Here is a 458421-nt window from a genome sequence, read left to right as displayed (position 1 = left end):
GCCGGTGCGGGTCGGCAACGCGGCGGCCGACCAGATTCAGCTCGACATCTACGGCGAGGCTGCCGACGCCATGGCGCAGTCCTCGGACATCGGCGGCATCTGGGGCTGGCGGACGTTCGCGAATCTCCTCGACTGGCTGACCGAGCACTGGGACCGTGCCGACGAGGGCATCTGGGAAACCCGCGGCGGCCAACAGGAATTCACCTACAGCCGGCTGATGACCTGGGTCGCGTTCGATCGAGGTATCCGCTTGGCCAGGGACTACTCCCGGCCCGCGGATGTGGCGAACTGGACGCGGGCGCGGGACGCGGTCTTCGCCCAGATCGTCGATCGGGGCTGGAGCTCGAAACGGCAGGCGTTCGTGCAGCACTACGCCACGGACGTGCTCGACGCGTCGCTGCTGCTGATGCCGCGGATGGGTTTCCTGTCGCCTCGGGATCCGGCATGGCTGAGCACCCTCGACGCCATGGACGACGAACTGGTCAGCGACAGCCTGGTCTATCGCTACGACCCGGAGGCGTCTCCGGACGGACTGCGCGGCGTCGAGGGCACCTTCAACCTGTGCAGCTTCCTGTATGTCGAGGCGCTCGCCCGCTCGGGCCGGTTGACCCATGCCCGCTACGCGTTCGACAAGATGCTCACCTACGCCAACCACGTCGGGCTCTTCGCCGAGGAGATCGGTCCCTCCGGCGAGCAACTCGGCAACTTCCCGCAGGCGTTCACTCACCTCGCCCTCGTCGCGGCAGCCATGGCCCTCGACGAACAACTCGACCGCGCCGAAGCCGGGTCGGCCACAACCGACGGATAGGCGAGCAGCGCGATGGCGGATACCGGTTCGCTCAGCCCACCCCGCGGTGTGCTGGTTCCGCTGGCACTCGCGCAGTTCATCTGCAGCTTCGCCGGTTCCAACATGAACGTGATGATCAACGACATCAGCGCCGATCTGAACACCACGGTGCACGGTGTGCAGATGGTCATCACGATCTTTCTGCTGGTGATGGCCGCCCTGATGATTCCCGGCGGGAAGATCACCGACCGGTACGGCCGCAAACGCTGTTTCATGGCGGGACTGATCATCTACGGCGTCGGCGCGGTGCTGAGCGCGCTCGCACCTGGGCTCGGCGTGCTGATCCTCGGCAATTCGATCCTGGAAGGCGTCGGCACCGCGATGCTCATCCCGCCCGTCTACATCCTGACCACCCTGTTCTTCACCGAAACGACCTCTCGCGCAAGGGCCTTCGGCGCGATCATGGCGATGGGCGGGATCGGCGCCGCGGCCGGACCGCTCCTCGGCGGACTCATCACCTCGGGGATCGGCTGGCGCGCGGCGTTCGCGTTCCAAGCGCTGGTGGTCGCGTCGATCGTGCTGCTCGGCCGCCGCATCGTCGATCCGGTGCGCCCGGACCCGACCGTGCCGTTCGACGTCACGGGCGCCGTGCTGTCGGCGGTCGGGCTGGTGCTGCTCGTCATGGGAATCCTCGCCGCCGACAACGACCTCCGGCTCATGCTCGTACTGATCGCGGCGAGCGCGGTGGTGCTGGTGTTGTTCTTCCTCTCGATCCGCGCGAAGGAGAAGGCGGGCCGCGTGCCGTTGATTTCGACGAACCTTTTCCGCAACCGCACCTCCAACCTCGGTCTCGTCACACAGAACATCCAGTGGCTGGTGCTGATGGGAACCTCGTTCGTGGTCGCCGCCTATCTGCAAGTAGTCCGGGGCTACAACGCCATTCAGACCGGCGTGATCTTCACCGCGGCCACAGTAGGGCTGCTGGTGACGTCGCTCGGCGCGGCGCGGCTGGCGCGGAGACGCACCGAGCGCACCCTGATCATCGCCGGGTTCCTGGTGACCGTCGTCGGCATCGGCGCGCTACTCGCACTCGCGGGCCGCTTCGAAAACCCCTGGGCGTTGGCGCCCGGGTTGCTGTTGATCGGAATCGGTCTCGGCGTGATGTTGACACCGTCGGTCGACATCGTCCAGTCCAGCTTCGGCGAGGACCAGCAGGGCGAGATATCCGGATTGTCGCGCTGCGTCTCGAATCTGGGTTCCTCGCTCGGCACCGCCATCGCGGGCACCATCCTGGTCGCGGGTCTGTCGAGTCACGCCTACGCCGCCGCGATGACCACCCTCGCGATCATCGCCATCGCCGGATTCCTCGCCGCCACAGCGCTGCCGCGACACGACTCGGCACGTCCCGCCGGAGCGTCCCGTGCGGGCTGACGACAACGTGTCATCGAGTCCGCACGCGCTGCTGCACCGGCCGTTGTTCTCGCGCTCCAGGCCGCTGGATCGCGAGAACGCGGCGAGCCGCATCAGCGCCTACATCTACGGCAATGTCCTGGTTCTCGCGGCGCTGGTGCCGATCACCACGGGCGAGAAGGACGTCGGAATCCTTGTGGTTCTCGGGACGGCGTTGTCCACCTTCGTCGCGCACGCCTTCGCCGAAGCGGTCGGACACAGCGTGCGCCATCGGAGCCCATCGACGCGGGCCGAGACACTCCACGAATTGCGCAATTCCGTCCCGATTCTGAGTTCGGCCGTACTGCCGTGCGTGGTTCTCGCGACCGGCTGGCTCGGATGGGTCGAGCCGAGGACCGCGCAGATCGTCGCGGAATTGGCCGTGCTGGTCCGCATCGGGGGCATCGTGTTCGTCATCGGCCGACTCAACGGCGAGCGCCCGAATAGGGCATCCGTGCTGGCCGCGGTCTTGATTACGGTGGTCGCCACGACCGTCGTGATCGTCAAGATCCTGCTCACCCACTGAGGATTCGCGCCTTCTCCGCTTCGAACTCCGCTTCGGTGAGCACGCCCTGCGCTTTGAGCTGGGCGAGTTCTTTCAGTGCCGTGATCCGGTCCATGTCGCTGCCGCCGCTCGGTGGCGGTGCGGGTGCGGCCGTTGGTGGCGCGTATTGCTGCGCGTAGGGGTCGGGCTGCGCCTGCTCCTGCGCCGCCCACCGCTCGCCCTGACGGCGGGAGACCCGATTGGACACAGCGGTCGCGGTCCCGGAGATCACGGCTGTGCGGGCTACGCCGCGAAGCAATCCTGGCATGACAACCTCCCTATCGACTTTCCGGCTCGAGAAGTTCGAGCGACGACAGCAGGCTTTGCATCGGAATGCGCCCCGAAGCGACGAGCTGGGCGCCCTTGCGGCGCAAGGCCGATGCGAAGGGCGCTGCCCACCTGTTCTCGTAGACCAGGATCGCGGCCGAGCACCCCGGTTCGAGCACCCCGGCCGCTTCGCTGCGGTCGGCCTCGTCGAGCAGGCCCGATCCCGCCTCGGCGAACAGGGTGATGTCCAGGTCCCCTTCGAGGCCCATGTCGGCGATATCGATTCCGGCGAGGGAACCGTCGGCGTCCTTACGGACGAACGCCAGATCCAGCACTCGAATGATGCCGCGCTCGACGAGGTCACGTAGGAGGGGAAGCGCCGAACCGTCCGGAGGCCGATCGGCGGGGAATTCGATCACGAGATAATCGACCGGGCCTAACGCGTCGATATCGGTTTCGGTCACGGTAATCCTCTTTCCGTCACGAGAAAGAGCCGTATCAGCCTGGCTCGCTTACAGATCGCTCTCGATGTGGCAGCAGTTTCGGCTGGTTGTGCCGGGTGAAGATCGTTCTCGAACGCACGGTGTGCGCGGTGCTACTCTCAGGCATAGCGTACGCCGCTGATCAGCCCAGGTCACTGCATCGCGGAGGCAGACCGGACCGTCCAGGGCGCGCCCCCATTTTCACGTGGGGGTGAACAGCGCATGCTTTCTGTATACGAGTTCTTCGAAGAATTGCGGCGGCTGCCGTCCACGACGCTGCCGCGTTTGCCCGAACCCATTCCAGGAGTTGGGGATATCGATGGATGCCAACGCGCCCGACGAACGGCTGAGCACCGAGGAACGCGCCGAACTCGACCGGCTGCGCGCGGAGGTGACCGCGTTGCGGGCGGAGGTTCGCGGCGGCGCACGTCCGCGACGGCACGCATGGCGGTGGACCGCCGTAGCGGTCTTGGTCGTGTTGGTCGCCGTGCTGGCGATCACGACGGTGCTGGCCCGGTACGTGCGAAGCCAGGTCCTCGACACGGATCGGTACGTGACCACGATGGCGCCGCTGGCCTCCGACCCGGTCCTGCAGAACGAGGTCGCGAACACCATCACCGCCGAGATCTTCGCCCGCGTCGACATCGAAGGCATGACCGCGGACGCGCTGGCCGCCCTGACCGAGGCGGTTCCGGCGGTCGGGGACCGGCCGCGCGTCGATCGCGCGGTCGAAGGGCTCGCGCCGGTGATCACTCAGCAGGCGCGGGACTTCGTCCACGAGACGGTGCTGTCGTACGTGCGCAGCGACGAGTTCGAGGATTTGTGGCTACAAGCCAACCGCGCGGCGCATACCAGGTTGGTGGCGGTGCTGACCGGTCACGTCGGCCCCGAGTCGGTCACCGTCGACGAGAACGGCACGGTGAGCATCTCGCTGGGAACGGCGATCGAGAACGTGAAGGCTCGGCTGCTCGATCGCGGCTTCGCGTTCGCCGAGAAGATCCCGGCGGTCGACAAACAGTTCGTGTTGTTCCGTTCCCCGGAGCTGGTCCGGGCGCAGCGTGCGGTCGACAATCTCGACAAAGCCTCGGCGGTGCTGCCGTGGGTGACGATCGCGGCCGCCCTGGCCACGATCGCCGCCGCGCCCGCGGGCAGCCGCAGACGCGCCTTGGCCTTCGTCGGCCTCGCGCTGGCCGTGGGCATGCTGATCCTTGCCCTCGCGCTGATCGTCGCCCGGGCACTGTATCTGGAGCGGATGCCGGCCGACGTGCTGTCACCGGACGCGGCCACCGCGATCATCGGCACCGCGCTCGTGCCGCTGCGGACCGCGCTGCGCGGCGTCGCCGTGCTGGGCCTGGCGATCGCGCTCGGCGCTTACCTCGCCGGAGATTCGGCCTCGGCCACCGCGATGCGCCGCCGGTTCGGGCGCGGCATGGACGCGGTGCGGCACGTGCGCGGATCGCGGCCGCCGAACGCGGTGGAGCGCTGGGCTTTCGGAGCTCGCACGGCGCTGCGCTGGACGATCGTCGGCATCGCCGCTCTCTTGCTGGTGTTCTGGCACTATCCCACCGGACTCGTGGTCGTGTGGGTCGTCCTCGGCGCGCTGCTGGCCCTGCTCGCAGTGGAACTGTTGATTCGTCCGGCTGTCGCCCGGCAGCATGCGGAGGCCACGGCGCGTGCCGACGCGTCGGCTCCTCCTGGGTGATGGTCAGTGGATCGCGGGGGAGCCGGTCGGCTGCGGCTATCGCCGATCATCGGTGACCGGTCCGCGAAGATAGCGACCGAGCGGGGTCTCGTCGAGTGCGAGCGCCTTGGTGATCGTCGCGGCGCCGACGACCACCGCGGACAGCACGAACAGCCAGCTGATCGACGTGAACACCGGCCCGAGGAGCCCGAACCTCGTGTACGCGGTATCCGTGATCCGTGGCAGCACGAGCCTTCCCGCGGCTCGGACAACCGTCAGACCGGAAGCTGTGAGCGCCCCGGTCATCCACAGGACTCGGCCGGACAGCTTCCCCATCGTGAGCAGGTATGGGCTGATGGTCCAGACGATCATCCAGATCACCAGCTCGCCGGCGATCGCGAGAGGCACACCGACGTAGCGCAACCCCGTCAGTTCCCGGATCGCGCCGATGAGTACTGCCGAGAAGGCGACGAGCAGGAGGACGACGAGCCATCGCCACGCGTGGCGCACACCGATCGACGGGACGTTCCAGATCTTCGCGTAGATCCGCGCGAGCGCTTTGGCGAACGAGGTGCCGCTGATGACGACCATGAGCAATCCGACGACACCGAATGCCGCGAAGGTGGGATCGGTGACCGTGAAGGTGCCCACCCCCGACACGAGCATGTTCGTGTCGAAGCCGAGCTGATCGTTGATCGCCTGGGCCGCGAGATCCCAATAGGGGAGGAAGGACCCGGCGATCAGCACGGGCAATACCGAAGTGAAGATCTGGGCCGCGAGGGTCATCGATCGGTCGACGATCTCGATTTCGACCAACCCGTCGACAATGCGTCGGACGGTGCGGGACCAGCCACTCGCCGATTCCGTGCGCGCGGCGAGGGCCTTCGCCAGCGTGCCGAACAAATTCGTCGACCGCATACCTCGACTCAACCGCACCGCCGGTGGGTTGTCATCACTTCGCGGCGGTTCGGTCTGAGCGATGCCGGCTTCGAAGCGGTGTCACTTCATGAGTGCGACGTTGCGCCAGAGATTGGCGAGGCTTTCGGTTCCGCCGAACAGGGTGGTGAAGTTGGTGGAGTCGATCATGACGATGTCGCCGGCGCGGCGGTCGGTGGGCGGCAACCAGATCAGGGTGTTGAATTCGGTGTTGCCTTCGGCGGTGAAGGGGTGGGGTCGGCCGAGATCGATGGGCTGGCGGGCGAGCAGCCGCACGGAGTCGCTCGCGGGCGCGGTGAGATGGTAATGCGGGAGGTGGGGATGGAAGTTGAACGTGGTGACGTCGTCGAGCAGATTCAGAGCGTCGAGATCGCGGAAAGCATTCAGCGGCGCAATGGATTTCGTGCCTTCGACGACGGCGGGACGGAGTCCATACATGTTGCGCACCGGAACGTCGAGTGCGTCCATCAGTGAGCGGGTGTAGGCGCTGAACCTTTGTTGCCGCGGCACCAGCGGGTCGCCGTGGTGCTCGTGTTCGATCTGGCGTTGCCCGAGGTCGTCGGTGCCGCCGACGTCGTGGTGCGGCGCCAGGATCAGACAGGTGCCTTCCCGGCGCAACCACTCCTCGATGGCCGCGATCTCGTCGGGCTTGGCCGCGGCCTGACCGAGTACGTGGTCGAGACCGAAGACCATGAGGGTGTCGGTGTCGGCGAGGACGCGTTCATCGATGGGTAGTTCGAACCCGGCCTGATCGATGCGCTGGAAGACCGCGACGGGGTGGCCGGTGGCTTCTTCCGCGAGCTCCTGGAAGGTGAGCGTGGAGCGGTGGAACAGCTCCAACGTGCCCGCGATGCCTTGCAGGAAGTGGGCGGCGTCGTACTCGGGTGTCTCGTAGGCGGGCCAAGCCGCCTGGCGCACTTCGGTCATGGTGGAGAAGCGATTGTCCAGCGCGGCGGGGTCGCGCTGGGCCTCCCACGGGTAGCTCCAGGTCCAATAGATGCTCAGTCGGCGTCTGCCGGGGGTGTAGGGGCGTGGCAGCTGGGATTGGTTGTAGGTGCGCGCCGGGGTCATGGTGCTACCTCGCTGTCGGTTCGGGTGCAGAGGTAACGCAGGCCGCGAAGTCCTGGCATGAAGAAGTACGCGCCACCTCTGAGAGTCGTGAACGCCGGTAATCCCTTGATGGTCCGGCGAATCGGGCGTTTGGGGATCTTGTACTCCAGGGTGCCGTCTTGATTGCCGATGATCGGGTCGCGCTCGTTGCCGAGTTCACGGAAGGTCTTGTCGTTGACCCACACGTTCTGGACGAACTCGAACTGGCGCACCAGGCTCGCGCAGAGCACGAAGGCCGCGATACCGCGCTCGGCGCCGTCCTCGGGCGCGCCTTCCGGTAGGTGCGGTCCGTAGGTGGCGCCGCGGCGGATCAGGCGCCTGCGTCGCACGTTCACCGCGGTGTCGCGGGGATTCATCCTGCGGATGTGCGAACCCAGTGGCGCCGCATAGCCATAGGGGTCCATTCGTTTGTAGTCGAAGTCGTTGTTGCGCCGCATATCGGCGCCGAGGTCGGGATCGTCCTTCTCGGGGGCAAGCACCAACGGGGCGCCGCTGCGCCAGCGGCCCATCAGTTTCGCGGCCAGCAATTCCTGTTCCTCGGGGGTCTCGGTGTGGTCGGCCAGGAAGTCGCGGAACCGCCCGACGTGTTCTTCGAGGCGCCGGTAGGCCACGTAGCTCCCGTTGCGCGACAACACCTCCGGTTGCGGCAGTTCCACCGGCGGGCCCTCCTCGTCGGGATATCCCAGGATGAACTCCCCGGCTTTGATCGGGGCGTCCGAGCCGGGCGTCGGCTGTTCGCCAGAGCCCTCGATCACCGGCTGCGACAACCGGTCGCGGTAGCCGAAATGGTCGTGCGCGTACTCCAGCGGCGGGACCGCCCCCACGTCCAGCGAAGACAGCACCGTCACTCCGGCGCAGCCGGCGACCAGTCGATCGTGCGCCTGCACACAGCGAGCGCGTTCGGCGTCGTCGCGGGCGAAGAGGATCGCGATCGCGTGCAGGTCGTCGCCCGCCAATCCGCCGACCCAGTGGTCGGGGTGCTCGAGCCCGGTGTCACCGAGGATGCTCGCCCGTGCCGCCATGCCTTGCCGGAACTCCTCGGGAAACGTAGCCAGCGACCGCTCGGGCACACCGAGTGCGCGCAGCCCGGTCCAGGTGAACGCGAGTGTCACCCATCCGTGCTCGGTGCTCATGGACCGCCGTGCCTCGGCCGCCGAGGACACACGGTCGACCATTGCGGACAACCACGCCCGGCCACCGTCGCCACTGGCGAACGTCAGGAACTCGTAGCGTCCGGCCAGCGCCGGGACACGGGTGAGCGCAAGGTGCTGGATATCGTCGAGTTCGAGCATCAACGACCTCGTGGTTCTACTGCATTTGGTCGAGCATGCCGGAGAACGCCGCCTTGACGCGCAGTGCTTTCTTGATCTCGTCCGCGGTCACATACGGGTACTCGCCGTACTCCAGGAAGCTCGGGAATTGATGCTCACGGAAGAACTTCACGACCGCTTCGGTATCGGTCCTCCAGTCCTCCGGGAACCCTTCGAGGTTGACGAACACGGTCGTGATACCCGTCGAGAGGAACAGGGCGATCGCGTCCTCGACGTACTTGTCGAATTCGGTGTCGAAGATCCCCTGGTATTGGAAACACAAGCCGTCGCCGATGTCGAACAGCACCCACCGCAGGTAGTGCAGCCGCAGCGGCGCCAGAACGGTGGGGTCTTCCTGGACCGCGGCCTCGAGCTGCTTGCCGTACTCCCGGATCGCCGTCTCGCGCCCCGGTTTGACCTTCGCGATGATCGAGAAGCCGTAATTGGCCGGTGTGCGGGGGAATATCGGCCCGTACCGGCCCTGCTCGAGCTCGAAATAGCCTTCCTTCGGGATGGCCATCGCCGCCGGCGCGGACCAATCCCCGTCACCTTTGATCATGTCCGCCTCCGTCTCCAGCGGTGTGGGCGGGAAGAAGCGGACCGCTCTCCAGCGGCACGGTCGCGAAGAAGTGGTCCGCACAACGGCCGATCGGACCGCCCCGCGGCGGTATTCATTCGGCGATTTTAGCAGTCACGATCAGCCATGATCATCCTCTTCGCCGGTGACCGCTCCGCACGCTCGTATCTCGGCGGGAGCCGCTTCACACGTACCATTTCCTCGGCAATTTCGTCGAACCCTGGCGCCGACGTCACTGTGCGCCTATTTTCGAACCACACCCGAGCTGTCGCCGAAGCCAGGACAACTCGCAAAGAAAACACAAGTTTGTTTTCGACCGAGAGGCCGACCGCCAGTCCCATTCACTCCGCAGTCCGGATTCGATGGTCGGCAACGATACGGAAGAGATCCGCCCGAGGAGGTTCACAGCATGGATTCGTTCTGGGATTACGTGTGGTACACGATCCTCGTGTTCGCCTTCGTGGCGTACCTGATCGTGCTGTTCCAGATTCTCGTGGATCTGTTCCGCGACCACACCGTCTCCGGCATCGCCAAGGCCGTGTGGGTGATCGCCCTGATCTTCCTGCCGTACCTGTCGGCGCTCGTGTACCTGATCGTCCGCGGGCGGGGCATGGCGCTGCGCGCTCAACAAGCGCAGGCCGAGGCGAAGCAAGCCACCGATCAGTACATCCGGCAGGTCGCGGGTAAGTCGCCCGCCGAGAACATCGCCGACGCCAAGGCCCTGCGCGACTCCGGTGTGATCACCGACGTGGAATTCGAACAATTGAAGGCCCAGGCCTTGGGCGGTACCGCTTCGGCACCCAATACACCGACCGGCCTGTGACCCGCGGCGGTGGGATGCCGAACTGACTTGTCTTGCTGCGTCTTCCGACCCTGGTTGCAATTTCACGGAATACTGAAATATGTTGTGCGCAGGTGCTGAAACCGCATCGGCAGGCAATCGCGCGAGCTCATGGATGGGCAAGAGGGGGACGGCGGGACATGGCGGCACGAGGAGGAAGGGGTCCCCGTGGGGAACGTGGCGCGCAGGCGGACCGCATCCTGACGGCGGCCCGCAAGTCCTTCGCCGAGCGCGGTTACACCGGGACCTCGTTGCGGTCGGTGGCTCAGGCCGCCGAGGTGGATCCCACCCTGGTGAACTACTACTTCTCCAACAAAGCGGGATTGTTGAAGGCGGCGCTGGAGCCGCCGGCCGCCTTCGGTGAGCGCATTGCCGAGGCCGCCCAGGTGCCACTGGAGGAGCGCGGGCGGGCGTTCGTGGAGGCGGCGCTGCGCTTGTGGGACGACCCGGCCACCGCGGAGGTCCTGCGCTCGATCATCCTCGCGGCGAGTCACGAGCCCCTCGCCATGGAGCGGCTCCGCTCCGTCTTCTCCGCGCTCGTCCTGCAGATCGTGTCGGCGAGCCTCGACCGCGACGAGGCCGCGGTGCGCGCGAATCTGGTCTCCACGCAGATCGTGGGCCTTGCGATGACACGTTACGTCTGGGCGATCGCCCCTATCGCCGACATCCCCTCGGAGCAGGTCATCCGCCTGATCGCGCCGACTGTGCAGCACTATCTCACCGGCGCCCTCGGCGGGGACATCCCCGGGAATGCCTGACGGCACGCGGACGACGCATCCGTCCCGGCCCGGTCCCGGATCCCCTTGAGCACTCACGGCCCCGACCCGTACGACAGTGAGGCGCGGCGGCGTCATGCCCATGTCGCCGCGCTGACGCGCAGGCCGCGGCGAACTCCCGGCGACCGCCTGGTAGGCGAGCGAGCCCCCTGGTATCGCCAAGACTCTCCAATATTTTCACGGCATATGGAAATTGCCCTTGCTCGCGTGGAGGCGGCGCGCGTACGGTGAGGGCAGTTAATTTCCGTATATGTGGAAATGAGAGTGCAATGGCCCGATTCAAGGCCGCTGGAGTAGAGCCAGGTCAGCGTCTGCTCAACGGACCGCAGACCACTGGTCGTCAGTACCGCAATCTGTCCCCGGCCGGCCACAGGACGACACGCGAAGACAACGTGCCCATCCCGGTTCGCGATGGCATCCACCTGCTGGCCGACATTCACCGGCCCGACGCCGAGGGCAGGTTTCCCGCCCTGGTCGCGGCGGCTCCCTACCCCCGCCAGCTCCAGGACCTGGGTGCACCCGCCGCCATCATCGAGGCCGGTGCCAGCGATTTCTGGGTGCCGCGCGGCTACGCCCATGTCATCGCCAACCTCCGGGGCACGGTCGGCTCGGGCGGCGTCTACACCTTCTTCGACGAGCAGGAGCGCAAGGACCTGTTCGACCTGGTCGAGTGGGTCGCCGCGCAGCCATGGTGCGACGGGAAAGTAGGCATGATCGGCATCAGCTACTACGCCATGAGCCAGTTGGAGGCAGCCACCCAGCGCCCGCCACACCTCGAGGCGCTGTTCCCCTTCAACGTCACTGTCCAGGCCCGGGAGGCCGCCTACCACAACGGCCTGCTGAGCGAGGCCTTCATTACCCCGTGGATCCATGCGCTGGGTGTCCTCTCCGCCCACGGCGACCGCCTCTACCGCAAGGGCCTGTCCCGTCTCCTGCGCCGGTTCCTCGCCATCCCCGCCATCCACCGGCGGTTCAGCCAGAGCGACGCCGTCGAGGTGCACCGCAGACTGGAGCAGGTCAGCCGCTTCCGCCACGACGCCCACCCGTGGAACGCGCTGCTCGAGGCAGTGGCCACCGCTCACCCCACCCGCGATGCGTGGTGGGATGAGCGTGACCTGACCGGACGGCTCGCCGACGTCGACATCCCCGTCTACCTCGGTGGCGAGTGGTCCAACGTCCCCCTTCATCTGACCGGGCTCTTCGAAGCCTGGGATGCCCTCGCCCACAACCCGCACGTGCGCATGGCCATGCTCGGGGACTACGGTCTGCCATGGCCGTGGGAGAGCATGCACATCGAGGCCCTCGCCTGGTTCGACCACTGGCTCAAAGGACGAGACACCGGCATTCTCGAAGGCCCCGCCATTCGCTATTGGCTGCCCGGCGCCGAACAGTGGCGCACCGCCGGCTCCTGGCCGCCGCCGGCCACCCACGCCCCCTTGGCGCTCAACGCCGACGGCTCCCTTACACCCGGCGAGCGTTCCGGCGAGCGCAGCTACGCCACCGACGGCGCGAACGCGCTTCCCGCACAGCTGAATTGGACCAGCGACCCGCTTCCCGGCGACATCGACATGGTCGGCCACCCCGAACTACGGCTCACCGCCACCAGCAGCGCGACCGACACGGCATGGATCCTGCTCCTGCAAGACGTGGGCCCGGACGGCGGGGCCACCGACATCACTCAGGGCTGGCTGCGCGCCTCCATGCGCCATGTCGACGAGGACGCTAGCGAAACGGGCAGGCCCGTCCTCCCGGCGCGTGCGCAGGTCCCTATCCCTTCTGGCGAGCCGGTCGACTACCGAATCCCGCTGGTCGCCAATGCCCGCCGATTCCAGCGCGGGCACCGCATCCGGCTGATCCTCACCAGCGACGACACTCGCGACGACTTCCAGCCCATGCTGCTCTTCAGTCACGCCCCCGTCGACATCGCAGGCGTCAACACGGTGCACTCCAGCTCACGCCTGCTCCTGCCGATCCTGAACGGCGAATGAACCCTGAAACAGATTCCAACGGCCAACGGCCGGATATCACTGCGACCGAGGTAATGCGAATGCAATGCCATGTCACGGTTCAATTCCCGGGTTGGCCGCCGATGCACTACCACGCCGACTTCGTAGCAGCGCACACTTTTGCCAAGGCACTGTACGAATTGCGGGTGGCAACGATACAAATCGATCAGGATATGCGGGAAGCGATGCGGCCCATGCCTTATCAGCGACTCTGGCGGTGAAGAGGCTCGGTTGTACCGAGCGTTGGTGTACCAGTACCCAGAAACTCGAAATTGCTCGCTGCCACCCGTGTGGGTCAGCACTGGTGTCCGAAGGGGGACTTGAACCCCCACGCCCGATAAAGGGCACTAGCACCTCAAGCTAGCGCGTCTGCCATTCCGCCACCCGGACCGGTGTGTTCTGTTGTGTCCGTGGCGACTTGGCGTCGCCAGCGGATCATGATCATAAACGGGTGGCCGGGGGGATCACCAAATCGCCAGGTCAGGCGGGGACATGCACTCGGCCGGCACCGATGCGTTCGATGCGGTCGCGACCCCATGCGCCGAGCGGTTCGAGGGCGCGATTGAGGGCGGAACCGAGTTCGGTGAGCTCGTATTCCACGCGCGGCGGAATCTCCGGGAAGACCTCGCGAGTGACGATGCCGTCCTCCTCGAGCTCGCGCAGCTGCTGGATGAGCATCTTCTCGGAGACGCCGGGCAGGCCGCGGCGCAGTTCGCCGAAACGGCGCACCCCGTTCTCCTCGAGCTCCCAGAGAATGAGCGCCTTCCACTTGCCGCCGATCACGTCCATGGCCGCGTCGATGCCGCAGAAATATGGTCCTGATCTCTTCGCGCCCATTGCCGCACCTCGCTAGCTGCTCACATACGTGTGGGTAAGTACCCGACCGAATAGTAGGTACTTGTCGACCCAACGTCACTCGCGCACTGTTGATTCCAGCGCGCTGACCACAACGTTTGCAACCCAAGGAGTTGACCCGCGATGGCGGAGAACCAGCAGAACCCGGTCACGGTCCTCGGACTCGGCGCGATGGGCCAAGCCCTCGCGGCGGCCTTCCTGAAGACCGGACGACCCACCACCGTCTGGAACCGGACCCCGGGCAAGGACGCCGACCTGGTCGCGGCCGGAGCGGTCGGCGCGGCCACCGTGGAAGAAGCGGTGAACGCGGGCGAGGTGATCGTGGTCGTCCTGCTCGACCACGCCTCGGTGCACGCCGCGCTCGACCCGGTCGCCGAGCGGCTGTCGGGCAAGCAGGTGATCAACCTGACCAGCACCGCACCCGAGGAATCCCGTGAACTCGGCAGATGGGCCGAACGGCACGGCATCGACTACCTCGACGGCGGCATCATGGCGGTGCCTCCGATGATCGGCCAGCCCGGCGCGTCCATCCTGTACAGCGGGTCGCCCAAGGTCTTCGACGGCAACCGCGAGTTGCTCGAATCCGCGGCCGCCGCAGACTATTTCGGAGAGGACGCGGGCCTCGCCGCGACCTGGGACTTCGCCCTGCTCTCGAACATGTACGCCATGTTCGCCGGCTTCCTGCACGGCGCGGCGCTCGTGCGCTCCACGGGCGCCTCGGCCAGCGCGTTCGCCGAACGAGCGACCGCCTGGGTGACGGCGATGGCCCAGCTCATCCCGGAGTACGGCCGGATCATCGACGGCGGCGACTACACCACCGACGTCCAGCACCTGAACTTCCACAAGGCCGCGATGGACGCCATCGTGCGCGCCAGCCGCGACGCCGGCGTCGCGCTCGACGTGATCGGCCCGATCAAGACCCTCATCGACCGCCAGGTCGCCGACGGCCACGGTGCCCTCGCCTTCGAGCGCACCTTCGAAGAGCTGCGCTGACCCGCCTCCCATCCGCCCCCGAACCACCCGTTGACCAGCGATTCCTACCGCGATTTGGCCCCAGCCGCCACATCCGATAACCTTGCTGAGCACCACCGGTCCGGGTGGCGGAATGGCAGACGCGCTAGCTTGAGGTGCTAGTGCCCTTTATCGGGCGTGGGGGTTCAAGTCCCCCTCCGGACACAGTGCAGATAGGCCCCGGCAACACCAGTTGCCGGGGCCTTTTGTATGGGGAGGCGGAGAACCTGGCAGAGGTCCGCTTGTCGGCTCGGGCGCCTGCGGTGAGGACGGCTGATATATCGCCGAGGGAGCCGATGAGTTTGCGGATCTCGGTCTCGGTCAGAGCGGGCAGGTTTTGTAGCTCTGTTTGTGCTGCCGCTTTGTCGGCTTGGGCGGTGTTCATCGCGGTGACGAGGACTTGGGGGGTCTACTCCTGCTTCGATGGCGGCGAGATGGCGTTCGAGTTTGGCGTCGGCATCGGCGATACGGCGGCGCAGTAGTGCGCGGTGTGTGTCGTGGTCGTTGTCGTCTTGAGCCGTGAGCAGGCTGGCGATGGTGTGGTCGCGATGGGTCCGATGGAACAGGGTGGCCAGCCAGCGGTCGATCGGTGCGACGAGGTGGTCCTCGCGCAATTTGACCGTGACGGGATGCTCGGCGAGAACGGGGCTGGCGGGGGCCAGGGTCTTGGCTCGGCAGCGGTAGTAGACGATTCCGCTGACCACTTCGGCCTGCATCTTGCGGCCGCAGGCGTCGCAGCGAAGCAGGCGCCCGCGAGCTTGACCGGATCGCGTTTGGTCTGCAACGCCCCCGTCGCCGCAGTGCTCGAATAGGCAGACCCCTTGCTGCGGCGTCCCTTTCACGCAGTCACGACAATATCGACGACGCGGCCCTGGCCGCTGGCCGCTACCTGTGCGCGTCGGGCGGCGACCTGGCCACCGCCACCGTCTGGGCGGCGGGCCATCTTGGCCTACACCCACTCGGGCGTCTATGTCGATCAGGTCCGCGCCGCCGCCAGCCGGCTCCTGCCGTCAGTCGCGAAGCGACGCGGGCACCTGGAATCGGTCGCCGTACTTCGCGGCGAGTTCATCGGCACGCCGCACGAACGCGGCCTTGCCGCCGTTGGCGTAGCCGACGATGAACTGGTGCACACCACCGGTCCACGCCGGATAGCCGATCCCGAAGAGCGAGCCGATATTGGCGTCGGCCGACGTGGTGAGCACGCCCTCGTCGAAGCATTTCTGGGTTTCGATGGCCTCGACGAACAGCATGCGGTCGATGAGATCACGGATCGGCGCGGTCTCGCCCGGGGTCGTGTTGCTGCCGCTGCAATGGACGTCCAAGGCCACCCCGAGCGCTGCCGTCGTCACCTCGGAAGGCGGTGGCATCTATAAAGTGAGCGCCTTCCTCAACGTCACCACCACCAGCGCACAAACCCCGCAAGGCGGACAGTCCACCGTCACGTACGCGCTGACCATCGACAAGAACGCGGGCTGGAAGATCACCGACGTCGGCGGCATGGACAACGCGCTGCCGGTGAAATGAGACTGCTATCGCACCGGAACTCTCAGCGCGGATGGGAATACGCTTGGCAGCGCATCACTCGACCTGACGTTTTCGCTTCGATGCTGTGTGGCGTGGCTTGCCGTCACTGTCCTGCTTGCTTCGAAGCGTTGCGGAGGCGGTTGAGGGTGGTCTCGTCGGGCCAATGCCGGGCCTCGAAGCGTGTTGGGCTGAGCCCAGGAAGCGGGATCAATCCCATGAGCTCCACCACAACGTCGAACGGCACTGTGCATATGAGTTCGATGTCTTCGACAGTGTCGCCTCGAACGAAATGGACGTAATCGGTCTGGGGGAGTAGGTATTCCACGCCTTCGCCCCAGACCGTGGTGGTGATCGGTCCCTCGGGTGAGGTCTCGAATTTCACCGCGGCGACGTAGGCGGGGTCCACGTCACTCCACGGCAGGATGTCGAGATCGGAATCGAATTTGTCTGTCAGGATTCGGGTTTGGATGGCGTACTCGGTGACCGCCAGTCCGCATCGGGCGCGCAACGCCAGCGGCCGCGCGGGGTGAGCGCCGATCTGATCGAACGGCACGACCCGCCCTGCTTCGTCAATGGTGTAACCCTGCGGAGAGATGGGCCGGACAGCATCGATGTACTGCTGCTCGACCATCTCGAAGACTTGCTCCAACAGTGCCGGATCATCGGGCACCACGAGCAGGGTGTCGTTGTCTGGGATGAAGGCAACCGGCCGATGTCCGCCCGTTGAGTAACCAGCCAACCAGCCTGGCACCAGCAGGCACGACCCGAAATATGAATCGCCTGTGTCGCGGAACTGGATGATTTCTCGATCGCGGAGCCGACCCTCCTGCGTCAGTCGGTTGAGGTTTGCTCGCGCTGTGTCGAATACGAGCGCGGGCTCGACGTCCCACTCGCGAGCCATATCCGAGCTCACGAAAGCCCGGTTGAACGGCATATCCACCACGACTGCCTCGTCCACGAATGGGAAGGCCGGCCGAGCGAGCATCTGCGCATTCGGTATCGACTCGCCCATTCCGCGGGTGACTGGGCGAAGCACCGGCCGCAGCAGTGGAGACGCAGCTGCCCAGTGTCGAGGCACCGAATGTGTGCTGATCATGGAGGCGACGAACTGGGCGATCCTGGCCTCGCGCTCCTGGTCCGATACCCTGCAACACTCCTGATAGACGTTGCCCAAGTAGGAGACCCATCCGTCGGATCGACGAAACGAGAACTTGTCGGCCAGGTACTCGACATCGGTCACGCCATGGGCGACCAGCTTCCAGAACACAGCCTGCGCGAACTGTTCCCGCTCCATCGGTACACCCCACCTCTCGAATCACCTCGACGCCTATTACTTTGCCGCCACCCACTGACAAGCGCACCGTTTCCGAATGGTGAAGCCAAAGGCCGGTAGTGCCCGACACTCCCGTGCGGACCGATCCGCACCGCGCGTGCACGGCATGAGCGGTGCAGAGCATCGCGGAATCGGAGATTGAAGGACATGTGGTCCGCCGGCGATCACGTGGCTTGTTTGTGTTCAGCCGCCGCGCCGTTTGTCGTCCGGTTTCGGCTATAGCGCCGACCGGTCGCCCGAGCCGCATGCTTCGAGCCGACGCGGCCCACCGGGGTTGACCCTCGTGGCGGAATCTCGGAATGTCTGGCGGTGACGTGGCGGACCCGTCACGATTTTGAGATTCCGCTCCTTCCGCTGGCCCGTTGGAGGGTGGGTGATTGTTGCCAGTTGGGTTCCAGTGCAGGGGGATTCGGGTTGGCGAGTGTTGCTGGACTTGCCTTCTTGGCGAACTCAGCGAGCCCCGTGGGGTCGTGTCAGGCGTCGGCTCGCATGTGCCGCTGGGTCCATTCTTCGAAGCTGGTGAGCGGGATGCCGAGGTCCCTGGCGTACTGCGGGCGGCCCGGTTGGCCAGCCACGTTCAGCCATTCGAGCGCGGCGGCGAAGGAGGGCATTCCCGCGGCTAGGGCCTGCTCCTCGGTCATGTCTGGTGCGGCAAGACGCATGTTCAGCGCGCGGGAGAGGGTCTCGGCGATTTCTGTCATCGAGAGGTAGTCGCTCGCCAACTCCAGCTCGACCCTGTCGAATCGCTCTGGCTCGGTGATGGCCGCGGCGGCCGCGCGGCCTATGTCGTCGACCGCGACCAGAGACAGCCGGGTCTCGGGGTTGATGACGCTCACCAGGCCGCCCGCGATACCGCGCGGGAACATGTAGGCCGTGGACGGCAGGAAGTTCTCCATGAACGTGCCCGGCTTGAGCAGAGTCCAGTGCGGGAAACCGGCCGCGCGGACCCGGTCCTGGATCGCACTCTTCGCGCTCAGGGTGGGTTCCATCGCCGCCCAGCGCCCGTCGGCCCAGCCGGGAGTTTCGGTGTGCTGACCGGCGCCGGCCACGGACGTGTGCACGAATTGTGGCACTCCGGCGGCCTTCGCACCCTCGATGAGGTTGATGCCCTGCGTAACCTCCCCTTCGAAATCGAAGCCTTCAGCGGTGACGGCGGGCATCTGCACGGAGAACACGGCGCGGGCGCCCTCCGCCGCCCGGATCACCGAATCGCGGTCGTGCAGATCGCCGATGACCAGTTCGGCGCCGAGCGCCTCGACGGCCTTGGCCCGGTCGGTGGCCGGGTCGCGCACCAAGGCGCGGACCCGAACGCCTGCCGCGAGCAGGGCGCGGGCCGTAGCGCCACCCTGTTTGCCGGTGGCGCCGGTGACCAGAACAGGTGCGGAAGCTGTGGACATGGTGCTCCTCTGGTGCTCATCCATTAAACGGCGGGGCCCGCCGTTTTCGCTTCGCTACGATATGGCGGGGCCCGCCGTTTTGGCAAGACAGGAGGCTACGCGATGCCCGAACGACAGCGTGCGGACGCGCGCCGCAACTACGCGCGAGTTCTCGCCGTCGCCGAGGCGGAAGTCGCTGCCCACGGCGCCGGTGCCTCCTTGGAGCAGATCGCCCGTATCGCGGGGGTTGGCTCGGCGACCGTGCGCCGGCACTTTCCCACCCGCCAGGCGTTGCTGGAGGCGGTCTCCCGGAAACGGATAGCGGCTCTGTGCGCCCGTGCCCACGACCTGGCCGGGAGAGACGATAGCCGCGACGCGCTGCTGGAATGGCTGGCCGATGTCCTCGCCTACTGCGTCAACGCCCGCGGCCTGGCGGTCGCGCTGGCCTACGACGCTGCCGCCTCCGATCAAGTGCACGACAACGCTTGTTCGGCGGCGCTGGAAGAGGCGGGAAACCCATTGCTGTGCCGTGCGATTCAGGACGGCGCGGTGGCGAAGGATGTCGCTGTCGCCGACCTGATCGCGCTGATCGTCGGAATCGTCCTGGCCACCGAGCACCACCCCGAGCCCGCCGCCCGGGCGGAGCGACTGTTCCGACTGGCCGTGACCGGGCTGAGCCCGCACGGCTGAACCAGGCGCACGACCGGACTGAAAGAAATGCCACCGATGGCCGACTTCGGATCCGCGACGGAATCCGACCGGCTGTTCGACACCGTGCTCCCCGGAACCCGGGACCGGGATCGAGGATCCGCGACCGCCGACTAGAGGGTTCACGGACTCTTCGGAAAACACGGACCGTTTACCGACACCGTCGGTGCCGCTACTGAGCCGGATCGGTGTCGCTTCTTCGGTCCAGATTGTCGCCGAGCCGGGTGAGCAGCTGTTTCAAGGTGGCGATTTCCTCGGCGGTGAATCCCGCGACGGCCCGGTTGTCGAGGGCGGTGAGGAGTTGGCGTGCCGCCGTCGGTGGTCCCACGACTGGCAACGTGGTGGTCCCATAACGGAGGCAGACGACAGAGGAATTCAGCTAGAACGACGGTCGGGGATAGGCACTGACGTCCTGCCCCTGAGGACAATCGGCTCAACCGGCCTCTTCCACGCATACCGGCGGGGCAAGTGCGAAGCTGCGTCGATGCTGCGGGTCACGGCCGGTGTTCGAGGGTGCTCAGGAAGCTTTCGGCGGCACCATCGACCCGGTCCCGGTCGCCGGTGGCGAGAAGGTCGAGTAGCAGTCCGCGAATCGTCGCGATCACCAATGTTGCTGTGCGGGTTGCTGTCTCGGGGTCGGTGTCGGGTACTTGGGCCTCGCGCAGGGAGGTCATCCAATCGGTGACGACGTGGTCGAGGAAGTCCGCGAACTGCTGGGGTGCTTGCAGGGCGCGTCCGTAGACGGCGAAGAACAACCGGAACTCCGCCTGCCGCCGCGGGTCGGAGGTTCGGACCCAGACCGCGCGCGCTGCCGTCGCCAGGTCGGGATGCGCACCCGCCGCATCGCGAGTGGCGGCGAACATGCGCTGCCGCAACCGCTCTAGGACGATCTGGAGCATTTTCTCCTTGGTGCCGAAGTGGTGCACCAGCGTGGTCGGCGAGACCCCGACACCGGCGGCGACCGGCCGCCACGACAGCTCGCTGAGCCCGTGCTCGACCGTGTAATCGACCACCGCGTCGAGCAACTCGTCCCTGCGCTGATGGTCGACCGGACGCCCCGCCATCGCTTGCCTCCTCATGCACTGCGATTGACATTCTTAGAACGACTGTACTATCTATATTTATAGAACGACTGTACGAGAAATAGAGCGGTCAGGAGTCCCCATGTCACGAGTCGTCGTCTTCGATGAGACCGGCGCCCCCGAAGTCCTGCGTATCGTCGACGAACCGGTCGGCGACCCAGGCGCAGGCGAGGTGCGAATCGAGATCGAAGCCGTCGGTATCAATCGGCTCGACCAGATGATGCGCGCGGGTATGCCTCCGAGACCGATCCGTTTGCCACACGCCCGCCTCGGCATCGAAGCGACCGGCACGATCGACGCGCTCGGCTCCGGAGTCGAAGGATGGGCCATCGGTGATGCGGTCATCGTCACGGCCGTGCCCGACATGGACTCCAACGGCACCTACGCCGAACGCATCGTCCTTCCTGTCGACCGGATCGTCGCCCGGCCCGACGGGCTGGACGTCACCAGTGCGGCAGCGTTGTGGGTGGCGTACTCGACCGCCTACGGCGCGCTCGTCGAAAAGGCTGCGATGCGACCCGGCGACCATGTCTTGATCACCGCCGCCTCCAGCGCTGTCGGGCTGGCCGCCATTCAGATCGCCAATCAGATCGGTGCCATCCCCCTCGCCGTCACCCGGAGTGCCGCGAAGAAGGACGCCTTGCTGGCAGCCGGCGCCGCTGCGGTCATCGTCACCGACCACGACGATGTCGTCGAGGCCACGCACCGATACACCAACGGCGCCGGTGCCGACATCGTCCTGGATTCCGTCATGGGTCCCGGCCTGGCCGAGCTGGCCAACGCGGCCAAACCATTCAGTGGCACCCTGGTCACCGTCGGCTGGCTGGATCCCCGGCCCGCACCGTATCCCGCCAGCCCGATCACGATGATTCGGTACATGAGCTTCGAACACACCCTCGACCCGACGGTCGTGCACCGCATCGCCGCGTTCCTGACCGCCGGAATCCGCACCGGCGCAGTGCATCCCATCATCGATACCGTGTTCACCCTCGATGACATCGTCGCCGCCCACCACTACCTGGAACAGGGACACCACACCGGCAAAATCGTCGCCACCATCTGACACCGACCCGGCCGGGTGCGCTCCGAGGCGGTCGTCAGCCTGAAGGTTGGACCACAACCATTTCTTCGGTGACCATTACCTCCACCGAATTCATGTCGATGAACTTGCTCTCGTCCGGGTTCACCAGCGCCTTGTAATTAGCGGATGCGAAGAAGGCGTTGTGGTCCGCCCAGCTTTCGAACCAGATTTCAGTGAGGCCGTCGTAGGCGGGACTCGGATACCCATCGGCGGGTATCGGGTGGGAGACGGTGTACTTCTTCACATACTGTCGCGCTTCCGGAATGGAGGCGAACAGCGGGGCGTGCCGGTTTCGGTGATGTTCAACGAACTCCTCGAAGGTCATTCCATCGATACGGTTGATCATGAAAACGAATTTGATCACTTACTTCTCCTTTCGTGCTCGCGAACGCGAGAGGTCCACAAACCGGACACTCTGGCGGCGGACCGCGAGCGATAGGGTTAACCTAAACGCTCACATCGATGTCAGGGGCAAGTGCTGTGACCTGATGCATACGAGGAGTCGAGGATGCGGATCGGTGAACTGTCTGCCCGGACAGGAGCAAGCCGTCGATCGCTGCGCTACTACGAGCAGCAGGGCTTGCTGGTCAGCACAAGGTCCCCCAGCGGCCAGCGGTCCTACGACGATGAGCACGTCCAGCGGGTGGCGCTGGTTCAGGCATTCCTGGCGGCCGGAATGTCGAGCAGAGCCATCGCTCAGATGGTCCCCTGCATGACGGAGCCCAATATGGATAGGGCCCGGCAAGCCTTGACCGCTATGAATCAGGAGCGAGATCGCCTTTCGGCCACAATAGACAGCCTTGCCGCCGCTAGAGCGGCACTTGATCACCTGATCGACGTGAATCGGAACTTCCTGGCGACCGTGGCGGACGACTAGCAGCGTCGAGCCGCCGGGCTCGGCGAGAACCTGGACGGAGATCGAACGTCGAGCGGGCGGGGAGGCGATCCGGTCTGTTGGTCGAGCGCCTCGACGACTCCATTGCCGGCGAACGGAACAACTTGCGGGGCAGGCAGATGGAGGATCACTTCGCCGTTGCACGGCCAGATCGGCATGGTTTCCAGATCGCCGCGAGTAGAGGACAGTTCCTGTCCTCTACCGGTGACAGTGTGGAATTCGTCGCCCACCGGCGGCGAAACCACTCGAAGGGACACCAATCACCATGACGCTCAACACTGTTGCCCACCTGAACTTCCGCGGTCAGGCCCGCGCGGCCCTCGAGTTCTACCAGTCGGTGTTCGGGGGCCAGCTCACTCTCGCCACCTATGGAGACTTCGGGATGCCGACCGAACTACCCGACGCCACCAAAGTGGTGTTCGGCCAGGTCGTCGCCGACAACGGGTTCCGGGTCATGGCGTATGACGTGCCTGGCCAGGACACCCCTGCGACCCCAGCCGCGCCCACCACCCGCCGCGAAAACGGCACCACCATCACCGAGGAACGGTTCTTCCTTTCGGTGCGCGGCGAAACTCTCGAGGAGGTCGGCGCACTGTGGGAACGCCTCGCCGAAGGCGCGACGATCATCGAGGCATTCGGCCCAGCTCAGTGGGCGCCCGCTTTCGGGATGCTCAGTGATCGCTTCGGTGTCACCTGGATCCTCGACGTCGCGGCCGAATACGTCCCGGCCTAACGCTCTCTTCGGGGTGCGACCAGACCCGGTCGCACCCCGAAGGTCCAGTCGCGAACAACCACACAGGAGATATCGCATGCGCACTCGCCACATCGCACGGAAGACGTGACAGCCTCGGAGCCCACTATCCGGTTGGCCCCGGAATCGTCAGCGCCGCATGGGAGACCAGCTCGTCAGTGCGAGAGGTGTCCTTGAGGTCGACGCCGGATCTGCCCAGCCTCCGTGCGCCGGAGATCAAGCTGGCTACCACCCTCGCCGCTTGCTGGTAGCCGAGGCCTTCGGGCGGATGGATATTGGAGATGCAGTTGCGGTCGGCGTCGGTTCGCCCCGGTTTCGGCAGGTGGGTGAGGTAGATGCCGAGGCTGTCGGCCACCGAGAGTCCGGGGCGTTCGCCGATGAGGACGATCAGGGTCTGGACGCCCAGTGCGGCGGCGATATGATCGCCCAGCGCTACCCGGGCTTGGGTGGCGATTACCGGTGGCGCAATGGAATACGTGTCGGCGAGTTCCGTCGCCAGGGCGGCCAGTAGGGGTGCGCCGTGGTCCATGAGCGCGCGTGGGGAGAGTCCGTCGCCGAGTACGAAGCCGAGATCGGCCCCGGTCCGGGGGACGGCGGTCAGGTCGGCGGGGAGCCGGCCGAGGTCGGGGCGACGCAGGTATTCGGGTCGGCTGGTGGCCCGGCTGCGGACGGTCACGGGGCTGCCGAGGCCGACCGCTTCGACGCGAGTCGCCAAGGCCGACACGTCGAGTGGCAGGTGTACCGCGTCGCGGGCCGCGGCGTGCGCCGCGCGGAATTCGAGCACACTCGTGGTGGGCAGTGCGTCGCCTACGCGGCCGAGGCCGATCCTGGATTGGGTACTCGAGCGCAGGCTGTTCCAGAAGTCCTGTGGCGCTCGAGCTCTCCGGTCGATGCTCATAGAGCTCCCGTCAATTCGCGCAGCGGGGAGGAGGTGATCTCCACCGGCAGTATTCGGCCCGCCGCGTCGGCCATGCCCAGTCCTTGCAGCCATGTCTCGAATTCCGGTGCGGCGCGCAGGCCGAGGACGCGACGGGCGTAGAGGGCGTCGTGGAAGCTGAGGCTCTGGTAGCCGAGCATGACGTCGTCGGCGCCGGGGACCGCGATGACGAATGCGGCTCCGGCCGCTCCGAGGAGGGTGAGCAGGGTATCCATATCGTCTTGGTCGGCTTCGGCGTGGTTGGTGTAGCAGACGTCCACGCCCATGGGCAGGCCGAGTAGTTTGCCGCAGAAGTGGTCTTCGAGGCCCGCGCGGATGATCTGTTTGCCGTCGTAGAGGTATTCGGGGCCGATGAAGCCGACGACGGTGTTGACCAGTAGCGGGTCCAGGTCGCGGGCTACCGCGTAGGCCCGGGCTTCCAGGGTTTGCTGATCGACCGGTTTGCCGCCGGTGCCCAGGTGCGCGCCCGCCGAGAGCGCGGAACCTTGACCGGTTTCCAGGTACATCACATTGTTGCCGACGGTGCCCCGCTCGAGTGATCGGCCCGCTTCGTTGCCCTCGCGTAGCAGTGAGATATTCACGCCGAACCCGGCATTGGCCCCCTCGGTGCCCGCGATGGACTGGAACACCAGGTCCACCGGAACGCCCGCCTCGATCAGTCCGATGGTGGTGGTGACGTGGGAGAGCACACAGGACTGGGTGGGGATGTCGAAGCGCAGCCGGATCTCGTCGAGTAGGTGCAGCAGATCCGCAGTGGCCTGCGGTGAGTCGGTGGCCGGGTTGATGCCGATCACCGCGTCGCCGCAGCCGAGCAGCAGCCCGTCGAGGGTTGCCGCGGCGATACCGCGGGGGTCGTCGGTGGGGTGGTTGGGTTGCAGCCGGGTGCCCAAGCGACCGGGCAGCCCGATCGTCGTGCGGAAGCCCGCGGTCACCACGGCGGCACGTGCGACCGCGATGAGATCCTGATTGCGCATGATCTTGCTGACCGCCGCCACCATTTCCGGTGTCAGTCCGGGCGATACGGCACGCAGCCGTGCGGCGGCATCGTCGCGCGCCGCTGTTTCCATCAGCCAGTCCCGCAGTCCACCGACGGTGAGATGCGAGATGGCTTGGAAGGCAAGGCGATCGTGCGAATCGATGATCAGGCGGGTGACCTCGTCATCCTCATAGGGCACCAGCAGTTCCCGGAGGAACCAATCGAGCGGTACCTCGGCGAGCGCCCACTGCGCGGCCGCCCGCTCGGCGTCGGAGGCCGCCGCGCATCCGGCCAGTTCGTCGCCACCGCGCCGCGGCGTCGCCTTGGCCATCAGTTCGACGAGGCCGTCGAACGTGTAGTTGGTGCCGCCGATCTGCTGGTGGTAGACGGTCATTCGAGTTCCTCTTCCGCCTTGGCCAGGGCGGCGAATTCCTCGTCGGGCGAGTTGGCGACCAGGTGATGGCGGCTGTAGAGGCCGAAGTACGCCATGAACCCGGCGAAGGCGACCAGGGTCCAGGTCGCGGCCGTGCGGTCGACGAGGAAGGTGGCGATCACCGCGGCGCAGGCGATGACCAGGGCGAAGGCCGTGGTGAGGATTCCGCCCGGAGTGCGATAGGGCCTCGGCATCTGCGGCTCGCGGACGCGTAGCACGATGTGGCTGATCATCATGAGCACGTAGCTGAGGGCTGCGCCGAAGACCGCCATATTCAGTAGCATCGCGCCCTTGCCGGTCAGCGAAAGTGTGAATCCGATGACGCCCGGCACGATCAGCGCGAGCATCGGCGCCTTGCGAGCGTTGGTGACCGACAGGCTCGTCGGCAGGTATCCGGCCCGAGACAGGGCGAATGTCTGCCGCGAGTAGGCGTAGACGATCGAGAAGAAGCTCGCGACCAGTCCGGCCAGGCCGATGTAGTTGACGAGTTCGGCGGCGCTCGAATCACCGAGCGCTTCGACCAGCGGGTTGCCGGAGGTCGAAATCGCCTGGGCGCCGAGCGCACCGGTGGCCAGGAACAGCACCGCCGAGCCGGTGACGATCAGCACCAGCATGCTGATGATGATCCCCTTGGGCACGTTCTTCTCCGGCTCCCGCGCTTCTTCGGCGGCCAGCGGTACGCCTTCCACCGCAAGGAAGAACCAGATCGCGAACGGCACCGCGGCCCAGATTCCCAAGTACCCGAACGGCAGGAACGACGAACTGCCCACGGCCGCAGGGTCGGCCGGGATATCGGTCAGTTTTCCGGCGTCGAACGAATCCCACGCCGAGACAGCGAAGACGACCAGTCCGACCAACGCGATGACGGTGATGACGAACATCGCCTTGAGCGCTTCGCCGGCCCCGGTGAGATGAATGCCGATGAACAGCGCGTAGACGGCGAGGTAGACCCACCAGCCGTCCGTGATGCCGAACAGATGCAGCGATTCGACATACGCGCCGATGAACGTCGCGATGGCGGCGGGGGCGATGGCGTACTCGATGAGAACGGCCGCGCCGGTCGCGAATCCGCCCCAGGGGCCGAGTGCGCGCCGGGCGAAGGTATAACCACCGCCCGCCGCGGGCAGCGCCGAGGACATCTCGGCCATGCCGAGCACCATCGCGAGATACATTCCCGCGATCACTACGGTGGCGATGAGCAATCCGCCGAAACCACCCTGCGCCAAGCCGTTGTTCCACCCGGCGTAGTCACCGGAGATCACATAGCTGACGCCGAGACCGGCGAGGAGTAGCCACCCCGCGGACCCCGACTTCAGGGTTCGCTTCGCGAGGTACGCGTCGTCCTCGTTGTGGAAGTCCTCGTGTGCGGACTTGTCGGTGGGGATCGCCATCGCGACCTCCTTCTAGCTGAATGAATCACATAGAGTTCTGAGATGTCCCGCGACCGGGGACAGGGCAGGCATCGGCCGCCTCGGCGACGACCTGCGGTTCGGTGGAAACAGCGGGACGCTCGCCGCGCGCCCAGCCTTCGCCGGTTACGACCTCGGCCGTGGCCAGAGCCGTTAGTTCGGCATGGTCGAAAACCCTTCCGCGACTGAGGAACCGCCACCCCTCGGGCGATTCCAGACTGAAGCCGGAGCCGCGTCCGGGCACGACATCGAGTACCAGCTGGGTGTGCTGCCACGCGGCGAACTGCGGACCCGAGATCCACACCGGCGCGACATCCGCCGGCTCGGGAGCGGATTCGGGTTGTTTGCCGACCCGCAACCGCAGGTCGAGCAGGCCGAGCAGCACATCGTGATCACCGATCACGAATTCGTCCGCGGGGTAACACATCGGGGCCGAACCGTCACAGCAGCCGCCGGACTGGTGCAGCATCAGCGGCCCGTGCAGACCACGGAGGCGACGGAGCAGATCCATCGCCGCCGCGGTAGCACGCACTCGCCGGGGGAGCGCCGAGGTGGCATCGACCATCAGAAGAAGCCTTGCGCCTTCGACGCGTAGCCGACCAGCAGGTTCTTCGTCTGCTGGTAGTGGTCGAGCATCATGTGGTGGTTCTCGCGGCCGATCCCGGACTGCTTGTAGCCGCCGAACGCCGCGTGCGCGGGGTACTGGTGGTAGGTGTTGGTCCACACCCGGCCGGCCTGAATGTCACGACCGGCCCGGTAGGCCACCGCGCCGTCGCGCGACCACACGCCCGCGCCGAGTCCGTAGAGAGTGTCGTTGGCGATCTTGATGGCGTCGTCGTAGTCCGCGAACGAGGTCACCGAGACGACGGGTCCGAAGATCTCCTCCTGGAAGATCCGCATGGCGTTGTTCCCCGCGAAGACCGTCGGCTCGACGTAGTAGCCGCCGGACAGGTCGCCGCCGAGGTCGGCACGCTCACCACCCGTGAGTAGCGTGGCGCCCTCACCCTTGCCGATCTCGATGTAGGACAGGATCTTTTCGAGCTGATCGTTGCTGGCCTGCGCGCCGATCATGGTCTCGGTATCGAGCGGATCGCCCTGCCGCACGGCCTTGGTGCGCACCACGGCCGCGGCAAGGAAGTCGTCGTAGATATCGGCCTGGATGAGCGCGCGCGACGGGCAGGTGCAGACCTCGCCCTGATTGAGCGCGAACATGGTGAAGCCTTCGAGCGCCTTGTCCCGGTAGTCGTCATTCGCGGCGAGTACATCGGAGAAGAAGATGTTGGGGCTCTTGCCGCCGAGTTCCAGCGTGACCGGAATCAGGTTCTGGGAGGCGTACTGCATGATCAGGCGGCCGGTGGTGGTCTCGCCGGTGAACGCGATCTTCCTGATCCGCGGGCTCGACGCGAGCGGCTTGCCCGCCTCGACGCCGAAGCCGTTGACGATATTGACCACACCGGGCGGCAGCAGATCGCCGATGATGCCGATCAGGAACAGGATCGACGCGGGGGTCTGCTCGGCGGGCTTGAGAACGACGGCATTGCCGGCGGCAAGGGCGGGCGCGAGCTTCCAGGTGGCCATCAGAATCGGGAAGTTCCACGGAATGATCTGGCCGACCACGCCGAGCGGCTCATGGAAGTGGTAGGCGACGGTATCGGCATCGATCTCCGACAGCGAACCCTCCTGGGCGCGGATGGCGCCGGCGAAGTACCGGAAGTGGTCGATCGCGAGCGGGATGTCGGCGGCGAGTGTCTCGCGGATCGGCTTGCCGTTGTCCCAGGTCTCCGCGAGGGCGATCGCGTCGAGGTGCTCCTCCATGCGGTCAGCGATCTTGTTGAGGATGACGGCTCGCTCGGCGACCGACGTCTTGCCCCAGGCCGGCGCGGCGGCGTGGGCGGCGTCGAGGGCGAGTTCGATGTCCTCCGCGGTGCCGCGCGCGACCTCGCAGAACGGCTGACCCGTGATCGGTGTCGGATTTTCGAAGTACTGGCCCTTGACGGGCGCCACCCATTCGCCGCCGATCCAGTTGTCGTACCGGGCCTGGAACGACATCGCTGCATCGGGTGTTCCGGGGCGGGCGAAGACGGTCATCGAATGCTCCTCGTTCTCCTGGCATTTCTGCATCGGGTGTGATCCGGAACACTAGGAGCATTCATGTTGCACGACAGTTGCAAGTAACTGGTCAGATGCCCAGTTTCCGATCGAGAAGCCTCAGCTGCGTTTCGACCTGGGCATACATCGAAGACTGCCGGTCGAGGGAGGCGAGGTACGCGGTCCATGCCGCGAGGTCTTCGCGGCCGTCGACCGAACGGGTCCAGCGGGCTAGCAGCCGACGGTCGCCCGCCCTCAGCAGTGCGGCGCGCAGGCGCCCGCGCAACTCGGCGCGGAGTTCGTCGATGCCGGGTGCGAGCGAACGCGGCAGGATCGGCCCCGGATAAGCGCGCAACGCTGCCGCCGTATCGCCGCGGGCGAGCGCGCGGCGGACCTCGTCCACATCGGTGTCGAGGTCCATCAGCAGTCGGTACGGGCGCGAACCCAGGCCGTTGGCGCCCAACATCTTTCGAACCCTGGACAGCTCGGCCCGGATCGTCACCGGATCCAGCTCGGATTCGTCGAGCAGCATGGCGAGATGGTCGGCGCTCAGTCCCTCCGGGTGCTCGGCCAGCAGCAGCAGGATCTCGGCATGTCGCTGCGACAGCCGGATTCGCTCGCCGTCGCGGGTCAGGGTCGGTCGGTTCGAGCCGAGTACCTGTAGACGCGGGGTCGTGAGGTCGAGTGGTTCGGGCGAGTTGAGCAGGTGTAGTCGCAGCTCGGACTCCGCGGCCAGCACCGTCGCCCGGATCAGTGCCAACGCCTCCATCGCGGCGACTCGCGGACCGCCCGTGATGTCGATGGCGCCGATGATCCGGCCGCTGAGTGGATCGTGTACGGGAGCGGCGGAGCAGCTCCACTCGTGCACCACCCGGCTGAAGTGCTCGGCTCCGAAGATCTGCACGTGGTGATCGAGGGCGAGTGCGGTGCCCGGCGCGTTTGTGCCGACACGGTCCTCGCTCCAGTCCGCGCCCTCGACGAAGTTCATCGCCAGGGCCCGGTCCTTGGCCTTCGAATCGCCTTCGATCCAGAGCAATCGTCCCTGGGCATCGCTGATCGCGACGAGCAGTCCGGCCTCGGCGGCGTCCTCGACGAGCAATTTCCGCACCACCGGACGGATCAGCGCCGTCGGATGTCCGGCCCGGTACCGCTGCAGTTCCACACCGTCGAGATCCACCGCATCGCCGAAGCCGTCCGGGTCGACGCCGTTACTTCGGCTGCGCCGCCAGGAATCGAGGACCACCGGGCGCAGCGTCGGCAGGCGGTCGACACCTTCGACAAAGGAGTGGTGCGCGGACGATATTCTCCGCGCCAACTGTGTGACATCGTCATCCGGTCGAACGGCGACCCAAGGGTTGGCGTGCGCTGCTGTGCTCAATCGGGTTCCTTCGCGTTTGCTCGGCAACCACTGTAACGCCGGTCACATGTCGTCTCGTGCAAGGGTGACAGAGAACGGCCGCGGGCGGTGCCGTCCGAAGCTGTCGTGTCTGTCCCGCCGCCGACACCGGCCATACGACGCCGCGGCCGGCGCGTTCCGCCTGTCCGCTAGCGCGGGGTGGGGCTCGCTCACGCACAATCGGTCGTTATCGGATGTGGTGAGTTCGTTCCAGGCACCGCGGGCATTCGACACCGCGCTTCCAGAACCCTCGCGATGTGCGAACCGCCGGATCCCACGTCCGGGTGGGAGCCTCTTGCCTACTCAGGGGAATTCGGGATCGAAGTATTCGGGAGAGTGACCCGGACAGTGTGGTTGCAGCAGGCCGGGGGACGCGGGGCCCGAGCCGGACACCGTGACACCGAAGACACCGGCCTGGATGAAGTTCCAGCCGAAGTGCAGGCCGATCGGCAGCCACAGTGAGCGGGTCGCGACGTAGGCGGCGGCGGTCAGGGTTCCGCCGGTCACGGCGATCGAGAGCGTCCCCAGCAGCGTGGCGTCGACATTGACCAGGTGTGCCGCGCAGCGGTCGCGAGGAACCCGCCGACCGAGCCCCAGGACAGGCCCTGCCAGCCACCGAACGCCGATTCGAATGCGGTCAGGGCACGCCAGCAGTGCGGGCGCGGTCGACGAGATCACCGATGAGCAGGTCGAGTTGGTCGATCACCGCGCGCATCGCGGTGATCGGTCGGACGCGTACCAGCCCGGGCCGCAGGAGGGGACGACTACGACCCGAGCTGCTCGCGGACGAATGCCGCCGCCTGGTCCCGGTAGTCGTTGACGAAGTATGCGAAATGCCCAGGACTCAAGGCATTTCCGAACCCAGCGGCCGGATCGCCGCCCTGGCAGACGCGGTCGGCGGCATGGCAGTAGGAGCGCACGCGGTCGGTGAATTCTCCGAGGGCGCCGACGGGCAGCGCGGCGACGCCCGACAGGGCGGGATCGTAGTTGCCGCGGTTGAAGGGGTCGGCGCCGTTGAACAGCGGACTGCCGAACAGGGCGATTGCGTCGATCTGCGCGGCGGCCTGGTCGCTCAACGCGGTTCGCGTGCGAAGGGTGTTGCCGATGACGCGGGCGCCCTGTGAGTAGCCGAGGAGGACGAGCTGCTGATTCGGGCATTCGGCTGCGGTCTCGTTCACCAGTGCCGTCAGGTTCTCGACGCCGCGCACGGAGCTGTCCGGGGCCATCGAGGCGGGATACTCGAGTTCGGTCACTGTGGTGCTGCGGCCGGATTCCCGGGCGATCCGCCCGGCCAGCGGGGTCAGCAGCAGACTGCCGATCTGCGGTTCGAGCGTGCCGCGCACGGTGACGACGCGGACCTCCGCGCAGCCAGTGGGACTGGGGGAGGGCGCAGCGGAGGCGATCGGGAGGACCGGCAGCGCCAGCGCCGCGGCGACGGTCGTGGTAGCGCACAGCAGGATTCGAGATCGTTCACGCATGCGCCCAAATGTATTGTGCCCAGCCACCACAGCGCCAGCGTGGCGATGGACTTCGCGATGCCCTGCGTGGTGCACGCCGTGGTGAGCATGGTCGCAGACGGGCCTTGCGACCGCGCCGTATACCCCTCAGGGGTTATACGGGGTGGATACTAGGCTTCATGCGTGACCGGAAGCGGTGAAGGAATGTGGTCGCGGCGGGGTTTTCTGGCCGCTGGGCTAGGGGCGGTGGCGGCGGGTTGCTCGCGGGGGCCGCGGCCCACGGTGGCGGTGGGCGCGGATTCGGAGGCGGTACGCGCGGCCGAGGCGCGGCGGCGCACCGGTTCGGCACCGATCCGGCAGTTCGCGTTGCGGGCCGAGCCGACGATCGTGGACCTGGGTGGAGTGCAGGTGCCGACCTGGACCTACGGCGGCCGACTCCCGGGTCAGGAGATCCGCCTGCGGCGTGGAGAGGTAGCCGCCGTCCGGGTCGAGAACGCCTTACCGCAAGCCACGACGACGGTGCACTGGCACGGGCTGGCGTTGCGCGCGGACATGGACGGTGTACCGGGCCTCACCCAGGCCCCGATCACGCCGGGAGCCGGATTCGACTACGAGTTCACCGTGGCCGATGCGGGCACCTACTGGCTGCACCCGCACGTCGGCGTGCAGTTGGACCGCGGGTTGTATGCGCCGCTGATCGTGGAGGACCCCGACGACGGCGCACGCTACGACCTGGAAGCCGTTGTCGTGCTGGACGACTGGCTCGACGGTATCGACCGCCGCGACCCCGACACGGAGCTGGCGCGGCTGCGGGCCGCCGGGATGCACGATATGAGCGCCCACCCCTCCGAGTCCGGCGGACACGGCGGGCACTCCGGGCCGCAGCAGGCGCCGCTGGGCGATCACGGTGGCGACGTCACGTACCCGCTGTATTTGATCAACGGGCGTACCCCGACCGATCCGGTGACCTTCACCGCCCGCCCTGGGCAGCGGATGCGGCTGCGGGTCGTCAACGCCGCCGCCGACACCGCTTTCCGCCTCGCCATCGGCCGCCATCAGCTGCAGGTCACCCACTCCGACGGTTTCCCGGTGTTTCCGGTGACGACCGAGTCGCTGCTGATCGGGATGGGGGAACGCTACGACGTGCTCGTCGATCTGCAAGAGGGCGTGTTCCCGCTCGTTGCATCGGCCGAGGGCAAGTCCGGGCGGGCGATGGCGCTGATCCGCACCGGCTCTGGCCAGCCACCGGACCCGCAGGTACGAGTCCGGGAACTGGCGACGGCGCCGCTGACGGTGACCGGTCTGCGGGCCGAGGCGGCGGTACGTCTGCCGGCACGCGCCCCCGATCAAGTGCTCGACGTAAGGCTGGTCGCCGACGCCTCGAAGTATGTGTGGACGATCAACGACCACGCGCCCCTCGACGGCGCCGTCCACGAGGACGGGCATGCGATGTTCGAGGTATTCGAGGGGCAGCGAGTGCGGTTGCGATTCGTCAACGCCACCACCATGTTTCATCCGATGCACCTGCACGGGCACACCTTCGCCGTGGCAGACGGCAGCGGCGGCGGCCCCCGCAAGGACACGGTCGTCGTCGCTGCCGGTGACACCGTCGAGGTCGACTTCGACGCGATCAACCCTGGGCAGTGGATGCTGCATTGCCACAACGCGTATCACGGTGAGGCGGGGATGATGAGCGTGTTGTCCTACCGGCACTGATCCAGCGGCCCCGGGGCGGTGTGGGCGGCTGATCGGCCGACGTTTCGGCGACGCCACGGTGCCGCCCTCTAGCTGGACGGTTGCTCAGTATTGTTCTGGTGCATCATGTTCGGGGGTAGCCGAAGAATTTTGTCCGGACGCTCGTGTCGGCAGTCTGTGACGAAATTTCTGTGGCATGGTGGTCGCCTGTGAAGACGATCTTGATCAGGGACTACGTCGCGCCTGGCCCGAGATGACGGGGTCGCACAGCGGCTGTGCGAGGTCAGCGCGAGGCCGATAGGACAGACCGGGTAGCCGCAGCGGCGTCACGTTTCCACGACCGACTCTGTCGCCCAGCGCGACACGTGATCTTTGTTGCCGAACTGAAGCGGAAAGCAGGGATGATGCTCCGTACGCGTTTCGAGTCGATCGGTGCCTACACACCGACAACTGTTCGCTCCACCGAGGATCTGACCGCCGAGCTGACCGTGCCGAAGTCGCTGGACCTCGAGCGGATCACGGGAATCCGGAATCGACGTGTCTATGACAGTCATCCGGACCGGTATGAGTCGTCCTTCGATTTGGCACTGCGTGCGATCGATGATTGTCTGCAGCACTCCGGCTACGCCGTCGACGAACTCGACGTCATCATCTCGGCCTCCATCACACGCACTCGCGGCGCGGGAATCTTTTGTTATGCGCCGTCTTTCGCGGTGATGTTGGGTCGTTCGATCGGCGCGGACGCGGCGCGGTGTTTCGATGTGTCGAACGCGTGTGCCGGAATGTTCACGGGGGTGATGGTGCTGGATCGGATGATCAGGGCCGGGGTTGTGCGTAATGGCTTGGTGGTCAGCGGTGAGCAGATCACCCCGATCGCGGAGACCGCGGCACGGGAGATCAGCCAGCCGTACGACCCGCAGTTCGCGTCGCTGACCGTCGGGGACGCCGCAGCCGCGGTCGTCTTGGACGGTCGCGGCGACGACGATGACGAGCTCCACTACGTCGAACTCATGACCGCCGCCGACGGCGCCGAGCATTGCCTGGGGATGCCCAGTGATCGAACCGGTGGAATGGCGATGTACACCGACAACCGGGCCATGCAGAACGAAGCCCGCTACCAGCAGGCCATCAACCGGCTGGCTGATTTCCTCGCCGATACCGGGCGCAGCTGGGAGAGCGAGAAATTCGACTACTGGATCCATCACCAGTTCAGCGGACCCGCGATCGGCTACATCTCGGACTTGACCGAGCGCCATTTCGGCACGCCGATGCCGCAAGCGCTCAACGTGCTGCACGACTACGGCAATACCGCCTCGACTTCGCATTTCCTGGTACTGCACGAGCATCTCGCGCAACAAAAGATCCCCAAAGGATCGAAGATCCTCATGTGCCCGGCGGCCTCGGGAATCGTCTCCGGATACCTCGCCGCGACCATCTCCCGCTTGGAGGCATGAGCATGGCAACGATGATCATCTCGGCCGCGACCGACTCCGACCCCGGCACCGGCAGCTACTTCGAACTGGCTGCACGCGCGGCGCGCACCTGCGTGCAGCGTGCGGATGTCGGCCTCGACGAGATCGGAATGCTGATCAACACGGGGGTGTTCCGGGACAGCAACCTCTGCGAGCCCGCGGTAGCGGCGCTCATTCAGAAACGGATCGGGCTGGGCCTCGCTTACGAAGCCGGGCAGACGCCGACATTCTCCTTCGATCTGATGCAAGGCGCCACCGGTCTGCTGCACGCCATCGTGACCGCCGACGCATTCCTGGCCACCGGCGGGGTGGAGTACGCGTTGCTCGTAGCGGGCGATGTCCACCCCTCCACCGAGCGCCACGTCAGCGATTTCCCGTACACCAGCGGTGGCGCCGCGCTACTGCTCGGAAGCTCGCCTGCCGCAGGCGGTTTCGGTCGCCTCCACACTTGTGAGGCCCCCGGCACGGTCGACCCGACGGCCTGGGTGGATCTGGGTGACGCCGGCACCGAAGGCCGTCGCGTCATCAGCATCCGTGCCGGTGCGCAGGACCCGGTCGATTTGGCCGTGGCGGTCGTGCGCTCCTGCGTCGACGAGGAGGGACTCGACGGAGGCGATTTCGCCGAGGGGCAGGCCCTGCTGCTGGCTCCAGCCCACGTGTCCGGATTCCGCACCCGCTTGGCGAACACACTCGCCATCCCGGCACGGTCGGTGATCGGTTTCGCTCCATCGATCGGCGTTCCCTATACCGCGGCCCCGGTGTACGCCTACCTGAACGCACTGGATGTGGGTCTGCTCGATACGGCGCGCACCGTGATCTTCCTGGCCGCGGACGGGGCCTCGGCAGCCTGCCTGGCCTACCACCCGCGGTCGGCATCGCGCACGCCCGGAATGCCCGCGACCTCTGGACGAACGCACAGCCGGGCCGCCACCGGAGTTCGTTGATACCAGAACGGTTCGGCTGGGTAAGAGTGGTGTCAGGCGTGTAGGGGTCGCGTCTTGTCCGGGCCGATGATGCCGTGCAGCACAAGGCCGAGAAGACGGTCGGTGGCCGCCGCGGTGATGTCGGACTGGTCACTGGTCCACGCGATGGCGCTGGCGATCTTGACGATGTCGTCGGTGGTGGCTTCGGGGTGCGCACGTCCGGCCCGTTGGGCACGGACCAGGACGGTCTCGGCCGCGGCCAGGGCTGCGGCGCAATGCGGCGCCAATGGGCTGTCGGGGACCTCGAGGGCACGCATGATCTCCTCGGACAGCCCGCGAACGCGACGAATGTGCGACACCAGCGCGGCAACCCATAACGACAGTGCGGCAGCGGGATCGGGCTCGGTGTCGAGGGTGCTCGCGAGTGTGGTGACCTCCTCGAGGCTCGTGCCGACCACGGCGGCGATGAGGTCTTCTCGCTGCGGGAAATGCCGATAGAGGGTGGCGGGGCCGACACCGGCGCGGCGGGCGATCTCGTTGAACGACACGTCGACGCCTTCGCCGGCGAACATCGTCCGGGCGGCCTCGAGCAGTCGTGCGCGGCTGCGGCGGGCATCGGCTCGCACACCGCCCGGTGGCGGTGATTCGGCTCGCTCCATGGGGCTCCTCGGCTAAGTGGAATGCCACTCCGTATATTTGGAGTGGCATTCCGAATTGTAGTGGACGGGAGTCGAACATGGTGTTGCCGACAAGCTTGCCGCGCACCGGCATCTGGGTGAACGGGCTCGATCTGCAAGCGCCGGCCGTAGCGACGGGGCTGGTGGCGGAGCTGGAGGAACTGGGTTTGGGCGCGATCTGGCTCAGCGAAGGACTCGCGCACGACCCGTTCGTCACTGCCGCCGGACTGCTCGCCGCGACCCACAGACTGCTGGTCGGCACGGGGATCGCGGTGACATACGGCCGCCATCCACACTGGATGCGAGCCTCGGCCCGGGCCGTCCTGGATTCCTATCCGGATCGGTTCGTATTCGGGACCGGCACATCCAATCCCCGAGTCGTCGAAGGAGTGCTCGGACTCGAATATCGCAGACCGCTGGCCACCTTGCGCGACTACCTCGACGATCTCGACACACCGGACACCCTGCGTGCCCAGCTCGGACTGCCCGACTCCGGTCGGTTACCTCGCATCCTGGCGGCGCTCGGTCCGCGCGCCCTGCAGCTGGCTCGGGACAGGGCCGACGGCGCTATCACCTATCTTGTGACGCCCGAACACACCGCGCAGGCCCGCGCCACCCTCGGACCGGACCGGACGCTCGTGGTCGAACAGGCCGTCGTGGTCGGGGCCGACGACGCGGACGCCCGGACACGCGCTCACGCACATGTGGGCGCCTACCTGCCCAACCCCGGTTACCGCGCGAGCTGGCAGCGACTCGGCTTCACCGACGCCGATCTCACCGCACCCGGCAGCGACCGGCTCGTCAACGCGTTGGTCGCGATCGGGGAAGACCAAGTGCGACAACGGATCGCCGCCCATATCGCCGCCGGCGCGGATCACGTCTGCCTTCAGGCGCTATCAGCCGAGCCGTTCACCATCCCGGCACAGCAATGGAAACTGCTGGCCACTATCGATGACAGCCTTCGCTGACCGATGCGTGTCCAGGGCCGTTCAAGGATCACCTGCGGCGGCAGGATTTCCTGATCTGCTCACCAACGCGTGATCCTCTTTCAGAAACCTCGGAACAACCGGAAGGCCAACGCGGCACCAAGACGCACCGAAATCCATGTCCGAGTAGATTTTTCCGAACGACCGGCTGCCGACGTGGTCTGCAAATGGTGGTGTGGCTTTCCTGGGCGCCGGGTGTTCGGGTCTATCTTTCGGATTCGGCGGCGTGTGTGACTGCGCGAGTCGCGGAGCCGCTCGATCGGCCCACGTTCCGATCCGGTGGTTGAACTGGCGGGTTCTTCTTTCGGAATTGGCCTGGTGGGTGGCCGAATTCGTTTTTGAACGCGTGGGCGAACGCGAACTCGGATGCATAGCCGGCGTCTCGGGCGATGACCGTCAGCGGAGTGTCGGTATCGCGCAGTTGCCGGGCCGCGAGGGTCATGCGCCACCAGGTGAGGTAGGCGATGGGTGGCCGGCCGATCAGTTCGGTGAATCGGCGGGCGAGGCCAGCTCGGGAAATCCCGGCGTGCGCGGCGAGTTCGGCCACGGTCCAGCCGTGCCCGGGCGAGCCGTGGATCGCCGAGAGCGCCGCGGCGATGGCCGGGTCGTGTAGCGCGGCCGACCACCCGGTGTCGGTTTGGCGGTCGAGCCAGCGGCGCAGGATGTGTAGCAGTAGCGCGTCGAGCAGCGAGCGGAGCATGGCATCGTGTCCGGGCCGGTCGGCGGCGAGTTCGCTGTCGAGGAGATCGATGATCGCCCCGACCGGGGTATGGCGAGTTTCCGGGGCGGGCAGGTGGATGACCTCGGGCAGATCGGCGAGCATCGGGTGTGACCGGCTTCGATCGAGAAGGTAGGCACCACACAGCAGCACGGCCTCCGGTCGCGGTTCGGATGCGGTGTCCGGTCGGGACGGTCGCGGGTTCACCCGGCGCAGCGAGGTGGCAGCTGGACGTAGTGGCGTGGCTGGATCGTCGGCCAGCCCGTGGGCGCATCCTCCCGGAAGCAGGACGATGTCGCCCGGCCGCAGCGCGATCGGATCGGCGGCCGGGGGCAGGAACCAGCAGGTGCCTGCCAGAACCACATGGAATCCTGCGGCATCGAAGGCCGGAAACTGCCAGCCGAACGGCGCATGGTGGCTGACCCGGCCCGAATGAGGCTCGCCGATCCGCATCGCGGTCACCACGTCAGAAAGAGGATCCACACCATCGAAAATATCAAATCACGACCTGATCGAGACGAATTCGTATAGATCTTGGATTCTGACGCATTGAGCGTCGCAGATCGTTGGCTTTAAGTTCGAATAGCTGCTGATCATGCAGCGAATCGTTCAGCCACAGGAGTTGACATGCTCATCACCGTCTACGGCGCCAACGGCTATCAGGGCAAGCTCACCCTTGCCGAGTCGTCCCGCCATGACGTAGAGGTCCGGCTCGTCGGTCGAGATCGAACGCGGCTGGAATCCGCAGCCGCCGAGGTCGGAATTCCCGACGCCGACCTCCGGGTAGCCGGTCTCGACGACCGCGCCGCTCTCGTTGCCGCTTTGGCGGGTAGCGATGTCGTCATCAACTGTGCGGGACCGTTCACCACCTCCGGCGCAGTGATGGTCGATGCCGCGATCGCAGCCGGCGCCCACTATGTCGACACCGCGGGCGAGCAACTGTATGTGAAGGGCGTTTTCGATTCCTTCGACGGCGACGCCGAGCGTGCGGGTGTCACGGTCGTGCCGGCAGTCAACGACGGCTGCTTGCCGGGCGACCTGCTCGCGCACCTGATCGCCGAGCGGACCGGGCCGCTGGCGGAGATCACTGTCAGCCACTTCATCACAGGTGCTGCCGGTCTCTCACGCGGATCGCTGCGCTCGGCGTTGGCGACGATGGACACGATGCGGTCCGGCGGGCTGATCTATGACGACGGCGCCTGGCGCAGCGGGATTCCGGCCCGGCGCGATCGAATCACCTTGCCCGGCGGGGAGTCCGTCGCGATGGCTGCGCTGCCGACGTGCGAGGTAGTCACCATCCCCCGGCACGTGCAGGTCGATCATGTCGAAAGCCTGCTGGAGGCGACCTTGAAGGCCAGCCTCGAAACACCCATCACGCCGGAATTGATCGCAGGGCTTCCCCCAGGCCCGAACGAGCACGACCGCGCCGCACAGCAATTCACCTATCTGCTCGACGCCGTGGACCACCGAGGTCAGCAGACACGGGGGGTCATCCGAGGCCGAGACACCTACGGAACCACCGCCGTCGCCGCGGTCGAAGCAGCCCGGCGATTGGCGGCAGGCGACACTGCCGCCGGAGTACGAACCCCCGCGCAAGCGTTCGATCCCGCTGACTTCCTCGAAACCCTCTCCGGCCACGACCTCAGCTGGACCATCGAGGCGATCCCGACAGTGAAGTGACACAGATGTCACGTCTGTCAGCCGAACTCGAAGTCGGATTCCGTTCGGATGCACCACTACCCGTCGGTGGTGGACCGACACGAGTCTGTCCACCACCGACGGTTCTGGCACGTACCTACGCGCTGAGCGTTCAAGGTCCGCGGCTTGGTCATCCGTGACTTCGCCGACCACACCGGCATCACGCGACAGCGGCCAGCACGCGAGGCGTCTATCCGGTGTGGACGTGAACGCGGGGCTCGGCGTCGACCTGGTTGGTGAGGGTGGCCCATTCGTCGAGTTCGGCGAGGCGGGCGGTGAGCGCGGTGCGCATGCTGGCGGCGCCGGCGATGCCCAGGGCGAGCCGGCGGGGCGGGGTGTCACCGGCCACGGCCGTGCGGATGGCGGCGGCCACGCGCTCGGCGCTGGAGAACGCCGATTCCGGCAGCGCTTGGATCGCCTGCAGTAGGGCGCGCACGGTCTGGTCGTAGTCGGCGTGGGTCGCTGTAGCCGTGTCGAGATTGGACAGGAAAGGTGTTGCGGTGAGGCCGGGCTGAACGAGGGTCACGTGGATTCCGAGTGGCGCCACTTCGGCTGCGAGCGCGTCGGAGAGCCCTTCGACGGCGTACTTGGTGGCTGCGAGCAGCCCGACGCCGGGATCTGCGGTCTGACCGTAGTAGGACGAGCCCTGCAGGATGTGCCCGGACCGCTGACCCCGCAGCACCGGCAGTGTCGAGCGCAGCACGTTGAGTACGCCGAAGACGTTGGTATCGAAGATCGCCCGTGCCTGCGCGTCGGCTGCTTCCTCGACCGCCCCGAAGAGTCCATAGCCGGCGAGGTTGGCGACGATGTCGATGCGACCGAAGCGGGCCACGCTCTGCTCGACCGCCTTCGCGACGGCTGTCTCGTCGCGCACGTCCGCCTCGATCGTGAGCAGCCGGTCGGATTCTCCCAAGTCACTGAGGGTTTCGGTGTGTCGAGCCACCGCGACCACGGTTTCTCCGGCCGTCAGCGCCTGAACTGCTAACTCTCGTCCGATACCCGAGGAGGCGCCGGTGATGAACCAGATCGGTGGGGTGTTTCCTGCATTCGTCATGTTGCGAGCGTATCCATTTAGCTCGCAACATTTCAAGTCGTTTCAGCGCGAGCGTTGTGATCGACTGGGTTAGCCGCTTGTCGTGTTGGTATCGTGGAGGAGTGGAGGCGACGCGTGAGGCAGGGAAGTGGAGCGAGGATGCCGCTGCTTTGGTGTTGCAGTTCGTCAACACCAGGGCCGACGGCGCGGGAGGTGTCGAGGTCTTCGGCACCGCTTCGGGATTCGCGGACTGGGCGATCGAGCATGGTCTGCTCGACGCCGCCACCGTGGTGACCGACTCCGACGCGGTGGCTGCGCGTGAGCTTCGCGACGCACTGGTCACGGTGCTGCTGACACACTCGGGTGATCCAGATATCGGTGACGCGCAGGTCGCCGAGGCGGAGCGGTATCTGCGGCAGGCGGGTGTGCGCTATCCGCTCACAACGGTCGTCACCGCGGAAACGGCGCAGCTCCTCGCCGGATCGACCGGTGTCCCCGGCGCTTTGGGCGCCGTTCTCGCCGCGGTGACCGAGACGGCGCAGCGCGGGGACTGGATGCGGATCAAGGCATGCTGCAATCCGCCGTGCCACTTCGGCTTCATCGATCGCACCCGCAACCGGGCGGCGCGCTACTGCAGCCCCGGATGCGGATCGCAGGTGTCGATGCGCGCTCTTCGGCAGCGCCGCAAGCAAGCCAGCTCCTGATACCGAGCCCGCCTCGACGCGCAGCAACTCGACCGAGCCGCCCAGGAAAGCCCGGAAACGGCTCGCGGCAAGCGTTCTCGCCGACGACGAGGCGTCGCGTGAAGCCAGAGGGCACGCCCGTCGCCGACCGGCCCGAGCGCGCAATGTGGACGAACCCGCCGTCCCGGATGATTCGCTTACGCCGGCTGCCGGGTCGGCATGATCGTGACCTGCTGCAGGTTCACGCGCGCGGGCTGGGACGCCAAGAAGTTGACGGCCTCGGCGATATCTTCCGGATCGAGCCAGGTCATCTCCTGTTTCGAACTCTCGAGCCATTCCTGCGCGCCGGCGTCGGTGACGTGGCTCTGCAGCTCCGTGCCGACGATGCCCGGCTCGATCGCGGAGACACGGACATCCTTGGCGCCGAGTTCGGCGCGCAGGGTCCGCGACAGGTGCGTCACGTAGGCCTTGGTACCCGAGTACACCGCGAAATTCGGGAACAGGTTCTGCGCGGCGATCGAGGATGTGTTGACCAGATCGGCCACGCCCTTTTCCGCGGCCGCGGCGATCAACTGGGGTAGGAACGCGCCGATGGCATTCATCAGGCCGGTCACGTTCAGATCGATCTGGCGCTGCCACTGCTCGACCGGCAGCTCGTCGACGGGTGCGGGCAGCATGACACCCGCATTGTTGAACAGCAGATCGGCGGTACCGAGTTCGGCGGCCACCCGCTCGGCCGCGGCGTGCAGGGCCTGCGCATCGGTGACGTCGACGGTCAGGGCCAGCGCCGTCCCGCCCGCCTGCGCGATCTCCTCGGCCAGGAGTTCGAGCCGATCGGCCCGGCGTGCGAGCACGGCCACCGTCGCCCCGGACGCGGCCAGCCGCTTGGCGGTCGCGGCGCCGATGCCGCTCGAGGCGCCCGTCACCACGGCGACGCGGCCGGCGAGCGGGGAGGTGTTGTGAGTAGTCATGGGTGTGATCTCTCCTGTGTGTCGTCCGCGGCGGGTGCGCCGCGCATTCGATACAACAGCGGGAGCAGGGCCCGCGGCCGCCCAAATCGCGCCCTGCTCGACCTAGGTCCGGCGAACCTGGGTCCAGCAGACCGACCTTGGTCGCGGTGTGTGGCCGCCGTGCCCGTCAGACTGGATGCATGGAGCACAATGCCGAGCTGAAGGAGTTCCTACGGACCCGCCGCGCGCGCCTGAACGTCGACGACATGCAGATCGGCGGAACGGGCGGGGTACGCCGGGTGCCGGGGCTGCGCCGCGAAGAAGTCGCCCAGCTCGCCGGGGTCAGCGTCGACTACTACAGCCGGCTCGAGCAAGGACGCAATATCAACGTCTCCGACGAGGTCCTCGACGCCGTGGCCCGCGCCCTGCGCCTGGACGAGGTCGAGCGCTCCTATCTGTTCCAGATCGCCCGGGCGAATCCGCGGCGCGCCCGGCGCCGGACTCCGGCGCGAGTGCAGCGGGTCCGTCCCGGGATCCGCCGCATCCTCGAGACGGTCGACGACGTGATGCCCGCCTTCGTCTTCGGCCGTCGCATGGACATCCTCGCCGCCAATCGTCTCGCCCGGGCTCTGATCACCGACTTCGAGGCGCTCCCGCCCCGGGACCGAAACATGTTGCGCTACACCTTCCTCGACGAGTCCGCCCGCGAGCTGTACCTCGATTGGGAAGAGGTCGCCCGAGACAACGTCGCGGTCCTGCGCCTGGACGCCGGCCGTCACCCCGACGACCCGCTGCTGGCCGAACTCGTCGGCGAACTCGCTGTCAAGAGCCCGCAATTCCGGCGCTGGTGGGCCGACCACAACGTCCGCGAACGCAGTCACGGCACCAAGCGTTACCACCACCCCCTCGTCGGTGATCTCACCATCGACTACGAAAGCGTCTCGCTACCAGGCGATCCCGACCAGACGCTGTGCATCTACACCGCCGAGGCAGGCTCGGCCTCGGAGACCGCACTGCGGCTGCTCGCCGCGTGGACCGGGTCGCAGACTCCGCCCGCGCACCCGGCGACTGGCGGTTCCGATGCGGAACACCCCGGTGCGCGGCATGCTGAACGGTTGGAGACCGAGGAACGCTGACATGTTCAGGGCTTGGATAGTCCGGAAGACCGGGGGCGGTCCCGGGTCCAAAGCCCTCATCTCACGCGCCCAGCAGCGAGGCCGCCCGCTTCGACGGCGAGGTCAGTGCGAATGAACCTGCGCGTGAGCCTCTTCGAGAGAATGTCCCGCCAGAAGCGCCGTGACCCCGCTCGCGAAGTTGGGGCACTCGACAATGTCCTGGTGCGGGCAGTCCAGACCGTGAGCGATGGCGGTGCGTGCCGCCAGTGCCTGGGCGATCCGTTGATCCAGCTCGGCGAGCTTGCGTTGGTACAGCTCCCGCCACCCGGCCTCGGCCGGGGAACGAGACGCCATGAACGCCTTGATCTCCCGCAACGTGAAACCGATGTTCTGAAGCGCCACGACCACACCGACCAGCCCGACCGCCGCCGGCGGATAACGCCGTTGGCCCGCGACGCGGGCGGGGGCCGGCAGCAGGCCCTGCTCCTCCCAGTAACGCAACGCGGAGGCGGCGACACCGGTGCGGCTCGCCAGCTCGCCGATCGTCAGCTGGTCACTCATTTGACTTCGAGCGTACTTGAAGCCGTTGACTGGCGATCATGCAGACAACAGCCAGAACTCTCCAGCAACGCGCGATCAGATACTTGGTGCGTCAGGCCGGTCACCCTCGGGGCGTCGTCGGGTGGATGAACGGCTGGATGTTCGCGCTACGCCCCTCCAACCGGCAGCGCAACATCTGGGCAGTGTCGTTGCTGGACGTGCAGCCCACCGACCGGGTACTCGAGATCGGCTTCGGTCCCGGCGTCGCCATCGCCGAGTTCGCCGGCCGCGCCACCCAGGGCCACGTCTTCGGCATCGACCACTCCCGAGCCATGGTCCGGCATGCCGCCCGCCGCAACGCCGTCGCCGTCCGTGCTGGACGCGTGCATCTCACGCACGCCTCGGTGGACCAGTTGCCGAGATTCGGCGATCCGCTCGATGCCATACTCGCCGTCAACTCCGTGGGATTCTGGCGCGACCCGGTGGAGCGGCTTCGTGAACTGCGCCGCCTGCTTCGCCCCGCTGGACGCATCGCGCTCGTCAGCCAGCCCCGCTGCCCGGGCGCCACCCGGGACACCACGGTCCAAGCAGCCGAAGAACTCCGGGACATGCTCACCGACGCCGGCTTCACCGACCTGCGGGTCGAAACCCTCGACCTCGACCCGCCCGTTGCCTGTGTGCTCGCCATCAACCCGACCTCATAACTGCCGACAGCACGGCCAGCAGCCCGAATAGTGCCGTGTGGAGGCTATGTCCGCTTGGGCGCTGGGCACCGCGGGCGGCGAGGGGCTGCGGGTGCCTCCCGCTTCTGTGGCGGTCGGATGATCGAGGCGGGAGGGGGCGCCATCCTCTGAAGGCTCGGCATCGGCGGATCGGTTGGGCCGAGATCGTCGTAGCTGTAACGGCTTTCGGTCCTGACCGATGAGATCGTCAACGGCGTCTTCTCCGGATGTTACAGTGATTTCACTAACGCCATGACTGTGTAACAGTGGTTGCAGAGCACCCGACAGACCGGTCATGACTCTCAATCGCACACAGCTGCAACAGTTTTCGGCGCGCGCCGGTGTCATCGCAGCGGTGACCGCCGCCGGGATGGTCGGGCTCGCAGGGCCGTCCACCGCCATTCCGCACGAGCCGGGTGCTCCGTTCACGCCGACACTGACGCGCCTGATTCCGACCAGCTGCTCGGCGATCATCGATGCGGTCACCGTGCCGCAGGAAACGCCCGGCACGTTCGGTGTGCGGGTGAAGGTCACCCAGACCGGAGAAGGCTGCTCGGACTGGAAGGTCGCTGTTCGCTTCAAGAACCTGGATACCGGGTACGCGGACGGGCAGAAGCACCGCGTCGTCAACGGTGTCGTCCAGCACACGGTGGACGGAGTGATCGTCGGTTTCGGCACGGCGCCGGGCGCCGGCCGGGTGGAGGCTCGGATCGTCGCGCTGGACTCGAACGACCGGGAGATGGAGCAGATCTCGGGCACGGCGGCGTTCACGCTGAGCTGAGCGAGTGTGCCGTGTCCGGTGATCGCCGGACACGGCACACTCGACGGCCGGTCACCGACCCCTGGAGTCGCGGATCAGGGCTTCGACCGATCGGTCGGGAGTGGGTCGGATGGGCGCCGTTGCGAGGGCAGCGCTTTCGTGACTTCCCCCCGTCGGGCAGCCCGCAGCCACCGCTGTCCGGAGTCGATGGCACGCCGGACCTTGCGCACAGGGGGTACCTGCGTGAGCAGGTGTAGCTGATATCGCCACGGCATTTGAAGCCCGTGCCGAGCCGCCATCGCATAGGCGAATTGCACGGCGCTGCGGTCGAGATACCGGTCGGCGTGTTCGAACCAGACCATGCTGCCACGGGCGGCGGCCTGTATCGGACGCAGCGCGGCGCGCCGCTGCGCATCGTAGTTCTCCAGCGCGTCGGCGACCTCGGCATGCTCGTACAGATTCTGCGCGAGCACGACGGCGTCGACGATTGCCAACCGGGTGCCCGAACCGATGGTGAAATGCGTTGTGTGCGCGGCGTCGCCGAGCAGTACCACGTTGTCGTGATACCAGCTTTTGTTTGTTACCTCGGGAAAGCGGCTCCACCTTGCGAACTCGCCTCGTGTCTTGCTGATCAACGAGTGACCGTCGAGATGGCGCGCGAATATTTTTTCCAGAACACGCAAGTTCTCGGAGTTGTCCAGGGAATCGAAACCCAGCCCCTGCCAGGTCTGCGGTTGGCACTCGACGATGCAGGTGCTGATCTTCCCGGCGACCGATGGATAGGCGTGGAACCAGATCCAGCCGGCCGAGGTGTGTTCGAAGGCGAAGGTGAATCGGGTGAAGACCTTGTCCGTACCGAGCCAGATATATCGATTCTCGCCGAGTGTGACGGACGTGCCGAAACGATCGTCACCCAGCTGCCGTACCCGGCTGTTCGCGCCGTCGGAGGCGACGATCAGATCGGCGTCGTCGAAGCCGGACAGATCGTGGACCTCTCGCCCGTGCTGGACATCGACGCCGAGGTCGCTCGCCCGCCGGGAAAGTACGTCGAGCAATGCGGCGCGCCCCATGCTGAACCCGTAGCCCCCGAAATGCGCCGTCTGGTCGTCGCCCACATGGATTGCCTGTTCCCGCCACACGACCGACCCGGCACGCACCGCCTGGGCGCTGTCGGGATCGTTCCGATACAGAAGGTCGAGCAGGTCGTCCCAGTACACGACGCCCCAGCCATAGGTGGACCCGGGAGGATCGCGGTCGATCACCGTGATGTCATGGGCCGGGTCGCGTCGCTTCATCGAAATAGCGAAGTACAACCCCGCCGGCCCGCCACCGATACACACAATCTTCATGTCGTCACCAGCTCCAGCCGGTCGGTCGAATCTGGCTTCATACGATCGGTACTCGATGCGACCGAGCCCGGACACGCACCGCGTGTCCGGGCTCGGTCACCGGCGCTAGAAGCTGCCCCAACCGCCCCAGCCACCCCAGCCAGGCGGGTTCCACCAATTCCACCAGCCGCCGGGATTCCATCCCCAGCCGCCGCCCCATCCCCAACCGCCACCGTGACCCCATCCCCAACCGCCACCGCCCCAGCCCCAGCCGCCGCCCCAACCGTGGCCACCACCCCAACCGGGGCTGTTGACGAGTTGGGTTGCGGAATCGGGTGTCGCTGCCTGCGCGGTAGGCGCTTGCGCTGCGGCTGTGGCTGTGGCGACCGGAATCGCAGCAACTGCTGCTATACCGGCAGCAGCCGCCAACCGTGCGAACTTCGTGTGTGATTTCTTTCTTTCGATCATGATAGGACTCCAAAAATGCTGTCCCGACCTGCTGGAATTCTACGCGGTTTCGCCGGACTGTGAAGTCGCCGCCATAATCAATTTAAAATTTCCACAATTTGCCCGCCCGTTGCCCAATCCGAGGGCGCCCGAGTGCTCCGCAGCGAAGTGAGCCGGTGGCGGCGGAGAGGTCGCAATCAGAGACGGATCAGCCCGCGCGACGGGCGCGGACCATCAGCAGCCCGCCGACAACGATGCTGATCAATCCGACGGCCAGTGCCACCAGAGCTCCGCCCAGTCCGTTTCCGGTGCCGAGACCACCGTCGGCGGTGGCGACGACCAGCCCGCCGATAACCACGGTGGTCAGGCCCGCCGCCAAAGCCACGAGGGCCGCGTTCCTACTGCTGCCGATTCGGGTGGATCGGGCCAGCGCCGACCCGCCGACGCTCACGCCGATCAGCCCCACAACCGTGGCCACGATCGCCCCGAGTCGCCCGGAGCTCATGGTGGACACGCTCGCTGCGCTCGACTGGATGGAGGCGTGCGCGACGGCCGGTGAGCTGAGCGCGAAGGCTCCCAGCAGGACGGCGGTGGCGCCGAGGATATGACGGACGGACATGAGGTGCTCCTTGTCGTGCGACGGGATGTCGTCCGATGATGTCGGCCGGAGGACCGCGCAACATCGTGCGGACGTAGGCACTTCGCGCTGCACCGGTCGCGGTAGCGACTGCCGCTGGAATCTCGTGAAGTACTGCGGGTGCGGTAGTCGGTTGACCGTCCGTCAGCAGGATTTGCTCGCGTGAGAATCCAGTTAGGGTGCACGCATGAACAGGGGACGGATCGTGGATTGGGCGATCGCGGTCGGGTTGGCGGCGATCTTGTTGGTCACCGGTCTGTCGAAACAGCACGCCCCGACGAATCTCGATCCGCTGGGCTACGCGTCGCTGATAGCCGGGGGATTGGCGCTCGCCGCGCGACGCCGGGCCCCGGTCGCCGTGCTAATTCTCACCGGGTTGTCCGCATTGGCGTACCAAGCCGTCGGATTCGACGTGCCCGCCGTCGCGTTCCTGTTCGCGGTATACGCCGCGGTACGGGCTGGACACCGCATGGTCACGGTGGCTGCGTCGGTGGCTCTGTTGGCCGCTCTGCCGCTCGCGGCCCTGGCTTCCCTGCACGAAACGAGTGCGGCCTTCGCGCAGGCCCGAGACGCACTCGAGATCGCGTGGCTGATCGCGGCCGGTGCCGCCGGGGAAGCGCTGCGGCAGGCCGAACGGCGCGCCGACGAAGCCGAGCGCACGCGAGAGGAGACCGCGCGGCGCCGCGCCGACGAGGAGCGACTACACATCGCGCGGGAGTTGCACGATTCACTGACGCACCAGATCTCGGTGATCAAGGTTCAGTCCGAGGCCGCCGTCCACGTAGCCCGCAAACGAGGCGAAGAGGTGCCCGAGGCCCTGCTGGCGATCCGAGATGCCGGCCGGGAGGCGGCACGGGAGCTGCGCGCGACCCTCGAGGCGCTGCGCGACGACGGGGTCACACCGCCGCACGGACTCGATCACGTCCCCGACCTGGTGGAGCGAGCTCGGACGGCCGGGTTGGACGCGACCCTGACAATCGAAGGGCAACGCCAGGAATTGCCAGTCGCCGTGGATCGGACCGTCTACCGGATAGTTCAGGAGTCGCTCACCAACATCACCCGTCACGCCGCCGCCGCGACCGCGTCGGTCCGGATCGACTATCGCCCCGACACTCTGGTCGTCCGAGTCGACGACGACGGCAAGGCCACCCCCGGCCGCGCGCCCGCGGACGGCGTCGGGCTGCTCGGGATGCGCGAACGAGTCACCGCCCTCGGCGGTCACCTGCGGGCCGCGCCACGCAGCCGAGGTGGCTTCTCCGTGCAGGCCGAACTTCCTGTGGACCGAACATGATCCGAGTCCTGCTCGTCGACGACCAGCCGCTCATTCGCAGCGGATTCCGTGCGCTGCTCGACCTCGAGGACGACATCGAAGTCGTAGCCGAAGCCAGCGACGGGAGCGAGGGCCTGGCCCTGGCCCGGCAACATCTGCCCGATATCGCGCTCATCGATATACAGATGCCGGTCGTCGACGGCATCGAGATGACCCGGCGCGTATCGGCCGACCCGGCCTTGGCCGGGGTGCACGTAGTCATCCTGACCAATTACGGCTTGGACGAATACGTCTTTCACGCGCTGCGCGCCGGTGCGGCCGGATTCCTCGTCAAAGACATTCAGCCGGAAGATTTCCTGCACTCCATCCGTGTGGCCGCGCGCGGCGACGCCCTGCTCGCTCCGTCGATCACCCGCCGGTTGATCAACCGGTTCGTCACCCAGCCGCTGGCCACCGGCACCGGTCTCGCCACAGGACTCGAGGAACTGACCAACCGCGAACGCGAGGCCGTGGCGCTGGTCGCGCAAGGCCTGTCCAACGACCAGGTCGCGGACCACATGGTCATCAGCCCGCTGACCGCCAAGACCCACATCAACCGAGCCATGACGAAGCTCCAGGTCCGCGACCGCGCCCAACTCGTGGTCGTCGCTTACGAGTCCGGCCTGGTGACGCCACACAACTCCGGACAGCCGCGGTCCCGCTGACTCCAGCAACGATTCCGCGCGACGGATTCACCTCGGCGCATGGCCGCGGGACCGGGAAGGCTTGTCCTGATCGGAGGCATTTACGGCCGGTGGAGAGGGGCGCAGGCGGCGTTGGCGGCCGAAACTGAATGCCGCACAGCAACACCTCGCAGTCGAAAGGACTCGCCTTGCCCCCACCGACCATCGTTCTCGTCCACGGCGCCTTCGCCGATGCCTCCAGTTGGAGTCCGGTCATCGAGCTTCTGCTCGAACGCGGACATCGGGTACTCGCGCCGCCGGTCTACAACCGCAGTCTCGCCGCCGACGCCGCCTCGGTCCGGTCGGTGGTCGAACAGATCGACGGACCGGTCCTGCTGGCGGGACACTCCTACGGCGGCGCCGTCATCACCGTCGCGGGGGCCGCCGACAATGTGGCCGGACTCGTCTTCGTCTCCGGCTACGCACTCGAGGAAGGGGAGAGCCTGGCCCAGCTACAGGGCCGATTCCCCGGCTCGAGCCTTGCCGACCATCTGGTCTACTCGCCCTACCCGACCTCCGACGGCGCCACCGGCACCGACGTGTCCGTCGAAATCGACGCGTTTCCTTCGGTATTCGCCGCCGGCCTCGACTCGACGAGAGCACGCGTGCTCGCGGTGTCGCAGCGGCCGCTGTCGGCCGACGCCTTCGGCGAGACAGCGTCGCTGGCGGCCTGGCGAACCACGCCGGGTTGGGGCATCGTCTCGGCCGCCGACCACACCATCAACCCCGATGTGCAGCGTTTCGGCTATCGCAGGGCCGGTCTGCGCTCCGTCACCGAACTCGACGCACCCCACCTCGTGATGCAGACCCACCCCGAGGAAGTCGCGTCGGTGATCACCGGCGCCCTCGCCGAAATCGGCTGACCGAAACCTGCGCGTCCGCGCCGCGCTCGGCCTGAACCGTCCGCGCCTATCCACAAGGAGACCTTCCCGTGAGCAACGAAAACAGCAGTCCCACCGTCGTCCTCGTCCACGGCGCCTTCGCCGACTCGTCGAGCTGGAACGGCGTCGCCGAAAGACTGCGCGCCGCAGGCACATCGGTGATCGCGGCCGCCAACCCGCTGCGTGGCCTCGACAGCGACGCGGCATACATCGCCTCGGTCCTGGACTCGATCGAAGGCGACTGTGTCCTGGTCGGCCATTCGTACGGCGGCAGCGTCATCACCGTGGCCGCTGCGGGCAAAGCGAACGTCTCCGCCCTGGTCTACATCGCGGCCTTCATCCCCGATCTCGGCGAGAGCGCCCTGGAACTCACCGACAAGTTCCCCGGCTCCACCCTCGGCCCGACCACCCGCCCGGCCACCTACCCCTTGCCCGACGGCTCGACCAGCACCGAGCTCTACATCCGCCAGGATGCGTTCCACACCCAGTTCGCCGCCGACACACCCGCCGCCACCGGCGAACTGATGGGCATCACCCAGCGCCCCGTCGCGCTCGCCGCCCTGCAGGAAGGCGCCTCGGCCACCGCCTGGCGCGACCTGCCGACCTACGCCTTGCTCACATCCGAGGACAAGAACATCCCGATCGAGGCGCAGCGGTACATGGCGGAGCGGGCGAACGCGACAACGGTCGAGGTCACCGCCTCGCATGCCGTCGCGGTCTCGCGTCCGGCAGACGTGGCCGAACTCGTCGTGCGGGCCACGACTCCGCGCTGAAGGCGGTCCGCCACCAGGTAGTTTTCCGGCCCGGCGCACGGGTAAGGCTGGGGCATGTCCGAACGTTTCGATGATCAATCGGTGCCTGCCGACCACGGTCGAGACGATGTCTCACCCGCCGATGCGCCGGCCACGCGCAGGGTGCCCGCACCCCACCTTGCCATCACGATCCTCGTCGTCATCGCCGTGGTGCTCGTCCTGATCTGGTTGGTGTAGAGGTGCATCGCAAGTTCGCCCGACCGGACTCGGGGGCTCGGGCGAACTCGCGGCATCGCGCCCTGTGCTGTCGGCGACCTGGGCGAGTCCCCACAGCACCAGCGCGACGAGCGAATAGGCCGCGCCCGTCCAGCAGGAGGCCGACCATCCCCAGGTGCTGTACGCCCACGTGGTCGTGATCGCGCCGAGGGCGGACCCGAGGGAATAGCAGGCCATGTAGGCGCCGATGACGCTGCTGGCGCGGTCCGGGTGGGCTGTGGTCAGCAGATGTTGGCTGCTGACGTGTACCGCCTGGACGGCGAAGTCGAGCACGATGATGCCGATGACAAGCGGCACCAGTGTTGTTTCGATCCGGGCGGTGAGCAGCCAGGAAGCGGTGAGCAACGCCAGTGCGGAGCCGGTGATCGCTTGTGCGCGACCGGAATCGGCCCATCGTCCCGCGCGCGCGGCGCCGAGCGCTCCGGCCAGGCCCGCCACTCCGAAGAGGCCGATCTGCGTGGTGCCGAAGTTCCAGGGCTCGGCGCCGAGGGGGAGGGCCAGCCCGCTCCAGAGCGTTCCGAAGGACGCGAATAGGAAGAAGGCGATCAGGCCTCGGCTCGTCAACAGACGATCCGTGCGCGCGAGCCGCCCCATCGACGCCAGCACGTGCCCGTACCGTGCGCCGGTAACCTCGCGGTCCGGGTCGAGCGTCGCGTGGACGGTGCGGGCCAGAGCCACACAGAGCACGGCGAGCAGCGCGTACACGGCACGCCAGCCAACCGTGTCGCCCAGCACCCCCGCGAGGACCCGGACGCCGAGGATGCCGATCACCACACCCGAGGTCACCGCGCCGATATTCCGGCCACGTTCGCTCGGCGCGGAGACCGCGGCGACATAGGCGACAGTCACCTGAACCACGACCGCGAACAAACCCGCGACCGCGAGCCCCGCCACCGCGACGGCGGCGTTCGGGGCGGCGGCCGCGACCGCAGCCCCTGCGGCGGTGAGTACTAGATGCACGGTGATGAGCCGCCGGCGATTCACCACGTCGCCGAGCGGAACCAGCAAGACCAAACCGGCGCAGTAGCCGATCTGCCCGGCTGCGACCAGCCAGCCCAGCGACTCACGCGCCAAGCCCAAACCGGCGCCCGCCGCCTCGAGCACCGGCTGGATCGCATAGATCGTCGACACCGCCACCGCGCACACCAGCGCCAGAACGAATCGCTGCGACCTCGTCACTCCTGTCGCCACCACGCCTCCCAATCAGTAGCAAAATGCAACCATTTGACGGTAGGGCACAATGGTTTCACATTGCAACTGATTGGGAGGGCTCATGACGGCGCTCGGCTCCGGCCGCGAGTGGACCGATCCGACCTGTCCGGTCGCCCGAACCGTCGACCTCGTGGGCGATCGGTGGAGCCTGCTGATCGTGCGTGACGCCATGGACGGCGCGGCGACCTTCACCGAATTCCAGCAGCGACTCGGGATCGCAAGGAACATCCTCACCGACCGCCTGCGCAGGCTCGTCGACCACGGAATCCTCACCATGAGCACCACCCCCGGCGGCAAGCGGCACAGCTACGTACTCACCGAAGCCGGGCAGGATCTCTTCACCGTCGTCGTGGCCTTGCGCCAATGGGGAGAACGGCACGCCTTCGCCACCGACGAACCGCACTCGACACTCGTCGACCGTCACGACAGCCCTATCGCCCCGCTGCACCCCGAAGACCGCGAGGGCGAGCGTGTCACCGCGGCGACCACCCGAGTCCGCAAGGTCGGTGAACACGCCTCGGCGACAGATGCGTGATCGCCGCGCTCGAGGCGACCGCGTGGCCGCCGACTACGGGATCGGCACGATCACGCCGGGGGTCGACGGTCCGCCGTGCAACTCCAAATGGCTCGGCACTTCCCGCTTCTTGTCGTCTTTCTTCTTGTCGTCCTCTTTCTTGTCGTCCTTTTTGGCGTCACCAGGGACGTCGAAGGCCAACCGGATCGTGCTGGTGCTTCCGGGGCCGAGGGGGATCGTGTTGCCGCCGGAGGGGTTGTCCGCGGCCTTGGGCGCGACCGACCGGCCTTCCGTGGTGATCAGGCGTTGCTCATCGATGCGGAAATCTTGTTGCTGGCCGGACACATTGGTGACCGTCAACGTCACGATGGTGTCCGCACCGTCCGGGCTCCCCGGACCGGTGCTGGGCAGGGCGTCCACCACGGTGAACGCGAAGTTGCCGTCGCGCGCGCCGTCGGCCGCATCGTAGGGCGGTCCCTCGGCTGTCTGCGGTGGAGCGGTCGCGGAAGTGGCGGCTTCGTTCGTCGTCGTGCTCGGACTCGGGCCGGAGCCGATGCCGCCGACCAGCAACCACAAAGCCAGCGCGGCAAGAGCGACCACTCCGGCGCCGAAAGATATCCACCCGCCGATAGACGGGTTCCCGCGCGGACCGGGAGGGCCGACGGGCGGGACCGCCGGGGACTCCCGCGCTCGCATCGACGGGGTCGCTGCCGCGGTCGCCGACGGGCCCGGGGCGGTGATGACGCGAGTCGCGGGGCGGGGTCCGGCGGCCCCGTGCGGAACCGGCGGCGGCTGAGCCGGTGCCCGCACGCCGAGGGCAGCGCGCGCCGCGGCGGCGAATTGCCCGGCGCTGGCGTACCGGTCGTCCGGGTCCTTGGCCATGCCGCGAGCGATGACGGCATCGAGCGCGGCGGGAACATCGGCGGCGATTTGTGAGGCGTGTGGCGGTGCGGACGTCAAGTGCGCGTGCATCTGACGTGCGGGATCACCGTCACCGTAAGGCACCTGCCCGGTGAGGGTTTCGTAGAGCACGCACGCCAGCGAATAGATATCGGAGCGGGCGTCGAGCGTTCCGGTGAACCGCTCCGGCGCCATGTATTGCAACGTGCCGACAACCTGGCCGCTGGCGGTGATCGCGGTGCCGTCGGCGGCGCGGGCGATACCGAAGTCGATCAGGTACACGAAACCGCTGGTGTGCTCGAGGATGTTGGCCGGTTTCACATCCCGATGGACGAGCCCGGCCGCGTGCGCGGTATCCAACGCCTCGGCGGCTTGCGCGACGACATCCACAGCGCGCGCCGGTGCGAGCGCGCCCGACCGCAGGCGGGTAGCCAGGTCGACGCCCTCGATGTAGGCCATCTCCAAGAACAGGTGGCCATCGACCTCGCCGAAGGCGTGGATGGGCACGATATGCGGGTTGCGCAGCCGCGAACCCAACCGTGCCTCTCGCTCGAAACGACGCCGATAGGCCGAATCCGCGGAATACGTCGTGGACAAGACCTTCAGCGCCACGGCGCTGCCGCTACGGTCGCGCGCCAGCCACACCTCGCCCATGCCGCCGCGCCCCAGCAAGCGTTCGAGGCGGTAGTTTCCAAACGAGCCGTCGCCGCGCTGCCCGGGCATATCCCGACCGTACCGCCCGGAACACGCCGACGCACGGCGCTCGAAATCACCCCATGGGAAGTGGGATCACCTGCGAACGGCCGGCGACCCACGGTGCTCGCGAACGCCTTGCCTGACCAGCCATGCGCCGCCGATCTCGGCGACGGCGGCCGAGGCGAACAGCAGTATCGAGCGCAGCACGGTCATGGGCAGAGCCTGAAATGCCGGAATTCAGGCGACCGTGGTCGTGGTGCAGCCGCAGCCCGAGCTCGCGCACGAATTCGTGCCGTCACCGATAGGGCAGCCGGTGCGGCCGGCGCGCAGCCGCGACCAGAGCAACCCGGCGACACCGATACCGATGAGTGCGAAGCCGAGCGGTTGCAGCCAGGACAGGCCGACCAGCAATGTGCCGCTGCCGAGGACGCCGGCCACGATGAGCAGCGGGGCGACGCAGCAGCCCAGGCACAGCAGGGCGCCCGCCCCGATCGGCGCCCACCAGCGTGTCTCAGCAGCCACAGCTGCCCCCTGCGCTCGTCGCGCGGTCGTCGACTTTCGTGTCGAAAGGCACCGGGCAGCAAGGTGATTCGCTACAGGCGAGCAGGTCGTCGCATCCAGCGGCCAGTGCCGCGCGCAGGGTGTCGCGCACGGCGGTGAGTTCGGCGAGCTCGGCGTCGACCTCGGCCAGCTTCGCCGCCGCCCGGGACTGTAGCCCGGCATCGGCGCGGCCGAATTGGGTGGCGGCGAGCAGGTCGGCGACCTCGTCGAGCGTGAACCCGAGCCGCTGGGCCGCCTTGATCACAGCACCGTGACGGACTGCTCCGGATAGAGGCGGTGCCCGCCGAGGGTGCGCTCCGGTTCGGCGAGCAGACCGCGGCGTTCGTAGTAGTGCAGCGTCTGGGTGTTCACCCCTGCCGCCGCGGCGAGTTCGCTGGTGCGCAGCGTGGTCACCGGGCGCCGCCGATCGCGCTGTCGGCACGGGCGGCGAAGGCGTCGAGCACGTCGACGTAGGTGCCGGGAACCCCGATGCCCATCACGAGACCGGCTTCGGTGGTGTCGAAGTCGAAGGTGAGGAACGAGCAGCAACTCGACTCCCGCGCGGCCAGATCACGGGCGGTCGGTTCCGCGGCCGGATCCAGCAAGAGTTCGAGCCGGGCCGGGCCAGTCCGGCGGGCGGTGTGCGCGAATTCGGCGAAGAAGCGGTCGAACTCGGCGATCCGCATCGGCTGCTCCGCGGTGGGCAGGGTGCAGGCGTCCGGTACCCCGCCCTCGTCTTCAGAGGAGATCGTCATGTTTCGACGGTAAGCCTGTACCCCGGTACAGGATGCAACCCCGAATCACGATCCAATATTTTCTGAATACAGATTTCGATGTACTGTTGCCTCATGGAGACTCTGCCGGTGCTGCACACCGACGCTCTCGCCCGGTTCGGGCATGCGCTGTCGGATCCGACCCGCACCCAGATCCTGCTGAACCTGCGCCGGCAGCCGGGATATCCGTCGGAGCTGGCCGAGCGGATCGGCGTTACGCGCCAGATCCTGTCCAACCATCTCGCGTGCCTGCGCGGGTGCGGACTGGTGGTCGCGATCCCGGAGGGTCGCCGCAGCCGCTACGAACTGGCCGATGCCCGCATCGGGGCCGCTCTCGACGACCTGCTCGGCCTGGTGCTGGCGGTCGACCCCGCCTGCTGCCCGGATTCCGACACCGCGGGATGCTGCTGATGGCCTCCCTCGGGATGCCCTCTCCGGTCTCGGCCGGGCCGAGCCCGGACCGTAAGGCGGTGCTGGCGCGGCGGATCCGGTGGTTCGTCGCCGCGACCATCTCCTACAACGTCGTCGAGGCGGTCATCGCGCTCACCGAGGGCGCTCGAGTGTCCTCGACCGCGCTGATCGGGTTCGGCCTCGACTCGGTGATCGAGGTGTCCTCGGCCGCGGCGGTGGCCTGGCAGTTCGCCGGCCGCGACCCGGAGCGACGAGAGAAGATCGCGCTGCGAATCATCGCGTTCTCCTTCTTCGCCCTCGCCGCCTACGTCACCGTCGAGTCGGTCCGCGGCCTGCTCGGTATCGGCGACGCGCGGCACTCGCCGATCGGGATCACCCTGGCCGCGGTCAGCCTGGTCGTCATGCCGGTGCTGTCGTGGGCGCAGCGCCGCGCCGGGCGCGAACTCGGATCCGCTTCCGCGGTAGCCGATTCCAAGCAGACCCTGCTGTGCACCTACCTCTCTGCGGTCCTGCTGTTCGGGCTGCTGCTCAACAGTCTCTTCGGCTGGTCCTGGGCCGACCCGATCGCCGCACTCGTCATCGCCGCGATCGCGGTGAAGGAAGGCCGCGACGCGTGGAAGGGCGACACCTGCTGCCCCACACCGACCGCACTGCTCGGTACCACCGGGACGGACGAGCACGGCTGCGACTGCTGCGACGGCTCCAGCGACAAGGACCGCTGACGCCCGGCCTCCCCGAGCGTCTGCAGACCTGCCGAGCACTGGCGCGGCCGCACTGCGACTACGGTTCGCGTGCTCCGGAGGTCGCGGTCAGGACCTGGAGCTACCCGGATTCCGGTGCGCCAGAGGCTTTTCGGAGGAGCGCGGCCGCCGCACCGGCGATGTGATCGGGTGCTCGATCGGCCGGGAGGATGGCGCCTTGTTCGCTGGGTTGCAGTGGTTCGAGCGCGTCCAGTTGGGAATCGAGCAGGGACAGCGGCATGTAGTGACCGTGGCGACCGGTCATCCGCTCGATCAATTGTTCGCGGCTGGCGGTCAGGAGCAGGAAGAACACCGACGGCGCGGAGGCGTGCAGTATGTCGCGGTAGCGACGTTTGAGTGCCGAGCAGGCGACCACGGCGCCCGTGCCGGCGGCGTAGTGGTCGTGCAGCCAGCGGCCGACCGCGGTGAGCCAGGGGCCGCGATCGCTGTCGTCCAACGGGGTGCCCGAGGCCATCTTCGCGACGTTCGCCGGCGGGTGGAAATCGTCCGCGTCGGCGAACGGGATGCCGAATTCGTCGGCCAGTAGGCGAGCGATCGTCGTTTTCCCGGTGCCGGAAACACCCATGACGACGATGCAGGGCGGCGGGGGACGACCGGGGGTATCCGATGTGTTCATCGACCGTTGCCGACACCGCTCGGCACGACCGAGCCCGCGGGATAGTGGTCGAGTGGCACGAGGTCCCGCGACCAGGCGGAAATGATCGGGGTGACGACCCGCCATGCCTGTTCGGCTTCGTCGCCGCGGATGGACAGGGCCGCGTTTCCGGTCAGGACGTCCAGCAGGAGCCGTCCGTAGGCGGGAAGTTCCGGTGGTTGAATCGGTGCGGTCATGGTGAGCGGAACCAAGGTGCCCGCGGTGGGTCCCACCACCGTGAGAGCGAGGGTGAGGCTTTCGGGGTCGAGCGCGAAACGCAGGATGTTCGGCGATGTCGACCCATCGTGGCCGAAGGGCACGTGGGGTACGGGACGAAAGTGGACCGCGACTTCCTTGCGGTCCGCGCCGAGGGCTTTGCCGGTGCGCAGCACGAAGGTCGTTCCCGACCATCGCCAATTGTCCAGTGCCAGTTCGATTTCAGCGTAGGTCTCGGTGCCACGTTGCGGGTCGACGCCGGGCTCGTCGGTGTAGGAGGGGACACTGCGATCGCCGATCGTGCCCGCGCTGTAGCGTGCCCGGCGCGTGCGGTGCGGTATGTCGTCGTCGGTGAGGGGGCGTATCGACCGCAGCACGTCGACCTTGCGGTCGCGCAGATCACGTTCGGACAGCGTGATCGGAGGTTCCATGGCCACCAGGCACAGCAATTGCAGGAGATGGTTCTGCACCATGTCCTCGAGCGCCCCGACGTTGTCGTAGTACCCGGCCCTGCCCTCGACGGTGAGCGTCTCGTCCCAGGTGATCTCGACTTTGGCGATATGCGCGCTGTTCCAAAGGGATTCGAGCACGCGGTTGGCCAGCCTGCTGCCGAGCAGGTTCTGCACGGTCGTCATGGCGAGGAAGTGGTCCACCCGGAAGACGGCCTGTTCCGGTACCAGGTCCGACAGCAGTTGGTTGAGGGTCTCGGCACTGGCGAGGTCCACGCCGAAAGGCTTCTCGAGCACGATCCGGCTGCCGTCGGGCAGGTGCGCTTCGTGCAGCGTTCGGATCGCCGTGGGGAACAGTGCGGGAGCCAACGCCAGGTAGACGGCCACCGGACCGGCACCGGCGATCGCTTCGGCCACCTCGAGCGGATTCTGAATGTCGGCTCGCCGATATCGTGCGGCGGCTGTGATCGCTCGTCTGCTGTCGCCTGCCGTACTCGCGGCATGCTGGTCGAGTTGGTCGGCGGCCCACGCCCGGAATTGCTTGTCGTCCCAGTCTTTCAGATCGACGCAGACGAGCTGGAAACCCGTATCGAGCTTTCCGGACTCGTGCAGTGCGGCCAGCCCCGGCAGGAGGTACCGTCCGGTCAGGTCGCCTGTGCCGCCGAAGATGACAAGCCGTTGGATCATTCTCGGTCCGCCTTCGCGCGTGCGAGGTTCACGCCACTGGCGATGACGCCGATGTGGCTGAACGCCTGAGGGAAGTTGCCCATGAACGCACCGGTGGAGGGGTCGATCTGTTCGGAGAACAACCCCAGCGTGCTGGCGCGATCGCACAGTGAGTCGTAGAGCTGCTCGGCTTCCTCGATGCGGCCTTGCATGGTCAGGTTGTCGACCAGCCAGAAGCTGCACAGGACGAAGGCGCCCTCGTCGCCCGGCAGGCCGTCGGGCGATTCGTCGTGCAGGTATCGGTACAGCAAACCGTTTCCCGCGCCGAGGCGATCGGCCACCGCGGCGGCTGTCGCCACCATGCGTGGATGATCGGCGGGGACGACATGCCGGAGTGGCAGCGCAAGCAGGCTGGCATCCACGGCGCCGCCGCCGTCGAGATGTGCGCTGAGCGTCCGCGCGCGATCGTCCCACGCGCGTTTCAGGATGGATTCGCGGATGTGCGTGGCGGTGGCGCGCCACGTGCCGACCGGCCCTGGCAGACGGAAGCGTTCGCCGATCGAGGCGGCGCGATCCAGCGCGACCTCGCACAGTGCGGCGCTGTAGGTGAACGCACGGCCTTGGCTCCGCACTTCCCAGATGCCTTGATCCGGTTCCTCCCATGATCGACCGGCCGCATCCGCCAGGCGAGCCAGGCTCGGCCACAGGTCTGGCTGAATCTCCCCGCCGGAGCGCAGCCACTGGTCGGCGCAATCCAGAATCTCGCCGTAGACGTCGTGCTGACGTTGGTCGGCAGCCCCGTTACCCCAGCGGACGGGAGCCGAGCGCCGGTAGCCTTCCAGATCGGCGGCCTCGGTCTCGTCGGGCACGGGCGCGCCGTCGATGTCGTACATGATGCGAAGTCCGTCGCTGCGTTCGAACGCGTCGAGAACCCATCCGAGGAACGCGTCGGCCTCACCCTGAAAGCCGATGCGGCGCAAGGCATATACGGCGTAGGCGGCGTCGCGGATCCAGACATAACGGTAGTCCCAGTTGCGGACGCCGCCGATCGGCGCCGGGAGTGAGGAGGTGGGCGCGGCGACGAGGGAGCCGTTGACCCAGTGGTCGCACAGTTTGAGGGTGATCGCGGCACGCCGGACCAGGGGTTTCCGCGGGCCGTCGTAGCTGCAATCCGTCAACCACGATCGCCAGGCGGTCGCGGTGTCGTGCAGCATCGACGAGGCGTCGAACTGGTGGTGGCGATGGAATCGTCCCCAGGACAACACCAGTTCGAGCCGTTCTCCCTGTTCCAGCTCGTAGGTGCTGCGCAGGCCGGTCAGCGGCCGGTTGCCGCGCAGATGCAGCCGCAGGCCCGGTTGCGATTTCGCGCGGATCTCGAGACCGCTGAACACTGGCCTCACCTCGCCGCCGCCGCGCGGCGAGACATCCACGTTCAAACGGACGTGTCCGTCGACGACGACCGCGGAGCGAACGAGTTCGGCGCGGTTGGCCGGAGCGTCGTCGCGCAGGTCGGCGCCGGAGCGCAGAACCATCGCATCGGTCAGCCGGACGACTCCGGTTTCGCAGCGCAACTCGGTTTCCAGCACGCCGGTGTCGGGTTGATAGCGCTGGCGGCCTTCGAGCAAGTTCTCCGGGGCGACGGTGAACGACCCGCCACGTGCGTGATCGAGCAGTCCGCAGAACAGCGGTTCGGCGTCGAACCGGGGAATACACAGCCAGGGGATCGTGCCGTCCACACCGGCGAGGGCGGCGGTCGCGCCGTCTCCGATCAGCCCGTAGTCCTCGAGCGGGAGGTATCCGTCTCGGCGGCGGATCGGCCTGAACGGTGGATCGGGATCGTGCATCTCAGCTCTTCCCGGAGAAGGCAAGCGAAGTGGCGGCGTTGTCAGCCGAAACGGATCAGCACTTTCACGACATCGTCGAGCTTCTTGTCCGAAACCTCGAACGCCTGCTCCATGTCGTCGAAAGCGAATTCGTGCGTCGTCATCGGCGTCGGGTCGACCTGGCGCGACTCCAGGATGCGCAGCAGACGCTCCATGCGGAGCCGCCCGCCAGGACACAGTCCGGTCGCGATCGTCTTGTCCGCCATGCCGACTCCCCATTCGACGCGGGGTATTCGGACGAATTCGCCGTCGCCGAAATATCCGACGTTGGAGATCGTTCCGCCCGGCTTCGTGATCTTCACCGCGGTCTGGAACGTGGCATCGGCGCCGAGCGCTTCGATCGCGGTATCGACGCCCTCACCGCCGGTCAGTTCGAGTACCCGCTCGACAACATCCTCGCTCGTGAAATCGATGATCTCGCCGGCGCCGTACCGGCGTGCCAACGCTTGCCGCGCCGGTACCGATTCCACACCGATGATCAGACCGGCGCCCCGCAATCTCGCTCCCGCCGTCGACATCAAGCCCACCGGTCCCTGCGCCAAGACCGCCACGGTGCCGCCGATCGGGATGTTGCCCTTCTCCGCGCCCATGAATCCGGTCGACAGCATGTCGGAGCAATACACCGCCCAATCGTCCGGAATCGCGTCCGGGATGACGGCGAGATTCGCGTCGGCATCGTTGACGTGAAAGTACTCGGCGAAGACGCCATCTTTGGAGTTCGCGAATTTGAAACCGCCCAGCGGGCCACCCGATTGCGAAGGAAACCCGTTCTGCGAGGCCGTATCGCCCCAATCCGGGGTGATGGCACCGGCCAGGACACGATCGTTCGGCCGGATGCGCCGTACCTCGCTGCCGACCGCGTGCACGACTCCCACGGCCTCGTGACCCAAGGTCAGGTTCTCCCGCGGGCCGATACCACCCTGGACGGTATGCGAGTCGGATGTGCAGATGAGGGCCGTGGTAGTCCGCACTACGGCGTCGAATGGGCCGGGCTCCGGGACGGGTTTCTCGGTGAACCCCACCGACCCGATCTCCTTCATGACGAACGCCTTCATCGTCCTGCCTCTCCCTAACGCTTACGATCGTAGAAACGGGCATGTCGACGGCGAATCTTCGCAAATTTAGCAGCTTCACCCCGGGCCACCAACGATTGTTACCACCACGCGATCTCCGCTACAGCAGCCTCCTGCGGCCGTGGCAACGCCGCGGCGCGGGAAATCTTCGGAATGCGCCACGTGATGCCCGCTCGCCCGGCACAATTTCGGTGAATCGCACCGCATCCGGTCGAAACGGCTCGGCTTCGAATCCCACATGTCGCGAGCGCGCCGAGCTCAGGCCGGTACACGCCGTCGATGAAGTCGTGTTCAGCGAATCCGAAGTGTTCGGCCAACGCTTGCCCGCCCTGATGATGATCGGTGTTCACCTGGGCTTCCGCACAGAAGACCTACGACTCGACCAGAAGGAGATGTCATGATCGCCAACCGGGGTCGAATTGCCCGCTCCGTTCTCGTCGCCGGGACAGTGGCCGCGGCCGTCGTGCTCACCGGCTGCGGTGACAACGGCGACGACACCGCGCAGGAAACCACCACCATGATGACCACACTGCCCGTCACTACGACACAGCCCACTACCACTCCCGCGGCCTCGCCGACGACGGGCGCCGAAATCGGCGCCGAAGCCAGTCAGCAGTTGTGCGACATGATCCAGCCCGAACTCGACAACTGGCGCGACCAAGGTTCGACGGTTGCCAAGACCAGTTTCAACGGCACCGTGCAGAACTGGGCGGCCCGCAACGAGCTGACCGACGACGTCGTTCAGGACAAGACCATCGTCGACACCGTCACCACGCAGACCTGCCCCGATGTGCGTCAGCAAGCACTGGAGGTGCTCGAGGTCCCCGACCTCGCCTCCGCCCTGGTGGGATTCGGCGGATAGAACGCTCGGCGTAGTAGCCGCCGTGAACCCGCCTCGCGGCATTCGTGCGTAGCGCGGTGGACAAGGGGTAGGCGGTGTAAAGCACCTACCCCGACGATTGGAGGCGTCATGAGGGACGTCGATGACACTGTTCCCGCCGGTCGCGGCCGCCCGCTCCGAATTCCGCGCAGCCGGGGAGCCATCGGCGGGCTCGCGGTGCTACTGCTGGGCGCCTGGGGTGCGCTGATCCCGTTCCTCGGGCCGTACTTCGACTTCGCGTTCACTCCGGACGAGCCGTGGGTGTGGACCGCGGCGCGTGGGTGGCTCCAAGTGCTGCCCGGCGTCGCCGCGGTCGTCGGCGGACTGCTCATGTTGGTCAGCCGCAACCGCCTGGTGGCGAGCTTCGGCGCGTGGCTGGGAGTGGCGGCGGGCTTCTGGTTCGTCATCGGACCGGTACTGGCGGACCCGCTGGGAATCGGGCATGTCGGCGACCCTGTCGCCACGTCCGACTGGAAAAGCGCTGTGCTGCAACTGACCTACTTCTACGGTCTCGGCGCGCTGATCCTCTTCTTCGCCGCGACCTCGCTCGGCCGATTGTCGGTGCGTAGCGCACGCGATATCGCCTTCGCGCGACGCGAGGTCGATGCGAGAGCAGTCGCCGACGCGGACAGACAGAGCCGTGTAGCCGACGCGCCAGGACCTGACGGACCCGCCTCGTGGGCCAATCCCGCGAAGGGGCCGCGGCCGAGTGATCCCGGGCTGCCCCGCGGCTGAAACCGGACACAGGAGATAGTGCCGCTCCGGAGTCGTCGTGGCGCCGCCCGTGGCGATCTACGGTGGAGATATGACGGCTCTGGAGTATCAGCATGTGCTGGTCGCGCGGGATGGCGAAACGGTGCGCATCACCATGAACCGGCCGGATCGGCGCAATGCGCTGTCGGGGGAGCACTTGGCCGAACTCCTCGCCTCGTTCCGGGCCGCGGGCGAGACCGATGCCACCGGGATAGTGCTCGGCGCGCACGGTCCGGTGTTCTCCGCGGGACACGACTTCGCCGATGTCGCCGCTCGCGACCTGCTCGGCGTGCGGGAACTCCTCAGCCTGTGCACCGAGCTGATGTCGACCGTTCAATCGGTGCCGCAGGTGGTGATCGCCCGGGTACACGGCCTGGCGACGGCCGCGGGCTGCCAGCTGGTGGCCTCCTGCGATCTGGCCGTCGCCGCCGAATCGGCCGGTTTCGCGCTCCCCGGCGGTAAGGGTGGCTGGTTCTGCCACACCCCCGCGGTTCCGGTGGCCCGCGCCGTCGGCCGCAAACGGCTGATGGAGCTGGCCCTCACCGGCGACCCGATCGATGCCCGCACCGCCGAACAGTGGGGCCTGATCAACCGTGCGGTGCCGGATGCCGAGCTGGACTCCGCCGTGGACGAGTTGCTCGCCCGCGCCACCCGGGGCAGCCGGGCCAACAAAGCACTCGGCAAACGCACCCTCTACGCCCAACTCGACCGCCCCGAAGCGGACGCCTACACCCTCGCCCTCGAAGTCATGGCCGCCGCCGCGCAACTACCCGGCGCCCGCGAAGGGATGGCCGCCTTCCTGGAGAAGCGCCCACCCGTCTGGCGCGACTAGCAACCCCGGCACAGGCCGATGGCATGCGAGATTCGAACCTCCTGGTCAAGGTGAAAGCCGAGTCCCGCAACGCATCCCACGGCTTCAGCGTTGCGACGGCGCAACGGGCTGCGATGCGAGCGCGGCCTGCATGGCGACGCCGTCGACGTAGGAGTGCTTCTCCTTGACGGCACCGCCCTCGACCAGGACGAAGTCCGCGAGGTCGACGCACACGCGATTGCCGGTCGCCGACGTCCCGGTCAGCTGCCATTGCACCACCCAGAAATCGTCTCCGACGCGCAACGAGATCAGGTGGAAGGTCAGGTCGGGAACCAGGGCGAAAGTGCCCGCCGCCGCCGCACGGATGGCGGCGCGGCCTCGGGCGGGTTCCTGGCCGGAGTGCAGGTGGAACACCGAGTCGGCGGTGTGGAGTTCGATGATCCGGTCCGGGTCGCGGTCCGCCCAGCACGCGTGGTAGCGCTCGAACAGTTCTCGCGTGGCAATGGTCATGAGGGTGGACTCCGATCGTTGTAGCAGTAGTTTCGTCGATCCGGCCTGAGAGGCGTTCTGCGAGAGCCACTCTGGAGGCTGTGACCGATCAGGGACTTCAGTGTCGCGGGGAGCCGTCCGTCGTGGCGACGGGCGAACGCCGCCACTTCGAACGCGTTCGTTGTGCGCGCGCACAACGAACGCTAGGTTGACGACAGTGACCCAGGACACGCACGCCGACCGCCCGCGCCTCCTCGACGAGCTGCGCGCGGATCTGGCCGCGATCTCCGAAATGGTCACCGCCAGAATCGAAAACGACGACCGCGACTACGGCGACGCCGCGCTCGATCATCACGAATTGGCCGTCCTGGTGGCCGACAGCCTCGAGGCATTGCTGGATTCCCTTGGCGGAGCGTCCTATTCACTCGAACCCGCACGCGGAGCCGGACGCCTCAAGGCCGAGCGAGGCATCCCGCTGGACAGTTTGCTGCACGCCTTCCGTGTCGCGGGCATGGCGTTCTGGGAGGTCATCGTCGAACGCGCCGACGATGACGACCGTCCCGCGCTACCTCGGCTGTCGACGTTGATGTGGGCGACCGTCGACGAGTATTCCGTCGCGGCGGCCGAGGCCTACCGGCGCGTGGTCGTCGCCGGGACCGAACAACCCGATCAACGGTTGCTGCGGGCGCTGCTCGATCCCGGCTTCCCGGCGACGCAGCGTGCGGGGTTGGGCAGAAGAATGCGCCTGCCGGCCCGAGCCACGTTCGTCGTTCTGGTCGGCGACGTGCACCTCGTCGCGAACGGACTAACCACCGTCCGCACCCGTCTCGCCGAGGACCGAGTCACCCTCGCCGCCGCGGTCTCGCCGGTCACCCTCGGCCGCGCGCTCCGAACCGTGCGGACGCGAGCCGGGGCGAGCAAGCCGTTCACCGACCTAGTGGCCACGCCTACCGCACTGGACCAGGCGCGCCTCGCCTTCCGCTGCCTGAGCGAGGCGGACATCGGAATCCACACCTATGCCTCGTCCCCGGCGCGTGCGTTGATCGCGGCGAACCCCGGACTCGCCGCGGATGTCCTCTCGGACGCGCTCGCCGCGTTCGATCGACTCCATCCCGACGACGCCGACGCGCTGGTGCGGACCGCCCTGGCCTGGTACGAACTCGGTGGCTCCACGTCGGCGGTCGGGGAGCGGCTGCACCTGCACCGCAACACGGTCCTGCATCGTCTCAAGCGAATCGAGCGACTCACCGGCGCGGCCTTCGCGGTACCCGCCGACGCGGCGCTGCTGTATCTGGCGCTGCAAACACTGCTGCTGCGGGCGCCCGGCGACAAATCGTGACATTCGGCCGCGATTGCCCTTGAATCGGAAACATTCGGCGTCGATTTCGCATCCTGGTTTCATATCGAGATCGAATTGCGCAGTCACACCGCGATTTCCATCTTCCATTGTGGTCGGTGCCGTGCAACATATTCGAATCGCATACCGATGATCGACTATTGCGGGCACCGTGTGGCACGGTCGTATACTCCGGTTATGGCGGATGAACCGTCCTCCACGGAATTTCCCGAGGCGCCGGTTCTGGTGGTGCAGACGAGGGAACGTGTCTATCGGCTACGCGCCGGTGGCGCATATAACGTCGGTCGCGATCCCGCCTCCGACATCGTGGTGACCGATCCCCGGGTATCCGCCGTGCACGCCGTTCTGGAACGGGGATCGAACGGGTGGGAAATCGAGGACGCGGGCAGCCGCAACGGCACTTACTTCGACGGTAAACGCGTCGAGCGCATGGTGATCGACCGAGACGAGACGTTCCAGCTCGGCCACGCCCGGGACGGCGAGCAGTTGACCTGTTCGGTCGAAGCGCCACCCGGCCACGAGACCGATGGCGATCCCGGCAGCGGCGACACGATGATCGTCCCCGATCCCGGCTACGACCTCGACGATGAAGCGACGGTCACGAAGTTCCGCACGGGCGATCGGCCGGTCGCGCGATCGTTGGCTCCGGCCGCCGACCCCAGCGCGGTAGTCCGGATCACCTCGAGCCCGCTTCGGATCGGCCGCGCCGCCGACAACGACATCGTCGTGTCCGACCTCATGGTCTCCCGCCATCACGCCGAACTGCGGATGCTCGGCGACGGCAAGTACCGGATCGTCGACCTCGGCAGCCACAACGGCACCTACGTCAACGGTTCCCGGGTCGATGCCGCCGACCTCTCCGAATCCGATCTGATCGGCATGGGGCACACCACGGCTCGGCTGGTCGGCGACGAACTGCGGGAGTTCGTCGACACCGGCGACGTGTCGGTCTCGGTGCAGAACCTCATCGTGCGGACGGGCGAGGGCAAGGTGCTGCTCGACGAGGTGAGCTTCCCCATCCCGCACCGCTCGCTCGTCGGCGTCATCGGGCCCAGCGGAGCGGGCAAGTCGACGCTGCTCGGCGCGGTCACCGGGTTGCGACCGGCGACGGAGGGAACGGTTCGCTACGACGGACGCGATCTGTACACCAACTACGACGAGCTCCGGCATCGGATCGGCCTGGTACCGCAGGAGGACATCCTGCACAACCAGCTCCAGACTCGGCGCGCGCTGCTCTACGCGGCCGAACTGCGCTTCCCCGGCGACACCCGTCGCGAGGAGCGGGAGCAGCGGGTCGACGAGGTCCTCGGGGAGCTCGGCTTGGCGAAGCACGCCGACACCCGCATCGATCGGCTCTCGGGCGGACAGCGCAAACGCGTGAACGTGGCGCTGGAGTTGCTGACCAAGCCGTCGCTGCTGTTCCTCGACGAACCGACCTCCGGCCTGGATCCCGGCCTGGACAAGACGGTGATGGAAATGCTGTCCGAGCTGGCGCACGATGGACGGACCGTCATCGTGGTGACGCACAGCGTGGCGAATCTCGATGCCTGCGACCGCCTGCTGGTCCTGGTGCCCGGCGGTCGGCTGGCCTACTACGGTCCGCCCGCGGAAGGGTTGCGGCACTTCGGGCAGCGCACCTGGGCCGAAGTGTTCCAGGCGTTCGAACGCGAGGCCGACCGCGACTGGGCGGGCGAGTTCCGTGATTCGCCGTACTTCCAGCAGTACGTGGCGGTCGGACTGACCGACGAGGTCGGCCCCACGGAGGTGCGCCCGCCGGAGCCGCCGCCCGCGCCCCAGTCCAAGCTCAGCCAGCTCAGTACGCTGTGCCGTCGCTACCTGGCCGTCATCGCCTCGGACCGAAGCTATCTCGCGCTGCTCGGCGTGATGCCCATTCTGCTCGGCGGCTTGATCGCCGCGGTGCCGCCGGGCGAAGGTTTCGCCGGGACGCCGGGAACCAACGTCGACGCACCGACCAAACTCATGATCCTGATGTTCGCCGCATGCTTCGTCGGCACCGGCAACTCGATCCGGGAGATCGTCAAGGAGCAGACGATCTACGGCAGAGAACGCGCGGCAGGCTTGTCCGCGGGCGTCTATCTGATGTCGAAGATGCTGGTACTGGGGGTGATCACCACCATTCAAGCGGTGATGTTGGTGCTGATCGGCACCATCGGCGTGGATATGCCGCCCAGCGGGCTGTTCACTTCGGTCGAGGTGGAGCTGATGCTGGCGATGGCGCTGCTCGGCATCACGTCGCTGGCATTGGGCCTACTGGTGTCGGTCTCGGTCAACACCTCCGAGAAGACACTGCCGCTGCTGATCGTGCTCTCGATGGCGCAACTGGTGCTCACCGGCGGCCTGGTGCGGCTGCCCGGCACCATCTTCCTGGAGCAGTTGTCCTATATTTCGCCCTCGCGGTGGGGTTTCGCCGCGGGAGCGGCCACCCTCGACCTCGACACCCTCTCGCCGCACGACGGCGCGGCCGACCCGCTGTGGAAACACAGCATCGGAACGTGGTTGGTCGACATGGGAGTCGTCGCGGCCCTGGGGATCGTCTTCCTCGCGCTGGCTTGGTACCGCCTGTACCAGCTGCGCCCACGGCGCCGCGGCGCCCGTCCCGCGCGGATCTGACGAGCGAGCCGCGTCCGGGGATGTTGGCGTTTCTCGAAGATTCCGCAATGCCTGCGCGGCGGTTCCCACACGATCGTTGTCGTGCTCGGCCTGCCGCGTAGCCGGGATTATCGAGTGAGTGACGTGGTGAGCAGTGTCGCGACATCGGGCAGGAGTCTGTCCGTCTGCCGCGGCGAGCCGGTGGCCAGCTCGGTGAGCGCCAGGTTCTGGGCTGCCCCGAGTAGCAGGACGGCTGCGGCGTCGGCGTCCAGATCGCCGCGGAGTCTGCCGAGCTCCTGTTCGGCACGCAGGTAGTCGGCAATACGGTCCACTGCCAGCTGTGGTCCAGTGCCTTGTTTCCCGGAGACTTGCTGATATTCGGCGCGGAGGGCGGGGTCGCTGAGTAGGACGGCCATCAAAGGCAGTGCGCTGCCTTGGAACTCGATCAGCGCGGACAGCAGGTCGCGCAGGTTCTTGTCCAGGTCGCCGCTGCCGACCGCGGCGACGCTGTCGGCGATGGCGATCCTGGGAAGTTCTTCGCACAGTGCAGTGGTGAGCAGGGCGGACTTGCTGCCGAACTGCTTGAAAATGTTGCCCTCCGAGCATCCTGCCTCCCGGGCGATCTGCGCGGTGGTGATCTGGCCTCCGTGCTCACGGGTGAGCTTGATGGTCGCGGCGACCAGTCGGTCCCGTGCGCTGGGTGGCATTTCTTCTCCCTTGTCAGTGAGTGCGTACGCACCTACCATTCTAGGGTGAGTGCGCACGCACTCACCAGCTATGGATGAGGAGAATCATGACCAGTGCCCGAGCCCACGAACCACATGGATCATCGGCGCCGCCCGCCCCCGCTCGGCCCACTCCAACCGTCCCGCCGGTCCTCGGATTCTCGGCGTTGCTCGGCGGCTTCTTCGCCGCGGCGTGGTTCGGCTATACCGCGGTCCGCGCCGAGGACGGCCGCAATCCGGTCACCGACTGGCTCGACCCGATGCTCGCCGCGGCGACTGTCACGCTGCTGGTCGTGCTGCACGCGGTGGTCATCCTGTTGTGGGCGCAGCTACCCGCCGTCCGGGCCACGGGCATCGCGGTCGCTGGTCTCGTCGCGGGGCAATGGATGTACATCACCGGTGAAGTACTGTCGAACACGATCACCATCGGAGAGCCGCCGCAGGATGTCGGTTCTCTGCTCGAAATCGCCGGCGGCGTCGCCACTCTCGCCGCCGCGCTCTGCCTGGGCATCGTCTGGGCCCGTCGGTCGATGAGCAGCCGCGCCATCCCGGCTGTCGGCGCGATCGCCGCTGTCGCTGTACTCGGAATGGCATGGTGGCTGACGCACCCCATCGACCAGAGCCTGCCCGGGGCACCCGAATGCGTACCGGGCAACCCCATCTACAACATCACACACGGCCGCAGCTGCTGACGACAGTTCCACCGGTATCTCATGGGTCGGCCTGGCCGCCGCCCGTGCTCGCGGACGCACCGGCGGCCGGCGAGGATGTCGATGACGCTGCCCGGCGAGCTTCGAGCGCGTCCAGTATCAGCTCCAGCCCGAAGTCGAACTCGGTGGTGTGGTCGTAGCCGGGTCGCAGGGCGTGGTCGACGATCATTTCCGTGAGGTACGGCAACTCCTGAGCCGGCAGCTGCTCGAGGAGGTCGCCCGCGACTTCCTCGACATCGGCCGGAGTCGTCATCGGCAGGTTCACCTCTTGGAGGACGTACCCGCTGACATAGCTGTCGATGAGCGAGATGGCGTGCGCGGACATGGCCAGCGAGAACCCCGCTTCCCGGAGGACGCCGAGGACGGCGTTGTGGTGGCGCAAGGTCGCCGGTCCCGGATTGCGCCGGGAATCCATGAGCCCGAGAGCCCAGCTGTGCCGCGACAGAACCGCACGCGCGGAGCGAGCGCGCGCCCGGATCGCATCGCGCCACTCGTCGCATTCGACCGCGGGTAGCTCGATCGCCGCGAACACCGCGTCGACCACGCCGTCGAGGAGGGCGTCCTTGTTCGGCACGTGGTTGTAGAGCGACATCGCCTCCACGCCCAGTTCCTGCGCTACCCGCCGCATCGAAATAGCCTCCGCCCCACCGCGATCGGCAACCGTGATCGCGGCGTCCAGCACGCGATCTCTGCTGAGGGGTCGGCGTGGGGGCATCACTTCTCCAGGGTGCGAAGGTGTTGACAAGCTTACAAGTGTAAGTCAGCCTTACAGGTGTAAGTTTCCGGGGTTGTCAGCAGCCGCGTTCCCGGCATACGACCAACCCGCGATGCCCTTTCGGGGCGAGAGAAGGAGATCACCAATGCCTATGCCGAGGTGGTGGGGGCACGTCAACAAGCGGGTGTTCAATCCCCGCGCGATCGCGGGAGGGAAGTGGCCCGTACTGATTCACGTCGGCCGAGTCTCCGGCGCGACCTACCGCACGCCGCTCGACGCGCATCCCGTCGACGGTGGCTACCTGTTCGTTCCGGTGTACGGATCGGGCTCGGACTGGGTGCGCAACATCCTGGCGGCGGGCACCGCGCGGCTCCGGGTCGACGGCACCGAGGTCGACCTCGCCGCCCCGCGTTTGATCGGAACGGAGGAGGCGTTCCAAGCCATGCCTGTCGACGTGGCGCGTCCGCCGAAGCTGCTGCGCATCAACGAGTTCCTTCGCATGGACTTGGTCACGGCCTGACCCGGACGACCTACGATGCCAGCGCTTGCACGAATTCCCGCATACCCGCCAGCGTGTGCGCGGGCATCATGATGTCGCAGAACGGCAGCGCCGCCGCCATCGCGCCGGTGGTGGGCTGGAATCGGGGATCGCCCGCGCGGGGGTTGAGCCAGATGACGCGCCAAGCGCGGCGCCGGATGCGAGCCATCGCACGGGCGACGACATCGGGGCTGTCGCTGTCCCAGCCGTCCGAGGCGATGACGACGACGGCGCCGCGCACCGCGTCACCGAACGGCGTCGCGAGCAGCGCGCCGAGGCATCGGCCGATGTGCGTGCCGCCGTAGCGGTCGGCCACCTTGTCGTTGGCCCGCGCCACCGCGACATCGGGGGAGCGGTGCGCCAGCACCGAGGTCAGCCTGGTCAGCGAGGTGGAGAAGGCGAAGACCTCGGGTCGATCGGGGGAGCGGCGCTGCATCGCGGCCCGCATCAGATGCAGGTAGATCGTCGCGTACGGCTGCATCGAGCGGCTGACGTCGCAGATCAAGACGATTCGGCGGCGTCGGCGGCGGGGACGAGTGCGGACCAGCACCGCCGACTCCCAGCCGGTGCGGCGGGAGTTGTTCATCGTCGCCCGGAAGTCGATCCGCTTGCCGTGTGGATGGCTTTCGTAGCGCCTGCTGCTGCGCTGGGGCCAGAGCGCCGACGCCTGTTCCAGCCAGGTCCCGATGGTGCGCAGATCGCCCGGATCGAAGCGGGCGAACGGTTCCTGTGCCCGCGCCGCGAACCGGCTCGGCAGCACCTCCGGCAGCGTCGCGCTCTGGTCGGTCGAGCGGTCGGAGCCGGCTACCGATCCCAGTGTCGCCCAAGGTACTTCACCACCTTGCCGAGGCTGTCCGCGACCGCCCGTGCCCGGCGCCGTCGCGCGTCCGGGCGGCGCTCCGTGCGTTCGGCTCGGCGGGTCCGTGCCCAGCACCGCGTCGGCGAACAGCGTCGCGAAGACCGCGTCGAAGGGCGCCAGATCCTGCATCCGATCGACGAGCGTGAGGCGCGTAGCCCAGTAGAGCTCGGTGCGCGTTCGCGGCGCCATGCGACGCAGGGCCTGCACGTACAGCGCGGGCCCGCTCGGCGCCACCGCGACCCCGCCACGCCGCAGTCGCGCGACGACCGCGACAGCGAACGCGGCCAGATCGACGCCGCGCAGCAGAACCGCTCGCGTCATCGCTGCCCGCGAATTCGCCTGAGTGCCAGAACGATTCCGAGCAGTGCCGCAAGCGCCAACGCGATCGCGGGCGCATACTTCCGGATCATCGCCGACCCGACGAGATCGGCCAAATCGAGCGGCGCCTGCTCGGGTTGCGCGACCGGTTGTGGCCGCGCAGCTCGGCTGTCCGCCTCGGCCACCGGCTCGGCTGAAGCCGAATCCCCCTCCGCGAGTTTCGCTTCCAGCGATGCGACGAATTGACCGATCATCTTCTCGGACACCTGCTGCAGCATCCCGCTGCCGAATTGCGCGAGCTTGCCGACGATCTTGAGGTCGGTGTCCACGGTGACACGGGTCTTGTCGCCGTCTTCGCGCAATCGTGTGGTGATGACCGCCGCGGCATTGCCGGATCCGCGCGAATCCCGGCCGCGGCCGTTGATGACGGCTCGATGGTCGAGTTCGTCGCGCTCGACGAAATTCGCCTTCCCGCTGAATTCGCTGATCACCGGACCGACTTTGACTTTCAGCTTGCCGAGGAAATCGTCTCCCTCCCAGCCCACCATCTGTGCGCCAGGCATGAGCGGCACCACCTGTTCGAGGTCGGTCAGCACCTCCCATGCCCGCTCGACGGGTGCGTTGACGGTGAACTCGTTGGCGATCTTCATCGGAGTTTCCTCTCATCCGGGAGCCAAGTCCTGGGTGTATTCGGCGAACGCCCCGAACACGGTGTCGCGGTCGTCGGGTGTCTTCGCCAGTGCGCTGAGCGCGGCGATCGCCTCCGGCGCGGTGAGATCGGCGACGTCGAGCGTCGCCAACGCGGCGATCCAGTCGATGGTCTCGGCGACGCCGGGCGGCTTGTCGAGATCGAGGGTCCGGGCGTGGGCGACGAATCGGGTGGCGTGCTCGATCAGCGCGTCGGTCGCCCCCGGCACGGTGCGTCGCACGATCGCCACCGCGCGGGCCGGTTCGGGGTAGTCGATCCAGTGATAGAGGCAGCGCCGCCGCAGCGCGTCGTGCAGGTCGCGACTGCGGTTCGAGGTCAGCACCCCCAGCGGCGGCTGTTCGGCGACGAAGGTCCCGAGCTCGGGAACGGTGACCGCCGCCTCACCGAGGAATTCCAGCAGCAACGCCTCGAATTCGTCGTCGGCACGGTCGATTTCGTCGACGAGCAGCACCGGCGGCGTCGGACCGCGATACCGCACACAGCGCAGGATCGGCCGGTCGACCAGGAATGCCTCGGTGAACAGGTCGGCTTCGGTGAGGTCGGCGCCGCGCGCCTCGGCGAGCCGGATGCTGAGCAGCTGGCGCTGGTAGTTCCAGTCGTACAGCGCTTCGCTCACGGTGAGGCCCTCGTAGCACTGCAGGCGGATCAGTGGCGCGCCGAGCACGGTGGCGAGGGTCTTCGCCGCCGTCGTCTTGCCCACGCCCGGTTCGCCTTCCAGCAGCAGCGGCCGCCCCAACGTGGTGGCCAGATAGAAGGCGGCGGCGGTCCCGGTGTCGAGCAGGTAGTCGTCGGCGTCGAAACGTCGCACCACGTCCTCGACATCGTCGAACGGCGACATCATGGCGGCGACGCGGCGCGCAGGCGCTCGTAGTCGTCCCAGGTGTCCACGTCCAAGGGCACCGGGGCGCCGATGTCGAGCCAGGACACCGGCACGCGGCCCGACTCGATGATCTTCCACACGGCCTTGTCGCCGTGCAATCGGGCCAGCTCGCCGAACATGCCGCGGCTCAACCAGAATGGATGACCGAGGCCGTCGCGGTAGCGGCAGACGGTGATGGCGCCGGTCGTTCCCTCGGCGATCAGCCGGTCGACGGTCGCCGCCGACAGACCCGGTTGATCACCGAGCACGAGCACGATTCCTTCGGCCCGGGGGTCCACCGAGCGCAGGGCCGAACGCAACGACGACGCGCAGCCCGAATCGAAGTCTTCGGCCATGACCACCTCCAGCCCGGCGAGATCGACCTGCTGCCGGATCGCCGCCGCGGATCCGCCCAGGGTGACGATCATCTGATCGAAAGCGCAGGATCGCACCACGTCGAGGGTGGCGCCCAGAACCGTCGTATTCCGGTACGGCAGCAGCTGTTTCGCGGTACCGAGTCGCCGTGAGGTACCCGCGGCGAGGACGACTCCGGTGACGAACCCGCTCGTCATGAGTCCGTCTTCGTCGCTGCGAAGGATTTGCGGCAGCCGGTGCTACAGAACCAATAGTCGACGCCGTCGACACTGAGATGTGGCGTGTCCGACCCGACCACGACGGTCATGCCGCACACCGGATCGAGTGCCTCGGATACGACGCCCACCGGGCTCGACGGGACAGTCAAGCCATCCTTGCGGATCGCCTGGATCAGTTCCGCGACGATCGAAACGGCTATCTCCTGGGAGGTCTTGGCACCGATCGGCAAACCCACCGGGGTATGGACGCGTGCGCGTTCGGCGTCGGTCAATCCGAGCTCGTCGAGGATCGACGCCCCGCGAATCCTGCTGGCCACCAAGCCGATATAGCCCACGCCCGCGTCGAGGGCGACGCGGATCAGTTCGGCTTCCGGCCCACCGTGGCTGGCGATGACCATCGCCGTCGTGTCCGTGGGCGAATCCAGCGGGTCGGCTTCGGCGACACTGCGTCGCACCCCGAATCCCACCAATTCGCACACGTCGGCCAGCGCGTCCGCGATGGGTGTCGCGCCGCAGATGCGCACCAGCGGCGCGGGGATCTGTGGCTCGAGGAAGATCTCCAGCGCTCCGCCGGACAGACACGGATTCACCACCACCGCGGCGCCGGGCGCCTCCGGAAATTGCAGATCGCCGTCCGGCAGCACGCGCAGCAGCACACTCTCGTTCGACTGCAGGGCGCCCAGCGCGGCCTTGCGGACCGAGTTCTGGGCGCATTGGCCGCCGACGAATCCCTCGATCGTCCCGTCCTGCAAGAGGATCGCCTCGTCCCCGGCGTGCGCCGAGGTCGGTTGCTGCGCGCGCACGACGGTCGCGTGTACGAACGGAGTCCGGGTGCGGACCAGCTGCTGCGCTCGTTCGCTGATCTTCATCGGTGATCTCATCGCTCGAATCCACTCAGATGGGCGGTCTCGGCCTGCCCTGCATCGCTTCCCACACCCGCGACGGCGTCAGCGGCATGTCGGCGTGCCGAACCCCGAACGGCGCCAACGCGTCCACCACCGCGTTGACCACCGCCGCGGGTGATCCGACCGTGGCCGATTCGCCGATGCCCTTCGCACCGATCGGATGCAGCGGCGAAGGGGTGACCGTGTAGCCGGTCTCGAGATGCGGGACCTCGAGCGCCGTCGGGATGAGGTAGTCCATCAGGGACCCACCGAGGCAGTTGCCGTCCTCGTCGAAGGCGATGATCTCCATCAGCGCCATGCCGATGCCGTCGACGATACCGCCGTGGATCTGGCCCTCGATGATCATCGGATTGATCCGGGTTCCGCAGTCGTCGACGGCGAGGAAGCGGCGGACCTTCACCACGGCCGTCCCCGGGTCGATGTCGACGACGCAGAAGTACGCACCGTAGGGGTAGGTGAGATTCTCCGGGTTGTAGCAGATCTGCGCGTCGAGTCCGCCCTCGATACCTTCGGGCAGATCACCGGCGCCGTGCGCGCGCATCGCGATCTGCTGGATCGTGACGGCCGCGGACGGATCGCCCTTGACGTGGAACGAGCCTTTCTCCCAGTCCAGGTCGGCGATGGAGACCTCGAGCATGCCGGAGGCGATGATCCGCGCCTTGTCGCGCACCTTCCGCGCCACCAGCGCGGCGGCCGCGCCCGAGACCGGTGTCGACCGGCTGCCGTAGGTGCCGAGGCCGAACGGCGTCTGATCGGTGTCGCCGTGCACCACGTCGATGTCGTCCGGCGGTATGCCGAGCTCCTCGGCGACGATCTGGGCGAACGTGGTCTCGTGTCCCTGGCCTTGGGTCTGAACCGACAGTCGCAGAACGGCTTTGCCGGTCGGGTGGACGCGCAGCTCGCATCCGTCGGCCATCCCGAGCCCGAGGATGTCCATGTCCTTGCGCGGACCCGCGCCCACGGCCTCGGTGAAGAAGGACATTCCGATGCCCATCAGCTCGCCGCGTGCTCGCCTGTCCCGCTGCTCTTCTCGCAACGCGTCGTAGCCGATCATGTCCATCGCGAGGCGCATGGTCTTCTCGTAGTCGCCGGAGTCGTAGACCCAGCCGGTCTTGCTTTTGTACGGGAACTGTTCGGGGCGAAGGAGATTGCGTAGCCGCAGCTCGGCCGGATCCATCTTCAGTTCGTGCGCGAGGCAGTCGACCAGCCGCTCGACGAAGTAGACGGCCTCGGTGATCCGGAACGAGCACGCGTAGGCGACGCCGCCGGGCGCCTTGTTCGTGTAGACCGCGGTCATCTTGCAGTAGGCGGCCTCGATGTCGTAGCTGCCGGTGAAGACGCCGAAGAAGCCGGCCGGATACTTCAACGGCGCGGCGGCTCCGTTGAAGGCGCCATGATCGGCGAGCACGGTCGATCGGATGGCGAGGATCTTGCCTTCGGCGGTGGCGGCGATCTCGCCCACCATGATGTAGTCGCGGGCGAACCCGGTGCTGGTGAGGTTCTCGCTGCGATCCTCCATCCACTTCACCGGTTTGCCCAGCAGCAGCGATCCGACGATGGCGCACACGTATCCCGGATAGATGGGCACCTTGTTGCCGAACCCGCCGCCGATATCGGGTGCGATGACCCGGATCTTGTGCTCGGGCAGTCCGGCCACCAACGCGTAGAGCGTGCGGTGGGCGTGCGGCGCCTGACTCGTCGACCACAGCGTGAGCTTTCCCGTCACGGGATCGAGATCCGCGACCGCGCCGCAGGTCTCCATCGGTGCGGGATGCACGCGCGGATAGATGATCTCCTGCTTCACGACGACGTCGGCGCGCGCGAACACCGCCTCGGTGGCGGCGGCGTCGCCGGTCTCCCAGTCGAAGCAGTGGTTGTCCCGCTTGCCCTCGAGATCGTCGCGGATCACCGGCGTGTCGGGCGCCAGTGCGGTCCTGGCATCGATCACCGGATCGAGCATCTCGTACTCGACATTGATCAGCTCCAGCGCGTCGCGCGCCGAGTAGCGATCCTCGGCGACCACGAAGGCCACTTCCTGGCCCTGGAATCGGACTTTGTCGGTCGCCAGCACCGCTTGCACGTCGTTGGACAGCGTCGGCATCCAGGCCAGGCCCTTCGACGCGAGATCCGCGCCCGTGACGACCGCCTTGACCTTCGGGTGCGCCTGTGCCGCCGAGACATCGACGCTGACGATGCGCGCGTGCGCGAACGGGGACCGCAGGATCGCCATGTGCAGCATGCCGGGCAGCGCCACGTCGTCGACGAAATTGCCGCGTCCGCGAATGAACCGCGGGTCCTCCTTGCGCAGCATCCTGCCGTGACCGCACGGCTTGCGGTCGTTGTCGACCCGGTCTTCGGGGCGGGGCTCGACGGCGGTCATGACGCGCTCCCCGCCGGCGTTGCCGTGGCGGCGGGTTCGGGTTCCGCGGCTTCGCCTCGTTGCTTCGACGCGGCCCACTGGATCGACCGCACGATCGTGGTGTATCCGGTGCAGCGGCAGATCTGGCCCGAGATCGCCTCCCGGATGGTCTGCTCGTCGGGATTCGGGTTGCGGTCGAGCAGTGCTCGGGCGGTGATCATCATGCCGGGCGTGCAGAATCCGCACTGGAGTCCGTGGCACTGCATGAAACCCTCTTGTACGGGATCGAGTTGGCCGTCCACTTCGAGTCCCTCGACGGTGCGCACCGCGCGACCACCCGCCATGACGGCCAGCATCGTGCACGACTTCACCGGTTCGCCGTCGACCTCCACCACGCAGGCGCCGCAGTTGCTGGTGTCACAGCCCCAGTGGGTTCCGGTGAGCCGCAATTGATCTCGCAGGAAATGCACGAGCAGGGTGCGCGGCTCGACTTCCGCGGTGACCGGCTCGCCGTTGACGGTCATGGTTACCTGCATGGCTAATTCCCTTTCAGGGCGGATTGGTTCGAGACGCGCTCGACCGACGTGCGCAGCGCGCGAATCGTCAGTTCGGACGCGAGATGGCGCTTGTAGTCCGCGCTGCCGCGCGCATCGGAGACCGGTGAGCACGCCGCGCTCGCCCGGCGGCCCGCCTCCGCGAAAACCTCTTCGGTGGGCGGCTTTCCGATGAGCTCGTCCGCCGCGGCGGCCAGCGCCGATGGATCCGGATCGACCGCCGTCAGGCCGATCCGTGCGGCCGCTATCGCGCCGTCGTTCAACGTCACCGTCGCGCCGGCCGCAGCGATCGCCCAGTCGCCGACACGGCGCTCCACCTTCTCGTAGGCGCTCGAGGTCCGGTGCCGCACGGGAATCCGGATCTCGATCAGGAGTTCGTTGTGCGACATGGCGGTTTCGTACGGCCCGGCCAAGAAGTCGTCCATCGCGATCTCCCGTTCGCCGGACGGTCCGCGCACCAGACAGGTGGCGCCGAGGACCGTGCAGACCGTGGTGAGATCTTCGGCTGGATCGGCCTGGCACAGCGACCCGCCGATCGTGCCGCGGTTGCGCACGACCGGATCGGCGATCACGCGCTCGGCGTCGCGGAAGATCGGGCACACCGCAGCGAGGCGGTCTGATTCCAGCAAATTCCGATGCCGGACCATCGCACCGATTCGCACCAGGGTTGGATCGGTGACGATATAGCCCAGCTCGGCGGCCAGGTCGTTGATGTCGACCAGATATTCCGGATTGGCCAGACGCAGCTTCATCATCGGCAGCAGGCTGTGCCCGCCCGCGATGATGCGCGCCTCTTCCCCCAGCCGGTCCAGTAGTCCGATGGCGTGATCCACGCCCGTCGCGCGCTCGTATTCGAATGGCCCGGGAACCTGCATGTGATCGACCTCACATCGATGGGAGAAGCTCAGCCTCTGCCCCGCTCATGCAGCCGTCAAGACCGATTTCAGTAATCGCTTAATCCGCTGTCCGCGCCGGGTGCGTGGTGGATCCGGCCGCCGGTTTCCGTCAGCGCGCGGCCGTGTCCGCCCCACCGTCGCGCGATGATCTCGGCCGCGATCGAGACCGCCGTCTCTTCGGGCGTCCGGCCGCCGAGGTCCAGTCCGATGGGGCTGGCGAGCCGGGCGAGTTGTTCGTCGGTGAGGCCGGCCTGGCGCAGGCGCGTCATCCGCTCGTCGTGCGTGCGGCGCGACCCCATGGCGCCGACATAACCGATCCTGGGCTCGCGCAGCGCCACCTCGAGCAGCGGGACGTCGAACTTGGGATCGTGGGTCAGCACGCAGACGACGGTCCGCGAGTCGATCGCGCCCGCCGCGATCTGGGCGGCCAGATAGCGGTGTGGCCAGTCGACGACGACCTCGTCGGCGGTCGGGAACCGGGCCGAGGTGGCGAAGATCGGCCGCGCGTCGCACACCGTCACCCGATATCCGAGGAACGACCCCTGCTTGGCGACCGCGGCGGCGAAATCGATCGCTCCGAACACCAGCATCCGCGGTTGCGGCGCGTAACTCGCGACGAAAACCGCCATACCTTCGCCGCGACGCTGCCCGTCCGGACCGTAGGTCAGCACCTCGTTGCGACCCGCCGCGAGCAGCCCGCGTCCGTCATCGATCACCGCGTCGTCGGCGCGCGCCGAACCCAGCGTGCCGTGTGCGGTGTCCGGCCGGATCAGCAGCCGTCGCCCTACCCGGGCGGCGTCGGGGTGTTCGATGATCGTCGCGATCGCGACCGGCCGGCGGTCGGCGATGTCCGTGGCGATCTCACCCAGTTCGGGGAACGTCTCCCGCGAGATCGCCTCGACGAAGATATCGATGATGCCGCCGCAGGTGAGGCCGACAGCGAACGCGTCGTCGTCGGAGAAGCCGTATTGCTGCAAGACCGGGCGACCGGTCCGGACGACCTCGGTGGCGAGGTCGTAGACCGCGCCTTCGACGCAACCACCGGAGACCGAACCGCCGACCGTCCCGTCCGGGGCGACGACCATGGCCGCGCCCGGCGGTCGCGGGGCCGAACGGAAGGTCCGCACGACCGTCGCGACCCCAGCCGTGGCCCCGGCGTTCCAGGTTGTCATCAGATCCGTGAGCACGTCCTGCACGATGTGTCCTCCGGGCACAATGCGGCGGTAGGCGCCGCGTCCATCTCCAAACTAGACTCGGAGCGTGACGCCCGCCCAGCTCAGGGCCTATTCGACCGTGGTGCGGCTCGGCTCCGTCCACGCGGCGGCCAGAGAGCTGGGGATGTCCGACGCCGGTGTCTCGATGCATATCGCGCAGCTGCGCAAGGAGCTCGACGACCCGCTGTTCACCCGCGCGGCGGCGGGACTGATCTTCACACCCGGCGGGCTGCGCTTGGCCAGCCGGGCGATCGAGATCCTCGGACTACAGCGCCAGACCGCCATCGAGGTGAGCGAAGCGGCGCACGGCCGACGGCTGCTCCACATCGCGGCGTCGAGCGCGTTCGCCGAACATGCCGCGCCGGGCCTCATCGATCTGTTCGCGGCGCGGGCGAAGGATCTGTCGGTCGAGCTGAGCGTGCATCCGACCAGCCAGTTCCGCAGGCTCATCGAGACCCGCGCGGTGGACATCGCGCTCGGGCCAGCACCGGAGGGCACCGACACGACCGTCACCGCCCGGCCGTTCCTGAAGTATCGGATCATTTCCGTCGCGCGCCCCGACAGCCCGCTGGCGGGCGCCGCGCCGCATCCGGCGCTGCTGCGCGAACAGCAGTGGATGCTCGGACCGAGCGCGGGCAGTGTCGACGGGCATATCGCGACGATGTTGCGCGAGTTGGCGATTCCCGAATCACAGCAGCGGATCTTCCAGAGCGACGCCGCCGCTCTCGAAGAGGTCCGCCGTGTCGGGGGCGTCACCCTGACGATCGGATTCGCCGTGTCCTCCGATCTCGCGGCCGGTCGTTTGACCCACATCAACGGCCCCGGCCTCCAGGTATCCGACGAGTGGTGCGCGACCACACTGCCACCCGATGCCCGCCAGCCCGCGGTGTCGGAACTACTCCGGTTCATCACCACTCCGCGCTGCACCCAGGCGATGATCCGCGGGTCCGGGGTCGGCGTCACCCGATTCCGTCCGAAAGTTCATGTGACACTGTGGAGTTGAACGCGGGCAAAGCCGAGCGCACCGGCCCGGCCGCCGCGTCCGGCCTGCGCGTCAACTGGGCGATCAGCCCGCGGACACCGTCTGGCCGGTCATGGCGAGGAGCATTTTCGCGGCCTCCGTCGCGCCATCGGTGCGGATAGTGGCGGCCACGGCGGTCGCTCGCTCTCGGGTCTCCGGGGCCAAGGCGAGTTCGAGTGCGGCCGACAGGGAGTCGACGGTCGGCGCGGGACCGTCGTGGGCCGCGCCGATGCCCAGCCCCGCCACCCGGTCTGCCCAGTACGGCTGGTCCGCGATCTGGGGGACCACCAGCTGTGGCGCACCGGCCCTGGCGGCTGTGGTCGTGGTGCCCGCGCCGCCGTGGTGCACGACCGCGGCCACGCGGCCGAACAGCGCCTGCTGGTTGACCTCCCCGACGGCGAAGCAGTCGTCGGCGTCGTCGATCGGGGCCAGCTCGGCCCAGCCGCGCGCGAGGACGACGCGGCGGCCCTGCGCGCGGACCGCTTCGATGGCCACCTGGGCGATGTCCTTCGGGACGTACGAGGCGATGCTGCCGAAGCCGACGTACACCGGCGGTTCCCCGGCATCCAAGAAAGCCTCCAGCCCTTTCGGGAGCGGGCGGTCGTCCGGGAGAATCCACGCCCCGGTCTGCACGAGGTCGAGGTCCGTCATGCCCTGCGACGGGCACAGCGTCGGGTCCGCCGCCAGCCACGGCCGGTCGGTGAAGACGTAGTCGCGGACGTTGTCCACCGGCGGCAGGCCGATCTCCGTGCGATGGGTGTTGAGCGCCTCGCGGTACAGCGCGTTCACCCGCTGGGCGTCCTGCTCCCACAGCACCCGGTTGTCGGTCTCGTTCTGCGGGGACTGCTTGCCCGGCCGCGCCCCGGGCGGGAAGTGCCGCGACGGCAATCCGTAGAGCTGGAAGCACGCGAACACGTAGCCGATGCCCTGCTTCTCGGCCACGTCTCGGGCGCCTGCGGGCATCAGGCCGGTCGCCAGCAGCGCGTCACATCCCTCGGCCGCCTCGGCGAGCGTGGCGAACCGCGCCGCGACCAGCTCGCGAGCGAACCGGAACGCGTCCTCCGCGGTCGGCGGCTTCGCACCGGCGACCACCGAGCGCACGGTCGGGCCGAGCGGCACGAACGGAACGCCGGCACGCGCCAGCAGTGCCGCGAACTCCTCGTCCGGCGGCGCGCACACCCGCGCCTGCGCACCGAGTTCCCGCAATGCCACCGCGAGACCCACCACGGGTTCGACATCGCCGCGCGATCCCACCGTCGTCAACAACACACGCACGTCCGCATCTCCCATTTCCGCAGGTCCTGGCTTCCGGCCGACAATGATGGGCCATGACCCGGGTCTTGCCGCAAGCCCCGGGGTGCGCTATATCTTGAAAAGGGGAGGGGAGCAGGCCCCGCTCACATTCGCGTTCTTCTCATCCGACACGGACGAACAGCTCGCTTCCGAAGCGACCCGCCTGCATGCGGCAGCCACTGGAATACCAGTGCTCCGTAACGCTTTCAAGCCGCTCCACCATTCTCGTCCCGTCCCGTCCCGCCCCGGCACGGCACGGCACGGCACGGCACGGCACGGCACGGCACGGAGGCAGCCTTCCGGCACGCCGAGCTAGTCCGACAAACTACGCGGATGGCTGTTGCGGGTCACCCGGGGGACAGATCCGCTCGAACATGGCGTGGTCGTGGCAGCACACGCCACGACCACGCACGCACCTCCCAAGGCCGACATCGACCGAGCCTGCCGCACGAGCTGTGTGGGCAATCCCGCTTACGCAGCCAAATCCGGTAGCGAACCAAGAGGCTGACGACGTGCGCCAGACGCGGAGCCGCGTCACTAGCCTCCCGTGTGACTCACCGGGTCACCCTGCCCGGCATGATCGACGGACACATCGGCCCGGTCGACCGGCGCGGCGGTATCGACTTGTGCCACAACAGAAGTCGTCTCGTAGTTCTCTACATCGAACTTCCGCAGCTGCCCTCGGAACCGGAAGCTGAAGTCGGGCCACAGCGTCGGATTGTTCCCGTGCCGGTCGAGGAACCAGCTGGTGCAGCCGCCGGTGAGCCACACGCTGCGGGCCATCTTCTGCTGCACGACGCGGTTGTACTCGTCCTGCACGTCCTCGCGGACCTCGAACGTCCGCAGACCCTGCTTGTCCATCGTCGCGAGAGCATCGAGCACATAAGCGATTTGGGATTCGATGACGTAGATCAGCGAGGTGTAGTTCAGGCCGGAGTTGGCGCCGAGCATGGTGAACAGGTTCGGGAAGCCCGCGACGGTCGTGCCTTTGTAGGCCTGTAGCCCATCGGTTTCGAACTCCTCGGACAGGGTCAGGCCGGCCCGGCCGGTGAACATGCTGTAGGTCGGTGAATCGGCGACGTGGAAGCCGGTGCACAACACGATGGCGTCGACCTCGCGTTCGGTGCCGTCCTCCGAGACGATCGAGCGTCCGCGGATCTCCTCGATGCCGTCGGTGACGAGTTCGACATTGTCCCGAGTGAGGGCCGGGTAGAACTTGTTCGAGATGAGCAGGCGCTTGCAGCCCGCGCGGAATTTCGGGGTGAGCCGCTTGCGCAATGCCGGATCGCGGACCTCCAACCACAGCTTCACACGCGCGATCAGCTCCAGGAACACGGCCGTGGCCGGGTACTTGGCCTGGCTGATCACGAACAGCTCACGGTTGGCGTAGATCAGCCCGCGGATCAACCGCTGAAGTCCCGGAACGTGCTTGAAGGCGAACCGCTCCGGGGCCAGATACCTGCGAGTGAGATGCGGGAACACCCATCCCGCGCTGCGCTGGTACACGTCGAGCCGCGCGACCTCCGGCGCGATGGACGGCACGATCTGCACGGCCGAGGCGCCCGTGCCGATGACCGCGACCCGCTTACCGGACAGCTCGGCGTCGTGATCCCACTGCGCCGAATGGAAGATCTCGCCCTCGAACGAGTGAATTCCCTTGATGTCGGGCAGGTTCGGCTCGGCGAGCACTCCGGCGGCCGAGACGACGATATCGGCGGTGAACTTCCCGCGCGTGGTCTCGACCTCCCACCGGGCGTCCGCGTCGTTCCACCGGGCGCCCGTCATCGCGCAGCCGAAGACGTGCTTGTCGCGCACACCGTACCGGTCGGCGATGCCCTGGATGTAGCGGTGGATCTCCGGCTGCGGCGAGAACGACCGCGACCACTCGGGATTCAGCGCGAACGAATACGAGTACAGCTGCGACGGAACATCGCAGCCCGCACCCGGATACGTGTTGACCCGCCAGGTGCCGCCCACGTCGTCGCCGCGCTCGACGACCAGGAAGTCGGTGTACCCCTCCTGCGTCAGCCGGACGGCCGTGCCGAGTCCGGAAAGCCCGCTACCGACGATGAGGACACGGGTGTGCCGAGGCACGTCGACGGCGTCCCCCTTGGTGATGCTCTGGCTCATACCGGACCTCATCGGGATTCGTAGATGCGCTTGTGACCGGAGATCGCGGCGAGCCGGAACGGGCGACCGGTCTCCTCGGGGATGGCGTGATACATGCCGTCCGAGGGCGATTCGGCTTCGTGCAGGACGCGGTAGCGGTCGTAGTCGAGCGCGATGCGGGTGGCGATGGCGTCCCGGTTGGCGTCGGTGCGCAGATGCGTGCGGTAGCCGGGTTGCACTGTGCCGCTGAAGAATTCGGCGACGCTGCCAGATCCGTAGCTGATGAAGGCGAGCGGCTTGCCGGTCAGGTCGCCGGTGTGGTCGAGCAGCGAGGCCAGACCGAGGTAGAGCGAGGCGGTGTAGCTGTTGCCGACCGTGCGGTTGTAGATGGTCGTGTTGCGGATGGCGGCGTCGATCTCCGCCGCGTCGGCGGTGTGCCCCTGGCTCTCCAGCAGGTGACGGTGCGCCTTGAAGGCCATCTTGGTGAACGGCTGGTGGTAGCAGAACGCGGCGAACTCGGTGAGCTCGCGCCCGCCGTTGCGGCGGTAGTCGGTCCAGGCTTCCTGGGTGGCCTTCTGGTAGGCGTTGACGGAGGTCTTGCCGTCGACCATGGCGGCGGTGCGGTAGTTCGGGCGCCAGAAGTCCATGATGTCGGCGCTGTAGATACCGGACTGCGAATCCAGTTGCAGGATGGCGGGATTCGCGCTGACGAGCATCGCGACCGCGGCGGCGCCCTGGGTCGGTTCACCGGGGGTGCCGAGCTCGTACTTGGCGATGTCGGTGGCGATGACCAGCACCCGCTGCGACGGGTCGCGCGCGATGAGCCCGGCGGCGAATTGCAGTCCGGCCGTGCCGCCGTAGCAGGCCTGCTTGAGCTCGACGACGCGAGCGGTGTTCGGCAGGCCGATCAGCGGGTGCAGATACAGGCCCGCCGCCTTGGACTGGTCGACACCGCTTTCCGTGGCCAGCAGCACCGTGCGGATGTTGTCGACGCCGTGGCGGTCGAGGATGGGCTTGGCGGCGGCCGCGGCGATGGTGACGATGTCCTCGTCGGCTGCGGCGACGCTCATGTTCTCCTGGCCGATGCCGAGGTAGAACTTGTCGGGATCGACGCCGAGGCGCTCGGCTAGCACCGCGTGGTCGAGCGCGTAGTGGGTGGTCGCGAAGGAAAGGTCGTGGATTCCGACCGGGGTGATGGTCATGGCTGTGCTCCGATGTTGGCGGTGGGGATGCTTGCGGTGGGCCGTTCGAATTGGGTGTGGGCGCGCATCAATTCGCCGCTGTTGGTCTGCGCCGCCATCAGCGACAGTTCGCCGCACAACACGGCGGCGGCGGCGATGACGGCGAGCCGGCGGGCGTTGTCGCCGGGATCGCGATCCGCGCGGCAGCCCAGGCGGGTCAGGTTCTCGTCGACGAAGCTCTGGTGCTTGCCGTTGCCCACCGTCCCGACGATGAGATTCGGCAACGTGCACGAGAAGTAGAGGTCGCCCCCGCGGTCCTCAGCGTGGGTGATGCCCTGGGAACCTTCCACGATATTCGCGGCGTCCTGCCCGGTGGCCAGGTAGAACGCGAGCAGCATGTTGGCGTAATGGGCGTTGGCGGAACGGATTCCGCCGGCCAGCAGGGTGCCGATGAGGTTCTTGCGGATGTTCAGCTCCACCACCTGGCGGGCGGTGGTGTGCAGTCGCTTCTCGACCACCTCGCGGGGGACGAGCAGTTCGGTGACGACGTTCTTGCCGCGGCCGAGGATCCCGTTGACCGCGGTCGCCTTCTTGTCCGTGCAGTAGTTCCCGGAGATCGAGACGTACCGCAGGCCGGGCATCGTGGCCAAGATGTGGTTCATCAGGTGGTCGCAGGCGAGGGTGGCCATGTTGTGGCCGGAGGCGTCGCCGGTGGTGAATTCGAAGCGCAGGAACAGCAGATTGCCGGTGATCTGGTGGTGCAGGTCGATGAGGCGGGCGAACCGGCTGCTGCCCGCGGCCACCTCCTGGAGTTCGGGGAATCGGTCGCGGAGCTGTCCGACGGTGGTGTGCGCGGTGTAGGCGTCGTCGGCCTCGAGCAGGATCGAGCGGGTCATGCGGTCGTCGACGACGGTGGCGACCACGCCCTTCTCGGTCAGCGTGGAGATCCGGGCGCCGCGACCGACCGAGGGCCACAGCGGCGATTCGTAAGTGGCCAGAGGGACGTCCACACTGTCGTCGACGGTGTTGCCCGTAATGCGCACGGGGCCGACCCACCGTAGCGGCACCGCCGCGAAAGTCTCGTCGTTCACGCGTGGCTCCTTCTTTCCGATTCGTTCCACCAGGGGCTCCGGTGGGCATAGGAGGCCGCGTCGATACCGCGCAGCCGGCAAAATGTGTCCACCTCGCCGGTGATCAGCAGATCGCTACCGGCCAGGTCGGCGGGCGTCGGTGCGCCGAGCACGGTGAGGATCTGCCGCAGCTGATCGAGCCAGGTGCGGATCATCTCGATCAACGCCTCGGTGCCCTGACTGACGAGCGTCTCGAGGAAACGACCAGCGACCCCGGTCGCGTTGGCGCCCAACGCCAATGCGCGGGCGATGTCGAGGGGCGAGCGGATACCGCCGGAGGCGAAGAGGTCGATGCCGGTGACGCCCGCGCAGTCCACCAGGCAGTTGGCCGTCGATTGGCCCCAGTCCACCAGGAAGGAGAAGTCCGCCGTGGTGCGCCGATCGTTCTCGATGCGCGCGAAATTGGTGCCGCCGCGCCCGCCGACATCGGCGACGGCCACGCCCGCGTCACGCAGCCAGGTGACGGTGGGCCTGCTGAGACCGAAACCGACTTCTTTGACGATCACCGGCACGGAGGTGTGCTCGGTGATGCGCTCGATCTGCTGCGGCCAGGACCCGAAAGACCGGTCGCCCTCGGGCATCACGATCTCCTGGACCGCGTTGAGGTGGATTTGCAGTGCGTCGGCTTCCAGGAGATCGATCGCCCGCCGCACCTCGTCCAGCGTCGCGGTCGCGTTGACGTTCGCCATGACGAAGCCGTGCGGATTCTCCTCGCGCAGCACACGGAAGGTGTCCGCGACGGAGGGGTCGCGGAAGAAGGCGCTCATCGATCCCGACGCGATGGGGATGCCGGTCTCGCGGGCGGCGATGGCCAGCTGCCGGTTGATGTCTCCGGTGTGCTGGCTGCCCCCGGTCATGCCGTTGATGAAAAGTGGTGTTTCCCAGCGCTTCCCGGCCACGTCGACGGCCAACGACACGTCGTCGCCGTCGATGCCCGCGAGAGCGTGGTGGATGAAGGTGACCGAGTCGAAGTCGTTGGGCCCGCCGTCGCGCTGCTGGCTCACGGCGTGGCGAACGTGATCGTCTTTACGGCTCGCGATCATCGGCGGTCCCCTTCGAATGGATGTGTCCGCAACGACAGCGGCCGGATGCCCGCGCTGACCCAGCGGTCGGTGAGCTCGGTGATCGCCGCGGTGCGAACGCGGTCGATGAGCGCGATGCCGCAATCGCCGCCGCCCGCGCCGGAGGGTTTCGCCGCGGCGCCGACCGCCGCGCCCGCCGCGCACAGCGCACGCAGCGACGGCGTCATGATGCCCAACCGGGCTCTCACATCGAGGTCGATGAGAAGCGCTCGGGCACAATCGATTTCAGTACGAATAGCTGGGGCGTCGTCGGCCTCCAGCGCGGCGACGAGTCGTTGGACGCACCGGTCGCTTTCGGCCACGAAGTCGGCAGGCGTGCCGACCTCGCGGAGCCCGGCCACCAATTGCGGTGTGGACGCGGGTTTTTCGGTCCAGCCGACCTGCATCGCGAGTCCCGTCGGCGTGGGCAGCGGGCGCACCGACAGACCCGGCCACGGCGCACGCAGCGCGGCGTCCACCCCGCTCTCGGCCACCACCTCGGCTACGCGCTGCCGGTCGGGGGAGCTGTAGGCGATCCAGCCGCCCCAGGTGCTCGCCGCCACGTCGCCGCCGGAGGCGCGCGGGTTGATCGAGACGGTGGCCAGCATCGCCAATCGGTAGCGGTCCATCAGGCTGGGATCGAGCTGATAGAACCGGCTCAGCGCCGCGACGGTGGCCACCGTGACGGCCGCGCTGGAACCGAGACCGAGCTTTCTGCCGTCCTCGTCGGCGAGGTCGGTGCTGATGCTCAGCCGGTAGGGGCGCGCCACGATACCGCGTTCGACGAGCAGCCGATCGATGATCGCGGCCGCCGCGAAGACGTAGGAGAAGTTCGGCGGCACGACGCCATCGGAGGGAACCAGTCCGTCGCCGATGCGCCCGCAGGTCAGGGTCACGCCGCCGTCGAGTTCCGAATGCAGCGACGTGAGCTCGTCATCGGCCTCGACGACCGTGGCGGTGGCATAGCGGTCGACCGCGGTGAGAACGGCATGATGTCCCGGCTCGACGACGGCGTATTCGCCCGCGATGAAAAGCTTTCCCGGAGCGCGACAGGTGATCATCGCTCGTCGTCTCGGACTAGCGCCGCACCGGGGCCGAGATGCGCCACCTGGATGTCGGCGGCGTCGCGCAGGGCGGTGGTCACTCGCTGCTCGTCCGCGCGGGCGCACAGCACCTTGACGTTCGGTCCGGCGTCCATGGTGGCGTACGCGGCGATGCCGTCCGCGCGCAGCGCGAGCACCCGATCCAGGATCGCGACCGACCGCGGCGACAGGTATCGGACCGACGGTCTGGCCAGCAGCATGGTGGCATGCATGCCGAGGGCGTTGCGCTCGGCGATCTCCCCGACGGCGGGCAGATCACGGCGCGCGATCGCCTTGCGCATCTCCTCGAGGTCGACCCGGGACGCGTCGGCCCACGGCCGGTAGAAGGGCGAGGTGTCGCAGGTCCGCCGCATCGCCTCGCGGCTCGATACCGCCTTGGCCCCGTCGTCGACGACGGCGACGATCAGCGCCGGATCCAGCGCGTCGCCGTCGATCGGTTCGGCGTAGGAACTCGCGTCTCCGGCCTCGCCGTCGCCTTCCCCCGCGTGCCACACCGCGAACCCGCCGAAGATGGAACGGCAGGCCGAGCCGGAGCCTCGCCGAGCCAGCCGCGACAGCGCGCGGGCATCCGCGTCGAGTCCGTAGGCGGCGGCCGCGGCGACGGCCAGCGCGGCGAAGCCGCTCGCCGAGGAGGCCAGGCCCGCGCCGGTCGGTCCGGCGTTGGTGGAGACGACCACGGCGTATTCGTCGCGGCCCGCCCGCGCGCGCACCAGATCCAGGAACCGCGCGACTCTGGCGTGCGCGTCGCCGACCGCCGGGCGGTCGTTGAGCACGACCGTGTCGCCCGGCTCCGAGCTCAATCGCACCGCGGTCGTGGTCGGGTAGATGTCGAGGGTCATCGAGAGGCTTCCCGTGACGGGAAGGAAGTACGTCTCGTCGCGCTTGCCCCAGTACTTCACCAAGGCGATGTTCGGGTGCGCGACGGCGACCGCCGCGTCACCGATCACGTTGTCGCCGAACCGATCCGCGAGCGGGTCGGCCAGCTCTGCTCCAGCTGTGAATGTCATTGGCGTGTCTCGAACTCCGGTAGCGAGGGGAATCGTGAATCGGTCATGGTTGTGCGCCTCGGGTCGGAACGATCCAGGTCCGCACGGCGCCCGCCCGGTGCAGTGCGGCGCGCACGCTCGCGGCGCCGTCGCCGGTCTCGGTGAGGGCGAGGACGCACCCACCGAGGCCGCCGCCGGTGAGTTTGGCGCCGTAGGCGCCCGCGTCGGATGCCGCGGTGACGAGGGTGTCGATCTCGGGTGTGCTGACGCCGAGTTCGGCCAGCAGGCTTTGGAATTCGAGCAGTGTCTTGCCGAGCGACTCGGCGTGACCGGCCGACAGATCGGCCGCGGCCGACTCGATCAGATTCGCCGCGCGTTCCAGCAGCCGGTCGGCCGCTGGTCGGTCGGCGTCCAGCTTGCGGCGGACGGCGGCCACCGCGTGCTGCGTGGCGCCCGCTGTTCCGGTGTCGGCGATTACCAGTGCGGCGTCCACGCCGACGGTCAGCTCGCGCGCCGCACCGGCCTGGAACCGGATCGGCCCGGTCGCGACCGCGGCGCTGGCGTCCACGCCGCTGGCGCGGCCGTGCGCGAACTGTTCACCGCACTGCACCAACTCGTAGAGCGCGTCGGAGCCGACGATCCGGCCGTAGAGGTCGGCGACCGCCCGCACCGCGGCCGCCGCGCACGCGGCGCTGGACCCCAGGCCGCGCGCGGGGGGGATCTCGCAGTCGAGCACGACCTCGACCGCCTCACCCACCGAACCCCACCGCCGCAACGCCTCCTCGACCGCGACGTGCGCACCGGACGACGCGGTGGCCCCATTGCCCGCGACGAACCGAAACTGCTGTCCTGCAAGGAAATCGCCTTCGTGCGCGTACTGCGATCGAGCCTGGCGGGCGACCGCGCGCACCGAGAGCGTCGGCAAGGGGAACGCGAGGGCGGGCGTGCCGTGCACCACCGTGTGCTCGCCGAGCAGGATCGCCTTGCCGTGGGCACGACCGGCGCCGTGCCCGTCGGCCGTTCCCGCCGTGGTTCCGCTGCCCTCGCGAACGCTGTTCACGTCGTTTCCTCTCCCAACTTCGAGCAGGGGCCACCGGGGCGTTCCCGTACTGGGGACGAACCGGTGGCGGACAATGCGCAGCCGATGACCAGGTCGATGTGCGGCGACACTGGCCACGGCTTCTGCGGTGGTGCGAAAGCCGTTCAGGCCGAACGACACTCGGCCGTCACAGCGGCTGATCCGAACGGCCGAAAAGAGCTTGGCGCAGACGTGCCCGCGCCGAGGGGCCGAGCGGTGACGGGAAGAAGGCGGGCACCTGCTCGGCGTAGGCGCGGTAGGCCGCACCGAAGCGAGCGACGAGGTCGCGCTCTTCCAGGAACGTGCCGAGCAGGATGTAGCCGGTCAACCCGACCGCCCACAGCAGGTGCCCGGCCGTCATGTCGCCGGCGCACCAGAACGACAGCAGCAGGCCGGTCATCAACGGATGACGCACCAAACGGTAGGGCCCGTGCACCTGCAGGCGGTCCATGGTCGCGTCCGGCACCTGGATCACGTAGTGGCGGTATGCCTGACTGATGCCGAGCAGGTGAAAGTGGTTGAGCAGCAACGTCGCCGCGTAGACCAGCACGAAGCCGAGCCAGAACCCGGCGTCGAGCGCGGTCCCGACGACGCCGTCCGCCGACCAGATCCGCTGGGGCAGCGGCTGCCACACCAGGCACATCACCCACACGACCACGCAGACCATGACGATGTAGACGGTGCGCTCCAAGGCTTCTGGCACCCAGCGGGTGATGAATGCCTTGAACGCGGGGCGTGACATACCCGAGTGCTGCAAGCCGAACAGCGCGAGCAGCAGCACGTCGATGGCGATGGCGGGACCGGTCGCCAGGTGGGGTCCCTCGTCGACGGTCTTCGGCAGCCACCAGCCCCCGGCGAACAACAGCAGCAGCGGGACGGTCACTCCGGCGACGCCGTAGACGCCGAAGGCCAGCAGGAACGGGACTAGCCGGCGGCGGTCCGCCAGCGCGCCCCGAACCTGTTGCTGCGTGGTGGTCAGATCCATGCGAACCAGGGCAGGAACCGCGGGCGGACCGTCCCCGTCTCCATCCGCTTGTCCAGCTTGGCCTTCCACCGCTCGCCGTAGCGCGCGTCGAGGAAGCCACCGGGCCGGACCAAGCGCCACGACGACTGGATCGTCATCCAGTAGGGCACGATGACGGCCGCGTCGACCTGGCGCATGAAGTCGAGCTTGTCGGGGATCTGCGACCAGTGCACACCCGGGTACCGGTGGTGCACGCTGTGGTAGCCCTGGTTGAAGATGAAGAAGTTCAGCCAGTTACCCGCGGTGTTCAGCGATTTGCTCGGGTCGTCCTCGAACACCCGCGCCGGCGCGTGGGTCAGCCAGGCGAAGTAACCGGAGTTCACCTGGGTGATGAGGAACGGCAGGCCCCAGAACAGCGCGAACCGTTCGAAGCCCGCGACGTACCAGATGCCGATCGGCAGGGCCAAGGCCAGCGTCAGGTCGAGAACGAACGTGTGGCGACGCTTGCGCCGGCCTTCGGAGGGGTTGGCGGCGAAGATCATTCGCATGGTGTGGTTCTTGACGATGGTGCCGTACCTGATCCAGTACCAGACGGCGCCGAGCCCGCGCTCCATGCCCTCGGTGGAGGTGACGTCGCCCGGTCCGTCGTTGAACCGGTGATGGTTGAGCACGTGCACCTCGCGCATCTCCGCCGAGGTCAGCGTGGCGGGCAGGCAGCACATGATGTCCACGAACCGGTTCATCCGCCGCGAGACGAACAGCGCCCGGTGCGTGTGCATGTGCATCACGCCGATGGTGAGGGAGAAATTCAGCAGGGTCAGCAGGAGGATCAGCGGCGCCGCCAGGTACCAGTTCGTGGCGATCGGCACGAACAGGCCGAAGGCGAGCAGCACGACCCACGCCAGGATGTGCAGCAGCGGGCCGACATTCGCCGGGTGCTCGAGCTTCAGCACCCGGCGGCTGAACGGTGGTCGGTCGGACGATGCCGGGGGCGTTCCGTCGCCGGGACGGGTTGGCACGGTGGTCATAGGTGATCTCCTCGGGTGTTGGTGTCGGGCGTTCCTATGCCGGGGTCGGATGACGAACTGATCACGGGCGGTCTCCTCCATGGGTTGTGCTGTCGAGGGCAGCCAGCTGGAAACTCGTTGCGAGGGCGCGCATCTCGTCGGCCCCGCGGGGTGGCAGCCGGTCCAGGGCGCCGAAGGCCAGGTGATCGGCGATCATCATGGTGCGGATGTCGGCGTCGGAGAGTTTGCCCGTCAGCGGTTCGTCCGGCAGTGCCCGCACGAGGGCGAAGGTCGTGTCGATGATCAGCGGAACCATCGCGGGCGACAGCGTGCTCGGGTCGATCACGCCGAGCAGCCGCGCCGCGGCGTCGGAACCGGTGCCGAGTTCCGGCGAGGTGTCGAGCACCCGGTGGATCGCCGCGTCGGCGCATCCCTGGACTCGCTCGACCATCTTGGCCCAGCGCTTGGGCGACAGGATCGCCAGCGCGGTCGCACCGATCGGTCGCCGGTAGGGGACCGGTGCCCCGACCGTGGTGCACAGGAAGCCGGTCGTCGTGATGGTCATGTACGCCATCGCCGCCCGTGCGCCCGGGTGGGGGGTGCGCGGGCCGAGCCGCGCCAACAGGGCGAACCCGCCCAGAGCCGGCGCCAGCAGTCGCAGCATCACCGCTCGGGTCAGTTCGGCGCGGTCGGCGACGCCGTAGAGTGCGAATTCGCCGTCGCGCAGGTCATTGGCCGCTTGGGCGATGACGCCGACGCACGCGGTGAGCTCGCGCAAATCGGCTTCGGCACAGGCCTCTTCGGCGACCAGCGTGCACGCGTAATGCGTCACGCGGCCGAGCACCCCCTCGCTGTACGCGACCCGCGGTAGCGGGGAATCGAGGTTGCGGGCCATCACATCGCCGATATCGAGCAGCAGGCTGCCCACGCGTTCCTGTCCCGCGACCGGCAACGCCGACACCAGCGCGCGCACGTCCGGGATGCGTTCGGCCAGCACCAGGTCGACGGCCTCGCTGTCGCGAACCGCGACCCGCTCCGGCGGTGGCGGCGGGGTGCCGGTGCCGCCGGTGAGGTACTCGGCGGCGGTCCGCACGGCGTCGCCCGCCAGCGGACGGTCGATCAGGTCCTCGTAGGCGTCGAGCACGCGGCAGGCGAGCAGCGCCGCGGTGGCCTCGGCCCGTAGGTCCTTACCGAGGAAACCGATGGCGATGCCCATGTTGCGTGCCGCCGGGATCAGCGCCAGCCTGGCCAGTTCCTCCGGCGAGCCCGCCGCTCGCAGCGCGGCGATGTCGGGTGCGCGGCGCAGGTTGCGCAGCCCGTTGGCGAGGATGCCGAGTCTTCCTCCGGTCATCGCGACACCACCTGTAGCGCCAGGTTGCGCAGGTCGTCCCGCGCGGGGGTCGGCGGGAACGTCTCCAGCGCCTCGCACGCCGTCTCGGCGGCGCGAACGGCGGCGTCGTGCGCGGCTTTGGTCGCCCCGCTGCGCACCAGGTCGGCCTGCAACTCGGCGCTGGAAGTCGTTGGCGAGAGCCACATTTCGCGAGCGTCCGGGCGTATCGCCAGCCATTCGATCACCGGCCAGGTCGGCACCCTGCGGTCCAGGTCGCCGCAGGCCTCCTTGCCGAGGGCGGGATCGCCCTCGACGTCGCGCACGTCGTCCATGATCTGGAAGGCCAGGGAGAACTGCTCCGCGTACCGCATCAAGTCGCGCAGCCGCTCGTGGTCGACTCCGCCCGCCGTGCCGCCGTACGAGCAGGCCAGCCGGAACAGGGTGCCGGTCTTCGCGCCCGCGACGACCTCGTAGTGCCTGCGCAGCGCGGCATCGTCGACGTCGGGGGTCATGGTCTCCACGAGCTGCCCCGCGGAAAGATCCGAGATGCTGTCCAGGTAGGTGACGCCCGGAGCCTCACCGAGCTGCCCGCAGACCACGGGGTTGTCCTCGAGCACCCGCGCCAAGACCTGTAATGCGGTGCCCGCCATGTGGAATCCGACCCGGGCGGCGGTTCGGATACCGAACAAGGCGGGCACCGAGGGGGAATCGCGCCGCAGCAGGGAGCTGTCGCAGATGTCGTCGTGGATCAGCGACGCTTCGTGGAGCATCTCCATCGCGCAGGCCAGGTCGACGGCGTCGGGAACGGAAGCCGATACGGCCGACGGCAGCAGGCGGTGGCAGTCCAGCACCAGCCTGGCGCGGACCCGTTTGCCTGGGGCGGTGAGGACGTGGCGGTAGATGTCGTCGAAATCACTTCCGGTGACCAGGATTTCGCGCATCCGCTCGGTCACGATCGCCGCTTGGTCGACCGGCGCGACGGGCTGGGCGTCGAGCTGCTCGACGGAGTCGGTGAGGGTATGTCCGTTCGACGCCGGGGCGCCGATGCGCACGCGGCCGTCCACGACCGTGTGCGCGGTGCTCGACCGTCCGGACATGGCCGCCACCAGGCGCCCATCCTCCTGATGTTCTGACGGTGACGTGGGATTGTCCATTGGCGGTGAGCTCCTTCGGTGTCATAGCGAGCGGAGTCGGGCATGCGGCGGCGACCACGGGCCTGGAAAGGGCGTTCGGTTTGCCGATGAATCGGCTGTTCGGCAGCAGGCGTCGATGCCGCCACCGCGACTTCGGTGAGCTAGTCGTCGCTGGTCTCGGTGGGGGCGGAACGCAGGTAGTCGGCGATTTCGTGGTCGCCCGCGGGAGTCGGCGTCGGTATGCGCCGAGCGAGGGGTCCGCGACTGGGTCCGGGGGAGGTGATCCGCGAGGCGGACGGCAGTGCGGCCGTCGCCTGTTCGGGAATCCACGGCTTTCCGGCTACGGAACCATCGCGTAGTCGGGTCGACTTCGCTGTCGACTGCCATGAAATGAGTTGTGCGCCACTATGTTTGGCGCGTAAGTCGGCCGCGGTGACCGGCAGTGTCCGGCGCCGCGACGCAGCGGGGACATGCCCGCTGCCGAGATCGTCGAGTCGGCAGCTCTCGACGACACCTCTCGGACGCGGGCATATGACTTGCGTCCGAAGGGTTTTCACGTTCTTGTGCAGAGATCCGGCGTCATCCACAACCAGCACACCGTCCGGATCGCCGGTGTGCTCGTCCGCGTAGGCGCGCGGATCGTCACGCACGCGGTAGTAGTCGTTCCACATGTTCTTGCCCGACGCCCGCCGCAACCCGTCCATCACCCAGCGCAACCACAAGCGCAACAAGTTCCTCAACCACGAACATAGCGAAAGAGGCTACCGCACAACACATCTAGTCGCGCGTCGAAACCGACCGGAATTCTTTGAGCAAACTTCTGTGAGGAATCACAGTGCAGGACAATGCAACTCAGACACGGTGTCCGAGCGGTCCAACCCACCGGCCGAGCTGGAGGGCAGTGGTGGAACATTCCGCAGCAGGAGGGCGTCGCAGACCTGAACAGACGGACATATTCCGGAAATTGGTTCCACACAAGACAATTCGATCGCTACTGGTTTGCCCTTACGCGCTCGTAGTGCATTCGGCAACGCGTCTGCTGCCAGTCTCTCGAGGTGTGGGAAGTGAGCCATGTCGGCGTGCGCGCGACGTTCGCGAACGCTATCGTTCGTTGACAGGCTCGTGATCCGAGCCGTCGAGCAGCGCAGCCGACCGGCTTGCCAATAGATTCAAACCAGTTGGAAATAAACGGATCTCAGCATCCCCTCGACATCGCCGTCTCCGGGGCGGCGTCTGGACAGGTATCGCATGCGAACCGGCCTACGGCTGGTCCGCTACATCAGGGTGCCCGCTCGACGGGTGTCGTGCACTCTCGGCTTAACGGGATACAGTCGGCTGCAACGATTTTCGGCCGATTACCAGCTTGGTCACGTCGCCGACGAATTGGACGGCATCCACCGCGCTGATCCTCATCACGCCGCCGCGCTCATCACCGTGCTGCCGTCGGAGGTCTATCGATCGCTGTCCACCACGGTGATCGCACTGCTGGTCAGGGCTGGCGCCGGGGACCGGAGCTGCTGGTCTCGCTGCTCGTTCCGTACGGATCACCGGTGCTGCCGCACGGGGCATTGCCCGACCGGGGTGCCGGACTGATCGCGTTTTCAACTGTCGCGGGTTGCCGATCTTCCAACGGCGGGCGCACCGAACCGGAGGCCACCTGAGTGTGATCGAACCACGATGAGGGTGCGTCGTCCCGCCCCCTGGGTGTCCTTTCGGCAGGTTCCGGCGTCTATGAGGCTGGACAGCGTCACAACGACAGCGGGACCGCCCCGCCAGAGGACACGAAGGAGCAACCTGTATGACGACCAACCAGCGCTCGACCCGCACCCACCGCATCGCACGCGCCCTGGCGATCGCCGCGGCACCCGCCCTGCTGGGTGCCGGCCTGGTGACGGCCGGCGTCGCCCATGCCGAACAGGACCCCAACCTGCCGACCTGTTCCTGGCCCAACCTGGTGTGTGGCGGCCAGCGAGATCTGACCCCAGGCGGCCAGACCAACCTCACCCCGGGCGGCCAGACCAACCTCACCCCGGGCGGCCAGACCAACCTCACGCCCGGCTCATCGACCACCGGCAACAGCGGCGGCTACTACCTCTACTACTGATCACGGGGCCGACCAGGCCGAATTCCCGGTGGCCGCGGCCTCGGCGACGAGGGTCGGGGTCGTGACGGGAACGACAACTGCTGCGGTGGCGCCGCCGAACGTCGGCAACCCTGCCAACCGCAGCAGGTCGGCTCAAAGGCTCGCGCCGAGCCAGGAGGCGAAGCCGACGAGGCTCTCGGTCTGGCGGCGCTGAGCGGCGGCGATGCCGAACAAAGTCTCGCGGACCGACGGGTGCAGGCGCGTCTGTTGAGGTGCCGCGGCACGGGCCTTGTTGAGCGCGGCAAGGGCTTGGTCGGGTTTCCCCGTCATCAGCCAGGCGCGGGCGTTGTCGTGCCAGTGGTGCCCCGCCCGTGGCGCGGCCATATCGGGCGGGAGGGCCAAGGCAGCACCGTCACGCGCCGCTTTGCCGGGGTCGCCGGCCTCGAGCTCGACCGCGCAAGCGTGCACCTCGACGTTTCCCGGGCCGAAATCCGTTGTGTACAGCGAGCTTTCCCCGGCCATCGGGCTCGCGATCCGCCGTGCCGCACCGATATGGGTTCGTGCGTCGTCGAGGCGTCGCGCACGGGCGGCGACGATCGCGCCGCGCAGGTGGCAGTACCCGCGAAGGACTTTTTCCGCCTCGCTGTCACCGGGCACCAGAGCCAGGCCACGATCGACCAGTGACATCGCCACGTCGGTCGCTCCATGTGCGATGAGGAGCCGCGACCGTTTGATCAGACTGCGGACGGCATAGGCGGGATCGTCGGCGTGCGCCGCGGCCCAATCCAGCCGATCCAGCACCAGCGCCGTCAACGACGAGTAGCCCAGTCGGCCGCACGCCCCCTCGGCGGCGATATACGCCGCGCACAGCATCTCGTACGCCTTCGCGCGGTCCCGGTCGTTCCGCGCGGCGTGGACCGCGCCGTACAACTGCCGGATCAGATCGGGGAGCAACACCAGGGCACGACGTGTGCGGTCGCTCCGCAGAGCCACCTGCACCGCCGTGAGGCCGGCAGTCAGCTCCTCGAAAGGGAGCGGCTCGACCGCTCGCACGTACGCGCCTTCCGCCAGCACCGTGCGCAGTTCGGCAAGCCCTTCGATCGGCCCCTCTTCGGCGAGAGTATCGACATAGGGATTGCCCTGAAGCCGCTCCGGTTCGACGCCGAGCGCGCCGGACACCGCCGCGATGAACCCAGGGGACGCCACCTCACGCCCTTGTTCGACCGCCTTGACCATGCTCAGGCTGTACTTGGCCCGACCCGCCAACTGCTGCTGGCTCAGTCCAGCGATCTTGCGTTCCGCGGCAATCCGCTCCCCAGCGTGCTGGCCCATGCCCCGAGGGTAGATCGATCCCCGCCACACCGCCCCTCACTACCCGAAACCTGTCCCTTCACTGGCCTTTCGAACACAACCGGACCAGCAAGCTGATATCCGGCTCCGCCGCCGGGTCGATGCGGTGCCCCTTATCGGTCCCCGGCGGCGGACGCTCCGCGTATGTCGAGCGAACAGGGAGGGTGTTCCAGCGATGGGGTTGTTCGATGCAGTGACCGGGAGGCTGTTGTGAGCAACACTCCGCCGCATACCGATCCGTTCGCGCGGGTCGGCGCCGATACACCCCGTTCCCGGGTCGCCTATTACCGCACGGTGTGCAACCTTCCCGCGGTGATCGAACCCGGCACCGGGCGAATCAGTTTTACCGCGGGCATGGTGTGGGCGATCGAGATGCCCTCCGAACTCGGGCAGTCGGTCAAGATCCATCTCGACACCACCAAGCAAGGCGGCGGGCCGATCGTCACCCACCCCCGCTCCCACACGTGGACATTCCTCGTACGCTCCGACATCCCGGCAACCATGGTCGCGGCCGAAGCGGCGTTGTATCGCAGCCGCCGAATCACGGTGCTGGGCAACGGCGATCAAGTCGCGCTGCCGTCACCGGCCGATCAGGGCTCGGAGTATCGCGGGTGGATCACCGCCGCGCATTCGGTGTTCCGCCCCTCCGGCCGGGCGGTGCTCTACGGAGTGCACGCGTGTCTTACCCCGCCCCATGAGCATTCGCGATGAGCACCGTCTCACCGCGACCGGAGGAGCCGGACGTGCACCTGTCGGTGTTCCTGCACGGCGTCCGCATGGACTTCGTCGCGTGCCTGACCGCCGCGCTGGTGTTCGTCGCCGACCACCGAGACCGCCACTACCTCGACGCGGTAACCGTCGACACCGCCGCGAACGGATTCCCCCGGCTCCCCAACGAACGGCTCTATCTCGAACCCTGACCCAAAGCGGTTGTGGGCATCGGAAACGAACGGCGGCGGACCGAGAAGCGATGGCGAGCCGCGGCACTGGCTTGGATGAAGACAGCGCCGCAGCCCGCTGTCGCGAGAGTCCAGTCACAAGCCGTCGCCGCCTGATTCGGCTCCGTCATCCGTTCGCTGGCCAGCGCGGCCGAGCAGGTGTCCCTTGGCCGAACAATCGGCACCGGCGATCTGCTCAATCGCGGCGAGCGCGCATGCGGGCTAGCTCGTCGGCCGTGTAGTCGGCGATCCACACCCTTTGCAGCATGTGCCAATCTGCCGGGTGCGCGGCAATGCCGGCGGCGAATCGATCGGCAAGCACTTGAGTGGTGTGCCGCACTCCGCCCGTCGTGTCGATCGGCGCACCGACGTGGAATCCCCAGCCTCCGGGAGTGAACCAGCAGTGCACCGGCAGCAGCGGTGCACCGGTGTCGATCGCCAGCCGGGCCGGACCGGCGGGCATGCGGGCAGGTTCACCGAAGAACGCGACCGGCACGCCCCTGCCGGACAGATCGCGCTCACCGAGCAGCCCGACTATGCGCCCCTGCCGGAGCCGCGCGGCGAGGTGCTCGAACGGTGGCGTCGCGGAGCCGGTGAGCGGGACGATCTCGAAACCCAAACGCTCACGGAACCGGACGAAGCGCCGGAACAAAGATTCCGGCGCGAGCCGCTCGGCCACGACCGTCGGTGAACCTACCCGCTGCACGATCCAGACCCCCGCCAAGTCCCAGTTCCCGCTGTGCGGCAAGGCCAGCACCGCGCCGCGTCCGCGCTCGACCGCCTCGTGGATGTGTTCGAGCCCGCTGGCCGAGGATTCGATGGTCTCGGCCAGCCGTACGGGATTCATCGACGGCAGCCGGAACGCTTCGCACCAGTAGCGAGCGTAGGAGCGCAAGCTCGCGTGCACCAGGTCGTCCGGCACTTCTTCCGGCGCGGTGGCCAATACCCGAGCCAGGTTGCGCCGCAACTGGTCTGGTCCACCGTTACGGGCGGAGCGGTCGGCCGCGATGTCGAACAGACGGCTCGCCCACCGCTGCGGCATGGCACGCACCAGCCGCCAGCCCGCCGCGTACCCGAGATCCCAGGCTAGTTCCTTCGGTTTCACTGATCACTGCCGGCCGGGACCGCGGCGTCGTCCGTCGCCGCGGGACCCGACACGGCGCTGCTGAACACCGGAGGACACACTTGGCCGTCACCGGCCGGTACGGAGGTGGCGGTGGGTTCATCGAGGTGACTGAACAGATTCGGCGGCCGAGATTTACGATTCATCCCTGAAGTGTCCTCTCGGAAACGAAAACAGCGGTGACCGGTACCGTCGACACCGCCGAAACTCCTTTCGCGACGGGCACTCGGACGCGGCAGCTACTGCTCATCCAATAAGCCCGGTCGAGCTTTCACCTTGCCACACTGTAGCGATAAGCCGGCTATCAGCGCTGAACCCCGCCGGTTTTTCCTGGACCAACGAATGTTCGGACGACTCGGTCGTCCACATCGTGTGCCGTGTAGAACCTCGCTGGCCAACTTCTCGCATGCGGGGGGCTGAACTGGCCGACGCCGATTTGCGCGGCGCGGATCCCACCGGCGCGGACCTGACCCGAGTCGACGCGACGGGAACCGACTTCTCCGGGGCCGAGATCCCGGGCATCGCAACGGCGAAAGACGTGACGTGGTCGGAAACGCCGCGTTGGGGGAGTACTCCGAGGAGGTCCGCTCCCGCTCGCGCTCCCTCGGCGGCGGCCGATACCGACTGAGTCCATAGGACGCGCGTAGTCCGGGACGAATTCCGCGTTGCCGAAGCCGATCTCCGCGGTTGAGGGCGCATGCCCACACAACCGTGCTAGATTCCGTCTGGACGTTAGTCCAATTCATACACGGCGTCGGGTAATTCGAGCGGAGAAGCAGTGCTTGGGGCCACGCGTACATTGCTGACGTCGGCCGCGGTGGCGATCCTGCCATTCGCGGCAACGGCGGGATCGCCCGCCGGACCGGCGACAGCCGATCCGGCGTACTCCGAGTATGTGGCGCTGGGGGACTCGTGGGCGGCCGATGCCACGGGCAGCCAGATCAGCACGCAGTTCGCGCCGGTGAATTGCCTGCAGAGCGCCCACAACTATCCGAAACAGGTGGCCGCCGCACTGTCGGTTCCGGTCTTCCGCGACGCCACCTGCGGCGGCGCCGAGACCCGGCACATGACGAGCCCGCAGGCCACGGCGCTGGGCAGCAACCCACCCCAGTTCGACAGCCTCACTCCCACCACGGATCTGGTGACGCTCGGCATCGGCGGCAACGACGCCGCCCTCGCCAAGTCCGTATTCACCTGTCTGACGCTCGATCCCGCCGCCACACCGTGCCGGGACACGATGATCACCGGGGACACCGACCTCATGACCGAGGCCATCGGCGTCGCCGCAACCCGGGTGACCGCGACCATCGCGGGCATCCGTCAACGCGCCCCGCATGCCCGCATCCTGCTGCTGGACTATTTCGATGCCGTCGGCACCACCGGCGGCTGCTTCCCGGAAATCCCGATATCCGACGCCGACGCGATCTGGCTGGGCGACAAGCTCGTCGAGCTCAACCGCATGCTGGCCCGCGTCGCCGCGGCCACCGGTGTGGAGTTCGTCGACACCCACACCGGCAGCACCGGCCACGACGCCTGCCAGCCACCCGGAATGCGGTGGGTGGAGGGGCTCGTCCCGTTCTCCAGCACGCCGGCCGGACTCGCCGTGCCGTTCCATCCCAATCAGCTCGGGGCGGACTACCAGGCGCGGCGGGTGCTGGAGACGCTGGGCGCGTAGCGGTGCGGAGCGCGGCTCAGCGACCGGAGCGGGCCGCCGCGGCGACGTCGTCGGTCGTTTTGACGAATCTCGCGATCAGCTCGGTGATCACCTCGGGCTGCTCGAGCGTGCTGGTGTGGCCGCAGTTGGGGACGATCTCGAGCGTGGCGCCCGCGATGTGGTCGGCGATCTGCCGGGCTTTGTCCGGCGGGGTGTCGATGTCGTCGGCGCCGACGACGACCAGAGTGGGCACGTCGATGCGGTCCAGTTCCGGCAGGATCGCGGAGCGGTCGGCGACGCCGACGATCGCGCGGTGGATGCCGGCGCGCTCGGATCGGCTCAGCCGCCGAGCCCATTCGGCGATCACCGGCTCACCCGCCGAGCTCGCCCGGAACACCGGACCGAACAGGAGATTCGCGGCGCGCTCGCGCACCAGGCCCACCCCGGCGAGCCGGTAGACCAACGCGAGCAGCTTGAATTTGGCGGCCTGTACGGCGCCTTCGGCCTCGGCGCTGGTGTCGAGCAGGGTCAGCGAGCGCAGCAACTCACCCCGGCGCGCGGCGATGCGTTGCCCGACGAACCCGCCCATCGATAGGCCGACGTAGTGCACCGGCGCCAGATCCAGATGGTCGATCAGGGCCACCACGTCGTCCGCGAGAGTGTCCATGTCGTAGCCGGACGGTGTCGGCGCGCTGTAACCCTGACCGCGGAAGTCGATCGCGACGCAGCGGTAACGCGAACGCAGGGCCTCGATTTGCGGTTCGAACATCCAGCCGCCGAACAGCAGCCCGTGTCCGAACACGATGGTCGGCGCGTGCGGTCTCCTGGGCGGGAGGCCGGTGTCGATGTAGGCGAGTTCGGCGCCATTGATGTGACTGGTCGGCATAGTGACTCCTGCCTGGTCAGCGGTCGACTCATCGTCGCGGGGCTACAGGCTAGCGTCAGGTTGAGCAACGCTCAATAGTGGCTGGAGCATTGCTTCACAGTGGTACCTTCGCCAGATGACCGCGTCCGGGAGCGCCCGCATCCGACTGAGGAGCGAGGATCGTCGGCGACAGCTCATCGGCATCGGGCTGCGCCTGCTCGTCACCCGCCCGATCCACGAGCTCGCCATCGACGAGGTGGCCGCGGAGGCCGGTATTTCGCGCGGTCTGCTGTTCCACTACTTTCCGACCAAGCGCGACTACTACATCGCCGTCGTCCGCGCGGCGGGGGACCGGATGCTCGGTCAGACCGAAGTTCCCGAAAGCGGAACGTCGCAAACGCGCGAGCACGCTGTCACCGATGGCTTCGTGAGCTTCATCCGGCGCCGCCGCGCCAACTACGTGGCACTGGTACGCGCGGCCAGCGGCGGCGACGACCGAGTCATGGAGGTGTTCCAGGACATTCGCGCGACCTTGACCGACCGCATCCTGCACGCGATGGGTCGTTCCGAGGCCGACGCGATGACGCGCCTGGCCGTGCGCGGCTGGCTCGCCATGGCCGAGGAGATGGCCGTGGAAGCCGACGACGACGTCGCCACCTCGGACCTGGTCGACTACCTCGTCGACGCCCTCGGCCGCCTGTTCGACTCACCCGCCGACTGACACCGCCGAACCACGCGGCGAGCCGTACGGGCGCGCCTTATTGAGCATTGCTTAGAAATGTTCTACTGTCGCCGTGTCGGGGGGAATCGAAAAGGAGCCATCGTGGACTTCACACATTCAGCGGTCGCCCGTGACTACATCGACCGAGTCGGCACGTTCATCGACAATGAGATCACGCCGCGCGAGGCGGACTATTTCGCCACGCTGCACAATCTTTCGGACCGATGGGTCGTTTCCCCCGTCGTCGAGGAACTCAAGGCCGCCGCGCGCGAGCAGGGGCTGTGGAACCTCTTTCTGCCCGACGACAAGTACGGGGCGGGGCTGTCGGTGGTGGAGTACGCGCCGCTGGCGGAGTTGATGGGTCGCTCGCTGCTGGCTCCGGAGGTGTTCAACTGCAACGCCCCCGACACCGGCAACGCCGAGGTGCTGGTGCACTACGGCAGCGACGCCCAGCGTGCCGAGTGGTTGACGCCGCTGCTGGAGGGCCGGATTCGTTCGGCGTTCTGCATGACCGAGCCGGACGCGGCGTCCTCGGACGCGACGAACATGAGCGCGACCGCGATCGTGGACGGCGACAGCGTCGTGCTCAACGGCCGCAAGTGGTGGAGCACCGGCATCGGCCACCCGAACTGTCGATTCGTCATCTTCATGGGCTTGACCGATCCCGACGCGCACCGGCACACACGGCACTCGATGGTCTTGGTGCCACTGGACACCGAAGGCGTTCGGGTGGAACGAATGCTGCCGGTCATGGGCTACTACGACGAGCCCTACGGCCACGGCGAAGTGTCGTTCACCGACGTTCGCCTGCCGCTGGACGCGATCATCGCCGGTCCGGGCCGCGGCTTCGAGATCGCCCAGGGCCGCCTCGGACCGGGCCGGATCCACCACTGCATGCGCCTGATCGGCATGGCCGAGCGCGCGCTCGAGCTGGCCTGCGAACGGGCGAGCAGCCGCCACGGTTTCGGCAAACCGTTGATCAATCTCGGTGGCAACCGCGAACGTATCGCGCAGGCGCGCATCGCGATCAACCAAGCACGCCTGCAAGTCCTGCACACGGCGTGGCTGCTCGACACCGGGGGAGCCGCGGCGGCGATCAGCGAGCTGTCGCAGGTCAAGGCCTCGGTTCCGAGCATGGCCTACTCGGTGATCGACATGGCGATCCAGCTGCACGGCGCGGCGGGACTGTCCGACGACACTCCGCTGGCGGGATTCCTCTCGGCGGCACGGGCACTGCGGCTGGCCGACGGCCCCGACGAAGTGCACCTCGGCGTCGTCGCCCGTGTCGAACTCGCCCGGTATCGGGACCGCGCGTGACCCTGCCGCACGCATTCCAACATCAGGAGGATCGTCGATGACCACCCGGAAGCGCATTCTGATCACCGGCGCCAGCAGCGGCCTCGGCGAGGAGATGGCCCGCGACTTCGCCTCGAAAGGACGCGATCTCGCGCTGTGCGCGCGCCGCGTAGATCGGCTGCACCAGCTGCGCGACGAATTGCTCGCCGCGCACCCGGGCATCCGGGTGAGCGTGCGCGAACTCGACGTCAACGACCACGACGCGGTCTTCGAGGTGTTTCACGCCTTCCGCGACGAGCTCGACGGCCTGGACCGGGTGATCGTCAACGCCGGTCTCGGCAAAGGCCAGCCGATCGGCACCGGACGTTTCCACGCCAACCGGCAGACCGCCGAGACCAATTTCATTGCGGCACTCGCCCAATGCGAGGCCGCGGTGGAGATCTTCCGCCATCAGCGGTCCGGTCACCTCGTGGTCGTCTCCTCGATCAGCGCGATGCGCGGCCTGCCGCGCAACCTCACCACCTACGCCGCGAGCAAAGCCGGTGTCGCGGCGCTCGCCGAGGGAATCCGAGCCGAGCTGCTCGACACTCCGATCGCGGTCACCACCTTGTACCCGGCGTACATCGAATCGGAGATGACCGCCGCCGCGGGCCGCACGCCGCTGATGGTCTCGACCCGAAAAGGCGTCCAGGCCATGGTCAAAGCCATCGAGGCCGAACGCGTTCAAGCCAAGGTCCCCGCGTGGCCGGGCCTGCCGTTGGCGGCCGTGATGCGCCTACTGCCGCTGCGCGTCGTCGCGAAAGTCAGCTGATGGGCGACAAACTCGGCGCGGTCCGCGCCGAAGACAGCTTCGACCTCGCGCGCGCCGACGACTGGCTCGAACAGCGCGTCGACGGGCTGACCGGCCAGCCGGAACTCACCCAATTCTCAGGCGGCGCATCGAATCTCACCTATCTGCTGCGCTACCCGGAAGCCGGCCTGATCCTGCGTCGCGCGCCCGTCGGCCACAAGCGAGCTCCGCGCACGACATGGTTCGCGAGTATCGGATCCAGCGGCGACTGGGACCTGCGTCATCCACAACGACTGGCGGCTGGACAATCTCGTCCTCGACGACAGCGACCCGGACGACCTGCGTGTCGCCGGTGTGCTGGACTGGGAACTGGCCACCCTCGGTGATCCGCTGATGGAGCTGGGCAGCGCGCTGGCGTACTGGGTGCAAGGCGACGACGACCCGATCGCGCGTCTCTCCCGTCGCCAGCCCAGCCACCTGCCCGGTATGCTCACCCGCGCCGAGATCGTCGAAAGATACTGCGAACGTGCTGGTTCGAGCACCGACAACTGGACGTCCTACGAGACCTTCGGACTGTTCCGGCTCGCGGTCACCGCCCAGCAGATCTACTACCGCTACCACCACAAGCAGACCCGCAACCCTGCCTTCCGGACGCTGTGGCTCAGCGTGAATTACCTGCATTGGCGCTGTCGCAAGATCATTAGCCAGGCACGCCGGTAACACCACCGAACCACCGCGCAGTCGAAAAGACGGCGCGGTGGTTTTTCCTTACATCCTCGCTTGATCGAGCAAGCGGGCGCCGGTCTCGGAATTCCTCGGCTTCGCGATCGCGAACGCGATCGGTCCCCGAGCATCCGGGCGCGGTGGGCATGGCTCACCCCGGCAGTCCGCCAGCGCGGGAGAGGGTCCGATGCGGGCTCGACCGAACGCGCTACGGAGTCGCGGTGTTCTCGGCCCGCGCGGGGTCGTCGCCCGGCCGGGCGTCGTCGGATTCGTCGAGGTGGAATCGACGCCGCACGTCCGGTCGGGTGAGCAATTTCGCGGGGTAGCCCGGGCCGGGACGCGGGACGACGTCGTCGACATCGATCGGTTCGCGGCAGTGGCCGCATACCACCTCGGCCGTGCTGTCGTGCCCACACAGCTCGTGGTGGAAGACCAGCGGCGGTCCATCGCTGTCGGCGAGCCACCGATCGCCCCACCGGGTCATCGCGGCGACGATGGTGTAGAAATCGCGCCCGGATTCGGTCAGCACGTACTCGTATCGCGGCGGCTGCGTTTCGTACAGGACCTTGTCGAGCAATCCGGCCTCGACCAGTCGGCGCAGCCGCTCGGACAGCGTGTTTCTGGCGATGCCGAGCTCCTGCTGGAACTCGTCGAATCGACGGAACCCGTAGAACGCCTCGCGCATGACCATCGGGGTCCACCAGTCGCCGAGCAGGTCGATGGTGCGCGCGAACGAGCAGGGCCAGTGTGCGAACGAGGTACGCCTCATTCGACCATGCTAGCGGATCTATTTATGAGACTCAGCAGCTAGAACCGGCATTCTGGATTTGCGTAGTGGGTCTATCTACGCAACTATGGAGGTAGAGAGGCTAGCGGGAAGGTTCGGAAATGGAGTGGACCGGTCAGGTCTACGCGGACGTGCCGGTGGTGGCCGAGGAGGTCTACATCGAGGCGGGCGCGGACGCGGTGTGGGAGCTGATCAGCGATATTCACCTGATGCCGAAGCTCAGCGCCGAGGTGCGGGATGTGGCGTGGCTGGACGAGGCCACCGGACCCGGCGTCGGGCACCGGTTCGTCGGCCGCAATGCCCATCCGTCCCTGGGCGAATGGGAGACGGTCAGCACGGTGGTGGAATACGACGAACGCCGTCGATTCGCTTGGGCGATAGGCGATCCCGCTCATCCGTCGTCGGTGTGGCGGTTCGCGCTCGAGCCCACCGGTTCGGGGACGACACTGCGCCAGGAAGCGCAGATGGGACCGGCGCCGTCCGGGCTCAGTCTCGCGATCGAGGCGATGCCCGACAAGGAGCAGAAGATCGTTTTCGTGCGACTGCGCGAATTCGAGAGCGGTATCCGAACCAACCTCGCCGCCATCAAGCGGCTCGCCGAACAGGAGAAGTGATGCGCACCGCGACGACCGTGGAAGGCACCGGCGGTGATTGGCACACGATCAGCGAGTTCGTCGTCGAAGCCGAGAAGCTCGGCCTCGATATGTGCTGGGTGGCCGAGGCGTGGGGGAGCGACGCGCCCTCGCCACTGGGTTATCTGGCCGCGCGCACGGAGCGAATCCTGTTGGGGTCGGGCGTCATTCAGCTCGGCACCCGGTCACCGGTCACCATCGCCCAGACCGCGATGACGTTGGCGCAGCTATCCGGTGGCCGGTTCCTGCTCGGCTTGGGCGCCTCGGGTCCGCAGGTCATCGAAGGGCTGCACGGCGTACCGTTCGCCCACCCGCTGCGGCGCATGCGTGAGACGGTCGAGATCGTCCGCCAAGTGTTCACCGGCGGCAAGATCGCTTATCGGGGAAGCGAATTCCAGATTCCGCTGCCCGATGGGCAGGGCAAGCCGATGCGGGTCAGCCTGGAGCCGGTGTCGGTGCCGATCTACCTCGCGACACTGTCGCCGAAGATGCTGGAACTGACCGGCGAGATCGCCGACGGCTGGCTGGGTACCAGCTTCGTCCCGGAAGGCGCGGACGAGGCGTACTTCTCCCATCTGGACGAAGGCCTGAGCCGCTCCGGTCGCACCCGGGCCGATCTGGACATCTGCCAAGGCGCGGAAGTGAACATCGTCGCCGACGAGGCCGAGCTGCCGAAGGTGCTCGGCAGCCGGAAACTGGAGCTGGCTTTCTCGCTGAGCGCGATGGGCACCAGCACGACGAACTTCTACAACAGCGCCTACAGCAGGCAGGGCTGGTCGGATATCGCCGCCCGGGTGAACGAGCGCTGGCACGCCGGCGACCGCGCCGGTGCGGCGGCGCTGATCAGCGACGAGATGGTGCTGGCCACCACCCTCATCGGAACGTACGACATGGTGCGCGACCGGTTGCGGGTCTGGCAGGAAGCCGGAGTCGACACCGTCCGCCTCTATCCCGCGGGCGACACCCTCACCGCTCGCCTGGACAACCTCGGCCAGGCCCTCGACATCATCCACGCCTTGCCGTCTCGGTGAAACAGCCCGAGGAACTGTTCGAGCTGGGCACCTTCCACCGCGGTACCGGCATGGCACGGCCGGGCGGCGCCCGTTTCTCGATGCATCTGGGCTACCGCCGCGCCGACAACGAGTGGGGCCAGCGCTTTGGCGCTACCGACCGTGACCGGGGTCGGGTTCGGCTTCGATCACCGAGACCGGTGATGCCGTGGGGAGAACCCGCCGCGGGCGGAATCCGGCGCGGGTGAGAAGTTCGCCGTACTCGGCGGCCGTCCGCTCCCGGCCTCCCACCGACACCAACATCTCCATGTCGAGCAGCTTGCCGAAGTGCGGCGAATCGTCTTGCGGGAGTACGGCTTCGATGAGCAACAGGCGGCCGTCCTGGGCGATTCGGCGGCGTACGTTCCGCAGGATGTGCAGGGCTCTGGCGTCGTCCCAGGTCTCGACGACGTGCTTGAGTACATAGGCGTCGGCGCCCGCGGGGACGGCATCGAAGAAGGACCCCGATTCGATCGTGACGCGGTCGGCGACCCCGTGCTCGCGCAGCAGCGGCGGCGCGCCCGCGGTCACCGAGGGCAGGTCGAACAGAATCCCGGTGCTGCGCGGCGCCTGCTTCAAGATCGCGGCAAGCAAGCGACCGTGGCCACCGCCCACGTCGGCGATCGTGCGAAACGCGGAAAAGTCGTACACCGCGAGAATTGGGGGTATCGACATGTCCGAGACGGTCGTCATGGCGTCGTTGAAGATCTCGGCGAGTTCACGGTTCGTCTCCATGTAGTCGAAGACGCCCATTCCGCGCAGCCTGGTCACGCTTTCCTCGCCCGTCTCGACCGAGCGGGCGAGCATGCTCCAGTGCTCCCAGTGTTCGGGGCAGCCCACGAGCAAGGCGAACGCGCGCATCGAGATGGGTGCGTCGGTGCGCAAGGTGTCGCCCAGCGAGGTGAGTTCGTACCGACCGTCCTTGCGGTGACGGAACAGCGATCGGCTCGAGAGCAGGCGAAGCAGCCGACGCAGTGCGTCCGGGTTCGCGCCGACCCTTTCCGCCAGTTCCTCGGCGTCGAGTGGACCGGCGCTGAGCTCGTCGGCGATGCCGAGCTTCGCGGCGGTGTAGACGGCTTGCGTCAGCCAGCTGGCGGTGATCATTTCGAGCATGCTGACAGGCGCCGGGATCAGCTTGTGATCGATCGACTGAAGACGCGAACGCGCGCCTTCGACGAGCCGGACTATGCGGGCGGGGGGAACTTTGGCGAGCGTGGTCGTCATCGTGATCTCCTTGGCGGGATCGGCCGACCTTCGGCGAAATCGCCGAGTCGGCTTGGTCTTCGGTGGATCGGGTCGATCTCCACTCGGGCGCCGCCGGCCATCGGGGTGAATGCTGCCTATCGCGACGGAGACAGATCGGTCGACGTGCTCGTGAAGAGCAGGCCCATCGGGACTCGCAAATTCGCTTCAATCGAGTTGTACTTAAAAGCATGGACCCCGGCTCCCACGGCGTCAAGAGGCGCTACGACGCTTCCAAGAGACGCGAGAGCGCACGCTCGCGGCGCCGCGCCGTCGTCGTCGCCGCGCAGCAACTGTTCGAGCGCGACGGCTTTCGCGCGACGACGCTCGCCGCGGTGGCCGAACGGGCGGGTGTCTCGGTGAAGGGGCTCTACAACTCCTTCGGAAGCAAGGCCGATCTCGCGAAGGCCGTGTTCGACTTCGTCATCGCCGGAGACGATCAGCCGATCCCGGTCGCCAAACGGCCGGAACAGCTTGCGATGCGCGCCGAATCCGAGATTCATCGCAAGATCGAGATGTTCACCCGGGGGCTCGCCCACCGTCAACGTCGAGCCGCGCAGGTGATCATCCTGATTCGGGACGGCAGGCACGTCGACGACTCCCTGGCGCCCGTCTGGGATCAGCTCGGCGCCGAGGCACTGGCCGGAGCCACGATCGTCGGCCGCGACTGGCTGGCGACGGGCGAACTGCGCGCGGGCATCGAACTCGACGAGGTGCGCGACGTTCTCGCCAACTACTTCCGGATCGACAACTACGAATGGCTGGTGCTCCAGCAGGGGTGGACGTTCGAGCGATACACGCGATGGCTGGGCCGGACGATCGTCGACGCGCTGTGCCGGTGAGAACCAGGCGCCGCGTTTCTGTCGTACCGGCGGTGTAGTTTCCGGCGCGTGGCATTGAACTGGAAACTCGTCATCGACAGCAAGAACGCGCCCGCCCTCGCGGACTTCTGGGCCGCGGCCCTGGAGTACGAGGTGGAAGACCCCAGCCCGCTCATCGAGCAGCTGCTCGCCGCGGGCCACCTCGGCGAGGACGCGGTTGTCGAGCATGGGGGCCGCAAGATCTTCCGCGGCATGGCCGGGATCCGGCACCCGGAGGATCCGTTCGATCCGCTCAGCGGCGTCGGGCGCGGCAGGCGACTGCTCTTCCAGGACGTACCCGAGGACAAGTCCGGCAAGAACCGCCTGCACATCGACGTGCACGGCGAGCAGGGCGACCTCGAGGGACTGGTTGCCAGGCTGGAAGGGCTCGGCGCGACCCGTGTCCGCGAGTTCGACAACGGACCCGCCGGGCACTGGTGGGTCATGCGCGACCCCGAAGGCAACGAGTTCTGCGCCGCGTAGATCCGATCCCACCAAGGTGGTGATCTGTTCACCCCTTGGGGAAGCGACCTCAGCTCTCGGGGCACTCACGACGGCGGCGGATCCGGCGGACAGTTGGACACGTAATCCCCAGCGAACCGGAGCCTCCGATGTCGATCACCAGCACAGTCGCCACCTCGGCGGGTCGTCGTGCCACGGTCTCGACCCGAGACGGCGTCGAACTCGCCCTTCGCGAATACGGCCCGGCAGACGCGGAGCTCACCGTGGTGCTCCTGCACGGACACTGCCTGCGCACCGCGTCTTGGGCCTACGTCCGCGACGCGCTGATGCGCAAGTATCCGGGCGGCCGGCTCGTCTGCTACGACCACCGTGGCCACGGCGACTCCGCCGTCGCGTCCCGCCAGACTTACAACCTCGAGCAGCTCGGCCACGACCTGCGCGATGTGCTCGACGCCGTCGCCCCCTCCGGGCCGGTCGTGCTGGTCGGCCATTCGATGGGTGGCATGACCGCGCTGACCTACGCCAGCCTGTACCCGCACGAGATCGGCACTCGCGTCGTCGGCGTCGCGCTCATCGCGACCGCCGCCAACGGGCTCGCCGACGCGGGCTTCGGCCGCCTCCTGCGCAACCCGGTCATTTCCTTGTTCCAGGCCGCCGTCCGGCGCGCGCCGAGCATGATGCAGCACGCGAAGCGCATGGCCTGCAAGGTTTTCGCACCCCTCATCCGCACCGCCGAGTTCGGCGATCGCAAGGTCAGCCCTCGGGTGCTGACCCTCGCCAACGCGATGCACAATCAGACGTCGATCGTGACGATGGCGAGCTTCCTGAGCGCGTTCATGGTCTACGACCAGACCGACGCGCTCGCCGTCCTCTCCAAGATCCCGACGCTGGTGCTGTGCGGCTCGGCCGACCTGATGACGCCGCCCTCGCACTCCGTGGCGATGGCCGCCACCATCGAGTACTCGGACCTGGTCATGGTCGAGGGCGCGGGCCACTCGGTGATCCTCGAGCAGCCCCGCCACGTCGCCGACGCCCTCGCCCGCCTGCTGGAACGAGCGGGCGGCACCCCCGTGGCCGAGGATCCAGACCTCCTGCTCGCCGCATAGTTGGTGATGAGCTGTCGCGAACGCTCGGCTATTCGCGCATGAAGCTGGGGAGGCGGGAGCGGACACCCGTCACTGTTCGGGCAAAAGCGTCCCCAGGGGTCCGAGGTCGATGTTCAGGTCCTCGGGTGTGAGACCGAAGTGGTCGCGCAGTTCGTCCATGCGCTGCTCGAGCAGCATGAGGGTGGTGCCGATGCGTTCGATCTGCGCCTCGCTCAGGTCACCGTCGTCCACGCGGCGCAGCGCCTGGCGCTCCATCAACTGCCGCAGCAGCTCCACCAGGGTGAGCACGAGCGTGACGAGTCCGCGTTCGACGGATTCGGGATCGGCGTCGATACGCGGTGACAGGCCGTCGAATTCAGTCATCCGGGGTCGGTTCCAGTGCACTGCGCGCCACCGGCGCGAGCGGGTTGACGGAGATGGTGCTGACGGAGGAGATCAGGGCGCGCAGCGAGATCTGGACCATGTCGACGTCCGCGATGGAGAGCCTGATGTCGCCGGTGACGACGACGCCACCCGCGAGCACCCGATCCAGCAGATCGATGAGCGCGACGCGTCGCTCGCTGTCGGTGCGCGTCATCACACCTCCCGTTCGGCACCGGCGAACGAATACGGCGGCCACGGCCCGGTGAGCTCGAGCCGGATGCCGGGGAACTGCTTCCCGAGATCCTCGACCACCGCGGCGAATTCGTCGGCGCGGTCGTCGTCGACGAGGTAGGTGCCGTTCAGCACCATCCAGTCCCGGCGGCCGTTGAGCACCGGATCGGTCAGCGGCTGACGCCGACCCGCCGCGGCCTGGCGGACCAGGCGCTCGTGAATCTGGTCGGCGCGCTCGGCCGCGTCGCGTTCGACGGTTTCGCGCGCGGACAACTGCGCGCGCCGCCGTAGCAGATAAGCCGTTCCCGCGCCGCCTCTTTCGGTCCTGGCCAGATCGGCCTCGGCCACCGCGGCGGTGAGCGCGGCCCGGTCGCCGTAGGCTTTGACGCCCCACTCGGTCCGCCCCCGGATCAGGTCCAGCGCCGACTCGAAGGCCGCGCGGCGTTCGTCGAGCATGCCGCGCACTCGGTCGTCGTCGAGGAACACGACGGCCAAGCGCAGCGGCACGGCCGCGCCCCGTCGCGCCAGCGCGGAGACCACGGCGTCGTGAGCCCGAGCCGTCGCCTCCAGCCACGTCAGATCCTCCAGATTCCGGCGCAGCGGCTCGTCACCGAAGACCGCGAGCGGCACCGATCCCACGACTGCCGCGAGATCGCCGGATACCACCGCCCGCACCGCCTCCCCGGCCACGCCGGTCAGGTCGCCCAGGTCTTCCCCGAGGTCCGCGGCGCTGGTCACCGCGTACAGCCAGACTCCGTCGGCGTCAGTCACGGCCTCGCTCTTCCTCCCGTTCGCGTGCGCGCTCGATGGGCTTGCCGCCGATCTCCTTTCGCGATTCCAGTTCGGCGATCCGATCGCGCAGCTTCTGGTTCTCGAGTTCGAGATCGTGGTCCTGCCGCTCGAGGGCGCGTGCCTTGCTGTTGAGCCAGGGATCGGTCTCCCACCAGTCGATGCCCACCGCCTTCGCGGTTTCCAGCGACGCGACCACCAGTCGCAGCTTGATCGTGAGGAGTTCGATATCGAGCAGATTGACTTGAATGTCGCCCGCGATGACCAGGCCCTTGTCGAGGACCCGCTCGAGGATGTCGCCGAGGTTCGTCGACCGGTGGCCGCCGCCGTACGGCTCCGGCGCCGGTGATCCGCTGTTCACGACGGTCATGGCGTACCCCTCGCGCCGATATCGGTGCTACCACGGCTGTAACGCCGGGTTCTGCGGTACGCCACCAGATTCCCGTCCGAATCGAGCTCGACCTCGTAGAGCGCGAGCATGTCCGCCGACGAGGGGATGCGACGGTCCTCGAGCACCTCGACCTCCACCAGCCAGCCCTCCTCGATGGGCTCGGCCGAGGTCGCTCCCTCGGCCTGCTTCGAAGTCAGCTCGGCCAGCGCCGCGATCGCCACCGCGGCCGCCTGCCCGGCGGTCCGGCAAGGCGATCGGCCGCCGCCGTCCTCGGTCTCGTCATCCGCTCTCCGGGCGCACACTCGGATCACTCCTTCCGGTCAGGCATTGCCGCGCGGGCGCATCATCCGGTCGAGAACGGCCTGCTGGGCCTGCGCGTGCTCTTCCTCGGACAGTTGACCGGCCGCCCTGGCCTCGTCGATCGCCTCGAGCTCACGCCGGATGGTCGCCGGATCGTTCAGCTGCCGTTCGACTTCGTCCTGGATGACCTGACCGAGCCAGATCACGCCGCGGACCGGAGCGAGCGGCAACGTGACGATCGCCGAGATCAACCCCACCGGTCAGCCCTCCCCTTCCGGTGCGCGCTTCATCACGAAGTCGTAAGCCGCCATCGGGCCGAGCAGCGAAAAGGTCACGCGGTCCTCCCACTCGTCGGCGAGCCTTGCCAACGCGTCCTCCAAGTCGCCCTGCCTGGCCACCTCCACGAGGATCGCGACGTGCACCGCGTCCTGCTCATGGGTCGGGGGCCGCTCGTTGACCAGGGGTTCCAGCTCGTCGAGCGCATCGAGCACCCGGCGGGTGTCCTGGGCTCGTTTCGATTCGATGCCCTGGTTGATGATCTCGCCGAGCGCCATCCTGGCGTCGCGCGTGGCATCCGCGTCCTTGTCACGGATCGCGTCACGCAACCGAGCCGCCTCGGCGTTCTCGTCGAGCAGTTCCCGCAGGATCGTCTTCTCGACGTAGCGACCCTTGACCACGAACTGCGCCCGACCTTCCAATTCCTCGAGCGCCGAGCGGAATTCGTCCTCGTGGGCCTCGAGCAGCTCCTTCTCCACCGCTTCCGTGGTGGACATGACGGCTCCGAACCGCAGCGGCAGCACCGGTACCACGGCGGCCGAGCCGTCCAGCAGCTCCGCGTGCGCGGTCATGTCGGCAGGGGTGCCGAGCGGGCGGTCGGTCGAGATCTCGCTGACCAACGCGGCGATCTCCCCGTGTCGCACCACACTGACGCCGCGCTCGCCGACACCGGAGGCCTGCTCCTCGGGTTCCACATCCGCGGGCACGATCCCGTAGACGTACACCGCGGTACTCCCAGCGCTTTCCTTCTCTCGCGCTTCGGTCGCTTGTTCGGTGGACATCAATCCTCCCTGCGTTTCGTCGACCGGCTCTGCTTCTCGCGCCTCGCCTCGACGTCGTCCATGAAGTTCAGGACTTTCTCGCCGGCGGCCTCGAGCGCGCCCTGGGTCTTGTGCTTGGCACCGCCGCTGGCGACCTCGCCGACCAGGTCAGGCAGGCCCTTCGGTTCGGTGTCGGAGATCTCCAGTCGATTGACGGCCTCGGCGAATCGCAGATAAGTGTCGACGCTGGCCACCACGACTCTGGCGTCGATGGTCACCAGTTCGATACCGACCAGCGACACGCGCACGAACGCGTCGATGACCAGGCCTTTGTCCAAAATCGTGTCGATGACGTCGGCCAAGCCCGAAGAGTTCGGGCGGGCCGCGACGCCGCCGCCACCCGCGGGTTCGATAGTCATGCTTCTTGCCTCCTGCGCGCGGTCGAACGGCGTTCCGGGGTGCCGCGCCTGCTCCCTGATGTGGTGCGACGCACCGCCGGTGTGGTGCGCCGGCGCGCCGCGGGCCGACGGGCGGGCCGCTCGTCTTCCTCGGCTTCCTCGTCTTCCTCGGCCTCGTCGCGTTCTTCGTCTTCGTCCTCGTCGGGTTCTTCTTCCTCGGCCTCGTCTCGTTCGCCCTCGTCCTCGTCAGGTTCTTCGTCTTCGTCGGGTTCTTCGTCCTCGTCCGTCTCCTCTTCCTCGGCTTCGTCGCGCTCCTCGCCTTCGCCGGCCTCGTCGCGTTCCTCGTCCTCGCCTTCTTCCTCCTCCTCACGACGGGCTGTCTCGTCGTCCTTGACCACCTTCTTGTCACGGATTTCGCCGTGCCAGCCCACGATGTCGTCGGGGTGCAGCACGCTCTCGGTCATGACGTGACGCTGGAAATGCTTGAGCTCCAGACGAACCCGGCGGCCGGCCGCACGCCAGAGGTTGGCGGTCTTCTCGAAGAACCCGGCGGGGTGGTACTCGAGCACCACGATGATCCGCGTCAGATCGGGGGTGAGTTCGTGGAAGGTCACCGCGCCGTCGATATAGCCTTTGTGGCCCTTCGAGCGCCACACGATCCGCTCGAACGGCACCTGCTCGACGATGGTGGAACTCCAGGTCCGCTTGGACCAGAAGACCTTGCCGGACCATTCGAGCTTCTCGTCGGAGACCTGCTCGACTTGCTCGACCTTCTTCATGAACTTCGGGAAGTCCGCGAACTGGGTCCACTGGTCGTAGGCGAGGTCGATCGGGACACCGACATCGATGTGCTCGACGATATTGGTCAGCTTGAGCTTCTTGCCGCCGCTGCCCTTGCCTTTGCCTCCGGTCAGGGACTCCTTGACATCCTGGAACTTCTCCGTGGCGGAGCTCTTGAGCTTCTCCACACCCGCGCTCATCGCCGCGGACATCGGTGATTTGCCTTCGGCGAGCTTCTCGACCCCGGTCAACGCCGACAACAGGTTGCCGCCGCCGCCCTCGGCCACTTGGGTGAGGCGATCGGCTGTTCCCGATACCCGGTCGGCGACACGCATGAGAGCACGCTCGGCGATGGTTCCCGTGAGATTCCGCAGCGAGTCCTGCAGCTGCTGCTGCGGTGTGCCGGACTCGGCCGTCTTCTTGGCCCTGCTCGCGGCTCCGGTCGCGGTCTCGCCGAGCTTGCGGGTGACCTCTTCGAGTGCTTTCGCAGCCATTGCGGTCACCTCCTCGTGCGTCGCACGGGCGCGCTGTCCGCGGTGTCGGCGCGGGCTCGACGCTGTCGGGCGCCTGTCGGCTTACGCTCCCCTGAGCTGGACGCCTTGGACCTGGAGCTGGACGCCGCGGCCCGACGGCGCGTGGGCGTCCGCGCGCGGGTGGATGACGACCTCTTGCCCTTCTCGGGTTCGGTGTCCTCCTCGTCTTCCTCTTCGTCCTCTCGGTCTTCGTCGGATTCGTAGTCCTCTTCGGCGTAGTCGTCCGCGTCTTCGGGCCGCTCTTCCTCGCCGGTGTCTTCCTCCGCCTCGGCGCTCTCGCCGCGCCCCTGGAGGCGTGCGTTCAACGCGTCGATGCGGTTGCTCGCGGCGGTGACCGCCGCGGCCCGCGCGGCGTCCATCAGCTCGCCGCGAATCGTGTCGGTGATCTTGGTCAGTTCCTTCGACGACCCGAGCACCGACGCACCGCGTTGCAGGAGCTCCTGCGGGCCCCCCGCCTGCCTGCTCAATCCCGCGCCCGCCAGCATCATCGCCAGCCGCATTTTGCGTGTGCGGCCCAGCGCGTATCCGATTGCCACCCCCGCCGCCAATCTCGCTCCACCCTTCATGGTCACTCCTGGTTTGCCATCCACTCGATATCAGCGCGTGTGCGAAACGGAGCCCTCTTATAGCCTCACTCGTTCAGAGGTGGGCTGAGTCACATCACGCCCCTAGTCTTCGACGCTACGCCGAATGTGAGTCGCGTGTAACCGCGTTCTTCCTGCGAAAAGCCGGAACGGTCCGATATGTGAAACGCACGACCACGCACAAGAGCGAGAGGACTACGGTGCGGGCGCGAGATCGAACGATCGAATGCCTCGAATGAGCTGCGAGATAGCCAGACGACCCGTTCGACCACAGCGCGGCAGGCATGACATGTCAAAGGAGTTGCGAACGAGCGGAATTCACTGTCGCGAGGCGAGCTGATCCCTCAAGGCACGAGCAGGACGGCGGCGCCGATCAGCACGTCGACCACCGCGCAGAACTCCGCGAACGAGCGGGCCACGGCGCGGTTGGCGCGGTGATGCGCGAAGTCCCAGAGTCCGTGGCCGATCCAGCCCGCAGCGACCAGGTAGCGCGCCGCGGTCGGGTCGGTGTGCTGGGCGGCCAGCGCGATCGCCACGAACACGAGCGTGCCCGCGATCTGCGTCCAGAACACGCGATCGAGCCTGTCGAACGCCCATGCCCAGCCGACCGCGCCCGCCGCGACGGCGGCGAGAACGAACGAGAACGGCACCCGGTCCTGAGTGCCGACGAGCGCGAAAGACGCGCCGAGCGCGGCCAATACGAGCCATACCACGCGGGGACGGCCGACGGCGGCGGTCAGCAGGTAGATCATCGGCAGTAGCACGAGCATTTCCGCGAGGACCCGGACGGTTTGTTCCGCGCCGCTCGGCCAGACGAGGACCGTCACCACCACCGCGACCGCGCTCGGCCAGCGATGGGCAGCGGCGACCACCGACGACGGTCCGCTCTCCCGCTTCGATTCCGTCCGGACATCCATCGCGCCACCCTCCGTCGATCGCTTCGTTCACGCTCCCTCGATGCGCGCACGCGGACGACCACGCGGCGCAAGGATGTCCGTTTTCTTGGGATACCGGTCCGAACCGCCACGAGCGCCCGTCTCCGGCCTACAGTGACGGAATGCGTAGCGTGGCGGTCATCGGCTATGACGGCGCCGAGCTGCTGGACATCGCGTGTGTCACCTCCACGCTCGACGGCGCCAACCGGCTCGGCGCCGACCCCGCCTACTCGGTGCACCTGGTTACGCCCGGCGGCCGGGCGATCACCTGCGACTCCGGTTTGCGCCTCGCGGGGGAGCGCTCGCTGGAACGGTCGACCGGTCCGCTGGACACCCTCGTCGTCTCCGGCGGCCTCGGCCATCGACGGGCCGCGGCGAACCAGCGGCTGGTGGCGCACGTCCGGCGCCTCGCCGCGGTCAGCAGGCGGGTGTCCTCGGTCTGCACGGGCGCGAGTGTGCTGGCCGCGGCGGGGCTGCTCGACGGGAAGCGGGCCACCACGCACTGGATAGCGGCCGACCAGTTGGCCGCCGCGCACCCGGCTGTCACGGTCGATCCTGATCCGATCTACATCCGAGACGGCCACATCGCGACAGCGGCGGGCATGACGAGCGCGCTCGATCTGATGCTCGCGTTCATCGAGGAGGACCACGACGCCGAACTCGCCCGCCACGTCGCCCGCGGGCTGGTCACCTATCTCCAGCGGCCCGGCAATCAGGCGCAGATGAGCATGTTCACCGCCGAGCCCATGGCGGAGCACGCACTGGTCCGACGGGTCGCGACGCACATCGCCGCGAACTTGTCCGGTGATCTGTCCACGGCCGCGCTCGCCGCACGCGAAGGGACCAGCGCGCGACACCTCACGCGGTTGTTCGTCGAGCATGCCGGGGTGACGCCGGGCCGGTACGTGCGCCGAGCCCGGGTGGAGGCGGCGGCACACCTGCTGGCGAGCACCGACGCGCCGATCGCCGCGGTGGCGGCGCGCTGCGGTTTCGGCTCCGCCGAGACGCTGCGTCAGTCCTTCGTGCGGCGCTACGGCGTGCCGCCCGCGCACTATCGCGCGACCGCGGTCAGGAACAGGCGAGCCGAGCGGGTCAGCGGCTGATCAGGCAGTGAGTTCGATACCGGCGCAATTGATAACACCGTCCCACGACACGAAACAAGAAATCACGTTTCAATCACGGGGCTTCGGGGTATCACAACGATATGAATTCACGGAACGACCGAGCTCGCCGGATAATCGGCATCGAGCGCGGTACGGCCGTGCTGTGCGCCCTCATCGCCACGGCTCTGGCCTGCGGCGTTGTGATATTGACCGGTTCGCTGACCTGGGCACTCGCCGCGGGCGCTTCGATCTGCGCGGGCATGGCGGTGAGCTTGCCGACGATAACTCGACAGGCGCCGCCAGCGCAGACAATTCGCGATTTCTGATCGCAATCGACATATTCCCGTCATCGATTCGCAAAACATCGCACGATCGCGTTTCGCGCCGAACGACTGTCAGCCGTGCGATCCCGCCGAGCCGGGGATCGGCACACCGAACCATCGTTGCGCGGCGGCATGGAGCGCCGCCAATTCCGGGGCGGCCGGTTTTCGCGAGGAGGAAGCCCACACGACGTAACCGTCGGGTCTGATCATCACGGCGGTAACAGCGGATTCGCTTGTGCCGGTGATCATCTCGATGCGATCGCGAGCCGACGGTTCCGCGGCGAGCGATGTCGCGGCCGAAGCGTCGTCCGTCAGGTCGAGCAGCAACGGGCGTGCGGATCTGGTCAGCTCCGCGAGGCGGAATGTTCCGCGCGGAGTGCGCACATCCATATCCGGCGCGAACCGGCCGACCAGCGGGTGCGCGTCGGGGACGCCCATGTCGTACTCGACATCCGCGCCCGCGATCAGATCCGCGAGACGCTGCACGGTGTTTCGGTCGCGGAGGAGTTCGGTGAACAGCTCGCGCAATCCCTCGACGTCCTGGCCGGGCGCGATGAGCGCGGATTGCGCTCGCGCGTTCATCACCATGCGGCGGGCGGCGTGCTTGCGTTCTATCTCGTAGCCGGCGAGCAGTTCGGGCGGGGCGTGGCCGTCGATCTCGGCGGCGAGTCTCCAGCCGAGGCCGACCGCGTCCTGCAGGCCGACGTTGAGGCCGGGACCGCCGCCGGACGCGTAGACGTGGGCGGCATCGCCGATCAGGAACACCCGGCCGTGCGCGAATCGCTCGGCCACCCGGGTGTTTCCACCGGTCAGCCGGCGCAACACGTGCGGGCCTCGGCCTTGCGGCGCGTCCAATGGAACCTCGGCGCCGAGCACACGATGGATGCTCGCTCGCATTTCGTCGAGGCTCATCGGCGCGTGGGTTTCGGCCTGATCCCATTCGGTGGTGCTGACCAGCGGTGGATGGCCGGGCAGCGGCGCGTAGGAGAACCCGCCGTGCTCGGTGCGGTGCGGTTGGAAGGGCCGGATGGCGCCGTATCCCGGAACCTGGAGTGCGCCTGTCTCGGGGTCGAGGGATGCCGCGGGAAGGGTGACGTGCGCGGATCGCACCGTCGTCCGGTCGTAGGTGACGCCGGGAAACCCGATGCCCGACAGCTTGCGCGTGACGCTGTGCGCACCGTCGGCACCGACGAGATAGCGGGCCCGCAGCCGATAGTTTCCGTCCGGGCCCGCGACGTCGACGGCGACATCGTCGTCTTGCTCGATGCCGAGAACCTCGTGGCCCCAGCGAATCTCGGCCCCGAGCTCGGCGGCCCGCTCGGCCAGTACCGCGAGGATGCGATGCTGTGGCACGGGCAGCGCGTAGATCGGGCTGTCGTCGAGCAGCGTCAGGTCCAGATCCATGGCGGCGAACATGAAGTACGCGGAGTTCGGCTGCGGCGGAGCCGGATTGCCGCCGAGACGCTCGAAAAGGCCGCGGCGGTCCATCATGCGCACCACTTGGCCGAGCAACCCGTTCGCCTTCGGCTCGACGCTCGGCTCCGGCAGGCGTTCCAGCACGATCGGCCGGACCCCGGCAAGGCTCAACTCACACGCCAGCATGAGCCCGGTCGGGCCGCTGCCGACGATGACGACATCGGTGGTCATCGAGATCTCCTGAATCGAGGACTATCGGAAAGCGTTACGGGACAGGAAGTCCGGCGGCGAGGCACTCGAACACATCGCGCAGCACCCGCGCGAGCGAGACCGGTTCCTCGGCGCGCAAGCAATGCTCGACGGCCACGGCGCTGCCCGCGCCGATCACCGCGGCCACCAGCTGCGGGTACACGTCTCGCGACGCGTCGGTGCCGGTCCGCTCCGCGACCGCCGCCGCCAGTGCGCTCTGCGCGACCGCGTTGGCCTTGGCCACCTCGCCCTGCAACGCGGGCTCGGCCAACATCAGCCGCAACGCGTCGCGCCAGCGTCGTTCGGCCTCGGAATCAGCACCGGCGCGCTCGCCCGCCGCGAACTGGGCCAGCACCGCGTCGACGATCGAATCCCACAGGGGCTCGTCACTCGGTCGCGCCCGCAGCTCGTCGGCGATGCGCAGCGCGCGCTCGGCGTGACTCGCCGCGATCGCTTCCGCCTTGTTGGCGAAGTAGTTGCGAAAGGTCCGCACGGAGACATTCGCTTCCGCCGCAATGGCTTCCACCGTCACGTTGTCCCAGCCGCGCTCGATCGACAGCCGAATCGCGGCCCGGCTCAGTGCGAGACGCGTCTCCCGCTTCTTGCGCTCCCGAAGGCCCGTGGCTTCCTCCACTGTCACGCCATTCACCGTAGCAAAACATGCCGTTTGTGCAACTTTGCTCATTCGGCAACTTAGCGGCCGGGTAGACGACTCACCGAGGCGCGGCGACCGCGCGGCGTGGAGACAGCAGGCAGCCTCAGCTGATTGGATCGGTGCGTGACAGTCGAAGGTTTTCAATTGATCGGACAGCGGCCGATGGTCGAGGCGATGCCGGCGTGGGCGCCGCACTTTCCGCAGTTCGATCTCGTTTTCGGATATTCGGATCTCGGGCACACGTTCCTGGTGAACAGCCAGTCGGGGGAGTGCGCGGTGTTGCATCCCTACCGAGCCGCCGCGAAGGGATACGGCGCGTTCGCCGATCCGGCCGAGTTCGCGGATCGGGTGCTGCGCGAGCAAGGCTTCGCCGACTACGTGCTGCGCACCGAGCATGTGGCGCGGATTCGCGAGCTGCTCGGGCCGCTCGCGCCGGAGCAGGTCTACATCGCGACGCCCTACCCGTTCCTTGGCGGCAGCGAGGCGCCCGAGACCTACGACACCGGCGAGCTGTGGACGTTTCTGGAGCTCGTCGCGCAAGCTCAGCAACTTTAGTAGCGGGGGGCATTCCGACCGGTCCGTAGACATGTCATGATGGGAACATGTGTTCGAATTGGCGGGCGGCCGGGTTGGGTGGTCGACGGTGAGCGAGGATGGCTGGTCGGCGGTCCGGCGCCTGCCGCGACCGCGTCCGGTCCTGGTCGATCCCAAGCGGATCTGGCTGCTGCCGAACCGGCCGGGACCGCAGCGTCCGTCGCTGGGCGTCGCGTCGAACAGCCTGGACCCGAGGTTCCAAGAACCGTGGGTCCAGGCGACCCAGTACGGCTGGGTCCGGCTGCACCTGGGGCACTACGTCGCCTGGTATGCCGAGGTCGCGGTCGACTACCGCACCCGCAACAAGCTCACCGAGACCACCCTGCGGCACTGGGTGCCCTGGGATGCGGTCCGGTTGCCATCGCCCGAGAAGAAGCGGTGATGGTTACCGCGACGAGGCCGGGCTACGTCCCAGCATCCGCCGCCCGGTCCTGATCACGTGGACTCGTCGGCTAACGCGGCGCGCGGCGACCTCGCCGATACGCCGGTGCGGCCGCGCGACGATCACGACGCGCAACCGCGCCAGTCGAATGCCGACGGGAACCCATGGTCGGTCGCCCGGCCGAGCCGTGCTTTCAGCGCCCAGGCATGGGCAAGGGGCCGAGTTGGTCGGGGGTTTCCGGCGCTCCGATGGTGAGGTCGGGTATGTGGTGGACGATGTCGAGGATTTCGCCGAGTTCCTCGACGGTGTCGAGCAGTTGGCGTTCGGTGTGTTCGCTGGTCAGGAAGAAGCGCAGTCGTTCGGTGCCCGCGGGCACGACGGGGGACAGGATGGCGCCGGCGTTGTAGCCGCGCTGCAGCAGCGCCGCCGCGGCGTATCCGGCGCGGATCTCACCGGGCACGATGACCGGCACGATAGGCGTCGATTCGGAGTCGGCGAGGTCCATGCCTCGCGCGCGCAGCGCGTCGGTGAACAGGCGCGCGTTCGACCACAGGCGGGCCAGCCGGTCGGGTTCGTCGGCGAGGACGTCGAGCCCGGCCAGGACGGCGGCGACATTGGCCGGGGACGGTCCCGCGGTGTAGAGCGCCATGCCGGGCGCGGCGTACTTGATCGCCCGCACCAGGTCGGCGTCGCCCGCGATGAACCCGCCGATGCTGCCGAGCGCTTTCGACAGGCTGCCCGCCCAGATGTCGACCAGGTCGCCGGGCAGATCGAAGTGTTCCCCGCTGCCGAGTCCGGTGGCGCCGAGCACGCCGATGGCGTGCGCCTCGTCGACGAGCACCGCGCAATCGAATGCCCGTGCCACCGCGGCGATCTCGGCGATCCGGCCGAGGTCACCATCCATGCTGTAGTGGCCCTCGATGATCACCAGCGCCCGATCGAACTGGTGGCGACAGGACCGCAGCAGCGCGGCCAGCGACTCGGGATCATTGTGCCGGAACGTGACCCGTCGACAACCCGCCCACTGGGTACCCGCGACCAGGCTGGCGTGCGCGAGCGAATCGCACACCGCGACATCGCCTTCGCCGAGCAGGAATCCGATCACGGCCGCGTTGGTGAGGAACCCGCTCGAGGTCACCAGCGCCGCGCCCGCGCGGTAGATGTCGGCGAGGCGGCGTTCGAGCACGCCGTAGAGCGGGATCTCGCCGGTGACGATGCGGGTGGCCGAGGCGGAGGTGCCGTAGCGTTCGGCGGCCTCGTTGGCGGCGCGGATGACGCGCGGGTGCCCGGCCAGCTCCAGATAGTTGTAGGAGCTGTAGTTCACCAATGCGTTTCCGCCGGAACGGATCACCGCGCCGTTGTGTCCTTCCGGCGACAGGAACAGCGGATGCGGCAGGCCGGTGGCATCGATCAGCCGCTGGATCGCCGCCTGCTTCTCCAGCGCCGCCACCACGGCCGGATGGTCGGCGAACTGACGTCCCGGCCCGCGCCGCACGCTGGTGCGCGGAGTGGTCTGCGCGGCCTTGGGCCGGTCCGGCGGCGCGGCGGTGTCGCGCCCGCGCGCACCGGCCAGCAGCCGCCGCGCGATGTCGCGCTCGTCGGTCATGCCGGAACCGCCCGCGCCCCTGTGGTTCCCACGATGATCTGGGCGATCCTGGCGCCGGCCTGCGCCAGGCTGAACGAACGACCCAGCTGCATGCTGTTCATCTCCACACCGAGGGTCTTGCCGACGAGCGCGCCGAACTCGACCGCCATCAGCGAATCCAGGCCGAGTTCGGGCAGCGGCACCGACAGGTCGATGGAATCCGGCGCCACACCCATCACCTCGGCGAGCTGTTCGGCGAGTACGTAACCGACGACGGCCGCGCGCTGCGCCTCGTCCAGCGCGACGATCTCGCCGCGCAGCCGCGCCGCGGCCGAATTGTCCTCCGAGGCCGCGGCGGTCAGATCGGCGACGCGCGCGGTGTAGGCGAGCTGCGGCGCGGCCAGCACCACCTTGCTCCAGTCGACCGGGATGATCGCGGCCTGCCGGACGCCGAGACGCAATGCCTCGCCGAGGTATTCGGTGCCGTCGTCCATATCGATCGCATCGAAGCCCGCGATCCGCAGGTAGCGCTGCACGTTCTCGTCGGCGTCGACCATGCCGCCCCCGGACATCGCGCCCCAGCCGATGCACAGCACCCGCTCGCCGCGGCGCGCCAGCCGATCGGCGAACGATTGGAGCGCGAGATTGGCCGCGGTGTAGGAGTATTGGCCGATTCCGCCCATGATGGCGCTGCCGGAGGAGTACAGCACGATCAGGTCGGGGCGCACCTGCGCGGCGGTCAGCGCGGCGTGCAACGCCACCGCCCCGTCGAGTTTCGGACGGAAGACGGCGGTCAGGCTGGCCCGGTCCATCGTCGAGATGCGCTGGTCGTCGAGAACGCCCGCCGCGTGGAAGACACCGCGCAGTGGATGCGCTTCGGTGTGGACCCGCGCCACGACCGCACGCATGGCATCGGCGTCGGTGACGTCGGCGCGCTCGACGAGCACTTCCACCCCTTCGGCGCGCCAGGTGTCCAGGTGCGCGCGGGCGGCGTCGGTGCCCGCGCCGCCGCGGCCGATCAGCACCAGGCGCCGCGCACCGCGGCGGACCAGCCAGCGGCCGGTGGCCAGGCCGAAAGCGCCGAAGCCGCCGGTGATCAGATACCGGCCGTCCGCATCGATGGGCACGTCGGCGGATCGTGGTCGCACCGGCGGTGTTTCGCCGGTGAGGTCGAGGGCGATGCGCCCGAGGCGGGTCGAGCGCAGGGCCTCCTCGAACGCGGCGCCGACCGCGTCGACACCGAAACTGTGATACGGCAGCGGACGGTAGGTGCCGTCGGCGAGTCTCTCGTTCACCGCCTGCACCCTGGCCACCACCTCGGCGCGGCGCAGTTTCAGCATGCGGTCGAGGTCGAAGGAGAAGTACGCGACGTTCTTGTCGAAGTTGCGCAGGTCCAGCACGCCGCCGGTGTAGATGTCGGCCTTGCCGACCTCGACGATGCGCCCGAATTCGGCGACGGCCTTGAAGTTCTGGTGCACGATCTCGCCCGGCGCGGTGCTGATGACGATGTCGGCGCCGCGGCCGTCGGTGAGGGCGAGGACGTCGTCGACGAAGTTCAGCGACCGCGAGTTCAACACCTCGTCCGCGCCCTGTTCCAGCGCGTAGGCGCGCCGCTCGTCGGTGCTCGCGGTGCCGATCACCCGCGCGCCGTGGCGCTTGGCGACCTGGATCGCGCAGGCCCCGACGCCGCCCGCCGCCCCGTGCACCAGCACCGTTTCCCCGGCGCGCAGCCGCGCCAGGTCGAGCAGCGAGTACTCGGCGGTGACGAAGGAGACCGTCGAGGTGCACAGTTCCGGGCGGATGCTCTCGGCCGCGGGCCCCACCACCTCGGTACTGGCGACGTGGAAGCGTTCGATCATGCCCGCCGAGGCCAGCCCGACGCGGTCGCCGACGCGCAACCGGGTCACGTCGGGGCCGACTCGCACGACGGTGCCCGCGCCCTCCATGCCCGGCGCGACACCGAAGTGGGTGTCGCCCAACTCGTCCGCGCCGAGGACGCCGAGAATCTTGAGCGGGTCCTTGAAGCCGAGTCCGATGGCGGCCATCCGCACCTCGACCTCGCCGGGGCCGGGCATACGGCGCGCGGCGCGGCGCCAGCCGAGCTGGGACAGCACGCGCGAACGCGGGATGTCGAGCACGAAATTGGCTTCCGGATCGGTCAACGGCTCCGGCTCGTCGAGGGCGGCGAGCCGGTCGGGCAGCGCGCGCGTCACGACGGTGCACCACCGTAATCCATTGCGCAGGAATACTTCATCGGTTCCGTCGGCGCTGAACGCGCCCGGCACGGACAGTTCGGCGAGCAACTCGGCTTCGGAGGTCTCCGGCTCGATGTCGACCAGCCGCCAACGCAGCGGCGGCTGCTCGTTGAGCAACACCCGGCGCGCGCCGGCGAGCGCGGCGTGGGCCGGGTCGGGCACGGCCGGGTCCTCGGGGTGCGCGAAGGCGCGTTCGGTCACGAGGGTCACGTGCAGGGAGCCGTCTCCGGTCAACGGCAGCGGCTCGGGATGCATGGCGTCGGCGACTTCTTCGACGACCAGCGCCAGCCTGCTCAGCAACCACAGGTCGGCGACCGGGTCCGCGCCCGTTCCGGCCACCACGCAGACGTGCACACGGTCGACGCCCTCGGTGGCGTGTGCGGCACCGATCCGCTCGGCCAGCGTTTGCTCGAAATCCGCTGCTGCTTCGATGATTTCAGATCGATCGGTGGAGCGCGCGATCTGTTCGACGCGGGCGTGGGCGGCGCCGGACATCGGGACGACGAGGGTGTACGCGGTGGCGGCGCGCGGCAGCGCGGCGCGGTCGAGCGGGTCGCGCAGGGTCCAGCGTTCCTCGTAGTAGAGGTCTTCGAGCCTGCGCAGCAGCCCGCCGCCGAACGGCACCGCCTGGAACTTCGCGCCGGCGATCTGCAGCACCAGGTTGTGCTCGGAGTCCAGCACCGCGATTTCGGCGCGCAGCGGTTCGGTCAGCCGGGCGACGACCACCGCGCGCGACGGCAGCGGCGCGAACATCCGCACGGCGGCCGCGCCGACGGGGATGACCGCCCCCGCAAGTTCGGGCCCGCCCGCGTCGCCGAGGGAGACCACCTGCCAGGCCGCGTCCAGCACGCACGGGTGCGCCAGATGCCCGGCGCCCGCGGCGATACTCGCGTCCAGCGTCGCGACGACGGTGTCGCCGTCCACCCACGCCTCCCTGACCAACCGGAAGGCCGGGCCGTGGGCGACGCCGGTCGCGGTCAGGTCGTCGTAGAGGGTCTCGGGCGCGACGGGCGTCATGGCGGTGGTGTCGGGGACCGCCACCTTGCCCGGTTCGAACGCGCCCTCGACCAGGCGGCCGGTGGCGTGCACGGTCCACGTCGTACCGACCGCGGTCCGGGAGCGGATGGTGAAGCGGCGGGTCGACTCCTCGACGCGCAACTGCATCACCGGAACGTCGCCGCTTTCGACGAGCAGCGGCGCGATGAACCGCACCTGCTCCACCGCGGCGATGCCGTGCTTGATCGTCGCGCCGTACTCGACGGCGGCCGCACTCAACGCCGCGTCCAAATACGCCGCCCCTGGCAGGATTCGGGAGCCGTCGACGACGTGGTCGTCGATCCAGGGCAGCACCTCGGCGGCGATCTGGATGGTCCAGTGCCGCTCTTCGTCCAAGCCGGGGTCGCCGAGCATGGTGTACAAGCCGGGGGTGCCGTACCGCTGCTGCGACGATTCCGGCAGGTCGGAGCGCAGCCGCTTGCGCTGCCACGGGTAGCGGGGGAGCGGCAGGTGCGCGACCGGTGTGGCGCCGACCAACGCGGGGATGTCGAGGGCGCCCGCGGCGTAGAGCCCCGCGATCGTCTCGCGCATGCTGACCGCGTCGGCCTGCTTGCGCCGCAGCGTCGCGACGGTGGCGCCCCTCTCGCCCGCGTGCAGCAGCAACTCGCGCAGGTTGGCGGCCAGCACGGGATGCGGCCCCACTTCGAGGAACACGCGTTCGCCCGCGGTGATCAGGCCGCGGATCGCCGCGGCGAAGCGCACCGGCCGGCGGACGTTCGCACACCAGTAGTCGGCGTCCCAGTCCGCGTCGGTCACCCGGTCGCCGGTCACGGTGGAGTAGATCGGGATCGACGGGGGCCGCGGGGTGAGGGTGGCGAGGGCGGCGCGCAGCGAGCCGAGGATCGGATCCATCAGCGCGCTGTGGTACGGCACCTCGACCTGGAGCCGCTTGGCGAAAATACCGTGCGCGGTGAGGGATTCGGCGAGCTCGTCGAGCCGGTCGACCGCGCCGGAGAGAGTGACGGCGGTGGGGCTGTTGATCGCGGCGATGTCGACGCCCGCGCCGAGCAGGTCGGCCGCCTCCTCGGCGGGCAGGCCGACCGCGAGCATGCCGCCGGTGCCCGCGGTCGTGGCCTGGAGACGAGCGCGGTGATAGGCCACCGCGACCGCGTCGGTCAGCGAGAGCATGCCGGTGACGTAGGCGGCCGACACCTCGCCGACACTGTGCCCCACCACCGCCGACGGCCGGATGCCCCGCGCCGCAAGGGTTTCGAAGAGCGCGACCTGGACGAGGAAGTTGGCGGGTTGAGCGATCTCGGTAGCGGTCACCCGGGACTCGCCTTCGGGGCGGGTCAGTTCCGCGCGGAGGGACCAACCGGCCAGCGCGGCGAACGCCGTGTCGACGCGCTGGGCCGCCGCGGCGAAGACCGGGTCGGCGGTGAGCAGGTCGCGCGCCATGCCCCACCACTGCGGTCCCATGCCGGTGAACACGAATACCGGCCCGGCGGAGGGGTTTCCGACGGTGCGCACCGGCGCGCGACCCTCGCCCGCGGCGAAGCCGCGTAGGTCCGCGATCAGCTCGGTGGAGTCGACGAACGGCACGCCGACGCGGAACGTGTGGTGGTGTCGCCTGGTCCAGGCCGCAGCGGCCAGGTGATCGAGATCGGCGCCCGCGGTGAGCAGGTCGGCGTAGCCGGCCGCGAGCTCGCGCACGGCCTGTTCGTTGCGCGCCGAGATGGGCAGCACGCCGCGGTGGCGGTGGGCGGATGCTGCGGACAGGTCGCCCGGCGCGGATGCCACGTCGGCCGCCGCGGCTGCTACGTCACCCGCTGCGGCTGCCGCATCGAACGCCGCCGGAGCATGGCCGACCAAGGCGAGCGCCCGGTCGACCGACGTGGGCACCGGGTCGACCGGCACCGGCGCTGCGCTGGAAGCCGCCGGTGCTGCGCCGGGACCGTGTGCGGGCCGGTACTCGCGCAGGATGGCGTGCGCATTGGTACCGCCGTAGCCGAATCCGTTGACCGCCACCGTCATCCACTCCTCCGGCTCGACCGGCCGCGCCTCGGTCTGAATCGTCAACCGCAGTTCGTCGAGCGCGAGGTCCGGATTGAGTTCGTCGTCGAGCCAGCCCTGCGGCGGCAGCGTGCGCCGGGAGATGGCCAGCGCCGCCTTGATCACGCTCGCGACGCCCGCGGCGGCTTCGGTGTGTCCGAGTGTCGCCTTCACCGACCCCACACCCAACGGCGCGGTGCGTCCCGCGACGGCTCCGTAAGCCCGCCCGATCGCGCGCAGTTCCAGCGGGTCGCCGACCGGCGTTCCGGTGCCGTGCGCCTCGACGTAGGTCACCTCGTGCGGTGCGATGCCCGCCCGCGCGCACACCGTTTTCGCCAGCGCCTCCTGGGCTTCGGCGTTGGGAACGGTGATGGCGGTGGTGCGGCCGTCCTGGTTGGAGCCGGTCGCCGCGAGCACCGCGTAGACGCGGTCGCCGTCGGCTTCGGCATCGGCCAGGGGCTTGAGCACGACCATGCCCGCGCCCTCACCGCGCCCGTACCCGTCGGCGGTGGCTCCGAAGGACTTGCTTCGTCCGTCCTCGGCGAGGAAACCGCCCTTGCACATGGAGATGAAGGTGCCCGGTTGCAGCATCAGGTTCACCCCGCCCGCCAGTGCGGTGCGGCAGTCGCCGTCGCGCAGGGCCTGGCAGGCCAGGTGCAGCGCGACCAGCGACGAGGAGCACGCGGTGTCGACTGTGACGCTGGGCCCACCGAGGTCGAGCGCGTAGGAGATTCGATTGGACAGCATCGTGTAGGACGCGCCCGCCGAGGAGTGCATGTCGATGTGCGGGACCGCCTCGCCGGTGAAGCCCACAGCGAGCTGGTCGAGGGTGAACGCGCCGAGGTAGACGCCGACCGGCGCCTCGCCGGTGCGGCCCGCGATGCCCGCGTCGTCGAGCGCTTCCCACGCGACCTCGAGCACCAGCCGCTGCTGCGGGTCCATCGCGGTGGCCTCGCGCGGGGAGATGCCGAAGAAGTCGGGGTCGAACGCCCACGGATCGGTGGTCAGGAACGCGGCGCGTTTGGTGTACATCCGGCCGGGCGCGCGGCGGTCGGGGTCGTAGTAGCGGCGGTAGTCCCAGCGGTCGGCCGGGATCTCGGTGACCGCGTCGCGCTTGTTCACCACGAAATCCCAGAACGTGTCCGGCGAGTCGATGCCACCGGCGTAGCGGCAGCCGATGCCGACGATCGCGATGTCGCTCACGAAAGGTGCTCCTTCACTCGGCAAGGCTGCTCGGCAGCCACATCATCACGTTGACGAGGGGACCGGTGCGTCCGATCCGCACCCGGCCCACGCGCAGCGCCCCCAGCGCCTGGTAGTAGGCGACGTTGCCGTCCTTGCAGACCCCGAACATCGGCGCGCCCACCCGTTCGACCTCCGCGAGCGCGTAGGCGAGGACCGCCCGGCCGACCCCGCCGCGCTGGTGCGCGGGATCGACGCCGAGGGTCACGCCGAAGAAGTGCGGCAGGCCCTTGGCCAGGTTGGTGATCGTGGCGTCCATCGCCAAGGCGCGTGGGCCGCCGGAACCCATGGCCCACACGAACTCCGGGATCGAGGCGAGGTAGCGCAGCGGCCCGAAGCGGTAGTCCGGGGTCTGCCACAGTCCGCCTCCGACGATGCGTCCGGCACTGGTCGCGACCAAGGCCCCGCCGGTGGGCAGGTATTGGTGGCGAATCATCGCCCTGGTCAGCCGAGGCTGGTTGCGGCGGCGCTGCGCGGGGTCGGGAAACATGTACTCGCCGAACGGATCGTCGGCGTCAAAGGCTCGATCCAGCACCGAGATCAGCTCGGGCACATCCTGTTTCGTAGCGGTTCGCACCACTACGTCGTCGAACGTCTGAGGCACCAGGAACTTTCGTGACGTGTTATGTGAAAACCCCTGCCCGAGCAGGAATTTCTATTTACAAACAGCAACGTACACCAATCATCCGCGGCGCGCAGCGGAAAGCTACCCGCCGGTAATCGAGGAAAAAAGTTCCCGCAAGCCGGTACTTTCGACGGGCCGCGAGGACCCGTCGCGCGCCGGACGCGTCGTCTACTCTTCGAGCGAGCCCGCACGGGCCGAACGCCCTCCGGCGCAGACGCATTCACACACGACGAGGACTGCCGCATGACGACATCGGCAACCGGGAAACCCGCCGACGACCGGGGCGACACCACCCTGCACCCGCCGCGCTGGCAGCCCGCGCCCATGCGCTGGCATCGCACCGAGGTCGGTTGGGCGCAGTCCTGGCGCTACGCCGCCGCGCTGATCCCACGCTGGCGCGACCGGACGCTGGTGCACTACCTGACCGTCGAGTTGCCCGGCGCCGACGACGTGCTCGTCGCGCGCATGCCGATGCTGCGCTACGTCGTGGTGCGCAACCCCGAACTGGCCCGGCGCATCCTGGTATCGAATCAGGAAAACTATTGCAAGAGCGCGGAATACGACATGATGGCGGTGACTTTCGGTCAGGGCCTCGTCACCGACATGGACGACCGGCGCTACCAGCGCAACCGCCGCCTCGTGCAGCCCATCTTCGCGCGCGGCAACATCGAACAGTTCGCCGGGCCGATCACCGAGGCGGCCGCCGACGCCGCGGACCGCATCCTGCGGGCCTGCGCCGCGGACGGCTCGGTCGACATCGGCACCGAGATGAACCGGCTGACCCTGGACATCGTCGCGCGCACCATGTTCGGCACCGAGCTGTCCGGGCCTATCTCCCAGATCCGGCTGACGAACCTGCTGAAGTTCTTCGGCGTCGGCTTCGCCACCAACATCAGCAGGCCGTTGCGCGCGCTGTCGACGTTCGTCGTCCGCTGCACGACACCCGAGGAGCGACGCGCCGGTTCCCGCATCCCCATTCGCGCCATGCGCTATCTGACCTGGTCGACCGCCCCGCACATCATGCTCGAGCTGCGCCGCATCGAGCGGGCGGTGGACGCCCTCGTCGCCGATCACCGCAGCGGCCGCATCGCGCGCAAGGACAACCTGCTCGGATTGCTGATGGAAGCGCGCGACCCGGAGACCGGCCACGCCTACAGCGACACCGAGATCCACGACGAATTGATGACTTTCATCGGCGCCGGAATGGAGACCTCGGCGACCGCACTGACCTGGACATGGAAACTGCTCGCCGAACATCCCGAGGCACGCGACAGAATGCGCGAGGAGCTGCGCGCCGTTCTCGGCGAACGCACTCCCGACGCCGCCGATGTGGACAAGCTGGTGTGGACGAAAGCCCTTCTCGCCGAGTCGATGCGACTGTATCCGCCGATCATCGGGCTGACCCGGGTGGCGAAGGGACCGGACGTGCTGGCCGGTTACCGGATCGAGCCGGGGACGACGGTCGTGATCAGCCTGCACGGTGTGCACCACAACGCGTCGGTCTGGGCGGATCCCGAGCGCTTCGACCCCGCGCGGCACCTGCCGGAGAACCTGACCACCGAACGCAGGCACGGATCGCTGGCCTTCAGCGCGGGCAAGCGCATCTGCATCGCGCAGAACTTCGCGATGATGGAAATGGTGCTGTCGCTGGCGGTTCTGGCGCAGCGGATGGATCTGGACCTGGCGACCCAGGAACCGATTCGGCGGGCGCTGTCGTTCACCGGCGGGCCGGACGGACCGGTTCCGATGACAGCGACACCGCGCGCCTGAGCTCAGACGCGCAGACCGGTGAAGGGCGCGAACGGGATATTGCGCAGCACCAGCCAGCCGAGAACCACGGCGAGCGTGATGTGCGGGGCGGTGCGGTACTGATACCAGCGCACCGAGTCACGGCCGCGGACACGATCGCGCGTCCAGAAGACGAACGTGCCGACCAGGGCGAGCAACGCGAGCAGGCCGAGAGCGTTGTAGTGCAGCGCCGCGGGCAGATCGCCGTGCAGCAGCGAATACAGCATGCGGGAACTGCCGCAGCCGGGACAGTTGATGCCGAACAGCGCCTTGGACGGGCAGACCGGGATGACGCCGCCCGGTGTGGTGGGATCGGCCCACAGCACGGCGGCGCAGACCAGTGCGCCCGCACCGGCGACCGCGACGGGCGCGGCCAGCCGGTGCGAGACCGAGACGGGCGTGCTCACACCCCGGAGGCTCCGATGAGCGCGATGTTGGCGACGAGGGCGATCACGAACACGATCACGCCGCACACCGCCGAGATCATCGTCCACTTCTTGGCGTCCTCCGCGGCACGGTAGGCCTCGGCGGCCTGCCCCTGCGCCCACAGGCTGTTGACGTTGGCCGCCTTCATGATCGCGACGATGCCGAACGGAAGACAGCAGAACACCGTCGCCAGGATCGCCCACACCATGTTGTTCTCCGGCGGCGTTCCCGGGTTGTAGCCGGGGCCGTAACCGGGAGCGGCCGGGTAGCCCGGGGCGGGCGGGTAGCCACCCGCGGCCGGATAACCCGGCGCCGCGGGGTAACCGGGCGCGGCAGGGTAACCCGGCGCCGCCGGATACCCCGGCGCGGCGGGGTATCCGGGCTGCTGCGCGTAGGGGTCGCTCGCCGGTTGCGGCTGCTGCTGCGCGTACGGGTCGGACTGCTTGTACGGGTCGAAGCCGGGTTGGGGCGGGGGGTACGTCATCAATTCCTCACTTGTCGTCGACGCTCGGCGAGCGCGGGTCTGTATTTCGGCGGAACTCCGAGCGCGCCCCCCGAACGACCTCGACAGTCTGTCGACCAGGTCTCCGGCAGTGTAGTGGGTCGGATCCGTCCGTTCCTGTCGGCCGCCCGCCACGGTTCCGCCCGCCGCGACAGGGGGTTTCGGCCCGGCGGGCACGGGTTTGCCGCACGCTGATCGCTAACACACGGCGCCGGGATCGCGCACGCCACGCCGCGTCGCGCACGGACTCGCGGCGCGGTGGCGGAGCGCCGCACCGGCGACGAGTGGTAGGAAAGGGGACGTGTCCGTTAACGGCGAAGGCTCCGGTCCGAACAGCAGATCTCGCGCGGTGGACGAGGTCGTCGAGTTGGTCAGTCGACTGATCAGGTTCGACACCTCGAACACGGGCGATCTGGCCACCACGAAGGGTGAGCGCGAATGCGCCCAGTGGGTGGCCGATCAACTGCACCAGGTCGGATACACCACCGAATACGTGGAATCCGGTGCGCCGTGCCGCGGCAACGTCTTCGCGCGACTGAAAGGTGCCGATTCCAGTCGCGGCGCGCTGCTGATGCACGGGCATCTGGACGTGGTGCCCGCCGAGGCGTCGGACTGGAGCGTGCACCCGTTCTCCGGCGCGGTGCGCGACGGCTACGTCTGGGGCCGCGGCGCCATCGACATGAAGGACATGGTCGGGATGATGCTGGCGGTGGCGCGCCAGTTCAAGGTCGAAGGCACGGTGCCGCCGCGTGACATCGTCTTCGCGTTCCTTGCCGACGAGGAGAACGGCGGCAAGTGGGGCTCGCAGTGGTTGGTGGACAACCGTCCCGACCTGTTCGACGGTGTCACCGAGGCGGTGGGGGAGGTCGGCGGTTTCTCGCTGACGGTGCCGCGCCGCGACGGCGGTGAGCGCAGGCTCTACCTGGTGGAGACCGCCGAGAAGGGGCTGGGCTGGATGCGCTTGCGCGCCAAGGCCCGCGCCGGGCACGGCTCGTTCCTGCACGAGGACAACGCGGTCACCATCCTGGCCGAGGCGGTGGCCCGGCTCGGCAAACACACCTTCCCGCTGGTGCTTTCGGATTCGGTGGCCGAGTTCCTCGCCGCGGTGTCGGAGGAGACCGGCATTCCCTTCGACCCGGAGAGCCCGGACATCGAGGGGCAGCTCGCCAAGCTCGGCACCATCTCCCGCATCATCGGCGCCACCCTGCGCGACACCGCCAATCCCACCATGCTGCAGGCCGGTTACAAGGCCAACGTCATTCCGCAGACCGCGGAGGCGGTGGTGGACTGCCGGGTGGTGCCGGGCCGCCAAGCCGCCTTCGAACGCGAGGTGGACGAGCTGATCGGCCCCGATGTCGAACGCGAGTGGATCACCAAGCTCGACTCCTACGAGACCACCTTCGACGGACACCTGGTCGACGCCATGAACGACGCGATCCTGGCGCACGACCCGCAGGGCCGCACGGTGCCCTACATGCTTTCCGGGGGCACGGACGCGAAAGCCTTCGCCCGCTTGGGAATTCGCTGTTTCGGTTTCGCACCGCTGCGGCTGCCGCCGGAACTGGACTTCAGCGCCCTGTTCCACGGCGTGGACGAACGTGTTCCGGTGGACGCTCTCGAATTCGGCACCCGCGTACTGGAACACTTCCTGTTGCACAGCTGATCCGCACACCACGGCTCCGAAAAGAGGAACCATGACCTACAACCCGTACGACGCACTACCGCAGGTCCCCGAGTTCACCCTCACCTCCGAAGACGTCACCGACCGAAGCCCGCTCGGCAACGACCAGGTCAGCGGCGTGTTCGGCGCCGGGGGCAAGGACATCTCCCCGCAGCTATCCTGGTCCGGATTCCCCGCCGAGACCAAGAGTTTCGCCGTCACCGTCTACGATCCCGACGCGCCGACGGCCTCGGGCTTCTGGCATTGGGCCGTCGCCGACATCCCGGCGTCGACCACCTCGCTGCCCAGCGGGGCCGGCAGTGCGGGCGGTTCGCTGCCCTCGGGCGCGGTGACCTTGCGCAACGACGGCGGCTTCGCCGGATTCGTCGGCGCCGCACCGCCGCCCGGCCACGGCCCACACCGCTACTTCATCGTGGTTCACGCGGTGGACGTGGAGAGCCTGGGCATCGACGCCGACGCGACGCCCGCCTACCTCGGGTTCAACCTGTTCTCGCACACCCTGGCCCGCGCCACCCTGATCGGCACCTACGAGCAGTAAAAGCGCGCGAAAACGGCCGTGGCCCCGAGCTTTCCGCTCGGGGCCACAGTTCTTCCGGCACGACTCAGGAGACGTTGACCACCGTCTCGGGCAGCGGGTTGACGTACAGCGTGGCGATCTCCTCGGCGTACTTCGCCGCGATCGGGTTGCGCTTGAGCTTCATGGTCGGGGTCAGCTCGTCGCCGCCCGGCTCCCACGCCTTGCCGACGATCGTGAAGCGCTTGATCTGCTCGACGCGCGAAAGCTTGCGGTTACCGGCCTCGACGGCCGCGAGCACCTCGTCGACGATCTCCTTGCGGGTGGCCAGCGCGGCCAGATCCTCGGCGGGCGCGCCGATTTCCTTGGCGCGGATGGCGGCCGTGTCGGGGTCGAGCACGATCAGCGCGGAGATGTAGGGCTTGGCCTCTCCGATCGCCACCACTTGACCCACCAGCGAGGACGCCGCCTTCACCGCGTTCTCGATGTTGGTGGGGGAGATGTTCTTGCCCGCCTCGTTGATGATGAGTTCTTTCTTGCGGTCCACGATCCGCACGTAGCCGTCGGCGTCGATGGTCGCCACGTCGCCGGTGGACAGCCAGCCGTCGGAGTCGAGCGCCTCCTTGGTCTTGTCGGGCTGCTTGCGGTAGCCCGGCGTGACGATCGGGCCGCGCACCAGCAGCTCGCCGTCCTCGCCGAGGCGCAGCTCGAGCCCGTCCACCGCGCGGCCGACCGAACCAGGGCGCGGCTTGTCCAATTCGGTGTAGGTCGCGACGCCGGTGGTCTCCGACATGCCCCACACCTCGGTGACGGTGAAGCCGAGGCCGAGGAAGTACTCGAGGGTCTCCGGCGGGATGGCGGCCGCGCCGGAGGCGGCGACCTTCAGGTTGTCCAAGCCGAGGGCGTGGCGCAGCTTCGACAGCACGAGCGCGTCGGCGAGCTTGTACTGCAACCCGAGCACCGGGCCGCGTCCCTTGCCCGCGAGGTCGGCGCGCGCGGCGGCGACACCGGTGCCGATGGCCCAGTTCGCCAAGGACCGCTTGACCGGGCTCGGTTCGGTGGCCAGCTTGCCGTCGATGCCCGCCTTGATCTTCTGCCACACCCGGGGGACGCCGAAGAAGACGGTCGGGCGGGCGTCGGGCAGCGCGGCGGCGATCTCGCGCGGATCCGGAACGCAGGTGATGAGGATGCCGGTGAGCAGGCTGATGGCGTGCCCGGAAATGCGGTCCGCGACGTGCGCGGCGGGCAGGTAGGAGATCGCCCGGTCGTCGAAGCCGACCGGCAGCGCGCCGTTCACCAGCGCGATGATCTGGGCGAGCACGTTGCGGTGGGTGATCTCCACACCCTTGGACGGACCGGTGGTGCCCGAGGTGTAGATCAGGGTGGCCAGATCGCCGGGCTCCACGGCCTGCCAGGCTGCGGCGAAATCGAAGTCGGCGGCCGGGTTGGCCTCGACCTCCTCCAGCGTGGTCGCGCCGGTGGCCGGGCCGTCAACGACGATGATGTGCGCGAGCTCGACGCCCGCGCTGTTGATCACGTCGAGGAACGCGCGTTCGGTGACCACCACCTTGTTCTCGGCGTTGGTGAACAGGTGGGTGATCTGTTCGGGGGAGCTGGTGTTGTAGATCGAGAACGGTGTCGCGCCCAAGTGCAGCGCGGCCGTGTCGACGAGGTTGAATTCGGGCCGGTTGGTGAGCATGATCCCGACGGTGTCGCCGCGGGTCACGCCCAGCGCCGCGAGTCCGGCCGCGATCGATTCGACCCGTCGGCCGTATTCCCGCCAGCTGATCTCCGTCGTCCCGCCGACGGTGCGCAACGCGACCGCCTCTGGCCGCAGCTTGATGGTCTCCTGGAACGCCTCGGGAACGGTGTAGACCGTCTTGCCTGATTCGTGCGCGAAACCGATTTCTGTAGTGCTCATTTTCCCTGTTCCCGATGATCCTGTCGGTGAACCGACCCGATGCGCTCGGCGCCAACCGCTGACGCAATGCGCCAGACTCTATGTCATCTTCTCGCCAGATGCGGCGTCAACGAGTGGCGCGGCTCACTCATGGTAGCCAGACCCGGGCAAAAGTGACGGGCTTTACAGCGCGAGCAGCCGACGCCACCAGCAGCCGGGCGTGAACCACCGGAAGCGCCCCACCGAACGGCCGAGCCCCGACCACGACACACTCTCGTCCGGGATCGTGTGACCGCGCCTGCGTCGCTTGGCTTCCAGATACCGGCGGGCACGCTCGCTGCGCGGCCGCGTCACCAACGGCACCACCGTGACCGCGATACCGAGATCGGTCAGCGCGCGCACCTTGTCCGGGTTGTTCGTCAGCAGCCGCACCGATCGCAGACCCAGGTGCAGCAGCGCGCGGGCCGCGTTCTCGTAGGAGCGGGTGTCGGCGCACAGCCCCAACCGCTCGTAGCTGTCGAAGGTGTCCAGGCCGAACACCTCGCTGGTGCGCAATCCCCGTGCCTTGTCCACCAATCCGGCGCCGCGGCCCTCCTGTTCGAGATAGACCAGCACCCCACATCCGGCGTCCTGGATCATGTCCATCGACAGATCGAGCTCGGGCCCGCAATCGCAATCGTCGGAGCGCAGCGCGTCGCCGTACAGGCAGCGCGAATGGATGCGGACCAAGCAGGCATCGGCGATCGGACCGAAGATCATGGCGTGCCCGCCGTCCTCGGCGCCGGGTATCGCCATGACTCGAACGCGGAGTTCGCGCCCCTTGCGAGTCAGCCGATGCCCGGTCTCGCGAAGCTGGAATGCCGCTTGGTCCATGCCCCTCCGATGCACGCTGCAGCGGTACGGCGAACTGCGGAATCCCCAGTCGCACAATCCATCTATGGTAGCCGCAGGCCGGGCATCGCAGCAGGGGCTAGACCAGAACCGGCGGCGCGCTTTCGAGTGGCGGCTCGGCGGCATCCGGCCTGGGCAGTATGGTCTGCTCGGCCGACCACGGCGATTCGCCGTTGGGAATCCAGTGCCTGCGCCTGCGGCGTTTGGCGTCGAGGTAGTCGATGGCGCGTTGGCTCAACGCCTCGGTCACCAGCGGCACGACTTGCACCGTGAGACCGGCCTCGCGCAGCGCGTGCATCTTGGCCGGATTGTTGGTCAGCAGTTGGACGCTGCGCAGATTCAGCACGTCGAACAGCGCGCGGGCCGCCTGCTCGTAGGAGCGCGCGTCCGGCGGATAGCCCAGCTTCTCGTAGCTGGTGAAGGTGTCCTCGCCGGACTGTTCGCTCTCCAGGTACCCGCGCGCCTTGGCGAGCAGGCCGGCGCCGCGGCCTTCCTGTTCGAGATAGACCAGCACGCCGGACCCGGCGTCCTGGATCATGTCCAGAGACTTGTCCAGTTCCGGGCCGCAGTCGCAGTCGTCCGACCGCAGCGCCTCGCCGTAGAGGCAGCGCGAATGCACCCGGACCAGACAACCATCGGTGATGTCCCCGAAGACGAGAATGTGGCCGCCTCCGTCGCCGCGATCGGGTAACTCGATCACGCGAACGCGAGTGTCACGCCCCTTGCGCGTGAACCGATGACCGGCTTCGGCAAGATCCGACGCAACCGTCGTCAACCGCTCCTCCGACTCAACAGGTGCGGCCACGGCCGCACATCCGAGATGACCTCGAGAATGTACCCCGCGCGTAGCGTAACGCGCATGTTTCTACCAGGTCTTTTGCGTTAAAATTCGCTGTCGGGCCGCGCTGGTCGTGAACCCCTGATCACGACCTACTGCCCTGCCGAACCACGTCGTCGATACGCTCCTTGTCCGGCATCGCGCGCGGCACCGCACCCAACTGCTGAGTGGGGATCATCGCCGCCGTAGCCCAGACGAAATCCTTCGCGGCCAGCTCGCCGTCGGTTTCGATCAGACGGCACGCCAACGCGGCCGAGAACGCGGCGGCGGCGCCCGGCGAATTCTTCAAGGCCCCGTGGAACTGGCCGACATCGAGATTCAAGCGCTCGGAGAGCACCGAGCAGCGGAAGCCCTCGATCGCGCACACCGCCCGAACCCCGAGCCCGCGCAGGATCTGCGCGCTGTCGGCGGTGGAGGCGGTCGAGACGACCGGCAGCATCGCCTGCAGTTCCGACGGCGATCCGACCAGGTAGTCCACGACGTCGAGATACTGGTAAAGGTCTTGTGGCACAGCGGGGCTCGGCGAGGGGCAGACGATCACCTTCGGCCGGGGCCGCATGCCTTGCACCATCGCGAGCACCTGTTCGGCGATGCCCTTGGGGTGCTCGAGGGTCAGCAGCACCACCTCCGAACTCGCCAACGCCGCATGCACGGCCCCGGTGTGCAGGTCGGCCACTTCGAGTTTGACCCGGTTGTCCTTGCACCCGATCAGCCTGGTCTCGCCGCTGGAATCCATGATCACGGCCGTGACCGGGGAGCGCCCGCCCGCAATGGTTTTCACCAGATCGCAGCTGACGTTCTCCTTGGTCAGGAAATCCAGGATCTCCGCGCCGTCCTCGTCGTCTCCGACCGCAGAGACCAGCGCGACATCCAAACCGAGGCGTGCGGCCGCCACCGCGCGATTGAGGCCCTTGCCCCCGGGCGGGCGGGTGAAGCTGCCATTGGCCGCTCGGTCGGCGGTTGGAAACCCGTCGACGCGATACAGATGATCGATGACGGCGTCGCCGACCACCGTCACCGACTTGGGCCGACGCACCGAATCAGGCAGCGATACAAGGATTTTGCCGCTCGGCATCGCCTTGGGGATGGTGTAGCCCTGGTCGGCGGTGAGCAGCTCGGCCAAGGCGGTGAACGTGTCGCCCTCCGACGAGGTCCGCAGCCGCTTGACCGTCGGCGCTTCGGGGATGCGGTCGGCGCCGAGCGCCCGGTGCAGTCGCACCCAGTGCTCGACGAGATACTCGCGGCGCGGGCCGAGCTTGTCGGCGTAGAGACGGGCGAGATCGACGCCGTCAGGGGGGTTGTCACGAAAAAGGCCGAGCGCCAACGACGAATCGGCGATCAGGCGATCGGTCGGCGGCAACCGCCGCGCCGTCTCGCGCACGACCGGCAGCAGGGACTCGCTCGCGGGCCGCCCGGTGCGCTGCGCGTGCTGGCGCACGACCGGCAGCTCGAGCAGGCTGGTGACGTCGATCTCGGTGCTGCCCAAGCGTTCCGGGCGCAGACCGTAGTAGGTGCACAAGCGGGTGAGGATGTCGCGAACCGCGATCGTGCGGGGATCCTGCGGAGCCATCGGCGAGTCCGCCCTCCATCGCGTCGTTGCCAATTCGTTGTGCATTTGCGGAGATTGCCCCGATACGGGTGTTTAGCGGGCAATGAGACCGGCAATCCCCAAGATACTCCGGCAATTGACCGGACAAAAGGCAAATGCCACACTGATTTTGGGCGATCTGTTCGTCCCACCAGCGGACTCGGGAGGGCCTTGGTGATCGCCGACAAATGTCCCAAGTCGTGGCGGCCGAGCCGGCTGCCCGACCGCCTGCTCACCAGCGAACAGGCACTGGCGGGGATGGATCTCGCCGAGATCGTCAGCACCCAGACCTATTGGCACGACCCGATCGCCCATCCGCGGGCGGTGCGCGACGCCGGACAACTCGGAATTCCCCTGGAGCAGATTCTGCTCGGGCTGTAGTACCGGAGGCAGCCATGACCATTCAAACCACCGAGTGGACCATGATCAGCGACCTGACCCCCGAATCGGCCTACCGCGAGGGCGCCGACACCTGGCGGCTGAGCTGGTTGCCTGGTCGCACACTCTCGCGCGCTCAGGCGTTCGCGGGCATGGAACTCGACGAATTGCTCAGCGACCCGGACATGGTGCACGACCGCATCGCGCAGGCCCACGCCGCCGAACGCGCCGACCGGCTGGGCATCCTGCTCGACCACGCGATCGTCCTGCTGCACAAGCGGATCGTGGCCCGGCTGCGCGACCGGCCGGACGAGTCAGCGCCGGGCCCGGTGGGCGCGTGCGATCCGCCGAGCGGCCCGCGCGCACGGTGCGTGTCGCAGCGCACGAGCGGACCGCCCCGCGTGTACGGATGACCGCGCCCCGAGGACGCGGCAGGAGTCAGGTTCGCGCGACGTTCTCCGCGCCGACCGCCTCGGCGATCGAGGTGTAGCCGTGTTCGCGCAGGCGCGCGGCGAGGCCGCGGTGGATCTTGCGGGTCCAGAACGGGCCGCCGTAGATGAAGCCGGTGTACCCCTGCAGCAGGCTGGCGCCGGCCAGGATGCGCTCGAAGGCCTGGTCGGGGGTTTCGATGCCGCCGACGGAGATCAGCACGAGCCGGTCGCCGACCCGCCGGTACAGGCGGCGCAGCACTTCGAGTGAGCGTTCGGCGACGGGGGCGCCGGACAGACCGCCCGCGCCCATGGCCGCGACCTCGGCGGCGTCGGTGCGCAGCCCGTCGCGGCGGATGGTGGTGTTGGTGGCGACGATGCCCGCGAGGCCGAGTTCCAGCGCGAGGTCGGCGACGGCGTCGATGTCGTCGTCGGACAGGTCGGGGGCGATCTTCACCAGGACCGGAACACGCACGGTGTCCAGCACGGCCCGCAGCAGCGGGCGCAGCGATTCGACGGCCTGCAGGTCGCGCAGACCGGGGGTGTTGGGGGAGCTGACGTTGACCACGACGAAGTCGGCCAGCGGGCCGAGCAGGGCCGCGCTGGTCGCGTAGTCGTCGGCGGCGTCGGCGGGTTCGACGACCTTGGTCTTGCCGATGTTGGCGCCGATCGGGACGGTGGCGGCCTTGGCGCGCAGCTGCTCGGCGGCGCGGGCGGCGCCGTGATTGTTGAAGCCCATCCGGTTGATCAGCGCGCGGTCGGCGGGCAGCCGGAACAGCCGCGGCGCGGGATTGCCCGGCTGCTCCTGCGCGGTGACGGTGCCGATCTCGGCGAAACCCCAGCCGAACGGACCCCAGATGTCGGCGCCCTCGGCGTTCTTGTCGAAACCGGCGGCCAAGCCGAGCGGCGCGCGGAACTGGACGCCGAAAACGGTGTTGCGCAAGATCGGATCGTCGACGACGGCGAGCCGCTTCAGCAGCAGCCTGGTCGGCGCGAACCGGGCGGCGACGCGCATCGCCGCGAAGGCCAGGTGGTGGATGCGTTCCGGCGGAACGAAGAACATCAGGCGAAGCAGCAGTCCGTACATCCGGTTCACATCCCCGGCTCGGGCTGGGGTAGTAGCGAGGTCTTGCGACGACGCAGCAACACCTTGCGGCTGCCGTCGGTGTAGGCGCGCACGCGCGAGAGCTCCCATCCGCCGAATTCGGCCTGAATCGCCAGGCGCATCGAGGCGGTCACCCTGGTCACGTCTTTCGGTAAGCGCAGCGGGACGTATTCGTAGTCGTCGCTGCTGGTCTCCCAGTTCGCCGGTAACGCTGCGCGGGAGCTTTTCGGCGCCATCACTGCCCTCTCTTCAGCTGGTCCGCGCGGATCCGCTGGACACCGTCACCGGTGGCGGATCCGACGAACAGGTCACCGGTGCGCTCGTCCACGGTCACCGATTCGGGCTGCCGGACGGTCGGATAGCGTCCCACTTCCTTCGGTATACCCGTCGACAGATCGAATCCGACGACTTCGTTGCTCTGGGTGCACGTCACCCACACGGTGTCGGACCGTCGATCGTAGGTGAGCGCGTAAGGCGACGATCCTACCGGGAAACGCTGGCGCAGGACGAGTGGTCCGGTGGTGTAGACGAGCAGTTCCTCGCCTGCGGTGTCGGTGACGATCACCCTGCCGAAGTGGTCGGAGATCATGTTGGTCGCGCCGTCGCCCGCGCGCAGCGCGAGCCCGAGGTGGTCCTCGGCGGGGTCGATCTCGGTGACGGAGGTCTGGCGGCGGTCGAGCACCGCGATGCGATCGCCGGTGACGGCGACGACGTCGGCCGAGACCAGGCCGGAGACGGTGTCGCGGACGTCGCCGCCGGGACCGAGAATGCGCACGGCGCCGTCGGCGGTGCCGACGACCAGCGTGCCGTCTTCGCGCTGCCGGACCGAGCGCGGGTCGCCCTCGACGGGTGTCTCGGTGACCGCGCCGGTGGCGACGTCGACGCGGAAGATCCAGCCGGTCGCGGTGACCAGGATCTCGCCGGGTTCGCCCGCGGACAGGCTGGTTCCGTGCGCGGGCAGCGTGACGGTGCGTCGACCGGCGGTCGCCGGGTCGATGAGGAAGAGGACGGCGGTGTCGTCGCTGCTCTTGTCGAGCGCCGCGAGCTGGCCGGTGCCGGGGTCTGCGAGCATCGCCCGGATCGGGGCGTTCACGCCGATCACGTCACCCGCGGGAGCGGCTTGCGGCGCGGGAGCCACCGCCGCGGTGGCGGGTTCGCGGGTCGGGACGTCGGGTTCGCCCTTGTCGGAGGAGCATCCGGCCAGCAGCGCGAGCACCGCCACGCCCACCAGCGCTGAGGGGACCGAGCCGCGAGGGCGCACCACCGAACTCCTCCTACCGACGAATCAACGCGACGTCACCATCTGACCATGATGGCGCAACACCTCTGCCGACCGGGGTGGCGGCAGCACCGAATTACCCGTGATGGGGGTTACGGTGTAATCAAACAGTGTCAGACTCAGGGAGATCCGGTTGAAAGCCGACCACGCATCGGGATTTGCCATCGATGACATAACCGTTGGTCCGTTTGCTCACGGGTTCGGCACCACCGCCGACGGCAGGCCGTACGCGTTCCGCACGGTGCGCTCGATCTTGACGCTGGAGATCTATCGAGCCGATCTCGGCAACGACGTGCCAGGCCCGGAGGATGTTGTCGCGGTCGCCGAAGTGCGGGTCACCGACGTCGATCTGGACGACGAACGCAGCGTGGTCGCGCTGGTGCGCGACATGATTCCCGACGCCGCCCCGGTCGAGACGGCCGCCGCTCGGGACGTCACGACCGTGCGCGCTCTGCTGGGACGGATCAGTTCCGTCATCGATGGTATGTAGGTAGTGATGCACTCCATACGAATCTCCCGAATCGCGCTGACCTTGGCCGCCGGTGTCACCGTGGCCGCGGCCGCCGCGTGCGATTCGGGGCCGGACGAGGCCTCGGTCGAGGCGGCCCGCTCCAAGGCCATCGCCGAACTGTCCTCCTCCGCCGCCGCCACCTCCAGCGAGATCGCCAACCGGCCGATACCGACCGCCGCCGAACTCGACGCCCAGATCAAGCGGGCGCTCGATCCCGCGCTGCCCGACACCGAACGCACCGCGCTGATCGAGGACGGCGACGCGTTCCGCGAAGCGATCCCCGACATGTACCGGGCGTTGCAGGACAACCCGCGTGCCATCTACGGCGTCACCGATCCCGTCTTCGACAATCGCGACGGCACCCTGACCGCCACCATGCGCCTGGACAAGGACGGCACCGGCACCGCCGTGCGCACCACGGTGGTGCACTTCGTCTATCTCGACGGCCGCTGGAAGATCTCGCGCACCGACCTGTGCGGCATCCTGCGCTCGGCCGACTACCGCACCCCGGCGTGCGGGTAGCGGCTCGGCGCATCGATGCTGCATTCGGGTTTCCTGGGGTGGGGCCGGTTCGTCCACCGCAACCGCTATCTCGTGCTCGCGGGGTTCGTGCTGGCCGTGCTGCTGTCGGGCTGGTACGGCCGCGATCTGATCGACCGGCTCAGCCAGGAGGGCTGGTTCGACGAGAGCAGCGAATCGGTGGCCGCGTCCGAACTCGCCGACGCCACCTTCGGCCGTGACACCGACAGCGACCTGATCCTGGTCTACACCGTGCCCGAGGGCAGCACCGTCGACTCACCGGAGGTCCGCGCCGCGGTCACCGCCCAGCTGCGCGGCCTGCTCGAACGCTATCCGGACCGGATACTGAAGATCGACAGCTATTGGGACAGCCCGTTCACGGCCAGCGCCAGCGACCCGACGAAGAAACACGCCTTCGCCAGCGTCGGGCTGCGCGGCGAGGGCACCGACACCGTCGAGAACTATCTCGCGATCAAGGACTCGCTCGGCGCGGGCAGCGCGGGCGGCGGACCGGGCGGAACCACGGTGCAGCTGGCGGGGTTGCAGCCGATCGTCGAGGGCATCAACACCGGGATGCAGAACGACATCCACCGCGCGGAGCTGATAGCGCTGCCGATCGTGGCGATCATGCTGTATTTCGTGTTCGGCGGGGTGATCGGTGCGCTGCTGCCGGTGATCATCGGCGGGATGACGATCATGGGCACGCAGGGCATGTTGCGCGTGCTCACCGACCACATCGAGGTCAACGTCTTCGCCAACGCGGTGATGACGCTGGTCAGCCTCGGCCTCGCCATCGACTACGGCCTGTTCACCGTCACCCGCTTCCGCGAGGAACTGGCCGCCGGGCGCAGCGTCGAGGAGGCCACCGCACGCACCGTGGCCACGGCGGGACGCACGGTGCTGTTCTCGGCCGCGATCATCGTGATCAGCCTCGCCGCGCTGTTCATCTTCCCCAACGGCGTGCTGCGCTCGGTGCCCTACGGCGGCATCAGCTCGGTGCTGCTCGCGGCGCTGCTCTCGGTGACGGCGCTGCCCGCCGCGCTGAGCATCGTCGGCAGGCACATCGACTTCCTCGGCTGGAAACGGTTCTCCCGCACCAAGACCGAAGCCCAGATCGACGCCGGATTCTTCTCCCGGCTCGCGCTGTTCGCCATGCGACGGCCGTGGGCGGTGGCGGTGCCGATCGTGCTGGCGCTGCTTGCGCTGAGCATCCCGCTGCGCAATATCGAGTTCGGCGGGATCAGCGAACGCTATCTGGCCGAGGACAATCCGGCCCGCGTCGCACAGGAAGACTTCGACGAGCTGTTTCCCAGCTTCCGCACCGAACCGTTGAAACTCGTGGTGGTCGGGGCGAATTCGCAACAACTCGGCGATATCCGCCACGAAGCCAACCAGGTGCCCGGACTGACCGGGCGCTTCGAACCGGCGGCGCCGACCAAGGACGGCGTCAACGTCCTCAACGCCGGGCTCACCGACAAACGCGACGCCGACGCCGTGATCGCGGCGCTGCGCGCCATCCCCGAACCGCCGGGGGTGGAGGTGATGGTGGCCGGGGTGCCCGCGTTGGAACGCGACAGCATCAACGGATTACTCGAGGGTTTGCCCGCGCTGCTGGCGATCCTGATCTGCACCGCGCTACTGGTCATCTACGTGGCGTTTCGTTCGATCGTGCTCGCGCTCAAGGCCGTCGCGATGAGCGCATTGAGCCTTGTCTCCACGCTGGGCATCCTCACCTGGATCTTCGTGGAGGGACACGGGTCGGAGGTCTTCCGCTTCACGCCGGGACCGTTGATGTTCGCGGTGCTGGCGTTGATCGTGACGGTGGTGTTCGGTTTGTCCACCGACTACGAGGTCTTCCTGCTCTCCAGGGTCGCCGAAGCACGCGAGGCCGGAGCCGACCCACCGGAAGCCATCCGGTACGGCATCGCCCACACCGGCGGCGTGATCACCTCGGCCGCCGCCATTCTCATCGTGGTGACCGGCGCGTTCGGCTTCTCCGATCTGGTGCTGATGAAATACATCGCCTACGGCATGATCGCGGCGTTGATCATCGACGCGACGGTCATCCGGATGCTGCTCACGCCCGCGGTGCTGAAACTGATCTGGAGATGAAGGTATGCGGCGGGCGCTGATCGGAGCGAATCTGTTTCTGATGTTCCTGTTGGAACTGGGAGTCCTCGCGGGCGCGGCGTTCTGGGGTTTCACGCTGTCCGGCGGTCTGTTGACCAGGCTCGCCGCCGGTGTGATCGCACCCGCCCTGTTCGTGCTCATGTGGGCGTTGTTCGGCGCGGCGGCCAACGCCCGGTTCCCGCTCACCGGGTGGTGGCGGGTGGGACTCGAGGTGATCTGGTTCGGCGGGGGAGCGGTGGCCTGGGCCGTCGCGGTGACGCCGGTGCTCGGGATCGGGTTCTTCGTGCTGTGGGGTGTGAACGCGACGGTCCGGATCGTCGCCGAGGGTGGATTGCGGGTTCCGGTCGGGGAGTGATCCCGCGGACCGGTTCGGCTGAGCCGGCAAAGGGCTCGTGGACTTTCAAAGGTCGTCCGAGATGGCGGCCCTCAGTTCGTCGAGCGTCTCGTTGATGAGCGGCACCAGGTCTCGCCGTCCGGCCTCGGCGATCCAGCGGTTGAAAGCGACTCTGAATACCGCGATTCCCGCTTCGGAGGTCAGGGTCGCCGTCCGGGCCGCGATGCCGCGCCCCTGCAACGCCTCGGCGATACCCTGCGCGAGCGTGGACAGTTTGACCAGCTCGCGCTCCTGCAACTCTGGGTTCGCGTCGATGACGGCCTGGCGTGCGCCGGCCTCCTCGCGGCGTTCCCGCAAAAGATCCGCGGCGGCCTCGAGGCCCACGATGACCGCGCCGATGGCGCTCGACGTCGGCGGCGCACTGTCGACGGCACGCACCACCAACTCTTGCAACACGCTCGCGCCCGCGAACAGGACATCGCGTTTGTCCGCGTAGTGGCGGAAGAAGGTCCGTTTGGTGAGCCCTGCCCGGACGGCGATGTCCTCCACCGTGGTCTGGTCGAACCCGCGCTCGGCATAGAGCGCCAGCGCCGCCCGTTCCAGGCGACCACGCGCGTCCGGCTCCCAACGACCCACTATCGACCTCCTCGTAGTTCCTTGTCTCCCCATCTTTCCTGATGACACCCGATGTCATCGTGGCGTACTCTGATGTCATCAGGTGTCATCACTAGCTAGGAGCTTCTTATGCGGGTATTCGTCACGGGCGCGTCCGGTTGGGTCGGTTCGGCCGTCGTCCCCGAACTCATCGGTGCGGGCCATCAAGTCCTCGGCCTGGCCCGATCGGACGCCTCGGCCGCCGCCCTCACCGGAGCGGGGGCCGAGGTGATTCGCGGCGATCTGGACGATTTCGAGGTCTTGCACGCAGGCGTCGCCGGATCCGACGGGGTGATCCACCTGGCGTTCATCCATGACTTCAGCAGATTCGCCGAATCGATCCAGGCCGACGCGCGGGCCATCGAGGCGATGGGCGCGGCGCTGGAGGGTTCCGGCAAACCGCTGGTGATCACCGCCGGGACGCCGGCCGTCCCCGGCCAGGTCGCGACCGAGCACGACCAGTCTGCCCCCGACGCCCCAACGGCAGGCCGGGACGCCAATGCCCGGATGGCCCTCGCGATGGCTGCGCGCGGCGTCCGCCCGTCGGTGGTGCGGCTACCCCGCTCGGTCCACGGCGACGGCGATCACGGCTTCATCGCCCAACTCATCGGCATCGCCCGCGACAAGGGCGTCTCCGGCTACGTCGGCGACGGAACCAGCCGCTGGCCCGCTGTACACGTCCAAGACGCCGCCCACCTGTTCCGCCTCGCGCTCGAGCAGGCTCCGGCGGGATCGGTCCTGCACGCTGTCGGCGACGAGGGAGTTCCGACTCGCGACATCGCCGCCGCGATCGGTCGGCATCTGACCCTTCCGACCGGGCCTGCACCGGCCGAGAATTTCGGCTTCCTGGGCCACCTCCTGGCCATCGACCAGCCCGCCTCCGGCGCGCTGACCCACGAACTCCTCGGATGGAAGCCGACCCGGCCGGGACTCCTTCTAGACCTCGATCAAGGCCACTACTTCGCCTGAGCACAGTCGGGAACGCTTCGGTGATCGGGCACCGCACACCGGCGTTCGGGCCGCACGGAGCAGAAGTTGTCGCGGCGGATGGTCAGCGGCGGACGGGGAGGACCAGTTGGGCTCCCGTGACCGGGTGGTCGAGGACTTCCACCGGATGCTGGTAGACGCGGCTCAGCAGTTCGGTGGTGAGGACCTCGCGGGGCGGGCCGTCGGCGGCGATGCGGCCGGATTCCAGCACGGCGACGCGATCGGCGTAGGCGGCGGCGATGCCCAGATCGTGCAAGACCACGACGACCGCCGCGCCCGCCGCCGCCCGCTCGGCCGCCAAACGCAGAACCGCTTCCTGATGGCCGAGATCCAATGCGGCGGTGGGTTCGTCGAGCAACAAGGTGGCGGTGTCCTGCGCCAGCACGCGGGCCAGCGCGACGCGCGCGCGTTCGCCTCCGGACAGCGTCGGGAACGACCGCGCGGCCAGATGGCCGACATCGGCCGAGGTCATCGCGGCGGCGATGAATTCCTCGTCGCGCTCGCCGCGCGCGGTGCGCACCCACGGCGCGCGGCCCATGGCGACGACCTCGCGCGCGGTGAACGGGAATCCGACGGTGTGGCTCTGCGGCAAGACCGCCCGTCTGCGCGCCATGTCCAGCGGGGTCCAGTGGTCGAGAGCGTGACCGTCCAGTTCGACGCTGCCCTCGCTCGGCGCGAGCTCACCGGCCAATGCGGCAAGAAGCGTGGACTTACCGGCCCCGTTCGGTCCCACCAGCGCGACGACTTCGCCCGCGGCGACCTCGAAGTCGACGGCTTCGAGTACTCGGCGCGCGTGGCCGCTCGCGCCGCCTCGCCGGTCCACGCTCAACCCGCGCGCCCGCAAGGTCACCGCTCCGCGCTCGGGTCGGGCCGGCTCCTCGTAGGTCCGTCCGAGCATCGCGCCCAGGCCTTGCCGCATTCCACTCACGAGATCACCACCTGCGGCTCGGTCTGTGTCGGCTTCTCGTGCGTCCACGCAAGCATCGCGCTCATCCCCACCCTCCGGCGCGGGCACGGGTGCGTCGGAGCAGCCAGAAGAAGAACGGTCCGCCGATGAGGGAGGTGAGCATGCCGAGGGGCAGGTCGGCGTTGTCGACCAGGGATCGCGCGGCGACGTCGGCGGCGAGCAGCACCACCGCGCCGACGATGGCGCTGAGCGGAATCAGCACGCGATGACCGGGGCCGACGATCATCCGCACCAGGTGCGGCACGATCAGGCCGACGAACAGGATGATTCCGGTGAACGCGACGCCCGCGGTGGCGAGCACCGCCACGATGACGATCACGTTGCGCCGCAGCCGTTCCACGTCGACGCCGAGGTGGCGGGCCGCGGACTCACCGAGCGCGAGCAGATCCAAGCGCGGCGCCACCACGATCGCCGCGAACACACCGAGCGCGGCGAGCGGCGCGACGACCGCCACCGAATCCCAGTTCGCGCCGTTGAGACTGCCCAACTGCCAGAACACGATCTGATCGCGGGCCGCGGGTGAGGCGACGAACAGCAGGAACGCGATCAGACCACCGGCGAAGGCGTTGATGGCGACGCCGGTGAGCACCAGGGTCACCACTTCGGTGCGGCCGTTGGATCGCGCGAGCAGATACACCAGCAGCGTGGTGAACAGCCCGGCGACGAACGCCGCGGCGGCCACCGACCAGGCGGCGACGAACGCCCCACCGACCACGATCACGGTGCCCGCGCCGACCGCGGCGCCCGCCGAGACGCCGATGACGCCCGGCTCGGCCAGCGGATTGGCGAACACACCCTGCAACAACGCACCCGCTGTCGCCAGCGCGGCGCCCACCAGCATGGCCAGCACGACGCGCGGGAAGCGCACTTCCCACAGCGTGACGTCACCGGACGGATGGGCGGGCAACGGTCCCAAGTCCAGACCGATCCGGTGCAGGACACTGCCCGCGACTTCGGCGGGCGATGTCGGCACCTGTCCGATGGCGGCCGAGGCGAGCGCCAGCACCACCAGCGCGGCGATGGCGACGGCGAAGGCGATGGTGATGCGGGAAACCGAACGCGTGCTCGTGGGAATCGGTGCGCCGTGAGGGGCGGCGTTCCCGGGTGGCCCCGCCGGTGCGGCGGTGACAACCTCCGGCCGCTGTCCACCGCGCGCACCGTTCGCGGGCGCGGGTCCGACGCCGTTGGCCGAAGTTCCGGAAGACGTGCGAGCCGGGTCGCTCATGCGGGCTTGGCGCCGTAGACGGCCTCGTTGAGCGCGGCGACCACGCGCCCGGTGTTCGGGCCGAAGCTGAGCAGCACCGCGTCGGACATGTCGACCACGCGCTTGTTCTTCCCGGCCGGTGTCTGCGCGATACCGGGGACCTTCAGCAGGCCGTCCACGCCGCCGACGGAGCTGAGTCCGTCGGTCATGACGAGCAGGACGTCGGGCGCGGCGCCGATCATCGCTTCGCTGGTGATGGCGGTGAACGGTTCGGTGAGTCCGGCGACGGTGCCCGCGTCCTCGCCGCCGATCGCGGTGATCAGCGAGTCGGCGCCGGAACCAGGCCCGGCCATCATGGTGATGGCGGTGCTGCGCAGGTACAGGAACGCGATGCGCAACGGCTTGTCCTGAGCGGGAACCGCGGCCGACGCAGCCGCGATCTCGTCGCGGGTGCGCTTGGCCAGCTCCTGCCCGCGCTGGGGGACGCCGAGCGCGGCGGCGACGGCCTCGATCTGCGGCGCCACCCCGTCCATGGTCCGCTGCGGATCGAAGTAGACGACCGTCACCCCGGCCGCGCGCAGTTGCTCGCGCACCGCGGGCGCGGCGCTGGTGGTGTCGGTGAGGAACACCGTGGGACGCAGCGCCAGAATGGATTCCACGTTCAGCGAGCCGCTGCCGCCGGTCACGTTCGGCAGGTTCTGCACCGCGGGGAACGCCGCCGACGTGCTGCGTCCGATGAGGTTGGGCCCGAGGCCGAGCGCCCAGACGGTCTGGGCGAGGGTGCCGTAGCGGTCGGCGGCGATGATGCGCTCGGCCGAGGTGACCGTCACCTCCGTGCCGTCGAAGGAGCGCACCGTCACCGGCAGCACCGGCGTCGGGGCGGGACCGATCGGGACCGGATCCAGGTTGCCCACCGTGGCCGTGCTCGGCCCGCGCTGTCCGGAACCGGTCGCTTCGCTGTCACTGCCACATGCCGCGGTACCGGCGATCAGTATCAGGGCGAGGGCGGCGAGGAGGGAGCGAACCACCCCGGGACGAGCACGGTCGACGAGCCTCATGAAGGCAAGCCTAATAGGCACTGTCGGGCCGCCTCATTCCGTGCGCGCGCTGACGTCGTCCAGTGCGGCCGCGATCGCGCGCGGCAATTCGAGCGTCTCGGCGGCCATCACGCCGGTGAGCTGTCCGATGTCGCGGGCACCGACGATCATGCTCGCGATGCCGGGCCGGTCCCTGATCCAGGCCAGCGCGACCGCCAGCGGCGAGGTGCCGAGCCCGTCGGCGGCGGTGACCAGCGCGTCCACCACCCGCGTCGCGCGTTCGTCGAGGCGGTGGCGGATCTCGGCGGCGGTCGCCTCGTCCGCGCCGCGCGAGTCAGCGGGAACACCGTCGCGGTACTTGCCCGTCAGGATGCCGCCCGCCAGCGGCGCGGACGCGATCACACCGACGCCGTGATGCTGTGCGGCGGGGACGAATTCGCTTTCGGCATGGCGCGCCAGCAGCGAATAGGGCGTGTGCGCGACGGAGATCGGCGCGATGGCGGCCAGACTGGCCAGTTGCCACGGATTGAACCCGCGCACGCCCGCGTAGCGGACCTTGCCGGAGCGCACCGCGTGTTCGAGGGTGGCCGCGATCTCGTCGAGCGGGGTGCCCGGATCCCAGGCCGCGACATGCCAGATGTCGAGGTAATCGGTGCCCAGTTCGAGCAACGTGCGGTCGAGCTGGCGCAGCAGACCGCGCCGTGACGCGTCGATCTCGGTGCGCGGCGCCGGACCCGGCACGGTGGTCTGGACCGGTTCGGTGCGCGGCAGCACGCCCGCGCAGCCGCTCAGCACCAGTTCGTCGCGCGAAACCAGGTCGCCGAGCAGATCGGCCAGGATCCGCTGCGCCGCGCCGCCCGCGTACGCGGGGGAGGTGTCGACCAGGGTGCCGCCCGCCTCGGCGAAGGCCACCAGCTGCCCCGCCGCGTCGTCGGCGTCCGTCTGCATGCCCCACGTGTGGGTCGCCAGTCCTATCCGGGACACCCGTAGGCCGCTGCGTCCGACCGTCCGCTGTTCCATCACCGGATCCGCGCTTTCATCACGGCGCCAAGCGTAAATGCTGCGGGCCGCTCACGGTGCCCGCCGCGCGGCGCAGGGCAGCGGCCGGAATCACCGCTTCACCGGGCGACATGTACTGTCGCTGCGGTATTGCGGCGCCGCTTTTCCGGCAGACGGTGTCGTCGCTGGACCAATTGCCCAGCCGGAACGGCGGTTTCGGGCAACAAAAGAGGAGGTTGCGTGGGCGAGTCGATGACCTGGTTTCAGGCGCTGGTACTCGGACTGGTGCAGGGCCTGACGGAATTCCTGCCGGTTTCCTCCTCGGCGCACTTGCGCATCGTGTCCTCGGTGTTCTTCGGCGAGGACGCGGGCGCCTCGTTCACCGCGGTCACCCAGCTGGGCACCGAGGCCGCCGTGCTGGTGTATTTCGCCAAGGACATCTGGCGCATCGTCGTCGCATGGTTCACCACTCTGGCCGAGAAGGTCAGCGCCAGGTCGAGGGAGACGGTGCCGATCACCGACCGGGTCACCACGAAACTCCCCGTCATCACCGGCGATGACCTTCCTCCGGGTCTCGCCGAGGACCGGCAGCGCGAACTCGACTACCGCATCGGCTGGTATGTGATCATCGCCACCATCCCGATCGGCGTCATCGGCTACCTGCTCAAGGACGAGATCCGCACCGGCGCGCGCAACCTCTGGCTCGTGTCGTTCATGCTGATCGCGTTCGCGCTGGTGATCGCCGCCGCCGAGTACTACGGCGCCAAGCGGCGACCGATCGAACAGCTCACCACCCGCGACGGACTTGTGATGGGTTTCGCCCAGTGCTTGGCGCTGATCCCCGGTGTATCTCGCTCCGGCGCCACGTCTTCGGCGGGCCTGTTCCTCGGGCTGGAGCGCGAGGCCGCGGTGCGGTTCTCGTTCCTGCTCGCCATTCCCGCGGTGACCGCGTCCGGCCTCTTCAGCCTGCCCGACGCGTTCGAGCCCGCGGGTGAGGGACTCAACGCCTCGGGTCCGCAGTTGCTGGTCGCCACCCTCTTGTCGTTCGTCGTCGGTTACGCCTCGGTGGCGTGGCTGTTGAAGTTCGTGTCGAAGCACTCGCTGAACTGGTTCGTCGGCTACCGCATCGCGCTCGGCCTGGTGATCATGGGCCTGCTCGCGGGCGGGGTGGTGTCGGCGACATGATGCGCGGGTTTTCGGACGGACTTCGTCCGGCTGTGCCGATTAGGCGTACCTCCGCCTTCGCTCCGGCCGTGCGCGGGTTCATGGACGGACTCCGTCCGGCTGCGCCCATTAGGCTGGCCGCATGACGGTGATCCTGCTGCGGCACGGCGTGTCGACCTCGAACACCGCCCGCACTCTCGCCGGCCGCAGCGCCGGAGTCGATCTCACCGAACACGGCGCCGATCAGGCGCGCGCGGTCGCCGAACGACTGGGCGGGCTGCCGATTCAGCACATCGTGCACTCGCCGCTGCTGCGCTGCCAGCGCACGGTCGGCCCGCTCGCCGACAAGCTCGGGCTGGAACCGGAGTACGACGACCAGCTCATCGAGGTCGACTATGGCGAATGGACCGGCAGGCCGATCGCCGAGCTGCTCACCGAACCGCTGTGGAAGGTCGTGCAGCGGCATGCCTCCGGCGCGGTGTTCCCCGGCGGCGAAGGACTCGCCCAGGTGCAGCACCGCGCGGTCGCCGCGATCCGCGAGCACGATCGCGTCTTCGCCGAGCGGCACGGCCAGGACGTGCTGTGGGTGGCGTGCACGCACGGTGACGTGATCAAGTCCGTGCTCGCCGACGCGCTCGGCATCCACCTGGACGGCTTCCAGCGAATCGTGGTGGAACCGGCGTCGATCAGCGTCGTCCGCTACACCCCGCACGCCCCCTACGTGTGGCGGCTCAACGACACCGGTTCGGACCTCAGCACATTGGAGGCGATCAGACCGCGACCGCGCGACAGCGACGCGGAGCCGGATCGCCCCGATACGTCCGGACCCGTTCCCGGCGGCGAGCTAGGTGGTACTGCTAGTGCGGATAATGGGAATGCGTAGCCTCGAGATTCCTTGTAAACGAGTAGATGGTGTTTCGGGAGTCCGGGCGCCGCGGGTAGTCGATCAGGGTCACGCATCAGGAGGTGCAGATGGCACGAGCAATCCATGTATTTCGCACCCCCGATCGTTTCGTCGCCGGGACCGTCGGTGAGCCGGGCGATCGCGCCTTCTACCTGCAGGCGGTGCAGCAGCCGCGCGTTGTGAGCGTGCTGTTGGAGAAGCAGCAGGTGAAGGTGCTCGCCGACCGCATGGGTCTGCTGCTGGACGAGGTGGCGCGCCGCTTCGGCGCCCAGGTGCCGCCGCAGGCCGACGACGTGACCGACACCGATCCGCTCGTGACACCGATCGACGCCGAATTCCGGGTCGGCACCATGGGTCTGGGCTGGGACGCCGACGCCGGCGCCGTCGTTGTCGAGTTGCTCGCCATCACCGAGACCGAGGTGGACGAGTCCGTCGTGCTCGACGACACCGAGGAGGGTCCCGACGCGGTCCGGGTGTTCCTGACACCGATCCAGGCCCGCGAGTTCGCGTTGCGTTCGGCGCGCGTGATCGCGGCGGGCCGCCCGCCGTGCCCGCTGTGCGGGGAGCCGCTCTCCTCGCGCGGGCACATGTGTGTGCGAACCAACGGCTACAAGCGCGGGGACATCTTCGGCGCGGCCGAGCTAGAGGAGTGATGTGGCGCGGGTCGACGAAGGGTTCGCCAGCGGTGAGCTGAGTGTGATCGGGCGGATACGCACCGCGAGCAATGTGACGCTGGTCTGCGATGTGGTCGACTCGGAGGTCGATGGTAGACCACTGCGCGTGGTGTACAAGCCGGTGCGCGGGGAGCGGCCGCTGTGGGATTTCCCCGACGGCACCCTCGCCGGGCGCGAGGTGGCGTCGTATCTGATCTCCGACGCCCTCGGCTGGGGCGTCATCCCGGAAACGATTCTGCGCGAGGGTCCGTACGGTCCCGGCATGGTGCAGCGCTGGGTGGACGCGATCGACAACCACACCGAACGCGGCAATCGCCTGGACTTGGTCGACCTGTGCCCGCCGGGCGCGGTGCCCGACGGTTTCTGCGAGGTGCTGCGCGCGCTGGACGGTGAGGGCAACGAGGTCTCCCTCATTCACGCCGACGACCCGCGTCTGCGGCGCATGGCGGTGCTCGACGTCCTGCTCAACAACGCCGACCGTAAGGGCGGACACGCGCTGGAAGGCGTCGACGGTCAGGTGTACGGCGTCGACCACGGTATCTGCCTGCACAGTGAGCACAAGTTGCGCACGGTGCTGTGGGGTTGGGCCGGTCGGCCGATCGGCGACGACCTGGTCGCCGACATCGCGGCCTTCGCGGCCGCCCTTCCCGGCGAGCTCGCCGACGCGCTCGCCGCGCACATCACCGACGCGGAGATCGATGCGCTCGCGGGCCGGACCAAGGAGTTGCTGGATCAGCCGGTGATGCCGGTGCCGCGGACGTCGCGGCCGATTCCGTGGCCGGCGTTCTGAGCTCGGTTTCCAGCGCCGAGATGCGGTCGCGGCATCGATCGCGGCGGATGCGGGTTTCACTCGACCAGCGGGCGCACCTGTTCGCCCGCGAAGCGGACGAAGGCCAGCGGATCCGGCTCGTCCGGTGTGGGTTCCAGGACGACGGTGTCGGCGCCCGCCGCCGACCATCGGTGGACCGCGTCGGCGATGGCCTGAGCGTCGCCCGCGACTCCGACGGCGTCGGGCAGACCGGTGCGTCGACGGGTGGCGGCGAGGCGTTCGGCCGCGTCGCGTCCGGTGGCGGCGAGCAGGTAGACGATCACGCGGTGCGGTTCGGTGCGTCCGGCTTTCGCGCGCCCTTCGTCGATGAGTTCGCGGGCGGCGCGGATGCCGTCGGGCGTGGTGGCGCTGGTGAGGACGGTGGCGTCGGCCAGCTCGCCGGACAGCCGTAGGGTTCGCGGCCCGCTCGCGCCCGCGGCGAGCGACGGGGGCGTGTGCGGCGGCCAGTCCAGCGCGACTCGATCCAGGTGGACGTAGGCGCCCGACGCGTCGACCGTTTCGCCGTGCAGCAAGGCGCGCAGAGCGGTGAGCTGTTCGCGCAGGAGGGTCAGCGGGGAGTCGACGCGGGCGCCGACCTGCCCCATCCAGTCCTGCACGCCGTGCCCGATGCCGGGGATCAACCGGCCTGGGTGCATCCGCAGCACCGCCGCGAGCTCCATCGCGGTGAGCGCCACGTTGCGCAGCGGCACCGGCAGCACCCCGATTCCGACACGTAGTCGTTCGGTGTTGGCGAGCACGGTGGCCGCGCACGCGCTGCCCGCGGCCCAGAAACAGTCCTCCCAGAGCCACAATTCGGCCAGGCCGCTCTGTTCGGCGGCCTCGGCGATCTCGGGCAGCCGTTCGGGCGGGAGCTGGGGCAGCGCGATGGCGCCGAGTACCGTCACCCCGGCCACGGTAGCGGTCGGCGCCGACAAGTTCGGCGGTTCGCGAGGGTGACCGTGCCGGGGCCTCCCTACCGCGCGCCGACCGCGCGAGACTCGTCCCATGCTTCGCTATCGACTGTTCGGCAACACCGGCCTTCGTGTCTCCGAAATCATCCTCGGCACAATGCTTTTCGACGAACCGGCGCGGGCGCGTGACATCGTCGACGCGTTTGCCGACGCGGGCGGCAACGCGCTCGACACGGCCTCCGCGTACGGCGACAGCGAGGACATCCTCGGCGAGATTCTCGACAAACGACGCGACCGTTTCGTGCTCGGCACCAAGTACACCCTCAGCCGCGACCGCGACGACGTGAACGGCGCGGGCAACCACCGCAAGAACCTGATGCTCTCGCTGGAGCGCAGCCTGCGGCGGTTGCGCACCGACTACGTCGACATCTTCTGGGTGCACGTGTGGGACAGGCACACCCCGCTGGAGGAAACCGTGCGCGCCCTCGACGACGCGGTGACCGCGGGCAAGGTGCGCTACCTCGGAATCTCGGACGCGCCCGCTTGGGTCGTCGCCCGCGCCAACACGCTCGCGCAGTGGCGGGATCGCACGCCGTTCGCGGGGCTCCAGGTGCCCTACAACCTGCTCGAGCGCGATATCGAACGGGAACTGCTGCCGATGGCGGAGGCGTTCGGGATGAGCGTCACCGTGTGGGCGCCGCTGGCCGCGGGCAAACTGTCCGGCGCGACCGGTAGACGCGTCGACCCTGCCGCGCTCACCGAACGCGAGCGTGCCGCCGCCGACGCGGTCGCCCAGGTGGCCGCCGAGCTCGGCGCGCGGCCCGCGCAGGTGGCGCTGGCGTGGACCAGGCACAAGTCGCGCGCGGTGCTGCCGCTGGTCGGCGCGAGCAGCGTCGAGCAACTCACCGAGAATCTCGCCGCCGCCGAGCTGACGTTGCCCAAGGACGCGGTGCACCGGTTGGAAGCCGCCGCGCCGTTCGCGCGCGGGTTCCCCGCCGACTTCATCGCCGAGTCCGAACCGCATCCGTTCGTCTTCGGCGCCGCGGCGACGCGGGTGGACGGGCGTGGCAGCGCAGTGCTGTAGGTCGCCCGGAGGTCGCGGTAACGAGCTGGCCGCTCGAGGGCCGCTGGTCGGAGCGCCTCGGGCGGCCAATCGCTTGCCTCGCTGAAGTTTGCTGGGAGGAACCGGAGCCGACGCGATTCGTCGGATGTTCACTTCCACGAGAGCGAGATCATTGACTTTCGGCAGGGGTCTCGTTTTGGCTGGTCCCGCCAGGGTCCGGTGGCGCTCGAAGTGCCCACGCAGCCGGGGCGAGCGGCGATGAACTCGGCCACACCTTTACCCTCGAATCATGCAGTCCTGGTCCGATACCGCCCTACCGACCGTCCCCGGAGCAGGGCCGCCGTTGCGGTTGTACGACACCGCCGACGCGCGGGTGCGGCCGGTCACCCCCGGCGCCACCGCCACCATGTACGTCTGCGGGATCACCCCCTACGACGCCACCCACCTCGGACACGCCGCCACCTACCTGACCTTCGACTTGGTCAACCGGCTGTGGCGCGACGCGGGCCACGACGTGCACTACGTGCAGAACGTCACCGACGTCGACGATCCGCTGTTCGAGCGCGCCGCCCGCGACGGCGTGGACTGGCGCGATCTCGGTACCCGCGAGATCGAACTGTTCCGCTCGGACATGCAGGCGCTGCGCATCGTGCCGCCGCGCGAGTACGTGGGCGCCATCGAGTCGGTGGACGAGGTCGTCGAGTTCGTCCAGAAATTGCTCGCCTCGGGCGCCGCGTACGTCGTCGACGACGCGGAGTACCCCGACATCTACTTCCGCGCGGACGCCAACGAACAGTTCGGCTACGAGTCCGGCTACGACCGCGCGACCATGGACCGGCTGTTCGCCGAACGCGGCGGCGATCCGGACCGCCCCGGCAAACGCGACACCATCGACGCGCTGCTGTGGCGCGCCGCCCGTCCCGGCGAGCCGTCCTGGCCCGCCCCGTTCGGTGCGGGCCGGCCGGGCTGGCACATCGAGTGTTCGGCGATCGCGCTCAACCGCCTCGGCCCGGAGTTCGACATCCAGGGCGGCGGCAGTGACCTGATCTACCCGCACCACGAGTACTCCGCCGCGCATGCCGAGTCGCTGATCGCGGGCCGCCGTTTCGCCCGCCACTACGTGCACGCCGGGCTGATCGGCCTGGACGGCGAGAAGATGTCGAAGTCCAAGGGCAACCTGGTGCTGGTCTCCAAGCTGCGCAACTCCGGTGTCGACCCGGCCGCCATCCGACTGGGTCTGTTCGCCGGACACTACCGGCAGGACCGCATGTGGACCGACGCGGTCCTCACCGACGCCCAGGCGCGCCTGGCCCGCTGGCGCAGCGCCACCGCCCTGGCTTCCGGCCCCGTCGCCGACGACACGATCGCCCGCCTGCGCCAGCATTTGGCCGACGACCTCGACACCCCCAAAGCCCTTGCCGCCGTGGACAACTGGGTCTCTCAGGCGCTCGAATACGGTGGCCCCGACACCGCGGCGCCGGGCTTGGTCAAGACGGCCGTCGACGCGCTGCTCGGCGTCGAGCTGTAGGACTGCGCGCAGCTGGTGCTCGCACCGCCTGGATGGGTCGGTACCACAGTGTCGCAGCGGGTCTCGCCGCTTCGGCCATGGCCTCACGCTAGGCCCGCCGCGTTCCCGGACGCGGCGCTTCCCGCAGGGTTCTGGGCGGACCCGAGGGGTTGCCAGATGCCGGGTTCCGTGATCTGGTGCACGGATGTGCAATCTGCATCCTGGTTCGCTGATCGCTGGTTTCCGCGGGGCATGGGGTCGGCCGATGCGGTTGGAACCGGTGGGCGACGCGGGGGACGCGCGGACAGTGGCGGCGCGTCGGCGTTTCTTCGGCGATGCGGCCGATCCCGAGACGGGCGCGGTGCGCGGCGATCGCGTGGTGCTGTCGTGGGTCGGTTGCACGACTTACGCGCTCGCGCTCGGCGGTTCGGTGTTCCTGCTCGACGCGTGGGTGCCCCGGGTGACCAGTTCGGGTTATGTACCCGCGACACCGCAGGAACTGGCGGACCTGCGGCCGACGGCGATCTTCATCGGGCACGGCCATTTCGACCACGCCGGTGACGCGGGCGCGATCGCCGAGGCCGGCGGCGCGACGGTCTACGGCACGGCCGAGCACTGCGCCGCCATCCGCGCCCAGGTCCCCGAATCCACGTTCCCGACGGAGGCGCTCGGTGACGCGCACACGCCCATCGGGCAGCGCCACGAGGTCACTGTCGGCGCCGTCGCGGTCACCGCGGTGCGGCACTTGCATTCGGCGCGAACCCCTGAGGACCCGGCCGACGAGGCACGGCGCTTCTTCCCGCGTCCGGAGCCGGGACCGATCCTGCGCCACCGTCCGACGCTCACCGATCTGCGCCAGACGTTGCCGCGCCTGCTGGATCCGGAGGGCGGTGTGCTGCTCTACCAATTCCGGATCCCCGGTTTCACGCTCACTTGGCACGATTCCGCGGGTCCGCTCACGGAGAAGGCGCCCGAGGTGTTCGACGTGCTGGCGGGATTGCCGTCCACGGATGTGCACATCGGCGCGGTGCAGGGCTACAACCAGATCACCAACGGTCTGCGCGATCCGCGCAAGTACGTCGAGGCGCTGGGCCCGTCGCTGTTCGTCCCGTCCCACCACGACAATTGGCTGCCGGGCCTGACGGCCAGCGCCGCCACCTACGACGCCCCGCTGCGCGCCGAACTCGCCCGCCTCGCTCCCGGCCGCCGTCCGGAACTGCGCACGATGCACGACCCCACCGACTACCTGAGCCCGGACCGCCTGACCTTCGCACTCTGAACCGACACCCGACGACGCTGCCCTGGCGAGTACCGACGCCCTGGATCAGGCCACCACCAACAACCCCGTCGCGTACATCACCGCCACCCCCACCGCGACGCCGAGCACCGCGGTCGTGTCCATCGCCGCCACCGGCCCCGGCTCGCGTTCCTCGCCGCCTCGCAACGCGGGCGCGATCTGCACGACGACCTGTCCGATCGCCCCCACCCCGAGTCCCAGCAAGAACAGCGACAACTCGGCGTTGTCGACCCCCGCGCCGAGCACCGCGCCCGCGATCGCCGGTGCGCCCGCGATGAGTCCGAGCCCGAGCAGCCGTAGCACCCCCGGCCGAGCCGACGCCAGCAGCGGGCTGACGATCGCCAACCCTTCGGTCGTGTTGTGCAACGCGAACCCGATGACCAGCGCCGCGCCGAGCGCGAGTTGGCCCAGCGCGTAGGCGGATCCGATGGCCAGGCCCTCGCCGAGGTTGTGCAGTCCGATGCCGATGGCGATCATCAGCGCCAGCCGCGTGCCGCCGCGTTCGCCCGCGGCGTGGGCGCGGTGGTGGAGCCAGCGGTCGACGAGGGTGAGCGCGAGGAAGGCGAGAATCGCGCCGAGTGCAAGCAGGCTGATCCCGCCGAACGCGCCGCCGGAACGCTCGCCGAGCTCGAGCCCTTCGAACACGGCGTCGACGGCGAGGAACAACAACAGCCCGACGGTGACCGCGAGCAGGAAACACATGGCGCCCTTGCCGATTCGCCGCAGTACGGGAAGCAGCAGCATGCCGAGCACGACCGGGATGATGCCCACGTAGGCGCCGAGCAGTGCCATCACCGCGAACAGGTCGCGCCCGCCGGTGGGCGTTTCGACGGCGGCGGCGATCTCGTGTTCGATGACGAGTCCTGTGGAGGTCAGCATGGAGACCAGATACGGCTGGCCTTCCTGCCAGGGATAGTCCAGGGTGAGCACGGTGCTGCGGCGCGGTGCGATCGGTTGCTCGCCGCCCCGGACGTCGACGAACGCGTCGTTGACGAACACCTGCGCCACCCGCACCGGATCGGGTCCGGCGTTGCGCACGGTGAGGTCGATGCGGCCCGGCGACATCCGAACCTGTTCGACCGCGATCTCTTCCACCGGTGGACCGATCCGCTCGGGCAACGAACGCCCGCCGACCACGGCCAGCGCCGCCAGCGCCAGCCCCAGCAGCAGAACCACCGCCACGGTCGAAACCCACCCGGTGCGGGCCTGGGACTTCTGCGGTGCGGGATTTTCGGTGCGCTCGCTCATCAGGTCACCTCGAAGAATCCCATCCACCCCAGTTCGGCGAACTCGGATTTGTGCGCGTGGAACATGAACTTCCCCGGGTAGGGGAACCGCAGTTCGCAGATGCCACGTTGGCCTTGGCCCTGGACGATGGTGTCGGTGTAGTCGGCGGGTTGCAGGCGGGTGCCGGTGGGGTAGTAGTCGAAGAAGTTGCCGTGGATGTGGAAGCTGTTGATCGGGTCGTACTCGAGTACGTTGATCAGGTAGATGCGCACGAGTTCACCGCGTTTCACGCGCACCGGTTCGTGCATGTAGTGGAACGGGATGCCGTTGACGGCGTAGAGCTGGTTGCCTTCGGCGTCGAAGGTGGTGTTGTAGCCGTGCTGCACCATGATCAGCTCGTCGGCGGCCGGACGCGGCTGTGGCGGGTCGACGATGAACGTCCCGTACATGCCGCGGGCGACGTGCTCGGCCAGCGGCCCGACGTGGCAGTGGTAGAGGTGCACCCCGAAGGGGATGGCGTCGAATTCGTACACCGCGGTCTGTCCGGGCGCGATGAGTCCGGCGCCGAGGCCGGGGGTGCCGTCCATCTCCGCGGGATGGATGCCGTGGAAATGCATGGTGTGCGGGTGTTGTGAACCGTTGGTGAAGGTGATGCGCAGCAGGTCGCCTTCGGTGCAGCGCAGGGTCGGTCCCGGGATGCGGCCGTTGAACACCCACGCCGGGAACTTCACGCCCGGCGCGACCTCGAGTTCCTTGTCGGTGGAGGCGATCTCCCATTCCCGCAGGGTGCGACCGTCGCCGGTCTTGGTGATCGTGCCGTAGTCGAAGTCGCGCAGGATGTCGGTCGGATCGAATCCGTTGGCGTGGTGGTCGACCACCGAGCCGATGCGGAAGGTGGGTCCGTTGGCCCCGCCGCCGTGGGAGGCCGCCCCATACATGCCGTGACCGGTCTGTTCCGTGCGCGGTTCGGCCTCGGACAGACCCGCTCGCGCTGCCACCGCCGCGCCACCCAGACCCAGGAGCGCGCCGCCGCCGGCCAGAAAGCCGCGGCGCGAAGGTTCCCCCATCAGGTCACGCCGCATCACCGCACGCCTTTCCCGCAGTTTTCGTATTACCTAAATTAGAACTGTGGGATCGCTGATACAACAGTGCGGGTAACCGGCCGAGGCGGGCGGTTCGGCGCTAGCTCACCGCGGTGTCCTGCGCCTCGATCGGCTCGTGCACCGAACCATCCGGTCGGTCCGCATAGAGCTCTTCGATCTCGGCCGCGTACTTCTCGGCGATGGGCTTGCGGCGCAGTTTCATCGTCAGGGTGATCTCGTCGCCGCCCGGCTCCCAGAAGACCGGCAGAATCGTGAACCGCTTGACCTGCTCGACACGCGACAGCGCCGCATTGCCCGCCGCGACACCGCGCGCGATCGCCGTGATCACACCGGGGTCGGCGGCGAGTGCGGCGGCCGAGGAATCCGGCAGGCCGTGCTGGGCGGCATAGGGTGCCGCGGATTCGGCGTCGAGCACGATGAGCGCGGTGGTGAACGGCCGCCGATCCCCGATCACCGCCAGCGATCCGACCAGCGGCGTGGCCGCCTTGATGGCGTTCTCGATATTGGCGGGCGACATGTTCTTGCCCGCCGAGTTGATGATCAATTCCTTCTTGCGGTCGACCACCTTCAGGTAGCCGTCCTCGTCGACGGTGATGATGTCGCCGGTGTGCAGCCAGCCGTCGTCGTCGAGCGCGGCGGTGGTCTTGTCGGGTTCCTTGCGATAGCCGCGCATCACCAGCGGTCCGCGCACCAGGAACTCACCATCGTCGGTGACGGAGCTTTCCAGCCCGGGCAGCAGCTTGCCGACGGTGCCCAAGCGCGCCTGGTCGGGCGGGCTCACGCTGGCCACGCAGGTCAGCTCCGACATCCCCCACACCTCGGAGATCGGGATACCGAGCCCGAAGAAGAACCCGAGCGTCTCCGGCGGCACCGGCGCGGCGCCCGACATCGCCCACTTCACCTGGTCCAGACCGAGTTTCGCGCGCAACTTCGACAACACCGCGGCATCGGCGCGCGCCCATTCCTCGGCGAGGGCGGGATCGAGCGGCTCCTCGCGCAGCCGGGCCTCGGCCTTGCGGCGGGCGGTGTCGAGCGCCCACTGCAAGGCGGCCTTGGTGGTGGGATCGGGCTCGTTGGCGACAGAGAACTCGATGGCCGCTTTGAACTTCTCCCACACCCGCGGAACCGCGCCCCAGATGGTGGGGCGCACGTCGAGCAGCGCGGCGGGCAGCTGCGCGCGGTCGGGGACGGCGGTGATCTGCGTGCCGAACACCTCCTGCAGATACAGCGCGGTGAACCGGTCGGCCATGTGCGCGGTCGGCAGGTAGGAGGTTTGGCGGTCGCCGAATTCGACCGGCAGCACCGAGGCGAACGCACGGGCTTCGAACAGCAGATTCTCGTGCGTGATCTCCACACCCTTGGGGTTGCCGGTGGTGCCGGAGGTGTAGCAGAGGGTGACGATGTCGTACGGGCGCACGGCACGCCAGGTCGCCTCGAAATCGAAATCCTCGGCGGCCGAGGCCATCAGCTCGTCGACACCGATGGTTCCCTCGGGCGCGCCGTCGACGCACACGATGGTCTCGATCGGCGCGCCGCAGCCGCGGACCCGTTCGACGTACTGCTCCTCGCAGATCACCACCCGGTTGCCCGCGTTGGTGAACACGTACCGCAGCTGGTCGGGCGCGAGGGTGTTGTACACCGAGAACGACGTGGCGCCGGTGTGCTGCGCGCCGACCTCGAGCGGATAGAACTCGACGCGATTGCCCATCATCAGGGCCACGGTGTCACCGCGCCCCACGCCGAGCGCGCTCAGCCCGCCCGCGACGGCCCGGACCTGTTCGGAATACGCACGCCACGTCAGACTTTGCTCCCCGCCGATCGAGCGGACGGCGACCGCGTCCGGATCGATCGCGGCGACACGCTGGAAGGCGGCACAGGAGGTGTTCGGTTCGGTCATTTCGGTCTCACTCACGACGCCCGGCACTGTGCTCTGACGGTAGGTCGGGCGGGGCGCTGCGCGCCGGCTTTCCCCGAAACCTGCTCGCAGCGCGAGAAACGTCGCTCGAACCGGTGGGTAGGCTGGACGGCATGACCGAGCGCAAACCGCCGGATCAGACCTTCGAATCGTGGATCGACAAGCAGGTCCGCGAGGCCACCGAGCGCGGGGAATTCGACAATTTGCGCGGGGCGGGTCGGCCGCTACCCGGGGTCGGCACCCAGGTGGACGAGAACTGGTGGTTGCGCAGTTACTTGCAGCGCGAGGGGATTCGGGCCGACGGCATGTTGCCGGAATCGCTCGTTTTGCGCCGCGATGTGGAGCGCATCCAGGAGACGGTCGCCGAACTGGACACCGAGCGTGAGGTGCGCGCCGCGATCGCCGAACTCAATCAGCGGGTGGTCCGGTATGTGCGGGTGCCGACGCCGCCGCATGTGCCGGTTGGCCCTGTCGATGCCGACACGGTGGTGCGGCGGTGGCGGGACGAGCGTGCGTCCGCGTCGGGTGCAGCCCTATCGCGACGCGGAGCCACGGAGTCGACGCGCCGCGCGCCCGAACCCGCGCCCACATCCTCGGCGCAATCCTTCGCGAAGCAGGCAGCGGAAACCTCGGGGCGAGGTGTCGAGGAATCGTCCACCGGCCCGAAGCGCCGTTGGTGGCAGCGTTTCCGCCGCTGACGCTGAACAGCTCCGCACGACCCGGCAGTGCCACTGCGCTTCGCCTGACCGATTAGTCCGATTTGTCTGCTTCTCTTGTACTACGTGCAGTAGTAAGCAAGAATGAGCTTGTGACGCGGAAGGCATTGCCTTCCATCGCCATTCATCGCCGAGGGAGGGCACATGACGGTCAACGGCGACCGCGGCCCGATCATCGTCTCTACCGCGGTGGGAATCACGGTTCTCGCCGCCGCCGGGATGCACGATCGGCTGCTGTTGGGTGTATTCATCGGGGCCGGAATCGGTTTGGGGTTGACCAACGCGTGGCTGACCCGCTTGGGCGTGGCCGCGCTCGTGAGTGAGAGCACCTCGGGCAAAGGGCCTTTGGCGGCCATCACCGGAGTGCGGCTGTTCGCCGTCACGGCGCTCGCGCTGGTCGCCGGTGTCCTGACGCGGCCGGACGGACTTGGCATCCTGTACGGCCTGGTGACATTTCAGATCGGCGCCGCGTTGTGGGCAGCCGCACCGGCCCTTCGGCGGGCACGATGACGAAAGTCGAAGTGGGACACCATGAAACCGCGCACCTGTTCGGCATGGACTTTCACGTCGACACGATCGTCGCGACCCTTGTCGCGGCCGTCGTCGTGCTCGGCCTGGCCTTCTATCTGCGCATCAGACTGACGTCCGGGGTCCCCGGCGGCGTGCAGTTGTTCTTCGAAGCGGTCACGGTGCAGATGCGCGCGCAGGTGGAAAGCGCTGTGGGACTTCGGCTCGCCCCGTTCGTCCTGCCGCTCGCGGTGACGCTGTTCGTCTTCGTGCTGCTGTCGAACTGGTTGTCGGTGCTGCCGGTGCAGTACGGCGCCGGTGAGCTGATCAAACCGCCCGCCGCCGATGTCAACTTCACCTACGCGCTGGCCCTGTTCGTGTTCGTCTGCTACCAGGCCGCGGGCATGGCGCGCCGCGGTCCGATCGGACATGTGAAGCAGCTGCTCAAGGGCCATATGGGTTGGGGACCGATGGTGCTGATCAACGTCATCGAGGAGATCGCCAAACCGTTGTCGTTGGCGCTGCGGTTGTTCGGCAACATGTTCGCGGGCGGGGTGATGATCTCGGTGATCGCACTGCTGCCCGCCTGGCTCAGCTGGGGTCCGAACGCGGCGTGGAAGCTGTTCGACCTGTTCGTAGGACTCATCCAGGCCTTCATCTTCGCTCTGCTGACCGTCCTCTATTTCGGCCAGGCCACCGCTGTCGACCACGAAAAGCACTGAGCGGCAACCACTTCCCGGACCGAATACAACTGTTCGATCATTCGAGGAAAGGAAAGACCCATGGCCGACATAACCCACGAGACGGTCGTCCAAGCGGCGGCGTTGGTCGCCGGTGGACTGATGATGGTCGGCGGCGCGATCGGCGCAGGCTACGGCAACGGCATGGCGGGCTCGGCCCTGATCAACGGTATCTCCCGGCAGCCGGAGGCCGAGGGCAAACTGCGCGGCAACTACCTGATGGCGGTCAGCCTCGTCGACGCCGTGTACTTCATCAACCTGACGTTCATGGCGCTGTTCGCGTTCGCGGCGCCGGGCAAGTGACGCCATGAGAGCCGAAAGCCTTGCGGCCGAGAACTTCTTGCTCCCCAACGGCACGTTCTTCGTCGAGCTGGCGATCTTTCTCCTCGTGTTCGCGGTCATCTGGTTGTTCGTGGTACCACCGATCCGCGAGGTCCTCGACCAACGCGAGGCCCGCGTCACCGAAGCCGCCGACCACCGGCGACAGGCGCGGGAAGCGTTCGCCGCGGCCGAGGACCGCTACCGGTCCGCGCTCGCCCGCGCCCACGCCGACGCGGCGCGGTTACGCGAACAGGCCAGGAACGAAGGCCGGGCGATCCTGGTCGCGAACCGCGATCACGCCCGAGACCGGACCGACGAGATGGTGGCCACGGCCACCGCGGAACTGCGAACCCAGGCCGCCGCGGCGGCGGCACGATTCGACACGCGTCTCGATCCCCTTGCCCACGACCTGGCGGATCGGGTGATCGGAGGTGGACGACGATGAACACCGGCGACGGCATCTACGACATCACCTGGGACTGGCCGGTATTCGTCAGCCAGCTGTTCGGCTTCGCCGTCATCCTCGGGGCACTGTCGAAATGGGTCGCCCCGCGAGTGCGGACGGTCATGCGGAAAGCGCAGCGCACGATCGACGACCAGATGACGGAAAGCGCGGACGCCGCGACCGAATTGGCCGCCGCCGAACGTGCTTTCGCCGAGGCGGTCGCGGCCGCCGAGATCGAGGTCGCGCGCATCGGCCGCCAGGCACGTGACGACGCCGACCGGATCGTCACCGCACTGCGCGACACCGCGGCGGCCGAAGTCGACCGGGTGCGCCGAGAAGGTCTACGCGATATCGCTCGAGCGCATCGACAACTGGAGGAAGAACTCACCCACGACCTCACCACCGCGGTGATCGACCGCGCCGAGTCCATAGCCCGTGACCTACTCGAATCACCGCTCGCCAGATCGAACAGCATCGATCGTTTCCTCGACGAACTGACAGCGCGAGCCAGAGCCACCGAGGAGCTCACCGGCCCGACCTGATCTCGGCTCGACCGCCTCCCCGCGCCCTGATCCGTCGATCCGGGCGCACTCGGCGTCTGCCACCGTGGCGCTAGCTCGGTGTAATGCAGACGGTGAGCCGGGGCTTTTCCCAGACGACGGCGTCGGTGTTCTGGTCGTGGCAGAGGGCAGCGTTCGAGACGCCTTCGTAAACCGCCGTGAGGCGGCTTGTTTCAGGTTCACGCGCGTCGCAGTCCACACGACGCCGTTCCCTGACATCGGTGAAGTTCCAGCAGTCACCGACCCGAAAGTTGTTGGCGAAGCAGTAGAGGGCCAAGCGGGTGCCGTCATCTGTGCGATGGTGATAGGAGACCGCGGCCATCGGATCACCGCATTCCATGCCCGCGGTTTCCGGCGCGAGCTGATACTTCTCCACCAGGCGATAATTCGCTTGTACAGAATCGCAATCGGCGGGTCCGCCGACCTGGTTCGTGCGATCGTAGGCGGCGCAGTCGCCGATCTCGAGGCCCTCGTAGATGTTCGGGTAAGCGACGGCGGTGCCCGAGCTCCCCAGGATCCCAATTGCCGCTGCGGTGACGACTGCGAATGCCCCTAGGTGACGACGCATGGTGATCTTTCCCCCTTGTTGTTTCGCAAGATCGGAGATGAGCCTACTCGGTCACGGCGAGGTGGGCCGCCGCTGTCACTCTTCGCCCTCGGTGGTGATGTCGAAGGCGTACTGCGCCCGCTGGAAGAGACCGACTCCCTCGAAGACGATCTACGCGCCTGGGCCGGCGAATTCCGCCGCATCACCATCGCCCATCCGCGGGCCGCGACATTGGTCCTGACACGCCAGCTCTCCTCGACCGCGGGCCTCGCCCCCGTCGAAGGCGCCCTCACGGTGCCGCGGCGGACGGGGTGCTACCCCGAGCACGCGGTCCACCTCACGCGCACTCTGCTGGCCACGTTGATCGGAACCCTGCTTCGCGAGGTTTCCGCCGGTCCGACGTTCGGAACCAGCGACCCAGAGAGAATCGCCGAGCGGCAGAACACGCTCGAGGCATCCGGTTTGCCACAGGTCTCCCTCGCCGCGCCGTACCTCGCGGGTATCGACCGCGATCGCGAGTTCGACTTCACCGTCTACATGCTCGCCCACCTGGTCGTTTCCCGCCTCGGCCACCGTCGAACAGGTGACACCGGACGCCCGATAGGGCGCGTGCTCGGCGATAGTCCCTCGACGCGGGCGAGCGGGTCGCCTCCGACGCCGTTACGGCACTTCGATCTCCGCGGGCGTCTTGTCGATCCGCAGACCCCGCCAACTCGGGTGCCGCAACCCTTCGGAGGTGACTTCTCGATATTCGATATCGGCGACCAACTCCGGCTCTACCCAGTGCGCCAGCACGGCGATCGCGCGCGGCGGCGGCACGTCGAAAGGTGTGTCGGGACGGGCGAGTTCGTCCAGGCGGGCGCGCAGACTGCGCCGTTCCGCGATTTTCCATCCGGTCCCGACATTGCCGATATGCACCAGCCGTCCCGCCGAATCGTGCGCGCCGAGAATCACCGACCCGAATGTATTGGCGAACGGGCCATTTCCGGGCAACCATCCGGCGATGACGGCTTCGGTGGTTTTCCGGAACGGCATCTTGATCCAGTTGCGCGACCGTTCACCCGGTTGATACGTGGAGTCGAGACGCTTGGCGACCAGACCCTCGAGCCCGTTCTCCGCCGCGGCCGCCGAGAGTGTCTCGGGCTCGATGTCGGTCCAGTAAGGCGACAACTGGATCGGCGGGCGGGCGATGTCGAGTTGGGCGAGCAGCTCCCGCCGCTGCCGGTACGACAGTGTGGTGGTGGCGTGGCCGTCTAGGGCGAGCAGATCGAAGATCATGTACAGCACCGGAACGTCCCTGATCAGCTGCGCGGAGGGCGCGCGCACGTGCATGCGGCGCTGGAGCCGGGAGAACGACGGCGTGCCGCCGGCGCCTTCCGGCGCCACGATCTCACCGTCGATGGTGGCCGGATGCTCGCCGACCGCCGCGGCGACGGCGGCGGCGATTTCGGGGAACGAGCCGGTGACGTGTTTGCGGTTGCGGCTGTAGAGCTGACAGTCGCCTTCGCCCGCCGCCGCGACGACGCGCATGCCGTCCCATTTCATCTCGAAGGCCCAACCGTCCGGATTCCCGGGCGGTCGTCCGGAGAGGGCCAGCATCGGCGACGGCGCGGACACCACCGACCCAGCATATCCCCAGCTTCCACCGCGCAATCTCCCAGCGACTCGCCGTGTGCTCTGGCGTTTTGCTATCCAACGCCTGGTTGCAGGATCGACATCGATGACCGTCGGCGACCGGCTAGCTATCCGACGTCCACGGTGACGGCCAAGCGCTCGCCGTCCGCGCGAGGCGATGCCCGCCTTCGAGCCCGGCGCCGATATCGACGACATCCTGCTCACCGCGATGACCAACCTGCTGCGCGCGGTCGCCACGCATTTGGGGTCGTGGCGGCTACTGATGCTGCCCGCCGTCGACGCCCCGCACCAGGTGCGCGAACGAGCCGACACCGGAAGGCGATTCGCTCTCGCGCGCCTTGCTGGAGTAGGGCCGCGCTCATCGCCCCGGCGTGGCGGAACTGGACCTCGAACCGACGGCGATCTCCTTGCTCGCCGCCGGTGAGCGCGCCGCCCAACTGGTGGTCTCGGAACCGGGTCGCTTCACCGCCGACCGCTACCGAAATTTCGCGGCCGCCCCGCTCGGCCCCTGATGGGACTTCGCGCCGAAGGTGGTCCAAGCGCGCCTCGACCGCGACCCGCACGGCGTACATTTCCGATCATGGACACCGTCGAGCTATCCGCACCGGATGGTCCGCTGCCCGCGCTGCTGGCCCGCCCGGCGGGTGCGGGTCCGTGGCCGGGCATTGTCGTCGTCCACGATGTGCTCGGCCTCGGCACCGACCTCGAGGGGCACGTCGCGATGCTCGCCGAGCACGGCTATCTCGCGATCGCCCCCGATCTGTTCTCGCGGGGTCGCGCGCGCTGTATGCGGGCGGTGATGCGGGCGTTGTGGTTCACCGGCGGTGAGTCCGATGCCGACGCGGTCCCGGTCCGCGACATCCTCGCCGCCCGCGATCGCCTGGTGTCCGATCCGGCGTGCACCGGGCGCACCGCCGTGGTCGGTTTCTGCATGGGCGGCGGGTTCGCCTTGCTCACCGCGCCGCGCGGTTTCGATGTCGCTGCCCCGTTCTATCCGGGCCTGTACGGCGACTACCGCACCTTGCTTGACGGCATCTGCCCGGTGGTGGCCAGCTACGCCCGCTTGGATCCGTCGCTGGTCGGCGCACCCGCCAAGCTCGAGCGCACGCTCACCGATTTCGGTGTCGCCCATGACATCAAGACCTATCCGGGCGTCACCCACGGCTTCGCCAACACCTTTCCCGGCGACCGGCTGCTGCGCGTCACCGGCCTTGGCCACAACGCCGACGCGGCCGCCGACGCCTGGCGACGCATCTTCGCCTTCTTCGAGACCCACTTGAACAAGCCCGAGAACACCCCGCCGCACTGACCGACGAAATCCGCGACCTCGCGGACCTTCCGCGCAGGCTGCGACCCTCTGCGAGGCGTGTGACAGGTCCGCGAGGAACCCCGGCGGGGACTACGGCGTGGTCAGCGCGGTGACGGCCGGGGCGAACATGGTGTTCTTGATCGCCCCGAGCGTGCCGGAGTCCTTGCCGCCCAAGGGCAGCAGCATTTCCAGCGCCGCGGCGGTGACCTGACCTTCCGGGGCGGTCGCGTCGACGATGTCGACGTCGGCCGCGGCCTGGCCGCCGTAGCGGCGGCCGGTGGTCATGGCCGCGACCGCGGTTTTGGGCGTCAGTTTGGCTTGGATGAGCGCGGCCATGCCCGGGGTGAAGGGGATGCGGATGTCGACTTCGGGGAAGCAGAAGTAGCCGCGATCGCCGCGCATGACGCGGTAGTCGTGGGCGATGGCGAGCATGGCGCCCGCGCCGAAGGCGTGTCCGGGCAGCGCGGCTGCGGTGGGCACGGGCAGGGTGAGCACTCGCGCGAACAACGCTTGCACGCGTGCGACGTACCACTGGGCGCGGTCGGCGTTGGCGCCGAGCCAGTCCAGGTCGAGTCCGTTGGAGTAGAACTTGCCGCTGGCGGTGGTGAGCAGGCCTTGGGCGCCTTCGGCGAGGGCGGTGTCGAGGTGGGCGTTCACCTCGTCGAGGAAGTCGGGGGAGAAGCGGTTCTCGTCGCCGCCGAGGTCGAGGACGGCGATCTTGTCGTGGTATTCCAGGGTGGGCATGGTGGATTCCTTCATCGAGAGTGGTCGGGGCAGGGGGATCAGGGGGGCGGTCCGACCGCGAGCACGGCACGGACGGCGGCCCGAAGTTGTTCGCGGGCAAAGGGTTCGGCGATTCGCTCGCGGCGGATCAGGATGGCGGTCGGTAGGTCGACCAGGCAGGTGGTGAGCACTTCGACCGCGCGACGGTCGCGGCGGCCCCATCGGCGCTGCGCGAGCCGCACCAGCAGGTCGATCAGGGCGCGTTCGGCGGCGCGGACTTCGGTGGCGACGTCTTCGGGCAGGTCCTCGCCGAGCAGCTGCTCGCGGGAGACGGTGAGCAGCAGGCGCGAGGAGTCGGGGAATCGCTCGGCGAACACGCTGGGTGCCTCGGCGGCGGCCACGATCGCCTCGTCCCGCACCGCCTCGGCTGCCGAATCCGATTCTTGGGCACCACCTTTCGATTCCTTACCGCCCGTACTCGAGTCCCCTTCGGACCCGGAGGCCGCCTCGATCAACTCGTTCTGCACCGCGAGAAACCGGCGCGCGGCCCGCAACCACGCGCGCCCCAGCACCCCGGATCGCGACCCGAAGGTGTGGTACAGCGCGCCGTTGGACACGCCCGTAACGGCGGCGACGGCACGGATGGTGACCGCGGCCGGGCCGCCGCGGACGGCCAGCGATTCCGTGGCGTCGAGCACGGCGTCGGGGTCGTGGGTGCGGGGTCGTGGCATGGCGCCGACTATAACAGAGCAATTGCTCTGTTATGCAACCCTGCGCCGGTTCGCCCACGCGCACTGCATATTTCGCCCGGTAACAGCTACCGCGAGTCACCTAGCGGATTCGGTTGTGCCCGCACGCGCGCGCGAACAGATGCGGTACTGTTCGGGCCCTCCCCCTTGCCCGCACGAGCAGAACGGCATCCGCATGTCACGAGTGGTCACCAAGGAGCAGTACTTCGACACCGCTCTGGAGGTGCTGGCCGAACTCGGGTTCAAGGGCCTCAACATCGGTCTGCTGTGCCGTCGGCTCGGGGTCACCAGCGGCTCGTTCTACCACCACTTCGGCAGCTGGCAGGGTTTCGTCGACGCGCTGCTCGAGCACTGGGAGAACCGGCAGGTACTGATCCTGCGCACGTTGAAGTTCAATCAGGGCGATCCCGACGACGACGTGCGCGCGATGTCGGATCTCGCGGCGGGCCTGCATCACCAGGCCGAGGCCGCGATAAGGGCGTGGGCCGCCAACGACGAGTCGGTGAATCTGGCGCTCAAGCGGGTCGACGAGTCGCGGCGGCGCACCGTGCACAAGGTGATCAACGGGGTGGTCGGCGACGACGAGACCGCCGCCGTGGTCACCTCGCTCGGTATGGCGATGTTGATCGGCTACCAGCAGATCGCGGCGGGCGGAGAGAACCTGTCACTGCGGCGGCTGCTCACCGAATACGCCCGCCTGATCTACTCGCACCGCCGTCCGGTGCCGGTGGGCGCTCAGCCCAGCAGCTCGTCGACGTAGCACCAGCGCCAGGCTTCGCCGGGTTCCACGCTGCGCATCACCGGGTGACCGGTGGACGTGTGATGTTTGGTGGCGTGATTGCCGGGCGAGGAGTCGCAGCAGGCGATGTGCCCGCACGACAGACACATTCGCAGGTGCACCCAGCTCTGGCCCTCGGCGACGCATTCGGCGCATTGGTCGGGTTCGGTGGGTTCACGCAGCAGTGGCGCGGCCCGCAGATGGTCGCAGTCGGCGGCCGCGGCGGGCGCGGCGAGAGGTTCGCGGCGTTCTTCCTCGGTCTCGTCGAACCGGTCGATCATCGATTCCTCGAGATCGAGCCGGGCCAGCACGTGCTGGAGGATCTCGTAGTCCGTGCCGCCCGAATCCCGCACCCGTAATACGGTTTCACGCTCGGCGCGCAACATCACGAGGCGCAGCCTGCGGTATTCGGCGGTGGGGGTCTGCTGTTCGGATTCGGCGCGGCCCAATCGTTCCCAGGCGGCGTTGGTGCGCCAGGTCAGCCGGTCGCGCAGCGACTGCACGACCTGCTGCGGGGTGTCGGGTCCGGCCGCGGCGTCCAGCGCCGCCATGCCGGCCGCGCCCGCCTGGGTGAGCAGGTTCGCTTTCTGCAGCGCGTCCTCCGAGCGGCTGGGGCCGCGCAGATGCAGGCGCCGCACCAGCCACGGCAGCGAGGTGCCTTGCAGCAGCAGCGTTCCGGCCACCACGACCAGCGCCAGCAGCTTGAGCACCGGCAGTTGCGGGGTGTCTTCGGGCAACAGCAGCACCGCGGCCAGAGTGACCACGCCGCGCATGCCCGCCCACGACACCACCGTCGGATAGCTCAGCGGGGTGGTCGAGCGTCCGAGCCGCTGGAACAGCAGCGACCACGGGAAGATCCACAGCGGCCGCGCCACCATCACCGCGAGCAGCACCGCGATCGCCGTGACCACCAGAGTGGCGTGGTCGAGGCCGCTGCTCCACGCGCCCTCCACGATCGCGCGCACCTGCAGACCGATGATGAGGAACACCGAACTCTCGAGGATGAACTGGATGGTGCGCCAGTTGGTGCGTTCGGCGATGCGCGAGGCCGCCGACTGCCACACCGGCGCGCCGTGGCCGAGGATCATCCCGCAGGTCACGACCGCGATCACTCCGGAGGCGTGTATCTCTTCGGCGGGCAGATACGCCACGAACGGCGCGAGGAACGACAGCGTGGTGTCGAGCACCGGATCGCTGATGCGCCGCCGCAGCATCGCGAGCAGGTAGGCGACGGCGATGCCGACCAGGGCGCCGCCGCCCGCGGCGAGCAGGAAGTCACCGCCCGCCTGCCACACCGACACCGTGCCCGCCGAGGCGGCGATCGCGGTCCGCAACGCCACCAGCGCGGTCGCGTCGTTGAACAACGACTCGTCCTCGAGGATGGTGACGATGCGCCGCGGCATCCCGATCCGGCGCGCCACCGCCGTCGCGGCCACCGCGTCGGGCGGGGCGACCACCGCACCCAGCGCGACCGCCACCGCGAAGGGCACGGGAAGCAGCCACCACACGACCGCGGCCACCGCGAACGTGCTGAACAGCACCAAACCCACCGACAGCGAGGCGATGGTGCCGATGTTGGCGCGGAAATCGACAAGCGAGGTCCGAATCGCCGCGGTGTAGAGCAGCGGTGGCAGCAAACCGAGCAGCACCACCTCCGGCTCCAGATGCACCGCGGGAACGAACGGGAGATAGGAGGCCGCCACCCCGGCCAGGGTCAGCACCAACGGTTCGGAGACGCCGAACCGGCGCGCCAGCGCCGCCAACGCGGCCGCCGACGCGACGAGAACCACCAGCCCGATCGCGACATGCACCGACGTATTCTCCCAAAACGCCACTATCGCCGCGTCCCCGCCGTAGCCGGCACGGTCGCGAGGCCGATTCCCCGGAATCGCTGCCGCGCGCCCGCGCACCGGCAATGCTTATCGGGTATGGAGGAGTTTGCGAATTGGCGTGCCAACGGACACCGGTTCACCCATCGCGGGCACCAGATCTTCTGGACCGAGGGCGGCGGCGGACCCGAAGGGGTCCTGCTGTGCATCCACGGTTTCCCGACCGCGTCCTGGGACTGGCATGCCGTGTGGCCCGGTCTGTGTGAACGGTTCGCGCGGGTCTTGGCCGCCGACATGATCGGCTTCGGCTGGTCGGCCAAGCCGCGCACCTACGACTACAGCATCGCCGACCAAGCCGACCTGCACGAACAACTGCTGCTCGAACAGGGCGTGCACCGCTTCCACGTGCTGGCCCACGACTACGGCGACACCGTCGCCCAGGAACTGCTGGCCCGCGACGCCGAACGCCGCGCCACCGGCGACGACTCGCTGACCATCGAATCGGTGTGCCTGCTCAACGGGGGACTGTTCCCCGAAACCCACCGCGCGCGCTGGGTGCAGCGACTGCTCGCCGGACCGCTGGGACCGATGGTCGGGGTCCTCGGCGGTGAGACCGCGTTCAAACGCAGCCTCGCGGCGGTTTTCGGACCCGACACCCGCCCCAGCGCAACCGAACTGCACCAATTCTGGCTGCTGTGGTCGTCGCGGCACGGTAAACGCAACGGCCACAAGATCATCGGCTACATCGCCGAGCGCCGCAAGCATCGGGAACGCTGGGTCGGCGCGCTGCAGCGGGCCGTGGTGCCGCTGCGGTTGATCGACGGTTTGCGCGACCCGGTCTCGGGGGCGCACATGGTCGAACGCTACCGCGAACTGATCGAGCATCCCGACGTGGTGGAGTTGCCCGACATCGGCCACTACCCGCAAATCGAGGCGCCGCAACGGACCTTGGACGCGTTCCTGGAATTCCACCGCACCCGGGTCCGCTGACCGCGCCATCCGCACTATGGGCAACCCCATAGAATGAGGGCGTGGCACGCCGATCCAGCACCGACGCCTCCCCTCGCACCCGCCTGCCCAACGCGCGGCAGCGGATGATCGAGGGCGCCATCGACTCGTTGCGCGTGCACGGCGCCAGCGCGACCAGCGTGGACCGGGTGCTGGCCAGCACCGGCGCGCCGCGCGGCTCGGTGTATCACCATTTTCCCGGCGGACGCACCCAGCTGGTCAGCGACGCCGTCACCACGGCCGGTGAGATCATGTCCGGCTACATCGAGCGCCTCACCCGCGACAGCGACCCCCTCGACGCGCTCGCGAGATTCGCCGAGATGTGGCGCACCACGCTGCGCGAGAGCCAGTTCCGCGCGGGGTGCCCGATCTTCGCGGTCGCCGTCGAAACCAACGACGAGGCGCCGGAATTCGCGCGTGCCGCGGCCGCCGTCTTCGATCGCTGGCATGCCGCGCTCACCGACGTGCTGATCCGCCACGACGTCCCCGCCGACCGGGCGCGGCGCCTAGCGGTGCTCACGGTCGCCGCCTTCGAGGGCGCCATCGCGCTGTGCCGGGTGCAGCGCAGCATCGAACCCCTCGACGACGCGGTCGCCGAGCTGCGCGCGCTCTACCCGGCCACCGCGCACTGACCCGGCAACCCCTACCACGGTCGGAGCCAGAGATCCGACCGCGCGCGGATGTGCTCGCCCGCTCGGCTCGTTACCGTGCTCCCAGAAGCGGGACTCGAATTTCCGCAAGGCGGCGACAGGGGACGGTACAGGCGATGAAGATCGAGGGTTCACGAGTTCTGATCACGGGCGCCACCGGCGGCATCGGGCACGCCATCGCCCACGCGTTCGCCGAACGCGGCGCCGAGCTGGTGCTCACCGGCCGCCGCGTCGACGTGCTGGCCCCGCTGGCCGAGCAGACCGGCGCGCGCGCCGTGCCCGCCGATCTGGCCGACCGCGACGGGGTCGCGGCGCTGCTCGCGGCGGCGGGGCCGCTCGACATCGTCGTCGCGAACGCGGCCGTGCCCGCCAGCGGACTGCTCACCGACTACTCCATCGAGCAGATCGACCGCGCACTCGATGTGAACCTGCGCGCCCCGATCATCACCGCCCGCCTGCTGGCCGAACCACTGATCGCCCAGGGGCACGGGCATCTGGTGTTCATCTCCTCGATCTCGGGCAAGATCGCCTCGCCCCGCGTCTCGCTCTACAACGCCACCAAATTCGGGCTGCGCGGCTTCGCCCAGGCACTGCGCCAAGACCTCGCCCCGCACGGGGTCGGCGTCTCGACGGTGTTCCCCGGTTTCGTCCGCGACGCGGGCATGTTCGCCGACGCGGGCGTTGCCCCGGCCTTCGGCACCGGCACCTCCTCGCCGGCTCAGGTGGCGGCCGCGGTGCGCCGCGCCGTGGAACGCAACGTCGGCGAGATCGATGTGGCCCCGCCCCAGGTGCGCCTCGGCGCCCTGCTGGCGGGCATCGCGCCCGGATTGTCCGCCCGGGTGCAGCGGCTCGCGGGCGCCGACAAGGTCGCGGCGACGCTGGCCGAGGCGCAGCGCGCCAAACGCTGAAGGTAATACGCGCTCAGCGCAGCGGCAACACCATGGTGATGCTGGTGGTGCCCGCCCGGTTGACGATGCGCGAGCCGTCGACATCGACGAAGCCCAGGCGCTGGTACAGCCGCCGCGCCGGATTCTCCTCGCGCACACTCAGACTCACCGCCGCATAGCGTCCCGCGGCGTCGGCGACGAGCCGTTCGAGCATCGCCGTGCCGAGCCCGGTGCCGCGCGCCGGCGCTGCGACGGCGATCGCGAGCTCGGGAGTCGTGTCGTCGACGTAGCCGTAACCGGCGTCCGCGCCGGTGAGCAAGCGCAACCACGCTGCGCCGCACGGGGATTCGGCTGGGCCGCCGATGACGCCGAGATCGCTGCCGGCGCCCCAGCCGTCGACGTAACGCGACAGCGCGGGAATGGTTTCGAGGTCGGCGACGGTCAGTCCCTGGTCGGCGGCGTGTGATGCCTCGTAGAGCATTTCCCAGAGGAAGGGTTCGTCGGCGGTCACGGCCGGGCGTAGCGAAGCGGAGATCACGAATCCGAACATAGGAGAACGGTGCGCCCACGGCCACGCAATTCCGAGGGCACACCGCGCCCGGAGGGCCGGCCCCGCGTCCCGCACCGACCGCCGACGCGCGCGCTCAGCGGCCGCGCAGCCGACCCAGGCCGGGCGTGCTGTCGCTGGTCGACGTGGCGTTACCGACCGGCGGACGCAACGTTTCGGGCATGCTCCGCGACCCAGACGCCGACACCGATCGCCGTGGCCACCGGCCACGACACCAGTCCGGTGGCGGCCGCCGCGCCGAGCCCGCCGTAGTAGAGCATCGACTCGCGGTCCGGCACTCTATGCAGCACCGCCGTGGTCACCGACGAGACACCGTCGGCCGCCGTGCGCGATCCGGGCGGAAGCGGGACCCGCGCCATGCGCACTCCGACCGTCGGAATCGGGACACGCAGTCCCGCGTGCTCGGCTGTCGCCGTCTTCGATCCGGTTGCCGGGGATGCTCCCGCCGGTCCGGGCACCGGATGGGCGGTCGCGGTGGGCTCGGTACCGGGTTTGCGGGCATGTTTGGTCTTCCCGGACATAACTGCTCCTTTCTCGACCTTGGACCTGCGCGTTGAGTATGCGAACAAGTCAACCCCTGCAGGGCCGACGCCGCTACATCCCTCGGTGGGAGGTGGAGGGATTTCGGTCGAAGGGCTGAGCCTTGACACACCGATTATGGTGTACTCCATAGTCGGGTATCGGGATCACGCGACCCCGAAGGGTGTTCACACACACGCCCTCTCGCGTTCCGACCGCAGCCGCGCACCGAAGGAGCCGCCGATGTCCGCCACCGACCTGCACCTGGAGACCATCGAACTCGAGCAAGACGGGCGGGTTCTCACCGCCCGCGCCGTCGCACCGCCACTGAACTTCGTGACCACCGAGTTCGTCCGCGACCTCGACCGCCTCACCGCCGCCGTCGACACCGACGACACGGTCGGCGCGGTGGTGCTCACCGGCGGAGTCCCCGGACGGTTCCTCACCCACGCCGACCCCAGCGCGCTGACCGGCATGATCGAACTGCCGCACCCGTTCGTACCCGCCCGAGTCGCCGCGCCACTGCTGCGCGCCGCGAGCGCCGCGCTGCACATTCCGGGCGCGACGGCGGCGGTGGAGCGGTTCGGTGGCGGCCTCGGCGTAGGACTGGTGTGGGGACACCGCTGGAAACGAACAACGTTGCGCATGAACCGCTCCCACGCGGTGTATCTGGCCGCCATCAACGGCCCGGCGCTGGGCGGCGGCCACGAGATCGCGCTGGCCTGCGACCTGCGCTACGCCGCCGACGCCGAACACGTCAAGCTCGGCCAGATCGAGACCATGGCCAACCTGGTCCCCGGCGGCGGCGGAACCCAACGCCTCACCCGGCTGCTCGGCGCGGCCGCCGCCCTCGAGGTCACCTTGGAGGGCGCGCCGCTGTCGGTCGCGGAAGCCCACCGGCTCGGACTGCTGCACCGCGTCGTCGCCGAAGATCAACTGCTGGCCGAAGCCCACGCCACCGCGGCCCGATTGGCGGCCCGCAACCCGGTCGTCGTCGCCGAACTCAAACGCGCCGTCTACTTCGGCACCGACACCCGTCTGGCTCGCGGCCTGGACCGCGAACAAGCCGGATTCGTCTCCGTCGGCACCACCGCCGCCGCGGCACGCACCACCCGCGCGTTCTTCGACGACCTCGCCCGCCTCGGCGACACACCGTTCCTCGCCGACCCGAAACCGTGGCTCGACGGCACCCGCGTGGATCAGGTGAGCCGATGAACGCCCCCGCCCGCGACACGACTCCCGCCCAGGACACCGCTTCGGCCCCCCAGGCAGCGCCGTGGCACAAGACCGCCTGCATCCTGTGCGAGAACAACTGCGGCCTGCTCGTCCAGCTCGACGGCCGCCGCTTCGCCAAGATCCGCGGCGACAAAGACCACGTCGCCTCCGCCGGGTACACCTGCAACAAAGCGCTGCGCCTGGACCACTACCAGAACGGCGGTACGCGCTTGACCAGCCCGCTGCGCCGCGAACCCGACGGCACCTTCACCGAAATCGACTGGGACACAGGCATATCCGAGATCGCTGCCCGGTTGAAAGAGGTACGCGACCGGCACGGCGGCGACAAGATCTTCTATTACGGCGGCGGCGGCCAAGGCAACCACCTCGGCGGCGCCTACAGCGGAGCCCTGCGCCGCGCCCTGGGCAGCCGCTACCGCTCCACCGCACTCGCCCAGGAGAAGACCGGCGAAGGCTGGGTCGACGCCCACCTCACCGGCGGCCACACCACCGGCGACTTCGAACACGCCGAAGTGTCGGTCTTCCTCGGCAAGAACCCCTGGCAGTCCCACGGCGTGCCGCGCGCCCGCACCATCCTGCAGCAGATCGCCAAGGATCCCGCCCGCAGCATGATCGTCATCGACCCGGTGCGCACCGAAACCGCCGACCTCGCCGACATCCACCTCAAGGTCCGCCCCGGAACCGACGCGTGGTGCCTGGCGGCGCTGTTGGCCATCCTGGTCCGCGACGATCTGCTCGATCACGACTTCCTCACCGCGCACACCAGCCAGGCCGAGAATGTCGTCGCCACCCTGCGTGAAATCGACATCGCCGACTACGCCGACCGCTGCGGCGTTCCGGTCGAGCTGCTGCGCACCGCCGCCCACCGCATCGGCACCGCCGCAAGCGTCGCCACCTACGAAGACCTCGGCGTGCAGCAGAGCCCCAACAGCACCCTCATCTCGTATCTGAACAAACTGCTGTGGCTGCTCACCGGCAATTTCGCCGCGCCGGGCGCGATGCAACCGCACTCGTGGCTGGTCCCGCTGGCCAGCTACAGCCGCGACATCCGCCGCAGCCCCGTCACCGGCGCACCCGTCCTGGGCGGCATGCTGCCCTGCAACTCCATCGCGGAGGAGATACTCACCGACCATCCCGACCGGTTCCGCGCGATGATCGTCGAATCGGCCAATCCCGCGCACTCCCTTGCCGATTCGAACTCCTTCCGCGCCGCGCTCGACGCACTGGATCTGGTGGTCGTCATCGATGTCGCGCTCACCGAGACCGCCCGCCACGCCGACTACGTGCTGCCCGCGGCCAGCCAGTTCGAGAAGTGGGAAGCCACCTTCTTCACCCTGGAATTCCCGCACAACACCTTCCATCTGCGCGCGCCGCTGCTCGACCCGCTGCCGGGCACGCTGCCCGAACCCGAGATCTACGCGCGGCTGCTGCGCGAACTCGGCGCGGTCTCCCGCACCCGGCTCGCGCTGTTGCGCACCGCCGCCCGCCTCGGCCGCCGCCCCTACGCGCTGGCCTTCGCGGCACTGTTGGCCATCGACAAGAACACCGCGGGCCTGGCGCCCTATCTGCTCTACGAAACCCTCGGCCCCACCCTGCCCGACGGGGCGCGCGCCGCCGCGGTGCTGTGGGCGCTGGCCCAGCGCGTCGCCCGCACCCATCCCGCCGCCATGCGCCGCGCCGGACACCGCGACGCCGACGCCCTCTTCGACGCCATCCTCGCCGGACGCTCCGGTGTCACCTTCACCGTCGACGACTACGCCGACGCCTGGGACTACGTCCCGCACCCCGGCAAACGCATCCCGCTGGCCATCCCCGAACTGCTGCACGCCCTGCGCGCACTCGACACCACGCCCGCCACCCACACCAGCGCCGACTATCCGTTCGTGCTGGCGGCGGGAGAGCGGCGCTCCTTCACCGCCAACACCATCTTCCGAGACGACACCTGGCGTCGCCGCGACCCCGACGGCGCACTGCGCATGAACCCCGACGACGCTGCCCGCCTCGGCCTCGGCGCCGGCGACCGCGCCCGCGTCACCACCCGCCGCGGCAGCGCCGTCACCACCGTCGAACTCACCGACCGCATGCAACCCGGCCACGTCTCCCTGCCCAACGGTTTCGGCCTCGACCTACCCGACAGCCCCCGCACCGGCATCGCGCTCAACGAACTCACCGACGTCACCCTCCGCGACGCCATCGCGGGCACACCCTGGCACAAACACGTCCCCGCCCGCATCGAACCCGCCTGAGCGGCACGGGTTCCCACCGCGCTGGCCCCGCGTCTGCGGCGGGTGTCGCTTTTCGGGGGAGCCGGAAGTCACCTTGTCGATGTGATCAGATCACGGATCGCTGCGGTGACGGCGACTGGCTGAGCTTCCGGGAGGAAGTGGCCGCCTGGCAGCACCGGGCAGGTCCGGGCAGACGACGTGGAACCGGTCCGTCAGCGCTGGAGCGACGTGCCGCCATGCCAGATGGGTTTGCGGGAACCCGTGCAGCAACAACACCGCGGGTCCGTGCCCGCCCGAGGCGACGTGAACGTCGATTTCGCCAACTCGGACGGTCTGTTCGCCGAAGCCGGGAATGCTTGTGCGCACTGTCGGTCACCGCCCGGAAGAGGTTGCCAGAGCGAATCGTTCGGCGAACGCCGACATCTGGTCGTGCTGTTCGTCGGCGGTCGCGGCGGTCACGTTGACGACGATTCGAGTGACACCGTGTTCCGCGAGTTGCCCGACCTGCTCGACCGTCAGTTCCACCGAGCCCCAGCGGGTGTACTCGAGGGCGGCCGGGTCGCGGCCCGCTTCGACAGCGGCCTTGCGCGCCAAGTCGATCTGTAGGTCGCGCTCGTCCTCGTCGAGCATGCCGCCGGCGAAGTAGCCGTCGCCGCGGAGCCCGGCGCGGCGGGCGGCGGCACGGCTGGACCCGCCCACGTGAATCGGAAGTTCGTTTGTACTAAAGGGTTTCGGATAGCTGCACAGCTTGTCGAAGGCGAAGAACTCACCGTGATGGTCGACGCCTTCCGGCCCGCCGGACCACAGCAGGCGAAGCACGTCGATCGCCTCGTCGGCGCGGCGGCCGCGGGTGCGGAAGTCCACGCCCATGGCCTGTGCCTCGCCAGGGAGGGCGCCGAGGCCGACGGTGAGCAGGCGCATGCGGCCCTTGGACAGCGCGTCGATGGTGGCCAGGCGTTTGGCGAGGACCACGGGATGGCGGTACGGCAGCAGCAGGACGCCGGTGCCGAGCAGCAGGCGTTCGGTGGCGGCGGCGACGAAGCTCAGGGTGTCCAGGGGATCGAAGTAGGGCAGCGTCGGGGGTAGTTCTCCGGCGCCGTAGTTCGCGCCCGGATACAGCGCGATGTGGTCCTGGACGTACAGGGCCTCGAAACCGCACCGCTCGGCATGCCGGGCGAACGAGACGAGCCGGTCGGGATCGGTCCCGTTGAACGGCGTCGGGTAGCTGATCGCGAATTTCATTGGTATCCCTTCGATTCGGCGGTGGCGAGCTGCCGGTGCAGGAGCTCCCGGATCGCGAGGAGCTCGTCGATCGCGTCGTTCACCTCGGTGAGCCGGCGCCGCAGGGTGTCCATCGACTCCGGGCATTCGTCGCCGGACGGGTTCCCGGCCCGCATGCACGTGACGAACGGGCTCAACTCGTCGAGTTCGAAGCCCAGTTCTTGCATGGACCGGATCTTGTGGACGATCGGCAACTCGCCCTCGTCGTACACCCGGTAGCCGTTCGCCGACCGACGTGCCCGCACCAAGCCCTGCTGTTCGTAGTACCGCAGCATGCGGGCGCTCGTACCGGAACGATCGGCGAACTCCCCGATCAGCATTCGACCTCCTCACCACACCAGCGCCGAAACGCTAAACCTTGTCATCGATGTCAAGGCAAGACGGACCAACGGTGTTCCGGCCCGCGCTCACACGGTGTATCCGCCGTCCACGGCGAGGGCGGTGCCGGTCACGTAGCGGCCGCCGGGGCCCGCCAGGTACGCCACGGCGGCGGCGATGTCCTCGGCCGCGCCGTACCGGCCGAGGGCGGTGAGGGAGCGTTGGAATTCCGCGGTCTCGCCGTCGGCTGGGTTCATGTCGGTGTCGATCGGGCCCGGGTCCACGACGGTGGCGGTGATTCCCAGCGGGCCGAGCTCGCGAGCGAGTCCCTTGGTCAGCCCGATGAGCGCGGATTTCGCCATGGCCTGCAAGACGAAGTTCGAACCGGGAACGCGCCCGTTGAAGCACGACCCGATGCTGATGATCCGCCCACCGTCACCCATGTGCCGGGCAGCGGCCTGGGTGGCCAGGAACACCGACTGAATGTCCACGGCGAGTACACGATCCAGTTCGGCGACCGACACCTCCGCCAGTGGGCCGTAGGCGAGGAAGCCCGCGTTGTTCACCAGGATGTCGATGCGGCCCAACTCCCGCACCGTCTGCTCGACCGCTTCGGCCGCGGTCTCGGGACGGGTCAGATCGGCCTGGATGATCGTGGCCTTGCCGCCCTTGTTCTCGATCTGCTTGGCGACCGCGCGCGCTTGGTCTGCTGCCTGGACGTAGGTCAGGCCGATCGCCGCCCCGGCGTCGGCCAGCCGCTGCGCTATCGCGGCGCCGATTCCTCGGCTGCCGCCGGTCACCAGCGCTACCTTGCCGGTCAGCTCGGTCATCGATGTCTCCTCGGTCGAAGGGGTGTTCGCTGCACCGGCATGGTAGAAGTTGACATTAGTGTCAGATTCAAGGTTTTTGTCCTGCGAGGTGCGGAATGCGGATCGGTGAGCTGGCTGATCGCAGCGGGGTGAGCGAGCGCTCCCTTCGCTACTACGAGGCGCAAGGTCTGCTGACCGCTCAGCGCACCTCCGGCGGCCACCGGCACTACGGCGAATGGGCGGTCGACCGCGTCATACGCATCCAAACCCTCTATGCCGCAGGCCTGAACAGCAGGAAGATCGCGCAACTGCTGCCCTGCATGAGAGATTCCGACGGTCGCCCGAACGAGATCGCCACACCGAAACTGGTCGCCGAACTCACCGCTGAGCGCGATCGAATCGACCGCACGATCGCCGATCTGATTCGCTCGCGGGATGTTCTGGACGAAGTGATCGATTCGGCGTCGAAGCGCGTGACCACCGGCCAACCGGGCTAGACGCACCCGCACCGAGCGCGCGCCCCTGATCCTGATGGCGCACGGCGGCGCCCGGCAAGACATCGCCCAACGCGGGCGGTCGACCACCTGCCGTGCCATGGTCACACTGTCGTCCTCGCCCAGGCGCAGGGCCAGGTTGACGGCATTCAGCAGGGCATTGACCTGGAACGCGGCTGCCTCGGGATCGATGTCGGCGATATCACCGGCGGCGACGGCTCGACGGCATAGTCGAGCCATCTGTCGACGAGGGCGGGGATGCGTGCGACGCCGGCGGGGGATTGCTGGGCGGGCCGGATGACCGCGTCGACGAATGCCTCCTGCGCCGCTTCCGCCGTCGCGAGCTGCAGTCTCCGTGGTCCGGAACAACGTCTGAATGCCGCTTCGCTGATGCCGAGTTCGTCGGCCAGACGTCCGAAGCTGAGCCCTTCGAGTCCCGTTGGTGCAGTTGATGTTGCGGTATGCATACGGTCGACCGTATTCTTTGAGCGCACCGGTGGAGAGCGGCGCGTGCTGAGGGACCGGTGTCGACAAACGAAGGGATTCCTCATGGATGGCGTAGCGGCCGAAGACACCGTGGCCACGGACATATCGACGACACGAAGGCCGGTCCGGGACCATTCGACGGCGATCGTGTGGATTCTCTGTTCGGCCGCGTTCATCGCGATGCTCGACGTATTCGTCGTGAACGTCGCGTTCACGAATATCGCCGAGTCGTACCGTGGTTCGTCGCTGGCGGACGTGAGCTGGGTCCTCAACGGATACGCCATCGTCTATGCGGCACTGCTGATTCCAGCGGGGCGCGTCTCGGACCGGTTCGGCCGAAAGGCGGGATTCCTGGTCGGTCTCGGCATTTTCACGCTGGCGAGCCTGGCCTGCGCGGTGGCTCCCTCGCTATGGACGCTGGTGGCGTTCCGGGTCCTGCAGGCGGTCGGCGCGGCCGCCCTGACGCCCGCCAGCCTAGGGCTGCTCCTCACCGTACTGCCGCCGACGCGGGTGCCGGGCGCGGTGAAGGTTTGGGCCACAACGAGTTCCGCCGCCGCAGCGTTCGGCCCGGTGGTCGGCGGGGCGCTGGTCGAGGCGTCCTGGCGCTGGGTCTTCCTGATCAATCTGCCGGTGAGCTTGGTGGCCGGGGTTGCGGCCATGCGCTTGGTACCGAATCATCACCGGCGGACACCGAGCCGGATGCCCGACCTGCTCGGGGTGGCACTGCTGATCGTGGCGATCGGGGCACTGTCGCTGGGCCTGGTACAGAGCGGCGAATGGCGGTGGTCCAGTGCGGCGACACTCGGCACACTGGCCGTCGCGGCAGTCGGCGTGGCGGGGTTCGTGGCGCGAATGACGCGACATCGGAATCCGGTGGTGTCGCCCGACCTGTTCCGGGTGCCGACGTTCGTGTGGGCCAACGTCACCGTATTCGCGTTCTGCACCGCGTTCGGGGCATGGTTCCTCAGCATGGCCATGTGGCTGGAGAACGCGGCCGGGTTCGACACCATGGGAACCGGACTCGCCATCGTCCCCGGACCGCTCATGGTGCCGATCTTCGCCGCCGTCAGCCAGCGACTGATCAGCCGGATCCCAGTGGGTATCGTTGTGGCACTGGGGAACCTGCTGTTCGCCAGTGGTGTGGCGCTCGTGCTGGCCACCGCGTCCACACCCGTGCGGTACGCCGCCGATGTCCTGCCGGGCTGGCTGATCTCCGGCGTTGGCATCGGCCTCGCGCTGCCCAGCATGATCGCCTCCGCGGCCGTCGATCTGCCGCCGGACCAGTCCGCCACCGGCAGTGCCGTGGTGAATACGGCCCGCCAGCTCGGCTATGTGCTGGGCGTCGCCGTGCTGATCGCCATTCTCGGATCGCTCGATGCCCCGGCCGACCGGATGCTGACCGCGTTTCAACACGGCTGGCTGTTCATCGCCATCGTCGCCATCGCAAGCGCCGCAACGGCCTTCGGCCTCACGCCCCGCACTCGTCAGTCGTGATCGGGACAACTTCAATTCAGCATCGGCCCAGCCATCCGGCACATCCGTGCTGCGGCCAGCTGTACCGCGACCCAGCAGCTGGATGCCGTTGGTGATGGGGCGGGCCGTGGCCGTGGGCGACCTGGAAGGCCTGCAAGCCGCTGACGGCCGGCCCGAATGCCTCTGTCAATAGTCGAGGGCGTGTTCTGGTTGGCAGACATCCATGGGGGAGGGCAGGTAGCGGGCGATGGCGTCCAAGAGTGTGGCGATGTCCTCGCTGGGGGGCGCTGCACCGCATAGGACGGGTACGACGTCACCGATGCGGGTGAGGTAGCGGATGCGATGATGCAGCTGGTCGAGCGGGATGTCGCACCGGGCGGGGGAGGCGTTCGAATCCGAGGGGGCCTGTTCCATGACCGTTTTCACGAGGTTGCCGTACCACCGCTCGACGACTTCCCAATGGCTGCCGTAAAGTTCGGCGGCCAGCGATTCGAGCGCCCACAGCGGGAGCAGGTCGATGACGCCTTCGAACGTGGGGTGGGCGCCGAGGGGGATCTGTAGCGCCAGTGGGACCGCGCCGCGGGTGTCGGCGATCGTGCGGACACAGCGGCCGAAATCTGCTGCGGAGTGGTCGACTCCGGTGATCAGGCACAGGCGGGCGACCTGGTGGTCGTCGGCGACCCGCAACATCGTCTCGACGTGCGGGGTGGGGTTCGCGGCGGCGTTCACGACCGCGACCACACCGTCGGCGACGCGGATGGCCCGCTCGAGATCCGCGATGGGCGCGTGGCTCGTCAGCGCGGCGATACGGATCGTGTGCTCGACGCGGCCCGTCTTCCAGTCGACCGTGGCCCGGGTGCCGGGGCCGGGCTGGCCGGAGCGGCGGCGGAGGAGGTGGGCCACTCGGGTGGTCTCGTCGGGGTCGCCGATGATGGTGACGTTGCGGATTGTCTGGGGATCAATGGCTTTGGCGCCCATCGCGTTGTGGTACTCCAGATCGACTCGAGGGGTCGGGACGTCCTCGATCCGGACTCACCGTACCTCCGCCCGCGGATCGCCGGAGCGGAATTCGACCCCAAAGTAGAACGTGTTCCTATACGGTCGGGGCTGTGCAGAAAGAACAACGGCCCGCCGTGGCAGACTGGTTCACCGCGGACGACGGCGTGGCGCGTCTGAAGGGAAGTCGCTGCAAGGATTGCGCCACACCGTATTTCCCGCGGAACACGCTGGCCTGCCGGAATCCGCAGTGTTCCGGTCCGAGGGACGGTTCGGAGCTCGTCGAGCATCTGTTTTCCCGACGTGGGCGGATCTGGTCGTATGCCGACGCACGGTACAAACCTCCGGCGCCCTATGTGTCGCCCGATCCGTTCGAGCCGTATGTCGTTGCGGCAGTGGAGCTCGAGGTCGAGCAGATGGTGATTCTCGGGCAGGTCGTGCGCGGCCTCACGGTGGACGACCTGGCCGTCGGCATGCCGGTCGAAGTGACTCTCGGCACGTTGTACGCCGACGAGGAAGCCGAGTACACGGTGTGGATGTGGAGGCCGGTCAATGACTGACACGAACGATCGCGACATCGCCGTCCTCGGTGCGGGCATGCACCAGTGGGGCAAGTGGGGGCGCAATTTCGTCGAATACGGGCTGGTCGCAGCCCGCGCGGCGCTGGCCGATGCCGGGGTGAACCACCTCGACGTCGGCTATATCGCCGGCGCGGACACCATCCGCAATGGATACCCCGGTTTCGTCTCGGGCGCGACGTTCGCTCAGGCGCTGGGTTGGTCGGGTGCGCGGATCTCGAGCAGCTATGCCGCCTGTGCCTCGGGTGCGCAGGCCATCGCCAACGCACGCGCCCAGATCCTGGCGGGGTTGTGCGACGTGGCGCTGGTGGTGGGCGCGGATGCCGCCCCGAAGGGCTTCTTCCAGCCGGTCGGCGGTGAGCGACGCGACGACCCGGACTGGTTGCGTTTCCACCTGCTCGGCGCTACCAATCCCATCTATTTCGCGCTGTATGCCCGCCGCCGGATGGCGCTGCACGGTGCCACACTCGACGATTTCGCCGCGGTCAAGGTGAAGAATGCCAGGCACGGCCTGAACAACCCGTATGCCCGCTATCGCAAGGAGGTTTCGGTCGAGGAGGTCGCCGCCTCGGCGATCGTCTCGGACCCGTTGCGGCTGCTCGACATCTGCGCGACCAGCGACGGCGGGGCAGCACTGGTGTTGACGTCGATGGAGTACGCGCGTCGGCACGGCGTCGCCGACCCGGTCCGCATCCGGGCGCTGTCGACGGTCACGCCGACGTTCCCGAAAACCGTTCTCGACCTGCCGGATTTCGCGACGGACTCCGCTGTGGCCGTCGAGGCCCCGCCCCGCGCGTTCCGTTCCGACCTCGCGCACGCCGCGTACGAGGAGGCCGGACTCGGTCCGGCCGACCTGTCCCTCGCGGAGGTCTACGACCTGTCCACCGCGCTGGAGCTGGACTGGTACGAGGACATCGGGCTCTGCGAGACGGGCGGCGCGGAGGCACTGTTGCGCAGTGGCGCAACAACATTGGGCGGACGCGTGCCGGTGAACCCCAGCGGCGGCCTGGCCTGTTTCGGTGAGGCGATCCCCGCCCAGGCCATCGCCCAGATCTGCGAGCTCACCTGGCAGCTGCGCGGCCAGGCCGACGGCCGCCAGGTGGACAACGCCCGCGCGGGTATCGCGGTGAACCAGGGCCTTTTCGGCCACGGCTCGGCCATCATCGCCATCCGCTGACACCGCGCCTCTCTCGGGTCGCTCTCCGAAAACCCGGGCCATGCCCGGGTCCCGATCAATGTCCGCAGCCGCTATCGAGAGGGCGCGCGGGTGGCTCGCCCTTCTCGCCGTGATCCTCGAGCCCGCCCCCTGGGTGCTCGCCTGGATCGCGGTCGGGCTGCTGGCGGTCGCCGCTCGGCGAGCGCGCTTCGCCGAATCCACGCCCCAGCTCGGCGGCGTGTGAGCCGGTCATCGACGGTCTGCGCCGGGTAGTGCGGGGACGGCGATGCCCGTGAGTTGTTCTCGCGGGCATCGACCACTCCGACCGGGTGCGCTGCCCTCCCGACCGGCTCAAATCGTGCTGACCACCTCGTCGTAGGCCAATCGCGGCGAGCGCGGGAACCAGGCGTTCGCGCCCGGCTTGCCGATATTGACCACGACGAGACCGGTGTGATCGCCGTCCGGGAAGAAGTCCTTGTCCAGCCCCGCGCCGTCGAACCCGTTCATCGGGCCCGCCGCCAGCCCCGCCGCGCGGATACCCAGGATGAGGTAGCCGATCTGGATCAGGGCATTGAACCGCGCCGACTCGGTCCGGTAGTCCGTATCGGCGAAGTAGTCCTTGGCCTCGGGCGCGTGCGGGAACACTGTTGGCAAGTTGTCGTGGAAATTCAGGTCCGCGGCAAGGATCGCCGAGAGCGGCGCCGCGGCCGTCTTCGGCTTGTTGTTGTCGATCATGTGGGTGACCAGCCGGTCTCGCGCCTCTTGGCTGCGCACCAGCACGATCCGCAGCGGTTGCTGGTTCATCGACGTCGGCGCGTATTTCACCAATTCGTAGATCGCGCGGATCTGCTCGTCGGTGACCGGCTCGTCGGTGAAGGTATTCGCCGTGCGGGCCTCCCGGAAGAGCAGATCCTGCGCCTCGGCGGCGAGCGTGAGCAAGGCTGGCTGAACGGAGTTCACGTATTTCTCCTCGAAAAGGTGTCCGGGGACGGTCAGTCGTGGACGACGCGCCGCGATCGGGTCAGCAGCGCTCCGTCGACGCGGACGAGCACGTCGTGCACGACGCAGCTCGGCGCGATCTCGGGCTTGCTGTTCGGGCGGATCTTCACCACCAGGCAGTAGGTGGTGGACACGATGGTCCCGTCGTCCTGGGGTTGCAGGTTGATCATGTTGAACCAGTGCCTGCGCTGCATCGGGTCGGTGTCGAAGCGCTTGTGGAACTCGACCAGGTCCGCGATGATGCCCGCTCTGGTCCGGGCGGGTGGAATGCCCGGCGAGTGCTCGAATTCCGCGTCCTCGGTGAAGGTATCGGCGTAGCCGGGGATGTCGCGGTTGTCCAGTCGCTGCATCTGCTCGGCGTAGAACTGCTGGACCTCGGCGTACAACTCGGTGCGGCTTGCGACAGTGGTCATGGTTGCTCCCTAAGGTTGCGGCGGGGCGCGGCTGCACGCCACGGTGGCCGACGCCGCTAGAGCTTCGGTCGAGCCGCCGCATGTGACCGTCGGTTGACCGGATCTATAGGACGCGCGACGACGCTGGTGGTCGAAAAGCCCGGCGAGTTCGGAAGATCGACCGATGGAGGAGTCATGGCGGAAAATCGGCGCGTCGCGCTGGTCACCGGAGCGACCAGCGGAATGGGCCTGGAGATCACCAAAAGCCTGGCGGCCCAGGGCATTGCGGTGTTCCTCTGCGCTCGCGACCAGCAGCGGGTGACCGACACAGTGAAGAGCCTGCAGGACGAGGGTCACGAGGTGGACGGCACCGTCTGCGACGTGGCCGACGCCGCGCAGGTCCGCGAGTACGTCGACGCGGGCGTGCGGCGCTACGGCCCGATCGACATCCTGATCAACAATGCCGGCCGCAGCGGCGGCGGCGTCACCGCTCAGGTGACCGACGAACTGTGGTTCGACGTGATGAACACCAATCTCAACAGCGTGTTCCTGATGACGAAGGCGGTGCTGAACGCGGGCGGCATGCTGGAGCGCGGCAGCGGCCGCATCGTCAACATCGCCTCCACCGGCGGCAAGCAGGGTGTGGTGCACGGCGCCCCGTACTCCGCGTCCAAGCACGGCGTGGTCGGTTTCACCAAGGCGCTCGGCCTCGAGCTGGCCAAGACCGGGATCACCGTGAACGCGGTGTGCCCCGGATTCGTGGAGACACCGATGGCCGAGCGGGTACGCGAGGTGTATTCGGGTCTGTGGGGTGTCGACACCGACGAGGTGCACGCCAGGGTCAGCGCGCGGGTGCCCATCGGTCGTTACGTCCAGCCGTTCGAGGTGGCGGCGATGGTCGACTACCTGATCGGGCCCGGGGCGGGCGCGGTGACCGCCCAGGCGCTGAATGTCTGTGGCGGACTCGGCAATTACTGAGCTGAAGGAGTCACGGCAATGACCGCAGTCGACGACAATCCCGCCGACGCCCGCGCCACCGGGCACGATGATTATCTCCGGGTCCTGGACGCCATACAGACGGGTGCGCTGCACCTGCTCGCGGGCTTCCCGCGCCAGCCGAGCGCACTGCGCTTCCAGGTCGGGGAGGTGACCGTGGAGGCCGAGTGGCAGACCGTCGCGCCGCCGTCCACAGCTATGCCAGTCACCGAAGCTCCGGTGGAATCCATTGCGGCGCCGGAGAGCCCGGCGATCGGACCGGTGGTGCGCGCACCCAGTGTGGGCGTGTTCTATCGCCGCCCCGAGCCGGGCTCGGATCCCTTCGTCGAGGTCGGAGACCGGGTGCAGGCCGGACAGCAGATCGCCATCGTGGAGGCGATGAAACTGATGATCCCGGTGACCGCTCAGACCGGCGGAGTGATCACCGCGATCCTCAAGGAAGACAACGAACCGGTGCAATTCGACGAGCCCTTGTTCTCGTATTCTCCGGAATGACAGCGGATTTCAGGCAGGCGGGCGGCTGCGTCGCCAGGTGAGCACCCGGCGTTGGGTCCGCCCGCCGACCTGTGCGGAGCCGATCAGGGTGAGCACGTCACCGGTCAGCGACATCTGGCGCACCTGCTCGGTGTCCGCCCACGCCGGGTTGGAACACACGCTGATCGCGTGCACCATCTCGGTGCCGGATCGCCGCCAGGTGCCCGCGTAGCCCATGAACGGGGTCGCGCCCGCGGCGCCGTCGGTGCGCATCATGCTCACCGACATATAGCCGTGCGCGCCGTAGATCAGCAGGCCGCGCGGCGCGTCGCCCAATGGCCCCTGGCTGGTCGCATCGTTTTCGTCGATGTCGAAATAGGACACGAGTTCCCATGTCCCGACGAGGTCGGTCGCGTTCATGGGCCCAACGATGGCGGCCGCCGCTCTAATCACGCTGTAGCCGAGCCTCGGGCGAAGCGGTGACTGATCCGCACCAGCCGCCAGATGATGTCCAGTTCCTCGTGGTCGCGCGGCCCGTAGACCATCACCAGCGTCCCGGGCAGGAATCCCTGCCTGGCCATCGGGTGCAGCTCCGCCCAGCCCTGCTGGACGGTCTGCGTCACCACGTCGTTCGGCAGGCACATGTGCAAGCTGCCATCGCCGTGTCCGTGCAAGTGAGCGAATTCGGTGCCCGCCAGGTAGGCCTCGCCGGGACCCGTGGCAAGGGTCGGCCGCAGGTGCAGGGCACGGGTGTCGGGCAGGGAAACGCCGCTGTGGCCGAGCAGGACGCCGTCCAGCGTGGTCATCCGGGACCACAGCTCCTCTTGCAGATCGGGCGGTGCGATCTGGCTGAGCTGCTGATGCGGGTTGTGCTCGCGGGTGCGCGGCCGGTCGCCGGAGCGGCGCGGCAGGTCGAGCCGCCCGTCCACTGTTGTCGTCGTCATGACTGTGCTCCCTTCGGTTTTCGCGTGCTCGCGTCCCTGGAACCACAGTACTTTCCAAAGTATAGTAGTAACCAAGCGGAAAGTGACAAACCCGGGAGGACGCATGACGACCGTGCCCGAGACCGACCCGTGCCCGATCACACCGGTCATCGATCTGGTCTTCGGCCGCTGGTCGACCCAGGTCCTGTGGGTGCTCACCCACGACGGCCGCCTCCGCTTCACCGAACTCCAACAGCGCATCCCTGGCCTCACCCCCAAGGTCCTCACCCAGCGCCTACGTCAACTCGAACGCGACGGGTTGGTATCGCGGACCTACCATCCCGAGGTCCCGCCACGGGTGGAATACGAGGCGACGCCGCTGGCCAAGACACTGACCCCGGTGTTCAGCAGCATCGTGGAATGGTCCAGCGAGCACCTCGGTGAGGTTCTCGCGGCACGCGCCGCCTACGACGCGGGCGGGGACTCGAGCTGAGTGGCGGCTCGCGAACCCGCACCCGAGGATGACTGTCCGCTGTATCGAGGCTATGGCGCGGCTGCCGAACGAGGTGCCAGCGCCAGGAGATGCGCCGCCAGTTCGCGCGGCATGGTGATCATGCAGTCGTGGCCGGTCGGTAGGACGAGCAGGCGGTCCGGCGGGAGGTCGGTGGGCGGGAGGGTGCGGGGCATGGCGGTGCGCATGGCTTTGAAGGCCGCACCGCCTTCACTGCAGTAGACGTGGGACACTGGAATAAGCGCCAGCGCTTGCGGATTCGTCAGTTCCATCGGCTGCTGGAAGGTTTTCAGGGACTGGGGGGTCTGCATCGCGGCGACCCAGCTGAGGTCGGGTTCTTCCGTGACGCCGTAGAGCCCGCCGTCGCCCATGGGTTCGGTTTGCGGCGGCACGCGCCAGCCGTCGCCGTGGGCGGCGGCCGCGGCGACGAAGGCGTCGACCATGCCGGGCATGATGTCGGCGACCGCTTCGCCGTCGTTGGGCACGAAGGTGTCGATGTAGACGAGTTCGGCGATACGGTCCGGTAGGGCGTCGGCGAGTGCGGTGACAACGATGGCGGCGTAGCTGTGGCCGACCAGGACGACGTCGGTGAGGTCTTCGGAGGTGACCAGGTCGATCAGGTCTCGGACATGGGTGTCGAGGCCGACGTCGGCGGTGAGCAGGTGGGCGCGGTCGCCGAGACCGACCAGCGAGGGCGCGAGGACGCGGTGCCCGGCGTCCTCGAGCAGCGGGGTGACCCGCTGCCAGACCCATCCGCCGTGGAAGGCGCCGTGGATGAGCAGGTAGGTCGACACGATCAGTTCTCCCTGGATTTCGTCTGGGCCGTGACGGTTCCGCTCGCCGGAGGCGGGACGGGCTCGGGCCGGATGCCGAGTCCGATCACCCGGGCCACCAGGCGGGGCAGGCGGGGGAAACGCCGGAGCAGACGGACGAGCAGCGGTTTGTCGGTGCCGGGGCGACCGGCGCTGGGGTACAGGTCGGACAGCAGGTGCAGTTGCGCGAATTGCACGAAGCGCATGGGTAATTCGCGGCGGCGCTGGATCGTGCGCAGCGCGGCCGTGCCCGGGGTGGCGCCCGCGGTGAGAATCGGTGCCAGCAACCGGGCGGTGGCGATGGCGTCCTGCACCGCGAGGTTGATCCCGACGCCACCCGCCGGAGACATCGCGTGCGCCGCGTCCCCGATCGCGACCAGGCCGGGACGGTACCAGCGGCGCAGCCGATCCACCCGGACGTCGAGCGGCTTCACGTCGTCCCAGTCCAGGATCTCGGCGTCCAAATGCGGGGCGAGCACGGGGTAGATAGCGGCCAGATCCGCGCGGAACCGCGCCAGCCCCGCATCCCTGATGGCCGCGAAGCCGCCCTTCGGGATCATGTAGGCGACCTGGAGATAGTCCCCGCGGTCGATACAGACGATGAAGAACCCCTTTCCGCTGCGGACCGTGGGCAGGCGTTCACCGTCTGGTTTGCTCACCCGGAACCACAGCACGTCCATCGGCGCCGCGCTGGCCGCGATTTCGAGCAGACCCGACCGGCGCACGATCGAGTGGCGTCCGTCGGCGGCGATCACCAGATCGGCGGTGACCTCGAGCGGTCCTTCGGAGGTTTCGCCACGGACCCCGACCACCACGCCGTCGCGCTGGATCAACTCCGTGACCTCCGCCCGCTGCACCAAACGGAACCCGGGGTAGCGGCGGCCCGCCTCGGCGAGGAAGTTCAATACGTCCCACTGCGGCATGAACGCCACGAACGGGAAACGCCCCGGCAGCGCGCTGAAGTCGGCGAACACCACCGGACCGGTGGCCGTCGCCATCGGCAGCTGCGGCAGCTCGACGTGCGGCAGCGCGAGAAACTCCTCGGCCAAGCCGAGTTCGTCCATCGCGAGCAGCGTCGAGGTGTGCACCGTGTCGCCCCGGAAATCGCGCAGGAAGTCCGGATGCTTCTCCAGCACGAGCACGTCCACGCCGGAACGGGCCAGCAGCAACCCGGTCATCAGTCCGGCGGGTCCGCCGCCGATCACGCAGACCCGTACCGATTCGGTTCTCACGCCAGGCATGCCGGCACCTGCCCGCCGTTGTAGAGCACCATCTCGTCGAAGATGGACAGCACGTCCAGCGGCTCGCCGAGCGGGCCACCGGACAGCTCGGCGTCGGCGCGGTACAGGTTGCCGACCAGCCGTTCCTGGTCGACCAGGCCGTCGAACTCGCCGTGGTCGGCCTCCAGCGCGATAGCCAGCGGCGTCAATCCCAGCGCGCGTCCCTCCGCCGCGAGATCCTGCACCCACCGCAGATACCGCAACGTCTGGTCGAAAATCTCCGGGCCGGTCACCGGACCGTGCCCGGCGACGACCGTCTCGGCGCCGAGCGCGAACAGCCGCCGCACCGCGGCGATCGACCCGCTGACCGACCCCATCAGGCAGAACGGCGCCGCGCCCGACATCACCAGGTCCCCGGCGAACAGCACGCGCTCCGCGGGCAGCCAGGCCACCACGTCGTTGGTGGTGTGCGCGGCGGGACCGAGATGGATCAGCTCGACCCGTCGCTCGCCCACGTGCAGGGTCACGCTGTCGCTGAACGTGATGCCCGGCAAGGTGACTCGCACGTCGCCCCAGTCCACGTTCGGCCACAGTTTCGTCAGCGCCAGACCGGTTTCGGCCATCTCGGGCCGGATCCGATCGTGGCCGACGACGACGGCGGCCGGCCCGAACAGGTGGTTGCCGAAATTGTGGTCACCGTGGTGATGGGTGTTCACGATCGTGCGGGCCGGGCCTGCGCCGAGCCCGTCGACGAACTCGACCAGGGCGCGGGTGCGTCCCTCGGTCGCCAGCGTGTCGATCACCACCGCGCCGTCCGGGCCGGCCAGCACACCGGCGTTGCTCACACACCAGCCGCCGCGGCTGTGGGTGTAGGCGTAGACGCCGTCGGCGATCTCGGTCACGGTGGGCGCCGCGGAGGTTTCGGTGGCTGTCATGTCGGCGACTTCGTCTCGGCGTAGCGCACCGCGCACAGCAGCGTGTTGCGGCTGTTGGTGGACAACGCTTCGGTCAGATAGGCGCGGGCGTCGGCGAGATCCGTTTCAGCGCCGAGTATCTCGCGGGCGGCGTCGGGATTGATCGCGACGGTGTGCCGTGCGGTGACCACCGCGCCGTCCGGTCCGTCGGTGAACTCCCACGCGCCGCTGTGCCCGAAGAGCATTGCCGGTGGCAGCAGCTGCTTGTAGTCGATCCGCTCGCCGGGGAAGCACACCCGCACCGACTTGGTGGTATGCGGAATGCCGCCCGCGGTCACCGTGTCCATCTCCATCAGCTGCACGCCGTCGTCGTCCTCGGTGAGCTCGATCCGGCTGACGTGCGGGACATGTTCGGGCCACCGATCGCTGTGATAGACGAAGTCGTACACCTCGGCGGCCGAGCATCGCAGCGTCACCGTGTCTTCGAAGGTGTGGACAACCTCCTCGACCGGGTGGCCCAGCTCGGCGATGCGGGCCAGCGCCGCGAGCTCGGTCTCGCTGTTGCGGTCCACCGCCGCAGCGACCTGCTCGGGGTCGGCGCCGTCCACCACGGTGAAGTGGTGATCCAGCGTGACTTTCGTCGCGCCGGAACCGACCTCGCGGAACGACCAGCCGCCGCCCATGGATGCGATCGGCGCCTGGCTGCGCTCCTGCTCGAAGACGATACGGCGCTGCTCGGCGTCCAGCACGCGCCGCGAGGTCCATTTGTTCACCGCGCCGTTCACGGTCGCCCACAGCCGGAACCGCTCCTCGTCCGGGCCGCGGTGCAGGTGGCGCACCAGCACGCTGGGCGCGAAGATCACCGGCCACCGGGTCACGTCGGCCACCAGGTCGTAGACGACCTCCGGCGCGGCCTGCACCACCTTCGTATGACTCATCACCCGGATATTCACGCCCTGTCCTCCTTGGCATGCGCGGTGCCCTGCGCGGTCACACTCCGCCGCCGCCTCCGCGCCTGACCGCTCATGCCACGTCCTGTAGTTGGGCGTTCACGATGTCGACCAGCTCCTGTGGCGTCTTGACCTCGACGAGCTGCTCTTCCGGGATCGTCACGCCGAAGTCGCGCTGGATCCGCGCCGCGGTCTCGATGAGCGCGAGCGAGTCGTAGCCCAGTTCCTCGAATTCCACGGCGGCGATATCGCCGCCGAGCTCGGCGAGATCCTCGCCGCCTGCGCATTCCACGAGAATCCGGCGTAGTTCGGTGATGGTCATGGTCATGATTCGCTCCCGGGAAGTACTCGATCGGACACGGCACGCACGACGACCGCGGAGTTGAAACCCCAGCGCCCGCGCGCGAGGACGAGCGCACCGCCGACGGTGGCGGAGCGCGGGGCGCCGAGAACCAGGTCGATCCGGTAGTCCTCGGCGAGTGTGGTGGTGTACGCGGTGCGCGGGATCACCGAATCGCGCACCGACAGCAGAGCGGTCACAATGTCCAGCGGCCCCCCGCCGGAGAACAATCGTCCGGTCAGGGGCTTCGGCGCGGTGACCGGAACGCCACCGGGCCCGAAGATCGCCTCGATGGCCGCGGCCTCGTCGCGGTCGCGATCCGGGATGCCGGAGGCGTCCGCGAACACCACGTCGATGTCGCCGGGCGTCATCCCGGCGTCGGCCAGCGCGAGTTCGGCGGCCCGGCGCAGACCCGACGGACGCCCCGAACCGGGTGGCGGGTCGAAAGTCGATGCGTACCCGGCGATTTCGCCGTGCACCTTGGGCACGCCGCGCGCCCGCGCGGCGGCGGCGTCCTCGACGACCAGCATCGCGCCGCCCTCGCCGGGCACGTAGCCGGCGGCGCCGACGTCGAACGGCAGGTACGCGCGCTCGGGCTCGGTGGACGTGCTGACCGACCCGCTGGCCAGGTGCGAAGCCCAGCCCCACGGGTCCAGCGCCGAATCCACACCGCCGGTGACCACCAGCGGCGTGCCGCGCCGCACGGTGCGCCGGGCGTGACCGATCGCGTCCAGTCCGCCCGCTTGCTCGGCGACCAGCGCGCTGCTCGGTCCGCGCATGCCGTGCCGGATCGAGATCTGGCCGGTGTTGACCGCGTAGAACCAGGCGAACGACTCGTACACGCTGACGTGCTCGGAGCCGAGCGACCACAGCTTGTTGAATTCGCGGTGGGTGAATTCGAAGCCGCCGGAAGCGTTTCCGGTCACCACGCCCATGTCGTAGTCGGTCATCGTCGCGGTGTCGACCTTGGCGTCGTCCAGCGCCCACTGCGCGGCGACCAAAGCCATCCGGGTCGAGACATCGGTCTGCGGCAGCAGCCGGCTCGGCAGATGCTCGGCCGCGTCGAAATCGGCCACCTGTCCGGCGAGACGCGCCGCCGAACGGCTGGCGTCGAACCGGGTGAGCGGCGCTATCCCGCCGCGTCCGGACAACACGGCATCCCAGAAACGCTCCACGCCCATGCCGTTCGGCGCGAGCACTCCCATTCCGGTGACAAGGATCATGCCGCCAACGCCTCCGCCTTGCGCAGCACCATCGCGCTCTGGAATCCGCCGAACCCGCTGCCCACGGTGAGCACCGTGTCCATCCGGTGGTCACGGGCGACCAGTGGCACGTAGTCCAGATCGCATTCCGGGTCCGGTTCGTGCAGGTTGGCCGTCGGCGGCACCACCTGGTACTCCAGCGCCAGCAGCGAGGCCGCGATCTCGACCGAGCCGATCGCGCCGAGCGAGTGCCCGACCATCGACTTGATCGAGCTCATCGGCGTCGCGTAGGCGTGCGCGCCGAGACTGCGCTTCACCGCCGCGGTTTCGTGCCGGTCGTTCTGCCTGGTGCCGGAGCCGTGCGCGTTGATGTAGTCCACGCCGGTCGGGTCGATCCTGGATTCGTCCAGCGCGACCCGGATCGCCTCGGCCATCTCACGGCCGTCGGCCTTGAGTCCGGTCATGTGATAGGCGTTGCACCTGGTCGCGTACCCGGAGATCTCGGCGTAGATGTGCGCGCCGCGCTTACGGGCGCTCTCGTACTCCTCCAGCACGAACAGGGCGGCGCCCTCGGCGAGCACGAAACCGTTGCGCGAGTTGTCGAACGGTCGCGAGGCCACCTCCGCCTCGTCGTTGCGCGGGGTGGTCGCCTTGATCGCGTCGAAGCAGGCCACCACGATCGGGGTGATCGGAGTGTCCGACGCGCCCGCCAGCATGACGTCGGCGGAGCCTTCGCGGATCAGCTGCACCGCGTGGCCGACCGAGTCCAGTCCCGACGTGCACCCGTTGGAGACCATCGCCACGGGACCCTCGGCCCCGACACTCCAGGCCACTTCCGCGGGCATCACGCTGGGCACCATGTAGTCGAACATGTGCGGCGAGAGATACGACTCGTCGACCAGCCAGTTCTTCCCGGAGTCCGACAGCACCAGGTATTCGCGCTCCAGGCTGGTGGCCGCGGCGACCGCACTGCCGAGGCTCACGCCGAGCCGGTACGGATCGACCGTCGCGAGGTCGAGTCCGCTGTCGGCCACTGCCTCCCGCGCGCAGACCACGGCGAACTGCACCGCACGGTCCATGCGCCGGATCTCCCTGGGCGACAATCCCTCCCGCACGGGGTCGAAGTCCGCCTCGCCCGCGACCTGGGACCGGTACGGTGAGGCGTCGAAGAACGAAATCCGGCGCGTCGCGGTGCGGCCTTCGGACAACAGCTTCCAGAACTCGTCCTTGCCCGACCCACCGGGCGCGCGGACACCGAGTCCGGTGACGACAACGCGGCGGCTCATCGCGCACCACCGGATGCGTGGGTGTTCATGGCGTTATCTCCCTTCGATCGTGCGACCAAGCATCGGGGCCGGTCCTCGAACCTCGCTCGAGCCGAGGAGTCGAGTTGTTCTCTAGCGGGAGGGCGCAGGCTGTCGCTGTGATCGCCCGGCCGGCGCTGTCCGGACCGATCACCCGTTCCCCGAGCACAGGAGACACGCGTGATGAAGTCAGCTCATGGCACCGACGGCGCCGCGGACTGGGTGCTCTGCCCGGCATGCCTGATTCCGCTGTACGGCAAGCGATTCGCCCGCGACCTCGGCGTCTGCGGCGAATGCGGCAGGCACACTCCGATCACCGCCGAGCAGCGCATCGTCCAGCTCGCCGACGACGGCCGGTTCGAGGCGCTGCCCGCCACCACGACCGACGACGACCCGCTGAGCTTCACCGACACCAAGCCGTACCGGGATCGGCTGGCCGCCGCCCGCGCCCGCACCGGCATGCACGACGCGGTCCTGTGCGCGCGGGCGGCGATCGAAGGTCAGCCGGTGGTGATCGCCGCGATGGACTTCCGCTTTCTCGGCGGCAGCCTCGGCACCGCGGTCGGCGAGATGATCACCGCTGCGGCGGAAACCGCGCTGGCGCAGCGTATTCCGCTGCTCGTCGTCACGGCCTCGGGCGGCGCGCGGATGCAGGAGGGCCCGCTGTCGCTGATGCAGATGGCCAAGACCAGCGCGGCGCTGGAACAGCTGGACCGGGCCGGCGTCTTGACCGTCACCCTGATCACCGACCCCACCTACGGCGGCGTGGCGGCGTCCTTCGCCACTCTCACCGACGTGCTCATCGCCGAGCCGGGCGCGCGCCTGGGATTCGCCGGGCGGCGGGTGATCGAGCAGACCATTCGCCAAGAGTTGCCGCCGAAGTTCCAGACCGCCGAATTCCTCTTGGAACGTGGGCTCATCGACATGATCGTGCCGCGCGCGGGCCTGCGCCAGACGCTCGGCGGGCTACTGCGGGTCGCGGCGCCGGTGGATCCGACCGAACGCTTCGTTTCCGCGGACGCGGGCGTCATCACCGATCCCGACCGCCTCACCGAGAACGATCCCTGGACGCAGGTACGCCGTGCGCGCACCCCGCAGCGGCCGACCGCGCTCGACTACTTCGCGCTGGCCTTCGACGAGTTCCGTGAGCTGCGCGGCGACCGGATCTCGGGCGACTGCCCCGCGGTGGTCGGGGGAACGGCCTGGCTCGGCGCGCGACCGGTGATGGTCATCGGGCACCAGAAGGGGCACGAGCCGAAAGAGCTGATGGAACGCAACTTCGGCATGCCGACACCCGCGGGGTATCGCAAGGCGGCGCGACTGATGCGGTTGGCCGAGAAGCTGGGGCTGCCCGTCGTCACCTTGATCGACACGCCCGGCGCCTATCCCGGCGCGACCGCCGAGGAGCAGGGGCAGGCGATCGTCATCGCGGAGAACATCCGGCTGATGTCCGCGCTGCGGGTGCCGGTGATCAGCGTCGTCATCGGCGAGGGCGGCAGCGGCGGAGCGCTGGCGCTCGGTGTCGCCAACCGGGTGCTGATGTTCGCGAACGGGACCTATTCGGTGATCAGTCCCGAGGGCTGCGCGGCAATCGTCTGGAACGATCCGGCCGCGGCTCCGAAGGCCGCCGCCGCGCTTGCGCTGACCGCGCGGGATCTCCTGCGGCTCGGTGTGGTCGACGGGGTGCTGCCGGAGCCGGGCGACGATGTCGGTGCCGCACCCGTGGCCGCGGCCGAACAGCTGTACCGCGCGGTGGCCGCGACGCTCGGCGAGCTGGTCGGGCGCAGCGGTGCGGAGCTGGCCGACGAACGACGCGCCCGGTTCCGGCGGTTCGGTGCGCGACCGCAGGTCTTCGTCCGGTCGGTGGCGTAGGGGGCGGGACCATGTTCGAGAAGATTCTGATCGCCAATCGCGGCGAGATCGCGCTGCGTGTCGCGCGCACCTGCCGTGAATTGGGTGTGCGCACCGTCGCGGTGCACTCGGTCGCCGACGCCGACTCCGCGGTGGTGCACTTCGCCGACGAGGCGGTGCAGATCGGTCCGGCCGCGGCCAAACGCAGCTACCTGAACGCCGCGGCCGTGCTGGCCGCCGCAGAGCTCACCGGGGCGGACGCGATCCACCCCGGATACGGATTCCTTTCCGAATCACCGGATTTCGCCGACGCCTGCCGCGCGGCGGGTATCACGCTGATCGGCCCGCCCGCCGACGTGATGGCAGAACTCGGTGACAAGCAGTCGGCACGCACGCTGATGGCGAAGGCCGGACTGCCGCTGCTGCCCGGCAGCCTCGACCCGCTCGAACTCGACGAGGCGCACGCGCTGGCGGACTCGATCGGATACCCGGTGATCATCAAGGCCGCCGCGGGCGGCGGCGGGCGCGGCATGCAGGTCGTGCACCACAGCGCCGCGTTCCCGCGGGCCTACCAGGAGACCAGGGCGACCGCGCGGATGCTGTTCGGCGACAGCCGGGTGTACTTGGAGAAGTACCTCGCCGCGGCCAGGCATGTCGAGATCCAGGTGTTGTGCGACGGGCACGGTAATGGAGTACACCTCGGCGAGCGGGACTGCTCGGTGCAGCGCAGGCATCAGAAATTGATCGAGGAATCCCCGGCGCCACGGCTTCCGGACGGTCTTGCCGAGCGGATGGGCAAATCCGCGGTAGACGGTGTACTGGAGGCGGGTTACGTCGGTGCCGGAACCGTAGAATTTCTGGTCGATCGGGACGGAAATTACTATTTTATGGAAGTGAACTGCCGAATTCAGGTCGAACATCCGGTCACCGAAATGGTGACGGGCATCGATCTGATCGCCGAACAGATCCGTATCGCGTCCGGGCAACCGCTCGGCATGGCCCAGGACGATATTGTCCTGCGCGGTGCGGCGATCGAATGCCGGATAAATGCCGAAGATCCGTCCTCTGAATTCGCGCCCGCTCCCGGAGTGCTGACCGAATTCACTCCACCCGGCGGTCCTTTCGTCCGGGTCGACACGCACGCGCACGCCGGTTATTCGATACCGCCGCATTACGATTCGCTGCTTGCCAAACTGGTGGTCTGGGCGCCGGACCGCGACCGGGCACTCGCACGGATGCGGCGGGCGCTGGAGGAGTTCCGGATCTCCGGCGCCCGCGTGGCGACGACAAGGGACTTTCTGCATGAGGTGCTCGACCACCCGGCCATGCGAGCGGCGACGCACACCACCGCGCTGGTGGACGAACTGCTCGGGCGGACGTGAGGCGGGGCGGCGTCGACCCGGCCTCCAGGGACTCGCGACGGTCAGGCGGTTTCGGCGGAGGCGGTGCGGAACTCGGGGGAGTACCACCCGATCAGGTAGCCGGCGTGGCGGCTGTTCAGCATCGCGCTCACCGAGACGTCGGAGGCGGCCAGGATGTCCTGGTGCAGCTTCTGCAGTTTCTGGCACGGGTCGAGGCCCAGCTCACGCTGCATCGACCTGCTGAACTGCTGGAAGGAGGCCAAGGCGCGGTCACGCTGGCCCGAGCGGCACAGGGCGAACATGTAGTACGCCTGCAGCCGCTCGTGCAGTGGATGCTGCATGGTCAGCCGCGCCAGGTCGGGGCACACCTCGCGGTGCCTGCCCAGGCGCAGCTCCGCCTCCACCCGCAGCTCGACGTTGGTCAGCCGCAGGTGGTCCAGGTGCGAGATCTCCGCGGCGAGCGGGATGCCGCCCTCCACGTCGACCAGCGCCGGACCGCTCCACAGCGCCTCCGCCGCGCTGAACAGATCCACCGCGCGCTGGTCGTCGCCGGTCTTGGCAGCGCACCGGGCGGCCACGGACATGGACTGATAATCGCGCAGATCGAAAACGCAGTCCTGCACATCGAACGAATAGCCCTTGCTGCGTGTACGGAGAAAGCGCTCAGCCACCTCCGCCTGTCCCACACCGAGCTGTTCGGCCATTTTCTTCCTGATTCCGAGCACATAGGTCTGCACGACCGTGACCGCGCTGCGCGGTGGATCGTCGTTCCATAATTCTTCGATCAGCGTAGTCACCGGGACCACGGTGTCATGCCTGACCAAGAGTAAAGCCAGCAACTGACGCTGCTTCTGCGCGGTCGGCGTTGCGTTGTGATTGTTGAGAGCGAGTGTCAATGGACCTAACACGCGAGCGCACACTGGATACTTCACCGGGAGCTCTCCTACGGGCGACATTCCCCCCGACCGACGTGAGATTCTCAATTCCCACCGCACTGTAGGTATCGTCATACAATATCGAGAAACCCGTATCGAATCGATGAAAACTGGGTAATATCGGAGTTAACTCATCGCATTCGTACGTTTAATTTCCCTCTGCCGCAAGGAGATTCGCGCGCTATTTGTGGAACTGTCAGCGACGGTGAATTCGTAGGATGTTGTCTTTCCAGGTACCCGGCTGTCCCTCCGGTCCCGCCTTCCGTGCGCGTCGCGCACCGCTCGCAGCCGCCGGCCGATCTCGGCGAACGCCTCGTCCCATCTGATCGGCTCGAACGATCCACCGACCCGCCGCGCCGGGCTGCGCAAACGGTCCGGGTCGTGGTGCAACCCGCCCATCGCCGTCGCCTTGGGGCAGATATACCCCTTCGACAGCACGTCGTCGGGACTTCCTTCTCCCGCCCGAGCCGGATCCGACGCACGAACCCAGGACACGAAGAGACCTGGCCACCCATGAGGCCAGGTCTCGGGTTTCCCGCTCGCGAAGCGGCGGACTCAGATGCAGAAGCTCACCGACACCGAGCCGAGCGGAATGTTCAAGCAGATCACCACGGGACCGAGCGCGGGGGTGGTCTCGGGCGACGGCGCGGCCGATGCGGTGGGCGCGGCGATGGTACAGACGGACAGCGGGATCACAATCGCGGCGAGCGCCGCGGCAGCCTTGGCAAGCATTTTCATGGTTCCTTTTGCTGAGATGACAACGACAACAACCGTGACTCTCTACGATCGTGCGCCGCCGCGACGGCCGGGGACAAGGCCTACCGGCACATCGCCCGGTCACCGGGGGTTCGTTGTCCGAAAAAGATACTCACGGTTTCGTGTGTCCGGTTTTCGCGAGCGTCGACCTCGTTGCCCGGGTCTGTTTCAGACCGGAGGCATCCGGATCGGCCCGAATCGACTCGCCACCAGGGGAGCCGCGCCCGACTTACTCGCCGCGTGGCGCGCCCGGCGGGGGACCGATCGGCTCGAGCACCCGCTCCACCAACGCGGTGTCGCAGTACTCGACGACCTCGACGAGCCGCCCGTAGGCGACACGAAAGATCATGCAGTACGTCTGATCATAGGCCGCACCGCGCTTGGTCACCCCATGGCCGCGAGCTTGCACCACGACACGATCACCGTCGCCGAGAATACTGTCCGCCTCCAGCCGATAGCTACTGAACTGCGCCATCAACGGCCGCAACATCTCGTGCAGCACAACCGTTTTCGGCGCCCAGGTACCCGCCCAGGACCAGTCGCCGGGAAAGGTCCACGCGAAATCGTCGGCCATCGCCTCGCCGAGCGCGCGCATATCGCCGCGGGCCATCCGATCGAAGATGGCCCGCACCAGTTCGGTGTTCGCGTTCTCCACTGTCGTCATGATCGTCACCACACTACGCCGGGCCCGGCGGGACGCACACCGATCCACCTCTGCCACAAGCATTTCGAGACCGCCATGACGTCTACGAGCGCGACATCCGGATCATGATCACCGGCGAACGACGTCGAAGAGGAATCCCTCGATCGTGACTCCCGGCGCGAACGAGAACGCCACGCCCGTCGAGATCGGCTTGTTCGCCGCCGCCTGGCCGGCGATCCGCTCGAGCACGAAGATCAACGAGACGCTCGACATGTTTCCGTATTCACCGAGCACCTCCCAGCTCGTCCACGCGGCTTCCGACGGAAGGCCGAGCGATCGCGCGGATTCGAGCAAGATCTTCGGCCCGCCCGGATGGATCGCCCACACATCGACGTCCGATCGACGCAAACCATTGCGGCGCAGCACGTCTGCGACGACGGGTGCGACACCGTTGTAGATGTACCTGGGTACGTTCTCGGACAGCTCACAGCTGATGCCGTCGTGGTTGACGCCGACCGCGATGCCGTCTTCGGTCCCCTCGAACAGGTGGGTGAACTTGTCCCGGATGACGATCGTCCCGGCTTTCGCCTGCTCCACCCCTCGCTTCGCCCCGATGACGACCGCGCCGCAGCCGTCTCCGAACAGGCTGTGGATCACCGCGTCACTGACGTCCTCGGCAGGCGTGATGTGCACCGAATTGAGTTCGATGCACACGACCATCGCCTTCTTGCCGGGGTTGGCCCGCACGAAGTCCGAGGCGGCGCGAATTCCGTTCATCGCCGCCGCGCAGCCCATGAAGTTGACCACCAGCCGAGCGATCGACCGAGGCAGTCCGAGGTTTTCGACGACCGCGACATCCACGCCGGGCGCGATGACGCCGGTGCTTGTCGCAAAGACGAGAAGTCCGAGCTCCGAGGGGTCGACGCCGGCGAGCGCGCGCCCCGCCACATCGGTCGCCAGAGGAACGGCGCGGCGGTAGAACAGGTCCATGCGATCCTGGATCGCCGCCGTGTCGCCGCCGGGCGCGTGAAGTTCACGATCCAACGGGTCCACCGCGAATCGCCGGGTGTTGATCCTGGTCTTGCCGAAGATGCGCCTGATTCGCGCTTGCTGCTCCGGATCGGTGAACTGGTCGGCCATCCAGTCCGCGGCGACGGATTGTTCGAGAACGAGGCTGGGTGCGCCGGTCGCGATTGCTTCGATGACGGGCACCGTCGTCGGCATTGTCGACAGAGTCGTGTGTGCGCGCGCGTGCGCAGCCGTGCGGGTGGGCAATGCATGGTCGAGAACGATTGACATAGAGCCGGTTCTTCCTCGCGCGAGCGATCGGGGATGTGTACTCCCATCGTCGGCGGGCTAACGACCAGCAAATAGACACCCAAGGGGTCGCCGGACCCACACCCCCGTGTTACTCGGAGCGTGTCGGCGCGCTCAGACCTCGCCGATGCTGCGCGCCGCGGCGATGAAGTCACGAACCTTCCGCAGATCCTTGACCCCCGGGCTCGCCTCGACACCGCTGGACACATCCACGCCCCACGGCCGAACAGCCCGAATAGCCTCGACGACGTTGCCGGGGCCCAGTCCGCCCGCGAGCATCCACCTACCCTCGGGTTTGCGTGCCTCGAGCTCCGAGAGGTCCCATCGTTCCCCGGACCCCGGCTTCGGCGCGTCGAGAAGAAGCGCTTCCTCGCCGAACGCGCCGATCGTGAGATCCGGGTCGGCCTTCAGCGACGTCGCCCGCCATACTCGCGGCACGATCGCGAGCGCGGCGGCGAAGTCGTCGCGCGTGTACGAACCATGCAACTGCAACACCGCCACACCGAGCTTCGCGGCCGTTTCCGCGGCATCCACGGCCGACATGTCGTTGACGACGAGAACCGTGTCGACCCGGCCACCGGCCGCCGCGACGATCTCCGCGGCCGCACCGAACTCCAGCCGCCTCGGGCTGGTCCGGTTCATCACCACACCGATCGCATCGGCGCCTGCCGCGATCGCCGCATCCGCCGCGGCAACGGAAGTCAGTCCGCAGATCTTCACGTACACGACAACGAACCTACCGCGCGCCGAGCCGTATACGATACGTCGGAGCCACCGCCCGCGCCGTCACGGATTTCCAACGAAGGAGCGTTCTATGGCAGCGGTGCCGACGGAAAGATCCAGCTCCACGCTTGTGCTTGTCGTCCTGGCATCGGGCCAGTTCTTGATGACTCTCGACAGCTCCGTGATGAACGTATCGATGGCCACCGTCGCCGAGGACGTCGGCACCACGATCACCGGAATCCAGACGGCCATCACCATGTACACGCTGGTGATGGCATCGCTGATGATCACCGGCGGCCGGGTGGGCACCATCCTCGGCAGGCGCAGGGCGTTCGGAATCGGCCTCGTGATCTACGGCGCGGGCTCGTTCACCACCGGACTGGCACCGAACCTGCCGATCCTCCTGCTGGGCTGGTCGCTGCTGGAAGGCATCGGCGCTGCCCTGATCATGCCCGCGATCGTCGCCCTCGTCGCGGGGAATTTCCCTCCCGAACGCCGGTCGGCGGCCTACGGACTGGTGGCCGCGGCGGGCGCGATGGCCGTCGCGGTAGGTCCACTCCTCGGCGGTGCGGTCACCACGTTCGCATCGTGGCGGTACGTTTTCTTCGGCGAGGTGATCGTCGTCGTGCTGATTCTGCTGGTGCTCCGCCGGGTCCAAGACGCACCCGCGGAACCTGTCCGCCTGGATCTCATCGGATCGGTCCTCTCCGTGATCGGACTCGGCATGGTCGTATACGGGGTACTGCGGTCGAGCGAATGGGGCTGGGTGCGGACGAAGGCAGGGGGCCCTGCCGTGCTGGGTTTGTCGCCCGTCGTCTGGCTGCTGATCGGCGGCCTGCTGCTGTTGTATCTGTTCTTGCGGCGCCAGACCTATCTGGTCGAGCAGGGCCGCGACGCGCTGGTCGATCCGGGCCTGCTGGCGAACCGGCAGCTCGCCGGGGGCTTGAGCATGTTCTTCGCGCAATTCGCGGTGCAGGCCGGGGTGTTCTTCTCCGTGCCGCTGTTTCTGTCGGTGGTGCTCGAACTCAGCGCGCTCGAGACCGGGGTGCGGATCCTGCCACTGTCGATCGCTCTGGTCCTTGCCGCGGCGGGCATCCCTCGGTTCTGGCCCCGTGCCGATCCGCGCCGCGTCGTGCGACTCGGTCTGTGCGCGATGATCGTCGGCGTGCTGATCCTCGCCGCCGGAATGGATCCGGGCGCCAACGCGGGCATCGTGTCGATTCCGATGCTGTTGATGGGCCTTGGCCTGGGTGCCTTGGCCTCGCAGCTGGGAGCCGTGACGGTATCCGCCGTGCCCGATTCGGAGAGTGCCGAGGTCGGGGGACTGCAGAACACCGCAAGCACTCTCGGTGCGTCCCTGGGCACCGCGCTGATCGGGTCGGTCCTCATCGCCACGCTCACGTCGTCCGTGATCGAGGGCATCGAGAACAATCCGGCTATTCCGGCCTCCGTACAGGAGCAGGCCACCACGAACCTGGCCGACGGAGTGCCGTTCCTGTCCAACACTCAGCTGGCGGCCGCGCTCGACACCGCCGAAGTCGGCGACACCACGGGTGAGGCGATCCTCGCGGTCAACTCCGACGCCCGTCTCGAGGCCCTGCAGGCGGCATTCGCCGTGACCGCTCTGCTCGCGATCGCCGCGCTGTTCGGCACCGGCCTGCTGCCTCGCCGACCGGTCGGCCCGCCGGACACGAAAGTCCCTGGAACGCCGGGGAGCGGTCGATAGAGAGTCCGCACTCTCCGATGCTTTTCGTCACTGTGACGTTTTGAGGGAGGTTCGTCCGCAACGCGGGGAAGTGGACCGAACTCGAATCTTGGCCGAACACTAGAGATTCGTATGAGAACCCAAGATCGCCGGAAAATTTCCGACCGCGAAGTCCGCGTCCAAGGGGACACCGCATCGACGTTCCGCACACAGCACATGAACCTGCGGCCACGGACGTCGACGCAGCGACCCGGACCGACGGGACACAGCGCTACAGCACGCAAACCCGCAGCGCTGCAAGCAGATCCAACCCCTTCCAGCCGCCCCGTTCTCGCGCCGATAATCGACATTATGTCAAGTAGAGTTCGCCGATTCGCCGAGGCGACTTCATATCCGTGTTCGGCTACGCCGATCGGCGATTCCGCAGCGCGCGTCGCTCCCGCAGGACGCGGCGGCTGTCGGTGGCGGCCAGCGCCCACGCGACGAGCAGCGGCTGAAAGACCAGTCGCACAGCACGTTTGGTGTCGGTGTCCAGACCGAAGGCGTCGGTGTGGTTGACCAGCTGCGCGATGTTGCCGGGGAAGATCGCGACGAAGAACGCCGCGACCGCGCCGCCGACCAGGGCGCGGCGAGGCTGTTTCCAGGTGGCGAGCAGCGCGCTGCCGAGGCCGATCTCGACGACTCCGGATGCGACGACGACGACATCGGGGTCCACCTGCAACCAGTGCGGGACCTGCGCCCGGAATTCCTGGCGCTGGAACGTCAGATGACCGGTGCCCGCAGTGACCAGCAGCGCGCCCAGCGAGGCCTGGCCCAGCGCGCGAAGACCGTTCGGGCCGTTCAAGTTCCGTGACATTGTCAAACTCCTCTAGGACAGGCCCTCGGACGCCGAGGTCGTCCTGGGGCTATAGATTTCGTCGACCTGTTCATTGCTCCTATCCGGCGAGTATCCGCGTACCGCATCCGACGCTGATCGGTCGGCGACGGTGTGCGGGCTCCCGCACTATCGTAGGATTTCGCGCAGTGCCGTGGTCAGACGCACTGTTCGGCCGGTGCCGCCCTGGATCAACAGGAAATCGGCCGCACTCACCGGCACCGCGAACCCGTGCTCGCGCACGCCGCGGCCACATTTTCGCGCTCCCAGTCGATCAGCTCGATCCGGTGGGTCAGCTCGGTTTCGGCCACGTACGAGGCGGTGACCGCCACGTCGGCGAGCGAGTTCTCCCGAACGGCAGCCGTCAGCGGCGCCATCCGGGGACCGATGCCGGTACCCGCCGACGGTCACCGGCATGGTCGGGTCGAGGACACAACCCGGCTCCCGTCGGCGCTCACGAACCCTTGCTGTCAACGTGCACCGGCGGTCGCGATCGGATCGTTGACGTTTCGCGCGGTCAGCGTTGCGCGGAAGTCGTCGAGAGACTGCGGCTCGTAGCGGACGGGGTCGACGAGCACCTCGGACCTGGTGTGCGGTCGGCGGCCGCGGTGCCGGTGAACACGCCGTCGGCGGCGGATCGAAATCGCCTAATCAGAGAAGGTCGGGCTCTCCCCTGCGCTGGTCCCGCGACGGGTTCAGCTCGACCGAATTGGCGTTGCCGCAGCAGCCTCAAGGTTTGCCGCGACGGGCGGCGCGTCGGGAGCCGACGAGTAACAGGCCGGCGGCTATCAATAGGACCAGCAGTGGCGATGGGCCGCCGACTGCGACGGTGATCAGAGTCCAACCGGCCACAAGCCACGCGAGGAACGCTGGTGGGGTGACGCCGCGCCGGTCCAGCCACAGCACCATCAGGCCGATCAGGAGGAACGGCACGCCGAAGCTGAACACGGTGTACCACAGCGTGGCTTCGGCGTAGTTCATCGCGGTCGCATCGGCCTTCCACCCTTCTCCGCTGAACCAGTCCGCGGCGTAGTCCGGCGCCGTCTCCACGAGAGCGCCCACCGTGTGCCCGATTCCCGGGAACAACACGATGAGCCAGCCTGCCCACTTGATCATGCGAACTCCCCTTCCGTGCGCGGAGCCGTGGCCCCAACAGGTTTCGCCGCGGCCGCGGCCTCGCGACGCCTTCATCTCGCCGCGCCGCCGGTTCTTATATACGGTTGCGTATGCCAGTCAGGATAGTCTCGATATACGGTGCCGTATAGATGGAGTGGCATGAGAGGAGTCACACCACAGGCGGTCGCCTCTCGACGCCACTCGATGAGGTGTAACGAACGGCACTCCCCGCCGGAGACCAACTCCCCCAAGGCGTTTCGCGAGATACACCGAGTGGTTGACGTAATCCGCCAGGCCGGGATTATGTCGAATGGTCTGGTGTTCAACTAATCTCGAAGTAGTGCTTGGACATTCACATGCGACCAGCGGCGCGTTCGCCTGGTCGGTGGCGGCGGCGACGCTGCCTCTCGCGGCGTTGACCTATCCGGTATTGCAGAGCAGCGAGGCCCGGCTCGGGCCGGTGGACGTCGTTCTCGGCGTCTTTCTCACCGCAGGCGCGGCGCTGCTCCCCGATGCCGATCACCCCAAAGGAACGATCGCGCATGTGCTCGGCCCACTCTCCTATTTCCTCTGCAAGGTCATATCGACGGTCGCCGGCGGACACCGGCAAGCGACGCACTCCTTCGCGTTCGTGATCGCGGCCGCGTACGGCACGTGGGCCGGAATGCATTGGATCGGACGGGGATTCACTCTCGCGCTCGTATTCTTCCTGCTGGCGTTGGCCGTGCGCGCCCTGCACCTGTACCCGCCGGGTGACGGCATCCGATCCTGGGGCACCGTCGTCGTCCTCGCCACGGCGGGCACTTTCGCCATGGACAACTGGATCAGCGATCGACCCGCTTGGCTGCCGTTCTGTGTCGGCCTCGGCGCCTTCGCCCACCTCATCGGCGACTGTCTCACCGACCGCGGCTGCCGCCTCTTCTGGCCCTTCAAGCTGCGCACCTGCCTACCGATCATCGAACGGACCGGGAACAAGGTCGAAACCTGGATTCTCACACCACTGTTCGCAGTCGCCACACTCGGCGTGCTGTGGCACGTGTTCACCACTACTCCGTAGCGGGTCGGGTGGGCCCCTGGGGGCGGCCCACCCGACCCCTCCCCTCGTCCGGGCTTCTTTTGATCGGTAGATAGTGAGAGAAGTCGACTAGTCGATAGTTGGCGGGTAGATAGATATGCATATTTCGATACCGGGATTCCTCAGTGCTACAGAAGAACTGAGCGCCCCGCGGCTGTTCGATGCTCTCGCCCAGCGAGTCGAAGCGTCACCGCAGTCCGCTGAATCCGCCTCTATCGCAGGCCCTCTCCCCTTCGAAGTCCTCAATCCTCCTGCCGTGGCTTGCATCTCCTGACCAGACACCGCTCCCCTAGCCGCAAGCCCGAGAGCCACCCGCCGAACACCGAGGCCGAACACGCCCAGCTCGGCGTCGCAGCGCTCGCCGCCGTCATATCAGCACCCGAACTGCGGCCACCCGAACACCACCTGACTGTACAAGTCATCGCGTGATCCCCTTCCCTGTCCTTGCTACGCCCGGCTTGCCGGGCGCTGAGGTTTCGGGCTGAAGGGGAACACATGGTTAGATGCGCATATCTACATAGCGGGATGTTAAATTGTTCCGGCCGGTCTCCACCGAGACGACCCGATCCACGGATACGCTGACCGCATGCTCGCAGGCCGGACAATGCAACCGCACCGCTGGACGCCCCCACCCACCCCGGATCGGGCCCGCGCGAAGCGCAGCACTCCCCCACTGCCGCCGGTCACTCGCTTCGAACTCCCCGGCACGGGCCCCGAGGACGTGGTGCGCACGCCGGACGGGAAGGTGATCGCGGGCCTCGCGAGCGGTGCGATCGTGAGCGTCGATCCCCTGGACGGATCGGTGCGCAAACTGGCGAACACGGGCGGCCGCCCGCTCGGGCTGCACGCCGATGCCGACGGTTCCCTGCTGATCTGCGATTTCGCGCGCGGCCTGCTGCGTTTGGACCCGGACGGCACGCTGGAGGTGCTGGTCGACGAGGTAGACGGCGAGCGACTCGCGTTCGCCAGCAACGTTGTTCGCGATATCGACGGCACCATCTACTTTTCCGCGTCCTCGGCCCGTTACCCGTTGGACCAGTGGATGGGTGACCTGCTGGAGCATTCCGGCACCGGCCGACTGTTCCGGCGCGATCTTTCCGGCAAGGTCGAAACCCTCGTCGACGGACTGCAATTCGCCAACGGCGTGGTGCTCGCCCCCGATCGCTCCTGCGTACTGGTGGCCGAGACCGGCGCCTACCGGGTGACCCGCTACTGGCTGACGGGGCCGCGAGCGGGTACGCACGATCGGCTGATCGAGAACCTGCCGGGCTTCCCGGACAATATGGCGCTCGGCAGCGACGGCCTGGTCTGGATCACCTTGCCCGCGCCACGAGATGCGTTGCTGGACCGCCTACTTCCCCTCCCCGGCGTGCTGCGCCGTGTGGTGTGGTCGCTGCCCGCCTGGGCGCGTCCGAAGCCGCCACGAACGGTGTGGGTGCTCGCGGTCGATTTCGAGGGCACGGTCGTGCACGATTTGCAGACCGAGGGCACGGATTACGCGATGGTCACCGGGATCGTCGAGCACGAGGGCACGTTGTATCTGGGCAGCTTGACCGAGTCGGCGATCGCCGTCACCAGCGTGCCTGCCTGAGCCGTCCACGAACGAAATTCAGTGCACGGTTGTACACTGAACGCATGTCGGAGAGTGTCCCGCAGCGCCAAGCGGAGATCCGCGCCCTGGCCCGCCTGGCGGGTGACGAGCTGGGCGGTGCGGTAGACGGCATCGGGACGATCCATCGGGCGGTCTCGGATCGCGTGTTCGCCGCGGTGCGCTGGGGCGTCGGTCCCGCCGCCGAGCCGGTAAAGCTGATGCACGATGCGATCACCGACGGCGTGTACCGGATCGTCGGCACCGCGGCGGTCACCGCGGGGGCGGTGGGCGAACGGGCGGCGGATCTGCCTGGCGCGCCTCCGTCCCGCACGGTGTGGGGTTCGGGATTCCTCGCGGCGCTGCAAGGCCTGATCGGCGACCGCCTCGAGGACGGCATGCCGATTCTCGCGGGTCCGATGACGCTGCGGGTGGATGGGAATCCCGTCGCGCCGGAATCGATTGCCGAGTACGTGCCGCCGCGTGAGCGTCTGGTGGTGTTCCTGCACGGTCTGGTCGAGACGGAGCACGCGTGGCGGTTGGGCGGTCGCGCGACGTATGCCGAGCGCTTGGCGACGGATCTGGGGTGCGCGTGCGTTCAGGTGCGCTACAACAGCGGGCTGCACATCTCCGAGAACGCGCGGGAGCTTTCGGATCTGATGGAGCGGCTCGTCGCGCACTGGCCGGTGCCGGTGCGGCGGATCTCGCTGGTGGGGCATTCGATGGGCGGTTTGGTGGCGCGGGCGGCGTGCTTCGGTGCGGTGCAAGAGGATCGGGTGTGGGTGCGGTCGGTGCGCCAGGTGGTGTGTCTGGGTTCGCCGCATCTGGGGGCGCCGCTGGAGCAGGTGGTGCATCGGTTGTCGGCGGCGTTGGTGCGGTTGCCGGAGACGCGGCCGGTGGGCCGGCTGCTGCGACGGCGCAGCGCGGGGATCCGGGATCTGCGGCACGGTTCGCTGGTGGACGAGGATTGGCGCGGGGTGGACGCGGACGCGTTGGAGCGGCGTGCGGTGCGGGAGGTGCCGCTGTTGGAGGGTGCGGACCATTATTTCGTCACCGCGACGTTCACCAGGAGTGCGCGTCATCCGCTGGGCCGTGTCCTCGGTGACGGTCTGGTGTTGACCCCGAGCGGTTCGGGCAGCGGGCGGGCTCGGCGGCTCGGTTTTCTGGAGGAGAACGGTCTGCATCTGCCGGGCGCGAATCATTTCACGCTGCTGAATCACGAGGCGGTGTACGTGGCGCTGCGCGGGTGGTTGGGTGGTGAGCCCGCCGCGGCCCTCGGTGCGGGCCGGGCGGGTTGAGGGTTCGCCTCAGAAGAGTCGTTCGGAGTGATTGTCCGCGGCGTGGCGGACGTCGGCGGCGAAACGGTCCTCGATGTCGGTGTCGTCGTCGTGGTGCGCGGCGTAGAGCAGCAGGCAGCCGCGGATGCCGTCGAGGAGGTCTTCCAGCAGGTCCAGCGCGGGGCGGGCGGGATCGAGCCGGCTGACGCGGAATTCGGCGAGCAGCGCGGCGCGGGTGGTTTTGTCGACGTCGTAGCGGCGGGCGTGCTCTTCGAGTTCGGCGACGCGGGCGACGACGGCCCACGGTGCGGGCAGGTGGCCTTCGGAGACTGCGACGGCTTCGGCGATGAGGTCGGTGACGATGTCGGTGGCGGTTTCGCCGCTGTCGAGTCGTTCCAGGACGAGGGTGGGTGTTTCGACCGGGATGGCTTCGATGTCGTCGGCTTCGGCGATGACCTCGGTGATGGGCAGGTCGGCGAGTTCGCCCGCGACCTCGGCGGCGGCGTGCAGCCAGTGGGCGGCGGCGACGGAGGCGGAGGCGGGGTCGAGGTCGGTGAACAGTTCGGGTGCGCCGAGTGGGTCGGTGCGCAGCAGGGTGTCGGCGGCGTGGACCTGGGCGGGTGAGACGTCGGGGCGGGAGAGTTCGACGGCTTGGCGGGCGCGGCCGGAGAGGTCGCCGAGTTCGGCGGCTTCGATGGCGGCCTGTTCGCGGTGGATCTCGGCGACGATGGTCTCGGTGAGTTCGTCGGTGCGGATGCCGTGTAGGCAGCGGCCGACGCGGTGGGCGGATTCGACGACGCCGCTGTAGGAGACGAGCAGGCCCGCTTCGGTGGGGAGGTTGGGGTTGCGCAGGCCGTTCTCGACTTCGGTGAAGTTGCGGCGTTCTTCGGCGCGGCGCCAGGCTTCGCTGTCGGGGATGTCGGGGTCGCCCGCGGCGGCCGCGGGGTGGGTGTAGGTGCGCCAGTGGAAGCGCGAGAGCGTGGTCAGATTCGACGCCAGATCCGTGGCCAGTTCGGGTGTTGTCGGCGGCAGCAGGGCCACCGTCTCGGCCAGGTCGCCGCGTCCGGTCGCCCAGATGGCGACGAGTGCGTTGCGGTCGGCGTCGAATGCGTATCGGGTCACGTGGCTCATCCTCACGTATCGGGTGGCGGCGTGGGGGTGTTGGGTTGCTTTGGTTGCGGCTCCGGCGGCGTTTCGGCGTGGCACGCTGGTGGTCATGACTCTCGATCACGGTGATCCCGGTGACGCGCCGTCGGTGCCCGGGCCGCTCGCTGCGGTGGTGAACGCGGCGCGGCCTTCTGCTGCGGAGGAGGCGAGAACGGTTGCGGCGGCGACGAATATCGCGACCTTGGCGAGCCTGAGCGAGGACGGGTCGCCGTGGGCGTCGTTCGTGACGTACGGGTTGTTGGACGGTGCGCCGGTGTTGTGTGTGTCGCGGTTGGCCGAGCACGGCCGGAATCTGGCGGGCGATGCGCGGGCCAGTTTGTCGATCGTGGCGCCGGAGCGGCCCGCGGATCCGTTGGCGGGTTCGCGGATCACGCTGGCGGGGGTGGTGGAGCGTCCGGTGGGCGCGGAGTTGGCGGCGGCGCGGGAAGCGCATGTGGCGGCGGTGCCCGCGGCGCGGATGTATGTCGAGTACAGCGATTTCTCGCTGTGGGTGTTCCGGGTCGGCCGGGTGCGGTGGGTCGGCGGGTACGGGCGGATGGATTCGGCGACGGCCGAGGAGTATCTGGCGGCGGAGCCGGATCCGGTGGCGCCGGTGGCGGCGCGGGCGGTCGCGCATCTGAACGACGATCACGCCGATGCGCTGTTGTCGATGGCGCGGGTGCTGGGTGGTTATCCGGATGCGACGGCGGCGCTGTGCGAGCGGGCGGATCGGTACGGGCTGGATTTGCGGGTGGAGACGCCGCGCGGGGTGGCGCGGACGCGGGTGGGTTATGCGGAGCGGCTGGACGGTGTCGACGGATTGCGCGCGGCGACAGTGGAATTGGCGCGGCGTTCGCGGGAGGGGTGATTCGGGACGCGGTGCCGGTGTTGGTTCGCCGCGATGGACGCCGATCAGCCACGAAGATTCGCGGCGGTCACGCTCGAGGAGCGTTCAGGCCGGGTCGCGCGCCGGCACGGTGAGCATCGCGACGAGCATGTCGGCGATCTCGGCGGTGTCGGTGTCGAGGTGCGGGGTGCGGCTGCCGTCTTGGAGTGCGCGTTCGTAGTCGGCGACGAGGGCGAACAGCACGGTGGTCATGGTTTCGAGGCGTCGGCGGCGGTGGCGGGGCGACAGCTGCGGGAGGGCGGCGCCCAGGCGGGTGGCGATGATGCGGACCGCGGCGCGCTCGGCGCCGGCGAGGCGGCGGGCGTCGGCGATGACGGGGTGGGTGCGGACGACTTCGAGGAAGCGGCCGTAGTGGCTGGTGCGGTCTTCGCCGACGAGTTCGAGCATGGGTCCGACGAGCATGCCGACCAGAGCGTGCGGGTCGGCGCCGGTGCCGTCGGCTTCGTGGGCGGCGAGTAGTTCCATGCGGCGCTGTTCGAGCCGGTTCATCCGGCGCTCGACGATGGCTTCGACGAGTCCGTTGCGGGAATCGAAGTAGTAGTGCACCGCGGAGTTGTTGCGTTGGCCCCCGGCGGCGGCGATGTCGCGCAGCGGGACGTCGACGCCGCGTTCGGCGATGAGTCGCTCCCCCGCGTCGAGCAGGGCGGCGCGCGAGTCGTCGGCTTGCATAGGCACCCACTGTACTGAACCCGAGTCTTGACCAAGTTAAGCACCAGTGATTAATTGGCTGGGAGATGTTCGCCATGGCGATGCCGTGGGCGTGCCGCCCACCGACGAGCCGTTGCCCGGCGACGACCGAGCAGGAAGGCTGATTCCATGCGGTTCACGTACGCGGAGACGATGACCGACCCGTCCTACTACGTGCCTCTGGCGCAGGCCGCCGAGGCGGCCGGGTACACGTCGATGGCGGTGGCCGACAGCGTCGCCTATCCGCGCGACTCCGACGCCACCTACCCCTACACCCCCGACGGCAGCCGGGAGTTCCTGGAGGACAAACCGTTCATCGAGGCGTTCGTGCTCTCGGCGGCGATGGCGGCCGCGACGACGAAGCTGCGGTTCACTCCGTTCGTGCTGAAGCTGCCCATCCGCCCACCGGTGCTGGTGGCCAAGCAGGCGGCGTCGGTGGCCGCGCTGAGCGGCAATCGGTTCGGTCTCGGTGTCGGGATCAGCCCGTGGCCGGACGACTTCGAGATCATGGACGTGCCGTTCGAGAAGCGCGGCGCGCGCATGGACGAGTGCGTCGACATCGTGCGCGGGCTCACCGCGGGCGGCTATTTCGAGTACCACGGCGAGTTCTACGACCTGCCGCCGATCAAGATCAACCCGGTGCCCACCGAACCGATCCCGATCCTCATCGGCGGGCACAGCGGTCCGGCGCTGCGGCGCGCCGCCCAGCGCGGTGACGGCTGGATGCACGCGGGCGGCGATCCCGCCGAGCTCGATCGGCTACTGGCGAAGCTGGACAAGCTGCGGGCCGAGTACGGCACGCGCAAGGACTTCGAAGTGCACGTCATCTCGCTGGACGGTTTCACCGTCGACGGCGTGAAGCGGCTGGAGGACAAGGGCGTCACCGATGTCATCGTCGGCTTCCGCAATCCGTACACCCGCGATCAGGACACCGAGAGCCTGGAGACCAAGATCGCGAACCTGTCCCGGTTCGCCGAGCACGTCATCGCGCGCACCGCATCCTGATATCGGCGCGGCCGTCCGGAAACTCGCGCACGACCGCAGCGAAGGCGGAGGTGCGCCTACGGTGGTGCGGTGAGCATCGCCGACCGGTTGGGTGAGTCGCTGGGTGTCGCCGTCCACGCGGTGACCGATCTCGGGTCGAGTCACGACTGGACGCTGCACCGGGCGGAGCTGGCCGACGGTCGCGTCGTCTTCGTCAAGGCCGCCGCGGACCGGGATGGGGTGTTCGCGGCGGAGGCGGCGGGTCTGCGCTGGCTCGCGGCGGGCAATGCCGCGCTGGTGCCGCCGGTGCTGGCCGCCGAGGACGGGATGCTGGTGCTGCCGTGGTTGCCCGACGCCGCGCCCTCCCCCGCCGCTGCGGACCGCTTCGGCCGGGATCTCGCTGTGCTGCACGCGGATTCGCCGGGCGTCTTCGGCGCGTCGTGGCCCGGCTGGATCGCCGAACTCCCGCTGGACAACACGCCGTGCGAGGGCCCGTGGGCGCGCTGGTACGCCGAGCGCAGGTTGCGCCCGTTCGTATCCCGCACCGCGGACGTGCTCGGCCCGGACGGGGTGCGGCTGCTGGAGCGGGTGATGGAGTCCGTCGAGGAGCTTGCGGGCCCGCCCGAGCCTCCGGCGCGCATCCACGGTGATCTGTGGTCGGGCAATCTGCGCTGGACGCAGGCGGGCGTGATGCTCATCGATCCGGCGGCGCACGGCGGGCACCGGGAGACCGATCTGGCGATGCTCGCGTTGTTCGGCGCGCCGTACCTGGATCGCGTTGTCGCCGCCTACGAGCGAACCCGCCCGCTGGCGGCGGGATGGCGCTCCCGTGTTCCTTTGCATCAGCTGCATCCGCTGCTGGTGCACGTCGCGCTGTTCGGCGCCGGGTACCGCGCGCAGACTCTCGCCGCCGCCCGTGCGGCGCTCTCGGCACGACTCAGGAAGTGAGCGTGTTCAAGTACTTTCGCGTTTCGGCGTCGGCGGGAAAGAACGATTCGATGGCGAGTTCGGCGACGGTGACGTTCATCGGTGTGCCGAACACGGTGGTGACCGACAGAAACGACAGTTCCGCACCGTCGTGGCGCAGCCGCAGCGGAACGGTGGCCTGGTCCGGCTCCGGTAGCGCGACCTCGGTTTCGCCGCCCGGGTAGGCGCGCAGTTCCGCGCGCAGCGCGATCAGTTCCGGGGCGCCGGTGACCTCGATCTGGCGCGACAGCCGGGCGAACAGGTGCCCGCGCCATTCGGGGAGGTTGGCAATCCGCGGCGCGATGCCGCCGGGGTGCAGGCTCAGTCGCAGCGCGTTGACCGGTGCGGTGAGCAGCCGCGAGTCGATGCCGGTGAGCATCACGGCCACACCGGCGTTGGCTTCCACCATGTTCCAGTTCCGGTCGATGGCCAGCGCCGGGTAGGGCTCGTGGCCGACGAGGATCTGGCGCATCGCCTGCCGTACCGCGTCCATCTCGGGGGTGTCGAGGGTCGGTTCGGCGTAGGCGGGCGCGTAGCCCGCCGCCAGCAGCAGGCGGTTGCGTTCGCGCAGCGGGATGTCGAGGTGATCGCACAGGTGGGCGAGCATCGCGCGGCTCGGGGTGGCGCGTCCGGTTTCGATGAAACTGAGGTGGCGCGCGGAGGTTTCGGCGCGGCCGGCCAGCTCGAGCTGGCTCAGCCTGCGCTCGAGCCGCCAGTGCCGCAGCAGATCGCCCGCTGTTTGCGTAGTCACCTGGCCGATCCTACGAATCGGGCGGGCGCCGCACGATTACCCGCGAGGTAATGACCGTGCTTCAGAGCGCGGTGCCGCGCACGGTGCGGTCGGCCGCGACGTACGCGCGCGACACCGCCGAGGTCATGACGTCGAGTAGATCCACGACGAGCACGCAGTCGAGCATCGGTCCCGCGTCGTCGCGCAGCTGGGCGAGCCCGGATCTGACGCCGTCGTGGACCGCGTGCTGGATCTCGTCGATGGGTACGCCGTCCAGCGCCCATCGCTTGGTGTGGCGTTCGAGGGTGCGCAGCATGCCGTCCAGCGAGGTGTCGGTGTCCTCCACCAACGCCAGCGCGAGGTCGAGGCCCATGCGGATCGCCGTGCCGAAGTCCCGCACCGGAGCAGGCATGCCGTCGTCCTCGGCGTCGTTGGGGCCCATGTGGATTCCGCTTCCTCCCGATGTGCCCCCACGGTATCGACCGGCAACCTCGGAAGCGATTCGGTGGCGCGAATTCGGCAAACACCCTCGCCCGGCGATGCGGTCGTTGTGACCAACCCCAAACCGGGACGGTTCGAGTTGAGATTCGAGCATTACTTGACTAAAGGCGAGGACACGGAATCCATTGGCGGGTGGTGAAAGTCGGCGCAGCGTCGCGTGCGGTCCGTCAGGACGATCGATTCACTTGATGGACAGGCGATCGCGCTCACGCGAGCCGCTGTCGAAGCGTCCGGCAATCGCTCACCCACGGCAACGCGCGAGCACTGGCCGAGCTTTCGCGAGCGGCGCCGATCAGATCGGCCAGAAGCCCGCACCCACGAGGTCGCGTGCGTCCAGATCCGCGACTACCGCATGGATATCGGTACCCACTTCGGGCCCGAAGCAACCCACCCCGAGATAGGCGTTCACCATGCCGACGAGCGTCGAGCCGACCACCACGGGCGCGCCGGAGTCACCTTCGAGCACGCACAGCTGAGTCCAGGTCTCGGTGGCCGGGCCCACGGGGCCCCAGGCGACGCCGCAGGTGGTTCCGGTGGTGCGGCCCTTCTTGCACACGGTGGCCGGGAACCGTGCGGGCGCGCCGATGCCGGTGATCGCGATGTCGCCGAGCTGGCGCACCGGTGTGACCCGCTGCGGGTCGAATTCGATGACCGCGTAGTCCAGCGCGGGATCGGTATGGGCGAACCTGCCGACCACGCCGTAGTTGGGATCGGATTCGGCGAGCACCGTCGCCCCCGCCTTGCCGCAGTGACCGGCGGTGAGGCCGACCAGGCGCCCGGCACGGTCGTGGCCGATCGAGGTGAGCGTGCACTCGGCCTGGTTGGCGATGACGATGCCGGAGCCGCCGCCGAGTACGGGTGGATCGGCGGCGGACGCGGTGCCGGTGACCGGGGCGAGAAATACCGTGGCCGCGATCGCCAAGGCGGATGCGCCGCGCGCCGCGACGGTATGCCGTCGGGTGACGCCACGGCCTTTCGGCAGCTGACTCATCGAAGCTCCTCTCCGCGGGTCGGCGACCGGAGGTGTCCGCCGACGGTCAGTGGTTCGGGGTGAGGACTACCGCGAATCCCGTGGGGCAAACACCGCCGCCCTCCGCGCAGCCTTTCGTCGCAAGATCGGTTGATCTACGCTCGAGGAGGGTTTGTGTCGAAAACGAGCCCCGGGAGTGGCCGTGCGCGGAGATCGGCGGAGAGTTCCGGGTCTCGCGGCGCTGGTGGCCGCGGGACTGCTCGTCGGCGGCTGCGTCGACGCGCCGGCTCCGCAGTCGCCCGCCACCAGCACCTCCGTCGAGTCACCGAACCAGGTCGCCGGGGTGACGATCCCCGACGGACAGGTCGGCCAGGCGGTGGATCGGCTCGACGAGCTCGCCCAGAGCCTGCTGGCGACCTCGCGGGTCCCCGGACTCGCCGTCGCCGTCGTGCACGACGGAAAAGTGGTGTACCGCAAGGGTTTCGGCGTGCGCGCGGTGGGCTCGGACGCCAAGGTCGGTCCGGAGACGGTGTTCCAGCTGGCGTCGGTGTCGAAATCGCTCGCGGCGACGGTCGTCGCACGGCAGGTCGCCACGGGCGCCGTGCGATGGGATACGCCGGTGCGCCAGTTGCTGCCCTCGTTCGCGTTGGGCGACCCGTACGTCACCGAGAAGGTCACCGTCGGTGATCTGTTCGCGCATCGGTCCGGGCTCCCCGATCACGCGGGCGATCTGCTCGAGGACCTCGGCTACGACCGCGAGCAGGTGCTCGAGCGGTTGCGGGAGCTGCCGCTGGACGCCTTCCGCGACTCCTACGCCTACACCAATTTCGGTCTCACCGCCGCCGCCGTCGCGGTCGCCACCGCGGCGGGCGCCGACTGGGAGACGTTGTCGGACAAGGAGATCTACCAGCCGCTCGGCATGACCTCCACGAGCTCGCGGTACAGCGACTTCCGCGCACGCGACGACCGCGCCGACGGTCACGTGCTCGTCGACGGCAGGTATCGGGTCGCGGACCCGCCGCGCGACCCCGACGCCCAGTCCCCCGCGGGCGGGGTGAGTTCGTCGGTGGACGATCTCGCCAAATGGATGACGATGATGCTCGCCGACGGCGCGGTCGAGGGCCGGCCGTTCCTCGCGCCCGACGCGCTGCAACCCGCGGTGTCGCCGCAAGCGGTGTCGGCGCCGCCGAGGACCTTCGACGCGCGCGCCGGGTTCTACGGCTACGGCTTCAACGTCGGCGTCTCCCCGGCAGGACGGGTGGTGCTCGGGCATTCGGGCGCCTTCGATCTCGGCGCCGCCACCGCGTTCACCCTGATCCCCTCCGTGAACGTCGGCATCGTGACGCTCACCAACGCCGCGCCGATCGGGCTACCCGAAACGCTCAACGCCGAGTTCGCCGACCTCGTCCAGTTCGGCACCGTCCGCGAGGACTGGCGCGCGCTCTACCGGGAGGCCTTCGCACCGCTCAGCGCGCCGATCGGCAGCCTCGCGGGCGCGTCGCCACCCGCGCGACCCGCCCCGGCGCAACCGCTGCCGACCTACGCGGGCCGCTACGACAACGACTACTACGGTCCGGCCACCGTCGCCGTCGAGGACGACGGGCTCACCCTCACCCTGGGCCCGCGGAACATGCGCTTCCCGCTGCGCCACTGGGACGGCGACACCTTCGTGTTCACACCGACCGGCGAGAACGCACCCACCGGCTCGGTCTCGCGTGCCACCTTCGCCGGAAACACGCTGACCCTCGAATACTTCGACGCCGACGGCCTCGGCGTCTTCACCCGAACCTGACGCCGTTCACCTCGTGCGGTCGAACACCCCGCGCACGTACGCCGCCTGGCCCGCGTGCTGGAGGTCGTCGGAGATCACGCTCACCAGCCGCACCGCGAGGGTGACCGGCGGGTCCCAGCGGGTGTCGATCACCTCCGCCAGGTCGGCATCGGTCAGCTCGCGCACGAAGTCCAGAGTCCGCTCGTGGACGGCGTCGTAATAGCCCGACAGCGATTCCGCGGACGCGCGCACCAGCGCGACCTCCTCGGGGCCGTCGCCGTAGCCGGTCGCTCGTTCGTCCAGCGGCAGGCCGAAACGGCCGTACCAATCCTGGGCGGTCCATACCTGCTCGGTGCCCGCGACGTCGGCGATGTGGTCGTCCTGCACCCGGGTCAGGTGCCAGATCAGCCAGGCGATCGTGTTGGCGCCCGGGTCGATCCGGAAGGTCAGCGCGTCCTCGTCCAGGCCGTCGACGGCCTCGTACACCGCTTCCCTGACCCGCTCGTAGCCGTCGGTCAGCAGCTGCGCGCTCGTCATCGCCATCGCCTCCCTGCCGTCGTCGATGTGCTCTGTCCTCGGGACCTACCCACTGCCGGGCGATCCACGCGACAGTGTCACGCGGCGGGGTACACCGGCGATATGCACTGCACCTCGCCGACTCGAACACACGATCCGAACCACTCGTTGCCACCACGCACCCAGTGAGGACATCGTGACGTCACCCGAATCTCCCCATCTCGGCGCCCGCTTGGGCGACATCGAGGCGCTGCGCAATCAGGCACGGCTGTCGGTCCGCCGCCGCGATCCGGCGGGCGCGGTGCGCGACCTGCACCGGGCCGGGGCGATCGCCGAGGAATTGGTTCGCGATGCGGAAACGCGGAAGCCGCGCGATGCGGAGGTGCTGCGCGTCCTCATGCGGGTGATCGAGCTGGAAAGCGAGATCGCCCGTGCCATCGACGCAGGCACCCTCGCCTTCGACGATGTCAGCGCGTTGAGCGAGGCGTTGGCGAAGTTCTCGGCGCGAGTGTGCGGGCACGGTGTGCTCCACATCAGCGGCGACTGCGGCCGCCCCTACCGCGGAAACCGATGAAGCCCGAGCCGACCCTGCATTCGGCTCGGACGACGCGCCTCAGGCGCCGTGCCGCCTGCGCTGCGCGTCCTCGGCGATGAGACGCAGGCACGTGTCGTGCTCGTTCTCGCCGGGATACCGCTCGTTGCGCAGCCGCAGCATCGCCTGCGCCACATCGATGCCCAGCACGCTCGACAGCCGCACGGCATCGACCTTCGACATGTGATTCCTCCGATTGAACTCAGTTGAAAAGCGAATGATCCGACCATGGCGTACCCGAACGACGGGCGGTCGAACCCTCGGAGATCCTGCCGCGCCTGGTTTTACGGCTTTCACCCGCCCCCGGCACACCGCCGCCTGCCACCATGGAATCCATGGGCGACATCCGGATCGGCACCTCGGGATGGCTGTATCGAGGTTGGCGCGGCGTGTTCTACCCGGTGGGACTGACCCAGCGGCTCGAGCTCGGCTACCTGTCCGAGCGAATGAACAGCGTGGAGATCAACGGATCGTTCTACTCGTTGCAGCGGCCGTCGAGCTACCTGCGCTGGGCCGAACAGACACCGGAGGACTTCGTGTTCGCCGTCAAGGGCAGCCGCTTCATCACCCACATGAAACGACTGCGCGACGGCGACACGCTGCTGGCCAACTTCCTCGCCTCCGGCGTCCTCGCCCTCGGCCCCAAGCTCGGACCGATCCTGTGGCAGCTGCCGCCGACCATGCGCTTCGACCCGGAGCTGCTCACCGGCTTCTTCGCCCATCTGCCGCGCAGCACGGCGCAGGCCGCCGAGATCGCGAGCCGACACGATCACCGCGTCGACCCCGCCCACACCACCGCCGACGCGGACCGGCCGCTGCGCCACGCGCTGGAGATCCGGCATCCCAGCTTCGTCACGCCGGAATTCCCGGAGTTGTTGCGCGAGCACGGGATCGCGCTGGTGGTCGCGGACGCGGCGGGCAAGTATCCGCTGCTCGAGGACGTCACCGCGGATTTCGTGTACGTCCGGTTGCACGGGCACGACGAGCTCTATGTCAGCGGATACACCGACGACGGACTGGACATGTGGGCCGAGAAGATCCGGTCCTGGGCGCGCGGCGGCGACGTGTACGTCTACTTCGACAACGACGCCAAAGTGATGGCGCCACGCGACGCGCTGGCGTTGCGGGCCCGCGTCGCCGACGCCATCGAGGCCGGATAGTGTCGGCGATGGCATCGAATGCAATGTCGCGGCAAGCGCATTGGCGCACGCCCGGCCGGAAGTCGGCCGTAGCGGGCCGGTAACCAAGCTCACCATCCGCCGCTTACGTCGCGTGCTAGCGTCGAAGACAAGGCCCGCGGCGGGCCTCCGGACGAGGGCTCAGTACCCGGACAGCGACAAGACTGACCATGGAGGTCGGTCGTGGCTTGGGTCGTTCTTCTCGTCGCCGGGGTGTTGGAAGCCGTATGGGCCACGGCGCTCGCCGAATCCCGCGGTTTCCGGCGTCTCGTTCCCACCCTCGTGTTCGCGGCGGCGCTCGTCGCCAGCATGCTCGGCCTGGCCTTCGCGATGCGTACCCTGCCCACCGGCACCGCCTACGCGGTGTGGGTCGGCGTCGGCGCGGTGCTCACCGCGGTGTGGGCGGTGCTGACTGGAAAGGAGCGGGCGAGCTTGGCGCGGACACTGCTGCTGTGCGGGCTGGTCGCCTGTGTGGCCGGGCTGAAGGCGGTGAGCTGAGATGGCGTGGCCGCTTCTGATCGTCAGCGCGGTGTTCGAGGCCGTGTGGGCGACCGCGCTCGGCATGTCGGACGGATTGTCGCGGGCCGTGCCCACAGCGGTGTTCGGTATCGCCTTGGCGGTGAGCATGATCGGGTTGGCGCTGGCCACCCGGCGCATACCGATCGGTGTGGCCTACGCCGTGTGGATCGGCATCGGTGCGGCGCTCACCGTCGGGTACGCCATGGCCACCGGCGCCGAGACCGTCTCGGCGAGCAAGATCGCCTTCCTCGGCGGCATCATCGCCTGCGTCATCGGCCTGAAATTCGTGAAATCCGCTCCCGCGCGGGCGGATTCACATCCCTGCGGCCGAGACGACGACGGTGCAGGGTCCGGCCATGCGTCTGCTGGCGACGAACCGTCGTCCGGCAGCGCGCGTTAGGGTGCGAAGTCACCGGCGTGGCGTGCACGGCGGTGCGCACACACGGAGGTGGCCGATGAGTGAACGAAGTGAGCGAATCATGTGCCAGCGTGCCTCGCGCATGCCGGAGCCGAGCGTCAGCGAGGCGCAGGCATGAGCGATGAACTCGTCTTGTGTTCGATCGACGGCGCGATCGCGACGCTGACGCTGAACCGGCCCGACAAGCTGAACGCCCTCACCGCGGACACCTTCGACCACTTGCGCACCCACCTGGAAACACTGGCCGGCGACGACGCCGTGCGCGTCGTCGTACTCACCGGCGCGGGCCGATCGTTCTGCGCCGGACACGATCTGACCGCGCTGGCCGAGGGCCACGCACTCGCGCACCGGTTCCGCGAGGCCGAGACCATCGGACTGCTCGAGGACCTGCCCAAGCCCACCATCGCCAAGATCCACGGGCACTGCTTCACCGGCGGCCTGGAACTGGCCCTCGGCTGCGACCTGCTGGTGGCCGGGGAATCCGCCCAACTCGGGGACACCCACAGCCAGTGGGGGCTGGTCCCGCTGTGGGGCATGTCGGTGCGGCTACCCGAACGGGTCGGCATGTCCAGGGCCAAGGAACTCAGCTTCACCGCCCGCAGGCTGCCCGCCGCCGAAGCCGCGAGCATCGGGCTCGTCGACCACTGCGTGCCCGACGCGGAACTCGACCGGTACGTCGCCGAGCTCGCCGAGCGCATCGCCGCCAACTCGCCCGGCTCGCATCGCATCTACAAAGCGCTCTACGCCAACACCCGGTCGATGGACCGGGCCGCAGCGTTGCGCGCGGAAACCGAGATGACATTCGGCTTCCCCGACGACGCCGCCGCGCGACTCGCCGGAGGAACCCGCGGCTGACCCCTCGACCCGGCACACTGTCGATATGGCAGCGCTGACCACCCGACGCACCTACGCCAAGCAGGTCGCCGTGTGCGGACCCACCGCATGCACCCGCGCCGACGCCGCGAACGCCACCGAAGTCGGACGACTGCTCGCCGCCGCGGGGGCGACCGTGCTGTGCGGCGGCGGCTTCGGTGTGATGGCCGCCGTCGCCGAAGGCGCGTCACGCGCGGGCGGTCTGGTGATCGGCGTGCGGCCCGACATCGACCGCGACGCCGCCTGCCAGGGACTTTCCGCCGTGCTGTTCACGAACATGGGCGAGGCGCGCAACGCGATCCTGGTGCGCTCCGCCGACGCCGTCATCGTCATCGGCGGCTCCTGGGGCACGCTGTCCGAACTGGCGCTGGCACGGCACCGCGGCGACATCCCGGTCGTCTCCCTCGGCGGGTGGCAGATCCTCGACGCCGCGGGTGAGCCGCTGCAAGCCACGCTCACCGCCGCCGATCCCGCCGAGGCGGTGCGGCTCGCGATCGGATCGCGGCGGTGAGGTAGGCGCACCGCGGACGCGGGGTTCGTCGGCGGCGGGGTTCGGCGGCGGCGCAGAGCTCGCGCCGCGAGACGTCGGGTTCAGTCTGCTCCCACCCCGGAGTCCGTTGGCGGTCGGTGCGGAGTCCTCGGCGGCAGCACTCCGTTCGTATGCGGCGGTCGGTGCGGCGTTCCTCGGCGGCACTGCGATGAAGGGCATCGAGTTCGTGCACGGCGTGATCAGTCCGCTTGCGGCGGTTCGCCAAGTCCGTCGGCGAGCAACCGTGCGTCAGCGATGGCACCGAAGCAGCGGCGGCAGGGCTCGTAGGCGACGGCCGAGCTCGTCGGCGATGCGGAGATGAGCCCAGGAGGCGTCGGCCCGCGCCCGCCCTGAGTCCGGTGGCAGGCGGTGCGGGAGTCCCCCAGTGTGGGCACTCCGTCCGTGGCGGGCATCAGTCGGCGGCGCGGTTCGGGCGGGTTCAGCGGGCGGCGGCGCGGGAGAAGTTCCAGCTCTGCCAGGTGTCCTCGGGCAAGTCCTCCCGGATCGGTTCGAGCACCTCGGCGCGCATCGGTTCCGGCAGCCGGTCCAGTGCGGGGACGACGTCGGGCGAGAGGGTGCTCAGATAGTCCGTGTCGAGTCTCTTCCCGTTCGTCCAGCGGTCGATGTTGCGTTCGGCGACGAGGCCTTCCGGATTCAGGATCGCGAGCACCAGCAGCGTCGCGAACGCCGTGCCGAGCGCGGCGCGCGGCAGCCACGCGCGGCGCAACCGGACAACCGCCGCGAGCACCAGCACGTAGATCAGACCCAGCCACAGTTCGAACACCTCCACCAGCAAGCGCAGCACCGTGAACCCGTAGGCCTGCTGATAGGTCCACATGCGGCCCAGCGCGGACGCGACGAGCACCAGCGACAGCACCGTCACCGAGCCGAGCAGCGCGCGCAGCCACGTCCGGTCGCGCGCCGAATCCTGGTCGGCGAACCGCAGCACCGCGAGGATCACCGCCAGCGCCAGCATGGTGACGATGGACAGCTGCCAGAACCCGCTGCGCGCGTACTGCGCGTAGGTGAGGCCCGAGGTCTTCTGCACGTAGTCGTCGCCGCCGAACAGCGCAGCGAACTGAGCGGCGACGAACGCGGCGAACAGCGCCGTCAACGCGCCCACCGGCAGCACCCACTCCCACCGGCTCACCGTGCGACCCGAAACCTTCTCGCTCGGCCTCGAATCCGCCGACACCGGCGGACCGGCCAGCAGGTACATCGCGCCGAAGCAGCCCATCGCCACCACACCGGACACCAGCGTCCACCGCGCGAGCGACCCCGGGTCGATACTGGGGACCAACCGGTACAGCATCGAGCCGAAAGTGGCGTCGGCGCTGCCGAGCAGCGGCGCGAAGACCGCCAGCAGCGCGACGGTCGCGCCCACCGAGAGCCCGGCCCGCCACGTGCGCGCCGTCCGCCCGTCGCGCGCCCGGCGCGCACCCTCGGACACCCACAGCACCGCGGCCGACGCTTCCAGCGGCACGGCGATCGCGTCGTACCAGATGCCGTGCACCGAGCGGCGCGGCACCACCGCGAGCGAACTGGCGAAGACCGCCGCCAAGGCGCACAGCACGAACAACCACCCCGCCGCCCGCACCGCGCCCACCGCCAGCAGCGCCAAGGCGAGCGCGGTCCACCACAGTCGCACCGGATTGCGCCGCAGCAGTGCGCGAATCGAGTGATCGGCGGACTCGCCCTGCTCGACCGCCCCGCGCGCCCGCCGATCGACGACGAACACCGCGCCCGCGGCGACCGCACCGGCGAGCACCCAGCCGATGCCGGGGCGGTCCACGGGAATCAGCACCGCGGCCGCGATTCCGGCGATCGCGGCGGCGGGCAAGACTGCGGGCGGATAGTTGACCCTGCGCCATTTGGGGATCGGCGGGGTTCCCGGTGGGCCGGAAACGGGAGTCATGGGCTGGAGTGCGCCTGCGGAATCCTCCCGCCCGTCAGAGCTTTTCGCAGTGGCATCCACTGTCTTCACGAGCTTCGTTCCGGATTCGGCGGCAGATGCGGCGGGCTCGTCGGAGGAAGTCGGCGTCTTGCTGGTAGCCGGAGCGTTCGACGAGGTCGCGGTTCGGATGTCAGCCGAAGCATTCGGGGAGGCCGTCGCCTCGCTTGCGTTCGGAGTAGCTGACGGTGCACTTGTCTTGGTGTCGGCCGGAGCGTTCGATGGCACTGCCACCGCGCCCTCGGTGGGAGTAGCCGTCTTGCCGCTTCTAGGTACTGGCGCGACGTTCGCCGTGTCAGTACCTACGGCGGCGGCCGCCAGATCAGCTCCACCATCGGAACTTTCCCGAGTCTCGGCGGCCGCCGGGCTCGCCGCGTCGAGGCCGGTAGACCGCGCGGCACCGTCGGTGGCGGGCTCCGCGGCGGTCGCGTCCGGTGGTTCAGGCGTCGAATCGTTCCGCCCGGTCGGTTCTTTACTCATGTTCCCCTCCGATTTCGGGTGTGCGTGATCGCCCCGGCACCTCTGGCGGTCCGGGTTGCGTTGGTGGGTTGTCGGTCCGATCCCGCCCGTCAGGGGGCGGGCAGGACCACGCGGATGCGGGAGCCGGGGTCGGCCACGGCGATGGTGCCGCCGTGCAGGTCGACCAGCCAGCGGGAGATGGCGAGGCCGAGTCCGGTGCCGCCGCCGTTGGTGCGTCCGCCACGGGTGAAGCGGTCGAAGACGGTGGCGCGTTCGGCGGCCGGGATGCCGGGTCCCTCGTCTTGGACGTCGATGACGAGTTCGCCGTGCTGCGCGCGGGCGGTGATTCGCACCTCGCCGCCCGCCGGGCCGTGCCGTGCGGCGTTGTCGAGCAGGTTGATCAGCACTTGGTGCAAGCGTGCGCGGTCGGCGTCGACGCACGCGGTGTCGGGCCGCACGTCGGTGCTGAATCGCACGCCGCGACCCAGCGCCGCCGCCATCACCTCGGCCTCGGCGACCACCTCGGCGAGCAACGGCGCGACCGGTACGTTCTCGCGATCCAGCGCCAAGGCGCCCGCCTCGATACTGGACAGGTCGAGCAGTTCGGAGACCAGCAGCCCGAGCCGTTCGGTCTGGGCCAGGGCGGTGCGTAGCGTGCTCGGATCGGGTTCGGAGACACCGTCGACCAGGTTCTCCAGCACGGCCTGCAGCGCGGTGATCGGTGTGCGCAGTTCGTGCGAGACGTTGGCGATGAGGTCGCGGCGCTGCTGGTCGGCGGCGGCGAGGTCGGCGGCCATCCGGTTGAACGCCTCGGCGAGCTGCCCCACCTCGTCGCGCGAACTCGCCCGTACCCGGCGGGTGTAGTCGCCCTGAGCCATGCGCTGGGCGGCCGCGGTCATGTCCCGCAGTGGCCTGGTGATGCCGTGCGCCAGGATCTGGGAAGTGATCAGCGCGATCAGCACCGCGGTCAAGGTGGTGCGCGGCGGCAGCCAGCCGATCTGGAAACGGAAGAACCCGAACGCGAGACCACCCGAAACCACCATCAGGATCGCCAGCTTGAGTTTCACCGACCGCACCGGATCCAACGGCCGCGGCAGCGCTTCGGCCACCGTGTCGGCGAGCGCGCGGCATCGGCGCGCCAACTCCGACCGGGGCGACGTGGCGGCGGAGTCCTTCGGGCGCGCGTCGGTGGTCATCGCGCCTCCAACGCGTAGCCAACGCCGTGCACCGTGCGGATCAGATCGGCGCCGAGCTTGCGCCGCAACGCCTTCACGTGACTGTCGACCGCGCGGGTGCCCGCCGCGTCGGCCCAATCCCAGACCTCCTCGAGCAGGCGTTCCCTGGCCAGCACCACCCGCGGCCGCCGCGCCAGCCTGGCGAGCAGCTCGAATTCCAGCGGCGTCAGCTTGGCTTCGGTGTCGCCGCGCCAGACGCGATGCTGCTCCAGATCGATGCGCAGGTCGCCCACGATGATCGCGGCGCCCTCCCGGTCGGCGGCGCGCTCGACCCGGCGCAGCAGCGCGTGCACCCGGGCCGCGAGCACCCGTAGCGAGAACGGCTTGGTCAGATAGTCGTCCGCGCCGACGCCGAGCCCGACGAGCTGGTCGGTCTCGTCGGTGCGCGCGGTGAGCATGAGCACCGGCACGCCGCGCCCGGCCTGGATGCGCCTGCACACCTCGAGTCCGTCGAAGCCGGGCAGCATCACGTCCAGCACAACGAGGTCTGGCTCGTTCGCCTCGACCGCTGCCACCGCGCCGGGTCCGTCGTGCGCCAGCTCGACGGCGAACCCCTCCGCCCGCAACCGCGCGGCCACGGATTCGGCGATGGTGACCTCGTCGTCGACCACCAGAATCCGCCGCGCCGCCTGCCCGTTGGCCGCCCCGCCGCGCTCCCCATTCCGAAGCTCCATGCTCGGAACCCTAACCACCCACTGTGGAGAGCAGCGTCGGCAATTGTGGAGATTCCGTGTGCATAATCAAATGCTGGCTGCCCTGATTCCATCGAGCCAGGTCAGCAGCGGTTTTCACACTCCACGCCGAACGCCGAGCACTGCCAGTGTGCCAACAGTGTGCCAACGCGCGGAAGCCGCTCCCCTTCCTCTGTCGCGCCGGCGCTCGACGCGGCCGGTCCAAATTCGCCACCGACGCCCTCGGTTTCGACCACCGAACCGACGCATGCCTCCGGTCACGTCCCGCGGTGCTCCTTCGTGTCGATGTCGACCTCTGCCGCCGAGTCGCTCGACCCGCCCGTCGAGGCGGGGTCGCCGCGCGCCATGACTCGACGCTGTATGCGGAGTTCGGACACAAACTCATACCTGGCCGGACTGACAGGATTCGAACCGGCGACCACTTGACCCCCAGGGTGACGGAAATGAGGTGTGGGTCCAGCGAGTTCGGTTCTGCCCAGGTCAGAGGCCGATTCGTGTCCAGGGCGATTCGCTCCGTCCACCAGTTCCGGCGGGTCTTGGCAAGTTCTTGGCAAGTTCGGAGGAGCGGGTCGAGCCGACGGAGCATGCACTCACATGTCAAGGTTTTCGCGCCGAAGCAGATCGCATCCGGGGCGTGCGTACTCCGAGGTCATCGACATCGTCACCAACGCCCTCGGCAGAGAAGCCCTGTATCCGCCGCCCCAGCCCGCCTGTAACTCCCCGTGGCCGCCAGCGCCTCGCCGAGATCATCAACCACCTCAACGACCGGCTCCAAGAAGCCCACCTCGACAGTTGGCCCGGCGAAGTCAACCGACTGCAACCAGTTGGTACGACGCAGCGCGAAAGCTCGCGAGCCAAGCGCCTGTGAGGCCCTGCCCGCTGAGACCACCATCACTGCTGCACTCGACGACGGAGCAGTGGTAGTACTGTCTCCGGAACTCCCGAATCGCAAGCGCCATAACACCCCGCACCTTTCGCATTCACTTGGCACATGGCGTAATGGCCCCTCGGCTCTTCACTTGCCATCGACGAAGTGGTGTCACCGGGAGCGGGCATCACTTCGCGCCTCACACTCGCACAATGCACATCGCGAAACCATCGCCGACGCGCTCCGTGGAGGCGGGGCTGAATGCGATGCATTCATCCTCCGCCGCAAGCCATTTCTGACACTCACCTGATCGGGGCCGCGAGAGTTCGCTGGTCGGTCTGGGTGAGATGGGCGGCGGCAGCCGGGGTTCAGCTGAAACAAGCCGCGTGATCGGTCCCGTTCCTCGATCATCGGGTCCACGCCGGGGAACCTCAGGTGGCCAGCGGCCCGTCGTTACGAGATATTTTGAAGTCCGGCGGTATTCGCAGATCGGAGCGCGCAGTCACGTTTCCTGCTGATCCTGATCATCCGATTCGTCTGGTTTAGTGGCTTCTTGACCGACGCCTGGTCGATATGGACGAGGAATCGTCATGACCACGGATTCAACGTGGACCGCCGATTCGTTAGACCATCGCTGCGCCTGAGCTTTCAGATCACCGCTGAGTGTATCCGGGTCGAGTTTCTTCGCCTGCGTCTTACGGGAGTCCGCTTTGGCATCCCATAGACCGATTGGGTACCATCCGACGACGTAGATGCCGATATCGGTGTCCGTCTCCGGCAGATATCTTTGCACCAGCTGAGTTTCTTGTGCGGTCTCGACTTCTACGTTCCAGGCGCCTTTTACCTCGATTACCAGCTTGATGGGGTGTCCGGGATCGGCGTCGACAACGTCGTCGGCATGGGTGTGCGTGTCGATGAGGATATCGGTACGGTCTCCGGCTCCGTATGGATCGGTGGGAAGAATCAGTACTTCGCGGTTGACGGCAATCCGGTCGCCCGCCAGTCTCAGTGTCAGTTCGTGCGCGATGTAGGCGCTAAGGGCAGCTTCCGGCTTCGGCCGCCAAACGTCGGCTACGTCCTGTTTGTCAGCGTCCGTGCCGGCCTTCTTGTTTCTGCGTCGGACGCCGGGCGTGCGATCCCAAAGCAATTCGCAGTGTGATGGTAGCTCGTGCTCGATCGTTGCGAGAGCCTCGTGCACGACGGCCAGGAGGTCTGCGCTGATGCGGATGACGCGTTTGGCGCGCCAGCACCGCAGGAGCGTAGGCGGCGGCCAAGCGAAGCAATCTGATTCGCGATGGTTCATCGAAGCTGGTCGATGAACCGATGAATTCGCTCAGGATAGAGGCCGCCCACGAAGCCCACGCAGCGGGGGGTAGTTCGTCAAGGCGGTTGTCGTTGTCGAGTTCAGTGAGCAGCGCGTATCCGGCCCACGACCGCCAGTCGAGCGTGTCCGGCCGACTGATCCAGTCATCAGCGTGGTCGTTCTCGGCGGTGAGATATCGCAACGCCATCTCAGTGAGATCGGACAGCGGCTCATCGAGTGCAGCCGCCGCAGGCCAGGTATGCATCGGTCCACTCTGATCGGCCAATCGCCCCCTCCGCGGGTCGATTCGCAATCTTTGAACGAACTGCCATACTCGGTCGTTGTTCCCGGCGCGGGCGCCTTCGAGAAGTTGCCTCAGGTCCGCGAGAAACTCCGATTCTGACCATCTGCGTCGCTCTTCATCGGAGTGCGAGCGTCGTGGTTGCAATCGCTCGGCAGGATGGTCAGCTAGCTGTAGATACCTTTCAAGACATGGTCGCGCCGGGTGGTGTTCGTTGGTGGCCAGCACCATCGCGTGCTCATCCCGACGTGTGAACAGGCGAGCGGCCAACTCCCCATACCCTCTTGTCAAGATAGTGTTCGATGTTGATGCCGCGCGTTCCGCCTGATCCATGACCCACGCGAAATCCTTCGAGTCCAGCAGTTCTCGCCGGATCGGACGATCTAAGGGGCCATCCAACGCCTCGAGTAGTCGATTTTCCAGTCGTGCAGGATCTTCCACGATGCATTGAGTCCGGACATCTGCGTACGAGCTGTCTCTTCAACCAATGCCTGCGCCAGCAGTCTGCGAAGATTTTGAGCCCGTAGGGATTCATGGCCGTTCTCGTCCGGCTGCAATGAAGACGGCAGAGGCGCATCGCGGTCTTGCTGGAACAAGCACACAACGATCTGCGCAAGAACCTCCAGATTCGACTCGGCATCAGAGGCGCCGAGCGCGCGGTCGAAGACGGAATCGAGCAGAGACTGCTCCGCCACATCGTCGTTGAAGGCGAACCCTGCCCCTACCGCTTCGGGCTGACACGCGGCTCTGTGAGCCCAGGCGAGTACTTCTGGAATATGGTCGTCCGTCAACAGATCCGGAAGGCTCCGTAGAAAAGCCGCCTTCATGCCATAGAGATACGAGGGCGGATTGCGCAGCGAAGTCAGCATTGTGGTCAGATCGATGTGACCTGGCCACAGCAGACTCAGCAGTGTGCCTCGCAACTCGTGTTCGTGGTCTCCGTCCGAGTTCGAATTCAGGGAATCGAGTACCGTGATCAACGCGGGTGCCGAGCGCTCGGGGTCGAGTTCGAACGCCGCACGGGCTGCGAGTCGACGTTCGGTGGGATGCGAGGCGTTGTTCGAGGTGAGCGCCAGCAGCGTCGTGACCAGCCTCGGGTCTGCTGTCGAAGCATCTCGTGCCAAGCGGACCGCGATGCGTACTCTTGCCGTGGTCTCCCAGTCCTGTGTAGCAGCGTCTGGCGCGCTTTCCAGTACTTCGGCCACCTGCTCAGCCAACAACGGGTGTTGTAGGTCCCACTTGGCGAGCGCCCATCGCATGTCGCCGAGTTCGACCCGTGCTGCGCGGTCCAGGAGCTTCTCGACAGTGAGTCGACGGACATCGTCGGATCGCACCAACGCGCTGTGCACGGCGAGACTTTCCGGATCAGCTGCGGCCAACCACCGTGTGGACGATGGTCGCATGGCCACAACCCACGACGCCGTCTCGCGAAGCGGGGCGGGGATACTCGCGGTCTCCCCATCCGGGGAGCCGACCAGAAGAAGGTTCGCCAGCTGTTGCTGGGTGGTGCATCTGTTGACCAGAAATCGGGCTGCCAGATAGGCAGCGACAGAGGAATGGCGTACCGCGACACGGTTTTCGTCCGGCACTGTGAACAGTGCTGTTGCCATCGTCTCTTTCAGCACCCTGGCAGTGACGTCGAACGAGCCCGCTGTCGTGCTCTCTTTGCCACTGACGAGTTCACCATCGGGCAGATCGAAATGGCCGCCCTCGAGGCCGCGCCCCCTCCATACCGTCCGGTGGCCCGACAGCAGTGTCCAGGCTGCGATTCGACCCGCCACGGCCAAACGCTGGGGACCGGTGGTTTCGATCGGGCCGTTCACTCGTGCGGGATCCGGGTCCTCGGCCAACAGTTCAACGCCACGGGCGAACAGTGCCTCGGGTGTGCCCGGTAAGCGCCCATCAGCCTGGAAGGTTCGAACCAACATCTCCAGTGTCAATGGGATACTCGCGAGCACAGCCGCTGACGCCTGCTCGACCCGAGCGATCAAGTCCTCGCCCGATACACCGGCACTATCGGCCAACCGAACCGCCTCCGCGCGGCTCAACGGCGCCAAATCCACACAATGACATGCTCCGAACGCTTCCGTGAGAACGGACGTCATCGTGACTGGGTAGTCGGCGGTACGGCATGCGATCATGAAACGCACGCGGCGGATATCACGCCGTCGAAGCGACTTCGCCAACTTTCGAGGAAGGTGCCGAAGCAGCGCGCTTTCGTCCGCTTGATCGAGGACAACGGTCAACACGCCGGTCCCGACGCTCGATTCCTCGACCAGAGGAAGCGCGGCCAGATGGTCACCGAGTTCTTCGTCATACGAACCCTCGGTCAGATCAGCGCCCGACACCCACAGGCATGCATCGGCCTCTCCATCCCACCTGTCCATCAGCGGCTTTAAACCATCAGTCCGCTCAGCCAGTAACGACGTCTTTCCAGCGCCCGGCTCACCGAGAACAACCAGCGCGCCCGCACTTACCACTACTGCGGCAGGAGCGAGCACCCCTTCTCGAAGCTCGGAAACCCGGGTCACAACCTCATCATCGGAAGAACGAAACGCTCTCATGTCACGGGAGGCCAGGTCCTCCTTCATCACCTCGTTCCCACGCACTCTGCACAGTCGCGGAACATGAAAAGCGAACACAGACCTCGGCATTGCACGATCATCCAACAAGGGCGTCGAGTGGCCTGTGAGGCCCTACAATCCGTGTCGTCTGCGGGTAAATCGGCCGGACCCGGCGACGGGGCCCGGCCTGAAGCTGACCGCCACGAGCAAAGAGGCGTCGCCACCTAGGCAGGACAGACTCTGGCGAAGAAGATGAGCTCCCTCAGATCGATCGAGTTCTCACACCCTCGGAGCCGTGGTCGGTCTCGATACCTTCTAGCGTGGTCGGAACAGCGACCATCGCCGTTCGGACGGCACTATGAGGAGAAATGGCGTCCAGAGGTCAGTACGCAGGACTGCCCGGCCTAGTGCGGCGCTGGTGTCGACCCCCGCACCGGTCTCCGCTAAAGCGCCTGGTGGGGCTGCTGCAGGGCTGGTGACAACCGAGATGGCTTGCCGAGGGGCAGGTCTGAGAGGATGTCGCAGTGCCCAAGCCGTATCCGAAAGAGTTTCGCGATGACGTCGTGCGGGTCGCCCGCAACCGGGACGAGGGAATCACGCTGGAGCAGGTCGCGGCCGATTTCGGGGTCCATCCGATGACGTTGTCGAAATGGATCCGCCAGGCCGATGTCGATGATGGGAACAAGCCTGGGACTACGCGCAGCGAGTCCGCCGAGTTGCGCGATGCCCGCCGCCGGATCCGGTTGCTCGAGCAGGAGAACGAGGTCCTGCGCCGCGCGGCCGCCTATCTGTCGCAAGCTCAGATACCGAACGCCCGCCGGAGGCCCAGGACCGGGCGGTTCCCGGCCACTGCGAATCTCAATGGTGGTGTCAATCGGTGGTTTTGATAGCTGGTGGTTCGTCGGTACCGCGACCATCCGGCCGGGCGCGTATCGGACCGATTGACCGGCGCTCGCCAGTAGGGCCAGCAGCAAGGCCGCGGGTGCGGCGATGATGTCGACAGTCCACACGATCTTGGCCAGCACCGCGGTGGTGCTGGAGGTGATCATCTCGGCGTTCGGGGCGAGGTTCGAAACGCAGCTGTTGGGGAAGCTTTGCGGTGTCGAGGTCATGCGCGCAGTCGGATCTCGTAGAGAACTCACAGGAGTGCTGACAGTCGACATCTATGATGGTTTGTTCACCTGACGCTGCATGAAGGATCAGCCCCACTCGTGATGACGGACAAGCCAAGGATTCGATGGGATCGCGCTAGCCGAGCCTTCCTCGATCCGGACGATCACATACTGGCTGCATACGACCCACGCGCCGCCACGCAGGGGAAGCTGGATGAACTCCAGGACATCACCGCCGGGGAACTCTCCGAGGCTATGGGACATGCGGTCACGAGTGCAGACGATGTCGCCGATCCGACAGCAACGATCTCGATCGATTACCTACCTAGCGCCGTGGGCGTCTTTCGGTCGGCCTGGGCAGCGAACTACCCGTATCCCGAAGACATGCTCTCGATGACCCGCCGCGCGGACAGTTTTGAATTCTCGATCGACGTGGTGCTACCACGGAGATCCGAGTTCACCGACCAGACTATTCGCGCTCTGACCGAGCCCCTGTTGGCCGCCAGAGGGACGACCTGCGTGGAGACCAAGTTCTACAACGACTCCAGCGACGGCGGTCTCTGCGAGCTGACCGTGCTGCCGCCGCCTGATCTCACCGTCGGCGAGATGGCCTTCATGGTGTCACACATGCGCGACATCGTCATGAACGAACCTTTCTCCGCCACACCGGAAAAAGCCTTCGCGGCCATCGAATCCGGTGAGATCCAATTCCTGTTGGGCACAGCCGAGTCGGAAGCTCTGGACGCGAAAGACGGCCACTACCCGAAGAATGACCGCGCTCGCATCGTCATCGCCGGAGATATCGCAGCCTTCGCGAACTCGACCAAAGGCGGGATCATCGTCCTCGGAGCCAGAACCGTGAAGGATTCCCACGGCCGCGACATCCTCGCCGAAGTCAACGGGTGCGCTATCGACGTCGGCGCCAAGGACCGATACAGATCGGCCATCGAAGCCCTGGTCTATCCCGAGATCGCAGGTATCAAGATGTGCCGGACACCGGCCGCTCTGGGCGAAGTCTTCGCCATACTGATACCCGAACAGCATCCCGACCGCCTCCCCTTCGTCGTCCGCGGTGCGACCCAGACCGAAGGCCGGATGAGTTCAGCCCTGTTCCAAGTCCCGGTTCGTCAGGGCGATTCCAATGTTCCGGCCAGAATCGAGGACATCCATCGCCGCCTCCGCAACCTCGACGAGGAACCTGTCTAGCGCGGTTACGACGCACGAAACGAGGGCGGCCCGGGGCCGCGCGAGCGGCGCGGGTGGTTTCAAACACCTCATAAGAACGGCGGTAGTCGTGAGGGTTCCTGCCCGGTCGGAGGTGAACATGTTTGGGGCGCAAACGACAGAGAGGGCGTCGTCGAGCTGGCCGCTCACGAACTCTTCACCTGCGGTGGGTAAACCGGTCGACAGCGTTGCTGCTCAGGGTTCCCAGGAGTCCAGCCCAGCCCGGTACAGAAAGGGTCGGAGAGACCGCTCTGGCCCGGTGTTACACGGCAACGGCAGCAACGAACTGCTCGGTCTTCGCGCGACCTGACGCCTCTGCGCGGTTGTGCACGGCGACGCCGACGTAAATCTGCAAGGGCTGCGGACCACCACCCGCAGCCAGCGCCACCGTAAAGGACCTGATCGCAAATTCTAAACCGAACCCTCAATGATGGTGTTCTTCGGCGTCCGTCAGGTCGTCGGCGGCGGAGATAGATGGCTCTTGTGATTCTCGCTTGCGGCCCCGGTCAGCTATTGCGACAAGTTGCCGCAAGGCGCGAGGAGTGGTCTCGAGGAGCTCGGCGATCGCGTTGTCGTCCGGTTCATGCTGGCGGATCAATGCTCCGGCAGCCGCTTGATTCGCGCGATGCCGTCCGATCTCTTCCGCGGCGCGCGCCTGCACGCCTTCGATCTGCGCGCGCAACTGTGCGATTTCACGGTCGCGACTGGCTTCGGCCGCCGCGATCGCCTGCACCGCGTCAACATATTCTTTCGCGGCAGCCGCAATGAGCTTCTCCCGCTCGCGTGAGCGTTGCCGTCTGTCGCGGGTACGTTCCCGCAGTCGGTTAGCCCGATCGATGGCTTGCTGGTTCATGCCGCCGCGGGCATGCTGACGGGGTCTGGGCATGACTGGCCTCCTGACCGGCCGTCCTGCGCTGATCCTCATCCCATCACAGCCGATTCTACGACTGCTCGTGCCTAAGACTTCATGGCGTCCGCCTCGTCGTCGTACTCCTCGGGCGGTATCCACTTGGCTGCCAGCCACTGCGAACGCGTGGGCTTCCCCGCCTTCCACCATGCAGCCTCGATCTCGGCGGCCGCAGTCCACACCGTGACCCACTCGATCGTTGTGCGTTGCTCCACCGCCGCAGCGAGGAAAACCCGTACGTGAATATCCATGTTGGTGAACGGGAATCGCACCACCGGACAAAACCCCATCCCCGTCTCATCGTGGTCGGGGACGTTGATCCACGCACCATCGAAGCTGCGCCGGAACACCTCCCCGAGGAACACAGCGAACTGCTCGGCCAGACCCCGATTCAGCGGCGCGCGTATCGCTTCGGCATCAGCGAAGTAGGCGACGGCCGTTCCCTCCGCCAGATTCAACCCCCTGGACGAGTACGGATCCAGGGGCATACCTGGCACGGTCTCGATCAGGAAACGGTCCAACTGGTCTGGGATGCTGTCCAGCCACGCCAGCCAACGCGAATCGCGTTGATCCTTCACGAACAGCTGGAAGTCCTCTTCATCGAACTCACCGAACACCACGCCCACCACAACCCCCTCTCTCAGCCCAAACACCCCAATGCTTAACCGCACAGGCCTCCGAATAGACCCGTTCACAGGGTAGGCGCGGCCACCCGGCGGTGTCCGTAGGCACAACCGCGACCACCAGCGCTCTTTTCGGCCACCTCTCGCAATCGTGAAATGCGACAACGCCAGACGACTCGACCCGTGAGACCACGGAACACCTGAAGATCGCGGTCTCAATCATGTCTCACAACGGCGGCCGCCGGCCAAGAGTTGCTGCGCCGCCGGATCACAGCCGACGCTCTGCGACCAGCCGCGATCGGCAAGAAGTCCGGACTAGAGAACACCTCCATACGGCCGTCTCGGTTGAGGAATGCGGCCGGATTCCACGACACCGCCCCGCCGAGAGTGTCCCAACCCGACCCCATTGCCGGGGCGCTCGACACCGAAAGTTGCGGGACCACCGTTCGGCGTGTGTCATTCGCCATCCGTCGTGGGACCGCCGCGTTGCCCAGTCATGCGACCGCAGGCAACAGGTGATTCTCTGAGAATGCATACTTCAGACCCGTCAGGCGAACCGATCATGGCAACGGAAGCTCAACGACCGGTAACCGCTTGTTGCGTCGGCCGAGCCCGCCGAGCGCCATGGCTTCGAGCCAAATCCGCTGCGGCTCAGTACATCTGATGTCTGGCGTGCCTATGACACGTTCGAACACTGCACGCCGCCGGTGCGATGGGGGCAGCTACGTGCCTACTGAGCAGCGCCTCCAGGACGCCGCCCGCGCCCTGGAGGCCGTCCAATCCCCTCGAACAGCTCGCCTTTCGCCGCTTGGCCAGCACCCGCGCCGAGGTTGACGCGTCGCTGGCGTTGGTGCAGGCGCTACGCCAACAGCAGTGACCCCTGGTCGGGGCCGTGTCTGCGCTGTCTGCTTCGAGGTCCCCTGTCCGTCTGTCCGAGAGGAGTTTTCACTCATGTCGATCGCCACCTGTGTGCGTCACGCCCAGCTGGGGGACTTGGTGGGGCTGCTCAACGCCCAGCAAGCCGCCAAGGTCGATGTCGTGGCCCCCGCCTCAGCGTTGAGTGCTAGTGATGGTCTGCTGCAGTTGTCCGGAGTCGAGCCGATCCTGGATGAGCGGGGTTTCACCCTCGTCGACGGCTTGTACCGGCCGACCGCCGCCGCCGATGCGCACCTGGGGTCGAAGCTGAAGATCCCCGTCGGCTACCTGAAGTGGCTGCGCGAGCAATCGCGCACCGATCTCTACGACGCCAATGTCAATGGCCTGCTCCACGGCCCCGACGACCCGCGCCTGACGCCTACCGGCGATGAGCGATCGTTTCTGCTGCGCCTGTTCACCTCCGGTGTCCCCGACGAGCCCGGGATCCTGCGCGCGGTGTTGTCGGATCGCTACGGCATCATCGACAACCTCGACGTCTTGACCGCGGTGTTGGAGGGCATCCGCCAAGCCGACGCCGATGTGTCGGTGCGCGCCTGCGATCTGACCGAGTCCTCCATGCACTGCAAGGTGTACTCGCCGAAGGTGCGGGCGCTGGCGCCGAGTTTCCTGTCGAACTATCGCAGTCCGTTCGCCAACCCTGAGCTCGAGGCCGAACGCCGCCACGCCGCCGGTGAGCTGCAGCGGTGGCGCCCGGTCGCGGCCGGTGAAGGCCGCGGCTATCGGGCGGGCAGCGAGCCGGTGGTGTTCGCCGGGTTCCGGTTCTCCAATTCCGAGATCGGCCATCACGCGGTCACGTTGAAACCGGAGCTGATGGTGCAGATCTGTGGCAACGGGCTCACCTTGCCGATGTTCGCCTACACCAAACGCCACATCGGGGACCGTTTGGAGGTCGGCGGGACCTGGTCACAGGACACCTACCGCAAGCGGCTGGCGGTGATCACTGCCGAAACCCGCGACAAGGTCGCCGAGTGGCTGTCCCCGCAATTTCTCGCCGCACGCGTCACCGAATTGGAACGTCACGCCGCCACGCCGGTCACCCACCCCGAACGCAGCATCGAAGTCGTCTCCAAGAAGCTGGGATTCACCGAGGACGAACGATTCGGGATCCTGCGCCATTTCATCGCCGGCGGTCAGCTCACCGCCGCCGGCATCGCCAACGCCGTCACCAGCTACAGCCAAACCGTCCCTGACGCCGACCGCGCCGACAGCCTCGACGACCTTGCCCTGCAAGCGATGTCGCTCGTTTGAGCCACCAGCGCGGCTACCCCGGGCACAGACTCGCCAGTTCGGTCGTAGTTGTTGTTCTCTCTCAGCCATCCCTGTGGGTCCTCAACGGGCCCCGACCTCGAGGAGGTTGTCTCCGCATGCCCGACACCCTGACCCTTACCCGTGCGGAGTTCGAGTGCGCCGAGCATTTCGGTACCGCCGGAACCGTCATCGCCCTCGGTGAGAACACCGTCGCCCGCAGGCGCGAGCAGCACCCGGACTGGAAAGGCAAGCACTGGAGCTACAGCGACCCCGACCAGCACGGCGCGCGGTTCCTGCGCCCGATCAACGTCGCACCCCGCACCAAGAACTAGCCCTTCCACCCATTCCCGCCGCCGACCCGGTACAGGCGGCCCGCAACCGGTCCACACCTCTCATATCCGCTCTCAGGTAGGCACCGGCCAGCTCAAACCTGGCCGGTGCCTACCTGTTTCACGATAGGAGCCTTGCCCGATGTCGCACGACACCGACACACCTGTCCTCGATCCCGACACCATCCCCGACCCGGACCGCGACTCGACCAGCATGCCCGCACCGACTGACAGCGCGGCGAGCGTGCAGCGGGGGCCGACGCTGGATCCGGCGTTGCTCGACATCGCCGACAACGTCCGCGAGAACTTCCGACTCGAAGACCACCCCGATGTCACCGAATCCATTCGCGAGCATGGGGTCCGGTCCCCGATCAAGGTGATCCGGATGCCCGACGGCCGCTTGGTCGTGCGGGATGGGCAGGTCCGCACTCTGACCGCGTTGGCGTTCGCCCAGACCGAGGTGCCGGTGTGGGTCACCGATTTCGATCCGTCGGTCGATGCCGCCGAAGCCGAGATCGAACGCATCACCGAGCAGATCACCGTCAACGACCGCCGCATCCCGCTCACCGACAGCGACCGCGCCAAAGGCATCGCCCAGATGCTCGATCTCGGCGCTTCGGTCACCCAGGTGGCGCGCGCGTTGCAGACCAAACGCGACGACATCAAACGCGCAGGCAAGATCGGCGCCTCCGACACCGCCCGCAACCTGGTCGATGAGGGCCAATACGACCTCGAACAGGCGGCGATCATCGCCGAATACGACAACCTCGGTGACACCGACGCTGTTGAGCGGCTCATGCGTGCCAATCGCAGCTGGTTCTCCTACGAGGCCAACCGGATCGCCCACGACCGCGCCGAAGCGCGTGCCTACCTGACCGCGGCCCTGCCCTACGCCGAAGCCGGGCTCGGCATCCTCACCGACTACCCCGACCTGGGCTACTACACCGACAAAGCACCGCTGATCGTGGCGGCCGAGCTGGTCGACGCCGACGGCACCGCGGTCGACATCTCCCACATCCACGCCCACCCCGGTTTCTGGCTGGTGTGGTTGGAGATCGGCGAGGACATGGTGTGGGTCGAGGTCGATACCGGTGCCCTCGTCGACCCCGACACCGTCGACTGGGATACCCGCGATCACCCCGACACCGAACCCGCCGAGGGGTTGCGCCACGCCCGCGAGGTCGAGCAGCGCGAGCAGGTTCTCGCCGAGTACTTCCTGCCCCGCGACCAGCTCGACGCGGCCGGGCTGTTCGAGCGCGAAACCACCGACAGCGACGACATCACCGCCGAGGACACCGACTCCGGTGACACGCACGGTGTGGGCGAGAGCGGAGGCGGGGGTGATGAGCTCGCTGCGGGGCGTCGCGCCGCCGCGCAGGCCGAGGCCGAGCGGCGTGAGGACGAGCGGTTGGCCCGGCGGCGAGTGCGTGAGCTCAACAAGCAGGGCGAGGCCGCCAAGACCACCCGCGTCGAGTTCGTGACCGCGCTGTTGGCGCGCAAGACCCCACCGGCGCAGGCCGCAGTGTTCCTCGCCCACGCCCTGGTAGCCCACAGCGGGCTCCTCGGTGAGTACCACGCGTTCAGTTCCGCGCTGAAACTGCTGGGTCTGAGCGGTTTCGGCAGCCGTGAGGAACTGATCGCCACCATCGAGACCGCCAAACCGGCGCGCTGCCAAGTGATCGTGCTCGCGTTGGTGCTCGGCGCCTACGAAAACCGCGCCGAGAAAGACTTGTGGCGCTACGCCGACCGCGGCGTGCGCCTGTATCTGGAGTTCCTGCGCACCCTCGGCCACCAGCTCGTTCCGGTCGAGCTGGCCGCCCTCGGCGAAATCAACTCCGACGACATCGACATCGACAACCCCACCGCCACCACGGAATCCACCACCCAGCAGCCCGAGGCCGCCTGAACACCGAAAGTCCGCCACGTTCTCACCTGCCCGGTGCACGGGCCGGCCGTTTCTCGCCGCCCCCGCACCGGTCCAGCTCCATCTCGCCTTCCCGGAGGTGTTCGTCTTGACCGCTGTCCTCGACCTGCGGGCGGTGGCCCTGGCCGCCGCCGCCCGCGGCTGGCCGGTGTTCCCGTTGCGCCCCGGCGGGAAGACACCGGCGATCAAACGCTGGCCGCAGCTGGCCAGCACCGATGACGACCGCATCCACCGCTGGTGGAACACCAACCCCCGCTACAACATCGCCATCGCGACCGGACCCGCCGGATTGCACGTGATCGACCTCGACGCCAGCCATATGCGCCCACCCGCAACCGATTTCAGCGAGGCACTGGCACGGCTTACCGCAGTCCTGGCTAGCCCAATACCGGCGACGCTGACCATCGCCACACCGGCGGGCTGGCACCTGTATTACCGGGCACCCGAGCAACCGCAGTTGCGATGCACCATCGCCCGCATCGGACACGGTATCGATTCCCGTGGGCACGGCGGCTACATCGTGGCCCCCGGCTCGGCCACACCCCACGGCGACTACACGATCATCGACAACCGCCCGGTCGCCGATCTTCCCGACATCCTCATCGACCGACTCACCCCACCTCCACCACCCGCAGTACCGGCAGTTGACTGGACCAGTTCTACGGTGGCGCGCCCGGATTCGTATCTCGCGGCGATCCTCACCAGCGAGGCCGACCGCGTCGCTCACGCGCGGCTGCACCTGCGCAACCACAGCCTGTTCCGCGCGGCGTTGGTCCTCGGGCGGCTCGTGGCAGCCGACGAAATCAACGAACACCACGCCCGCATCATCCTCACCACCGCCGCCCAAGCCCACATCGGCGTCGAGGGATTCACCGCAGCCGAAGCCGACCGCACCATCAGCAACGGCTTCCGCTACAGCCGCGCCCGCCCCCGACACCTCCACCGATAACCCACCACAGTCTGGAGGCACCACCGTGGCCGACTACTACGTCACCTGAGAAATCGACGTCACCGCCGACTGCCCAATCTCCGCGGCGCTCACCGCCTTCGACCTCTACCACGCCACCGACTCACACGCCACCGTCTTCGACGTCACCGAACCCGACGGCCCGACCTACCGCATCGACCTCGGTGACCAAACACTCACACCACACCTGATCAACCCACCCCTACGTCCGCGACCGATCGCGCGTGCTCTGACCCGGCTCCTACCCGCACCGACGCGGCACCGGGCTGCCATCTGGCTCACCGTCGTGTCCAACGTCCTCGAACAGCCAGTTTGAGCCGTCCGAGCCAGCGCGCACCCATTCTGCGGATGGGTTCGACCTTGCGCGGTGGCCGCGGTCTCGGTTGGCCACTGCCGGAATTGATTCCGTGCGCCCCCGGCGCACGGCCAGTGTCCGCGTTCGCGCCTTCGATGCAAAGGAGTTCTGCTAATGCCTTCGGTTGACCTGTGGTTCCCCTTGTCGGTCGAGCGCGCCGAGCACGCGATGGCCGCCGCCGAGTACTCCCGCTCGCCCAACACAGACGGCATCGCAGTCGCCGCTGGTGAGGAAATGCGGAGGATGTTCGAGCATCTGCTCACCGCACACCGTCGCACCGACCTAATCCTGCGCGTCGGCCACCGGCACCTCACCGCCGTAGATCGGCGCACCGCATGATCCGCTACAGCACCGATCTGGTCGCCTGGATCGAGGACAACCTGCCCGAACTCGATGAAGACCGCCACCATCCCTGGCAGGCCATCCCGTCGTCTCGCCTTGGCACGGTCACCGCTGGCATCGACCTCCGCATCCACTCCCCCGGCAGGCCCGACCGCACCGCCAGCATCACCCTGTCGGCCGAACCCGTCGACAGCCCCTCAGTGAAGTGACGCGCCCCGCGACGGCCGGTTCTCGCTCCCATCCTGCGCCAAGACCGCCACGGTGACTGGCTACCTCATCGACGAGCACGGCCACTGCTGATTTCTCGAGTTCGGTTTCTAGGCAGGCCGATCTGTGTCGCCCGCCAATATCCGGGTCGGTGCGACTTCCGCCAGTGTTTCTGCGCGAGGGATGTGCATCACCGTCCGACCCAACGGCACCTTCGAAGTCTGGCTCGAGGACGTCCCCGACTGCTGACGCCCGGCTCCCCACGCCCACAACATGGGTCCACGCATCCCTGCTACGGGTCGATGTCCTCTCGCGCGCTTCTCGAGCGGCGAAGCTGAGCTCAACCTCGGCGTCCTCTGTCACGCCCTGGCATCCATTTTGCGAAGGAGGCGAACCCTCGTGTCCGACCACACCCCTGACGATGCGCCACCGCCCGCCGTAGGTGAGTCGACCCCGACTCCTGTTCCTGGGCACGGCGACTGGAGCCCCGTACAGCAGCTGCGGGTGCACGAGCCCGGCGAGTTGATCGCCGCAATGCCCGCGCTGGTCGGGTTCACACCCGAACGATCGCTGGTCGTGGTCCTGCTGCGCAGACCGCAGCCGTCCAACCCCAACTCGGTCATCGGACCAGTCATACGATTCGACCTCGACCAAAACAGGCGTCGCCAACGGGGATTGGCGGCGGCATTAGCCTCTGCGGTCGCACGCATCTGCGCCTCCGAGACGGCAACCGAAGTACTGGCCGTGATCATCGACGACCGCATGCGCGAACCACGCACACGCGGCGGCGCCACGCCGTGGGGCACGCTCGTCGCCGCGTTCGGGCGGCAGCTGGCGCGAAAGGAGGTGACACTCGCCGGTGCATGGGCGGTCTCGGCGATCGAGGCGGGCCAGCGGTGGTGGAGCCTGCTCGACACCGATCACCAAGGAACACTCTCGGACCCGACCACTTCGATGGTGTCCTTCGCGTATGTGCTCAACGGTCGACCGATTCACAGCACCCGCTCGGAGCTGACCAACCTGGTCACCCCGGACAGGGATTCGACGCAGGAAGTGACCGCGCACCTCGAGGACGCGCTGTCGGCTGTGCATGCCCGCTACGTTGCGGCCACCCGAGCCAGCGACCCCGAGAGCTACTACCGGCGAGCGCTCGAACAGGTGCTGTATCAGATCGCAGCTCTCGATTCCGGTGATCTACCCACCGCAGGACAGATAGCCGAACTGGCCGTCGTCTTGCGTGATCGGAGGGTACGCGATGCGTTGCTCGCCCTCGCAGTGGGCGAGCACGCCACTGCGGCCGAACAGTTGTGGGTGACCCTCGTCCGATCGCTGTCAGGCCGCGACCGTGCCGAGGCCGCAGTACTTCTCGGCTACAGCGCCTACGTCCGCGGCGATGGCCCCCTGGCAGGGATCGCCCTGGACGCGGCGCTGGAGACGGACCCCTCGCACTCGATGGCCATCCTGCTCGACACCGCCCTGCGCAGCGGAATGCGCCCGCAAGAGCTTCGGCGACTTGCCGACCACGGGCTCGGTATCGCCGCCGAACTGGGCATCGACCTCGGTCCAATCCACAGGTGACCCACAGACATCCACGCGACCCCCGCTGGTGAGCGCCATCTCACGGCACCGACGACCCGATGATGTGCAACCGATTCCTGTACTCGCCAACAACTCTCGAAGGAGTATGACCATGGCTGGAGATACGACGATCACCGTGATCGGAAACCTGACAGGTGATCCAGAGCTGCGGTATACCCCGAATGGTGTTGCGGTCACCAATTTCACGGTGGCTTCCACGCCAAGGGTTTTCGACCGCACAATCAACGATTGGAAGGACGGCGAGGCGCTGTTCCTGCGCTGCTCGGTGTGGCGAGAGGCCGCAGAGAACCTGGCTGAATCGTTGACCCGCGGCGCGCGGGTAATCGTGTCCGGGCGGCTCAAGCAGCGCAACTGGACCACCGACGACGGTCAGAAACGCAGCACCGTGGAACTCGACGTCGACGAAATCGGGCCCTCGCTGCGCTACGCAACCGCCAAAGTCCACCGCACGACGAAGTCCCCAGCGCGCTCGGCAAAACCAGCGACCGAGACCGAGGGTTCCGCACAACTGGTCGGTGCCGCAGTCGGCGCAAGCCAGGACCCGTGGGCCGGGGGAAGCGGCTGGGGTACTGGCGACGACCCCGAGTTCTGACCTGAGGCGTGTGGTCAGCGGTGGGTGAGGGCTGACCGTCTGGTCGACTGCCCCGCCCCTCTCGAGTGCTACCAGCGCGCGGCCCCGCCACGGCTCCGGGCCCGCGCCCGGACGCCACCGAATTTCCCCTGCGCGACGCCCCAGCCACACGCGCCGATGCGTGCCGTGAGCGCCGGAAATTCGATGCCGCCCGCCTCGGCGCGTTCCCTCCCGCCGCGTCGGGACCCCACCCCGGTCGACCGCACTCAGGCGGGTCAGCCGACCAGCCGCCCAGCCCCGGTGCCGGGGTTCGTGCCGTTGCGCGCGAGCACCCCGGCGCGGGGCTGGCTCGTTTCTACGACACGACAGGACCCGGTGATGACTGCTACGACAACCACTTCGGACGTTGTTGAGATCGAAGCTGTTCCGACTGCTTCACCGTTCGCTGACGCGCTCGGCGAAATCGAGTGCCTGCTCGAAGTCGACCCCGACCGGGCGCGTGAACGGTTCCGCGCCGTGCTCGCGCTGGCCTCCCCGCGGGAGCGCGAGTTTCTCGATCGGGCCGCCGACATCCTGACTCGTAATCCCTACAAGGTCGCTGCCCGCCAGCTCGGGTGGATGGCCAAGAGCCGACCCGAACTGCGCGGCATGGTCACCGATCTCACCGCCGACTCCGACCCCGGGCTGCACCGTCCCGCGATGCCTGATGCCACCGAGGTGCGTATCGACGCGGCCGAGTGGGTTCGCCGCTCGATCCGCGAACGCCGCAACCGTGACCGGCTCACCGCGACCCCCTCGCCTGAGACCGACGCCGCGCGACTCACTCCCGAGGCCATCGCCTACCGCCGCTCACGACGACCTGTTTCCGGGGCGGTGAACCTGCGACACCGCAACCGCGACCGACGCACCGCCCAGCGCCGCCAGTCCAGCGATGCTGAGTTCGCCGCCTACGCCGCCGACCGGCTCTTCGCGATCGAAACCGAACTCGCCCCCGATCGCACTGTGCCCGTGCCGGATCCGCGCAAGCCCGTCCATCTGCTGTGGGCACACGTGCAAGCCGAGCTGTGGGACCGCAGCTACTTCCTCCACGTCGCCGAGAACTTCACCGAACGCGACCGTGACTTGCTCGATCAGAAGTCACCGAAGCGGCGGTTCCCCGACGGCAAGGCCCGACACGGTCGCCACCCCGCCGTCGAGGACGCCAGCCGCGCGTTCCTGCGCGAGCACCACACCGACCCCTCGGACTTCGACGACCATCGCCGTCCGCGGCGCCCCCGCGGCTGGACCAACTTTCCGCCGAAGATCACTCCCACGGACCAGACACGGTTCGCGGCCGCGCGGACCGGGCTCCCGACTCCCAGCGACTACGACCAGTTCCTGCCCTACACCGACCTCGACCTTCCCGAACGCACTTGGCAGGGTTCGGGTTTGGACTACGACCTCGCGGCCATGACCCCTTACCTCGGGTGGCCGTGCGTCAGCTGCTGGATCGACCGGCCCGACACCGACCGACGCGCCATCCACATCCGCGATGGTCGACGCGTCAGCGACGACGGCCTCTGCGATGTCTGCCGCGCCGACGGCCACCCCGGCATCCCGCCCCTGCCCACACCGTGGGGGATGCAGGAGTTCGTCGAGTCCCGCTGTGCCTACATCGCCGCCGCCCAGCCCCAGCAGGTGCGCGCGCTCCTCGACCGCGTGCGCGCCGCCGCCGCGAACACCGGACCGACCTGGCGCATCGTCACCCGCTGGATGGCGATGCATCTCGACAAGCCCGCCGCTGATCGACTCGCACCGCGGCGCGCTGCCTCCCGTCGTCGGCGGCCCGCCGCGCTCGGGGCCGGGCAGCGGATCGGCCGCTGCGACGCCTGCGCCCGTCCCGGCATCGTGCACGCCGACAACTACTGCACCCAGTGCCGCATCGACCTCGGCGTCGTCACCGCGCGCGAACGCGCCACCAGCGCAGCCTGACCCACCCGCTTCACCATCCAACTTCGGTCCGCCGCGGCGACTCGCTCCCGCGGCGGACCGGCCCCCACCCTGATCTCGCCAGGAGGCCCCGCATGCACCGTCCCCCGATGCCTCACGCCCGCCAGGTTCTTCGCGCCCTCCAGCGATGGCTGACACCCGGACCCACGCTGACCGTCACCGTCTTGCTCAACCAGGACTCCGACGCCCTGCTCTCCGGCTACCTCCCGGGCGCGCGACTGGCCCTTGCCTACCACTACACCCTCCCCGCCGCGACCACCGGATCAGATCAGCTTCTACTCGAACGAGTCTTCGCCGCGTTCAACGACCATCCCGTCCATCCCGACGATCAGCACCACGCCGACGCCTGGACGGCGAAGCGACTGCGCTCGCTGTCGGTCGGCGACGTCGTCGCCCTCAATGACCGCTACTACGCCTGCGCGTCGGTGGGCTGGATGTCGATCCCCGCTCCCAGCGTCTGACCGATCCCGATATTGGCCGGACCGGGACCGCGCAGCACGGTCCCGGTCTCTCGCCATCGCCATCACCCCCGAATCCACCTTCCACCCACGCTTTCCAGCCACCGCACTCTCATCGCATCTCCACAACCCAACGCTTCGCCATCCATCAGTCACCCCCTCTCCTCTCGCCCTCCTTTTCACAGACCTCTTGCATCGAGGATAACTTTCCAATAACGACCAGCGTGTTTTACTTTTCAGACGTTCACAGCATCCCAAAATCTCCTTTCCTTCTGCCATTCACCGATGCTTAATGGTGGCGTGACTGCGACGATCCATAAAATCGTGGCAGGGACTGGTTACCTGTATTACCTACGCAGGGTCGCTGCCCACGACGACCCCAGCCGAGGCCGAACGTCGCTGGCCGACTACTACTCTGAGCGTGGCGAAGCCCCCGGACGCTGGCTCGGATCGGGTCTCCCCGCCCTCGGCATCGCTGCTGGTGAGAAAGTCACCGAGGAGCAGATGCGGAATCTGCTCGGTGTCGGTGTGCATCCGAACGCCGATCTGGTCGAAGAACGGGTCTTCGATGAGCAGATTGGAAAGGGCGCGAAGCCAAAAGACGCGCGCCGTTGGGCTCAGGATGCGGCACTGTTGGGAAACCCTTTTCGTATCTATCCCGACGCAACCGACTATCGAAAACGGTGCGGAATGGCGTTCGCCGCGCACAATATCGAGCGCGGTTTCCACGTCGATGCCGAGGTTTCCGAGCAGGATCGGTCGCGTATTCGCACTGATGTCGCGACCGAAATGTTTGACGAGCAGTACGGGCGGGCGCCGTTGGATGAGCGGGAACTGTCGGCGTGGGTGGCGCAGGCGGTGCGCCCGCGAGCGGTCGCGGTGGCGGGGTTCGACATCTGTTTCTCGCCGGTGAAGTCGGTATCGGCGCTGTGGGCGGTCGCACCCAAGCACATCTCGGACAAGATCGAGCTCGCGCATCGGCGTGCGGTGGCCGACGCGATCGCCTGGTTGGAGGCCAACGGCATCTACACGCGGTTGGGGCGCAACGGGATTCGCCAAGTCGAAGTGGATGGCGTGGTGGCGATGGTGTTCGATCACCGCACCAGTCGTGCCGGCGACCCAGCCCTGCATTCCCACGTTCCGATCGCCAACCGGGTGCGGGTGCGGAAGGGTCCGGCGGCAGGCCAGTGGCGCACCGTGGACGGGACCGTGCTGTACCAATCGGTGGTCGCGGTCAGCGAAATCTACAACACCCGCCTCGAGCATCACCTTCTCGACTTGGTCGGGGTGGTATTCGCAGACCGGCCCGGAACCGATCCTCCGATACGCGAAATGGTCGGCGTGCCCGACAGTTTGATTCGCCGTTGGTCGCGTCGCGACGCCGCGATCGTCTCCCGTCTGGATCAGTTGACCACCGATTTCCAGCGCGCGCTGGGCCGCGAACCCACCGCTGGTGAGGTGTTCGAGCTCGCCGAACGCGCCACATTGGCAACCCGTCCGGCCAAACAATTCCAACGCACCCGCGCCGAGGAACGCGCCTTCTGGCGCGCTGAAGCCGTTGACGAACTCGGCAGCCGAGAAGCCCTCGCGGCCATGATCACTTGCGTCCTCAACGCTGCCCGGGTCATGTGCCCGGTGGTGACACCGGCGTGGATTGCGGCAAAAGCCGCCAGTGTGCTCGAGGCGGTATCGGCGCGGCGGTCGACATGGCAACGTCACCATGTCGTCGCCGAGGTGCAGCGGCAGGTCCGCGGCATACTCGGTATCGACGAGTGGGCAAGGGTTTCGCAGGCTGTCGAAGATGCTGTCCTGTCGGCAGAAGATGTGATCGCGTTGGGTGATCCTGACGCGGTGATCGCTCCCGAAATTCGGGAAATGCCTGCGGTTTTCCGGCGTGCCGACAGCATCGGTGTGCACGTCGCGGCGGGGTCGCAGATCTACACCAGCACACACGTGTTGGCAGTAGGTGCGCAGCTGGTGGAGCTGTCGGTTCGCACCGGCGCCCGCACCCTGACCCTCGAGACGGTCGCGGCCGCGATCGACCGCTACACCCGAGCCAACGCCGACCGTCCCCTGCTCGCGGGCCAGATCGCCATCATCGAAGCCTTCGCCACCTCGACGTTGCGGGTCCGGACCGCCGACGCACCCGCCGGTTCCGGCAAGACGACCGCCATGAACGTGCTCACCGACGCCTGGCACGACAGCGGCGGAACGGTCCTCGGCCTGGCCCCCACCGCGTCCGCGGCCGGGGTGCTGAGCGAGTCGATCGGTGCGCGCGCTGAGACCGTCGACCGTCTCCTACACGTCCTCAACGAACACACCCCGCGACCGGACAATCCGGCGCTGCACCGCGAACACCCGCCCGCTCTACCGGAATGGGTCCGCGAAGTCGGGCCCGACACCCTGGTCATTGTCGATGAACATATCTTGCTCTCCGATCGGAAACGTTTGCAGTTGCTGAAGTTTTTCGACGCGGCGGGGTCGACGGTGCGCTGCATCGGTGACGAACACCAACTCCCCGCGATAGAGGCCGGCGGCGCGTATGCCGACATGGCCGACGCCTGCCCCGAACCCGACTTGACGTTGACACATGTGGTCCGGTTCGCCGACGATCTTGAAGCGACGGCGAGTTTGGGTGTGCGTGCGGGTGATCCGGCGGCACTGGGCTGGTACCTCGACCACGGCCGCGTGCACGCCGGGCACCGAGGAACCAGCCTCGATGACACCTACACCGCCTGGCACACCGACCACACCGCCGGGCGCGACACCATCATGCTCGCCGCCACCCGCGAAGCGGTCACCGCGCTCAACACCCGCGCCCGCGCCGACCGACTCGCCCGCACCACCACAGCGCCTGGGCCCGAATGCGTACTCGCCGACGGCTGTCACGCCTCGCTCGGCGACATCATCCGCACCCGCCTCAACAACTCGAAACTCCGCCTCGGCGACCGGGATTGGGTGCGCAACGGCTACACCTGGACCGTCACCGCCGTCCATCCGGACGGCAGTATCACCGCCACCCACCGGCGTTCCGGCCGCGACACCGACCTACACGTCGTGTTGTCTGCGAAGTATGTGGCCGCCCACGTGGACCTCGGCTACGCCGCCACCATCGACTCCGCGCAAGGCATCACCACCGATACCTGTCATGTCGCGCTCACCGGAACCGAATCGCGTCAACAGCTTTACGTCGCTCTCACCCGCGGCCGCTACGCCAACCACCTCTACCTCGCGACGGCCCTGGGCGGCGGTAAAGGCGAGGAATACACGCTCGCCGCCGCATTCCCGCGCACCGCGGTCGAGGCCCTGATCCGCATCCTGGGCCGTGACCGGCGCGCGAAATCGGCCCACACCACCCTGCGCGAAGCGCTCGACCCCCGACGGCGGCTCGGCCGCGCCCTCGACATCTACCTCGACACCATCTCCCTCTACGCCGAACACACCGTCCTACCCGAGACACTCGCCGCGATCGACACCGCCGCCGAAGCCATCCACCTCGGCCTCACCCACGCCCCGGCCTACCCGGTCCTGCGCGGGCACCTCGCCCTGCTCGCGCTCACCGGAACCGACCCCATCACCGCCCTGCGCACCGCGGCGGCCACGCGTGAGTTGGATAGCGCCGATGACCCTGCCGCGGTGCTCGATTGGAGGCTGGACACCTCCGGCGCGCACTCCGGACGCGCCGGTCCCCTGCCCTGGACGCGCGTATTACCCCGCGACCTCGACAACACGAGCCCCGAACTCGCCCACATCACCGCCCGCGGCCACGTCGTCACTGAACTGGCGCAACAGATTTCCGTCGCCGCACGGGCGTGGACGCCGGCCACCGCGCCCGTCTGGGCGCGCCCGTTCCTCGACACCAAGCCAGAACTCTTGGCCGATCTCGCCGTGTGGCGTGCCGCCCTACATGTGCCCGACGACGACCTGAACCCGACCGGCCCACGCCGCTTCCCTGTCCTCGAACGCCACCATCAGCAGCGCCTCGACGAGCGCGTGCGCGCCGCGATCGGCGACCCGAACCGGCCGTCTGCCCGCTGGCAGCCCCTCGCACACAGTATCAACCCCCGCCTCACCAGCGACCCATTCTGGCCATCGATCGCCGAAAAGATCGACACCGCAGCCCGATCCGGCCTACCCATCACCGACATGCTAACCACCGCCGCCCTCGAACGCCCCCTACCCGACGAACTGCCCGCCACCGCGTTATGGGCGCGACTGCACATCGAACCCGCCAGCCTCGACACCACCACGGCGCCGCTGCGCCCCGACTGGACCACACACCTAACCACCGTGCTCGGCGCCGAGAACGCCGAGCATGTCCTCAACGACCCTGCCTGGCCGCGCCTGGTCGCCGCCATCGACACCGCCACCCGCCACGGCTGGAGCCCGACCGAACTCCTCTACACCGCCCACGAACTGCTGCTCACCACCACCGGCCACGACACCCCGCCGCTACGCCCTCACCAACTCGCCACCGCCCTCACCTGGCGCGTCGAAATCCTCACCCGCACCGATCTCCACACCCCAACCCCGCCCGAGGAACCACCCATGCCCGACCCCGCCACCGCCGAACCCGCCCCAGAAAACCCCGAACGCACCTCCACCGACGACCATCAGCACCTTGAAACACCCGCCTCCACCAACACACCAAGGCCCGGCCATGCATCGGCCATCCCGCACCAGGATGTCCTCGGCGAGATCGCGACACTGTTCCGCGACGGACGAATCGCCGATGCGCGCGCACAATTCACTGCCCTGACCACACGACTATCCGACGAACAACGCGACATCCTCACCCGCATCGCCGACACCCTCTACCGCTACCCGTACCCCAACGCGGTCGCACGACTGACCTGGGCCGCCCAATACCGCCACCCCAAACACGCCGACCTCATCCATGCTTGCACCCCAACCGCCGACCCCCGCACCCACCAGCCCGACACTCCAAAGTCGCATCAGCCCGTCCAGCCGCACGCTCGCCGCGTCGACCCCACCCGCCGCCGCGAATCCCGTACCAGCACCGAAATCGGCACCCAACAGCACAGCCAGCACTACTTCGACCACCGCGCTCACGTCGACGAACAGCCCGACCACCTACCGACTGACGGCAGCGGCGCACCTCACCACTACGACACAAAAGCTCGATGGGAAGACCGCCTCGCCGACTCCGACCCGCCCGACTACGACAAGCTCACGGTGCGCCGTGACCGCGCGCTGCCGTGTGTGGAATGCGGAATCGACCGCTCCGCCACTGAGATCCGACCCCCGAAACGCCGCAGCGACGACGGCCTATGCCTCGAATGCCGCGACGACGACAAGCCCGGCATCCCCGATCACGACCCCCGCGACTACATCACCGCCCGCTGCGACCACATCGCATCCATCAATCCGCCCGAGCACGTCACCGCGCTGCTCAAACGCGACTGGCGCACCGCAGTGACCCTGAGCGACCGCATCGCGATCCTCACCTGGATCGACAACCACCCCAAACACCACCCACTACGCCGCCTGACCGACCAGGAACTCACTCAACGCATCAACGAACTCGAGCAACAACTCACCCTCGCATCCACCGACGCCTTCCTCTACACCCCCACCAACCCCGACACCACCGACAACGATGACGCCGTTCGCAAAGCAATCCAAGCCGCTCGCACAGCAGAACGTCGGCGCGACAACGCCGAACACGCCATGAGTGAAGCCGCCGCCGAACTCGACCGACAACAGCGTGCGCTCGACGCCACACCCACACACCATCACCACGAACGCGAACACCTCCAACTAGCCCTCCAAGACACCACCACACGCCACCAACGACTCCTCCGAGCCCGCACCACCGCACGCCAACACGCCCACCACACCCACAAACGAGCTGTCCGCCTCGCCGGACCACCCGAGACCTGGGCAACCGTGCTCCACCAATCCATGCCAATTGCTGCGAGCAACGTCCTCCCGACCGAAGTCGACGACATCGACCACGAGCTCCGCCAACTCCGCGCCGAGCAACAACGCCGTACACAACTCGACCCCACACGCCGCGACCACGAGTCCAGACTCCGCAATCGGCACCAGCCCACCGCGTTCGACACCGAAATCGAGCACGCACCAACCGAAGCTCCCAGCGGCTACGCCATCGACCCGGATCTGTGACCGGGCCCGAGGATCGATCCGCAGGCGGACTCCAACGTCATCCTGCCGGGTACACATGGCTTGCTCATGTGCCGTGCGCTGCACGCGTCGGCAGCGAAACCGCGTCGCTCGAAGGACTCCCGCCGCCGAAATCGGCCCAACGGCTCGGTGTCCAACGTCGTAGTCAAACGCTGCGCACCATCACATCTGTCGAGTTCGGCGGACAAATCCAGACAGGCCGAACCAACGCCGCGCCCAGGCTCCAGCACACCGATAACACGGCGAGCCTCGATGCTCCGGCCGATCCGCCTCGGCGTCGAGCGGTGCACATCGACCCGACTCGACACCAATTCCCCGGGCCCACGATAGTTGGCCATGGTCACAGAAGCGCGTGTGTTACAATAGATTTCGCGATTCACTGCGCGCCGGTTCGCTGCGCCCTACGCTGTGGTGATGGTCGGTGAAACCGCAACTCCCGCCGTAAGCAATCCGCTGTGGATAATCGCCTTGCTGCTCGGGTTGTGTGAACTGGCCCTCGGTGGCGCCACCGGAATGACCGCGGGGTGGATTCAGGGTTTGTTCGCCGTTTTCATGGTGGTGTACACAACCGCGGTCACCGGCGGGTTCTTTTACATGCTGAGCACGCGCGCACAAGTGTTCTACAGCCCCGCGAATACCGAGGCGGGGCCGCGGTCGAGGAATACAGCCGCGCGGTCGCGCGCGCCCGGGTTGTGGCATCGACCACCGACGCCGTCATGGCCCCGGTGACGAGGTCGCTCGAGCGCGAACATGTCTCGCCGGAGGAGGCTTCCGAGATCGTTGCCTCAGCCCGGGCGGAAGTGGATCGCACTGCCGTGTCGGTCGACCTGTCGACCTTGGACGAGAATCTGGGGGTGATCGTGGTCCCGGTATCGGAGCAGTCCCCGGTGTCACACCTACTCGACTCGGTCTACTTCTCCCTGCCCGAAACCGTTCCCTTGCAGTCATACGGACGGTACTGGTTGCTGCGCCGACGCTCGGATGAGACCGAGTTCAAGGATATCGGATCACGTTGGGCAGCAGCCAATGGCTACGGAACCCGTGACGACCGGCACCTGTCGGAAATTGGAATAGTCGGCGGCGACGAATTGGATGCGATCCCGGGACCACGGTTGCGCGCAATACGACGCCTCCGCGCTGCACGCACCCCGGCCTGACCTCAGCCGCTGATCGGTCCTCCCTCTTCCACCTCAACCAGCCTGCTTGGAAGACGTGGCGGTCAGTGAACCTGTGCAGAGCTCGGTCATTAGCCAGCTGAGCACGCGCCGGACTGCGGGTGCGATGGCCAGTTATGCTGAGCGAGCTACGCGATCCGGTGAAAGCTGTCTTCGCAGAAGGGGTTATCTGTGGATGAGGTGGGGGAAGACGCTCGTGCGTCCAGCCACGAGGGCCGACAGCAGACACCGCACAAGCAGACAGAGCACAGCGAGGGGGCCGATTCGGATCAGACGTTGTCGATGTTCGCCGATCCGCAACCTCAGCCCGCGTTCGCGCACGAGCCGCTTATTCGCGGGTTGGGGCCTTCGGCCAGCGCCGATCTCGGGTTGACCCGCCGGCTCAAAGCGCTGGCGTGCACGGCTCCGTTGCACGAGATGGATGTGCACAAGTCCAGGCTCGACTGGGTCGAGGCAACGGTCTATCAGATGGCCGAGATCGCGATACACACCATCGATCAGATCACTCTGGCAATGGATTTCGACACCGGTGCCAAACACGATGAGGTGGTCGAGCGGGTACTGCCGTTCGTGGCTGCCCAAGCTCGCGAGCGTAGCTCGGCCGAGCATCGGCGGGTGGCACGGTGGGTGCTCGAGAAGCTGATCAACGTCGGGATCGTCGATCGTGGCTTTCACCGGGTGTATGGGGAGATCGGGCCCGATGGCTCCTATCAGCGAAAGATGTTCACCTTCCACTTGCTGCGCGAGGTCCCCGGTGCGCGTGGCGGGATCTTTCTGCGTGCTACCGACGAAGCGATCAACGTGCTGGTCGGCGCATTGGATACCGATGTAGAGTCCGCGCAGATCGCCGCCGAAGTCAAACTCGCGAATCTGATCGACCGGGGGCTGCTCGCCGACGCGCGCCTCGAAGCCGAACAGCACCGCTATCGCACCGTCCAGTACGGGGAAAAGTTGCGGCACCGCCTCGAAGCGACCCGGCGTGACGTGCGACTGGTCGACTGGGATGAGGAAATGCCCGCTCTGCTCGACACGGCGCTGGGTCACATCGAGCAGCGCTTCGAGGTCGAGCACAGCATTTTGAGCAATATCGCCCAGACCCGCGACAAGACCGACGACCCAGTCCAGAAGCGTCGTGCCGCGGAACTCGTGGAGATCATGCGCGATTGCTTGAGCCGTCACACCCAGTTGCAGAACCGTCTGCAATCCGCGCGGGGGATGTTCCGCGCCGAGCAGGACCGCCAGCAGTTCGCGGGCCCGCCGCAGCGGTCGGCGATGAATCTGCATCGCCAGCTGCTGGTGCCGGCGCTGGGGTTGTCGGTGGCACAAGCGGCCGCGCCGGTGGCAGCGTTTTTCTCCTCGGCGTCAGGAGTGGGAGTGCCCGATGCGTTGTCGCTGCCGTTGCTGGTGTCGACATTGCTGCGGCCACCGGTCGATGCCCCCGACGACTCGCGCCCGGTCGTTGTGCCTGATCTTGCTGCGCGCGTGGATGATTCACGGTTCACCGATGAGCATTGGCGGCGCAGCGATGAGTTGCTGAACCTGACTGGGCGGGTGCGGAGTTTGACCTCGCTGCTGGCCGAGGCCGCCGATTTCGATGACGATCTGCCGGTGCTGCTCGCGTTGCGGGCCCTGTATGCCCTAGCGCCCGCATTGACGAACGCGCGCCAGCGCCGCGACTCCTTGGTGGTGGTGGCCGTACCGACCGGTGCAGGGTTGGCTGGGCCGGTGGCCCGAATCGAGGGTGATGAATTGCTGCTGACCACAGCGGTATTGACCGAATCCGACGACATCGTCGTCGAGTCCGCGCATGAGGAGATCCGGTGAGCGTCGGCGACAGAATCGATGCCGAGCAGGCCGCGCAACTAGTGGCGTGGGGGTTGCGAGGCAAGCAGGTACCCGCCCGTGACACCGCCTACCGCGACCTCGTGCACCGCTATCGTCACGAGGAGGAGTTCGCGGCGATGGTCGCCGCCGTGGCCGCGGGACTAGGGCTGGTGGTGTTGGAGGTCGATCAGCGCAGCGGGATCGTGCTTGCCGCCGAGGCGGGGTCAGTGTTCGAACTCAAACTCGAGGACTACGCCAGCCCGAGAATGCCCGGGCGCCGCGACACCGAGCGGGTCCTGCACGGTCTGGCGCATCTCGCGATCGCGGCGCTGGCCTTTCCGCGTGCCGATGACCTGGCCAACGACTTCTATCCGGGACGGGTCTCGGTCGAACTGGTCGACACGGTAGTCCGCGAGACCTGCCGGGTGCTCGAACAACGCGCCGAACGCCGCGGCGACCTCTCCGATCCGGGCGCTGATGAGCTCGAGCTGGAGCGGCTGTGGCGGGTGTATGTGCGCCGTCCATCGGTCGCGGAGACCAAGGACGGCCGACACAACGCCGACACCACTCGCGGTGTGGTCCGGCGTGCATTGGGCTGGCTGGCCGATCGCGGGTTGCTGCAGCCGGTCGGGGAGCAATCCGACGAGGTGTTCCGCACCACGGGTCGTTATCAGATCCTTGTGCGGCAGTTGGCTTCTCAGACCGCGCTGGATGAGCTGCTGGCGTTGGGTGTTGTGCCGTCGCTGGATGCGCGGTCACCGTCGCTGCAGCTGCGCACCGACCACTGATCTGTTCGCACGCGACCACGGGAAGCACTGTCATGTATGAACTTTCGCGGGTGCGGCTGTACTCGGTCGGCCCGGTCGGCGCGCGCTACGAAGACGTGCTGCTGAACTTGTCGGGGGCCGGAGAGCCGGTTCGCGAGCAGCAACTGATGCTCGGAGCGCCCGAGCTGCGCCGCCCCTCGCCGGCCACGATCCTGTTCCTCGAGAACGGAGGTGGCAAGTCGGTACTGATCAAACTGATCTTCTCGGTGATGCTGCCGGGCCGCCGTCAGGTGGTCGGCTCTACAAACAGCAAGCTGCTGGAGAACTTCGTGGCGCGCAACGACGTCTCGCACGTGGTCCTTGAGTGGATGCACAGTCGGACCGGTCGGCTGTTGCTGACTGGGAAGGTCTCCGACTGGCGATCTGGCGCCGACACCGACACTCTCGCCGAGCTGTGGTACAGCCTGCGCCCGCATGGCAGCCTCGAGATCACCACGCTGCCTTTTGCCGAGGACGGCCACAATCTCGACGCCGTGGCCTACCGGCGCCGGCTCGAGAACCTCGACGCCGAGGACCCGCACCTGGAACTGGATTCCTACAAGGTCCACAAGGAATGGTCCGACCGGTTGGCGAGCTTGGGTCTTGATACCGAACTGTTCAGCTATCAGCGCGCCATGAACGCCGGCGAAGGCGCCGCCGCCGACGCGTTCACGTTCGCCAGCGATGACGCGTTCGTCGAGTTCCTGCTGCGGGCGGTGCTGCCACAGCAGGAAAGCCGCGACATCGCCGAATCCATCGCTGAGCACGCCAGCAAGCTCGGACAACGCGAGGAGCTCGAACTCGAACGTGTCTTCCTGAGCGAGACGCTCGAGCGCTTGGATCCGCTGGCCCACCAGCACATCCTCACGGTGTCAGCGGCAGCGGCGGCCGCCCGGGCGAGCACACATGTCGAGGCGTTCCTGGCGCAAGTGGCCGCGCGCGCCGATCAGGAAAAACTGCTGCATAACCAGCACGCCGCCGCGATCGAGCACCTCGTCGACCAGGTCGCCGCCAGCGAACACGCGAGCTTCGGCGCCCAAGCCAGACATGGAGCGCTCGTGCACGCGGCGGCCTCGATGAGGCTGCACCAGGCCATCACTGATGAGAAGGCGCTGCGCGCCCGCGCACAGCGGGCCGAGCTCAAAGTGCGCGGCTGGGAGGCGATCCCGGCACTGATCCGCCTCGGCTCCACCGTTGAGAAAGCTACGGCCCTGGCGACGGTGGTGGCCGCGCAGCAGAATCGCGCCCACACCGCGATGAACGCCCGCGACGACGCAGGCGCAGCGCTGGCACGAGCGCTGCTGGTGATCCTGCAGGCCGCCACCGCCGATGCCGAGCGCGAGCAACGAGACGCTGACACCTGTAAGCGTCAGATGCTTGAACAGCGACGGTTGTGGGAGACCGCAGTCGAGGAAGCTGCGACCGAAGACGCCCATGCCACCTCTTTGTCGAACCTGATCGCCGAGGTCGACGCCGAGCTCGAGACGGCACAGACAGACGGGCTCATCGAGTCGAGGACTGGTCTCGACGCGGCAGCCGTAGCGGCGGGCCGGTGCGTCGAAGAACACTCCGGCGCGGTCGAGGCCAGCCAGGCCCGGTTGACCGACCTCGAGACCGAGATCGACCAGGCAGGGGCACAACTACTGGTCGCCAGCACCGAGCTCACCGTCACCAAAGGCCGCCTCGACACTGCCCAGCGGGCCGTACAGCGCGCCCACGACAGTGCCGGTCAGCTCGAAGCCCTCCCCCGCCTGGCCGAACTGCTCGACAGTGACACTGTGGTGCTGGATCTGGATGCCGAGACGCTGCTCGAGCAGCTGTTGAACGCCCTAGATCACAGTGACCGGGCACGCACCGCGATCAAGATCGCCGATGCCGCCGACGAGCCTGCCCGCATCGCTTGGGGCGAAGACCCCGAGGCGCTGTTGACGGCGCCACACGAGCTTCGCGCACTGTGCCAACAACTCGAGCAAGCCCAGATCCTGTGCTGGACCGGCTGGGATCTGCTGGCCGTACGTCCCAACGAGACGGTGCGCCGCGAGATCGTGGGCCGGCTCCCGCATCTGGCTGGCGGGTTGATCCTCAACGACTTGGCCGATCTCGACCGTGCCCGCGAGATCTTGACCGAATCACCTATCCGTCCCAACGGTGTCGTGTTCGTGGCCAGCACACAATCGTTCGACCGAACTGTGGCCGCGCACCTCGATCTGGGCATCGACGCCGAGACCGGATTCGTGGTGCCCCCCAACCCCGCCCTATACGACCCCACGGCGGCAGCGGGTGAACGGGTGCGGTTGCTCGCCGAGCACGCCCTGCGCCTTGGAGAGCTGAGCGGCCTCGATGCCTGCTACCACGCCGACAGCGAGTTGCACGCCCGAATCACAGCGTGGCGCAACGACTATCCTCCCGGGAAGATCCTCGAACTCGACCAGGCCGTGAAGTCCGCAATGTCCGCAGTGTCCGTCGCTAGCATCGCAGTTGAGGCCGCCACTACCGCACAGCAGCAGCTGCGTGCGACCGCTGAGCGGCTGCGCGAGGACCTGCACCGCGCCCGGGGGGACCTTGACGACCTGCGTGAACGTGCACGAGTGCTCAAACACCTGGCCGGGCGGGCCGAGCGGGTCCTGACATGGCAGCGCCAGCGCCAACGACACCTCGACACCGCCGCCACCCGCCGCCGTAAAGCCGCCGAGCTCGCGGTCGATATCGAAAAGCTCGACCTCGCGTGCACAGCGCACAGCGCCAGCGCGGTCGAGCACCGTGCGTTGGCCGAGCGCACCAAAGCCGACATCACCGAAATCCCTGCCCACACCCAGGCTCACGTCGGCGATCCCGTCCCCGATCAGCCGGTGGCGGTGCTGCGCGCCCGGTTGCATCACACCCAACGCGCCCTGGACAAGGCCCAGGTCGGCGATGACCAGCTCAAAGAACTCGACGCCGCCCGCCGGCAGGCCGAAGAAGCCCAGCAGGATTGGGAGGACCTCGCCAACGACGTCCGTGAGACCGCGACAGGGCTGCTCGATTCCGGCGCCGGCGCCGACGCGGCCTCCCGCAGCACCGCGACCACCCGTGCACGTACCGAACTGGCCACTGTCACCGACGAACTCGGGGCTGCGCAGAAACACACCGGCTTCTGTGAGAGCGACCTGAAACGGCTCCCAGCACCGCATCCCCCGCTCGAACCCTCGCGGTATCCGATCAGTCTCGAGCACGCACACCAGCTCATTGACACCGCCGCCGCACAGGTCACGATCGCCGTCCAGGCCCACGACACCAAGATCGCCGAACTCGCCGCCGTTCGGCGTGAGTATGAGGAGGCCCGCGCGGTCGCTGCGGCGTTCGAGTCGATAGTCGAGATGGCCTACGCCGGCAAGGACCGCCCGGTGATCGATCCCGACAGCGTCCAGCCCTACCCCGCCGACGTCGAGCAGGCACGCTCGCGCTACCACGAACTGCGCGGCCACGAGCAGACCGCGCATCAGACAAGCGCGAATGAGGTCGCCGCGCTGGGTCGGCTGGCTGACCGGCTGGCACGGTTCGTCGCCCAGCCGCGCTTCGAATCCCTCGACAGTGCGGTCCGCGTCCAGATTCGCAGCGTTGCGCAGGCGCAGCTGCCTGCGCACGCAGCAGACTGGATCGAGCAACTCACACCACGGGTCAAATCGCTGGCCCAGGACCTCGAGCACGCCAATCGCCACCGCGCCATGATCCTGGGCAACCTGCGCAGCATCGTCGATGTGTCGGTGCGAACATTGCGTGCAGCGCAACGGCTCTCGAAGCTGCCGGACACACTCGAGTCGTGGGCCGGTCATGAGTTCCTGCGGATCGGGTTCACCCCCGCAGAAGGCGAACTGCTCGAATACCATCTCGGGCAGGTACTCGACGACGAGGTACAACGCTATCTGGGCAACGGTAAACGCGATGGCGTCGGCATCGTACTGCGCAGTGTCCGTGCCGCAGTGCCCAAAGGGTTCAAGGTCACAATCCTCAAACCCGATGCGGCGCTGCGCACCGAACGGGTCCGCATCGCGCAGGTCCGAGATGTGTTCTCCGGCGGCCAGCATTTGACCGCGGCGATCATTTTGTACTGCACTCTGGCCGGGCTGCGCGCCAACGAGCAAGGCCGCGTGCACCATCGTCACTCGGGAGTGTTGTTCCTCGACAACCCGATCGGGCGCGCCTCGGCGGGCTATCTGCTAGACCTGCAGCGAGGGGTCGCCGCCGCGCTCGGGGTGCAGCTGGTCTACACCACCGGCTTGTTCGACGCCGAAGCGCTCGGCGGGTTCCCGTTGATCATCCGGCTACGCAATGACGCCGACCTACGCGCCGGACGCAAATACCTCTCCGTCGACGCCCGCATCGAAGCGATTCTCGACGAGTTACCCGACGCCGATGGCGGCGGCATCCTCACCGCCGCCCGCACACTGCTGCCCGAGCGCCACCGATGAGCGGCCGCATCGAGGACCTGGCTGCGCAGCTGTATGAGCAGCTGCTCGCCACCGCCTGCGCGAACGGCTGGCTGAGGACGACCGGCCGCACGGTCGGAATCGACACCGTTCGCACATGCTTCGCCCGCGCATATACCCCGCGCAGCGCAGATCCCGACCGATCGACCATGATCCGCGACTGCCTGCAGGCGCTGGCCGCGCAGAGGCTCATCACGTGCTCGGCCAAGACCGACCAGGAGAAAGTCGCGCTACCACTCAAGGTCACTCTCGCGGCTGTCGCGGCTAAGAAGACCAGCACGGTACCGCCCCAACCACATTGGCACCGCGAACTATTCGACCTGGCCGCAGTGTGGGCCACGGCCGGCAACGCGCGGCGCCAGCGCTACCAAGCCATCAACCGCTGGTTGCTCAGCGACCCCGACCAGATCACGGTGCCGTTTCGGGAGCGGGCCCTCGAAATCTTCGCGACCTACGGCACCGAAACCGACTTCGCGTTCCCCGAGAAGGCCCTCGACGACTGGAAAACCGGGCCGCTGTTCGGCGACCAGGACCGGCTGCTGGCAGTCATGCGCGCCATTCCCAGACCGCCGCCGCTGCTGAGCCATCAACCACTCGACGAGCTGGACGCAGGGCAACTGCGCCGCGTCGGTGACGGCAGTCTGCTCATCGTCGTGGAGAACAGCGCCACCTGGTGGTCAATCGTGGAGAACATGCCGCCGACCCACAATGTCGGGCACGTCGCCTGGGGCCTGGGCGCCAGCTTCATCGCCTCGGTCCGTGCCATCGAAGCCAATCAGGAGATCACCGAAATCCGCTACTTCGGCGACCTCGACAGGAGCGGCCTGTTCATCCCCACCGATGCCGCCGCAAAGGCGCACATCCCGGTCGTTCCCGCGATTGGTCTCTACACCGACTTGTTAGCTATCGGGAAATCCTGGCGCGGCGCTGAAAAGCCGTGCACCGACGCCACCGCTCACGAGCTGACCCGCTGGCTTCCTGCCGAGCACCGTGACGCGGCAGCGGATCTGCTGACCTCGGGCAGACGCATCGCTCAGGAATGGGTCGGCACACGTCATCTCGCCCGCACCCAGAACTGGCACAACGATCTCCGGTAGATGTCATCGACCCGCGCCCCTACCGGACCGCACATCTGCCCGCTCAGCCGAGGCGTACGGGTTAACCTTCGGCGGCAAGTTGCCCACAAGCCGCGGCGCTTTCACGACTCCGAGTGTTGCGGACAGTACGCGGCACCTCTCAAGCGATCACATGACGATAAAACTCGTCCTGCACGCGGCGGGGGCTGGCGTCTCACTTACTTCCGCGGGTGGGATCGAACTCGGCGATGACGGTCCCCCATTTCGGTCGAATCACGAACGTAGAATGCTCCCCCGAGCGGATCTCGATGCCGCATTCCTACATATACGGTTTGACTCGCTTCGAAGCCGAGCACGTAAACGACTCATTCTTCGTAATCCATCCGAGGGACGCGACTTCAGTGAATGCCGTGCCCGTCGCTTCCTCCTCGATGCCGATGACCGAACGGCCGCCGCGGTCGATGCAGGCGGCCATGGCTGGACGCCCTTGGGGAGCCACCCCGAAACGGTCACCGACGTGATCGAGCAGGCCTACCAGGGCACCCGCCGACCCCCCAAAGTCCGCAGCGCCCCGCCATGTCCGATCGGCGGTTCCCCGCGTCGTCCGGCAGTCAGCGCCGCGGCTTGCGCACTGGCCAACCGCTGCAGCCGCGGCTTCACCTAGCGCCGCATTGCCTCATGATTCAGTAGGTGCAATCGCGCGGCACGACCACCAAAGGTTGAGATCAGTTGGGCGAGACTCCTGCTCATCACGTGCCCGGCCACACCCAGAGTCGCGAGTACCGACCCGGCCGCCGCTGCCAAGAACCGCACGTGCCACCTCATCTGCCTGGCTTATCGCGGCTGGGATGTCCTCGACCTTTGCGACAGCAGGCAGCCGTTACCGTGCTGCAACTTGACCGAAGACATAAGGTCCAAGAACCACATGCAGGTGGCGGCAGCCGTGGCGCAAAAGTTCCGAGCCGCCCACGGATACCGATGCCCTTGCCGTGTAGCGATGAGAAGCACCGCTCGCGTTCTCTGGTGTGTCGAGTCCGCCAGGGCAATAATTGCGCCGTGGGACCAGCCACTCGCCGACTCGATCCACGGGATACAGCCGAAGCGTTGTTCGGCGCCGAACTTCGCCGTCGACGGGTCGAAGCTGGGCTATCACTGCGTCAGCTGGCACCGCTGGTTTTGATCAGCCATGACTTGCTGGCAAGGATCGAGAAGGCGCAACGCCGTCCACAGCCTGACGTGGTCGACCGACTTGACCGTGTCCTCGATGCCAGTGGTGAACTCGCGCGGCTCGCAACACCATTCATAAACCTCGCCAGGTGCCCGCTGCGACGTGTTGCGCTCGAGCCAGACTCCGCCGAGTCCACTCTCCGCGAGCTGCTTACGCAAGTGCGCGCAGCGGATCACACGATGGCAGCAGCACAGCTCGAGGAGGTCCTCGCATACGCCGACGCCGCGCAAAAGGCTGTCTCGCGGACGGACCGGGCATGTCGAATGCGGGTACAGCGGCTGATCGCCGAAGCTCACCAACTGTCAGGCTGGATGCTGTTCGATCGCGGTAGCGTCTCACTGGCAGAGAAGGCCTTCGCCACCGCACGACAATCGGCCGAACAGGCAGATGCGTTGGACTTGTTGGCGTTCATCGGCGGACCGAATTCTGCGTTCATGAGCATCTGGTCTGGTGATCCAGCTGGCGGCGCCGAACGCGCCTATGGCGCGCTGGCCTGGGCACGCCGCAGCGGCAACCGACGTTTGGCGGCGTTTGTCTCGACTATGGCTGCTCGCGCCCACGCCAGGATGGGCGAAGCCGAACTGTGCACCCAGATGTTGGTCCAGGCGGAAGCCGAACTGTCCAGGCACCACAAGGACGAACCCGATCCAGTGTGGCTGGAGGTCTTCGACGAGGCAGCGTTGGCCGGGCATCGGGGGTCATGTCTGCTGGATCTCGGCCAGCCAGGCCAAGCCGTTGACTCGCTGCGGGAGCAAGCTTCGGTCAGCGCGCCGATTTTCGTGCGCAATCGAACCATTTGGCTGCTCGAGCAGGGCGAGGCACAGCTGCGCATGGGTCAATTCGAGGCGGCGGCGACATCGGTGGAGCAGGCGATAAACGCTGTGGGTAGTGGGGCGATTACCCCCAGGGTATTGCGGATGTTCCGCTCGATCGGACTGAAATTGAATGGCTGTCCCGATCCTGCGGTGACGACGACCAATGCCCGTTTGGCGCGGTTCATCGCGGCGTGCGCGTGAGTGGATAAGTGGCCCAGTACATTTCAATACCATCGGGCAGCTCATCGACCTCGAGCAGCTCGCCTTGGAGGCGACCCTCCACAGCTCGGAAGCGACCGGGACCCTCTGCACTGAATCGGGTGTCGCTCGCGGAAGGATCGGCGGCCAGACTGGCGTGCAGGCCGTCATGTTCCCAGCGGAACACGATCTCGTCGGCCTCCGACCACCAACGGCCCAGGATCGGTTGGACGTGTTCGGGGCAGCGAACAGCCTGCCATTCGCGAACCGGCTTCGGCGGTTGCGCGGCAATGGCCTGGCACAGCGTTTCGGCCGCGAGATCGGCGGGTTTGATTCCGCGTGTGGCATTGGCCAACACGGCGACGGTTAGTCCGGAACCGCGCTCGAGTGTGAGGGCGGATTGGAAGCCCGGCATCGCGCCGGTGTGTCCGGCGAAAATGTGGTCGCCTCGTCGTTCGAGGATCAACCCCAGACCCCAGCCTCGAGTCCAGTTGGCGGTGTCGACCATGACCTGGAGCGTTTGCATCTGTTCAACAACGGGGATTGGCAGAACGGTAGGTTCGCCACCGGCTAGCGCATGACCCCAGCGCAGGAGATCGCCTGCTGTGGACCACATTTGGCCTCCGACGCCGACGGCGGCTTGGTCCATGACCGGCTCGCGATGCACCATCTCGATGTAAGGATCGAGCCGGTACCCAACGACCGCGTTCGCTGGTTGTTCCCAACTGGTTTGGTTGAGGCCGAGTGGGCTGAGCAAAGTGTGCTCGATCAGGGTTTCGCACGGCTGGTTGGTGACGGACTCGATGATCTGGCCCAGGATCGCGTAGCCAAGATTGGAATAGTGCCACCGCTGTCCCGGTTCAGCCACCGACTCCACACGCGAGAACATCTCGCGAAGATCATGCCCTGACGGTCCGCGCATGGTCTTCCACATATCGGTAGGCGCCTCCCGTTGCAAACCGCTCGTGTGCGACAGCAGCATGCGTAGCGGGAGATGCCCGAATGGTACGGCTGGCAGGTAGCGCGCAACGGGGCTGTCCAGCAGAAGAATGCCACGATCGGCAAGCAGCAGGGCCAGTGCTGCGGTGAACGTTTTGGTGATCGATCCGATCCTGTAGCTGCTGTCGCCGGCCGCCATCACTCTGTTCTCGACGTCGGCGTATCCCGACGATGCCACTGCCCACGGCACTCCGCCAAGGCCGACCGCCACGGTCAAGCTTGGGATCCGCGCGTTCGTCTGGGCCTCGGCCACACGAATTGACAGCTCGGTTTGGAAGTCACTATCCATGCGTCGCCTTCCCTTCGTGACCAGGATCCCACATCCATCGCCGACCGCCTGTGGACAAGATCTTTGTCCACAGCAAAGGGCTTCCGCCTGGTATCGCCGCAGGCCAGGCTGTCATCAGCACTCGGCGCGAGCCGTTCGGTTTCCTTCCGCAGCGCCAGAGCGGCTGGACGGTCCAGCTGCCTGATCGGCCAACCACGACGACGCCAGGTCCGAGAGGCTGGAAGTCCTTTCGCGCCGAGTGCCCAAAACAGGGAGGCCCTCGAATGCACGACACGCCACTGTCACCGTCAATCACAGCGGATCCCCGTGCCAGCTCGGCAACGGCAACGGGGATTGGCGCGTCCGCGACCCCGGAGGTTCTCGCTCCTGCTACTGCGCGGGCGGTGCTCAATCAGCCAACTGCGGGGCCATCGGAGTTGTGGGCACAGGCCGCCACACTTCTGTCAGCTGGGCTCGAAGACGACTAGCAGGAGGTTCGCTGTCATGTGGTTCGGGTATGCCCGTTCGGAATTGCTGCCCATGCAGGTACGCGGTGCCGTTCGGCGCGCAATGCACGAGTACGCGGACTATTTCGGCTTCGGCTCCGGTGAGGTGATCATCGAGCCGACAGCACCGGAGCAGGTACTGCGGGACATGCTCGCCGAGGTTGATCGCCGAGAACCGGCTGCTGCGGTGATGACGCGATTACACCAGGTCGCTCGATCGTGGGATATCGACCTGCGACGGGTGTTCGACGCCGATTCTCCACGCACCCAAGCGCTGTGGAAGATCATGGACGCCATCGAGGGCGCGGCCGGTGGTCACCTGATCGTGCCGTCACGGCAACATCTGACCAGTCTCGGTCCGTCCGGACAGGCAGTCCTCCAGCGCTTTACCCGGACTACCAACGCCGATCTCTACTTCCTCGAGCCGGTCGACCGGGACCTTCTCGCGCCGCTGACCGACTCCGAAGATGCCCGCTTCCCCGAAATACGCCAAGGCGAGCGCGTGCTCGTCGAATCACGTGTCGGAGCAATACCGGCGGTGGCCAGGCTCGATGCACTGTATGAGCTGTCTCGCCGTGGCTGGCCGGAGATGATGGCCCCGGTTGACGCGTTGTATCTGGCGTTGGTGAACGACGCCGTGGCTGCGGCCGAAGCTGTCGGTGTTGTCGCGTTCGGCCCAGGCGGTGCGGATGGTGTCATCCGGCTGCTTCAACGCGATGACGGGCTCCTGGTGGTCGAGCTGGACGAGTCCCGCCCCCGAGTCGATGAACCCAGCCCAGCCCTGTCCGCGCTGTGCGCGCAGGCCGACCGGTACACCGAGCAGGGACGCACGTTCACCCGGTGCACGTTGGCCTCGGAGCTCTCGCCCGAGTCAACCGCGTTGTCGGTCGGATGCCGAGGTGAACGGTGATGGGCGGCGCGGCGCAGGCGAGTCGGAGGCACCGGCGGCCGTCGCGCTGTGAGGAAGGCGTGCCGACCAATCCGACCGCGTTGTTGTCGTCGGACCATCTTCAGGCCGCGATCGCCGGTCATCTCGATGACCAAGCGGGTTCGCCGTTGATTGGGTGGGCGCGCGAGCTGGGCGACCTGCACGCGACGCTGTTGACCGGTTGGCTCAATCCGGCTCGACGGCCTGCGGACTTCGACGAGATGGTGTTGCGCAGTCGGATCAGCGAAGTGATCGGTGAGATCGATTCGTGGACGGTGTTCGTTCTGCCTCGCGCGGCGGCGGGCGCACGCAAGCACACCCACACCCTCGGCGAAGTGATCAGCCATGTCGCCAAGACCTATGCCGAGGCGTGGTGGACGGTGCTGCACACCAGCGAAGAGCAACCCGAACTGCGGCATGAGGCGTGGTTCCACCTCGGTCAAGTCCACGAGGCCTACGCCGATCTCGTCAACGACCTCTATGCCCGCCGAATCGAGCTGCCGCTGGGCTGGCGCGGCATCACCGGGACCCCAAGGACATGACCATCACCAGAACAGGAGTAACAATGCCGGTGGACTCGCATGACCCGAGCTTGGCCGGGCTGCCGCAAGCCAAGGATTGGCTCGCCCTTTTCGCAGCGTGGGCACCCGCCCATGAACAGTCGTCCACACCGGACTGGATGGCGATGCTTTCGGCACCGCTGATCGAGGCGCATCCTCGCCGCTCCCGGCTCGCGGGCGCCGACCTGGAGGCCCTCGATGATGAGATCTCGTGGATCGTCCGCACGATCGACCGGAAACTGGCGCCGATCGTTGACCTCGCCGCCGCCGAGCTCGGAATGGGCACGTTGGTCTCGACGGTGGCCGCGCAGTGGGTGACGTACGCCGAACGGTCCCACGACGATCTTGCCCGCGCTGCATTGTCGGACGCTCAGCGTGCCTACAGTCATCGCGCCGAACGTCTGCTGCCCTGGCGGTGAGGACAATAGTGATCGGACGAGCGCGACCGGGAAGTCGTGCATGCGTCCGGACGCCGAGCGCGGGCAGGCCGCAGCGGCGATGCTCAGCGCCCAGTGCGACACCACGAGAACCGAGCGGCCGCGGTTGCGCTTCTTCGTGACCGTCCTGGACTACTCGGCCATCGCCCTCGTCATCGGCGAGCTGATCACCACGATCATCCGCCGCCGCGCTCTCACGGCCCCACCGCAACGTCCTCAGCGGCTACGACGCCGATCACCGCGACAGCCACTGACATCGAACACCACCAACCGAACCCTCTCCCCATCCCGAATCACAACCAATTTCGAGGAACCCATGGAAACCGGCACAGTCAAATGGTTCGACGAGGCCAAAGGCTTCGGATTCATCGCCAGCGATACCGGCGGCGACATCTTCGTCCACCACTCCGAAATCCAGACCGACGGCTGGCGCTCCCTCGACGAGGGACAGCGCGTCCAGTTCGTCCGAGGCAAGGGCCCGAAAGGCGCTGCCGCACAGCAGGTTCAGCCGCTGTGAACGTCGATCACCAACCCATCGACTGCGTGCTGGGCGCCGCGGACACCGACGCCCAGCTGCCTTTGACTGCGACCCGCGACCGTCTCCTGCGCGCGGCAACCGAGTTGCTGCTGACCCGCGGCTACGCCGACACCAACATCCACAGGATCTGCCGAGCCGCCGGGACAAGCTACAGCACCTTCACCCACTACTTCGGCCGCAAACGCCACATCGCCCACGAAGTCGCCGACACCCTCGCCACCCGCGCGACCCACCGCATCTCACGGACCATCCCCCGCGACACCGACCACCTCATCACCACCCTCGCCATCTGGGCGAGCATCCTGGCGACCAGACCCGGATGGGTATCGCTGGAATTCGCACTCGCCGCCCTCGACGACACCAGCCGCACCGAAGTCAGCGACCGAGTCGGCGTCATCGGCGACGCGCTCACCGAACTGCTCACCGCCACCACATTCGACACTTCCGGACCCAGGATCGATGTCGACCTGGTGGTGACGTTCCTATTCACCGTCGTCATCGGCATGAGCGTGCAACACGACAACGGCATCGACACAACGATCTCCGGCATCAGACCCCACATCGAGCTCATCCTGCGCACCGCTCAACTCTGAGAACAGAACGCAAACGGCGCAACGACTTCGGCGCACCGGCCGTTCGTCTTGCCAGCCTCTCCATCGCCGCGCCAACCCCGCCGCTACGACCATCGCTTACCAGGAGCACCCTCATGGACACCACCACCGAAACCGACCTCCTCGCGCGCCAGCGCGCCAACCCCAACACCAGCGATGCTCTGCTGAGCGAAAAGCAGGTCCTGGCGATTCCGACCAGCGCTGATCGCGAGCTGCTGCACGCCAGGCTGTCCGGTCTGCGCGCCGAACTCGACCGAGCGGCCATCCAGGCGTGCTCGGCGTAGCGGGCGGGGGAGACAAGCAGTGCCCCGCTCAGTGGCGGCGTTGGGGCGCTTCCGTTCGGCGATTTTCGGCGCTGAACGGGGCGCTCATTGGATCGATGCGGTTTTATCCCAGCCCGTCGCGTTCGATGGCATGGCGATGCCCCTACGATCACGGGCGTGACTGACAAGCTTCGGGTCGTGCTCACCGGCGGTGGAACCGGTGGCCATGTGTTTCCTGCTCTGGCAGTGGCACGCCAGCTGCGTGAGTTGGCCGGTCCGATTGAGTTGTTGTGGATCGGTCAGGCCGGGTCGCTCGAGCAGCGAACCGCCGAAACTGAAGGTATAGCTTTTGCTTCGGTGCAGGTGGGCAAGCTTCGCCGTGACCGTAACCCGCTGGCGATGCTCAACCGCGCGAACCTCACCGATCTGGGTCGTGTCCCGGTGGGTGCGCTGCAGGCCATACGGGCGGTGGCTGGGTTCAAACCCGATGTGGTGCTGGCCACCGGTGGGTTCGTAGCGCTGCCCGTTGGCTTGGCGGCACGGCTATTGCGCGTCCCGCTGGTCGTGCACGAACAGACGGTCGGTCTTGGGCTGGCGAACCGAGTATTGGCCAAGGGCGCGGCCAGGATCGCGTTGACGGCCGAAGCCAGCATCGCGCTGCTGGGACCGCGTCTACGCGCTCGCGCGATCGTCACCGGAAACCCGGTGCGCGCATCGATTCTCGGCGGAGAACCCGCGCGGGCGCGAACACAGCTCGGGACTGGGTTCGATCCCGGGTTGCCGACGGTCTATGTCACTGGCGGCGCCCAAGGTTCGCGGGAGATCAACAGTGTGGTTGCCGAGTTGCTGCCGTGGATGTTAATGCGCTCCAATGTGATTCATCAGGCAGGGCCGTCCAACGTGGAGGCACTGTCGGTGGCCGTCGCTGGTCTGCCCGCCGAGTTGTCCGCCCGATATCACCTGTGTGGGTTCGTCTCCGGTGATCTGGTGGCTGATGTGCTGGCGTTGGCCGATGTGGTGATCAGCCGCAGCGGCGCGGGAACCCTCGCCGAGCTGACCGCGGTCGGCCGGGCTGCGGTGCTGTTGCCGTTGGCGTCCTCGGCTGGGGGTGAGCAAGCCAAAGCGGCACGGCTGCTGTCGGAGTCGGGAGCAGCGGTCACTGTGAGCGAGGGGATCACGGCGGAGGCAGTGCAGGCTGCGGTGGAGCTGTTGCTGGCTGATCCTGCTCGGCGGGAGGCGATTGCGGCGCGGGCGCGCAAGCTCGGTCGTCCGGACGCCGCGGCGGCGCTGACCGATGTGGTGGTCCAGGCCGCGGGAGCGGTTCCAGCGGCCCGGCGGTGATTTCGGTCAGGACAAAATCGCGGTCAGGGTCGATGTGACGGTGGTGACGTCGTGTTCGGTCATCGCGGGATGAAACGGCAGCGACAGCAGCTCACTGGCGGTGGCTTCGGTCGCCGGTAGTGGCCGGTGTCGGGTCCACCGCCGAAACGCCGGTTGAGTGTGGTTGGGCGGGTAGTGCACACCGACACCGATCCCGGCTTCCTTCATCCGGGCGAACACCACGTCACGATCTGGCACCCGGACCACCGCGTTGAACGGGATCGTGTAGTCGATATCGACGTCGATCAGCTCGACGTTGTCGATGTCGACGAGCGCGCGGGCGTAGGCGCGCCACAGGGTCACCCGACGCTCGGCGACGATGTGATGATGGCGCAGCTGAACTCGTCCGACCGCGGCGTGCACAGCGGACAGGTGATACGGCAGCCCAGTTCCGTCGACCAGGTAGTCGGTGCTGCGGATCCGTTCGGCCTGTTTGGCACGGATGCCGAGTAGCCGCAGGGTGCGCAGCCGTTCGGCTTCGCGCCGGTCACGCGGGACGATGGCACCGCCTTCGATGCTGGTGATGGTCTTGATGGGGCCGAAGCTGAAACAGGTAAGTGCCCCGGTCGTTCCGACGAGCCTGCCGTCACGGTGTCGTGACCCGAAAGCGTGTGCGGCGTCTTCGACGACCGTGATTCGGTGTTCCGCCAGCTCCGGGGCGAGGGCCCTTAGATCGACGGCGCGACCTCCGTAGTGCACTGGCAGCACGGCTCTGGTGTCGTCGGTGATCGCCGCGGCGACGGTGTCGGCGGTGACACATTGGGTGTGCGGGTCGACGTCGGCGAACCTGGGGACCGCGCCGACGGCTCGGATGGCGTGCACGGTGGCGCAGAACGTTTGCGCGGGCACCACCACATCATCACCGCGTCCGATACCGGCCGCCAGCAACGCCAGATGGAGGGCAGCGGTGCAGCGGGAGACGGCCACCACGTCGGGCACGCCGAGGAAGGCAGCTAGTTCGGCCTCGAACTGCTCGGTTTCCGTGTGGTGACCGTACTGGCCGGCCATCAACGCCGCGGTCATCGCCTCGATCTCCGGGCCGTGCAGGAACGGGGCAGCGTTGCGTGCGTAGGCGGGCCCGATGTCACTGCGAGACAGCATGATTGGCTCCATTGGTTACGACGAGAGTGTCGATGTACTTCGTGAGGGTCACCCCTGGTCGATAGGTGAGCCGGGAATGGTCGACCGCTCCAGCGAGCAGACCGGCGAGCAGCTGTCCGATCAGGTCGGCGCCCGCGGCTTCGGCGGCCAGGAACGCCCCTGCCGGGCGGAGGTTGACCTCGGTGACCAGCACCCGGTCGGGTGTGTGATCGGCGAGGAAGCCTTGGACGCAGACCAGGCCGGTCGCCTCGACCGCGGTCAGAGTCGCCCGGACCACAGAGTCAGTGTGGCCGTCGGTGATGGTGCGGGTCACGAACGCGAGGCCGCCCTTGGTCAGCAACCGCTCGCGCAGGATCACCGAGGTCCGGCCGTCGCGCCCGACCAGGCAGTCCGCAGTGAACTCACGTCCACGGGCACGGGCCTGCACGATCGGGTCGGCCACCACCAGACACGCGGCTTGCGCTTGTTCTCGACCGCGGCAGAAGATCACCCCTTGCGAGCCGTGCCCGTGGCGGGGCTTGACCACCAGTTCCGCATCGGCGGGCACGGTGTCGAGCTGGTCGGGAAGCCACGTGGCCGGTGTCGGTAGCCCCGCAACGGTGACGACACGATGGAAGGCGGCCTTGTCGGTACAGGCGGTGATCGATTGCAGCGGCGGCAACCACGTTGCCACCCCGACACGGTCCAGGGCAGGCACGAGTGAAACAAGCTGCGGCAGTTCCTGTTGCACGGTCGAGATCAAGGCATCGACCCGCTGTTCGCGGCACACCTCGAGCAGCCGCTTGGTGTAGTCAGCGTGTCCGACCGGCGCGCACACCCGCGGTATCAGACCGGGCAGGCGCAGGCCGTTGGCATAGGCGTCGGCGTCGACCCCGACCACTGTGCACCCAAGCTCCTGCAGTCGGCGGGCGGAGTCGAATCCAGGCTGACCGCCGATTCCGGTCACCAAGACCCGTGGGTCGCGGGCGGTCATGCGACCACCGTCCGTGCACCAGCCAGCATCGGTGCCCACCGGTCCGGACGCTGCTGATACCAGACGATGGTCTCCGCCAGCCCTTCCCGGATGTCGCGGCGCGGCCGGTAGCCCAGCGCGGCGGCCTTGTCGATGCTCATCGCGTACCGGCGGTCGTTGCATTGACGATCCGGTGTCCGCTGCACTCGATCCCATCCGACACCGAACGCCTCCAGCAGCAGCTTGGTGAGCTCGGCGTTGGTCAGGTCTGTGCCACCACCGAGGTTGTACACCTGCCCCGGCGTCCCGGCGCGACGCACCAACTCCAGTCCGGCGCAGTTGTCGGCGACGTGCAGCCAGTTGCGGACATGGCGGCCGTCGCCGTGCAGAACGACCTTCTCGCCCCGGATCAGGCGGGTGATGTGAGCGGGAATGATCTTCTCCGGGTGCTGACGGGGACCGAAATTGTTGCTCGAGCGCGTCACGCACACCGGGACACCATAGGTGCGGTGATACGACAGCGCCAGCAGGTCCGCGGCGGCCTTCGACGCCGCATACGGCACCGTAGGCGCCAGTGGTGCGTCCTCGCTCGCGGCCCCGGTCTGCAGCGGCCCGTACACCTCATCCGTGGACACGTGCACGAACCGGTCGACGCCCCGGTGGCGAGCCGCATCCAACAGCACCTGCGTGCCCGAGACGTTGGTCCCGACGAATCGCCCGGCGTCACGCAGCGAGTGATCGACATGCGATTCGGCGGCCAAATGCACGATCTGATCGTGGTTTTCGACCAGCCCGGACACCAGTTCGATATCAAGGATCGAACCAACCACCAGTCGCACGCGCGGTGACAGCAGCGCAGAACCCAGGTTCTCCGCGTGACCGGCGTAAGTCAGGGCGTCGAGCACGGTGATCTGTTCGACGTCATCGGCATCCAGCAGATGCCGAACATAGTGGGAGCCAATGAAACCGGCTCCGCCGGTGACCAGGATTCTGCTCACGAATGCCTCCTGAGAGTGGGATGCATTCGATGGTGTGGGCACCAAAGATCGGAATCGTCTACAGCCGTCTACACCTACTCCTACCATCGGAGAATGACGACGCCGGATTCCGCGATGGTCGGTGCACGGTTGCGGGCGGCACGGGAAGCGGCGGGCATGTCGCTGGATGCTGTCGCGGCCCGAACCTCCTGGAGCAAAGCCGCCCTCGGCCATTTCGAGACCGGCAGGCGCACACCGAACGCCGATGTGATCTCCTGCTACGAACGACTCTTCAAAGCTGCGATCGACCCTGTGACCGCGATGAGCACCCTTGGGAGGAATGACGTGGACAGACGTTCGTTCCTGCGTCGCGCCGCCTACTCCGCCGCGACCAGCGCCAGCGCCTTGGCGTTGCCCGCCGAACCGGTCCAGCGCCTCATTGCCACCGACGACACCCGTCTGGTCGGAATAGGCGAAGTGCAGGCCTTGCGGCACGTGATCGACGCATTCGCGCGGCTCGACGAACATCGCGGCGGCGGTGTCGGCCGCACCGCGGTCGCCGAACTGCTGGCCACCGACGTCACCGACATGCTCCGCGCCCGCCACGCCTCCGGTAGCGTTCGCGCGCAAGCTTTCTCAGCCGCCGCTGAGCTGGCATATCTCGCCGGATTCAAAGCCCACGACGCCGGACACCACGGCCTTGCGCAACGCTACTACCTCACCGCGCTCGAGCTGGCCACCGAATCCGGCATACCCGGCCACGACGGATGGGTGTTCCGTATCCTCGCACTCCAAGGCGCAGACCTCGGGCAACGCCGATTCTGTGTCGACCTAGCCGAAGAAGCCGTCCGACGGGTACGCGGAAGGGTCGACACAGCCACCGAGGCCGTATTCACGGTGGCGCTCGCACGCTGCCATGCCGAAACCGGCCAGCACGAACAGGCCCGCACCGTGCTGACTGCCGCCGAACCCGGCATCCACACCGACCATGTGGCGGCGGTCCCCCCATGGTGTGCATGGTGGTGCGGCGACAAAGCCACCGCCCACAACCAGACAGCGAAAGCCTTTCGCGCCCTGAGTGAATGGCGCGAAGCCGAAGCACACCACCTCGAAGCCGCGTCATTCTGGGATCCATCCCAGCACCGGCGGGTGTGGGGCCGCACCATCGCCGACGTCGGCGTCGCACGCTGGGAATACGGCGACCACAGTGGGGCTCTAGAAGCCTGGGCCTCGGCCGTCCCGATACTGAAGACCCTGCAGTCGACTCGCGCCGACGGCGCTCTCAAACGTATACGACGCCGAGCACCTGAGCTGGTGTAGCGCGTCAGACCCACCAACGTGTACAGGCTGCGGCCAGGAGCTTGCAGGCGTATCGAAACGCGATCTCGGCGCATTCGGTTTCGCGCGCACCGACCACACGGTTCTCCTATGCGCGGGGCTAGCCGCAACAGCACGCGTGGCTAGATCGGTGAACCGTGACGCCGTTCATCGGCGAATTCTGGCGTGGCCACGGACGAGCAGAATGCGGCATCGGCGAAAGGTGACGTCACGGTCGGGGTCCCCGACCGAGCGCCCAGCGGCAATACAGGGCGTTCTGCGCCGCATCCGATCGCACCACATGACTGAACTTTCGGGGGAAGTGGCGGCAGGGATACCGAAAGGGCGTCCGCACATGCCGAGTTCGAAGTGCTGATGGAAGTCGGACCGTTCTTGGTTCGACTGGAGCCCGGTCGGCCGAGCGATCCTGATTTTCCGACCGCGCAGTCACGGTTCGATGAGCAAGCCGCGGAGCTAGACCACAACGAAGACGACGACTGATCCTGCGTGATGCTGAGACCCCTGGTGTCACGCCGGGGTCCTCAGGTTTTGTGAGAGTCGTTCGCGTGGACCGGTTTCCGGTGAGATCTGTCCAACTCGGTGGAAAATCGGTAAGGAGGTCGCCCGGACAAATGACACACTATCTGGGGCCGAAATGGGGGCTGGTGAAATGTCCTACGTGCGTGGTCTGCGGCGCACCGGTTGAGGCTTCTGTTTGCTGCCGGCAGCCTGACCAGCGGTGCGGCACCCTATCTTATTCTGGCACAAAGCTTTTCAAGCCGTCGCCGTAGTACATGTCGCGTCACGGCCGCCTGAACCAGCTCCGCCATCGTTGCTGCCATGGTTCGCCGGAGAGGGAGGGCGCGTATTGGGCCTGCGTGCCGGCTGGGCCTTGGCCGATGACACCAGTATTGTTCTCGACGTTCACGTGGTACTCGTCGCGTGAGCCGTTCACATGCACGTGAACGGCCGCGTCGGCTTGTCGCCGAGTCGGTAGCTGGTCGAGCGGCACGTGCTCGGCCATGTCCATCACCATCTCGACGAGCGTGGTCCGGACAACACTGAGCACACCTGCCAGGGATACCGACGAAACCCTGTAGTAGAGATCGGCGATCCAGGGGTCGCCATCCTTCCGCGCGCAGTTCCACCGCCACGCAGCGAACTTGAGGCTCTCCAACCGAATCTGGTGCGTTTCCTTGCTGTCGGCCATGCCAGCGAGATCCTCGATCGGTGCCCTAAACGACACCAATTCGGGGATGAGATCCCTGGCGTCGGCCGGGGCCATGTACCGGGAGACAGAGTATCCCCGCACGTAGACCTGGGAGATGGACATGGAATCGAGGTAGAGCGGTAACCGGAGTTTCCGGTAGTCCGGGACCTCGGCACGGCCCTCGTATCCTTTGAGCTCGCTGGATGCCCACGAACGTAGCACCTCGGATCCGGTGACCGCTCCGAGCGCTAGGCACGTGCGCAGAAGTCCCGCCAAGGATTCGCTCTCGTCGAGAACTCGTTCACGAAGATCGCGGAGCAGTTCGGCATCGGCCACCATCCCAGGTCACGCCATCCTCTTCGGCGACGCGTCACATCGCCGAGGTGATCGCGCCGACCACCGCAGAGGCCGTCTCGGAAGCAACGGCGCCACCGAACGCACCACCGAACACAGCGCCCATACGTTGGAGGGCTCGCCAGCGGCTGCGGACCGCTTCGGGTTCCGGATTGTCCTGGCACACTGCTTCTTCGAAGTCGTCGACGGTCCGTGCGGCATCGGCACGATCGTCGTCATCACCGATCTCGGCGACCGCGGTTCGCAGTCGCTCGAGCAGATCGGCCAGCTCCTGGCCCGTGTTCGTGACGTGCTGCGTCTGCGAAGAACCGGGGCCCTGGCCGATGACGCCGGAGTTAGTACCGACCTTGATGTGGTACTGATCCCGGGAGCCGTGCAGGTTTACTTGCACCGCGGAATCGACCTGGTTGCGCGGGGGCAGCCCGTCGAAGGGAACGTCTCTCGTCATGTCAGCCACCATCTCCACCAGTGTCGTCCGGATCTTTCCGACAATCCCCGCCATTGCCGCAGGCGAGGTCAGACAATACGCTTGCTCGACTCGTGTGAAGGGAATGCCTTCAGCTCTTCTGGCCGCCGCCAACAAGCCATTATGGCGGTGCTGGCGAGGCTTGATCGACGTTGCCAAGCTCTCCAGTTCCTCGACGGACTGTGAGACCTTCATCGCCTGGAGCCTCTCGCGGTCTTCCTGAGGTGCCACACCGCGACGGAGTATCTGTGCCTCGGCATGGCGCCGATCCAGCCGTCGACCGTCAGCGACATCTGGAGCCGCCGATATTTCGGCACCTCGTCCTGCGCGTCGTAACCGTGCAGTTCGGCACTTGCCCAGGCGCGCAGGGCATCCGAGCCGGTTTCGGTGCCGAGTAGCAGGCACGTGCCCAAGAGCCCGGCCAAGGGTTCGGACTCGTCGATCACACGCCGCCGGAGGTTCTCCATCACGTAACTGGTAGACATCGCTAGGTGAGCGCTCCTACCGCTGCTTGAACGCCTTCGCTTACGGCGGCGGTGAGCGCCACGTTCCCGATGCCGGCGGCCAACCGGCTGAGCATCCCGCCCCGGCGGCGCATTGTCTCCGGATCACCGTGAGCGACAGCTTCTTCGAAGTCGTCGACCGATTGGGCGAGGACGGCGCGATCGTCGGGATCGTCGATTTCTGCCAGCGCCGCCCGGATCGCCGCGAGGGCCGCCTCCGGAGTCGAGTTTGTGCCGTTGTGCTGGGCTTGGGCCGACGCGGTGCCTTGGCCGATCACACCGTGGTTGGTGCCGACCTCGACGTTGTACTGCTCATGGGTTCCCCCGTGGACGTGGACCTGCACGGCCGCGTCGACCTGGTTGCGTGTCGGCAGCTGATCGAGAGGCAGGTCTTGGGTCATGTCGAGCACCATCTCCAGCAGGGTCGTGCGGATTGTGCCGAGCAGGCCGGGGACGGTCGAGTCGGAGGTCATGTAGTAGAGCTGGACGATCTTCTGTGCGAACGGCAGCTTCTTGTTCCAGACGGAGGCCGCGAAGCTCAGTCCGGCAAACCCGATTCGATGGCTGCCGTTCATGGCCGCGAGGTCTTCGACCGGTTGCCGGAACGCGATGGTTTCCGCGATGAACTCCTGCGCATCCGGCGGCGCGGCCAATCTCGCGATGTTCTGCCCCTGTAGGAATGTATTGCCGCTGGTCGAATCGACGAACAGCGGAAGGGACAATTCGCGGTAGTCCGGAACCTTCTCTTCGGGGCCGTAGCCCTTCAATTCCTGAGTCGCCCACCGTCGTAGCTCCGTGGACTTCGTGATCGCGCCCAGCGCCAGGCATGTGCGCAGCAAACCCGCGAGGGGCTCGTTTTCATCGAGGACTCGCGCACGGAGGTCTCGAAGCAGATCTGCATCCGCCATGGTGACCAGCATGGCAGACACCTCCGACATAACCCGCATCGATAGACGGCAACGCCAGCGTGCACGGGGCGGTCGCGACCTAGCTACCGAATTCCCAAGTCCGCCGCGATGTGGTCGAAGCGGTCGAGCAGTTCGTCGAGCAGAGGGCGACCGGTGCACGCTGTGGTCCAGCATCATCGAGTTCGGTACCGTCGAGGTCGGCGAGCAGGGTTTCCAGGCGCAGGTGCCTGAAAGGGTCGGGAGCGTGGGCTAGGACCAGCTGCCAGCGCTCGAACATCGCGACCGCACATGTTTGCGGGTTTCCGTTGGCAGGCAAGCGAAGCAGCGGTTGGGCGCCGATGCGAACCCCGCTGGAGGTGACGGCGACTTCGCGCGGGCGCAGGCCCGCGATCTGGCGCGCGAGGACTGACCACCCGAGGCCAGCAGCAGGATGACCGCGCCGAGGCGCCCGAACAGGGCTTCAACTGGGAGGGCTAGGGCCTCGGCACCGGAATCCCCACGGCGTCGAGTACGGGCGCCAGTTCGGGGTGAAGCCTGACTCGCTCGTCGAGGTCGACCTGTTCCAGACGTTGGACAAGTTGATCACGACGCAACCGCCAACTCGGGCGGCCGCCGGAATCATTGAGCCCCATGCACTCTTCCAACGATCCTGGGATCCACAGCAGCCGGGCGTGACCACCCGCGGCGTTGGTCTGATCGACCAGCTCTTGAACCTCCCGACCTGATCGGCGTCCGGCCGGGTCTTCCTCAAGGATGGCGGTAAACGGCATGTCTTCCCCGGCTATCTGGAGTACCGCATCGATCATGCGTGCCATGTTCCCGGGCCCAGCAGTAGCCATAAGTTGAACTGGCTGCACGGCGTTTCGGACGTCGCGCCAATACTCGAAAACCAACTCGTCGAATCGCCCTTCGACGAAGACTGTGCGCGGCGGGAGCCCGACCGTTGTCCCGAGGCGCGCACTCCTCAGAAGATCGTTCAGTGGCAGGTAGGGAGTGCCGGATTCCGCTGCGGCGCGAAGCTTCCAGCGAATCGCCTTCGCGATATCGATCTGGTCTTCGACAACGAGTCCCACGTCAGCGCCGTCGAAAAGCACTATGTTCAGCTCTTTACCCGCGACCAAGGCCTCGACGGCGTCGGTGCTGTAACCGCTCATGCTGAAGAACAGGCCGATAGTGCCGGTGAGTTTGCCTTCGACCTTGCCTTTGAACTGGTAGAGGCTTGAGGCCGGATGGACTGCGGTGGTCCATTTCGCTTCGAACAGATATGTCCGCCCGTCTAACCAAATCGAACCGTCAATCTCCTCTCCTAGCGGTCGATAGCTCGATCGCGGATCTAGATCAGCTTCGGTGAACATCTCGATGAGCGCTGCTTCGAACTCCCGGCCCCGGTTTGCCTTCTCTTCCTTCGTCGCGCTCGACGGAAGCGTGTGGGCAGCACCGAACCATGCCCTCCAGCCGCCAGCGGCTGCTACTGCCTCGCTTGCCTTGCTCATCGCCGGCCCCGCCCGACGTCGATCCCCGACGACCGCGTCTGTCTGTGTGAGTGCACCGCTTAATTCTCTGCGCGACCCGCAGAACGGGCATCACCGGGGCTACTGCCGCCACCAACGGGTGTGGTGCTCGCCTCGGTGTAGTGGCTGGCAGCGAATCGCGACGCGGTATCTGCTCTACCCGGGTTCTGCTTGGCGAGGGCGCAGCCTCGAATCTGCGCTGCCCCAGACCTGGGATCTCCTTCTTCGATCCGTATCCGGCGTATCGCCCGGCTGACTGACGTCTTGGCTTGAGCGCAGCTGACACAACGTGAAATCGCCATTTCCGCGCGTTCGGCGGACGCGCCCGAGCGTGGGAACACGCTAGCTGGTGACACGTCGTGGTTCACCGATGATCGACGTCGAAATTCACCACGTAGCCACACGCGTGGATCCGCAGAACGCGGGTCCTGATGAGGACTGGCGAGCCAGCGCTTCTACGATGCTTCGACCATCCGGCTGGGTGGCAGTCCGAGATCGTCCGCACATCGGCAGCGGCGGACGTCCTGGGGCGTGGTGTCGCGGGGCGGCCGCTCGCCCCGCAGGGCCAACGGCAGATGCTGCGGAGTCAGCGCTCCGCGCCTGATGCGCATTCGTAGTGCACGCCGGTTTGGGACGTTTCGGTGTCCGGTATTTCGGGTTCGTCCCACGCGGTGCAGGTGTCGGGGCCGAGCCACGCGGCGTGGATGGCGTTCGCGGTGCCGATACCGTCTTCGGTTGGCGAGGACAAGGTCTCGTAAGCAATGTAGCGTGCTCGCCCGAACAAGACGTTGGCCGGCGACGGATCTTGTCCAAGTGGTGGGACCGCCGCGGCGCGTGCAGCGCGTCGCAGGCTTGCCATCGAGTTGCGGACACGATCGGCGATGCGTGGGGTGGTGTAGTCGCGCCAGAGCGCGTCGAGGTCTTGGAGGTTGTAGTCGCGGTACTTCTCGATCGCAGCTCGCCATGTCCCGTCGCTAATCCGCCATGGGGGCGGCCGCTCGCGTCCGGCGTGCATGGCCTGCACAGCAGCGCTGATGTGGGCACGGCTCCACAGCGCGTTGAGGTTGCGGCGAAGCCCTTCAGCTGCAGCGGGATCGGGTTCGGTGGTGATGCCTCGGGCAGCGAGGCGATGCTCGCGGACGACGGTGAGTGCGACCATCTCGATCATCGAGCCGCGGTCGGTGCTGATCCGCGACGGTGTCTGCCGCTGTGGGTCCCACGGCATCGGTGGGAACATATTGCGCTGCGACCAGCACCGGCCGGTGCGGCCCCACTCCCGTGCCAGAGCGATCCATGCACGCGGTGCCCCGGCCCGCACCGCGTCGTACTCGGCTTCTTGGCGGGCATGGACGGTTCGGTCGAGTTGCGCGGCGGCCCGCGGATTGGTCGCCTCCGCGGTTTCGATCGTCTTCCGCACCCGCGCGGCGTCGGCGGCTAGGTCTTGGACGCGACGTAGCGCGGTAGCCTGCCGGATCGGCAGATCGCGGCCTCGCACCGACGACGCGACGCTTCCCCTACTCATGGGCGTCGCTCACTATGGCGTCGTCGTCTCGCGGTCTCAGGCCTCTGCCGAGTTCGGGTGTCTGTTCGCGGATCACAGCGACCGCCCGTCGGTGTCGCTGAATGTCGGCTCAGTCGGCCAGTCCGCGTATTCGGCGTAGGTGTCCGTGCCGGCTTCCGCGCTGCCGGAGCTGTCGCTGAACAAGGCTGCACCGCTGTCGCTTTCGACGCCAGCAGCGGGAGCTCGAGTAAGGTTGGCCGCGGCGATCGCGGTGCCGGCACCAGTGCCGGTTACAGCGAGTTCATCCTGGATGAGTTCGACAAGGTCGGTCGGCTTCGGTGGTGGGGTGAACCGCTGGAGGGCTTTGGGTTTCACACCGGCCTCGGCCAGGCCGATGGCTTGCCAGCCGTAGCTCCAAGCGTTCAGCCTCGCCGCTTCACTCCACGCAGCGGCGACGCGGGCGCGGTCCAGGGCACCGAGGTCGGTGACGGCACTGCGCGCCCAGGTTTGGGCATCACCCCAGACTCCTCGAGCTTCCTGGGCCGTGACTGCGGCCAGGCGGGCCACCGACACCATGCGCTGCCACATCAGATCCATCACGAGATCCACCGTGCTGGAGGTCTCCTCGTCGGCGCGGTGCAGGTCGAAATGCCATGCGGCAGCCTGCAGTCCCGTGATCGACCGCAGAAGGTCTGCGTCGGCGCGCAGACCGGCCAGTATCTGAGCGCGATCGACCGGTTGTTCTGCGGGCCGCAACCACAAATCCGGATGCCAGTAGCGTCCCTTTTCGCCGCGCTCGGTGACGTGCGCGACCCACGATGAGGGGATTCCCCCGGCGAGTGCGGCCTGCTTCAGCGCTTCGGCCATCGCCACCCGGTCGTCCCACTCCTCTCTCGTCACCGACAGCTGGGGTTCGGTCGCGGTGGGCACGGGCTCTCGGCCGGAAGCGCTGATAGCGGTGTTCTCCGCGGTCAGATCCTGCAGTGTCTGCAACACCTTCTTTTCCAACGCGGTTGGTTTACGCATCAGTGAGGCTCCTTTTCAGTCGGAGAATGGGTCACCAGCGCACCGGCGAGGCGCGGGGCATCACCCATCAGCGTGGGCTGAGGTGGGCAGATGCGCGCCGGTTAGTTCAACAGCGGGCAGGCGTCGCATTCGTCGATCTCGGTGAAGACTCTCGAGCTGGTCACAGCAGGCCCTCACCCTCTGCGATCTCGGGTGAGTCGTCCGGCGGTGCGGCCCCGGCGCCGTCGTCGATCTCCCGTTCCTGCGCTGCCTGTCCTTGGCCCCGATCGACCGTCGTGGCTGGCGCGTCGAGTAGATTCGCGGCCGAAAGAGCGCCTCGCACCGTGGGATTGCCATCACGCAACTGCGCTCCGCCTTTGTCGCGATCGCCGTCGTGATCGTTCGACGCAGTCGATGGTGGTGAGAGCGGCTTGGCATTGGCGGAGGGTTTGGCACGCAGGTGGTGCGGCCATTTCTCGGGCGGCAACGTCGTCATCAGCACCGCATCGTCGTCGGCCAGCGAGCCGTCTGGGCCGCGCGACTTCAGGTCGTCGAACATCACCCATCGCCCGAACCGCATCAGCAGGTCACGGGCTCGGCGCATCCAGTCATCCATCGCCCACCTCGGCGGTGCGCTGCTGCCCCAGCAGCAATCGGCTGATTGCGAGCGCGGTGTCGTAGCCTTCGGCCCGCCAAGGCGACAGGACTGTGCGTCGCTCTGGGGGCTGTGCAGGACGTTTCATCGAATTTGGCTCCTCGTCCTCGTTTCAGCTATTGGTCGACTGCCCGCAGGGCGCGGAAGTCGGGGCCGAACCCGAGATCCTCGGTGGGAGTCGCGATTCCGGGCGTTGCGAACCAGTCGCGTGGAGGTGTGCTGAACGGCAGGCCCGGCACACTGACGTGTTCGTCAGGTCGGCAGCGGTGTAGGGGTCCGTTGGCGGCGTCGAGGATCGACCGGAGGTGGGGGTCGAGGTGGCGGACGATGTAGCCCGACATCGCGGTCTTGTCCTCGGCGCGCAGTGCGGCTTCGAATCCTCGATGTAGTGCGGCGAATCGTATTGCCACGGCGCGGTGTTCCCACCATCGTTGACACCAGGTGTACTGGCCTTCTCGGGAGTTGGCGGCGATCCGGACGGCGGTCGTAGGCAACAGCCACTGCTCGACGAACTGCACGAAATCACCGAATCGTGGTGGTGGCGGCTTCCGCTCGCTGTCGTCGCCTCCACTGTCGGTGTCGGGGTCCGCTGTGGCGGGTGCGGGCTGACGAGGTGGCGGGGCCAGGGCAGTCCCGAAGTAGTTGAACGGGACGGGGTCGAAGGGCAGTGACGCCAGTGGGACGTGGACCGCGCGGGTGCAGCGGTGTAGTGGTCCGTTGGCGGCGTCCAGGATGGTGCGGAAGTGGGCGTCGACGTGGCCGGACAGGTAGCTGCTCATTGCCGATCCGGCGCGGGACCGTCGGGTGGCTTCGAATGCGGTGTGCAGGTGCGCGATCCGGACCGCCACGGGACGATGCGCCCACCATTGGGTGCACCAGGTGTAGGTTTGCTCGCGGCGGGCCTCGGCGAGACGGACGTTGATCATCGGCAGCAACCACTGCTCGGCGAACTGCACGAAATCCCGGAACTGCGGTGCGGTAGCAGCGCCACCGCGCCCGGACCCCGTCCGCGCGGTGCTTACCATCCCCGCTCCCCTTCCCCGCTGTCTCCTTCGCTGTCGGTGTCGGCTGTGTCCGCGACAGACAATGTGGTGGCCTCCTCGGGGTCGGGTTGGTTTTCGAATCGGGCCAGCGATTCGGTAATGACCCCGGCGTGTTGGCTGTCGGTCCACCAGCGTTTGCGCACCAGCAGTGGTTTGTGCCCGGGAAGCCGGACCAGTGCTCGGTCTTTCGGGAGCGCCGCCAGTTCGGCGACGGAGAGGATCGGTTCGGCGCGCCAGCTGAGGCTGCGCTGAACGCCTCCGGGTCCGCGGCTACGGGACCTGTCGGCGACGTCATGGTCCCCGGTGAATTTCGACCACTGCTCGAGGTAGTCGAGTACGGCGATGCCCCCACCGTAGATCTCGATCGACTGGGCGCGCATCGTGCGCAATCCGTTGACACCCCAGAGGTCTTCGCCTTGTTCGATGACCTGCAGAATTGTGATCAGCATGATTCCACAGCCACCGGCGTAGGTGTAGTAGGACGGGAGTTCACCGATGCGGGCGCAGTTCGCGGCTTCGTCGAGCACGGCGGTCAGCGGGATGCGTAGCCGCCCGTCGGGGCGGGCTCGCGCGATCTGTAGTCCAGCTTCAAGAATCTGTCCGACTAGCGCCGCGGTCAGCGGAGTGGCGCTGTCGGCGCCGCTCATCGACAGCGCATACAGGGTGTCGCCGTCGGATCGCACGAATTCGACCGGCTTGAACTCCGGCAGCGAGTGAACAACTTCGTCGTCGAGCTCGGAATCCACAACGATCCTCGTCGTCCCCGTGCCAGGCAGGTCAGCTTCCCGTGCCCGCAGGCGCCGACGCCGCGGCGGGGTAACCAACCGCGCATACCCCTCATCCGATAGCGTGTTCAGGAATCGGCGGGCCATGTCGTAGAGGCCGTCCCGCTGGCGGGCGTAGAGCGCTTGCGATTCCAGGACCCGGTCAGCGGCGCGGTCGTGCCCGGCGTGACGCAGGATCAGCACAGGCGTCTGATCCTGGTCTCTGCCAAGCCATTCCGCGACGTGCAGCAGATCTCCGCGCGCGCTCGCCGCCGCCAGCAAATACAAGCTCAGCAATTCTTGTGCGCCGCCGTCGAAGTAGGAGTCGACGCGGGCATTGGCGGCCTGAGCTGCTGTCCCCGAGGATGCGGAGATGAAGAAGCTGGCCAGCTTGCGGGCCGCGGGCAGGGTGTCAACCGAGGCGAGCAGGTTCACCCAGAACCCGAGTTGCGCTGTGCCAGTCACTGCTTGCAGGTCGCACAGCCAGATCCGGCCGCGTCGTTCTCGCTCGGCCAGGGTGTGCCGGTACAGGTCGGGCTTGTTGCTCGTGGCCAAGCTCGGCCCCCACGCATCCAGTAGGAACGGGATCGCCCACACCATCGTTTTGCCGGTACGGGTTCCCGCGCAGATGGTGCATCCCAGTTCTGCAGGCAGATACAGCCCGACCCTGCCGACGACCGTCTCCCCCAGGAACGGGCCCGGCTTGGTCTGCATGTCGGGCGGTGCGGCCGCCAACAGCCGTTTGTTGGCGGCGAGGTTGTCAGCTTCGCGGGCCAGAGTGATCGTGGAGGGGCGCGCCATGGTCCGCGCGGCGGCGTCGACCTCGCTTACACCGCTGACCGATCGCCACAATCCCCGCCCCGTGACCGTTGCAGCGGCCAGCAGGATCACGGCGATGACGCTGGACTGCCATGGCCAAGGTCTGGTCCCGAGTGCGGCATCCAGGAGCGCGGAGACCGGGTCGCCGGTCGCCGGGAGTCCGGCCAGCCAGCTGCCGATCGTGAGCGCTACCCATCCACCGGCGATCAGCGCAATCAGCACGCCGGTCAACGGCAGGAGCGTGGTTTCCTCACTGAGTCCGCCTTTGGTGCGGCGGCGGGTTTCTCGGGACGCGAACATCGCGACACCTCCATAGTTGCGGTTGATTACGTTGAGCCACAGTTGGTTTCAGTCATCAGCGCCGTAGCCGAGCGAGTCGGGATCGGGGACGGTCATCGGCGGGTCCGGCTCGGGCGACCACCCGTCGATATTGGCTTCGGGAGGCAGAGCGGCACCGATCGCGGCACCGATCGAGTGGCCCGGCGGCGCGCGGTCCGGTACAGCCGCGGCGGTGGTCTCCAAGCCCGCCGGCACGCTAGGCAGGTCGAGTCGATTCCCTGCGACGGTGAGGTGGGTGGCAAGTTCTGACCAGCGGGTCCCGGTGAGTGCGCCACGGTAGACGGCGTGCAGATCCTCTTCGCTGGCACCGGCCGCGGCGGCCAGCTGTTTGGCCGTGCGTACGTCGTCCATCAGCGACTCGAGACGTCCAATGTGCTCCTGCTCGTGGCGCGGATCCCGATCCCAGTTCTCCGCCAGCCGGGTGTGCTCCGCCACCACGTCACGCAGGACCCGCAGTGCGGACAGGCGGGCGGCCAGTTCGCGATCTCGGCTGTCGCCTTCGACGGCGACCGGAGTGCTGCGCTTCGCGGGATCCACCTGTCGTATCGGGTCATCGCGGCCGCTCGAGCGGTCTCCCTGGTCGTCTTGTTCGTCCAGCAGCTCGTCGGTGGTGGCGATGATCGCCTCGACTGCGTCCATATCGAGCGAGGTGCTGTCGGGCCCGAAAAGGCGGTCCAACACTTTCCCCGACTCTTGGCCGGTGGCGGCACCGATGCTGCGCGACGGTGGAGGGCGCCATCGCGCCGCATCCTGACCGTTGTTCTCGATGACCGGATCGCGCCTGCCGGTGATCTCGGCAGCCTGGCGCAGGCTGCGCAGCATCGCTGCTGCGGCATCAGGAACCCCGGCTGCCGCGGCCTCGACCGCAGCCAACATCCGTGCGGCCCACGCGGGGTTGGTTCGCCATACCGCGAACGCCCCGGACAGTTCGTCCCACACCGGATGGGTGCCGTAACGTTTCGCCAGCGCCCGCGAGGCCGATTCCATATCCGCGGCTTGTTCGGCGCTTTCGGCGAAGCGGGCGATCTCCCGCAGCCTCAGGTGCTGAGTGAAGGCGGAACGAACATCAGCCTCGGCTACTTCTTCGGCGAACGCCTGGGTCGCCGAGGAATCGGATCGTGCACTCACGTGGCCGACCTCCGTTGTAAACGAGAGCCGCTCACCGCGTTGTGCGGGGGCGGATGGAGGTCCCTTGCGCCTGTCGGGGCGAGCATCCCGGCTCTTACCCGTAGCCGGTGTGAACGATGGTCACCATTGAGAATTGCTGCAATGCTGCTGTTTGCCGCTCCACACCGCTGAGGGGTGTGGAGTCCGATGCCTCTGCGTGCGGCTACGGGCCCATGTCGTGCTCCTGGTCGGGGCCTCTGTCCGGATTGGGCTCCGGCAGCGAGACCTGGTCCGCGGCGATGTTGCCGCTGTGCATCGAGGGAAGTGCCGCCGTGATCGCGACACCGGTGTCGAGGCCGGCGTCGGGCGTGCTGTCGGCGAGTGCTGCGGTGACGAACTCCGCACGCAAGGTGGCGCGGGCCTCGACCAGCATCGCCGCCGGACTCGGCAAGAGGGACTGAGCCCTACGCAACGGAGCTCCGGTCACCGGGTCGATGTCGATATACGGCGGGACCGGCCGTTCTGGAGTGATCCTGGCGAATGTCAAATAGGATGCGGCCAAGTCGGTTTCAGTGGCCGCGAGCGCCCACACCGCGTGTTGGCGGCGCACCGCCTGCGCTGCGCTGCCCCACAGCCGCTCTCCCTCCGCGGCGGTAATCGCCGCACCGTGGGCATGCGCTTGAACACGCTGATGTCGCAACACCAGGTTGTCCGTGAACTGCTGTACCTTCTCCGGACCGAACGTCATGCTCCATCGCCCCGTGGCCTGGCGGTCTTCGATCGCCGCGGTGACTACGACCATCCGTTCGAGCTGATGCAGATCGACCAGCAGCAAATCAGCGATGAACCTTTCGACATCGTTGGTGCGCGACAAGCGATCCGGCACGATCATCGGAGCTGGTAGCTGTGCCGATCCACTCAGTGCAGCCTCACGGACATCCCGGACCCATGCGGCGTCGATACCTGCCTCGACAGCCATGGCTTCGGCGTTCTCGCGCTGGGTGCGGATCGCATCGAGATTGGCGGCGAAGATGACAAACGCCGGGTACTCGGCGTCGGCCGCCAGGTCATACTTCTGTGCGCCGCTAGCCAGTTCGGCTGCTTCGACTCGCGCCCAATGCATCACCGTTCGCAGTAGCTGTGCCTGCCACTGCGCGATCGGCTGTTCGGATTCGGCCATCACCGCCCCCTCACAGCTCGAAACCGGCCGAGGGGTCCGGCCGCCGGTCCGGCACGTCGGGACCAGCGGCGGCATTCGGGTCCTGGTCCTCTGGCACCGGATCCGGCTCTGACAGCCACATGGCGCCCATGGGCAAGGTCATACGGTTGGCCGCTGTCTCAACGGGATCGTGCTGGGGCCCATAGCGGTAGTCCCGCCACGCTCGCGTGGCTTCCTCCACCAGTGCTCGGGTGGGGATATGTTCGTTCGCCGCGGTGCTCGACCTGCTGTCGTCGCGATCGCCGATGTCCTCGGGGTGGCTGAAGATCGCCCACTGTGTTTCGCGTTCGGAGCGGGTCGAGGTCGTCGTGAGGACTTCGATCGCTGTCGCGAGGCTTGCGCCATCGCGTTGCCACAGCGAGTCTCGCTCGGCCACACTCAGTCCGATGTCTCGCATCGCCGCGTTGACCTGCGACCACATGATCTGCATGTTCGCCGCCAAACCGGCCACGATGTCCGAACTCCCGCTCGGGAACGGCTCGACGGCGTGCTCGGCGGCCAGTATCGCCATCTGTGTGAGATCTCCGACATCGCGCACGATCTCGTCGACGATCCCGATCCGCTCTATCGACTCACCGGGCGTGATCACCGTCCCATGCAGCTCTTCCCACGGCACGCCACGCATCCCATACCACTCGGCGCGCTCGAACGCCGCAACGGGAATCCCCACCGACAAGCCGATCTGGCGCAGCGCATCACGATGTCGGAGCAGGCCATTGAGCTCTGCTACCCACGCCTCGTACGCCTCCGGGCGATAGCCCGGCTGCGTGGTATCTGGATAACGGGTGAAGGCAACGTTGCTGGCGATCACGATCGTGTTCTGGTAGGCGGCCAGTAGGCGTTGCTTCCAGCCCGGCCACTGGTCATGGTCACTCATAGCGATCTACTCCGGACAGCCGCGCCACAGCCAAGTGGTTGATAGGCGGCGCCATGGTGTGCGTACTCGTTAATCGGCTGAAAAATATTGCTGGACACCTGATCTCCCTTCTCATCCGAACTACTCGACGCTGTATCCGGCTTGCGGGGTGCTCTGGCCGACACCGTGTTCGGCGGCGGGCTCGGGATCGAGCCCGTCCCGACCAATTCCGAGGTCGGCCCCCGGGACTGCCTGGCCAGAGGGGTCCTCGCCGAGTGCTGCCGCCGCAGCGGCGCGCAGATGCTGGACTGACGGAAACAGCGTGTCGGATGCGTCGCTCACGACGTGGCTTGTGTGTGACGCCCACTCGGTAATGTCTCGGCGGGCATGCACCGCGATTCCTGGCCAGGCCAGCACTCGGAACCGTTCTTGCAGTTCGGTGATGGTGTAGGTGTTGACGGTGAGGTCGACGACCTGCAGGAGGTCGGCGGGGGTTCGCGGGATCATTGCGGCCAGGTCTTCGATGTCGAGTGCTGCCGCCGACGCGGCGACGACGGCGCGTTCACGCACCAGGTTCATGTTCTCCTCGAACTGGTCGCGCAGCGGCACTGGCAGGTCGCGGGCGAGGTAGTGGTGATCGGCCTCGACAGCGGCCATGGTCGCCAACTGCCAGGCGTCGGCGGCGATCAGGTCGTAGGCGGCTTCGCGGGTCCGGAGTTCAGGGCTCGGTTCCCCGTCGGGTATCCATTCGCGGTCGACGTCGCAGGTTGTCGCGCGCCGGTCGATGTCGATCAACAGGTTCTCGGGCACGCCTTGGCCAACGGCACGTGCGCTCAAGTCCTTGTCAGCGAGGTTGATCTCCCACAAATGTGCTCGCCAGTTGAGGATGTCGAGTTCACCGAAGCTGTAGTCGGTTTCGCGTGGTTGTGGGTATCCCCGATACAGAGCGTTGTAGTAATCCACCCGCAGCTGGTACACGCGGCGGGTGAGCCGCCACTGCCAGTCCCGCAGCTGTGGTAGCTCGCTCATCCCAGACCAGCCCTTGGCTGGCGGTGGCCGATTCGTGTGGTGCGCATAGTGGTGTTGTCCTTCTGTCGCTATCGGAAATCGGGTTCGGTATCTGGGCCGAAGTACGGACCTTGCTGTGCCGCAGAGGAATCGGCGTCCCTCTCCTGCCATTCCTGCGACGGTTCGGAGGAAGTGGTAATGAGGTCGATAGCGGCGCGTGTCGCTGCCCACTGCGGTCCTGGATCTGCGAGCGTCGTGATCGCTGCCGAGGCATCGGCGATCAAAAACTGTGGTGCGTCGGCCCACCTACCCGATCGACCATGCAGTTGCGCCCGTCTTTCGAGCAGGCTCAGCGCGTGGTCGGCGAGTTCTTCGACGCTGGGCCGCGCGGCGGCGACCAGTTCGATGTGCAGATCCAGGGCTGTGCTGCCAGAGACGGTGGTCTCGGCCAGCCGCTGCCAACGCCAGCGCGTGTCGTCCCACAATCGGGCATGTTCCGGGGCGCTGGTCGAGGCCACGAATCCGAGCGCTTCCGCTAATCGCCAGCGCCCCTGCATATTTCGTGTCAGCTGATCGGTGACGCCAACCTCGCCAGCATGCCAACTCGTGGGTGTTGCCGCAGCGAGCATCGCACTGCGTTGCAGCTGGTACACCTGTTCGCGGATGCGCTCGAGCGCACCATCCCTTGACGCCGAACGCCCACCGGTTCGCGACAGCCGGACCAGTTCGCCGTCATTCCAGTGGATTCCGGCCAAGCCGTGCTCACGCGCGGTATCAACCAGCCGCGGCGGGACGCCGACCACGTACGCTTGCGCTTCCAGCTCTCGACGCTCGTGGAGGCGGTCGCTGAGCCCGGCGCGCCACCGTGTCAAGCCCATGTCGACGACGGTGTGCGCGCTCGCGTCGTGATCAGTGGGCCCGTGGAGGGCGAGGCGTCGGTAGTCCGCGGCCAGGTTCTGGATCTGCTCGAGCAGTCGTGTCTGCCAGCTCGCCATGTCGGCCATGTCGTCGCGGAGGGTCATGTCGAACTCCTCATGGCTCCACCCCCGGCTCGGGCGTCGATGGTTGCGCGTCGACGCCCGACCAGTCATCGTTGTGTGCTGCGCCGACTTCTGCGGCGGTGTTCGTGGCCGTCCGGATCGCTTCACCGATCAGGTGGCCGGGCTCGGCGGCTTCGATGTGTCCCCTTGCACCGGAGTGGTTTTCGAGGTACGTGCGGGCGGCGGCGATCATCTGATCCGGGGTCGACAGCATCACCCGGGACACGTCTTCGTGGGTGACGCCCGCTTCTTTGAGGACCAGCCACACGATGCCGTCGCGGTGAAAGTCGACTTGGCTCACCCTGTGGAACGCCAGGTGCAGGCAACTGCGGGTGTAGTCGGACAGCTGATCGCTGTAGTGGGCGAGTCGATGACCCACTTTGTCCCAGGCTCCTCGCACCTCGACGTCGGTGAGTTCGAGTGCGTGTCCGACCGCTCCGGCCAGCTCCCAGGCTTGTCCCATGGTGCGGCCGAACGCCTCACGCGCTTCGTGCGCGTCGGCTCCGCGGAGCAGGCCGCTGGCATCGGCGGTGGCTTGCAGAACCGCCCATTCCTGCAGTTCGGCGATGCGGGTCGTGAACCCGCGCACGAGGGCGTCGCGGTCGATATGCGCGGCTCCGAGGTATTCCTGCTGCGGATCCCAGCCTGAGCCGCGCGCACCGGCCGCGCGTTCGTACTGGATCCACTGCGCGGGCAGGCCCACCATGGCGGCGATTTCGGCGAGCCGGTCGACATGGTCGCTCACCCGCCGCACGTCGGTCCCTTTTGCCTCGGGGTCACCGCGCAGGTCGGCTTCCACCTCTGCCGCATGGTGAATCGCACCCAGCAGGCGTCGTTGAAGGGAGGTTGGGGTATGCATCGCCCGATCACCGCCAGCTCAGCTCGTTCATGGTTCGAGCTCCGCTCTGGTCAGGGGGACGTCGAGCACCGATAGCGGTTCCACGTCGATGACGATCGGTTCGGTCTCGGCCTCGGTGGCGTCGGTGCGGGTCAAACCCGCCGACGCGATCGCCGCCCCCGTCGCTGCGCCCGGCGCCGGCTCGGGGTCGCTACCGGATGGCCGACCGAGCTCCTCATCGAATTCGGGGTCACCGAAGAAATGCTCGAAATGCCGTGTCACGGTCAGCGCCGCGGCCAGGTCAACGGCCTGATACCACTCGCGGGCTGCTCGTCCTGTCGCCGTGGTCGTGAACGTGGGCGATGTTGCAGCGAACTCGGTGTCGCCGAACCCGCGCCCGGTGTCCTCGGCGAACCGTTCCCTGAAGGCGGCCGCCTCACCGGCGTGTGTCTGCGACAAACCTTCGCTCGCGTCTGCCGCGGCGAATGCCGCCGCCGACCGCATCGCCGCCGTGTCTGCCGGCGACTGGCTGGACTGCAGGCGATCACTGAATCCCGCTGCGCGCTTGGCCGCCTCCAAGCGCATGGTCTTGATGTCTCTATCGAGCTCGAACAGTTCCTGCTCGTGCCTTACCCGCGCGTTAGCCAGGTCCAGCTGCGGCTCATGCAGAGCCTTGTCCCGGGTCTCTTTGCGCTCGGACTCCTGATCCCGGCGTATCAGATCCTTGTCGCCACGCCCCATCCGCGCACGGATCTCCCGACGCTCCAGCCGCGCCTTCGCCTTGTTCTGTGCGCGACGTTCATCGATCTCATCGCCGCGCTTGGTGTTCAACTCGGCGTTGGCTCGTATCTCATCGCCCAACTTGACCAACCGCCACATGTGCTCGACGATCGACCGCTGCTCTTTGCTTTGCGCCAGGTCCATTGCCTGTCGGTGGGCCTGGCGGGAGCGCCCATCTGCGCCGAAACCGCGGATCATTCCGGCGGTCATCTGCGCGGTCTGCATGCCTTGGATGAAGCCCTGTCGAACTGCCTGGCTCGCTTCACCAGCCGGGTCATCGCTCACGGCGTCACCTCCAGCCAAGACAGCCGCCACGCGCTCGATGGAGCGCGGTCGCGTTCGACGTGGGCGTAGACGGCCAGGTCCAGCGGTGGCGCGTCATGCGGGTGGACGGTGACGGCGAGAACACGCTGGGCCCGGGTGGAGGTGTCGGGGGGATGGTCGTCGGCGGTGACCCGCACTGCGGTGGTGGGTGGTTTGTTCTGCCACCGATGCCAGGTCGCGACTGGGACCGGCAGCCACACCAGTGCCGCAGTGTCGGCGAGCGCGGCGAACTCCTCGGTCAGCAGTGGCCGCGCACGCCGCAGCGCCGCCCGCTGGTCGGGATCCCCGCCCTGGTATTCCAACGCCGCACCGACTGCGGCGGTAAGCACCGCTGGCACCGAGCAGGGATCCACTTCCGCAAACGGCGGCGCGAAAGTTGTTGCGCCGCAGGCTGATGCGCTGGTGAGTGGATGGTCAACCCTGGATGGGTCGTGTTGAGTGCACGCGCTCGCGGTGAGGATGGTGGTGATCGCGGTCGATGCCGCGGCTGCCCGGGTAAGCCGATGCCGCGTCGGAGTTGAACTGGTTGTGCGCGCTGTCATCTGGATGCTCCCCGGCATGGTTGCAGCAGGGCTGCCAGGTCGCTTCGCTGCCAGCGCACCGGTGTCGGTTCCAGGCATGCGGCAGCTGCGGGGCTGCCGTGGGCGTCGGTTACCAGGTGCAGGACCAGCGATTCGCTGGTCGCGACGTAGCGCAGCCGCGCGACGCGCAAGCCGTGGCGGCGCGCCACGATCAGCCGCAGTCTGGCCGCGCTGGATCTGGTAGCGGCGCGGGCGCTTCCGGCCAGCCGGACCGCGTGTATCGAGGCGGCCTCGGCTTGCGCGGCGGCGTAGGCGGCACCGATGCCGTCGGCGCCGGTGTCGTCGTCGATGGGGATGGTGTCGACGGTGTCGTCGGTGTCCTCGCCGCGTAGGTGGACTGGAATCTCGCCGCGTGAGATTACGGTGCCATCGGCACGGCACACGGCGAACCGACCGAACATCGCCGCCACCCACAGTGTGATCGATGGCGCGGTGCGCGCCCGGTCGAACAGTCGAATGTAGACCCGTCCACGCAGCAGCTCACTTTGCCGGATACCTTCGTAGTCCACACCGCGCTGCAGCAGCTCGCTCAGGAACCGGTCGTAGCGCTTCGGGTCGCCGGCCAGCCCGTAGGAGCGGGCGATCTCATCGATCCTGGCGGTACTAGGTCGCTCCCGCAGTTCGGCGGCGTACTCGCCAGCCACGCGCGCTGCCGGCAGCGGGTACTTCTGCCGCGCCGCACCGCGGCGATCCCGGCGTTCCTGGCATACCACCGTTTTCGTGGCTGGGCTGGTGAGTCTCATAGCGGGTGCTTCCCTTTCGGTGCACCAACCACATCTGGGCCTGACTTGTCGGGCGCCGGATCATCGATCCGCATCCCGAGGTCACGGTGTGCTGTTGTGGTCATCGTGTTCTCCTCCTCGCTGTGGCGGGGTGGTTCAATGCCGAGCCGGGGCGCGATCGCGTCCCCGCCGGGCCTGGGTCCGGATCGGGTCTGGGAGGTGTGGGGGTCGTCGAGTCACACGGCATCGGAATCTCCGCGAGAGTTGGTGCCTCCGTATCGGCGCACATCCATGCGTTCGCCGTCCCATGCGCTCAGTGGCGTCAACGTCACGACCTGTCCCGTCTGGGGCGCGTGCAGGAGCATCTCGGTGCCGTGCTCGTCGCGACCGGTATAGACGCCGACATGATGGGAGTCGGTATCTCCGGGGTAGGTGAAAAAGATCAAGTCCCCAGGAGCGCGTTGCTCGTTCGGCACGGGCCGAGCCGTCGGATGGTCTTGCTGGGCTTGGGTGTAGTGCGGCAGCCGTATCTGCCCGCCGGAGGCGTGGTAGATCGCATACAGAGTCAATCCGCTGCAGTCGAATCCGCCGTTGGTGGGTCCGTGGATGTCGCCACCGCCCCAGACGTAGGATGTGCCCATCCATCGCTGGGCGTGCGCGATGACCGCCAAGCCGAAGTCGCTGGCGGGGACGATATCCGGTGGTGTGGTCGGCGAGCTGCACCCGGTGATTACCGGGCGCTCGTCCGGGCGGGGTTCGGTCGGTTCGCGGTCGTCCGGGATGGGGCCGACGTCGAGGTCGGCGAATCTCGCGTAGAGCTGGCGGGCGAGGTCGAGGTGGCGGGCGTAGGCGTCGGGGTAGGTGGAGCGTTCAATCTCCTGGGCCAACGCGGTCGGTGACATTTCCCGGGCGTCCGCGCCGAGTGCTTCGGTTTTGTCGTAAAACCAGTTGATCTGGTAGTCGCTGTTCATCAGCGCCGCGATGCCGACCGAACCCCAGACGCTGTAACGCATTTGGTGGGGGCCGACGGAGTCGTGGTCGTAGCCAAGGCCGTCGTGGGGATAGTTCAGCGACTCCGGGACGACCGGGTTGGCGAGGTTGCGGAAGGTCGATTCTGTTGCTTGAGCGGCGAGTTCGGAGATGATGACAGCGGCGGGCATCCCGCGGCGTTTGCCGATCGCGACTCCGTCACGGGCCAGTTGCAGCTGCCGTTCCGAAAGCCCCGCCACCAAATGCCCTGTCGCGCCGGACATCCCAGACTCGTCGCCGCGCACCGGCGACGAGCAGTCGCTGCCCTCCGGTCGCACCGCCACGGCCATCAGCAGGGCGACCATCAGCACCACCGGAGCCAGCAGCGCGGTCACCAGCCAGGGGTGTCGATCATTCGGCATCGCTGGTCACCTGCCCGGGGAGGCGACGCAGTTCGTGGTCGAACCGGCGGTTTGTGTTGTGGATTTCGGCGCGACGTTCGCTGGCGGTGAATTCGAGATGCACCGGGATACCGGCGGCATCGGCCGACGATTCGCCGGTCATGATCAAAAAGCAGCCCATGCCGGGTGGGGTGTCGTCATAGCCGCCCGCGAAGTCGTCCTCACCGGGTGGCCGGGGCGCGGCCCAGGAGGTGACGAGTAGTTTCGCGGTTTCGGTGATTCCGATCGATCCGCGGATGCGGTCGATCTCGTCCGGTCCGACCGGTCCGATGATCTTCGCCCGTGCCCGGTCGAACAGCCCGATGCCCTTGGCCTGGGAGGAGGCGCTGTTGAACGATTGGAGATCTCGCAGGGTGTGGCTGCACATGATCAGCCAGGTGCCAAGCTCACGTTGCAGCCGGGTCAGGGCGTCGACCCGATCGACCATGTAGTCCCCGCCCGCGGACAGCACCCGCCAGATCTCGTCCATGACCAGCCCGAACAACCGTGGCGGGGCAAGTCCAGCGTCGGAGCGGGTATGCGCGGCGGCGATCGCACCGAACCCGGTCGACCAGCACACCATCAGCACCGCGGCCAAGAGTTTGGTGTCGCCCTCGGGCACGCCGGATACGTCGATGCATACAGCCGGGCGCGTCAAGTCCAGCGGAACGCTGGATGGTCCGTCGAACACCTCTCCGAACGGGCCCTGGATGAGGGCGCGCAGCGACCGGCGTAGAGGCTTGGTTGTTTCGCGGTAGGCGGCGGCGCTGTCTTCCTCGGCGTAGGCGGCCAAGCTGTCGCTGCCGGTGCTGATGACGGTCAGTAGATCCGACAGAACCGGCGGTCGCCGGTGGGTGAAGCCGCCGCCGTCCGGGTCGTAGAGCACCCTCAGCGCGGCGGCGAGCAGCACCTCTTCGTAGTCGGCCACCCGCGCGCCGCGCACTAGCTCGATGAGCCCGGCGACGATGGTCACTTGGGCCGCCTGCACGCGGGCGGCGATTTGGCGGCGGTGCGCTGGATCGTCGAGTTCGCTGATCACCTGCCCCAGCGCGCCGACGTCGAGTGGATTGATCACCGACTGCCCGTACCCAACCGAGATCACCTGCCCGCCGAGCACGTGCACCAGTTCGCGGTAGTCGGGTTTGGTGTCCCCGACGGCCAGCACCGTGTCCCCGGCCGCGACCCGGCCGGTGATGATCCGCCTGATCAGCGAGGATTTTCCGAAACCGTTGAGCGCCAAGACAAAAGCGGTCGGTGCGGTGATGATCCGCTTCAAGAACCAGCTCATCGGGTCGAAATGGACCGGCGCGCCGGTGACGTAGTGGGTGCCGATGGGGGTTCCCACGATCGGGGCCGACGCACCAACCGCGAACGGCCACAGCCCGGCCACTTGGGTGGTGGTGGCCCGCCACTCCGGTGTCGCCGCCACCACCGACGCGCGGCCGCCTCCCCGGCCCCGATAGCCGCGGTCGGTCAGCCGCGGTGCCGCGACCTCGCTGCCTTCTACCGAGGTGTCCTCGTCGGAGTCGGCGCGGCGGGCGGCGTTGGCGCGGCGATGGTCGTCGCTGGACAACATCAGCCGCGCCCACCAGCCGCGCACTCCCCCACGGCGGGCCGCTGCCTCCATGCTCGCGCGCGCGTCCTCGGACAGCACCCGCACCCCGCCTACCACGGTCGTACGCTGAACCCGTTGCCTGCGTGGTTGTTTCATGCTGTGACCCGCTTCGGGATGGACGCATGCTCGGGCAGGACCACACCGATGCCCAGCGACGCGGCGAACGTGCTGGCTTGCGTGGCGTAGCAGCGGCGCACCCCCAGCCGGCTGGCTGCGGTCATTCCCCGCAGCGATGCCTCGATTCCCGGCATGTCGGCGTTGAGGCGGTCGGTCACGGTCACCAGCAGCCCCACCCGTGTCAGCCCGGCGCCTCGTGCCTGCTCCTCCCGGGATGCCTGGGTGTTGGTGACCCGGATCCGCGCCGAGGCGCTGGCGATCCCCCGTTCGGTCTGCTCAGCGGCGATCGCGTCACGGAAATCGTTGTCCACCAAGGTGGTTGCCTCGGCCGCTGAGTGCAGGCGGTAGAAGATGGCGACTCGTTTGCGGGGCACGTCGAGCCGCGGTCGCAAGAGTTCGTCGAGGACCCGCTCGTTGACCGCGCCTCGCGGGGCCCCGTCCATCTCCCAGGTGATCGAGCGTCCCCCGTCGTGGATGAGGTGGTCCCAGCGGTCCTCGTGCGCGACTGGGCCGACACTGCCCCAGCTCTGGGTGTCGGTGATCGACTCTCCGGCCAGTTCGACATCACGCTGAGAAGCCAGGTCGTAGCGGGAGCGGACCAGCGCCATCAGTTCCCCCGCTCGCATCGGTGTCGCGGGCAGGCCTGCGCGCGCGAGTTGCGAGACGACCGTTTGCAGGCGGCGTCCGATTTCGCGGGCCTGCTCGGCTTCGTCGCGACGGATGCGGCCTCGCCCGATCGGTCGGTAGGTGACCGCGATTCGCGCTTCCACCCGCACCCCGGAACCGCCGGTGTCGGCGGCCGCTTCGCGCATCACCGCTTGGGCGTAGTCCGGCGCGTCGCGGCGCACGAGTTCGGTCACTTCCCGCTGCTGGCGCAGCCGGGTCTCCACCACGCTTTCCAGCACCGCGGTGACCGCGACAACCTCGCCGCTGCGGCTTTGCGCCGCGAGGAAATGTCCGTACTCCTCCACCCAGGTATCGATGGCCGACTGGTCCACCAACTCCTGACCGCGCGGCATCACCCGCAGCACTACCGCGTAATGGTCGCTGCGGCGGATGTGCAGCATCGCGAACCGCCGCCCACCTGCCGTCTCGTATTCACTCAGCCGCGAATCCGCCAGCAGCCCAGGGAGTTTCGCCCGTCCGGGCAGACGCGAGAAGCGGCCTGCGCGATAGATGGTCTCCCCGGCCGCGCGTGCCAGCGCGTACTGGCCGTGCAACGCCACGAGTTCCCAGCCGGTGCGGCCGCGGTAGGTGACGGCCATCGGCACGAACACCACCGCCGCCGCCACGGCCACCGCACCGGCCACCGACAGCGACTGCCACACCATGAAGGCGACCATGATCGCGACGATCAGCCCGAGCCCGAGCATCGATACGCCCCATGTGAGGCCGAAAAACCCGGCGCTGCGCGGCTTTTCCCACCGCCCGTACATGCGGGTACTCATCGCCGCACCTCCAGCGACCCCGGCTGCGCCTGGTCGGGCCCCGAAGCAGCCGGTCGGCTCCCCTGCGATCCGGCCAGGGAGCTGGCGCCTTTCGCCAGCTGCGGCGCTGCCGACGCCGCTGCTGCGGCCTTGCCCCCTGCCCCGGCCGGTGGCACGCTAGGCGCCTGCTGTGGCGATGCGCCGCCGCCACCAGATCCTTTGCCCAAGCCAGCCCCGGAGCCACTGGTAGAACTGCCTGCGCCACCGCTAGGCATTGGTCGGCCTCCGCCTCCGCCTGCCCCGCCACCGAGCGGTGGTGGCGGGGGAGCTGCGCCTTGGCCGCCGCCGCCTGCACCCGCTTGTCCGACCCGACGGCCCTCACGACGCGCCGACGCGCCAGCCATCCCGACCCCGATCAAACCACCAGCCACGGTCGCCGCCGCACCACCGCCACCGCCCAGCGTCGCCACCGCTGGCGCCACCAGCCGGATCAGCGCGGGCAGCACGATCACCGACATCGCCAGCAGGATCAGCCCCAGCAACGCCATGTTGCTGTCTTGCGGATCCCCCGCCGCGGTGAACGCCATCGCGTACACAAGTGAGCCCACCGGCTTCCACAACACAGCCGCCAAAGACCAGGCCAGCAGCCGCTTGTAGGCCTGGGAACCGGGGCCGGTGCCTGAAGACGCGGCGGCGATCGGCAGCACCGCCACGACCACGATCAGCAACGCCTGGCGCACCACCAGCATCACCAACTGCACCAGCATGCTGATCGCGCATGCCGCGAAGAGCAGGAACAGCGCACCCGGATTCATCCCACCGGTTGCCGCGAGAAATCCGCGCACGAATCCCGTGCCGAACGCTTCCACGTCGCTGCTCGTGACGTCGTAGATCACCCATTCGGCGAACGCGTCACCGGCACGAGTGCCTGCGGTGATCACGGTGGCAAACGCCATCGACGCCAGGATCGCCCGCGCCAGCATGAGGACCGTCTCTTGCGCCTCGCCCGCGAGTCCGCCGCGCTGGGCCAGCGTCAACCGTGCACCAGCGAACAGCAGGCCCGCGATCAGCATCAGCACTTGGAGTTGGCTGGTGTAGGAGCGGATATCGTCGAGTACCGGCGCCAACCCGCCCTCGCTGGTCGCCAGCTCTGGCGACGGGAACTGTGTCCACCACGCCAGTGCATGTGTCAAAAGCCAGGCAAATGCCTCACCCATCCACTCGGTGAGGTCGTCCAGCGCCGATTTCGCTACTGCTCCAGGGATTTCTTGGGCCGCGCAGGCAGCGCCGGCCAGGCCAGGGATGTCGCAGAAGGGGATGATTTGTTCCCGGGCGGTCATCGCGGGCTGCCCTTCCACACACCGAAACCGGTCAAGTTCGTGATGTGACGTGGTGGAGCCCAGAGCGTTTCGATGTTGTCGGGGATGCGGACGCGCCAGTCGCCGCCGATCCACACCATCGCCCAGCTCGACACGCTGTAGCCGCCGCTGCCGTCGCGGGTGGCGGCCTCTATCACCGCCAGCTCCCCGTCGTAGCCGGGCAGCAGCCGCACGCCGTCGGGTACGACGACGAAGCGGGCGGCGTCAGGAGTTCGTGCTCGCGCGAGGCTGTAGCGGGCGACGAGCCGGTCGGTCAGCTTCGCCTCCCCGTAGAAACGTTGCTGCACAACTTGTTCCCAGACCCCCTCCGGTGCTGCCAACGCCCGCGCGGCGGCGTCGAGCGCGGCCAACACAGCCCCTTGCGGCGTGCGCGCGAACCCGGTCGCAACGCCTTCCTCGATCCGGGTGGGACCGTCCGCACCCGACATCGGTAGCGCGGCCCCGCCCCAGCCTCGCTGCCACTCGAGCCGGGCCGGTGTAGCGGTCACGTAGTCCGGGCGTGCGGGGTCGATCCGGTCAGCGGGGTTCTGCGCCAGCGCTGTTCCGCTGTCGGTGTCGACCACCTCGAGCCGCGCACCGTAGAGGTCCACCGCGGGTGGCCGCGGTGCCCGCGAGGACGGTGCGATGTCGGTTCTGGTGGGCGGCTCCGCAGTCGTCGTTGCTGAATCAGCTAGCTGCTCGCGGGGTTCGTCGCGGTTCATGGTCATCGCGAACGCGCCCGCCACGATGAGGGCGATGACGGTGAGCAGTCCGGCGGCGAGCCGGTAGGAGCGAGTGCCTTTCATGTTTCTGAGTCCTCTGGTTTATGGCCGAGGGAGGATGACCATGTCGGCTGGTGGCGTGGTGACCGCTGCGACGGTGGCGTGGTCAGGGCGCTCGGGCATGAGCAGTCGCCACCCGTCGCCTCGCCACACGACCTGGGTGCGGTGTCCGGTGATCGAGTCGTCGCTGTGGCGGCTGTAGATCTCGACGTCAGCGGCGTCGAGGGTGTAGCGGGTGATCTGGTAGCCGAGGATCACCGGTGCGCCCTCGCGGACGGGCTCGGTGATCGAAATCTGGGCGCGCAGTATCGCCCATTGGTCGCGTCCGGAACCGGCGACGAGCATCTGCTGCCCGACCTGGGCCCAGTCGCGATCGCTGGCGACCGACATCCGGACGCTGGCGTGGATCGCGGCCACCGCCGCTCCGGCGGGGTTGCGATCGAACCCGCTAACGATCGGGTCGATCACTCGGCGAGGTCCCTGATCGGTCACCGGTAGGTCGATGCCTTGGTAGCGCTGCCAGTAGGTGCCGGTGGGCGGCGTCCTCGTCGCCCAGGTCGCGGTCGGCGTCGCCGTCGAGGGCGCCGTGGCCGCGTCGCAGCCCAGCAGCGCTGTGGCCGCGATCGGGCCGCAGCACGCCAGGACCGCTAGCCTGTTCACGGTAGGGTCGTTAGTGATCGATTGTGTACGTGGCACTTTCACGTCTGGGCTCCTCATCACTGTGTCGGTAGGACCGCGATGGCGATTCCGCTGGCCGATCCGGTAAGGGCAGCGGCCGCGAGCGCACCGACGAATCCTTCGATCGCTTCGTCGCGATAGACCCGGACCGCCAGTTGCCCGGCGATCCAGATGGCGCGGGCGATACAGAGCAGCAGAACCAGCCAGCACAGGTAGCCGAGCAGTTCCATCAAGGGTTCGATCACGTTCGAGGGCATCGGTGTGGTCATGTCGGGCTTCCGTAGCGGTGGCTGCGATAGGCCACGTCCAGGGCGGTCAGGATCGTGTCGACGACCCGGCTGGGGTGGCTGACCTCGACCGCGGTCCCGGATTCGGGGACCGTGATGTAGTCGGCCCACAGCGATGCCGCGAGCCCGCTGGCGTACCCGCGCGCCGTGGCTCCGGCAGCTGCGCCGGCCATGACCCACGTCGGTATCTCGCGCAGCACCGCCACCTCCGGGGCGGCGAAAGTCGTTCCGCCGCTGCGGGGTTGTGGTCCTACCTCGCCCCCAGCACGTAGCGCACCCGGTGTCCAGCTCTGCGGGTTCAGCATCACGATGCCGCTGACGGCCTGCGCGTCGCCGCGGCATCGGGCAGCGGCCCAGGACTGCGCCAGCGCGCACATCGGCCCGGTCGCGACCAGGATGATCGACCCCGCGGCCGCAGCCACGACTTCGTCGATATCGGCAGGCCCCGGCCGGTATTGGGGGCCGTTGCCGCGGTTGGTTCGTCGAGGGCCGGGCTCGTGCCGGTGGTAGCTGATCTGTGCGATCCCTCCGCCGAGGCGTGCGTGCAGCCCGGTCGTGATCGGGTGCCAGGACCGCAAATCGCCGCGCTGGAGGTACACCACGGTCGCTGGTGCGTTCGTGGCGCCTGATCGGTGCACGCAGCCCACACCTCTGTCCTGGGCCGTCCAGTCCGGAGCTTCACCAGGTGCACAACCCGGCCGACGCGTAATTTGCTGCACGAGAACAGGTTCCGTGCCGGCTCGGCCGGCGGATTCGTGGCGATGTGGTGTCGGGCTCATTCGGGGGCCACCACTTCGCCCATGATCCGCGCGGACATTGCCGCCACGACCCCGCCGATGATGGCGGCGGAGATGATCTTCGGCGATTCCACGGTGCCGCCGTGGAATCGTTCCCAGCCAAACCTTCCGCCGCCGTAGATGATGGCGGCGATGCCGGCGAGGTTGACCAGATACCGGAGCCAGTTGACGAGGGTGATCAAGCGGTTCGATCCGGGTGGGGACACCGGTTTGATCTCGCCCGGGTCGATGGTGTCTTGCGCGAGGAATGCGAATGCTTCGTTCAGCTCGCTCAGCATTGTGTGCGCGACTGTCATGGCTTCTTCTCCGAAACATGTTTGTGTGCAAGGGTTTTCTTCGCGACAGCGAGCCGTTGGAGGATGTCGGAACCGGCTTGGTGGACATCGGGGGGCACGTTGGTGTGGAGTCGGAGGCGCCGTGGGGGTGGTGGGTCGCCGGGGGTGAACTGCGCCAAGTCGCCCGATTCCAGGGTGAGAAGCTGGTCGTGCCAGGCGATGTCGTAGACGTCCTCGATCAAGTCGGTGACGATGCTGCGGTAGCGGCGGACCGGCGCGGGCACGGCGCCGGGGCGGGTGGGAGTCAGTACCAGCCCGATGACCTCGACGCCGTCGGGGGCGAGTCCGGCGTGCCATTCGCGCAGGCGGTCGGCCGCCGCGGCGAGGCCGGACATGCATACCCGTGCGGCGATGATCACCTGTTGGGTCGTGCGCGGCGAGGCGGGCCAGGCCAGACCGCTGTCGGCTGCGGGAGCCCACCAGCGTGCCAGCGTCGTCGTTCCTGCACCGCCGTGGGCTCCGAGGACCGCCCACAGCGGCGGGAAAGGCCCAGTGATGGGGAGTGGTTCGTCTCTGAGGGGTGCGCGCCGTTGCGGTGGCGGTGGTTGGACCCCGCCGTCGGGCAGTCGGCGCGAATCGTGGTCGTGTCGGACCAGGTGCAGTGCTGCGGTCATCACTTCACCGCCTCTGGATGTTCGTGATCAGGGTCCGTGGGCCGGGTTCGGCGGGGCGGCCGTTGACGAGTTGGAGGTAGTCCAGGCGGCGGCCGTCGAGGTGCAGTTCGACCAGATGCACCTGGGCCGCGGTCGCGGTGATCGGTGTGATGCCGACACAGTGCGTCGTCCCGGCGGGGATCGCCGCGACAGCGTCGGCGAGCGCTGCGGGGTCCAGTCCGGCGTCCTCGGTGACCACGGCCAGTGCGGCGCCCGCGTCGCGGCGCGCGTAGTAGGCGTATTGGAAGGCCGCGATCGCTCCGGGAAGGTCGGTGTCGGCGCTGTCCGTGTCGGTTACCACAGGGGCGTCCAGGCCGGTGCAGGCGGGAGCCCTCGGCCCGGTTGTCGTCGACGGTTGGGTGATGGCTGCCAGGGTGGTTGGTGCGGATGCGCCGCTGGATTCGGAGTCAGGTACGTCGGTGAGGGTCACCGCGACGGCGCCGATTACGGCGGTCGTGCCCAGTGCAGCCGCGATCACCCTCGCCCGGCCGCGGTGCCAGGCCCGCGGAGCTGATGTGGCGGTGGGCTGGGGGTGCGGGTTCTCACCGAGCCACTGCCAAGGGTCGGACTCGCGTCGGTCGACGGATTCGCTGAGGTGGTTGATCGGTTGTGCCGCAACGGGATCGACGGTGTCGAGCCATTGCCAGCCGTGGGCGTCCTCGGGGCGGGGGGACGGGTTGTCGCTCATGGTCGTCACCTCCTTCGGCGGTGCGTTGTGGTGGTGGTCCGGGCCCTTCGGGCGACGCGTCAAGGGATAGAGGGTCAGCCAGCACGGCTGGGTAAGAGTGCTGGATGACAGGCGCGCGTGCGCCCGAAGGGGCTCAGGGTCCGGCATCGGTGCCGGAGGTCGATGTCCTCGCGCCGCTCGTCATTCCTGGTGTGGGTGTGTCGGGTCGCGGTGCCGGTGGCGTGCGAGTGCTGCTGCCGCGCGGGCCGGTCGAGTTCGGGACGGCGGTTGTGGTTCGGGTAACCGGTGTTTTGGTGGTCGGCGTAGCCGCAGCGAGGTCGTCCGCGGCGGCGGCGAGCCAATTGGTCACTGTGGTCAGGGTGGAGTCGCCGTCGGGTGTGGCCGGGGTGCGGCGGTAGGCACCGGTGCGGCCGTGGGTGTCGCTGTAGCGGGCGGTCCCAGCGAGCGCATACAACTCACCGGGATCGGTGACCGTGGAGGTGATCGCCTCGAACGTGTCGTTGATCCATCGCGACGCGGTTTGTGGTGGTACCAGGTTCGCCACCGCGCCAGCGACTTTCGCGCCCAGCGCGCCGACGGCCGCCCATGGGCTGGCCATGCCGACGGTCGCGAGTTCGGCGATGGTGGCCGGGGTCAGCACTTCCCGCGCGACGGCGACAACGGCGTGGAATCCGATGCCGCCGAGTTTCGCCAAGGCGGCCAGCACGTCGCGGCCTTCAGGCGCGGGGGTGTCCGGGTTCGACGCCTCGACGAGCCGCTGCCCGAGGCTGGCTTGTGGTTGGTAGGTCAGCTCGTCGAGGGTCGTGCCGTGCAGGTCCTCGTTGATCACGGTGGTCGCTGCGGTGAATGTGGTCGAGGCGAGGGCTTGCGCGATGGTGGTGATCGCGGCGATCGGGTCACCGAGGTTCGAGCGGGCGGCGATGTTGGCCACGGTGGCAGCCAGCGGAGACTGCGGTGGCGTGTCGCAGGTGGCGTCTCCGGCGGCGCACCAGTCCCCTACCCTGCCCGTCAGTGCCCCGTACCCGGTCGCCGTCGCGGCGGCCGATGAGGCGGTCGCGGTGATTCCGGCACCGGTGGTCGCCGAACCGAGCAGGGTGATGGCGCCTACCGCCGCACCGGCGGTTCCGGGCACCGCGGCCGGTGTCGTGGCGTTCGGCCGACCCGGCAGCACCGGTGTTCGTGGTGCGCGATCGGGATTGGCCAGCAGTGCCACGGCCGCTACCCGGTCGGCGGGGACGCGGGATTGGCTCGCACCGACGCGGTGGGCCCACCGCTGCACCGGGGGCGCGCCGTGGGCGTATCCGACAGCGGCGATCCGGGTGTCCGAGCACCGCTCGAGAATTTCGTTCGCCATCTGCTCGAGGCGCTCCTCGGCCGCCGCGGCCGCCTCTTCGTAGGGCAATCGCTTCATGGAGTCGTCGTATCCGTATGGCACGTAGGCGCGTTCGACACGATCGGTGCCCGACTTCAGCGGGCCCAGCACCAGCCCGAGGACACCGGTGTCCACCCCGACTGATGCATCAGGTGAGGACTCCTCGGTGCCCTGGACACCGAGCGCGTATAGCAACGGGCACGTCGCGCTCAGAGGGGTTGATCGGTCCGGCTCGGCCACAGCTGTACTCACAGCCCCCACCAGCGTCGCGGCGGTGAGCACGGCCGCGAGCCAGACACGGCGGCCGATACTCCGTCGCGGATGAACGAATTTGTGCTGCATGGCCTTGCACGTCTTCCATGGATGGTCAGGGACGGTGTGTTGTGGCGTGGTGTGACCCCGCCCGACTCGATTCCCGGTGGTGGCCGGGCGGGGCCGATTCAGGTAGCTCGGCCCGCGTCGCGGGGTTTGCGGTGCAGGAACGCCTCCAGCTGGGCGAGAGCTTCGGGTTGTCCGGCGCGGGCCGCGCGGGCGTGACCGGTGGTGTATTCGCGCCAGCTCAGGTCCACCGCCATCGCGCGGTAGGCGCCGAAGAGATTGCGGCCCTGGGTGATCGGCACCAGGACGTCTTCGGTGCCGTGATACAGGTGGACCGGAACCTGCGGTGCCGATTCGTGGGCAGTGCGTTCGGATTCGAGGACGTAGCGCCACAGTGGGTCGTTCCACGGATCCGGTCGCACACACCAGTGGTCCAGCGGTGCGGGGAAACTGCGGCGGATGTCTTCGACGCCCAGATGCTCGGCGGCCTCGACCGCCTCATAGCCCGCTGCAGACAGGATGTGCCGCAGCGGCAGGTGGCTGTAGGCGCGAGACAGACCAACCATCCCGGCCAAGCCAAGCCCCGACCACGGGCCGCCATCGTGGGTCTGCACCAGGTCCCGCAGGTCGCTGACCACCGCTCCGGCAGCAACGCCACGTAGGTCGACTTCGGGTGCGTAGCGTGTCCGGTGCTCGGCGACCGACACGGCGGTCCGTCCGCCGTCGGCGTACCCCCATGCCAGCGCTGGCAGCGGCGGCCAGTCCACGTCCTGCAGGCCCCCGACTGCGCGAATCGCGTCCAGCGCGGCGCGAGCACCGGCCGCTCGGGCCAGGAATCGCATCGGACCCAGGCCGGTCAATCCCATGCCTTGGCCGTCGGGGACCACCACGACCCATCCGCGTTCGAGCGCCGCCCCAATCGCTTCGGTGTCGAGTGCGGTGCCCGCCGCCAAGCGCTGTGAGGGCGCGTTCTCTGTGCCACCGAGCCCGTGGAACGCCGGGCAGTACACCAGGATTGCCGTCGGCGTTTGCTTCTGGTCGGGTGCTATCACGATGCCCGAGGCTGCGATCGCGGCGCCGAACGCCGACCTGGAGGCGTAGACGATCTGCCACGCTTCTGCGACCCCGCCGTCGAGCTGGGGAACTCGGACGCGGCGGCGGCGCAGCAGTTCTCCGCGCCGGATCTCGTAATCCAGGATCGGCCCCCGGTAGAACTCGTCGGCCACATCGTTCATCGCCGACTCCCGGCGAGGTCGTGGGCCAGCGCGATCAACCAAGCGATGCCCGAGTCCAGTTGGCCGAGCGCGTAGTTGTTGTGCCGATTGACCGTGTCAAGGTAGCGCGCCCAAATGAGCGGATTGACCAGGTCGGCGTTGTCGTCGGCCAGCTGACCCCACGCACCGGCCAGCTGACCAAACAGCTTGCCGAGTTCTAGGGGGTTCACCGTGATCGCTGCGATGATCTCGCCCCAGCGCGCCGCTGCGAGCCCTGGGTCGGCAGGGGTGATCCGCGGATCGGCGGCCTCGATCAGTCGCTGCGCCAGGCTCGCGGTCGGAGCATAGTCCACCACCCCGTGGCCGACGCGGAAATCGTTGGCCAGCACTGTGTTCCATGCCTCCCCGAGTGCCCCCGACAAGCTGGCGTTGATCGAGCCCAGCGCGGCCAGCGGGTTAGCCAGATCGGCCTGGGCGCCGATGATCGCAGCGAATCGCAAGACCGCGGCCCGGTCCGGTGCCGAGCAGGCCAGATCGCCGTCGGTGCAGATGTCGGCCACACGTCCGGTCAACGCTCCGAAATCGGCGGCACCGGCGATTCCACTTCCCGCCGCCGGCGGGTTCGCGATCCGCACCCCCGCAATCGCGGCGCCGGCCGTTCCGGGTGCCGGGTCCGGCGTCAGTTGGCCGGGTCGGCCCGGGAGCACACCCGCGCCGGGTGCCCGATCCGGGTTTGAGTAGAGCGCGACCCCCGCGATCTTGTCCGCAGGGACCGGCCCGGCTCCCGCACCCACGTCGCGCGCGAAACTCGACACTGCCTGCGCCCCCTGGGAAAACCCGACCGCGGCGATCAGCGTCGACGGGCAGGCCGCAACGATCTCGGCGGCTGCGGCGTCGAGCTTGGTACGCCCGTCGGTCACCGACGCCACATAAGGGTCAGGACCGCCGCCGGGCACGATGCCGCCGAAACCGGCGCCGTAGGGAATGTAGCTGCGCTGCACTAGATGCGGCACCGCAGAGACCACAGGCGCGATCAGCGCGCCCACGACCCCGGTGTCGGCCAGCGGGTCAGCGTTCGGTGCCGACTGACCCGTTCCTTGGACACCAATCACATACAGCGCTGGGCAGCCCGGACCGATCGGCACAGACCACGCGGTCGACGCGCCGAGCATGACGTTCGCCGCGACGGTGCCGCACACCGTCGCCGCGGCAGCGGCAGCGATACGCCTGCCTCTCATCGTGGTCACTGGCCCACTCCCACCCCGGCGCCAAAGCCCGCGCCCACCGTTCCTCCAGCCACCGCACCCATCGCCGCGGCGGGCACACCCACGACCGCGGCCCCCGCCGCAGCACCAGCGGCCGCGCCGATCGCGGTTCCGGCGACACCGCTGGTGACAGTGCCGATCACAGGTACCGGCACTACCGTTCCCAGCGCAGCTCCCGCGATCCCGCCGATGGTTCCACCGATCAACCCGCCAACGACCGCTCCGGCCGCCGCGACCGGCGTACCAGCTACGACCGCGCCTGCCGCGCCGCCGATTCCGGCGCCAGCCAGTGTGGCGCCCGACACTCGGTCAGAACGCCCGGCCGGGATCCCGACGCTGTCCAGCGCGGTGGCGACCTGCGCCTCGAGTCCGGCGGCAGTGTTGTTGATCAGGTCTCGGCACTCCGGCGGCAACCATTCCGGGCTCGGCGTCTGCCACTGCCCAACCCGGATCACATTCGGCGGCGCTTCGATCGGCGCAACCGGTGCGACCGGCTCCGGCAGGTGCAGCTCCTCGATCCGAATCGGCGGCGCGGGGACATCCACCCGGGGCGCGGGGCGGCTCGGCGCCGCGTTACGCACCTCCGGCGGCTGCACGTAGTACACCGGCGGAGCAGGTTGCGGCGCAGCAGGTTCCGGATCCGGCACCGGCTGCTGCGGTGCCGGCGGGACGGTCCCCGGCTGCGCGGGGCCCGTGACGCCCGGCTGGTCGGCGATCACCCCGGCGGGTGCGGCGGCCTCTGCCGCGCCTGCCGACAGGATCACCACCACCGGCACTGCGCCCGCCACCAACGCCCGGCCGCCACGCCTTATGCTCGCGCTCACCCGATGCCGCCCCGCGCCCGCCCGACCGGACGAATACCGCGCTCGTAATGGGAAGCCCGTTGGGGCGCAATTTCTCGATTTCGGCATGCCAAGTAGACCCTTCGATGAAGGAGGAAAAACCACGGTAATTTGCTGGAATGACTCGGCCGACAACGCACGGCCACGCGGTCTCCTAGCCACATCTTCGCAGCTAGGAGACCACTCCCAGCGCGGTGCGATCAGATGAACGGCAGCACCAGAGACAGCACCTGACCGACGAGATAAACGCCGTTGGACAACGCCGACAAAACGCCATTGGCGAGTCCGAGAATTGCGAACGGATCCATCCGTAATCCCTTCCTTGTTCGGTTTGATGGACCCCACCATCCAAAGCCCGAAATGCACCTCTGCGCCACCCCAGCGAGGGGCCAAAATTGTGCCAGCACTTCGGACGTCCCTACCCGAAATATTGATTACGCAGCGGGTTCACAACAAAAAGGTTGCTGCGAGGGTCCCTTCCGTGAAGTTCCGAAACCTACTGAGCGGCAACATGATTCAGCGCGCAGCTGCAGTTAAGGCGTCTCGGGGTTGAGTAATTGCGCGTCGCTAACATCGAGCGATCCGGCAGTCTTCATGCTTGCCGCACGCTACCCAGTCTGGTAGGAAATAAACCAAGGTTCTTGGGGGCAACCGTTCATGCTAACGCGGAGATAGTCACGTATGGAAGACATCAGAAAGGAAAGGGGGGAGCCGTGCACCGTGTTCCCGCTCGCCATCGCCGCCGTTCGATGACCCACCAACGCCATCCACCTCAGCCACCTACCCTCGGCACGGCATTGCGCCAGATCCGCGAGTACCTCGGCCTATCGCGCGAAGCCGCCTACGCCCACACAAGAGTGAGCGTCAGCCACCTCAAAAACATCGAACGGGACGACAAGACCCCCAGTCCCCCGCTACTCGATGACCTCATCCGCGGCTACCGCCTCGATCCGACGCAAGCCGAGTACCTCCACAACTTGCGCGGCACCCCGCATCACCTCGACCCACCCGATGTACTGCGCGCGAAAATCCTTGAATCCCCAAGGCTGGCCACCCATCTACTGGACCTCGAGCGACGGGGAGTGCTCGCGGCCTACGTCGATCCGACCTGGACCATCCTCTTCTCCAACGGCTTGTTCCGGACAGCCAACCCCGGGCTCGACGAACAAGGATCGGTGCCGGTGTGGGTGTTCAGCCGTGCAGGAAGATCAGTCCTCGCCGACTATGACGCCGAAGCCCACATCGCGGTCTCCTCCGTCCGCGGCGTCTCCGGCCGATTCCGCGGCTCCTTACAGGTCCGCGAGATCTTCGGTCGGCTGCGCAACAACCCCGAGTTCCGCGAACGCTGGCACACCACCATCGACGTCACCTTCATCCGCCCCACCGAGACCCCCGTGCGCCTACGCGACGACACCGGAAACACCACCGCCTACACCCTCACCATCTCCCCCACCGACCCCACGCACGAGATACACCTCCTCACCGCCGTACAGACGGATCTCGGCGAGACGTGGCTCTAACCTCCTCACATCTAGGGCACAACAATCGATCTCGCCACAACCCCAGACCAAATCGTTCCTTACACACAGCATGTGGTCATCGCGACACAAACAGACGGCAGGTTTCGCAAACGCGGCCGTAGCCACTGCGATTGGCAGGCTTGCCTTCGACCACCGACACCTGACGATTCACCCGCTCGGCAGACGAAAGGCTCGACGCCGTCTACCTAAAGGTGTTTCATGTCAGGAAGGCCAATCGTCATCACGGCCTTCCGGGTTCTGAACCGCCCCGACTTTCCGGCCGCTTCCTTCTCTGTGGAGGATGTGGGCCATGCCCAAGCGTTATCCGATCGAGCAGCGTGAGCGTGCGGTGAAGATGGTGCTGGATCGAATCGACGGGTATCCGTCGGCGTATGCCGCCTGCCAGGCGCTCGCCCCGAAACTCGGCATCCACGCCGAGACGCTGCGTGTCTGGGTGAAACAGGCCCAAGTCGACACCGGGAAGGCTTCCGGGGTGACCAGTGCCGAGCAGGCGCGGATCAAAGAACTCGAACGAGAAGTCCGAGATCTGAAGGAGGCCAACGAGATTCTGAAAGCGGCCTCGATTTTCTTCGCGCGGGAGATCGACCCGCGCCGCCGTTGATCTGCCAGTTCATCGATCAGATGCGTGCGCAGGGTTACCGGGTCGATCCGATTTGCCGCGTGCTCACCGAGCAGGGCGTGCAGGTCGCCGGACGCACCTATCGGAACTGGAAAACCGCCCCGCCCTCGGCGCGGACAGTGACCGACGCCTATCTGACCGACGCCCTGCTGGCCACCATCGGCACGCCCGAAGGAATGTATGGGCGCCGCAAGATGGCCCCGTATCTGCGCCGCCAAGGCCACCAGATCGGGATCGGCACCGTCGACCGACTCATGCGTGACGAAGGCCTGTCGGGCGTGGTCCGCGGCGGCAAACACCGCACCACGATCGCAGGGAAAGGCGCCGGTCATCGCCGCGCCCCGGACCTGGTCGACCGCGACTTCACCGCAGCCGAGCCAAATCGCAAGTGGGTCACCGACTTTACTTACGTGCTCACCTGGTCGGGGTTCGTATATGTGGCGTTCGTGATCGACTGCTTCTCCCGTTCCATCGTGGGATGGCAGACCGCCACGATCAAGGACACCGTTATGGTCACCACCGCACTGAGGATGGCGCTGTGGCGGCGCGACCACGATGGTCACGCCGTCGACGAAGGACTGATCCATCACAGCGACGCGGGATCGCAATACACCTCGATCAGGTTCGCGGAAACCCTTGCCGCCGAAGGAATCGCGGCCTCGATCGGCAGCCTCGGCGATGCCTACGACAACGCCCTGGCGGAGTCGACGATCGGGCTGTTCAAGACCGAGGCCGTTGCCCGTGACAGCCCGTTCCTCACGGGGCCGTTGCGGTCCTTCGACGACGTCGAGTTCGCGACGATGGAATGGGTCGACTGGTACAACAACCGGCGGCTGCACAGCCTGCTCGGCCACATCCCACCCGCCGAGTACGAGGCCTCCTATTACGCTCAACAACAGCCATCCCAGCCGGTGATGACTCAACCATGAAGCCGGCCAGAAAGTCGGGGCGGTTCATTCATCGCGGCGTCTTCCTGACCATGAGCACCACGCCAGATTCAGAGGACACACCATGCTCACTGATCTGCATTGCCCCCATTGTGGGATGGACGACCAAGTCCAGGCTGTCCCAGCGCTCTACGCCGCCGGGACCTATTTCGCGCACGGGACTGGCGACTATAACGGCCTCGGATTCACCTCGTACGGGCCAGTCGCGGTTTTCGGCACTGCGACAATAACCCGCATCCACGCAACTACGCTTGCCCGTTCCCTGCCACCAGAGCCAGTTCCTCAGCCCACCACCGGCTACCTCACCTGGGGGACAGCGGCGCTGCTTCTGCCGATTCTGGTAAGCCTTCCGCTGCTTGCGAGCCTCAGCGACGTGCCTGAAAACATGTCCCGGTCCCAGGTTCTCTTCGCCATTGTGTGCACGGTCGCGATCCTCTCAATACCGTCAGTAGCGTGCTTCGCGACAGCGGGTGTCCGGATGCGCCAGCGTCACCGCATTACTCGTGGACGTCGCGCCGCGCACGCCCTCTGGAGCGCTGGCGTCTACTGCCATCGTTGCGGATACTGCTTCTGGCCGACCGCGGTCGCGACCGGCATACCGATCCGCCAGCCCGTATCGACCGCCGACTTCACCCGACTCGTCTGGGATGCGGGCCGCTACCACAAGCGACAAACTACCCATCCACTCGTTTCTGTCACCGGGCGGTAGCCGAAAAGACACGTATCCACTGGCTACGCCCCACCACACTCCCTGAGCTGAATGAACCAACAGCAGTGCCTCGCGCATTTGTACGCCGGACACTCACGACCTTGGGGACATCGCGCCACCGCCATCTACACCACTGCGAAAGTTCCGAAACTCCGGTTCGCGTCGAACGACCCGTGGACGCGTGTCGGCCGATAGGGTCGAGGCGGCTCGGAAACATGGCGGCGTTTCCGCAGCCGACGGGGAAGCGGTCCGTCCTCCCGTGCGACCTTCGGGAGGACGGACCCTGGCTGCGAAGTACGCCGCGCCTAGGACGCAACCTTGTTGTACTCGGCTACGACACTGGCTGGCACACGACCCCGCCGGGGGACGTCGAACCCGTTGGCCTTGGCCCATTCCCGCACCAGGCCCGGGCGAGGACCATCTGCAGCCGCAGCTGGAATGTGCTTGCTGCGCTTCACGCCTTTACCGACCCGTCGACCGTGAGCAGCCTACTGCGCGAACAACTCTCGCAACCGCGCGGCGTTCTGCTCCGACAGATCGATCTCGTATCCGACCCCATCCAGGGCGAACGACACCATCTCCACCGCGGGCGAGTGACCGTCGAAATCATCGACGACCGTGACGACAACCTTGCGCGCCATGCCAGAAACCCCAAATCCCAACTCATCGAAACCCACCGACTATCCCCGGGGACTCAACGGAGACATAGACCCGATACCCGGTCGGGCAGACGATGGTGCCATCCACACCGGGTCCGAGATGCAGGATGCGACGCCGGTCCCAATCCTGGTCGAACAGCGCAGCCGCCCCAGTCGACGAGTGCGCATGAGGTATTCGCTCCGGCGGGGACTGCGGGGCCCTGCACGGCACCGGGTGTCCGGTCGGGCGTGCCCTGCTGACCTGCGCCCACCTGAGGATGCTGACGATGGGCCACGACCACTGCGCTCGACCGGATCGTAGGTAGCCTGTTCCGCTCTCGACCCGAGCCGGCTCGAAAGACGTTGCCGTCCCACGCCCACCGGCTCGACGCCGATGCGGACTCACCCACGATCATCTGGTTACGATCGCCTGCTATCGCGAGGCCGGTAGCCAGGTGACGACGTCGGGCCACAGGATGAAGCCGATGGCGACGATCACCATGGCGACCGCGTAGGGGGCGGATCCCTTGAATACTTCGACGGTGTCGCGTCCGGTCGCGCGTGCCACAACGAAAACATTCAGCCCGAGTGGTGGGGAGATCAGGCCGATCTCGCCCATGAGGACTACGAAGACACCGAACCAGATCACGTCGTAGCCGATCGTCTCCACCAGCGGCAGGACGATGGGCACGGTGAGCGCGATGATCGCGACCTGGTCCATGAAGAACCCGAGCACGATGTACATCACGAGCAACGCGAGCATGATCGCGATCGGTGGGACCGGCAGGCCTTCGATCCAGGTGACCATCGAGGCCGCGACTTTCGTCTGCGCGAACGCATAGCCGAACACGTGGGCCGCGATCACGATGGCGAAGATCATCGCGCTGGACTTGACCGCGTCGATCACCGCGTCGACGAGTCCGGTGACGGTCATCCGGCCGTGCACCGCGACGAGTAGCGCGGCCACCAGACATCCGATCGCCGCGGATTCCGTCGGCGTGACGATGCCGTAGTAGATGAGCCCGACCACCGCCAGAAACACCACCGCGATCGGCAACGCGTCCACCACCGCCTTGACCTTGGTGGTCCACGACGACCGTTCACCACGCGGCATCCTGGACGGGTCACGCAGGGCTGGCAGCAGCATCGCGATCAGCAGCGCGGCCGCGATGATCAACCCGGGGACCAGACCGGCGACGATCATGTCGCCGACGCTGGTTTCCGCGGTGACGGCGTAGAACACGAGAATCACGCTGGGCGGGATCATGCCGCCGAGCGTGCCGACCGAGGCCACGATGCCGGTGGCGGTCGTCGGCCGGTACCCCTCGTCGATCATGCGCTTGCTGGTCGTTTCGGCGAGCGTCGCCGCGGCGGCGGTCGACGAACCGGAGATCGCCGCGAAGCCGACTCCCGCGGCGGTCGAAGCGATTCCGGTCCCGCCCGGGATCCGGCCGAACATGGTCCGGCCCGCGTTGAACAGCGAATCCATCATCCCGGACATCAGCATGAGGTGTGCCATCAGAATGAACAAAGGAATCGCCGACAGCGACAAGGACTGCACCGATCCCAGCGGAACCGCCTCCAGGACACCGAGCCCGGCTCCGGCCGACAGCTGTAACAGCAGTCCCACCAGACCGGCACCGAGGATGGCGAACGACACCGGGACCCGCACGGCGATCATCACGATCAGCAGCACTGCGATGACAAGCGCGATCATCGCGCACCTTCCGCGGTATCGGTTCCGGCATGGCTTGTGGCTATCGGGATTTCAGGGGTATCGCCCGGGTCGTAGTCGGTGGCGGTCACATGCCAGGGCGCGATCAGTTCCCGGACCAGGTCGATGAGCACCACGATCATCCCCAGGACCATCGAGGCCGGCAGAATCGCGCGCATCACCCACCCCGGGATGAGCAGTTCCGACGACCCACGGATCGGTCCTTCATCGATACCAATCGCGAACAACAGGCCCTCGGTGCCCGCGGCGAGCAGGGCGCCCATGCCGATGAGCAGGACGAGATAGGCGAGGATCAGCAGGACCTTCCGCATCCGTACACCCAGCCGGTAGAACAGGCTCGTCACCGCGACGTGTGCGCCGCTGCGGTAGGCGGTCACCAGCCCGAAGAAGGCGACGACCGTCAGCAGGTACATCTCGATGAACGCCACCGACCAGCCGAGCGTGACGGAGAAGAAGGTTCGCAGCACCACATCGACCAGCGTCAGCACGACAATCGCGACGATCGCGACGCCGGCGATGGCACCGCAAACCGCCGAGATGCCGTTCTGCACGCGGTCCAACTTCGGGTGTTCGTCGGTGCGATAGCCGAACATGGTGCGTTGGGCGGTGCCGTGGCGGAACGGGTGAACAATCGTGGTGCTCATTCGGCCGCCTCGTCGATCCGTGCTTCGATCGCGTCGAGGACTTCGCGGGCGTCCAGGCCCGCCGATTCCAGATCCCGAACCCATTCGGCGCGGACACCGGCGAGTGCCGCGTCCCATCGCGACCGCGTCTCCGGACTCACCTCATCGAATTGGATTCCGGCGGCCCGCATCCCGTCGACCGCTTTCGCGTCCGCGACGGCGATCGAGGCGCATGCGCCCGCGCGCGCCACCTCGGCGGCCTCCTGCACGACACGGCGCTGCGCGTCGTCGAGCTCGGCCCAGGCGTCGGAGTTCATGCTGAACCAAATGCTGCTGGCGCCGAGATTCGCCCCCAGACTGCCGTACCTGAGCACCTCCTGGAAGCTGTAGGAGAGCACGGCGTATCGAGGCAGCAGCGCGCCGTCGATCGTTCCGCGCGAAAGCGCCTCGTACATCTCACCGACCGGCAGCGACACCGGTGCGACACCGAGTCCCTTCGCCACCCGATCGCCCACACCACCGGGAGAACGCACCAGTAGGCCGGCGAGATCCTCGGGCCGGGCGGCGGAGCGGTCGGTGGTGAAAACCTCGATCCCGGACACCGCGGCGCCCCACAGCGGCACCACGCCGCGCTTCTCGATTTCCTTGTCGTAGATCATCCCGCCGGGCTTCACCAGCGGGTCGATTACCTGGATCGTGGCGCACGAATCCCCGGTCAAGCCGGGCAGATCGGCCACGCCGGTCAGGGGGAGTTCATCGGCCAGATACGCGGGCAGGACGAATCCCATGTCCACCGCGCGGGTTCTGATCAGCGTCAGCATCTCCTGCGGCTTGCCCAGCTGCCCCGCGCCGAAGTAGTTGATGTGCAAGCCGACCGCCGGACCGTGCTCACGCAAATACGCGAGGAACGGACCCGACCCACCCTTGCCGACAGGATGTCCGCTGGAGAAACTGTCCGCCACCAGCAGCGTGACGCCATGCTGTGTCGAGCCACAACCCACCGTGGCAACCAGGACTGCGGCCAACGCGACCAGCGCCGCTTTCGGACGAAGCGTCATGACCTGCCTCCACGCGAGCAAGCACCGGGCAGGTGGCGAAGCGATTCCGGTCGCACTGCCGAGGCGATCTCGGGAGGAATGACGCGATGGTTGAAATCCACGCTGGTCTCCGTCTTCTTCAGTTGGCAGCCTAGAAGCGGCCCATATTATATATAAAGCACTGTATCGAAGTCCGTGACGCGTCACGTCGGTTTCGGCGAAACGGCTGATGCACGCGCCGCACCCGCGCACATCGGGCACCACTCGGGCCCTACTCGCACTGGGTCCCCCGCAGCCCTGCCCGCTTCAGAGCGACGGCATCGGGGCCGCCGAGGTCCACAGGCCACGAGCAACCCTGTCGCGAACCAAGTTCCCCGAAACGCTCCCCGAATTCTCGCTGAGCAAATATATTATGCATCCTGCTTGAGGATCGGGTCTCGATCTTGATGCAGGCCATCACGCCGACCGGCGTCAACCCTGGCGCTGCGGGCAGTTACCTCGACAACTGTCGGTGGCCGGCGCGATAGCACGCCGTCGGCGCCCGCGGTTCGGCGTCGGCGCGTTCGGAGTCCTTCTCTCCGCGATCCTCGTCCTGGCGCCGTGCGTCACGACACTGCGCGATACCGGGGACTACGACGTGAATCACCCCAGAGTGTGGACACCTCACACTGAATAACAAGGAGCACAATGAAATCCGCCCGCCTCGCCAGCGCCTGCGCCGCTGCGTTCAGCACCGTGGTGCTGACCTCGACCGTGGCCGCCGCCGACCCGCTGAGCGTCGACATCGCCCCCGGCGTGAACTACACCGCCTATCAGGACGGGACCGCGGCCGTCATCGAGATCGAGCACGGCACGCTCATCGTGGACAACGGCCAGTTCCAGATCCGGTCCAACCGCGGCGAGATTCTGGCCGGCGTGCCGCTCGAGTTCAATGTCGACGACATCGCCTTTCCGATCGACGTCGACATCACCGGCGACACCGCCCGCCTGACCCCCGTGATCAACCCCTCCCGTGCCTATTACCGGCCCGTCGCGCTGCCGCACCAGGACCAGGCGCCGTGGAAGACCCCGTACGACCGCGAACAAGCCGCCTGGTCCCGCATGACCTCGACCATCTCCATGGGCGCGGCCGTCGGCGCCATGGTCGGCGCGGTCGGTGCGGGCACGATCGGCTGTCTACTCGGCGGTGTGACCGCCGGTGTCGCCACCGGACCGCTGGCCCTGCTGTTCGGTGCGGGCCCGCTGGCGGGGTGCCTCATCGGCGCCGCGGCCTTGGCCCCGATCGGCGTGCTGACCGGTGCGATCTTGGTCGGTGCCCCGGTGGCGATCGCGGCGGTCATCCAGTATCAGGACACGATCAACGCACCCTTCCCCGCCCAGAAGTAGGCGTCGGTGGGCGACCCTGTCATGGGTCGCCCACTCCACTACCAGCTGGCCGACGGCCCGCTCTCCCTACTTCTCCAGGCGTTCGGTGATCGCCTCGAAGATCAATCGAGCCGCTCGGGCGCCAGGGCGCGACTGATAACCATGTCGGCCGTGTCGTACCGCCTGGTGCGCGCGCTGTCCCAATTTTTGAACGGCACCCTCGGTCTCGAGCCGAGCGTTAGTCAACTATCACAACTTGTTACTACATAATATATGATGCGTTACACATTCAGGGCTTGGAGAGATCTCCGCCACAACATCGAAGGACAAGATTGTGACCCAACTCGCGCAAGAACAGACCTCTGCGTCCGCGCCGCCGCCGTGGACGGGTCCAGGAATAACGGGGTGGGGCCTGACCGGGATGCTGGTGGTGCTCTACCTCCTGAACGCGTCCGACAAGGCGGTGTTCGGCCTCATCGCGCAACCGCTGCGTGAGGATCTGAATCTCAGCGCGTCCCAGATCGGGTTCACTGGAAGCCTGTTCTTCCTCGCGTTCACCGTCGGCGGATTCCTCGCGGGGCCGATCAACAAGCTCCTGGCCCTGCGCTGGTCGATCGCGCTCATCGCGGTGCTGTGGGGGCTGGTCATGCTGCCGTTGGTGGTGTGGGCGACCTTCGCCGTGCTGTTGGCGAGCCGGATGCTGCTCGGTTTCACGGAGGGGCCGACCTCGGCGCTGCTGCACACCGCGGCGTACTCGTGGCATCCGCCGAACAAGCGGGGACTACCCAGCGGGCTCATCCTGACAGGCAGCATGCTGGCCAAGATGGCCGTCGTCCCGCTGCTGGCGCTGATCGTCGCCGAGTACGGGTGGCGTACGGCGATCATCGTGCTCGCGGCGGCGACCGCGCTGTGGTGCGTTCCGTGGCTGCTGACCTGGCGGCCTGGTCCGTACCAGGTGGGTGGCAAGCATGCCGTACCCGAGGACGCCACGACGGAACCAGCGGTGCCGTGGCTGCGGCTGCTCACGTCGAAGACATTCGTTTCGGCGGTCGTCGTCGCGATCACCGCGTACGCGCTGATGTCGGTTGTGTTGACCTGGCTGCCTTCGTATTTCGAACAGGGGCTCGGATACTCGCGACTGGAGTCGGGCACACTGTTCGCCGCGCCGAGCTTCGTCGGGATCGCCACTCTCGTCGGTGGTTCGTGGCTCAGCGACCGCGGGGTGAGTCGTGGACTGTCGACCCGGCTGGTGCGGGTGGTCGTGCCGTGCGTCGGTGTCATGGTGGCGGGCGTGCTGCTGCTGAGCCTGCCCCTGCTCGGATCGCCATTGCTGGCGGTGATCGCGGTGTCGGTGGCCTACGGCCTGGTGGTGGCGATCTTCCCGCTGCTCAATGCCGCGGTGATCGCGACGTGCCCGCCGCGCCAGACCGCCGGGGTGATCGGCGCGTTCTTCGCGCTGCAGGCGATCGGCGGCATCATCGGTCCATGGTCGATGGGGATCGTGGTCGACGCATCGGCGAGCAAGGTCGACGGCTATACGGCGGCCTTTCAATGCCTCGGTGTGGTCGGCGCCGTCGCCGCGGTGGCGGCGCTGTTCCTCGCCGACCCGCTCCGGGATCGTGAACGTCTGCGCGTGACTCGCTGATCCTCGATGAACACGAGAATGGCCGGGAGACGACGTTGTCTCCCGGCCATTCTCGCTGGGCGGCTCAGCCCAGGTTCATGTAGACGGCCTTCGGGTAGAGGTAGCTCTCCACGTGTTCGCGGCCGCCCTTCCACCCGTAGCCGCTCATCTTCGTTCCGCCGAAGCCGACCGACGGGTCGAGGATGCCGTAGCAGTTGACCCAGACCGTGCCTGCGTTGATACCGCGCGAAACCTTGTGCGCGGTGCCGAGATCCCTGGTCCAGACACCGCCGGCCAGCCCGTAGGGGGTCGCGTTGGCCAGGCGCAGTGCCTCTTCCATATCGTCGAACGGGATCACCGTCGCCACGGGGCCGAAGATCTCCTCCTTCGCGATGGTCATCTCGTTCGTGGCGGAGGCGAAGACGGTGGGTTCGACGAAGAAGCCCGATGCGCGGTCGCCGTCGAGCCGCTTACCGCCGCTTACCAGTTCGGCCTCGCCGGAGCCGATGTCGATGTAGTTCAGCACCCGGTCGAGCTGGCGTTGTGAGATCAGCGGGCCCAGCTGGCTATTCGGGTCGAGGCCGTCGCCCACGCGGATCGTCTTGGTGAATTCGGCCATGCGTGAGACGAATTCGTCGTGGATCGAGCGCTGGACGAAGATCCGCGTGCCGGCCACGCATACCTGGCCGCTGTTGGTGTACACGCCCATCGCCGCGCCCGGCACCGCTAGGTCCAGATCGGCGTCGGCGAAGACGATGTCGGGCGACTTGCCACCGAGTTCGAGCTGCAGCCGTTTCATGTTCCCGGCCGAGGCGCGCACGATGGTCTGGGCGGTACCCACCGAGCCGGTGAACGCGATCCGGTCCACGCCGGGATGCTCGGCCAGTGCCGCACCGGCGTCCTTGCCGTAACCGGTGACCACATTGACGACACCGTCGGGAACACCGGCCTCGGTGAGCAATTCGGCCACCCGCAGCACCGACAGCGACGCGTCCTCGGCCGGCTTGAGCACGGCCGTGCAACCGGTCGCCAGGGCCGGGCCGAAGATCCACCACAGGCCGATGAGCGGGCCGTTCCAGGGGATGATCCCGCCGACCACGCCGACGGGTTCGCGATAGCGCAGGGTCAGGAAATCTCCGGGCAGCGAGTTCGGCGGGGTGGCTGCCGTGCCCGCGTCGACCTGCGAGGCGAAGAATTGCAGCACCTGTGAGGTCCACTCCCGCAGGCCGCGGGTCCGGGTCAGCGGGGCGCCCATGTCCAGGGTCTCGATGGTGGCGAGTTCCTCGAAGTTCTCGAGGACCAGGTCGTGGACGCGCAGGATCAGCGAGCGGCGCTGGTGCGGTGTCCAGCGGCTCCATTCGCCCTCGAAGGCGGCGCGCGCGGCCGCGACGGCGGCGTCCACGTCGGCGGCGCCACCCGCGGCGATGCTGCCGAGGGTGCCGCCTGTGGCGGGATTGACGACGTCGATGGTCTCGCCCGAGGCGGCGGGCACCCAGCGCCCGCCGATGAGGTTGTGCTTTGCGTTCCCGACGAAGGCGGGCACGGAATGGGTGGCACTGGTGGTCATGGTTCTCTCCGAGTCAACAAAGGCGGCGGTCAGTCGAACAGGAAGACGCCCTTGCCCGCGTCCTGCTTGTCGAACCACCGGTAGGCTTCCTCGGCCTGCTCGATGGTCCAGGTGTGCGAATACAGGCTGTCGACCGGAAGCTCGTGCGCGATAACGTAATCGGCGCATCGCGCCTGCTCGATCGTCGACATGGTCCAGGACGTCATCAGCGTCCACTGGTTCTTGTAGACGGCCTGGGTCGTGAATTGGACGTGACCGGGCAGCCCGATGAACACGGCCCTGCCGAAGGTGCCGAGAACGACGAGGGCGTCGTCACCGGCCCGTCCCGACGTCTCCAGCACGACTTCGGCCATCCGGCCGCCGGTGTGTTCGGCAACGACGTCGGCCACGGACTGCTCGCGGGAATTGACGACGATGTCGGCACCGAACCGTTCGCTCTCGGCGAGCCTGCGGTCATCGACGTCGACGGCGATCACCCGGGCGCCCATCGACGCGGCGAACATCGTCGCCGAAAGTCCCACCGGCCCTTGCCCGAAGACCACCGTGGTCGTGTCCGAGACGCTACCGACACGCTTGATCGCGCCCCACGCCGTCCCGGTGCCGCACCCGATGGCCGCGCCCGCCTTGAACGACAGCCCCTCGGGCATCGGCAGCAGCGCCGCCACCGGCACCATGGCGAATGACGTGTGACCGCCGTTGACGTGCACCGCCATGGTCTTGCCCGGCGCCGTCTCACACATCTGCGGCCAGCCCGCACGACAACGACGACAGGTGTTGCAGCCGAAGTAGTGGTGGATCATCACGCGGTCACCGACCGCGAAGCGGGCCGGGTCGACACCGTCGCCGACCGCGTACACCTCACCGCACGGTTCGTGACCCTGGATCACCCCGTGGTCGAAATCGAAAGACCCGTGGTAGAAATGCAGGTCCGAACCACACATCCCCGAGGCGCGGATCTTCACCACTACCTCGCCGTAGCCCGGCTCGGGTTCGGGGAAATCCTTCAGCACCGTCGTCCCGTCTCCCGGGAACACGATCCCCTTCATCAGTTTTCTCCTGTCTCTTACAGCAACCAGCTCAGGGGCGGGCGCGCAGCCGCGCTGTCGCTTCGTGATCGATGCGCACGCCCTCGGGGTCGAGCCGCGGGTCACCCTCGACGACGACCCCGTAGTCGCGCGCGGCGCCCGCGATGCTCACGTACTCGTTGCGGACGTCGGCGAGCACCCGTTCGGGATCACGCTGCAACGGATCGCCCCATCCGCCACCACCATTGGTGAGACACCGCAGGATCGTGTTCGGTCCCGTCGCCCACACCTGTTCGGCGGCGAAGTAGTGGTATCGGCCGTCGACTGGATCCAGTGCCTTGGTGTCGGGGTCGAGCACCCCGGCGACGGGCACGCTGTCGGCGTAGACCTGCGGGTCGGTGCCGAGAAGGCCCGGGCTCGCGCCGTCGTCACTCGGCGGGAACAACCACATCGCCCCGGTGGGCCCGGCCTGTCCGCCGTTGGCGCCGACGCCCGAGGGCTGTTTGGTGCGGAATGGCGACAGGTAGTGCGCGCCCGCGGTGAGCCACAGCGCGTCCTTGAGATTGGCCGCGCCGCCGCGGAATCTGCCCGCGCCGCCGGTGTCGATGGCGTGTTCTTTGCGCAATAGCACCACCGGCGAATCGCGTTCGATCGTCTCGGTCGCGGGGTCGAGGTTGTTGAGCGTGAACAGGACGGTGTAGCTGTCGCCGTCGCCGACGTGGGTGGCGCCCCACGGTCCATGCTCGCCGCCGCACTGGGTGGCCGAGGTCCACGGAGTGCCGTCGGCCCGCAGACCGGACGCGTTGTGCGTATTGGTCGACCCGTAGTCACCACCGATGCCGTGTCGACCGAGGACCGGATTGAGCGCGTCGAAGATCGCCGACGCGACGGCCCCGGAGGCCTCCCAGAACATCATGATGCCGCCGTCGGGCGGCAGCGAGGAGACGATGGTCCCCGGCGGCACCGCGATGTCGACGTTGCGCCAGGTACCCGAGGTGAACGGCACCTTCGGGTCGAGGAGCATCGTGAGGGCAACGCCCACAGCGGTTTTGGCGTCGAGGACACCGCAGTTGATGCAGGTCCGCGCCTGGGGCGAGGTGCCGGACAGGTCGATCTCCATGTCCTCGCCACGCTTGCGCACGAGTACCCGCACGGTGTAGTCGACGGTGTCGTCGAGGCCATCCGCATCGATCAGGGCAGAACCGGCGTAGTCCCCGTCGGGTACCAGCGCGATCGCGTCGCGCATCCGCTCGGCGGAGGTGTCGCAGGCGTAGTCCAGCGTGCCGAGGTAGGCCGTCAGTCCGTACCTGTCGATGTTCTCCAGCACCAGCCGCTCCCCCAGCTTCAACTGCTGGAAGATGCTCTTGAAGTCGGGCAGCAACATGCCGCCCCAGCGGGTGTTGTCGAAGATCAGGCTGAAGGTGGAGCGCACTGGTTCGTCCTGGGACCACAGCAGCATGGGCGGGATCACCAGCCCGTTCTCGTAGACATTGCTCTTGGTCGCCGAGAAACCGCCGGGCACCGTGCCGCCCATGTCGAGCTGATGCGCGCACATGGTGACGAAGGAGACGATCTCGCCGTCGACGAACACCGGACGGGTGAACGCCACGTCGTTCACGTGCCTGCCACCGCGATACGGGTCGTTGCAGATCAACACGTCACCAGGACGAAGGTTCTCAGGACCGTACTCCTCCACGGCGTTGCGGACCGCGTCGCCCATGGTGCCCAGGAATACGACCAGGCTGTTGCTGACCACGGCCATCGGATAGCCCTTGTCCGCCGGACCGCTGATGGTGCAGGCGAAGTCGTACCAGTCGCGGATGATGGGCGAGAACGCCTCACGCATGAAACCGGTGGACATGTGCTCGACGGCGTAGCGCAGCCGGTTGGTGATCACCGTCGCGCTGAACCGGTCGGCGCCGTAGCGCTCGCGGAAATGCGCGTCGGAGAGGTCTCGCAGCCGGGGGGCGGTGGGGATGGTGGGACTGGACATGTCACTTCCTCCGGATCACGATTTCGCCGTACTCGCCGACGATGGCCTGCTGCCCCGCGCCGATGTGAGTGGTCGACAGTTCTTCCTCGACCACGGCGGGGCCGTCGAGCAGATCGCCGGCTCGCAGGCTCGTGCGGTCGTAGACGTGGGCCTGCTGGGCGCCGACGCCGTCCGCGTCGAGGTCACCCAGGTACCGCAGGGTCACGGTGCGGATCGGGGTGAGAGGCCCGTCTGCCGCCGACCGGCTCGGGAGTTCGGCGTATTCGACTTTGGGGGTGTCGAGCACCGCGCGCACCCGGAACGTCACGCCTTCGACGGGCATGATCTCGAAGCGGTTGCCCGAGCGGGCCTCGTAGGTGTCGTAGAAGGCCGACACGATGGTGGCGACGGCGGCATCGTCGATCGTGCCGCTCGGCACGGGCACGAACGGGGTTTCCCAGCTCTGTCCGGCCAGATGGGCGTCCATGCTGCGTAGCATCCGCACCGACCCGCCGCCCGTGCGCGCCCGCAACTGTTCCTCCATCTCGGCGAACAACGCGTCGATCGCGGGAGCCGCCTCCCCGGTGAGCATGAGGTACGCGCTGCGGTCGACCGTGAAAACCTGGTCGGTGGAAAGCAATCCGACCGCGGAGAACAGGCCGGGGTTCGGTGGCACGATCACCTGTTTGCACTGCACCGTGTCGAGCACCGCGGGCAGCAGCATCGGACCCGCGGCACCGAAGGCGACCAGGCTGTAGTCGCGGGGATCGACACCGTTCTTGATGGCGACGTTGAACACGCCCTCGGCCATGTTGTTGACCGCCATCTCGTAGGCGTAGCGAACACGACGAGCCAGATCCAGCTCGGTGTCGAGGGACTCGAAGGCCCGCCGTGCGGCGTCGGCGTCGAGCTGCAGTTCGCCGCCGGCGAAGTCGTCGGCGTTCAGGATTCCGATCAGCAGGCAGGTGTCGGTCGTCGTCGGCTGGGTGCCGCCGCGGCCGTAGCAGGCCGGTCCGGGCTGCGCCCTCGCACTGTCGGGTCCGACCTGGATCTCGCCTGCGGCACCGATCGACACGATGCTGCCGCCGCCCGCGCCGATGCTGGAGATGTCGTTGGCGAGGGCGTTGACCACGAGGTCGTGCTCGAGTTCGAAGGTGGTGTCGACGAACGGTTCGCCGCCGCTGACCACGCTGATGTCACATGAGGTGCCGCCCACGTCGGCACACAGCAGGTCGTTCTCCTCGATCAGCGCGCCGAAATGCGCGCAGGCGACGGTTCCCGCAGCGGGGCCGGAGAATACGATCCGGAACGGCTGCTCCATCGCCTGTGCCGAGGGGACCAGGGTCGCCGCGCAATCGGCGAAGTTGAGCTGACCGGCGAAACCGAGTTCGCTCAGGCCCTTCTCCAGGCCCGCGGTGTAATCGGAGTAGATGATCTTCATCAGCGTGTCGATCACCGTGGTGGAGGCACGGGCGTATTCCTTGGCCAGCGGCGACACCTCGCTCGAGATCGAGCAGGGCACGTCGCCGAGCACCTCGCGCACCAGTTCGCGCAGCCGCACTTCGTGCACGGGGTCGACGTAGGCGTTGATCAGGCAGATCGCGACGCCGGCGACCTCGCACCGCCGCAGCACCTCGAGTTCGGTCCTTGCCTGGTCCTCGTCGAGTGCGAAGAGTACTCCGCCGTCGGCGGTGATCCGCTCGTGGATGCCGCGCCGCAGGTAGCGCTGCACCAGCGGCCTGGACGCGTCGCCGAAACTGCGCCGCCAGTGCGGATCGAGAATGGCCTCGGCCGGGCGCCAGACGCGGCCCATGTCGAGGATGTCGCGGTGGCCCTCCGTGGTCAGAAAGCCGATCTTGGGCAGCTGCCGGGTGATCACGGCGTTGAGGCCGTGCGTGCTGGCGTGGTTGAATACGGCCGCGTCCGCCACGCCCAGCTCCTCGGCGCCACGCAGAACCGGGCCCGCGACCTCGGCGTAGTCGGTGGAAATCTTGGCGGTGTGGATCCGTCCGTCGCGCCAGGCGACGACGTCGGTGAACGTGCCGCCCACATCGACTGCGATCATGGTCACTCCTGAAGTAGTTCGGTTCTCAGACCAGGTCTGCGAGCAGCTGGATGGGACCGAGCCGATACCACGGTTCCCGCGTCACGGAATGCAGGCAGTGCTGGCACTTGACCACCTGCACCCAGCCCTGTTCGGCGACAACGGGGTACGCGCGCAGTTCGGCGGCGCCGCATCGTGGACAGGTGCCCTCGCGAGGTTCGCGGTTCACCTCGAGTGGTGTCGGTGCGTCAGCCATTGCGGGTCCTCCTAGGGCGATGGATTGTGCGGCCGAGTGCCGTGAGGACGACGCTAGGATCGAGAGATCTGGGTCACAATCCACTCGGCGAAGGCACGCTGTCCGCCAAACGAAGCACGATCGAGTAAAAGAAAGTATATTATATTCAATGTGATACCTACCACGCCTGAAAGGAGGGTCTGCCGTTGTTGTCAGCACCCGCGGCGTGCGTGAGCACCTTTCGCACGGAAGATCCGGCAGCCGCCCACGATCACGTGGCCGCCACCTTCGCCCACCACGAGCTCGTCCTCGACGAGCGTCGCGGGATCGACTTCGCCCTCGAGGCGGTGCGGTCGGAAAGCCTGACCGTCGGCCGGATGGCCTACGGCACCGACGCCCGCATCGACGGACCACCGATGCAGACGTGCTACCACGTGAATCTGTCCGTCGCGGGACAGAGCACGGTGGCACAACGCGGCACGCACCGATCCTTCGGCGCGGGTGAGGCCGGAGTGGCGTTCGTGCACGACGCCCCGGTGTCCATCCGCTGGAGCGCCGACGCCGCGCACTATCACATCAACCTGCGCCGAATGCCGTTCGAACGTCACGCGGCTCGGCTGCTCGGCCGCCGGGACACCGAGCCGGTCCGGTTCGACCTCACCTTTCCCATCGTTTCCCCCGCGGGCCGCGCCCTGCTGGCCTCGACCCGGTTCGTCTACGACGAACTTGCCCGCGAAGGCGGGGTGTCGACGATGCCACTGGCCTGCCGCGAGCTCGAGTCGACGCTGATGACACAGATTCTGCTCACCGCACCGAGCCAGCTGACACCGATACTGACCGGCTCCGCACCGAGCATCGGACACGCGCGGGTGCGCGAGGCGGTCGCCTACATCCACGCTCATCCCGACGCCGACATCTCGACCGCCGAACTCGCCGCCCGCGCAGGGGTCACTGCCCGAGCGCTCCAACTGGGGTTCCGCGACGCGGTAGGCATGTCGCCCAGCACCTATGTCCGATCGGTGCGACTCGACCGGGTGCGTGACGAACTGGCTTCCGGCAGAGCGGCTTCGGTGAGCGACGCGGCGATGAAGTGGGGCTTTTTCCACCTCGGCCGCTTCGCGCAGCAGTACCGCGAACGGTTCGGTGAATTGCCCTCGGAGACCGCCGTCGGCGCCGGCCGCGGCGGCCTCGATGCCCGTCCCTGACCAGCCGCACCGGCCACAGCCGGGAGGCGACGCGGCCAGACCTCGGAACGAGGCAGATCGGCCAAGACCGCCGCCATCGAATACGCGTCGACCATCCGGATCAAGGCGGTTTGCGCCGGCTACACCGACACCGACCTGATGAAGGACGCCATGCGCCGCAGCGGCGACACCATCATGGCGCGCATCCCCTCGGCCCGGCTCGCCCAGCCCCGGGAGATCGCGGAGATGGCGTGCCGGCTGCTGTCCGACCGTGCCGCCTACGCCACCGGCGGCGAATTCGTCGTCGACGGCGGCTATCCGGCGGGATGACCGCCCCCTTCTCGAATTGATTTCTACCCTAAAAGGATTCACGCATGACAACTGTGATCGGCGCGGCCGCGAGTTACATCGACGGTCGTTGGAGCGGTGGTGGCGGCGACGCCATCGCCACGATCAACCCCGCGACCGGACTCCAGGTGGCGCTCACCCCCGCCAGCGGCCCCGCCCAGGTGACCGCGGCCGTCACCGCTGCCCGGCGCGCCTTCGACGGTGGTGCGTGGAGCCGTCTCGGTCCCGCCGAGCGCGGCGCCCTGCTGCACCGCCTCGCCGACCTGCTCGAGGAGAACCGCGAAGAACTGGTCGGGCTCGCGGCCACCGAGATCGGTACCCCGATCAGCAGCGGAGCCACCCTCCACGTCGACCTGCCCGCGAAGTTCTTCCGCTGGTTCGCCGACGCCGCCATCCGGGGCCCCCGCGACGGCTACGAACAGCCCATGCCGCTCGACCACGACCCGATCACCACCAGCAGCCTGCTGCTGCGCCAACCCGCGGGCGTGGTCGCCGCGATCGTCGCCTACAACGTGCCGATCATGATGAGCGCCTACAAACTCGGCGCCGCCCTCGCCGCGGGCTGTTCCACCGTACTGGTCACCTCGCCCAAAGCAGTGCTGCTCACCGCCGCGTTCGTCAGGCTGGTCGCGGAAGCCGGATTCCCCGCGGGTGCGGTCAATTTCGTGTTCGGACCACCGGCGGTCACCGAACAGGTCGTCACCGCTGCCGACGTCGACATGGTCACCTTCACCGGCTCCCCCGCCGTCGGCAGCACGATCCTCACCTTGGCCGCACCGACGCTGAAGAAGGTGGTTCTCGAGCTCGGCGGCAAGTCACCCAACATCGTGCTGCCTGGCACCGACCTGGAACGCGCGGTCCCCGCCTCGGCGCTGCGGTTCACCCGTAACAGCGGCCAAGCTTGCGGAGCGACCACACGAACCCTGGTGCCGCAGGCTGATTTCGACGAATACGTCGAGCGTTCGGGCGCGTTCCTGCGCACCCTCACCGTCGGTGACCCGCTCGCACCCGACACCGTCCTCGGCCCACTCATCACCGGTGAACACCGCGCCAACGTCGAAGGGTTCCTCGCCCGAGCACGTGACGCGGGCGCCGACATCCCCGTCGGTGGCGGCCGACCGGCAGGCCTCGACGACGGATTCTTCCTCGAGCCGACCCTGGTGACCGGTGTGCCGAACGAAGCCGAGATCGCCCAGGAAGAACTGTTCGCCCCCGTCGGCGTCGTCATGCCCTATACCGACCTCGACGACGCCGTCCGCATGGCCAACGACGTCAAATACGCCCTCAACGCCAACGTCTGGGGACCGACGCCCGCCGCGATCGAGTTCGCCCGGCGGCTGCGCTCGGGCACCGTCACCATCAACGGTGGCGGCGGCATGCGCCCCGACGCCCCCTGGGGCGGCCCCGGCCACAGCGGCATCGGCCGGGAAGGCGGCGAAGAAGGATTCCGCGAATTCTTCGAAGTCAAACACCTGCAGTGGCCGCTGTGAACCTGCTGGACGGCAAGGTCGCCGTCATCACCGGCGCGGCGAGCGGGATGGGCGGTTGCCCGGTAGCGACCGCGGCCGATCCCCATTTGCCGGTCCTGACAGGCCTCGCTCCACACCCTCGTCAGTGAGGTGACCTCTCACGCTCGCGCCGCGTCATCAGGTGGGCGGCCAGGAGAACGGTGAGTACCGCGGTGCAGCCGACGGCACCGACCGCCAGTGCGATGCCGATTCCGGTACTACTCGGGTAGCCGTCGGGGGCGAGGTGGGCGGCGAGGATCGCGCCGGACATGGCGCTACCGAACGAGCCGCCGACGGTACGCAGAACTTGGTTGAAGCTCACGGCGCTGCCGAGCTCACGGTCGGCGACACTGCGCGCGATCAGTGCCGGCATCGCCGCATAGGTCGTGCCGATGCCCGCGCCGAAGCCGAACATGCCGAGGAGAATCTCCCAGAGCTCGTCGTGGGCTAGCCACAGCAGCAGGCTGGACGCGGTGACCAGAGCGGCGCCGGGAATCAGCAAGGCGCGCATGGGGGTACGGGCCGAGGCCACCCGGACAACCCGGTTCGCCGCGAAACTGCCGACCGACAGCGGCAGCATGACGAATCCGGCCCAGAACAGTGGCATCGCGATGCCGTAGCCGGTGGTGGCGGGTGCCTGCGCGATCAGACTGGCGATCGACAGGCAGGCGTACATCGCGGCGCCGAGTCCGATGGCGGTGCCGTTGGCAACCAGCGCGTCACCTGCACGCAGCACCCCCAGATCGACCAGCGCGTGCTCGGTGCGCAGTTCCACCAACGCCCACGCTGTCAGGATCGCCAGGGAGACGACGAGCAGGCCGATCGTCCACGGCGAACCCCACCCCCACCGCGAACCTTCACCGGCGACGAGCAGCAACGCCGCGAGACCACCACCGAGCAGCAGGGCACCACGCAGGTCGAACGACGTGCGTGGTGCCCGCTCGTCCGGGCCGTCCGGCACCACTTTCCAGACCACGAGCACGGTCGTCAGCAGGAACAATGCTGCCGCCCAGAAGGCGAAGCGATAACTGAAGACATCGGCGAAGATGCCGGTGAGCGGGTAGCCGAGCCCGAGCCCGGCGGTCACCGTGACCGACAGGGTCGAGATGCCGTTGCGCACTTCGTCGGCGGGCAGATAGCGGCGGGCGAGCGCGATGGTCACCGGCACGATCCCGTAACTGAGTCCTTGCAACGCGCGTCCGATCAGGAACACCGCGAAATCGGTGGCCACGGCCGCCACGACCGACCCGATCGAAATGATGGTCAACGACCACAGCAGCAGCCGCTTCTTGTGCGGGCCGTCGCTGAGCCTGCCCATGACCGGGGTTGTCACCGCGCCGACCAGCAGGTTGACGGTGAGCATCCATTGCGCCGCGCTCACGTCGACATTCATGTCGCGCGAGATCGCGGGCACCAGCAACATGCCGAGCGAGCTGACGATGGCCGAAGTAAGGGCGGTGTAGACGAGAGCGGGGGTCAATCGGCGCGGGGCGATCATTCGATCGGCCCCGCGGCGGCCAATTTCCGCAACGCGGGCAGCGCCAAGCCGAGGGCGTCACGTTCCTCGTCGGTGAGTCGCTGGTCGATGGCGCGCGCCAGCCAGTCCAACCCCACCGCCCGCTCCTCGACGAGCCGGTCGCGGCCCGCGTCGGTCAGCTCGACCCAGATCCGACGGCGGTCCTCGCTGTCGGGGGTGCGCACGACGAGCGCGAGGGCTTCGAGTTCGCGCACGGCCGTGGCGATGGCTTGGGGGCTGACGGTCTGGACGGTCGCCAGCGTGGTCGCGGTGGCTCGGCCGTGGGTGGACAGATAGCCGAGGACGCCGAGCTTGCCTGCCGAGATCGTCCGGCCGGCGAGCAGGCGCCGGGCGATCGGATGCAGGACTTCACCCAGTTCTCGCGCGGTGGACGGTGCGGAAGTCATTAGCCAACCATACAACTAAATTAATTAACTTAGTTGCGTAACTGCGGTGATGCTGCGCATAGCGCCGACACGCGAAAGGCCCCTCCGGCCGACGGCGGAGGGGCCTAGTGCGTCAGATCAGCGTCGTGGAACCAGCGACAACGTTCGACCGTCGGCAACATAGGTGCCGGTGTAGACCGCGACCGATTCATCCAGGGCGAGGACACCGTCGGAGCCGACTGTGAACCGCCGCAGGATCTCCTCGCCGCCGCGCAACGGGTCGGTACCCAGCGCCCACAGCACCTCACCGCTCGGCGACATCACCGACGATTCGGCGAAAGTGCCGGGCTTCTCCGGGGCGAAAGCGACATCGGACAGCGGGGTGAGCACACCGTTCGGCTCCACCGCGAAGGAGCTGATGTGACCCGACCCCATGTTCGGCACATACAGGAAGCGACCGTCGGGCGTGATGCTCGTGACGTGCGGCAGCATGCCGGTCGGGAACGGCGACCCTCCGACCTCCGTGAGCGTGCCGTCCCCGGCCCGCGCGAAGCCGGACACCGAACCGCTGATCTCGTTGATGACATACACGTGTCTGCCGTCCGGGGTGACCCGCGGATAGATCGGATTCAACCCGGTCGACACCCGCTGCTTGACCGGGGAAACCGACCCATCGGCATTGATGTCGAACACCAGAAGCTGACGGGGTAGCAGGCTGGCCACGTACAACTGCTTGCCGTCCGGCGAGACGGTCCCCGAGGCGACACCGTCGAGCGACTCCCCGAAAGGCATGGGCGAACCGTTGCGGGTGGGAGTTCCGTCAGCGCCGATGCGCACCGGCACCACCTGCGCATTCCGCAGGCCGACGACGACGAAGGCGTCGCGGTTGTTCGGCGCGAAGATGATGTCCACCGGGACATCGGGCATCGCGAGCGGCGTCCCCTCGGTGAGTTCGCCATCGGCGCCTATGGCGTAGGGGATCAGCTGGGGGTTCGTTCCCGGGGCGACGAACAGGAACCGGCCGTCCGGGGTAGGCGCCTGCGGCCAGTTCAGCGCGCCGGGCATCGGCTTGCCCTGGATCGGCGTCGGCTGGTCTGTGTCGGAAGCGTTGTAGCCGGCAATGCCGTTGCTGAGGAAGCCGTGGGCGTAGATGTGGTAGCCGGCTGGGTCGGCCGCCGCGGGTGGTGCTGTCGCCGTGAAGCCGGGCAGAACGGTCGCCGCGAGGGTGAGCACCCAACCCAACCGCGCGCGCCGCGTCCCCGAACCACCTGTGGACGTTGAATCAGAGGTCATGCCTGGGAGGTTATGGCCCGAACCGCAGGCGAAATGTCCAGAAAACTGCACACCGACCACCGGCACGAACAACGAAAGACCCCTCCGGCCGGAGCCGCAGGGGTCTCGCGTCGAATGGGCCGCTCAGCCCTGGGCGGGCATCAGGCCGAGCTGGGTCAGGAAGCTGACATTGTCCCAATAGACGCGATGCTCACCAACCTTGCCGTCGCGCAGGGTGAAGGTGTCGATGAGCGGGAACGTCACCGTGCGACCGGACGGTGGAACCTCACCGTCGGCGGTCGCCAACGGCCCGGTCTGGACGCCGGTGAAGACTATCTCGGCGATCGCCGTGTCACCGTCGACCCAGGTGTTGCGACGCTCGATCTTCATCCCGGGGAACGCGGTGATGAAGGCGCCGATCATCCCGCGCAGCGCCTCGATCCCGGTGAGCGGGCCGGACGGGAACTGCGCCGCCACGTCCTCGGTGAACGGGCTCGCGGCCAGTTCCAGATCGCCGCCTTCCAGGCCGGCGTAGTGCACGTTGACGAGGTCGAGCAGATCGCTCATTGGTTGGCCTTTCGCTGAGGTTCGCATCCAGATCTCCGGATACCGAATAATATATTATGCGTTAGCAATTCTCGCCAGAGTTGTTGTGCGCCCATGCAATTCACACCAGGCGCGGTCGCACGGCGGTGGTACTCGCCATGATGTATTCGAACAGGGCGACCAGTACCTCCTTACACGACGCGCGATCACGCGCATCGCACAGCATGATCGGCACATGGGCGGGCACCCCCAACGCGGCGCCGATCTCCTCGGGCGCATATAGATCCGCGCCGTCGAAGCAATTCACCGCGACTACGAACGGAATCCGCCGGGACTCGAAATAGTCCACCGCGGCGAAACCGTCGGCCAGCCGCCGGGTGTCGACCAGCACCACCGCGCCGAGCGCGCCACGCGACAGCTCCGGCCACAGGAACCAGAACCGATCCTGCCCGGGAGTACCGAACAGGTAGAGAATCACGCGGGGATTGATGGTGATCCGGCCGAAATCCAGTGCGACCGTGGTCGTTCGTTTGGCTTCGACGCCGCGCAGATCGTCCACGGAACTACTCAGCTCGGTGAGCTGTTCCTCGGTGCGCAACGGGGTGATCTCGCTGATCGCGCCGACCATCGTCGTCTTTCCGACCCCGAATCCCCCGGCCACCAGGATCTTCACCACCAGTTCGGTGGACATGACCGCCGGACCGCGTCCGTCAGAGGTTACGTATGCCATCCAATACCGCCTGCAGTAGTTCGGGGTCGGGGCCGGATTCGGCCCTCGGTGGCGACCGGAAGATCACATAGCCGGCCGCGATGAGGTCGCTGACCAGCACCTTCACGGTGACCAGCAGCAATTTCAGGTGCGCGGCGATTTCGACGATCGACATCGGCTGATGGCGGCACAGCTGAAAGATCTGGGCGTATTCGCGATCGAGCTCGTTCACGTCGGAGTCGTAGCCGACCGAGATCACCAGGGTCAGGATGTCCAGGTCCGGCAGATCCCTGCCCGCGCGGCCGCGAGTCAGCGCGAACGGCCGAACCAGAGGCCCCGGGTCGTCGTCCTCGTAGCCCCACACCTCATCAGGCCTCTCACTCACGGCACTCGCGTCGACATCGAGGTTCTCGGCGCCGCCGACAGATGCTCACGTACTTGGCCGACGATCACGTTCATCTCGTAGGCGATAAGGCCCAGATCCGCGTCGGCGTCGGTCAGCAGGGCCAGACACGCGCCGTGCCCGGCTTCGGTGACCAGCAGATAGCCGTGCTCGAGCTCGACAACGGTCTGATGCAGCGGCCCCTTGGCGAAACGTGTGCCCACACCACGAGCCAGGCTGTGCAGGGCCGACGACATGGCGGCCAGGTGCTCGAGATCCTCCCTATCGAAACCGTCGGACCCGGCCAGCGCCAGACCGTCCGCGGACAACACCACCGCATGTTCGGCGCCCGAAGTCGTTGTCACCAGGTTGGTGAGCAACCAATCGAGCGTGCCTGCCGGTGCCTGACGAACCATCATGTCCTCGTTCATGTTCTGACCGTTCTACGGATGGGAATGGGGCGATCGGACGCGAGCCCGTCGTGTGCCGTTCTGCAAAGAACTCATCGCCGTCCGCACCGTCTCGGGTGCTCGGACGCGCGCAGTCGCGTCTGGCGACGCGGTGTGCGACTCCCCTTCTCCCACATCGGTACTGAGTTGGGGCGACAGGTGCGTGAGCCGTTCACGTTTGGGCAGGGCGGCCCTGCGGTCCACCGCGACGACCGGTTGCCCGTCGAGCCTGGCCGGAGGCTCCGGACTCGCCGCGTGGTACCCGTTGTGCCCCACCGGGTCGGCCCGGCGAACCCGGTCCGGTAAGGCAGGCGCCGGAACCGGGTCGGGCCGCGGCGCGCCGGGCAACGCGGTGGCGCCAGGAACTCGGCGCACGGCGTCGCGGGTGCGTACGGGTTCGACCGCCGCAGTCGGGTTGTCGGCGTCGAGCACCGCCCAGGGCACCAGCACGATCGCGCGCACACCACCGTACGGCGATTCCTGCAGGGTCACCGAAATGCCATGGCGCGCAGATAGTCTGCTCACCACGAACAGCCCGAGATGACGATGCCCCGCCAGCGTCATCTCGTGGAACTGCGGCGGCTCGGCCAGCATCGCATTGAGGCGTTCCCGTTCCTCGAAGGAGATCCCGAGGCCCTGGTCGTCGACCTCGACCACCACTCCCCTGCCGACCGAGTTGCCGTGCACCGCCACCGGCGCGTCCGGCGGGGAGAACGCGGTCGCGTTGTCGATCAGCTCGGCCAGCAGGTGGATGAGGTCGGCGACGGCCGCGCCGAGCACGCTGACCGCGGGCAACCGGATCGCGCTCACCCGCGCGTACCCCTCGGTCTCCGAGACCGCGCTGCGCACAATCTCCTCGAGCGCCACCGGGTGGCGCCAGCGCCGTCCCGGCGCGCGACCGCCGAGGATGAGCAGGTTCTCGGAGTTGCGGCGCGCACGGGTAGCCAGGTGGTCGAGCTGGAACAGCAGCTCGAGGTCTTCCGGATCGTCCTGGCGGGCCTCGGCGACATCGAGGACATCGAGTTGTCTGCGCACCAGAGCCTGGCTGCGGAACGCGATGTCGAGGAAGACCTTGTTGAAACCGTTGCGGGTACTCGCCTCGCCCACCGCGGTCTCGATCGCGGTACGCTGAGCGACGGCGAATGCGGCTGCCACCTGACCGATCTCGTCGCGACCACTGTCGACCGGTCCCGTCTCGGCCTGCGCGTCGACCTGTTCGCCGTTGTGGATGCGGCGGATGAGATCGGGCAGCCGGTCGTTGGCGAGCTCGAGGCTGGCCGAGCGCAGGGTGCGCAGGCGACGCAGCAGCCGATTGGCCAGGACCAGCGAGCCCGATACCGCGAGGATCGTGACGACGAACATGACTGCCGAGACGAAGAGCAACTGGTCGATCAAATGGTCGGCCGCCGCACTGGTCGCGTCTACCGTCACCCGGAATTGATCACGGATCACCGCGATCAGGCGGGTGTCGACCGCGCGTTCGGCGGCCAACCATTGCTGCACCGGCATCGACAACTCGCCCCGCTCGGCCATCTCGTCCTCGCCCGCGGTGCCGACATGCCAGTCGGCGCCGTCGGTCAGGGCGCGAACGCTGGTGCGCACGTTCGTCGACAAGCGGGCGTCGACGAGGTCGAATTGTTTGCGGTAGACGCCGATATGTTGTGCGAGAACGCGCCGGTCTCGCGGCGACAGGCCGTCAGCCACCGCAGTGCCCGCGGCTACGAGACTCACCACGCGCGAATGGCTTTCGGCCGCTCGCAGGAGGTCGATCGCGGTCATCTCGGCGTCCATCGTCGTGGTGTCGGTGGACTTCAATCGTGCGGATTCCTGGCCCGCCCCGAGCATGGCGGTGATGAGGTCGCTGAAATACTGGTCGACGTCGCCCGTGGTCGCCTTCCTGCTGTCGATCGATTCCCGGATCACCTGCATCCGCCCGATGAGATCCGACAGCGCCTGGATCGCCTCGGCGCCGGTGTCCTGATCCATATCCTGTGCCGCCGAGGCGATCCGGGCGGTCTCGGCGACCGCGCGGTCGGTGTCGTCGCGGCTGGTGCGCAGTTCCGCGTCCGCGCCGGGCGAGTGATCCTGCGCGGTGACGCTGGCGAGTCGTTCCGCTTGGATCGACGTCACGAACCGCAGCAGCGGGTCGATCACCGTGCCCCGGTAGTCGGACCACTCCTTGACCGACTGTGCCCGGAACCCGACCAGCGTGACCGCCACCGCGCCCGTCGCCAGCAGCACCAGGCTCGGGATCAGGGCGATCGCCAGCACGCGGGTCCGCACGCTCGTGCCGAACCGGGCACGCCACGGGCGACGTGAGCTGCCAGAACGGGTATCCTCGACGCTCGGCTCTGCTTTGGCCGACGGCACAGCGGTTCTCCTCGGGGTGGACAGGCGTGGACGTCGCGGTGGGCCGGGCGGCCGACCGCGATGGGTCATCGTGCGGGGGTCAGGTGAGCGGACGGGCCATCGTGGAAGATCACGCCGGTGTCGACGGCGGGCAGACCCGATGAGGCGACGCTGCCGTCGGCGGCGATCCTGTAGGTGTGCACCCTGGCCGTGCCGTTCACGGTGAGGGAGTCGATGACCCAGAGCTCGTCCTCGTCGGGGCTGAGCACCACGCGGCCGGGGACCGTGCCGCCCGGCGCGGGGTAGGGCGAACCGGGCAGCGGCGAGAGCGCCCCGTCGGCGCCTATGCGGAAACCGTCGACCTGGCCGCCGCTCGATGCGGGCACGTACATGCGTTTGCCGTCGGACGTGATCGCCGAACCGTGCGGGGTGTCACCGGTGGGGTACGGCGAGCCCGGCGCGTTCGACAGACTTCCATCCGGTGCGATCACATAACCCGACAGGGTGGCGCTGCCTTCGTTGCTGATGTAGAGATAGCGACCGTTCGGGGTGATGGCAGGCAACGCAGGGCGCTCGCCCGTCGCCAGGGTCGGCCCGACCTGCGTGAGCGAAGCGTCGGCATTGATGGCGTAGCTGGTCACGGTGGCGCCGATGAAAGTACTCACGATCAAGTTGCGTCCGTCGGGGGTCACCTGCGGCAGGCTCAAACCGCTCATCCCGGGTACCGGGGTAGCTGGCGCGCCGGTCGGGACGAGAATGCCGGAGGCGGTGATATCGAAGGAACGGACCTCGGTGGTCAGCGAGCCGACGGTCGCGAACAAACGGGAACCGTCCGGGGTGATCGTCACGCCGATCACGGGGGCACCGAAATCCATTCGGCTGCCCGCGATCTCGTGCAGTGAACCGTCGGCGCCGAGGCCGTAACCGATGATCGAGCCCGAGACCACGTGCCCGGTGTAGACCCGGCGGCCGTCCGGGGTGATCTCGAGAGTCAGCGAGCCGGTGTCGCTGGCAAACGGCGCGCCGGGCACCTGGGTGAGCGCGCCGTTGTCATCGACACGCAGGACGCTGATGTTCGAAGAACCGGTGCCGGTGACCAGCAGATAGCGTGGCGCGTCGCCGACGGGGGCCGAATGCGCGAGATTCGGGGACAGCGACAGCGCGAGCGCGGCGGCCACGCCTGCGGCGACACGTCGCGGTCTGAATGCGTTCCTGAGCATCAGGATGCGATACCTCCGTGTATCGGGCGGGCCACGTCGCCTGCCACGAATTATGCACAATATAGTGTGCAATCTCACTCTGGGAGTTGATTTGAAATAGCGCAACGACATGCCCGCCACATTGTCACGGCACACAATGAAGGTTGCCAGATCATATACAAAATGTGATCGTTCCGTGTTGTCGCGCGGTCCGCCTCCTGCCGATCGTGGACTCCGAATCTCATCGAGGAGATCACCGATGACTTCCTTCCCCCTGCCCCGCCGATCCCGCACCGGAAGTCGACTACTCCGTGGCGCCGCAGTGGCTTTCATCGCCATACTGCTCAGCATCGTCGGCTGGAGCACCGCACCCGCCCCGGCCTCGGCCGCGAATTCCCGCTTCCTCGTGGTCGCGGGCACCGCGTCGATGGGCATCAGCGTCCTGCGCGTGGCCGAGGACGGGACATTGTCGAGCGTCCCGAACAGCCCGTTCCCGACCGGCTTCGGCGTCCTCTCGCTGGTGCTCGCTCCCGACGGCCGCACCGTCTACGTTCCGCACGCCGGCGACTTCGGCGTCTCCGGATACCGCCTGGACGACAACGGAACGCTGCATCCGGTCCCCGGCGCGGACATCACCGTCGGCGGCCCACCGACCGCCGCCGCACTCAGCCCGGACGGGACCCAGCTGTTCGTTGTGGTCGGCGGAGCGCCGGGGCACGTCGAGTCGTTCGCGGTGACGCCCTCGGGAGCGCTCATCCCCACGGGAGCGCCGACAGTGCCGGTGGACGGGTTCAGCGCGGTCGGTATGGCGGCGGTCGACCCGAGCGGGCGGTTCCTCCGGGTGGTCACCTACCTCGGAAACACCATGTCCAATTACGCCATTGCCCCGGATGGCACGATGACCCCGCTCAGCGCCACCGAGGTGAAACTCGGTCCGGTGGCACCGGGGTTCAGCCCGGACGGGCGATATCTCTACGTGAGCAACGAGTTCGGCTTCGATCTGTCCGGGTTCGCGATCGGCGAGAACGGGCAACTGACGTCCACACCCGGCTCGCCCTACCAGACCCACGGAGTTCCGCACGGCGCGGTGGTGACCGCCGACGGCACCCGCCTGTACGTCCCCAATGCGATGGGCCAGTCGATCGCCGGTTTCGACCTTCACGCGGACGGACGCCTGGTCGAACTGCCTGGGTCACCGTACGCAGCGCCCGCAGCCACGCTGCCGGGGCAGGTCGCCCTGCATCCCGACGGCAAGACGCTGTATTTGATCGATGTCCTCACCGCCGAGGTGACGACACGGGTGCACACCTACACGATCGGCACCGACGGGAGCCTCGCGCCCTCCGGCCGGCCTGCGGTCGACACCGGCGTGGTCATGTCCGACGGACCCGTCGTGGCCATCACCCCCTAGCCGGCCGAAGGGGCCGGTGCCGTGACCATTTCGGTCACGGCACCGGCCCCTGACGCGGAGATCCCTGGTTCGGGATCAGGGCTGTACGCCCATCTCCGGGCCGATGTACTCACGGACCCGCGCGGCCTTGCCGTCACGAGCATCCACGATCTGCAGCAGGTGCAGCTTCATCTCCTGACCACCGATCGACACCTCGGTGGTGCACTCGTGAAAGAAGCCGTGCTCGGTGTAGGTGACCCCACCGGAGACGAAGGTCGGAATGGCACCGCCTGCGGAACGCTCGTACACGGCCGCGACAGCGTCGGGCACGCTGACCCACTTGTCGTCGGAGCTGTGCCACACGAGGCAATCCTCGTGGCTGATCTCCTTGAAGAGATCGATGTTCGTCAAGGCCTTGACCCAGTTGTCCGCGAGGTCTTTGGTGGCCTGATCTGGGGTGCTGCTCATCGTTGAACGGTGCCTTCCTGTCCGGTTCGCTGCAGTGGGGTCCTGCTCCACCCATGCTGCGCGCGAACCGGTGGACCGAGTGTCCAACTTTCTGGACACTGCGGTCTAGGCGGTGGACTTCTCCGGCGTGGACCACATGCCCTGTTTCTCCAGCATGGCGATGAGTTCGTCGGCGCCGGACATGATGTGATCGCGCATGAGACTGCTCACTGTCTTCGCGCGACGCTTCCGCAGCGCCTCGAGAATGGCTGGGTGGAAGTCGAGGGACTCGTTGGCATGGCCCTCGATATTGCCGTAGAACCGGTTGGGCAACTGTTTGACGATCGAGCGCAACAGCAGCGCGAGACGGCGGGAATCCGCGGCCAGGTTCACGGTGCGATGGAATTCGTGGCCGAGCGCGACGATGCGGTCGAGATCGGCTCCCTCGGCGACCGCTTGTTCGTGCTCGGCGATCACATCGGCCAGGTGGGCGAGTTGTCGCGGCGAAATGGATTTCGCTGCGCGCGCGGCCAATTCGCCTGCGAGCGTGGCCTGTGCCCAGAACAGATCGCGCACATCCTGCCTGCTGAACGCCGAGACCATGAACCCGCGCCGCGGGACCAGTTCGACGAAACCTTCACCGCTGAGCAGCAACAGGCCTTCGCGCACCGGCGTGTTACTCACTCCGACCGCTTCGGCGATCGGTTCGGCGCGCAAGAACTCACCGGAGCGCACCCGTCCCGAGATGATCAGTTCCCGCACGTAGCTCGCGACGTCTTCGGACAACTGCTGACGCTGCGAATTCACCCGGCGGGGTAACTCCCGCGGCGAGGAATCGGCGTCCAGTGGGTCTTTGTCGTTCGGCACTTACGCATTATGCGGCCCCAAAGCACCATCGCGCAGCACCGACCCATGGAAACGACGTCGGTCACCGGAGGTTATGGCGCGTGGACGTGGCATTCGCGTCGGTAACCGACGTCGTGGCCCCAGTCCTCCGCAGGGATCAGAAGAGCCTCGGGCGGTCCACTGTTCAGGCTCGACAGTATCGTATATTAAATATCTCGCCTGCATCAAGATGGAAGGCACACCATGACCGCAGCATTCTTCCGCACCCAGAGCGGCCCGGAAGGGATGGAGTTGATCCCGCAGGCCGAGGCCGCGAGCGGGTGGGGCGAAGAGCATATGCGTGGACTCGCGGTGAGTTCGGCACTGGCACGCGCCGCCGAGCTGCAGATCCACACCATCGGGCGCACCGACCTGGCGCCGGTGCGGTGGACCGTCGACCTGTTCCGACCCGCCCGGTTGCGCCCCTGCACCGCCTCGGCAACCGTCGTCCGGGAAGGCAAGCGGTTGTGCCTGATCGACAGCGTGCTCGAGCAGGACGGTCGGCCCGTCGCCCGGGCGTCGGCATTGTGGCTGGCGCCGAGCCAGAGCCCGCCGGGTGCGGTCTGGTCGGGAGGTACGCGGCCGGAGCCGCCGCCACTCGACGCCGCGCTGGTCGAAGCCCAGCACCGTCTCTACTTCACCGAGAAGACCGGCTGGGGCGATGCGGCACAATCCACCAACGACGCTCGCAAAAGGATCTGGCACGAGCAGATCCCCGTGGTCGAGGGCGAGCAGGCGACACAGTTCCAACTGGCCGCAGGCATCGCCGACGTGGTGAATGTGGCGGCCAACCTCGGCAGCAACGGACTCGAATTCATCAACGCCGACGTTTCGTTGGCACTGGGCCGCCTGCCGGTCGGGCCGGCGATGGGCTTCGCCACCACCGAGCGAATCGAAGAGGCGGGCATCTCGGTCGGCACCGCGGTCGCCTTCGACCGCGTCGGCGTTTTCGGCACCGCGACCTTGTGCGCACTGGCCGACGCGCACCGCGCCGTCGACGTGCAGAGTTTCCAGCCGATTGCGTGACCGAGGTCTCAAATATATTATGCTGAATTAAGACTTCGAAGGAGTGCACCGATGACCCGCTGGGCGAACACCGACGACAAGGCCACCTCGTGCTGACCCGCGGCGCGGTGCTGCGGCAGACACCCGGCGCCTACGAGATCGTCGAACTCGACATCGAAGACCCGCGCCCCGGTGAGATCCGCGTCAAGATGGCCGCGGCGGGCTTGTGCCACTCCGACGACCATTTCGCTGTCGGTACGCAGACGCCGGGCATCCTTCCCCTCGCGGGCGGACACGAGGGCGCCGGTGTCGTCGAAGCGGTCGGCCCGCGCACCAAGGGCTTCGCCGAAGGCGACCACGTCGTGTTCTCCTTCCTTCCGGTGTGCGGCCGCTGCCGGTGGTGCGCGCACGGCCACCAGAACCTGTGTGACCTCGGCGCGTTCCTGGCCACGGGCGCGCGTTTCGACGACCCCACCTCCTATCGGCTCTCGCTCGACGGCGCACCGGTCGGTCAGCTTGCCGGGCTCGGCACCTTCTGCGAATACACCACCGTCTCCGCGGTATCGGCGATCAAGATCGATCCGTCGATCCCGCTCGACCTCGCCTGTCTGACCGGCTGCGGTGTCGGTACCGGGTGGGGTGCGGCGGTGAACTCGGCCGAGGTGAAACCCGGACACGTCGTGATCGTCATGGGCATCGGTGGTATCGGGATCAACGCGGTCCAAGGTGCCGCACACGCGGGCGCCGCCGCGGTGATCGCCGTCGACCCCGTGCCCTTCAAGCGGGACTCCGCACTGAAGCTGGGCGCCACCCACGCCGTCGCCGACATCGAGGAGGCGGCCGAACTCGCCCGCTCGATGACCAACGGCCAAGGCGCCGACTCCTCGATCGTGACGGTCGGCATCACCACCGGTCGCCATGTCGGCCAGGCACTGAGCGCGGTGCGCAAGGCGGGCACCTGTGTCGCCGTCGGGCTCGGCGACGCCACCGTGGGCGCGGGCGACATCAACCTGCACGAGCTCACGCTCTACCAGAAGCGCCTGCAAGGCTCACTGTTCGGCGCGAGCTCGCCAACCGCCGACATCCCGGCACAGCTGGCGATGTACCAGCAGGGCTCGCTGAAACTCGACGAACTCGTCACCACCCGCTACTCCCTCGACGACATCACGCAGGGCTTCGCCGACATGAACGCCGGCCAGAACCTGCGGGGCGTCGTCGTCTACGACTGATCCCGGCAAGTCGAAGGACCGATCTTGAACGTGCTGATCGAAATGACCGCATTGTGTCTGACCCGCCCCGCTCCCGGGGCGGACGCGCAAGCGCTCGCGGCCTGGTACGCGGCGAAGGCCCGGTTGCACGACCATCTGGCCGGTCTCGGCGGACCCGACAGCGCGCGCGAACGTGAGCTGGCCGCGGCGGCCCACCGGCGCGCGCTCAGCGTCGCCACGGGTGAACCGGAATGAGGCCGGCCCGAGAGAAGGCCTTGCAGCTGCCCGCGCCGCGCGCGGAAGCCTGGGCCTGGCAGATGCACGCCACCTGCCGCGCCTACGACGTCAACGACTTCTACGACACGGGCCAGGAATCGCGAAAGATGCTGGCCGCCAAGGAGATCTGCGCCAGCTGCCCGGTACTGACCCACTGCCGCGATCACGCGGTCGCAGCCAACGAGCCGCACGGTATCTGGGGCGGGATGACACCGCGTGAACGGGCAAGATACCGCTGGGTGCACTACCGACCGAAGCGCCTGTGACGCTGGTCGAACACCGGCACCGACGGACTCGTTCTCGGTGCCTCGATCGGCCTCGGCTGACCGCCCGTCTCCGCAACGAGCAGGTCCGCGCGGGCCTCGACCTCGGCTCGGGAATCGCCGACGCGCTGCTGGCGCGACGCACACTCGGCGCGACGACGGAATCATCACCACCATCGACGAATTCGCCGTGACGACCTAGAACGATCAACGAGCCGGCTCGACGACACCGCCCGGATCAGGTTCGGGAGCGCGTACTTCGGCGACCTCGTCGTCGACCGTCGAGGCGGGCATCAGGACCACGATGGCGGCTGCGATCACCGCCGGAATCGCGAAGGCGTAGAAGTTCCAGTGGCTGCCCAGAGAGGAGCCGACGACCCAGCCACCGATGGACGGTCCGAGAATGGAACCGACGCGGCCGAGCCCCATACTGGCGCCGACGGCCGATCCTCGGCACGAGGCGGGGTACTTGGCCGCGACGTAGCCGTAGGCGAGCGAGCTGCTGCCGATGGACCCGAGCCCAGCACCCGCCACCGCGACCATCAGCACCGCCGTATCGAGTTTGCGGCTCAGCGCCAGCAGCGACACCCCGCCGATGAGGAAGAACAGGACCAGGATCCGCCGTGACCCGTACCGGTCGGCGAGCATCGACCCGCCGATCATGCCGACGATGGCCCCGACCTGCAGGACCAGCAGGAATTGCAGCGAGGAGCCCAGTGGGTAACCCGCCTCGCGCATCAGTACCGGCAACCACGTGTTCAGGCCATAGGTGATCACCTGGGCGCAGACACAGACCAGGACGAACAGCAGCAATGACGGCAGATAACGGCGGGTGAGGAGCATGCGCAGCCCGCTCGTGCTGTCGGCGCCCGTGGAAGCGTCGACCTGGATCCGCTGCTCGGCACGCACCGCGTCGATGTCGAGGTCATAGGCGAGGGCGAGTTCGGCTGCCTCGGCATCCTTACCGCGTGCCACCAGCGAGTTCACCGATTCCGGCAACCAGAAGTACATAGCGGGCACCACGATTACACACAGTGCGCCGACCGCGTAGAGCACGCGCCAACTGTGATCGGGCAGCAGGGCGATGGCGACCAGCGCGGCGACGACGCCGCCGAAGGAGTACCCGGTAAGCATCATGCCGTTGTAGATCTGCCTGCGGTTACGCGGCGCGAATTCCATGGTGAGTGCGACGGCCGACGGAACGACGCCGCCGAGGCCGATTCCGGTGAAGAACCTTGCCGCGCCGAGGAATTCGGGCGACGTGGCGACCGCGCAGATCGCGCACCCGGCGGAGAACCAGACGACGCCCGCCATCATCACCTTGCGGCGTCCGATGCGGTCGGCCAGCGGGCCCGCGAGCAGGAAACCGACCATCAGACCGACCAGGGTCCAGCTGCCGATCAAGCCCGCGGTGCTCGCCGACAACTCCCACCCCGGCTCGTCCAGGAGGCTGGGCACGGTAGCCCCGTAGACGATGAGGTCGTAGCCGTCGGCCACGATCGTCAGAAAACAGAGCATGACCACGACGAGGCCACTTCGTTTGCGCGGGGCCGAACCACCCATTTCGTACTCCTTCGACGTTCCACCACGCCAGCACTGCCTAGCGACGTAGATCACAATATCGCACAATATATGATCCTGAATACTTTTCTAACCCCTGACCTCGGTCGCGATCACAACAAAGGCCTGGGAACCGTCGACGGTTCCCAGGCCTTGCGTACCAGTATTGTTCGACCTTCAGCGCTTACCGGGCAGCATGACCGCGACCATGGTCACAGGCTTGTCGGTCCGGTTGCTCCAGGCGTGCTTGATCCCGCGGTTGATCACAGTGTCGCCCGCACGCAGCAGGGTCTCCCCCGTCTCGTAGATCGCGTAGATCTCGCCGTCGATGATGGTGGCGATGTCGACGGTCTCGGTGGCGTGCAGGCCGACGATCGCGTCGTCGTCGGCCTTGGCGTCCTCACCGTGCAGATTGCCGATCGATTCCGCGTACACAGCAGGATCGATTTCACTGTCGGGCGGAAAGGTCGCCAGGCGCACCACCACGCCCGCGGCGGGCGGATCCAGCTCCACCTCGGAGCCGAGCGTGTCGCCGTCGGCCATGGCGGCGGGCAACGCGTCGACTCGCCACACGTCGTTCACCGTGAACGCGGGCAGGGCGACCCGCGTGGCGGTGTTCTCGTCGACGTCGATGGTCGATCGGCCGTCGGCGTCGAGGCCCGCGATCACGCGTCGTGCGGTTTTGCCGAGATGCTCGCTACTCATAGGTGTCACCCTTCGGGTCGGAGGTGACGAGATGCTCGTCACATGTTTCTGAATAATATATTACATATCACATTTCCTAAAGGGACACTGCCCAGGCTCAGAGATTGGCCGTGAAGAAGGGGGTCAGTGCGGCCATGGCCTGGTCGACGTACTCGGGGCGGTCGTACAGACCCACGTGGCCCGCTCCCTCGACCAGCACCAGGTCGGTGTTCTCCGGCAAACGCTTGTGCAAGGCCTCCGCCTGCCACAACGAACCGGCGGCCGACCCCGCGACCAGGAGCACCGGCTGGGTCAGGAACTCGGCGCCGGCGAAGGCGTCGTAGTCGAAGATCCGGGTGACGCTGGCGGTGAACAGCATCCGGTTGTCGGAATTCGGGTGCTGCGCGCGCGGGGTGCGGTAGTACTCGTGCGCTTCGACCATATCGGCGTGGGTGGTGTCGTCGAGCGTCTCGGGCACGTAGGTGATCTCGGCGATCTCCCCGCCCGCGGCTTCGATCGCGCGCTGACCCGCGACGGCGTCCAGCGTGGCGATCTGCGCTTCGAGCGGCAGCGAGCCGTCCCAGCCGCGCCGGAAGGTGGCGCCGATGTCGACCGGGCTCACCGTGCCGACAGCCTTGATCCGGCGATCGGTCTTGGTGGCGTCGATCGCGTAACCGCCGCCGGCGCACACACCGAACGCACCGATCCGGTCGGCATCGACGAAGTCGAGGGTCGACACATAGTCGACTGCGGCGCGGACGTCCTCGACCCGGGCGAAGGGGTCTTCCAGACGGCGCGGAATACCGCCGCTCTCGCCCTGGTGGGAGGCGTCGAAGGCGAGGGTGACAAAGCCCTCGGCGGCCAGCTTCTCCGCATACAGACCCGCGGTCTGCTCCTTCACGCCGCCGCCGGGATGAACACACACGATCGCCGGGTAGTACTGGTCGGCGGAGAAGTTCGCGGGTAGGTACAGATCGCCCGCCATGGTGACTGTGGCGTTCGGGAAGTCGATGTGCTGCACGATGATGTCCTCGGCTCGTCGGGGTTCTTTCCGGATGACATCAGTCTTCGTGGGCTGGAAAAAACCCAACAGGACCACTCTGTTCCTGGGAAGGAACCTTCCCCCTCAGTGCACCGCCGCGAACATCAGCTTCGCATCGTCGGCCTCGGCCGGATCGAACTCGGCCACAATGCTGCCCTGCTTGGCGACCAGGATCCGGTCCGAGAGCGCCCGGATCTCGGGCAGGTAGGACGAGATCACGATCACCGCGACACCGTCGTCGGCCAGGGCGCGGATCATCGCGTGGATCTCGGTGATCGTTCCGAGGTCCACACCGCGGGTCGGCTCGTCGATGATCGCCACCAGCGGCTGGCGGGTCAGCCCTTTGGCCAACACCACCTTCTGCTGGTTGCCGCCACTGAGCTCTTCGAGTTTGGCCCGGTCGGGTCGCAGCGTGCGCACATGGAAACGCTCGACGAAGCGCTGAGCCACCGTCTTGCGCTCCCCCGGCCGCACCAGCAACGGCAGGCGTGGCGCGCCGCACAGGTGCCCGAAGTAGATGTTGTCGACGATCGAGAAGTGACCGAAGAAGCCCGAGGCCTTGCGGTCCTCGGTGATGTAGACCAGGCCCGCGCGGCGGGCGTGCCGTGGTGTCCGGAAACGCACCTTGCGACCGTGGAGTCGGACGGTGCCACCACGCAGACGCCGGCGCTTGGTCACCCCTGCGACGATCATCGCTGCCTCGCTACGCCCGGCACCGACGAGCCCGTAGATGCCGACGATCTCCCCCGCGTGCGCGGAGAACGACATGTTGCGCACGGCTGGAAGCAGTGTGATGTCCTCGACCTCGAGCACCGGCGCCGGGTCGGGCTCCCGATTCGGCGGTACCCGTTGATATTCCACGCTGCGCCCCACCATCATTCGCACCACCTCAGTACGGTCGAAGGCCGGTTTGTCCAGGGTGCCCTGCACCTCGCCGTCGCGCAGCACGGTGATGCGGTCGGCCTCTTCCAGTGCTTCGTCGAGCATGTGGGTGATGAAAACGACCCCTATGCCCTGTTTTTTGAGCCTGCGCATCGACAGGAACAGTTGCAGCCGTTCCTCCGGTGTCACCGAGGCGGTCGGTTCGTCGAGGATGACGACCTTGGCGTCGCGGTGCACGGCGCGGGCGATCTCCACCATCTGTTTCTGGGCGATGCCGAGCGCCCCCGCGGGCACTTCGGGCCGGATGTGGAAGTTGTGTGACTCCAACAGTTCTCGCGCCACCACGTTGAGCTGGGAGAGATTGTTGAAGGCCTTCTCGTCACCGAGGAACAGGTTCTGCGCCACGGTCATCGACTCGACGAGCGATCCTTCCTGGTACACCATCGCGACCCCGGCCTCGGCAGACTCCTTCGGCGTGCTGAAGTTACGCATGCGGCCGGTGACGAGCAGCGTGCCCGCGTCGTGTTCGATCGCGCCCGAGATCACCTTCACCAGGGTCGATTTGCCCGCGCCGTTTTCGCCGAGCAGGGCGTGGATCTCGCCAGGGGCGACCTCGAAGTCGACGTCACGCAAGGCGTAGGTTCCGTTGTAGTGCTTGCTGATGCGGCTGAGCCGGATCACCGGCTCGGCGGCGACGGCGGTGTCGCTCACTGTGCTCGCCTTTCGTTGTCTGTCCGCGGCTCGAGTAGGTTGCGGAAACCACGCGCGGCCACCACGATTCGGCCGTCACGTGACGTCACGCCGGTGACCCCGTGGCGGTCGCTATCCGCGCGCGAATGCACACTTTCGGCGATGCGTCCCCGCTGATCGATCCGGAAAGCCAGGCCGTAGGACCGCGCGGGCGCCCACGGTTTGATCACGCCGTGTACGCGCAGCTGCCCCAGTTGCAGGGTGTCGGTGTAGGGATCCGGGCACCGCAGGCGTGGGACGAACCACTGGTCCTGACGGATCGTGGCAGTCATCTCGCGCAGCAATTCCGGTTCGTCGAGCAGCAATTCGGTGAAGCGATTGCGCGCGTATGGCGCCGCGACCCACCATCCGTCCGTGGTGGCGGCTATCCGGCCGGGATACACCGGCAGGTTCGGCCCCACCGCGGTCCCGGGCTTGCTCAGGGCCGCCACGCCGCGTCGTTCGATGCGATGGTCGAAACCCAGCGACACCAGAACCTCACCGTCCGCCGCGTTTTCGATGCCGCCCGGCCAGCCGAGACCTTCGGCGACCACCTCGGCGCGCGAGCCGTCGACGCGCACGATGCGGCCGCTCCGATCGTCGGTGACCAGCGCGGCCGACCAGTCCGGCACCTCACGGGAGCCGATGGTTGCCAGCACGACACCGTCGGGCAGCAGCGTCAGATCGGTGACGCACGCGGCCAGCTCGGCATCGGTGCACAGGTCGGCGGCCACTCCGCTCGCGTCGACCGTGACGAGGCCGACGCCCTCGACGGCGGCGACAAGCCGGTCCTCGGCGACCAACAGACACCCGACCTGACCGCCGAGCGTCACCAGGCGCGTGACGACGCCGTCGGTCAGCGTGAAAACGCTGTCGCCGCTCGAGAAGACGACCGCACCGGACTCGCGGATGAGCACGTCGTCGGGTTCGAACTCGGCATCGGGCAGCAGGGTCGTGCTCTCGTCGAGCCGGCGATTCGGCCGCAGGCCCGCCTCGAACGGCGGCACCGTGCGGTGCCGCGCCCAGTCGGGGTTCAGCCATTCCTTCAGGGCGCTGATCGTGCGATTCATCGCTGCACCCCCACCATCGATCGATCGGGCACGATCAGCCCGGGAACCGCGGCCGGATCGATCGTTCCGACCTCGCTCGGGTCGAGCGTGAGTCGACCGATGCGGTTGTTGCTGACGCCGCACAGATATAGCTGACCGGCCCGTTCCTTCACCGCGGTCACCATCGGGTAGTTCGCCAGCGATGAATCCCACAGCACCTGAAGGACTTCGCCGCGATCGTTGAACTTCATCACGCACGAGACGTTGAGCTGCGGCACCACCCAGCTGTCCAGCGGGACCTCCTTGGTCATCCGCCTGCGCACCGCCGGGTAGCGGTTGAGCAGGTCCGACATCGGCGTGCGCATCGACACGAACGGCAGCCAGTAGTTGCCGTCGGAGGAGCGGTTGAGGTTGTCGGGGTTGCCAGGCAGGTTCTCCAGCACCGGTTCCAGCTGTCCCTGCTTGGGTCCGGCAATCCAGAGGCGGTCCACCCGGCACAGGCCGGTGCTGGCGATGAGGATCGACTGGCCGTCGTGCGAGGTGCAGATGCCGTTGGGGAACACGCTGTTCGAGACGACCACCTCGGTGCCGCCGTCGGGGTCGATCCGGACCACGCGGCCGTTGGCCCGCGATTCCACCAGCTCCACCAGGTATTCGGCGGCGTTGGTTCGCGTCGAGAAGTCCGACACGTAGATCGAGCCGTCCGGGGCCACGTCGAGGTCGTCGACGGCACGCAGACCGGAATCGTCGAGCAGCGAGAAGCGACTGCGCCTGACCTTCGTCGCGATCGGCTCGGGTTCGCCGTCCGGGGAGATCCGGTAGATGCCCATGCCGCCGACGGCAACGAGCAGCTGTCCGTCTCGATCCCATCCGTGGCCGAGCGGGAAACCACCGGTGCGAGCGAAGATCTCACCTTCGTCCGGGCTGTCGGCACGGAAACGCCACACCCATCCACGGCGGTCGCCGCAGTACACATCGCCCTCGGGATCGACCGCACAGTCCTCGGCGCCTTCGATCTTGCCGAGGCCGATCGGGGGCGCGTCGGTCGTTCTGTTGTTGATCGTCCACACCGTGCCCGGCTCGGTGACATCGATGAGCGGGCCCAGCGTGATCCGGCCCGGATCGATCTTGAGCTTGTCGGCGGTGCGCTGCCGGTACTTGCCCCATTGCAGGTCGAGCACCGCGAATACGAGCAGTGCGGTGGCGAGAATGACCGTGTAGTAGGAACCTTCGAGTCGCAGCGCCACGGTAGCCTGCTGGATCACCTGCACGACGATGATGCCGACGGTGGCCCGCAGCACCGATCCGCGACCACCCTCGAGGCTGACACCACCGAGCACCACCGCGGTAAGGGCGATGATCTCCCAGCCCTGGCCCACATCCGGGTCGGTGCGCCCGACCCTGGCCGAGGTGAGCAGAGCGGCCAACCCGGCCAGCGCACCCGACAGGACGTAGACGAAGAAGGTGACCCGGTCGACCGGGATGCCGTTGCGCCGCGCCGAACGCCGATCGCTGCCGACCGCCGCTACCCACCAGCCCCACCGTGAGCGGGTCAGGGCGACATGCACGGCGATGAGCACACACGCGAAGAAGAACCAGCCGGTCGGGATCAGCGCGATGCTGCCCTCGCCGAGGAAGTCCCAGACGATTTCGGGCTTGGGCATGCTCAGCTCGAAACTGAACGCCGACTGCAACGCGGCGGCCGCACCACCGAAAGCGACCAGGGTGACCAGTGTCGTGATGAACGGCCGCATCTTGCGGTAGGCGATGAAGTAGCCGTTCACACTGCCGAGCAGTCCACCGAACACCACGGCGCCCGGCGCGACGATCGCCATCGGCCAGTCCCAGGCGCGGGACGCGACCATCGCGCCGATCGCGGTCAGGCCGACCATCGAACCGATCGACAGGTCGATGCCACCGCAGACCAGCACCACAGTGAGCCCGATGGCGAGCAGTCCCTTCTCCGACACCTCGTCCATGATGATCGGGGTGTCGGCCGGTCCGACCGGGGTGAAGAAGACGAACAGCAGGCTGAGCAGCAGGGCGAGGGCGAGCGGGACCGCGCCCTCCATCCAGCGTTTCTCGAACAGGTCCGACAGGGTTCTGGCAGGCGCGAGCCGATCACGCCACTTTCCGCCGGTCAGGGGGAAGGCGTCGATTCCCCGCGAGCGTGACTGCAGTTTCATCGCCGCTCACTGCCCCTTGTAGCAGGCGATGGTGGTGTTGTCGACGTTCGCGCGGTCCACGATGGTGTGCGGCACGAACGCGACGGTGTGACTGCTGCCCGCCGGTGCGCCGGTCTGGATCAACTGCTGAGTGGTGACCACCGCGGCGGTGCCAACACCCTGGACGTCGTAGGAGGCCGAGGCCGTCACCTTGCCCGCGCGCAGCGCATCGCACCACACCGTATCGGCGGCCATCGTGTAGGTGCCGAGGGAATCGGCGGGTATCACCCCGCGCGCGACCGCGCTCTGCACGGCGTCACCGACGGCGACGGAGTTGAGGTCGTAGGTGACCAGGAACCCGCAGAAGTTGTTCTTCTGCTGCTGGATGATCGACTCGGCGGCCTGTTGCGCGAGCGAGTTCTGCCACTGGGTGTGCGCTGTGGTGACCACCTCGAATCCGGCTGGGTCGAGCACATTGCGCACCCCTTTGGACCACAGCAGCGAGGCCGCGTCGTTGCCCGGTCCGTCGATGATCGCCAATCGTTTGGGGGCGCCGCGCTTTTCGCAGTCCTGCACGGCTCGCTGGGCGATGTCCTCGGCGGCGGCGAGGTTGTCGACACCGATGTATGCGTCGCCGAGGCGGCTCGAGATCATATTGACCACCACCGTGTAGATCCCCGCGCGCTGAGCGTCCTCGATCTGCTTGGACAGCACACCGACGTCGGGGTTGTGCAGGATCAGCACGTCGGCGGCCTTGCGGGCGATCAGGTCGCTGATGATCCTGGTCATTTTGTCGGTGTCGAAATTGGGGTCGTAGACCTGGAAGTCGGCGCCGAGGTTGCCGAAGGCTCGCTCCATCGACGCGCCCCAGTTCATCGTCAGGTTGTAGCCCTTGTAGAGGATCGGCACGAAGGCGACCTTCTTGCCCTGCATCGATTCGTGCACCTTCTGCGTCGCGTCGAACAGCTGCACGTTCTCGCCGAACGTCTGGCCCTCACCTCCCGCGGGTCCGGTGGCGGACGTGCGACCACCGGTGGAACAGCCTGCGAGCACGACCGCCGAGACCGAGGCGAGAGCGAGGGCGATCAACTTCTTCTTCATCGTCGAAGACTCCTTGTGAGCGAAGGTGTTTGAGGCGAGGGAATTACAGTTCGCCGCTTTTGGCGGTCTCCTCGTCGCGCGGATGCAGCCATGAGTCCAGCGCGATGGCCGCGATGAGCACGCCGCCGCGGATCAGGTCCTGCACCGCGGACGTGAGGCCGTGCAGCACGAGCAGGTTGTTGAGCACGCCGATGAACAGCGAACCGGCGAGCACCCCGAGGATCGAGCCGCGGCCACCGGCCAGCGAGATGCCACCGATGACGGTCGCGGTGAGCGCGGTGAACAGCAGCGGATCGAAGGAGGTGACGGTGGTCTGCACGCTGCCCTGGATCGACACCGTCAGGCACCCCGCGAGTAGGGCGAGCAGCGCGGAGATCACGTAGGTGAGGGCCTGCAACGGCCGAACAGGGGCGCCGGTGGCGCGGGCGGTGGCGAAGTTGTCGCCCATCGCCCGCACCAACCGGCCCGCCGAGGTGTAAGTGACGAAGAGCCAGGCCAGCACGAAGACGGCCGCCGCGACGATGATCGGCCGTGGCACACCAAGGACCGAACCGTTGCTCAACTCCGCGATCCACGAGCCGCCGGGCAGGCCGTAGTAGTTACTGTCGAGCAGCACCATGTCCACCCCACCGATGACGAGCAGACCGGTGGCCAGGGTGACGAACAGCGACGGCACTTCGACATAGGCCACGAGCACGCCGTTGACCAGCCCGACGATCAGCGCCACCGCGGCGGCGATCGCGATCGCCTGCCACTCGGGCATGCCACTCGACATCAGGGCGAGCGTGGCCTGCGCGCAGCCGAGCGCGACACCGGCGATCGACAGATCGATGCCTCTGCCGAGAATGACGATGGCGACGCCGACAGCGAGAATCCCGAAGGCCGCCGACAGCCGCAACAGGCTGGCAAAGTTCCCGGTGGTCAGGAATCCCGGTGTCGTGGCGGCACCGACGACGCACAGCACGACGGTGATGCCGAGAACGAAATACGCCTGCTCCGAACGACCCATCTGGTCGCGCAGGCTGGGGCGGGGCGTGGTGGCCGCCGCGGTGGACGTCGTCATGATGCTTCCCGCATGGGTATCTCCTCTGAGACTCGAGTCACTCTCGTGAACTGTGCGAAATATTAAATATGTAGTGTTGTGCCTCACAAGGAGATCGACCCGCGGTCGACCGAAGGGTCTACAGCGCCTGCGACCAGCGGCTGATGCGACATCCGAGTTTCGGACACAAATCGGACGCCCCCGTGCGAACGCGCAATATATTGCATATTCTGTTCAGGAGTGGTATGAGGACTGGAGTTGATACGTGGTGATCGACATGAGGACACCCAGCGGCGACGTCGCAGTCGAGGCCGAGCTCATCGCCGTCGCCACCGAAGCGTCGGAGATCCTCGGGCGCCGGATCCAGCCGCCCGGCGCCCACTCCTCCGACGTGGCCAAACGCCTGCTTGCGCAGCTGTGGGACGAGACCGTCGCGGCACTGCCCGGCGTCACGGATCACGTGGATATCCAGCGAACGACCGCGCTACTGGCCCGCATTCGCGCCGCCGAGGCCGACCTGGCCGCAGCCGACGCCGCGAGTTCGGCCACCCACCTGCGGATGGCCGCGCAGGCGATCGCGCGATTGCACGGCGCGCGCGGTGTCGACGACTTGCTGAGCCGGGCCGCGGAAGCGATGAGCGCGATGGGCTTCGATCGCGCACTCGTGTCGACCACGGAAGGACAGCGGTGGCAGCTGCATACCATGTTCGTCGTCGACGACAAGCCTTGGGCCGACGCGATTCTGGCGGCCGGACGCGAATCCTCACCGACCCTGGACGGCCATCTGGTCGAGAGCGACATCGTGCAGCGGGCCCGGCCGGGGCTCGTCTTCGATGTTCAGCACAATCCTCGCGTCGTCCGGCCGCTGGTGGAGATGACGCACTGCAGTTCCTACGCCGTCGCGCCGCTGACGATGAACGGCGCGGTCGTCGGCCTGGTGCACGGCGACTACTACTTCCAGCGGCGCGAAGCCGACGCGACGGCGCGGGCGATGCTCGCGGTGTTCGCCGCGGGCCTGGGCCACGCACTGGCGGGCGCGAGCCTGCTCGACGGCGTGACCGCGCTGCGCAGCGGATTTGATCGACTGACCGGCTCCGCGACCACCGTCGCCTGCCACCCAGAGGGCCCCGCGCTCTCGGCGCGGGAACTCGATGTCGTCGAATTGCTGGCGGCGGGCCGAGCGAATCGCCAGATAGCCCGCGACTTGGCGATCTCCGAGGCGACGGTAAAGACCCACATCACCCATATCCTGCGCAAACTCGGCGCGGCGAACCGCGCGGAAGCTGTCGCGTACTGGCTGCGCGGCAGCGCCGCACGCTGAGGTCCGGGATTGCCGGAAACCCGTTCTTATGCCTACTTAATATATAGTGCAATAACTGGTGCGGGCAGGTCTGCTGTCATCGCACCCCTGTGAGAGGACAGTCCATGGCCGACACCATCGTCGAGCAACTGGCCCGGTTCACCACCGGCTCGAACTACGACACCCTTCCTCCCGAGGCCGTCGACGAAGCCAAGCGATTGCTGCTCGACGCGATGGGCTGCGCGCTCGGCGCCGTCGACGAACCCAAAGGCAAGATCGGTATTCAGTACGGCAAGCTCACCGGCGGCACCGATGGCGACGCCACGATCATCGGCACCGACGACCGGGTGTCGATCTTCGGCGCCTCCTTTGCCAATGGTGAACTGATCAACGCCCTGGACTTCGACGCCGTGCTGCCACCGGGCCACGTCTCGCCCTACGTACTGCCGACTACGATGGCCGTGGCCGAGAGCCGGGGGCGATCCGGTCGCGAGGTGCTCGCCGCGGTCGCGCTCTCGCACGAGATGTCCTATCGCTTCTACAAGTCGATGGACTACCTGCGCGACGTCCAGAACGATTCGATGGACCTGTCCCCCGTGATCGGCTACAGCGTCACCGTTTTCGGCGGCACCGCGGCCGCGGGCAAGCTCGTTGGACAATCCACCGAGACCCTGGCCAACGCGCTGGGCATCGCCGCCGCGACCGCCCCGGTGAACGCGATGCGGCCGTGGATCAAGCACGCCCCGAGTTCCACCCTCAAGTACCTGCTCGCGGGCACACTGACCCAGGCCAGCCTGACCGCGGTCTTCATGGCCGAGCTCGGCCACACCGGTGACCTGCAGATCCTCGACGACGCCGAGGTCGGCTTCCGCAGGTACATCGGTACCCGCCGGTGGGAACCGCAGAACCTCACCGACGCGCTCGGCACCGAATGGCGCTTCCTGGCCGAACAGTCCTACAAGCCCTACCCACACTGCCGCATCCTGCACGCCCCGCTGCACGCGCTCACCGAGATCGTCGAGACCAACGACATCCGGCCCGAGGAGATCGACGCCATCCGCTGCTGGGGTGAGGCCGCGGTGATGCACCCGCTGTGGCAGAGCCGTGTCATCGAGAAGACCCACGACGCGCAGTTCGACATCGCCCACGGCCTGTCCGTCGGTGCGCACCGGGTGACTCCGAGCAGGGCTTGGCACGCACCGGAACTCGTGTTCAGCGAGTCGGTGCTCGGCCTGATGGACAAGGTCACCTTCGCGCCGCACCCGGACTACTTCAAGGCACTGTCCGCGCATCCCTCCGCGCGGCCGACCAAGGTCGAGGTCGACGCCCGCGGGACCACCTTCGTCGCGGAGCGGACCTACCCCAAGGGCAGCCCCTCCCCCGACCCGAGCACCAGGATGACCACCGACGAACTGGTCGACAAGTTCCGGGTCAACGCGCGGGAAGTGCTGTCCGAGAATAGGATCGATCAGGTCGTGGAGACCGTGCTCGGGGTGGACAAGGTCGATGACTTCGGCACCGTGATGCGTCTGCTCGCGCCGAACAGCGCGCCCGCCTGAGCATTCCGCCCGCGCATGCGAAAGCCCCGCTCGCCCCTAACGCGCGCGGGGCTTTTCGCATCCCGGCCCGATGTCCATCGGCCGGTGCTGTCGACAGTAGACACGACAGCGGCCGGGGCATGCCCAACAATCTGGACATGCCCGGGCACCCACTCACGCGATACGCAAAGCCCTGATCCGGTTGTAGAGCGTCGATCGGCTCACGCCGAGCGCACGCGCGGCCTGCAGCTTGTTGCCACCCGCGGCTTCCAGGGCCGCCATGATGACCTCCCGCTCGGCCTCGCGGATCGGCGAGCCGGGCAGTAGACCACCGCGGTGCGAGGCGGGCAGGTCGGTGGGGATGATGTCGCCGGCCGACCGGACGCTCGCCACCACCTCCACGACGCGGCGCAGTTCGGCGAGATTGCCACGCCACGGTTGCGAGGCAAGCACCCGCATCGTCTCGGCGGTGAACCGGGTCCCGGTGTGGCCAGTGACCTCGGTCAGCATCTGCTGGGCCAGCCCCGGGACCTCGTGCCTGCGCCTGCGCAAGGGGACCAGCTCCCTGCGGTCGTTGCACAGCGCCGGTAGCGGGGCGTGCACGGTGTCGAGGTGTTCGCCTGGCGTCGACGTGAGCACCACTTCGCGGGTAGTTTCCCGCAATCGCTGCGCGAGCAGCGCGGTGAGCTGCTCGGAAAGCAGCTGAATGTTCTCGATGATCACGGGGGGCCCGTCGCCCGCAAGCGTCTCGCCTAGCTGGGCGGCCCACGCGCTGTCACCAATGAGCACGATGTCGGTCGCGTCGAGCGTGCGGGCCGCGGGGCCGACCAAGCCGAGCGCCTCGGTGGTTCGGCCGGTCCCCGCCTCACCGACCACCAGCAGCGGCCAGAGTGGCATCCGATCCGACGCCACCCTGGCACGCCGAACACCGGACTCCTGGGCGATGTCGACGAGCACCCCGTCGGCTCCGTCTATCGACTGGCAGACCAATCGCACCGCACGGCCGGAGGTCAGGACGAGTTCCTGGCTCTCCTCTCCGCCGACGGGCACGGCTTCGGCGCAGGCGCGCAACGCGGCGTGATCGGCGGGTTCGAGCAGGTCGACCGCGGCGGGGGTGGCCAAGACCAATCCGTCACCGATAACGACGACGGCCCGGCCCCGACGACCCGCCGCCGCCTGGAACGCGCTCATCAACCTGCTTTGCGCACGGGGGGAATCACGCTGGAGCCGTTCTTGGATATCGCGGACCATGCGGCGGGCCAGCAGCGCAGACAATCGGTGGTCCGCGCTGGTTTTGGCGCCGATCCCCAGCACACCTTCGAGGCGGCGGGTCACCGGATGGAAGATCGGATGCCCGTAGCAGGTGAATCCGCGAAACAGTGCCATGTAGTGCTCGTCGGCGCGCACGAGCAGGCTGCGCCGGGTCTCCAGCGGGGTGCCGAGCGCATTGGTGCCGATGCGGTCTTCACCGAGTTCGACGCCCGGCACGATGCCGATATCGGAGACCGCTCGGCGGATCGATCGGGCGGCGCCGTGGATGTCGACCACCCGACCCGCCTGGTCGGCGAGCACCAGCGCCACCGGGGTACCTTCGAGCTCGCTCGCGACCCGGCGCAGGACTGGGCTCGCCGCTCGCGCGAGGAAACTATCGGCGCTTCTGGTCGCGAGGTCGAACGGCGGCATCGCGTCTTCACGAATGCCGTTCAGCCGCGATCGGGCCCACGCCGACTCGATGTCCGGTCGAGTCGAATCCCGGTAAGCCTGCATCACAGTCATGGCTACTCAACACCACCTTGTCCCGGCCGCCTGAACATGCGGTCGACGCCCAGTCCTCTGTGACCGAGGACACTCATATTTTATACACAATATCTGCTCGGTTCTTCGGGCTTCACCGCAATGCCGACGTTTTCCGGCTCGGCGTGGGAAGAAATTGTCCCAGGCACGGCATCGCCGACGGGCATACCGTGGAGAAATGACCGAGAGAGCGCCCCACCTTCGCGAACTGGGCGGATTCCTGAAAGCGCGCCGCGCCGAGCTGAGTCCGCAGGACATCGGCCTGACGGTGCACAGCGCCGCGGCGCGCCGGGTCGCTGGTCTGCGTCGTGAGGAGGTCGCGGACCTGGCCGCGATCAGCCACGACTACTACACCAGGATCGAGCAGGGCAGACTCGCACCGTCGGAGCCGGTTCTGGACGCCCTGGTGCGGGTCCTGCGCCTGGACGACGCCCAACGTGACTACGCCGAGAACCTGGTCCGCCGCTCCGATCGCCGCCCGGCCAAACGAGGCCAGAAATCCGTGCGCCCCCAGCTGCAGCGTCTGCTCGACCAGCTCACCGAGACACCGGCCCTGGTGTTCGGACGCTATCTCGACATCCTCGCCTGGAACCGCCTCGCAGCGGCCTTGATCACCGACTTCGGCCAGATGACACCCCGGCAGCGCAACTACGTGCGGATGGTCTTCACCGATCCGGCGATGCGCACACTGTACGACGACTGGGAAAGCGTCGCGCGCACGTGCGTCGCCATCCTCCGTATGGACGCCGCGGCAAATCCGACCGACCCCCAGCTCACCGCGCTGGTCGGCGAACTGTCCATCGCCGACGAACGGTTCCGGCAGTGGTGGGCGGCACGGAATGTGGCCCGGCAGGAGTTCGGCTCGAAAACCCTCCATCATCCGGATGTCGGTGAGATGACCTTGAACTGGGACACTTTCAGTTCGTCCGGCGATTCGGAGCAGCAGCTGGTCCTCTGGTCGGCCGATCCGGGGACGACCTCCCACGAGAAGCTGCGCATTCTCACATCCTGGTCGGCGCCGGTCCCCGATCGGGACACGGCGGAACGCCCGAACTGACCCGACTCGGGCGAACCGGATCAGCTCTGGCGACACACTCGGCATCAGAGAATATATTATGCGTAATCAACCCGGACGAGTTTCGGCCCGCCGACCCGCCACCACAGATCCCCGGAGCGAACAGTGTCAGCACCTGTCAGTACTACCGTCTACGAACTCCTCGACTACTTCGGACGATGTGGCGCATGCGGCTATCCCGCCTCGGCATCGAGGGTGGTCCAGCACTTCTCCGACGGCTCCATCCAGCACGAGGTGGTGGCCACCTGCGGCCTACCCTGCGGCTGGCGCGCCCCCGTCTCGATGCGCAGGATGACGGGCTCCCCTTGACCCGATCACGGTGCTGACGCCCTGACCTCAGCAGACTTAGATATATTATATTTCCAAAGAAGGAGCGGTCCGCCGCGGACGAAGGAGTAGCGCGATGCAGATGCCAGGCCATGCCGACCTTTACCTGGTGGTGCGCGCTTGAGCGGGCAGCCGCTGGCGGGCCTCCGCGTCGTCGAGTTCGCCAGTTTCGTGGCAGGGCCCTCCGCGGGCATGACCCTCGCCCAGCTCGGCGCGCAGGTCATTCGCGTCGACCCGCTCGGCGGCGGACCCGACTACCACCGCTGGCCGGTGGCCAAGCGCAACGGCGAGAGCCTGTACTGGAATTCGCTCAACCGCGGCAAGCAGTCGATCGCGGTGGACGTGCGCAGCGAGCAGGGCCGGGAACTGGTGCTCGCCTTGGCGACCGCGCCCGGCAAGGACGCGGGGATCGTCATCGACAACGCGGTCGGGCGGCCGTGGTTCTCCTACGAGGCGCTCGCGGGCCGGCGCGCCGATGTGATCAAGGTGCACATCGGTGGCCAGGCCGGTGGCGGCCCCGCGGTGGACTACACAGTCAACACCGAGGTCGGCGTCACCGATCTCACCGGGCCCGCCGATTCGCGTACCCCGGTGAATCATGTGCTGCCCGCGTGGGATCTGATCGCGGGCATGACCGCGACCACCGCGCTGCTCGCCGCCCTGCACCGTCGTGAACGGTCCGGTGAAGGCGCGCATCTGCAGATCGCGCTGGCCGACGTCGCCCTAGCCGGTGTCGCGAATCTTGGGTGGCTCAGCGAGGTTCGGGAACGCGGTGACCGTCCGCGCCACGGCAACTACATGTACGGCTCGTTCGGCGCCGACTTCGTCACCGCCGACGATGGACGCGTCATGGTGGTCGCGCTCACCCCGCGTCAGTGGCAGGCGTTGTGCACGGCGACCGGCGCGGCGAAGGTGATCGCCTCGCTCGAACAGACCCTCGGTGTGGACTTCGCCGACGAAGCGCACCGGTACATCCACCGCGAGACCATCGCCGCAGTGATGCGTCCCTGGTTTGCCGGCCTGTCCCTCGACGCTGTGGGAGCGGCGCTCACCGAGGCGGGCGTGCTGTGGAGCCGCTACCGCCAGATGAGTGATGTGGTAGCCGATTTCGAGGCGGGCGCGGGCAGCCGGGTGCTGACCGAAATCGATCAGCCCGGTATCGGACCAGTCATCTCGGCGCACAGCCCAATCCGTGAGGACAGCCAGTACGGACCGGTGCGCCCGGCCGCCGCCCTCGGTGCCGATACCGATCAGGTCTTCGCCGAAGTCCTCGGTCTCAGCGACAGCGAACTCGGGAAGTTGCGTTCCGCGGGAGTCCTCGGGACTGCTGAATAGCCTTGCGGTCCCGGTGTTTCCGTACAACAGCAATCGGGCCGGTACGCGAAGACGACATTGGCTTCGTGCACCGGCCCGACCATTGCGTCGGGGTTCGCCGCGCCTCGCAGACCGGCGCGAACCGGAGAGCTATTCGCTGCGCCAGGTCACGACCTCCTCCAGCAGCGCGCGCGTGGTGCGGTAGCTGTTGGCGGGACGATCGGAGATATTCGGCCGGAGGCGGAAATCGAACTCCTCGCCGTTGTGCGGAGGCCCGTCACGGTCAGCCGTCCACCGAGAGCACACCCGCGGCCACGAGTTCGTCGATCTTCTCGGCCGGATATACCTCGCCGGCGACGGCGCGAGTGTCCGCACCCACCCGCGGAGCGACGCCCGGGCGCTCGGGCCGCTCGCCGCCGAAGCGCCACGGCGGACGCAGCAGCGCGAGCCCGTCGTCCTGCGGCTCGACCATGCGCAGCCACTGGACCTGTTCATGCTCGACATAGCCGGTCATCGACAAGACCGGCGCGAAAGGCACGTCCTCGGCGGTCAGCCGCTTCTCCCACTCCGCGAACGAGCGCTGTTCGAATTCGGCCTCGACTATCTCGGCGAGTTCGAAATAGTTCGCCTCACGGGGCCGGTATTCCGCGAAGCGCGGATCTACGGTGAGGTCGGCGCGGTCCATCGCCCGGCACAGTGCTTGCCAGAACTTCTGCGACGAGGACAGGTGCACGGCGATGTACTCCCCGGAGGCGGTCGGCGCGCAGAAGTTCTGCGCCTGCGGATGCCTACTGCGCCGGGTCGGGTCGGCGCCGAGTTCGAAGGCCTGGGTGATGCCGTCGGTGACGAGCACGCTGACCGCCTCCATGATGGAGGTCTCGACGTGCTGCGGTTCACCGGTGCGGTACCGGCCGACCAGCGCAGCGAGCACGCCCGCGGCGGTACTCAGCCCGGTAACCAGGTCGGCGTTGAGGCCACCGGTGAGCTGGGGGTGACCCTCGTCGCCGAACAGGGAGTAAAGGCCCCCGAAGGCCTGGCCGATAGTGTCGTAGGCGGGCCGGTTCGCCAGCGGGCCGCCCGCTCCGAAGCCGGTCACCGAACCGTAGACGATGTCGGGACGCAGTTCGCGGCAGACCTCGGGGCCGAGGCCCATGGCGGCCACCTTGCCGGGGCGCATGTTCTCGAGTACCACGTCGAATCGCGGGATCAGCGCTTTCACCAGGGCGATGCCCTCGGGTTGCTTGAGGTCGACGGCCAGGCTGCGCTTGCCGGTGTTGTACTGGCGGAAGTACGGGCTGCCGTCGTTCTGGTGGCGGCGGAAGTCCTCGCCCGTGAGGGGCCGCTCCACCTTCACCACTTCGGCACCTAGCGCGCACAACATCGAGGTGGCGAACGGGAGCGAGATGTAGCCCCCGATCTCCAGGATCCGAATTCCGTCGAGCGGCCTGTGCTGCATAGCCTGTCTCCCTCTACTCATGTGCTCATATTATATATTATCCCGGCACGTGTTACGGGCCACATCCAGCGAAGGTCGACCGGGTGCGCGAAGGCGCCGACAGAACAAGGCGCAAGTGGCGGCGCACACGGCGACCATGGCTTGTGCGCGACGTTATATCATATACTTTACATGAGCCGGGTCACAGAACGTCGGCGGGCGCTGCGCGCGAAACACCGCTGACCAGGGAATTCCCACCCGGACACAATCGCCGACGAGGACGATAGGTCTACCCCATGAGTGTTCAAACAGAGTTGTGGCAGGGACAGTTCGACAAGCTGTTCATCGGCGGCGGATGGGTGAGCCCGGCATCGCAGCGCACGTTCGAGGTGATCTCCCCCGCCACCGAGCAACCCCTCGCCCGCATCGCCGAGGGCAGCGAGGCCGATATCGACGCCGCTGTCGCCGCCGCCCGCACCGCGTTCGACCGTGGCCCGTGGGCGAATATGGAGCTCGCAGAACGGATCGCGGTGCTCACCCGCGTGAGCGAGGCTCTCGCGGACCGGCAGGACGAGATCGCGCGGCTGATCAGCGCCGAGATGGGGTGCCCGATCACGCTGTCGACCCGGATGCAGTCGATGGGCACCCGCATGCTGCTCGATGCGTTCCTCGAGCTCGCCCCGCGCTACCAGTGGTCCGATATTCGCCGCTCGGTCACCGGCAACGCACTCGTCACGCGCGAGCCCGTCGGCGTCGTGGCCGCGGTGGTGCCGTGGAACGCACCGCTGCAGATCGCCATCATCAAGCTGGCGCCCGCGCTGCTGGCCGGGTGCACCACGGTGCTCAAGCCGTCTCCGGAGACCGCGATGTCGGCGTATCTGCTCGCCGAGATCTTCGAGCAGGCCGGTCTGCCCGAAGGCGTCGTCAACATCGTCGTCGCGGGGCGTGAGGTCAGTGAGCACCTGGTCCGCCATCCCGGCATCGACAAGGTCTCGTTCACCGGCTCGACTGCCGCCGGCCGCCGGATCGCCGCCATCTGCGGGCAGGATCTGCGCCGGGTCACCCTCGAGCTCGGCGGCAAGTCGGCCGCGGTGCTGCTCGACGACGCCGACCTCGATGCCGCGGTGCCCGTGATCCGGGCGTTGTCACTGCGCAACACCGGACAGGTGTGCAGCAACAAGACCCGCATCGTGGTGGCCCGTTCGCTGCGCGACGAGCTCTACGACCGGTTGCGCGACATGGTGAAATCGATGCCCGTGGGTGACCCGTTCGATCCGGCGACGGAGGTGGGTCCGCTGGTGAGCAGCGCTCAGCGTGAGCGCGTGGAAAGCTACATCGCGCAGGCCCGGTCCGATGGCAACAAGGTGCTCGTCGGCGGTGGCAGGCCCGAAGGCCTGGACCGCGGCTGGTACGTACAGCCGACCATCTTCGCCGACGTCGACCCCAACGCCAAGATCGCGCAGGAAGAGGTCTTCGGTCCGGTGCTGACCGTGCACACCTTCGACACCGAGGCCGAGGCGATCGACATCGCCAACAACTCCACCTACGGTCTCAACGGATCCGTCTTCGCCGCCGATCCCGCCCACGCACTGGCCGTAGCCCGGCACATCCGCACCGGCACAGTCGAACTCAACGGCACCCCGGCCGGCTTCTTCGCCCCGCTGGGCGGATTCAAGAACAGCGGCATCGGCCGCGAAGCTGGACTCGAAGGCTTCGACGCCTATGTCGAGTGCAAGTCCTACGGCCTGCCCCAACCGCTGCTCGACACGCTGGCCTGACGTTCACATACCCGAAAGGTTCTCCATGCCTTCCCTTCCCCCACTCGAGACCGCCGTCGCCCGGCTCGTCTCCGACCTGGACTACGACTCACTGCCCGCCGACGCGATCGCAGGCGCTCGCCGGTTGATGCAAGACCAGCTGGCCGTGCAGATCGGCTGCGCGTCCCTGCCGTGGAGCCGGGCCGTGCTCGAGCTGACCAAGGCCTCGCACGCACCGGGCACCGCCCACGTCACCGCGTCGAGTGACGAAATGAGCGCTGCCGACGCGGCCTTCGTCAACGCGAGCTACGGGCACGGTTTCGAGTACGACGACGCCCACCGCTCCAGCTCGAGCCACCCCGGCAGCGCGGTGGTCTCGGCGGCCATCGCCGTCGGCGAGGAGCTCGGCGCCTCGATGGCCGAGGTGATCACCGGCATCGTCGCCGGCTACGAGGTCTACACCCGGATCGGCATCCTGGCCGCGCCGCAGTTGCTCGAGCGCGGCTTCCACCCGCACGGTGTGCTGTCGGCTTTCGGCGCCGCTGCCGTGGTCGCGAAGATGCGCGGTTTCGACGCCGAGCGCACCGTGCACGCGCTGTCGATCGCGATGAGCCACAGCTCGGGCACCACCGAGTACACGTCCACGGGCGGCTCGGTGAAACGGCTGCATTCGGGTATCGGCACCCGCAACGGTATCCGCGCGGCGGAGATGGCCGCCGCCGGCATCACCGGCCCGACCACCTTCCTCAGCGGCGGCAAAGGGTTCTACCGCACCTTCGTCGGCCGTCCGGTCGACGAAGCAGCCGCCGCGGCGCTCTTCGCGCCCGACGCGTCGTTCGAGATCTCGCGGGTGTGGATCAAGCCGTACTGCTGCTGCGGTATCAACCATGCCTACATCGACGGCGCTCAGCAGCTGACCGCGCGGGCCGCCGAGGTCGAATCCATTCGGCTCGGCATCCAGTCCGGTGGTGATGTGATCATCGGCAACCAGAACGCCAATGCCTACGCTCCCCAAATCATCGAGCACCTGCAGTACAGCCTGCCGTTCCAGTTCGCCCTGGCGATCCTGGGCCGCGGCAACGGTTTCCGCACCCACCACGATTACCTGGCCGGCCGACTCGACCTCAGCGCGGGCAGCGAGGTCGCCGCTATGGCGCGGCGGGTGAAGATCGAGGTCGACGCCGAACTCGACACCGAATACCCGGGCCGCTGGATCGCCGACATCACGGTCACCTACCGCGACGGCACCAACCAGCACGTCTTCGTCGACAACCCGCGCGGCACCGCGGAAAACCCGATGTCTCAGGCGGATCTGGACGCCAAGTTCCGCGACCTCACCGTCGCCGACATGGGTGTCGAACGCAGCGAAGCCCTCCTGACGGCGATCACCACCGGCGACCCCGCCACCCCGGTCACGAAGTTCGCTGCACTACTGCGTGCCTGACCGACAACAGCCTGTTCGAATCTGCACCGCCTAGAGCGATTCGGATTCGAACAGGCTGGTCGGCGGCGGCGCCGCCGGGTCGGGAATCCACCGCCCGGCTGAGCTAGGCGTGTTTCAGGCCTGATCAGGCCTTCATCCGGTCAAGGCACAAGATACAAGCGTTCGTTCGGCAGCCGGGGCAGATCTGGGTAGTGCCCGCATGCGACAGTGACGTCGCAGAGGCGGCGGCGCGCCACGTCCTGGACGAACACCAGCGCAGCAGTCAGACACGCCACGAATTCCATTCGGATAGTGGCGAATTGGACCACCAGCCGAATGTCGGGTTCCTCCGGACATGGTGATCGCTTACCGGTTTTCATCGGGGTGCCGACTTGCTTCATGGTTTCTCGTTCGGATCGTGAGGTAAAGGACTGTGCCCGGCGAGCCTGTTCGATTCGCCGGGCACAATCGGTGCCTGAACGGTGATCAGGCGGTCTCGAAGGTGGCGGCCATGCCCTGGCCGCCGCCGATGCACATGGTGGCGAGCCCGCGGCCACCGCCACGGCGGCGCAGTTCGTGCAGCAGGGTGGTGACCATGCGCACCCCCGTGGCGCCGATGGGGTGGCCCAGCGAGATGCCGGACCCGTTGACGTTGAGCCGGTCGTGCTCGCGCCAGCCCCAGCCTTCCAGGACCGCGAGGACCTGGACTGCGAACGCCTCGTTGACCTCGACGAGATCCATCGAATCGAGCAGCGAGACGGTGTCGGTGCCCTGGCGCGCAGCGAGTTTCGCGACGGCGGGCACCGGGCCGATGCCCATGCGGGAGGGCTCGCAGCCCGCGACGGCCCAGCCGGTCAGGTAGCCGATCGGTTCGAGGCCCAGCGCGTCGAGCTGGTCCTCGGCGACGACGAGGAGCCCTGCGGCGGCGTCGTTCTGCTGGCTCGAGTTACCCGCGGTGACGGTGCCGCCGGGCATGATCGTGCGCAGCTTCGACAGGGTCTGCGCGGTGGAATCCGGGCGGATCCCCTCGTCGGCGGCGAAGACCACCGGATCGCCCTTGCGCTGCTGCACGGTCACCGCAACCACCTCGTCGGCGAAGCGGCCTTCCGCCCAGGCCTCAGCGGCCTTCTGGTGGCTGCGCGCGGCGAAGGAGTCGGCCTCCTCACGCATCAAACCGTAGTCCCGCGCGAGGTTCTCGGCGGTCTCGATCATCCCGGAGATCTTGCCGAACCGGGCCGCCGGCTGCGAGCGTTCACGTCCCCGGTCGAGCCGGTCGAACAGCTGCACGGTGCCCGCCCGTGCACCCCAGCGGGTGCTGGTCGAGTAGTACTCGATGCGGCTCATCGACTCGACACCGCCGGCCAGCACCACATCCGCGGCGCCGGTCTGCACCATCATCGCCGAGGTGGCCAGTGCCTGCAGACCACCACCGCAGCGCCGGTCGAGCTGCATGCCAGGCACGGTGATCGGCAGTCCGGCGTGCAGGGCCAGCCAGCGGCCGACGCACGGCACTTCGGAGTTGGCGTAGGACTGGGCGAATACGACATCGTCGATGCGTTCGGGATCGATTCCGGAGCGCTCGATCACCGCGTTCACCACTGTGGCGCCCAGGTCCTCGACCGGCACGTCACGCAGGGAACCGCCGAAAGTGCCGACGGGGGTGCGGGTGGGCGCGACGATCGCGGCCCGGCGCAGTGTTGACATCCATCGACTCCGATCAGATCGAGTTGCGGGCGATGAGCTGTGCGGCAATGACATTGCGCTGGATCTCGTTGGTGCCCTCACCGACGATCATCAGCGGCGCGTCACGGAAGTAGCGCTCCACGTCGTATTCCTTGGAGTAGCCGTAGCCGCCGTGCACGCGGATCGCATCCAGCGCGATCTGCATCGCGGTCTCGGACGCGAACAGCTTCGCCATGCCCGCCTCCATGTCGGCGCGCTCCCCCGCGTCCAGTTTCTGCGCGGCATCGAGGGTCAGCAGGCGGGCGGCGCGCTGTTTGGTCGCCATGTCGGCGAGCAAATTGCCGACGGACTGGTGCTTCCAGATCGGCTTGCCGAAGGACTCACGTTCCTGCGCGTAGCGCACGGCGGCGTCGAGCGCGGCCTGTCCGACACCGAGTGCGCGCGAGGCCACCTGGATGCGCCCGACCTCGAGGCCGCGCATCATGTGGCTCCACCCCAGGTTCGGCACGCCGCCCAGGATGGCGTCGTCGCCGACTTTGCGGCCGTCGAACACCAGCTCGCAGGCTTCGACGCCGCGGTAGCCGAGCTTGGGCAGCTTCTTGGAGATGACCATCCCGTCACCGGGTTCGACCAGAATGACACTCATGCCCTTGTGGGCGGGCTTCGCGTCACGGTCGGTAATACACAACAGACCGATCAGTCCCGAGTGAGCGGCGTTGGAGATCCAGGTCTTGGAACCGGTGATGGACCACTGGTCACCGTCGCGCACAGCGGTGGTTCGCATGGCCTGAAGGTCGCTGCCGCCTGCGGGTTCGGTCAGTGCCATCGTGGCCCGGATCGCGCCCTCGGCCATCTTCGGCAGGTACTTCGACTTCTGCTCGGGCGTGCCGAAGGTCTTGATCAGGTAGGTGATCACCGAGTGGCCACCGATGGCGCCTGCCAGGCTCATCCAGCCGCGCGCGAGTTGTTCGGTGACGCCGGCGAAACAGGCGGTGCTCACGTCGACACCACCGAATTCGGCGGGCGCGAGCAGACCGAAGAAGCCGAGCTTCTTCATCTCCTCGATGAACTCCTCGGGGTAGACATCGTCTTCCTCGAACTCGCGCACGCGGTTCTTGACCCGCTGGTCGACGAAGTCGGCGACCAGATCGACCATCTGCTGCTCATCGGCTGTGAGGCTCATACCCCAACCTTCCTTAATCCACGCATAAAATATTATATCATTTCCAGAAGCCGCGAGATTCGAGCATGTTCACCGCCCGGTCGCCACCGTGCAGGAAGTGCTCCTCGGTGACGGCGCGAGCCGTGGCCACATCCCGGGCCCGCAGGGCCGCGAGGATTTCGCGGTGATCGCGGTCGGCGGTCTCGGACCAGTCGTTGTGGGTCTCGTAGAAACCGTGCGGGCCCGCGCTGCCGAGCACTTTGAGCTCGGTGAGCAGACGCCGGGACCCACTCGCGCGGTTGATCGTTCGATGGAATTCAAAGTTCAGCGTTTCGCGGTCGCGGCTCGGCGCCGTGGTCATCCGGTCCAGGATCCGGCCGAGCGCGTCGAGCGAAGCCGCGGGGATCCGGGTGGCCGCGCGAGCGGCGGCCAGCCCCGAGACCACGCCGAGCAACCAGTAGTGATCGCGCACGTCGTCGCGCGTCATCGGGGCGACGAACGCCCCACGCCGAGGCGGCATGTCGACGATACTCTCCAGTTCGAGGGCGATCAGCGCCTCGCGCACCGGCAGCTTGCTGATTCCCAGCGAATCCGCGATCTCGTCCTGGTCGATCTTGTCGCCCGGACGCAGCTCACCCGCGAAGATCCGCCGCCGGATCTCCTGTAGGGCGGTGGTTTTCAGGCTGGTCGGCGGGGCGACGCGCGGCAGGTCCATCAGGTCTCGCTCGGCTGGGCGGCCCGTGGCGCGAATTCGGCCCGGATCGCGTCGGTATGCGCGCCGAGCGCGGGCACCGAACCGTTGGTCACCAGCCAGTCCCGTGCCGTCCCCGGCGGCAGCAAGGCCGGTACGGGTCCGGACGGAGTCCCGATCTCGCGCCACCGGCCGCGTTCTCGCAGCTGGGGATGCTCGGCGAGCTCACGCACGCCGTTGAGCCGCGCGTTGCCGATACCCGCCTTGTCGGCAGCGTCCTGGATCTCAACGAGAGTTCTTGTGGCGCACCACTGTTCGACGATCGCGTCGACCTCATCACGACGCGCGACCCGGTCGTCGTTGTGCAGATAACGCGGGTCCTCGACCAGTTCTGGGCAGCCCATCAGCTCGGTCATCCGCCGCCACTCCCGATCGCTGGTGGTACCGAGAACCGCCGTCTGCCCGTCGGAGGTCGGATACGCGCCGTACGGGGCGATCATCGGCGAACCTATGCCGACCGGCACCGGCTCCGTGCCCGCGTGCAGCACCTGGTTGAGCGCGAAGCCCATCATCTCCGACACCACATCGAGCATCGCGACCGGCACGACCGCGCCGCGTCCCGTGCGCTCACGGTCGTAGAGCGCGGCCAGCACCGCCGAGTACGAGTACAGCGCGGTGCCGATATCGGCCACGGGGATACCGGGCTTGGCCGGATGTCCGGGAGTGCCGGTGATCGCACACGAACCCGCCTCAGCCTGGATCAGCAGGTCGTAGGCGCGTTTGTGGTCGAGCGGACCGCCACGGCCATAGCCGGAGATGTCGACGATGATCAGCCGGGGAAACCGGCGCGTCAACTCGTCGACACCGAGACCGAGCCGGTCCAGCGCGCCGGGACCGAGATTGCTGACCAGCACATCCGCCTCGGTCAACATCCCTTCGAGGACCACCAGGTCATCGGCGGCGCGCAGGTCGAGCGCCGCCGATTCCTTGCCGTGGTTGAGCCAGGTGAAATGCGCCGACAGGCCGCCGACCACCGTGTCGTAATGCCTGGTGGAGTCGCCGTATCCCGGCTGCTCGACCTTGATCACCCTGGCGCCGAGGTCGGCGAGATGCCGGGTGCACAGCGGGGCGGCGATGGCCTGTTCGAGGCCGATCACCGTCACCCCGGCCAGCGGAGCACGCGGGGGTTCGGTGCTCATGAGAACTTGGGCTCCCGCTTCTCGCGGTGTGAGCCGACGCCCTCGACGACATCGGGGCCACCGAAGTGGTAGAACTCGAGGCCCAGCGACGCGTCGAAGATCGGCATGGCCTGCCGGTACCAGCCGTTGAGCGCCATCTTCGTTCCCTGGATACCCGCCCGCGAGCCGGCAGCCAGCTTCTGCGCGATCTCCATGGCGCGGTCCTGGACCTGATCGTCGTCCACGCACAGCGACACCATGCCGATGCGTTCGGCCTCCTCCCCGGTGAGCACCTCGTTGGTCAGCAGGTGGTACTTGGCCTTGGCCATCGAGGTGAGCAGCGGCCAGCAGATCGCGGCGTGATCGCCCGCCGCCACGCCGAGGCGCACGTGTCCGTCGACGATCTTGGCGCGCCGGCCCGCCACCGAGATGTCGGCGAGCAGCGCCGCCACCAGACCGGCGCCCGCGGCGGGGCCGTTGATCGCGGAGATGATCGGTTGAGGCACCTCGATGATGTTGCGCACCAAGTCCCGTGCCTCCCTCATCACCCGTGTCCGGGAGGTGTAGTCACCGATCATGGCCTCGACCAGGTCGAAGCTGCCCCCGGCGGAGAAGGCTCGCTCCCCCGCACCGCGGATGACGACGGCGCGCACCGATTCGTCGAGCGCGATCACCGGCCAGATGTCTGCCAGGTGCCGATGTGCCTCGGCGCCAACGGAATTCAGGTTCGGGCCGTCGAGCACGATCCGCAGCACGCCGTCGGCGGGGCGGTCGATCGTCAACGACGAGAACTCCTCGTAACCGGGCACTTGCTGTCCTTTCATTCGCTGATCGACACCGCGTCGGCGCCGGTGGGAACGGTGGCGGTCGCCCACCGCAGCAGGATGTCGTCGAGGTCGCCGAGTCCGGTGGGCGGGCGCGACGGTGCGCGCGCCGGGGTCCGGTCGAACCGCGGCGCGGGCGCGGGGTGCAGTACCCCCGAAATCCGTTCGAACACCCCCCGTTCCACGTTATGTGGGTCTTGGGCGGCCTCGTCGAAGGTGAGCACCGGTGACACACAGGCATCGGTGCCCTGGTAAATCCGCCACCACTCGTCGCGGGTCCGTTTCGAGACCGCGTCGGCGATGAGTTCGCGCAGTCTCGGCCACTGTTCGCGGTCGTCCTGCCCCGGCCAGCCGGTGGTGTCGGCACCGAGCCGGTTCAGGAACTCACGGTAGAAGTCGGGTTCGAGCGCGCCGACCGCCAAGTACCGACCATCGGCGCACCGGTAGGTGTCGTAGAACGGGGCACCGGAGTCGAGGAAGTTGGTTCCCGGCTCGTCGGAGTACAGTCCGGCGGCGCGCAAGCCCTGCAACTTGGCCGTCAACACGGCGACACCGTCGACCATCGCCGCGTCGATGACCTGTCCGCGGCCGGTGCGCCCGGCCTCCACCAGCGCGCAGGCGATGCCGAACGCGCCGATCGCCCCGCCACCGGCGTAGTCACCGAGCAGGTTGATCGGCGGCCGCGGCGCACCACCTGCGGAGGCGAGGGCGTGCAGGGCACCGGACTGGGCGACATAGTTGATGTCGTGTCCGGCGTCCTTGGCGCGGGGACCCGTCTGGCCGTAGCCGGTGAGCCGGACGTAGACCAGGCGGGGGTTGCGTACGGTGGCGACCTCGGGTCCCAGACCCAGCCGCTCGGTGACACCGGGCCGATAGCCCTCGATGAAAACGTCTGCCGAATCAGCGAGGCGCAGAACAGCTTCGCGGCCTTCGGGGACCTTCAGATCCACCGCCACCGACCCGACACCCCGGTTGACCACATCGGTCTCCTCGGTCAGGCCGACGGTCTGGCTCAACTCGCGCGCCGAACGGTGCGGTGGCCGCACCACCCGGACGACGTCGGCGCCCATGTCGGCCAGCAACATCGACACATAGGGCACCGGCCCCATGCCTGCCAGCACGACGACACGCACACCCGCCAACGGTCCCGTCATCGGTTCTCCTCCTAGTAGGAACGGGGTAGGCCGAGCACCTGCTGGGAGATGTAGTTGCGCACCATCTCCTGGGAGAACGGGGCATTACGCAGCAGACGCACCTCCCGCCACAGCCGCTCGATGTGGTACTCCTTCGCGTAGGCGTATCCACCGAGCGTGGAGAACGCGCGGTCACACGCCTCGAAACCGGCTTCGGCACCGAGGTATTTGGCCGCGGCCGCCTCGGGACCGCACGGCAGACCCGCGTCGAACAGTTCCGCCGCGCGCATGATCATGCCCTCGGCGGCCTCGAGACGGATCCACGAATCGGCCAGCGGATGTGCCACGGCCTGGTTCTGGCCGATCGGGCGGTCGAACACCACGCGGTTCTTGGCGTATTCGGCGCCGATCTCGAGCGCGGCGCGACCGAGGCCGACGCCTTCCATGCCGACCACGATGCGCTCGGGATTCAGGCCGTCGAGCAGGTAGTAGAAGCCCTTGTCGACCTCGCCGACGAGCCGGTCGTCGGACACCTCGAGGTTGTCGATGAACAGTTCGTTGGTGTCGATCGCGGCGCGGCCGAGCTTATCGATCTCGCGAACGGTGATGCTGGAGCGATCCATGTCGGCCAGGAACAGCGACATGCCCCACAGCGGCTTGTCGTCGCGCCGCGGCGAGGTGCGGGCCAGCAGCAGGATCTTGTGCGCGTTCTGGGCGTTGGTGATGAACACCTTCTGCCCGTTGATCACCCACCCGCCGTCGACCTTGGTCGCCTTGGTCTTGATGCGCGAAGTGTCGACGCCCGCGGTGGGTTCGGTGACGCCGAACGCCATCAGCAGCTCACCCGAGGCGAGCTTGGGCAGATACTCGCGCTTCATCTCCTCCGAGCCGTACTTCACGATCGGGGCGGGCGGGAAAACGTAGAAGTGGATCGCCGACCCACCGCTCATGCCCGCACCGGAGGACGAGATCTCCCCGAGCATGACAGCGGCTTCCTTCAGGCCGAGACCGATGCCGCCGTATTCCTCGGGGATCATCGCGCCCAGCCAGCCACCCGCGGCGAAGGCCTTCACGAATTCCCAGGGGTATTCGTGCTTGTTGTCCTTGTCGAGCCAGTAGTTGTTGTCGAACTTGCGCGCGAGCTCACGCGTGGCCTGTCGGACGACTTCGACGTTGTCGTCGGTCGCTGTAGCGGCGGTCATTGCTACTCCTGTTCGTCGCCCGCGGACACGGGGATCGCTTCGAGTGGGGTGGCGGGGTCGAGGGAGGACATGTCTCCGGTCGGGGTCCCGAGATACCGGGACCGAATGGCCCGGCGCATGATCTTTCCGTTCTTGGTCTTGGGCAGGCTCTCCACGACGACGACCGAGGGGGCGAACGAGCGTCCCGCATTGCCGATCGCGGTGTCCTGCAGGTCTTCCGGTGTCTGGCCGGCCGAACGGAGCACGGCGAAAGCGACCGCGCGCTGACCACGCAGTTCATCGGGCACGCCGATCACGGCGACCTCGGCGATCCGGTTGTCGCGCAACAGCGCCGCTTCGATCTCCGCCGGACCGACCCGGCGACCCGACAGTTTGATCGTGTCGTCGGAGCGGCCGTGGATGCGCCACATACCCTGGTCGTCGATGCTGGCCAGGTCGCCGTGCACCCACACACCGTCCCACTGGTTCCAGTAGGTCTCGAGATAGCGCTCATCGTCCTGCCAGAAGGCATGTGTCATGCCGGGGAAGGTGTTGCGTACCACCAGTTCACCGATCTCACCGACGACCGGCGTGCCGTCCTCACCGAACACTGCGGCGTCCACGCCGGGCAGTGCGCCGGTGAAGGCGGCCGGGGCAGCGGGCAGGAACGGGTACCCGATCAGGATGCCGCCACCGACCTCGGTGCCACCGCTGTAGTTGACGATGGGTCGCGTACCACCGCCGACCTCCTGGAACAGCCACCACCAGGTGGGCTCGTCCCAGGCCTCGCCGGTGGACACGAAAGTGCGCAGGCTCGGCATCGTGTGGATGACCGCGTCGCCCGCCGCTTTCAGCGCCCGCGCCGCCGTCGGCGCGATACCGGCGACGGTGACGCCGTTACGTTCGACGATCTCCCACATCCGGTGCGCGGTGGGATGCGTCGGCAAGCCCTCGATCATCACGATCGTCGCGCCCAGCTGCAGCGGACCGGTCATCAGCATCGGTCCGACGAGCCAGCCGAGATCGGTGATCCAGGAGACGACGTCGCCCTCGTGCACGTCGAAGCCGTAGCCGAAGTCGACCGCCGTCTTCACCGCGAAGCCACCGTGGGAGTGCACGATGCCCTTCGGGCGGCCGGTGGTGCCCGAGGTGTAGACGATGGTCAGCGGATCGTTGGACTCGGTGTCGGCGGTCGGCACCGGAGCCGGATCGAGGTCGAGCTCGTCGTAGTAGACGTCGCGGCCCTCCCGCATCGGAACCTCGGTTCCCAGGTGCCGGATGACCACGACCTTGTCGACAGTGGGTGCGGACTCCAGCGCCGCGTCGGCGGTCGCCTTCAGTTCGACACGCTTGCCGCGCCGCGTCGTCCCGTCCGCGGTCACCAGCAGCACCGCTTCGGAGTCCTGCAAGCGGGTCGCGAGCGCGTCCGGCGCGTAACCGCTGAAGGTGGGCACCGAGACGGCGCCGATCATGGCGATCGCGAGGAAGGCCACCGCGGCGTCGGGCACGACCGGCATGAACAGCACCACCCGGTCGCCGCGTCGCACACCCAGCTGAGTGAGGTTGGCGGCGAAACGCCGCACCTGGGTGTCGAGTTCGGCGAAGGTCAGCGTGCGCCGCTCGCCCTCGTCACCCTCGTAGACGACCGCGAGGCGGTCCGCGGCGGGGCCCTGCGCGTGCCGGTGCGCGGCCAGCCGCGCGATATTGACGCCACCGCCGGTGAACCACCGTGGGAACGGCTTTCCGGCCGAGTCGTCGACGGCGCGATCGAACGGGACCGAGAAGTCCACGCCCAGGTCGGTTGTCGCGGCCCGCCAGAACCATTCGGGGTCGGCGATGGCCCGCTCGTTGAGCTCGGTGACCGCCGCGGCGTCGTCACCGAACCCCCAGGCGCGCATCGCGGCCAGCAGCCGGCTGCGCTCGCGGATCTGTTCGTCGGGAACCCAGGCCGGCTGCTCGGCAGACTGAACGTCCACCATGACGTGTCCTCCTCGTTGCTGGTTCGTCGTGGCCGGATCAGGCCTGCTCGACCGGACGCTTCATCATCAGGCCCACGCGCAGAGCGTCACAGACGACCTCGTCGCGCTGGTTGATACCGAGGTGGCGGAAGGTCACGATGCCGGAGTCGTTGCGGCTCTTGGATTCCCGCTTGTTCTCGATCTTGGTCTGCACGTGGATGGTGTCGCCGTGGAACACCGGCTTGGGGAACTTGATCTGCTCGAAGCCCAGGTTGCCCAGGGTGGTGCCCTGCGTGGTCTCCGGCACGGTGATGCCCGAGACCAGGCCGAGGATGAACAGGCTGTTCACCAGGCGCTGGCCGTAGATGGAGTTTTTGCTGTACTCGGCGTCCAGGTGCAGCGGGGCCAGATTCAACGTCATCACGCTGAAGAACGTGTTGTCGGCCTCGGTGACCGTGCGGCGGGTGGGGTGGTCGATGACCATTCCCGGCTCGAACTCCTCGAAATACAGGCCAGCCATGTCGCGTCCTCTCAGAATATATTATGTACTAGACAGTCTTGGACGGATGCTATCGCACCGTTCGGCTCATCGTATATTATATCATCGTATATTATATCTAGTATCAGACCAAGCACACAGGAGCCGAGAGTGTCCGAACTCAGTGCCGAGGACTTCGAGCCGATCCTGGCCCACGTCCGTACGTTCATCCGCACCAAGGTGGTCCCGCGCGAGCAGGAGATCCTGGAAACCAACGCGATTCCTGACGACATCCGGCAGGCGGCCGCGGAGATGGGCCTGTTCGGGTATGCCATCCCCCAGCGGTGGGGCGGTCTCGGCGTCGACCTCACCCAGGACGTCGAGCTGGCCATGGAGTTCGGCTACACCTCGCTGTCGCTGCGATCGCTGTTCGGCACCAACAACGGCATCGCGGGTCAGGTGCTGGTGAACTACGGCACCGACGAGCAGAAGAAGCAGTGGCTCGAGCGGATCGCCTCCGGCGAGGTGCTGGCCTCCTTCGCGCTCACCGAGCCCGGCGCCGGCTCCAACCCGGCCGGGCTGCGCACCCGTGCCCGCCGTGACGGCGACGACTGGGTGATCGATGGCCAGAAGCGGTTCATCACCAACGCCCCGCTCGCCGATCTGTTCGTCACCTTCGCCCGCACCGCCGAGCCCGGCCCCAACGGTCCCGGAATCGCGGTGTTCCTGGTGCCCGCCGACACACCGGGTGTCATCGTCGGCCCCAAGGACGCGAAGATGGGCCAGGAAGGCGCCTGGACCGCAGACGTCACCTTCACCGATGTCCGGGTGCCCACCGACGCGCTGGTCGGCGGCGCCGAGGACGTGGGATACAAGGCCGCGATGGCCTCGCTGTCGCGTGGTCGCGTGCACATCGCCGCGCTCGCCGTCGGTACCGCCCAGCGCGCGCTCGACGAGTCGGTCGCCTACGCCGCCACGGTTACCCAGGGTGGTACCCCGATCGGCGATTTCCAGCTGGTCCAGGCGATGATCGCCGACATGCAGACCGGGGTGATGGCCGGACGCGCGCTCGTGCGCGACGCCGCCGCCAAGTACGTCTCCGGCGAGGACCGACGCGTCTCCCCGTCGGTGGCCAAGCTGTTCTGCACCGAGATGGTCGGCCGCGTCGCCGACAACGCGGTGCAGATCCACGGTGGCAGCGGGTACATGCGTGAGGTGACCGTCGAGCACATCTACCGCGATGTCCGCCTGCTGCGCCTGTACGAGGGCACCAGCGAGATCCAGCGCCTGATCATCGGTGGCGGGCTCGTGCGCGAAGCGAAGAAGCGCGCGTGAGGACGCGTATCGAAACCGATCTTGTTGCGCGAGTCCGCGCCGCCGCGACCCTGCTGTTCGTCCCGGCCGATCGTCCCGAACGCTTCGCCAAGGCTGCCGCGGCGAACCCCGACCTTGTCGTGCTCGACCTCGAGGATGCCGTCGCGCCCGGTGCCAAGCAGGCCGCGCGGGAGCACGCCGTCGCGTGGATCAGCGCGGGCAACGAATGCGCGGTGCGGATCAACGCAGCCGGAACTCCTTGGCACGCCGATGATCTCGACGCGCTCACGACGCTTCGGTGCGCGCTGATGTTGCCGAAAGCCGAGATCGAGGTCATCGATGGTGTCGTCGCAGCTCTCGCCGCAGGGCGATCCGGCCGCGCGGGCGCTCTCGACACCACCCCGGACCGCACCGTCGGCGATTCCGACGCAGTCGCCGACAGCGCGCATGCGCCACTGATCGCATTGGTCGAAACCCCGGCCGGGGTATTACATTCGGCGGAGATAGCAGCCACGCCGGGGGTGGACCGCCTCGCCATCGGCACCTTCGACCTCGCCGCGGAAATCGGCGTCGACCCCACCGACCGCGAAGCACTCGCCGGGAGCCGGCTCGCACTCGTGCTCGCTTCCGCCGCGGCGGGCCTGCCTCGCCCGATCGACGGCGTCACCGGCGTCGTCGACGACGCCGACCTGGTCGAGGACGACGCCCGCTACGGCAAACGGCTCGGGTTCACCGGCAAACTCTGCATCCACCCGCGTCAGCTCCACCCGGTTGCCACGGCGTTTCGCCCCACCGACGCCGAACAGGCCTGGGCACGAAAGATCTTCGCCGCCATCACCGACACCTCCGGTGTCGTCGTGGTCGACGGTGCCATGGTCGACAAGCCCGTGCTCGAGCGCGCCCGGCGCATCCTGGCGCAGCTCGACGCCACCACCGACAGTGAGGAACAGCCATGACCGGACCACTTATGGCCGACAAGACCGCCGTCATCACCGGCGCCGCCCAGGGCATCGGCTACGCCATCGCCGAACGGTTCGTCGCCGAGGGCGCCCGCGTCGTCATCGGTGACATCGACGGTGCCGCCGCCCAGGCGGCCGCCGACAAGCTGGGCGGTGCGACCGTCGCCCGCGGTGTGCGCTGCGATGTCACCGTCGCCGACGACGTCCAAGCCCTGATCGACGCCGCCGCCGAATCCTTCTCCCCCGTCGACGTGATGGTCAACAACGCGGGCATCACCCGCGACGCGACCATGCGCAAGATGACCGAGGACCAGTTCGACCAGGTCATCGCCGTCCACCTCAAGGGCACCTGGAACGGCACCCGGCTGGCCGGTGCGGTGATGCGTGAACGCGGCAGCGGCGCCATCGTCAACATGTCCTCGCTCTCGGGCAAGATCGGTCTGCCCGGTCAGACCAACTACTCCGCGGCCAAGGCGGGCATCGTCGGCCTGTCGAAGGCCGCGGCGAAAGAGCTCGCGCACCTCGGTGTGCGGGTCAACGCCATCCAGCCCGGCCTGATCCGCACCGCCATGACCGAGGCCATGCCGCAGAAGGTGTGGGATCAGAAGATGGCCGAGATCCCGCTCGGCCGGGCCGGTGAGATCGACGAGATCGCCACGGTGGCACTGTTTCTCGCCTCCGACATGTCCTCGTACATGACGGGCACGGTGCTCGAGGTGACCGGCGGGCGGTTCATGTGACCGCGTCCGCCTGGCAACCGCGCCCGGAAACCTCCATCGAACTCCTCGATCCCGCGCCGGTGGCCGCGTTGGCCGCTCTGCTCGACGACGGCCTGCCCGTGCCGGGCCCCGGCGATCCGCTGCCGCCGCTGTGGCACTGGGTGGCGCTGCCGCGCTGGGCTGCCTCCGGCGTGCTCGGCGCCGACGGCCACCCTCGACGCGGTTCGTTCCTGCCGCCGGTCGAACTCCCGCGCCGCATGTTCGCCGGCGGTGAGATCCGTTTGCACGCACCACTTCTCGTCGGTTCCACGGTGCGGCGCGAGGCCGAGGTGGTCTCGGTGACCGAGAAGGACGGCCGATCCGGCGCGCTGGTCGTGGTCGATGTACGGATCCGCTTGTTCACCGGTACCGGCCAGCTCGCCGTCGAGGAAACACAGAACCTGATCTACCGGGAGGCCGCGCCCGCGCCGGATCGGCCCACACAACCGCCTTCGGCCGAGGACACCCTGCCGCGCACTCCCCTGCGCCGCACGGCGGACAACGCCTGGGATCTGCGGACCGATCCGTCACTGCTCGCGCGGTTCTCCGCGGCCACCGCCAACGCGCACCGCATCCACTACGACTGGCCCTATGCCACCGGTGTGGAGGGGTACCCGGGGCTGGTCGTCCACGGCCCGTTGCAGGCCATCGCATTGGCCGAGATCCACCGCCTGATGGGCGGGGCTCCGGTGCGGGAGCTGCGCCACCGCGGCCGGGCGCCGCTGTTCTGTGGGCAGCCCGCGCGCTTGCTCGCCACCGAGGTACCCGGCGGGGTCTCGCTCGAATTGTTCGGTCCCGGTGGCGAATCCGCCGGTCCGAACGCCACCGTCGACGTCACCACCGACTAGTCAGGAGAGACCGTGCCCCGCGTATTCACCACCCTCGACGAGATCCGCGCCGCCGTGGGTGAGCCGATCGGCCCGAGCGAACCCTATCTGGTCGACCAGGCGCGCATCTCGGCGTTCGCCGAGGTCACCGACGACGAACAGTGGATTCACATCGACCCCGAGCGGGCTGCCGCCGGACCGTACGGGACCACCATCGCCCATGGCTATCTCACGCTGTCGCTGATCTCGCATTTCCGGCCGGAGCTGCTCGATTTCAGATTCGGCTCGGCCCGGGTCAACTACGGCGTGAACAAGGTTCGCTTCCCCGCGCCGTTGCCCGCCGGGTCACGACTGCGGGCAACCGTCACGATCACCGACGTCGCGGACACTCCCGCCGGGGCCTCGGTGACGGCGAAGTACGTGCTCGACGGCGGCGCGGCCAAACCCGCCTGCGTGGCCGAGACGGTCCTACTGATTGTCGACTGATCGCCCGAGGACGGGAAGAAGGGGGCGGCCGCGGCCACCCCCTTCTCTCGTTGTCGCTGCTACGCGTTGGCTGATACCGCGTCGGCCAAGGCGATCACGCCCCGCGCCGTCTTCACGTGCGCGAGATCGATGTGCTGGCCTTCGAAGTCGACGGCCGCGCTGCCTGCGGCCTCCGCCTCGTTGAACGCCGCGATCATGCGTCGGCAGTAGTCGACGGTCTCCGGCGACGGCGAGAACACCTCGTTGGCGATCGCGACGTGCGACGGGTGGATGGCCACCAGCCCGCGGTAACCCAGCTGACGGTTGTCGAGACAGAAGCGTCGCGCGCCGTCGAGATCCTTGATGTCCTGCCACACACCGGTGACCGGGTGGTGCAGCCCGTTCGCCCGCGCGGCCAGGATGATCCGGCTGCGCAGATACAGCGTTTCGAGCCCGGCGGGGGTGAACTCGAAGCCGAGTTCGCGACCCACGTCGGCATTGGGACCGGTGGCACCGAGCAGGGAAGCCACCCGGGGGCTCGCGCCCGCGATCTCCTCGCAGTGCGCCATCGACACCGCGGTCTCGAAGGACACGATCAGCTGCACCGTCCCGACTTCGATGCCTTCACGGTGCTCGATGTGGCTCAGCACCGCGTCCAGGCGCACGATCTCGTCGGCGGTGAACACTTTCGCCAGGAACAGCCCGGCCAGTCCCGGCCGCACGATGGCTTCCAGGTCACCGCCGAGCAGCCCGCTCACCTCCGGGTTGGCCCGCACCCACAGGTCGGGGCGCACGCCTTCGGCTGTGAGACGGTCGATCGTGGCCGCGACCGTGCCGCGCGCCTCGATCTTGTCCGCGGCGGGAACCGAGTCCTCGAGGTCGAGGATCAGCGCGTCGGCCCCGGAGGCGACCCCTTTGTCAGCCCAGGAACCCTTGTGACCGGGGACGAAGAGCATCGAACGGTACGGTTTCATCGTGTGTGCCTCCCTTGGCAGCTGCGGTGCGATCCTCCTCAATATAATATATGTAATATCATCGCTGCACCGCCAGTACCGCGTTGGCGCCGTCGGCGAAGATCAGCCCAGTGTCGACGGACTGCTCCCCCGTCGGCGTGAGCCGCCCGTCGGGCGCCATCGCATACGGATGCACGCGCGCGGTGACGCCGACGGTCAGAGTGTCGATGAGGAAAACCCGTTGCGATTCCGAGTCGACCACCACGCGGCCCGGCAAGGTGCCCGCCGGCGCCGGGTACGGCGATCCGGGCAGCGGGCTCAACGACCCGTTCTCCGCGATCTGGAACCCACTGATCTGCCCCGCCATCGCCTCGGCCATGTACATCCGGCGGCTGTCAGCGGTGAAGACCGCGCCGTGCGGCAACGGCATCAGCCCGGTACGGAACGGTGTCCCCGGCACGGGGCTCAGTTTCCCGTCGGCACCGATCGCATAGCCTGAGATGTCGCCGCCCGCTTCATTACTGACATAGAGGAACCGGCCGTCCGGCGTCACCCCTGGCAGCGTCGACATCGGACCCGCCGCGACGGAATCGACAAGGGTCAACGCACCGTCGGGACCCACGGCGAAACTGAACGCCGTCGCCTCCAACCAGCCCACGGCGAACACGAAACGGCCGTCCGGCGCGATCGCGAGCTGACTGAGCGCACTCACCCCGGGCACCTGGGCCACACCGGTGAGCACCAGGCCACCGGCGGCGGTGATCGAGTAGGTGCGGATTTCGTTCGTCACCGAGCCGCTCGTCACGAACAGTCTCTTTCCGTCGGGCGCGGCAACGGCTCCGACCCCGGGACCGCCGAGCTCGAGGTTCGCCTCGGGAATCGAGGTGAGAATGCCGTCGCTGCCGAGGCGGAATCCGTTCACAGTGCCCGACACCGTGTTGACCGAATACACGTTGCGCCCGTCGGGCGTGACCGTCACCGCCAGCGAACCGGTCCCGGACGGAAAGGGTGATCCAGGCACCGTCGACAATCTGCCCGCTTCATCGAGGCCGAGCACACTGATATTCGATGATGCGGCTCCGCCGATCACCAGAAATCTGGCACCGGGATCCGCCAGGGCGACCGAGGAATTCAGCCAGCCTCCCGAGGCGAGTGCGAGCGTCACAGCGAGACCGGCGGCAGCGCGCCGGGAACGAAAACGCTGGGTAGAGAACATGGGTGGCACCTCCAACCGATCGACGAGCACCGCTGCTCCCCGATCGAATAGAACACGCGCGATATGCGCCAGGAACGAATCAGGCGGCCTTGCACGAATGCCACCCTCTTCCCGAAAGAGGTTAGAGAGATTTCCGTTCACACGATGTCCAAGAATATGGACAGTCGAGGAATTTTCGGGCAGCACAATTTCCAGATCACACCGAACAGCACAAGGCCCCGCCGACCCAAGTCGACGAGGCCTTTCCGGTGAAATGTCGGTATGGAATCAGTTGCCGAGGCCAGGGATATCGGCCGGCTGGTTTTCGAATACCAGCGTTTTGGTTTCCAGGAAGGGCAGCAGCCCCTCCGAACCGCCTTCGCGACCGACGCCCGACAGCTTGAAACCGCCGAAAGCGATCGAGAAATCGGTGCGCGGCCCGTTCTGCCCGACCGTGCCGGTACGGAGTTTGCGCGCCACGCGGTAGGCACGGTCGGTGTCGTTGGTGAAGACCGAGGCGTTGAGACCGTAAGGATTGTCGTTGGCCAGCGCGACGGCATCGTCCTCGTCCTTCGCCGCGATGACGGCCAGGACCGGCCCGAAGATCTCTTCGGTCGCGATCACCGACCGGTTGTCGACACCGGCGAAAAGGGTCGGCTCGACGAAGAAGCCGCGCTCGAGCCCGGCCGGTCGGCCACCACCGGTCACCAGGCGCGCGCCGCCGGATTTTCCTGCGGCGATGTAGCTTTCGACGCGTTCCCGTTGGCGGGCGGACGCGAGCGGCCCCATGGTCACGCTCTCGTCGAACGGGTCGCCCACCCGGATCGCGCTCATCGCGGCGCCGAGCGCGTCGGCGAGTTCGTCGTGGCGCTTTTCGGAAACGATGACGCGCGTCAGGCTGTGACACACCTGGCCGGCCAGGTAGCTGATGCCACCGGCGAGCACCTTCGCTGCCGTGTCGATGTCGTAGTCGTCGAGTACGAGAGCGGGCGACTTGCCACCGAGTTCGAGGGTGCAGCGCGCCATCCGGTCGGCACAGATCGCGCCGATCGTGCGGCCCGCCACCGTGGATCCGGTGAAGGTCACCTTGTCGACGCCGGGGTGGCGGACCAGTGTTTCCGACACCTGCCGGTCGGCGGTCACCACATTGACCACCCCCGGCGGCAGCCCGACCCGGTCGCAGACCTCGGCGAACAGATACGCCGAGGTCGGCGCCTCCTGCGGTGGCTTCAACACGATCGAGCAACCGGCGAGCAGAGCCGGCGCGCATTTGTAGGCCATCAGGCCGGCGGGGCCGTTCCAGGGCACGATCGCCGCGACGACACCGACCGGTTCGCGCACGAGCAGACCGGCACCGCCGGCCGCGGGTGTGTGCGGCTCCCGGAACGCGAACGACTCGGCCAGATCGGCATAGGCAGTGAACGCGCCCGACAGGAACAGCGGAAGCCTGGTCTTTGCCAGCGAGTACACAATGCCCGATTCGACCGACCAGAGCCGGGCGAAATCATCGCCCCGCCTGGTCAGTTCGGCGGCGATCGCGCGCAAATATCCGGCCCGCTCGGTCGGCGACATCAGCGGCCACGGACCGCTGTCGAAGGCCTTGCGCGCGGCGATCACCGCGGCGTCCACGTCCTCGACGGTCGCCGCCCCGACGGCGGTGACGACCTCCTCGGTGCTGCAATCGAGGACCTCGAAGGTCCCCGAGGACGACACCGGAACCCACCTGCCGTCGATATAGGACGCCTCGGGATGCGCAGGCAGCACGCCTGCCACAGCCGACCTGGTCATGGAAAGTCCTCTCACCGCTGTGACGCATGTAACGCTTAGAAATATATACTATATTCCATATCAATGCAGCAGGCGTTTGATCAGGCACAACGCGGGCGAGGGAGGCGGCCGGGTTGGATTCGGCCGACGGGTCAGGCCGTGGATTTGCGGGCCGATTCGACCCACAGACCCTGCTTCTCCAGCATGGCGATCAGCTCGTCGGCACTGGACATGATGTGTTCGCGCATCAGGGTATTGGCAGCCTTGGGGCGACGCTTCTGCAGCGCTTCGAGAATCAGCGGGTGATCCCGCAACGTGTCCTCGCCATGTCCCTCGATACTGATGTAGAAGCGATTCGGCAGCTGCTTGACGACCGTGGCCAGCAGCATGGCCAACCGGTGTGAGTCCGCCGCCAGGTTGATCGAGCGATGGAACTCGTGACCGTAGGCGACGAGTTCGTCATCGGATCCGTTCTCGGCCGCCCGCGCATGCGCTTCGACGACGTCCGCAAGATGGTCGAGTTCGCGTGCGGAGATCGACTTCGCGGCCCGGCTCGCCAGTTCACCGGCCATCGTCGCCTGCGCCCAGAACAGGTCGCGCACATCCTGTTTGCTGAACTCCGACACCATGAATCCGCGCCGTGGCACCAGTTCCACGAAGCCCTCGCCGCTGAGCAGCAGCAGGCCTTCGCGCACCGGGGTGTTGCTGACACCGACGGCCTCGGCGATCGGTTCGATCCGCAGGAACTCACCCGGCCGCACCCGGCCCGAGATGATCAGTTCACGGACATAGGTCGCGACATCCTCCGACAGCTGGTGACGCTGCTTGTTCGCACTGCGAGGCAAACGCTGCAGGGTGGTTTCCATCGGGATCCTTTCGGTCGCCTGTTCATGCATTATGCCTCATACGTGACTTTACCCTGGGTGTGACACCAAAGTTCTGAGCAATTGACCAGTTTGGGGTGTCCAAATTGCTGGACACCGCGTTGTGAGACCCCGCCTTAGGCTCGTCGAGCACCGCCCTCACCTGGCGGACACCCGGCGAGTTCCAGCGTGCCGGGTCGAAGAACGCAGGATGGGAGTTCACGAGGTGAACCAGACAATCACCCGGATGGTCGACTCCGCAGTGACCGCACACAGCGCTTCCGGCGAGGTGCGTGAGCAGCTACTCGTCCTGGCCTCCAGATCTTTCGCCTCGGCCAGCAGGCTCAGCGACGACGCCGAGGCGGTGGCCGACCTGGAACGCGCCGCGACCACGTGCATCCGGTTGGGCGTCGATCTCGACACCACGTTGTCGATCGTCATCGGAGCCATCGAACTGGTCGTCGACGCCGCGCCCGCGACCTCCCCGCTGACGGTCGACTCAGGGCAGGTGCTGCGGGCGGTGCGAGTAGCGACTGGGATCGTCGCGCGCGTCTACGGCCGAGCGGGCCGCGCGGCGCACGACAGCATCGGAGCCGCGAAGGAGGTCGCCGCCGCACTACTACGTGGTGATTCGTCGAAGGTGCTCGGACAGTGCAACCAGATCGGTATCGCCGATGTCTACGCGATCCTCGCCGTCCACCTTCCGTCGCGGCGCGGCAGACCGCACGGCGTCCCACGCAGTACCACCGAGCCCATTGCGGCGCGGCTGTATTCGGAGCTGCGACGGCGCTTCGGCCCGAACGCACTGGCCCTGTCCGGTGAAACGGGCGCGACGATCCTCGTCCCTGACACGGCGTTCGGCGAGTTCGCCGCGCTCACCGCGTTCATCGAGGACCTGCGCACCGCCGACGGCCACATCCCGACGGGGGTGGTCATGTGCGCGCCGACCTGCGAACTGCCCGCGGTGGCCGAACAGGTGTACGCCGCCCTGGACGTGGTCACCCGGCTCGGCATGACGGGGCGGCTGCACCGCTTCAGCGACATCGCGGTGGAATACCAGCTCACCCGCCCCGGCCCCGGCCGCGATGCCCTGTCCACCCTGCTCGATCCACTCGAAGATCACCCCGATCTGCTCGAGACACTGCGCACCTATGTCAAGAGCGGCCTCGATCGCCGTCGCACTGCCCGCCGACTGCATCTGCACCCCAACAGCGTCGACCACCGGCTCAAGCGGATCTTCCGCCTCACCGGCTTCGACATCGCCGACCCCACCGCGCTCTGGAACCTGCGCTCGGCCTTGGTCATTCGCGACCATCACACCGAATACACCGCGATACGAGCATGATCTAGCATAGGCGCCAGTCGGCGGCCATCAACGTCGCCAGAAAGGCTTTCATAGCGGCCTTTCCGACCAGGGGCTCCGGCGCCAGGGTGGTATTCGAGACCCGGCTCACGCATGAAAGGGACCCTGCGACCGCTGTCGCAGAATCCCTTCGGGGCCGTAAGCAGTCCGCGCTACGCGAAGACCGGGCTGTCCGCGACGAAGCTCGCGAATTTCAGGCTTCGGATCTGCCACCGGTCCTCGCCCTTGACGAACTCGAAAGCGTATGTGCCCGAAAGCAATACTCGGATTCCATCGGCGGTGAGGCGAAAGTAGATGACGTCGGTGGCCGCCGTAGCGGTCTCGCCCTGGATATCGATCACCGGATTGGTGATGTGGTGATGACACTGGGGAACTTCACGCCACACCTTCCGCACCAGTGCCCGAATCCCGTCGGTGCCGTGCCCCTCACCCCGAGGAAGCAGATAGTCGGCGTCGTCGGACCAGATGCTCATGAAGGTCTTCTCGTCCTTCTGATCAATACCGTGGCAGTACTTCGCCATCAGTATCTTGATCTGCTCGAGGTCGACAACCCACTGGATCTTCTGCTCCAGGCCGTCATTGAGATTTGCCATAGTTGATCGAACTTTCCAGAGTCGGGATCGAAGGTGCTTCGTTCGAAATCAGCGGTCGAGCAGCATGACGACCGATTTGGTCTCGAGGTATTCCTCGAGCGCGTCGGGACCGTTCTCTCTGCCCCACCCGGACTGTTTGAAGCCACCGACCGGCATCTGGACACCGCCGGCGCGGTGGATGTTCACGCCGATGCGACCACCGCGCAGGCGGCGGGCGACGCGATGGGCCAGTGCGATGTCGCGCGTCCAGACGCTGCCCGCCAGCCCGTATTCGGTGTCGTTGGCCGAGGCGATTGCGGAGTCCAGATCGGTGAACGACATGGCCGCGATCACCGGCCCGAAGATCTCCTCACGAACGATACGCATGTCCGGTGTCGCGTCGGCGACGACGGTCGGCGCGTAGTAGAAACCGCGGCCGTCCAAGCGCTTTCCACCACTGACGACCCGCGCGCCCGCTGCTCGGCCACCCTCGACGTACCCGGCGACCCGGTCCAGCTGACGCTGGGAGATCAATGGACCGAGCAGCGCGTCCGGGTCGGTGCCGTAGCCGACCTTCATGGCGCGGCCCTGCTCGGCGATTCCCTCGACCAGCTCGTCGTAGATGTCTGCGTGCGCGAACAAGCGCGTACCCGAGGTACAAATCTGCCCCGAGTTCCAGAACACGCCGATGGCGATACCCGCCGCGGCGGCGCCCAAGTCGGCATCGGGCAGAACGATCACCGGCGACTTGCCGCCCAGTTCCAGCGACACCTTCTTCAGGTTGCCGGTGGCCGCGGCGACGACCTTGCGACCCACTTCGGTGGAGCCGGTGAAGCTGATCTTGTCGACGCCGGGATGCTCGGCCAACGCCGCGCCCGTCGCCCCGAAACCGGTGACGATGTTGACGACACCGGCCGGGACGCCCGCCTCGAGCAGGATCCGGCCCAGAGCCAGCGCTGAGAGCGGCGCTTCCTCCGACGGCTTGAGCACACACGTACACCCGGCCGCCAAGGCGGGAGCCAGCTTCATCGACATGGCGATCAGTGGCGCGTTCCACGGCACGATCATCGCCACGACACCGACAGGTTCGCGGTAGGTGGCGCCCTGCAGCCGACGCTCGGCGGTCCCGATCTCGACGGTGGTGCCCTGGATCTTGTCCGCCCAGCCCGCGTAGTAGCGGAACTGGTTGACCGCCTCGGCCACCATCAATTTCGCCTGCGAGACAGGCATACCGACGTCGAGACTCTCCAGCCGCGCCATCTCCTCGGACTTCGCCTCGAGCAGATCGGCCACCCGCCACAGCACCACACCGCGCTGGGCCGACGACAGGCGCAACCACCGTTCCTCGTCGAAAGCGCGTCGCGCCGCGGCGACCGCGGAATCGACATCAGCGGTCCCCGCCTCCGCGACCCGGCCGACAACCTCTTCCGTGCCGGGATCGATGACATCGAACGTCGAACCCGCCGCGGCGGGCACCCACTCACCATCGATGAGCAGGTGCCCGGCGTCGGACCCGAGCGCCGACCGCACCACCGCTTCCGCCGTCACGACCGAGCTCATGCGTGATCGTGGATGTAGGGAACCGGGTGCGGGATCTTGGTGCCCGGCGGCGGACTCTGCACCGCGTTCGGGTCACCCGAGACCAACTCGACCAGGTAGCCGTCCGGATCGGCGACCATGGCCAGCGTGACTGGGCCGAAATCAGTTGGTTCGACCCGCATTTCGTATCCGGCGGCCTTGATCTCGGCGGCCGCGGCGTTGACGTCGTCAACCACCAGCACCAGCGGCGCATACCCGGGGACCGGGGCCGGTGCGGGCAGCAGATCGCCGTTGAGCAGAACCAGGGTGCGCACGCCTTCGGAGTTCTCCAGCATCACCTCGGTGAGTTCCGGATCCACGAATTCGAGTAGCGCGCCGACCTTCTGGTCGAACAGCTTGTAGAACGCCAGCGAGCGGTCGAGATCGCGAACGATCAGCTTGAAATTGGTGAACTGACCTTTGATCATGAGATTCTCCGTTGGATCTTTCGAACACGAGCCCCGGTCTTCGGGCGCGCGCGGGTTCTGCGGGAAGCGTGCTACTCGGCCGCGGGCGGGGTACCGAGCACCAGGCCGTAGGCACGACGGCTGACATCACCGGACAGATCGATGGTGATGCTCTTGTCCTGGGTGAACTCGTTCAAGGCGTCGGGCCCGAGCTCACGGCCGGTGCCGGACTGCTTGAAACCGCCGAAAGGCAGGTACTGAGAGATGTTGTGGTAGTCGTTGATCCACACCGAACCGGCCTCGATCTGCCGGGCCACCTCGAGCGCACGCTGGTTGTCGCGGCTCCACACGGCGGCAGCCAAACCGTACTCGGTGTCGTTGGCGATCTTGATCGCCTCGTCCTCCGACTCGTACTTCAGCACCGACAGCACGGGACCGAAGATCTCCTCACGGGCGATGGTCATGTCGTTGGTGACCCCGGTGAACACCGTCGGCTCCACCCAGTAGCCCTTGTCGAAGCCCGCACCGGTCGGCACGCCGCCGCCGGCGACGACCGTGGCACCCTCGGCCTTGCCCTTCTCGATGTAGCCGAGGATCCGCTCGTGCTGGGCCTTGTTCATCACCGCGCCGATGTCGGTGGCCGGATCCAGCGGACTGCCGATCTTCAGGGTTTTGAGCCGTTCGACGAGACGGGCGACGAACTCGTCGTGAATCGAGGCAGGCAGCAGCAGCCGGGTGCCGGACTCACACGCCTGACCCGCGTGCAGAAGGAAGGCGTAGATCGAACCGTCCACTGCCGCAGTCAGATCGGCGTCGTCGAGCACGATGTTGGGGCCCTTGCCACCGAGTTCGAGCAGCACGCGCTTGACGGTGCCGGCGGCATCGGCCATCACCTGACGGCCGGTGGCGGTGGAACCGGTGAACGACACCAGCCGCACGTCGGGGTGCTTCACCAGGTGGCCGCCGACGGTCGGGCCGTCACCGACGACGACGTTGAGCGCGCCGTCGGGCAGTCCGGCTTCCTTCAGCAGCTGCGCCAGCTCGAGGGCGAAGATCGGGGTCTTCTCGTCGGTCTTGAGGACCACCGTGTTGCCCGCCGCCAGCGCCGGGATGGACTTCCACACCGCGATGACCGCAGGGAAGTTCCACGGGACGATACCCGCGCACACACCGACCGGCTCCTTCCGGATGAAGCTCGCCGAAAGCACCTGCCCGGCAACAGGTCCCGAGCGCTCCCACTCATAGGTGCGGGTCAGCTCCGCGTAGTGGCCCAGGTGCATCAGGGGAAAGCCGACACCGATGGCGCCCGCCAACCGCACCGGCATGCCGGTCTCCCTGGCGCTCAGCACCGCCAACTCGTCCATCTTGCCGCTCAGTGCGGCGATCACGCGGTCGATCACGGCGGCCCGCTCGGCGGGCGGGGTGTTGCGCCAGACACCGGACTCGTGGGTCCGCTTGGCGGCGGCGACCGCCGCGTCGACGTGGCTGGTGTCGGCCTGCGCGACGGTGACCACAACCTCTTCGGTGGCCGGGTCGATCACCGGGATCACGGTATCGGTATCGACCCACGCACCATCGATGAAAAGCCGATAGTGCGGCACACCGTCACGGTCGACGGCTGCGGTTTCGGGGAGGGTGGCAGTCATTTCTCACCTTTGTTTCGAGTTACCGGAAAATCCGGCGGGGGCAGGAATGTGCGAATGGTTCGGCGGTCCGCCAGGCAAATGTTGCCGTTGCGTAGCGGCACTGTTCCGACAGTAGGGAAAGCCAGATCACACGAGTGTCCAGATTCTTGGACACTCGTCGCGCGGACACTGCTATCGACCCGCGACCAGCATCGACGCGGCGGAAAACGATCGGTGCGATCGTCAGGACGTAGAGGAACCGATGATCTGCCGACTCCTTCACCGACAGATAGTCGTTGCCCGGCGCGCCGTGCGCTGTGCTCGCCGGAACGGGGTATCAGCAGTGCGGCGGCGGCCACGCCCAGTAACGTCCAGCCACATCGTCCGCCGGAATGGTCTCGTATTCTCACGCTTTTCTTTCCCGTGGAGTCGGCGGCCCGAATCAGCCGAAATGCGCCGCGCTGCCGATTGCGATAGCCGCCGTCGCGCCGCGAACAGATACCGGTCCGAGGAGTGGCCTCGATCCTATCGATGCCCGTGAACGGAGCAATTGACATTTTCCGAACCATCGCTTCGCCCACACCGAACCTTCGGCGCCCGGGCTCTTCACCCAGATCGAATCTCCGATTTCCGAAACGTCAATTGGCATCGAATGTGATGCGCGTTACGGTCGTCTCGTTCGCTGCCGGAGTTCCGCCGAACATTCCCCGTTCCGTGACAGGAGTCCGCATTCTCATGGCTATTCAGGTGACAATCGACATGGCGGCAAAAGAAGGCCGATTCGATGATCTGCGCGAGTGGTTCGTCAAGAACCTGCCGGGCACCCGCGGCTTCCCGGGCAACATCAGCGTGGAGGTCGCGCGCAATCAGGACGAGCCCGCCCGGATCCTGTTCGTCGAGAAGTGGGACAAGCGTTCGGATTTCGAGGCCTACCTCGCCTGGCGGGACGAATCCGGCGTGATCGCCGAACTCGTCGAGATGCTCGACGGCGAGATCATCTTCCGTTACCACGACTTCCTGGGCGTCTGACGAAACGATGACGATATTCGTAGGACAGACGATTCCTCTTCATCGGCCCGGGCGGGGCTCCCGGACGGCTCAGCACGTACGTGGTCTCCCCGACCGGCGCACTGACTTTCCTGCGCGAGACCACGGTCGACGGATTCGCCGCGTTCCCGATGGTCACCGTCGACCCGAACGGCCGGTATCTGCGATTCACCAGCGCTGCCGACGCGAAGATCCACAGTTACGCCATCGGTTCCAACGCTGAACTGACCGCACTCGGTCCTCCGGTGCCCGGCGGGAGTCTGCCGGTCAATCCGGGCTACACGGCCGACGGCCGGTTCATGTACGTGAGCAACGAGCACGGCAGCAATGTCTCGGGTTTCGCTTAGACGAAAACGTCTGCCCCGCACGAGGATCACCCGTGCGGCGGCAGACGTCTTGTGTGCACGGTGACCGGGATCAGCCGGCCAGACCCTTACCGAAGAACTCGTCGAGCTTGTCCACGGCCGGGGTGACGTACTGGTCCACGTCGTAGAGGTCGATGTGGCTGGCACCGTCGACCACGAACAGTTCCTTCGGCTCGGCGGCCTTGGCGATGGCCTCCTCGCTGAAGTAGACAGTGTCGGCCTTGGAGCCGACGATCATCAGTAGCGGCCGCGGGGAGATCATGGCGATCTTGGCGTACGCGTCGAACTGGGCGATACGGTCGATGCTCTGCAACGGCCACTTGTTCTCCGAACGCGGGTGCTGCGCGCGGGGGGTGCGGTAGTAGTCGTGCGCCTCCCGGTACAGATCAGGCGCGCCCTCGAGGCCTTCGGCGCTCGGCGGCGCCCAGATCTGGTAGTTCGGCTCGGCGCCCTGCGCCTCGGCGGTGCGCAGCGCACCGGCGGCGTCGAGCATCTCCTGCAGCACCGACGGGTCCTGGGTGCGGCCGAGGCCGTTGCTCAGGTAATCGCCGATGTCGAGGCCGCTGACGGTGGCCACCGCCTTGATGCGATGGTCGGTCTGCGCCGCGAAGGGCACGTAGCCACCGGAGGCACAGATGCCGAGGGCACCGATGCGCGCGGGGTCGATGTCGTCGCGGGTGGTCAGGAAGGTGACCGCGGACTTGACGTCCTCACTGCGCTGGAAGGGGTCTTCCAGGAAGCGCGGCTCGCCTTCGCTCTCGCCCTGGTAGGCGGCGTCGAACACGAGCGCGGCGTAGCCCTTGTCGGCCAAACGCTGCGCGTAGACGCTGGCGGTCTGCTCCTTCACACCACCGCCGGGGTGCGACACCACCACGGCCGGCAAGCGCTCGCCGCCGCGGTTGTCGGGGGTGAACAGGATGCCCGCCAGGCGCAGGCCGTTGCTCGGGAAGGTGACGCTTGTGCGCATCAGGCACGATCCTTTCGATGAGATCCGTTCCGGCTCGAAGCCGATGCGACAACCTTCTCTCCGGCAGAACCTCCCGACAATGGGAAAGATTCTTCCTATGAACCCTCGAGCCCGGTAAGAATTACTGTCACCCGGTGATCGGCCGCGATTCGGCCATCGCGAATTCCCGCTTCGGAACATATCACTGGGTTCGAGCAGCTCAGCGGCCTACGATGAGGACAGCCGGTGACCGGGCCTCGGGTTCTCCCGGCACGATTCACGATCGCTGCCGGTGAGCTGCCCCCGGCCGTGTTCCCCATCACGAAAGAGACGAACATGACCGGACCGCTCGACGGCGTGCGCATCCTCGACCTCACCTCGAACTTCATGGGCCCATTCGCGACCCTGCTGCTGGCCGACATGGGCGCCGATGTGGTGAAGATCGAGTCGACGGCCGGGGACACCACCCGCGGTGTCGGTCCACGCCGCAACCCCGGCATGGGGGCGATCTTCCTGCACCTCAACCGCAACAAGCGCAGCGTAGTGCTCGATCTCAAGTCGGGCGGCGGCAACGCCGCACTCCAACGCATGCTGGCTTCGGCGGATGTGCTGCTCTACAGCCTGCGCCCGAAATCGATGGCACGTCTGGGCTTGGCCTACGAGCAGGTCCATGAGCGCAATCCACGCCTGATCTACTGCGGCACCTTCGGATTCGGTCAAAACGGCCCCTACGCCGACCGCCCCGCCTACGACGACCTGATCCAGGCTGCCGTGGGCATGCCGGTCCTGCAAAGCCGTAAAACCGGTGAGCCCACTTACATCGCCACCGCGATCGCCGACCGCGTGGTGGGCATGGCCGCGGCCAACGCGATCACCACCGCCCTCTACCGCCGCGAACGCTCGGGACACGGCCAGGAGGTGCAGGTCCCGATGTTCGAGACATTCGCCCAGTTCGCCATGGGCGACCACCTCTACGGCCACACCTTCATCCCCTCGATCGGCACCTCCGGCTACGCCCGGATGATGAACTCCGACCGTCGCCCGTACCGGACCCGCGACGGCTATCTCGGCGTGAACGTCTACAACGACAAGCACTGGCACCGATTCTTCCCCCTGGCAGGCAAGCCGGAGATGGCGCAGGACCCCCGCTTCGCCGATATCGGCGGCCGCACCGAGAACATCGGCCTGCTCTACCGCTTCCTCGCCGAGGTATTCGAAACCAAGACGACCGCGGAGTGGGTGCGGATTCTGTCCGAAGCCGACATCCCCGCCATCGAGATGAACACCCCCGAAACGCTTCTCGACGATCCGCACATGAAGGACGTCGGCTTCTTCATCGAAGAAGAGCACCCGACCGAAGGCCTGCTACGGTCGCTGAGCATCCCCCAGCAGTGGAGCGAAGACGCACCCGAATTACGGTACCCCGCACCGAGACTCGGTGAGAACTCGATACAGGTCCTGAGCGAGTACGGGTTCGGCGACGACGAGATCGAGCACCTGGTGTCGACGGGTGCGGCCCACACACCGCAGACACTGCAGGCCCGATCCGGTTCGGTGACCGGATGAGTGTATGGAAGGGAACCAGCGCCGGCCCTTGGCCGGAATCAGCGTCGTCGAGCTGGCCACCACCTTCATGGGGCCCTACTGTGCGACACTGCTCGCCCAGATGGGCGCCGAGGTGATCAAGGTCGAGCGCCTGGTGGCGACATCTCCCGGCTCATCAGCGACCGCCGGGGCAATCCGATGAGTCCGCCGGTCTTCGAGCGCGTGGACCACCCCTCCGAGGGCAGCCCCCGGCCTGCCGTGGACCTATTCGCGCACGCCGCTCGCGCAGGTGTCCCCGACACCTCGGTTGGGCCAGCACACCGACGAGATCGAACACAACCTCGGCTGACAATTTCCCAGATCCGGTTCGTCGCCTCCGGACTGTGCCACTCGGACTTCCATATGATCGACGGCGTCGAAACCGGTAAGGCGCCGGTACTCGCCGGTCGCGAGCCGATCGTCGTCGGGCACGAGGGCGCCGGTGTCGTCGAAGCCGTCGGACCGGGAGTCACTACCCTGCGACCCGGTGACCGCGTCGTGAACTCAGGAATACTCGAGAATTCCTGTGGCCGAGGCCGCGCTGTCCGCGGGGAGCTGGCGCCCGTTGTCGATCGGCGACGTGAAATCCGGCAGTGTGTGGCCCATCCGCTCACGTTTGGTGAGTAGATACGCGGCGCTGTGGGAGTCTGCCTCCACGGTGAGCGGCAGCAGCGAAGCAACATGAATGCCGTTGTCCGCCAACGCTATAGCCTTGTCGTGGTTGTTCGTCAACAGTCGCACCGAGGCAATGTTCAATTCGCCCAGGATCTGAGCGGCGGCACCGTAGTCGCGGTCATCGACTGGAAGACCGAGTGCGATATTCGCATCGACGGTATCGGCGCCGTCGTCTTGGAGCCGATAGGCCCGCAGCTTGTCGACCAGACCGATACCGCGACCTTCGTGTCCGCGCAGGTAGATCACGACGCCGCGGCCGTGTGCGGCGATGCGGTCCATCGCCTCGCTCAGTTGCGCACCACAATCGCAACGGCGGGAACCGAATACGTCGCCGGTGAGGCATTCCGAGTGCACCCGCGTGAGGACGGGGTCCGGCCCGGATACGTCGCCGAGGACGAGGGCGATGTGCTCGACCCCGTCCTCGGCGGACCGATAGCCCACGGCGGTGAAGTCCCCGGACCTGGTCGGTAGCCGGGTTTCGGCGACGCGTTCGACGAGGCGTTCGTGTCTGCGCCGGTAACGCACCAGGCTCTCGATGGAGATCATCGCCAGCCCGTGTTCGTCGGCGAAGGAACGCAGGCTCGTGCCGCGCTTCATGGTGCCGTCGTCCTCGACCAGTTCGACCAGCACACCCACCGGCGGGAGGCCCGCCAGCCGCGCCAGGTCGACGGCGGCCTCGGTGTGCCCGCGCCGGACGAGCACCCCGCCCTCACGGCACCGCAACGGGAAGATGTGACCGGGCCGGTTCAGATCCGCCGCGACGGATGACGGATCGGCGAGGACCTGAGCCGTGTGCGCCCGGTCGGCGGACGAAATTCCGGTGGTGACACCGGAACTCGCGTCCACCGAGACCGTGTAGGCGGTGCGCAACGGGTCCTGGTTGTGCGGAGTCATCAACCCGATGTCGAGGCGGTCGAGCCACTCCCCCGCCATCGGCACACAGATCACACCGCTGGAGTGCCGGATGGTGAACGCCATCAGCTCCGGGGTGGCTTTCGCCGCGGCGAAGATGATGTCGCCCTCGTTCTCCCGGTCCTCGTCGTCGACGACGACCACGGGTTTCCCCGCGGTGATATCGGCGATCGCTCGCTCCACCTCGTCCCACCGGACCCTGTCGTTCATCGCCATCCTCCCGACTGCCCGGTCAAGGCCGAGCACACGTCAATCTCGTTGCAGTACCAACGCATTGGCCATGCCACCGGCTTCACAGACGGTTTGCAGGCCGTACCGTCCGCCGTTGTCCTCCATGGCGTGCAGCATGGTGGTGAGCAGCCTGCATCCGGTGGCGCCGAGCGGATGACCGAGCGCGATCGCGCCACCGCGCGGATTCAGCCGATCGATGTCGGCGTTCAGTTCGTCCGCCCAGGCCAGCGGTACCGACGCGAACGCTTCGTTCACCTCGACATGGTCCATCTCGTCGAGTCCGAGCCCGGTGCGCGCGAGCAGTGTCCTGGTGGCCGCGATGGGCGCGGTCAACATCAGCAGCGGGTCGTCACCGCAGGCGTGGAACCCGTGGAACCGGGCACGGGGCTGCCACCCCATCCGCTGGGCGGCGCGTTCGCTCGCGATCAGCACCGCGCTCGCGCCATCGGTCAGCTGGGACGAGCTCGCCGCTGTGACCCGCCAGTCGAGGTCGGAGAACCGCGCGGCGAGTTCGTCGGTGCGGAACGCCGGGGCCAGTGCGCCGATCTTGTCGGCGGTGGTCCCGGGCCGGATCGTTTCGTCGCGATTCACCACCGTCCCATTGCCGGGCACGGTGATCGGCACGATCTCCCGCTTGAACGCACCCGCCGAGTCGGCGGCGTGTGCCAGTTCGTGTGAGCGCGCGGCGAATTCGTCGAGCCGGTCCCGGCCGATGCCCCAGCGCTGGGCGACGAGTTCCGCCGCCACGCCCTGGGACACGAGGCCGGGCGCGTACCGCTCGGTCACCGACGATCCGTAGATGTCGGCGCCCTGCCGATTCGAGCCGATCGGCACCCGGCTCATCGATTCGACACCGGCCGCGATGACGATGTCGTAGGAATGCGCCATCACGCCTTGAGCGGCGAACTGCAGCGCCTGCTGCCCCGACCCACATTTACGTTCGATCGTCACCGCGGGCACATGCTCGGGCAGACCCGCGGCCAGCCACGCCATCCGGCCGATGTTGCCGGACTGCTCCGCCGACTGCGTCACACAGCCGACCAGCAGGTCCTCGACTTCACCCGGATCGACCGAGGTCCGTTCGATCAACGCCGAGATCACCTGGGCGAGCAGCTCGACGGGATGCACGTCGGCCAGCGCCCCGCCGGGGCGGGCGCGCCCCATGGGTGAGCGCACCGCGTCGATCACGAAGGCCGGGTTCACCACCGCGACACCACCAGCTTCTGGTCGGTGAAGAAGTCCAGCGGTGCGGCGCCGCACACGTGCGAGTCGCCGTAGAAGGATTCGCCGTAACCGCCCATCGTCACGTTGGCGGGCGGGGCGGGGAACGCGTTGACACCGACATTACCTGCCCGCACGCGACGTTCGAACTCGGCGGCGACCGCACCGGAGGTGGTGAAAATCGAAGCGGCGTTGCCGAACTCGGTGTCGTTGGACAGCGCGATCGCGGCATCGAGGGAGTCGACGCGGTGCACGTTGATCACCGGGCCGAACAGTTCGCGCCGTTCCACCGGTTCGCGCGGGTCGAGTCCGGCCACGATCGTCGGGCCGATGAAGTAGCCCGCCTCGGTCTCGGCGCCGCCGGTGGGCTTCACCCTACGCCCGTCGAGAAGAATTGTCGCGCCGAGTTTTTCGGCTTCGGCAAGGGCCGCGAGGATGCGTTCCTTGCTCGCCGCACTCACGACCGGCCCCATGGTGACGCCCTCGTCGGCGCCTGCGCCGACGACGATCTGCTCGGCGCCTGCCACCAGTTTCGCCATCAACGCGTCGTAGACCTCGCCGATCACCACGACCCGGCTACCGGCCAGGCAGCGCTGACCCGCCATCCCGTACGAGGAGGAGATGATGCCGGCTGCGGCCCGGTCGAGGTCGGCGTCGGGGGCGACGACGATCGGGTTCTTCGCCCCACCGTTGGCCTGCACCCGCTTACCCGCAGCGGCCGCCTGGGCGTAGATGGCTTTGGCGGTCGGCGAGGACGTGATGCACGAGACCGCCCGCACCGCCGGGTGCGCGATCAGATGCTGCACTACATCGGCGCGCCCGTGCACGAGATTGAGCACACCCGCGGGCAGACCGGCTTGCTGCAACAACCGGATCGCCGCGCTCGAGGCGATCGGATCCTGCTCGGATGCCTTGATGATCAACGTGTTTCCGGTGACCAGCGCCCACGCCGAGAACTGTACGGTGTTCATCACCGGGAAGTTCGACGGCGTCACCGCCAGGCACACGCCGAGCGGCTCACGCACCCGGCGGGCGTCGAGTCCGGTGGTGACGTTGATGTTCTCGCCGTGGTACAGCATCGGGGCGGCGATGGCGGTTTCGAGGAAGTCCATGGCGCGGGCGACCTCGCCGCGAGCCTCGTCCAAGGTTTTGCCCTGATCGCTGGTGATGACCCGGGCCAGCGCCTCGGTGTTGTCCGCCAGCAGGCCCCGCATCCGGTAGAGGAAGCCGACCCGCTCCGACAGCGAGCGCGCGCTCCATTCGGGGAAGGCCCGCTCGGCGGCCGCCACCGCGGCGTCGGCGTCGGCGATGGACGCGGGCGCCACCTCGGCGATGCGGCTACCGGTGGCGGGGTCGTAGACCTCGATGGTCGCGGTCCCCGACCCCGGTCGCCATTGCCCGTCGATCAGGTTGGCGGCGATCGAATCCAGTTCTGTGAACGTCACTTCTGTGTCTCCTTCTAGAGAAATCTCTGGTCTTGGCGGAGCAGGTCGGCCGCCTTTTCGGCGATCATCACGGTGGTGGCGTTGGTGTTGCACGAGACGATGCTCGGCATCACCGAAGAGTCGGCGACGCGCAGGTTTTCGATGCCGTTGACCCGCAGGCGCGGATCGACGACCGCGCCCAGATCCGACCCCATCCGGCAGGTGCCGGACAGGTGGAAGAAGCTGCTGACCGCGTCGTGGATCGCGCGCTCCAGGTCCGGGCGGTCCAGCCGCAGCAGCGCTTCGGCCTCCGACACACCGCCCCACTCGTCGAACGCGCCGGTCCGCACCAGGCGGTCGACCGTCTCGACACCCGCGACGAGCTGCTCGAAGTCGCCGGGGTCGCTCAGGTAACGCGGATCGATGACGGCGGGCACCTCGGGGTCGGCGGCGGCCAGCCGCACCGTGCCCCGGCTACGCGGACGCATGTGCCCGACGCCGAACGTGAAGCTGTTGTCGGCGGGCTGCTGCCAGGGCAGGTGGTAGTCGACCTGGATCTGCACGATCTGCAGTTCCGGTCGGGTCTGTGCCGGGTCGGTCGTCGAGAACAGTGTGGACTCGGCGTAGTTCCCGCTCGGTGGGGGGAGCGGGCGCTGCGCACGCACCCGGATCCCGGCGAGCATGATGTGATCTTGCAGGTTGTCGCCGACCTCGGGCAGATCGACTACGGTATCGATGCCGAGCCGCGAAAGCTCTTGTGCGGGACCGATACCGGACAGCATGAGCAATCGTGGCGAGTCCACCGCACCGGCGCAGAGGACCACCTCGGCCGATGCGCTCGCCTCGACCGCACGCCCTTCCCACACGTACTCCACGCCCGTGCACCGAGTGCCACGCAGCGTGAGTCCACGCGCTACGGCGCCGGTGCGCACCGTGAGGTTGGCCCGGTCGATCGCCGGCCGCAGGTAGGCGGTGGCGGTGCTCTGCCGGCGCCCGTCCACCAGCAGCAGGTCGTGGCAGGCGGCGCCGAGCAGGTCGCCGGTGTTGAGATCGTCGACGACCTGGTGTCCGGCGCGCCGGGCCGCCTCGAGGTGCGCGACCGTCAGGGCGTGCGGTTCGCGAATCGGCTGCGGCCGTAGCGGTCCGCCGCGGCCGCGGTGGCGTGGATCTCCGTCCGGAACGTCTTCGCTGCGCCGGAAATACGGCAGGACCTCGTCGTAGCTCCAGCCTTCGGCGCCTGCCCGCACCCAGTCGTCGAAGTCGAGCCGGTGACCGCGCAGGTGCGCCATCACGTTGATCGATCCCGACCCACCGAGCACCTTGCCGCGGGTGGCGGGGATGCTGCGCCCCGTCACCGTTTGGATCGCGGTCGTATAGCCCCAGTCGGCGTCGCTGCCGACCAAACTCGGCCAAGCGGCCGCGGTCTCGACGTCGGCCCGCTGTTCGGTGCCGCCCGCTTCGAGCAGCAGCACCGAGACATCGGGGTTCTCGGTGAGCCGGGCGGCGACGACACATCCCGCGCTGCCGCCGCCGACGACGATGTAGTCGTAGGTGTTCATCGCCAAATCCCGTGTCGCGTCACAGGTTCACCACGACGGTCTTCACTTCGAGGTACTCGTCGAGGTTCTCCTTGCAGGTCTCGCGACCCCAGCCGGACTGCTTGTAACCGCCGAACGGCAGCGCGGCGTCGACGGCCTGGTAGCAGTTGACCCAGACCTGACCGCTCTCGAGCGCACCGGCGAACCGGTGCGCCCGGCTCACATCGCGGGTCCACACACCGGCGCCGAGCCCGAAGTCGGTGTCGTTGGCCAAGCCGAGCACCTCTTCCTCGGTGTCGAAAGGCACCACCGACAGCACCGGGCCGAAAATCTCCTCACGCAGCACGCGTGACTCCGGACCGACACCGGTCAGCACGGTGGGCTCGACGAAGAACCCCTTGTCACCGTGTGACTTTCCGCCGGTTACCACCTCGACGCCCTCGGATCGGCCGAGTTCGAGGTAGCCGAGCACCTTCTCGCGATGCTGCGCGGAGATCAACGGCCCCATCTCGCTGGCCGGATCCAGACCCGGCCCCAGTCTGATGGCGCGGGCCCGCTCGGCCAGACCGGCGACGACCTCGTCGTACACGCCGCGCTGCGCGTACAACCGGGAGCCGGCCACGCAGCTCTCGCCCTGACAGGCGAAGATTGCCAACGCCGAGGACGGGATGGCCTTGTCGAGGTCGGCATCGTCGAAGACGACATTGGGTGACTTGCCGCCGAGTTCCAGCGAGACGCGCTTGAGCGTATCGGTCGCGGCCCGCGCGATCACCTTGCCGGTGTCCACGGAGCCGGTGAAGGTCACCTTGTTCACCCCGGGATGGCGCACCAGTGCGGCGCCGACGGTCTCGCCGTAGCCGGTGACATAGTTGAAGACGCCCTCGGGGATTCCGGCGTCGAGCACCAAGCGCGCCAGCAACGCGATCGAAAGCGGCGTCTGCTCAGCCGGTTTCACCACGATGGTGTTACCGGTGGCCAAGGCGGGCGCGAGCTTCTTGACCGTCATCAGCAACGGCAGGTTCCACGGCACGATCGCGGCGACCACGCCGAGCGGCTCGCGCACCGTGTAGGCGTGGTACGGGCCGCCGAAGTTCATCGGGAACGACACCGGGATGGTGTCGCCGGTGATCTTCGTCGGCCAGCCCGCGTAGTAGCGCAGGATCTCGATCGAGAGCGCGACGTCGACGTAACGCGCCTCCGCGATCGGCATGCCCGCATCGAGCGCTTCGAGTTCGGCGAGTTGCTGGGCGTTGGCCTCGATGAGATCTGCGAGCCGCCAAATCAGTCTCCCCCGCTCCTGCGGGGTGACCAGGCACCACGGTCCGCGCAGTGCCGCGCGCGCGGCCCGTACCGCGCGGTCGACGTCCTCGCTGTCCCCGGCGGGAACCTGGGCGACGACCTCGCCGGTCGCCGGGTCCTCCACCGCGAGCGTGCGGCCCGACGCGGCCCGCACCCACTCACCGCCGATCAACATCTTCTGTGCCTCGGCTACCCGCGTGCGCAGGTCATCCGAGTGCAGGGTCGTGGTCATAGCTGGAAATCCTTTGTCGATGGCCCCCGGCCGCCGCGGGCGCGCGGCGGCCGGGCGGCTCGGGTCAGACGGAGACGGACGCGGCGGTGAAGTTCTTCATCAGCGGGAACACTTCGCTGCCCATGCGTTCGATGTCCTCGACGTAGTCGGGGAAGATCAGCATGTATCCGGCGACGCCGTCGATCTCGGCCCATTCGTCGAGCTGGCGGGCGATGCTCGCCGGCGATCCGGTGATGAAGTCGGTGGACATCTGCACCGCGCCCTTACGGTCCATGCTGGCCAGAATCTCGGAGGTGCCGCCCTGCGCGGTGTCGGTCACCGCACCACTGACCATGTACTCGATCGCGGCCAGGTCGGCGTGGTCGACGTAGTTCTGCAGCTTGGCCTCGGCCTCCTCGTCGGTGTCACCGATGACGACGCCCAGCGCCACGTACGGCTTGATCGTGCGGCCCGCTTCCTCCATCTGCGCGCCGAACCGGTCGACGACCTCCCTGAGCGCTTCCTGTCCGCCCCACGCGAGGCGGAAGGAGTAGTCCGCGTACTTGGTGGTGAACTTGATCGCGTCGTCGGAGGCGCCGGCGCACACGATGTTCATGTGGTGCTGCGGCTTCGGCCCCATCCGCAGGTCCTCGTACTGGAAGTACTCACCCTGGAAGTTGGTGACGCCGTTCTCCCACAGCTCGCGCACCACCTGGCAGTACTCACCCGCGTACCGCCACCGGTAGTTGTTGTACTCGTAGCCCGGCCACACCTTCAGCACCTCGAGCTCGCGCGGATGCCAGCCGCCCGGCACGATGTTCAGCGAGAAACGGCCGTCGCTGATGGAGTCGATGGTCATCGCCATCCTGGCCGCGATGGCGGGGTGGATGGCGAGGATGTTGACCGAACCGATGAGCTTCATCGAGGTCGTATCCCGCGCCAGTGCCGCCATCTGGGTCATCGACTCGAGCGCGTCGTCCCAGAAGCCCGTGGTGCCGCCGTGTCCGCGCAGACACGACAGCGACAGCGCGAACGAGAAACCGTTCCGCTCACCGGTTTGCACGATCTCACGCATGTGGTCGTAGGTCGGCGAGTACTGCGGTGCGGTCTCGGACATGATGTAGCCGTTGCGCGCGCTCGGGATGAAGATGCCGAATTCCATGGTGTCCCTGTCTTTTCTCTGGTGGACGGTGATTACCGGGGCCGGACGGCGATCGCGTCGATCTCCACCCGGCAGTCGCCCGCGATGCCGACGACGAAGGTCGTGCGAGCGGGGAACGGTCCTGGTGCGAAGACCTCGGTGTAGGCCTCCCAGAACTCCTTGCGGTAGGAGTCGTCGCTGAGGTAGCAGGTCGTCTTGACCACGTCGCGCAGGCTGCAGCCCGCCGCCGCGAGCAGGCCCTCGATCTCGGCCAGCGCGATCTTGGTCTCGTTGGCGATGGTGTCGGCCTCCGGCTTGCGGCTCAGCGTCTCCAGGTCCAGTGCCATGCCTCCCGCGAAGACGTAGTCCTTGGTCGCGACGCCGGGGGTCATGCCGTAGCGGGGATAGAGCAGGTCTCCGGGGTTCAGATACTCGGTCATGTAGTCTCTCTTCTCTTTTCGGGTGGGATCAGCCCGCCACGCGCAGCGACGCGTCGAGCTTGCGCAGGTGCGGCATCACCTCGGCGGCGAACAGTTCCAGTGAGCGATCCACGTCGGCAGCCGCGATGCCGGGCGCGCCCATCTGCAGCAGCCAGTGCTGGATGCCGTGCGTCTCGGTCAGCCGGGTCATCCGCTCGGTGACGCTCTCGGGCGAGCCGATCATCAGGTGGTCGCGTTCCATCAGCAGGTCCCACGGGTCCATTTCGCGGTAGCGGGGGTCGGCCGGGTCCTCGTCGGCGTCGAGCCACACGCCGATACCGCGGACGCGGCAGAGGAATTCGAAGAATTCGACGATCGCCGGTTCGGCGACCCGTCGGGCCTCGGCGTCGGTCTCGGCGATGCAGCACAGTCGCAGTACGCCGCAGCCCTCACCCAGCGCCGGCATGGTGCCGGTGGTCGCGGCCACCTCGTCGCGGTAATTCTCGAAGAGTTTGGTGAGCACCTTCCCGGTCGGATACCAGGTGATCGGCCGCAAGTTCTTGCGAGCCGCGCCGAGGAAGCCCTCCATCGACTCGGTCACCGCGAACAGCGGCGGGGTGGGCTGCTGCAAAGGCCTGGGAGTCATGCCGAAGGCGACGAGGTTGCCGTCTTCGCCCACCCAGCCCTCCGGCATGGGTGCGCCGGGCGAGTGGATGAACTTCGTGCCCGGCTCGGGGAAGGTGTACCGCTTGCCCTTCCAGCTGAACAGGTCCTCGGTCCAGATCTTGCGGACGATCGCCAGGTTCTCGTCGAAGATCTCCCTGCTGGTGTCCGATCCGTTCCAGCGATTCGCGGCCGGGTTGAGGTTCATGACCTCGATGGGCAGGATGCCGCGCCCGAACGCCACGTCGAGCCTGCCGCCGCTGAAGTGGTCGAGCAGGGCCAGGTCCTCGGCGACACGCAACGGGTGCCACAGCGTGAGCGAGACGGCGGCCATCCCGAAACGCAGTCGCTCGGTGCGCGCGGCCAGGTCCGTGGCGAGCATGATCGGGTTGGGGCTGGCGTCGGTGCCGTCGACATCGAAGTGGTGCTCCCCCAGCCAGATCCGGTCGAAGCCGAGACGATCGGCCAGCTGGGTGTGCCTGCGGGTTTCGAGCATCACGTCGTGCCAGGACTGTTCGCCCGAGCGGTTGGTGAGTGCGTACAGAAGATCCAATTCCATGGTTACTCCGAGGTGATCCGGGATGTGCCCCATCGGACGCGGTATTCGACCGGGTGTGGGTGGGGCGTGCACGAGGACGGAAGGGGAAGGTCGCCGATGCTCGTCGCCGAGTGGCAACCGTCACACCAGACTCCACGGGGCCGCACCGCCGCACGACCGCGCAATTACGTATTCCTTACGTATTCCCGGACATACGTAGTGAATACGGCCGGAAAGCACGAAAACGGCCGGACTCGCCATGTGGCGAGTCCGGCCGTTCCCGACGAACCGACAGCGGCTCCGTCGCGCATCGGGCAGGGCGGGGCCGCAGCAGACTGTCTGTGAAGTGCTGCCGCTCAGTCGTTTTCGTTCTCAGGCGTCGATACGGACCGCCCGCAGCGCGACAACCGCGCCTGTCAGCCAGCCGGCCACGACTTCCGGCAGCCGATCGATGTCGGCCTCCAGGACGTAGAGCCCGCGAGTCGGGACGACCGCCCCGAGCTCGACCAGCAGTGGACGCAGATGGACCTCCACCGCCATCGCATGGCCGAGCGCCCCGCCGACCATCACCGGGACAGCGACTACACCGTCCAGCGCGGGCGGACCGTAACGGTCGAAGAACGCTTTCAGCAGGCCGGTGTAGGTGGCCTTGTAGGTCGGTGAGGCGACGACGAGCACGTCAACCTCGCTCAGTGTCGCCATATCGGTGCGCACGTCCGCGTCGCCGAGGTCGAGCACGGCCGGGCCGTGGCTCGCCAATTCGACTACAGGACCGATTTTTCCGCCGATCGCCGCCGCGAGCTGTTCGGCGACCTCCACCGCGACCTTCGTGGTGCGCGATCCCGGGCGCGGGTTGCCGACGACGACACCGACCACCGGGGCCGTCACGCGCCCACCGCCGTGAAGAAGGCCCGGCGCGCGTACGCCAGGGCATGGTTGTCACCGGCCTGGCCCTCGACGACCGCGCCGACGACGATCACGTGATCGCCCGCCTCGACGAACCGCTCGACCCGGCACACGGCGTATGCCGCGCAATGCTCGTCGAGGATCGGGCCACCGATCGAGGCGGCGGGCGCCGACCAGGCGTGGCTGTCGAACTTCGAATCGGACTTCACCGCGAAGTCCAGCGCGACATGCTCGCGGCCCGCGGCGATGTAGTTGACGGTGAACGCTTCGCTCGACCGCACCGCGCCCAAGGTGTTGGAGCCGAGATCCAGGCACGCCAGCAGGAGCGGTGGATCCAGCGACACCGAGCACACCGCCGACACGGTGAGTCCTTGTGGGCGGCCGTCCGCACCGGTCGCGGTGACGATCGTCGCCGGACCCGGCGCGCACGCCATGATCTTCTTGAACTGCTCCTGGTCGATCATTTCGTCTCCTCGGTCGCGGCGCGCGTGCTGCGGCCCGCCGCCCGGATTCCTTCCCGCACCCCCGGGTGATACGAACTCGCCGCTTGCGCCCACGATTCGAAGCCGAGCGTGGCCTCGAACGAACCGGTTGCCGCGGTGGTGACCGCCCGCTTGATGTCGCGGGACAGCGCGGGCTCCAAGGCGGCGACCGACGCCGCGAATGTCAGCGCTTCGGCCCGCGCGTCCGGCGCGAACACGTCGGCGAGGCCACGCGCGAAGGCCTCCTCGCCGCCGAGGGTGGCCCCGAGCAGCAGCGTGTGCAGCGCTCGTCCCGTCCCGAGTCGTTCGGTCAGGAACCACGTGCACCCGCCGCCGGGATGCAGACCGATCCGGGCGAAGGTCGCGCCGAATTTCGCTGCGGGACCGGCGATGACGACGTCGCAGGCGAGGGCGAAGTTCAGGCCCGCCCCGATGGCGTGGCCCTGCACCGCGGCGACCGTCGGATACGGCAGGGCGCGCAACCAGAGAAAGCTGTCGTAGTAGGACAGCTGTCGCTCGCGGATCTGGGCGGGCGTCGCGCCCTCGACATCGAACAGCGCGATCAAGTCCGCACCGGCGCAGAACGAGGTTCCCGTTCCGGTCACCACGAGGGCGCGCGCGTCCTTGTCGTTCGCCAATAGTGTTGCGGCGACCAGCAATTCCTCCCGCATCGCGGGGCCGATGGCATTGCGCTTTCCCGGATCGTCCAGTTCGAGCACCCGCACGCCGTCGTCGCGGCATTCGAGCCGGATCTTCTGGAATTCGGGCGTCGAGGTCATGGCGCTCACCGCGCTTCCGCACGCACGGCGACCGCTTCGATCTGCACCCGCAGATCCGAGGCGATGCCGAGGACGAAGGTCGAGCGCGCGGGGTACGGGCCCGCGCCGAACGCGCTTTTGTACGCTTCGATGAATTCGCCGCGGTGCGCGTCGTCGCGCAGATAGCAGGTGGTCTTGACGATGTCGCCGAGACCGAGTCCCGCATCGGCGAGAATGGTGGCGATATTGTCCAGGCAGACGCGGGTCTCGTCCGCGATCGTCGTCGCGTCCGCTCGGCGTTTCATCGTCGCCGGGTCCATCGCCAGTCCTGCGGCGTAGACGAACGTCTCGGTGGCGGTACCGGACGAGAGGCCAGCGGGGGTGTAGTCGCCGATCTCGGGTGGGTTCAAGTACTCGATCATGTTGGTCTCCTTCGTGAGAGCAGGGTGGCGCTACTTGCGCAGGATCAGGTCGAACGGACGGTTGTAGAGGATGTCCTCGACGACTTCGCGCGGGATGGGCAGCGGCATCTCGAGGTCCGCGATGGCCAGGAACTGGTCGGCGGCCTCGCGCGGATCGAACGACGGGAAGTCCGAGCCGAACACGAGCCGGTCGGTGACGTGGCCTTCGACGGCCAGGCGCAGCCCGTTGTACAACTGCCAGGTCTTCACCGGCAGGGTCGAGACATCGGCGAAGACGTTGCGGTTCTTCATCATCAGCTCAACCGTCTCGTTCATCCACGGCTTGCCGAAGTGAGCGACGAGAATGTTGGTGTCGCGGAATTCGCGGGCGACCTTGTCGAGCAGCGTCGGGTACGCGTATTCGTTGCAGCCATCGGGCGCGAACACGCTTGCCTGGTGGAACATCAGGAAGATGCCGAGGTCCGCGGCCGCGCGGTACACCGCGTAGGCCTCCTCGCAGTGCGGGTGGAACCCTTGATACGGGGGCGACAGCTTGACACCGTGCAGCCCGTATTCGGTGACGGCGCGGCGCAATTCGGCCGCGGCATCGGGCTGAGTGGGATCGACGCTACCCACGCCGATCGCGTGATCACGGTTGGTGTCGAGGTATTCGCCGACATAGTCGTTGGGGACTTTCATGCCGATTCTGGCCACCTGCAAGCCGAGAACCAGAAATCGCCCGACCCCGGACGCGGCCATCACCCTGGAGTGTTCGCCGAGATCGGCGGCGCCGAATCCGGGTCGGCCGACGAGCTCGGTGCCGCGATCGGTCCATACCGGGCCCAGATGCTCGGGCAGATAGACGTGGGTATGCCAGTCGGTGAACGCGTGCTCGGGCATCAGCGCGACTCCTGTCGCGAATAGGGGTCGACTCTCACGATTTCCTCCAAGTCTCGAAATCGGCCGCCACCGAACGCGTGACGTTCCGACTAGTTGGTACCTTGCGGTGATTCAGACCACTTGTCAAGGGGCGAAATCAGTCATTCGGTCGGCAGATCACAAATTCCGACCAGGCGGTATTGGCTTACTGTCTTGGTCTTTCGCGAAGCGTATCCCCGGCGCCGGGCGGCGATCGCCGGATTCGTACCGAGATACGTACGATTACGGATGGCGCCGCTCCGGTGCGCGCCGAAGATCTTCTGGTACCAGCGCTGACCCGCCTGTACCAGGAGTGATCGCCATGACGACAGTGCCCGCCGTTACCCTGCTATCCGTCGACGAAGGCACCGAACCCGCGTTCCGTCGCACCGGCGACGTCCCGGTCGGGGGGTATCCGTATCTGCTCGACGCCGACAACTTGCGCGACGCCGCGGTGCTGGCAAGCAGGTGCGACGATGAGGATGGTCTGGCTCCGATCCCGATTCTGCGCATCGACACGACCCGCCAGGCCGCGATCGAGCCGGTCCCGGAATCGGCGCGGCCGACCGAGATCGCGTTTCCCGCCTCGGCGCGCCTGCTCGCGGGATTGATCGCGGACGCGGTTCGGGTCGGCGTCGCCACGGGCGCGCTCATCAGAACGGAGGATCGGGCCGGCAACGGGCGGCTGCTCGACGATGTCGCCGAGCACCTGCGCCGAGCCGGATTCGTCGTCGGGTTCGAGGTCGAGGGCTGGCGGCTGTACGACCAGGCCCTGGTGCGGGCGTCTTGACCCGACTCCCGCTCCGACCCAAGGGAGTACGCGTCGCGTCAGCTCTCGTCGCGGGTGTCGGCCACCCAGGCGGCGATCTGCGTGCGGTTGCCGAGACCGAGCTTGGACATGATGTGGTCGACGTGTTTTTCCACGGTGCGCACCGAGATCACGAGTGTGGAGGCGATCTCGCGATTGGTCAGGCCACGGGCGACCAACAGGCTGATCTCCTGCTCCCGCCTCGTCAGCGTCTCCTGCGCCGGGCCTGTCTCCTCGCGCCGTCGCGACGGCGCGGCCACGGCCTGCACCGCCGCGCCGTCGAGCGCGAGCGTGACCGCGGCGTCGGTGGACAGGCTCGCACCCGCCGAATACGCACTGCGGAAACGACTTTCGCTGGCTCGGCGCCGCATCGTATCCTCGCCTTGGAGATGGAAGGCCCACAACCGCGGAATGCTGTCGAGTGCCATCCCCACTTTGCGCAACATCGCGTCCGCCGCGCCGAGCAGGCGGGCGGCTCGTTCGGCGTCACCCTCGGTGGCCACGATCCACGACATCGCCTCCAGGCACACCGCGATCCCGAGCTGATCGTCCAATTGCCGCTTGAGTTCCAGGGTTTCGCGCTCCAGCTGCGCCGCCGTCACCACGTCGCCCTGCCGCAGCTTCTCGATACCGAACGCCCACAGCGAGAACGAACGCCACCACGACTCGCCGATGCGTGTGGTGGTCTCGTAACACCGGCGGTGCCAGGCCGCCGCGCGTTCGCCCTCACCGGCCAGGCTGAGCGCGAGCCCGACCTCGAACATCGAATGAACCTCGGCGGTGCGGTGCCCGAGCCCCGCGAACCGCTCAACCGCCTCCTCGAGCCGCTCGACGGCCACCGCCAGATCGCCGCGGAACAGCGCGAGCAGCCCCCCGGTCTGGTCGACGAATGCGGACAGCAACGGATCACCCGTCGCCGACGCGATGCCGGCGGCCTCCTCGAGCAGCCGCGGGACCACATCGTGGTCGCCCTGCAGGATGGCCAGCCAGGCGTTGAGCCGAAGGACCCGCCCGCGCTCGACCGTCGGCTCCTGTCCTGCGGACGCGAGACGGTCCAGCCACTGCCTGGCCTCGGCCAGGAAACCCCGTGCGAGCCAATAGTTCTCGATCGAGTAGGCCAGCCGCATGCCCGCAGCCGGGTCCGCGGTGAGGCTGGAGTTCAGCGCAGCCCGCAGGTTCGCGTGCTCCCAGCGCAGGCGTTCGAGCCACTCCATCTGCCGTGGCCCCGGCCAATCCGCGTCGGCGCGCTCGGCGAGCGCGACGTACCAGCGGCGGTGACGGCCGTCGAGTTCGGCCTGCGCCTCGGGGTCGAGCCGGTCCGCGCCGTACTGGCGAATCGTCTCCAGCATCTGGTAGCGCGGTTCCCTGGCTTCCATCACACGGGTCAGGATCGATTTGTCCACCAGCCCCGCGACCAGGTCGAGCACTTCGTCGCGGTCGATCGCACCACCGGCCCCGACGGCCTCGGCGGCATCGAGCCCGAATCCGCCGGTGAACACCGACAACCGGCTCCAGAGCAGACGCTCGGCGGGTGAGCAGAGGTCGAAAGTCCAGTCGATGCAGGCCCGTAGAGTCTGGTGCCGGGCCGGGGCGGTGCGGCTGCCCTGAGTGAGCAGCCGGTATCGGTCACCCATGCGCGCCGACAGCTCGGAGAGCGGCAGGACCCGCAGCCGGACCGCGGCCAGCTCGATCGCCAGCGGGATCCCGTCCAGCAGACGGCACAGCTCGACCACCTGCGGCTGGGTGCTCGCGTTCAGCGTGAACCCGGGAACCACGCTCGCCGCGCGATCGACGAACAGGCTCACGGCCTCGCTCTCCGCTGCCGCGGCGCTGCGCTGCCACCCGTTGTCGGTTTCCGGTACCGACAGCGGCGGTACCGGGACCACCGCCTCACCGTCGATGTTGAGTGCCTGCCTGCTGGTGGCGAGGACGCGCAGTCGCGGACACGAGCGCAGCAGGGCGGCGGCCAGCTCCGCGGCGGCTTCGACCAGGTGCTCGCAGTTGTCGAGCACGATCAGCATCTGGCGGTCGCCGAGGTATTCGACGAGGGTGTCGAGTTGCCAGCGCGCGGAGGTTTCCCGGATTCCCACCGCCGCGTTGACCGTGTGCCCGAGCAGCGCCGGGTCCTGCAGGTCGGCCAGGGCGACTATCCGGACCCCCTCGTCGAAAGCCCGCGACACGTCCCTGGCCAGCTGAAGCGCCAATCGCGTCTTGCCGACGCCGCCGGGGCCGGTCAGTGTCAGCAGGCGGGCGCGCTCGAAGGACTGCCGCGCGGCCGCCAGCTCGCGACGGCGGCCGATGAAACGAGTGAGATCCACCGGAAGCTCACCCGCCGCCGCACCGCCGTCATCTGGAACAGTCACCACCACGCCGGCCTCCGCTATCTCGGATCGGCTACTCGGGCCGCCGCGCGAGCGTCATCGCGCATCGACATCATCGGTCTCGATCAGCCCTTTCAGCAGGATCTCCGCGTAGATATTGCCGATTTCCCGCGGGGATACCGGCCCGTCCAGGTCGAGCCACACGTGAGTCCACGCGCCCATGCCGATGATGCCGAAGGCCACCAGCCGGGCGGGGGCGAGCTTGCGGAAGACACCTTCGTTCATGCCACGCTCGATCACGTCGACGAAGTACTGCTCGAACTCGTCGCGCTTCTGCTGGATCTCGCTGAACACCGCACCCGACAGGAATCGCCGCTCCTGCAGGAAAACGGTGATCTCCGACTTGTAGAGCGACATCGGTTCCAGCAGGGCCTCGGCGATCAACCGCCGGAGGGTCTGGGCGGTGGACTGTCCGGTGTCGGCGAGGACGTGCCGGGCGCGGCCGAGCTGGTAGTTGATGAACTCGTCGTGCACCCGGCGCAGCAGATCTTCCTTGCTTTCGAAATGGTGGTAGAAGGCGCCTTTGGTCAGTTCGGCGCCCTCGACGATGCTTTGCACCGACGTCGCGGCGTAGCCGTTCTGCTCGAACAAGCGCACCGCGCTCTCGAGCAGCGCCCGGCGGGCGCCTTCGGGGTCGCGAACCCGGCGTCCGTCGGTTCGCGCGGTGCTCGCGGTGGTGGTGTTCGCTACCGCCTCGACGAGGCTCTGCACCTCGGCGGCGTCGTAGCCCTTCTCCTCGAACAGCCGCCGCGCGCTCTCGAGCAACGCCTGATGATCGCGCTCCGACGGCCTGCGCTTGCGCGTACCCTGCCTGACACCGGTGGACTTCGCTTCTCTGGCCACAACGCCTCTCTTCTCACGCCGGACCACGATGTTCCGACGCTACCCTGTATACCAACGGGTTGGTAGGTCCAACGACCTTCCCCGCACCCGAGGGGCTAGGCACCCCGCCGTCCAGCCACAATTCCGCGTCGTCCCGATGTTCACACCACACCGGTCGGTACGCACAGTAGCAAACCGGGCTTATCGACGGGGCGAAACCGATCAGTCGCCGACTCCGTACAGGTCCGCCCGCCGCGTCTCCCCCAGCGCCCACACGCATCCGGCGCTCACCAGGCAGAACGCCGCGATCATCGCCGACACCGCGAGAATCCCCGGGCCACCCGGTGCGACGAAGGTGGCCGCGAGCAGCGGTCCGAGCCCGCCGCCGATCACCCCGGAGAACTGGTAGGCCAGGGACACGCCGGTGTAGCGCGACGAGGTCGGGAACAACTCCGCGAGCAGGGCACCCACCGGGCCGAGCACCGCGGCGTTGAGCAGCGTCAGACCGATCACGTAGGCGGCCAGGACGAGCGGGAACGATCCCGACGTCACCAGGGGGACGACGGTGAAGGCGTGCACGACGGTGAACAGGGTGGCCGTGATGTACACCGGCCTGCGACCCACCCGATCCGACAGAGCGGCGAACAGCGGGATCGTCACCAGCATGCCGGCCGTGGCGATCATGAGGGCGTTGAGCATCAGATGCCGCGGCACGCCGTACCGCGTCGTGGCATAGGTGACCAGGAACGAGGTCGCCGTCGCGTAGGCCATGAAAGGCCCGGCGTACACCCCGATCCCGAGCAGGACCCGCAGCGGCCGCCTGCGAAGCAGGGCGACCAGCGGAGCGGGCCCGCCCTTGCCCGCCGCGGACCGCTGCTGCGCCAGCATCACCGGGCTCTCGACGATCGAAAGCCGCACGTACATACCGATTCCCAGCAGCACGATGGTCGCGAGGAACGGCAGCCGCCAGCCCCAGGACAGGAACTGCTCCTCGCTGAGCCCGCCGAGCGCGGCATAGGCCGCGAAGGACAGCAGCAACCCGACCGCGGACCCGGTTTGGGTGGCGCTGCCGAACAGGCCGCGGGACTCTGTGCGCGCATGTTCCACCGACATCAGGACCGCCCCCGCCCACTCGCCACCGACGGCGATGCCCTGCACGATCCGGAACGCGACGAGCAGGCACGGCGCGAGCACGCCGATCCGGTCCGGCGTCGGCACCACCCCGATGGCCGCGGTCGCGACACCCATCAGCGTGAGTGTCCAGATCAGGGTGGACTTGCGGCCGACGCGGTCCCCGAAGTACCCGAACACGATGCCCCCCAGGGGCCGGGCCACATACCCGATCGCGAGCGTGCCGAAGGAGGCGATCACCCCGACGGCCGGACTGGCACCCGCGAAGAACACGGGACCGAAGACCAGGCTGGCCGCGGTGGCGTAGATCAGGAAGTCGTAGTACTCGATCGCGCTGCCGACGGCGCTCGCGAAGTAGACGCGGCCGCGCTGGCGGGCCCCGTTCTCGCCGACGGGCGCGGTCGCCACGGGGTCGACCGGTTGGTGATCGGTGGGCAAGGTGTCCATCTGCTGCTCCAGGACTCGAGTGCGGATACCCGTCGGCGCATTACCACCGTTCGACAGAAGAGCGAATTCGAAGTGTCATGTTCCGACTAGTTGGTACCTTGAGTCCAACTACCCGCCTTGTCAAGCGCGTGAGCTGGGAAATATCGATATTGACGTTCCGACTAGACGGTATTAAGTTGCGTTCCGTGGCGCGGAGCAACAAGCCGCGCTCATCCCTTCGGCATCTTCGAAAGGTTCTCCATGACCGGAATGTGGTTCGACGACGCCGAGCTCGGCATGCGATTCGACACCGCGCGGCGCACCGTCACCGAGGCCGACGTCGTCAACTTCTGCGGTGTCTCCGGCGACTTCCACACGCTGCACACCGACGCGGAAGCCATGCGCGACAGCCACTTCGGCGAGCGGATCGCGCACGGTGCGCTGATCCTGTCGATGGTCACCGGCTTGCGGGGGCGGCTGAACATCTTCGGCGACTCGCTGCTGGCGTTCGCGGAGATCCGCGGCTGGCGTTTCCTCCGTCCCGTCCTGATCGGCGACACCATCCGCGCCGCCAACGAGATCGTCGAGTTGCGACCCACCTCCAAGACCGACCGCGGGGTGATGGTGCAGCGCGTCGAGGTCTACAACCAGCACGACGTGCTGGTGCAGGAAGGCGAGATGGTCTCCCTGCTGAAGCGGGCGGTGCCGGCATGAGGGCCAGGGTGAGCGATACCAATCTCGCCGCAGCGCTTGCGGAATATCTTGGTGCCCCGAGTTTTTCGGCCACCGGACTGGTCTTCGAGGCGCGCACCGGATTGTCCTCCTGGGCCCAGGCCGAGGACGAACTCGCCGAGGCTTTCGAGCTCACCCGCGCCGCCGTCCTGGCCGGCGGCCCGGTCGTGTACGTCGTGCGGGCCGACGCGATCCTCGGTCGCGGCGCGCCCTTGGACGCGGCGGTGGCCACCGGCCTGCTCGGCGGCGCCCGCGCACTGGCGTTCGAGCGCAAGAAGACGAACTGCTACGTGAACGTCCTCGCTGTCGGCGACGACGTCGAACCGAGGACTGTCGCCGAGTCGATCGCGCTACTGATTGCCACCGGTGGCGCCAACGGCCAGATCTTCCCGCTCGGCACCGAGCATCTGGGAGCGGCGCTGCCATGACCATCGCACTCGTCACCGGCGCCGCCCGCGGCATCGGCGCCGCCATCGCCCACCGGCTCGCCGCCGCCGGGCATCGCCTCGTCCTCGTCGATCTGAATCCGGCGGTGCGCGACAGCGCCGCGGCCATGGACGCGGTGGCCGTCGAGGCCGACATCGCCACCGCACCGGGTCGCGCGGCCATCCGTGACGCCGTCCACGCAGCCGGTGAACCGCTCGGCGTCCTGGTCAACAACGCCGGAATCACCCGCGACGCGCTCGTCGCCGACCTGACCGAGGACATGTTCCGGCAGGTCACCCGGATCAACCTGGGCGCGACCTACGAACTGACCAGCGCGCTCGCCGCCGACATGGCCGACGACGGCGCGGTGGTGAACATCGGCTCACGGGCGCACCTCGGCAATGTCGGGCAGTTCAACTACGCCATGTCCAAAGCCGGAATCGTCGGTCTCACCAGGTCTCTCGCACTCGCCTACGCCCCGCGGTTGCGGGTCAACGCGGTCGCTCCCGGTTTCATCGCCACCGACATGACCGACGCGATGCCCGTCCGCGTCCGCGAGCGCATCGTGTCGCGCGTTCCGCTGCGCAAGCCGGGACGGCCCGAGGACATCGCGGGCGCGGTCGCCTGGCTCGCCTCCCCCGAAGCGCGCTACGTGACCGGCCAGCTCGTCTACTGCTGCGGCGGGCGCAGCTACGGGACGACGGAAGGAACAGCCACATGACCATCCCCCGACTGGTTCCCGCGGTCACCGAGAATCCGCACGCCACCGACGGCTTGCGCGCCGAGGTCCGCGCCTTCCTCGCCGAACACCGCGCGAAGGGCGCCCTCGATGCCGCGATCGACACCTGGTTGACCGGCTGGGACGAGGACTTCACCCGCGCGCTGGCCGCCCGAGGCTGGCTCGGCATGACCGTGCCGACCGAATACGGCGGCCACGGGCGCAGTTTCGTCGAACGGTTCGCCGTCACCGAGGAGCTGCTGGCCGCGGGCGCGCCGGTGGCCGCCCACTGGACCGCCGACCGGCAGATCGTTCCCTCCTTGCTGAAATACGGGAGCGAAATCCAGAAGCGCAAATTCCTGCCCGCGATCGCCAGGGGCGAGTGCTTCTTCGCCATCGGCATGAGCGAGCCCGATTCCGGCTCGGATCTGGCCAGCGTCGCGACGAAAGCTGTTCGGGTGGAAGGCGGTTGGTCGATCACCGGAGCGAAGGTGTGGACCTCCGGCGCGCACCGGGCCGACGCGTTCATCTGCCTGGCCCGCACGGCACCGGTCGATCCCGCCCACCGGCACGATGGACTGAGCCAATTCCTCGTCGATCTGCGCGCGCCCGGTGTCGACATCCGGCCGATCATCTCGATGAGCCGCGCGCACCATTTCAACGAGGTGGTGCTCGACGAGGTGTTCGTCGCCGACGACATGGTCTTCGGCACCATCGGAAACGGTTGGCAGCAGGTCACTTCCGAGCTCGGCTTCGAACGCAGCGGGCCGGAGCGCTTCCTGTCGACCTTCGCGTTGCTTGCCGAAACCGCCGAACACATGGGCTCGGGTGCGGTGACCCGCCACACCGACCTGGGCCGCCTGACCGCCCGGGTCGCGGCGTTGCATCAGATGTCGAGCGCCGTCGCCGGGGCGCTCGAACGCGAAGAACCCGCCGCCGACACCGCCGCCGCGGTGGTCAAGGTACTCGGGACCACCACCGAAGGCGATATCGCCGATTTCGCCGATCTGCTGACCGATGCCGATTCGCCCGCGCCCTACCGCGCACTCACCGACGACGCGGTCCGCCAACGCCCCGGTTTCACCCTCCGCGGCGGCACCAACGAAGTTCTGCGCGGCGTCATCGCGCGGGGATTGGGGATGCGCTGATGAACGCCACGACCGCGGTCGACCGCGACCTCTCCGACATGATGTCGGCGGTGTTCGCCCGATACCGCGAACAGCACCCACCGGAAAAGGTCGCCACCTGGGACGACGGACTGTGGTCCGCACTCACCGACCTCGGCCTGACCCGGCTGACCGGCAGCGAGGCGACCGGGGGCAGCGGTGCGGGATGGACCGAGGCCGCGGAACTGTTGCGCGCCGCGGCGACGCACGGCGTGCGGGTTCCCCTCGCCGAGCACGACCTGCTCGCCTGCCGGCTGCTCGACGACGCGGGCCTGCCCGTCGACGAAGAGCGCCGCACCGTGTGCGTTCTCGATCGCACCGGCACCGCCCGCGGTGTGCCGTGGGCCGAGGAAGCCGACCGAGTCGTGACCGTGTGGCGGGCCGACGGGAATTACCTGGTGGCCGACGTCGCCACCGCCGAATTGCGGATCACCGGAGGCGTCAACACCGCGGGCGAACCGCGCGACACCGTGACCGCGGACCTGGCCCAGCTGACCGGTATCGCGGTGCCGGACACCGCGATCGAGCAACTGTGGCTGCGCGGCGCGCTGGCCCGCGGACTGCAGGTGTGCGCGGCACTGGACCGCATTCTCGAACTGTCGGTCACGCACGCGAGCGAACGCGTCCAGTTCGGTCGCCCGCTCGCGAAATTCCAGGCCGTGCAAACCCTCGTCGCCGACATCGCCGCGCAGGCGTCGCTGGCCAGGGCCGCGACCGAGGCCGCCCTTGCGGCGGCCATCCGCACCGACTGGCGCGGTCCAGAACTGGATTTCCTTGTCGCGGTGGCTCGTTCGTGCGCCGGTCACGCCGCCTCGGTGGTGGTGCGCAATGCCCATCAGGTGCACGGTGCGATGGGCACCACGCTCGAACATCGGCTGCACGAGTTCACCGGCGCCGCGCTCGCTTGGCGCTCGGAGTTCGGCTCGGTCGGCTTCTGGGACGACAAGCTCACCACCGCCGCGCTCGCGGCGGGCCGCGACGGACTCTGGCCACTGATCACCGCCTAACGGACCGCGGCACTCCACTCACCGACGAAGGACACTCCGATGACCGAACCGAACCCGCTCGACTTGGGCACCGAAGACCTCGACCGGCTCGCGCAGAAGCTCGCGTCCGGCAATATCCCGAGCCTGGTCGCGATGCTCTACCAGCTGACCGGCGACGACCGCTGGCTCGCCGACCCCTACCGGCCGCGGCGCGCGCCGCAGATCGACAACAACGACGACGGCGGACTCGCCCCAGACATCCGCGCCGAGATCTGCGCGGCAGCGGCCACCGCGCTGCGGGCGTGGTCGGCGGGACAGCCGCCCGCGGTGCCCGCGCCGACCGGAGATCTACTGCTGCGACTGATGTCGCTGGTCGCCGGTGAACCCGTGCACGCGGATTTCGAACCGATGATGGCCGACGAACTCGGCTTCCGCCCGCACGTACCGCGCAGGCCGACCGAGGTGAAACGGCCCATGCGCGTGGCGATCATCGGCGCCGGAATATCCGGCCTGCTCGCCGCCCGGGCGATGGATCTGGCCGGCGTCGAGCACGTGGTGTTCGAGAAGAACGGGGACGTCGGTGGCACCTGGCTGGAGAACCACTACCCCGGCTGCGGTGTGGATACGCCCAGTCAGCTGTACTCCTTCTCGTTCTATCAGCGCGACTGGTCCCAGCACTTCGGCAAGCGCGACGAGGTCGAGGGCTATCTGCGGGATATGGCGGCCGAGTGCGTCGACCGTTCGGTGATCCGATTCGGGCACGAGGTCACCGAGGCCGAGTGGGACGAGGTCGAACGGCTCTGGCAGTTGCGGGTCACCGAGCCCGGCGGCGACAGCGTCACCGTCGTCGCCGATGTGGTGATCACCGCGACCGGGCAGCTGAATCGGCCCAAGATGCCCGACGTGGCGGGCGCCGAGAACTTCGGTGGGCTGCTGTTCCATTCGGCGCGCTGGCCGGAAAACCTCGACCTGACCGGGCGGCGGGTCAGCGTTGTCGGATCGGGCGCCACCGCGATGCAGATCGTCCCGGCGATCGTCGGCGACGTCGAATCGCTGACGGTGTATCAACGTTCGCCGCACTGGATCGCACCGAGCAACGACTACTTCCGGGCGATCGACAGCGACGTCCACTGGCTCAACCGGCACCTGCCGTTCTACCGCCGATGGAACCGCTTCCGGCTGGCCTGGACCTTCAACGACCGCGTGCACCCCTCACTGCACGTCGACCCCGAGTGGGACGGCGGCGGACACTCGATCAACCGGGTGAACGACCGGCATCGGCAGTACTTCACCCGCTACCTCACCGAACAGCTCGACGGTCGGCCCGACCTCATCGCCAAGACGCTGCCCGACTACCCGCCCTACGGGAAGCGGATGCTGCTGGACAACGGCTGGTTCGCCGCGCTGCGCGAACCGCACGTGGAGCTCGTGACCGACGGCGTCGCCGAGCTGACCGCTACGGGAGTGCTCGCCGCCGACGGCACCGAACGGCCGGCCGACATCGTCGTCATGGCAACAGGTTTCCAAGCGCGCCGCCCGCTGTACCCGATCACGGTACGTGGCCGCGACGGTCGCCTGCTGCACGAGATCTGGGGCGAGGAGGACGCGCGCGCCTACCTCGGCGTCACCGCGCCGGGGTTCCCCAATCTTTTCCTGACCTACGGCCCCAACAGCAATATCGGCCACGGCGGCAGCTTCATCACGATCGCGGAATGCCAGGTGCGCTATATCGCCGATCTGGTGTGCACCATGATCGAACGCGACCTGGCCACTGTCGAGTGCAAGCAGGAGGTGCACGACCGGTACAACCAGGAACTCGACGAGGCCCACGCCCGGATGATCTGGAGCTACGGCGGCATGCGCAGCTGGTATCGCAACGCCGCGGGGCGCGTGGTCACCAACATGCCCTGGCGGGTCGCCGACTATTGGCGCATGACGCATCGAGTCGAGCTAACCGACTTCCACACCGAGGGCGCGGTGGTCGAGGCTCGCCGCTGAGTGCGGTGACATGACGAAAGGGCTGGGCGGCAGTCCCCGCCCAGCCCCATTGTTTCGGTCACTGCAGTCAGCCGATCGCGCCCTGATCGCGCAGGGCGGTCAGCTCGGCCCGAGTGAACCCCCAGTCGCTCAGGACCTCGTCGGTGTGCTCACCGGGTTGGGCCGGAGGCCGCTGGATCGCACCGGGGGTGCGACTGAAACGCGGTGCGGGAGCGGGCTGGACCACTCCTTCGACATCGACGAAGGTGCCGCGTGCTAGGAGGTGCGCGTTTCGCGGTGCCTCGGTGAGCGAGAGCACCGGAGTCAGGCACGCCTCCTGCCCCTCTGCCAGAGCCCACCATTCGTCGCGGGTCCTGGTGCGGAACACGGCAGTGAACCTTTCGCGCATCGCGGGCCACTGCGATTTGTCGTGCTGGCCGGGCATCTCCGCTTCGTCGATGCCCATGATCCGTAGCAGATTACGCCAGAAGCGGGACTCGTTGGCGCCCACACTGATCCAGCGCCCATCGGCGGTTTCGTAGACGTTGTACCAAGGCGCGCCCGAGTCGAGCCGGTTCACGCCGCGCTCGTCGCTCCAATAGCCTGCGGCGAACAGCCCGTAGAACAGCGTCATGAGCGACGCCGAGCCGTCGACCATGGCGGCGTCGACCACCTGGCCCCGGCCGGACGTGCGACTCTCCAACAGCGCCGAGACCACTCCCAGCGCCAAATACAGTGACCCACCACCGAAGTCACCCGCGAGGTTGAGCGGAATAGCGGGCGGTTCACCCGCGCGGCCCACCGAATGCAGCACCCCGGTCAGCGAGATGTAGTTGAGGTCGTGACCAGGGTCGCGCGCGAGTGGCCCGTGCTGGCCCCAGCCGGTCATCCGGCCGTACACCAGGGCCGGATTCACAGCCATACATTCATCAGGGCCGAGGCCGAGTCTCTCCGCGACCCCGGGCCGAAACCCCTCGAGCACCACATGGGCCTCGCCGACGAGCCGCAACACCGCCTCGACCGCCGCCGGCTTCTTCAGATCGAACACCGCGCTGCGCCTGCCCCGGTTGAGCAGGTTGAACTTCGCGTCGATCGGTGCTCCGCCGTCGTAGCCCGGCGGGCGGTCCAACCGGATGACGTCAGCGCCCAGATCCGACAGCAGCATCGCGGCGAACGGAGTCGGTCCGACCCCACCCAGCTCGATGATGCGAATGCCCGTCAGCGGGCCACTGCCGCTAGCCATCGCTGTTGCCGTCGATGCCGCTTCGCTGCCAGAGAATGCCGCGCAACCCGTCGTCGCCGCCGCCGACGTCCTGAGCGGCAGGCAACGGGGGCGGTCGTTTGCCATCGAACGACAACGGCAGCCCGACGATCCCGATCTCGCCCTCGGCGGGGGCACCGATGATGCCGAGCGCCTTCGTTTGCTCGTGGGCGACCATTTCGGCGGTCGTCTGCACCGGTGCGACCGGAACACCGAAGTCCTGCAACCGTTTCTGCCAGTGATCACGCGAATGCTCCACGAGCCGATCGCCGATCAAGCGGTCGATCTCCGCCCGGTTGGCCAGACGGGCGGCGTTTGTGGCGAACCGGTCGTCACTCGCCCATTGGGGTCGGTCCAGCGCCTGGCTCAGGCGTGCGAACAGTCCGTCGTTGCCGCAGCTGATGATCAGATCACCGTCGGCGGCCGAGTAGGCGCGGTGGGGGACGATGAACGCGACCCCCGAGCCGTGTCGTTCGCCGGGCGCGCCGTCGGCGTTGTAGCCCGCGACGCCGATCGACATCCACGCGATCGCCGTTTCCAGCAGCGACGCGTTCACCGCGGCACCGTCCAGTTTGGATCGGCGCCGATGGAGTGCGGCGAGGATGCCGATCGCCGCCCACATTCCGGTGCCGAAGTCGATGATCGACACCCCCGCACGGACCGGTGGTCCGTCGTGTTCGCCGGTGATGCTCATGATTCCGGAGAATGCCTGCATCAGCGGGTCGTAGCCGGGCAGGCTGTTCATCGGCCCGGTGTGCCCGAACGCGCCGACCTCGCAGTGCACGAGCTCGGGTTTGGTCACCCGGAGGCTTTCGGCGTCCAGACCGTACTTCGCCGCGGAGCCGGGTCGCAGATTGTGCAGGAACACGTCGGCGCGTTCGGCGATCAACTGGTGCAGCAGCGCGAGCTGCTCGCGGTCCTTGATGTCGATCTTGATGGACCGTTTGCCGCGGTTGAGCGCGTGGAACGCCGCGCCGCTACCTTTCCACATGCTCGGACCCCATCCGCGCGACGAATCACCGGTCGGCCGTTCGACTTTCCACACCTCGGCGCCGAGTTCGGCGAGGATCTTGCCGGTGAACGGCGCCGAGGCGCTGTCACCGAGTTCGACCACGACGATTCCGGACAGCGGAAGTTCGTTCTGCATCGGCTACTCCTGCCTTGGTCGTGATCGGTCGTGTGCTGTCATGGCGCGCCACTACCCGGGGTTCGCGGCGGTGAAGACGGGGATGGTCTGGGCACCGCGTTCGACGAACCGGACGGTGACGTCCTGGTCGATCGCGATGGACTCGGGGCCGCCTTCGATCTGGGCGAAGAGCATGTAGCCCTCGGCCATCTGCACGAACCCGACGGTGTACGGCGTGATCGACGCCCACACCGGGGTCGGGCCACGCATCACCGTACTGAAGGAATAGACCGTGCCGCGCCCGGCAGACTCCGCCCAATTCAGTGCGGACGAGGCGCAATAGGGGCAGTACGAGTGCGCGGGCCAGACGGCTTCGGCACAGTCGGCACAGCGTTGAAAGGTCAGGCGCTGCTCGTCCAGCGCCGCCCAGTACGGTGCGGCATCGAGCAACCGGTACGGCTGTGGCCAGTCGTTGTGTGCGGTGGTCTCACTCATGATGTTCTCCGATTCCGCTCAGGCCGCCAGCACCAGGACACTGCCCGCCGCCAACATGCCGCCCGCACCTTGCACCAGCGCGGTCTCCGGCTTGCGGGTGGGTGCCAGCCCCAGCGGCTGCCCGCGCAGCTGGCGCACGGTCTCGATGAGGGTGTCCATGTTGCAGGAGATGCCGGGCTGGCCGAAGGACAGCCAGCCGCCGTTGGTGTCGGTCGGTAGGTCGCCATCGATGCCGGTGCGGCCCTCTCGATAGACGTCGATGCCCCGGCCCTTCTTCGCGAAGCCCAAGTCCTCCATGACGATCGGGCCCATGTGCGCGAAGTTCACCGACACCTGCACCATGTCGATATCGGAGGGGCCGAGTTCGGCCATCGCGTAGGCCTGCCGCGCCGCCTCGATGGTGGCGGTGTGGGTCAGGTTCGGCAGTGTGCCGAAGTCAGCGAACTTGCAGCCGCGCATGTTCATCCGGTCCGACAGGTACTCGTGGGTGGTGGCCGACCCGTACCCGTGCAGGTAGACCGGCTTCTGGTGGGGACGCACGTTGTCGGGAGCGGTGACGACCAGTGCGCCGCCGGTGCCGCCGCCCCAGGTGGAACACATCCACCGCCGCAACGGCGTCGCCACGTACGGCGAGTCGAGCACCGTGGCGATATCGATCTCGCCGTGCTTGGCCTTGGCCGCGTGCGGATGGTGGGCGCCCCACCGCTGATTGGCGACGGCGACCTCGGCGAGATCGGTTTCGGTGATGCCGAATTCGTGAAAATACCGGCGGGCGGCCTGGGCGTAGAGGGACGGGATCGTCGGTCCATATATCACTTCGAACTGCGGATCCGCGTCGGCCTCCGCGCCCATGGCGACCGCGTCGACGAACAACTCCGTCGCATCGCTCTGCAGACAGAGCACATACTCCGCCTTGCCCGCGGCGATCATCTGCGACGCCTGCGCGAGTGTGGCGGTGAGTCCGGCGCCGTGCAGGGTGAGTTCACTGGTGAACGTCAGCGGCATCTGCATGTGCGAGGCGAAGATATTGTTCCACTGCGAGCGCTTGTCGGCCCACGGCGAGCGACCGGTGAACAGGGCGTCCACCTGGTTCTTCGTGATCCCCGCGTCCGCGAGCGCCGCGACGGTGGCCTCGACGGCCAGTTGCAGCGGGTCCTTGCGATCGGCGCGGGTGGCATAGGCGTCGCCCATGCCGACGATCGCTGCGACGGGTTGTGCGGTCATGACCTCAGCCCCGCACCTTTTCGGTCGGCAGCGAGGCGCCGACGAGCGCGTCGAGGTCCTCGCGCTTGCGCAGCATCAGCAGGCTCCACTCGCTGCGCTGGACCACGTCGCCATGCTGGTTGAGCGCCTTCATCAGGAAGGTGATGACGCCGAACTTCTCGTCCTTGTCCTTCTTGGCGATCACCTCGGCGGTGACGTAGATGGTGTCGTTGATCAGCACCGGCTTCAGGTAGCGCAAGTTGTCGATGCCGTAGTTCGCCTGAATCGACGGGCCGAACTGGATCAGGCCGGTCATCAGGGAGTAGGTCAGCGAGCCCTGCACCAGGCGCTCACCGAAACGGGTCTGCGCGGCGTAGTGGACATTGGAGTGAATCTCGATCCAATTGCCGGTCAGCGCACAATAATTCACCACGTCGGCTTCGGTGATGGTGCGCCCGCCGGAGCGGAAGACAGTGCCGACCTCGATCTCGTCGAGCGGCATGTCGATGCGGTTGTCGATGGTGGCCATCGGAATTCTCCTGAGAGTGCTTGTGGGGGTGCGGGTCAGAGGCGCATGGACTTGGCGATGATGGTGCGCTGGATCTGCGAGGTGCCGCCGCCGATGGTCGACTGCACGCTCTCGCGCAGGTACCGCTCCATGTCGGCCTCGGGCAGGTTGGCGTAACCACCGAGGATCTGCATGCCGTCGAGGGCGCACTGCTTGAGCGTTTCGGAGCCGTAGAGCTTGGCCATCGAGGTCTCGCGGGCGGCGGGCAGACCGGCGGCCTTCATCTTGGCGGCGCGGTAGCAGAGCAGGCGCGCGGCGTCGACGCGGGTCTGGTTCTCGGCCAGCATGTGCTTGAGCACCTGGAACTCGTAGATCGGCTTGCCGAACTGGATGCGCTCGTGGGCGTACTTGTTGGCGGCCTTGACCGCTTCCTGGGCGTTGCCGACATAGGCGGCGGCGACCGCGCAGCGCTCGAGCTCGAGGTGGTCGGTGATGATCTTCCAGCCCTGCCCGACCTCACCCAGCAGCGCGTCGGCGGGTACGCGGACCTCGTCGAGGAAGATCTCGGTCGTGCCGGTGGCGTGCCGAGACAGCGTCGGCAGCTTGCGGATGTCCAGGCCGGGGGTGTCGTTGGGGATCAGCAGGACCGACAGGCCGCCGTGCTTGTCGTCGGCGTCGGTGCGCACCAGCATCGCGATGACGGTGTCCTTGGCCGCGGCGCCTGAGCACCACAGCTTCTGACCGGAGACGATCCAGTCACCGTTCTCGTCACGACGCGCGCGGGTCTTGGTGTTGGAGGCGTCCGAACCGGCGTCGGGCTCGGAGATCGAGACCGAGAAGCGGATCTGACCGTCGATGAACGGCTTGACGTAGCGCGCCTTCTGCTCGTCGGTGCCGTACTTGAGGATGTTCATCGCGGTGAAGGTGGGCACGAGCACCGAGCAGGCGAAGTCGAAACCGAACTTGCCCAGCCCCTCGGCCATCAGCGAGTAGTCGAAGATGTCGCCGCCCGAGCCGCCGTCGGCCTCGTCGATGAGGATGCCGAGCCAGCCCTGGGCGGCGATCTTCTCGTAGGCCTCGTACGGGTACTCCCGGGCGATGTCACACTTGCGCACATACTCCACGGTGATCTCGTCGTCCATGAACTTGTTCACGGTGTCGAGCCAGGCTGCCTGCGCCTCGTCCAGGAAGTTCGAATTCATTCTTTGTGCTCCGTATGCGATGAGTTCAGATAATTGTTCGCCGAGCAGTACGTTAATTCCGCCCGTCCTATGCGCCAAGTGAGGATCTTCGAATTGCCCCTTCGGCAGCTCCGAATCCCCGAAGCCCACTTTCCCCCGAATCAGCAGGTCAGCAGAGCATATCCAGCGACAATTCGAGATTGACCAACGGACAGGGCGTTAGCAAGTGAAAAATTCCGAACCTACGATTCGAAGACAGCGAATTGAATAGAAACAATAGCCCAACTATGGTCGGGGAACAATCGTCGCCGGACGACAACGGTAGCGCGGCGACGTTGCAACGGCCATTCGGGAGTCATCATGAGAAGTGTTCCTTTCTCGGCGCGGTACTGGAGTTCTGTCGAGACCCTCTCGGCGCAGGAGGCGCGCCGGGTTCAGGACGAGCGGCTCCGCGAGCAGCTCGCATACCTGGCCGCGCACAGCGCGTTCTACCAGGCGAAGTTCGCCGAGCACGGCGTCGACATGGGCAAGATCGAGACCGTCGCCGACCTCGCCGGCCTGCCGTTCACCCAGAAGCAGGAACTGCGCGACAGCCTCGCGTCCGCACCGCCGCTGGGCACCCATGTCGCCGCCGCCGATGCCGACATCGTCCAGATTCAGGCGTCGTCGGGGACCACGGGCTCACCGTCCTATGTCGGTCTGACGGAAAGCGACATCCGTACCTGGAGTGAGCTGGGCGCACGCGCCCTCTACGCCAACGGATTCCGGCCCGGCGATCGCCTGCTGCACGGATTCGGCATGAGCAAAGGCTTCGTCGGCGGACTGCCGATCGTGCAGATACTGCAGTACATGGGCATCGTCGACATCCCGATCGGCGCGGAAGCAGGCGCCGAGCGACTGCTGCGCGTCCAGGCCGATCAGCGCCCCAACGCCCTGATCGGCACTCCCTACTTCCTCACCCATCTGGCCGAGCAGGCGCCGCAGATCGTCGGCCGCGCCGCCGCCGAACTGGGTGTGCGCGCGATCAGCGTGGGTGGCGAGCCCGGCGGCGGACTGCCCGCGGTGCGCGAGAAGCTCGAGTCGCTGTGGGGCGCCACGGCACGGGAAATGTTGGGCGGCACCGACATCGCGTGCACCTACTGGGGCGAGTGCGAGGTCGGTGACGGCATGCACTTCCTGTCACCGGATCTGATGGTCGCCGAGCTCATCGACCCCGAGACCGGCGACCAGGTGACGCCCGTAGAAGGTGCCAGTGGTGAACTCGTCTACACCGCGCTGCGCCGCCAGGCCTCTCCCCTGCTGCGCTTCCGCACGCGCGACCATGTGGTCGTCACCGGCACCGATTGCGCGTGCGGCCGAACGGGCTACAAGGTGCGCTGTGTCGGCCGCACCGACGACATGCTGATCGTGCGTGGCATCAACCTGTTCCCGTCCGCGGTCAAGGAGCTGGTCATGGAACTGGCGCCCGCGACGACCGGCGAGATGCGCATCCGCGCCGACTTCGAGGGCCACTCCACCCAGCGTCCGCTGCCTCTGGTCGTGGAATACGCACTGGACCTGACCGCCGAACAGCGCGACGATCTGCGCACCACCATCGAAGGCCGAGTGCGCTCAGCGCTCAACGTGAAGACGACCGTCGAGCTGGTGCCCGACGGCACCCTGAAGCGGCCCGACCACGTCAAGGTCGCCCTCATCGAGCGGGTGCCGACCACCTGAATGCCATATTAAATATTCTCCACAGAGTCCTACTATGATCGGGAACACCGGTCAGGCCCGACAGCGGAGGTGATATGGGCACGCTCAACCGGTTGCACCTGATCAGGCAGGTCGACCTGTTCACCTTGCGCCTGTTCCTCTCCGCGATCGAGGAACAACAGATCGGTCTGGCCGCGATCCGGGAGAACATCGCCGCGTCCACCGCGACCAAGCGCATTCAGGTCCTCGAGAACATCGCGGGCGTCAAGCTGCTCGAGCGCACCCCCAAGGGGGTGGTGCCGAGCCCGGCGGGGGCGATCCTGGCCCGCCACGCCCGGATGATCTTCGACAGTCTCGACGACATGCGCACCGAGTTCGCCTCGCTCACCGAGGGCGTACAGGGCGAGTTGCGAATCGTCTCGGCCCGGTCGGTGATCGTGCCGTTCCTTGCCCGCGAGCTCGGCGAGTTCAGCCGCGAGTACCCGCTGGTCGACCTGGTGGTGCACGAGGTGGAGAATGCCGACATCGTGCAGGAGGTCGCCCGCGGCGAGGCAGATCTGGGTGTCTTCGCCTCGGCCTACGGTCTGGACCTGGACGGTGTGGAGGTGACCCCCTACCGCCGCGACCGCATCGTCGCCGTGGTTCCACTCGACCACCCGCTCAGCGGACAGACCAGCGTGACGATCCGAGACCTGGTGCCGGAGAACCTGATCGCGCCGCGCGCGCTGATCGGTGCGCTGCGCGCCGCCGCGCAACGTATCGGTGAGGACTACGCGCCGAAGCATGTGTTGCGCAGCGGTGGTTCCGCCATCAGCCTGGTACATGCCGGGCTCGGCGTCACAGTGCAACCGGAGTGCCTGGTCGGCCACGAATGGACCGGCCGCGTCGCCGTTCTGGAACTCGCCGAACCCTGGGCGGCGCGCCGGATCCACCTCGCCACCGCCCGCGGCCGCGAATTCAGCCCGGCCACAAAGGTTCTCATCGAGCAGCTGCTGACCCGGCCGATCGACGAGGACCAGCTGGAACCGGACCGGTGAGCCGGCGGTCCGTCAGAGGTGCTTGGTGAAGAAGGGCACGAGGCGGTCCAGCGCTTGCGATACCGCTTCGGGCTGGTCGTAGAGGTCGTAGTGCGTCACGCCCTCCAGGACGACGAGTTCCTTGTCCTTGGACGCGGCGCGCTGGTAGAGCTCGAACGCGTCGCGGTAGGCGCCGAAGGCGCCGGGCTTGTCGCCGACGACGAGGCACAACGGCTGGGTGAGCAGGATCTCCGCGCGGGTGTAGGCGTCCCAGCCGACGAGGCGCGCCTGCCGTGAGAACAGAAAGCTGGTGCGGCCGTTGGGTTTACGCCCTCTATCGGTCTTGTAGTACTCGGTCGCCTCGACCAGGTCGACATCCGTCAGACCTGCCTGCTCGGCGGCTTCCGGAGACGGTGGCAGCAGATCGTTGACCTGCTCGTCCTTGCCGCGAGCCTCGGCGGTGCGCTGCGCGGCCATCGCTTCGAGCGCACCGAGCGGGTCGTACTCGGTGAAGCCCTCGAGCATTCGCCGCCCGACATTGGCGCCGGTCACCGTACCGAGGGCTTTGATGCGTCGTTCGGTCATGGTGGCGCTGACGGCATAGCCACCGCCACCGCAGATGGCCAGTACACCGATGCGGTTCTCGTCGACCCAGGGCTGGGTGACCAGATAGTCGATGACGTAGCTGAAGTCCTCGGCACGGAACCCGGGGTCCTCGATCAAGCGCGGTTCGCCACCACTGTCACCCTGAAAGCTCGCGTCGAAGGCGATCGCCACGAACCCCCGCTCGGCCAGCGCGGTGGCGTAGATATTGCCCGAGGTCTGTTCCTTGCAACTGCCGGTCGGATGGGCACTGATGATCGTGGTGTACTTCCGTCCGGCGTCGAATTCCGGCGGATAGTAGATATCTGCCGCGAGGTCCCAAGCCAGGGCCTTGATTCGAACGTTTTCGATGTTGTCGGTTGTCATGAGCTTCCTCTCTCGTCGGGTGAGATTCTCGGATCGTCCGCAGTGGGCGTCAGTTGTTACGCGGCAGACCGCGCGCGGGCGGCCCATCGTGTTCCCAGTCCGCCCAGCGCCCCTGCCCAGAGCAGGCGGCGCGCAGTGGGATGGGTCGCCAGCCAGGTGTAAGGGCTGAACGGCAGCGCTTGTTTTCCGAAATCCCCTTGGACGCGTGCGTCCCCGCTCGGCTCGTAGAGATTGCCGTCGGTGTCGGTCGCCGCGTCCTTGGTTTGTTCCATCGGGATACCGAACTTGGCCAGCACGACGTCGGCCAGTCGCGGGGCGAGGTGCTGTGTCACCTTCATGAGCTTGGCCGCGCCACCCGCGTAGAGATCGCGGACCGGGTGGGTGGCGGCGAACAGAACGCACTCGGCGACCACCGCCGGGTCGTAGAACGGTGGAGCGCCCTTCGGCTTCACGTCCATCTTGTTGCGGCCGTTGTTGAAGAACGGGGTATTGATCGCCGCCGGTTTGATACTGGTGACCGAAATCGGTGTGCCCGCGGCTTGCAGCTCACGCCGCAGCGCGTCCAGCATTCCTTCGACCGCGTGCTTGGACGCGGCATAGGCGCTGTTGAGCGGCATCGAGATCACCGTCTCGCCCGATCCCACCGACACCAGCGCACCACCGCCCGCCCGCCGAAGATGCGGCAGTGCCACCTGGAAGCCGTGCACCTGTCCCATGAAGTTGACTTCCATCAACCGGCGGAACTCCTCGGGTGTGGTGTGCTCGAAGTCCGCGTAGACCACCACGGCCGCGACGGCGACCCATGTATCGATGCGACCGAACTTCGCCACGGCCAACTCGGCGACGCACTCGACCTTAGCCCGATCGCTCACATCGCAGACCGCATACACCGCCTCCCCACCGGCGTCCTCGATCTCGCGCACGAGCGTCGACAGCCCCGCTTCGTTGCGCGCCGCCACCACCACTTTCGTCCCCGCGGCGGCCAGCCGAAGCGCGGTCTCTCGACCGATCCCACTGGATCCGCCGGCAACGACGGCAACCTGCTGCTCGAGTGGTCGAAGCTTGATCCCTGACATCCGTGATCCCTTCAGTTCGGCTTCAAGCGAGAATTACGCATTATGCTTAGCTGGGCCCACGGTGCGTTTACCCGATTCGGCGACTCCGAATCAGCGGGCCGAGAACCCGAAGCGGCCTCCCGACGTGCACGGGAGGCCCCGGTCGATCAACGCTTGACGGGAGCGCGGTTGAACCCGGTGAGCAGCCCGTGACCGGCATCGACCGCGATCACGGCACCGGTCACTACCGAGGCCAGCTCGGAGTTGAGGTACAGCGAGGTATCCGCGACGACCTGACGGTCGAGCACCGACCTCGCCTCGAGGGCGTTGAAATGGTAGGTGCCTCGTCGAGATGAGCGCGGGTACCGCCGGAGCCGCCGGCGAACAGGTCGTAGGCCGACTCGGTGTCGATCATCGGAGTGTCGGCACCGGGACAGAGGGCATTGCACCGGATGCCGTGCGGTGCCAGCTCGAGCGCGATGTTCTTCATCAGCCCGATCACGCCGTGCTGGCAGAGACGTAGTGGGCGTAGTTCAGACCTCTGTCGTCGTCCCCAAGCCGGTCGGCACTCCACAGCCCACCAGGACGGCCACTTCGAGCGGAATCCAGGGATCGATCTTGATGATCGACCGCTCCATCACGGTGCCCCGTTCGGAGAAGGTGCCGAGCATGCAGAGGCTGCCGTAGTCGCGGCCCTACGCATCGTGGTAGCGGAAGCGGCCGTCGGAGAAGGTGCCGTTCATCGTGTCGGCGGCCATGTCACACAGACTCGACCGCCCGGTCGCGCAGTATCGGCACGAACCACAGGTCGGCACGAAGCTGCCGACGACGTGGTCGCCGGGCTGCGGCCGGGTCACGCCCGGTCCGACGGATTCGACGATCCCCGACCCTTCGTGGCCGAGGACGATCGGTGTGCGACCTCCGAGAAATCCCGTCGACGAAGTGGTAGTCGGAATCACAGAGTTCCGAGGCGACGAATTCGACGTGGACTTCACCGAAACTTGGTTCGCCGACTGCAACTCGCGCAACTCGAGCTCGGTGCTGCCCTCGTCGATAACCGCTGCCAGTGTCTTCACGCCGGCACGGAGTCCGCCGTGCGAGCCCGAAGCGTCGCGGCGCTGGTGATCTCCGAGCCGCCCGCTCGCAGCTCGGCCCAGTCCGTCGGATCGTGGCTGATCCACACCGTGGTTCCGGGCTGCGTGGACAGCAGTTTGATCTTCTGCAGCGAGCTGTTCTTGTTCGTGCGGTCGACATCGAACGGCATGCCGATGGTCAGGTCGACGTTGTCCCATTTGTGCGCGGCGTCGCTGGTGAGGACGAGGGTGCTCTCGTCGGGCATGCGCAACTTCAGGCCGAGGGTGCCCGGGGTGTGGCCGTGTAGTGAGAGCAGGGTGACGCTGCCGTCGCCGAACAGGTCGTGGTCGTATCGGGCGGGCACCTCGATCCAGGCGATCTTCTGCGCGGCCGTGATGTCGTCCTCCCGGAAGAAGGCCGCGTCGAGGTTCGACGGCGTCTTCGCGTAGCGCAGTTCGCCCGCGCCGATGAAACCCTGTGCGTGCGGAAAAAGATCGAGTCCACCGGTGTGATCGAAGTGCATGTGCGACAGCACGACCCGGCGGACGTCGCGGGTGGCGTAGCCGATGGATTCGATCTGCCGGTCGAGCCGGTAGGCCTCGGGGAAATCGATGTGGAACGCCGAGGCCAGTTCCCCGTACGCGGCAGCGGGATCGCCGGCGCCGGTGGTCGCCAGGCCCGCGTCGAACACCATCAGCCCTTCGTCGTGCTCGATCAGGAATGTCGGCGCGGGGATCGTCTCCTGCACGCCGCCCGAGCCGAGCATCAAGATGCCGCAGTCGACGGTGAGCTGAGGGGCGTCGAGCGCCCATACACGGCGAATCGTCTTTGTTGCTGCCATGAGGACTCCAATGTCTTGCCAGGTGGGACGCCGGGAATCTAGACGAGATCTCAGCATTAAATATTATGTACTTGCTCAGGTGAGTCAGCAGATCGAAGGCGAGGAGCCATCCTGACTGCCTGGTTTGTGCTGCGGATCACAGGACGGCATGGATACTATCGTCAGAGACATCGGAATTCAACAGATGACTAGATTGATGCTCTCGTCTGCACAAACAATCACACATCAGCCCCTGCGGTTGCCCTGAGCGCCGCTGTATCGCGCGGTGGGCCGCGACCCGTTACGCATCCAACAGATCTCCGCTCGGGACCGGTTTCACGAAAATACATTAAGTTTCATGCACTCCTTCGTATCCTGCTGCTGGGAGAAGCTCCTGCGGCCCCCTCGCCGACGGCCCCCGGTGCCCCCATTCCGCACCGCCACTCCCCCGAGCCCGTCGCCGGCCCCGACAGCCCGCGACGGCGCCCCGAGGAGCAACGTTCCTTCGCGCAGAACAAGAGAGATCCGATGAATCCACAGAAGTCTTGGGCAGCCACGATCGGCATGCGCCCCAATCAAATAGCAGTCGTCCTGTTCTGCGCGTTCCTGAACATGCTCGACGGATACGACGTCCTGGTGATGGGCTTCGCGATGCCATATCTCCCAGAGGGATTCGCGTCGAACGCCCAGAAGGGATATCTGGTCAGCGCCGCCCTGGCGGGCATGGCCGTCGGCGCGATCGGGCTCGCCCGCTTCGCCGACAGCTACGGGCGTCGCAAGCTCCTGATGATCGGTTTGGCGGTCAACACGATCGGGCTGGCGACCTCGGCCCTATCGACCAACTTCGAGACGCTGTTGCTCACCCGGTTCGTCACCGGTATCGCCATCGGCACGATCAGCGTGGTGATCATCGTGCTCGGCCAGGAGAGCGCGCCGGCGAATCGGCGCAGTATCGCGCTGGGTGTGGTCATGATCGGTTATCCGCTCGGCACGATGCTGGCCGGTTTCGCCGGAGCCGGGCTGCTCACATGGGTCGATGGCGCATGGCAGGGCATGTTCTGGATCGGCGCGGCATTCGGTGCCATCTCCCTGGTCGTCACCGCGGTCTTCCTCCGTGAATCCGACGAGTTTCTCCAGCGCAAGGCCACCGGCGAGCCGACGCGACACGTGGCCACCATCGCCGAAAGCCGACTGTTGGGCCAGACGCTGCGGACGCGGACGATCCTGCTGGCCGGTGGCTATTCGATGCTGACGGCCGCTTACTACTTCGTCGGCACCTGGACTCCGCAGCTGATCAAAAACGCCAGCGGGGATGCCGGCAGCGGTGCGATGGCAGGTATCATGATCGGCTTGGGCGCGGTCATCGGCGGCACCCTTTTCGGTGCGGTCGGCCTGAAATTCGCCGGCGCACGGATCGCCGCCGTCACCTCGCTGGTGGCAGCGCTCGCGATCGCCGTGTTCGCGGTGACACTGCGCGGCCCCATCGCATTGACCATGGCGGCCGTGCTCGGCGCGGCGATCTTCGCGGCGCTCACCGGATACACCGCGACGTCCACCGCCGTCTATCCCGTGCTCGCCCGGGCCAAGGGTTATGGCGTGATGATGGGAGTCGGCCGGGCCGGTGCGATTCTGTCGCCGATCGTCGCCGGCTACGCGTTGAGTGTGCTGACGCCGCGCTCGATGTACCTCGCGGTCATCGTTCCACTGACGATCGCCGCGATCGTCGCGTTGGTCCTGATGCGGGTACGTCCGCCGAGTGAACCCGAGCCCGCGACGCAGACATCGCGAGCGGCTGTCGCGGACTAGTGCCAGGCCGGTCGATGGAACCCGCTAGCCGGGATCGGCCACAAACATCCTGATCAGAGTCTGCGACACCTGGTCGGCGAATTCTTCGACCCCGAGATCACTGCCGGGCTTGAACCATTCGCCGATCAGGGCCAGCCCGCCCAATGCGAGATTCAACGTCACGTGCAGGCGATCGGCCGGAATAGCCTGTGGTGCGGTGACGAGTTCGTCGACCACTTCGCGGAAGATCGCGGTCTGCTCGCGCCGCAGCTCGTCGCGCCGCTGTTCGAGCGCGTCAATCGGCACCTGCACCTTGAGGAAGAGCGGGATGAACTCCGGGTATTCCCGCAGCGTGATGACAGCTTCCTCGCGGAACATAGAGCGGAGCCGGTCAAGCGGCGCACCCTCCGACTCGGCGATCACCCGCAGCCGGGGAAACACCTCGGCGGCCGCGTGCTCCATACAGCGCAGGAAGAGTTCTTCCTTCGATGGGAAGTAGTAGTAGAGGCTGGAGCCGCGCATGTCCAGCGCCGCCCCGATGGCCTCGAAATTTGTTGCCTCGTAACCATATTCGGCGAACAAGCGCGCCGCGGTATGTTCGATCAACCGAACGCGGCCGGCACGCTTTCGCATCGCCCGCGTCGTGGGTTCGGCACTGTGGACCGAATCGTTACCTGCGCGTGGCGCACCCATCGTCAACCTCCCTGTCGAACTCCGTGCGCCCGAGGCCATGACCGTCCCGACACCGCGGCGATTCTAACGAACCCGATGCCCCTTCTCGGGAAGCCGCTCACCCAACCGGAACAGCAGCCGGCGCCGTCGTGCCCGCACAGCGCGATTTCGGCCCACACAGGACCACTGACAAACATTGCACCTCCACAACATTATATATATTCTACACCGGGATAGAATTTCTGGCTTGCGCAGGAATCGCCTGGCCGGAACCGGGACAGACCACAGGTCGTCGACTGAAGGTGGAATAGTGAAAATCTCCGGAGTGGAGGTCGCCCATGCCGACGACGTGCTGGTCGGCGGCGCGCTCGGTCCCGCCATGGGCGACAGTTCGACCATCGTCGCGCCGGCCACCGGTGAGCCCGTCGCCATTGTCCGGCAGCCCTCCGTAGCCGACGCGCTCGCGGCGGTCGACGCCGCAGACACCGCGCGCGAGACCTGGGCCCGCACTCCCCTTCCCGAACGGATGGCCGCGACGGCTCGCTGGTTCGACCTCGTCGACGCGCGATCAGCCGAACTGGACTTGGTGTGGGCCGTCGAGGCGGGGATGCCGCTGCGTCATGGGCGCGCACTGCACCGGTTCGGCACCACTGCGGCATGGCGGTCCGCGCTCGACAAGGCCGAGGAGATGTTGAGCGAACAGCAACGGTCGTCCGAGCTGGGGCAGGTGCTGTTGCGCCGGGAACCGGTGGGCGTGGTGGTGGCGATCCTGCCCTACAACGGGCCCGTCGTCACGATCGCGTCCAAAGTGGTGCCCGCGCTGCTGGCCGGCTGTCCCGTCGTCATCAAGGGCGCGCCCGAATCGCATCTGACGATGGCGCTCGTCGCCGAGTGCGCATTGAGCGCGGGCTTCCCGGCAGGCGTGGTCAACATCGTCTGTGGTCCGGTGGAGATAGGTAAGGCATTGACTCGTGATCCCAGGGTCGACCTGGTGTCGCTGACCGGCGGGCATGTCGCCGCCCAGGACGTGCTGGCCGCGACCCACGGCCGCTATGCCCGGACCCAGCTCGAGCTCGGCGGCAAGTCTCCCGCGCTGATCCTCGACGACGCGCCGCTCGACCGGGCGCTGCGGGCACTGGTTCCCGGCGCGACGAACGGCGCGGGCCAGGTGTGCGCGCTGCTGTCGCGGATCCTGGTGTCCGAGCGCAGACACGACGAACTGATCGACAAGCTCCGGGCAGGCTGGGAGCGCTTGACCATCGGCGACCCGCTCGATCCGAAAACCCATCTCGGTCCGTTGATCAACGAGGCCGCGCGGCACCGCACCGAGAACTTCGTCGCCAAAGCCACGGCCGACGGTGCGCATCTGGTCACCGGCGGCAAACGGCCACCGCACCTTGATGCCGGGTGGTTCTACGAGCCGACGTTGTTCACCCACGTGTCCGAGGACGCCGAGCTGGTCCAGCGCGAAGTGTTCGGCCCGGTGACGGCGGTACAGGTGTACCGCGATCTCGACGACGCCGTGCGCCTGGCCAATGCGACCGTCTTCGGATTGTCGGGCGCGGTGTTCACCGCCGACACCGACCTCGGCATCGAGGTGGCGCGTCGGATCCGGGCCGGCGCGGTCGCCGTCAACACCTTCGGTCCCGCGATGAGCGCGCCGTTCGGCGGTGTTGGCGCGTCCGGATGGGGCCGGGAATCGGGCCCAGAGGGAATTCTCGGGTTCACCGAGCTCAAACAGATTCTCGTCGGGTCGTGAAGTCATGGATCGACCGACCTCGACCGAAAGGCAGTCTACGGGACCGTTGACCGGACTCAAGATCATCGAGCTGGCCGGGCTCGGGCCCGGACCGTGGTGCGGGATGCTGCTCAGCGACCTCGGCGCCGAGGTCCTGCGCATCGACCGGCCCGATGCCGTAGGTGCCCTGCGCACCGATCTGGGCGCGAGCAACGGGCGTCAGCCGGCCTTCGTCAACGATCGCGGACGACGATCGGTGGCCATCGATCTCAAACACCCCGACGGCGTGAAAACCGTTCTACGCCTGGTCGAACAGGCCGACGCCCTCATCGAGGGCAACAGGCCGGGTGTCACCGAGCGACTGGGCGTGGGGCCGGAGGCATGCTGGGCGCGCAATCCCCGCCTGGTCTACGGCCGGGCGACGGGGTGGGGTCAGGACGGACCTCTCAGTCAGACGGCCGGACACGATCTCAACTATCTCTCCTTGACCGGCCTGCTCGCCGCGATGGGCCCGCGAGGTGGTGCCCCCGCGATCCCGCTCAACCTGCTCGGTGACTTCGCCGGCGGTGGCCTGATGCTGGCCATGGGGCTGCTGTCGGCGCTGTGGGAGGCTCGCGGCAGCGGACGCGGACAGGTGGTCGACGCCGCGATGGTCGACGGCATCGCACTGCTCGGCGGCGTCTTCTACGGCCAACGGCAGGCAGGGATGCTCGAGCTCGAGCGCGGCACGAACATGCTCGACGGCGGCGCGCCGTTCTACCGCGTGTACGAAACCGCCGACGGTGGATGGATGGCGGTCGGCGCCATCGAGTCCAAATTCTTCGCCGAACTCCTCGACGTCCTCGGACTGGAACCCGAACTCGCCGATACCCAATGGGATCGCGCGGGCTGGACGTCGATGCGTGACCGGTTCGCGGAGGTGTTCTTCTCCCGCACCCGCGCGCAATGGGAAACCGCCTTCGCCGGGCGTGAAGCCTGCACCACACCGGTTCTCGACCTCGACGAAGCGCTGAAGCACGAGCATGCCCTGGCACGACACAGTTTCGTCCCGGTCGACGGCGTGCTGCAGCCCGCGCCCGCGCCGCGGTTCAGCCGCACCCCCGGCGGGGTCCAAGGTCCGTCGGTACCGGCGGGGACGAATACCACTGGCGCACTCCTCGACTGGGGTTTCGATCCACCCGAGCTCGACACCCTCCGTGCCGCGGGCGCGGTCCACTGAGAGACAAGGAACAACGAATGAGTCACTGCCGCCTCACTCGCCGGAGCATCCGATGGGGATGAGCCTGAACTACATCACCGACGCCATCGCCGCGCAGATGCCCGCCGTCGATCCGAACCGGCCCGCTGTCGCCCTCGGCAACGAGCCCGCATTGAGCTGGCTCGAACTGCGCGCCGCCGAGCTGCGCTACGCGCGGGCGCTGCAACAGGCAGGGGTGCGCAAAGGCGACCGGGTGGGTCTGCTGCTACGCAACTGCACCGATTACATCGCCCTCTACCTGGCCATCGGTCGGGTCGGCGCGATCGCGGTACGCCTCAACTGGCGGCTCACCGCACCGGAATTGCTTTTCGCGCTCGATGATTCCGATCCCGGCGTGCTCGTGTTCGATCCCGAATTCGGCGCCACGCTGGCCGGCATCCGCGACGACATCGCGGTGACAACCTATGTCGCGCGCGGCGATTCCGGTTCCCTCGATGGAGCGGTTCCACTGGCCGAATTCGCCGCCGAGGACTCCGATGCCACTGGTTTCCCGGTCGTGAGCGCCGAAGACCCGGTGTCGCTGATGTATTCATCGGGCACCACCGGACGACCCAAGGGCGCGTTGTTCTCCCACGGCAACGCCCTGTGGATCGGATCGATCCAGGCGCAACGCTGGCGCATCGGCAGCGAAACCGTGAGCCAGACCAGCGGGCCGCTGTTTCACGCGGGCGGCTTCGAGGTCCTGTTGCTGCCGGCACTGACCTCCCACGGCACCGCGATCACCTTCCCGTCGGGCAACTTCACGCTCGAGAACTTCCTGGACGTCGCCGACCGGCACGGCGCCACCGATGTTTTGCTCTACCCCTTCATGCTGTTCGACCTGCTGCGTGGCGACGAGGACATCATCGAACGCGTACCGCAGACGCTGCGGCGCATCGTCACCGGCGGTGACATCGTGATGCCGTGGGTCTACGACGAACTCGAAAACCGCCTCCCCGGTGTCGAACTGGTGCAGTCCTACAGTCTCACCGAAGGCGGCGCGGTCAGCACCAGCCTCGAGTTCGATCGGGCCCGAGGCCACGAGAGCAGTATCGGCACCCCACAGGCCATGACCGAGATCAAGGTCGTCCGGCCGGACGGCTCACGCACCGCTGTCGGCGAGGTCGGTGAGATCTGTGTGCGCAGCGGCGGCGTGAGCATCGGTTACTGGAACCGGCCCGACGCCGACCGCGCCACCTTCATCAATGGCTGGTGCCACTCCGGTGACCTCGGCAGCGTCGATGCCGAGGGCTTTCTGACCATCGCCGGACGGGCAAAGGACATGTACCGCAGCGGCGGTGAGAACGTCTACCCCGCCGAGATCGAGATGGTGCTCACCGGACACCCCGATGTCGCCGACGCCGCCGTGATCGGCGTGCCGGATCAGCGTTACGTCGAAGTGGGTGCCGCACTCGTCGTCGCGACCGAAGGCAGCTCCCTCGACATCGAGGAGCTGCGCGGCTGGCTCGGTGAACGTCTCGCCAAATACAAAGTGCCCAAACACTTCTACGTCGTCGGCGAATTGCCACGTAACGCCAACGGCAAGGTCCTCAAGAACGTGCTGCGCGACACCTACGGGCAGACCACAACAACGGAGACGGACACATGACACGAGCAGCACTGTTCGAACGGGCCGGTGCGCCACTGCGGCTGGCCGAGATCGAGATCGCGTCACCCGGTCCCGGCGAGGTCGTCGTCGATGTCGCCGCCACCGGTGTCTGCCATTCCGACGTGGGGGTGTTCTCCGGGAAGCTCCCCGCGCCCGCGCCTTTGGTGCTCGGCCACGAGGGTGCCGGTGTCGTCGCCGAGGTCGGGGCAGGCGTGGACGATCTGGCCGTCGGCGATCATGTCGTGTTGTCGTGGCTCGCGAATTGCGGCACCTGCTACTACTGTCAGCGCGCCGAACAGCACCTGTGCGGCCGTCCGCGAACCATGCTCGGCGCCCACACGCTGCCTGACGGCAGCACCCGGATGAGTCTCGACGACACACCGGTGCGCCAGTTCTGCGGGCTCGGCACATTCTCCCAACGCACCGTCGTGCCGGCGGGCGCGGCCATCCGGATCTCCGACCGGGTGCCGATCGCCTCCGCTGCCCTGCTCGGATGTGGCGTGCTCACCGGATTCGGCGCCGCGGTCAAGACGGGCGGTGTCCGGGTAGGCGACGCCGTCGCGGTCATCGGTTGCGGTGGGGTGGGCCTGAACGCAGTACAGGGTGCCCGGATCGCAGGCGCCACCACCATCATCGCCATCGATGTCCACACCGACCGGCTCGCACTCGCCACCCGCCTCGGTGCGTCCCACACCCTCACCGCAGGCCCGGACGTCGTCAAACAGGTGCAGCGGCTCACCGGCCGCCGCGGTGCCGACGTCGTAATCGAAGTGGCGGGACGCCAGGAGACCGTCAATCAAGCGGTGGCGATGGCCAGGCGCGGTGGCACCGCAGTTCTGGTCGGCGCGGGGCCCGGTGTGGGCGTGGACGAAGTGTTCAACAATGTGGTCATGTCCGGCAAGACGGTCAAGGGCTGCCTGTACGGCTCGGCGCATGTCCGGCGCGACATTCCCCAACTTGTCGAGCTCTATCAGCGTGGCGCATTGCTGCTGGACGAATTGGTCACGGAGACATTCGATTTCGACAACATCGCGAGGGCGGTCGACTACTGCGCCGGGGAGAACGGCGCTCGCGCGGTAGTCCTTTCCTGAGGATCCTGCGGACTCGGGCTTCGGCGAGTGAGCCCCGTCGATCTACGCGCCACGCGCGCCGCCACGCAGGCACCGATTCGGCCCGGGCGACGGCACGCAGATGTCGCAGGAACAAGCGCTGTCCGCATTGCGCGTAGGTATGCTGAGGGTTCGCTGGAACGGTCGGAGATCGGCGCCGGAGGAAGCTGATGAGCGCACCGCATCTGCCGCTCGCCCGGGCGGTCTCGCCACTGGAACTGTTCTTCGACCTGGTCTTCGTCTTGGCGCTGGGTCAGCTCACCCACCACTTCGTCGCACACATAAGCTGGCGGGGCGCGGCCGAGACCCTGGTGGCGTTGATCGCGGTGGTGGGTATCTGGACGTTCACCACCTTCGAGATCACCATGCTCGACGTCGAACGCGCGAGCACGAAGATCGTGACCGTGGTGGTGATGGCGCTGGGCCTGTTCGCGAACGCGGGGATCGCGCACGCGTTCGACGACAGCCCGTGGCTGTTCGTGGTGCCGATGCTCGCCGCGCTGATCGGTCCGTGCGTCTACGCCGCGGTGACCGCGCCCAGCGACGCCTTGCGTGGGCACTTTCTGCGGGTGCTGCTCTGGTTTGCGGTGTCCACTCCCCTGTGGGTGATCGGCGCGGCAGTGAAACCAGAAACGCGCCTGTGGTTCTGGGCGGCCGCAGCGGGGATCGATCTGATCGGAACCTGGTCGGCCCACCCGATCCCCGGGCGGCGGATCGATTCGCGCCTACTGGCGTTCGACGCCGAGCACATCGTCGAACGGATGCGGCTGTTCCTCATCATCATGCTCGGCGAGACCGTACTGACGCTAGGACGGGTGATCACCGGACACCACGACGACGCGCTGGTGCTGACCCTCGCCTTCGGCTGCTTCCTGGCACTGGTGTGCCTGTGGCAGATGTACTTCGCCCGCGCCGAGCACGAGGTGGTCCGCCACATCACCCACACCACCGACCCGATCGCCGCCGTACACCTCGGACTCAGCGCGATCTACGGGGTGGTGGCCGGGCTGGTGATGTTCGCCGCGGGCGCGGAAATGCTGCTCGGGCACGCGCACATCGATCGCGCCGGAACCGCGGGCGTCCTCGTCCTGACCGGCCCGGCCGTCTACCTGCTCGCGCAGGCCTTCTACTTCTACCGTGAGACGCGTGGTGATTGGCTGCCCCGCGTCGTCGGTGCTGCCGTACTGATCGCCACGGCGATACTTGCCTACCGCGTGCCGCCGTGGCTGGTCGTGGTGCTGCTCGTGCTGATCCTCGGTGTTCTCGCCGTTCGACTCTCCCGCGCGAGCGGCTCCGCGAGAACCGTAAGCGCATAGCCGCCGCTCCTCGTCTACTACAGCGGCTGTCTCCCTATCGCGGTGCGGAACTCCGAGGTCAGAGTTTCCGAGCCCCAGGCGGTGTACCGGCACCAGCGATTCGCAAGCCCACCCGGTCCTTCTGGTCGAAGACCACACCGGCGACCACCAGAACAGCCGCGCCGATGATCAGCAGCGAGACACCCCATGTCGCGTGTGTGGGCGAGACGGTCACGATGGCCAAGGCCGCCAACGGGACCCTGCCGCCCGCTGTCGCTCCACTGACCTCGCGCCCCGCGCCGAGCCCGGACGCGCGGCACCGTGATGATCGCCGCCGTGCTGGCCAGGGTGATTCCGAAAACGCCGACGTTGGCCGCCACGTCCTGGAACTGTGTGAGGTAGGACAGCGAGAAGTCTTGAAGGTGTAGGAGATCGCGGCATAGCCGCCATAGACCGCCGCGACGACCGCGAGCCCACGCCAGTCCAACTTCAGCAGATCCAGGAACACCTGGAACCCCTTGCGCCGCTTGGCTTCCGTCGTCACCCGCTCGAAGTCCGGCGTCTCCGGCATATTGCGCCGGATCCAGTAGCCGACACCGACCACGGCGAAGCTCGCGACGAACGAGATACGCCAACCCCAGTCGTAGAGGAACTCCTTGCCAAAGCTGGTCACACCGGTCACCGCCAGCGAGGCACCGAGTAGTCCGACCTGGGCGTCGAGTGCGGGCAACGCCCCGAAACGGCCCTTGGTCCTCTCGTCGGCGTACTCATAGGCGACCGCGATCGCACTTCCCAGCTCGGCGCTCGCACCGAAGCCCTGCAGGATCCGCAGGATCACCAGCAGGATCGGCGCCGCGATACCGATCGTCTCGCAGGACGGCAGCAATCCGATCAATCCCGACACGATACCCATGATCAGCAGGCTCAGAGACAGCACCGCCTTGCGACCGATCTTCTCGCCTAGGATGCCGCCATTCACGACCCGGGTCGCGCGTGAGGTCGATGCCGTACGGGCAGTGGGAGGTTCTTTCACCGCAGCGGCGATCGACGCGGTTGGACGGCGGCGATTCCATGGCGCCGACCGATTTCGCCCACTCTTGCGTGGCGGCACCTCGAGCGTCATATACTATTAAATATATTTTTAGTCCGATGGGATGCCCTACGTCCCGTCCACCTGCGTCCATGCCATGCATGGAGGGAAGCGAGAGCCATGTTGCGTTTCGACGGGAAGGTCGCCATCGTCACGGGCGGCGGCCGGGGGCTCGGCCGCTCGCACGCGCTGCTGCTGGCCTCACGGGGAGCATCGATCGTAGTCAACGACTTCGGATCGTCTGCCGCCGGGCAAGGGTCCGACACCTCCCCCGCCGACGATGTGGTCTCCGAAATCATCGCGGCTGGCGGCAAGGCCGTCGCGAACTACGAAAGCGTCTCGACCGGCGCCGAGGCGATCGTGCGGACCGCGATCGAGACATTCGGGCGTCTCGACATCGTCGTGAACAATGCCGGCATCAACCACATGACGCCGTTCGGCCCGGAGGCGATCGAGGGCATCCGCCAGCACATGGAGGTCAACTTCTTCGGCACCGCAGCGGTCACCGCCGCCGCTTGGCCTCATCTCATCGCCTCAGGTGCGGGGCGAGTCGTCAATACCGCGTCGCCCACGCTGGTCGGCTTCGAACAGCAGAGCGCGTACGTCGCCTCCAAAGGCGCCATCTTCTCGTTCACCCGCACCCTCGCCATGGAAGCGCTCAAAGTCGGTATTCGCGTGAACGCGATCGCCCCCACCGCCTACACGCGAATGGCAGCGGAGGCGGAGATACCCGATGATCTCAAGAAGATGCTCGAGAACTCGATGACCACCGCAATGGTCTCCCCGACCGTTGCCTACCTCGCACACGAGGACTGCTCTATCACCGGCGAGACACTGCTCAGCCAGGGTGGCGTGATGCAGCGCTTCGCGCTCACGATGAACACCGGTTACACGAACGCCGAGGTGACGCCGGAGGACATCCGAGCGAACCTCGACGCGATCCTCGACGACGCCAGCAGCAAGCCGGTCGGAATCATCGGCTCGGACAACGAGGGTTCACTCCTCGACTTGTTCGACTGAGTCGAAGCGCTCGTGCCCCACGACAGCGAGGACCACAGTTCCGGTGGTCATCGCTGTCGTGTATCGAGCCGATCAGCTCAGGTGCTTGCCGAAGAACGGCACCAGGCTCGCCAGCGCTTCACCGGTCGGGCCGGGCTGGTCGTACAGGTCGTAGTGCGAGGCGCCCTCGACCACGACGAGCTGCTTGTCCTTCGACGCGGCACGACCGTAGAGCTCCATGCTCAGCCGCTGCGAGGCGAAGGCGCCGGGCTTGTCGCCGATGACAACGCACAGCGGCTGGGTCAGGAAGACCTCGACACGATCGTAGGCGTCCCAATCGGCCAGGGCGGCCTGACGACCGAAGTTGAAGCTGGTCTTGCCGCCGGGGGCTTGGCCGCGATCGGTCTTGTAGTAGTCGGTGGCCTCGAGAACATCGATGTCCGCGACACC

At 67.5% G+C, this 458421-nt stretch carries 450 protein-coding genes, 2 tRNA genes, 9 pseudogenes and 1 riboswitch (2 of these 462 running past the window's edge); of the genes and pseudogenes, 187 read left to right on the top strand and 274 right to left on the bottom strand.

Translation table 11 applies throughout. The features are described 5' to 3' along the window. The 3 genes in view from FB390_RS23055 to FB390_RS23045 are tightly spaced (at most 12 nt apart) and all read left to right on the top strand, a layout consistent with a single transcriptional unit that may run on beyond the window. A protein-coding gene (locus FB390_RS23055; RefSeq protein ID WP_141810818.1) for a glycoside hydrolase family 15 protein crosses the window boundary here: on the top strand, positions 1–808 show its final stretch. It extends 1037 nt beyond the left edge of the window; only the last 808 of its 1845 coding nucleotides appear in the window; the start codon falls outside the window, past its left edge; it ends in the stop codon at positions 806–808. Between the two features lie 12 nt (positions 809–820). Further along, positions 821–2218 (top strand): MFS transporter, encoded by a 1398-nt coding sequence (locus FB390_RS23050; protein ID WP_141810817.1) that lies wholly within the window; start codon positions 821–823, stop codon positions 2216–2218. 7 nt (positions 2219–2225) lie between these two features. Continuing rightward, positions 2226–2762 carry a hypothetical protein gene (locus FB390_RS23045; protein WP_141811969.1) on the top strand — a complete coding sequence of 179 codons (537 nt, stop codon included), beginning with the start codon at positions 2226–2228 and terminating at the stop codon, positions 2760–2762. On the opposite strand, the gene FB390_RS23040 is transcribed toward FB390_RS23045, so the two are convergent. Together FB390_RS23040 and FB390_RS23035 are read right to left on the bottom strand one after the other, a co-directional pair. Beyond that, positions 2752–3048 (bottom strand): SHOCT domain-containing protein, encoded by a 297-nt coding sequence (locus tag FB390_RS23040; protein WP_141810816.1) that lies wholly within the window; start codon positions 3046–3048, stop codon positions 2752–2754. The genes FB390_RS23045 and FB390_RS23040 overlap by 11 nt on opposite strands. 10 nt (positions 3049–3058) lie before the next feature. Continuing rightward, positions 3059–3511 (bottom strand): DUF6325 family protein, encoded by a 453-nt coding sequence (locus FB390_RS23035; RefSeq protein ID WP_141810815.1) that lies wholly within the window; start codon positions 3509–3511, stop codon positions 3059–3061. A gap of 337 nt (positions 3512–3848) precedes the next feature. Between FB390_RS23035 and FB390_RS23030 the strand changes: the two genes are divergently transcribed. Next, a complete protein-coding gene (locus tag FB390_RS23030; RefSeq protein ID WP_141810814.1) occupies positions 3849–5231 on the top strand; it encodes a hypothetical protein in 1383 nt (460 codons plus the stop codon). A 36-nt stretch (positions 5232–5267) separates the two neighbouring features. On the opposite strand, the gene FB390_RS23025 is transcribed toward FB390_RS23030, so the two are convergent. From FB390_RS23025 to FB390_RS23010, 4 genes are all read right to left on the bottom strand, one after another. Further along, positions 5268–6128, bottom strand: a complete 861-nt coding sequence (locus tag FB390_RS23025; protein ID WP_141810813.1) for a hypothetical protein — start codon at positions 6126–6128, stop codon at positions 5268–5270. An 81-nt stretch (positions 6129–6209) separates the two neighbouring features. Then, complete coding sequence (locus FB390_RS23020; RefSeq protein ID WP_141810812.1) at positions 6210–7217, bottom strand: hypothetical protein; 1008 nt, start codon at positions 7215–7217, stop codon at positions 6210–6212. Continuing rightward, complete coding sequence (locus tag FB390_RS23015; RefSeq protein ID WP_141810811.1) at positions 7214–8548, bottom strand: Dyp-type peroxidase; 1335 nt, start codon at positions 8546–8548, stop codon at positions 7214–7216. Before FB390_RS23015 ends, FB390_RS23020 begins: the two co-directional genes overlap by 4 nt. Positions 8549–8564: 16 nt before the next feature. Then, positions 8565–9125 (bottom strand): hypothetical protein, encoded by a 561-nt coding sequence (locus FB390_RS23010; protein WP_141810810.1) that lies wholly within the window; start codon positions 9123–9125, stop codon positions 8565–8567. Positions 9126–9552: 427 nt separating this feature from the next. Here FB390_RS23010 and FB390_RS23005 point away from each other — a divergent pair, with 427 nt between their 5' ends. The 3 genes from FB390_RS23005 (at position 9553) to FB390_RS22995 (ending at position 12748) form a co-directional block, all read left to right on the top strand. Beyond that, positions 9553–9966, top strand: a complete 414-nt coding sequence (locus tag FB390_RS23005) for an SHOCT domain-containing protein (protein WP_141810809.1) — start codon at positions 9553–9555, stop codon at positions 9964–9966. Positions 9967–10124: 158 nt separating this feature from the next. Beyond that, complete coding sequence (locus FB390_RS23000) at positions 10125–10742, top strand: TetR/AcrR family transcriptional regulator (protein WP_141810808.1); 618 nt, start codon at positions 10125–10127, stop codon at positions 10740–10742. A 287-nt stretch (positions 10743–11029) separates the two neighbouring features. Next, positions 11030–12748: a CocE/NonD family hydrolase gene (locus tag FB390_RS22995; RefSeq protein ID WP_141810807.1), complete on the top strand. Its 1719-nt coding sequence runs from the start codon at positions 11030–11032 to the stop codon at positions 12746–12748. A gap of 320 nt (positions 12749–13068) precedes the next feature. Here FB390_RS22995 and FB390_RS22985 read toward each other — a convergent pair. Further along, a tRNA-Leu gene (locus FB390_RS22985) sits at positions 13069–13156 on the bottom strand. Positions 13157–13246: 90 nt separating this feature from the next. Continuing rightward, positions 13247–13603: a winged helix-turn-helix transcriptional regulator gene (locus tag FB390_RS22980; RefSeq protein ID WP_141810805.1), complete on the bottom strand. Its 357-nt coding sequence runs from the start codon at positions 13601–13603 to the stop codon at positions 13247–13249. A 141-nt stretch (positions 13604–13744) separates the two neighbouring features. Between FB390_RS22980 and FB390_RS22975 the strand changes: the two genes are divergently transcribed. From FB390_RS22975 to FB390_RS22960, 4 genes are all read left to right on the top strand, one after another. Further along, positions 13745–14614: an NAD(P)-dependent oxidoreductase gene (locus FB390_RS22975; protein WP_141810804.1), complete on the top strand. Its 870-nt coding sequence runs from the start codon at positions 13745–13747 to the stop codon at positions 14612–14614. Positions 14615–14712: 98 nt separating this feature from the next. Next, positions 14713–14797, top strand: a tRNA-Leu gene (locus tag FB390_RS22970). 131 nt (positions 14798–14928) lie between these two features. After that, positions 14929–15114, top strand: coding sequence for a hypothetical protein (locus FB390_RS22965; protein WP_141810803.1), 186 nt, complete (start codon positions 14929–14931; stop codon positions 15112–15114). A gap of 15 nt (positions 15115–15129) precedes the next feature. After that, positions 15130–15444 carry a hypothetical protein gene (locus tag FB390_RS22960; protein WP_141810802.1) on the top strand — a complete coding sequence of 105 codons (315 nt, stop codon included), beginning with the start codon at positions 15130–15132 and terminating at the stop codon, positions 15442–15444. 198 nt (positions 15445–15642) lie between these two features. Here the strand turns inward: FB390_RS22960 and FB390_RS22950 are convergent. Next, positions 15643–15906 (bottom strand): annotated as a pseudogene (locus FB390_RS22950) (3-hydroxyacyl-CoA dehydrogenase); the annotation flags it as partial. Here FB390_RS22950 and FB390_RS33685 point away from each other — a divergent pair. After that, a complete protein-coding gene (locus FB390_RS33685) occupies positions 15890–16156 on the top strand; it encodes a hypothetical protein (protein WP_185757283.1) in 267 nt (88 codons plus the stop codon). The pseudogene FB390_RS22950 and the gene FB390_RS33685 sit on opposite strands and share 17 nt — an antisense overlap. A 103-nt stretch (positions 16157–16259) precedes the next feature. Here FB390_RS33685 and FB390_RS22945 read toward each other — a convergent pair whose 3' ends face one another. Together FB390_RS22945 and FB390_RS22940 are read right to left on the bottom strand one after the other, a co-directional pair. Continuing rightward, entirely contained in the window at positions 16260–17450 is a 1191-nt protein-coding gene (locus FB390_RS22945) for a hypothetical protein (RefSeq protein WP_141810801.1), read from the bottom strand. A gap of 512 nt (positions 17451–17962) precedes the next feature. Then, positions 17963–18886: an NmrA/HSCARG family protein gene (locus tag FB390_RS22940; protein WP_141810800.1), complete on the bottom strand. Its 924-nt coding sequence runs from the start codon at positions 18884–18886 to the stop codon at positions 17963–17965. A gap of 102 nt (positions 18887–18988) precedes the next feature. Between FB390_RS22940 and FB390_RS22935 the strand changes: the two genes are divergently transcribed. Beyond that, positions 18989–19555: a TetR/AcrR family transcriptional regulator gene (locus FB390_RS22935; RefSeq protein WP_141810799.1), complete on the top strand. Its 567-nt coding sequence runs from the start codon at positions 18989–18991 to the stop codon at positions 19553–19555. Between the two features lie 190 nt (positions 19556–19745). Here FB390_RS22935 and FB390_RS33680 read toward each other — a convergent pair whose 3' ends face one another. Then, positions 19746–19901 (bottom strand): hypothetical protein, encoded by a 156-nt coding sequence (locus FB390_RS33680; protein ID WP_185757282.1) that lies wholly within the window; start codon positions 19899–19901, stop codon positions 19746–19748. A gap of 166 nt (positions 19902–20067) precedes the next feature. Further along, positions 20068–20637 carry a TetR/AcrR family transcriptional regulator gene (locus FB390_RS22930; protein ID WP_141810798.1) on the bottom strand — a complete coding sequence of 190 codons (570 nt, stop codon included), beginning with the start codon at positions 20635–20637 and terminating at the stop codon, positions 20068–20070. Positions 20638–20737: 100 nt separating this feature from the next. Between FB390_RS22930 and FB390_RS22925 the strand changes: the two genes are divergently transcribed. Continuing rightward, positions 20738–21718, top strand: coding sequence for a zinc-dependent alcohol dehydrogenase family protein (locus tag FB390_RS22925; RefSeq protein ID WP_141810797.1), 981 nt, complete (start codon positions 20738–20740; stop codon positions 21716–21718). Between the two features lie 34 nt (positions 21719–21752). Here FB390_RS22925 and FB390_RS22920 read toward each other — a convergent pair whose 3' ends face one another. Next, positions 21753–22100 carry an EthD domain-containing protein gene (locus FB390_RS22920; protein ID WP_141810796.1) on the bottom strand — a complete coding sequence of 116 codons (348 nt, stop codon included), beginning with the start codon at positions 22098–22100 and terminating at the stop codon, positions 21753–21755. 144 nt (positions 22101–22244) lie between these two features. On the opposite strand from FB390_RS22920, the gene FB390_RS22915 reads away from it, so the two are divergent. Both FB390_RS22915 and FB390_RS22905 read left to right on the top strand, forming a co-directional pair. Further along, positions 22245–22613, top strand: a complete 369-nt coding sequence (locus FB390_RS22915) for a MerR family transcriptional regulator (RefSeq protein WP_141810795.1) — start codon at positions 22245–22247, stop codon at positions 22611–22613. A gap of 283 nt (positions 22614–22896) precedes the next feature. Further along, the gene (locus FB390_RS22905) at positions 22897–23364 is read left to right on the top strand and encodes a VOC family protein (RefSeq protein ID WP_141810793.1); all 468 of its coding nucleotides are present in this window, start codon (positions 22897–22899) and stop codon (positions 23362–23364) included. A 124-nt stretch (positions 23365–23488) separates the two neighbouring features. Here the strand turns inward: FB390_RS22905 and eutC are convergent, their stop codons facing one another. From eutC to FB390_RS22865, 8 genes are all read right to left on the bottom strand, one after another. After that, positions 23489–24280 carry an ethanolamine ammonia-lyase subunit EutC gene (eutC, locus tag FB390_RS22900; protein WP_141810792.1) on the bottom strand — a complete coding sequence of 264 codons (792 nt, stop codon included), beginning with the start codon at positions 24278–24280 and terminating at the stop codon, positions 23489–23491. Continuing rightward, positions 24277–25689 carry an ethanolamine ammonia-lyase subunit EutB gene (locus tag FB390_RS22895; RefSeq protein WP_141810791.1) on the bottom strand — a complete coding sequence of 471 codons (1413 nt, stop codon included), beginning with the start codon at positions 25687–25689 and terminating at the stop codon, positions 24277–24279. The genes eutC and FB390_RS22895 overlap by 4 nt, the downstream gene beginning before the upstream one ends. Continuing rightward, positions 25686–27119, bottom strand: a complete 1434-nt coding sequence (eat, locus tag FB390_RS22890; protein WP_141810790.1) for an ethanolamine permease — start codon at positions 27117–27119, stop codon at positions 25686–25688. Before eat ends, FB390_RS22895 begins: the two co-directional genes overlap by 4 nt. Before the next feature lie 25 nt (positions 27120–27144). Further along, positions 27145–27702 (bottom strand): DUF779 domain-containing protein, encoded by a 558-nt coding sequence (locus FB390_RS22885; RefSeq protein WP_185757141.1) that lies wholly within the window; start codon positions 27700–27702, stop codon positions 27145–27147. Continuing rightward, on the bottom strand, positions 27702–29225 hold the full coding sequence (gene adh, locus FB390_RS22880) for an aldehyde dehydrogenase (protein WP_141810788.1): 1524 nt from the start codon (positions 29223–29225) through the stop codon (positions 27702–27704). The genes FB390_RS22885 and adh overlap by 1 nt, the downstream gene beginning before the upstream one ends. A gap of 91 nt (positions 29226–29316) precedes the next feature. After that, positions 29317–30603: a sigma-54-dependent transcriptional regulator family protein gene (locus FB390_RS22875; protein WP_141810787.1), complete on the bottom strand. Its 1287-nt coding sequence runs from the start codon at positions 30601–30603 to the stop codon at positions 29317–29319. A 321-nt stretch (positions 30604–30924) separates the two neighbouring features. Continuing rightward, positions 30925–31299 (bottom strand): CPBP family glutamic-type intramembrane protease, encoded by a 375-nt coding sequence (locus tag FB390_RS34750; protein ID WP_342780428.1) that lies wholly within the window; start codon positions 31297–31299, stop codon positions 30925–30927. Between the two features lie 86 nt (positions 31300–31385). Beyond that, a complete protein-coding gene (locus FB390_RS22865; RefSeq protein WP_141810785.1) occupies positions 31386–32099 on the bottom strand; it encodes a cutinase family protein in 714 nt (237 codons plus the stop codon). A 183-nt stretch (positions 32100–32282) separates the two neighbouring features. On the opposite strand from FB390_RS22865, the gene FB390_RS22860 reads away from it, so the two are divergent. From FB390_RS22860 to FB390_RS22850, 3 genes are all read left to right on the top strand, one after another. Next, a complete protein-coding gene (locus FB390_RS22860) occupies positions 32283–33794 on the top strand; it encodes a multicopper oxidase family protein (protein ID WP_141811968.1) in 1512 nt (503 codons plus the stop codon). A 383-nt stretch (positions 33795–34177) separates the two neighbouring features. Then, on the top strand, positions 34178–35227 hold the full coding sequence (locus tag FB390_RS22855) for a 3-oxoacyl-ACP synthase III family protein (RefSeq protein ID WP_141810784.1): 1050 nt from the start codon (positions 34178–34180) through the stop codon (positions 35225–35227). 2 nt (positions 35228–35229) lie between these two features. After that, entirely contained in the window at positions 35230–36189 is a 960-nt protein-coding gene (locus tag FB390_RS22850; protein WP_141810783.1) for a beta-ketoacyl-[acyl-carrier-protein] synthase family protein, read from the top strand. Between the two features lie 32 nt (positions 36190–36221). On the opposite strand, the gene FB390_RS22845 is transcribed toward FB390_RS22850, so the two are convergent. Next, the gene (locus FB390_RS22845) at positions 36222–36827 is read right to left on the bottom strand and encodes a TetR/AcrR family transcriptional regulator (protein ID WP_141810782.1); all 606 of its coding nucleotides are present in this window, start codon (positions 36825–36827) and stop codon (positions 36222–36224) included. Positions 36828–36904: 77 nt separating this feature from the next. Here FB390_RS22845 and FB390_RS22840 point away from each other — a divergent pair, with 77 nt between their 5' ends. After that, positions 36905–37813, top strand: coding sequence for a TIGR03620 family F420-dependent LLM class oxidoreductase (locus tag FB390_RS22840; protein WP_141810781.1), 909 nt, complete (start codon positions 36905–36907; stop codon positions 37811–37813). A gap of 223 nt (positions 37814–38036) precedes the next feature. Here the strand turns inward: FB390_RS22840 and FB390_RS22835 are convergent, their stop codons facing one another. Then, positions 38037–39032, bottom strand: a complete 996-nt coding sequence (locus tag FB390_RS22835; protein ID WP_141810780.1) for an AraC family transcriptional regulator — start codon at positions 39030–39032, stop codon at positions 38037–38039. 144 nt (positions 39033–39176) lie between these two features. Here FB390_RS22835 and FB390_RS22830 point away from each other — a divergent pair, with 144 nt between their 5' ends. Continuing rightward, positions 39177–40229, top strand: a complete 1053-nt coding sequence (locus tag FB390_RS22830) for a saccharopine dehydrogenase family protein (protein ID WP_141810779.1) — start codon at positions 39177–39179, stop codon at positions 40227–40229. A 208-nt stretch (positions 40230–40437) separates the two neighbouring features. Here FB390_RS22830 and FB390_RS22825 read toward each other — a convergent pair whose 3' ends face one another. Continuing rightward, on the bottom strand, positions 40438–41301 hold the full coding sequence (locus FB390_RS22825; RefSeq protein ID WP_141810778.1) for an SDR family NAD(P)-dependent oxidoreductase: 864 nt from the start codon (positions 41299–41301) through the stop codon (positions 40438–40440). Between the two features lie 101 nt (positions 41302–41402). Between FB390_RS22825 and FB390_RS22820 the strand changes: the two genes are divergently transcribed. Beyond that, entirely contained in the window at positions 41403–41984 is a 582-nt protein-coding gene (locus FB390_RS22820; RefSeq protein ID WP_246124169.1) for a CGNR zinc finger domain-containing protein, read from the top strand. A gap of 176 nt (positions 41985–42160) precedes the next feature. Here FB390_RS22820 and FB390_RS22815 read toward each other — a convergent pair whose 3' ends face one another. Beyond that, a complete protein-coding gene (locus FB390_RS22815; protein ID WP_141810777.1) occupies positions 42161–42934 on the bottom strand; it encodes an SDR family oxidoreductase in 774 nt (257 codons plus the stop codon). A gap of 179 nt (positions 42935–43113) precedes the next feature. Here FB390_RS22815 and FB390_RS22810 point away from each other — a divergent pair, with 179 nt between their 5' ends. Beyond that, a complete protein-coding gene (locus tag FB390_RS22810) occupies positions 43114–44049 on the top strand; it encodes a helix-turn-helix transcriptional regulator (RefSeq protein ID WP_141810776.1) in 936 nt (311 codons plus the stop codon). 102 nt (positions 44050–44151) lie between these two features. On the opposite strand, the gene FB390_RS22805 is transcribed toward FB390_RS22810, so the two are convergent. Next, on the bottom strand, positions 44152–44589 hold the full coding sequence (locus FB390_RS22805) for a MerR family transcriptional regulator (RefSeq protein WP_141810775.1): 438 nt from the start codon (positions 44587–44589) through the stop codon (positions 44152–44154). A gap of 38 nt (positions 44590–44627) precedes the next feature. On the opposite strand from FB390_RS22805, the gene FB390_RS22800 reads away from it, so the two are divergent. Further along, entirely contained in the window at positions 44628–45272 is a 645-nt protein-coding gene (locus tag FB390_RS22800; protein ID WP_141810774.1) for a class I SAM-dependent methyltransferase, read from the top strand. Positions 45273–45585: 313 nt separating this feature from the next. Next, positions 45586–46071 (top strand): hypothetical protein, encoded by a 486-nt coding sequence (locus FB390_RS22795; protein WP_246124168.1) that lies wholly within the window; start codon positions 45586–45588, stop codon positions 46069–46071. A 74-nt stretch (positions 46072–46145) separates the two neighbouring features. Here the strand turns inward: FB390_RS22795 and FB390_RS22790 are convergent, their stop codons facing one another. Together FB390_RS22790 and FB390_RS22780 are read right to left on the bottom strand one after the other, a co-directional pair. Next, entirely contained in the window at positions 46146–47345 is a 1200-nt protein-coding gene (locus FB390_RS22790) for an FAD-dependent monooxygenase (protein WP_221639347.1), read from the bottom strand. Between the two features lie 688 nt (positions 47346–48033). Continuing rightward, a complete protein-coding gene (locus FB390_RS22780; protein ID WP_141810771.1) occupies positions 48034–48444 on the bottom strand; it encodes a DUF6223 family protein in 411 nt (136 codons plus the stop codon). A 205-nt stretch (positions 48445–48649) separates the two neighbouring features. Between FB390_RS22780 and FB390_RS22775 the strand changes: the two genes are divergently transcribed. From FB390_RS22775 to FB390_RS22760, 4 genes are all read left to right on the top strand, one after another. Continuing rightward, the gene (locus FB390_RS22775; RefSeq protein WP_141810770.1) at positions 48650–49753 is read left to right on the top strand and encodes a sensor histidine kinase; all 1104 of its coding nucleotides are present in this window, start codon (positions 48650–48652) and stop codon (positions 49751–49753) included. Next, positions 49750–50436: a response regulator gene (locus tag FB390_RS22770; RefSeq protein ID WP_141810769.1), complete on the top strand. Its 687-nt coding sequence runs from the start codon at positions 49750–49752 to the stop codon at positions 50434–50436. Before FB390_RS22775 ends, FB390_RS22770 begins: the two co-directional genes overlap by 4 nt. A gap of 167 nt (positions 50437–50603) precedes the next feature. After that, positions 50604–51317, top strand: a complete 714-nt coding sequence (locus tag FB390_RS22765) for an alpha/beta fold hydrolase (RefSeq protein WP_246124167.1) — start codon at positions 50604–50606, stop codon at positions 51315–51317. 68 nt (positions 51318–51385) lie between these two features. Further along, positions 51386–52108, top strand: a complete 723-nt coding sequence (locus FB390_RS22760) for an alpha/beta fold hydrolase (RefSeq protein WP_141810767.1) — start codon at positions 51386–51388, stop codon at positions 52106–52108. A 111-nt stretch (positions 52109–52219) separates the two neighbouring features. Here the strand turns inward: FB390_RS22760 and FB390_RS22755 are convergent, their stop codons facing one another. Continuing rightward, the gene (locus FB390_RS22755) at positions 52220–53554 is read right to left on the bottom strand and encodes an MFS transporter (protein WP_246124166.1); all 1335 of its coding nucleotides are present in this window, start codon (positions 53552–53554) and stop codon (positions 52220–52222) included. A gap of 82 nt (positions 53555–53636) precedes the next feature. Here FB390_RS22755 and FB390_RS22750 point away from each other — a divergent pair, with 82 nt between their 5' ends. After that, entirely contained in the window at positions 53637–54110 is a 474-nt protein-coding gene (locus FB390_RS22750) for a winged helix-turn-helix transcriptional regulator (RefSeq protein ID WP_141810766.1), read from the top strand. Positions 54111–54143: 33 nt separating this feature from the next. On the opposite strand, the gene FB390_RS22745 is transcribed toward FB390_RS22750, so the two are convergent. The 6 genes and pseudogenes from FB390_RS22745 to FB390_RS22725 all read right to left on the bottom strand — a co-directional run bounded on the left by FB390_RS22745 (position 54144) and on the right by FB390_RS22725 (position 56980). After that, positions 54144–55712 (bottom strand): serine/threonine-protein kinase, encoded by a 1569-nt coding sequence (locus tag FB390_RS22745; RefSeq protein WP_141810765.1) that lies wholly within the window; start codon positions 55710–55712, stop codon positions 54144–54146. An 87-nt stretch (positions 55713–55799) separates the two neighbouring features. After that, positions 55800–55898 (bottom strand): annotated as a pseudogene (locus FB390_RS22740) (YnfA family protein); the annotation flags it as partial. A gap of 24 nt (positions 55899–55922) precedes the next feature. After that, a complete protein-coding gene (locus FB390_RS22735; protein WP_141810764.1) occupies positions 55923–56207 on the bottom strand; it encodes a hypothetical protein in 285 nt (94 codons plus the stop codon). Further along, a complete protein-coding gene (locus FB390_RS22730; protein WP_246124165.1) occupies positions 56197–56490 on the bottom strand; it encodes a MerR family DNA-binding protein in 294 nt (97 codons plus the stop codon). The genes FB390_RS22735 and FB390_RS22730 overlap by 11 nt, the downstream gene beginning before the upstream one ends. Further along, on the bottom strand, positions 56487–56639 hold the full coding sequence (locus FB390_RS34365) for a MerR family DNA-binding transcriptional regulator (protein ID WP_246124164.1): 153 nt from the start codon (positions 56637–56639) through the stop codon (positions 56487–56489). The genes FB390_RS22730 and FB390_RS34365 overlap by 4 nt, the downstream gene beginning before the upstream one ends. Beyond that, positions 56636–56980 carry a hypothetical protein gene (locus FB390_RS22725; protein ID WP_141810763.1) on the bottom strand — a complete coding sequence of 115 codons (345 nt, stop codon included), beginning with the start codon at positions 56978–56980 and terminating at the stop codon, positions 56636–56638. The genes FB390_RS34365 and FB390_RS22725 overlap by 4 nt, the downstream gene beginning before the upstream one ends. A 93-nt stretch (positions 56981–57073) precedes the next feature. Here FB390_RS22725 and FB390_RS22720 point away from each other — a divergent pair, with 93 nt between their 5' ends. Together FB390_RS22720 and FB390_RS22715 are read left to right on the top strand one after the other, a co-directional pair. After that, positions 57074–57409: an ArsR/SmtB family transcription factor gene (locus FB390_RS22720; RefSeq protein ID WP_141810762.1), complete on the top strand. Its 336-nt coding sequence runs from the start codon at positions 57074–57076 to the stop codon at positions 57407–57409. Continuing rightward, positions 57406–58131, top strand: coding sequence for a cation efflux transmembrane domain-containing protein (locus FB390_RS22715; protein WP_141811964.1), 726 nt, complete (start codon positions 57406–57408; stop codon positions 58129–58131). Before FB390_RS22720 ends, FB390_RS22715 begins: the two co-directional genes overlap by 4 nt. A gap of 100 nt (positions 58132–58231) precedes the next feature. Here FB390_RS22715 and FB390_RS22710 read toward each other — a convergent pair whose 3' ends face one another. Genes FB390_RS22710 through FB390_RS22695 form a run of 4 tightly spaced genes read right to left on the bottom strand, consistent with a single transcriptional unit; the run spans position 58232 to position 63073 of the window. Beyond that, positions 58232–58786: a gluconokinase gene (locus tag FB390_RS22710; RefSeq protein ID WP_185757139.1), complete on the bottom strand. Its 555-nt coding sequence runs from the start codon at positions 58784–58786 to the stop codon at positions 58232–58234. Beyond that, positions 58783–60156: a glucose-6-phosphate dehydrogenase gene (locus FB390_RS22705; protein ID WP_141810761.1), complete on the bottom strand. Its 1374-nt coding sequence runs from the start codon at positions 60154–60156 to the stop codon at positions 58783–58785. The genes FB390_RS22710 and FB390_RS22705 overlap by 4 nt, the downstream gene beginning before the upstream one ends. Beyond that, a complete protein-coding gene (locus FB390_RS22700; protein WP_141810760.1) occupies positions 60153–61979 on the bottom strand; it encodes a glycoside hydrolase family 15 protein in 1827 nt (608 codons plus the stop codon). The genes FB390_RS22705 and FB390_RS22700 overlap by 4 nt, the downstream gene beginning before the upstream one ends. Before the next feature lie 41 nt (positions 61980–62020). Further along, complete coding sequence (locus FB390_RS22695) at positions 62021–63073, bottom strand: NAD(P)-dependent alcohol dehydrogenase (protein ID WP_141810759.1); 1053 nt, start codon at positions 63071–63073, stop codon at positions 62021–62023. Positions 63074–63114: 41 nt separating this feature from the next. On the opposite strand from FB390_RS22695, the gene FB390_RS22690 reads away from it, so the two are divergent. From FB390_RS22690 to FB390_RS22675, 4 genes are all read left to right on the top strand, one after another. Continuing rightward, a complete protein-coding gene (locus FB390_RS22690; RefSeq protein ID WP_141810758.1) occupies positions 63115–63492 on the top strand; it encodes a hypothetical protein in 378 nt (125 codons plus the stop codon). Beyond that, the gene (locus FB390_RS22685) at positions 63489–63953 is read left to right on the top strand and encodes a hypothetical protein (RefSeq protein WP_141810757.1); all 465 of its coding nucleotides are present in this window, start codon (positions 63489–63491) and stop codon (positions 63951–63953) included. Before FB390_RS22690 ends, FB390_RS22685 begins: the two co-directional genes overlap by 4 nt. Positions 63954–64061: 108 nt before the next feature. After that, positions 64062–64706: a hypothetical protein gene (locus FB390_RS22680; RefSeq protein ID WP_141810756.1), complete on the top strand. Its 645-nt coding sequence runs from the start codon at positions 64062–64064 to the stop codon at positions 64704–64706. 70 nt (positions 64707–64776) lie between these two features. Further along, entirely contained in the window at positions 64777–65556 is a 780-nt protein-coding gene (locus tag FB390_RS22675) for an enoyl-CoA hydratase-related protein (protein ID WP_141810755.1), read from the top strand. A gap of 84 nt (positions 65557–65640) precedes the next feature. Here FB390_RS22675 and FB390_RS22670 read toward each other — a convergent pair whose 3' ends face one another. Continuing rightward, complete coding sequence (locus FB390_RS22670) at positions 65641–66045, bottom strand: nuclear transport factor 2 family protein (protein ID WP_141810754.1); 405 nt, start codon at positions 66043–66045, stop codon at positions 65641–65643. 196 nt (positions 66046–66241) lie between these two features. Between FB390_RS22670 and FB390_RS22665 the strand changes: the two genes are divergently transcribed. Together FB390_RS22665 and FB390_RS22660 are read left to right on the top strand one after the other, a co-directional pair. Then, entirely contained in the window at positions 66242–67363 is a 1122-nt protein-coding gene (locus tag FB390_RS22665) for an RsbRD N-terminal domain-containing protein (protein ID WP_141810753.1), read from the top strand. Positions 67364–67558: 195 nt separating this feature from the next. Further along, positions 67559–70012, top strand: a complete 2454-nt coding sequence (locus tag FB390_RS22660) for an FHA domain-containing protein (RefSeq protein WP_141810752.1) — start codon at positions 67559–67561, stop codon at positions 70010–70012. Between the two features lie 107 nt (positions 70013–70119). Here the strand turns inward: FB390_RS22660 and FB390_RS22655 are convergent, their stop codons facing one another. After that, positions 70120–70698 carry a TetR/AcrR family transcriptional regulator gene (locus tag FB390_RS22655; protein ID WP_185757138.1) on the bottom strand — a complete coding sequence of 193 codons (579 nt, stop codon included), beginning with the start codon at positions 70696–70698 and terminating at the stop codon, positions 70120–70122. An 86-nt stretch (positions 70699–70784) separates the two neighbouring features. On the opposite strand from FB390_RS22655, the gene FB390_RS22650 reads away from it, so the two are divergent. Further along, positions 70785–71408 carry a hypothetical protein gene (locus FB390_RS22650; protein WP_141810750.1) on the top strand — a complete coding sequence of 208 codons (624 nt, stop codon included), beginning with the start codon at positions 70785–70787 and terminating at the stop codon, positions 71406–71408. Positions 71409–71427: 19 nt separating this feature from the next. On the opposite strand, the gene FB390_RS22645 is transcribed toward FB390_RS22650, so the two are convergent. Then, positions 71428–72141 carry a TetR/AcrR family transcriptional regulator gene (locus FB390_RS22645; protein WP_141810749.1) on the bottom strand — a complete coding sequence of 238 codons (714 nt, stop codon included), beginning with the start codon at positions 72139–72141 and terminating at the stop codon, positions 71428–71430. A gap of 145 nt (positions 72142–72286) precedes the next feature. On the opposite strand from FB390_RS22645, the gene FB390_RS22640 reads away from it, so the two are divergent. Then, positions 72287–72661, top strand: coding sequence for a nitroreductase family deazaflavin-dependent oxidoreductase (locus FB390_RS22640; RefSeq protein ID WP_141810748.1), 375 nt, complete (start codon positions 72287–72289; stop codon positions 72659–72661). Between the two features lie 10 nt (positions 72662–72671). Here FB390_RS22640 and FB390_RS22635 read toward each other — a convergent pair whose 3' ends face one another. From FB390_RS22635 to FB390_RS22595, 9 genes are all read right to left on the bottom strand, one after another. Beyond that, entirely contained in the window at positions 72672–73859 is a 1188-nt protein-coding gene (locus tag FB390_RS22635) for a vWA domain-containing protein (RefSeq protein ID WP_141810747.1), read from the bottom strand. Beyond that, positions 73856–74506, bottom strand: a complete 651-nt coding sequence (locus FB390_RS22630) for an SRPBCC family protein (RefSeq protein ID WP_141810746.1) — start codon at positions 74504–74506, stop codon at positions 73856–73858. Before FB390_RS22630 ends, FB390_RS22635 begins: the two co-directional genes overlap by 4 nt. 12 nt (positions 74507–74518) lie before the next feature. Continuing rightward, positions 74519–75406 carry an AAA family ATPase gene (locus tag FB390_RS22625; protein ID WP_141810745.1) on the bottom strand — a complete coding sequence of 296 codons (888 nt, stop codon included), beginning with the start codon at positions 75404–75406 and terminating at the stop codon, positions 74519–74521. Next, positions 75403–75996 carry a nucleotidyltransferase family protein gene (locus FB390_RS22620; RefSeq protein ID WP_141810744.1) on the bottom strand — a complete coding sequence of 198 codons (594 nt, stop codon included), beginning with the start codon at positions 75994–75996 and terminating at the stop codon, positions 75403–75405. Before FB390_RS22620 ends, FB390_RS22625 begins: the two co-directional genes overlap by 4 nt. Further along, entirely contained in the window at positions 75993–76886 is an 894-nt protein-coding gene (locus FB390_RS22615; RefSeq protein ID WP_141811962.1) for an XdhC family protein, read from the bottom strand. Before FB390_RS22615 ends, FB390_RS22620 begins: the two co-directional genes overlap by 4 nt. Before the next feature lie 25 nt (positions 76887–76911). Further along, positions 76912–79302 carry an aerobic carbon-monoxide dehydrogenase large subunit gene (locus FB390_RS22610; protein WP_141810743.1) on the bottom strand — a complete coding sequence of 797 codons (2391 nt, stop codon included), beginning with the start codon at positions 79300–79302 and terminating at the stop codon, positions 76912–76914. After that, positions 79299–79817, bottom strand: a complete 519-nt coding sequence (locus FB390_RS22605) for a (2Fe-2S)-binding protein (protein WP_141810742.1) — start codon at positions 79815–79817, stop codon at positions 79299–79301. The genes FB390_RS22610 and FB390_RS22605 overlap by 4 nt, the downstream gene beginning before the upstream one ends. A 2-nt stretch (positions 79818–79819) precedes the next feature. Beyond that, entirely contained in the window at positions 79820–80710 is an 891-nt protein-coding gene (locus FB390_RS22600; RefSeq protein ID WP_141810741.1) for an FAD binding domain-containing protein, read from the bottom strand. Positions 80711–80778: 68 nt separating this feature from the next. Further along, positions 80779–81927: an XdhC family protein gene (locus FB390_RS22595; protein ID WP_185757137.1), complete on the bottom strand. Its 1149-nt coding sequence runs from the start codon at positions 81925–81927 to the stop codon at positions 80779–80781. Between the two features lie 64 nt (positions 81928–81991). Between FB390_RS22595 and FB390_RS22590 the strand changes: the two genes are divergently transcribed. Beyond that, a complete protein-coding gene (locus tag FB390_RS22590; RefSeq protein WP_141810739.1) occupies positions 81992–82948 on the top strand; it encodes a LysR family transcriptional regulator in 957 nt (318 codons plus the stop codon). 63 nt (positions 82949–83011) lie between these two features. On the opposite strand, the gene FB390_RS22585 is transcribed toward FB390_RS22590, so the two are convergent. From FB390_RS22585 to FB390_RS22525, 13 genes are all read right to left on the bottom strand, one after another. After that, on the bottom strand, positions 83012–84241 hold the full coding sequence (locus FB390_RS22585) for a glycosyltransferase (protein ID WP_141810738.1): 1230 nt from the start codon (positions 84239–84241) through the stop codon (positions 83012–83014). A gap of 555 nt (positions 84242–84796) precedes the next feature. Then, on the bottom strand, positions 84797–86389 hold the full coding sequence (locus tag FB390_RS22580; protein WP_141810737.1) for a flavin-containing monooxygenase: 1593 nt from the start codon (positions 86387–86389) through the stop codon (positions 84797–84799). Positions 86390–86397: 8 nt separating this feature from the next. After that, positions 86398–87570, bottom strand: a complete 1173-nt coding sequence (locus FB390_RS22575) for a hydroxymethylglutaryl-CoA synthase (protein WP_141810736.1) — start codon at positions 87568–87570, stop codon at positions 86398–86400. Further along, positions 87567–88640: a hydroxymethylglutaryl-CoA reductase gene (locus FB390_RS22570; protein WP_141810735.1), complete on the bottom strand. Its 1074-nt coding sequence runs from the start codon at positions 88638–88640 to the stop codon at positions 87567–87569. The genes FB390_RS22575 and FB390_RS22570 overlap by 4 nt, the downstream gene beginning before the upstream one ends. Beyond that, on the bottom strand, positions 88637–89722 hold the full coding sequence (gene fni / locus FB390_RS22565) for a type 2 isopentenyl-diphosphate Delta-isomerase (protein ID WP_141810734.1): 1086 nt from the start codon (positions 89720–89722) through the stop codon (positions 88637–88639). Before fni ends, FB390_RS22570 begins: the two co-directional genes overlap by 4 nt. Next, on the bottom strand, positions 89719–90801 hold the full coding sequence (locus FB390_RS22560; RefSeq protein ID WP_141810733.1) for a phosphomevalonate kinase: 1083 nt from the start codon (positions 90799–90801) through the stop codon (positions 89719–89721). The genes fni and FB390_RS22560 overlap by 4 nt, the downstream gene beginning before the upstream one ends. After that, the gene (gene mvaD / locus FB390_RS22555) at positions 90798–91850 is read right to left on the bottom strand and encodes a diphosphomevalonate decarboxylase (protein WP_141810732.1); all 1053 of its coding nucleotides are present in this window, start codon (positions 91848–91850) and stop codon (positions 90798–90800) included. Before mvaD ends, FB390_RS22560 begins: the two co-directional genes overlap by 4 nt. 43 nt (positions 91851–91893) lie before the next feature. Continuing rightward, positions 91894–92889, bottom strand: coding sequence for a mevalonate kinase (mvk, locus tag FB390_RS22550; RefSeq protein WP_141810731.1), 996 nt, complete (start codon positions 92887–92889; stop codon positions 91894–91896). 166 nt (positions 92890–93055) lie between these two features. Beyond that, on the bottom strand, positions 93056–93892 hold the full coding sequence (locus FB390_RS22545) for a methyltransferase family protein (RefSeq protein WP_141810730.1): 837 nt from the start codon (positions 93890–93892) through the stop codon (positions 93056–93058). Next, complete coding sequence (locus FB390_RS22540; protein ID WP_141810729.1) at positions 93883–94899, bottom strand: fatty acid desaturase; 1017 nt, start codon at positions 94897–94899, stop codon at positions 93883–93885. The genes FB390_RS22545 and FB390_RS22540 overlap by 10 nt, the downstream gene beginning before the upstream one ends. A gap of 61 nt (positions 94900–94960) precedes the next feature. Next, positions 94961–96229, bottom strand: coding sequence for a hypothetical protein (locus FB390_RS22535; protein ID WP_141810728.1), 1269 nt, complete (start codon positions 96227–96229; stop codon positions 94961–94963). Then, on the bottom strand, positions 96226–97305 hold the full coding sequence (locus tag FB390_RS22530; RefSeq protein ID WP_141810727.1) for a polyprenyl synthetase family protein: 1080 nt from the start codon (positions 97303–97305) through the stop codon (positions 96226–96228). The genes FB390_RS22535 and FB390_RS22530 overlap by 4 nt, the downstream gene beginning before the upstream one ends. 197 nt (positions 97306–97502) lie before the next feature. Next, on the bottom strand, positions 97503–98081 hold the full coding sequence (locus tag FB390_RS22525; protein ID WP_141810726.1) for a hypothetical protein: 579 nt from the start codon (positions 98079–98081) through the stop codon (positions 97503–97505). A 1058-nt stretch (positions 98082–99139) separates the two neighbouring features. Between FB390_RS22525 and FB390_RS22520 the strand changes: the two genes are divergently transcribed. Continuing rightward, positions 99140–99445, top strand: a complete 306-nt coding sequence (locus FB390_RS22520; protein ID WP_141810725.1) for a hypothetical protein — start codon at positions 99140–99142, stop codon at positions 99443–99445. Between the two features lie 132 nt (positions 99446–99577). Here the strand turns inward: FB390_RS22520 and FB390_RS22515 are convergent, their stop codons facing one another. Next, a complete protein-coding gene (locus FB390_RS22515) occupies positions 99578–100756 on the bottom strand; it encodes a helix-turn-helix domain-containing protein (protein ID WP_141810724.1) in 1179 nt (392 codons plus the stop codon). A 228-nt stretch (positions 100757–100984) separates the two neighbouring features. Here FB390_RS22515 and FB390_RS22510 point away from each other — a divergent pair, with 228 nt between their 5' ends. Together FB390_RS22510 and FB390_RS22505 are read left to right on the top strand one after the other, a co-directional pair. Beyond that, positions 100985–101485 carry a DNA-directed RNA polymerase subunit beta gene (locus tag FB390_RS22510; protein WP_141810723.1) on the top strand — a complete coding sequence of 167 codons (501 nt, stop codon included), beginning with the start codon at positions 100985–100987 and terminating at the stop codon, positions 101483–101485. Next, positions 101482–101694: a hypothetical protein gene (locus FB390_RS22505; protein ID WP_141810722.1), complete on the top strand. Its 213-nt coding sequence runs from the start codon at positions 101482–101484 to the stop codon at positions 101692–101694. The genes FB390_RS22510 and FB390_RS22505 overlap by 4 nt, the downstream gene beginning before the upstream one ends. 214 nt (positions 101695–101908) lie before the next feature. Here the strand turns inward: FB390_RS22505 and FB390_RS22500 are convergent, their stop codons facing one another. Continuing rightward, on the bottom strand, positions 101909–102817 hold the full coding sequence (locus tag FB390_RS22500; RefSeq protein WP_141810721.1) for a phosphatidylinositol mannoside acyltransferase: 909 nt from the start codon (positions 102815–102817) through the stop codon (positions 101909–101911). A 424-nt stretch (positions 102818–103241) separates the two neighbouring features. Here FB390_RS22500 and FB390_RS34905 point away from each other — a divergent pair, with 424 nt between their 5' ends. Further along, positions 103242–103463: a pentapeptide repeat-containing protein gene (locus FB390_RS34905; RefSeq protein ID WP_141810720.1), complete on the top strand. Its 222-nt coding sequence runs from the start codon at positions 103242–103244 to the stop codon at positions 103461–103463. 150 nt (positions 103464–103613) lie between these two features. Further along, positions 103614–104510 (top strand): SGNH/GDSL hydrolase family protein, encoded by an 897-nt coding sequence (locus FB390_RS22490; RefSeq protein ID WP_141810719.1) that lies wholly within the window; start codon positions 103614–103616, stop codon positions 104508–104510. 16 nt (positions 104511–104526) lie between these two features. On the opposite strand, the gene FB390_RS22485 is transcribed toward FB390_RS22490, so the two are convergent. Continuing rightward, positions 104527–105375: an alpha/beta fold hydrolase gene (locus FB390_RS22485; protein ID WP_141810718.1), complete on the bottom strand. Its 849-nt coding sequence runs from the start codon at positions 105373–105375 to the stop codon at positions 104527–104529. Positions 105376–105490: 115 nt separating this feature from the next. On the opposite strand from FB390_RS22485, the gene FB390_RS22480 reads away from it, so the two are divergent. The 4 genes and pseudogenes from FB390_RS22480 to FB390_RS22465 all read left to right on the top strand — a co-directional run bounded on the left by FB390_RS22480 (position 105491) and on the right by FB390_RS22465 (position 108881). Then, the gene (locus FB390_RS22480) at positions 105491–106075 is read left to right on the top strand and encodes a TetR/AcrR family transcriptional regulator (protein WP_141810717.1); all 585 of its coding nucleotides are present in this window, start codon (positions 105491–105493) and stop codon (positions 106073–106075) included. Between the two features lie 102 nt (positions 106076–106177). Next, on the top strand, positions 106178–107392 hold the full coding sequence (locus FB390_RS22475; RefSeq protein WP_141810716.1) for an acyl-CoA dehydrogenase family protein: 1215 nt from the start codon (positions 106178–106180) through the stop codon (positions 107390–107392). 37 nt (positions 107393–107429) lie between these two features. Then, a complete protein-coding gene (locus FB390_RS22470) occupies positions 107430–108182 on the top strand; it encodes an SDR family oxidoreductase (protein WP_141810715.1) in 753 nt (250 codons plus the stop codon). Next, positions 108182–108881, top strand: a pseudogene (locus FB390_RS22465) (phosphotransferase). Before FB390_RS22470 ends, FB390_RS22465 begins: the two are co-directional and overlap by 1 nt. Positions 108882–109092: 211 nt before the next feature. On the opposite strand, the gene FB390_RS22460 reads toward FB390_RS22465, so the two are convergent. After that, positions 109093–109653 (bottom strand): winged helix-turn-helix transcriptional regulator, encoded by a 561-nt coding sequence (locus FB390_RS22460; protein ID WP_141810714.1) that lies wholly within the window; start codon positions 109651–109653, stop codon positions 109093–109095. A 119-nt stretch (positions 109654–109772) separates the two neighbouring features. Here FB390_RS22460 and FB390_RS22455 point away from each other — a divergent pair, with 119 nt between their 5' ends. Together FB390_RS22455 and FB390_RS22450 are read left to right on the top strand one after the other, a co-directional pair. After that, complete coding sequence (locus FB390_RS22455; RefSeq protein ID WP_141810713.1) at positions 109773–110285, top strand: SRPBCC family protein; 513 nt, start codon at positions 109773–109775, stop codon at positions 110283–110285. Beyond that, entirely contained in the window at positions 110285–111334 is a 1050-nt protein-coding gene (locus tag FB390_RS22450) for an LLM class flavin-dependent oxidoreductase (protein ID WP_141810712.1), read from the top strand. The genes FB390_RS22455 and FB390_RS22450 overlap by 1 nt, the downstream gene beginning before the upstream one ends. Positions 111335–111466: 132 nt before the next feature. Here the strand turns inward: FB390_RS22450 and FB390_RS22445 are convergent, their stop codons facing one another. After that, positions 111467–112576 (bottom strand): methyltransferase, encoded by a 1110-nt coding sequence (locus tag FB390_RS22445; protein WP_141810711.1) that lies wholly within the window; start codon positions 112574–112576, stop codon positions 111467–111469. A 62-nt stretch (positions 112577–112638) separates the two neighbouring features. Between FB390_RS22445 and FB390_RS22440 the strand changes: the two genes are divergently transcribed. The 3 genes from FB390_RS22440 (at position 112639) to FB390_RS22430 (ending at position 115022) form a co-directional block, all read left to right on the top strand. Continuing rightward, entirely contained in the window at positions 112639–113436 is a 798-nt protein-coding gene (locus tag FB390_RS22440; RefSeq protein ID WP_246124162.1) for a TetR/AcrR family transcriptional regulator, read from the top strand. A gap of 48 nt (positions 113437–113484) precedes the next feature. Continuing rightward, a complete protein-coding gene (locus tag FB390_RS22435) occupies positions 113485–113937 on the top strand; it encodes a VOC family protein (RefSeq protein WP_141810710.1) in 453 nt (150 codons plus the stop codon). A gap of 128 nt (positions 113938–114065) precedes the next feature. Then, entirely contained in the window at positions 114066–115022 is a 957-nt protein-coding gene (locus FB390_RS22430; RefSeq protein ID WP_141810709.1) for an alpha/beta fold hydrolase, read from the top strand. Between the two features lie 69 nt (positions 115023–115091). Here the strand turns inward: FB390_RS22430 and FB390_RS22425 are convergent, their stop codons facing one another. From FB390_RS22425 to FB390_RS22380, 11 genes are all read right to left on the bottom strand, one after another. Next, positions 115092–115385, bottom strand: a complete 294-nt coding sequence (locus FB390_RS22425; protein WP_141810708.1) for a gas vesicle protein K — start codon at positions 115383–115385, stop codon at positions 115092–115094. Beyond that, complete coding sequence (locus FB390_RS22420; RefSeq protein ID WP_141810707.1) at positions 115378–115599, bottom strand: gas vesicle protein; 222 nt, start codon at positions 115597–115599, stop codon at positions 115378–115380. The genes FB390_RS22425 and FB390_RS22420 overlap by 8 nt, the downstream gene beginning before the upstream one ends. Continuing rightward, positions 115599–116387, bottom strand: coding sequence for a GvpL/GvpF family gas vesicle protein (locus FB390_RS22415; protein WP_141810706.1), 789 nt, complete (start codon positions 116385–116387; stop codon positions 115599–115601). The genes FB390_RS22420 and FB390_RS22415 overlap by 1 nt, the downstream gene beginning before the upstream one ends. After that, positions 116380–116775: a gas vesicle protein GvpJ gene (gene gvpJ, locus FB390_RS22410; protein WP_141810705.1), complete on the bottom strand. Its 396-nt coding sequence runs from the start codon at positions 116773–116775 to the stop codon at positions 116380–116382. Before gvpJ (FB390_RS22410) ends, FB390_RS22415 begins: the two co-directional genes overlap by 8 nt. Next, complete coding sequence (gene gvpO, locus FB390_RS22405; RefSeq protein ID WP_141810704.1) at positions 116772–117098, bottom strand: gas vesicle protein GvpO; 327 nt, start codon at positions 117096–117098, stop codon at positions 116772–116774. The genes gvpJ (FB390_RS22410) and gvpO overlap by 4 nt, the downstream gene beginning before the upstream one ends. A gap of 18 nt (positions 117099–117116) precedes the next feature. Next, on the bottom strand, positions 117117–117353 hold the full coding sequence (locus FB390_RS22400; RefSeq protein ID WP_141810703.1) for a gas vesicle protein GvpG: 237 nt from the start codon (positions 117351–117353) through the stop codon (positions 117117–117119). A 3-nt stretch (positions 117354–117356) separates the two neighbouring features. Then, positions 117357–118154 carry a GvpL/GvpF family gas vesicle protein gene (locus tag FB390_RS22395; RefSeq protein ID WP_141810702.1) on the bottom strand — a complete coding sequence of 266 codons (798 nt, stop codon included), beginning with the start codon at positions 118152–118154 and terminating at the stop codon, positions 117357–117359. After that, a complete protein-coding gene (gvpJ, locus tag FB390_RS22390) occupies positions 118154–118552 on the bottom strand; it encodes a gas vesicle protein GvpJ (RefSeq protein WP_097244002.1) in 399 nt (132 codons plus the stop codon). Before gvpJ (FB390_RS22390) ends, FB390_RS22395 begins: the two co-directional genes overlap by 1 nt. Next, positions 118549–119805: an SRPBCC family protein gene (locus FB390_RS22385; RefSeq protein WP_141810701.1), complete on the bottom strand. Its 1257-nt coding sequence runs from the start codon at positions 119803–119805 to the stop codon at positions 118549–118551. The genes gvpJ (FB390_RS22390) and FB390_RS22385 overlap by 4 nt, the downstream gene beginning before the upstream one ends. Before the next feature lie 5 nt (positions 119806–119810). Beyond that, positions 119811–120410 carry a hypothetical protein gene (locus FB390_RS33675; protein ID WP_185757136.1) on the bottom strand — a complete coding sequence of 200 codons (600 nt, stop codon included), beginning with the start codon at positions 120408–120410 and terminating at the stop codon, positions 119811–119813. Between the two features lie 362 nt (positions 120411–120772). Further along, positions 120773–121345 carry a hypothetical protein gene (locus FB390_RS22380; RefSeq protein WP_141810700.1) on the bottom strand — a complete coding sequence of 191 codons (573 nt, stop codon included), beginning with the start codon at positions 121343–121345 and terminating at the stop codon, positions 120773–120775. 140 nt (positions 121346–121485) lie between these two features. Between FB390_RS22380 and FB390_RS22375 the strand changes: the two genes are divergently transcribed. Further along, the gene (locus tag FB390_RS22375) at positions 121486–122466 is read left to right on the top strand and encodes a GlxA family transcriptional regulator (RefSeq protein WP_141810699.1); all 981 of its coding nucleotides are present in this window, start codon (positions 121486–121488) and stop codon (positions 122464–122466) included. A gap of 395 nt (positions 122467–122861) precedes the next feature. On the opposite strand, the gene FB390_RS22365 is transcribed toward FB390_RS22375, so the two are convergent. Next, positions 122862–124436: an FAD-dependent monooxygenase gene (locus tag FB390_RS22365; RefSeq protein ID WP_141810697.1), complete on the bottom strand. Its 1575-nt coding sequence runs from the start codon at positions 124434–124436 to the stop codon at positions 122862–122864. 34 nt (positions 124437–124470) lie between these two features. Then, a complete protein-coding gene (locus tag FB390_RS22360; RefSeq protein WP_246124161.1) occupies positions 124471–125094 on the bottom strand; it encodes an acyl-CoA-like ligand-binding transcription factor in 624 nt (207 codons plus the stop codon). Between the two features lie 138 nt (positions 125095–125232). On the opposite strand from FB390_RS22360, the gene FB390_RS22355 reads away from it, so the two are divergent. Both FB390_RS22355 and FB390_RS22350 read left to right on the top strand, forming a co-directional pair. Then, positions 125233–125664, top strand: coding sequence for a T6SS immunity protein Tdi1 domain-containing protein (locus FB390_RS22355; protein WP_221639346.1), 432 nt, complete (start codon positions 125233–125235; stop codon positions 125662–125664). An 88-nt stretch (positions 125665–125752) separates the two neighbouring features. Beyond that, a complete protein-coding gene (locus tag FB390_RS22350) occupies positions 125753–126085 on the top strand; it encodes a hypothetical protein (RefSeq protein WP_141810695.1) in 333 nt (110 codons plus the stop codon). Between the two features lie 193 nt (positions 126086–126278). Here the strand turns inward: FB390_RS22350 and FB390_RS22345 are convergent, their stop codons facing one another. The 3 genes from FB390_RS22345 to FB390_RS22335 are packed head-to-tail and all read right to left on the bottom strand — an operon-like array spanning position 126279 to position 134819. Further along, positions 126279–127691 (bottom strand): aminotransferase class I/II-fold pyridoxal phosphate-dependent enzyme, encoded by a 1413-nt coding sequence (locus FB390_RS22345; RefSeq protein WP_141810694.1) that lies wholly within the window; start codon positions 127689–127691, stop codon positions 126279–126281. Further along, positions 127688–134176, bottom strand: coding sequence for a type I polyketide synthase (locus FB390_RS22340; protein ID WP_141810693.1), 6489 nt, complete (start codon positions 134174–134176; stop codon positions 127688–127690). Before FB390_RS22340 ends, FB390_RS22345 begins: the two co-directional genes overlap by 4 nt. A 13-nt stretch (positions 134177–134189) precedes the next feature. Next, positions 134190–134819 (bottom strand): GNAT family N-acetyltransferase, encoded by a 630-nt coding sequence (locus FB390_RS22335; RefSeq protein WP_185757135.1) that lies wholly within the window; start codon positions 134817–134819, stop codon positions 134190–134192. Between the two features lie 264 nt (positions 134820–135083). On the opposite strand from FB390_RS22335, the gene FB390_RS22330 reads away from it, so the two are divergent. Then, positions 135084–136610, top strand: coding sequence for a cytochrome P450 (locus FB390_RS22330; protein WP_141810691.1), 1527 nt, complete (start codon positions 135084–135086; stop codon positions 136608–136610). Between the two features lie 2 nt (positions 136611–136612). On the opposite strand, the gene FB390_RS22325 is transcribed toward FB390_RS22330, so the two are convergent. Together FB390_RS22325 and FB390_RS22320 are read right to left on the bottom strand one after the other, a co-directional pair. Further along, positions 136613–137035, bottom strand: a complete 423-nt coding sequence (locus tag FB390_RS22325) for a DUF2752 domain-containing protein (RefSeq protein WP_141810690.1) — start codon at positions 137033–137035, stop codon at positions 136613–136615. Beyond that, positions 137032–137538: a CD225/dispanin family protein gene (locus FB390_RS22320; protein WP_141810689.1), complete on the bottom strand. Its 507-nt coding sequence runs from the start codon at positions 137536–137538 to the stop codon at positions 137032–137034. Before FB390_RS22320 ends, FB390_RS22325 begins: the two co-directional genes overlap by 4 nt. Positions 137539–137857: 319 nt before the next feature. On the opposite strand from FB390_RS22320, the gene FB390_RS22315 reads away from it, so the two are divergent. Beyond that, positions 137858–139219, top strand: a complete 1362-nt coding sequence (locus tag FB390_RS22315; protein WP_281292400.1) for a M20/M25/M40 family metallo-hydrolase — start codon at positions 137858–137860, stop codon at positions 139217–139219. A gap of 31 nt (positions 139220–139250) precedes the next feature. After that, positions 139251–139775 carry a YbhB/YbcL family Raf kinase inhibitor-like protein gene (locus FB390_RS22310; RefSeq protein ID WP_141810688.1) on the top strand — a complete coding sequence of 175 codons (525 nt, stop codon included), beginning with the start codon at positions 139251–139253 and terminating at the stop codon, positions 139773–139775. 64 nt (positions 139776–139839) lie between these two features. Here the strand turns inward: FB390_RS22310 and FB390_RS22305 are convergent, their stop codons facing one another. The 4 genes from FB390_RS22305 to FB390_RS22290 all read right to left on the bottom strand — a co-directional run bounded on the left by FB390_RS22305 (position 139840) and on the right by FB390_RS22290 (position 144950). After that, positions 139840–141672: an AMP-dependent synthetase/ligase gene (locus FB390_RS22305; RefSeq protein WP_141810687.1), complete on the bottom strand. Its 1833-nt coding sequence runs from the start codon at positions 141670–141672 to the stop codon at positions 139840–139842. A gap of 162 nt (positions 141673–141834) precedes the next feature. Further along, positions 141835–142524: a GTP cyclohydrolase II gene (locus FB390_RS22300; RefSeq protein ID WP_141810686.1), complete on the bottom strand. Its 690-nt coding sequence runs from the start codon at positions 142522–142524 to the stop codon at positions 141835–141837. Between the two features lie 97 nt (positions 142525–142621). Beyond that, positions 142622–143242 (bottom strand): GTP cyclohydrolase II, encoded by a 621-nt coding sequence (locus tag FB390_RS22295; protein ID WP_246124160.1) that lies wholly within the window; start codon positions 143240–143242, stop codon positions 142622–142624. Between the two features lie 223 nt (positions 143243–143465). Continuing rightward, positions 143466–144950, bottom strand: a complete 1485-nt coding sequence (locus FB390_RS22290) for a PfkB family carbohydrate kinase (RefSeq protein ID WP_141810685.1) — start codon at positions 144948–144950, stop codon at positions 143466–143468. A gap of 192 nt (positions 144951–145142) precedes the next feature. Between FB390_RS22290 and FB390_RS22285 the strand changes: the two genes are divergently transcribed. Both FB390_RS22285 and FB390_RS22280 read left to right on the top strand, forming a co-directional pair. Continuing rightward, positions 145143–145349: a hypothetical protein gene (locus tag FB390_RS22285; protein ID WP_141810684.1), complete on the top strand. Its 207-nt coding sequence runs from the start codon at positions 145143–145145 to the stop codon at positions 145347–145349. Between the two features lie 14 nt (positions 145350–145363). Beyond that, positions 145364–145759 (top strand): hypothetical protein, encoded by a 396-nt coding sequence (locus FB390_RS22280; protein ID WP_185757134.1) that lies wholly within the window; start codon positions 145364–145366, stop codon positions 145757–145759. Positions 145760–145784: 25 nt separating this feature from the next. Here FB390_RS22280 and FB390_RS22275 read toward each other — a convergent pair whose 3' ends face one another. Genes FB390_RS22275 through FB390_RS22265 form a run of 3 tightly spaced genes read right to left on the bottom strand, consistent with a single transcriptional unit; the run spans position 145785 to position 148143 of the window. After that, positions 145785–146861: a quinone-dependent dihydroorotate dehydrogenase gene (locus tag FB390_RS22275; RefSeq protein WP_141810683.1), complete on the bottom strand. Its 1077-nt coding sequence runs from the start codon at positions 146859–146861 to the stop codon at positions 145785–145787. A gap of 5 nt (positions 146862–146866) precedes the next feature. After that, entirely contained in the window at positions 146867–147115 is a 249-nt protein-coding gene (locus FB390_RS22270) for a DUF5703 family protein (RefSeq protein ID WP_067783446.1), read from the bottom strand. Beyond that, positions 147115–148143 carry a YncE family protein gene (locus FB390_RS22265; protein WP_342780426.1) on the bottom strand — a complete coding sequence of 343 codons (1029 nt, stop codon included), beginning with the start codon at positions 148141–148143 and terminating at the stop codon, positions 147115–147117. The genes FB390_RS22270 and FB390_RS22265 overlap by 1 nt, the downstream gene beginning before the upstream one ends. 148 nt (positions 148144–148291) lie before the next feature. Here FB390_RS22265 and FB390_RS22260 point away from each other — a divergent pair, with 148 nt between their 5' ends. Genes FB390_RS22260 through FB390_RS22245 form a run of 4 tightly spaced genes read left to right on the top strand, consistent with a single transcriptional unit; the run spans position 148292 to position 151673 of the window. Beyond that, entirely contained in the window at positions 148292–148648 is a 357-nt protein-coding gene (locus FB390_RS22260; protein ID WP_141810682.1) for a hypothetical protein, read from the top strand. A gap of 6 nt (positions 148649–148654) precedes the next feature. Next, positions 148655–149191: a WKL family lipoprotein gene (locus tag FB390_RS22255; RefSeq protein WP_141810681.1), complete on the top strand. Its 537-nt coding sequence runs from the start codon at positions 148655–148657 to the stop codon at positions 149189–149191. Positions 149192–149206: 15 nt separating this feature from the next. Next, positions 149207–151300 (top strand): MMPL family transporter, encoded by a 2094-nt coding sequence (locus FB390_RS22250; RefSeq protein WP_141810680.1) that lies wholly within the window; start codon positions 149207–149209, stop codon positions 151298–151300. A gap of 40 nt (positions 151301–151340) precedes the next feature. Beyond that, complete coding sequence (locus FB390_RS22245; protein WP_221639345.1) at positions 151341–151673, top strand: YrdB family protein; 333 nt, start codon at positions 151341–151343, stop codon at positions 151671–151673. A gap of 45 nt (positions 151674–151718) precedes the next feature. Here FB390_RS22245 and FB390_RS22240 read toward each other — a convergent pair whose 3' ends face one another. Continuing rightward, on the bottom strand, positions 151719–152288 hold the full coding sequence (locus FB390_RS22240) for a TetR family transcriptional regulator (protein WP_141810678.1): 570 nt from the start codon (positions 152286–152288) through the stop codon (positions 151719–151721). 108 nt (positions 152289–152396) lie between these two features. Between FB390_RS22240 and FB390_RS22235 the strand changes: the two genes are divergently transcribed. Then, complete coding sequence (locus FB390_RS22235; protein ID WP_141810677.1) at positions 152397–153275, top strand: SDR family oxidoreductase; 879 nt, start codon at positions 152397–152399, stop codon at positions 153273–153275. 82 nt (positions 153276–153357) lie between these two features. Here the strand turns inward: FB390_RS22235 and FB390_RS22230 are convergent, their stop codons facing one another. The 4 genes from FB390_RS22230 to FB390_RS22215 all read right to left on the bottom strand — a co-directional run bounded on the left by FB390_RS22230 (position 153358) and on the right by FB390_RS22215 (position 157521). Next, positions 153358–154212, bottom strand: coding sequence for a heme ABC transporter ATP-binding protein (locus FB390_RS22230; protein WP_141811956.1), 855 nt, complete (start codon positions 154210–154212; stop codon positions 153358–153360). A 70-nt stretch (positions 154213–154282) separates the two neighbouring features. Next, the gene (locus tag FB390_RS22225; RefSeq protein WP_246124159.1) at positions 154283–155485 is read right to left on the bottom strand and encodes a FecCD family ABC transporter permease; all 1203 of its coding nucleotides are present in this window, start codon (positions 155483–155485) and stop codon (positions 154283–154285) included. Continuing rightward, complete coding sequence (locus FB390_RS22220) at positions 155482–156522, bottom strand: heme/hemin ABC transporter substrate-binding protein (RefSeq protein WP_141810676.1); 1041 nt, start codon at positions 156520–156522, stop codon at positions 155482–155484. The genes FB390_RS22225 and FB390_RS22220 overlap by 4 nt, the downstream gene beginning before the upstream one ends. A 33-nt stretch (positions 156523–156555) precedes the next feature. After that, positions 156556–157521, bottom strand: coding sequence for an aldo/keto reductase (locus FB390_RS22215; RefSeq protein WP_141810675.1), 966 nt, complete (start codon positions 157519–157521; stop codon positions 156556–156558). Between the two features lie 231 nt (positions 157522–157752). Between FB390_RS22215 and FB390_RS22210 the strand changes: the two genes are divergently transcribed. The 4 genes from FB390_RS22210 (at position 157753) to FB390_RS22195 (ending at position 161032) form a co-directional block, all read left to right on the top strand. Beyond that, positions 157753–158685: an undecaprenyl-diphosphate phosphatase gene (locus tag FB390_RS22210; RefSeq protein ID WP_141811954.1), complete on the top strand. Its 933-nt coding sequence runs from the start codon at positions 157753–157755 to the stop codon at positions 158683–158685. Between the two features lie 121 nt (positions 158686–158806). Continuing rightward, on the top strand, positions 158807–159547 hold the full coding sequence (locus FB390_RS22205) for a histidine phosphatase family protein (RefSeq protein ID WP_141810674.1): 741 nt from the start codon (positions 158807–158809) through the stop codon (positions 159545–159547). A gap of 89 nt (positions 159548–159636) precedes the next feature. Continuing rightward, the gene (locus tag FB390_RS22200) at positions 159637–160221 is read left to right on the top strand and encodes a DUF3090 domain-containing protein (RefSeq protein ID WP_067783416.1); all 585 of its coding nucleotides are present in this window, start codon (positions 159637–159639) and stop codon (positions 160219–160221) included. A gap of 1 nt (position 160222) precedes the next feature. Beyond that, positions 160223–161032, top strand: a complete 810-nt coding sequence (locus tag FB390_RS22195) for an SCO1664 family protein (protein ID WP_141810673.1) — start codon at positions 160223–160225, stop codon at positions 161030–161032. Positions 161033–161088: 56 nt separating this feature from the next. On the opposite strand, the gene FB390_RS22190 is transcribed toward FB390_RS22195, so the two are convergent. Beyond that, positions 161089–161955, bottom strand: coding sequence for an LLM class flavin-dependent oxidoreductase (locus FB390_RS22190; RefSeq protein WP_141810672.1), 867 nt, complete (start codon positions 161953–161955; stop codon positions 161089–161091). 100 nt (positions 161956–162055) lie between these two features. Between FB390_RS22190 and FB390_RS22185 the strand changes: the two genes are divergently transcribed. From FB390_RS22185 to FB390_RS22175, 3 genes are all read left to right on the top strand, one after another. After that, positions 162056–163045, top strand: coding sequence for an aldo/keto reductase (locus FB390_RS22185; RefSeq protein ID WP_141810671.1), 990 nt, complete (start codon positions 162056–162058; stop codon positions 163043–163045). 268 nt (positions 163046–163313) lie between these two features. Next, a complete protein-coding gene (gene mshC, locus FB390_RS22180) occupies positions 163314–164552 on the top strand; it encodes a cysteine--1-D-myo-inosityl 2-amino-2-deoxy-alpha-D-glucopyranoside ligase (protein ID WP_141810670.1) in 1239 nt (412 codons plus the stop codon). 244 nt (positions 164553–164796) lie between these two features. Next, on the top strand, positions 164797–165810 hold the full coding sequence (locus FB390_RS22175; RefSeq protein ID WP_246124158.1) for an MBL fold metallo-hydrolase: 1014 nt from the start codon (positions 164797–164799) through the stop codon (positions 165808–165810). A 45-nt stretch (positions 165811–165855) separates the two neighbouring features. Here FB390_RS22175 and FB390_RS22170 read toward each other — a convergent pair whose 3' ends face one another. The 3 genes from FB390_RS22170 to fadD11 form a co-directional block, all read right to left on the bottom strand. Next, on the bottom strand, positions 165856–167076 hold the full coding sequence (locus tag FB390_RS22170) for a ZIP family metal transporter (RefSeq protein ID WP_141810668.1): 1221 nt from the start codon (positions 167074–167076) through the stop codon (positions 165856–165858). Beyond that, the gene (locus FB390_RS22165) at positions 167076–168137 is read right to left on the bottom strand and encodes a multicopper oxidase domain-containing protein (protein ID WP_246124157.1); all 1062 of its coding nucleotides are present in this window, start codon (positions 168135–168137) and stop codon (positions 167076–167078) included. The genes FB390_RS22170 and FB390_RS22165 overlap by 1 nt, the downstream gene beginning before the upstream one ends. Positions 168138–168237: 100 nt before the next feature. Continuing rightward, positions 168238–170055 (bottom strand): fatty acid--CoA ligase FadD11, encoded by a 1818-nt coding sequence (gene fadD11 / locus FB390_RS22160; protein ID WP_141811952.1) that lies wholly within the window; start codon positions 170053–170055, stop codon positions 168238–168240. A gap of 131 nt (positions 170056–170186) precedes the next feature. Between fadD11 and FB390_RS22155 the strand changes: the two genes are divergently transcribed. The 6 genes from FB390_RS22155 to FB390_RS22130 all read left to right on the top strand — a co-directional run bounded on the left by FB390_RS22155 (position 170187) and on the right by FB390_RS22130 (position 173344). Further along, positions 170187–170771, top strand: coding sequence for a DnaJ family domain-containing protein (locus tag FB390_RS22155; RefSeq protein ID WP_141810667.1), 585 nt, complete (start codon positions 170187–170189; stop codon positions 170769–170771). Between the two features lie 162 nt (positions 170772–170933). Then, the gene (locus tag FB390_RS22150) at positions 170934–171299 is read left to right on the top strand and encodes a hypothetical protein (RefSeq protein WP_141810666.1); all 366 of its coding nucleotides are present in this window, start codon (positions 170934–170936) and stop codon (positions 171297–171299) included. Then, positions 171296–172018, top strand: coding sequence for a F0F1 ATP synthase subunit A (atpB, locus tag FB390_RS22145; protein ID WP_141810665.1), 723 nt, complete (start codon positions 171296–171298; stop codon positions 172016–172018). Before FB390_RS22150 ends, atpB begins: the two co-directional genes overlap by 4 nt. A gap of 60 nt (positions 172019–172078) precedes the next feature. Next, the gene (gene atpE, locus FB390_RS22140) at positions 172079–172339 is read left to right on the top strand and encodes an ATP synthase F0 subunit C (protein WP_067783390.1); all 261 of its coding nucleotides are present in this window, start codon (positions 172079–172081) and stop codon (positions 172337–172339) included. Positions 172340–172343: 4 nt separating this feature from the next. After that, complete coding sequence (locus FB390_RS22135; protein ID WP_141810664.1) at positions 172344–172802, top strand: F0F1 ATP synthase subunit B family protein; 459 nt, start codon at positions 172344–172346, stop codon at positions 172800–172802. After that, complete coding sequence (locus FB390_RS22130) at positions 172799–173344, top strand: F0F1 ATP synthase subunit B family protein (RefSeq protein WP_141810663.1); 546 nt, start codon at positions 172799–172801, stop codon at positions 173342–173344. Before FB390_RS22135 ends, FB390_RS22130 begins: the two co-directional genes overlap by 4 nt. Before the next feature lie 70 nt (positions 173345–173414). On the opposite strand, the gene FB390_RS22125 is transcribed toward FB390_RS22130, so the two are convergent. Beyond that, positions 173415–173930 (bottom strand): hypothetical protein, encoded by a 516-nt coding sequence (locus tag FB390_RS22125; RefSeq protein ID WP_141810662.1) that lies wholly within the window; start codon positions 173928–173930, stop codon positions 173415–173417. Between FB390_RS22125 and FB390_RS22120 the strand changes: the two are divergent. After that, positions 173919–174428: pseudogene (locus tag FB390_RS22120) on the top strand (TetR/AcrR family transcriptional regulator C-terminal domain-containing protein); the annotation flags it as partial. The gene FB390_RS22125 and the pseudogene FB390_RS22120 overlap by 12 nt on opposite strands. Positions 174429–174569: 141 nt before the next feature. Here the strand turns inward: FB390_RS22120 and ligD are convergent. Continuing rightward, positions 174570–175529: a non-homologous end-joining DNA ligase gene (ligD, locus tag FB390_RS22115; RefSeq protein ID WP_246124156.1), complete on the bottom strand. Its 960-nt coding sequence runs from the start codon at positions 175527–175529 to the stop codon at positions 174570–174572. Between the two features lie 386 nt (positions 175530–175915). Here ligD and FB390_RS33670 point away from each other — a divergent pair, with 386 nt between their 5' ends. Together FB390_RS33670 and FB390_RS22110 are read left to right on the top strand one after the other, a co-directional pair. Continuing rightward, positions 175916–176056 (top strand): hypothetical protein, encoded by a 141-nt coding sequence (locus FB390_RS33670; RefSeq protein ID WP_185757133.1) that lies wholly within the window; start codon positions 175916–175918, stop codon positions 176054–176056. Between the two features lie 68 nt (positions 176057–176124). Next, on the top strand, positions 176125–176853 hold the full coding sequence (locus FB390_RS22110) for a dienelactone hydrolase family protein (protein ID WP_141810661.1): 729 nt from the start codon (positions 176125–176127) through the stop codon (positions 176851–176853). Between the two features lie 90 nt (positions 176854–176943). Here FB390_RS22110 and FB390_RS22105 read toward each other — a convergent pair whose 3' ends face one another. Both FB390_RS22105 and FB390_RS22100 read right to left on the bottom strand, forming a co-directional pair. Further along, positions 176944–177597 (bottom strand): enoyl-CoA hydratase-related protein, encoded by a 654-nt coding sequence (locus FB390_RS22105; RefSeq protein WP_141810660.1) that lies wholly within the window; start codon positions 177595–177597, stop codon positions 176944–176946. A 38-nt stretch (positions 177598–177635) separates the two neighbouring features. Next, complete coding sequence (locus FB390_RS22100) at positions 177636–178307, bottom strand: TetR/AcrR family transcriptional regulator (protein ID WP_141810659.1); 672 nt, start codon at positions 178305–178307, stop codon at positions 177636–177638. Between the two features lie 193 nt (positions 178308–178500). Here FB390_RS22100 and FB390_RS22095 point away from each other — a divergent pair, with 193 nt between their 5' ends. Continuing rightward, positions 178501–179085 carry a TetR/AcrR family transcriptional regulator gene (locus tag FB390_RS22095; RefSeq protein ID WP_141810658.1) on the top strand — a complete coding sequence of 195 codons (585 nt, stop codon included), beginning with the start codon at positions 178501–178503 and terminating at the stop codon, positions 179083–179085. On the opposite strand, the gene FB390_RS22090 is transcribed toward FB390_RS22095, so the two are convergent. Next, positions 179061–180914 (bottom strand): Na+/H+ antiporter, encoded by a 1854-nt coding sequence (locus FB390_RS22090; protein WP_141810657.1) that lies wholly within the window; start codon positions 180912–180914, stop codon positions 179061–179063. The two genes, FB390_RS22095 and FB390_RS22090, sit on opposite strands and share 25 nt — an antisense overlap. Before the next feature lie 117 nt (positions 180915–181031). Between FB390_RS22090 and FB390_RS22085 the strand changes: the two genes are divergently transcribed. From FB390_RS22085 to FB390_RS22075, 3 genes are all read left to right on the top strand, one after another. Further along, the gene (locus FB390_RS22085) at positions 181032–181922 is read left to right on the top strand and encodes an alpha/beta fold hydrolase (protein WP_141810656.1); all 891 of its coding nucleotides are present in this window, start codon (positions 181032–181034) and stop codon (positions 181920–181922) included. A gap of 41 nt (positions 181923–181963) precedes the next feature. Then, the gene (locus FB390_RS22080; protein ID WP_246124155.1) at positions 181964–182572 is read left to right on the top strand and encodes a TetR/AcrR family transcriptional regulator; all 609 of its coding nucleotides are present in this window, start codon (positions 181964–181966) and stop codon (positions 182570–182572) included. 134 nt (positions 182573–182706) lie between these two features. Then, positions 182707–183498 (top strand): SDR family NAD(P)-dependent oxidoreductase, encoded by a 792-nt coding sequence (locus FB390_RS22075; RefSeq protein WP_141810655.1) that lies wholly within the window; start codon positions 182707–182709, stop codon positions 183496–183498. 13 nt (positions 183499–183511) lie between these two features. Here the strand turns inward: FB390_RS22075 and FB390_RS22070 are convergent, their stop codons facing one another. Next, positions 183512–184015 carry a GNAT family N-acetyltransferase gene (locus FB390_RS22070; protein ID WP_221639343.1) on the bottom strand — a complete coding sequence of 168 codons (504 nt, stop codon included), beginning with the start codon at positions 184013–184015 and terminating at the stop codon, positions 183512–183514. Positions 184016–184176: 161 nt separating this feature from the next. Further along, positions 184177–184566 carry a hypothetical protein gene (locus tag FB390_RS22065; RefSeq protein WP_141810653.1) on the bottom strand — a complete coding sequence of 130 codons (390 nt, stop codon included), beginning with the start codon at positions 184564–184566 and terminating at the stop codon, positions 184177–184179. Positions 184567–184807: 241 nt separating this feature from the next. Here FB390_RS22065 and FB390_RS22060 point away from each other — a divergent pair, with 241 nt between their 5' ends. Together FB390_RS22060 and FB390_RS22055 are read left to right on the top strand one after the other, a co-directional pair. Further along, positions 184808–185779: an enoyl-CoA hydratase/isomerase family protein gene (locus tag FB390_RS22060; RefSeq protein ID WP_246124154.1), complete on the top strand. Its 972-nt coding sequence runs from the start codon at positions 184808–184810 to the stop codon at positions 185777–185779. Beyond that, complete coding sequence (locus FB390_RS22055) at positions 185776–188046, top strand: molybdopterin-dependent oxidoreductase (protein ID WP_141810651.1); 2271 nt, start codon at positions 185776–185778, stop codon at positions 188044–188046. The genes FB390_RS22060 and FB390_RS22055 overlap by 4 nt, the downstream gene beginning before the upstream one ends. 90 nt (positions 188047–188136) lie before the next feature. Here the strand turns inward: FB390_RS22055 and FB390_RS22050 are convergent, their stop codons facing one another. The 4 genes from FB390_RS22050 to FB390_RS22035 form a co-directional block, all read right to left on the bottom strand. Further along, positions 188137–188301, bottom strand: a complete 165-nt coding sequence (locus tag FB390_RS22050) for an alpha/beta fold hydrolase (protein WP_246124332.1) — start codon at positions 188299–188301, stop codon at positions 188137–188139. Between the two features lie 96 nt (positions 188302–188397). After that, positions 188398–189267 carry a TIGR03619 family F420-dependent LLM class oxidoreductase gene (locus tag FB390_RS22045; RefSeq protein WP_141810649.1) on the bottom strand — a complete coding sequence of 290 codons (870 nt, stop codon included), beginning with the start codon at positions 189265–189267 and terminating at the stop codon, positions 188398–188400. Then, a complete protein-coding gene (locus FB390_RS22040) occupies positions 189264–189626 on the bottom strand; it encodes a MerR family transcriptional regulator (protein ID WP_141810648.1) in 363 nt (120 codons plus the stop codon). Before FB390_RS22040 ends, FB390_RS22045 begins: the two co-directional genes overlap by 4 nt. Before the next feature lie 87 nt (positions 189627–189713). Then, entirely contained in the window at positions 189714–190454 is a 741-nt protein-coding gene (locus tag FB390_RS22035) for an SDR family NAD(P)-dependent oxidoreductase (protein WP_141810647.1), read from the bottom strand. Between the two features lie 95 nt (positions 190455–190549). On the opposite strand from FB390_RS22035, the gene FB390_RS22030 reads away from it, so the two are divergent. Continuing rightward, positions 190550–190930, top strand: a complete 381-nt coding sequence (locus FB390_RS22030; protein WP_141810646.1) for a MerR family transcriptional regulator — start codon at positions 190550–190552, stop codon at positions 190928–190930. A 156-nt stretch (positions 190931–191086) separates the two neighbouring features. Here FB390_RS22030 and FB390_RS34900 read toward each other — a convergent pair. Continuing rightward, positions 191087–191167, bottom strand: a pseudogene (locus tag FB390_RS34900) (hypothetical protein); the annotation flags it as partial. 57 nt (positions 191168–191224) lie between these two features. On the opposite strand from FB390_RS34900, the gene FB390_RS22025 reads away from it, so the two are divergent. After that, a complete protein-coding gene (locus FB390_RS22025) occupies positions 191225–192907 on the top strand; it encodes an MFS transporter (RefSeq protein ID WP_246124153.1) in 1683 nt (560 codons plus the stop codon). A gap of 165 nt (positions 192908–193072) precedes the next feature. Here the strand turns inward: FB390_RS22025 and FB390_RS22020 are convergent, their stop codons facing one another. After that, positions 193073–193864 carry a GTP-binding protein gene (locus FB390_RS22020; protein WP_141810645.1) on the bottom strand — a complete coding sequence of 264 codons (792 nt, stop codon included), beginning with the start codon at positions 193862–193864 and terminating at the stop codon, positions 193073–193075. A 155-nt stretch (positions 193865–194019) separates the two neighbouring features. On the opposite strand from FB390_RS22020, the gene FB390_RS22015 reads away from it, so the two are divergent. The 3 genes from FB390_RS22015 to FB390_RS33665 are packed head-to-tail and all read left to right on the top strand — an operon-like array spanning position 194020 to position 195860. Then, complete coding sequence (locus tag FB390_RS22015) at positions 194020–194442, top strand: Zn-ribbon domain-containing OB-fold protein (protein WP_141810644.1); 423 nt, start codon at positions 194020–194022, stop codon at positions 194440–194442. Then, the gene (locus tag FB390_RS22010; protein ID WP_141810643.1) at positions 194435–195637 is read left to right on the top strand and encodes a lipid-transfer protein; all 1203 of its coding nucleotides are present in this window, start codon (positions 194435–194437) and stop codon (positions 195635–195637) included. Before FB390_RS22015 ends, FB390_RS22010 begins: the two co-directional genes overlap by 8 nt. Positions 195638–195695: 58 nt before the next feature. Continuing rightward, on the top strand, positions 195696–195860 hold the full coding sequence (locus tag FB390_RS33665) for a hypothetical protein (protein ID WP_185757132.1): 165 nt from the start codon (positions 195696–195698) through the stop codon (positions 195858–195860). Between the two features lie 107 nt (positions 195861–195967). Here the strand turns inward: FB390_RS33665 and FB390_RS22005 are convergent, their stop codons facing one another. Both FB390_RS22005 and FB390_RS22000 read right to left on the bottom strand, forming a co-directional pair. Continuing rightward, positions 195968–196576 carry a malonic semialdehyde reductase gene (locus FB390_RS22005; protein ID WP_221639342.1) on the bottom strand — a complete coding sequence of 203 codons (609 nt, stop codon included), beginning with the start codon at positions 196574–196576 and terminating at the stop codon, positions 195968–195970. 32 nt (positions 196577–196608) lie between these two features. After that, positions 196609–197028, bottom strand: coding sequence for a nuclear transport factor 2 family protein (locus FB390_RS22000; RefSeq protein WP_141810642.1), 420 nt, complete (start codon positions 197026–197028; stop codon positions 196609–196611). 174 nt (positions 197029–197202) lie between these two features. On the opposite strand from FB390_RS22000, the gene FB390_RS21995 reads away from it, so the two are divergent. Beyond that, entirely contained in the window at positions 197203–197985 is a 783-nt protein-coding gene (locus FB390_RS21995; RefSeq protein ID WP_141810641.1) for an SDR family NAD(P)-dependent oxidoreductase, read from the top strand. A gap of 18 nt (positions 197986–198003) precedes the next feature. Next, positions 198004–198498, top strand: coding sequence for an acetyl-CoA carboxylase biotin carboxyl carrier protein (locus tag FB390_RS21990; protein WP_141810640.1), 495 nt, complete (start codon positions 198004–198006; stop codon positions 198496–198498). A 9-nt stretch (positions 198499–198507) separates the two neighbouring features. Here the strand turns inward: FB390_RS21990 and FB390_RS21985 are convergent, their stop codons facing one another. Both FB390_RS21985 and FB390_RS21980 read right to left on the bottom strand, forming a co-directional pair. After that, on the bottom strand, positions 198508–198897 hold the full coding sequence (locus FB390_RS21985) for a lipocalin-like domain-containing protein (RefSeq protein WP_097244046.1): 390 nt from the start codon (positions 198895–198897) through the stop codon (positions 198508–198510). A gap of 29 nt (positions 198898–198926) precedes the next feature. Then, positions 198927–199421 carry a luciferase domain-containing protein gene (locus FB390_RS21980; protein WP_141810639.1) on the bottom strand — a complete coding sequence of 165 codons (495 nt, stop codon included), beginning with the start codon at positions 199419–199421 and terminating at the stop codon, positions 198927–198929. Positions 199422–199524: 103 nt separating this feature from the next. On the opposite strand from FB390_RS21980, the gene FB390_RS21975 reads away from it, so the two are divergent. Further along, on the top strand, positions 199525–199893 hold the full coding sequence (locus FB390_RS21975) for a winged helix-turn-helix transcriptional regulator (protein WP_141810638.1): 369 nt from the start codon (positions 199525–199527) through the stop codon (positions 199891–199893). Between the two features lie 50 nt (positions 199894–199943). On the opposite strand, the gene FB390_RS21970 is transcribed toward FB390_RS21975, so the two are convergent. The 7 genes from FB390_RS21970 to FB390_RS21940 form a co-directional block, all read right to left on the bottom strand. Continuing rightward, the gene (locus FB390_RS21970; RefSeq protein ID WP_141810637.1) at positions 199944–200705 is read right to left on the bottom strand and encodes an alpha/beta hydrolase; all 762 of its coding nucleotides are present in this window, start codon (positions 200703–200705) and stop codon (positions 199944–199946) included. Between the two features lie 2 nt (positions 200706–200707). Then, complete coding sequence (locus tag FB390_RS21965) at positions 200708–201964, bottom strand: FAD-dependent oxidoreductase (RefSeq protein WP_141810636.1); 1257 nt, start codon at positions 201962–201964, stop codon at positions 200708–200710. Further along, positions 201952–202878 carry an MBL fold metallo-hydrolase gene (locus tag FB390_RS21960; RefSeq protein ID WP_141810635.1) on the bottom strand — a complete coding sequence of 309 codons (927 nt, stop codon included), beginning with the start codon at positions 202876–202878 and terminating at the stop codon, positions 201952–201954. Before FB390_RS21960 ends, FB390_RS21965 begins: the two co-directional genes overlap by 13 nt. After that, positions 202875–203795 carry an aromatase/cyclase gene (locus FB390_RS21955; RefSeq protein ID WP_141810634.1) on the bottom strand — a complete coding sequence of 307 codons (921 nt, stop codon included), beginning with the start codon at positions 203793–203795 and terminating at the stop codon, positions 202875–202877. Before FB390_RS21955 ends, FB390_RS21960 begins: the two co-directional genes overlap by 4 nt. 85 nt (positions 203796–203880) lie before the next feature. Further along, on the bottom strand, positions 203881–204135 hold the full coding sequence (locus FB390_RS21950) for an acyl carrier protein (protein ID WP_221639341.1): 255 nt from the start codon (positions 204133–204135) through the stop codon (positions 203881–203883). Next, positions 204132–205370 (bottom strand): ketosynthase chain-length factor, encoded by a 1239-nt coding sequence (locus tag FB390_RS21945; RefSeq protein ID WP_141810633.1) that lies wholly within the window; start codon positions 205368–205370, stop codon positions 204132–204134. The genes FB390_RS21950 and FB390_RS21945 overlap by 4 nt, the downstream gene beginning before the upstream one ends. Further along, positions 205367–206635 (bottom strand): beta-ketoacyl-[acyl-carrier-protein] synthase family protein, encoded by a 1269-nt coding sequence (locus FB390_RS21940; protein ID WP_141810632.1) that lies wholly within the window; start codon positions 206633–206635, stop codon positions 205367–205369. Before FB390_RS21940 ends, FB390_RS21945 begins: the two co-directional genes overlap by 4 nt. Before the next feature lie 201 nt (positions 206636–206836). On the opposite strand from FB390_RS21940, the gene accD reads away from it, so the two are divergent. Next, positions 206837–208525, top strand: coding sequence for an acetyl-CoA carboxylase, carboxyltransferase subunit beta (accD, locus tag FB390_RS21935; RefSeq protein WP_141810631.1), 1689 nt, complete (start codon positions 206837–206839; stop codon positions 208523–208525). 11 nt (positions 208526–208536) lie between these two features. After that, positions 208537–209886, top strand: coding sequence for an acetyl-CoA carboxylase biotin carboxylase subunit (gene accC, locus FB390_RS21930; RefSeq protein WP_141810630.1), 1350 nt, complete (start codon positions 208537–208539; stop codon positions 209884–209886). 41 nt (positions 209887–209927) lie between these two features. Here the strand turns inward: accC and FB390_RS21925 are convergent, their stop codons facing one another. The 6 genes and pseudogenes from FB390_RS21925 to FB390_RS21905 all read right to left on the bottom strand — a co-directional run bounded on the left by FB390_RS21925 (position 209928) and on the right by FB390_RS21905 (position 214242). Further along, positions 209928–210797 (bottom strand): AfsR/SARP family transcriptional regulator, encoded by an 870-nt coding sequence (locus FB390_RS21925; protein WP_185757131.1) that lies wholly within the window; start codon positions 210795–210797, stop codon positions 209928–209930. A 264-nt stretch (positions 210798–211061) separates the two neighbouring features. Beyond that, a pseudogene (locus FB390_RS34360) lies at positions 211062–211295 on the bottom strand (hypothetical protein); the annotation flags it as partial. A 60-nt stretch (positions 211296–211355) separates the two neighbouring features. After that, positions 211356–211532 carry a hypothetical protein gene (locus FB390_RS33660; protein WP_185757130.1) on the bottom strand — a complete coding sequence of 59 codons (177 nt, stop codon included), beginning with the start codon at positions 211530–211532 and terminating at the stop codon, positions 211356–211358. A gap of 253 nt (positions 211533–211785) precedes the next feature. Then, on the bottom strand, positions 211786–212220 hold the full coding sequence (locus FB390_RS21915) for a nuclear transport factor 2 family protein (RefSeq protein ID WP_185757129.1): 435 nt from the start codon (positions 212218–212220) through the stop codon (positions 211786–211788). Positions 212221–212328: 108 nt separating this feature from the next. Next, a complete protein-coding gene (locus FB390_RS21910; protein ID WP_246124152.1) occupies positions 212329–213423 on the bottom strand; it encodes a type III polyketide synthase in 1095 nt (364 codons plus the stop codon). A gap of 207 nt (positions 213424–213630) precedes the next feature. Then, positions 213631–214242, bottom strand: coding sequence for a phosphoribosylanthranilate isomerase (locus FB390_RS21905; RefSeq protein WP_141810626.1), 612 nt, complete (start codon positions 214240–214242; stop codon positions 213631–213633). An 88-nt stretch (positions 214243–214330) separates the two neighbouring features. Between FB390_RS21905 and FB390_RS21900 the strand changes: the two genes are divergently transcribed. Next, positions 214331–215965: an MFS transporter gene (locus FB390_RS21900; protein ID WP_141810625.1), complete on the top strand. Its 1635-nt coding sequence runs from the start codon at positions 214331–214333 to the stop codon at positions 215963–215965. Positions 215966–216347: 382 nt separating this feature from the next. Here the strand turns inward: FB390_RS21900 and FB390_RS21895 are convergent, their stop codons facing one another. The 3 genes from FB390_RS21895 to FB390_RS21890 all read right to left on the bottom strand — a co-directional run bounded on the left by FB390_RS21895 (position 216348) and on the right by FB390_RS21890 (position 217934). Then, on the bottom strand, positions 216348–216800 hold the full coding sequence (locus FB390_RS21895; RefSeq protein WP_141810624.1) for a DoxX family protein: 453 nt from the start codon (positions 216798–216800) through the stop codon (positions 216348–216350). 230 nt (positions 216801–217030) lie between these two features. Next, positions 217031–217195, bottom strand: coding sequence for a hypothetical protein (locus FB390_RS33655; RefSeq protein ID WP_185757128.1), 165 nt, complete (start codon positions 217193–217195; stop codon positions 217031–217033). Between the two features lie 352 nt (positions 217196–217547). Further along, positions 217548–217934, bottom strand: a complete 387-nt coding sequence (locus tag FB390_RS21890; protein WP_141810623.1) for a DUF6463 family protein — start codon at positions 217932–217934, stop codon at positions 217548–217550. A 340-nt stretch (positions 217935–218274) separates the two neighbouring features. On the opposite strand from FB390_RS21890, the gene FB390_RS21885 reads away from it, so the two are divergent. From FB390_RS21885 to FB390_RS21875, 3 genes are all read left to right on the top strand, one after another. Next, positions 218275–218991: a metal-dependent hydrolase gene (locus FB390_RS21885; protein WP_141810622.1), complete on the top strand. Its 717-nt coding sequence runs from the start codon at positions 218275–218277 to the stop codon at positions 218989–218991. 604 nt (positions 218992–219595) lie between these two features. Beyond that, positions 219596–220600 carry an SMP-30/gluconolactonase/LRE family protein gene (locus FB390_RS21880; RefSeq protein WP_246124151.1) on the top strand — a complete coding sequence of 335 codons (1005 nt, stop codon included), beginning with the start codon at positions 219596–219598 and terminating at the stop codon, positions 220598–220600. A 44-nt stretch (positions 220601–220644) separates the two neighbouring features. Beyond that, positions 220645–221895, top strand: coding sequence for a lipase family alpha/beta hydrolase (locus tag FB390_RS21875; RefSeq protein ID WP_141810621.1), 1251 nt, complete (start codon positions 220645–220647; stop codon positions 221893–221895). A gap of 9 nt (positions 221896–221904) precedes the next feature. Here the strand turns inward: FB390_RS21875 and FB390_RS21870 are convergent, their stop codons facing one another. Next, positions 221905–222996 carry a hypothetical protein gene (locus FB390_RS21870; RefSeq protein WP_141810620.1) on the bottom strand — a complete coding sequence of 364 codons (1092 nt, stop codon included), beginning with the start codon at positions 222994–222996 and terminating at the stop codon, positions 221905–221907. A 94-nt stretch (positions 222997–223090) separates the two neighbouring features. Between FB390_RS21870 and FB390_RS21865 the strand changes: the two genes are divergently transcribed. Beyond that, a complete protein-coding gene (locus FB390_RS21865; RefSeq protein WP_141810619.1) occupies positions 223091–223888 on the top strand; it encodes a HugZ family pyridoxamine 5'-phosphate oxidase in 798 nt (265 codons plus the stop codon). 84 nt (positions 223889–223972) lie between these two features. Here the strand turns inward: FB390_RS21865 and FB390_RS21860 are convergent, their stop codons facing one another. Next, entirely contained in the window at positions 223973–224596 is a 624-nt protein-coding gene (locus FB390_RS21860; RefSeq protein WP_141810618.1) for a TetR/AcrR family transcriptional regulator, read from the bottom strand. A 147-nt stretch (positions 224597–224743) separates the two neighbouring features. Between FB390_RS21860 and FB390_RS21855 the strand changes: the two genes are divergently transcribed. Both FB390_RS21855 and FB390_RS21850 read left to right on the top strand, forming a co-directional pair. Further along, positions 224744–225619: a TIGR03619 family F420-dependent LLM class oxidoreductase gene (locus tag FB390_RS21855; protein WP_067783268.1), complete on the top strand. Its 876-nt coding sequence runs from the start codon at positions 224744–224746 to the stop codon at positions 225617–225619. 69 nt (positions 225620–225688) lie between these two features. Then, positions 225689–226546: a fructosamine kinase family protein gene (locus FB390_RS21850; RefSeq protein ID WP_141810617.1), complete on the top strand. Its 858-nt coding sequence runs from the start codon at positions 225689–225691 to the stop codon at positions 226544–226546. On the opposite strand, the gene FB390_RS21845 is transcribed toward FB390_RS21850, so the two are convergent. The 3 genes from FB390_RS21845 to FB390_RS21835 form a co-directional block, all read right to left on the bottom strand. Then, entirely contained in the window at positions 226536–227315 is a 780-nt protein-coding gene (locus FB390_RS21845; protein ID WP_141810616.1) for a helix-turn-helix domain-containing protein, read from the bottom strand. The two genes, FB390_RS21850 and FB390_RS21845, sit on opposite strands and share 11 nt — an antisense overlap. Before the next feature lie 61 nt (positions 227316–227376). Continuing rightward, complete coding sequence (locus FB390_RS21840; protein WP_141810615.1) at positions 227377–227736, bottom strand: RsbRD N-terminal domain-containing protein; 360 nt, start codon at positions 227734–227736, stop codon at positions 227377–227379. Between the two features lie 351 nt (positions 227737–228087). Next, positions 228088–228786, bottom strand: a complete 699-nt coding sequence (locus FB390_RS21835) for a S1 family peptidase (RefSeq protein ID WP_246124150.1) — start codon at positions 228784–228786, stop codon at positions 228088–228090. Positions 228787–228967: 181 nt separating this feature from the next. Between FB390_RS21835 and FB390_RS21830 the strand changes: the two genes are divergently transcribed. After that, complete coding sequence (locus FB390_RS21830; RefSeq protein WP_141810614.1) at positions 228968–230557, top strand: serine hydrolase; 1590 nt, start codon at positions 228968–228970, stop codon at positions 230555–230557. A 6-nt stretch (positions 230558–230563) separates the two neighbouring features. On the opposite strand, the gene FB390_RS21825 is transcribed toward FB390_RS21830, so the two are convergent. Continuing rightward, positions 230564–231073, bottom strand: a complete 510-nt coding sequence (locus tag FB390_RS21825) for a mycothiol transferase (protein WP_141810613.1) — start codon at positions 231071–231073, stop codon at positions 230564–230566. A gap of 175 nt (positions 231074–231248) precedes the next feature. Between FB390_RS21825 and FB390_RS21820 the strand changes: the two genes are divergently transcribed. Beyond that, positions 231249–231626, top strand: coding sequence for a hypothetical protein (locus tag FB390_RS21820; protein ID WP_141810612.1), 378 nt, complete (start codon positions 231249–231251; stop codon positions 231624–231626). A 39-nt stretch (positions 231627–231665) separates the two neighbouring features. On the opposite strand, the gene FB390_RS33650 is transcribed toward FB390_RS21820, so the two are convergent. Then, positions 231666–231827, bottom strand: coding sequence for a hypothetical protein (locus FB390_RS33650; RefSeq protein WP_157107692.1), 162 nt, complete (start codon positions 231825–231827; stop codon positions 231666–231668). Positions 231828–231979: 152 nt separating this feature from the next. On the opposite strand from FB390_RS33650, the gene FB390_RS21815 reads away from it, so the two are divergent. From FB390_RS21815 to FB390_RS21795, 5 genes are all read left to right on the top strand, one after another. Continuing rightward, the gene (locus FB390_RS21815; RefSeq protein ID WP_221639340.1) at positions 231980–232804 is read left to right on the top strand and encodes a DUF72 domain-containing protein; all 825 of its coding nucleotides are present in this window, start codon (positions 231980–231982) and stop codon (positions 232802–232804) included. Between the two features lie 127 nt (positions 232805–232931). Beyond that, positions 232932–232995: riboswitch (guanidine-III (ykkC-III) riboswitch) on the top strand. 10 nt (positions 232996–233005) lie between these two features. After that, the gene (locus FB390_RS21810; protein WP_141810610.1) at positions 233006–233320 is read left to right on the top strand and encodes a DMT family transporter; all 315 of its coding nucleotides are present in this window, start codon (positions 233006–233008) and stop codon (positions 233318–233320) included. Between the two features lies 1 nt (position 233321). After that, positions 233322–233741 (top strand): DMT family transporter, encoded by a 420-nt coding sequence (locus tag FB390_RS21805; protein WP_141810609.1) that lies wholly within the window; start codon positions 233322–233324, stop codon positions 233739–233741. Between the two features lie 132 nt (positions 233742–233873). Beyond that, positions 233874–234614, top strand: coding sequence for an enoyl-CoA hydratase/isomerase family protein (locus FB390_RS21800; RefSeq protein ID WP_141810608.1), 741 nt, complete (start codon positions 233874–233876; stop codon positions 234612–234614). A gap of 25 nt (positions 234615–234639) precedes the next feature. Beyond that, positions 234640–235143, top strand: a complete 504-nt coding sequence (locus FB390_RS21795) for an SLOG cluster 4 domain-containing protein (RefSeq protein WP_141810607.1) — start codon at positions 234640–234642, stop codon at positions 235141–235143. Between the two features lie 457 nt (positions 235144–235600). Here FB390_RS21795 and FB390_RS21790 read toward each other — a convergent pair whose 3' ends face one another. The 6 genes from FB390_RS21790 to FB390_RS34355 all read right to left on the bottom strand — a co-directional run bounded on the left by FB390_RS21790 (position 235601) and on the right by FB390_RS34355 (position 245646). Next, positions 235601–237076 (bottom strand): DUF4153 domain-containing protein, encoded by a 1476-nt coding sequence (locus tag FB390_RS21790; RefSeq protein WP_185757126.1) that lies wholly within the window; start codon positions 237074–237076, stop codon positions 235601–235603. A 605-nt stretch (positions 237077–237681) separates the two neighbouring features. Beyond that, positions 237682–238614 (bottom strand): HAMP domain-containing sensor histidine kinase, encoded by a 933-nt coding sequence (locus FB390_RS21785; RefSeq protein WP_425465915.1) that lies wholly within the window; start codon positions 238612–238614, stop codon positions 237682–237684. A 149-nt stretch (positions 238615–238763) separates the two neighbouring features. After that, the gene (locus tag FB390_RS21780) at positions 238764–239480 is read right to left on the bottom strand and encodes a response regulator transcription factor (protein WP_097244074.1); all 717 of its coding nucleotides are present in this window, start codon (positions 239478–239480) and stop codon (positions 238764–238766) included. 1388 nt (positions 239481–240868) lie between these two features. Then, on the bottom strand, positions 240869–241669 hold the full coding sequence (locus tag FB390_RS21775) for a hypothetical protein (RefSeq protein ID WP_141810605.1): 801 nt from the start codon (positions 241667–241669) through the stop codon (positions 240869–240871). Between the two features lie 684 nt (positions 241670–242353). Beyond that, positions 242354–244561 carry an NACHT domain-containing protein gene (locus FB390_RS21770; protein WP_141810604.1) on the bottom strand — a complete coding sequence of 736 codons (2208 nt, stop codon included), beginning with the start codon at positions 244559–244561 and terminating at the stop codon, positions 242354–242356. Positions 244562–244977: 416 nt separating this feature from the next. Continuing rightward, positions 244978–245646, bottom strand: coding sequence for a hypothetical protein (locus FB390_RS34355; RefSeq protein WP_246124149.1), 669 nt, complete (start codon positions 245644–245646; stop codon positions 244978–244980). A 99-nt stretch (positions 245647–245745) separates the two neighbouring features. Between FB390_RS34355 and FB390_RS21760 the strand changes: the two genes are divergently transcribed. Further along, positions 245746–246852: an AlbA family DNA-binding domain-containing protein gene (locus tag FB390_RS21760; protein ID WP_141810603.1), complete on the top strand. Its 1107-nt coding sequence runs from the start codon at positions 245746–245748 to the stop codon at positions 246850–246852. Between the two features lie 442 nt (positions 246853–247294). Here FB390_RS21760 and FB390_RS21755 read toward each other — a convergent pair whose 3' ends face one another. Together FB390_RS21755 and FB390_RS21750 are read right to left on the bottom strand one after the other, a co-directional pair. Next, the gene (locus FB390_RS21755) at positions 247295–247756 is read right to left on the bottom strand and encodes a hypothetical protein (RefSeq protein WP_141810602.1); all 462 of its coding nucleotides are present in this window, start codon (positions 247754–247756) and stop codon (positions 247295–247297) included. 71 nt (positions 247757–247827) lie between these two features. Next, entirely contained in the window at positions 247828–248403 is a 576-nt protein-coding gene (locus tag FB390_RS21750) for a hypothetical protein (protein ID WP_141810601.1), read from the bottom strand. 948 nt (positions 248404–249351) lie between these two features. Between FB390_RS21750 and FB390_RS21745 the strand changes: the two genes are divergently transcribed. From FB390_RS21745 to FB390_RS21670, 17 genes are all read left to right on the top strand, one after another. Then, positions 249352–250584, top strand: a complete 1233-nt coding sequence (locus FB390_RS21745) for a hypothetical protein (RefSeq protein WP_141810600.1) — start codon at positions 249352–249354, stop codon at positions 250582–250584. A 116-nt stretch (positions 250585–250700) separates the two neighbouring features. Then, positions 250701–250916, top strand: a complete 216-nt coding sequence (locus FB390_RS21740; protein WP_141810599.1) for a hypothetical protein — start codon at positions 250701–250703, stop codon at positions 250914–250916. 139 nt (positions 250917–251055) lie between these two features. Further along, entirely contained in the window at positions 251056–252819 is a 1764-nt protein-coding gene (locus tag FB390_RS21735) for a ParB/RepB/Spo0J family partition protein (protein WP_141810598.1), read from the top strand. A 106-nt stretch (positions 252820–252925) separates the two neighbouring features. Beyond that, positions 252926–253786: a bifunctional DNA primase/polymerase gene (locus FB390_RS21730; RefSeq protein ID WP_185757125.1), complete on the top strand. Its 861-nt coding sequence runs from the start codon at positions 252926–252928 to the stop codon at positions 253784–253786. A gap of 487 nt (positions 253787–254273) precedes the next feature. Then, positions 254274–254498 carry a hypothetical protein gene (locus FB390_RS21725; protein WP_141810596.1) on the top strand — a complete coding sequence of 75 codons (225 nt, stop codon included), beginning with the start codon at positions 254274–254276 and terminating at the stop codon, positions 254496–254498. Further along, positions 254495–254710: a hypothetical protein gene (locus tag FB390_RS21720; protein WP_141810595.1), complete on the top strand. Its 216-nt coding sequence runs from the start codon at positions 254495–254497 to the stop codon at positions 254708–254710. The genes FB390_RS21725 and FB390_RS21720 overlap by 4 nt, the downstream gene beginning before the upstream one ends. Before the next feature lie 397 nt (positions 254711–255107). Then, the gene (locus FB390_RS21715) at positions 255108–256286 is read left to right on the top strand and encodes a DUF4192 domain-containing protein (RefSeq protein WP_185757124.1); all 1179 of its coding nucleotides are present in this window, start codon (positions 255108–255110) and stop codon (positions 256284–256286) included. A 112-nt stretch (positions 256287–256398) separates the two neighbouring features. After that, complete coding sequence (locus FB390_RS21710; protein WP_141810593.1) at positions 256399–256899, top strand: single-stranded DNA-binding protein; 501 nt, start codon at positions 256399–256401, stop codon at positions 256897–256899. Positions 256900–257256: 357 nt separating this feature from the next. Then, positions 257257–258849, top strand: a complete 1593-nt coding sequence (locus FB390_RS21705) for a hypothetical protein (RefSeq protein WP_141810592.1) — start codon at positions 257257–257259, stop codon at positions 258847–258849. 107 nt (positions 258850–258956) lie between these two features. Continuing rightward, the gene (locus FB390_RS21700) at positions 258957–259328 is read left to right on the top strand and encodes a hypothetical protein (protein WP_141810591.1); all 372 of its coding nucleotides are present in this window, start codon (positions 258957–258959) and stop codon (positions 259326–259328) included. A 297-nt stretch (positions 259329–259625) separates the two neighbouring features. After that, positions 259626–265475, top strand: coding sequence for a MobF family relaxase (mobF, locus tag FB390_RS21695; protein WP_185757123.1), 5850 nt, complete (start codon positions 259626–259628; stop codon positions 265473–265475). Between the two features lie 432 nt (positions 265476–265907). Continuing rightward, a complete protein-coding gene (locus tag FB390_RS33640; protein ID WP_185757122.1) occupies positions 265908–266222 on the top strand; it encodes a hypothetical protein in 315 nt (104 codons plus the stop codon). Next, positions 266210–266650 carry a hypothetical protein gene (locus FB390_RS21690; RefSeq protein WP_185757121.1) on the top strand — a complete coding sequence of 147 codons (441 nt, stop codon included), beginning with the start codon at positions 266210–266212 and terminating at the stop codon, positions 266648–266650. The genes FB390_RS33640 and FB390_RS21690 overlap by 13 nt, the downstream gene beginning before the upstream one ends. Positions 266651–266839: 189 nt before the next feature. Further along, a complete protein-coding gene (locus FB390_RS21685) occupies positions 266840–268492 on the top strand; it encodes a hypothetical protein (RefSeq protein ID WP_221639338.1) in 1653 nt (550 codons plus the stop codon). Between the two features lie 137 nt (positions 268493–268629). Continuing rightward, positions 268630–269280 carry a hypothetical protein gene (locus FB390_RS21680; RefSeq protein ID WP_221639337.1) on the top strand — a complete coding sequence of 217 codons (651 nt, stop codon included), beginning with the start codon at positions 268630–268632 and terminating at the stop codon, positions 269278–269280. A 32-nt stretch (positions 269281–269312) separates the two neighbouring features. After that, complete coding sequence (locus FB390_RS21675) at positions 269313–273746, top strand: coiled-coil domain-containing protein (protein ID WP_141810587.1); 4434 nt, start codon at positions 269313–269315, stop codon at positions 273744–273746. Then, positions 273743–274861: a Wadjet anti-phage system protein JetD domain-containing protein gene (locus tag FB390_RS21670; RefSeq protein WP_141810586.1), complete on the top strand. Its 1119-nt coding sequence runs from the start codon at positions 273743–273745 to the stop codon at positions 274859–274861. The genes FB390_RS21675 and FB390_RS21670 overlap by 4 nt, the downstream gene beginning before the upstream one ends. 61 nt (positions 274862–274922) lie before the next feature. Here FB390_RS21670 and FB390_RS34350 read toward each other — a convergent pair. Further along, positions 274923–275054 (bottom strand): annotated as a pseudogene (locus FB390_RS34350) (23S rRNA (adenine(2503)-C(2))-methyltransferase RlmN); the annotation flags it as partial. 764 nt (positions 275055–275818) lie between these two features. Between FB390_RS34350 and FB390_RS21665 the strand changes: the two are divergent. Beyond that, on the top strand, positions 275819–277084 hold the full coding sequence (locus FB390_RS21665; protein WP_141810585.1) for a helix-turn-helix domain-containing protein: 1266 nt from the start codon (positions 275819–275821) through the stop codon (positions 277082–277084). Here FB390_RS21665 and FB390_RS21660 read toward each other — a convergent pair. Further along, positions 277065–278369 carry a serine hydrolase domain-containing protein gene (locus tag FB390_RS21660; RefSeq protein ID WP_141810584.1) on the bottom strand — a complete coding sequence of 435 codons (1305 nt, stop codon included), beginning with the start codon at positions 278367–278369 and terminating at the stop codon, positions 277065–277067. The two genes, FB390_RS21665 and FB390_RS21660, sit on opposite strands and share 20 nt — an antisense overlap. 510 nt (positions 278370–278879) lie before the next feature. Between FB390_RS21660 and FB390_RS21655 the strand changes: the two genes are divergently transcribed. The 7 genes from FB390_RS21655 to FB390_RS21630 all read left to right on the top strand — a co-directional run bounded on the left by FB390_RS21655 (position 278880) and on the right by FB390_RS21630 (position 283532). Beyond that, positions 278880–279764 (top strand): hypothetical protein, encoded by an 885-nt coding sequence (locus FB390_RS21655; protein ID WP_141810583.1) that lies wholly within the window; start codon positions 278880–278882, stop codon positions 279762–279764. Beyond that, the gene (locus FB390_RS21650; RefSeq protein ID WP_141810582.1) at positions 279764–280324 is read left to right on the top strand and encodes a hypothetical protein; all 561 of its coding nucleotides are present in this window, start codon (positions 279764–279766) and stop codon (positions 280322–280324) included. Before FB390_RS21655 ends, FB390_RS21650 begins: the two co-directional genes overlap by 1 nt. Before the next feature lie 23 nt (positions 280325–280347). After that, positions 280348–280761: a hypothetical protein gene (locus FB390_RS21645; RefSeq protein ID WP_141810581.1), complete on the top strand. Its 414-nt coding sequence runs from the start codon at positions 280348–280350 to the stop codon at positions 280759–280761. 334 nt (positions 280762–281095) lie between these two features. Next, positions 281096–281296 (top strand): cold-shock protein, encoded by a 201-nt coding sequence (locus FB390_RS33635; protein WP_185757269.1) that lies wholly within the window; start codon positions 281096–281098, stop codon positions 281294–281296. Next, positions 281293–281910 (top strand): TetR/AcrR family transcriptional regulator, encoded by a 618-nt coding sequence (locus FB390_RS21640; RefSeq protein WP_185757119.1) that lies wholly within the window; start codon positions 281293–281295, stop codon positions 281908–281910. The genes FB390_RS33635 and FB390_RS21640 overlap by 4 nt, the downstream gene beginning before the upstream one ends. Before the next feature lie 113 nt (positions 281911–282023). Further along, entirely contained in the window at positions 282024–282212 is a 189-nt protein-coding gene (locus tag FB390_RS21635) for a hypothetical protein (RefSeq protein ID WP_141810579.1), read from the top strand. 156 nt (positions 282213–282368) lie between these two features. Next, positions 282369–283532, top strand: coding sequence for a UDP-N-acetylglucosamine--N-acetylmuramyl-(pentapeptide) pyrophosphoryl-undecaprenol N-acetylglucosamine transferase (locus tag FB390_RS21630; RefSeq protein WP_221639336.1), 1164 nt, complete (start codon positions 282369–282371; stop codon positions 283530–283532). Between the two features lie 6 nt (positions 283533–283538). On the opposite strand, the gene FB390_RS21625 is transcribed toward FB390_RS21630, so the two are convergent. From FB390_RS21625 to FB390_RS21615, 3 genes are read right to left on the bottom strand one after another with little or no spacing between them, the layout of a single operon-like run. Next, complete coding sequence (locus FB390_RS21625) at positions 283539–284672, bottom strand: DegT/DnrJ/EryC1/StrS family aminotransferase (RefSeq protein ID WP_141810578.1); 1134 nt, start codon at positions 284670–284672, stop codon at positions 283539–283541. Beyond that, positions 284656–285645, bottom strand: a complete 990-nt coding sequence (locus tag FB390_RS21620) for an ATP-grasp domain-containing protein (protein ID WP_141810577.1) — start codon at positions 285643–285645, stop codon at positions 284656–284658. The genes FB390_RS21625 and FB390_RS21620 overlap by 17 nt, the downstream gene beginning before the upstream one ends. Next, positions 285642–286664: a dTDP-glucose 4,6-dehydratase gene (locus FB390_RS21615; RefSeq protein WP_221639335.1), complete on the bottom strand. Its 1023-nt coding sequence runs from the start codon at positions 286662–286664 to the stop codon at positions 285642–285644. The genes FB390_RS21620 and FB390_RS21615 overlap by 4 nt, the downstream gene beginning before the upstream one ends. Before the next feature lie 51 nt (positions 286665–286715). On the opposite strand from FB390_RS21615, the gene FB390_RS21610 reads away from it, so the two are divergent. Beyond that, complete coding sequence (locus FB390_RS21610; RefSeq protein WP_185757118.1) at positions 286716–287921, top strand: helix-turn-helix domain-containing protein; 1206 nt, start codon at positions 286716–286718, stop codon at positions 287919–287921. Between the two features lie 799 nt (positions 287922–288720). Here FB390_RS21610 and FB390_RS21605 read toward each other — a convergent pair. From FB390_RS21605 to FB390_RS21440, 35 genes are all read right to left on the bottom strand, one after another. Beyond that, a complete protein-coding gene (locus FB390_RS21605; protein WP_141810574.1) occupies positions 288721–289467 on the bottom strand; it encodes an AbiTii domain-containing protein in 747 nt (248 codons plus the stop codon). A 31-nt stretch (positions 289468–289498) separates the two neighbouring features. After that, on the bottom strand, positions 289499–290143 hold the full coding sequence (locus tag FB390_RS21600; RefSeq protein ID WP_141810573.1) for a hypothetical protein: 645 nt from the start codon (positions 290141–290143) through the stop codon (positions 289499–289501). Beyond that, positions 290140–290433, bottom strand: coding sequence for an AbiTii domain-containing protein (locus FB390_RS34660; RefSeq protein WP_141810572.1), 294 nt, complete (start codon positions 290431–290433; stop codon positions 290140–290142). The genes FB390_RS21600 and FB390_RS34660 overlap by 4 nt, the downstream gene beginning before the upstream one ends. A 2-nt stretch (positions 290434–290435) precedes the next feature. Continuing rightward, the gene (locus FB390_RS21590; RefSeq protein WP_141810571.1) at positions 290436–291371 is read right to left on the bottom strand and encodes an AbiTii domain-containing protein; all 936 of its coding nucleotides are present in this window, start codon (positions 291369–291371) and stop codon (positions 290436–290438) included. Between the two features lie 461 nt (positions 291372–291832). Then, positions 291833–292852 carry a restriction endonuclease gene (locus FB390_RS21585; RefSeq protein ID WP_141810570.1) on the bottom strand — a complete coding sequence of 340 codons (1020 nt, stop codon included), beginning with the start codon at positions 292850–292852 and terminating at the stop codon, positions 291833–291835. Positions 292853–293456: 604 nt separating this feature from the next. Beyond that, positions 293457–294038, bottom strand: a complete 582-nt coding sequence (locus FB390_RS21580; RefSeq protein ID WP_141810569.1) for a hypothetical protein — start codon at positions 294036–294038, stop codon at positions 293457–293459. A gap of 426 nt (positions 294039–294464) precedes the next feature. Continuing rightward, a complete protein-coding gene (locus FB390_RS21575) occupies positions 294465–295397 on the bottom strand; it encodes a hypothetical protein (RefSeq protein ID WP_141810568.1) in 933 nt (310 codons plus the stop codon). Positions 295398–295557: 160 nt separating this feature from the next. Next, a complete protein-coding gene (locus tag FB390_RS21570) occupies positions 295558–295992 on the bottom strand; it encodes a hypothetical protein (protein ID WP_141810567.1) in 435 nt (144 codons plus the stop codon). Further along, positions 295985–296119 (bottom strand): hypothetical protein, encoded by a 135-nt coding sequence (locus FB390_RS34655; RefSeq protein ID WP_281292399.1) that lies wholly within the window; start codon positions 296117–296119, stop codon positions 295985–295987. Before FB390_RS34655 ends, FB390_RS21570 begins: the two co-directional genes overlap by 8 nt. A gap of 28 nt (positions 296120–296147) precedes the next feature. Then, positions 296148–297056 carry a DUF4913 domain-containing protein gene (locus FB390_RS21565; protein ID WP_141810566.1) on the bottom strand — a complete coding sequence of 303 codons (909 nt, stop codon included), beginning with the start codon at positions 297054–297056 and terminating at the stop codon, positions 296148–296150. Next, positions 297050–298957 carry a type IV secretory system conjugative DNA transfer family protein gene (locus FB390_RS21560; protein WP_141810565.1) on the bottom strand — a complete coding sequence of 636 codons (1908 nt, stop codon included), beginning with the start codon at positions 298955–298957 and terminating at the stop codon, positions 297050–297052. The genes FB390_RS21565 and FB390_RS21560 overlap by 7 nt, the downstream gene beginning before the upstream one ends. A gap of 48 nt (positions 298958–299005) precedes the next feature. Further along, positions 299006–300124: a hypothetical protein gene (locus tag FB390_RS21555; protein WP_141810564.1), complete on the bottom strand. Its 1119-nt coding sequence runs from the start codon at positions 300122–300124 to the stop codon at positions 299006–299008. Between the two features lie 202 nt (positions 300125–300326). Then, on the bottom strand, positions 300327–301283 hold the full coding sequence (locus FB390_RS21550) for a hypothetical protein (protein ID WP_141810563.1): 957 nt from the start codon (positions 301281–301283) through the stop codon (positions 300327–300329). Between the two features lie 10 nt (positions 301284–301293). After that, positions 301294–302199: a hypothetical protein gene (locus FB390_RS21545; protein ID WP_141810562.1), complete on the bottom strand. Its 906-nt coding sequence runs from the start codon at positions 302197–302199 to the stop codon at positions 301294–301296. Between the two features lie 120 nt (positions 302200–302319). After that, complete coding sequence (locus tag FB390_RS21540; protein WP_141810561.1) at positions 302320–303141, bottom strand: hypothetical protein; 822 nt, start codon at positions 303139–303141, stop codon at positions 302320–302322. A 134-nt stretch (positions 303142–303275) separates the two neighbouring features. Beyond that, entirely contained in the window at positions 303276–304208 is a 933-nt protein-coding gene (locus FB390_RS21535) for a hypothetical protein (protein ID WP_141810560.1), read from the bottom strand. Between the two features lie 10 nt (positions 304209–304218). After that, positions 304219–305025: a hypothetical protein gene (locus FB390_RS21530; protein WP_141810559.1), complete on the bottom strand. Its 807-nt coding sequence runs from the start codon at positions 305023–305025 to the stop codon at positions 304219–304221. Between the two features lie 87 nt (positions 305026–305112). Beyond that, positions 305113–306129 carry a hypothetical protein gene (locus FB390_RS21525; protein ID WP_141810558.1) on the bottom strand — a complete coding sequence of 339 codons (1017 nt, stop codon included), beginning with the start codon at positions 306127–306129 and terminating at the stop codon, positions 305113–305115. Then, positions 306126–306497: a hypothetical protein gene (locus FB390_RS21520; RefSeq protein ID WP_141810557.1), complete on the bottom strand. Its 372-nt coding sequence runs from the start codon at positions 306495–306497 to the stop codon at positions 306126–306128. The genes FB390_RS21525 and FB390_RS21520 overlap by 4 nt, the downstream gene beginning before the upstream one ends. Positions 306498–306706: 209 nt before the next feature. Beyond that, complete coding sequence (locus tag FB390_RS21515; protein WP_141810556.1) at positions 306707–307393, bottom strand: hypothetical protein; 687 nt, start codon at positions 307391–307393, stop codon at positions 306707–306709. A gap of 314 nt (positions 307394–307707) precedes the next feature. Continuing rightward, positions 307708–308835 carry a C40 family peptidase gene (locus FB390_RS21510; RefSeq protein ID WP_246124146.1) on the bottom strand — a complete coding sequence of 376 codons (1128 nt, stop codon included), beginning with the start codon at positions 308833–308835 and terminating at the stop codon, positions 307708–307710. A 16-nt stretch (positions 308836–308851) separates the two neighbouring features. Further along, positions 308852–310552, bottom strand: a complete 1701-nt coding sequence (locus FB390_RS21505; RefSeq protein WP_141810555.1) for a hypothetical protein — start codon at positions 310550–310552, stop codon at positions 308852–308854. Between the two features lie 35 nt (positions 310553–310587). Next, a complete protein-coding gene (locus FB390_RS21500; protein ID WP_141810554.1) occupies positions 310588–312060 on the bottom strand; it encodes an SCO6880 family protein in 1473 nt (490 codons plus the stop codon). Beyond that, positions 312057–313379: a hypothetical protein gene (locus tag FB390_RS21495; protein ID WP_141810553.1), complete on the bottom strand. Its 1323-nt coding sequence runs from the start codon at positions 313377–313379 to the stop codon at positions 312057–312059. The genes FB390_RS21500 and FB390_RS21495 overlap by 4 nt, the downstream gene beginning before the upstream one ends. Then, positions 313376–314203 carry a DUF8175 domain-containg protein gene (locus FB390_RS21490; protein WP_141810552.1) on the bottom strand — a complete coding sequence of 276 codons (828 nt, stop codon included), beginning with the start codon at positions 314201–314203 and terminating at the stop codon, positions 313376–313378. Before FB390_RS21490 ends, FB390_RS21495 begins: the two co-directional genes overlap by 4 nt. Positions 314204–314221: 18 nt before the next feature. Then, on the bottom strand, positions 314222–314839 hold the full coding sequence (locus tag FB390_RS21485; protein WP_141810551.1) for a DUF8175 domain-containg protein: 618 nt from the start codon (positions 314837–314839) through the stop codon (positions 314222–314224). 56 nt (positions 314840–314895) lie between these two features. After that, the gene (locus tag FB390_RS21480; RefSeq protein WP_141810550.1) at positions 314896–315126 is read right to left on the bottom strand and encodes a hypothetical protein; all 231 of its coding nucleotides are present in this window, start codon (positions 315124–315126) and stop codon (positions 314896–314898) included. Continuing rightward, positions 315123–315782 (bottom strand): hypothetical protein, encoded by a 660-nt coding sequence (locus FB390_RS21475; protein ID WP_141810549.1) that lies wholly within the window; start codon positions 315780–315782, stop codon positions 315123–315125. The genes FB390_RS21480 and FB390_RS21475 overlap by 4 nt, the downstream gene beginning before the upstream one ends. A 137-nt stretch (positions 315783–315919) precedes the next feature. Beyond that, positions 315920–316237 carry a hypothetical protein gene (locus tag FB390_RS21470; RefSeq protein ID WP_246124145.1) on the bottom strand — a complete coding sequence of 106 codons (318 nt, stop codon included), beginning with the start codon at positions 316235–316237 and terminating at the stop codon, positions 315920–315922. Beyond that, a complete protein-coding gene (locus FB390_RS33630) occupies positions 316234–316890 on the bottom strand; it encodes a hypothetical protein (RefSeq protein ID WP_185757117.1) in 657 nt (218 codons plus the stop codon). Before FB390_RS33630 ends, FB390_RS21470 begins: the two co-directional genes overlap by 4 nt. 4 nt (positions 316891–316894) lie before the next feature. After that, entirely contained in the window at positions 316895–317617 is a 723-nt protein-coding gene (locus tag FB390_RS21460; RefSeq protein WP_141810548.1) for a DUF8176 domain-containing protein, read from the bottom strand. A gap of 133 nt (positions 317618–317750) precedes the next feature. Beyond that, on the bottom strand, positions 317751–319124 hold the full coding sequence (locus FB390_RS21455; RefSeq protein ID WP_185757116.1) for a cutinase family protein: 1374 nt from the start codon (positions 319122–319124) through the stop codon (positions 317751–317753). Between the two features lie 305 nt (positions 319125–319429). Further along, the gene (locus FB390_RS21450; RefSeq protein WP_141810546.1) at positions 319430–320542 is read right to left on the bottom strand and encodes a lipase family protein; all 1113 of its coding nucleotides are present in this window, start codon (positions 320540–320542) and stop codon (positions 319430–319432) included. After that, entirely contained in the window at positions 320539–321759 is a 1221-nt protein-coding gene (locus tag FB390_RS21445) for a cutinase family protein (protein ID WP_246124330.1), read from the bottom strand. The genes FB390_RS21450 and FB390_RS21445 overlap by 4 nt, the downstream gene beginning before the upstream one ends. Before the next feature lie 5 nt (positions 321760–321764). Beyond that, entirely contained in the window at positions 321765–322610 is an 846-nt protein-coding gene (locus FB390_RS21440) for a hypothetical protein (protein WP_141810545.1), read from the bottom strand. 767 nt (positions 322611–323377) lie between these two features. Here FB390_RS21440 and FB390_RS21435 point away from each other — a divergent pair. The 3 genes from FB390_RS21435 (at position 323378) to FB390_RS21425 (ending at position 326444) form a co-directional block, all read left to right on the top strand. Next, positions 323378–324148 (top strand): helix-turn-helix domain-containing protein, encoded by a 771-nt coding sequence (locus FB390_RS21435; RefSeq protein WP_141810544.1) that lies wholly within the window; start codon positions 323378–323380, stop codon positions 324146–324148. Positions 324149–324458: 310 nt separating this feature from the next. Further along, positions 324459–325717, top strand: a protein-coding gene (locus FB390_RS21430) for an IS3 family transposase (protein WP_141810543.1) whose coding sequence is annotated in 2 segments (ribosomal slippage) — positions 324459–324732 and positions 324732–325717 — 1260 coding nt in all. Because the reading frame shifts where the segments join, the coding sequence is not laid out codon by codon here. An 82-nt stretch (positions 325718–325799) separates the two neighbouring features. Next, the gene (locus FB390_RS21425) at positions 325800–326444 is read left to right on the top strand and encodes a hypothetical protein (protein WP_141810542.1); all 645 of its coding nucleotides are present in this window, start codon (positions 325800–325802) and stop codon (positions 326442–326444) included. Positions 326445–326749: 305 nt separating this feature from the next. Here FB390_RS21425 and FB390_RS34890 read toward each other — a convergent pair whose 3' ends face one another. The 5 genes from FB390_RS34890 to dctP all read right to left on the bottom strand — a co-directional run bounded on the left by FB390_RS34890 (position 326750) and on the right by dctP (position 330498). Next, the gene (locus FB390_RS34890) at positions 326750–326902 is read right to left on the bottom strand and encodes an Lsr2 family DNA-binding protein (protein ID WP_425465872.1); all 153 of its coding nucleotides are present in this window, start codon (positions 326900–326902) and stop codon (positions 326750–326752) included. Positions 326903–326932: 30 nt separating this feature from the next. Next, the gene (locus tag FB390_RS34885) at positions 326933–327085 is read right to left on the bottom strand and encodes an Lsr2 dimerization domain-containing protein (RefSeq protein ID WP_425465871.1); all 153 of its coding nucleotides are present in this window, start codon (positions 327083–327085) and stop codon (positions 326933–326935) included. Positions 327086–327515: 430 nt separating this feature from the next. Then, on the bottom strand, positions 327516–328799 hold the full coding sequence (locus FB390_RS21410) for a TRAP transporter large permease (protein WP_141810540.1): 1284 nt from the start codon (positions 328797–328799) through the stop codon (positions 327516–327518). Further along, positions 328796–329368 carry a TRAP transporter small permease gene (locus FB390_RS21405; protein ID WP_246124144.1) on the bottom strand — a complete coding sequence of 191 codons (573 nt, stop codon included), beginning with the start codon at positions 329366–329368 and terminating at the stop codon, positions 328796–328798. Before FB390_RS21405 ends, FB390_RS21410 begins: the two co-directional genes overlap by 4 nt. 89 nt (positions 329369–329457) lie before the next feature. Next, positions 329458–330498, bottom strand: a complete 1041-nt coding sequence (gene dctP / locus FB390_RS21400) for a TRAP transporter substrate-binding protein DctP (protein WP_141810538.1) — start codon at positions 330496–330498, stop codon at positions 329458–329460. Between the two features lie 666 nt (positions 330499–331164). On the opposite strand from dctP, the gene FB390_RS21395 reads away from it, so the two are divergent. Beyond that, the gene (locus FB390_RS21395; protein WP_141810537.1) at positions 331165–331863 is read left to right on the top strand and encodes a DUF8020 domain-containing protein; all 699 of its coding nucleotides are present in this window, start codon (positions 331165–331167) and stop codon (positions 331861–331863) included. A gap of 313 nt (positions 331864–332176) precedes the next feature. Next, on the top strand, positions 332177–333487 hold the full coding sequence (locus FB390_RS21390) for an MFS transporter (RefSeq protein WP_246124143.1): 1311 nt from the start codon (positions 332177–332179) through the stop codon (positions 333485–333487). Positions 333488–333551: 64 nt separating this feature from the next. On the opposite strand, the gene FB390_RS21385 is transcribed toward FB390_RS21390, so the two are convergent. The 5 genes from FB390_RS21385 to FB390_RS21365 are packed head-to-tail and all read right to left on the bottom strand — an operon-like array spanning position 333552 to position 340330. Then, positions 333552–335033, bottom strand: coding sequence for an aldehyde dehydrogenase family protein (locus tag FB390_RS21385; protein ID WP_141810536.1), 1482 nt, complete (start codon positions 335031–335033; stop codon positions 333552–333554). Between the two features lie 29 nt (positions 335034–335062). Next, complete coding sequence (locus FB390_RS21380; protein WP_141810535.1) at positions 335063–336079, bottom strand: alcohol dehydrogenase catalytic domain-containing protein; 1017 nt, start codon at positions 336077–336079, stop codon at positions 335063–335065. A 31-nt stretch (positions 336080–336110) separates the two neighbouring features. Then, positions 336111–338051 carry a hydantoinase B/oxoprolinase family protein gene (locus FB390_RS21375; RefSeq protein ID WP_141810534.1) on the bottom strand — a complete coding sequence of 647 codons (1941 nt, stop codon included), beginning with the start codon at positions 338049–338051 and terminating at the stop codon, positions 336111–336113. Between the two features lies 1 nt (position 338052). Next, positions 338053–340095: a hydantoinase/oxoprolinase family protein gene (locus tag FB390_RS21370; RefSeq protein ID WP_141810533.1), complete on the bottom strand. Its 2043-nt coding sequence runs from the start codon at positions 340093–340095 to the stop codon at positions 338053–338055. A 25-nt stretch (positions 340096–340120) separates the two neighbouring features. Further along, positions 340121–340330: a hypothetical protein gene (locus FB390_RS21365; RefSeq protein WP_141810532.1), complete on the bottom strand. Its 210-nt coding sequence runs from the start codon at positions 340328–340330 to the stop codon at positions 340121–340123. A 185-nt stretch (positions 340331–340515) separates the two neighbouring features. On the opposite strand from FB390_RS21365, the gene FB390_RS21360 reads away from it, so the two are divergent. The 3 genes and pseudogenes from FB390_RS21360 (at position 340516) to FB390_RS21350 (ending at position 343331) form a co-directional block, all read left to right on the top strand. Beyond that, complete coding sequence (locus tag FB390_RS21360; RefSeq protein WP_246124142.1) at positions 340516–341514, top strand: AraC family transcriptional regulator; 999 nt, start codon at positions 340516–340518, stop codon at positions 341512–341514. A gap of 69 nt (positions 341515–341583) precedes the next feature. Then, positions 341584–341823, top strand: a pseudogene (locus tag FB390_RS21355) (SDR family oxidoreductase); the annotation flags it as partial. Positions 341824–341867: 44 nt separating this feature from the next. Continuing rightward, positions 341868–343331 carry an aldehyde dehydrogenase family protein gene (locus FB390_RS21350; protein ID WP_141810529.1) on the top strand — a complete coding sequence of 488 codons (1464 nt, stop codon included), beginning with the start codon at positions 341868–341870 and terminating at the stop codon, positions 343329–343331. Positions 343332–343452: 121 nt separating this feature from the next. Here the strand turns inward: FB390_RS21350 and FB390_RS21345 are convergent, their stop codons facing one another. The 9 genes from FB390_RS21345 to FB390_RS21305 form a co-directional block, all read right to left on the bottom strand. Further along, on the bottom strand, positions 343453–344847 hold the full coding sequence (locus tag FB390_RS21345; protein WP_141810528.1) for an MFS transporter: 1395 nt from the start codon (positions 344845–344847) through the stop codon (positions 343453–343455). Beyond that, the gene (locus FB390_RS21340; RefSeq protein ID WP_141810527.1) at positions 344844–345272 is read right to left on the bottom strand and encodes a MarR family winged helix-turn-helix transcriptional regulator; all 429 of its coding nucleotides are present in this window, start codon (positions 345270–345272) and stop codon (positions 344844–344846) included. The genes FB390_RS21345 and FB390_RS21340 overlap by 4 nt, the downstream gene beginning before the upstream one ends. Positions 345273–345389: 117 nt before the next feature. Next, positions 345390–346544 carry a lactonase family protein gene (locus FB390_RS21335; protein WP_141810526.1) on the bottom strand — a complete coding sequence of 385 codons (1155 nt, stop codon included), beginning with the start codon at positions 346542–346544 and terminating at the stop codon, positions 345390–345392. Between the two features lie 123 nt (positions 346545–346667). Then, positions 346668–347090 (bottom strand): ester cyclase, encoded by a 423-nt coding sequence (locus FB390_RS21330; protein ID WP_185757115.1) that lies wholly within the window; start codon positions 347088–347090, stop codon positions 346668–346670. Between the two features lie 100 nt (positions 347091–347190). Further along, on the bottom strand, positions 347191–347760 hold the full coding sequence (locus tag FB390_RS21325) for a GTP-binding protein (protein WP_221639334.1): 570 nt from the start codon (positions 347758–347760) through the stop codon (positions 347191–347193). A gap of 19 nt (positions 347761–347779) precedes the next feature. After that, positions 347780–348163 carry a DUF742 domain-containing protein gene (locus FB390_RS21320; protein ID WP_141810523.1) on the bottom strand — a complete coding sequence of 128 codons (384 nt, stop codon included), beginning with the start codon at positions 348161–348163 and terminating at the stop codon, positions 347780–347782. Continuing rightward, positions 348160–348591 (bottom strand): roadblock/LC7 domain-containing protein, encoded by a 432-nt coding sequence (locus FB390_RS21315; protein WP_141810522.1) that lies wholly within the window; start codon positions 348589–348591, stop codon positions 348160–348162. Before FB390_RS21315 ends, FB390_RS21320 begins: the two co-directional genes overlap by 4 nt. Positions 348592–348603: 12 nt before the next feature. After that, the gene (locus FB390_RS21310; protein ID WP_221639333.1) at positions 348604–350892 is read right to left on the bottom strand and encodes a sensor histidine kinase; all 2289 of its coding nucleotides are present in this window, start codon (positions 350890–350892) and stop codon (positions 348604–348606) included. 152 nt (positions 350893–351044) lie between these two features. Then, positions 351045–352289: a lactonase family protein gene (locus FB390_RS21305; RefSeq protein ID WP_185757113.1), complete on the bottom strand. Its 1245-nt coding sequence runs from the start codon at positions 352287–352289 to the stop codon at positions 351045–351047. A 127-nt stretch (positions 352290–352416) separates the two neighbouring features. Here FB390_RS21305 and FB390_RS21300 point away from each other — a divergent pair, with 127 nt between their 5' ends. Then, positions 352417–353568 (top strand): lactonase family protein, encoded by a 1152-nt coding sequence (locus FB390_RS21300; protein WP_185757112.1) that lies wholly within the window; start codon positions 352417–352419, stop codon positions 353566–353568. A gap of 75 nt (positions 353569–353643) precedes the next feature. Here FB390_RS21300 and FB390_RS21295 read toward each other — a convergent pair whose 3' ends face one another. Both FB390_RS21295 and FB390_RS21290 read right to left on the bottom strand, forming a co-directional pair. Beyond that, entirely contained in the window at positions 353644–354015 is a 372-nt protein-coding gene (locus tag FB390_RS21295; RefSeq protein WP_246124141.1) for a nuclear transport factor 2-like protein, read from the bottom strand. 105 nt (positions 354016–354120) lie between these two features. Further along, positions 354121–354840 carry a GntR family transcriptional regulator gene (locus FB390_RS21290; RefSeq protein ID WP_141811938.1) on the bottom strand — a complete coding sequence of 240 codons (720 nt, stop codon included), beginning with the start codon at positions 354838–354840 and terminating at the stop codon, positions 354121–354123. A gap of 243 nt (positions 354841–355083) precedes the next feature. On the opposite strand from FB390_RS21290, the gene FB390_RS21285 reads away from it, so the two are divergent. From FB390_RS21285 to FB390_RS21270, 4 genes are all read left to right on the top strand, one after another. Further along, the gene (locus FB390_RS21285) at positions 355084–355905 is read left to right on the top strand and encodes an acyl-CoA thioesterase domain-containing protein (protein ID WP_141810517.1); all 822 of its coding nucleotides are present in this window, start codon (positions 355084–355086) and stop codon (positions 355903–355905) included. Between the two features lie 89 nt (positions 355906–355994). Further along, positions 355995–357113 carry an NDMA-dependent alcohol dehydrogenase gene (locus FB390_RS21280; RefSeq protein WP_141810516.1) on the top strand — a complete coding sequence of 373 codons (1119 nt, stop codon included), beginning with the start codon at positions 355995–355997 and terminating at the stop codon, positions 357111–357113. Between the two features lie 30 nt (positions 357114–357143). Then, a complete protein-coding gene (locus FB390_RS21275) occupies positions 357144–357347 on the top strand; it encodes a hypothetical protein (protein WP_342780447.1) in 204 nt (67 codons plus the stop codon). Then, a complete protein-coding gene (locus tag FB390_RS21270; protein WP_141810514.1) occupies positions 357344–357634 on the top strand; it encodes a WhiB family transcriptional regulator in 291 nt (96 codons plus the stop codon). Before FB390_RS21275 ends, FB390_RS21270 begins: the two co-directional genes overlap by 4 nt. Before the next feature lie 204 nt (positions 357635–357838). Here the strand turns inward: FB390_RS21270 and FB390_RS21265 are convergent, their stop codons facing one another. The 8 genes from FB390_RS21265 to FB390_RS21230 form a co-directional block, all read right to left on the bottom strand. Further along, positions 357839–359194 carry an MFS transporter gene (locus FB390_RS21265; RefSeq protein ID WP_141810513.1) on the bottom strand — a complete coding sequence of 452 codons (1356 nt, stop codon included), beginning with the start codon at positions 359192–359194 and terminating at the stop codon, positions 357839–357841. Between the two features lie 174 nt (positions 359195–359368). Beyond that, a complete protein-coding gene (locus FB390_RS21260) occupies positions 359369–359896 on the bottom strand; it encodes a cupin domain-containing protein (protein ID WP_141810512.1) in 528 nt (175 codons plus the stop codon). Between the two features lie 97 nt (positions 359897–359993). Continuing rightward, positions 359994–360896, bottom strand: a complete 903-nt coding sequence (locus tag FB390_RS21255; RefSeq protein WP_141810511.1) for an alpha/beta hydrolase — start codon at positions 360894–360896, stop codon at positions 359994–359996. A 105-nt stretch (positions 360897–361001) separates the two neighbouring features. Then, the gene (locus tag FB390_RS21250) at positions 361002–362510 is read right to left on the bottom strand and encodes a sugar ABC transporter ATP-binding protein (RefSeq protein ID WP_141810510.1); all 1509 of its coding nucleotides are present in this window, start codon (positions 362508–362510) and stop codon (positions 361002–361004) included. After that, a complete protein-coding gene (locus tag FB390_RS21245) occupies positions 362507–363598 on the bottom strand; it encodes an SMP-30/gluconolactonase/LRE family protein (protein ID WP_141810509.1) in 1092 nt (363 codons plus the stop codon). The genes FB390_RS21250 and FB390_RS21245 overlap by 4 nt, the downstream gene beginning before the upstream one ends. Continuing rightward, the gene (locus FB390_RS21240; RefSeq protein WP_141810508.1) at positions 363595–365763 is read right to left on the bottom strand and encodes an ABC transporter permease; all 2169 of its coding nucleotides are present in this window, start codon (positions 365761–365763) and stop codon (positions 363595–363597) included. Before FB390_RS21240 ends, FB390_RS21245 begins: the two co-directional genes overlap by 4 nt. Before the next feature lie 6 nt (positions 365764–365769). Further along, on the bottom strand, positions 365770–366843 hold the full coding sequence (locus FB390_RS21235) for a sugar ABC transporter substrate-binding protein (RefSeq protein ID WP_141810507.1): 1074 nt from the start codon (positions 366841–366843) through the stop codon (positions 365770–365772). A gap of 43 nt (positions 366844–366886) precedes the next feature. Continuing rightward, positions 366887–367906, bottom strand: coding sequence for an ABC transporter permease (locus FB390_RS21230; RefSeq protein ID WP_141810506.1), 1020 nt, complete (start codon positions 367904–367906; stop codon positions 366887–366889). A gap of 256 nt (positions 367907–368162) precedes the next feature. On the opposite strand from FB390_RS21230, the gene FB390_RS21225 reads away from it, so the two are divergent. Together FB390_RS21225 and FB390_RS21220 are read left to right on the top strand one after the other, a co-directional pair. Continuing rightward, entirely contained in the window at positions 368163–369206 is a 1044-nt protein-coding gene (locus FB390_RS21225; protein WP_141810505.1) for a helix-turn-helix transcriptional regulator, read from the top strand. A 104-nt stretch (positions 369207–369310) separates the two neighbouring features. Continuing rightward, positions 369311–370744: an MmgE/PrpD family protein gene (locus tag FB390_RS21220; protein ID WP_141810504.1), complete on the top strand. Its 1434-nt coding sequence runs from the start codon at positions 369311–369313 to the stop codon at positions 370742–370744. A gap of 153 nt (positions 370745–370897) precedes the next feature. Here FB390_RS21220 and FB390_RS21215 read toward each other — a convergent pair whose 3' ends face one another. Next, positions 370898–372499 carry a sigma-54-dependent Fis family transcriptional regulator gene (locus FB390_RS21215; protein WP_141810503.1) on the bottom strand — a complete coding sequence of 534 codons (1602 nt, stop codon included), beginning with the start codon at positions 372497–372499 and terminating at the stop codon, positions 370898–370900. 196 nt (positions 372500–372695) lie between these two features. On the opposite strand from FB390_RS21215, the gene FB390_RS21210 reads away from it, so the two are divergent. Together FB390_RS21210 and FB390_RS21205 are read left to right on the top strand one after the other, a co-directional pair. Further along, complete coding sequence (locus FB390_RS21210) at positions 372696–373574, top strand: helix-turn-helix domain-containing protein (RefSeq protein ID WP_141810502.1); 879 nt, start codon at positions 372696–372698, stop codon at positions 373572–373574. A gap of 465 nt (positions 373575–374039) precedes the next feature. Next, positions 374040–375254, top strand: coding sequence for a CoA transferase (locus FB390_RS21205; protein WP_141810501.1), 1215 nt, complete (start codon positions 374040–374042; stop codon positions 375252–375254). Positions 375255–375516: 262 nt separating this feature from the next. Here FB390_RS21205 and FB390_RS21200 read toward each other — a convergent pair whose 3' ends face one another. After that, a complete protein-coding gene (locus tag FB390_RS21200) occupies positions 375517–376689 on the bottom strand; it encodes a CaiB/BaiF CoA transferase family protein (RefSeq protein WP_141810500.1) in 1173 nt (390 codons plus the stop codon). A 275-nt stretch (positions 376690–376964) separates the two neighbouring features. Between FB390_RS21200 and FB390_RS21195 the strand changes: the two genes are divergently transcribed. After that, positions 376965–378446 carry an aldehyde dehydrogenase gene (locus tag FB390_RS21195; protein WP_141810499.1) on the top strand — a complete coding sequence of 494 codons (1482 nt, stop codon included), beginning with the start codon at positions 376965–376967 and terminating at the stop codon, positions 378444–378446. Positions 378447–378471: 25 nt separating this feature from the next. After that, the gene (locus tag FB390_RS21190; RefSeq protein WP_141810498.1) at positions 378472–379869 is read left to right on the top strand and encodes an MmgE/PrpD family protein; all 1398 of its coding nucleotides are present in this window, start codon (positions 378472–378474) and stop codon (positions 379867–379869) included. 140 nt (positions 379870–380009) lie between these two features. Here FB390_RS21190 and FB390_RS21185 read toward each other — a convergent pair whose 3' ends face one another. The 10 genes from FB390_RS21185 to FB390_RS21140 all read right to left on the bottom strand — a co-directional run bounded on the left by FB390_RS21185 (position 380010) and on the right by FB390_RS21140 (position 390178). Continuing rightward, positions 380010–380249, bottom strand: coding sequence for a hypothetical protein (locus FB390_RS21185; RefSeq protein WP_141810497.1), 240 nt, complete (start codon positions 380247–380249; stop codon positions 380010–380012). A gap of 85 nt (positions 380250–380334) precedes the next feature. Continuing rightward, on the bottom strand, positions 380335–381552 hold the full coding sequence (locus tag FB390_RS21180; protein ID WP_221639332.1) for an acetyl-CoA C-acetyltransferase: 1218 nt from the start codon (positions 381550–381552) through the stop codon (positions 380335–380337). A 13-nt stretch (positions 381553–381565) separates the two neighbouring features. Next, positions 381566–382714, bottom strand: a complete 1149-nt coding sequence (locus FB390_RS21175; RefSeq protein WP_141810496.1) for an acyl-CoA dehydrogenase family protein — start codon at positions 382712–382714, stop codon at positions 381566–381568. A 37-nt stretch (positions 382715–382751) separates the two neighbouring features. Next, complete coding sequence (locus FB390_RS21170) at positions 382752–383408, bottom strand: GntR family transcriptional regulator (protein WP_141810495.1); 657 nt, start codon at positions 383406–383408, stop codon at positions 382752–382754. Then, entirely contained in the window at positions 383408–384583 is a 1176-nt protein-coding gene (locus tag FB390_RS21165; protein ID WP_141810494.1) for a CaiB/BaiF CoA transferase family protein, read from the bottom strand. The genes FB390_RS21170 and FB390_RS21165 overlap by 1 nt, the downstream gene beginning before the upstream one ends. Beyond that, a complete protein-coding gene (locus FB390_RS21160; RefSeq protein ID WP_141811936.1) occupies positions 384580–385371 on the bottom strand; it encodes an enoyl-CoA hydratase/isomerase family protein in 792 nt (263 codons plus the stop codon). Before FB390_RS21160 ends, FB390_RS21165 begins: the two co-directional genes overlap by 4 nt. A gap of 11 nt (positions 385372–385382) precedes the next feature. After that, entirely contained in the window at positions 385383–386540 is a 1158-nt protein-coding gene (locus tag FB390_RS21155; RefSeq protein WP_141810493.1) for a CaiB/BaiF CoA transferase family protein, read from the bottom strand. Positions 386541–386551: 11 nt separating this feature from the next. Continuing rightward, positions 386552–387721, bottom strand: coding sequence for an acyl-CoA dehydrogenase family protein (locus tag FB390_RS21150; RefSeq protein ID WP_141810492.1), 1170 nt, complete (start codon positions 387719–387721; stop codon positions 386552–386554). Positions 387722–387723: 2 nt separating this feature from the next. Next, positions 387724–389679, bottom strand: a complete 1956-nt coding sequence (locus FB390_RS21145; RefSeq protein WP_141810491.1) for an AMP-binding protein — start codon at positions 389677–389679, stop codon at positions 387724–387726. Between the two features lie 37 nt (positions 389680–389716). Beyond that, on the bottom strand, positions 389717–390178 hold the full coding sequence (locus FB390_RS21140) for a MaoC family dehydratase (protein WP_141810490.1): 462 nt from the start codon (positions 390176–390178) through the stop codon (positions 389717–389719). Positions 390179–390307: 129 nt separating this feature from the next. Between FB390_RS21140 and FB390_RS21135 the strand changes: the two genes are divergently transcribed. Genes FB390_RS21135 through FB390_RS21115 form a run of 5 tightly spaced genes read left to right on the top strand, consistent with a single transcriptional unit; the run spans position 390308 to position 394480 of the window. After that, positions 390308–391471 (top strand): acyl-CoA dehydrogenase family protein, encoded by a 1164-nt coding sequence (locus tag FB390_RS21135; RefSeq protein ID WP_185757111.1) that lies wholly within the window; start codon positions 390308–390310, stop codon positions 391469–391471. Continuing rightward, the gene (locus FB390_RS21130; protein ID WP_246124140.1) at positions 391468–392406 is read left to right on the top strand and encodes an HpcH/HpaI aldolase/citrate lyase family protein; all 939 of its coding nucleotides are present in this window, start codon (positions 391468–391470) and stop codon (positions 392404–392406) included. The genes FB390_RS21135 and FB390_RS21130 overlap by 4 nt, the downstream gene beginning before the upstream one ends. Next, entirely contained in the window at positions 392403–393149 is a 747-nt protein-coding gene (fabG, locus tag FB390_RS21125) for a 3-oxoacyl-ACP reductase FabG (RefSeq protein WP_141810489.1), read from the top strand. The genes FB390_RS21130 and fabG overlap by 4 nt, the downstream gene beginning before the upstream one ends. Continuing rightward, complete coding sequence (locus FB390_RS21120) at positions 393146–394015, top strand: HTD2 family dehydratase (RefSeq protein ID WP_141810488.1); 870 nt, start codon at positions 393146–393148, stop codon at positions 394013–394015. Before fabG ends, FB390_RS21120 begins: the two co-directional genes overlap by 4 nt. Before the next feature lie 12 nt (positions 394016–394027). After that, positions 394028–394480, top strand: a complete 453-nt coding sequence (locus FB390_RS21115) for a MaoC family dehydratase (protein ID WP_141810487.1) — start codon at positions 394028–394030, stop codon at positions 394478–394480. 59 nt (positions 394481–394539) lie between these two features. Here FB390_RS21115 and FB390_RS21110 read toward each other — a convergent pair whose 3' ends face one another. From FB390_RS21110 to FB390_RS21095, 4 genes are all read right to left on the bottom strand, one after another. Beyond that, positions 394540–395433 carry an HpcH/HpaI aldolase/citrate lyase family protein gene (locus FB390_RS21110; RefSeq protein WP_141810486.1) on the bottom strand — a complete coding sequence of 298 codons (894 nt, stop codon included), beginning with the start codon at positions 395431–395433 and terminating at the stop codon, positions 394540–394542. A gap of 58 nt (positions 395434–395491) precedes the next feature. Further along, positions 395492–396814: a lactonase family protein gene (locus tag FB390_RS21105; protein WP_141810485.1), complete on the bottom strand. Its 1323-nt coding sequence runs from the start codon at positions 396812–396814 to the stop codon at positions 395492–395494. A gap of 81 nt (positions 396815–396895) precedes the next feature. Next, positions 396896–398395: an aldehyde dehydrogenase gene (locus FB390_RS21100; RefSeq protein WP_141810484.1), complete on the bottom strand. Its 1500-nt coding sequence runs from the start codon at positions 398393–398395 to the stop codon at positions 396896–396898. A gap of 131 nt (positions 398396–398526) precedes the next feature. Next, positions 398527–399240 carry a GntR family transcriptional regulator gene (locus FB390_RS21095; protein ID WP_141810483.1) on the bottom strand — a complete coding sequence of 238 codons (714 nt, stop codon included), beginning with the start codon at positions 399238–399240 and terminating at the stop codon, positions 398527–398529. 244 nt (positions 399241–399484) lie between these two features. On the opposite strand from FB390_RS21095, the gene FB390_RS21090 reads away from it, so the two are divergent. Then, a complete protein-coding gene (locus tag FB390_RS21090; protein WP_141810482.1) occupies positions 399485–400582 on the top strand; it encodes a PucR family transcriptional regulator in 1098 nt (365 codons plus the stop codon). Between the two features lie 170 nt (positions 400583–400752). Here FB390_RS21090 and FB390_RS21085 read toward each other — a convergent pair whose 3' ends face one another. The 4 genes from FB390_RS21085 to FB390_RS21070 form a co-directional block, all read right to left on the bottom strand. Beyond that, positions 400753–401193 carry a nuclear transport factor 2 family protein gene (locus tag FB390_RS21085; protein ID WP_141810481.1) on the bottom strand — a complete coding sequence of 147 codons (441 nt, stop codon included), beginning with the start codon at positions 401191–401193 and terminating at the stop codon, positions 400753–400755. A gap of 48 nt (positions 401194–401241) precedes the next feature. Further along, on the bottom strand, positions 401242–402732 hold the full coding sequence (locus tag FB390_RS21080; RefSeq protein WP_141810480.1) for an aldehyde dehydrogenase family protein: 1491 nt from the start codon (positions 402730–402732) through the stop codon (positions 401242–401244). Beyond that, on the bottom strand, positions 402729–403178 hold the full coding sequence (locus FB390_RS21075; protein WP_141810479.1) for a VOC family protein: 450 nt from the start codon (positions 403176–403178) through the stop codon (positions 402729–402731). The genes FB390_RS21080 and FB390_RS21075 overlap by 4 nt, the downstream gene beginning before the upstream one ends. 71 nt (positions 403179–403249) lie before the next feature. Then, on the bottom strand, positions 403250–404803 hold the full coding sequence (locus FB390_RS21070) for an aldehyde dehydrogenase family protein (protein WP_141810478.1): 1554 nt from the start codon (positions 404801–404803) through the stop codon (positions 403250–403252). Between the two features lie 738 nt (positions 404804–405541). On the opposite strand from FB390_RS21070, the gene FB390_RS33625 reads away from it, so the two are divergent. Next, complete coding sequence (locus tag FB390_RS33625; RefSeq protein ID WP_185757110.1) at positions 405542–405811, top strand: putative quinol monooxygenase; 270 nt, start codon at positions 405542–405544, stop codon at positions 405809–405811. A gap of 80 nt (positions 405812–405891) precedes the next feature. Then, a complete protein-coding gene (locus FB390_RS21060) occupies positions 405892–406176 on the top strand; it encodes a lactonase family protein (RefSeq protein WP_141810476.1) in 285 nt (94 codons plus the stop codon). 70 nt (positions 406177–406246) lie between these two features. Here FB390_RS21060 and FB390_RS21055 read toward each other — a convergent pair whose 3' ends face one another. Further along, the gene (locus FB390_RS21055) at positions 406247–407161 is read right to left on the bottom strand and encodes an alpha/beta hydrolase (protein WP_141810475.1); all 915 of its coding nucleotides are present in this window, start codon (positions 407159–407161) and stop codon (positions 406247–406249) included. A 315-nt stretch (positions 407162–407476) separates the two neighbouring features. Here FB390_RS21055 and FB390_RS21050 point away from each other — a divergent pair, with 315 nt between their 5' ends. The 3 genes and pseudogenes from FB390_RS21050 to FB390_RS34880 form a co-directional block, all read left to right on the top strand. Further along, a complete protein-coding gene (locus FB390_RS21050; RefSeq protein ID WP_141810474.1) occupies positions 407477–408706 on the top strand; it encodes a CaiB/BaiF CoA transferase family protein in 1230 nt (409 codons plus the stop codon). A 4-nt stretch (positions 408707–408710) separates the two neighbouring features. Then, a complete protein-coding gene (locus tag FB390_RS21045) occupies positions 408711–408887 on the top strand; it encodes a CoA transferase (protein ID WP_141810473.1) in 177 nt (58 codons plus the stop codon). Continuing rightward, a pseudogene (locus tag FB390_RS34880) lies at positions 408884–409198 on the top strand (alcohol dehydrogenase catalytic domain-containing protein); the annotation flags it as partial. The gene FB390_RS21045 and the pseudogene FB390_RS34880, both read left to right, overlap by 4 nt. A gap of 30 nt (positions 409199–409228) precedes the next feature. Here FB390_RS34880 and FB390_RS21035 read toward each other — a convergent pair. The 13 genes from FB390_RS21035 to FB390_RS20975 form a co-directional block, all read right to left on the bottom strand. Next, positions 409229–410521: a bifunctional 3,4-dihydroxy-2-butanone-4-phosphate synthase/GTP cyclohydrolase II gene (locus FB390_RS21035; RefSeq protein ID WP_141810471.1), complete on the bottom strand. Its 1293-nt coding sequence runs from the start codon at positions 410519–410521 to the stop codon at positions 409229–409231. Positions 410522–410560: 39 nt separating this feature from the next. Then, a complete protein-coding gene (locus tag FB390_RS21030) occupies positions 410561–411745 on the bottom strand; it encodes a thiolase family protein (protein ID WP_141811932.1) in 1185 nt (394 codons plus the stop codon). Then, the gene (locus tag FB390_RS21025; RefSeq protein WP_246124139.1) at positions 411742–413208 is read right to left on the bottom strand and encodes an aldehyde dehydrogenase family protein; all 1467 of its coding nucleotides are present in this window, start codon (positions 413206–413208) and stop codon (positions 411742–411744) included. The genes FB390_RS21030 and FB390_RS21025 overlap by 4 nt, the downstream gene beginning before the upstream one ends. Before the next feature lie 14 nt (positions 413209–413222). After that, positions 413223–414746, bottom strand: coding sequence for a GMC family oxidoreductase (locus FB390_RS21020; protein WP_141810470.1), 1524 nt, complete (start codon positions 414744–414746; stop codon positions 413223–413225). A 19-nt stretch (positions 414747–414765) separates the two neighbouring features. Beyond that, positions 414766–416256: an aldehyde dehydrogenase family protein gene (locus FB390_RS21015; RefSeq protein WP_141810469.1), complete on the bottom strand. Its 1491-nt coding sequence runs from the start codon at positions 416254–416256 to the stop codon at positions 414766–414768. 64 nt (positions 416257–416320) lie between these two features. Continuing rightward, positions 416321–417397 carry an LLM class flavin-dependent oxidoreductase gene (locus tag FB390_RS21010; RefSeq protein WP_141810468.1) on the bottom strand — a complete coding sequence of 359 codons (1077 nt, stop codon included), beginning with the start codon at positions 417395–417397 and terminating at the stop codon, positions 416321–416323. 32 nt (positions 417398–417429) lie between these two features. Continuing rightward, positions 417430–417816, bottom strand: a complete 387-nt coding sequence (locus FB390_RS21005; RefSeq protein WP_141810467.1) for a RidA family protein — start codon at positions 417814–417816, stop codon at positions 417430–417432. A gap of 28 nt (positions 417817–417844) precedes the next feature. Further along, positions 417845–419017, bottom strand: a complete 1173-nt coding sequence (locus FB390_RS21000; RefSeq protein WP_141810466.1) for an LLM class flavin-dependent oxidoreductase — start codon at positions 419015–419017, stop codon at positions 417845–417847. 351 nt (positions 419018–419368) lie between these two features. Continuing rightward, positions 419369–419884: an NADPH-dependent FMN reductase gene (locus FB390_RS20995; RefSeq protein ID WP_141810465.1), complete on the bottom strand. Its 516-nt coding sequence runs from the start codon at positions 419882–419884 to the stop codon at positions 419369–419371. Further along, the gene (locus FB390_RS20990; RefSeq protein WP_141810464.1) at positions 419881–420366 is read right to left on the bottom strand and encodes a flavin reductase family protein; all 486 of its coding nucleotides are present in this window, start codon (positions 420364–420366) and stop codon (positions 419881–419883) included. Before FB390_RS20990 ends, FB390_RS20995 begins: the two co-directional genes overlap by 4 nt. After that, complete coding sequence (locus tag FB390_RS20985) at positions 420363–421163, bottom strand: enoyl-CoA hydratase-related protein (RefSeq protein WP_141810463.1); 801 nt, start codon at positions 421161–421163, stop codon at positions 420363–420365. The genes FB390_RS20990 and FB390_RS20985 overlap by 4 nt, the downstream gene beginning before the upstream one ends. 5 nt (positions 421164–421168) lie before the next feature. After that, positions 421169–421564 (bottom strand): RidA family protein, encoded by a 396-nt coding sequence (locus tag FB390_RS20980; RefSeq protein ID WP_141810462.1) that lies wholly within the window; start codon positions 421562–421564, stop codon positions 421169–421171. Positions 421565–421594: 30 nt separating this feature from the next. Then, complete coding sequence (locus FB390_RS20975; RefSeq protein WP_141810461.1) at positions 421595–422443, bottom strand: amidohydrolase family protein; 849 nt, start codon at positions 422441–422443, stop codon at positions 421595–421597. 340 nt (positions 422444–422783) lie between these two features. Here FB390_RS20975 and FB390_RS20970 point away from each other — a divergent pair, with 340 nt between their 5' ends. Continuing rightward, on the top strand, positions 422784–423251 hold the full coding sequence (locus tag FB390_RS20970) for a hypothetical protein (RefSeq protein WP_141810460.1): 468 nt from the start codon (positions 422784–422786) through the stop codon (positions 423249–423251). A 38-nt stretch (positions 423252–423289) separates the two neighbouring features. On the opposite strand, the gene FB390_RS20965 is transcribed toward FB390_RS20970, so the two are convergent. The 3 genes from FB390_RS20965 to FB390_RS20955 all read right to left on the bottom strand — a co-directional run bounded on the left by FB390_RS20965 (position 423290) and on the right by FB390_RS20955 (position 428050). Then, positions 423290–425632 carry a LuxR C-terminal-related transcriptional regulator gene (locus FB390_RS20965; protein WP_141810459.1) on the bottom strand — a complete coding sequence of 781 codons (2343 nt, stop codon included), beginning with the start codon at positions 425630–425632 and terminating at the stop codon, positions 423290–423292. Positions 425633–425686: 54 nt separating this feature from the next. Next, positions 425687–426493, bottom strand: a complete 807-nt coding sequence (locus tag FB390_RS20960) for a TetR/AcrR family transcriptional regulator (protein WP_246124138.1) — start codon at positions 426491–426493, stop codon at positions 425687–425689. Positions 426494–426694: 201 nt separating this feature from the next. After that, positions 426695–428050: an MFS transporter gene (locus FB390_RS20955; protein WP_141810458.1), complete on the bottom strand. Its 1356-nt coding sequence runs from the start codon at positions 428048–428050 to the stop codon at positions 426695–426697. Between the two features lie 240 nt (positions 428051–428290). Here FB390_RS20955 and FB390_RS20950 point away from each other — a divergent pair, with 240 nt between their 5' ends. Genes FB390_RS20950 through FB390_RS20925 form a run of 6 tightly spaced genes read left to right on the top strand, consistent with a single transcriptional unit; the run spans position 428291 to position 434055 of the window. After that, positions 428291–428743 carry a MaoC/PaaZ C-terminal domain-containing protein gene (locus FB390_RS20950; RefSeq protein WP_141810457.1) on the top strand — a complete coding sequence of 151 codons (453 nt, stop codon included), beginning with the start codon at positions 428291–428293 and terminating at the stop codon, positions 428741–428743. A gap of 8 nt (positions 428744–428751) precedes the next feature. Next, a complete protein-coding gene (locus FB390_RS20945; RefSeq protein WP_141810456.1) occupies positions 428752–429189 on the top strand; it encodes a hypothetical protein in 438 nt (145 codons plus the stop codon). Then, complete coding sequence (locus FB390_RS20940) at positions 429186–429908, top strand: SDR family oxidoreductase (protein WP_141810455.1); 723 nt, start codon at positions 429186–429188, stop codon at positions 429906–429908. Before FB390_RS20945 ends, FB390_RS20940 begins: the two co-directional genes overlap by 4 nt. After that, positions 429905–431053 (top strand): acyl-CoA dehydrogenase family protein, encoded by a 1149-nt coding sequence (locus FB390_RS20935; protein ID WP_141810454.1) that lies wholly within the window; start codon positions 429905–429907, stop codon positions 431051–431053. The genes FB390_RS20940 and FB390_RS20935 overlap by 4 nt, the downstream gene beginning before the upstream one ends. Then, positions 431053–432078, top strand: coding sequence for an acyl-CoA dehydrogenase family protein (locus FB390_RS20930; protein ID WP_141810453.1), 1026 nt, complete (start codon positions 431053–431055; stop codon positions 432076–432078). Before FB390_RS20935 ends, FB390_RS20930 begins: the two co-directional genes overlap by 1 nt. A gap of 39 nt (positions 432079–432117) precedes the next feature. Then, on the top strand, positions 432118–434055 hold the full coding sequence (locus FB390_RS20925) for a flavin-containing monooxygenase (RefSeq protein ID WP_141810452.1): 1938 nt from the start codon (positions 432118–432120) through the stop codon (positions 434053–434055). A gap of 67 nt (positions 434056–434122) precedes the next feature. On the opposite strand, the gene FB390_RS20920 is transcribed toward FB390_RS20925, so the two are convergent. Genes FB390_RS20920 through FB390_RS20895 form a run of 6 tightly spaced genes read right to left on the bottom strand, consistent with a single transcriptional unit; the run spans position 434123 to position 439829 of the window. After that, entirely contained in the window at positions 434123–435277 is a 1155-nt protein-coding gene (locus FB390_RS20920) for a CaiB/BaiF CoA transferase family protein (protein WP_141810451.1), read from the bottom strand. Continuing rightward, positions 435270–436442, bottom strand: a complete 1173-nt coding sequence (locus FB390_RS20915; protein WP_141810450.1) for a CaiB/BaiF CoA transferase family protein — start codon at positions 436440–436442, stop codon at positions 435270–435272. Before FB390_RS20915 ends, FB390_RS20920 begins: the two co-directional genes overlap by 8 nt. A 51-nt stretch (positions 436443–436493) precedes the next feature. Beyond that, positions 436494–436916 (bottom strand): Zn-ribbon domain-containing OB-fold protein, encoded by a 423-nt coding sequence (locus FB390_RS20910; RefSeq protein WP_141810449.1) that lies wholly within the window; start codon positions 436914–436916, stop codon positions 436494–436496. An 18-nt stretch (positions 436917–436934) separates the two neighbouring features. After that, on the bottom strand, positions 436935–438140 hold the full coding sequence (locus tag FB390_RS20905) for a thiolase family protein (protein ID WP_141810448.1): 1206 nt from the start codon (positions 438138–438140) through the stop codon (positions 436935–436937). A 4-nt stretch (positions 438141–438144) separates the two neighbouring features. Continuing rightward, a complete protein-coding gene (locus FB390_RS20900; protein ID WP_141810447.1) occupies positions 438145–438648 on the bottom strand; it encodes a MaoC family dehydratase in 504 nt (167 codons plus the stop codon). Between the two features lie 35 nt (positions 438649–438683). After that, positions 438684–439829 (bottom strand): acyl-CoA dehydrogenase family protein, encoded by a 1146-nt coding sequence (locus FB390_RS20895; RefSeq protein ID WP_141810446.1) that lies wholly within the window; start codon positions 439827–439829, stop codon positions 438684–438686. A gap of 339 nt (positions 439830–440168) precedes the next feature. On the opposite strand from FB390_RS20895, the gene FB390_RS20890 reads away from it, so the two are divergent. Further along, positions 440169–441524 carry a phenylacetate--CoA ligase family protein gene (locus tag FB390_RS20890; protein WP_141810445.1) on the top strand — a complete coding sequence of 452 codons (1356 nt, stop codon included), beginning with the start codon at positions 440169–440171 and terminating at the stop codon, positions 441522–441524. 74 nt (positions 441525–441598) lie between these two features. Further along, on the top strand, positions 441599–442540 hold the full coding sequence (locus FB390_RS20885) for a LysR family transcriptional regulator (RefSeq protein ID WP_141810444.1): 942 nt from the start codon (positions 441599–441601) through the stop codon (positions 442538–442540). Positions 442541–442552: 12 nt separating this feature from the next. Here the strand turns inward: FB390_RS20885 and FB390_RS20880 are convergent, their stop codons facing one another. The 7 genes from FB390_RS20880 to FB390_RS20860 form a co-directional block, all read right to left on the bottom strand. Beyond that, positions 442553–443488 carry an alpha/beta hydrolase gene (locus FB390_RS20880; protein WP_221639331.1) on the bottom strand — a complete coding sequence of 312 codons (936 nt, stop codon included), beginning with the start codon at positions 443486–443488 and terminating at the stop codon, positions 442553–442555. A gap of 56 nt (positions 443489–443544) precedes the next feature. Then, positions 443545–444564, bottom strand: a complete 1020-nt coding sequence (locus FB390_RS20875; RefSeq protein ID WP_221639330.1) for an SDR family oxidoreductase — start codon at positions 444562–444564, stop codon at positions 443545–443547. Between the two features lie 146 nt (positions 444565–444710). Then, a complete protein-coding gene (locus FB390_RS34335; RefSeq protein WP_246124366.1) occupies positions 444711–444851 on the bottom strand; it encodes a hypothetical protein in 141 nt (46 codons plus the stop codon). Next, entirely contained in the window at positions 444788–445033 is a 246-nt protein-coding gene (locus FB390_RS20870) for a hypothetical protein (RefSeq protein ID WP_246124137.1), read from the bottom strand. Before FB390_RS20870 ends, FB390_RS34335 begins: the two co-directional genes overlap by 64 nt. A gap of 43 nt (positions 445034–445076) precedes the next feature. Continuing rightward, positions 445077–445214: a hypothetical protein gene (locus tag FB390_RS34330; RefSeq protein WP_246124136.1), complete on the bottom strand. Its 138-nt coding sequence runs from the start codon at positions 445212–445214 to the stop codon at positions 445077–445079. Positions 445215–445238: 24 nt separating this feature from the next. Continuing rightward, positions 445239–445619, bottom strand: a complete 381-nt coding sequence (locus FB390_RS20865; protein WP_246124135.1) for an alcohol dehydrogenase catalytic domain-containing protein — start codon at positions 445617–445619, stop codon at positions 445239–445241. Continuing rightward, the gene (locus FB390_RS20860) at positions 445616–446458 is read right to left on the bottom strand and encodes an N-acyl homoserine lactonase family protein (RefSeq protein ID WP_141810443.1); all 843 of its coding nucleotides are present in this window, start codon (positions 446456–446458) and stop codon (positions 445616–445618) included. Before FB390_RS20860 ends, FB390_RS20865 begins: the two co-directional genes overlap by 4 nt. Before the next feature lie 507 nt (positions 446459–446965). Here FB390_RS20860 and FB390_RS20855 point away from each other — a divergent pair. Continuing rightward, positions 446966–448243: an MFS transporter gene (locus FB390_RS20855; RefSeq protein WP_141810442.1), complete on the top strand. Its 1278-nt coding sequence runs from the start codon at positions 446966–446968 to the stop codon at positions 448241–448243. 24 nt (positions 448244–448267) lie between these two features. On the opposite strand, the gene FB390_RS20850 is transcribed toward FB390_RS20855, so the two are convergent. After that, complete coding sequence (locus FB390_RS20850; RefSeq protein WP_185757109.1) at positions 448268–448915, bottom strand: TetR/AcrR family transcriptional regulator; 648 nt, start codon at positions 448913–448915, stop codon at positions 448268–448270. A 175-nt stretch (positions 448916–449090) separates the two neighbouring features. Here FB390_RS20850 and FB390_RS20845 point away from each other — a divergent pair, with 175 nt between their 5' ends. The 5 genes from FB390_RS20845 (at position 449091) to FB390_RS20825 (ending at position 455903) form a co-directional block, all read left to right on the top strand. Further along, positions 449091–450653 carry an aldehyde dehydrogenase family protein gene (locus FB390_RS20845; protein ID WP_141810440.1) on the top strand — a complete coding sequence of 521 codons (1563 nt, stop codon included), beginning with the start codon at positions 449091–449093 and terminating at the stop codon, positions 450651–450653. Positions 450654–450657: 4 nt separating this feature from the next. Next, entirely contained in the window at positions 450658–451851 is a 1194-nt protein-coding gene (locus FB390_RS20840; RefSeq protein WP_141810439.1) for a CaiB/BaiF CoA transferase family protein, read from the top strand. Between the two features lie 52 nt (positions 451852–451903). Further along, positions 451904–453478 carry a class I adenylate-forming enzyme family protein gene (locus FB390_RS20835; protein ID WP_141810438.1) on the top strand — a complete coding sequence of 525 codons (1575 nt, stop codon included), beginning with the start codon at positions 451904–451906 and terminating at the stop codon, positions 453476–453478. Beyond that, a complete protein-coding gene (locus FB390_RS20830) occupies positions 453475–454569 on the top strand; it encodes a Zn-dependent alcohol dehydrogenase (RefSeq protein WP_141810437.1) in 1095 nt (364 codons plus the stop codon). Before FB390_RS20835 ends, FB390_RS20830 begins: the two co-directional genes overlap by 4 nt. 188 nt (positions 454570–454757) lie before the next feature. Beyond that, on the top strand, positions 454758–455903 hold the full coding sequence (locus FB390_RS20825) for a low temperature requirement protein A (protein ID WP_141810436.1): 1146 nt from the start codon (positions 454758–454760) through the stop codon (positions 455901–455903). A 58-nt stretch (positions 455904–455961) separates the two neighbouring features. Here the strand turns inward: FB390_RS20825 and FB390_RS20820 are convergent, their stop codons facing one another. Next, positions 455962–457005, bottom strand: a complete 1044-nt coding sequence (locus tag FB390_RS20820) for an MFS transporter (protein WP_246124134.1) — start codon at positions 457003–457005, stop codon at positions 455962–455964. Positions 457006–457092: 87 nt separating this feature from the next. Here FB390_RS20820 and FB390_RS20815 point away from each other — a divergent pair, with 87 nt between their 5' ends. After that, the gene (locus FB390_RS20815; RefSeq protein ID WP_141810435.1) at positions 457093–457992 is read left to right on the top strand and encodes an SDR family NAD(P)-dependent oxidoreductase; all 900 of its coding nucleotides are present in this window, start codon (positions 457093–457095) and stop codon (positions 457990–457992) included. A gap of 72 nt (positions 457993–458064) precedes the next feature. Here the strand turns inward: FB390_RS20815 and FB390_RS20810 are convergent, their stop codons facing one another. Further along, positions 458065–458421 carry the end of an alpha/beta hydrolase gene (locus tag FB390_RS20810; protein ID WP_141810434.1) on the bottom strand. It continues 579 nt past the right edge of the window, so only the last 357 of its 936 coding nucleotides appear in the window; its start codon lies off the right edge, out of view — the gene reads right to left on this strand; it ends in the stop codon at positions 458065–458067.

Source organism: Nocardia bhagyanarayanae (assembly GCF_006716565.1).
Lineage (GTDB): Bacteria > Actinomycetota > Actinomycetes > Mycobacteriales > Mycobacteriaceae > Nocardia > Nocardia bhagyanarayanae.
The sequence above is the reverse complement of the archived record's forward strand: the minus strand, read 5'-3'. Positions and strand labels throughout refer to the sequence as shown.

Bases quoted from the DNA above. Each gene is read 5' to 3' on its own strand.
- FB390_RS22035 (WP_141810647.1), bottom strand. From the start codon at position 190,454: ATGACCGAGCTGACCGGCAAGGTAGCGCTGGTGACCGGCGGCAGCCGA.
- FB390_RS22040 (WP_141810648.1), bottom strand. From the start codon at position 189,626: ATGCTGATCGGGGAGTTCGCCGATCGTTCCGGTACGAGCGCCCGCATG.
- FB390_RS20925 (WP_141810452.1), top strand. From the start codon at position 432,118: ATGACCGAACCGAACCCGCTCGACTTGGGCACCGAAGACCTCGACCGG.
- FB390_RS20860 (WP_141810443.1), bottom strand. From the start codon at position 446,458: ATGGCAGCAACAAAGACGATTCGCCGTGTATGGGCGCTCGACGCCCCT.
- FB390_RS21575 (WP_141810568.1), bottom strand. From the start codon at position 295,397: ATGCGTAAACCAACCGCGTTGGAAAAGAAGGTGTTGCAGACACTGCAG.
- FB390_RS22515 (WP_141810724.1), bottom strand. From the start codon at position 100,756: ATGGGCCAGCACGCTGGGGAGCGGATTGCCGCGGAACGCAAGATCGCT.
- FB390_RS21055 (WP_141810475.1), bottom strand. From the start codon at position 407,161: ATGCGCACAAGCGTCACCTTCCCGAGCAACGGCCTGCGCCTGGCGGGC.
- FB390_RS22905 (WP_141810793.1), top strand. From the start codon at position 22,897: ATGACGCTCAACACTGTTGCCCACCTGAACTTCCGCGGTCAGGCCCGC.
- atpE (WP_067783390.1), top strand. From the start codon at position 172,079: ATGGCCGACATAACCCACGAGACGGTCGTCCAAGCGGCGGCGTTGGTC.
- FB390_RS21945 (WP_141810633.1), bottom strand. From the start codon at position 205,370: ATGATCCTTGTCACCGGAATGGGAGTGCTCGCGCCGAACGGCATGGGC.
- FB390_RS21790 (WP_185757126.1), bottom strand. From the start codon at position 237,076: ATGACTCCCGTTTCCGGCCCACCGGGAACCCCGCCGATCCCCAAATGG.
- FB390_RS21890 (WP_141810623.1), bottom strand. From the start codon at position 217,934: ATGATCAAGTGGGCAGGCTGGCTCATCGTGTTGTTCCCGGGAATCGGG.
- FB390_RS21800 (WP_141810608.1), top strand. From the start codon at position 233,874: ATGAGCGATGAACTCGTCTTGTGTTCGATCGACGGCGCGATCGCGACG.
- FB390_RS23025 (WP_141810813.1), bottom strand. From the start codon at position 6,128: ATGCGGTCGACGAATTTGTTCGGCACGCTGGCGAAGGCCCTCGCCGCG.
- FB390_RS21325 (WP_221639334.1), bottom strand. From the start codon at position 347,760: ATGTCCACCGAACTGGTGGTGAAGATCCTGGTGGCCGGGGGATTCGGG.
- FB390_RS21825 (WP_141810613.1), bottom strand. From the start codon at position 231,073: ATGACGAGCGCGCAGCTGCTGACCGACGGCTACGAGCGGGTCAGGGAA.
- FB390_RS21315 (WP_141810522.1), bottom strand. From the start codon at position 348,591: ATGAACGAGGACATGATGGTTCGTCAGGCACCGGCAGGCACGCTCGAT.
- FB390_RS21700 (WP_141810591.1), top strand. From the start codon at position 258,957: ATGCCTCACGCCCGCCAGGTTCTTCGCGCCCTCCAGCGATGGCTGACA.
- FB390_RS22100 (WP_141810659.1), bottom strand. From the start codon at position 178,307: ATGCCACGACCCCGCACCCACGACCCCGACGCCGTGCTCGACGCCACG.
- FB390_RS21395 (WP_141810537.1), top strand. From the start codon at position 331,165: ATGAAATCCGCCCGCCTCGCCAGCGCCTGCGCCGCTGCGTTCAGCACC.
- FB390_RS21000 (WP_141810466.1), bottom strand. From the start codon at position 419,017: ATGGAATTGGATCTTCTGTACGCACTCACCAACCGCTCGGGCGAACAG.
- FB390_RS21985 (WP_097244046.1), bottom strand. From the start codon at position 198,897: ATGAACGCGACCGACCTCGTCGGGACATGGGAACTCGTGTCCTATTTC.
- FB390_RS21260 (WP_141810512.1), bottom strand. From the start codon at position 359,896: ATGAGTAGCGAGCATCTCGGCAAAACCGCACGACGCGTGATCGCGGGC.
- FB390_RS22225 (WP_246124159.1), bottom strand. From the start codon at position 155,485: ATGAGCGACCCGGCTCGCACGTCTTCCGGAACTTCGGCCAACGGCGTC.
- FB390_RS21350 (WP_141810529.1), top strand. From the start codon at position 341,868: ATGACAACTGTGATCGGCGCGGCCGCGAGTTACATCGACGGTCGTTGG.
- FB390_RS22175 (WP_246124158.1), top strand. From the start codon at position 164,797: ATGCGGTTGGAACCGGTGGGCGACGCGGGGGACGCGCGGACAGTGGCG.
- FB390_RS21090 (WP_141810482.1), top strand. From the start codon at position 399,485: ATGGTCGACTCCGCAGTGACCGCACACAGCGCTTCCGGCGAGGTGCGT.
- FB390_RS21680 (WP_221639337.1), top strand. From the start codon at position 268,630: ATGGTCGCCGCCGTGGCCGCGGGACTAGGGCTGGTGGTGTTGGAGGTC.
- FB390_RS23000 (WP_141810808.1), top strand. From the start codon at position 10,125: ATGGCGGCACGAGGAGGAAGGGGTCCCCGTGGGGAACGTGGCGCGCAG.
- FB390_RS21235 (WP_141810507.1), bottom strand. From the start codon at position 366,843: ATGAAGAAGAAGTTGATCGCCCTCGCTCTCGCCTCGGTCTCGGCGGTC.
- FB390_RS33660 (WP_185757130.1), bottom strand. From the start codon at position 211,532: ATGCTTGCCAAGGCTGCCGCGGCGCTCGCCGCGATTGTGATCCCGCTG.
- FB390_RS34660 (WP_141810572.1), bottom strand. From the start codon at position 290,433: ATGTCTACCAGTTACGTGATGGAGAACCTCCGGCGGCGTGTGATCGAC.
- FB390_RS22780 (WP_141810771.1), bottom strand. From the start codon at position 48,444: ATGTCCGTCCGTCATATCCTCGGCGCCACCGCCGTCCTGCTGGGAGCC.
- FB390_RS21915 (WP_185757129.1), bottom strand. From the start codon at position 212,220: ATGACGACAGTGGAGAACGCGAACACCGAACTGGTGCGGGCCATCTTC.
- FB390_RS22085 (WP_141810656.1), top strand. From the start codon at position 181,032: ATGGAGGAGTTTGCGAATTGGCGTGCCAACGGACACCGGTTCACCCAT.
- FB390_RS21170 (WP_141810495.1), bottom strand. From the start codon at position 383,408: ATGGACCTGCCGCGCGTCGCCCCGCCGACCAGCCTGAAAACCACCGCC.
- FB390_RS20920 (WP_141810451.1), bottom strand. From the start codon at position 435,277: ATGGCTAGCGGCAGTGGCCCGCTGACGGGCATTCGCATCATCGAGCTG.
- FB390_RS21795 (WP_141810607.1), top strand. From the start codon at position 234,640: ATGGCAGCGCTGACCACCCGACGCACCTACGCCAAGCAGGTCGCCGTG.
- FB390_RS22060 (WP_246124154.1), top strand. From the start codon at position 184,808: ATGTCCGCCACCGACCTGCACCTGGAGACCATCGAACTCGAGCAAGAC.
- FB390_RS21270 (WP_141810514.1), top strand. From the start codon at position 357,344: ATGAGGCCGGCCCGAGAGAAGGCCTTGCAGCTGCCCGCGCCGCGCGCG.
- FB390_RS33675 (WP_185757136.1), bottom strand. From the start codon at position 120,410: ATGAAGGGTGGAGCGAGATTGGCGGCGGGGGTGGCAATCGGATACGCG.
- FB390_RS22105 (WP_141810660.1), bottom strand. From the start codon at position 177,597: ATGCCCACCCTGGAATACCACGACAAGATCGCCGTCCTCGACCTCGGC.
- FB390_RS21450 (WP_141810546.1), bottom strand. From the start codon at position 320,542: ATGAACGATGTGGCCGACGAGTTCTACCGGGGGCCGATCCTGGATTAC.
- FB390_RS22965 (WP_141810803.1), top strand. From the start codon at position 14,929: ATGAGTTTGCGGATCTCGGTCTCGGTCAGAGCGGGCAGGTTTTGTAGC.
- FB390_RS22940 (WP_141810800.1), bottom strand. From the start codon at position 18,886: ATGTCCACAGCTTCCGCACCTGTTCTGGTCACCGGCGCCACCGGCAAA.
- FB390_RS21340 (WP_141810527.1), bottom strand. From the start codon at position 345,272: ATGACTTCCGCACCGTCCACCGCGCGAGAACTGGGTGAAGTCCTGCAT.
- FB390_RS22600 (WP_141810741.1), bottom strand. From the start codon at position 80,710: ATGCAGGTTCCCGGGCCATTCGAATACGAGCGCGCGACGGGCGTGGAT.
- FB390_RS21225 (WP_141810505.1), top strand. From the start codon at position 368,163: ATGAGGACACCCAGCGGCGACGTCGCAGTCGAGGCCGAGCTCATCGCC.
- FB390_RS21805 (WP_141810609.1), top strand. From the start codon at position 233,322: ATGGCGTGGCCGCTTCTGATCGTCAGCGCGGTGTTCGAGGCCGTGTGG.
- FB390_RS22250 (WP_141810680.1), top strand. From the start codon at position 149,207: ATGCTGCATTCGGGTTTCCTGGGGTGGGGCCGGTTCGTCCACCGCAAC.
- FB390_RS22520 (WP_141810725.1), top strand. From the start codon at position 99,140: ATGACGACCAACCAGCGCTCGACCCGCACCCACCGCATCGCACGCGCC.
- FB390_RS21855 (WP_067783268.1), top strand. From the start codon at position 224,744: ATGCGGTTCACGTACGCGGAGACGATGACCGACCCGTCCTACTACGTG.
- FB390_RS20870 (WP_246124137.1), bottom strand. From the start codon at position 445,033: ATGAAGAACATCGCGCTCGAGCTGGCACCGCACGGCATCCGGTGCAAT.
- FB390_RS22615 (WP_141811962.1), bottom strand. From the start codon at position 76,886: ATGAAGATCAGCGAACGAGCGCAGCAGCTGGTCCGCACCCGGACTCCG.
- FB390_RS22645 (WP_141810749.1), bottom strand. From the start codon at position 72,141: ATGCCCCCACGCCGACCCCTCAGCAGAGATCGCGTGCTGGACGCCGCG.
- FB390_RS21445 (WP_246124330.1), bottom strand. From the start codon at position 321,759: ATGAGAGGCAGGCGTATCGCTGCCGCTGCCGCGGCGACGGTGTGCGGC.
- FB390_RS21775 (WP_141810605.1), bottom strand. From the start codon at position 241,669: ATGAACCATCGCGAATCAGATTGCTTCGCTTGGCCGCCGCCTACGCTC.
- FB390_RS22125 (WP_141810662.1), bottom strand. From the start codon at position 173,930: ATGCGTCGTCACCTAGGGGCATTCGCAGTCGTCACCGCAGCGGCAATT.
- FB390_RS22925 (WP_141810797.1), top strand. From the start codon at position 20,738: ATGTCACGAGTCGTCGTCTTCGATGAGACCGGCGCCCCCGAAGTCCTG.
- FB390_RS21185 (WP_141810497.1), bottom strand. From the start codon at position 380,249: ATGAAGCAAGTCGGCACCCCGATGAAAACCGGTAAGCGATCACCATGT.
- FB390_RS22655 (WP_185757138.1), bottom strand. From the start codon at position 70,698: ATGCCACCCAGCGCACGGGACCGACTGGTCGCCGCGACCATCAAGCTC.
- FB390_RS22280 (WP_185757134.1), top strand. From the start codon at position 145,364: ATGACCATTCAAACCACCGAGTGGACCATGATCAGCGACCTGACCCCC.
- FB390_RS21545 (WP_141810562.1), bottom strand. From the start codon at position 302,199: ATGAGTGACCATGACCAGTGGCCGGGCTGGAAGCAACGCCTACTGGCC.
- FB390_RS21660 (WP_141810584.1), bottom strand. From the start codon at position 278,369: ATGGATAGTGACTTCCAAACCGAGCTGTCAATTCGTGTGGCCGAGGCC.
- FB390_RS22825 (WP_141810778.1), bottom strand. From the start codon at position 41,301: ATGACGAATGCAGGAAACACCCCACCGATCTGGTTCATCACCGGCGCC.
- FB390_RS21335 (WP_141810526.1), bottom strand. From the start codon at position 346,544: ATGACCTCTGATTCAACGTCCACAGGTGGTTCGGGGACGCGGCGCGCG.
- FB390_RS22850 (WP_141810783.1), top strand. From the start codon at position 35,230: ATGGCAACGATGATCATCTCGGCCGCGACCGACTCCGACCCCGGCACC.
- FB390_RS21755 (WP_141810602.1), bottom strand. From the start codon at position 247,756: ATGCCCAGACCCCGTCAGCATGCCCGCGGCGGCATGAACCAGCAAGCC.
- FB390_RS33650 (WP_157107692.1), bottom strand. From the start codon at position 231,827: ATGTCGAAGGTCGATGCCGTGCGGCTGTCGAGCGTGCTGGGCATCGAT.
- FB390_RS21690 (WP_185757121.1), top strand. From the start codon at position 266,210: ATGGCCCCGGTGACGAGGTCGCTCGAGCGCGAACATGTCTCGCCGGAG.
- FB390_RS21610 (WP_185757118.1), top strand. From the start codon at position 286,716: ATGACGACGCCGGATTCCGCGATGGTCGGTGCACGGTTGCGGGCGGCA.
- FB390_RS21980 (WP_141810639.1), bottom strand. From the start codon at position 199,421: ATGACGACGACAACAGTGGACGGGCGGCTCGACCTGCCGCGCCGCTCC.
- FB390_RS23005 (WP_141810809.1), top strand. From the start codon at position 9,553: ATGGATTCGTTCTGGGATTACGTGTGGTACACGATCCTCGTGTTCGCC.
- FB390_RS22095 (WP_141810658.1), top strand. From the start codon at position 178,501: ATGTCACGAGTGGTCACCAAGGAGCAGTACTTCGACACCGCTCTGGAG.
- FB390_RS22545 (WP_141810730.1), bottom strand. From the start codon at position 93,892: ATGGATCTGACCACCACGCAGCAACAGGTTCGGGGCGCGCTGGCGGAC.
- FB390_RS22775 (WP_141810770.1), top strand. From the start codon at position 48,650: ATGAACAGGGGACGGATCGTGGATTGGGCGATCGCGGTCGGGTTGGCG.
- FB390_RS21900 (WP_141810625.1), top strand. From the start codon at position 214,331: ATGGCAGCGGTGCCGACGGAAAGATCCAGCTCCACGCTTGTGCTTGTC.
- FB390_RS33640 (WP_185757122.1), top strand. From the start codon at position 265,908: ATGGTCGGTGAAACCGCAACTCCCGCCGTAAGCAATCCGCTGTGGATA.
- FB390_RS22630 (WP_141810746.1), bottom strand. From the start codon at position 74,506: ATGAAGATCGCCAACGAGTTCACCGTCAACGCACCCGTCGAGCGGGCA.
- FB390_RS21230 (WP_141810506.1), bottom strand. From the start codon at position 367,906: ATGACGACGTCCACCGCGGCGGCCACCACGCCCCGCCCCAGCCTGCGC.
- FB390_RS22470 (WP_141810715.1), top strand. From the start codon at position 107,430: ATGACCACCCGGAAGCGCATTCTGATCACCGGCGCCAGCAGCGGCCTC.
- FB390_RS21370 (WP_141810533.1), bottom strand. From the start codon at position 340,095: ATGATCGCAGTCGATGTGGGCGGCACGTTCACCGACGTCGTCGCCTGG.
- FB390_RS21940 (WP_141810632.1), bottom strand. From the start codon at position 206,635: ATGAGCCGCCGCGTTGTCGTCACCGGACTCGGTGTCCGCGCGCCCGGT.
- FB390_RS21600 (WP_141810573.1), bottom strand. From the start codon at position 290,143: ATGAAGGTCTCACAGTCCGTCGAGGAACTGGAGAGCTTGGCAACGTCG.
- FB390_RS21710 (WP_141810593.1), top strand. From the start codon at position 256,399: ATGGCTGGAGATACGACGATCACCGTGATCGGAAACCTGACAGGTGAT.
- FB390_RS22455 (WP_141810713.1), top strand. From the start codon at position 109,773: ATGGAGTGGACCGGTCAGGTCTACGCGGACGTGCCGGTGGTGGCCGAG.
- FB390_RS23050 (WP_141810817.1), top strand. From the start codon at position 821: ATGGCGGATACCGGTTCGCTCAGCCCACCCCGCGGTGTGCTGGTTCCG.
- FB390_RS22805 (WP_141810775.1), bottom strand. From the start codon at position 44,589: ATGAGTGACCAGCTGACGATCGGCGAGCTGGCGAGCCGCACCGGTGTC.
- FB390_RS22055 (WP_141810651.1), top strand. From the start codon at position 185,776: ATGAACGCCCCCGCCCGCGACACGACTCCCGCCCAGGACACCGCTTCG.
- FB390_RS22535 (WP_141810728.1), bottom strand. From the start codon at position 96,229: ATGACCGGAGGAAGACTCGGCATCCTCGCCAACGGGCTGCGCAACCTG.
- FB390_RS22165 (WP_246124157.1), bottom strand. From the start codon at position 168,137: ATGCGGCGTGACCTGATGGGGGAACCTTCGCGCCGCGGCTTTCTGGCC.
- FB390_RS21865 (WP_141810619.1), top strand. From the start codon at position 223,091: ATGACTCTCGATCACGGTGATCCCGGTGACGCGCCGTCGGTGCCCGGG.
- FB390_RS20970 (WP_141810460.1), top strand. From the start codon at position 422,784: ATGACGACAGTGCCCGCCGTTACCCTGCTATCCGTCGACGAAGGCACC.
- FB390_RS21720 (WP_141810595.1), top strand. From the start codon at position 254,495: ATGATCCGCTACAGCACCGATCTGGTCGCCTGGATCGAGGACAACCTG.
- FB390_RS21240 (WP_141810508.1), bottom strand. From the start codon at position 365,763: ATGAAACTGCAGTCACGCTCGCGGGGAATCGACGCCTTCCCCCTGACC.
- mvaD (WP_141810732.1), bottom strand. From the start codon at position 91,850: ATGACATTCACAGCTGGAGCAGAGCTGGCCGACCCGCTCGCGGATCGG.
- FB390_RS22110 (WP_141810661.1), top strand. From the start codon at position 176,125: ATGGACACCGTCGAGCTATCCGCACCGGATGGTCCGCTGCCCGCGCTG.
- FB390_RS22245 (WP_221639345.1), top strand. From the start codon at position 151,341: ATGTTCCTGTTGGAACTGGGAGTCCTCGCGGGCGCGGCGTTCTGGGGT.
- FB390_RS20825 (WP_141810436.1), top strand. From the start codon at position 454,758: ATGAGCGCACCGCATCTGCCGCTCGCCCGGGCGGTCTCGCCACTGGAA.
- FB390_RS21300 (WP_185757112.1), top strand. From the start codon at position 352,417: ATGACTTCCTTCCCCCTGCCCCGCCGATCCCGCACCGGAAGTCGACTA.
- FB390_RS21570 (WP_141810567.1), bottom strand. From the start codon at position 295,992: ATGGATGACTGGATGCGCCGAGCCCGTGACCTGCTGATGCGGTTCGGG.
- FB390_RS22290 (WP_141810685.1), bottom strand. From the start codon at position 144,950: ATGGCTCCGCAGGATCCCCGCACGATCGCGGTTCGCGACATCCTCACC.
- FB390_RS22155 (WP_141810667.1), top strand. From the start codon at position 170,187: ATGACCGAGCGCAAACCGCCGGATCAGACCTTCGAATCGTGGATCGAC.
- FB390_RS22700 (WP_141810760.1), bottom strand. From the start codon at position 61,979: ATGCACGATCCCGATCCACCGTTCAGGCCGATCCGCCGCCGAGACGGA.
- FB390_RS20955 (WP_141810458.1), bottom strand. From the start codon at position 428,050: ATGGACACCTTGCCCACCGATCACCAACCGGTCGACCCCGTGGCGACC.
- FB390_RS21550 (WP_141810563.1), bottom strand. From the start codon at position 301,283: ATGGCCGAATCCGAACAGCCGATCGCGCAGTGGCAGGCACAGCTACTG.
- FB390_RS22215 (WP_141810675.1), bottom strand. From the start codon at position 157,521: ATGGAACAGCGGACGGTCGGACGCAGCGGCCTACGGGTGTCCCGGATA.
- FB390_RS20940 (WP_141810455.1), top strand. From the start codon at position 429,186: ATGACCATCGCACTCGTCACCGGCGCCGCCCGCGGCATCGGCGCCGCC.
- adh (WP_141810788.1), bottom strand. From the start codon at position 29,225: ATGACCGTCTTCGCCCGCCCCGGAACACCCGATGCAGCGATGTCGTTC.
- FB390_RS21645 (WP_141810581.1), top strand. From the start codon at position 280,348: ATGCCGGTGGACTCGCATGACCCGAGCTTGGCCGGGCTGCCGCAAGCC.
- FB390_RS21110 (WP_141810486.1), bottom strand. From the start codon at position 395,433: ATGAAACCGTACCGTTCGATGCTCTTCGTCCCCGGTCACAAGGGTTCC.
- FB390_RS21385 (WP_141810536.1), bottom strand. From the start codon at position 335,033: ATGACCACCAGTGCCACCCATTCCGTGCCCGCCTTCGTCGGGAACGCA.
- FB390_RS22075 (WP_141810655.1), top strand. From the start codon at position 182,707: ATGAAGATCGAGGGTTCACGAGTTCTGATCACGGGCGCCACCGGCGGC.
- FB390_RS22345 (WP_141810694.1), bottom strand. From the start codon at position 127,691: ATGACCGACGAGCGCGACATCGCGCGGCGGCTGCTGGCCGGTGCGCGC.
- FB390_RS22690 (WP_141810758.1), top strand. From the start codon at position 63,115: ATGTCGACGGCGAATCTTCGCAAATTTAGCAGCTTCACCCCGGGCCAC.
- FB390_RS21780 (WP_097244074.1), bottom strand. From the start codon at position 239,480: ATGGAGCTTCGGAATGGGGAGCGCGGCGGGGCGGCCAACGGGCAGGCG.
- FB390_RS22635 (WP_141810747.1), bottom strand. From the start codon at position 73,859: ATGACGCGAGCGGTTCTGCTGCGCGGCGTCGATCTGGCCGCGTTCGCT.
- FB390_RS21165 (WP_141810494.1), bottom strand. From the start codon at position 384,583: ATGAGCACCGAACCCCCGCGTGCTCCGCTGGCCGGGGTGACGGTGATC.
- FB390_RS20840 (WP_141810439.1), top strand. From the start codon at position 450,658: ATGGATCGACCGACCTCGACCGAAAGGCAGTCTACGGGACCGTTGACC.
- FB390_RS22025 (WP_246124153.1), top strand. From the start codon at position 191,225: ATGACCGCGTCGACGAATGCCTCCTGCGCCGCTTCCGCCGTCGCGAGC.
- FB390_RS22305 (WP_141810687.1), bottom strand. From the start codon at position 141,672: ATGAGCACTACAGAAATCGGTTTCGCGCACGAATCAGGCAAGACGGTC.
- FB390_RS22560 (WP_141810733.1), bottom strand. From the start codon at position 90,801: ATGATCACCTGTCGCGCTCCGGGAAAGCTTTTCATCGCGGGCGAATAC.
- FB390_RS22540 (WP_141810729.1), bottom strand. From the start codon at position 94,899: ATGACCACCGTGCCAACCCGTCCCGGCGACGGAACGCCCCCGGCATCG.
- FB390_RS21650 (WP_141810582.1), top strand. From the start codon at position 279,764: ATGGGCGGCGCGGCGCAGGCGAGTCGGAGGCACCGGCGGCCGTCGCGC.
- FB390_RS22930 (WP_141810798.1), bottom strand. From the start codon at position 20,637: ATGGCGGGGCGTCCGGTCGACCATCAGCGCAGGGACGAGTTGCTCGAC.
- FB390_RS21785 (WP_425465915.1), bottom strand. From the start codon at position 238,614: ATGGTGGTTTCGGGTGGTCTCGCGTTCGGGTTCTTCCGTTTCCAGATC.
- FB390_RS22670 (WP_141810754.1), bottom strand. From the start codon at position 66,045: ATGACCATTGCCACGCGAGAACTGTTCGAGCGCTACCACGCGTGCTGG.
- FB390_RS22640 (WP_141810748.1), top strand. From the start codon at position 72,287: ATGCCTATGCCGAGGTGGTGGGGGCACGTCAACAAGCGGGTGTTCAAT.
- FB390_RS22220 (WP_141810676.1), bottom strand. From the start codon at position 156,522: ATGAGGCTCGTCGACCGTGCTCGTCCCGGGGTGGTTCGCTCCCTCCTC.
- FB390_RS21770 (WP_141810604.1), bottom strand. From the start codon at position 244,561: ATGAAGGAGGACCTGGCCTCCCGTGACATGAGAGCGTTTCGTTCTTCC.
- FB390_RS22935 (WP_141810799.1), top strand. From the start codon at position 18,989: ATGCCCGAACGACAGCGTGCGGACGCGCGCCGCAACTACGCGCGAGTT.
- FB390_RS20835 (WP_141810438.1), top strand. From the start codon at position 451,904: ATGGGGATGAGCCTGAACTACATCACCGACGCCATCGCCGCGCAGATG.
- FB390_RS22885 (WP_185757141.1), bottom strand. From the start codon at position 27,702: ATGGTCGATGCCACCTCGGCGCTCCCCCGGCGAGTGCGTGCTACCGCG.
- FB390_RS21480 (WP_141810550.1), bottom strand. From the start codon at position 315,126: ATGACCACACCGATGCCCTCGAACGTGATCGAACCCTTGATGGAACTG.
- FB390_RS21285 (WP_141810517.1), top strand. From the start codon at position 355,084: ATGACCGCAGCATTCTTCCGCACCCAGAGCGGCCCGGAAGGGATGGAG.
- FB390_RS21380 (WP_141810535.1), bottom strand. From the start codon at position 336,079: ATGAAGGGGATCGTGTTCCCGGGAGACGGGACGACGGTGCTGAAGGAT.
- FB390_RS21095 (WP_141810483.1), bottom strand. From the start codon at position 399,240: ATGGAAACCACCCTGCAGCGTTTGCCTCGCAGTGCGAACAAGCAGCGT.
- FB390_RS22275 (WP_141810683.1), bottom strand. From the start codon at position 146,861: ATGTACGGACTGCTGCTTCGCCTGATGTTCTTCGTTCCGCCGGAACGC.
- FB390_RS21950 (WP_221639341.1), bottom strand. From the start codon at position 204,135: ATGACCATGACCATCACCGAACTACGCCGGATTCTCGTGGAATGCGCA.
- FB390_RS23020 (WP_141810812.1), bottom strand. From the start codon at position 7,217: ATGACCCCGGCGCGCACCTACAACCAATCCCAGCTGCCACGCCCCTAC.
- FB390_RS22425 (WP_141810708.1), bottom strand. From the start codon at position 115,385: ATGACTGAATTCGACGGCCTGTCACCGCGTATCGACGCCGATCCCGAA.
- FB390_RS22815 (WP_141810777.1), bottom strand. From the start codon at position 42,934: ATGACTACTCACAACACCTCCCCGCTCGCCGGCCGCGTCGCCGTGGTG.
- FB390_RS22915 (WP_141810795.1), top strand. From the start codon at position 22,245: ATGCGGATCGGTGAACTGTCTGCCCGGACAGGAGCAAGCCGTCGATCG.
- FB390_RS21895 (WP_141810624.1), bottom strand. From the start codon at position 216,800: ATGTCACGGAACTTGAACGGCCCGAACGGTCTTCGCGCGCTGGGCCAG.
- FB390_RS20815 (WP_141810435.1), top strand. From the start codon at position 457,093: ATGTTGCGTTTCGACGGGAAGGTCGCCATCGTCACGGGCGGCGGCCGG.
- FB390_RS22975 (WP_141810804.1), top strand. From the start codon at position 13,745: ATGGCGGAGAACCAGCAGAACCCGGTCACGGTCCTCGGACTCGGCGCG.
- FB390_RS23040 (WP_141810816.1), bottom strand. From the start codon at position 3,048: ATGCCAGGATTGCTTCGCGGCGTAGCCCGCACAGCCGTGATCTCCGGG.
- FB390_RS21155 (WP_141810493.1), bottom strand. From the start codon at position 386,540: ATGACGGGACCGTTGGCGGGTGTGCGTGTCGTCGTGCTGGCAGGCATG.
- FB390_RS21670 (WP_141810586.1), top strand. From the start codon at position 273,743: ATGAGCGGCCGCATCGAGGACCTGGCTGCGCAGCTGTATGAGCAGCTG.
- FB390_RS20950 (WP_141810457.1), top strand. From the start codon at position 428,291: ATGACCGGAATGTGGTTCGACGACGCCGAGCTCGGCATGCGATTCGAC.
- FB390_RS21580 (WP_141810569.1), bottom strand. From the start codon at position 294,038: ATGATCGAGATGGTCGCACTCACCGTCGTCCGCGAGCATCGCCTCGCT.
- mshC (WP_141810670.1), top strand. From the start codon at position 163,314: ATGCAGTCCTGGTCCGATACCGCCCTACCGACCGTCCCCGGAGCAGGG.
- FB390_RS33630 (WP_185757117.1), bottom strand. From the start codon at position 316,890: ATGACCGCAGCACTGCACCTGGTCCGACACGACCACGATTCGCGCCGA.
- FB390_RS21735 (WP_141810598.1), top strand. From the start codon at position 251,056: ATGTCGCACGACACCGACACACCTGTCCTCGATCCCGACACCATCCCC.
- FB390_RS21020 (WP_141810470.1), bottom strand. From the start codon at position 414,746: ATGAACACCTACGACTACATCGTCGTCGGCGGCGGCAGCGCGGGATGT.
- FB390_RS21910 (WP_246124152.1), bottom strand. From the start codon at position 213,423: ATGCCGACGACGGTGCCCGTCATCGAAGCAATCGCGACCGGCGCACCC.
- FB390_RS22720 (WP_141810762.1), top strand. From the start codon at position 57,074: ATGGAGACTCTGCCGGTGCTGCACACCGACGCTCTCGCCCGGTTCGGG.
- dctP (WP_141810538.1), bottom strand. From the start codon at position 330,498: ATGACGCTTCGTCCGAAAGCGGCGCTGGTCGCGTTGGCCGCAGTCCTG.
- FB390_RS22065 (WP_141810653.1), bottom strand. From the start codon at position 184,566: ATGTCCGGGAAGACCAAACATGCCCGCAAACCCGGTACCGAGCCCACC.
- FB390_RS21425 (WP_141810542.1), top strand. From the start codon at position 325,800: ATGCTCACTGATCTGCATTGCCCCCATTGTGGGATGGACGACCAAGTC.
- FB390_RS33655 (WP_185757128.1), bottom strand. From the start codon at position 217,195: ATGGCGCCGCTGACGGCTGCCGTTCGGGAGAACTCGCTCGCCGACGTG.
- FB390_RS22745 (WP_141810765.1), bottom strand. From the start codon at position 55,712: ATGCCCGGGCAGCGCGGCGACGGCTCGTTTGGAAACTACCGCCTCGAA.
- FB390_RS21835 (WP_246124150.1), bottom strand. From the start codon at position 228,786: ATGAGTCAGCTGCCGAAAGGCCGTGGCGTCACCCGACGGCATACCGTC.
- FB390_RS22430 (WP_141810709.1), top strand. From the start codon at position 114,066: ATGTCGATCACCAGCACAGTCGCCACCTCGGCGGGTCGTCGTGCCACG.
- FB390_RS22895 (WP_141810791.1), bottom strand. From the start codon at position 25,689: ATGACCGTCTACCACCAGCAGATCGGCGGCACCAACTACACGTTCGAC.
- FB390_RS22270 (WP_067783446.1), bottom strand. From the start codon at position 147,115: ATGGCGCCGAAAAGCTCCCGCGCAGCGTTACCGGCGAACTGGGAGACC.
- FB390_RS21745 (WP_141810600.1), top strand. From the start codon at position 249,352: ATGTCGATCGCCACCTGTGTGCGTCACGCCCAGCTGGGGGACTTGGTG.
- FB390_RS22705 (WP_141810761.1), bottom strand. From the start codon at position 60,156: ATGATCCAACGGCTTGTCATCTTCGGCGGCACAGGCGACCTGACCGGA.
- FB390_RS22480 (WP_141810717.1), top strand. From the start codon at position 105,491: ATGACCGCGTCCGGGAGCGCCCGCATCCGACTGAGGAGCGAGGATCGT.
- FB390_RS20885 (WP_141810444.1), top strand. From the start codon at position 441,599: ATGGGCACGCTCAACCGGTTGCACCTGATCAGGCAGGTCGACCTGTTC.
- FB390_RS21990 (WP_141810640.1), top strand. From the start codon at position 198,004: ATGACCGCAGTCGACGACAATCCCGCCGACGCCCGCGCCACCGGGCAC.
- FB390_RS21145 (WP_141810491.1), bottom strand. From the start codon at position 389,679: ATGGTGGACGTTCAGTCTGCCGAGCAGCCGGCCTGGGTTCCCGACGAA.
- FB390_RS20985 (WP_141810463.1), bottom strand. From the start codon at position 421,163: ATGACCTCGACGCCCGAATTCCAGAAGATCCGGCTCGAATGCCGCGAC.
- FB390_RS22395 (WP_141810702.1), bottom strand. From the start codon at position 118,154: ATGTCCACCGAACAAGCGACCGAAGCGCGAGAGAAGGAAAGCGCTGGG.
- FB390_RS22230 (WP_141811956.1), bottom strand. From the start codon at position 154,212: ATGCGGCAAGGCCTGGGCGCGATGCTCGGACGGACCTACGAGGAGCCG.
- FB390_RS22680 (WP_141810756.1), top strand. From the start codon at position 64,062: ATGAGGGACGTCGATGACACTGTTCCCGCCGGTCGCGGCCGCCCGCTC.
- FB390_RS21190 (WP_141810498.1), top strand. From the start codon at position 378,472: ATGCCTTCCCTTCCCCCACTCGAGACCGCCGTCGCCCGGCTCGTCTCC.
- FB390_RS21590 (WP_141810571.1), bottom strand. From the start codon at position 291,371: ATGCTGGTCACCATGGCGGATGCAGATCTGCTTCGAGACCTCCGTGCG.
- FB390_RS22845 (WP_141810782.1), bottom strand. From the start codon at position 36,827: ATGGAGCGAGCCGAATCACCGCCACCGGGCGGTGTGCGAGCCGATGCC.
- FB390_RS22810 (WP_141810776.1), top strand. From the start codon at position 43,114: ATGGAGCACAATGCCGAGCTGAAGGAGTTCCTACGGACCCGCCGCGCG.
- FB390_RS22505 (WP_141810722.1), top strand. From the start codon at position 101,482: ATGAGCACCGTCTCACCGCGACCGGAGGAGCCGGACGTGCACCTGTCG.
- eat (WP_141810790.1), bottom strand. From the start codon at position 27,119: ATGGCGATCCCCACCGACAAGTCCGCACACGAGGACTTCCACAACGAG.
- FB390_RS21295 (WP_246124141.1), bottom strand. From the start codon at position 354,015: ATGAGCAGCACCCCAGATCAGGCCACCAAAGACCTCGCGGACAACTGG.
- FB390_RS22945 (WP_141810801.1), bottom strand. From the start codon at position 17,450: ATGGAGCGGGAACAGTTCGCGCAGGCTGTGTTCTGGAAGCTGGTCGCC.
- FB390_RS21635 (WP_141810579.1), top strand. From the start codon at position 282,024: ATGGACACCACCACCGAAACCGACCTCCTCGCGCGCCAGCGCGCCAAC.
- FB390_RS20910 (WP_141810449.1), bottom strand. From the start codon at position 436,916: ATGAGTGAGACCACCGCACACAACGACTGGCCACAGCCGTACCGGTTG.
- eutC (WP_141810792.1), bottom strand. From the start codon at position 24,280: ATGAGCATCGACCGGAGAGCTCGAGCGCCACAGGACTTCTGGAACAGC.
- FB390_RS21245 (WP_141810509.1), bottom strand. From the start codon at position 363,598: ATGAATCGCACGATCAGCGCCCTGAAGGAATGGCTGAACCCCGACTGG.
- FB390_RS21265 (WP_141810513.1), bottom strand. From the start codon at position 359,194: ATGGGTGGTTCGGCCCCGCGCAAACGAAGTGGCCTCGTCGTGGTCATG.
- FB390_RS21075 (WP_141810479.1), bottom strand. From the start codon at position 403,178: ATGATCAAAGGTCAGTTCACCAATTTCAAGCTGATCGTTCGCGATCTC.
- FB390_RS22255 (WP_141810681.1), top strand. From the start codon at position 148,655: ATGCACTCCATACGAATCTCCCGAATCGCGCTGACCTTGGCCGCCGGT.
- FB390_RS21215 (WP_141810503.1), bottom strand. From the start codon at position 372,499: ATGACTGTGATGCAGGCTTACCGGGATTCGACTCGACCGGACATCGAG.
- gvpJ (WP_141810705.1), bottom strand. From the start codon at position 116,775: ATGACCGTCGTGAACAGCGGATCACCGGCGCCGGAGCCGTACGGCGGC.
- FB390_RS21460 (WP_141810548.1), bottom strand. From the start codon at position 317,617: ATGAGCGACAACCCGTCCCCCCGCCCCGAGGACGCCCACGGCTGGCAA.
- FB390_RS21435 (WP_141810544.1), top strand. From the start codon at position 323,378: ATGACCCACCAACGCCATCCACCTCAGCCACCTACCCTCGGCACGGCA.
- FB390_RS22210 (WP_141811954.1), top strand. From the start codon at position 157,753: ATGACCTGGTTTCAGGCGCTGGTACTCGGACTGGTGCAGGGCCTGACG.
- FB390_RS21100 (WP_141810484.1), bottom strand. From the start codon at position 398,395: ATGACCAGGTCGGCTGTGGCAGGCGTGCTGCCTGCGCATCCCGAGGCG.
- FB390_RS22725 (WP_141810763.1), bottom strand. From the start codon at position 56,980: ATGACGATCTCCTCTGAAGACGAGGGCGGGGTACCGGACGCCTGCACC.
- FB390_RS21470 (WP_246124145.1), bottom strand. From the start codon at position 316,237: ATGACAGTCGCGCACACAATGCTGAGCGAGCTGAACGAAGCATTCGCA.
- FB390_RS20830 (WP_141810437.1), top strand. From the start codon at position 453,475: ATGACACGAGCAGCACTGTTCGAACGGGCCGGTGCGCCACTGCGGCTG.
- FB390_RS22045 (WP_141810649.1), bottom strand. From the start codon at position 189,267: ATGAAATTCGCGATCAGCTACCCGACGCCGTTCAACGGGACCGATCCC.
- FB390_RS22010 (WP_141810643.1), top strand. From the start codon at position 194,435: ATGACTGACACGAACGATCGCGACATCGCCGTCCTCGGTGCGGGCATG.
- FB390_RS22580 (WP_141810737.1), bottom strand. From the start codon at position 86,389: ATGAGCCAGAGCATCACCAAGGGGGACGCCGTCGACGTGCCTCGGCAC.
- FB390_RS22695 (WP_141810759.1), bottom strand. From the start codon at position 63,073: ATGAAGGCGTTCGTCATGAAGGAGATCGGGTCGGTGGGGTTCACCGAG.
- FB390_RS22790 (WP_221639347.1), bottom strand. From the start codon at position 47,345: ATGAAGCGACGCGACCCGGCCCATGACATCACGGTGATCGACCGCGAT.
- FB390_RS21960 (WP_141810635.1), bottom strand. From the start codon at position 202,878: ATGACAGCCACCGAAACCTCCGCGGCGCCCACCGTGACCGAGATCGCC.
- FB390_RS21050 (WP_141810474.1), top strand. From the start codon at position 407,477: ATGACCGGACCGCTCGACGGCGTGCGCATCCTCGACCTCACCTCGAAC.
- FB390_RS22300 (WP_141810686.1), bottom strand. From the start codon at position 142,524: ATGGACCAAGCGGCATTCCAGCTTCGCGAGACCGGGCATCGGCTGACT.
- FB390_RS22830 (WP_141810779.1), top strand. From the start codon at position 39,177: ATGCTCATCACCGTCTACGGCGCCAACGGCTATCAGGGCAAGCTCACC.
- FB390_RS22235 (WP_141810677.1), top strand. From the start codon at position 152,397: ATGCGGGTATTCGTCACGGGCGCGTCCGGTTGGGTCGGTTCGGCCGTC.
- FB390_RS21330 (WP_185757115.1), bottom strand. From the start codon at position 347,090: ATGAGCGATCTGCTCGACCTCGTCAACGTGCACTACGCCGGCCTGGAA.
- FB390_RS21625 (WP_141810578.1), bottom strand. From the start codon at position 284,672: ATGCTGTCTCGCAGTGACATCGGGCCCGCCTACGCACGCAACGCTGCC.
- FB390_RS21195 (WP_141810499.1), top strand. From the start codon at position 376,965: ATGAGTGTTCAAACAGAGTTGTGGCAGGGACAGTTCGACAAGCTGTTC.
- FB390_RS22770 (WP_141810769.1), top strand. From the start codon at position 49,750: ATGATCCGAGTCCTGCTCGTCGACGACCAGCCGCTCATTCGCAGCGGA.
- FB390_RS21860 (WP_141810618.1), bottom strand. From the start codon at position 224,596: ATGCAAGCCGACGACTCGCGCGCCGCCCTGCTCGACGCGGGGGAGCGA.
- FB390_RS21345 (WP_141810528.1), bottom strand. From the start codon at position 344,847: ATGATCGCCCCGCGCCGATTGACCCCCGCTCTCGTCTACACCGCCCTT.
- FB390_RS20900 (WP_141810447.1), bottom strand. From the start codon at position 438,648: ATGGCCACCATCGACAACCGCATCGACATGCCGCTCGACGAGATCGAG.
- FB390_RS22375 (WP_141810699.1), top strand. From the start codon at position 121,486: ATGCGTAGCGTGGCGGTCATCGGCTATGACGGCGCCGAGCTGCTGGAC.
- fni (WP_141810734.1), bottom strand. From the start codon at position 89,722: ATGATCGCGAGCCGTAAAGACGATCACGTTCGCCACGCCGTGAGCCAG.
- FB390_RS22485 (WP_141810718.1), bottom strand. From the start codon at position 105,375: ATGCCGACCAGTCACATCAATGGCGCCGAACTCGCCTACATCGACACC.
- FB390_RS21705 (WP_141810592.1), top strand. From the start codon at position 257,257: ATGACTGCTACGACAACCACTTCGGACGTTGTTGAGATCGAAGCTGTT.
- FB390_RS21150 (WP_141810492.1), bottom strand. From the start codon at position 387,721: ATGACCGCCGCTACAGCGACCGACGACAACGTCGAAGTCGTCCGACAG.
- FB390_RS22185 (WP_141810671.1), top strand. From the start codon at position 162,056: ATGCTTCGCTATCGACTGTTCGGCAACACCGGCCTTCGTGTCTCCGAA.
- FB390_RS20850 (WP_185757109.1), bottom strand. From the start codon at position 448,915: ATGGGTGCGCCACGCGCAGGTAACGATTCGGTCCACAGTGCCGAACCC.
- FB390_RS23030 (WP_141810814.1), top strand. From the start codon at position 3,849: ATGGATGCCAACGCGCCCGACGAACGGCTGAGCACCGAGGAACGCGCC.
- FB390_RS21955 (WP_141810634.1), bottom strand. From the start codon at position 203,795: ATGAGTCATACGAAGGTGGTGCAGGCCGCGCCGGAGGTCGTCTACGAC.
- FB390_RS20930 (WP_141810453.1), top strand. From the start codon at position 431,053: ATGAACGCCACGACCGCGGTCGACCGCGACCTCTCCGACATGATGTCG.
- FB390_RS21880 (WP_246124151.1), top strand. From the start codon at position 219,596: ATGCTCGCAGGCCGGACAATGCAACCGCACCGCTGGACGCCCCCACCC.
- FB390_RS34355 (WP_246124149.1), bottom strand. From the start codon at position 245,646: ATGACCTCGACACCGCAAAGCTTCCCCAACAGCTGCGTTTCGAACCTC.
- FB390_RS20890 (WP_141810445.1), top strand. From the start codon at position 440,169: ATGAGAAGTGTTCCTTTCTCGGCGCGGTACTGGAGTTCTGTCGAGACC.
- FB390_RS22660 (WP_141810752.1), top strand. From the start codon at position 67,559: ATGGCGGATGAACCGTCCTCCACGGAATTTCCCGAGGCGCCGGTTCTG.
- fadD11 (WP_141811952.1), bottom strand. From the start codon at position 170,055: ATGACCGAACCGAACACCTCCTGTGCCGCCTTCCAGCGTGTCGCCGCG.
- accC (WP_141810630.1), top strand. From the start codon at position 208,537: ATGTTCGAGAAGATTCTGATCGCCAATCGCGGCGAGATCGCGCTGCGT.
- FB390_RS21070 (WP_141810478.1), bottom strand. From the start codon at position 404,803: ATGACTGCCACCCTCCCCGAAACCGCAGCCGTCGACCGTGACGGTGTG.
- FB390_RS22135 (WP_141810664.1), top strand. From the start codon at position 172,344: ATGAGAGCCGAAAGCCTTGCGGCCGAGAACTTCTTGCTCCCCAACGGC.
- FB390_RS21605 (WP_141810574.1), bottom strand. From the start codon at position 289,467: ATGGTGGCCGATGCCGAACTGCTCCGCGATCTTCGTGAACGAGTTCTC.
- FB390_RS21375 (WP_141810534.1), bottom strand. From the start codon at position 338,051: ATGTCCAGTCCCACCATCCCCACCGCCCCCCGGCTGCGAGACCTCTCC.
- FB390_RS22030 (WP_141810646.1), top strand. From the start codon at position 190,550: ATGCGGATCGGTGAGCTGGCTGATCGCAGCGGGGTGAGCGAGCGCTCC.
- FB390_RS22200 (WP_067783416.1), top strand. From the start codon at position 159,637: ATGGCACGAGCAATCCATGTATTTCGCACCCCCGATCGTTTCGTCGCC.
- FB390_RS34655 (WP_281292399.1), bottom strand. From the start codon at position 296,119: ATGAAACGTCCTGCACAGCCCCCAGAGCGACGCACAGTCCTGTCGCCT.
- FB390_RS23010 (WP_141810810.1), bottom strand. From the start codon at position 9,125: ATGATCAAAGGTGACGGGGATTGGTCCGCGCCGGCGGCGATGGCCATC.
- FB390_RS22800 (WP_141810774.1), top strand. From the start codon at position 44,628: ATGCAGACAACAGCCAGAACTCTCCAGCAACGCGCGATCAGATACTTG.
- FB390_RS21565 (WP_141810566.1), bottom strand. From the start codon at position 297,056: ATGGTAAGCACCGCGCGGACGGGGTCCGGGCGCGGTGGCGCTGCTACC.
- FB390_RS22530 (WP_141810727.1), bottom strand. From the start codon at position 97,305: ATGTCCGGACGGTCGAGCACCGCGCACACGGTCGTGGACGGCCGCGTG.
- FB390_RS22150 (WP_141810666.1), top strand. From the start codon at position 170,934: ATGACGGTCAACGGCGACCGCGGCCCGATCATCGTCTCTACCGCGGTG.
- accD (WP_141810631.1), top strand. From the start codon at position 206,837: ATGAAGTCAGCTCATGGCACCGACGGCGCCGCGGACTGGGTGCTCTGC.
- FB390_RS21840 (WP_141810615.1), bottom strand. From the start codon at position 227,736: ATGGGCCCCAACGACGCCGAGGACGACGGCATGCCTGCTCCGGTGCGG.
- FB390_RS21045 (WP_141810473.1), top strand. From the start codon at position 408,711: ATGGAAGGGAACCAGCGCCGGCCCTTGGCCGGAATCAGCGTCGTCGAG.
- FB390_RS20935 (WP_141810454.1), top strand. From the start codon at position 429,905: ATGACCATCCCCCGACTGGTTCCCGCGGTCACCGAGAATCCGCACGCC.
- FB390_RS21560 (WP_141810565.1), bottom strand. From the start codon at position 298,957: ATGTTCGCGTCCCGAGAAACCCGCCGCCGCACCAAAGGCGGACTCAGT.
- FB390_RS20990 (WP_141810464.1), bottom strand. From the start codon at position 420,366: ATGATCGACCAGGAGCAGTTCAAGAAGATCATGGCGTGCGCGCCGGGT.
- FB390_RS20880 (WP_221639331.1), bottom strand. From the start codon at position 443,488: ATGACAACCGACAACATCGAAAACGTTCGAATCAAGGCCCTGGCTTGG.
- FB390_RS22420 (WP_141810707.1), bottom strand. From the start codon at position 115,599: ATGACGCGCACCGACAGCGAGCGACGCGTCGCGCTCATCGATCTGCTG.
- FB390_RS22610 (WP_141810743.1), bottom strand. From the start codon at position 79,302: ATGACCGCCGTCGAGCCCCGCCCCGAAGACCGGGTCGACAACGACCGC.
- FB390_RS22365 (WP_141810697.1), bottom strand. From the start codon at position 124,436: ATGACCACCGATGTCGTCATCGTCGGCAGCGGCCCGACCGGGCTCATG.
- FB390_RS22865 (WP_141810785.1), bottom strand. From the start codon at position 32,099: ATGCGTGAACGATCTCGAATCCTGCTGTGCGCTACCACGACCGTCGCC.
- FB390_RS20895 (WP_141810446.1), bottom strand. From the start codon at position 439,829: ATGAATTCGAACTTCCTGGACGAGGCGCAGGCAGCCTGGCTCGACACC.
- FB390_RS22385 (WP_141810701.1), bottom strand. From the start codon at position 119,805: ATGGCTGCGAAAGCACTCGAAGAGGTCACCCGCAAGCTCGGCGAGACC.
- FB390_RS21010 (WP_141810468.1), bottom strand. From the start codon at position 417,397: ATGGAATTCGGCATCTTCATCCCGAGCGCGCGCAACGGCTACATCATG.
- FB390_RS21665 (WP_141810585.1), top strand. From the start codon at position 275,819: ATGCCCTTGCCGTGTAGCGATGAGAAGCACCGCTCGCGTTCTCTGGTG.
- FB390_RS22130 (WP_141810663.1), top strand. From the start codon at position 172,799: ATGAACACCGGCGACGGCATCTACGACATCACCTGGGACTGGCCGGTA.
- FB390_RS22620 (WP_141810744.1), bottom strand. From the start codon at position 75,996: ATGACGAGCGGGTTCGTCACCGGAGTCGTCCTCGCCGCGGGTACCTCA.
- atpB (WP_141810665.1), top strand. From the start codon at position 171,296: ATGACGAAAGTCGAAGTGGGACACCATGAAACCGCGCACCTGTTCGGC.
- FB390_RS20855 (WP_141810442.1), top strand. From the start codon at position 446,966: ATGAATCCACAGAAGTCTTGGGCAGCCACGATCGGCATGCGCCCCAAT.
- FB390_RS22840 (WP_141810781.1), top strand. From the start codon at position 36,905: ATGGTGTTGCCGACAAGCTTGCCGCGCACCGGCATCTGGGTGAACGGG.
- FB390_RS21815 (WP_221639340.1), top strand. From the start codon at position 231,980: ATGGGCGACATCCGGATCGGCACCTCGGGATGGCTGTATCGAGGTTGG.
- FB390_RS20915 (WP_141810450.1), bottom strand. From the start codon at position 436,442: ATGCAGAACGAACTTCCGCTGTCCGGAATCGTCGTGGTCGAACTCGGT.
- FB390_RS21180 (WP_221639332.1), bottom strand. From the start codon at position 381,552: ATGTCAACACTGCGCCGGGCCGCGATCGTCGCGCCCACCCGCACCCCC.
- FB390_RS22000 (WP_141810642.1), bottom strand. From the start codon at position 197,028: ATGACCACTGTCGCAAGCCGCACCGAGTTGTACGCCGAGGTCCAGCAG.
- FB390_RS33635 (WP_185757269.1), top strand. From the start codon at position 281,096: ATGGAAACCGGCACAGTCAAATGGTTCGACGAGGCCAAAGGCTTCGGA.
- FB390_RS22860 (WP_141811968.1), top strand. From the start codon at position 32,283: ATGTGGTCGCGGCGGGGTTTTCTGGCCGCTGGGCTAGGGGCGGTGGCG.
- FB390_RS34905 (WP_141810720.1), top strand. From the start codon at position 103,242: ATGCGGGGGGCTGAACTGGCCGACGCCGATTTGCGCGGCGCGGATCCC.
- FB390_RS22020 (WP_141810645.1), bottom strand. From the start codon at position 193,864: ATGGGCGCCAAAGCCATTGATCCCCAGACAATCCGCAACGTCACCATC.
- FB390_RS23015 (WP_141810811.1), bottom strand. From the start codon at position 8,548: ATGCTCGAACTCGACGATATCCAGCACCTTGCGCTCACCCGTGTCCCG.
- FB390_RS20875 (WP_221639330.1), bottom strand. From the start codon at position 444,564: ATGTCAGGGATCAAGCTTCGACCACTCGAGCAGCAGGTTGCCGTCGTT.
- FB390_RS21365 (WP_141810532.1), bottom strand. From the start codon at position 340,330: ATGGCTGACGCACCGACACCACTCGAGGTGAACCGCGAACCTCGCGAG.
- FB390_RS22575 (WP_141810736.1), bottom strand. From the start codon at position 87,570: ATGACCATCACCCCGGTCGGAATCCACGACCTTTCCTTCGCGACCACC.
- FB390_RS22855 (WP_141810784.1), top strand. From the start codon at position 34,178: ATGCTCCGTACGCGTTTCGAGTCGATCGGTGCCTACACACCGACAACT.
- FB390_RS21975 (WP_141810638.1), top strand. From the start codon at position 199,525: ATGACGACCGTGCCCGAGACCGACCCGTGCCCGATCACACCGGTCATC.
- FB390_RS22710 (WP_185757139.1), bottom strand. From the start codon at position 58,786: ATGAACACATCGGATACCCCCGGTCGTCCCCCGCCGCCCTGCATCGTC.
- FB390_RS22795 (WP_246124168.1), top strand. From the start codon at position 45,586: ATGACTCTCAATCGCACACAGCTGCAACAGTTTTCGGCGCGCGCCGGT.
- FB390_RS22995 (WP_141810807.1), top strand. From the start codon at position 11,030: ATGGCCCGATTCAAGGCCGCTGGAGTAGAGCCAGGTCAGCGTCTGCTC.
- FB390_RS20980 (WP_141810462.1), bottom strand. From the start codon at position 421,564: ATGATCGAGTACTTGAACCCACCCGAGATCGGCGACTACACCCCCGCT.
- FB390_RS21965 (WP_141810636.1), bottom strand. From the start codon at position 201,964: ATGCCTGGCGTGAGAACCGAATCGGTACGGGTCTGCGTGATCGGCGGC.
- FB390_RS22380 (WP_141810700.1), bottom strand. From the start codon at position 121,345: ATGGATGTCCGGACGGAATCGAAGCGGGAGAGCGGACCGTCGTCGGTG.
- FB390_RS22650 (WP_141810750.1), top strand. From the start codon at position 70,785: ATGACCAGTGCCCGAGCCCACGAACCACATGGATCATCGGCGCCGCCC.
- FB390_RS34330 (WP_246124136.1), bottom strand. From the start codon at position 445,214: ATGCTCGGCACCTTCTCCGAACGGGGCACCGTGATGGAGCGGTCGATC.
- FB390_RS21035 (WP_141810471.1), bottom strand. From the start codon at position 410,521: ATGAACGACAGGGTCCGGTGGGACGAGGTGGAGCGAGCGATCGCCGAT.
- FB390_RS20820 (WP_246124134.1), bottom strand. From the start codon at position 457,005: ATGACGCTCGAGGTGCCGCCACGCAAGAGTGGGCGAAATCGGTCGGCG.
- FB390_RS21535 (WP_141810560.1), bottom strand. From the start codon at position 304,208: ATGACCCTCCGCGACGACATGGCCGACATGGCGAGCTGGCAGACACGA.
- FB390_RS21005 (WP_141810467.1), bottom strand. From the start codon at position 417,816: ATGACCGAGTATCTGAACCCCGGAGACCTGCTCTATCCCCGCTACGGC.
- FB390_RS21620 (WP_141810577.1), bottom strand. From the start codon at position 285,645: ATGACCGCCCGCGACCCACGGGTCTTGGTGACCGGAATCGGCGGTCAG.
- FB390_RS22205 (WP_141810674.1), top strand. From the start codon at position 158,807: ATGACGGTGATCCTGCTGCGGCACGGCGTGTCGACCTCGAACACCGCC.
- FB390_RS22460 (WP_141810714.1), bottom strand. From the start codon at position 109,653: ATGAGGCGTACCTCGTTCGCACACTGGCCCTGCTCGTTCGCGCGCACC.
- FB390_RS22320 (WP_141810689.1), bottom strand. From the start codon at position 137,538: ATGACGTACCCCCCGCCCCAACCCGGCTTCGACCCGTACAAGCAGTCC.
- FB390_RS21585 (WP_141810570.1), bottom strand. From the start codon at position 292,852: ATGAGCAAGGCAAGCGAGGCAGTAGCAGCCGCTGGCGGCTGGAGGGCA.
- FB390_RS21305 (WP_185757113.1), bottom strand. From the start codon at position 352,289: ATGTCGTTGCGCTATTTCAAATCAACTCCCAGAGTGAGATTGCACACT.
- FB390_RS21875 (WP_141810621.1), top strand. From the start codon at position 220,645: ATGTCGGAGAGTGTCCCGCAGCGCCAAGCGGAGATCCGCGCCCTGGCC.
- FB390_RS21495 (WP_141810553.1), bottom strand. From the start codon at position 313,379: ATGACCGCCCGGGAACAAATCATCCCCTTCTGCGACATCCCTGGCCTG.
- FB390_RS21210 (WP_141810502.1), top strand. From the start codon at position 372,696: ATGACCGAGAGAGCGCCCCACCTTCGCGAACTGGGCGGATTCCTGAAA.
- FB390_RS33665 (WP_185757132.1), top strand. From the start codon at position 195,696: ATGTCCGCAGCCGCTATCGAGAGGGCGCGCGGGTGGCTCGCCCTTCTC.
- FB390_RS21740 (WP_141810599.1), top strand. From the start codon at position 250,701: ATGCCCGACACCCTGACCCTTACCCGTGCGGAGTTCGAGTGCGCCGAG.
- gvpJ (WP_097244002.1), bottom strand. From the start codon at position 118,552: ATGACTATCGAACCCGCGGGTGGCGGCGGCGTCGCGGCCCGCCCGAAC.
- FB390_RS22310 (WP_141810688.1), top strand. From the start codon at position 139,251: ATGACCTACAACCCGTACGACGCACTACCGCAGGTCCCCGAGTTCACC.
- FB390_RS21080 (WP_141810480.1), bottom strand. From the start codon at position 402,732: ATGAGCTCGGTCGTGACGGCGGAAGCGGTGGTGCGGTCGGCGCTCGGG.
- FB390_RS22605 (WP_141810742.1), bottom strand. From the start codon at position 79,817: ATGCAGGTAACCATGACCGTCAACGGCGAGCCGGTCACCGCGGAAGTC.
- FB390_RS22625 (WP_141810745.1), bottom strand. From the start codon at position 75,406: ATGATGTCGCCGTTCGACGATGTCGAGGACGTGGTGCGACGTTTCGAC.
- FB390_RS21725 (WP_141810596.1), top strand. From the start codon at position 254,274: ATGCCTTCGGTTGACCTGTGGTTCCCCTTGTCGGTCGAGCGCGCCGAG.
- FB390_RS21490 (WP_141810552.1), bottom strand. From the start codon at position 314,203: ATGAAAGGCACTCGCTCCTACCGGCTCGCCGCCGGACTGCTCACCGTC.
- FB390_RS21140 (WP_141810490.1), bottom strand. From the start codon at position 390,178: ATGGCTGGCCTGTATTTCGAGGAGTTCGAGCCGGGAATGGTCATCGAC.
- FB390_RS22330 (WP_141810691.1), top strand. From the start codon at position 135,084: ATGACGACATCGGCAACCGGGAAACCCGCCGACGACCGGGGCGACACC.
- FB390_RS21015 (WP_141810469.1), bottom strand. From the start codon at position 416,256: ATGACCACGACCCTGCACTCGGATGACCTGCGCACGCGGGTAGCCGAG.
- FB390_RS21675 (WP_141810587.1), top strand. From the start codon at position 269,313: ATGTATGAACTTTCGCGGGTGCGGCTGTACTCGGTCGGCCCGGTCGGC.
- fabG (WP_141810489.1), top strand. From the start codon at position 392,403: ATGACCGGACCACTTATGGCCGACAAGACCGCCGTCATCACCGGCGCC.
- FB390_RS21200 (WP_141810500.1), bottom strand. From the start codon at position 376,689: ATGCAGCACAGGCCGCTCGACGGAATTCGGATCCTGGAGATCGGGGGC.
- FB390_RS22685 (WP_141810757.1), top strand. From the start codon at position 63,489: ATGATCGCCAACCGGGGTCGAATTGCCCGCTCCGTTCTCGTCGCCGGG.
- FB390_RS21500 (WP_141810554.1), bottom strand. From the start codon at position 312,060: ATGAGTACCCGCATGTACGGGCGGTGGGAAAAGCCGCGCAGCGCCGGG.
- FB390_RS22445 (WP_141810711.1), bottom strand. From the start codon at position 112,576: ATGACGACCACGCTCGCCAAAGTTCCCCCCGCCCGCATAGTCCGGCTC.
- FB390_RS21175 (WP_141810496.1), bottom strand. From the start codon at position 382,714: ATGAGCCTCACAGCCGATGAGCAGCAGATGGTCGATCTGGTCGCCGAC.
- FB390_RS22675 (WP_141810755.1), top strand. From the start codon at position 64,777: ATGACGGCTCTGGAGTATCAGCATGTGCTGGTCGCGCGGGATGGCGAA.
- FB390_RS21085 (WP_141810481.1), bottom strand. From the start codon at position 401,193: ATGGCAAATCTCAATGACGGCCTGGAGCAGAAGATCCAGTGGGTTGTC.
- FB390_RS20905 (WP_141810448.1), bottom strand. From the start codon at position 438,140: ATGACCGCACAACCCGTCGCAGCGATCGTCGGCATGGGCGACGCCTAT.
- FB390_RS21995 (WP_141810641.1), top strand. From the start codon at position 197,203: ATGGCGGAAAATCGGCGCGTCGCGCTGGTCACCGGAGCGACCAGCGGA.
- FB390_RS34885 (WP_425465871.1), bottom strand. From the start codon at position 327,085: ATGGCGCGCAAGGTTGTCGTCACGGTCGTCGATGATTTCGACGGTCAC.
- FB390_RS33685 (WP_185757283.1), top strand. From the start codon at position 15,890: ATGAGATCACGGATCGGCGCGGTCTCGCCCGGGGTCGTGTTGCTGCCG.
- FB390_RS22750 (WP_141810766.1), top strand. From the start codon at position 53,637: ATGACGGCGCTCGGCTCCGGCCGCGAGTGGACCGATCCGACCTGTCCG.
- FB390_RS21410 (WP_141810540.1), bottom strand. From the start codon at position 328,799: ATGATCGCGCTTGTCATCGCAGTGCTGCTGATCGTGATGATCGCCGTG.
- FB390_RS22980 (WP_141810805.1), bottom strand. From the start codon at position 13,603: ATGGGCGCGAAGAGATCAGGACCATATTTCTGCGGCATCGACGCGGCC.
- FB390_RS22450 (WP_141810712.1), top strand. From the start codon at position 110,285: ATGCGCACCGCGACGACCGTGGAAGGCACCGGCGGTGATTGGCACACG.
- FB390_RS33625 (WP_185757110.1), top strand. From the start codon at position 405,542: ATGGCGGCAAAAGAAGGCCGATTCGATGATCTGCGCGAGTGGTTCGTC.
- FB390_RS20975 (WP_141810461.1), bottom strand. From the start codon at position 422,443: ATGCCCGAGCACGCGTTCACCGACTGGCATACCCACGTCTATCTGCCC.
- FB390_RS21220 (WP_141810504.1), top strand. From the start codon at position 369,311: ATGGCCGACACCATCGTCGAGCAACTGGCCCGGTTCACCACCGGCTCG.
- FB390_RS22170 (WP_141810668.1), bottom strand. From the start codon at position 167,076: ATGAGCGAGCGCACCGAAAATCCCGCACCGCAGAAGTCCCAGGCCCGC.